The sequence below is a fragment of the Fulverythrobacter fulvus genome, from assembly GCF_037154085.1.
Lineage (GTDB): Bacteria > Pseudomonadota > Alphaproteobacteria > Sphingomonadales > Sphingomonadaceae > Andeanibacterium > Andeanibacterium fulvum.
This window is the reverse complement of sequence record NZ_JBANRM010000001.1, coordinates 1-461373: the sequence shown is the minus strand read 5'-3', so window position 1 is coordinate 461373 and position 461373 is coordinate 1. Positions and strand designations below refer to the sequence as shown.

The window sequence follows — 461373 nt, the reverse complement described above, 5'->3', positions numbered from 1 at the left end:
TGAGGACTTCACGGTCCTGTCCGACACGCTGCTGCGCACCGATCCGGCATCGGGCGCGACCACCCATCTGCTGGAACTGGAAATCGCCAGAGCCTTGAAGCCGCTCACGTTGAAGCGGCTCGAGGAGATCCACGGCCTCACTGGGCAGCGGCAGCGACCGGTTCGGAATGCCCGCTCTGGTCGGGTCGCCCTGCTGGTCCCCGCTCGCAGTATTCTTGCCGATGACGGCACGCGCGTGACCCGCTTCGAACTGCTGCGCCCGTTGAAGCGCACTCACATCACCGAGGACCAGCTCGCTGAGAGCAGCTGGGAGGCAATTTCCGTCGACGCTTTCCGCGAAGCTTGGGCGGCCGAAGTTGAGGAAGCGCGGACCAGCCATAAGCGCGAGCGCCTATATCTTGCGGCGGGCCTTCTGCTGCCGGTCTGGGACAAGCTGCCTTCGGACTTCGTTAGGGTCAGTCGCATCTCAGCGGCGGATGGCCGGTCGCTCCTTGGCCGGGAGGTTCCTCTCCATTGTGTTCCGGACCTGTGCCGGACGCTGGGTCTGGAACGCGAGCAAACGCTTTCCGCCGACGACATCGTCCAGACCGTCCTGGCGACGGGCCGAGCCATGGAATTCGCGGGACGCGAGCAGCTCATGGTCAAACGCAGCCTGGTCAATGGCTCACAGCGAATTGAGCTTACGGGATGGAGTGCTGGTCGGCTCGACTGGTACAAAGCCCAAGGCTGCTTTACCGAGATCATCCGCTATCAGACCCGGCTTTTCGTGCCGATCGAAGGCGCAGTGAGCGTGATTGCCAGACTGGCATCATCGGCATAGTTCCTTGCCAAATGGCATTATCTTGAATATATGCTGCCATATGGAGATCTGCTATGTTGGCTCTGCAACCCGTTGATACTGCCGTTACCGCCTTCCGGCCCGATCCAATTACCCAGGACGAGGCAGCTGCCATGTTCCGAGCAGCCATCAACCTGTTCGCCAAATGGGAACTGACCGATGAGCAGGCGGCAACCCTGCTCGACATGCCGGTACGTTCCTATCGGCGATGGAAGGCAGAAGGCCCGGGGCGCGTCTCGCGCGATGGCCGCGCTCGGCTCTCCAACCTCATGGGCATCCACAAGGCGCTTCGGATAATCTTCTCGGAGGCGGCCCGTGGTTATGGATGGATCAGGGCAGCCAACGACGCGTTCGGTGGATTCAGCGCTCTCGAGGTGATGCTCGGGGGCGAACTCACCGACATCATGCGGGTGCGTCGCTACCTCGACGCCGAACGTGGCGGCTGGTGAGCGGAGCGGCGGATATCGCGGTTTCTCGAGTTGAGTGGAAGGGCGCTGTTCGGATCATCCGCAGTGCCTTTCCACCGATCGACCTGTTCGAGGACATCGCTGATCCTGCCGACTGGCCGCTGCTGATCTCGGCAGAGCAGAAGACCAATCCCCGCATCATGGCGACGATCGGCAATCTTGACCTCGTTCCAGTCGAGCGGCGCGTAGGCGGAAACGGGGCATCCTACCTCATGGCGCCATTCACCCATGTCAGCACCGATCGGCCAAGCAGGTTTACCGATGGCAGCTACGGCGTGCTCTATGTTGGGAACCGGTTCGAGACCGCGCTGTTCGAGACGATCCACCACCATGCCCGCTTCATGGCACGGACTAGGCAAGCACCTGGCTGGACTTCGCAGTTCCGGGAAATCGTCATGACAGTCGATGCAGATTTGCATGATCTCCGAACTCTGGCGGGGGAGCCGGTTCCGGAACTCGATCCTGACAGCTACGCCGCATCTCAAGCGCTCGCGCGGCAGCTCAGGGGCGCGGGGTCGAACGGAATTGCCTACCCGAGCATCCGGCATCCCAGTGGGGAATGCGTCGCGCTCTTCTACCCGGACTGCGCGTCAAATCCCCTCCAGGGGCGGCACCTCGACTATCACTGGGATGGGGCGCGGGTTGATCTGGTTCGTGATGTGGGATCGGGCGCTGTCTTCCGGATTGTCGATTTGCCGCCCGATCCCGCCTGACCGAACGAGCTGGGTTTCCAGACAAGTGCTGTGGGATCCCCGAGCGCAGTGAACGGCCAGCAGGCTCATGCCTGCGAACCAGCCTTCACGAGTTCATGAAGGGCTTTGTCCGGCGACACCGGGCCCTTGTACAGCGGGCTACATGGTGTCTCCGCTAACTTGGCGGAAATCGCCAGGAGGTCGTCATCATCACCCTTCTGATAGGCATAGGCGGCCAGCCAGAACTCGGCCTGCTTCACGAACTCATTGAGGATGCCTAAGACGCTCCGGTTCGCCGTCTTGGCGTACTGGACCTTGTCCATTCGCCAGACTTCCTGAGCGATGAATTCGCTTGGGGCGCCGTGCTCCTTCAGAACCAGCGCCAATTGTGCGGGAAATCTTCGAGCAAGCGTAGCCGCTGGGGCCAGCGGCATGAGCACGGGAAGCAGCGTGCGCTCAGAAACTAGCAAAGCTACCTGCGGCTTCCAGAACATCACCGTGGCATACCAATTGCCCAGGGCGGTGTCGCTTTGCCCAGGGGCAACGATTTCCGGTTTGATCCGATCGAGCAGTTTCTTGGTGCAGCGCAGGTGGAACATCGCGTCGAAAGGATAGAGTTATGTGCTCAGCGCGTCCATAAGCGCCACTGTCATTGCCAATGAAATGGCCATATCCACTCGTTAGGGGGTAACGACACCGTATACCCCACAGTAAACTGGCCGCTTCAGCCAGCACGCCGGTCACGTCGGACGCCGATGAACTCAATGCGCTCACGCGCCTCATCGCAAGCTTTTGCGACGGTTCGTATCAGCTTGTCTTTGTCGGTGCCTTGGTAACGCAACGTCGTGAGCCCCGCCAAGTCCGAGGGCAGCTTGACCTCCGCGCCTGCGTCCACGAGCAGGAAGGAACGTTCCCGACCCAGACGGCCCACCGAGATTCCGTATTCGATGTGCACGTTGTCGCGCGGAACATTGTGGCTATCGCCACGCGACACGAGCGCGTCGTCCGCTCTGGCGACCGCGATGGTGAAGTCCGCCCGTTCGATCGCATCCTCAAGGCAACTGATCGGATATTCGGAGATGGCGAAGGTCCCCTGATCCCAGAGGTAGACCGCCATGTTGTCCGCATCGAGATACTTTCGAATCAAGCGGGCCACGTCCATGCCTTCGCTCGACGAGATCACGAAGACGCGGGGATGCTCATTGGCGGCACCGCATTCCAGATTGCGATGGTCCAGCTGATCCGCGACCGCATCCGCCGTTGTCTTCCAGAATTCCACGTCCGAGCCGACGATCTGGTCAACATCCTCGAGAGCGACCTTTAGGACGAGGCTCGGCTTGGACGCGCGAAGGGTCGCTGTCCGGGGGCGTGAGCGGCTCAAGCCCGCGATCTCGCCGACGGATTCGCCGGCCACCCGCGTCTGTTTGTTCTGCCCGTTCACGAAAGCATGGAATTCGCCCGCGAGGATAAAGTACAGGTCGTTGTCCCAGCCGCCCTGCTCAATGAGCACCTCTCCAGGAGCACATTCAACGACCCGACCGGCGTCGGCAAATTTCTGAGCCAGTTCCCTGTCGTTGCGCACCAGCCTCTGCCTCAGGAGCGCCTCTACGACGCCAGCCTTATCGAATCTGTCCTTCAAGCTCGTCATTCACCAACCCCTGATCAACCGGCTCGTTCGGCATGGACGGAAGTTTCCGTCTTCGCGAGCGGACAGCCGTCCATCGTTCCACAACACTGGGCGCCATCGAAACCCTTCCAGAAACGGCGCTCCTGTTCCGCCATCAACTGCAATTCGAGCGCCAAGTCTGCGGCAGCCGCGCCGTGGTCGCCACATGATTTCAGGACGACGGGTCGAAGCCGCGCTCCTTTCGGACACAGGCATGGCCGCCGCTGGTTCACGACGCGCCGGTCGCGGCGCCACACCGAATACAATCGGCGGCCGTTGCGCAGCAGCCGCACCGCTGGTCCATGGGCGCTGCTGTTGGATACCTCGACGGTCAAACGCCCGTCAGCCAAATCTTCAGGGAAGGACGCGCCGAGCCGGCCAGCCGCGCGTTCAGCGTGCAGTTGATGCATCGCTGCCTTCTCACCGTGAGCGCGGCCATTAGCATCGGGCCACTGGCGAAGCCGCGCAGCTCTGACCTGCTGCTGCAGGAATCGGATCAATGTCTCCCACCAGATGCGGGCTGCCGAGACGTTGTCGATGACGATGTCGTCCACCGCCCGCCAGAACAAGCAGAAGCTACCGTCGCGGTTTATGTGCCGCTCCGGACAGAACTCGGGAAGCAGGAGGGGCTTCTCCTCCCGCGCAGTGGCGACACCGCCGAAGACCGCGATCACGAGACGATAGGCGTGGCTCCGACCATCGGCGAGCGGAACCGGCAACCGAACCTTCAGCTCGAAGCGGGTGCGTGCAATCTCGACGGCACCAAAATCCGCCGCGGAGGACGCTATGATGTCGAGGTCGTCGCTCGGCGACATAGGCTCACTTGTGCTCCGAGTAGGGCCGGATGACGCGCTCCGACGCCGCGGCGATGGCCGGCATAGAGAAGGCCGCGCGCTTCGCCGCCGACGCCGTGTCGTCACCTTTCTCCGCGAGCGCCTCCACGGCCTCGTTGTAGTCGAGACCCTTCACCTTGCGCCGCGAGCCGAACAGGTCGCGCACCGCCTTCGTCCCGGCATCATGCGCCAGTGGTCCAATGGCGGTTTCGTCACCGGAGCACCTCGTCTGTTCCGTCTCGGATGCGAGGACGCCGCGGCTGACCGAGCAGCGGACGCGGTCGCCCTGCATGCCGAGCCTCGTGACGTTCATGGGCCCGAACTCGAAGCCGATCGCGAGACCCAGGCCCTCGGTGTCGATCCCTTCGGCGCCGAGCTTCTCGAGCGCCAGCTCGAAACTGGATCGCAAGGCTCCGGCGCAGAGCGTCGCCGTGCTGACTGTCTCCTCGTCGTCGGTCGTGTGAACGGTGCCATCGCAAAGCAGGCCATGCAGGCAGTCGCCGATGAAGCGAATACGGCGGCCGTCGAAGTCGCAGGTCAGCACCCGATCCAACTCGGCCCTGATGACGTGGAACACGCGGACCACATCTTCGGAAGAGTCTTCGATGTGGCGCGCGACGTAGGCAGTGAAGCCATCGATGTCGGCATAGACCGACGCCGCCTCCTGCCGCTTGGTGTTGGCGGGCGTGAGGGTCGTGATGTCGAGGGTGCGCAGCGGTGGCGTGTGGCGGGAAAACTCAAAGGAGCCGATCGGATTTTTTTTGAGATCCTCGCGCCATTCCGCCACGATGGTGTCCTTCGACACGCCGAGATCCGCCGCATCCTGGCAGGCTGCGATCTCGGCGGTGGTTAATGGCGTGTTGGCCGGCCTGGCCGCCTCCGCGAGCCCGATGGCCAGACGCGCGTTGTTAGTGAGGTAGATCCCGGTGCTGGAACCTCCGCCCGACATCTTCGCCGCGTGGTTGGCAGGCTCCCCCAGAAACAGGGGTTCGCGCCCGCCGCGCCGACCGTTGTTGACCGCCAGGGCCTCGCCGGTGTCAATCCCCACCCGGACGTCCGCATCGGGAATGTGCTCGTCGTCGTCACCGGTCTCATGAAGCACGTCGATGATGAGCTGGGCGATCGCGACCGCGCGCCGAACCCGCTTAGCCTCCGCATTGTTCTCCGAGCTGTAGGGCTTCGCGATCAGGGCGTGCAGGCGCTGGTTGTGGAAGTCGACGCGGCGGGCGTCGCATCGGGCGAGAATGCGATGAACGGCACGGTAGTGGAGGTTGAGGAAGCGCAACGTGCGGCGGTGGCACGTGACACCTTCATCCGCCGTGACGTTCAGCATGTCGGTCAGGTTCAGTATGTCGGCGTATAGATGTACACCGTCGACCCTGAACGCCTTGTTTGCCGGGATGTTCTCCAGCGACACGTCGCGGCGGTAGTCGACGATCGTCACCGTCTTGACGTCCTTGATCTTCTTCTCGATGTGATCGGCCGCCCGATCGTGCTTCCAGTCCTTCGCCATGCTTCTGCTCCAAATCGGATCGATGGCGATCGGGGCACTTGCCAAGTCGCCGATTGCCGCCTTCAATTACGTATGCGGCCGTCGGCCCTTCCTCGGACGGGGGGCAAAAAACTTGTCCGGAATTTTGTTCGGCGCCGCATACCAAGACAGGAGGGCCGAAGCGCGTGCAGGACGCGGTCTACAAGGAGGAATCGCAGGATGCCGACCACCTGTCGGTTGAAGAGTTGCGGGAAGCTATCCGGCAGCTCGGCAAAGGCGACGCCGCGAAGATCCGTCAGGCCGCTCGCTGGTTCGAGCGCCGGTGCGGCATGCCCGCCGATGATCTGATGCAGGAGGCATTCGTCCGGATGCTGGGCGGAAGTCGGCGCGTTCCTCGTGAACCAAGCTTCGTCGCCGTGGTGCTGCAGGTCATTCGGAGCATCGCGTCAGGCGAGATGGACGCAATTGCCAAAGGGCACCGGGAGGTCCGGCCGATTCCGAACGGTACGGATGGTCCGGAGATGGTGGATTGCGGCCCTTCGCCCGAGTGCTTGGTCCTGTCGGCGCACGATGGTGGGCAGATACTTACGACGATCGACCACCTCATCGAAGACGATGAACAACTCCAACTTCTCGTGGAGGGTCTGTGCGACGGGATGATGGGAGAGGAACTGGAGCAGCTCCTCGAGGTTGACACGAAAGGCCTCGCCACCATTCGTAAACGTCTTAAACGTAGACTGCTGAGTGCTTTTCCGAAAGGACGGGAGCAATGAGCGATAAAAACGGGTGCGACATGGACCGGCTCTCGCTCATCGATGATTTCGTGATTGAGAGCATCCTAGCCGAGGAAGCCGAGGAAACCGGCGAGGATGACCTCGCTGCGGTCCTGAACGCCATGGATCGAGCCGAGGTGGCACTTCGGAAGGGCCGCTTGGCGACGCTCCGCAAGCAGATCGACCAAGAGCGCGCCGTGCCGCGGGTGCTCAACTTCGACGCGGATCGCATGAGAGCGAAGCTCGCGGCCGCCGCCAACGATCCGGGGTTCCGCATGACGCTGGCCGCGCGCAGCGCGAAGTCCGACGGCGATGAACAAAGCCTGCTGGAGGACCTCGCCGAACTCGAGCGCGACGCCGGCGACGACGTAAATACGTGATAGCTTCGCTTACCGCCGCGGAACAGGCGCTGCAGGCGCTCGGCATCACTGCCCCCGAGGAGATCGACATCGAGGTCGTCGCCCTCTCGCTCGGGGCGAAGGTCAAGTACAGGCACCTCGAGTCATGCGAAGCCCGCATCGTCGGTCAGGCTGAGCGCGCGATAATTACAGTCGACTCCCGGGCCACTCCACGGCGCAAGCGCTTCTCGATTGCGCACGAACTTGGCCACTGGCATCGCCACCGAGGGCTCTGCCTCACCTGTCGGACTCAGGACATCGGCCGGCCCTTGAGCGACGGGCGTCGCGAGCGCGTAGCCGGGAATCCAGAACTACAGGCCGACGCCTATGCATCCGATCTGCTGCTCCCCGGATACATCTTCAGGCCGTTGATTGCTGATGTTGACCGCTTGACGATATCGGCGGTGAAGGCCTTGGCCGACAGGTTCGAGACGAGCATGACGGCCACGACCATCAAGGCGTTGGGCACAAATCGGTTCCCCTCGATGCTGGTCTGTCACTCGCAAGCGGGCATGCGCTGGTTCCGACGGCCGCCGATTATCCCTGAGCGATGGTTTCCCAGGTCGGATCTGCTTGCAGAAAGCCCCTGTTTTCGGATGCTGTTCAACGATGGCCCGGAACAAAAGCAGCCGACGAAGGTCAAGGCTTCATACTGGTTCGATCACCCTCTGGCCGAACGTTTCACGGTCACCGAGCAAACGTTTCGGCTTCCGGGCGACAGCGTGGCAACTCTGGTCACGCTTGATGATCCCAAAATGTTGCAACTCTAGAACCGCATAAAATAGCTTCTCTAATCAATTTTTTGTCAAAAGGAGGTGCGTCGATGCGACCTTTTGGCATTTCGTACTGACAAAGCAAGAGAGGGGAGTGGGCTTTGTCCTGATTGAGCCATTTGGGCGTCGATGGTCGATGCACCGGGCTCACAATCAGGAGTGTGTCCCATGATCAAGGCGATCCCGCTGAACAAGCTCGTTCAGTCTCCCCGCAATGTCCGCCGTCACAGTGATACGGCAGCAGATGCTGAGCTTAAGGCCAGCATTGCAGCCTGTGGCCTGCTACAGAACCTCATCGTCAGGCCCACCGCCAAGGCCAAGTTCGAGGTCGAAGCCGGTGAGCGGCGTCGGCGCGCAATGCTCGCGCTGGCAGACGAAAAGATCCTTGCCCGTGATCACGAAGTCACCTGCCTTGTGCTCGAAGACAGCGCTGAGGTCGCGGTCGAGACCAGCCTTGCGGAGAACTTTCACCGCCTCGCCATGAACCCGGCCGACGAAGCCCAGGCCTTTGCCGCGCTCGTGGCAGGCGGTGCGACCGTCGAGGACGTTGCCCGCCGCTTCGGTCTGACTGTTCGCTTCGTTGATGGCCGGCTGCGTCTCGCGAACCTTGCGCCTGTGGTTTTTGAGGCACTGGCCTCCGGGGAAATCACCCTCGATATCGCCAAGGCCTTCGGCGCGACCTCGGATCAGGACATCCAGGCCCGGGTGTTCGAGCAGGTTTCCTCGGCCTACTACGCACCCAATCCCGACAGCATCCGGCGCATGGTCCTCTCCGGCACAGTCCGGGGCAGCGATCCGCGCGCCCGTCTCGTTGGCCGCGATGCCTACATTGCCGCGGGCGGCCGGATCGAGCGTGAGCTGTTCGACAACGACGACAGCGAATCCTGGGTCGATGTTGCGCTGCTCGAAAGCCTTGCCGCCGCGAAGATGGAAGAGCAGGCCAAAGCCATCGCCGCCGAGCATGGTCTTGCCTGGGTCAGGCCGACGCTCGATCCCTATGCCAGCCACGATCTGGTTGAAGGGCTGGTCCGGCTGCCTGCGGAACCGGCGCCATTGACCGAAGCTGAAGTGGCAAGGCTCGACGAACTCGATGCCTCCTATGACGAGCACGCGGCGATCCTTGAAGACGAGGACAGTGCCGAGGAGGCCGTGGCCGCGGCCGAAGCGGCTATCGAGGCGATCGAGCGCGAATGCCAAGACATTCGTGTCCGCCCGCCCGTCATCGCGCCGGAGCTCAAGGCCGAGGCAGGAATGGTGCTGGTGCTCTCCCGCGATGGCACGCCGGTTCTCCAGCCGGTGTTCTACGGCGAGCGTCAAGCGGATCCCGCCGATGGCGCCAGCGGGATCGAGGTCGTTGCCGGCGAGGAAGGTTCGGATAGGCGCCGGACCACCTTGTCGAAGCGTCTGGTTGACGAGCTCGCCATGCAGCGCCGCGATGTTCTGGCACTGCACGTTGCGTCCGACCCCGGGCTGGCGCTCGACCTCATGGTCTTCACGCTCGCTGATGCCGATACCCACGACTGGCGGGCGCGGGCTGCGAGCACGCTGCGCGCGCCTGTTCCGGCAGGCCCGATCATCGGCTTCGAAGCCAAGGATGCTCCGGCGAGCAGCGGGTTTGCTGAGTTCAGATCCGGCCTCGACGAAAGCTGGCGTGCGGGCACCGACGTGACTGCCCGCTTCGATCTGTTTCGGGCGCTGCCCGATGAAAGCCGAGCCGCATGGCTTGGCTTTGTCGTTGCCCGGTCGCTCGAGGCAAGCCTCAACATGTCCGGTGAGCGCCAGCTTCCGTTCCAGGATCACCTTGGCAGCCTGATCGGCATCGACATGGCGCAGTGGTGGCGTCCGACAACCGCCAACTACTTTGACCGGGTGTCGAAGCAGGTGATCCTCGATGCGTTGACCGATGTCGGCGGTCTCGAACTCTCTTCGCGCTTTGCCTCGGTCAAGAAGGGTGACCTCGCGATGAGCGCCGAGCGCGTCTTCGCCGGCACCTACATCACCGAGGTCGAGGTCCGCGAAAAGGCCCTGGCCTGGGTGCCTGAGGTCATGCGGTTTGCCTCCGCTGCCCCGGAGGCTGGCGAAGCCGAGATCGACGCAAGCGACGTTGAGCCTGGTGTCGACGGCGAAACTCATACCCCCCACGAGCTGGCCGCCTGACCTCCTCCTGACAGGCTCGGCCACTCGCACCTCGAGAAGCGGTCCTTCGGCTCACGCCGGAGGGCCGCTTCCTTTTTGGGAGAAGAGCAGAGGGGGCTCGGGACCCTGTGGCACTGACCGGCGAACCCGTCGCCGATTGTCCAGATGCCTCAGTCAGGAGAACCATCATGGCCTATCGCAAGGGGCAGGGCGGCGGCTTGTCGCCCGCCACCCGCATCACTCAGGAAATCATCGCCCGTCTGGAAGCGGGCACGAAGCCGTGGATCAAGACGTGGCGAGGTGCCCCGGTCTCTCGGCCCTTGCGGGCCTGTGGGATTCCGTACCGAGGCATGAACGTGTTCTGGCTTTGGATGGTCGCCGACATGTGCGGCTACGCCTCGCCATTCTGGATGACCTACAATCAGGCAAAATCGCTCGGAGCTCAGGTCCGCAAGGGCGAGAAGTCGACCATCGCGATCTTCTACAAGAGCTACACAAAGGAGGTCGAAGCTCCCGAGACTGGCGAAAAGACCGACGAAGCCCGCCGGGTGCTGAAGGCCTATCCAGTCTTCAATGCCGATCAGGTCGAGGGTCTGCCTGAGCGCTTCCATCCTGCCGCGACGTTGGAACTGGTCGAGCCTGAAGGGCGCGAAGCCGAGCTCGACGTCTTCTTCGCTGCCATCCCCGTCAACCTGCGCCACCAAGGCTGCGAAGCCTATTACGAACCGACTGCGGATCGCGTCACGATGCCGCCGGTCAGCCTGTTTGGCGGCTTCGATCACTACTACGCCACGCTCGCACACGAGCTGTCGCACTGGACCGGCCATGCCAGCCGTCTGGGGCGTGATCTCAAGAACCGCTTTGGCACGGCGGCTTATGCCGCCGAAGAACTGGTAGCCGAGCTATCGAGCGCCATGCTCGGCGCTGAGCTGGGCCTGCCCGTCACACATCTCGACAGCCACGCGAGCTACATCGATCATTGGCTCAAGCTTCTGAAGGATGACGATCGCGCCATCCTGACTGCTGCCGCCAAGGCTGAGGAGGCGTCGACCCTGCTGCTGAAGCTTGGCGGAAGAGGCATGCCCGAACAGTTTGACGACGCGTCAGACGAAGCTGCGCTTGCGGCCTAAGGGAGGATGCCATGGGCCGATCAGTCAGCTATCCCGGCGGCGCAATCGTCGCCTTCACAGTGCTTGAGGTCGAAGCCGAGGACGACTGGGAATTCCAGTACGATTGGCTGCGCGAGGATTTGCGCGAGCGGGCCGCCCAAGCCTTCCCGTCGCTGATCCCGCATGACGGATGGCGCGGCCGAGAAGACCGGATCCTCATGCGCAATGCCTACGCAGATTTCGGCCTATCGGTCTACGGTGGGCTGGTGGCCGTATGGATCGTTGAACGCGATGATCGAGCCTATTGGGACGCCGATTGGCGCACGGCCCGCTCACCGCGGGCACAGCGCTGGCTGTCGCAGATCGCATCCCGTTTCGATGCCATGTTTGGCGACTACGAGTGCCTCGGGCACATGTCGAACGGCGAGGGGGTCTACATCAAGCGCGCAGCTTGAGGCCTGTGAGTTGGTTGGTCGCGGCGCTGGGTTGCCATCCCTGACTGCACTTTGCCGGCCGCTCATGGTCTGGCGGCATGCGAGAGAGGCCCTGAGCCAGCCGCCAGTCTTGCGCAACCCGGCTTGAGCGGGCCCGTGTTGGCCTTGGCCCTTCAGGCTTAAGGCCTGCCCGCGCCAGCCCGCCAAGACGGGTTCCCCCTTACGGGTGCGCAAGTCCTGCCTGAAGCTGGCCCTGAAGGGCTCTCGCTGGCGCAGCCATGAACGGGTGCGTCGGCCTCACGCCAGTCAGGAGGACTTCACCATGCACACGTCATTTGCAGATCAACTCGCCGGGCTCGATCTCGCCGGCTTCTCGATTGGACCCGCCCCCCTATCGACAAGCGATTTCCCGGTCCGGGAAGCGGTTGTCCAAACCCTCGAAGCGGTCTGGTCCGATCTTTTTGCCATGGTGTCCGGGACCGCTCTTGAAGCCGATGCCGAGGATCTTGGCTGGGCCTTCGTCAACATCTTCCACCGCTCCGCCGAACGCAAATCGACCGCCCTTGACCGGGCGACCGACGAGGTCCGCGCGCTGATTGCTACGGCCGATGGATCCGAGGTCCACACCCATGAACTCGAGACCCAGGTCGAGCGGGCGCAATGTGCCGAACGCGCGATGCTGGCGCTCGAGGAGATGCGCGAGGTCGCAGCATCCCTTTACCTCAACGAGTTCGGGTCATCGTGGAAGCCGGTCTCCAGTTCTCGCTTCAATCACAGCGTCATGCTGACTTCCGCACTCGTCGAAGGGCGCGACTTCCTGCGCGCCCGTGCCGAGGCCAAGCGCCGTGCGGCGGTGCCCGAAGGAACCCCTGTCGTGTTCGCTGGCGGGCGCACCCGTCATGCGACCGAGGACGATGCACTGACCTTCGGCAACAACGTCTGGGCAACGCTCGACAAGGTCCGCGACCGCGTGCCTGACATGGTGCTCATCCATGGCGGCGACACCAAGGGCGTCGACCGCCTGGCATCGAGCTGGGCCGAACGGCGCGGCATCCCGCAGGTCACGTTCTCGCTCGACATGAGGCTCGGCGCCCGTGCCGGCTTCAAGCGCAACGAGCGGATGCTCTCCCTGGATCCGCGCTACGTCATCGCCTTTCCAGGCAATGGCGTGCTCGAACGTCTGGTCATCGAAGCCAAGGCCCGGCGGATCACCGTGGTCGATCGGCGCGGGCCCCTTGGCACCAATCCGAAGAGCACTTCGGCAGGCACTGACTGAGGACATGCCGGTCCTCGCGCCAGCGCCGGGCCGGCGCTGGCGTCGTCCGTCAGAGGAAAGGCGCGCGCCTGTCGTTTGGAGCCAGCGAATGGTCGATGGCTTCATTCACCAGGAGGTATTCCATGATCGATATCGAGGCCGTGATGGCCGACTTTGCCGTTCGCCAGGCCGAGCGGCAGATGCAGGTTGCAGAAGAGATTCAGCAGCTCAAGGTCGCCATTCTTCCGCGCTTGCAGGAAGTCGGCATCGCCCGTGTCGACATCCGCTTTGACGGCTGCGGCGACAGCGGTGCCGTTGAAGAATGTGCATGCCTCGATGCAGCCGGCGCGGGGATCCCGTGCCCGGAAGTCTCCCTCATGGAAGGCGAAGCAGACAGCGTTGATCGTACCGGTTCCGCAGAGCCGCAATCACTCGGGCAGGCACTCGAACAGCTGACCTACCTGGCGCTCGAACGTCACCATCCTGGCTGGGAGATCAACGACGGTGCCTGCGGCGAACTCGTGATCGATGTGGCTGAAGCGACTTTCGTGCTCGACTGCAGTCTGCGCTTCATCGCCACCGATGATCATTCGACCGAGCTCTAGGAGATCAGGCATGGCCCACTGCTACTACCACGCTCTCTCGTCGGTCCGGAAATGGGGCGGCACGGTCGATGACTATCTCCCGCTGCACCAGTGGTTCGACCAGTCCAAGGCAATCCTGGCAGACCCACGGCACCGCGCGCTGCGGCACCATGCCGAGGGGATATTCATGCTCGAAACTTTGTTCGGCGAGACCCTCGTCAATGCCGATGGCCGGGTCGTTCCGGTGCGTCTGGTCGGCGAACAGCACGTACGCGAAGACCTGGGCTCTATCCCCTCCTTTGCGGACTGGGCGCGCTTGATCACGCCGCAGGCCTGGATGCTTCGAGGCAACCCTCTGGACGGCGCTGAAGGGGTGACGATCGATATGCATCTCCCCGGCGAAGCAGTTTCGTCCAGGAATGAGCCATCGGTTGGAGGAGCGGTTAGTACCGTGATCTAGGATGGGGTTCTCCGGTGGAAGGTCGGGCAGGGATGATCCAGCCAAGACCGGAGGGAAACGAGTCAGGGCTGACCTGTTCAAGGCATCCAGCTCCACCCGGCTTCGATGCAAACCTGTCCCTGAATCACCCCCCGTCGAGACGCGCAACCCGGATCAGGTCCGACCGAGTTGCCGGGCACGATTTTGCGCATCGCTGGTGCCGAAAACCGGTTCCCACTTTTCGGCGCGATGCTGCGTGCCCGGCTGCCCGCACCACCCGAACCAGTTCCGGGTTTCCCTTCGGTGCGCTTCGCCATGGGGCGCTTCTGCTCGGGTTTTGCAGCCGGGATGGACCCGGAATGCTCGATCAGGAGAAAGCCCATGACCAATCTCGTTATCCTCGTTGGCCGCATCGCTCGCGACCCCGAGACCCGCACCACCCAGGGCGGAACCAGCATCACATCGATCTCGGTCGTGACCGACCGTCCCGCCCGCAAGGATGGCAAGACCTACAAGGACGAAAACGGCTACACCGCCAAAGACAGCGAATTCCACCGGATCACCTGCTTCAACGGCCTGGGCCAGAACGTCGCCAAGTATTGCACCAAGGGTCAGCTCGTGACGGTCGAAGGGCGCATCCACTACACCCAGTGGGAAGATCAGAGCGGCTCCAAGCGCTACGGCTGCGAGATCATCGCCGACAAGGTCGACTTCCTCACCAAGGGCCGCTCAGGCAGCAACGAAGGTGCTCCCGATATCGACGAGGACTGAATGTCCTTGCCTCACGACAAGGCCCCGGTGGCAGACGCCATCGGGGCCTTTTCATTTGCACGCGTGCGATGCGGCGGCGCGGGGCATCGAACCCCTTGCCGCCGCCGGATGGGTTTTACGCGGGAGCAATCCGCTTCAGCGTCTCCTCGATCCCGAGCGCCATCGATGCGCGAACGATCTGGCGCAACTGCGCCGGATCGATCGTCTCCGCGCCGCACTCGATCAGCAGCTTTCCGAGTTCGGTCGCTGCTTCTTCGCGGAGACGCGCCTCCTGGTTCTCGAGTTGGGCACGCTGTTCACGCAGCTTCTTCAAGGCATCGCGGGCAGTAGGTTTGGACCTGGCCATAGTGCTTCCTTATTGCTGGCCGTTGGTCCCCTCCGCTGCCGATCTTGGCACTGCGGGCGCATGTAGGAAAATGGTTTGTGGGGCAGGTGTCGCGCTTCTGCGCTGACGTTGGAGAGGTCTCTCTCGCAGAAAGACCAAGTGTGATGCGGACTTTGGGGCTGCGTCAAGGACGACGGGGCCCCACCATTTTTACCGGGCAAGCCCGGCAAAAATCGTTGCCCCCATCGCCGCTTCGCGGCCGCTATCGCGGTCCCTGACCCAGCCCGTCACCCACATCCTTCGCAGCTCCTGATGCGACGCATCGAACATCAGGAGGAAAGATCATGTACGCTTCACTGAACATTGCCGCTGCTGGTCCCGCCGCCGATCAGGCAGCCTTCGTTGCTGCCCTGGATCAGGCCCATGCCCGGTCCCTTCACAGCTACTTCACGCAGTACGTCCTGACCGATGACGAGGCAGGGTATATCGCGGTCGATGAAGGAGATTACGGCGCGTTGCCCAAGGCCATGCTGGACCGTGTCATCGACACTGTGCCGGGCCGTCTCAGCGATGAATTCTGACCCGCCGGTTTGGGAGGAGGTCCGTCAGGGCTTCCTCCTTTCTTTTTGCTCGCAGACCGTTGCGGCACCCCTCGGCCGGTACGGGAAGGCGGGTCGACAGCGTCAGTCGGCGGTATCAGGACGGTCGAGATCGGCGAGCCGTTCCGGCATACCCAGAACCTTCAACGCCGCGGCCTCAATGGCTTCTGCCTGTGTCGGGAAAGCCTCGGAGGAACTGATCGACACCCCGTTCGGGTAAGTGACCGTTGCCTGGAAACCATTGCCCTTCGGTGTCGCACTCAATGTGACTTGGCCCATGCGGCGCCTCCTTTCTACCCGGAATATTGGCTGCATCATAGGCGTCGATCCCGTCTGTGCCTATCGCGATCCGCGGATCGGCTACCTGCCGAGGACCCTGGGAATGGGGATCGCAAAACGCATCATCCGTTACAGGATCAATAGCTGGTTCCTCTCCTCGCAGTTGGGGACAGTTGGGCACACCCTACGCCGCCATGCGGCAGGAAGAGATTGTTAAGCAATAGGTTACGCGAAGTTGTTCCTCTACAAAGAGGAGCAAGTCAATGCAAGCAAATGGCTATCTGCTACCAGCGGAAGAAGCCCCGAATCATCCTCCTGCTCAATCCGGTGCAGGGCGCGAGAGTGGTGAAAAGGCGAAGCCGAGCAATCGGGTTAGGCTCAACGGCAATATCGTTCGGTGCAAACCCGGCAAGCGTATCCGCGAGTATTGGGATATCGACCTGCCGGGCTTTGGTCTGCGGGTAAATCCCGGCGGCAGGCGGACATGGTTCGTGCTGTTCCGTCAGCGCGGCAAACTACGGCGGGTGTCGCTCGGTACCTCCCGCGACATCTCGCCCGCCACGGCCCGCCGCCTCGCGCGGGCGAAACTAGCGGAGGTAGCGCTGGACGGTCTGCCAATGCGTAAGAAGGCCCGAGCTGCGCAGAAGAGCGATGCGCCCTTGCTGTGCGACTACGCCGAACGCTTCTGGGCTGACTACGCGCGGCACTGGAAACCATCGACCCGCAAGCGCAACGAGAGCGCCATCTTCAAGGAAATCCTGGGTGCGTTCGGCGACAGGCGGATTGACGATCTGGCCAAGGGCGACATCCTGTTCTGGCGCGACAGCTTTGTCGAACGCCCTGGCGTATTCAACCGCACCCTGCCGGTGTTCTCGGTGATGATGGGATATGCCGAACGTCTGGGCCTGCGGCCACGCGGCTCCAATCCCTGCAAAGGCACGCCGCGCTATAAGCGCAAACCGATGGAGCGGTTTCTCGCTAACCACGAATATGCGCGGCTTGCCACGGCACTGCGGGACTACGATGCGGAGCAGCCGCTCTATGTCGCGGCGATCCGCTTGCTGATCTATACCGGCGCGCGTTGCGGCGAGATAGAGCAGTTGCGATGGGAATGGGTGCAGGAACCGCGCCTGATGCTGCCGGACAGCAAGACCGGCGCGAAGATCATCTATCTAAACCGGCAAGCCATCAATGTGATTGCATCCGTACCGGATCGCAGGCCCAATGGTCTGCTGTTTCCCTCTTTCCGCAATCCCGACAAGCCGATCACGCTCGGTATCCATTGGTCGAAAATCCGTAATCGCGCGGCCCTGCCGGATGTGCGGCTGCATGACCTGCGCCACAGCTTCGCCTCGGTCGCGATCCGCGACAACGTCTCCCTGATGGTGATCGGCAAGCTGTTGGGCCACGCGCTGGCAGAAACGACAACCAGATATGCCCACCTCTCCGACGAGATCGTGGCTGATGCCGCCGAGCGCGTATCCGGCTCTATCGCGCGCCTGATTGGAGTCGGGCAATGAACGCGCTGACCCTGCGGAGGATCGTCGCCGAGGAACTGGGCAGCCTCCGGCTCCATGTTGTCGGCAAGTGCGGCGGCCTGGGTGAGCTGCGCAAGACCTGCTGGACCCGCGAATTGCCGGGGTTCGGAACGCGGCATTATGCCAGTGGACGCCAAGTCTATATCGTCCAGGCGCGGATGGAAGGGCGCACCCGCACGGTGACAATCGGCAACGCCAAGGTGCTCAGCCGTGCGCAGGCGATGGACGTCGCGCGACGCGTCCTGATCCGTGCTCAGACCGGCGACAATCCGGCAGAGGAGCGCAAACGGCTGCGCAAGGTTCCCTCCTACCGAGATTTCCTGAAAACCTATTGGGACCGGGTATCGCCCAAGTGGAAGCCGTCCACGCTCTACACCCATCGCTACTACAAGCGGAAATATCTCGACCGGGCCTTCGAAGGTCTATTCCTTGATGAGATCGAGGAACGCCATGTGCAGGAATGGTTCAACCGGATTACCAACACCGGCGGACCTGGTGCTGCCAACCGTTGCGGTGAAATCCTGCGCGCCATGTTCAACAAGGCCGAACAATGGGGCGTGCGGCCCGAAGGTTCGAACCCTTGCCTCTATATCCGCAAGAACAAAGGGCGGAAGTGCGAGCGCTTCCTGTCCGATCAGGAGTTCCGGCGGATTGGCGAAGTGCTCGACCGGCATGGCAGAACCTTCCCACTGCATTGCGCGGCGATCAGCCTTTTGATCCTGACCGGCTGCCGCAAGTCGGAGATTACCTGCCTCCAATGGAGCGAGGTGCGGGGAAGGCGCTTGCTACTGACCGACAGCAAGACCGGCCCGCGCACGGTCTGGCTGGCCGAGGCCGCCGCGACGATCCTCCACGCCCTGCCGCGCCGGGAGAAGCAGCGCTATGTGTTCTGGAACCCAGCAACACAGCGGCCCATCACGGACATCGGCAATTTGTGGAGCAAGCTGCGAGACGAAGCGGGACTTCCCGGCGTCCGCATCCATGATCTTCGGCACAGCTTTGCCAGCCATGCCGCCGCCCACTCTGAAACCCTGCCGATGATCGGCAAACTGCTTGGCCATGCCGATGTGCGCACGACCACCCGATATGCCCATCTTGACGATGGCCACGTCATCGAGGCAGCGCAGCGGATCGGCGACCAGATCGAGCAAAACATGAGCGGCTCATATTCATTGAGCCGTAACACTAAGTATGATAGTGGGCCGTTGCTGCATGACTGAGAACCCGCGTATCCGCATCTACACCAACCGCTGGTTCGCCAAGTTCGCGGCGAAGGAGAAGATCAGCGATGCCACGCTTGCTGACGCCGTGCATCGGGCCGAAGCTGGCCTGATCGATGCCGATCTTGGCAGCGGCCTCATCAAGCAACGCATCGCGCGCCAGGGCGGAGGTAAATCGGGCGGGTATCGCTCGATCCTGATCTTCCGCTCGGGCGAGCGGGCTGTATTCGTGTTCGCTTTCGCCAAAAGCGGCAAGGCGAACCTGAGTGCGGCGGAACTGAAGGTCTATCGCAAGGCTGCCAGCATCATGCTGGAGCTGGGCGATGACCAGATCGAAACGGAAGTTGAAGCAGGTCGATTGGTCGAGGTGAAAGACGATGAGCAAGGCTAAGGCAAAGACTTACAAGAGCGAGGCGATGGCCGCCGTCCACGAGATGATGGAAGGCCTCTACGACGCTGGCAGCATCAACAAGCGCACCATGCGTGAGTTCGATGAAGCCTGCCTTGCGCCTGCGCCGGTTCTGTCACCGGACGAGATCAAGGCTATCCGCGAAGCTGAGCATGTCTCGCAGCCAGTCTTCGCGCGATATCTCAACGTGTCGAAGAACCTTGTGTCCGACTGGGAGCGCGGCGCGAAGAAGCCGGGAGGTCCGGCGTTGCGGCTACTGTCGATCATCCAGCGCAGCGGGCTGGATGCGGTGGCATGACACAACATCGTGTATCCGTCGCTGCCGGATGACAGTCGATCGCCCCTTCCGCACCGGTTGAAGTTTGGAATAAGCACACTGTCCGAGTTCAATAGATGCGGAGTGGGTATGCCAAAACTAAAGGTTGAAGCGTTGCCATCCGGAGATTCTGGACGGCACTTGGTCAGGGTGAACCACACGTACCGTTCTGGAATTGCAAGGTATGGCATTGCGCGAATAGCCAACAACGCAAACGGCAAGTCGCTCAATGTTCTGTTGCTAGGTCATGACCGATCAGACGCCATCTTCATGCCGTTCGATCTCCGGGAGGCGTTGGGGGTTGCAAAGGGTGACGAGCTTGATTTTTCAATATCGAAGGTCGGGTTGGGCGGGAAGATGGGCTGGTATGTCGGCTCCATCGATCCTGCCATACACATCCCAGCTTGGATCGCTGTTATTGGCCTGGTTCTGGCAATCTTCGGTTTAGCGATCGGGATACTATCAGTTATCTGTTCGTAACGTCGTGGTCTCGATTCTTTAAATCTTCTGGACGCCGCCACGGATTGGCTGCGTAGCGGCGTGAGTCCATTAACCCGAAGCCTGCCGGGATCCCAAGCAAAAGGGTCCAGAAGAGAAATCTTGCTCCACGTTGTTCCAGCGTTGGCTCATAGCCATCGTCTGCATATTGCTCACAGCCACCGTATAATGGGTCGCCTGATTCTTCACAGGACGGATTTCTCATCATAGCGGCCGCGAAAAGCGCAATTCCCGCAACCCACGCAATTCCCTTCAACAGAGCGGACCAGCGCCCGGCTTTCTCGCCATAGTCCCGGGTCATTTTGTACGCTTGGAATGCGATGAACGCCAAGAACAACGTTCGACCAACATCCCAAAGAGTGTCTGAATAAAATTCAGACATATCTGCCTCCGATTAATCCCGGAATCACTGCAGCACATACATGCACAGCTGTCAGACACCTATCCATTAATTCCATGTGTCCCATTGGGCAGTGCGCGAATTATTGCGAATTTGAAGAGGGCAAAATATTTGCAGAGTCCTCCAATATGCCACGCTGATTGAGTGCTTCTGCGGCGGACAATTGAGACACAGCGATGAACTGTATAATTCCATTTAGGCTGGGAATCTCGACCACCCTAACTGACACGTAGACGTCACCCTCTGAAGTGCGGGCCTGACCTGCTGCCGTCGCCGAATCAAAACCACGCCACTTGATGAACACCGGAGGACGTCCTGTCGCGCCTGCACCTTCCACCGCCGCCCTTGCGTTCGAAACGAGAGATTTGACGGGGTCAGAATATCGACCGCCGTTTGCCGCAAAGCTGACCGCAACATAAGTGGATGGGCTAAGTGTCTGGGAAACGCTTATCATTTCGATGTCCCGCGCGCCGGGGTTCCGGATCTCCTTTCGTTCCAACGTAAATGGTGCATGTGCGAGGATCGACACGTGAGCCGCTGGATAATTGAATTCGGTGAGCCGGTCGTCCCAAGAAGGAGAAACGAGTTTGGCGAAACGAAACTCGCTCGCACGGATACCGGACAAGACACGCTCGATCAGATCGCTGGTAACGTAAGTTCGTCCCCCAGGCACATCGAGCGGGCTTCCGCTTCCTGCCGCGGCAAGCAGCCTCTCTGCGGAAGCGATGCTCTCCCGAATCTTGGCCTGATAGCCGGGGTTCGTCGATGCGTTTAGCGCCGCCTCTTTTGAGGCCAGATAGGCTGCTGTCCTGACAGTGCGGCCCGCCCTCAGGCTCTCTTTTGCACTTAGCCAAGTCTGTTCCTGAAAGTCCTCCCGCGCTTCGCTCACTTCAGCCAGCAAGCCTTGCAGCATTTCATTCGCCGATGGGGAATCCCGCAAAGCTGAAGGCATCAGCATCCAAAATTCATCATGCAAAGCCTTGTCGATGTAGCCATCGACCGAACGCACGGTTCGCATGATCTCCATCTGCCTTGCGTTCAATTCTGGGCGGGCTTCGTCAGCAGAAGCAAGACTCCTTCGGCCCGCGCATTTCTCAAGTTCCGCTACACCTTCGGCGATGCCATCTAGCGAAACACGATCAAAGAGATTGCCGTCTATCTGAATGCCCATCTGCCCAAACGAGCGCAGGGCTTGATGAAGCCTTTGAGGATCGAGAAAGAGGGCTATGCCGTGCCCGAACATTCCGAGGTTGAAGGACTCTGCAGTACGCTCGCCAGTGTTTAGATCGAAGCTTCCTCCGTGCCCGAACAACAGTGCAACTCGGTGGTCGTGCTGTGAAAAATCGGGATAGCGAGGGCTATAAACCATTATGCTTGACGACCCCTGCGCAACGGGCAGTTCGATCGTCACATTTGTCCGGTTTTCGGCCAACCCCTCCCTGAGATTGGTCTGAGAGAGATTGCAGCTCTCATCCTTTTTCCAGACCCGCCAGTTGTCCGAGCGCCAGACGGTATTCGATGAAGTCTGCGCCGAAACGGGTGCGCTCACAGCGCCAAAGACAAGAGCAACAAGCACGTATTTCGCTTTTAAGTTCTTCAATGCTGCCGCCCCCAAAGAATGCCCGATGTCGCAATGCTCTAACCTAGCGATGAAATGTTGCCAGTCCATTTAACTGGTCCATGCGTTTCAGCATTAGATTGGCCTTCGCAAATGGCTATCCGCTACAAAAGCGCAGTTCCAAGTTCGGAGAGATGGGTCTGTGCTGGCTATCCATCATGCGCCGGATGGGCTACAAAATCCGCGTGAAACCAAGGCCTTCGCCACCAAAAGTTGGGCGGGGAAGTGGTCGATCACAACGGTCCAAAAAGGGAACAACTTCGCGCACACCCTACGCGACGGGTCGCAGGAAAGGTGGGCAGAAAAATTATGCAATCACAAAGGAATAGAGCGCATTTTGTGAAATGGCAGCTTCTCCGTCAAAAATGACGTGGGAGAGGGGAGTTACGTGGATTTGACCAAGGCGAGGCCAAGAATGGCGGAATTCCGCAGTCCTATATGTTCTTGACATGTTCTTGAATATGACTTAGCTTCGACCTTGCCTTTCGCAGTGTGAATCGGGCTCCTGACCACAAGGAGTCCGTGCATGACACGGCCAATCTGTCTCCAGGTTTACATCTCCAGCGAGCTCAGCTCGCTGATCCGCAGGGCTGCCAAGGCCAAGGGGATCAGCATGAGCGAGTGGGTTCGCGCCTTGCTCGCCAATGCCTGCACAGAGGACGAGCTTGCCTCGCGGCTCGACGCTTCCATTGAGCGCATTTCCCGCCGCTCGGTGTTCCTCATGGTCGGGGTTGATGCGCTGCTGGCAGGCCACCCCGACCACGCGCTGCGCGGTCGGGCGCACCAGGCTTACGTGCGCAAATGCAAGGAGCTCGGTCTTTCCACAGCCGCTGGCGAGGGAGGCTCCGATGAAGCGTAATCTCGTCAACTTCACGCGTGGCAGCCAGCTGCTCGGACACTTCAGCTTCATGTTCGCGGCCGGTCTCAAGGGCCCACTGATCGTTGCCGCGCTCGTGATCTCATGGACCTCCTGGTGGACCATTTCGGCAGGCCTCACCGATCACGAAGTCTATCTCGTCTGGATGCGGATCTATGCCGCCATCTACGGCTTCATGGAGTTCGATCCCGCCAAGCGGATCACCCTGGAAACCGCTTTCGGCGCGACCATCCAGTTTCCGATTGCCCAGCTCGACCACTACCCCCCGGTGGTGCATGCGTGGGAGAAGCTGATGGCGCTTCTGACCAGTGCATTGTGGCGATCCGGTTTCCTGCTGGTCCCCGCATTTGCCGTCTTCTACTGGTTCGCCGAGCGGTTCGGTGGCCGCTCCAAAGAGCGCAAACATGAGCGCGGCGCGATGCTCGTCACGCTCCCCGAACTCGTCGACGAATTGACCGCACACAACCGGCGCGAGCGCACCCGTGAGCTTGATACCGCGCTGGGCTGGAAATGGCGCCTCAGTCTGCCGCGAGAGATCGCCCGGGTCTTTCCGTATCGGCCATCGCACATCGCCAGCGTCTCCTATCCCTGGCGGCTCGAACAAAGCCATGCGATGCTCATTGGCACCACCGGTATGGGCAAGACCGTGGCGATCTCCGACATGATCGCGGAAGCAAGAGCCAAGGGTCAGCGCTGCGTGGTCTTCGATCTGACCGGGGCCTTTATCGAGCACTTCCATGCTGCCCATTGCGACATCATTCTGAACCCGCTCGATGCGCGCTGCCCCCAGTGGAGCCTGTTTGACGAATGCCGCTCCGAAGGTGAGTTCTGGGCCGCCGCGGACGCCCTCGTCCCCCATGACGGGGGCGGTGAAGCCCAGTTCTGGGTGATCGCTGCCCGCGCGTTGTTCGTCGAATTCTGCCTCAAACTTGTGGCCGAGGGCAGGGCGACCAACGACGCCCTGGCGCGGGAGCTGATGACCGCGGACCTGTCACGCGTTCATGCCATGATGCGCGGAACGATCGCCGATCCGCTGACCGCGCCAGAAGCTGCCCGCATGGCAGAATCGATCCGGGCCGTCTTCAACGTGAACGCCAAGGCGCTCAAGCTGCTGCCGACTGCCGGTCCAAGTTTCTCGGTTCGCAAATGGATCGAGGACGGGGCCGATAGCACCCCGAACCAGGGCTCAATCCTGTTCATTTCGGCCCGCTATGTCGACATGAGTGTCTGCGCGCAGCTGCTCACGCTCTGGCTCGATACCGCCATGAATACGCTGATGACGATGCCCCGCACCCGCGATCTCAAGTGCTGGTTCTTCGTCGATGAGCTGGGTGCATTGCACCGCCTGCCAGCGCTCGAGAAAGGCTTGCAGACAGCGCGCAATTTCGGCGGCGCGATTGTCCTTGGCCTTCATGCCTATGCCAAGCTCAAGGAGGTCTACGGCGAGAACATGGCGATGACGCTGGCATCGCTCGCCCGGACCAAACTGATCCTTGGAACCGCCGACCGCGAGACGGCCACCTGGTGCTCCGACTTCATCGGCCATCGCCAGGTCAGGGACATGGAAGAGGGCTACACCTATGGCTACAACAATGCCCGCGATGCGGTCAGCCTCACCCCGCGCAAGCACATCGAGCCGCTCTTGCTGCCCGACCAGCTGATGAACCTTCCGCGCCTTTCAGGGTACATCAAGTTCCCTGATGGCTTTCCCGCCGCACCGGTCAAGATGAAGCCCGTCGACCGACCCAAGCGGGCGGAAACCTTCATCGCCAGGGTCAAGGACAGCCCGAAGGCAAGGGTCACGGAGATCCATCCGGCGGCGGAGCAGGCAGAGCAGAAGGCAGCGCCGACAGGCGGCGAGCATCCTTCGTCGAACGACGACGGCGCCGGCAAGCCGGTCGTCCCGAAGCAGGGCGAGCTCGCCTTCGACCAAGGTGCGCGAGCTGCCTCGAAAAAGGAGCCTGAAGCGCCTGCCAAGGATCTTGGGCGAGCAGTGGAACGCACACCCGGCAAGACGTCGAAGGAGCGAGAACCGGCAACTCGTTCCGAGCAAGACAAGGCGGGCAAGGCCAAGACGGACCGGTCGAATACCAGAACCGATGCTCCGCCGCGAAAGGCTGGACCTTCCGCCCGCCCACTTCTCCAGACAGGCGAAGCCGCAGCGGCGCGGGATCAGTCGGCTTCGCCTAAGGGCACGCCTCAGGCCAGCACGCCCGGAACGGAAGGGCTGCAACAGGGCAAGCCGGATAACCCGAAGAGCCAAAGCTCCAGCGATGCCGCCGCGCGCAAGCTGATGATCGAGGATGGTCTGCGGGAGCACGAGCCTCCGCCGATCACTGGTCCGGAACTTGGCGACATGGAGATGTGAGCATGTCGCCAACTGCCTTGGCGTTGGGGACCGATCGATGCTGTCGGTAGCCAATGTCCGCACCGCCGGCGGCGCGGCCAACTACTTCGCTGCCGACAATTACTACACGCGGGCGGATGCCGATCGCTCGGGTGAATGGCTGGGCAACGGCGCTGCCGCGCTCGGGCTTACTGGTTCCGTAGACGCACGGCAATTCGAGGCGGTCCTTAAGGGACTGCTGCCCGATGGTAGCCGCTTGGGCAGTGACAACCGGGCGCACCGGGCGGGGACCGACCTCACCTTTTCGATGCCGAAAAGCTGGTCGGTCCTGGCTCTGGTGGGCGGCGACAAACGGATCCTCGATGCCTACGGGTCGGCCGTCCGGGAAACCCTGCGCTGGGCCGAAAAGAACCTAGCCGAGACCCGGATGGAGGTTCGCGGAAAGGAGCGTACCGTCCAGACCGGCAACCTTGCGATCGCGCTGTTCCAGCACGACACCAATCGCAACCAGGAGCCCAACGCGCACTTTCATGCCGTCATTGCCAATGTGACGCGAGGGGGCGACGGCAAATGGCGGGCGCTACGCAATGACAAGCTCTGGCAGCACAATACCTTGCTCAATGCCATGACGATGGCGCGATTTCGTCTGAGCGTCGAAAAGCTTGGGTATGAGGTCGGTGAGTTCGGCAAGCACGGTAATTTTGAGGCCGTAGGTGTGCCCAAGGTGGTCCGCGATGCCTTCAGTTCCCGGCGAGCGGAAATCCTGGAAGCGGCCGCCCAGATGAACTTCTCAGGGCCAGGCGTGCTCGATGCTGCAACCTTGATGACCCGGGCCGACAAAGGGCGCATCGAAGATCGCGATGCGCTGACGCAGCAGTGGCAGGAAGCGTCTGCGAGGCTGGGCTTTGATCCCGCCACGGTGACTGCCAGAGCCAATGCTCGCAGTGCGCAGGATCTTGGCAATGTGACCGGCTTGGGACCAACCATGCGCGCGCTCGTCCGCAATGTTCAGGCCCTCGCAACCACATTTGCCGAGCGCCTTGGCCTGCGCGAAGGTGACCCGCTGATACCTTCCCGGCTGACCAACCGCAGTGTCGAGCAGGTCGCCGCAATTCATGCAGTCGCCTCGGCTGTGCGGCATCTGGGCGAGCGGGAGGCGGCCTTCAGCCGAGCCGAAATCTACCGTGCAGCGCTTGGCTTTGCGCTCCCGACTTCGCTCGCTGACATCGAGCACCGCGTCGACCAGCTGCTCCGTCAGGGACATCTGGAGAAGGGCAGGGGCGCTGACCGGGAACTGCTGACGACACGCGACGCTATAAGCCTCGAACAGCGCATCATTGCTGGGGTCGAAGACGGGCGCGGCGCTGCACCGGCGATTGTTTCTCCCGACCTTGCGGGGGCCCGTCTGCAGGCCCTGTCCCAGATCAAATACGGCATGACCTTGAACGCCGGACAGGAAGGGGCAGGGCGTTTGCTGCTTGGCTCGAACAACCGGATCGTCGCGATCCAGGGCGTCGCGGGCGCAGGCAAGAGCACGGTCCTCAAACCCGTCGCAGATATCCTGCGCGAGGAGGGCAGAGCCGTGCTCGGGCTCGCGGTGCAGAACACGCTGGTCCAGATGCTCGAGCGCGATACAGGTATTACATCGATGACGGTCTCGCGGTTCCTCGCCCGACACCGCGATCTCCTGGAAGGGGCCGATGCGGACCGTCTCGCCGAGGCGCTGGCGGACATGCGCGGCACCGTCGTGCTGCTCGACGAAGCCTCCATGGTCGGCAATGCCGACAAGGAAAAGCTGGTTCGGCTGGCAAACCTTCTCGAACTCGGCCGCTTTGCGAGCATCGGGGACCGTAAGCAGCTGGGCGCAGTCGATGCCGGAAAGCCGTTCGATGTGATGCAGCAGGCCGGCATTGAGACGGCGCTCATGAGCACCAATCTCCGAGCACGGACAGAGGGCCTTCGAGATGCACAGCAGGCGGCGCAAGAGGGGCGCATCGAAGACGCCATGCGCCATCTCGCACCCCAGGTGATCGAGGTGGGAAATGATGCTGCTGTCGAAGCCGCCGCCGCCTGGTTGTCGCTTTCGACCGCCGAGCGCGAGGCAACCGCAATCTATGCGTCAGGCCGCAATTTGCGCAGTGCCGTGAACGAGGCTGTGCAGACTGGCCTTCAAGCGAGCGGCGAGCTCGGTCCTGAAACCATGCGGCTCCAGACCCTGTCCCGTGTCAATGTAACCCGCGAGGAGCTGCGCTATGCGAGCACCTACGCCCCCGGCATGGTGGTCGATGTCGCACGGCGTCAGCGCAGCCAGGGCCTTGCAGCAGGCGAATACCGGGTGGTCGGAACCGATGTGGCACGCGAGCGGGTCACGCTGGAGAACGAGCGTGGCCGCCAGTTCGAGTTTCGTCCCGGTCAGATCCGGCCGCAAGGTGAGCAGGATCCGCTACGCCTGTCCGAAGTTCGCGCCCTCGATATTTATACCGGCGACAAGATCCGGTGGACCGAAACCGATCACAAGCGGGGCCTGATCAATGCCGACCAGGCCCGGATTGTCGCAGTCGACAAAGAGGCTGTGGTGGTTAAGACATCCTTGGGCGCAGAGCACAGACTCGAACGCGACGATCCAATGCTGCGACGTCTCGATCTCGCCTATGCGCTCAATGCCCATATGGCGCAGGGGCTGACCTCCGATCGCGGCATTGCGGTGATGGACAGCCGCGAGCGCAATCTGGCCAATCAGCAGACGTTCCTGGTGACAGTCACGCGGCTGCGCGATGGCCTCACGCTCTATGTCGACAATGCTGGCAACCTCGAGGCGGCGGTCGAGCGCAATGCCGGCATGAAGCGCTCGGCGCTGGAAACGGTCAATCTCCTCCACGATGCGGCATCCAAAGGTCAGGCCAAAGATCGTGTGGCTCCTGCACCGGAACGCAAGCCGCCAGAGCTTGACCGGTCGATCACCAAGCCATTTGAGATCGGCATCTAGCGTCCCGTTGTCCCCATGCGTCCGCACATGACCGGTTGACGTGAAGTTCTTTATTTGTTCTCATTGGCCCATGCCCCGAATCTCCGATGATATCCTCCTCACCCATCTCGAAGTCGCGCTGGCTGTTGCGCCGGAGCACACGCTCGTCCGGCTCAATGCCGATGATCCACGCGCCCAGCGCAGCGCCAGGGTCGATCTGGCTCGCCATTTGGTCGAACGCATGCGCGGCTTCACCATCGAAGGCGACAGCCATGGTGCCCCAGTCGAGCAATCGTGTCTGTTTCCGGGCGATCTGTCCCCGATCGGATGAACTGATTGGGCTTGTCGAGCGGGGTTACTGGAGTGGCCTGTCCGGGGCGTTGGAGCTCAGCTGGACAATCCGCTCGGCGATAGCCTGCCATGTCCGAATGCCTGCCTCATCGCCTGCAAGTGCGAGAGCCCCAATCTGTTCGGCGACGTGCAAAGGTGCCTTGTCCCCATAGGTCTGTAGGACATGGTTTGCGCAGGCCCAGAGCTCCCAGTCGCTCAGCATCAGCAGAGCGCGCTCACCACCCCGCCAACCGTCGCGTAGAGACCATAGGCGACGAAGGCTGCGGCAAGGAGGAATTCGAGCCGGAGTTTGAATGCAGTCGGACGAGGCTGTCCGGCTGGCCATATCTGGTAGCAGGCAAAGGCGTTGAACCCCGAACGCTCCCCGACCACTTCGACGCGAGCGCCGATGAATTTGCGTACCTGGCGGATGTTGTCGAGTTGCCAAGTCCCGCCATCATCGGTTCGCAGCACCGGTCCGTTGGCCGCCCATTCGACGACGCCGGCCAGATGCGTGGTGCTGGTCACCGGCAAGCCGGGCCTTTCCAGTAGCGATCCCAGCGCAGGACTGTGCCGGTCTTGATCATGGCGCATGACAGATCGGCACCTGACGGCAGACGGCACCAGGCAGCGGTCCTGTTTCCACCTGCGGACCCCTCGGAGCGGCATGTGAGCCGCGGACCTCTGACTACCACGTGTCCGGTCGCGATTGTTCCCTTCGAGCCGCCCATCAGCACTACCAGCGCATCGCGCGCCTCAAGCGCCGAGGCAGCGGGGCAGGGCTGATTGGTCCGGCAGGTGCCGTCCATCTCCCGGGCCGCGATGCCCGCGATCCTCAGGTGAGGGCCTTCCGCACACCAGACTGGACCATCACCATCCCAGACATGAGTGGGCGTGCAGGTAAATGTCTGCCCGGAAGCGACGATCGAAGCGGCAAGCAGGGCAAGCATCAGAAGGCCACCTTAGAGCGCCCGTCCGAACCAGAGAACCCGTCCGACGATATTGAGGGTGCGTTTCTCGAGGCCGCGCCAGCTTGGATAAGCCGGGTTGTCGCTCAGGACCGACGCGCGTTTGCCCTGTGGTTCGAGGGCAATCCGCTTTACGCTCAGCATGTCGTCCATCCGCAGGACATAGATCCCGTCTCTCAGCCGCGACTGGCCATCCCCGAGATCGACCATAACCTCGTCGCCATCGTGGAGGGTGGGCTCCATGGAGTCCCCATGGACCGCGATAATCGAGAGGCTCGATGCCTTGCTCGCGGTCAGTCGACGCAGCCACTTCTCGTCGAAGCCGAACTGCGCGGATTTGGCTTCCATTTCGGCCAGAGCGCCGTGGCCGGCTGATGCCTCGACATTGAGCAAAGGCACATGGACGAGCTCGACCACCGGGCCTGAGCGGCGGGCAGGGGCTCCAAGAACCTTCTCATCGACCCCGAAAAATCGCGCCAGAACCGAGCGATCCTGCTCGTCCAGCTGCCTCGGACTGCCGCGCCGAATATACTGCTGGATGTAAGCGGCATTGCGCCCCAACAGGCGCGAAACCGAGGAGTAATTCACCCCTCGTTGCTGGATTAGTTCGTCCAGGGCTCTCCGTGCGTCGTCCATGACTGCCAGTCCTATCGCGGGCACCTAGGAAAATCGATCCTAGACTCTAGGAAGCCTTCCTAGTAAGAACATAACAAGAACGCAAGCCTTAAACGAGTCGATGGCGATGGAGCTACTAGAGCAGATCGAGGCATATCTGGCGCAAACACGGACGTCGCCGAGCACCTTCGGTCGCTTGGTTGCCGGGGACCCAAGGCTTGTTGCTGACCTTAGGTCAGGCAGGCGCCCGAGAGAGAAGACGAGAGTGCGCATAACTTGCTACCTGAGGCAGGGCTCTCACGGCTGAGGCGGGCTACGCGCGCTCGTAGGACACATTGGCCGGTCAACGAGCCTACTCGGCGTGGGAAATCAATCAGATCTCCAAGGTAGGTGGTTGCGGGCTTCCTGCCCCAAGGCTACTTCGAGGGGTAGGGGCACTCGACGATATCAGATCGCGATTCAAGCACTCCCAATTGGATCAAAATAGTAATGTCAAAGCTTACCCTTGAAAAATTGGAACGTCATCTATTCGCAGCTGCAGACATATTGCGCGGGAAGATGGATGCCTCTGAATTCAAGGAGTATATTTTTGGGCTCCTGTTCCTCAAGCGTTGTTCTGATGTGTTTGAGCAGCAGCGAGATAAAATTCTCAAGGAACAGCGAGCCCAAGGGCGGTCTGAAGCGGAGGCACTGCAGCGGGCAGACCATCCATCATCATACGAGAAGTCGTTCTTTGTTCCGCCCGTAGCCAGATGGACAAGGCTGCTGGATGACGTCCATTCAAATGTCGCCAACGAGTTGAATAAGGCTCTGGCTGGCTTGGAAAACGCGAACCATCAGGCGCTGTCGGGCGTCTTGGGTCACATCAATTTTGCCCGCAAGATCGGCGAATCCGAAATTCCCGACGAGAAATTGCGGCGGCTCATCAGCCACTTCAACAAGTACCGGCTTCTGGATGAGGATTTCGAATTTCCGGACCTGCTCGGCGCTGCCTACGAGTATCTGATCAGCGAGTTTGCGGACTCCGCCGGCAAAAAGGCCGGAGAGTTCTACACGCCAAGAGGGGTCGTGCAGCTCATGGTGCGGATCCTCGATCCGCAGGGTGGCACGTCGCTCTACGATCCAACCTGTGGCAGCGGCGGCATGCTGAACCAGGGGAACGAGCACGCCCTCCAGCACGGAGGACCGCGGCTGCGCCTTTATGGGCAGGAAGATAACGGGGCTGTCTGGGCGATCTGCCGGATGAACCTGCTGCTGCACGGCGTTCCCGACGCCGACATCCGGAATGGCGACACGCTGCTGGAACCGAAGCACCTTGACGACGGTCGCCTGATGCGCTTCGACCGGGTGATCGCCAACCCGCCATTCAGCCAGAATTACACTAAGCGCGGCATCCAGTTCGGCGACCGGTTCCGCTTCGGCTGGTGCCCGACGACGGGCAAAAAGGCCGACCTCATGTTCGCGCAGCACATGCTGGCGAGCCTCAAGCAGAACGGCAAGATGGCGGTCGTGATGCCCCACGGCGTGCTGTTCCGTGGTGGCGAAGAGAAGAAGATCAGGATAGCGCTACTCAAGGATGATTGCATCGAGGCGGTCATCGGCCTGCCCCAAAATCTCTTCTATGGCACCGGTATCCCGGCTTGTGTCCTGGTGATGCGCCATCCGGGCGGCAAACCCGAAGCGCGCAAGGGCAAGGTGCTCTTCATCAACGCCGACCGCGAATATCGCGAAGGCCGTGCGCAGAACTTCATCGATCCGGAGCACATCGAAAAGATCATCAGCGCTTATAATGCCTTCGCCGATGTGCCCGGCTTTGCGGCTGTAGTCGACAACAAGGCCATTATCGAGGACGAAGCCGGAAACCTGAACATCCGTCGATACGCCGACAGTAGCCCACCGCCGGAGCCGCACGATGTCCGCGCGCACCTTCATGGCGGTTTGCCGAAGCGCGAGATCGAAGCCATCCGCCCGCAGGCAATGGCGCAGGGCTTCGACGTTGGCGTGCCGTTCTGCGACCGCGATTCCGACTACGCCGATTTCGCCCCCGCCGTGGCAAAGCGGGCGGACATCCGTGCCTTGGTGGAAACCGACGCTGGCGTCGCCGCCCGGGCCGGAGAGATGCTGGGCGCTTTCGATGCCTGGTGGGCTTCGGCGCAGTCCGGGCTGGCAGACCTGCCAACCACCAAGCGCCTCATGCCGCTGCGCCGGGAGCTGCTCGACAGTTTCGAGCCGGCGATGCTGCCGGTCGGCTGCGTCGATCGCTATGCGCTTATGGGCGCCATCGCGGGCTGGTGGGACGAAATCCGCTACGAACTCCGTGTTATCGTCGAGAACGGTTTTGCCGAGCTTGTCGACGGCTGGGTCGAAACGCTGCGTTCCGCGCTCGAAGACGAAGAGGCCGACGACGACGAGGACAGCGACGTCAAGAAGACAGTGAAGGTGACGCTTGAGGAGCTGCTCGCCCATCCCTTCGTGCGGCACCGGATGGCCGACTATGTGACCCAACTATCCGCAGCGCAAGCCGAGGTGGAGCGCATCAAGGCCGAAAAGGACGCTTGGGAAAGCGGTGACGGTGTCGAAGGCGCCGAGGACTGGATGGATGGCGCGGAGGACGGCACCGCGCTGCCCAAGTTGTTGGAGAAGCGCCGCAAGGACCTGCGCGCCGAGATGGGCGAGGATGACAAGCGCCGCAAGGAGCTGGTGAAGACCACACCTGCTGGAAAGCCGTCCAAGGGCTCAATCGACTGGATGCGGGCGCAGGGAATGAACGTGCGGGAGGCTGAGGCCGAACTTGCCGACCTCAATCGCCGTCTCGCGCCGCTTGTCGACGAAGCGGAGACCATCGATGCGATGCTCGCCCCCTATGAAGCGATCAAGGAGGAGCTGAAGGCGGCGCGCGCCACGCTGCGGCGGCTGAAAGCGGCCTTTGTCGAGCGGCTGACAGCAGCGCGGGCCGAACTCGATGACGGTGATTGCCGCGAACTGGTGCTCGCCATCGACCGCGAGCGGCTTTTCGATCGGCTCGAGCGTGCCCGTGCGCGTCGTGTCGGGACCTTGGTCTCCAGTCTCGAGCGTCTCTGGGATAAGTATCGGGTCAGCCTAAAGCACATCGAGGGGCGAAGGACCGACGCGACGACGCGGCTGGACCAATACCTGAAGGAACTCAGGTATGCTTGAAAATCTCACCACGACATCGCTCAGCCAATACTGCGATGCTAACGTCCAGAGCCTTGGGCGAGAGACGCCGAGTGATTTTCAGTTTCGATACATCGACTTAAGCAGCGTCAACCAAGGCAGCATCGACTGGCAGAAGGCGAGAGTGCTTACTTTTGCCGGCAGCCCCAGCCGTGCGCGAAGAGTTGTAAAGCCGGGTGACGTGCTGTTTTCGACCGTCCGACCAAGCTTAATGGGTCATGGGATGGTTCGTGCCACGGCCGACCTCCCAGTGATTGCATCCACGGGCTTTGCCGTGCTCTCTCCAAAGGATGGCGTTGACGGACGCTTTCTGTTCCACGCGCTGTTTCTTGATGAATTTAAGCGGCAGGTCACCCAGTTTGAAGTCGGTTCGAACTATCCCGCGATTAACGAGTCAGACCTGCTTCGAGTGAAGTTGGCGGCACTGGACGGACCGTCCCAGCTCTTCATCGCTGATGTCCTCGATGCGCTCGACGACGCGATCATCGAGACCGATGCGCTGATCGAGAAACTGCGGACAATTCGCGTCGGCCTGATCGACGAGTTGCTCGCGCGCGGCGTCTCGGATGACGGCTCACCCCGCGTTTCATCTGCGCTGATCGAGACAGATGTTGGCCCGCGTCCACCAGCTTGGAAAATCGAGAACCTCGGACGCTTCGTCATCAGCGCGGAGTATGGCACTAACCTGTCGTTGGGCGATATCATTGGCGGCATTCCTGTTCTGCGGATGAACAACATCCAGGACGGTGAGTTTGACCTGTCCGACCTGAAATATGCACCGGCGCATGCGGTTGAGCGGTTCCGGGTGCAGCGCAACGATGTGCTGTTCAACCGCACCAACAGCTGGGAGCATGTCGGCAAGGCCGCCATCTGGCGGCACGACGAACCTGGCCCTGCTTTCGCCTCCTATCTTGTGCGGCTTCACTGTGGTGACGAATTGCTGCCCGAGTTCTTGCACCTCTGGCTGAACTGGGCTCCAGTCCAGCGCGCGATCCGGCAGTTCGCGACGCCGGGTGTCCAGCAGGTCAACATCAATCCAACAAACCTTCGGCGGGCCTTGATTGCCGTTCCGGATACCTTGGACGAACAACGCGCCATCATCGAACGCGTGAGCGGTGTTTCTGCTGCGATCGAGGATCACCGCCGCGAGCGCGCCAAGCTCGCGGCACTTCGCGAAGGGTTGCGCGATGATCTCCTCAGTGGCCGCAAGCTCGTCGCTGCCATTCTGGAGGCGGCCGAGTGAGCCAGATCGACCGCCTGGATGAGCTGAACGTGGTCGAGCGCCCGCTACTGCGCCAGCTGGGCGCGATGGGCTGGCGGCATTTCGAGGGCGCAGACGAAGACCCGGCCAGTGGCCGCAAGGACTATCACCTGCTTGGCCGCACCGATTTTCAGCAGACATTGTTGCGCGACCGGCTTGAGGCGGCGCTGCGACGCCTGAACCGCAGCGACGATGGGTCCGAATGGCTGGACGATCGCCGCATCGAACAGGCGATCTCGCAGCTCGAACGCCCGACGGCGAGGGACTTCATCGCGATCAACGAGGAACTGCACGACAAGATCGTGCGCGGCGTCAATGTCTCTGGCCCCGATGGAGAGCACGAACGCCGCGTGCGCTTCATCGGCTTCGAGCCGGACGACGAGAACGAGTTCGTCGCCGTGAACCAGTTCCGTGTTGACCCGCCCGGCGCAAGCGGCGACCGGGGCTTCATCGTGCCGGACATCGTGCTGTTCGTGAACGGCCTGCCGCTGGTGGTGATCGAGGCCAAGAGCCCTGCCGTCACCGACCCCATCGCCACCGCTATCGACCAGATGCGTCGTTACGCCAATCGCCGCGTTCCCGAGAAGAATGAGGGGGCAGAGCGCCTGTTCTGGACGAACCAGCTTCTGGTCTCCACAGACTATTACGACGCGCGCGTCGGCTCCGTCACGGCCAGGCCCGACGATTTCTTGCCGTGGCGGTCGGTCAAGCCGATCGGCATCGAGCATACGCGCGCCGCCATTGACGAGGTCTGCCGCGAGATCGGCAAGGCGCCCGGCACTGAGTTGGTGCAGCAGGAGGTGCTCGCCGCAGGTCTTTTGCGGCCGGCGTATCTGCTCGATGCGATACGATCGTTCACCGTGTTCATGACGACGGACGATGGCGTTCGGATCAAGGTCGTGCCACGCTATCAGCAGTTCCGGTCGGTCCACATCGCGCTCAATCGGCTGCGCGAGGGCAAGACGCGCCGTCAGGACGGCATGACGGATCGCCGGGGCGGCATCATCTGGCACACCCAGGGGTCGGGCAAGAGCCTGACCATGGTGTTCCTTGTCAAGAAACTGCGGACACTTCCGGAGCTTCGGCGGTTCAAGGTGGTCGTGGTCACGGACCGGACCGATCTCGAGGACCAGCTGTCGAAGACGGCGAAGCTCGCCGGTCAGGTCATGCGGGTGGCGCGGAATGCCGACGGCGCGAAAGCGCATCTGGGCCGCCAGGAACCCGACCTGGTGTTCGTGATGATCCAGAAGCTGCAAGAGCGGAACGGCGGCGACGAGCAGGAAATCGTATTCGCTGCCGAGAATGACGAGCGTCAGGCTCCGGAGAATGACGCGCTCCTCCCCACCAAGCCTGACCAGCTGCGTGTGAGTAAGCTGGTTGTAAAGATCGGCGAGCGACAGGCCTTCCCCGTGTTGAACGAGAGCGAGGACGTTCTGGTCCTCATCGATGAGGCGCACCGGTCGCACACAAGCGGGCTGCACCAGAATCTTCTGGACGCCCTGCCAAACGCTGCGCGGATCGGCTTCACCGGAACCCCGATCGAGGAAAAGAGCAAGAAGAAGACGCGGGAAATCTTCGGCACCTACATCGATCGTTACCTGCTTCGGGATGCTGAGGCGGACGGTGCGATCGTGAAGATCCTCTACGAGGGGCGCGAACTGAAAGCCGATGTGACCGACAAGGGCACGCTGGATGGACTGTTCAATGCGACCTTCGCTGGGAAGTCGTTTGAGGAGCGGGAGGCGATCAAGGATCGCTATGCGACGCGCGCACGCGTTCTGAATGCCGCCGACCCGCTAAAGGCCAAGGCCATCGACGTGCTTCGGCACTACATCGTCAACATTCTACCCAACGATCTGAAGGCGCAGCTTGTTGCCTCCAGCAGGGAATTGGCAGTCCAGTATGTCGATGCCCTGAACGACGCCCGCGACGAGATCGTCGCCGCCATTGAAGGCGCTGCGGACATCTTGAAGGATATCGCGCCCGAGGATGCGCAGAATGCCGGTGGAGATGTGGCGTTCCTGGCCGCCGCCTTTCCTCACCTCGATACGGTCAAGGCCCTGGAGTTTGCGGCTGTCATTTCGGTGGACCATAACGATCTGCCCCACCTGAAAGCATGGGGTGGCGCGACCGAGACCAAGCAGCGGATCGAGCGCTTCAAGAAGCCGCTCTCCCGCGACGGGCTCGCGATCCTCGTTGTGAAAAGCAAACTGCTCACGGGCTTCGACGCTAAGGTCGAACAAGCGATGTATCTCGATCGCGCCATGGCGGGGGCTGAGCTGTTGCAGGCCATAGCCCGGACCAATCGCACAGCCGGCGAAGCGAAACGGTATGGGATTGTCGTCGACTATTATGGGGTCGGAAAGAACCTCGCCGACGCGCTGGCGCTCTATGACGCCGAAGATCAGAGTGATCTGACAGGGGGCATCGGCAAGCCTGAGGAGCTGCTGCCCGAGTTGCGCCAGGCCCGCGATGCGGTGGTGAAGCACTTTGCCGATGCCGGCATCACCCTTGGCGCTGATCTGCAAGCCTACGTTGATGCATGCGTCGGGAAGCTGAAGGATCAGAAGTTCCGGGCGCAGTTTCTGGTTCTTGTGAAGCGCTTCATCAGCTTGTTCGACACGCTGATGCCGCGGCCAGAAGCGAGGCCGTTCACCAAAGACGTCAAGATCTTCGCCTTCATCGCAAAGGCTGCGGCGAACCTTTATCGGGACGGCACGCTGGATGTTCGCGGAGTGGCGCACAAGGTTCAAGCCATGCTCGACGCCTTCATCGAGGCGCATGGCATTGATCCCAAAATCCCGCCCATTGAGATCCTCGATCCCAACTTCGCTGCAGAGGTTTCCCGCAAGAAGACCGATCGCGCCAAAGCGGCCGACATGGAGAATGCTCTCCGTCACCACATCTCGATTTCGTTCGAAAAGGACCCGGCGAAGTTCAAGAGCTTGAGCGAAAGGCTTGAGGGGATCCTGACCAGTCATCAGGAAGACTGGAACGAGATCGCTAGGCAGCTACAGAAGCTCATCGATGAGGCCTTGGCGGCGTCATCGACCTCAGCCGCATATCATGGCCTCGATCCTTACACAGAAGGGCCGATATTTGGCATTCTTCGGATGCGGTACGGGAATGACGACCGGGACGCCGAGCTTGCCGAACTGGCATCCGAGATTGTTCGGCATCTGCGGCAAGAGACCGCTGTAGCAGGCTTTTGGGATAATCCAGTCGGGCAAGAAGAGGCCAGGCGGTGGGTTTTTCGTCAACTCGACAGCTGCAACCTCTTTCCATTCGCCGAGTTGGACGCGATTGCGACCGACTGCATGGGGGTGGCTCGCGCGAACCGGGCGGGGTTCGCCGCATGACGGAAACCATCCGCGTCGATGACCTCACGTTTGTCGTGAAGCGCAGCGAGCGTCGGAAGACCGTTGGCGTGACCGTTGAGCGCGACGCTTCGTTGGTGGCGCATCTGCCGAAAGATGCCGATCTTGGGCGGGCGAGCGAGCTGATCCGGACAAGACTAGTGTGGGTTCACCAGAAGCTTGCGAGCCACAAAGACGTCGGGCGTGAATCGGTCTTCCGGCAACCGGAATTCGTCGATGGCGAGGGGTTTCATTACCTTGGCAAGCACTTTCGACTTAAGTTAGTAGATGTAGACTGTGAAAAGGGGCCAATTCCGACGATCCGCTTTGAAGGCGATCGGCTTCTTTTTCGCCGCGACCAAATAAAATCCGGCGGCAAAAGGATAGAAGAGTATTACAGCCGTGCTGCCCATCCATATTTGAATGCCTTAGTCGATCGCTGGAAAGCGGTTGTATGCGTTAATCCTAGAAAATATGTTCAGGTCATGGACTTGGGTTTCAGGTGGGGGTCATGCAGCTCAAACGCGAATCTCAATTTTCATTGGAGGATCATGCAGCTCCCACCGCAAGTCATCGAATATGTCGTGGTGCATGAGCTCGTACATCTAAAGTATCCGGACCATTCAGAGGCATTTTGGTTAGAAGTTCGTAGGGTGATGCCGTCATTCTGCGAAAGAAAGGAATGGCTCAGAGCAAGAGGTGGCGACCTATAGTTGTTATTTGGTGCGAGTCCGGTAGTTCTAGAGATGTCGGGCGAGTGGCGGAAGCGGGGTTAGATGCAATCTTTGTTTTCCCTGGGGCAAACGTCAGTGCTCATAACGTATTGTGTGCACGTCAAAGTCAGTGGTTCACGGCGAAAATGTGGTTGAGCTGCTGAAGGGGGCTATGTGACCGAGGGAAGTGCGACCGGTTCTGACGTACTCGGATCTGATCCAACCGAGATGGAGATCAGATCCAGCGGATTAGTGCATTCAGCGGAAAGCGACATTCTTCGCCTGCAGCAGATTTTGCGGGAGGGGTATGCCTCGGGCTTCACGATCTTCAAGGAGCTGCTCCAGAACGCCGAAGACGCGGGTGCTCGCCGGATGGTTGTGGCCGGTCACGCTGGATTCGATGAAGCGACTAACCCACTGCTCCGAACCCCTGGGCTGATTATCGCAAATGATGGTCCCGTCCTTGCCCGCCATATGGACGCGATTACCCGCGCCAGCGGCGGGAGCAAAGCGGATGAACGGTCGGCAGTAGGGCGGTTCGGTCTAGGACAAAAATCAGTCTATCATCTGTGCGACGCGTTCATTGCGCTTGGCCGGGTTGAGGATCGCGAAGGCCGACCGCAAACGCTGATCATGAATCCATGGGAACAGGTTGCTGAAGCTAATGCGGCCCATCGCGACTGGCCTCAGCTTTCTGCAACCGAAGCCAAAATGCTACTCGATAAGGCAGCGGCGCTAGGAATGGAGCGGGGCATGGCGCTGTTCCTGCCGCTGCGCACCCCACATCTGCGTCCCGGGGCCGCGCTTTGCCTGTCAGATACGAACTGGCACCCTGATGGTGCGATCTCAGATATCCTCGATGGTGAGGAATTGGCCGCGACATTGTGCTGCCTCCGCAATCTGGAGAGCGTGGAGATCATACCAGTCGCGGGCGAGGTGCGCCGGATCTCCCTGCGTAGCGGTGCCCAGCGCTTGTCTGGCCCAGGTGTGGGGAGCGGGGCCCCGAGCATTGACGGTAACGTCGAGGGAGCTGGGTTCGAGCTCTCGTTCAGCGGACGCCAGCAATGGAAGCATGATGGGCAAGCTGCTCGACTGTTGACGGCCGATGGATGGGACAAGGTGTTCGACATCCACGGTAAGCTCATACCGCCCAAGGCGAATCCGCATGGTGCAGTAATCCTGTGCCGATCTGCTACCCGTGAAGGTTTGGGCCACTTGCGGTTGCGTAATGCTGTTTACTTGCCGCTAGGTGAACCTCTGTTTGCCGAGCCACTCGAACGCGGAACGGACAATATCGATCTGCTCGTGCACGGCTATTTCTTCGTGTCGAGTGACCGGCGAAAACTTCGTGAAGACGATCATATCGAAACCCGTTGGAACCAGGCGCTCCGCCGCGAGGCGGCGCTGCCGCTGCTGCTCGATGCGATTGCAGATACCTTGCCCAGCTTACCCAGCGATGCAGAGCGTCATGCGCTGATCCGAGCATTGCAGCGCACGCGATGGTGGAATGAGCACCGTGTGGAATCCTGCCAGGGCAGGGCTCTTGCCCGGTGCTGGACGGGCGACAAGGCGGAAAGCTGGCGGGTTTGCGCCGGTGACTCACTGCGTCCGGTGACGAGAGGCGATGCAACCTCGATTGCCCGCCTCAAGGCCGCTTTTCCTAGACTCGAGGAGTGGTGCAGCGAAAATGGCATCGTTTTGGCATTCGGCACGGTCTTGGCTGATGCTGATCCACACTGGCCTGATGCGCAGCTTGCTGACCTGGTGCGCCTTGCCGGACCCGCTGCCTTCCAAAAAGGGCAGATCGCCGAAACGCTGGCGACGGTGCTCGAGGGCGCGCAGCCCGGCGAAGCAACGCGGATGGCGTTAGTCGAAACTTGCCGCAGCGCCATCGCCATGGTCGAGCAAAGTTTCGCTACTGCTGACAAGCTCAGGCCGCTTGTCCGACGCCTCCCGGAGGATCGCATCTTGGTTCTTCCGCCGAGCGTAGAAAATCGTGAGCTCCTGAAAGCCTTGGCTGCCGCTGGAGGTAGCATTCCGGTTAAAGCTGCGTGGTCGGAGCAGGGTGGGGCGATGTCCCGGCAATTGGGGCTGAACGAAACAATCGAACTGTTGACCGCCGCCGAACCCTTTTTGTCATCTCGAGGAACCGTAGCGCAGGAAGCGTCGACGCTGATATCGCATCTCTTGAGAAACGGTCCATCGCTCGACGCATTGGCGGCGGATCGTCGGGGTAGCGAATTGCAGGTCATTCCGGCGCGCTTGATGCAAGCCGAAGAGGAAGTGCGGCTATCTTTGGGCGCCATCGCGGGATTGAAGCGAAAGGGTTTGCTGTTCGATGCGGCACCAAATCGGGAGCTGGTCGTGCTCGCTGGCGCAGTCCTGTCACCCCCGATTTACCGGGTTACATTGAAAGATGGCGGGTTGGGGGATTTGGCCTCGGCCAAGAAGGCCGATTGCCTCCTGGCAGTCTTGCGGCAGGTTGATCGCTTCGGGGATCCAGGCAAGTGTGGCGAGCTTGCTGAACTGCTCGGTGCCGATGCTCCCCGCGAGGAGTTGCGGCGCCTTGTCGCGCGAGATCAGGCTTTGCCTTCGCACGTCAATCTGATTGAGCTCGATGAGCTCGGTGGGATACTCGATGATCTGGTACTGGCGCTGTTGCAGGACAGGGAAGATCGCCTCGTATCGTCCGCGACTACGGCGGAACTGAAAAAGGCATTGCGCGATCACATTGGCCTGCGACGGATCGATCTTGCCGAATTAGGCGCATGGCTTCGCGATGCGCAGTGTGCCGGCACCATGCCGCCGATGGACGACTCCAAGGCTATGGCATTGCTCAAGTCAGGGATCGATGACGATATCTTGAAGTCGCTGCCCTTGCACCGATCCGACCAGCATGAACCCCTTCTTCCGGCTACTGATCTGTTCAGCGGTCGTGTTTCGGATGTTGCACCTACGCTCTTGCCATTTACCCGTCTGGTCGAGCTTTGGGGCGATCCTTTAGCAGCGGCGGTTCAAAACAGGCTTATCGGGCGCTGGGGACCTGAAGCCGCGATCCGCACAGCATTGTCCGCGCCAGATCCCCATCAGTTTACCTCGGAAATTGCTTCAGCATTGGGCGCAATCGAGCAAGTGCCTGATGATCTGATAGAAAAGCTTCAGGCGACCGCCTGGATTGCTGCGGACGGGAATGCTTGGACGCCGACCAAAGTCCTCGACCTGCCTCTAGATGCTGAACATGCGCTTCAGGAGCTGATTATCGACCAAGCCGGACTTCTGTTCGCAAGTATGCTTCCCGGCTCCCTTCGCGAAGAAAGTGTGCGGCGGCACTTGGCGAGGCTAAGACCCGATCGATCCCAGTCATTTCTCTTTGCCGCCCGCCTTGCCGCTGACCACGGAGCCACCGGCCTTTGCCTTGACGTCGTCGAGCACCTAGATGAGCTAGCGAAGCTGGCGGCCGCGAATGTTGGCCTTGATGCAGAAGCGTGGCCTCTGATCTCTGCGGCTCTTCGCGACGGCGTGGCCGATGAGGTCATCGCGGGGATGGCTGAAGTTTTTAACGCGCCCTCTCTTGCCGGCACCGTTGCTCAAATGAATGCAATGGCTGCACTGAGCGGGCTCGGCACGAATGCTGAAGCAGCACGGCGCCTTTACCGCTCAACATTTGCCCGAAATCTGCGTGCTTTGACGCATGCGTCCAGCTATCTGCCGCCCGATCTCCTTGTACCGACCGAAGCAGGTGGGTTCAGCAGGGCAGACAGGGTTGCGCTAGGAGCAGCAGGTATCGACCCTGCGGCGCTACTCGCACACGATTATGCTGGCAAACTGGAACAGCCCGACGATCAAAAGACAGACACCATTCCAGCAAGCAAGTCTGCGAAGGTGGACTGGCTCGAGAGTGTCGAGCGCGCCTTCACTCCAGTCAGCCAGTACGATGTGCATGATGGGATTCTGCTAGCTCTGGCGATGCTTGGTCGTGATGACAGGATCCAGTCGCTCGCAGCCAGATGGGAAGGGCAGCGATCATTCCACCGCATTTGCGATGATCTTGACAGTTTGGCCGACGAACACCGTGGCTTGACTAACGCAAATTTGGACCGGCTTGCTGAACTGCGTTTTGCAGTCGAGCTGCCGGAACATGGGCAGGTCACGGTGCGGTCAGCTGCTGGAACGGACTGCACAGTTCCACTGTCTGGCAAAGACGATGCGCTGCTGCTGGATTGTATCCAGAGAGGAATTGAGCGCGACGAATATGGCTATCGACACGTCTATGACCTCGTGATCGGACCGGTATCGCCATCCGATGAAGCCGATGCGCGGCTGTTGTTGGATCAGTTCGTTAAAAAACTGGCGCCGGCTCTGATGCTAGGCTTCGAACGTCACAAGGCGGCATTGTCGGAGCTCTTGGACAGCTATTTTACAAGCGATCAGCGCACGCTCGCAGACACCTGTGAAGAGTTGCAGGAGGTGCTTCATGATCGCCTGGCCGGCATCAAGACCGGGCCGGTAATGCGCGCGGCATTGAATGATTATCATCGCGACGCACCACGCGACCGGGACAAGGCGCGCAACGCACTTTGGGCAGCGGCGCAGTCGGACGACGGGGCGAGGGAGCTTCTCGAAGCCACCCGCCAGAAGATCGACGAGATGGGCTATGCTCCCCATCGCGTGGTTTTCGAACTGTATCAGAATGCTGTCGATGCCCAAGCGCAGTGGCACGGTATCGGACGCTTCCGGGTAGAAGTGATCTACAATGAGAATCAAGTGATCACTTGCTTGCGAGTGATCCATTGGGGGCGCCCCATCAATCAACCAGGGAGCGATCCACGCAAGGCAGAGGAAGAAGGGCACCGACGGGACCTTTCGAATATGCTCGCCATCAATCACTCTGCCAAAGATGGAGATCGGGTAACCGGTCGCTTCGGCCTTGGATTCAAGACCGTGCATATGCTCGCCGACGAAGTTCGCCTCGCCAGCGGAGGCATAGCTATCCGGATCTTGGGAGGCATGATCCCTGCAGATTGGGCAGGGGGAAGCAGGACGGTCACCCCATTCCATGACAGGGGGCGCAAAGCGACTCTCATCGAACTTCCGGTTGCTCCGGGCCGTTCAGGAGATGCGCTAGACGCATGGGAAGCGTTTCGGGATGCGGCTCCGTTCTTGGCGGCGCTCGGTCAGGAAGCATCCATTGAGGTGGTGGCTCCAGACGGTGAGACCGTGTTCCGACATGAGGAGCATCCTCTTGTCGACGGCGTGAGCTGGCTGACAATCGATGCTACTCGCCACGTATTGCGCTTCGATTTAGGGAGTGATTTTCGGCTCTTCCTGCCCTTCGGACGTAATGGGCCCTACTCGTTTCCGCATGATGTGCCGCAGTTTTGGCACCTTGTCCCGCTCGTTGGTGAACGTCGCCGGGGGGGCTGGCTTCTGGAAGGCCGCTTTCCGGTTGACCCGGGGCGTACCCAATTGTCTGGCACGGCCGATGAGAAGGATAGCCGATTTGCCCGGCTTGGCATTGCTCTTGGGCCACGGCTCATCGCTTTTTACGACCATTGTCTTGCTGACTGGGCAAGTTTCGCGCGAGCGACAGGTCTCGATCCGGAAGGACGGGAGGATTTTTGGCGGAAGCTAGTGCAGCTTTTTGCACAAGATCTGGCAAGCCAGGGGTCCGAACAGTCACTACACAAGTCAGGCCAAGGCCTTGCGAAGCTATGGGCGGAGCGCCCCGTGGTGCCGCTGGCTTTCGGCGGTGCAACGCGCGCGGCTGATGTCAAATGGCGCTTGTCGGGAGCCCTTGCCGATCGCGATGCTCAAGCTGCGATCTCGAATTTGCTCGCCGAAGTGGAATTCAAGAATGCAGTTGTCACCGAGGAAACAGGACAGCTTCTGAAATCTGTTGGGCTGCCTTCGGGTCAAAGACTGGATGTTGTGACCTTGGCCGAAAACCTTGCTGGAGCCGAGGGCATAGATCCTGGGCTGGCGGGACGCATTTCCTGTCTTTGCGAGGAAGCAGTTTCGCAGGCGATGACCGGTGAGGAACAATCAGAATTCCGCAAGTTGCTGCGCGAGCGGTTCTGGCTCGCGGAAGATGGAAGTTGGCAGCAGATTCGTCTTCTAGCGTTTCCGCTGGGCGACAACGATGAACAAGGCAGGGCTGCATTCGCTCCTCCTTCGGGTCGCCTTTCGTCAGAGTACGTAGGCGCCGCCTTTGAACTCGCTGCCTTCGCCCGTGAACAGGCAGGTCAGCTACCTGTCGCCAAATGGGCTGAGACTGCCGGTGACAGCGCCGCACGCCAGCAAGCCTTCATTCGTTATCTGGTCGGTGCGGATGATCGGACCGTCGCACTGTTGGCGAGCGCGGCAAAGTGGCTACCCAATGTCGACGAACTCGCTAACTCCCCTTTGCTGGCCGGGCTGAGGCAAGACGAGAAGAACCGGTTGCTCGCCAAGCTAGGGTATTCATTCGGCCTCCCTTCAACACCGGTCGATCCAATCAGCCCCTGGCAACCTGACGCTGCGCAGGCGCTCTCAAGGATCGCGCAGTGGTGGCGCGACAATCATGGGGATTTGCGGGCTGCCTACGATCGAGCCGTGTATCCTGAAGATTTTTCCTCAGCAGCCCTCGCTGATGGAGATAAGCCCGCTTGGTTCACCATGCTTTCCCTCGCAACCTTCCAGACACTGGGGAGGGTTAAGCCGGCTCAATCCCGGCAGTTTGTTACCAAGGCAATCCAAGATGGCTGGTGGCACGAACTCGCGACAATCGATCCTTGTGACGAGGAGCTGAGGCCTTTTGTCGAGCGCCTCCGAGCCTGGAGCGATCCAGATGCCGATGAAAACTACCTGATGTGGCGCAGATGCCTTCCTGATCTATGCATGATCGCGCGGCATCTCGAAAGCTACCAGAGACTGTTCCGCAAATTGCCTGCGGTGATCGCCCAAGAGGGTGACGTGAGCCTGCGCGGACATTTGCGACCGGCATTCTCTCACGTCGCCGCTCGTATGGGCATTGAAGCAGCCCCTCTAGCTAGGTCGCTTGGCATTGGCGCCAACTGGCTTGTGCGCGAATTGGGCCGCAAAGGTATCTATTCTCGGGCGCAATTCGAGCAGATCATGCCTTATGGCTGGAGTGCGGCGGAACGCGTCCGCCGCCTCGCTTACACGCTCGGCATGGGCCAGTTTGAGCGTGGCATCGACGAGGGACGCGCCCTGTATGGGGCGGTAGAGCGTCGCATTGGTGATGCCGCTCATTTCGATGGCGATGGTGATTTGCCACTGCACGTGATCACACTTGCCAAGCACCGCGATGACCTCGTGTCGATTCTTCACGATGCAGACGTCGACGAGTGGCCAGACAACAACTGGGACGATGCAGAAGATGACGATGCCTGAAGCACTAGCCGCTGACGCAAGAGTCACTCACCCACGCCACGGCGTGGGCCAAGTTATTGCCGATGCAGGAGAATTCGTTGTTGCGCGTTTCGGCGCGACGATCCAGCAGGTTCTTCGCTCAGAACTCACGCTTGCTCGGTCGCTAGATCAAGCGCTGTCGACGGGGACTTTTGACGACAGTGCGGAGACATTGATGCGCGCGAGCGCCATGGCAATCCGGTCCGTTAACGATCAGTGGGGGGTGTTTTCTCGATCACGTGTCCAGCTGCTCCCGCATCAACTCTGGGTTTGTCACAAGGTTAATCGAACTTTCCCGTTCCGCTGGTTGGTCGCCGATGACGTGGGGTTGGGTAAAACGATCGAAGCCGGTCTGGTGCTCATGCCTCTGGTTGCTCGGGCTCAAATTCGCCGCCTGCTGGTATTGGCACCAGCAAAGCTAGTGCCCCAATGGCAGAAACGCCTGCGGCAGATGTTTGATATCCGCCTGCAGGTCTACGATCGCTCCGTTGATACACCTGCTGTGGATTTCTGGGATACGGCAAACATGGTGGTGGCGTCGGTCCACACGCTGCGCCGCGAAGTCGCCGACGGACGGGCTGAAGGCAGCCGGTTTCTTGCGGCCGATCCTTGGGACGCGGTCGTGGTCGATGAAGCGCATCATTTGCACGCGGATGAACGCACAGGAGAGACCCTTTCCTTTCAGCTCCTTCGCGCGCTGGAGGAAAGGCACAGAATCCGTTCTCTTCTTCTGTTCACTGGCACGCCGCATCGGGGCAAGGACTTCGGCTTTCTGTCATTGTTGAGCCTCCTCGATCCGGATCAGTTCGGACCTGAGCGCGACATCGACGAGCAACTGGCCAAGCTGCCGGATGTGATGATCCGTAACAACAAGGCGACCGTTACCGACCTCAAAGGGAACCGCCTTTTCACGCCGGTCACGGTGGAAACAAGGGAATATGCCTTTAGTGCAGCAGAGAGCGCATTCTACGAAACGCTGAGTGCATTCATCATTGATGGGCGCGCCTATGCATCGACCCTCGATGGGCGGGCCCAATCCGCGAGGATGCTCTTGCTCATAGCACTCCAGAAGCTAGCGGCGAGTTCGATTGCTGCGATCCGAAGCGCTTTGACCAAACGCCGCGCGAAACTGGCAGATGTTGCTGAGCAGGCTCGTACGCCTTCTGTGTCCATAACGGAAGGTGATGACGACGAGACATTGGACGATCGCGCGCGGGCTGACGAAGAGGCGTGGGGCAAGATGCTCGCCGAACTCATGGAGGGCGAGATCGCTCGCCTTGATGAGCTGCTTGCGTTGGCCGCCCCCATTCAGCAAGAGCGGAAGATCGAGCGACTAGTTGATCTCATCGCGAGCGATTTGCCCACCGGTGAGCCAGTGCTGCTCTTCACCGAATACAAGGCAACCCAGGCTCTCGTGGTTGATGCCCTGCATGCTCGATTTGGTCACGGTTGCTGCGGCTTCATCAACGGTGATGAACGCTTGGATGAAGTCACCAAGGCGGACGGTTCGCGGGGCCCGAAAAGTTGGTCGCGCGATGCGGCAGCGGAAGCTTTCAACCAAGGCACGATCCGCTTTCTGGTTTCAACCGAGGCAGCGGGCGAAGGGATCGATCTTCAGGAGCGCTGCGCGACGCTCATTCATGTCGACATGCCCTGGAATCCCATGCGGCTTCATCAGCGTGTCGGCCGTCTGTCGCGCTACGGACAGACAAGGCCGGTTCAAGTGTTCATTCTGAGGAACCCAGACACGGTGGAGGCGCGCATTTGGGACCTCCTGAACGCCAAGCTCGAGCGAATCCAGCGCACCTTGGACGAGGCAATGGATGAGCGAGAAGACATCAGCCAGCTCGTCATTGGCATGACTGGTCCAAGCGCTTTTGAGAAGATTTTTGCTGCAGGCCAGACCCAGCCGCGAGAGAGCCTCGATCGATGGTTCGACCGGGAATCGGCGACCATTGGCGGAGAAGACCTAGTCGATAAGGTCAAGACCATGCTTGGCAATGTTACTCGCTTTGACTTTGCCCAGGTTGGAAGAAATCTTCCGCAGGTTGATCTCCCTGATCTCGAACGATTCTTCTCGATGGTGATGGAATCGAAAGGGCGGCGCATTTTCCGGAGGGACGATGGTCTAGACGTTCTGACGCCGGAGAAATGGGCCGACGAAGACTACGCCATGCAGGATCGGTACAAGGGGCTCCTGTTTGATCGCAATGCTCGCTTAGGCAATGGCGAAGGCCCAGTCCGTCTTGTCGGTGTGGGGCACACGCTTTTCGATCGAGCGCTGAAGGAAGGGGAAAACCTCCAATCGGCTCTGGCGACCTGCACGCGATTGCCCGCTCCTTTGCTTATCGCTTCAGTTGAGGATCAGGTCACTGGCCAGGACCACTCGGTTACTCGAATTATCCTAGGTGCTTGGCGCGATAACGCAGCTCAGGTCCATATTCTTCGAGATTGGGAAGTCCTTCAGTTATTGAACACGTTAGGTCGCTCGGACAGTCCGAAGCCGCCTGAAATCGATATCTCGCAAATGCGGGCATTAGAGGCCGATCTCCTTGATGCAATGTCGCAAAGTTTGCCAACTGTCGCGGACATGATGACCCGTCCAGGCATCCGAAGCGAGTTAATGCTCTTGACGGATCAAGGTGCCGATACGTGACGGCCTAGACCGAATTGGAGGAGAGGCTGCGCACTCCCCGGTGCGGGGCATGTTTTGCTGGTTACTGTCCTCGTTTCTGCTATGTTCCAAGGAGCGGCGAGATGAATGCGATCATGAACAACTTTGACATCGATCCTGGCAACCGACCTGCATCCCGGAATTGGGAGGGTCTGTCGGAGCTTGATCAGGCGCTACTTGAGAATCGCCTAATTGAGTACAGGATCAAGAAGTCGTGGGCCGACCCTTGGGGGCGCAAGCTGACGATAATCGGCCTTATTGTCATTGGCGCAGTTTTCGCGTTTCTGGCTGGAGCGTCCTTCGGCCTGTGGTGACCGTTCAAGTCACCACTCCTTCACATCATCCGCTGCTTCTGCATTGGCACCTTGAGCTCCCTTGGTGATCGCGTCCAGACGTCCCCTAGAGCCGGTAATCTTCTGGCGACCGGCCGCCTGAGCCCTTTGCACCTCTTCACGAAGATCGCCGCCCCCCACCCGAGGCACTGAACCGGAACCTCCGCCGCCGGTTTGTGCCCGGCCGCGCACTGAGCCTGCGCTTAAGATAGCCGGTCGGGATACGGGCAGTCCTGGGGCGAGTACGAGACGATCGTCGATCCCGTCGCGAAGCTGCTCGGCATAGCTTTCGATGAACTTTGCCTGCAATGCTTGGCCTTCCGGGCTGAGCTGGAAAGTGACATCGTCAAACCGCGCATTGCCATAGAAATCGCGGTTGCTTTCGATCTCGCTGAGACCCCATTCGCGGTAGGCTTGGGACAAATTGAGGCTGCCTGCAGCGCTGTTTCCTTCGAAGAAGGACGCCTGGCTTTCGAGCCGGTTGGCGAGCTCCTCAGCTCGGCGTGCCTCCCGGCTGTAGCTCTGCGCTTCGGTCAGCGATGCGCTCATGCCACTCGCGGTGCTCGAGATCGACGAGCTTGATGAGGTGCTGACCGAGCGGACGAACCCATCGCGGGTGCTCGACCAATTGCGGCTGTCTGACATCTGGGACAGGCTTCCAAAGATCCGGGAACGGTCTTCGGATGCGATGCCGATGTCGCTGTCGGTCCATGTGCGTGTCCCACCGCCCTTCGCTCCTACGCTTCCCGAGAGCACGCCATTAGAAATCCCAGCTTTTGCCCCGGCCTCACCGCCGAGGAACCATGCCGTAGATATGTCATCGGCCGCTCTGCGCGACAGCCCGAATTGCCGCTGCAGACTGGTCGATGCCTGATCGACCTCGCTGAATGCGGTCTGGATGCTGTCGGAGTCCGAGGTGCCGGTCGCGCTCTCGAAGGATGCGCCCCGGCTGAACTGGTCCCTGAGCTCGCGGAACTTCGTGACCGCGCTTGTCGTCGATTCCGTGGCGACATTGGCATAAGTCTCGCTGTTGGCGCGGGCCTGCGATGCCATCGTCGAAAGGCGCGCCGTGAACTCCTGGCCCAGCGTCGGCGTGAAAGGATAGCTGGATGTCGGGATCTGATCGTAGCTGCCGTCCGGAAAGCTCGTGGTCATTGCCCCGGTGTCGCTGAACGTCCGCGTCTGCGGCGCGCCATAGGTGAAGCTCGGAGCGATCGTTCCTTGTGCGAACTGGCGGGTGAGGACACTCGAGTTTTCGAAACTGGTGTTGCCGAGCGAGACATTGCCGGTACTCGCTTCCCGGGCCGCTTCCTCGGCCGCGTTCTGGCTCGGGTTGAGGTAGCTCGTGGCGTGGTGCGAGATGGCCATGGCGCCCTTGGCCACACCCCCTGCCAGGAACGGCACCGATGCGATGAGATAGCCGGCCAGCAGACCGATATCGCTGTTGACGTCGGCCATCCCGGTAAAGCTTGCAAGGCTGAGGCCGTTGCTGCCCGTGACCGCGCTCATGTCGGCCGCGCCCTTGTACATCAGCATCATGTGGAGGATTACGAACAGCGGCCCCCAGGCCGCGAGATAGAAGAAGCCTGTCACATAGCCCTTGAGTGCGACAGGTCCCGTCTTCGGGAGCAGGAAAAGCGGGAAGAGCACCGGGAACAGCGCGTAGAACAGCACGGTCAGTACGACGTTCAGGAGCGGGACCCACTTCATCGCATTGCTCGCAATCGAACCATAGGTCCGCTCGGTCTGAATGTCGGCGCGGGTCTGTGCGTAGACGTCGACATTGCCGGCACCGCTGCTGCCGGACATCGAATGCATGGCTTGGCTCATCGCATTGATAGTCAGCGTCTGCTTGAAGATTTCGGTCGCGTTGGCCGACACGCCGGTGAGGTACTGATAGGCCACCGGCAGGTCGGCAAAGAGCTTCGCCTTGGCGAGCGCAGCCGTCTGGTTGGGGTAAAGCTGACGGCCAAACACCGATCCCATCGCATCGACGAGGCCGGCCCACTGCGCATTGAGCGTGTCGTAGGCCTCGCGGCAGGTCACGATGCTCGAGCTCACCTGGCCCGAAGTGGCATCCCGGGTCAGGAACCGCTGCGCGCGCGCCTGGCTCCCCGGCGCGATCGTCGCCCAGATGTCGCCGCTTTCTGCCAGCTCCTTCATCGAGTAGCGGCCGAGCAACACGTCGTAGAACACGCATTGCCGGAAGTGCTCGTCGAGATTGGCAGCAAACTCCGGATCGGAAATCCGCAAGGACCGGGTCGCATCGTAGAGCCGCGCGCCGTAGATCATCCCGTTTTTCGAATAGTTGAGATCCCCAGGCAGGCCGAACACCACTTCTGCCGAGCCCGTCAGATAGTCGCCGACCTGGCTGGTAAAGCTCGCCATCAAGGCCAACCCCAGCGGCACGTTGCTGACATTGGCCGGGGCAAGGCTCGGATTGAGCCGGTCGGTCACATGGACATCGAGCCGCGGCACCATGAGGCAGGAGTAGATGAGCGTTGCGCCTAGGAACCAGTTTATCCAGGCGCGCCAGTCCTGATTGAACGCGAGGGTGATGGCAGACAGGCCAAGCCCCATTACCATCACCACCTGGAGCAGGCTCTTGTAGCCCCCGTTGCCGGTCCAGGCGGCGACCGCCTGGAAGACGTTGACCAGATAGTCCCCGCCGCCGACCGTGAAAATCTCGACCATGTCTGTTGTCCCGCCTGGATGTGGTTGGTCCGGTCAGTGGGTGAGGGCGCGGTTCTGGACGCCGCGCGACCAGTCCAGCGATGCGGCCATTCCGGGCGACATCGAGGCGGCCAGCACGTTCTCGATGAACGCCGTCTTCTCGATGATCTGCAGCACCGCATTGACCTTGAGATGCGTGTTGGCCTGCCGGTCAGCGAGCGCCTGACGCACGACATTGACCTGATTCTGCCACATGGCGATCTTGGCTTCGTCGGCCCCGATGAAGCTCGACATCGAGCGGCCCGCCTCGCTCACGATCCGGTCGAGCACAGCAAACAGCAGGTCGACACTGGCGATCTCGGCCAGGGTCTCCCGGTCGTCGGTCGGCATGCCCCGGCCATAGGCCGCCTGGACGGTCAGGATCTTGTAGAGAGGGATAGACGCGACTTGCAGCAGTTCCTTTTGCTCTTCGCTGATCGCGGTGTCGTCGCGGATGGCCTGAACCATACCGCCGATGAGCGCAGCCACGCGCGGCCGCAGCGCTTTCGATGCCGGCAGGCTCAGCGACTTGAAGCCCGGGTTGAGGCACTTTTCCGGCTCGTCGCAGTCGAAAATGAGGACATTGCCATTCGCCGTGCCATCCAGCAGCGAAGTCACGAGGGTGGACGATGCCTCGCCGACGATCGGCACGAACTTGCCCGGCTCGTCGTCCTTGGGGGGCACGTAGATGATCGTGCCCAGCAGCGTCATCGCATATTCGGCGAGCTCCTCGTCGAAGCGGCCGCCAGGCGAGAAGAACGCCGACTTCTTGAGGATCGTCCAGGTGTAGTTTCGCGGCACACCGGGATTGACGTCGTCATATTTGCCCGAGCCTTGCGCGGTCGTGCTCGATCGCTGCCCCCTGGTGCCGCACCCATGCTTGGCCGCGGCATAGTCGGTGAAGATGCCCTCGGAGTTGCCGATCGCTTCGCAGATCGCCTTGTCGGCAAGGTCGCCCTTCGGCCAGATCCCGCCCACCAGACCCTGCGCCATTTCGCAGGAGTTGATGTTGAGATTGTTCATGAGCTGAGCCTTCTGGCTGAACTCCTGCATGATCTTCGAGCATTCCGGGCAGACCGTGTCGATCGCAAGGCTGAAGGCAAAACCGACAGCGTTGTTCGCGACTGCCTTCAGCATGGCGACGATCTCGCTCGCGTTGATGAAGCTGAAGGACCCGGCAAAGATGTCGATGCCGCCGCAACCGGCGCGGGCGCGCGGCAGCTGTAGATTGGCGATGTTGGTGGTCTTCTGCGGGAACCGCGTCCAGACATTGCCGAGGCTGTAATAGCCGGCAGATTGCCCCTGGAACGCGGTCGGTCCGTTGACGTTGGCAGCGCCCCCGACGTCGTTCAGAAACGAGTCCATCGAACTGCCGACGTCGGCCGATGCGCCAGACAGAGGGAGGGCGAAGGGGAGGGCGGCTGCAAGAAGCGCAGCGACGGCTCTTTTCATCCTAGTAGTCACGTCCAGCTTCCTTCGATGTGAGGAGGTAAATCCGGTCCTGAAGCTCGTCGGCGCTCATGACGCCGTAGCCGATCGGAATGGGGCGGCCGGTCCGCGCGTCCCAGAGCACGACCGCTGGCGTGATCTTGGGCTCGAGCCCCATGCGGCTGCGCTGGTTGGTCTCGACCGTGTAGTTCGGGAAATGCCGCGACGGGCCGCCATCGGTCGAAATCGCGCGCACCGCGATATGCCAGGTCGAGGCAACGCTCTGCACGATCGGCGACATGACTTCGCAAGCGCCGCAGCTCTGGGCGAAGAAGTAGAACAGCCCGTAACGCTCGGAAAGCTGGGCCATCGCGGCGTTCCGTTCCGCGCTTCGAGAATCCTGCCACTGGCGCTTGCCAAGCGTCGAGACCGGGCGCTGCAGCGTGTAGTCGAGCTCGGGATCCTGCCAGATCGCCCGCTGCCAGACGTCGCTGAAGAGCGACGCCCGGTCGAGCTGGGCGCGCTGGAAGCGGATATAGGCCGTCACATTTGCTGGCGTCGGCTCGAGGATCGCCTTGGCCTTCAGTTCGCGCAAAGTCGCCGTGATCGCATCAAGTTGGCTGGTCGCGCTGGACGTAGGTGCTGGCGAGGGCGAATTCTGGTCCGGCGTCTTGGGCCGCTCGCAGTAGAACCAGTATCCAAGCCGCCGCTCCTCGCAATAGAAGCTATCCTGGCGCTCGGCCGGCTGCGCGCTCGGCGGCGCATCGGCCCGGCTTGCGGCCGACTGGGCGGTCGCCGGAGAAAACTGGCAAAAGGAATTGGCAATTGCGCAGGCGGCAAGCAGCCGCCACGCGGCCTTACTGGCGGGCGCGGGCATAGTAGTCCTCGATCTTCTGTTGGATGTCTTGAGTTGCCTGCAGCTCGTCAGGCAGGCGGGCGGCGTCGGTAAACTCGGCGTAGACCTCGCTGAAGTCCATTTTCGAGAGGTCGAGCCGGGCAAACTCGTCGATGGTGAAGCCTTGGCATTGCTCGGTCTTCGGCTTGCCCCAGGGCTTGTTCAGCTGCTGGCGGCCTTGCTCCTGCAGGATCCGCGAGAGCTTGGATTCAAAGCAGCAGTAGACCTTGCGCTTGGTCAGGCACACGCCAAGGAAGGAGGACGAGCAATAAGTGCCGACGTAGGCGCACAGACCCTGCGCATCCTTCTGATGCAGCAGCATCTCCTCGCGGCTGCAGCCCAGCGCCACGAGCAGCTGGATGCCGGGGATAAGCGGGAAACCCTTGCCTTTGCAGCAGTTGAGCACGCCGAAGACCTTGGACGAGCAGCTTTCTCGGGTCCCCTTGAACAGAGTGAGGTTGTCCGGATCGAATTCGCGGCGCGCCTGGTTCATCGCGTTCAAGGCGACGGCCGCATCCTTGAACTCGTCGTTGGCCTCGCGCTGGATGGTCTCGCACGAGCCATCGATGCAGTAGACATCACCGTCGCAGATGAACTGGTTGGTGTTCGCAGGCTGGTCTGGAACCGGGCAATCATAGACCCGCTCCCAGGTGCGGCAGGGCTCGCCCGCGAGGCAGTCTTCGCGCACCAGCTTGCAGCCCGGAGTGGCTTCAAGTGTCTGGCAGTCCTGTGCCTCGGTGAACTGCGCGCAGCTGTAATTGCGGCTCCACGCCCAGCACGGCTGCGTCACGGCGATGCCATCGACGATGCGGGTCACCGGATCGCTGTCCGTGCACGTCTCGGTGTCCTGCTGGCACGAGGTATCAGCCGCAAGACCAGCACACTGGCTTTCATCGCGCGTGGTCGTGACGACGTTCTCGCCTGTCACCGTGTAGGGTGTCGCGCCATCGACCGGCGCCGTGCAACTGACGAGATCGACCCTCAGATCACCCGAGTTACAGCCCCAGTAGATCCCGAAATAGGGATCGCACAGGTTGATCGGATAGGACTGCGTGACCGTGCATTGCGGCGCGGGGTAGCGGTTGCAGTTGTAGACCGAAACCGGGTCGACCCCGCTTCCACCAACACAGTAGTAGCCGTAGACCTGCCGCTGCTCGACACGCGCGGTCAACGTCACGGGGCAGGTCCGCGTCTCCTGGGTTGCCGTATAGCCGACATTGCAGGTCGCCATGTAGCGCGCCGCGGTTCCGCTGGCCGGCGGCAAGGGCACGCAGCGTCCCTGCGAGCCGCCGATGGCCATTCCGCTTGTATAGGCGAGCGGGTCATCGCTGATCACATTGCTGCGCGCGATCGTTGCATCGAGATCCTGCGGCGCAAACCGGGCGCGCCGGTCCATCGAATCCCGCATGGCCTTGTAGCCGGTGTTGGTCGTCGCCTGGCTCGCCGCTTCGCGGCTCATCCGGTCAGGATCGTCGAAGTAACCCGACTGGCTCGGCGTGCCGCCGAAATTGGGGATGCGGCTTGCATCCGGGTTCGTCGTTGCCGCGCTTTGCGCCGCGGCTGTCTTGTCCCGCCCGAAAGCCTTGCCGTCGGCCTTGGCAGCATCAGTTGTGGTTTGGGCGTGGAGCGGGCCGACGAGGGCGAGAAGAAGCGCGCCCACGCCAGCGAGAGAGAGGACCGATCGTTTCATGGAACCTGCCTTTCAAGACGGGCGAGGTGCTGGGCGGCGAGCAAAGCGCCGGGGCCGCCGCCGCGCGCGAAGGTCTCGAGCGCGTAAGCTGCGCTGACATTGCCGCTCATCCGGTCGTGCGGCGGAACTTGCGTCCGGCAGTCGAACCCGTCGCATAGATCGAAGTCGCTGCTGGTGACGACGTAGGTGGGCACCGCCTCGATTCCGAAGGCGCGGAACAGCCGCGGGTCGATGCCGACGCCGTCCAGTTGCTCGCCGGGCTTGGCAACTTTGGCCAATGCCGCCGTGAGAGCCTTGGCGCTGTTGCCGGGCAGCCCGCGCAAGGCAACAACACCGCCAGCCTTGGTCACGTCGTCGATCATCGCACGCAGCGCTGCAGGCGGCATCGATAGCGAAGCAAAGGCGATGAACCTCGGCGCCTCGCCCATGCCTTCGCTGGTCATGGCGCCGGCATCGGCCACCATTCGGTCAAAATCGAATGTGCTGGCCTCACCAGGCTTCGCGTTTGCGGCGGCTTCACGCGTGTAGCGGCGGGCGTGCGCCTCGGCCTCGTCGGAGCTGGTCCTCGCCTCCCGCGCCAGGGCTTCGGCTCTGGCGCGGGCATTGGCAGACAGCGCGTCGGCATCGGGGGCACCAGCACTGGCCCGCGCCCGGATAGCGGCCAGATCGAGGTCCGGTTCGGCCGTCTGAGCCGAGGCGCCAGCCAAAGCAGCGAGGCTGGAAAGCGATGCGACGACAAGAAGATGAGGAATTTTGTTCATAGCGCACAGCAATTCCGCTTGCGCCAGACCAGGTAGCCCATGTCCTCGCCAATGGCGGGATAGACCTGGCCTGCCGACATGAAGGTGGTGGAGGCACCAATGGGCGCGCAGGCGAAGCGGCCCTTGGTCTGCGGATTGGGATTGGTGGCCTGGAAGCGGTACTGCTGCTTGCGCATCACCGGCATCAGGTACTTGCCGCAAAGCCCTTTGCTGCCCATCGTTCCCCATGCGACGAGCTCGCGGTGGAGCTTGTAGGAGAAGCGGGCGAGCGCGAGCCGCGACGCCTGCACATGGCCAATGGTCGCCGAGACATTGCCGTTGAGCGGATACATCGTGCCTTGGCAGCCCGCGCACCAGAACAGTTCATCGGTCGGCAGCTTGGCCGTTGCCGCCACGCAGTCCGCTGCACAGGCGGCAAGCGCCAAGGGATTGGCGAAGAGGACCGCCTCGGGATTGATGATCGCGGTGAGCTCGCTGTCCTGCCAGAGGGGATCGATCTCGGTGATGTAGAGGATGTCGATCGAGCCGGACTCGAGGCACAGGAAGTCGGCGACGATCTCCATCCAGTAGATCAGCGGATAGGCATACCAGTGGACATGCCACTGCGAGTTGTACTGAGTGTTGCCGCCGACCGCCGATGGCCCCGCCATCGACTTGAATCCAATGTCGAACCCAGGATCGAGCTTCATCCCGCCGAGATTGACGAAGCACCATGGCTTCATGCTGACGTCGGCAAGCCGGACCGGCTCCCAGAACCCCATGGCGATGCCGGGCCGCAAACCGCAGAGGCAAACGGGGAGAGCCGGGTTGCTCGTATCGGGACGGCTCGACGGCCAGATCTTCAGGCCACCGATCGAGATCGGAAACAGGCACGACCAGCAGATGTCCGTGATCGGATTGACGAACTTGCCAGTGCAGCGCCCGGGGCCGGCCGCAGCCTGGGCAGGAGCACTGGACACGATGCTCAGGCTGGTGAGCAGGAGTGCTCCGCAAAGCCATGACAGAAGGCGTTTTTTCTTGCTCATGACGGCGCACGCTCCTTGAGAGGGGGCTGTTCGGTGATGATGAGCGCGCGGCCCTGCTGCTCGACGGTTGCGGGCACCGCGCGAATGCCAAAGTGTTTCACCAGCGTGCCGCCCTGATCGAAGTAGAAGCGCCGCTGCCGGGCCTTCATGAGTTCGAGCGGCGCACCCCGCACGAGGATGAGCTTCGCCTTGGTGCTGGCATAGCGACGGGTGGCCCAGGCGAGCTGTGCCGGGTCGTCCCCATCGAGAAAGACGAGCGGAGCCCGGAGCGGCACGGTATCGAGCGGATTGACCCGCGTGCCTGCGGCAATTATGAGCCGGCCCTTGTCGTCGGCAACATCGCGCGGGACGGTGATCGTCGGATCGAAGCGCCAGCTGCGCAGCGCAGAGGCGAGGGTGACGCCAGCGACAGGCTCTGGCCGGTTGACCCGGGCGATTGTCCGCCGCTTCAGCTCTTCGTTGAGACGGGCCGTTTCGCCGGTCTTCTCAAGCTGGGTGAGCCTGGCATGGATCTGCTGAAGCAGGTCCGGTTCGATGACCGGCCATACCGCGCCGTGCTGGCCGTAATCGCGAGCCATTGCCTGTGGTGCGATGGCCAGCGCCAGCGCAGTGGTGCAAACCGGCAGAGTGAGGAGCCTCACAGGATTGGCCTCCCGACTCCGAGTATGCGCGGTCCACAGATCCAACCGATCGCGGCATAGCGACTGTCGAAGCCATCCTTGTGTTCGCTGGTGACGAAGTAGCAGCCTTTCGGCACGCGCCCCGTAGGTCCAAGCGCCAGCGGTTCGCCGAGGCGGCTCTCAAGCTTGGCCTTGGCCACGGCCTCACCGTTGACGAAGTAGATGCGGTTTTGCTCGGTGATGATGTCGCCCGGAACACCGCTCACCCGCTTGCCGAACGGCTTGGGCTTCGCCCCGAAATGCTTGACTAACAAAGGCGAGGTGGGTGGGTCGAACAGGATGATGTCCCCGCGATGCACGGGTGCCCCCCGCGTGACCCAGATGGCCCAGTAGGGCAGGCTGGGGCTCACATTGATCATAAGCGCATGGCCCTGCGCGAAGGCGGCAAGCGAGGAGAGGGCCAGTGCCCCGGCGCCGAGCCCGCCCCAAAGCACGAGCCGGCGCGCCGAAGCTGAGCGGATAAAGAGATCAGCGGGCTGCATTGGGAATGGCTCCCATGCGGCGCACGACGTCGGCACGCACAGACCCGGTCAGGTCCGGTGTGCTCCCGGCGACCACTGCTTCGGCAACCAGAACTGTCCGGCCTTCGCGTCCGAGCTTCTGTACCGAGGCTTCCACGGCCTTGAGGTAGGCCTGGACGCGCAGTCTGGTTTCTTCAGGCGGCCGACCGGCACGTGCTTCGGCTTCGATGAAGTCGCCCATGATCCGGCTCAGCTGAACCGTGACGACCTCGCGTTTTTCCAGGATGAGCAGCTTGTCCGTCGCCCAGACACCCCACAGCACCTGACCGATCATGCCGGCGCCGACCAGGACAGCGGTGAGATTGATCGCTGAAAGCCGCCCCCGCAGGCTCGATGTTGCCAGAATGTTCTTCACAGCTTTTCTCCCGAAAGTTCGCGGTCGAGATCGCGGATGAAGCGCGGCATGCGCCACACGACAACGAGCGTCGCGAGACCGATCAGAACGAACTTGCACTGGCCGAGGAATGTCACGCGCCGTGCGAGGTCGGCCGCCAGGAAGCGGTCACCGAGATTGGCGACATGGGCGAAGAAGGCATCGGGACTGCCGCCTGACAACAGCAGGAAGAACAGCAGCGGCAGGCCCAGCGCCATCAGGTAGGATGAGCCGAGAAACAGGCAGCCGCGAAGCAGGATGTAGCAGCCATCGGCCATGCGCGAGCGCAAGGTCTGCACCTGCGGGCTGACGGGCTGTTCGTCTTCGGACGGGTCGGTCCGGTCGAACGGGGTGACGAGATGGAGAGGCATGGAGATAGGGATCCTTTGGTGATGGGGTGTCAGCGGGTGGGATGAGCGATGCGCTCGATGGCATCGGCGAGCTGGTGCCCGCGCGCGATCTCGGCATCGATGGCGGCAAAGGTCTGGGGCGAACTCGAGAAGAGCGTTGCCGAATAGTCATCGAGCACGAGCCGCCCGATCGCCTCGGTCTCCGGCCCCTTGATGAACACCTCGGAATAGTCGCTCCCGGAGCGCTTGAGACTGCGGATCAGCGTCTCGGTGCGATCGTCCATATCGAGGCGCTTGCTCGCCTTGAAATCGGCGATCGTCTCCGGCTTCTGCTGGAGGATCAGCATCCAGTCGCTGTTCTCGAGCGCCGCCGTTGCCCCGTCGGACTTGTAGTAGTCGTTGAGCGACTGGGTAGCGGTCGCCAGCGCGCCGCCATATTTGCGGCAGGTGCGGGCGTAGGTTTCGACGAATTCACCCATCGAGCCGCCCTTGAGCATCGACCAGGCTTCATCGATCAGCAGAAGCTTGCGCAGCGACCTTGGGCTTCGCGTCATGGCTTGGCTGGTCATGAACATGATGGCTGAGAGCACGACGCTACGCAGATCCTCCCGGCTCGCGAGGTCGGACATCTCGAAGACCGTGAAGTCCGCATCGAGGTCGAGGCTTGCCTGGCCTTCGAAGAAGGCGCCGTAAGTTCCGCCCGCCATGTAGGGGGCAAGCGCAGTCGCAATGTCTGAGGCGGTGTCATTCCCAAGACTGGCCAGCATCTCGCCAACTGTGGTGACCGTCGCTGCGGCACCATGTTCCGCCCAGACGAGATTGACGGCCCGGTCGATAAGCCCGCGCTCGGTATCGGTCAGCTTCGCGCTGTGGCGAGCCATTTGCCCGACGATCGCCTTGATCATCCCGAAGCAGTCGAGACGGTAGTCTTCGTCCTCGGCCGCGCGGGTCCCATCGATCATCGAAAACGGGTTGAGGCAAAAGCCCGCTGCAATCGTGAACTCGACAAAGCGGCCGCCCTGTAGCTTGACCGAATGCTCGAAGCTGCGGCCGTCGTCGATCACGACCACCTGCGCGCCGGCGCCGCGCAGGGCCGCGCACATCTCCTGGAGCAGCACCGATTTGCCCGATCCCGACTTGCCGCAGATCGCGACATTGTGGTTGCCCGCCTCGTTCTCGAACGGGGACCAGAAGAAAGGCTGGCCGCGCCGCCCGACGAACAGCAGGTGGGGGTGGGCGCTGCCGAGATACTCGCCCTGCATGGGCGCGATATTGGCGGCGGTCGTCGACAACACAGTCTTGAACCGCTTCAGCCGCTCCATGTCGGCGCCGAGCCCGTCAGCCAGGGTGAGCGGCATCGCGGCGAGCAATCCCTGGATCTGGAGGTAGCGCTCGTCGGTAAGGTCCCAGCCCGCCGCCTTGTAGATCGATTTGATCGCGCGTTCGTGGCGATCGCCCTGGCCCAGCGGTGAATAGGTCGTGACACCGTAGAAGACCCGCACGAGACGGCGGCCTTCCTGAAGCTCGGCCTGAACATGCTGCCACTCGGCGGCCTGTTCGCCGATCCGAGGCAGGAACCGGGCGCTGCGGGTCCCGGCGAGGCTGGTCGTCCGCATGAACTTGAATCCGGCCTTCGCCGATGCAGCCTCCTGGTCCGGATAGACGAGACACAGCATGGTGGCGGCGGGGCAGGGGAAGCGCAGCTTGTCGGTGAACAGGTCGCCGATCAGCCGCGAGCATTCCCACGGGGCCCAGCGCGATGGCATGTTGCGTACGGCAAAATGCCGGACATCGAAGGCATCGGGATAGACGGTCCCGATCTCGGGCACGCCGTCATTGACCTTGCCAGTGGGACGGAAACGCTCGGTGACGAGCCGCATGCGGTCTTCAGCCACCACCAGTTCGATGTCGTGGCGGATCGCCTGGGATGCGATTGGATCATTCGGGTTGTAGGGCACCGCATCGTCCTGCGGAGCGGTGGTGGGCGAAGTCAGATCATCGATGACAGCGATGAGCGCTTCCGGCCTGACTTCGACCACGCCGAGATTGAGCGACTTGAGCATCGCCACCAGGCCATCGCGGGTCTGCTTGAGATCCTCATTGCTGACCGACTTGGAGGTCGGCACCCCGACCGAGACGATCACCTGGTGATGCCGCGCATGGAAGGGCGCGTCCGGCGAGCCGGACTCCCAGACGAGCGAATAGAGCCGCCGCGCCCGGTGCCGGGCAATTGCCTCGTACACGCCGCCCTGGATGTATCGTGGGGCGAACCACGGGGCGATGATCCTGCTGATGCGCGGGCTTGCAAGGTGGAGTACCTGAAGGCAGGCGCCTGCCGGCAGTCCTTCCGAGAAGAACTGTCCCAGTATTTCCCCGGTGCGCTCGTCGGCTCCGATCAGCGGCGTAACCGAAAGGACAAAGCCCTTCGAGCGTGCGTTGAAGTAAAGACGGGTTGCCGGATCATAGACCCGGTAGGGGAGCCAGTCGGAGAGCATGTCGACCATGAGCTGCGGGCGGGCTTTGTCGGCGTGCTCGGCATCACCCAGCAATCCACTGAGCAGCCGATCGACGACGGTCTTGAGTTGTTCGGCCATCACTTGGGCTCCTTGGTCTGGGAGGTGCTGACGATCGGCTGTTCGCCGGTTCTGACTGCCGGGCGGATTGCAGCTTTCGCGGCTTCAATCGCCGCTGCGCTCGGGAACAGCGGAGCGCTCTGCCCCGCCTCAGGCCGAGGGGCTCGATCACGCGGGGGAGGCGACGTGTCGAACCCCTCGACCGCCGGTGCCTTGGCACCGGCAACGGCCTCGCGCGCCGTGGAGGGGAGGACCAGCGGCGAGGCATCTGAAGTTTCGTTGAAGGGACTGGGGGCATCGGCGCCCCAGATGCCGCCAGCCTGACCCGCGTCGTCGCGTGCAGACGAGAAGGGCGACGCCTCGTCAGGTGCGTTCGGGTCTCCCTCCGCGCCGTCCGGTGCTGGGGCTCTCTGAGCGGCTTTCAGCTGCCGACGGACCTGGCGCATCAGGGATCCGCCCTGGCCCTCGCCCGCCTTGCGGCGCAGCTCGGTGGCCCAGCGCGGATTTTCGACGACGGTCCAGGCGACCGCTTCGTCATGCAGCGTTCCAGCTTCATCGACATGAGCGGGGAAGACGACGCGCAAGGTGCGTTCCGCTGTGCGGCTGGTGTCGGCATCCACGACGCCTGACCTCTGCCGCGCGTCAGCATGGAGCAGCGTGCCGTTCGACAGATTGTCCGTCGCCTTGGCATCGATGACGTGAGCCGGTGCGCAGTCGCCCTTCGGCGCGCGGCAGGTGAAATCGCCCTCGACGTTGGTGCCGAACGTGGCGCAGCCACTGGCAAGACCGGCCAGACAGGCGCAGGCAAGGAGACGTGTTGGAAAACGCATGGGTCTATCCTTTGGGAGCAGGGGTTGGGGCCAGGGAGGGGCCAGCGCGCAGGAAGTCCCGGAGCACAGCGGCAGGCCGGAAGCCTTCGAGAACGGCGCCATCGGCGGGGCGCACGATCACAGGGGTGCCGCCAAAACCGTGGGCCCGCGCGAAGGCCTCGTTGGCATCGAGACCGCTTGTGTCGCAGGGTTTGGGATTGGCGAGCGCCAGACCTGAATAGGCCATATGCAGCGCCAGCTCAGGCCGCGGCGAGCACAGCACCCGTTCGGCATCGCGCCGGCTTTCGGCCCCGAAGATCGAGATCGGCCGCTCTTCAACCCGCGCCCCGATCGCCTTCAATTCGGCCTCGAGCTTCTTGCAATAGCCGCAGTGGAAGTCCGAAAAGACGACGACACGCGGACCATCGGCCGGCCCCCAGGTGATCGCGCCTTTGGCGGGAAGATTGCTGAGCGGGACATGTCGCGGTGCCGCGTTTCGATCTGAAGCTGCGGCTGCGCTCGGACCACCTTCCGATTGCGTCTCGGGATTGCTGCGCCGCGCTGCCCCTGCTGCCAGCAGGTCCGGATTGAGGGCAAGCAACCGGGCGGCCGTCAGATCCTGACGGGCTTCCATGTCGTAGACCCGGCCGATCACCAGATACTTTGCGGCCCGGTCGACGTAGAAGAGCGTCGATTTGGACGCGACCTCGCACAGGCCGCCAAGGCCCTTGCAGTTGATCGCGTCGATCGGCGTCTTGGGCAGGCGCAGCTTGAGCGCCTCTCGAACTTTCGCCGTGTCTGGAGCGGCAGCAGGGGCTGCAAGGCTTGCCACACCCCATCCCGTCGCGGCCGACACGGCGATGATCGCCGTCAGTCCGGCGCTGGCACGCAACCAGCGGCGCCGACGATTGTCCTGCTCGAGGAGAGTATTTTCGATCATTGGGAGTTCCTCACGTAGACGCCGTCGAGAAACACGATCTCGACATCGATGCCGGTCGGCATCTCGACGACGGGTTGGTACTGTTCGGCGCGCTCGATCAGGTATTTGCTGACCGTGTCGGCAGCGTCGGCGGCGCCCTGGCCAAGTCCGCCGCCGAGAATGTCGCCGGCTGAGAGCTTGGAGCGACTGCCGTCGGGGTTGGTCGTGACGCCGGAAAAGACGCTGTTGGCATTGGCCGAGAAGCCGCGCCCGAAGCCGCCGACAATTCCTGCGAGCAGCGCCTGGCTGACGAGGCTGCCTTCGCGGCTTACGACGCGGCCGCGGACCCCGGACTTGCCAGCGAAGCTGATGAAGCCTTTGACCTCACTCACCGCGACCCTGCCCCCAGGTTGATCGCAGGTCATGCGGGCGAGCTTCACATAGACCTTCTCACTGCTGAGATCCCCGCGTGCCGCGCCGTTGACAACGCAGCCCTGGATCCGGGTGGTCAGAACTTTTCCGTTCTGCATGACCGAACGAGCAGGGCCGGTAATCCGAAGCACCACAGGCAGCGGATCGGTCTGGCTGGCGACGCCTGCCGAGGCATCAACGCCGACGATTACGCGTGCCGGCGCGTAGGAGTTGGGCGGCAGATATTCGGGCGAATCCTCGATGACGACCGGTGGCGCATCGGGCCGGCCTACTCTCAGACCACTGGTCCCTACCTTGTCGGAGCTGAAGCTCATCAGCTTCACCTCGCCAGGCAAAGGGATCATGCCGCCCTGCGGATCGCCGGCTGCGGTGCCGGTACTGGTTTGAGGTGACCGAGCCCTTGCGTCATAGCCGCCTGCCTGCGGCCCATAAGCCGGTGGTGGTACAGCCGGTGCAGGTGATGCAGGCTGCGCGGCAAGCCGGGTCTTGAGCTCGGCGTTCTCTGCCGAGATAGCATCGATCGCAGCCTGTCCATCGACACGCATGGCCTGGTTCTCGGCTTTGAGAGCCGCCAGCTGCGCTTCGATCTCGCTTCGCGGGATGCTGCCGTCTTTCAGCGCCTTCTGTTCGCGCGTGACTGCATCCAGCCGGTTGCCATAAGTCGCGACGAACTCGCGCTGGGACAGGTCGCGGTTGACCAGGCCTGCCGTGTCGATCGTCTGCGCCGCATTGGGATCGCCGGTCTTGGCCTTGTCGTCGCCGCCAAGGATGAACCAGCTTCCGCCGATGAGGGCGAGTGCTCCCAGCGACCCCAGCAGCAGCTTCTGACGGCGCGCGGTGCGGGCGTTGAGCCCGGAAAGTTCGGACGATGCCGCGCTCTCGGCCTGCAAAGGGGCAGTGCTTGGCGTATGGGTTGCATCAGTCATGGCCGGTCTCCCCGCTTGCGCCGACAACAAAGGCCGTGGTGCTGGCCCCGGGCTCAAGCTTCGGATCGGCGATCGAGACGGCGAGCGTGTCGCGCGGTGCGAGATCGCGTTCGGCGAGCGTCACGCTCTTCGTTCCGCGATTGTGGATGCGGACGACCTTCCCAGTGAGGCTGGCGCCGCGATAATCAGCGATGAGCTGGACTTCGAGATCGCCGACCCGTGCGGGTATGGCAGTCGATTGGCGGACCTCGAAACCGTCGACCGTCCGGTCATTGGCCATCGCCTGGATGAGCCTGACGGCGCTGGTCTCGATCGGGGTCTGGCTTTCCCAATCCGCCGCCCGGTTCTTCGCGATGACGGGGTTGGTGATGAAGACCTGGGTCGCCGGAATTTGCTCAACCCGACACGCGACCTTGTAGACGAAGCCCTTCTTGGTGGTGGTGAAGAAGCTGATCGACCGCGCCGCGTAAGTTTCCGGCACCGACACATAGATGTCGCCGCGCACCGGCTCGTTGGTCACTGCAAAGTCGTTGTAGGGCGTGCCGGTCGAGATCTTCGAGACGCTGGCGAACTGGTCGTCGACCAAGGCGAAGCGGGTCAGCTCGCGCGCTGAAACGCTGCACTCGATTCCGGCGCCGTCAGCCGTTTGCTTGAACTGGTCGGCGGCATGAGCGGGGGATGCTGCGGTGAGCAGAGCGGCCGCGCTCAGAAATAGACCCCGTGTATGGGTCCCTTTTCGGTAAGCCATCACTGGGCCTCCTTCGATTTGTCCTGCGGGGGGAGCTGGGCAAACCCGGCGAGCGCCAGGCGCAGGCCGCGGTAAGTCCAGCTGAAGCGGAAACGGCGCTCGTCGCTGGCAATCACCTGCGCGCCGACGAAGGTCTTGAGCGTGCCAGTCACATCCGAGGTGAGGCCATTGGGATCGACCGTCATCGACCGGATCACGAATGCCTGGGTGACATCCGAGCCCCGCTGCTCTTCGACGATCCGGACGAGCTCGGCCTTGAGGCGGCCATAGCTTGCGGGATCTGCCAGCTTCAGGATTTCGTTCATCCAGTAATCGAGGCCTTCCGGACTGCGATTGAGAAGAACAAGGGCCGCATCGCGGGTGACGAGCTCGAGATAATCGGCCTCGACCCCGGCACTGCTCACGGTGAGCGCTTTGGGAACAGTCGGAACCAGCACCACTTCGCGGTCGCGGGTGGCGGCAAGGCTCCCGGCGACGACCAGTGCAAGGCCAAGGCCGGCGCTGGTGAGCGCAAAGAGGTTCCGCTGGCGCAGCAGCGATTGCTGCCGTTCGTGGGATATGTCGGAATACATGGAAGTGCCCCTCAACCGGCGAGTAGTCGGCAGTGGGAAGGCGGCGTTGCCTTTAGGCCCAGAAATCCTGCAGGCAGATACCAGTATGCGGCGTGGGCTACCCAGGAGCTGGCGCGTCCTGCTTTTGCCTTTCGCAATGCGAACCAGGCGCCGAAGGCGACTATGATGCCGATAAAGATATGCTGGGTGAGGATCCCCCAGGTGAAGGGGGCCAGCATTCCCGCGAACTCGTCGATGGTCCAGAAGCCGATAAGCTCCGGGTCATCGAGCCGCCGAGGAATGATGTAAGGGTCTGCCATGGCGACGCCGCCTTCCCTTGCCGCGCTCAGATGACCGCGGTCACAACCGAGGTGACGATCGGAACACCCGTGCCGACACCGATGCCGACACCCACCGGAACGGCGACCTGGCCGAGCGAAAAACGCCCGGATGCCAGACCGATCAGGCCGCCAGCGAGGCTGAGGACCGTGATGATCTTGCCGCCCGAGCCTTCCAGAAAGTCGGTGAACTTCGTGAGGGCAGGGGTGAAGGTCGTATCAGCGCCGGCATAGGCGGCGCTCGCCGCAAGCGCCGCGATTGCGACCGGGATAGCGATGTTGAGGGTCTTGCCGAGACCCTTGACGCTGGCGCGCCGGGGGAGGGTGAGAGACTGCATGTGAAGCTCCGGTTGGAGGGGTGGTCACAGCGTTCTTGCGTTCGCTGTGTGTTCCACATGCATCTAGGAAATGCTGGTAGGAAAGTGTTCAGCAGCAATACCGTCTGGAGGTGGAAGGATGCGGACGCATCTTTTCCAGCTCAACGCATAAAATCGACGATAAGGACGTGAAGTCAGTCTTTTTGTGTCGGTGAACGCCGTCACGGCAGCCGGGATTTGGCGACGACTCGGATAGAGGAAATGATTCGCCTCTAAACGAGATGTTCCATGTATGTTCTTTTCATTTTCCTACATGGGATGCTTCGCGATATGCCTGCGAATCGCATCAGTGCAGATGCAAGGAGACAGCCATGCACCATCCGACCACCGTTGCCAGACCGGCTAATCAAAGTCTGGCTCGCGTGCTCGCCCATGCGATCGATGCCGGCGGCAAACCCCGCCACAGGATTGCCAGTGAATGCGGGATGCACCGCGAGACCCTGCTTCGCGTAGCGCGTGGCCAGCGGCCTATCGGGCTCGACGAAGCGGCACTAGTGCTCGCCGCCTGTGGAGCGCACCCCCGCGCGACCATTATCCTTGCTCTTGCCGGGCAAGAAGAGCTCGCTTGCGAGTGGATGCATGGCGAGATGGGCGAATTTCTCGAAGAGTTCTTCACCAGCCTCCCAGTCCATCTTCAGCGGACCCTGGGGCGGCGGATTGAGGATCTGCGGCCTCGGTGGGCCAACGGCACCTCACAGCTCGTGGCACGAATGCTTGCCAAGCACATCGATGATTTCGTGGGCCGAGACATCACGATGTCACTGTCGCGGTAGCCTGAGAGTTCGGAGGGGACCGAACCCAAGCAAATGAGATCAACAATGCCGCATGCAACACCAGATGAAATGCACATGCCTCAACCGCCCGAAGCAGCGCCGCCGGCGAGGCTTTTGCGCCTGCCGGAAGTGATCGCCCGCGTCGGACTGCGCCGCTCCGCCATCTATCAGCGTATGAGCGAGGGGCGGTTCCCGAGATCGCGATCGCTGGGGCCGAAATGCGCAGTTTGGGTTGAAGCCGAGATCGATGAATGGATCCGCGCCGTCTCCCAAATTCCAAGCTGATGTCGCTGTGATCTATTCGGTTAGGATTTCCAGCGCTAAGCTGTGCCAATGGTTTACCGTTACCCCCTTGGCAATTCTCTCCATCCCGAAGCCTTGAAAGAGAAGCAGCGCTCGCTGCGCGAAGGCTTTCAGACCCCCTTGGCACTGCGCGTTCATCGCGCGCTATCCTGGCTTCGGCGTGCGGAAGCTGAGGATCAGGACCATGACGTCCGCTTCATTCTTCTCTGGATCGGGTTCAACGCGGCCTATGCCGGTGATGTTGAGGCTTCAGCCAGTAGCTCTGCACCGGAAGGCGAACGCGGACTGTTCCAGGCATTCTTCTCGACCTTGGTAAAGTTCGACGCGCGCCACCGGGTCTACGATGCTGTTTGGCAGCGGTTCAGCCAGGAAATACGACTATTGCTGGACAATCGCTATGTCTATCACCCGTTCTGGCAGCACCAGAATGGGGCCGCTGGCCATGCGGATTGGGAGCAGAAGCTTGAACGCAGCCGAACCGCGATCAAGCATGCCTTGCGCGATCATGACACCGCCCGGATCCTCTCAATCCTGTTCGATCGGCTCTATGTCTTGAGGAATCAGTTGGTTCATGGCGGCGCCACCTGGAACAGCGATGTCAATCGCGATCAAGTGAGGGATGGCGCATCAATCCTGGGCTGCCTTCTGCCAATCTTCATCGATCTAATGATGGATAACCCGGAACACAGGTGGCCGATGCCGAACTACCCCGTAGTCGACTGACTTTCGTCGTTCCAGCTGGGTTTCATGCTGCTTCGTCCAACCGCTCTGCTCGTCGGGGTGGCGCAGAGTCCGAGTGGATGTGAAACCCCATCGTGCCCCTTGCGCGGTCGCCGCGTGCTTCAATCTCGTCACGCAGCCAGCGCACCAGGACAGCAGGATCTCGTTCCGCCAACAGATTTGCGCGGTGCGCAACAACGGCAAAGTCGCCCGGGGTTTGGCCATGGTGGATGGGCCACTCCAAAGGCCAGTCGATTCCGAATCTGGCTTTGAAAAGCTGGCTGGCCTGAGCGGGTGTCATGGCATTGAACGTGGCACGGATCGTGAAGCGGCGCTGTGTCGCCGGATCAAGGTTATCGGCCAGATTGGTCGTCGCGACGAAGGGAGTGCGGAGGTGTTCGAGCTGCACCAGCATCTCGTTGACCTGGCTGACCTCCCAGCTCCTCTGACCCACCTCGCGGCGATACAGGAAGCTGTCGACCTCGTCGATCAACAGCAGTGCGCCGCGCTCTGCCGCCCTGGCAAAGGCTTCGGCGATGTTCTGTTCGGTCTCACCCACATAGGGGCTCATGAGGTCCGAGCACCGCCGCTCTTCGATCTCCAATCCCATGACCTGGGCGAGATGCCTTGCAAAAGCGGATTTGCCAGTACCTGAAGGCCCAGACAGCAGCAGGCTCCAACCGCGGTCTGGGGTGGCGGCAAGGCGCTCAGCAAGGCGAGACAAATCCGTGTCCGCACGCGACAGATTGGGGTCGTAGACTGAGCAGCCGGACGCTTCCGGCGTGCAGGACTGTCCCAGAACGCGCATGACGCTATGGATCGCAGTCTTCACGACATCTGCCCCGCCATTGGCAAGATGGGCAGCCTTCATACCTGCAGCCACCACGGCAGGGGGCGCTTTCAGGCATGCAATATCACGCAGTTCAGCATCGCTGAGGTCAACCGATGCGGCTTCAGCGGACCTTTGGGCTACTCGCTCTCGCACAGCCAGGCGCGGGCGATCGAAGCCGATCGCAAGGGTCATGCGTCGCAGGACGGCGGGGTCCAATCGCGAACGCTGGTTGACGATCCAGATCGTGGGAACCTGCGGTGCTTCGACGAGACGGTTAATCCATTGCTTGGAACTGCCTTTGCGCTCGCTCATCATCAGGACATCGTCGGCTTCATCGACGACGATGACCCTGTCGCGGTGATGACGGCACATCGCCCGCAAGATCATCAGATGATCGAGGCGCTCAGAGCGATCGGGCTCGTTGCCGAAATCGTCGCTCAAACCGGCAAAGATCGCGCCGCTTCCGGCCTCTGTGGCAAGGGTGCGCGCAAACTCGGTTTTGCCGGTGCCCGGCTCCCCGAACAGCAAGATGCTGACAGGCTCTTTGCTCGTGAGGACTTTGAGAGCGATACTCCGCAACGGATCGAGGTGCTCGAAGTCATGCCAGAGCAATCCCCCTCGCTCCGGTTCGGGCATGAGCCAGCGTAGCATCTCGTCCCGGCTTTCCGCGTGGACCCGAATGAGGCGCCTGAGCAGGGGGCTCAGGCTGTATTCTCCGTCGCGGTCGTCATGCAGCAGGCGCGAGGAAAACAGCTGTGCACCGGGCATCAGTTTTCGGTCGACGGTGTTGCCGGCGAGACCGGAGAGTTGGGCGACAGCACTCGGGGTGAGGTTGCTGCATGAGATGGGTGCCCGGCGCACGAGCTCTCGCCAGCAGTCAAATTTTCCCCAGCGGGCAAAGATGCTGAGGATGGTGACCTCAGCGGAATCGAGGCCGAACAGCTCGCCGACCCATGCAAACACGCTGTCCAACTGGGTTGGCACGGCGCGCTTCGCTGCCAATTGCCGAGCGACAGCCCGCATTTCCGCCACTGAAGGCTTTTCCCGATTGGTGAGCTTATTTAACGCAGCAACAGGCACCTCGCGGTCAATCAAGTCGATCAGATCCTCGCCGCACCGCTTGACCTGATTGACACTCAACGCCTGCAAAACGCGCGCAGCAGCGTGAGCGAAATGCGTTGCTTCACCCTGCTCGCTCTGGCTGAATTCCGCCTGTGCTGCCCTTTGACGTGCCATCTTGCGCGCAATCTCCCTGAGTTCTGGTTCCATGTGGAGATTTCAAACACAGAGGTGCGACAAATATGGTCGTATAGCTTGGGGGTTGTGCGTGATGCGACTTGCGCTTGCAGGACAGGCAGTTAGCAGTGGCTGTAATGACAAAGCGTCTCAGTAACCTCGATCGTACACTCAAACTCGTGCATGCGTTGACGCAAAGCATCGAAGGCTTGTCGCTCGATGAGATGGCTGCATTGCTTGGGGTGAATCGCCGAACTGTCGAGCGACTTCGCAACGTCATACTCATTCATTTCGACTTGGACGAAGCCGTCGATGGGCGCATCAAACGATTCAGGATCAAGGATAGCCCGGGCCGGGCCTATGCTAGGCCAAACGCTGCCGAAGTCGCCGCGCTCCAGGCAGTGGTCGAAGCCGGGCGGATCGAGGGCACAGCCAACACCGAAGCGCTTGAGAAGCTGCTCTCCAAGATCAAGATCGCCTTTGACAGCGCTGAGCGGCGCCGGCTGGACAATGACCTCGATCTGCTCACCCGGTTGCAGCGATCCCGCGTTGCGGCAGGGCCAGCCGTCATCGCTTCGCCCGAGGATCTGACAACGATCCAGTCAGCGATCCTTGCCGCCCATTGTGTGGATTTCGATTATCAGCCCGATTGGGCTGCTGCGCCAGCATGGCGGCGGGTCATCCCATACGGCCTGATCCATGGCCCCATCACCTATCTGCTTGGCAAAATGCCTGACCGGGATGATCCCCCATTCACATTTCGGCTCGATCGCATGAGCAACGTTCGAGATAGCGGGGTAGTCGGTTGCCCACCGGATGATTGGGATCTCGACGCCTGGATGTCCCGCAGCTTCGGCATCTGGCAAGAGGAAGATCACGATATTGTGCTGCGGGTCCGCCCGCATGCGGTCGAGCGAGCGCGGGCATGGCGGTTCCACCCGCATCAGCAATTCGAAGATGATGGCGAGGAGCTGCTGGTGCGATTTCGATCCGGAGGGCTCTTTGAGCTCGCCAATCACCTGTTTGGATGGGCGGGCGATTTGGTGATCGAGGGGCCAGCGGCATTGCAGGACACGATGGAGCAGCGGCTCGCGGCGGCTCAGGAAATGTTGCGACCGAAATTGTCGTAGCTGATGGGCAGAGAGCGTGTTGGGCGCGGTGTGACAGTCGTCGGGGGATTAGTTTGAATGTTTGAGAACTGCCATCTGCGGATCGGCCACGCGCCATTTGCGAGCTGCATGCCGCTCAGTCCGCAGCTCCTGGCGAGCCTCTATGCCTTGCCTCATTGTGCCGAGATGCCGCTGCGCGAGGTTCTTGAAGCGCAGAGTAAGGATGCCCCATGGGCGGAGAGTTTTACTGTCGCCCCCGAACAGACAGCCACGGCTGTTGCCGTAATGTTGCGCCATCTGATGATGGCCACGCGGGACCTCGAGCCTGGATCCATTGCGACCGCCGCCCTGGCAACTGGCGGGAGGGCGCGCACCCATATCGAGGCGCTACGGGATCTTTGGTTTGGTAATCCAGCAATCGTTCCGTCCGAATTGGCGATATTGAAGGCATTCCTCGCCTGTGAGGCAGGCGATGCGTTGCAGTCGCTTCAGGTGATCTGGGATCGGAATAGCACCCAGCTGACATCTCTCGAGCGCGCTGTGCTCGAGCATCTCGAAAGTCACCACGGCAAGCTGGACGAGGGCGATATTGATTACGTCCGCCTGGTCTCGGCCCCCAAGACGTGCCGAGCGCCTGAATCGATCCTCGCCGGGCATGTCCAAAGGCATCTGCTTGATCCGTCGGCGCCAACGGTACCCATGGACGACAGCCTCGCGGTTTGTTCCGTCCGCGATGCACTCACGGAATGCGAAGCCGCCGCCGCCATCATCCAGCGCTGGCTTGCCGAGGATCGAACTTTGTCGGCGAGCGAGATCGGCATCATCCTGCCATCGGGGCCGGAGTATACGCATTACCTGTCGGAAGCCTTCGCGAATGCGGGCCTTACGGCATCATCGCTTCCTGCTGCGCCGGATCGAAGAAATGTTGGGAGTGAAGCGCTCCTGCATTTCCTGCAGTGCAGGCGGCGGCCTGCCCCCGCCATGGCGCTCGCCTCGCTATACTGTTCCCCCGTTCTGTGCTGGTCCCCGGATGTTGGATCGGCCTTGGCAAATGCGGTCATGGCCGGCGATTTTCAGCCGATGTTGGTGCAAGACTTGAACGGAAAGCAGGCTGCGCTCTTCTCGCTGATCCGGTCAGCGTCACCTACGACGAACGGTCAGCTCAAGGAGCAAATCCGTTCCTTCCTGCGATTGCTCAGTGAGGACGAGTTGCTTGCGTCCGACGTCGCTGAGGCGAAGCAGCTAGCTTCGCGCCTTTTGGCCGCCCTCGGCAACGCCAATGATGCCGCCGAAGCGGAACTTGAAAAGGCGATCCAATTGGCCGCAGCATACCAGGCACCGCCTTGCCCACGTGGACCTTACTACCTGGGCGGTATCTCGGTCATGTTGGCGCATGAAATGCCTAAGCGGCAGTTTCGCAAACTTCTCATCCTCGGCTTCAACGACGGTGCCTATCCGCCCCCGCCTTCGGGGAATCCGTTCTTCCTCGACAGCGAGGTTGAGGCGATCTCAAATACGATCGGCTTGCAGCTCCCGTCCCAGGCCAAGCAGCTCGATGCATCGCTCGACCTTTTCGCGCGGCAGATTGGAGCCGCAAGTGACCAGGTCATATTCCTCCTGTCAGAACGCGATCGCAGCGGCAGCTTTCTCTCCGCCTCGTCAAGTTTGCCACTCATCTCCCGGCTCATCACCGGCATAGATGATCCTGAATCTTTGGTCGTACCGCTCACGCATAGTGAAGGTACGATTTGGGACAGGCTGGTGGCCTGGAAGCCGCGGCCAGTGCTCGACCCCCTCGAGCCCGTCGAAGTGCCAACGCACTATGAGTTTGATCTCGATCTCCTGAGCCTGCGCAAGAAGGATGATGGCACCCCGAGAGCGCAGAGCCCGAGCCGGCTTGAAAAGCTCCTCATCAGCCCGCTGGCCTGGGTCCTGGCTGAACTCGGCGCCGAGCACGTCTCTTGGCAGCCGGAAGCGCTTGACGTCATGCTGCGCGGCTCTCTCGCCCACGAGGTATTCGAACGCCTCTTCCCGCCGGGCAAGGACCACCCGTCCGACGAAGTGATCGAAGAAAAGGTGCCCGAGCTTCTTCTGGAACGCATTCGTGCAATTGCGCCGTTCCTGCAGACGTCGGCCTGGGCTGTCGAACGCAACACGCTGGAGGCGGAAATCACCAAGTCCGCCAAGCACTGGTCGATGGTACTGAAATCCCTCGACGCCGAGATCGTGGGCAACGAATTCTGGCTCTCCGGAACTCTGTTTGACCATCCCGTACATGGCAAAGCGGATTGCCTGCTTCGCCTTCCCGATGGGCAGCCGATTGTCGTCGATTACAAGAAGAGCAGCTCCGGAACCCGCAGACAGCGCTTGCAGAAGGGCTGGGACCTCCAGGTCGATCTCTATCGGCGCATGACCGTTCGGATCGATGAGCGCAGCCACGAAGCTGTCGTTCGCATTGGCGAGACCTTGAACGGCTGGTCCAAACAGCCGGCGGTTGCCTATCACACGCTCAACGACGGCAACGTCCTTCTCAATGGCATCGAGGTGTTTGACAGCACTGATGTCGAACTCGTCGCAGGTGACATCGCCGTGAATGCACTTGCTCTGATTTCGGCGAGATTCGACGCCCTCAAGGCTGGCCGGCTCGAAACGAACACCACGGCAGACGCCAAATTCTTCCAGAAAGCCGCCGCACTTGGCACTTACGCTCTCGAAGACAGTCCGTTGATCACCGCATTCATGCGTGACGATACCGCTCCTTCTGTAATCCTCCCGGACGAACTCGATGACTGAACTTTCGATTGTGCCCGCAGGCGCCGGGGCTGGCAAAACGCACCATATCCAGGAAACCCTCACCCAATGGGTCAGGGACGGCAAGGTTCGCCCAGAGAAGATCCTCGCCGTCACCTTCACAGAAGCCGCCGCCGGGGAGTTGCGGCAGCGGATCCGGGGCGCTCTGATTGCGGACAGCAATCTGTCGGCAGCGCTGGCTGTCGAGAGAGCTTATGTCTCCACCATTCACGGGCTGGGGCGCCGATTGCTGATCGAGCACGCCTTCGCATCGGGTTCATCTCCGCAGCAGCGTCTGATCGCTGAAGACGAGCAGGACTTGCTGATCCGTCGCTCGATCGAAGAAAATCCTGCATTGAGCGAGCTTTCCCGAAACCTCGCCGCCCTTGGCTATCAAGGAAGCTTCTCCTCGGACGAAACCGCAGAGGACAGCTTCCGCAAGAAGTTGCTCGGCGTCATCGCCTTGCTGCGAACGCTCGGTCCGCGAGGCAGCGATCCGGCGATGGCCGACTTTGTCGAGGCATCCATCCGGACCGGATACGGTGCACCTATCGGCAAATCTGAGGCTTTGGCTGCAGCGCTCCAGAAGACTGTCGATGCCTTGCTTCAGGCCTTTCCTCGCTCGCTCGCTGACGATGCTGGTAGTGCCACCGCCAAGACAGCATTCCGCGAGAACTTCCGCGCTCTGAAGCAGGCTCAGCAGCTGCTCGCATCCGGCGGTACAGACTGGCGGCTGTGGCAGAAGCTGCGGGGCCTGCGTCTGTCGATGCGCGGCAGTCCGACCCCTGACGGCTACGACGATCTTGCATCTGCGGTCATGCTGGCGGCTGACAACCTGGTTTTTCACCCCGGACCGCTCGAGGATGCGGTTTCGCATGCGCGCGCTCTCGTCGAAGGCGCACAGTCGGCGATGACGGACTACGAGACCCGAAAGCGCGAGCTCGGCGTCATCGACTTTAGCGACATGGTGACCAACGCTGCGCGGATACTCGATGAAAAGCCCGCCGTGCTTGGCGCCATCATGGACGAGGTCGACTGCGTCATTGTCGACGAGTTCCAGGACACCAACCCGATCCAGTTCACCTTTCTGTGGGCGCTGGCCCGCAAGGCCAAACGCGCATTGATCGTTGGCGACACCAAGCAGGCGATCATGGGCTTCCAGGGCGCGGATCCGCGACTGACTGTCGCCCTTACACAGCAATTTGAAACCAGCCCGCTCTACCGGAACTGGCGCTCTGATCCGCGCATCATGGATTTTGTGAACGCACTGGGGCCGTGCCTCTTCGGTGAGGACTATACGGCGCTTGCCGCGCAGAATGCCTCGGGACACGACACTGCTCTGGAGGTCATCGAGCTGGCCAACAAGCGCGGTGCCCGCTCCGGCGGAAAGCCCCAGCATTTCATCGCTGATCGTCTCCTGTCCCTGCTGACGGATGATCGGGTGACCATCGTCGACAGGCATTCCAAGGCCTTGCGCGATCTGGAGCCCCGGGACGTTGCCATCCTGTGCCCGACGCACAGCCACTGCGCGAGCTATGCGGCCGCGCTGCGGGCCCTGGGCTTGCCGGTCCGCGTTGCGGAAGGAGGCTGGTGGCAAAGCAAGATCGTTCAGGCAGCATGCTTCGCGCTTCGCTTCGCCGTGGATCCGGCAGACAACCATGCAGCGATCTGCACGGCAACGCTCGGCCCGGGCGCAACGCCGCTCGGCGATGCTCTTGGCGCTCTGGCCTGCGACGGTCGGATTGCGACACCAGAACTCATGGCATTGCAAGGACTTTGGCCTGACTCGCTTGCGACGCCGGTGGACAGACTGGTCCATCAGGTGATCCAGGTTGCCGGGCTGCGAGACTGGTGTGACCGGCTTGACGATCCCGCCCAAATGAGAGCGGACCTTCTTCGCTTCGAGGCTGAAGCGGCGGCATTCTTGGATGCACACCGGGATATGCGCGAAGCCTCAGGTTTCTATGGCCAGAGTGCCAACGTTTTCCTTGGGTGGCTCGAGAACAAGGTCGGCTTGAAGGGTGAGGATCTCCGTCCGAATCCCGCTGGCGCGGAGGCCGATGGCATCGAGATTGTAACCTGGCACGCCTCGAAGGGGCGGGAGTGGCCGGTCGTGGTTGTCTGCGGTCTGGACCACAAGCTTGATCCTCGTGCTGGGACATTCAGCACAAAGTTTCCTGGATTCGACGACCTCGATCATGTGATCGAACAGGCGACACTTGCCTATGCTCCTGATTTTGCTGCGCCAGAGGCGACGGCCCGCTTTCTCCATGAGCTCTATCCCGAGAGTGAAGAAACAGCGCGCCGATTGCTTTACGTCGCTCTGACCCGTGCGCGTGATCGCCTGATCATCGAATGGCCGCAGGACGACGAGAAGGTCGAGCCGCCCTTGCCGATTACGGCACGCCGTCTTTTGAACGACGCCTGTGGCATCAAATTGCAGGGCAATCAGATCACTGTCGGTTCGGCGAACTTCCCGTCGCGCATGACTGTCTGTGACAAGGAGATCCCGGCATCGTTCGATATGGAAGGCACAGTCTGGTTGGCGAGCAGTGACCGCGAACCCAGGTTTGCCATTGAAAGGCGAGCTATCGGCCAGCTTACCCCGGTCATCAGTCCCTCCCAGACAATCGCCACCACTCGGCCGCTGCCTTCGCAAATTGAGACCCGGCCGATTTCAGCGGGTGTGCGGCTCACCGGATCGGATCTCGCACAGGCAACGGATAAGGGAACTGCAGTCCACGAGGCATTGCGGATCCTGCTATGCCGACCCGATCTGCGGGGCAGGGTAAGCCAGCATTGCCGAGTATCCGGCGCTGAGGTCGAGCTTCTCGGACAACAGGCTCAAGCACTTTGTCAGATCCTCACGGAGCTTGGCTATCCGCGCCTGCATATCGAACAGCCAATCGACATCGCACTGCCAGATGGAGGACGTCAGAGCATCATTGTCGATCTTATCGCGGAGGGGACGGATGGGTTCATGATTGTTGACCATAAGAGTGGCCCGATTGCTGACCACGCAGCCCGCTTCGAAAGCTATTGGCCACAGCTAGCAGCCTACATCGACGCCGTCAGCCAAAGGGGAGGCAAGGTTGTGCATGGGGCGGCCGTGTTCTGGACAGAGACTGGTGAATTGACGGTCGGTCGTGGATTCTGAAGTCCGGGCTTGTTAACGCGAATTGGAGTGGGGGACGTTGGAACCACAACTTGGTTGGGTATGGCTATCGCAAAAGGAACGCAGGACAGCTGAACTCGCCTTGGCGGAGTTTGGTCCTGACGGTACCCGAGATGAACTAGGCTTTGGCGTGATCCATTTTGGCTATGCCGATCGGTTTTTCCCCGGGACATCGGTGCAGCACACGAAATTGCGATACATCTGGTTTGTCTGCTGGAGTTACCTCGAGTTACAGCAGCGGTTTGCTGGAGAGGCATTTCAGAAGTCGGAGTTGGATCGCATTGAGGACCGAACCGGCCACAAACTGCTTCGCCACTATGGTAACGACGATGGAAATGGAATCATCGGCGGGCGCGTGCTTCGGGTGGGTCGCTCTCCCGTAGTAAAGCCAAGCGCCGTCTACTGGAATGCAATGCGCACTTGGGGGATCGTTCGGCCACTATCGGTTGGCAGAGACGCGCCAGGCCGAGGCGAGCTGCATAGCCGTTGGCCGGATCTAACCGGGAAGCATGGACGTCCTGAGGTCGACCCCGATCAGGCAAAGTCCATCTTCTCTGATCCGCCGCCCGTGCCATCGCGTTGGCGCAACCAGTCTGAACCGCTTACATTCGATCTGGACAAAGAAAACGACGAGGCGGGGCGCATTATCCGTGCCTGGGCGGTTCCGCGAGATGCGCTTGGACGCCGTTCACTTCTATATCGGCTTGCTGAACGTGGAGGCGCTACGCCCACGTCAATTACCAGCCCTTCGGTGCTCTCACTGTGCGACGAAGACGAAAAGGTTAGTCTTCGCCGAGCAGCATGTGCGGGATCATTGGCGGCGATTTCTCGAGCGATTCATACTGCGCTCGTCCAAAGAATGAAGGACGCTAGTGCAGATGCAAATACCACGATGCGCAGATGGCTTGATGATGCTGTCCAGCAGCATGGCGAACAGGCTGTCAAACTAGATCGGCTAGGACTCCTCGTGGATGTCCCTGAGGCAAGCAAGCTGATTCCGCTGATCGAGGCAACCCAGGCTTGGTTGTCTAAGGGTGCGGGCGAAATTTCGGTGCTCGAAGATGTTTATAGGTCGAGAGAGGAGGCCCAAAAGCCGGGGCGAGCCTTGCTCGCTCGAAGTGGCGGCGACAGGCGGGCGAACTGGTGGCCGCGCGAGCCAGTCCCATTATCGTATCGATGGGATCGGATTACAGGCTTTCTCGATCAACTGGGGGCAAGATGACAGCGTCTGGTTTTGAACGCGAAGCGGCATATTCCGTGTTCGAGGGGCTGCGTCCAACGGGTGACCAAACGCTCGATCGCGGGGCTTTTGCAACTTACTCGCTCGATTTAGTTGCTGTTGCAGCTTTAATCTTGTCGCTGAGCCGGGCAGGTGAGCAGGAGCTTGAAGCCGGTCCGCTCAGCTTCGTTGACGCGTTGAATGACGTAGCGCCGCGCATTGACATCGTCTTTCAAGCGGATCGGTTGAAGCCTGCCGTGCGCCATTTCGGCGTCCTTCACATGCTAGACCGCCGTCTTCACCCGGTTCAACCCCCGCGTGGGGCGTCTTACCACCCAAAACTCGCACTCATCCGCTATTTGGGGCCCAAAAAGCTCGTAACATGGAGGCTCTGGCTTGGCAGTCGCAACCTGACTGGTGGTCAAGATAGAGAGGCAGGATTATTGTTGGTCGGCCGGGCTGGGGGTGCACGTAGTTCTCGATCTCCGAGCATCGCTTCGTCCATCGCTTCGATGGCAGAAGATCTATTATCCCCCATTGGCTGGATCGCAGACTTTAAAGACGAGTTGCGGTCGGTTCGATGGAACGCACCTAAGGACGTAAAACTTCAAGGCATCCAATGGCGCAGAGCAGGTGAGTTGAAGCCATTCATCACTGGCTTACGAGGCGCAACGCGCACGGTGGCGATTAGTCCATTCGTTGATGATGCGTGCTGCTCCGCGTTCGTAGGCTCTACGCAAAACTCATTACTGACGACCACCGATTCCGCGATCAAGCTGCGGGCCCGATCTGACATTTTGCTATTGGTTGATCGGCCGCCGACCTTCGATGTTCCGATATCAGTCGAGGCTTCGGACGCATCCACAGACATTGACGATGTTTCAGAAGCCGATCCTGCTGGCATTCACGCGAAATTGCTTCTGCGACAGAAGGGCAACACGAACCGACTTTGGATCGGAAGTGCAAATCTCACCAAGCGCGGAATGGACGGCCCAAATGCCGAGGTGTTGTTTGAGCTCGACATTCCACCTGAAGTTTCGAAAGCACTCATTTCGTACATCGAGGATGCTGCGCCCTTTAAGCTCGAGAATATTGAACTTGATGCTAACGCAGAAAAGCAGCGTGCGGCGGAGCGAGAGCTTGATGATGCTATCAGGACCATTGTTGGGGCTAGTTTGGAAATCGTCCGGGGCAGTGGAGGGTTGACACTCAACAGTCACACCTCCTTTGATCAGTTTCTCTCGGAACATCGACTCCAGACTTGGCTGCTGACGAGGCCGGATGCGGTCACAAGTTGGGAACCTGGCCAAAGATCGGTATTGCTCGTACCAGGTGGGCTACCCCTGAAACTTGAAACTGTTCTAGTCTGCTTCCGCGCTGAGCGCCTGCAGAATGACTGCCCGCCTCGCACGTGGGCGCAGTCCGTTTCGTTCCCCGAACACGATGCGGAAGCACGTGATCGAGCTGCCACCGCAGCTTACATCGGCATCGCCGGTGCCAGTGCTTGGGTTCGTGCGCAGCTTGAAGGGATAGTTGGTGCAGAGGGAACAACGTGGACTGGCCATAGGCGCTGGGCAGGGTCCGGTTTCGCCGGTTCAGGCGATGCTCTGCCCTTGGCCATTGAGGAGGTTCTAGCTGCATGGGCGCGTAACCCCAGTGAATTTGAGACGCGGGCAGAGCGTCTCGAAGATACCTTGAAGGCTCTCGGTGCAGAATTGGCCCAGGCTTCGGAGGACGAGCGGGACGCTGCCGCAATAGCGCAATGGGCCCAGATTGAGCAGCTTTGGACTGCGATCCGTTGCGCAATCGGCGAAGCAAAATGACCCTCGAGCGTTTCCAGCAAATGACGGTCGATGCTGCAGTGAATGCTCTGATCCGTGACGATGGGAGCAGGCGCTTCCTCATTGCGGATGAGGTCGGTTTGGGAAAAACTGTATCAGCGAAAGCTATCGCGGCAGAACTTCAGCGCCGGAAAAATGGCACTCTGAACATAGTATATCTTTGCCCAAATCTCGACATCGCATCACAAAACCTCACAAAACTTAGGGCATTACAGCCTGACTGGCCTAGCCCAGAAGACCGGCTTTCGCTCGCATTGCGCAAGAAGCCAGATCGACAGGAATCTTCCTTTCGGGTCTACTCTTACACGCCGGATACTAGCTTGCCTGGGTGGAAGCCTGGTCAGCGGACTGGTCGCGCCGCTGAACGCGATCTGATCATCGGGTTGCTCAAGGAAGTCGCGCCGCAGCTTTGGCAGAGGCTACGCGCGATCGATCTGGAGCGAGAGAAGCAAGGTGAGCGGCGGTTATTTTCGGCTGTCGTCGAGCCTGCGCCTCCCCATCTTAAGCGTCCGTTTGAGGTGGCCCTGCGAGAGCTGACATCTCTGACAGGAAAGCCGCTCGATCTTGGATTGCAGAATTTGCTTGAGTCTTGGGGCAATTCTGTTCCCGAGTTGGTCCTTCGTTGCCGCGCTGCGCTCGCGCTTGTCGCGCTGAGGCACCCAGCCACTCGCCCCGACATCCTCATCCTTGATGAATTTCACCGGTACGCTGATCTCATAGTGCCAGCTGGCTTGCCGCGAGCGGAGCCGCTAGCACAGGAGCGGCATTTCGTTCAGCGAAAGTTGGTCGATGCGCTGATTGACGGTCACGAGAGCCGACCTGCTATCTTGCTGCTGTCTGCGACGCCCTACCGTCTTCAGCGGCTGGATCACGGTGAAATCCCAGGCGGGCGTTACAGTCATTTCATTCAGTTGGTTCGTTTCCTGCACGGTCAGTTCGGTGCAGGATTGGCACAAGATGCCGAAGCGGCAATCGAAGCGCACCATCATGCCCTTTCTAGACGCGATGATATCGAGGCTGCGCTTGCTGACGTTGCCGTTGCAAAGCAAAACTTGGAGACCGCCCTACGCCCGGTCATTGCCCGCACTGAGCGAGCTACAGCAATCAGTGGAGAGCTATTTGAACGGCGAGAGAATGTTGCGGCAGTCGAGGCTGGAGACCTGATCACATTCCGTCATTTGGCCCATGCAGTCGATGTATCGAAAAAAGCTAAGAGAGTTCCGCGCAGTTGGGTGCAACCGCTGTGGTCATCTGTTCCATACCCTGCAGAGACACTATTCCAGTATCAGATATGCAAAGCGCTGGGGTCAGACCTTCCATCGATAACTATCGCATCGACTAAGCATCGCCCGGCTCACCCGCAATTAAGGTCACTAGTCGATCCAAACGGGAGTGGCTCGTCTACGCTCAGTCTTGACGCGCTTACGCTGCCTTGGCTCGCTCCGACACGCCCCTGGTGGTCGTTGGGAGGAAGGTGGGCTGAGCTTGCTTCAAGTGAGCGTCTGTTCGGGAAAGCCCTGCTTTTCAGCAGATATCGCGGCACACCACCCGCTGTAGCATCTTGGCTCAGCGGCGAGGTAGAGTTACGCTCGGGTCCGCGCAAAGCTTCGGGCAAGCCTAGAACGCAAAGTTATCTCCGACCGGATGCCAAAGCGCCATGGCCACTCATCGCCATGTTTATGCCGTTCCCAAAACTGTCGGAAGCCTTTGACCCTGAAAAATCTGGGCATCTTAAAGTCAGTGATGTGCGCCGCGCTGCGCAAAAGGGCCTTAGATCCTGGCTCGAACAGCACGGTTTTGATGTTGTTGCACCAGTTGGGCCTGCTCGAAAGCCATGGCGATTGGCCTTCGATATCGAGGGAATTCTCGGTGGTGGCGATAAGGTTACAGGAGCACTTTGGCAGCTCAAACGCCTTGTAAAGCCACGCGGTTGGCAGCGCAAAAATGTGAGCCGCTCAATCACGAAGGGTGAGATGCTTAGTCTAGCCGACTGGATGCTCGGCACACCGGGAATGATTGTTGCAAGAACTATCCGAAGGCACCCGCACCAGAAGGAGGAGCTGTCAGATCTCCTTCCGGATGCGTTCGACTTCTGTTGGCGACATCTTCGGCCATATCTCGGTCAGCGCTACTTCGCGTCCGTGGTCTTGGGCGCAAGGCGCAGAAAAATACCTGGTGGGTATCCCGAAGCACTTCGTCAGGCATTGCTTGATGGTTGCCTCGAGGCAACGTTGGACGAGCACTTGGCAGTCACGCGATTGGTAGGTGATGCTGAAACTCTCGATATTCTAAACCAAAGTCTTGTTGGACGGCCAGGGCGCGTCCAGCGGAGGACTACTCGTGGGACGCGGACAGTTCGAGTCCATGCTGCGGCACCGTACATGGGAGCCGAGCGGCGCAATACAGGGTCGAAGGCCAGTGAGAAGCTTCGCTCCGACACTCTTCGCAAGGGCTTCAACTCGCCATTTTGGCCGCATGTGTTGGCAACGACATCCGTTGGCCAGGAGGGGCTTGATTTTCACGTATGGTGTGACCGAGTCATTCATTGGGACTTGCCCCGGGATCCTGTCGATTTTGAACAACGAGAGGGCCGGGTATCACGCTACGCAAGTCTTGGTGTCCGGAGGGCTCTTGCTGACAAATTCGGCAATCTGACGGCCGAGTCCTGGACCAGCCCTTTTCAGGCAATTTTCGACGCTGCAAGGGCGGCAAAGAGGGAGGGCCTTGGGTTAGAGCGCTGGTGGTCGCCTACCAATCACAAGCCGGTCAGTGTCACATTTGCAGTGCCGTTTAGCCGCGTCGAGCTCCAACTCAAGCGTCTGCGCGAAGAGCTGGTCCGTTACCGTCTCGCGCTTGGACAGCCTGAACCTCATTTGTTCGAGGGCATGATTGAGCATTTTGGTCTTGATCATGATGCTGCCCGAGCGCTCGCATTAAATCTCTCGCCGGGGGCGCCTTCATAGCTTCGATAGAATTTGCCTGATGTCCTATCACATAATTTGCAGGGAATTTAGTCATGGAGTTCAGTACCTGTCGGGCTTTGGCATTGTCGAATCTCGCTCGTGCGATGGGCAATCTGAAAGAATCCGCCCCGATTGGTGATGAGCAATTCAAGTTTAATTTGTCTGCACTATCTGATCCAGATGGGATGAAAGAAGTTTTGGATCGTGTGCGAAAAAAATGCAGTGCACGATCAGCCGTAATTTACTGCTTTGAGCTGACAGATGGTTCTGGTTACGGCACAATGAAGGGCAAGTTTAAGCAACGGGCATCGCATTGTGAACACTCTGGCCGAAAACTACGATACAGTCGCCTATTGGATGAACCGAATCCCGCCTCACTGTATGTAGGCAGCTCAAAGTCATTTCCATCTAGGTTTGCGCAACACCTCGGTCTTATCGGGGGGGTAGACACATATGCGATGCGCCTGAACCAATGGGCGAGGGGTTATCCGATGGACGTGAAGGTATCGCTTTGGTTTTTCTCACCCCAGATGGATCAATGGACTCTCGAGCTTCTTGAGCAAGCCCTTTGGGACACGAAGCGACCTCTTCTGGGTAAGCGCAGTGGGCGTTAGCTCGAAAAGGGATGAAACTTGGTGACGGCCATGATCACCAGATCGGAGAGCTTCGTTTCTGAGAAGGTTAACTGCGACCATTTTTGTCGGATGGTTGCTTTAATGGGACTCAATGACCGAAAACTGTCGCACAAGCATTACCGACCCCATCAGGATCCCGACACTCGCTGCTGCGCGAGGTAGGATTGGGCTATCGTTCTGTCCAGGAAAGCAAGGGCCTGCGCTCGCTGGCTTTGAGTGGAAGCGTGACCTTGCGGGCGATCTGGACGCGGTGCGGGGGTGGGGGGCTGCTGCAGTCGTCTCTCTGATTGAGAAGCACGAGATCGAGCTGCTGGGGGTGGCAGATCTGGAGACTGCGGTTGCTGCGCGCGGGATGGAATGGTTTCATCTGCCGATCCCCGACGTCACGGCACCTGGCGAGGAATTCGAGCAAAGATGGCGGACGGCCGGAGCTCGGTTGCGCGGCTTGCTAATCAACGGGAACGGCATTTTCATCCACTGCCGCGGCGGGCTCGGCCGGGCCGGTACTGTGGCAGCGAGGCTGCTAGTCGAACTTGGCCTTGCTGACGCTAGCAGTGCAATCGCTCACGTTCGCTGCGTCAGGCCTGGCGCAATTGAGACGAAGGCACAAGAAGATCACCTGCGAGAGATCGAGCGCATCTACGATCGGTCCTATGGCTGTTTGGTTGGACTGGCGGTCGGAGATGCTGTGGGGACGACGCTCGAGTTCAAGCCGCGCGACAGCTATGCCCACATCACGGACATGGTCGGGGGAGGGCCGTTCGGCTTGGATGCGGGGACATGGACCGATGACACTTCCATGGCCCTGGCGCTCGGAGAAGCTCTCCTCGCCAGCGCGGCCAAGGGCTCGGCTTTTGAGCCGGGAGAAGCACAACTGCGTTTTGTCGATTGGTGGAGGAACGGCGCATTCAGTCCCACGGGAAGTTGTTTCGATATCGGGATCGCAACCCGGCAGGCCCTTGCTCGGTTCGAGGAAACGGGCGACCCGATTGCCGGCTCGACCGATCCGTACTCGGCAGGCAACGGCTCACTAATGAGGCTCGCGCCAGTCGCGATCTGGGGGATACAGCAAGATCCCGCAGTAGTGACACGAGTAGCCCGCCGACAGAGCATGACCACGCACGCTGCAGATGCGTGCCTCGAGGCCTGTGAAGCGTATGCACTGGTCTTGCGGGCGGCTATCCTAGGTGCCAGCTTTGAGGATGCTCTGGCGGTTCCCTCGGGTGAATATGGACCTGAGGTCGGTCCAATCATGGCCGGTAGCTGGCGCGGGAAAGCACGCGATCAGATTGCGAGCAGCGGATTCGTAGCGCACAGCCTCGAAGCAGCGATCTGGTCCGTGGCAAACACGACGAGCTTTGACGACGCCGTGCTGTTGGCAGCCAACCTCGGTGACGATGCCGACACTACTGCCGCAATTGCCGGGCAGTTGGCCGGCGCAATTTACGGCGCATCGTCGATCCGCCGATCATGGCTAGAAAAGCTGGCATGGCGCGAGGAAATTGAGACTCTCGCGCGTAAACTGGCGTTCCCGGCAGTCGCGCTCTCAAACTAACGTCGCGGCCGATACATGGCAGCGATCGGCGGCGTTGCTGTTCGGCCCGCATTGGTGCCCATGGGCACATAATGTGTCATGCTTGATGCCCTATCGCTGAATTAGCGGATAATGCGTCAGGTTTGACCCTTTACAGAAGGCCCCCGGCAGCGGGATCAGACGGCAGGCTTGGCCCAATTACCTACAACGGGATATTGGTCCCAGAAATACGTACGGGGTCCAAGCCTGCCTCCTCCGGCTGGAGGAACCGCGGTTTCGATTTGTCTGGATCAAACGAGGCGCCCGTCTTCCACATTGCCATCATGATCACAGCGAGCTTCCTCGCGACGGCAACGCGAGCCTTGAGAAATCCGATCTTTGTTGCCAGCCGGAGGCCCCAAGTACGCAATGAACTTTCGGTTTTGATTGTGCGAAGCAGCACGGTGGCTGCCGTGATTAGGTGCGACCTGGTCAGCTTGTTTCCGTAGCGGCTGATCCGGCCGCGGCGCGCGGTGGCGCCAGATTGATACAGATTGGGCGTTAGGCCGAGATAAGGCCCGACATCTCGATTGCTTCTAAAGCGGTACGGGTCTCCGACGGCGCTGTAAAATGACAGCGCTGTGATTGTCCCAACGCCAGGAATCGTCTGAAATCTGGCGCAAACCGGGATGCTGGCGGCCATTGTGCGCATCTTTCGATCCATATCCCAGATATGAGAGCGCAGATCTTCTCCCATCCTGACCAGGGGATCCAAATCGACGCGGATCGTCACGCCGTTGGTGCTCAAAAGCCTGAGTTGGTTAGCGACTTCAGCTGCGAGCGATCCTCGCCCATTCAGGAGCTTGATACTGGCACCGTGCAATCTGAATATGGACTGGAGCAGCGCATCCGTCCTGGCTCGATGCTTTAGCAGGGTTCGACGGATGTTGATCATTATCCGGATGTCCTGGTGCTCCACCGGTTTGATGAAAACATGGGGACCGAAGGACTGCGCCAGTCGGCCAAGCTCAGCGAGATCTTTGGCATCATTCGCATCTGTCTTTTGACGTCGGATCGCCAGGAATTTGCTTGATTTGCGAACGTCGGCGACTTGAACGGGAAAACCGAACGAACGGAGATCCCGAACCATCTGAGTGCCGACACTGGCCTCGATCGTAATAGACTGGACAGGCTCAACGCCGAACCGGCGAAGGATATCCCTTATCGGAGCAGCGCGGGTCTCAGTCATTGCCTCGAAGAAAACGTTTCCTTCGGCATCGACGAGGCAGACCGCAGTCTCCAAGTGGCCGGCGTCGAGGCCGACCCAGTAGCGCAGGTGCCGTGGCATTGTGCTCCCGTACGACGTTTGTTTCTTTTGCTTGCCCTACTGACCTTGTCGGGGCTGTCCGACTAGGATTGTTCCTCCGGCGTGTGATAGAGAGGTAGGAAATCGAAGGAGACGATAGGATGGAGCCGCGGGAGGCGTTGGATGGCCTAATCAGCGAGCGAGGAGAGACCTACGCATCGATTTCGCGCCTCCTCGGGCGAAACTCGGCATACATCCAGCAGTTCGTTAAACGAGGGTCTCCAGCCCGCCTTGACCAAAGCGATATAGCGCTGCTGGCATTGCATTTTGACGTGCCCGTAGAGATGCTCGGTGGAAAGGAGGGGCCGACAGTCGGGCAGCGTTCGATAGTAAAAGTCCCATTGCTGAACGGGACAGGTAACGATTCACGCTCACAATGGCGGCTGGTTGATGCGGCATGGCTCGGTCGGCTGTGTGATCAGCCCGCCGGTGTCGCAATCTTGCCAATTGTTGGTGAGGCGATGGAGCCGACCCTCCGTAATGGCGACGAGGTTATGATTAGCCGAGTTCGCTTCCAGGAGAGCGTGCGAGAAGGCCTTTACGCCATCCGTGGGTCTTCTGAAATCTTCGTAAGGCGAATAGCGATCGACCCAACGAAGAACCGTCTGACCGTTCTTACCGACCACCCTGCATATCCGAGCTGGCAGGGCATCCAGCGCAAAGGCGTCGATATTGTCGGCCGGGTGATCTGGATCGGAGCTCGGGTGGCCTAGCTGTCATTATGACACCGCGCTGCCTGAGGCTCTAAGCGGCCATCCCAGCGTGCGATGCTGGTGCGGAGCAAGATGGGTAGCAGTCGCGCTGGCTGAGAGGTGAAACGCCGACTCGCTCACGCGCAGTCGGACAAAGCGTAGGCCATGGATCTTTCACCGTGAACGCTGATGTGCGGAGGCTGAGTAGCCGCAGTGCCGAATTAGCGCGCTGCTACCTAGAGAGCTACCTAGCACAAAAATGCTCTCAATCGCCCGATCCGGCGAGCCTAGTATCTGATTGAAAAGTAGGGGGAAAGTGGTGGACGCACTAGGGCTCGAACCTAGGACCCGCTGATTAAGAGTCAGCTGCTCTACCAACTGAGCTATGCGTCCACACTGGCATCTGGGCGTTTCGGCCCGTTTCCGCCGTTCCGGCGACTCACCGGAGGCGCCCCATATAGAGGCTGTTTCGCCGGTGTGAAGGGGTTTTTGCCTTAAACAGTCAAGAAACCCAAAAAATATTGAAAGACAGAGTGTTATCCGCGCGTGCGGGCGCGGTAGAGTTCGGCCATGCGGCGCGCGGCCTCGCTCGAAAGCGACAGGAAACAGTCCGCGCTGCCTTCCAGGCAGTCGAAACGCTCGATGAGCATCGCTTCGACGAGGGCATCGACATAGGAACTCGAAATCTTGCCGTGATTCTCGTGCCCGCCGCCGAGTTCGCTGATGCGCATTTCGCGGCCGTCGATTCGCGCGATCATCAGTTCCAGCATGATGTCCCAGGCAGGCTCGCTGAAAAGCTCGCTGCCGAGGCACCGCTCGCGCTCGCGGCGCTGGATCAGCAATGTTTCGAAATAGTCGCGAGGCGCGGTGGGTGAGGATGCCTGAGTGCTGCCGTCGGAAGGAGCAGGGGGCAGATTGTCATTACTGACATCCGTATCGGCGCGGCGAGCGGCACCGGCCAGTTCATCCGCGAGGCGGGTAAGGTCGCGGTGGAGGTTCCACAGCGAGATGCTTTCGCGTTCCTGGGTGTCCTCCTGATCTGTGGACGTCACCGGGCCATTCATCGACAACAACACCTCGTCCCGGCCGCGTCGTTGCACGGTCGGTCAATGACGAGCTTCCTCCACGCAAAAGCAGGGACACATCCTTGAAGTTCGGCTTACGCCTCGCCTCGTGGATGTGTCCCGGCCCTGGGAGGAAACTCAGGGATAGTCTGAAATCCGGTCGCGGGGGGACGCCGGATTGGATCGGTCAACCCGATTTAATCGGGCAATTAATCGAATACGGTTTCAATTGCAAACCCTTTTGCCGCAATGCGGCATGGCTGGCATTGGCGGAAAATGGCGGTTTACCGCGTTGTAGAACGATGTTGCGAGGGCAGCGCACTCCGTGCAGCAATCGATGCGACCGGAGTCTTATCGTGGAATTTTGCTGCGCCGGTCGGCGCCCGCAGGGCGCATCGCTTAGTCGCTCGCGCGCTCAGGAAAGCCCGCGCTGCCCGCCCTGTCGGCTCCAGCGGTCAACCATCATCAAGGTGCCGATACAGATCATGTTGGTCATCATGGACGATCCGCCATGGCTCATGAAGGGCAGGGGGATACCCACCACCGGGGCAAGGCCCATCACCATCATCAGGTTGATGCAGACGTAGAAGAAGATGGTGGACGTCATTCCCGCCGCCAGCAGCGCGCTGAAGCGATCGGGCGCGCGGCGCGCAACGTTCCAGCCCCAGCGCAGGACGATGCCGAACACCAGCAGCACGGCAAGCCCGCCGATCAGTCCCCATTCCTCCGCCATCGTGGCGAACACGAAGTCCGTATGCGGCTCCGGCAGGTAATTGAGGTGGCTTTGCGATCCGTTGCCGAAACCCTTGCCGAACACGCCGCCCGAACCGATGGCGATCTTGGACTGGGTGATGTGATAACCCGCGCCGAGAGGGTCGCTCTCGGGATCGAGGAAGGTGGTGACGCGGCGGCGCTGGTAATCGTGTAAGGCGAAGAAATAGGCCATCGGTGCGGCGATGGCGGCAGCAAGGCCGCCGCCGACGAACCAGCGCAGCGGTAGCCCGGCAAGGAAGATCACCACCGCGCCGCCGAATCCGATAGCCAGCGCCGTGCCGAGATCGGGCTGCACCAAAACCAGCAACATCGGCACTGCGATGAGGCCTCCCGCCGGGACGATGGAACGCCATCCCCCGATCTCGCCCGAGGGCAGCGAGTGATAGAAACTGGCGAGGACCAGTACGATAGTCGGCTTCATCAATTCAGAGGGTTGCAGGACGATCGGTCCCAGATTCAGCCAGCGCTGGCTGCCCCCGCCGATTGCGCCCAATGCCTCCACCGCCATCAGCAGAACCAACACGGCCACATAAGCGGGATAGGCGGCCCAGCGAACCAGTTCGCGCGGCATGCGGGACATGATCAGCGCCATGATGAGGAATATGGCGAAACGCACGAGATGCGATGTCGCAAACGGGCTCATGCTTCCGGCAGCGGCCGAATAGAGCACGGCGCTGCCAAAGGTGGTCAGCGCCGTCAGCGGGATGATGACTTGCCATGGCAGTTTAGCGATTGGCGCGGGGATGATCGAACGGCTCATCAGCGCGGCTCCGCTGCAGGTGCTGCCGGGGTAGCGGCTGCCGGTTGCGGAGCGCCCGGGCCGGACTGTGCGGGATTGCTCGTTCCCGGCGGCGGGATTTCCTGATCCATCTCGACCGGGCGAGTGACCACTGCGCCTTGCGGTGATTCCTCGATCGCGGCGACAGAAGCGCGGGCTTCCGCATCGACCTGGCGGGCGATGTCTTCGGGATTGGAAGGCGGCTTGGGCACGGAAATGCCGAACTCGGTCGCGTAAGAGGCATATTTGCGCGCCATGCGTTCACGCGGGGTACCGCCCCATTCCTTCTCCAGTTCCTGCAGCTTCTGCATGCCGAGCGCGGGATCGTAGAGGAAGGTGATTACGTCGCGGGCGATCGGATAGGCCGCGCCCGAACCGCCGCCATGTTCGATCACTACCGCGCCAGCATAGCGCGGATTGTCGAAAGGGGCGAAGAAGATGAACAGGCCGTGGTCGCGATGCTTCCACAGCCCGCCTTTGCCGCTGGAGATGTTGAGCGAGACGACCTGTGCCGTGCCCGTCTTGCCGGCCATGTGGATGCCTTCGATGGGAATCCGCGCACGCCCGGCAGTACCGGCGCCATTCACCACCTCGTTCATCGCATTGCGGATGATGGTGGTGTGGTCCCCATGGAAGCCCATGCTCTGGAACTGCGGCTTCTTTCCGTCGAGGATCAGGCGCGGCATGATCTTGTTGCCGGTCGCCAGCCGCGTCGCCATCACTGCCAACTGCAGCGGATTGGCCAGCATGTAGCCCTGGCCGATTGTCGCGTTCACCGTGTCATAGGGTTGCCATGCCCGGTCGTGCTTGCGCATCAGCCATTCGGGATCGGGTACGGTGCCGAAGAACTGGCTGGATACGGGCAGGGGGAATTCTTCCTGCATGCCAAGCCTGCGGGCCATCGGGGCGATGACGTTCATGCCCATGCGCTGGGCGAAGTGATAGAAATAGACGTCGCAGCTCTGGTAGATGCCCTTGGCCATGTCGACCTGGCCGTGGCCCCGCCGGTTCCAGCAATGGAACACGCGGTTGCCTACACGAAGGCCGCCGCCGCAGAACACGCTCTCATGCGGGTCGAGCCCGGCTTCTAGGAAGGCCATGGAAACCATCGGTTTCACGGTCGAGCCAGGCGGGTAAAGCCCCTTCAGGACCTTGTTGCGCAGCGGCACGTGATCGTCATCCGCCAGCATTTTCCATTCGACACGCCCAATGCCGTCAGAGAAGCTGTTGGGATCGAAGCTGGGCATGGATGCCATGCACAGCAGGTCGCCGGTCAGGCAGTCCAGGACCACGACAGAGCCGGATTCAAGCCCGAGGCGCCGCGCGGCATAATCCTGCAGCGGGCCGTCGATGGTGAGCTTGATCGACTTGCCCTGCACGTCTTCGCGCGTTTCCAGATCGCGCACGATCTCGCCGCTGGCGGTGACTTCCACGCGCCGCGCGCCGGGTTCGCCGCGCAAGGTCTGCTCGAACTGCTTTTCGAGCCCGTCCTTGCCCATCTTGAAACCGGGCGTGACGAGCAGGGGAATTCGTTCCTTCTCGTATTCCTCGGCAGAGGCTGCGCCTACATAACCGATCAGGTGGCCGACGGAGGGACCGGTCGGGTAGTAACGGGAGAAGCCGCGCTGCGGCACGACGCCCGGCAGGTCGGGCAGGCGCACACTGACGGCGGCGAACTTGTCATAGTCGAGGCCGCTAGCCACTTCGACGGGCTGGAAGCCGCGCGCGTCCGAAAGCTTGTCCTTGAGATCCTGCACCTGAACCGGCGTGAGATCGAGCAGCTTGCCCAGTGTCTCCACCTCGCGGTCTGCGTCGAGCATCCGTTCAGGCACGATGTCCACGCGAAAGTCCGCGCGGTTCGAAGCGAGCGGGGCGCCGTGGCGATCGAGAATCCAGCCGCGGCGCGGAGGAATCAGCGACAGGTTTACGCGGTTCGATTCCGCCAGCACGCGGTAGCGCTCGTTCTCGGCCACGGCGAGATAACCCATTCGGGCGGCCAGCAGCAGGCCCACGCCGCCCTGTATCCCGCCGATCAGGAAGCTGCGGCGCTGGAAGGAGTGGTTGAGCGTCCCGGTGGTGTTGCGCGGCCGTGCCATGATCGTCAGCGGACCACCTTGATGCGGAACAGCCTGACCCGGTCGAAGAAGGAAACCATCCGGGCGACGATGGGGAACAAGAGCACGCTGAGCACGATCTGGGGAATGATCAGGGCGAGCCGGCCAGCTTCGAAATTACCGCCTGCGAAAAGGGCGCTCAACACCAGATAGGCCGCAATCAGTCCGGAAGCGGTTCCCCAGTCCTGCCAGAAGCCGCGCCAGGGAAAGCGCGCTTCGATTGCATCCAGGGCGAGGATCGCGGCGGACCAGAGCAGGATCGCATTGCCGAAGGGCTGGCCGCTGAACAGATCGTCGAATGCGCCCAGTGGCAGGCCGATCCAGGGTGGAAGCAGGCCCGGCCGCACGATCCGCCAAGCAAGCAGGATCATGAAGCCGAATGGCGGCATGACCGGCCCGGCAGCGATCACAGGCAGCAGAGGCGCGAGCGATCCCAAGACGATGGTGAGCAGCGGCACGCCGTGGGCCAGGATCACGGAATGGTCGCGGTTGATGGTCTTCCCGAAACGGTCGCGATGGGTCGCGGTCATGCGCGCGTCCATCCGGCGCTCCGGGCTCATTGCGGGCCACCGGGGGCGGGTTGGGCAATTACAGCGGCAGACTTCGGTTCCCACACCGGATCGACCGCGACGTGAATCGTCGCCGCGGGATTGGCCAGCGGCAGGCCGACAGCGCCGTCATTGGTGACTTTCTCCACCACTGCCACCGCGATACCCGGCCGGAAGATGCCGCCTGCGCCGGATGTGACGAAGACGTCGCCCTTCTTGAGCGGATTGATGCCGAGATTAATCAGGCGCAGCCGTAGCGAGCCGTCCGCGCGGCCTTCCGCGAAGGCGACGATATTGTCCGTATTGCGGCGCACCGGCACCATGCTGGCCGTATCGGTCAGCAGCATCACTCGGGCGCTGCCATCTCCCGCTTCGAGCACTCGCCCGACGAGCCCCATGGGGGAGCGCACCGGCATGCCGGGCCTTACGCCGGAATCGCGTCCGGCCGAGAGATAGGCGAACCGGCGCGTACTCGCGGAGCTGGAGCCGATCAGGCGCGCATAGGCGACCGGCTTCACTTCTTCCTCGCGCAGGCCGAGCAGGGCCTTGAGGCGCTGGTTCTCGGCCTCGATTGCCTTGGCTTCGGCCAGGCGTACGCGGGCTTCGGCCATTTCGCGCTGGAGCCGTGCGTTCTTGTTGCCAGCGTCGAAATAGCCGGCGATCGCCTGGATCAGGCTCTGGCTGTCGCTACGCACTTCCGCACCGGCGCGGCCGGCGGGCTGAACCACGTCGGTCGCTTCGGCACGCAGGGAAGACATTGCTTCCTGCTTCCAAGTGGAAAGCAGCAGCAGTCCGGCGCCGACGAGGACGCCGATACCGGCCACGAGATATCCGGTAAAGGCGCTGAATTGCGCCTTCTTCGAATGGCCCGTGCGGCGTTTTGTCGGCGGCGCCATGCGCCCATTTCCTTATTGGGCCGACGGACGGCCGTTATGAGCTGCCCCCCGGCGGTTTGACTGTCTCAGGCGGACATCAATACGCCGCGATAGACCGGATCTTCCATTGCCCGGCCAGTGCCGAGGGCAACGCAGGACAGCGGATCTTCCGCCACGCTCACCGGCAGGCCGGTTTCTTCGCGCAGATGCTCGTCCAGACGGCGGATCAGCGCGCCGCCGCCGGTGAGCACGATGCCCTGATCGACGATATCGGCTGCCAGTTCAGGCGCCGTGTTCTCAAGCGCGATCCGGACGCCTTCCACGATCGCCCCGATGGGTTCGGACAGCGCTTCGGCGATATTCGCCTGGTTGATCGTGATTTCCTTGGGCACGCCGTTCACGAGATCGCGGCCCTTGAGCGTGATGATCTCTCCCACCCCGTCTTCCGGAACCACGGCAATGCCGTAATCCTTCTTGATCCGCTCAGCCGTCGCATCGCCGATCAGCAGATTGTGGTGTCGGCGGACATAGGAGACGATTGCTTCGTCCATCTTGTCGCCGCCAGTGCGGACCGAAGTGGTGTAGGCGAGGCCGCGCAGCGAAAGCACGGCAACTTCGGTGGTGCCGCCGCCGATATCCACCACCATGGAGCCCACCGGTTCGGTAACCGGCATGTCAGCGCCGATTGCGGCAGCCATCGGTTCCAGAATGAGGAACACTTCCGAAGCGCCTGCATTCGAAGCGGCGTCACGAATGGCGCGGCGTTCCACCGAAGTGGAGCCCGAGGGCACGCAGACCACGATTTCCGGATAGCGCAGCAGGCTCTTCTTGCCGTGCACCTTGCGGATGAAGTGCTTGATCATTTCTTCCGCGATTTCGATGTCCGCGATGACCCCGTCCCGCATCGGGCGGATCGCGTCGATGTTGTCGGGCGTCTTGCCCATCATCATCTTCGCATCGTCACCCACCGCCTTGACGCGCTTCACGCCGTTGATCGTCTCGATGGCGACCACCGACGGTTCGTTAAGCACGATCCCGCGATCCTGCACGTAGACCAGCGTGTTGGCGGTGCCGAGGTCGATCGCCATGTTCTGGGAGCCGAGCTTGAAGAATTTCGAAAAGAAGGAACTCATCAAGGAAATCCGTATTGTTTTCCAACCCTTTGACGGGTGCTGTTATGAGGTTCGCTGTCGCAGTGCAGCGATGGGACGCGGCTGCTTAACGCAAGCGCCCGGTAAAGGCCAAAATTTTGTGAGGAAAGCGATGCATTTTTGGGCGGCTCGGCTCGAAATCGGGACTGTTCGCCGTTAGGCTCGTTCGATGCCCCATATTCGCCGCCTTCCCGAGACACTGATCAACCGCATTGCTGCTGGCGAAGTGGTGGAGCGGCCTGCGGCTGCGCTCAAGGAACTGGTGGAAAATGCCATCGATTCCGGCGCCACCCGGATTGCGGTCAGCATCGCCGAAGGCGGCCTATCGCGCATCGAAGTTACCGACGATGGCTGCGGCATGAGCCCGGAGGAAATGGAACTGGCGCTGGAGCGGCACGCAACGTCCAAGCTGCCGGATGAAGCAATCGAACTGGTTTCGACCCTGGGCTTCCGGGGGGAGGCCTTGCCGTCCATTGCCAGCGTTGCCCGCCTCACGCTCGAATCCCGTGTGCGGGGAGAAGAACAGGGCTGGAAGCGGGTGGTCGATCACGGCGTTTTGGCAGAAGAAGGGCCTGCGGCCCTGCCGCCGGGCACGCGGGTGCGGGTTGAGCAGCTCTTCGCCAAGATTCCGGCGCGGCGGAAATTCCTGCGCAGCGAGCGTAGCGAATATGCCGCCTGCCTGGATGTCGTCCGCCGCCTTGCCATGGCGCGGCCGGATATCGCCTTTAGCCTGGAGCATAATGGACGCCGGGCATTCGCAGTGCAGGGCGGAGAGACAGCGGAGGAGCGTGTTGCCCAGCTGGTCGCGCGCGAACTCGCAGGCAATGCCGTTTTGCTCGACATGGAACGCCCGGTGCAGAGCGGCACGATGCGTCTGTCGGGCGTTGCCGGCTTGCCGACATTCAATCGCGGCGTGGCCGATCACCAGTACCTGTTCGTCAATGGCCGCCCCGTGAAAGACCGGCTGCTGGTGGGCGCGGTGCGAGGGGCCTATGCCGATATGCTGGCGCGTGATCGCCACGCGGTGCTGGCCCTGTTCCTCGACCTGCCGCCCGAGGATGTCGACGTGAACGTTCACCCGGCCAAGACCGAGGTTCGTTTTCGCGATTCCGCCGGGGTGCGCGGCTTCGTCGTGTCCGGTCTCCGGCAGGCGCTGGCCACGGGTGACCGGCGCAGCGCGCAGGCGCCGGATGCCTCAGCCATGGCCAAGTGGCAGCAGGAACCCCTGACCGCCCCCGCGCGGGAGGAACCAGCGCCGGCGTTACGGTCCATTTTCGCCGGGCGTGACTGGTCCGCACCTTCGCAGCGCCCCGCCACGCCACGGGTCAGCGAGGCCGGACAGGCCTGGCGTGCCTTCGAAGCGGAGGTGATGTCTACGCCTGATGCGGCGCCGATGGGCCGTGCCGAAGCAGCGGAGGACCTGCCGGAAGAAGCGGCTGACTATCCACTCGGCATTGCGCGCGGGCAGGTGGCCAACACCTATATTGTCGCCGAAGCAGCGGACGGTCTGGTGCTGGTGGACCAGCACGCCGCGCATGAACGCCTGGTGCTCGAAAGGCTGCGCGCAGCCGGGGCGGGCGAAAAGGTTTCCGCAAGCCAGGCCCTGTTGATCCCCGAAGTGGTCGAGATGGAAGAACCGGCCTGCGACCGCCTTGAGGACAATGTCGATAAATTTGCGGCGCTCGGCCTGTTGATCGAGCGTTTTGGCCCTAACGCGATGCTGGTGCGTGCCATGCCTGGCGTGCTGGGGAAAGCGGATCCGCATGCCTTGCTGCAGGATCTGGCGGACGATCTCGCGCTTAACGGCGATGCCTTGCTGCTCGACGAGAAGATCGAGCATGTGCTGGCCACCATGGCCTGTCACGGATCGGTGCGGGCAGGGCGGGTATTGTCGGTCGCGGAAATGAATGCGCTGCTGCGCGAAATGGAGCGCACGCCCCGCTCGGGCCAGTGCAATCACGGCCGTCCGACCTGGGTGAAGCTCTCCATGGCCGAGGTCGAGAAACTGTTCGGGAGGCATTGATGCGCGGATTGCCGATCGTTCTGGCGGCCATGCTGCTGGCATCCTGTGGCGAGCAACCGAAAGACGAGCGTGAAACGGTCGATAGCGAAACCGTCGATAGCGAAACGGTCGACAAGGCGCTGGCCGGAAAGCCCCTTCCGGTTGAACTTGTTCCATTCCGGCTGCCCGATATCGAGAAGCACCAGCTCTACGGCACAAGCTGCGCCTTTGCCGCCGAAGGCGGCGGGCTGGGCGCCGTTGCCATGGCGATGGAAGAGGTCGGCTATCTCAAGATCGGCAAGGAAGTGCTGCGCTTCGCCGCCGACAAGGGCAGCGCCGAAATGCCGTTCGGGACGCGCAGCGAATATGACGGACTGGCCCAAAGCTTCGAACTGGAAGCTGCCTCAGGCACGCCGCCCCAGCCCAGCGGCGGGAGTGTGACCTTCCCGGGCCGGCTGACCGTGCGAGACGATCGCGAGCGGGTGGTTTACGATCGCCGGGGGGAAATCCAGTGCAATAGAAGTTAGCCCTCGCCGCGCACGCGGATCAGCGTGATCGGCCGCATCGAGAGGACCGGCTGTCCTTCCTGGTTGAAGGTCGTCATCTTCACGTTGAGTATGCCGATCCCCGGCTTCGAGCGGCTGAGGCGCTTGTCGAGCAGTTCCATCTCGCAGCTCAGCACATCGCCGGGATAGACCGGGCGCAGCCAGCGCAATTCGTCCACCCCCATGGCGCCCAGGGCGGCGCGAGGCATTACGGCGTGGTGTTCCACCATCATCGCCATGGTCATCGAGCAGGTATGCCATCCGCTGGCGGCGACCTTGCCGAAATGGGTAAGGGCGGCCGCCTCGTCGGACAGGTGAAAGGGCTGGGGATCGTATTTGCCCGCGAATTCTAGCACTTCCTCGCGGGTTACCTCATAGCGACCGAACCGGATGCTCGAGCCCACTTCCAGATCCTCGTAAAACAGCATCGTCATTGATGTCCCGGCAAGAGAGTGTGGAAACGCAGCATTCGCAATGATCGGGATTGGGCGCAATCCGCCTTAATGCATTGAGAACATCATCCAGATCGCCATGACGACCATCATCACGTTTTCGAGCAGCGAAACCGTGCCCAGCGGCACTTTGCCCGATCCACCCACGCAGGCGCATTCCAGCTCCCGCTTTTGAATGAAGACTGCGTAAAACACCGAAATTCCGCCGATGGTGCCAATGACCAGCGAGATCGGGATGGACAGCCAGGGCAGAACTCGCCCGGCCATCAGGATACCGGCCAGTGCCTCGGCAAAGGGATAGAGGAAGGCGTAAGGCACCCAGCGGCGGGCCAACAGATCGTAGCCCAGGAACATGGTCGCGAATTTGTCCACGTCCTGCAGTTTCAGCATGGCCAGGATCGCCATGGAAAAGGCGATGAACCATTCCAGCGCCCGCAAGGTAAGAGGATCGCCGAAGAGCGACTGGCTCAGGACCAGCGCCAGCGCGGCGGCAATGATGAAGACAGCCAGCACCGGCCGATAGGTTTTGGCGTTCGGATCCCGCAGCGGGAGCCCCAAATAGCGGCGCAGATCGTCGTGGCCACCAATACGCTCACCGTCGATGAATATCTGCGGCGTGGTCTTCACACCGTATTTTGCCTTGAACGCCTCGGTCTCCTCCCGCGTGGTGAGGTGGTGGTCCTCCACGCGGTAGCCCTGCCGTTCGAGCAGATACTTCGCGCGCAGGCCCCAGGGGCAGACATGTTTTTCCATCTCCATGCGGTGGAGTTGGGCGACGGGTTTGGGTGTTTGCTGTTTCATGACGAATCAGCCTATAACTTCCGTACCATGGTACGGAGTCAAGCGATGGCGATGACAATCTCGGAACTGGCCCGCAGCACTGGCGTGGGTGTGGAGACCGTCCGCTTCTATCAACGCAAGGGGCTGCTCTACGACCCCCGGCCTGCCGCCTTGGACGGGGCTAAGGGGCGCAAGCATTACGGCGCGGAAGAGGCGCGCCGGATGCGCTTCATCCGCTCGGCGCAGGAGGCCGGCTTTACGCTGGGCGAGATCGCGGAACTGATCGAACTGGACCGCACCAATGACCGGCCCCGCGCGCGCGAAATGGCGGCGGAGCGGCTCGCGGATCTCGATGCGAAGATCGAAAGCATGACGCTAGCGCGCGACCGGCTGCGCAAGCTGGCAAAGGAATGCGCGGGATCGAGCACCGGACCGTGCCCGATCATTGCCGCGTTCGAGTGACGCGCCCTAGCGGACGAGCACGTCCCTGAACACGTCCGCCGATCCGTCGATCTCCGCATCGTGCGCGGGCAGGCCGATCAGCTCGCGCAGCAACGGTTCCACATCGACATTGTCGAAATCGGGCAGGGTAGCGCCCGGCTTGAAGGCAGGGCCATTGGCGATGAAGATCGCGCGCATCAGCGGGTCCTGATTATCCCAGCCATGGGTGCCGCCGTTCCAGGGCCTGTCGCCGGGCTTGGGCGGCTTGCCGCGCACGGCCCAGCCGGTTTCGCCAAGGCAGAAGAATTCGGGCACGCGCGGGTTCTTGCCATATTCGAAGCGGGCGGGAAGCTCGCCCTTGCGCCAGCATTGCATATGCTTGTGCGGCTTCAGCAGCACTGCGGCCAGCGCGGCATCCTTCCCGGGCAAGGGGTTGATTGAGGAATAGGCACCCTGCTCGACCGCTAGGCCCAGCCCGTCGATCTCCGCATGGAGGGGAACCACGCGGTTCTCGCTGCGCTCCGCCATGCCGTGGTCGGAAACGATCACGAGATTGGCGGGCTGGCCCATTTCGGCCAGCGTATCGCGCATGCGGCCGATCTGGACATCGAGCGCGGCCAGGGTTTCGTTCACTTCAGGGGAATCCGGGCCGAACTCATGCCCGGCGTGGTCGAGTTCCTCGATATAGAGCATCATGAAGCGAGGGCGGTTCTCAGCCGGGCGCCGCGCCCAATCGATGATCGAATCCGTCCGGTGGCGCATGCCGATGGTGAAGCCGAACTGATGCCAGTCGGTGGGGAAGATACCGTTGGTGGCAACGGTAGTGCCGGGCCATATCTCGGTCGCGGTGGGAATGCCGGCCTTTTCCGCTGCTACCCAGATCGGAACTGACTCGTTCCACCACCATGCATCGGTGCCGCCAACCCAGAAATCGGGCGAGTGGGCGGGATCGGTCATCGTGTTGCCGATGATGCCGTTGCGGTCCGGCCGCAATCCGGTCGCGATGGCATGATGATTGGGAAAGGTAAGGCTGGGGAAGGACGGATACATTCCCGCCAGCACGCCGCCCGCCGCGAGTTCCGCGATGTTGGGGGTCAGCCCCCGGTCGAGATAGTCCTTCCGGAACCCGTCGAGCGAAATGAGGATCGTGATCGGTGCCCGTTCTTCGACCTGCGCACTTACGGCCGAACCGTCAGACGAGGCATGAAGCGCAGAGGGAAGGGCTACCGCTATGGAAAGGGTGGTGGCGGCAAATGCCGCGGCGATCAGGGGTTTGGGCCAACGCATAGCGGCAGTCTTGCCGGGCGATGCGTGGATTTGAAGACCCCTCGGCACCCCATGCGCCGAGGGTAACGAGATAGGGCGCTCGCCGCAAAGGCGCGGCGAGCGCCCCGTCGTTCAGACGTTGAACTTGAAGAGCATCACGTCGCCATCCTGGACGACATATTCCTTGCCTTCCTGGCGCAGTTTGCCGTGCTCGCGCGCGCCTGCTTCCCCGCCCAGCGTGATGTAATCGTCAAAGGCGATGGTTTCGGCGCGAATGAAGCCCTTTTCGAAATCGGTGTGGATTTCACCGGCAGCCTGCGGCGCTTTGGCGCCCTTGTGGACGGTCCACGCGCGGGCTTCCTTGGGGCCGACCGTGAAGAATGTCTGCAGGCCGAGCAGTTCGTAACCGGCGCGGATCACGCGGGCGAGGCCGGTTTCCGAAAGGCCGAGCGATTCAAGGAACTCACCGCGGTCTTCCTGCGCCATGCCGACCAGTTCGGCCTCGATCGCGGCAGAGACGATCACGGCCTGTGCGCCTTCGGCCTTGGCCTTGGCGAAGACCTTTTCGGTCAGCGCATTGCCGGTAGCCGCATCGTCTTCCGAGACGTTGCAGACATAAAGCACCGGCTTGGCCGTGAGCAGCTGCGCCTGGGCGAACACGCGGGCTTCCTCTTCATCCTTGGGCTCGGTCAGACGGGCGGGCTTGCCTTCGCGCAGCAGTTCGAGGGCCTGGCCCAGAACGCTGGCGATCAGCTTGGATTCCTTGTCGCCGGTCGTGGCGCGCTTGGCAGCTGCGGGCACGCGCTTTTCCAGGCTTTCGAGGTCCGACAGCAGCAGCTCGGTTTCCACCACTTCCGCATCGGCAATGGGATCGACCTTGTTGGCGACATGCTGGATGTCGTCATTCTCGAAGCAGCGCAGCACGTGGACCACGGCATCCACTTCGCGGATGTTGCCCAGGAACTGGTTGCCCAGACCTTCGCCCTTGCTGGCGCCCTTCACGAGCCCGGCAATGTCCACGAAGGCCAGCTGGGTTTCGATGATCTTCTGCGAACCGGCGATCCTGGCCAGCTCGTAGAGGCGCGCATCGGGCACTGCGACCTGGCCGACATTCGGCTCGATCGTGCAGAACGGATAGTTCGCGGCCTGCGCGGCCTGCGTTTCGGTGAGAGCATTGAAGAGAGTCGACTTGCCGACGTTGGGCAGGCCGACGATCCCGCAACGGAAACCCATTTGATGTTACCTCAATCTGGAAGTTGGGGCGCCATTAGCGGGGGCACGGGTTTTGCGCAAACGAAACGCCCCTCCTGTGGGGGGAGGGGCGTTAGATTGCCTGATCCGAAACAGGCCCCGCGAAGACTGAAGCGGGGCCTTGAACGGGGCTGCGTTTACTTGCGGACCTGCTTGCGGCGGCGCTGACGGATGAGGGCGAGGCCGATCAGGCCTGCACCGGCCATGCCCAGCATGCCGGGCTCAGGCACCTGCGTGCCGCCGCCGCTGCTGGTCGATCCGCCGGAGGTGGAACCTGATGGCGGCTTCGGCTTGCCCCAGCCGCCCGAAGTGGAGCCGCCCCAGCCACCTGCCATGGCAGGCGCGGACGCGGCGAGTGCGCCGAGAACGATGGTCGAGATAATGGCCTTGCGGAGCATGATTGTCCCCCTTTTGCTACCGGAATGGTTACCGGCAACAGACGCAAGGCGCGTGCCAATCGGTGATATCTGCGGATAACGGAAGTTAACAGCCTCTCGGACTGGTGTGATTTGTAAACTTTACCGACATTAATTTGTAGGTGTCAGTCCTGCTGGCGCAAGGCCACGTCGCTCATGAAGCGGACATCGTCGCCCTTGGCCAGCCAGTCCGCCTCCGCGCCAATGGCGCCAAGCATTCCGGCCAGATCGTCTTCTTCCGATTTGGCGAAATTGCCCAGCACATAGCCGGTCACTCGGTCCTTGTGGCCGGGATGGCCAATGCCCAGACGAACCCGGCGGAAATCGGCACCCAGATGCTGGTCGATGGAGCGCAGGCCATTGTGGCCGGCAGTGCCGCCGCCGATCTTCACTTTCACCTTGAATGGAGCAAGGTCCAGCTCGTCGTGGAATACGGTGAGGGCGGTTAGGTCCAGCTTGTAGAAGCGCATGGCCTCGCCCACCGAGCGGCCGCTCTCGTTCATGAAGGTTGCGGGCTTGAGCAACACGATCTTTTCCGTGCCCAGCCGCCCTTCCTGAACCCAGCCCTGGAACTTCTTCTGCACGGCGCCGAAGCGGTGCATGTCGGCAATCACGTCCAGCGCCATGAAGCCGACATTGTGCCGGTTCATCGCGTATTGCGGTCCGGGATTTCCAAGGCCGACCCAGAGTTGCATCGCGGTTTCCTAGACTTTCAGGGGGCAGATTTCCAAGAGGCAGAAATGCAAAGCGCCGGCGGTGCCTGTGCACAGCCGGCGCCTGCTTGGCAGCAATGCCGGGCGATTATTCGCCTTCGGCCGCTTCCGCTTCGCCTTCGCTCGACTTCAGGGCCGAGGGAGCGACGATGGTGGCAATGGTGTAGTCACGATCAGTGATCGCGCTGGCCGAACCCTTCGGCAGCTTCACGCTGCTGATGTGGATCGATTCGCCAACTTCACGGCCGGTCACGTCAATCTCGATTTCCGAGGGAATCAGTTCCGGATCGCAGATCAGGTCCAGCTCGTGGCGGACGATGTTGAGCACGCCGCCGCGCTTGAGGCCCGGCGAGGCTTCTTCGTTGGTGAACACCACCGGGACGAGCACTTCGACCTTGGCATCCTTGCCAAGGCGCAGGAAGTCCACGTGCAGCGGACGGTCGGAGACCGGGTGGAAGGCAACGTCCTTGGGCAGAGTGCGCAGCGACTGGCCGCCGATCTCGACAGTGACGATCGAGTTCATGAAGTGACCGGTGCCGAGCTGGCGGCGCAGTTCCTTCTCCTCGACGTGGATCGACAGGGGTTCTTCCTTGCCGCCATAGATAACGGCGGGAACACGGCCTTCGCGACGCAGTACTCGGGAGGCTCCCTTGCCAGCCCGTTCGCGTGCTTCGGCCGGCAGGGTCAGAGCGTCGCTCATGGTACGTGCCTTTCGAATTACTGGTTGGTTCGCTTCTCCCGCCACGCCTCCAGGGATGACCATGGCGGAGAAGCGCGGGCCCCTATGGCAAAAGCCGCGTATTTGCAAGCATTGCGTGGCCCATTGCCGCCGAACTGCCTTACTGGATGCGCTTCACTGTATATCCGCGCTCCGCAAGCAGGGCCGCAAGGCCTTCACGCCCGACCATATGGGCCGCGCCGGTCGCCACGAAAGGCGTGCCACCTCTGGCAAGATCCGCCGCGACCTTTTCCGCCCAGGCGCGGTTGCGGGACAGGAGCAGGGCTTCGCGCAGGCCGGGATCGGCCAGCATGCCCTCATGCGTTTCTTTCTCCAGCGCTTCGGCATTGCCGGTGAGCCAGTGCTTCAGCCGTTCGTCGCTTGCCTTCTCGCCCTCCAGCGCTTCCTGCGCGACACCTGCGAGGAGATCGCGCTGGTCCTGCTCGGCCAGGGCATCGAACAGGCGTAATTGCGGTTCGGCGCCTTCCAACTCGATTACCGGGCGCTTGCCTGCGGCCTTGATCAGCGCAAGATCGGCGCCTTCGCCATCGCTACCATCGTCATAGGCCTGGGCGAGGGCGAGGGCGGCGGCCCAGCTTTCCAGCCCGGCGAAATCCCGGTCGCTCAGCCCCTTGGCCTTCATCGCCTGCTTCAGTTCCGCCTGCTGCGCGCCTGACAGGCGGCTGCTGAGCGGCGGCAGGCCGGGCGTGCGGGCGAGGCTGGCATAGATGCCCGCAATCGCCTTGCCATCGCGGGCAAGGTCCACTTCCACCACCAGCCTGTCGGAGGCGGCAAAGGCCTTGTCCAGCGCATCGGTGCGCCAGCGATAGCCTTCGGGAAGCGAATGAACCGTGCCGAACAGGAAGCCGTGCTGGCCATCCGGTCCGGTAATTTCCCACAAGGCGGGGGACGGCTCGGGCTGCTCCGGAGCCGTGTTGCAGGCGGCAAGCAGCAGCAACGGCAATGCGAACCCGGCCAGACGGCGGGCGAGGGGAGCGAATGGGGCGATCAATGGACGCGCTTGCTGCGGACGCCGCGCTTCTTCAACTGGTCCTGCACGCTGCCCTTGCCTGCAAGGTGGCCTGCACCAACCGCGATGAAAACAGTGCCGGGCTTGCGCAGACGTTCCTTCACCCAGCCTGCCCAGACCACGTTGCGATCGGTGAGCATGCGCCGATAGAGCGCGGGATCGCCTTCGGAGGAATTGATCAGGTCAGCCAGCGAATCCGCATCGCCTTCCAGCCAGTCGTTCAGCATGGCTGTCAGGTCTTCCTTCAAGGTCGGTGCGGTTTCCACCACCTGGTTGAGATAGGCGATCTGCTGCGCTTCCGGCAGGCCGGCGAAGAGATCGACCTGAAAGTCCACGGTTTCCAGCGCATTGCGCCTGGCATTCTTGGTGCGGTGTTCCTCGATCACTTCTTCCGCGCCCTTTTCGGGATCGAAACCGGCGCGCTTGGTCATCAGCACGGACAGCGTCAGGCCCGCCGACCAAGGCTTGTAGCGATCGAACTGGGCGACCGGGATGCCCAGAGTGATGAGCAGTTCCTCGAATGCCTTGCGGTCATCCGGCGAGAGCATATCGCGCAGGGTCTGTCCTTCAGGCAGGAAGGCTGTCTGCTGCATCAGCACGGGCAGCCGCTCCGCATCCTGCGGATCAAGCTCGGTCACGACCTCGCTGGAGGACTGAAGCGCCTTTTCGATCGGGCCGGAAAACCAGTCCACGCCTTCCGGCAGGAAGTGGATCGTGCCGAACAGATAGATCGTGGTGTCCCGGTCAGCGACTTTCCACATGGCGGGGCCGGACGACGCGGCTTGAGCGGGGGCAGCCGGGCGCGCGTCCTCGGCCGCAGAAGCGGCGGAGAACTGCAATGCGAGCAGCGCGGCCGCAAAAGCGATGATTCGCCGTATTCCCGTAGTCATGCCGCCTTGTTGCGGTAACCCGTGTGAAGGACAAGTTACCCTGCGGCCAAGCTGCGGATTGTCGCACGAATGTTGCATAGGTGCAGCGCGGTTGCCTTGGGAGAGCGCGACCTGTGCAGGCGGCAGGATTGGTTTCGTCGATCCTCCAGATGCAGCGCGCCAATAGTGGTTAGGTGCCGCGCACCATTGACCGCACTTGAGCCATCCGCCATGGGCCGCCGCATGAGCAGCACCACTTCTCCCGGGGAAGTTCTGAGCTTCCAGGACATGATCCTTGCCCTCCATAATTACTGGAGCGCGCAAGGCTGCCTTATTCTCCAGCCTTACGACATGCGCATGGGCGCGGGTACGTTCCACCCGGCAACCACTCTGCGGGCTTTGGGGCCCGAGCCGTGGAATGCAGCCTTCGTGCAGCCGTCCCGCCGCCCAACCGATGGCCGCTATGGCGAAAACCCGAACCGGCTGCAGCACTATTACCAGTATCAGGTGATCCTGAAGCCCAGCCCGCCGGACCTGCAGGAGCTCTATCTCAAGAGCCTTGAAGTGATCGGCATCGATCCGCTGAAGCACGATATCCGCTTCGTGGAGGATGACTGGGAAAGCCCCACGCTGGGCGCCTGGGGCCTTGGCTGGGAAGTGTGGTGCGACGGGATGGAAGTCACCCAGTTCACCTATTTCCAGCAGATGGGCGGGTTCGACTGCAAGCCGGTGGCCGGCGAGCTGACCTACGGGCTGGAACGCCTCGCCATGTATATTCAGGGCGTGGACAATGTTTACGATCTGGCCTTTAACGGCCGGGGCGTGACCTATGGCGACGTGTTTCTCGAAAATGAGAAGCAGATGTCCAAGTGGAACTTCGAAGTCGCCGATACCGAGGCGCTGTTCGACCTGTTCCGCAAGGCCGTGGCCGAGTGCAAGAACTGCCTCGCCAACGACGTGCCCATCGCCGCTTACGAGCAGGCGATCGAGGCGAGCCACATCTTCAATCTCCTCCAGGCGCGCGGCGTGATCAGCGTGCAGGAACGGGCAAGCTATATGGGCCAGGTCCGCGACCTCGCCCGCGGGAGCTGCGAAGCCTACATGGCCAAGGAAACCGAGCGGTGGGAAGCCAAGTTCCCGGGGTGGTCGGCATGAGCGATTTCCTGCTCGAACTGCGCTGCGAGGAAATTCCGGCGCGCATGCAGGCCGGCGCCCGCGCCGATCTCGAAAAGCTGTTCCGCGCCGAAATGTCGGCGGCGGGCGTCGGGCTTGGCGAAGTCACCGTATGGTCCACGCCGCGCCGCCTTGCGCTGATCGCGCGGGGCCTGCCGCAGGCGACCGAGGCCGTCAGCGAAGAGGAAAAGGGCCCGCCCGAAGGCGCGCCCGATCAGGCGATCGAAGGCTTCTGCCGCAAGAACGGCGTCACGCGCGACCAGCTTGAGCTGCGCGATGTGAAGGGGCGCCAGACCTATTTCGCTGTCCGCAATATCCCCGGCCGCGCCGTGAAGGATGTGCTGGCCGATGCGATCCCGGCGATCATCCGTGCGTTCCCATGGCCCAAGTCCATGCGCTGGGGCGCTGCCTCGCTCTCGACCGAAAGCCTGCGTTGGGTGCGCCCGCTTTCGGGCATCGTCGCTCTGTTCGATGGCGAAGTGGTGGATTGCGAAGTTGGTGGCGTGGTTTCGGGACGCAAGACCAAGGGCCACCGCTTCCACTCCCATGGCGAGATCGAAATCGCCGGGGCGGACGATTATGCCCAGCACCTGCGCGTCAATCACGTGATCGTCGATCAGAGCGAGCGCGAGGATATCGTCCGCAAGGGCGCGAAGCATGTGGCGCATGAAGCTGGCCTTGTGCTGGTGGAAGACGAAGGTCTGGTCATCGAGAATGCTGGCCTGACCGAATGGCCCGTGCCGCTGCTCGGCCGCTTCGACGAGGCATTCCTCGAAGTGCCGCCCGAAGTGATCCAGCTCACCGCGCGCACCAACCAGAAATATTTCATCTGCCGCACGCATGACGGCAAGCTGGCCAATGCCTTCATCTGCACCGCAAATGTGGTGCCCGCCGATGGCGGATTGGCCATCGTGGACGGCAACCGCAAGGTGCTGGCCGCCCGCCTTTCCGATGCGCGCTTCTTCTGGCAGCAGGACAAGAAGGTTCCGCTGGCAAAGCAGGCCGAGAAGCTGGCCCGCATCACTTTCCACGAACAGCTCGGCACTCTTGCCGACAAGGTGGAGCGGGTGGCCAAGCTGGCGCGGTGGCTGGTTGAAGCGGACATCGTCGTCCCGGCGAACGCCGGGACCGCTGGCGATAAAGTGGAACCTGATGGCCAGCGGTCCCGGATCAAGTCCGGGACGACGAAAGAGGAACTGGCCAATCTCGCCGAACAGGCCGCACGCCTGTGCAAGGCGGACCTCGTCACCGAAATGGTGGGCGAATTCCCTGAATTGCAAGGACTTATGGGCGGTTATTACGCTCGTGAGGAAGGTCTGCCCGACGCCGTGGCTGACGCGATCCGCGACCATTACAAGCCAGTCGGGCAGGGCGACGAAGTTCCGACCGCTCCGGTGACGGTGGCGGTCAGCCTGGCGGACAAGCTGGATACGCTTCGCAGCTTCTTCTCCATTGACGAGAAGCCGACCGGATCGAAGGACCCGTTCGCGCTGCGCCGCGCCGCGCTCGGCATCATCCGCCTGATCCAGGCGAATGCCCTGCGCATGAGCATTGGCGAGGACGATCTGCTCGACTTCTTCGCCGACCGCCTCAAGGTCCAGCAGCGCGAGGCAGGCGTCCGTCACGATCTGATCGACGCAATATTCGCTCTGGGCGGCGAGGACGATCTCGTTCGCCTGCTCGCCCGCGTCCACGCGCTTCAGTCCTTCATCGGCACGGAAGACGGCGCCAATCTGCTCGCGGGGTACAAGCGCGCGGCCAATATCCTCAAGAAAGAGGATTGGCAGGGCGTCGAGGGTGAAATCGCCCGGACCGGCGAGGAAGATCCACTGGCCGAAGTTGACGATCCCGATCTGAAGGACGTCGTCGCGGCGAAGATGGAACTGCGCCACGCGAAAACACTTTCCTACACGCCCGAAACTGCCGAAAAGGCACTGATCGAGGCGTTGGATGAAGCAGGGCCGCGTGCTGCTGCGGCCATCGAAGCGGAAGACTTCGAAGGCGCCATGGCGGCCCTTGCGACCCTGCGTGCACCGATCGACACTTTCTTTGACGAGGTGACGGTGAATGACGAGCAGCCCGAAAAGCGCAGCAGCAGGTTGGACCTGCTTGCCCGTTTCCGCGCTGCGGTGCAAAAAGTCGCGGATTTCTCGAAGATCGAAGGGTAGGGAATATTTCCCTCAGGACAGTGTCAACATTGTCAACTTCGACAGGCAACGGCGGAGTTAGATGAGCAAATCGGTCTATACATTCGGCGGCGGTGTGGTCAGTGCTGATCCCCGCGCGAAGGACAAGACGATCGTGGGCGGCAAGGGGGCAAACCTTGCCGAGATGGCCGATATCGGCCTGCCGGTTCCGCCGGGCTTTACGATCACGACCGAGGAATGCGTGCGCTATCTGGCGGGCGGTTCGGACTTTTCGGCTGAGCTTCGCGCAGAAGTTGACACGGCGCTGACCCATATCGAGCGGAGCGTGGGCAAGAAATTCGGCGATGCCGCCGATCCGCTGCTCGTCTCGGTCCGTTCGGGCGCCCGCGTCTCCATGCCTGGCATGATGGACACGGTGCTCAATCTGGGCCTCAATGACGAGACGGTGAAGGGCCTTGCCGCCACTTCCGGCGACGAGCGTTTCGCCTGGGACTCCTATCGTCGCTTCATCCAGATGTATTCGGATGTGGTGCTGGGCCTCGATCACGGGCTGTTCGAGGAAGCGCTTGAAATTGCCAAGGAAGACAATGGCTACCTGGCCGATGTCGAGATGGGCGCTGAAGACTGGAAGGCGCTGGTCCGCGAATATGAAGGCATTGTCGAGCGTGAGTTGGGCAAGCCTTTCCCGCAGGACGTGACCGAGCAGCTGTGGGGCGCGATCTCGGCCGTGTTCGACAGCTGGGATTCCGACCGTGCCAAGGTCTATCGCCGGTTGAACGACATTCCGGGCGACTGGGGCACTGCCGTCAACGTGCAGGCCATGGTGTTCGGCAATATGGGCGACACATCGGCCACCGGCGTTGCCTTCACGCGCGATCCGGCGACGGGCGAGCGCGCCTATTACGGGGAATGGCTGGTCAACGCTCAGGGCGAAGACGTGGTGGCGGGCATCCGCACGCCGCAATATCTGACGAAGAAGGCCCGCGAATCCGCCGGGGCAAAGCCGCTCTCCATGGAAGAGGCAATGCCCGAGGCCTATGGCGAACTGGCCCGCGTGTTCGAACTGCTGGAACAGCATTATCGCGACATGCAGGACATCGAATTCACTGTGGAACGCAGCAAGCTGTGGATGCTCCAGACCCGCAGCGGCAAGCGCACCGCCAAGGCCGCGCTCAAGATGGCGGTGGACATGGTGGGCGAAGGCCTGATCGACGAGCGCACGGCGATTCTGCGCGTCGATCCGATGGCGTTGGACCAGTTGCTCCATCCCACGCTGGACCCCAAGGCCCCACGCGACATTCTCACCACCGGCCTGCCGGCATCGCCCGGCGCGGCCTCAGGCGCCATCGTGCTGGATGCCGATACGGCTGAACATCGCGCGGCGCGCGGCGAGGCTGTAGTGCTGGTGCGCGTGGAAACTTCCCCGGAAGATATTCACGGCATGCATGCGGCCAAGGGCATTCTTACCGCGCGCGGCGGCATGACCAGCCACGCGGCCGTGGTGGCCCGCGGCATGGGCCGCCCCTGCGTTTCGGGCGCCTCTGCCGTTCATATCGACCTTGCGGCACGCACCTTGCGGATCGGGGATCGCCAGTTGAAGGAAGGCGACCACATCACGCTGGACGGTTCGACCGGCCAGGTGATCGCGGGCGAAGTGCCGACTATCGAGCCGGAACTGGTGGGCGATTTCGCCATTCTGATGGAATGGGCGGACAGCCACCGGCGCATGAAGGTGCGCACCAATGCCGAAACCCCTGCGGATTGCCGCATGGCGCGGCAGTTCGGGGCGGAAGGCATCGGCCTGTGCCGCACCGAGCACATGTTCTTCGACGATGCGCGCATCACCAATGTACGCCACATGATCATGGCCGACACCGAAGCCGGTCGCCGTGCGGCGCTGGCCAAGCTGCTGCCCGAACAGCGCAAGGATTTCTCCGAGATCTTCGAGGCGATGCCGGGCCTGCCGGTGACGATCCGCCTGCTGGACCCACCGCTGCACGAATTCCTGCCCCATGCCGAGCATGATTTCGTGGAACTGGCCGATGCGACCGGTATCGGGCTCGACCGCCTCAAGCGCCGCGCGGAAGAATTGCAGGAATTCAACCCCATGCTGGGCCATCGCGGCTGCCGCCTGGGGATCACCTTCCCGGAAATCTACGAAATGCAGGCCCGCGCCATTTTTGAGGCTGCCTGCGATGTCGCCGCCGCGCGCGGTGAGGCCATCGTGCCGGAAGTCATGATTCCGCTGGCGGCAACCCGGCGCGAGTTGGATATCCTCAAGGACGTAATCGACAAGACCGCCGCTGCGGTGTTCGCCGAAAAGGGCAAGGTGCTGGAATATACGGTCGGCACCATGATCGAACTGCCGCGTGCGGCGCTGATGGCGAATGAACTGGCCGAGACGGCGGAGTTCTTCAGCTTCGGCACGAACGATTTGACCCAGACTACCCTGGGCCTCAGCCGTGACGATGCCGGCCGTTTCCTGCCGGTTTATGTCGACAAGGGCATCTTCCCGCGCGATCCCTTCGTCAGCCTCGACATCGATGGCGTCGGCCAGTTGGTCCGCCTTGGTGCGGAACGCGGGCGTGCGACGCGCGGCGATATCAAGCTGGGCATTTGCGGCGAGCATGGCGGCGATCCGGCCAGCATTTCCTTCTGTGAGGAAGTCGGGCTCGATTACGTCTCGGCCTCGCCCTATCGCGTGCCGATCGCGCGCCTTGCGGCGGCTCAGGCGGCGCTTAAATAGATTCGAAGACGTCTCTGTATCGTCATTGCGAGCGTAGCGAAGCAATCCAGGGCTAAGCGCCCCTCGCGCTGGATTGCTTCTGGGCTGCGCCCCTCGCAATGACGATTAAATCGGTGTTGCCCGGCGTCAGATCCGCCACCCGCTGAGGGTGAGGATCTCGAAATGCTCGGTGGCGCGCTCCTCGCCGCCCATGAACGCCTCTTCCGCCCGGCGCAGCCCGGCGCGGGTGAGGGGCGGGGCGGGCGAGGCGAGCACCTTGCCAAGGCCCTGTGCCCGAAGGTCCGCCAGCAAGGTGCCGAGCGAGCCGAACCGGGCATTGAGCCCCCGGCTGTCCACCACCGGCCGGGCAAAGCCGCAGCGTTGCAGCAGCTGCCCCCCGGCGCGCACGTCCACCATCGGATGCATCCGCGCGGCGGGCCGCTCGCCATCGGCTGCCAGCATCGCTGCGCGCAGGCGCGGCAGGCTGCCCGCGCCCATGAAGCTGGCGATCATCAGCCCGCCCGGCGCCAATGCGTCACGGATATGGATCAGCGCTCCGGGCAGGTCGTTCACCGTATCCAGCGTGCCAAGACTGGCGATCAGGCCGAAGCCTTTGGCGGGGAAGGGCGCTTCCTCGTCGAAGCCCTCTTCCGGCGAAACGGAGATTACAGCGCAGCCCCTCGCGCCGAGCTGGCGGGCAAGGTCGCCGGTCCAGTCACCGATGACCAGTGCGGTCTCTGGCTCGTGCCGCAGGAAGTCGATCCGCTCGATCACGTCCTCGATCATGTCGTCGATCAGATAGCGAGCGGCATCGGGACGGGTCTGGAGTGCTCGCATCCTTTGCCGCAGGGCAAGGCGGCGGCGCGGGGCAAAGATCGTCGGCGGGGCGGAACTCATCGCGCCCCCGTGCACTGCTTGCTCCCGCGGTGCAAGCGAGGCAGGAGAGCGGGGTGACTCTCGCTCGCCGCTTCTCCTCCTCCCTCGCGCCGCTGGTGGACTTCGTCTTCCCTCCGCGCTGCCCTTTATGCGGCGAGGGGCTGGCGGCGCAGACCGGCTTATGCGCCGCATGCTGGGGCGAGTTGGCCATTCCGGGCGATCCGGCCTGTGCCAGCTGCAACCGGCCCTTTGGCGATGGCTCGGTGCAGCACGGGGCCATCTGCGCGCCGTGTCTGGCATCGCCGCCCCGGCATGACGGGATCGCGGCGGGCACGCTCTACAACGATGCCTCCCGCCGCCTCGTCCTTGCTTTCAAGCACGGCCGCAGGATCGCGCTGGCGCCAATGCTCGCCCGGCTGATCGCGGCGCGCCTGCCGGCGATGGATGGCGAGTGGCTCATCGTGCCGGTGCCGCTCCATCGCCTGCGCCTCTGGCAGCGCGGCTTTAACCAGGCGGTGTTGATCGGGCGCGAACTGGCCAAGGCCAAGGGTGGCCATCTGGTGGTCGATGCCCTTCAACGCCGCAAACGCACGCCCAAGCTCGGCGGGTTGGGGCGAAAGGCTCGCGCGCGGATGCTGCAGGGGGCAATAACGGTCAATCCCGCCCGGCGTCCCGCGCTCAAGGGAGCAAAGGTGCTGCTGGTAGACGATGTGCTCACCAGCGGCGCGACCAGCGAGGCCTGCGTCAGTGCGCTCAAGCGGGCTGGGGCGGAAATGGTGGTCATCGCCTGCTTCGCCCGGGTTCTGGACGAAGCGTTGGACGCGGTATCGTGAAGGCCCGAACGCAAGACGCCCGGAGTCTCCTCCGGGCGTCCACGTGACGATTATGAAGAGCAATTATCCCGTGCCAGTGGCGGCACCAGGGCAATGGCCCAATCCCTCATTTTACCGGCAGGCCCTTCGTCCAAAGCCTTGCCGAAACCCCCTATTCCTTGGCGCCTGCTGCGACGCCGCCGATTGGCGGGCGGCTTCATTGAACCGCGCAGCGTTCATCCCATTGAAAGCTTCATATCGGAAGCGGCAAGGGTAGAGCGTATGGATTTTGGCCGCGATCTGTGGTTATCGTGCAACAAGAACGCAACTAAACGTTGCGTGTCATGCAAGTTAAGAAGGGAACCAGGTTATTTCCGCGAATGGTCCGAGTGCTGCGGAGCGCGAAAGCGGCTCTGCCTTCCTGCCCAAATTCGATTCTGCCGGGCTGCTGACTGCCGTCGTGACTGATGCGCACACCCATGAGGTCCTGATGGTGGCCTTCATGAACCAGGAAGCGCTGGCAAAAACACGCGAGACCGGTATTGCGCATTTCTATTCGCGCAGCCGCGGCAAGCTGTGGATGAAGGGCGAGACGAGCGGCCACACGCTGAAGGTGGAGGAAATCCTTGTCGATTGCGATCAGGACGCACTGGTCGTCAAGGCAACGCCCGCAGGGCCGACCTGCCATACCGGAGCGGTGAGCTGCTTCTATCGCAGGCTGGACGGCGATCGCCTCGATCGGGTTCCTGATTGACGTTTACGTAAAGGGAATTTACGAAAGGGGAATGCCGACAGCCGCAGCTCGCAAGCCCGCCACCGATCAGTCCGTGAAGGAGCATTCCGGCGCGCATCTCGATCGTCCCGATGCCGAGCAGCGGGAGCGGTTCTCGATCAGCGATCTCACGCGCGAATTCGGCGTCACTGCCCGCGCGCTTCGCTTTTACGAGGATGAGGGCCTGATCGCCCCGGCGCGTATCGGCCTGAACCGCATCTATTCGAAGCGGGATCGGGCGCGGCTTGCATGGATCATGCGGGCGAAGAATGTCGGCTTCAGCCTGACCGAAATTCGCGAGATGATCGATCTTTACGACCTCAACGATGGCCGGGTGGAGCAACGCCGGGTCACCGTCCAGCGGTGCCGCGAGAAGATCGCCAAGCTCAAGAAACAGAAGGCGGATATCGAGAGTTCGATCAAGGAACTCACTGAATTCGTCACCCATATGGAAACGCTTGAACTGGAGCGGAAAGCCGGCTCTGCGAATTGAGCCAGCCTGCCGCTTCACCTTAGGAGAGACACATGCCGATCTACAAGGCGCCCACGCGCGACACGCGCTTCGTCATCAACGAACTGCTCGACCTGCAGAGCTACGGGAATCTCCCCGGCTTCGAGGAAGCGACCCCGGATATGGTGGATGCCATTATCGACGGTGTGGGCAAGTTCACTTCCGAAGTGATCCAGCCGCTCAACCAGGTGGGCGACCATGAAGGCTGCGTCCGCCATGACGACGGCTCGGTGACGACGCCGACCGGGTTCAAGGATGCCTATCGCCAATATTGCGAGGCAGGCTGGGGCACGCTGTCGCTGCCGGTCGAGTTTGGCGGGCAGGGCTTGCCGCATGTGCTCGGCTTCGTGCTCGAAGAATATATGGCAACCGCGAACCATGCCTTTGCCATGTATCCCGGCCTTACCAACGGTGCGGTTTCCGCAATCCTGGCGACGGGCTCGGAAGAGCTCAAGCAGAAGTACGTTCACAAGATGGTGTCGGGCGAATGGCTCGGTACGATGAACCTGACCGAGCCGCATTGCGGCACCGATCTCGGGCTGATCAAGACCAAGGCAGAACCGGAGGCCGATGGCAGCTACACGATCAGCGGCACGAAGATTTTCATTTCCGCGGGCGAGAACGATCTGGCCGAGAACATCGTGCACCTCGTCCTTGCCAAGCTGCCCGGTGCGCCGGAAGGCTCCAGGGGCATCTCGCTTTTTATCGTCCCCAAGTTCCTGGTGAACGAGGATGGCTCGCTGGGTGAGCGCAATGCCGTTTCCTGCGGCTCCATCGAACACAAGATGGGCATTCATGGCAACGCCACCTGCGTGATGAACTACGATGGCGCCAAGGGCTGGATCGTCGGCGAGGAGAACAAGGGCCTGGCCGCGATGTTCATCATGATGAATGCCGCGCGCCTGGGCGTGGGCGTGCAGGGCCTCGGTCAGGCTGAGGTTGCTTATCAGAACGCCGTGCAATATGCGCAGGATCGCCGCCAGGGCCGCGCCATCGCCGGACGTGCCGATCCTTCGGCCAGCGCCGATCCGATCATCGTCCACCCTGACGTGCGCCGCATGCTGATGGACGCGAAGGCCTATAATGAAGGCATGCGCGCCCTGATCCTGTGGGGCGCACTGCAGGTCGACCTGAGCCACAAGGCGCCCGAAGAAGCCGAGCGCCAGGCTGCTGACGACATGATCAGCCTGCTGACCCCGGTCATCAAGGGCTACGGCACCGACAAGGGCTTCGATATCGCGGTGAACATGCAGCAGGTCTTTGGCGGCCATGGCTACATCCAGGAATGGGGGATGGAACAGTTCGTCCGCGATTCCCGCATTGCCATGATCTATGAAGGCACAAACGGCGTGCAGGCGATGGACCTGTGCGGACGCAAGCTGCCTGCCAATGGCGGCCGTGCGATCCAGGCCTTCTTCAAGTTGGTGGACGATGAAGTTGCCGCCGCCAAGGCCGATCCGCAGCTCGAACCGATCGCGTCCCGCCTCGAAAAGGCCGTTGGCGAGCAGAAGGCTGCCACCATGTGGTTCATGCAGAATGCCATGGCCAATCCCAATCACCTGGGCGCTGGTGCGCATCATTACATGCACATCATGGGTATCGTGGCTCTCGGCCTGATGTGGCTGCGCATGGCGAAGGTCGCCGGTGAGAAGCTGGCCGCCGGTTCGGACGACAAGGCCTTCTATGAAGCCAAGATTGTCACCGCCCGTTACTTCGCCGAACGCTTCACTCCGGATGCTGGCGCCCTGCGCCGCAAGATCGAAGCCGGCGCGGATGCGATGATGACTCTCAGCCTCGAACAGTTTGAAACTGCCGCCTGAGCCATCGATTCGATCCCCCGGATTCCAGCGAAGCCGGGGGATCATTCCACGAAACGGATGCTGGCCGCGCTGAATTGCGCGGCCATTTCGCCTTGCCCGGCAATGGGTTCGTACCATCGCAACGCAGTGGCAGAGCGGGCCTCAGCCGCCGATGTTCCTTACCGACAGGGGGTTGCCTGAGAAGGAACAACCGATGTCGGAACAAACCAAACATAGCATGAGCGGCGCCTTTCTGGCGCTTGTCTTCACCCTCGGCACTCCTGCCTGGCCGGTTCTTGCGGCCGAAGCGAATGCCGGTGGTGGTGCGCCTGCGGCGAGCCAGCCAACCATCGACAGCAATGGCGATGGAACGGCGGATGCGTGGGACCTGAATGGCGATGGCAAGCCTGACGCCTGGGACAGCGACGGTAACAAGCTGGCCGACAAGTGGGACACTGACGCGAACGGCACGCCCGACGCGTGGGACAATGACGGTGACGGCGCTCCGGACACGCAGGACAAGGATGGCGATGGCGCCCCGGACCTGCCGAACAGTGAGCCCTGACGGTCGCCAGGGCGGGAGCCGGTGTGCGGATGCCCCTGCCACCGGCTCCCAACCTTGCTCTATTGCGCAAACACCTCGTCGAAGAGCGAGTGCATGGCAGCCCAGCTCTGGAGGTCTGCGCTTTCATCATAGGCGACTGCAGGATTGCCCTGAACCGGATAGGGATTGGTGAAACCATGCTTCACGCCGGAATAGGCGTGGAAGTGCCAGTTCCCACCAGCCTCGTCCATTTCCTCCCAGAACCGCATGACGTGGCTACGCGGCACCATGGGGTCCGCATCGCCGTGACATACAAGGATGCGCACACGGATCGCACCGGGCTGCGCCGGCATATCCGTGCCGAGCAGGCCGTGGAAGCTGACCACAGCGGCAAGCGGCGCACCTTCGCGCGCCAGTTCCAGCACAGCGCCGCCGCCCATGCAGAAGCCGATCGCAGCGAGTGGCAGGCCCTGCGCCTCTTCCAGCGAGACGGCAGCCTTGATCGCCGCCCTCAGGCGCCGGCGATAGAAGTGGGTATCCTGCCTGATTTCGGCGGCGAAGCTGCGCGCTTCATCGAAGCTCGACGGGGTCTTGCCGTAGAAGTCCGCGATCAACGCCAGATAGCCAGCTTCTGCAAGAGCCGAGGCCTTGTCCTCCACTGCACGGGTCGAGTTCATGATCGTGGGATAGACCACGACAATTGCTCGCGGCGTGCCGGCCGGTCGGGCCAGAAGGCCCGTCAGCGCGACATCGCCGTCAGCATAAGGCAGCTTTTCCAGCGTCGTCACTCCGGCAGGAAATCGGGCACGGAGAGGTAGCGCTCGCCAGTATCGTAATTGAAGCCGAGTACGCGCGAACCGGCGGGCAGTTCAGGCAGCTTCTGCGCGATTGCCGCCAGTGTGGCGCCGGAAGAAATGCCCACCAGCAGCCCTTCCATACGGGCGCATTTGAGGGCCATTTCCTTGGCATCTTCCGGATCGACCTGGATCGCGCCATCAATCGCCTGGGTGTGGAGGTTGCCTGGAATGAAGCCTGCGCCGATACCCTGGATAGGGTGAGGGCCGGGCTGTCCGCCGGAGATCACGGGCGAAAGGGTGGGCTCGACGGCGAAGGCCTTGAGCGAGGGCCAACTCTTCTTCAGTTCCTCGGCGCAGCCGGTCAGGTGGCCGCCGGTTCCGACCCCGGTGATCAGCACCGAAGGAGGGGCATCGGCGAAGTCGGCCAGAATTTCATGCGCCGTGGTGCGGGCGTGGATCGCGATATTCGCCGGGTTTTCGAACTGCTGCGGCATCCATGCGCCAGGCGTTTCGCCGAGGATCTCGGTCGCGCGTTCCAGTGCACCCTTCATGCCCTTTTCGCGCGGGGTAAGATCGAAGCTGGCGCCATAGGCCAGCATCAGGCGCCGGCGCTCGATGCTCATGCTTTCGGGCATGACGAGGATCAGCTTGTAGCCCTTCACCGCGGCCACCATGGCAAGGCCGATGCCGGTATTGCCGGAGGTCGGCTCCACGATCGTGCCACCGGGCTTGAGATCGCCCGATTTCTCGGCCGCTTCGACCATGGCGAGGGCGATGCGATCCTTGATCGAGCCGCCGGGATTGGACCTTTCGGACTTCACCCACACTTCGTGGTCGGGGAACAACCGCGAAAGACGGATATGCGGGGTGTTACCGATGGTGGCGAGAACATTGTCGGCCTTCATTGCGCGGTTTCCTTCTCCTTGGGGCTGCTCTGGCGATATTGCGGAGCAAAGGTCTTGGCCCAGCGAAGCTCTGGAAAGATCCAGGCCCAGATTGCAGTTACGACTATCGCACCCACGCCGCCGAATACAACTGCTCCCGTCGCGCCCAGCAGCGCTGCGGCAATGCCTGACTGCATTTCGCCGAGTTCATTGGATGCCGAGATGGCAAGGCCTGAGATGGACGAAACGCGTCCGCGCATCGTATCGGGCGTGTTGAGCTGGACCAGCGTGTTGCGCACAAAGACGGACACCATGTCCGCCGCACCGAGCACGCCCAGCATCGCCATGGATAGCGGGAAGCTCTTCGAAACGCCGAACACGATTGTCGCCGCGCCGAAGACGGCAACGGCCCATAGCATCTTGGTGCCGACATTGTGGGACAGCGGCTTAAATGACAGATAAAGCGCGACAAGCCCTGCACCCACGGCAGGCGCCGCGCGCATCAGCCCCAGGCCTTCCGAGCCGACTTGCAGAATGTCGCGCGCGAAGACGGGCAGCATGGCGGTTGCGCCCGCAAACAGAACGGCGAACAGGTCAAGCGTGATACAGCCGAGCAGGAAGCGGTCGCGCCAGGCGAACTGAAGCCCTTCGATCATCTGCCTTACAGGGTGCAGGTCGCTCGTCTGATCGGCGCGGATAGGACGGATCGAGATAATCAGCAGGGCTGCCATGCACAGCAGCGCCGCCGACACGAAATAGGGAAGGGCGGGGTGAGCGGCGAACATCAGGCCGCCAAAGGCCGGCCCGGCCACCTGCCCTCCGGTAAAGCCGATCGAGCTGAGCGCGACGGCGCGTGGAAGCAGGGTGGGCGGCACAATATTGGGGGCGATCGAACTCATCGAAGGGCCGCTGAAAACACGAGCAGTGCCGTGTGCCGCAGCGAGTATGAAGCATAGCGGCAGCGTCATCGCGTCGTTCAAGGTCAGCACCGCGATGACGAGCGAAATGAGGATGTCGATCCCCAGCGATGCGCAGGCCACGAAGCGACGATCGAACCTGTCCGCGGCAAGGCCTGCCACGGGCGTGAGGAAGAACAGGGGAATGAACTGCACGAGGCCCAGCAGGCCGAGCTGGAAGGCGGCTTCAGGCCGGCTCATCCCGTAATCGGCGCGGGCTATATCGTAGGTCTGGTAACCGATGAGCACCACCATCGAGAGGGTGGAGGCTACGGTTAGGAAACGCGCTACCCAGAAGCGGCGATAGTCGGGTATCCCGAGTGGCGAGGAAGGTTCGGTCACGCAGCGCGAATGGCAGGCGCGGGCGCGCTTGCCAAGCAATCAGATTGTTGGGGCATGCAAAGCCGGGCTTGGCTGACGGACGGGGACGGCAGCGCGTCCCCGTGTTCTCAACGGCGGTTGCGCAGGCGCGGATTGGGCTGGAGAGTGTCCATCATCTTCATGAAGTCATCGAGACGCACGATGCGCTCGAACTGGAAGCCGGCGCGTTCGTCCGAAACCCAGATCACATAGGCTTCGATTCGCCCGATCACGGGCAGGCGGATGATCACCCGCTCGCCGCGCTGCAGCTCAGATGCATTGTCGATCATGAATCCATGCGCGGAAACATTGGCGATATGCATCGACAGGTCGCCGCGATCGCGGTGTTCTGCGATCACCGGGTAATCGACCGGGTGTCGCGTCGCACGGCGCATCTCCGGCACCGAAAGTTGTGCTCCAGCCACGGTGCAACTTCCTCCATTCGAAACTATCGGGGAGGACGGTGTGACAGCAAATCTCTGCCAAATCGTAAAAGTCCGGTTAGGACAAAAGCTTCACCTCATGGGGAGAACGGTTCGGCGCGTCGCGATTTACGCGCCGCGCAGGATACCGTGCCGCTTCTTGCCCAGGCTGAGCTTATGTTCGCTGCCGGCTTCCAGTTGCACGAGGTAGGTCGGGTCTTTCACCGGCTCGTCGTCGATCCGCACTGCGCCTTCGGCAATCTTGCGCTTGGCCTCGCCATTGGACGCGGTGAAGCCGATGGCCGTGCAGGCCGCCGTGATTGCCATGCCTTCCGCCGGAATATCGAGCGAGGGCAGATCTTCGCCCAGGCCGCCCGCGCCGAAAGTGGCGGAAGCGGTTGCCTCGGCTGCCTGTGCAGCCTCTTCGCCGCGCACCAGCTTGGTGATCTCGTTCGCTAGCACCACCTTGGCAGCGTTGATCTCGCTGCCTTGCAGTGCCTCGAGCCGGGCAATCTCATCCAGCGGCAGGTCAGTGAACAGGCGCAGGAAGCGGCCAACGTCGCGGTCGTCCGTGTTGCGCCAGTACTGCCAGAAATCATACGCCGGCAGCGCTTCTTCGTTAAGCCAGACGGCCCCGGCGGCGGTCTTGCCCATCTTCGAGCCATCGGCGGTGGTGAGTAGCGGCGTGGTTACGCCGAACACTTCCACCCCGTCCATGCGGCGCGTGAGTTCGATGCCGTTGACGATGTTGCCCCACTGGTCCGAACCACCCATCTGCAGACGGCACGCGTAACGCTGCGAAAGCTCGCGGAAGTCGTAAGCCTGCAGGATCATGTAGTTGAATTCGAGGAAGCTCAGAGACTGTTCGCGGTCGAGGCGCTGCTTCACGGAGTCGAAGCTGAGCATCCGGTTGACGGAGAAATGCTGGCCCACTTCGCGCAGGAAGGGGATGTATTCCAGCTGGTCGAGCCAATCGGCATTATCGACCATGACCGCATCGCTTGGCCCGTCGCCAAAAGTCAGGAAGCGATCGAAGATCTTTCGGATAGAAGCGACATTTTCAGCGATGACGTCGGTTGTCATCAGCTTGCGTGCTTCGTCCTTGAAGCTCGGATCGCCGATTTTGCCGGTGCCCCCGCCCATCAACACGATGGGCTTGTGCCCAGCCTGCTGCAGCCGGCGCAGGAGCATGATCTGCACCATGCTGCCGACATGCAGCGAAGGCGCCGTCGGATCGAAGCCGATATATCCGGGCACAACCTGCTTCACGGCGAGAGCGTCGAGCGCCTCGGCATCGGTCAGCTGGTGGATGTAGCCGCGCTCGTCCAGCAGGCGCAGCAGCTCGGATTTATACGTGCTCATGGTGTCCTCTTCTTGCGGGGTGGGCGCCTAGCACGCGATGCGGCGGCAAACAAACCCGTTCCGCGCCGCTTGCCCAAGCTCGCGGCTTAATTTAGCGCCCGCGGATGATCAGCGCACCGCTTCCGCTCCTTCCCCATCCCGACCATCCCCCGGTTGCAATCCGCAGCATCGAGGCGCGTGTGATCGGGATCGACGAAAACTGGCTGCGGCTGCGCTGGCGGATTGATGGCGCCGCGCAACTGGTCGTCCCGGCTTTTGCGGGCAAGGGTCGGGCGGAGGGTTTGTGGAAGACGACCTGCTTCGAGGCTTTCCTGAAGCCCGAGGGCGGCGAGGCCTATGCGGAACTGAACCTTTCCCCATCCGAGCGCTGGGCAGCCTATGATTTTGCCGCCTATCGCGAAGGCATGGTCGAGCGTGCCTTCCCGCGCGAACCCGAATGTACCATGCGCAAGGGCGAGCAACTCGCGATCTTCGACGCGGCAGTGCCGATGGGTGGGCTTCCGACACTTCCCGTAGCGCTGGGCCTGAGCGCCGTGATCGAGGAGGAGGGCGGCCATATCTCCTACTGGGCGCTGACTCATCCGGAGGGTAAGCCCGATTTCCACCATGCTTCTTGCTTTGCCGCCACGCTTGAGCCACCCCCGGCAGCATGAAATTCGGTATCGATTGCCTGCTGGCAGAGCCTGAACTGCGCAAGCCGCTTCACGGCAAACGCATCGCCCTTGTCGCTCATCCCGCTTCGGTGACGGAGGGCTTGGTCCACTCGCTCGATGCGCTGATGGCGCTGGAAGATATCACCATCGCCTCCGCCTTTGGCCCCCAGCACGGGCTGAAGGGCGACAAGCAGGACAATATGGTCGAGACGGCTGACGAGCTGGATGCCCAATACGGCATTCCGATCTTCAGCCTCTATGGCGAGGTCCGGCGCCCGACGCCCGACATGATGGCGAGCGCGGACGTTTTCCTGTTCGACCTTCAGGATCTGGGCTGCCGCATCTACACCTTCGTCACCACGCTGCTTTATCTGCTTGAGGCAGCCCACGGTACCGGCAAGCAGGTGTGGGTCCTCGATCGCCCAAATCCCGCCGGTCGCCCGGTGGAAGGGACCTTGCTCCTTCCGGGACAGGAGAGTTTCGTCGGCGCCGGGCCCATGCCGATGCGCCATGGGCTGACGCTGGGCGAGATGGGGCGCTGGTTCGTGGAGCACTTCAAGCTCGACGTCGATTATCGCGTCATCGCGATGGAAGGCTGGCGGCCGGATGAAGGGCCGGGCTTCGGTTGGCCGGAAGAGCGTATCTGGATCAATCCCAGCCCCAACGCCGCCAATCTCAACATGGCGCGCGCCTATGCGGGTACGGTGATGCTGGAAGGCACGACGCTGAGCGAGGGCAGGGGTACGACCCGCCCGCTGGAAGTGCTGTTCGGCGCGCCCGATGTCGATGCCGCCGCCGTACGCACCTGCATGGAACGGATAGCTCCCCACTGGATGGAAGGCTGCGCTCTGCGCGAATGTTGGTTTACGCCGACCTTTCACAAGCATCAGGGCGAATTGTGCAATGCATTGATGGTCCATGCCGAAGGGCCGTTTTACGATCATGCGAAGTTCCGCCCCTGGCGGCTTCAGGCGCTGGCCTTCAAGGCGATCCGCTGGTTCCACCCGACCTATCCGATCTGGCGGGACTTCCCCTATGAATATGAGTTCGAACGGCTTGCCATCGACGTGATCAATGGCGGCCCATCGCTTCGGGAATGGGTGGATAATCCCTCCGCAACGCCTGCCGATCTCGATGCGCTCACCTTGCCGGACGAGGCAGCGTGGCGGGATAGGACTGCCGGCCTGTTGCTCTACTGACCGATCGCGGGATTAACTCCGCTTCCGGCTTAGTTCCCGCATCGCATCGTCCAGCCCGTCCAGAGTGAGGGGATACATGCGGTCGCCCATCAGATCTCGGATCATGCGCGTCGATTGGGAATATTCCCAATATTCCTGCTTCACCGGATTGAGCCACACTGCGGCGGGATAGGTGGAGGCGATCCGCTCCAGCCACACGGCGCCGGCCTCCGGGTTGAAATGTTCCACGGAACCGCCCGGATGGGAGATTTCATAGGGGCTCATGGCGGCATCGCCGACCAGCACCACCTTGTAGTCGTGGCCGTATTTGTGGAGGATGTCCCACATGTCGCTCCGTTGGTCCCAACGGCGGCGATTGTCCTTCCACACGGCCTCGTAGGGGCAATTGTGGAAGTAGAAGAATTCGAGGTTCTTGAACTCGCTCGTGGCGGCGCTGAACAATTCCTCGCAGACACGGATATGCGGGTCCATCGATCCGCCGACATCCAGGAACAGCAGCAGCTTGACCGCATTGTGCCGCTCCGGCCGCATGCGAATGTCGAGCCAACCCTGGCGCGCGGTGCCGTCGATTGTCGCTTCGAGGTCTAGTTCGTCCGCTGCGCCTTCCCGGGCGAAGCGGCGCAGGCGGCGCAGGGCGATCTTGATGTTACGCGTGCCCAGTTCGCGTGTGCTATCCAGATTGCGGAAGCGGCGCTGTTCCCACACCTTGATTGCCCGGCCATGGGTGCTTTCCCCGCCGATGCGCACGCCTTCGGGATTGTAGCCTGAATTGCCGAACGGGCTGGTGCCGCCAGTGCCGATCCACTTCGACCCGCCCTCATGGCGCTCGCGCTGTTCCTCAAGCCGCTGCTTGAGCGCCGCCATGATCTCTTCCCAGGAACCCAGCGCCTCGATCGCCGCCATCTCTTCCTCGGACAGGAAGCGGCGGGCTACGGCCTTGAGCCAGTCTTCCGGCACTTCGGTTGCCTGCTGGCCGAAATCGGCGAGCATGCCTTTGAAGACCTTTTCGAACACCAGATCGAACCGGTCGAGCAGGGCTTCGTCTTTTACGAAAGTTGCGCGTGCGAGGTAATAGAACTCTTCCGGGCTCTGGCCGATCACATGCCGGTCGAGCGCTTCGAGCAGCACGAGGTGTTCCTTGGCCGAGGCCGGGATGCCTGCCGCGCGCAATTGTTCGATGAAGCCCATGAACATGGGCGGACCATGCCCGAAACCCGGCGGAGCGCAAGCTCCGCGCGGTGTCAGGGCGTTATCGTGCTGGCGATCACCTTGCCGCCTTCGCGCGAGACGGACCACAGGCGGCGCGGGACCTTCGGGTCCCAGTCGATGGCCTGCCCGTCATTGGCAGTGCCGTGGACGGCCACGAGGCGCAGTGTGCTGCCGGCTTCCGGCAGGGCGAGGGCGTAAACTTCCGGCCGGTCATGCCCGCTGGCATAGAGCAGCCCGTCATCGCCCCAGCTCATGCCCGAGCAGCTATAGGGCGCCATGCGCGCGAGCACTTCGGGCGGGAAGGCCCAGCTTTGCGCGATGCGAAACTGGTCATCCAGCTTTGCCAGGAGCGTATATTGATGGCCGCGTCCGGGGACGCCGCCCTTGCCGTCATAATTGGCGAAGACGGCCCACCATGCGCCGTCATGCCGATCGAGCACAGTGAGCGAGCCGGGCATGAAGCCCAAACTTACAGTGCGGATGTGCTCGACCGGGTCGAGCGAGAAGAACTCGATCGCGCTGGTCTGCGGAACCCTGGGATAGTTCGACGCGGCGCAGACGAGTTCGCCTTCGGCCACGGTGCAACTGTTCATATGCGGGAACAGGGCAGGCTCGCCGGCCCATTCGCCGACCTTCCGGCCGCTGGCGATCTCGTATTTGCCGATGCGGTCATTGTCGATCGCATAGACATAGGTGCCGTCCGAGGCGACGCCCTGATCCGCTTCCGGCGCATCGATCGTCAGCACGACCGGGGCAGGCGGAGGCGAGGGAGCCTCGGCGGAAAGGCCGATTGCCTCCGCCGCATGCAGCGGCAGGGCAAAAAGGGCGGCGCCGGCCGAAACCAGCGCCGCCAGGGCATTGCGGGAAAGACGCAGTGCCATGCTTGACTTAAAAGCGGACCGAAGCGCCGAGGAAGAACGTGCGGCCATAACGCTCGGTCTGGGAGACCCAGTCGCGCACGCCGCCCTGATATTGGCGAGTAGGCTCGTCGGTCAGGTTCTGGCCTTCGGCGAAGACGCGGACATTCTCGGTCAGGTCCACGGCGACCTTCGCGTCGAGACGGCGCAGATCGTCATTGAACTGGTCGGTCAGTTCCTCGTCACCTGCGGAGATCATCGCCCGGCCGGTGTGGTGATAGGCGACCGAGGCTTCGACGATGCCCTTCTGATAGAAGAGCTGCGCGCCCCACAGCAGCTTGGACTGTTCGGGGAAGTCGATCTCGCCGCGCACCGGATCGGTCAAATTGGCATCGATCAGCGTGAGGTTCAGGTTCACACCAAAGCCCGAGAGCAGGCCGGGCAACATGGTGAACTGCTGCTGATAGGCGAATTCCACGCCGGTGATATTGCCCTTTTCGGCATTCTGCTTCCGGCTGAAGTGGATCACGTCATAGGTCTCGCCCAGGAACGTACCGTCATTGACGTCGAAGCTCTGGGTGAAGATCGGGTTCTTGATCCACTTGGTGAAGGCGCCGACGCTCAGCAGGCCGCCGGGGGCGAAATACCATTCGGCAGTGGCATCGAGCGCATCGGCGACATAGGGCTTGAGCGCGGGATTGCCGCTGCTGACGCTGAGTTCGTCTTCGCTTTCGACAGTCACCGAACCGCCCGGCGAGAGGTCCGAATATTGCGGGCGGCCGACGGCACGCGAATAGGCGAGGCGCAGCATCACATCCTCGGCGGGCTTGATGCGCGCGACGACGCTGGGCAGCCAGTCCGTATATTCGCGCGAGCCCGAGGTGGGCACCACGGTGGTGCCGCCTTCGAGCAGATAGCCGGTGATGTCGAGCTTGGTGTGCTCCACACGCAGGCCGGCGGTCAGGCCGATCTGGCCGAAATCGAGATTGGCCATGGCATAGCCGGCATAGACTTCCTCCGTCAGGTTGAAGTCGGCCAGCGTATCGTTGGCAAGCGAAGTGCTCTGCGTGAACACGAATTGCGGCCCGCCCAGCCTGCCTTCGGTATAGGCCTGGATCAAATCTTCATCGATGGTCGGCGCGATCAGATAGGGGTGGCCGGACCTGGGATAGACAGTGACGTTCTCTCCCGCGAGATCGGCCAGGGTGAAGCGGTTCGGCGCGCTGCCGCGGCTGTAGCTGTCATTGGCGGAATCGAAGCTCTTGTCGGTGGAGCGGATATTCGCGCCGAACTTCACGAAGCTGTCCATGCCGATGGAAGGAAGCTCGCCAGTGATGTCGAAGCGGCCCTGCCAGGTCTCTTCGAGGCCGTATTCGTCCTGCGCCGTATAGGTGCGGAAGCCGAGATCGGAGGCGTCCAGATAGCCATCGACCGGCACGGCGGTGTAGAGCTTGTCAGTGAAATCGACCGCGACCTTGCCGGGATTGCCGCGGAACTGCCACAGCTGGTTGGGCTCGACCACTTCATTGCGAGTGAAGGCGCCGCCGAAATCGGCCGTCCAACCATCCGCGAACTCGGTCTTGCCGCCGGTCATGAAGGAGAGGATAGACTTCTCCTTATACTCCAGACGCAGGTCAGAACGCTGCTCGCTGGTGGAGGCGATGCCGGTCAGACCATTGGCGTCCCAGGCGATGTTCGAGAAATCGAGGCGGAAGCGCTGGCGATATTCGTCTTCGGTGAACTTCGAATAGACCCCGCGGAAGAACAGTTCGGTCGCGCCGCTGCGCCAGTCGAGCGAGCCGGAAAAGCCCAAGCGCTCGCGCTTGAGGCGATAGTCGGTATATTTGATGTTGGTCGGCACCGCGCCGCGTGCGGCATCTTCATCGAGGCCCCAGTCGTCGGGATAGATGCCGTTGCTGGTGAAGGTGCGATCCGAATAACTGGCACCCAGCAGGATGCCGAATTCCTCGTCGGCGCCGAAGCGGCCGCCCACGGTGATGTCGCCCTTGATGGGCAAATCTTCGTCGCGCAGTTCCTGATAGCCGACCTGTGCATTGGCCTGGACGATGAAGGGATCGTTGAAGTCGAACGCCGTCTGGGTGACGAGATTGATCGTGCCGCCGATGCCCTGGCCGGTCAGGTCCGCCGTCTTGACCTTCATCACCTCGACGCGGTTGAGCAACTGGCCGGATAGGATGTCGAGCGGCAGGGAGCGGGTATTCCCGTCCGGATTGCCGATCTCGAAGCCGTTCAGCGTATAGCCGTTGAGGCTGGAAGGCACGCCGCGCACCGCGACATAGCGGCCTTCGCCCTGATCGTATTGCACGCCAACGCCCGGAAGGCGTTCGATCGCTTCGGCGACGTTCTTGTCCGGCAACTGGCCGAGTTCGTCGGAGGAAGCGATATCGACGATGGCGAGCGAGTCGCGCTTCTCGTCGATGGCGCGCAATTGCTGCGCGCGCTGCCCGGTAACGACGATTGCGTTCTCCGCCTCGGCCTCGGTGCTTTCCGCTGTTTGTGCCGCAGCAATATTCGCGGTGAAAACGGCAAGGACCGCCGCGCTGGCGCCGGCGAGAAGTTTGTAACGCATTGAATCTGATCCCTCATTCGGGCGAGTCGGGAGGGAGTCGCCCGCTTCGCAGGCGCGGTAGGATTGGCATGTTCCAGTTTCGCGTCGGTTCGATGACGGTTTCGGGACACCGCCGTCATGCGTCGCGGCAGATCGTCGACCGGGCCGTTTCAGGCCATTTCGTTGACTTTATCCGCCTTGGCGCTTGCCCTCGCCGTGGGGGCGGGTCTAAGCCCCTCGGGTCAAGAGAAGGATTGCCCGAAATGCTCAAACTCTACAGCTTTGGCCCGGGTGCCAATTCGCTGAAGCCGATGCTGACCCTGCATGAGAAGGGCCTGGAATACGAGCAGGTGCTGCTCGATCCGCGCAAGTTCGAACACCATTCGGAATGGTTCAAGAAGATCAATCCGCGCGGCCAGGTTCCGGCGCTGGAAGATCGCGGGCATGTCATCACCGAAAGCACCGTGATCTGCGAATATCTTGAAGACGAATGGCCCACGGACGTGAAGCTGCGTCCGGATACGTCCTGGGATCGCGCCCATATGCGCGTCTGGACCAAATGGGTGGACGAATATTTCTGCTGGTGCGTCTCCACCATCGGGTGGCACCGCTATGTCGGCAACATGGTCAAGGGCCTCTCTGACGAGGAATTCGAAGAGAAGGTGAAAAATATCCCTGTGGTGGAACAGCAGGTGAAATGGCGCCGTGCCCGCGAGGGTTTCCCGCAGGAAATGCTGGACGAGGAAATGCGCAAGATCGCCTATTCCGTCCGCAAGCTCGACGATCACCTGCGCGACAATGAGTGGCTGGTGCCGGGCATGTATACGCTGGCCGACATCTGCAACTTCGCCATCGCGAACGGCATGCAGCACGGCTATCCGGAACTGGTGAACAAGGAAGACACGCCGGGCCTGCTGCGCTGGATCGAACAGATCAACGAGCGTCCGGCGGCCAGGAAGATGTTCGCCGACGTGCCGCGCGAAATCCGCCACGAAGACGCGAAGAAGTAAGCTGCGCCTTACGGTGCCCTTGGCCGGCTGACGGCCGAGACCAGCACGAAGCTGATATACATCAGCAGATACCATGCACCCAGTTTGGCGGGGGAGACGGGCGACCATCCCCCCGCCTGGTCGGGATAGGTCCAGGCACGGGCGAATGTGCCGATATTCTCGGCGAACCAGATGAACAGCGCCACGAGCAGCCAACCGACGAGCAGTGGCATCCAGCGTCGTTCGCGCCAGACGGTGAAGTGAATTCGCGTCCGCAGGAACAGCACGATCAAGGCGAGGAACAGCGCGTTACGAATGTCTGGCAGCCAGTGGTGCGCAAAGAAGTTCACATAGACCAGCACCGCCACCAGCCAGCTTGCCCAGAGGGGCGGATATCCGGTGTAACGGAAATCGAAAATCCGCCAGACGCGGGCGATATAGCTGCCTACCGCAGCATACATGAAGCCGGAGAACAGCGGCACTTCGCCGATGCGCAGCAGGCTTGGCTCCGGATAGATCCACGATCCGGCTGCCGTCTTGAACAGTTCCATCGCCGTGCCGACCACGTGGAAAGCCAGGATTACCTTTGCTTCTTCCCAGGTCTCGAGCCGGAACCACAACATTCCGATCTGGATGGTCAGTGCCGCGAGGGTAAGAAAATCATAGCGGGCGAGGGGCGCATCGGCGGGGTAAAACAGGAAAGTCGCCAGCAGGAGCGCAAGCATCAGACCCCCGAACAGGCAGGCCCATCCCTGTTTGAAGCCGAACAGCGCGAATTCGTAGATCCATGAATGGAGGCCGGGGCGCGGCTCGAACGCTTCCAGCCGCGCGCGGATGGCGGCAAAGCGGGTGTGGGTTTCGGCGGGTGGCATTCAGAAAGTCTGTCGAGGCCCGATCCTGGCGTCAGCCGCCCCGCCGGTGCATGAAGGCCAGCCGTTCGAACAGCATCACGTCCTGCTCGTTCTTCAATAGCGCCCCATGCAGCGGGGGGATGGCCTTTGACGGGTCGCGGCTTTGCAGCACTTCCAGCGGCATGTCTTCGTTCAGCAGCAGCTTCAGCCAGTCGAGCAGTTCGCTGGTGGAGGGTTTCTTCTTCATGCCCGGCACTTCGCGGATATCGTAGAACAGGTCCAGCGCCTGCTTCACCAGCCGCTGCTGGATGTCGGGAAAGTGGACATCGACAATCGCCTGCATCGTCTCCCGGTCGGGGAAGGCGATGTAATGGAAGAAACAGCGACGCAGGAAGGCGTCCGGCAGTTCCTTCTCGTTGTTTGAGGTGATGACCACGATGGGCCGTTCCTTCGCCTCGATCCGCTCCTGCGTCTCGTAGACATCGAAGCTCATGCGATCGAGTTCCTGCAACAGGTCATTCGGGAACTCGATGTCGGCCTTGTCGATCTCGTCGATCAGCAGGACGGGCAGGGTGGGGGACGTGAACGCCTCCCACAATTTGCCCTTCTTGATGTAGTTGGAAATGTCATGGACGCGCGGATCGCCCAGCTGGCCATCGCGCAGGCGTGCCACTGCGTCATATTCGTACAGGCCCTGGTGCGCCTTGGTGGTGGACTTCACGTTCCATTCGATCAGGGGCGCATCGATGGCCCGCGCGATCTCGTGGGCCAGCACGGTCTTGCCCGTGCCCGGTTCCCCCTTCACCAGCAGCGGGCGGCGCAGCAGCACTGCTGCATTAACCGCCACCTTGAGGTCCTGAGTGGCGATGTAGTTCGCCGTTCCTTCGAAGCGCAGGCTCATTGATGAAGCATCCCGATCAGGCGGTGGCCAAGGGCGACAAAGGCAGCATCGTCCACTGCCTTGTCAGGGTTGTTCCATGCCATGGAAACCACGATCCAGCGGCCGGATTTGTCTTTCAGCAGCCAGGAAAGATCGATCACGCCGGTCTCCGATCCGCCCTTGTAGCCGACATAGTCCCAGCTCGCTTCAGCTGATGGGGGCAGCGTTGTGTTGATGCCGAGGATCGCCAGAACGGCGGGGTCATCGACGTCCCGCAGGCGCTGGAATATCCGCGCCACATCTTCAGCAGAGGCGAACCATTCAATGCTGTCGATGGCAATCGGACCTGCCCCGATGAACTTGCCGACATCGACCTTGTCCGCGGTGAGAGACGGGGCCCACTGCGCCAGCAAGGCACGCTGCCCGGCATCGTCGGCGGCCCTGAACGCGGCGATCCGTGCCGGGTCGTTCTTCAGCGCGAAGAACTCGACCGTGGTGAGCAGGGGCAGCGTGCGCGAAGGTTCCGCATGGCCCGAGGCAACGATCTCGGCCTCGATTGCCTCCCGCCCGAGCACGCGCATCAGCACGTCGGTGGCGGTGTTGTCGCTGACGGAGATCATCATGGTGGCGAGCGTCTGCAGGGTTACCGGCGTGCCGATCGGCCAGTCCTGCATCTGGCCACTGGGTATCGAAGGGGCATCGAGCTTCACTACGTCTGCCCAGCTGCGTTTGCCCGCCTTGATCTCCTGCGTCAGTGCCGAGAGGACATAGAGTTTGAAGGTCGATCCGATCGCCAGCTGTTCGGAAGCCTTGTTCGTCAGGATCGAGCGGGGTTCCCCGCCATCCAAAACGTAAACTCCGAAGCCGGTCGCGCCGGGCAGGGCGGCAATCTCACCGAGGATCTTTGCCGGCGTATCGTCGACGGGCGTCGCTGCGCCGATGCGGAAACCGGCGACGAGATAGGGCGCCTGGCTGCCGAGCTGCAACGAGGCGGAGGCACGGGCCTTTTCGAAGACGATGTCGAACGTCGCGGCGCCATTGCCCTTGTAGGACACTTCGTCGACTGCCTTGATGGCGCCATTTGCCGCGATGAGCTGGCCCGCGATCGCCTTGAGCTGCGAAGCGGGCACGACGGCCAGGAAGGACGGCGCGAACACCTGCTCTGCAGGCGTGATCCCTTCCAGCACGGCGCGGATATCTTCGGCCCGGCCGATGCTCGCGTCTTCCACGGCATGCGCGTCGTCCTGCGCGAGGGCGATAGAGGGAGATGCAAGCGCGAGCGCCCCGGCGAAGAGCAGATATTTCATGCCGCAAGGCTAGCGTATCGCGGCCAACATGCAATGTTGCCGCCGAAGCTGGAATTTCCTTTTTCTCCCCCTTGAACCTGCCGCCGAATGCCCCCACATAGATTGTGCGGACCGGGCCCCTCTGGCGCGGCTCCAGCCTTCAGGCTGAGCTGCGTGATGTCGGACCGCATCGGATAGCACCGATGCCGGGTCCGGGTTCCAATTCCCCCCCACCCCCCGGACTTCGGATCCGGCTCGGTGCTTCCGATCAAACGCAACTGTCGTTTCGAAGGGAGCATTTGCATGTCCAATCGCCTGTTCAGCCTGATGGAAAAGCACCAGAAGCTGGATAACGCCCTCCGCCTCGCGCAACAGCGTCGGGGTCGCAACTCGCTGGAGATCGTACGGCTCAAGAAGTTGAAGCTGGCCGTGAAGGACCGGATCGCCCGCCTGCTGCGCAGGCCGACTGCCCCGACACTCCAGAACTGAGGCAAGGGAAATGACGCAGATCGCCCGTGGCGCAGGTCGCCGCGGGCGATGACATGCATGCGCGCCCCGCGTGCACATGAGGGACACTGACCATGGAACTTCTATCTGCGGACTGGCTGGGCACCCCGGTCTGGTTCTGGCTGTCATTCGCAGCCATCGTGATCGGGCTGACCGCCTTCGATCTGGGCTTCCTGCACAAGGAAGACAAGGAGATGGGCGTCAAGGAATCGCTCAAACTCTCGGCCTTCTACATCGCCGTGGCGCTGCTATTCGGCCTGTGGGTGTGGTTCGAGCGCGGGCCCGATCTGGGTATGAAATATTACACCGGCTTCTTCATCGAGAAGGCACTGTCGATCGACAATGTCTTCATCATCTCGGTGATCTTCACCTTCTTCGCCATTCCGCCGCGTTACCAGTATCGCGCGCTGCTATGGGGCATCCTTGCAGTGATCGTGCTGCGCGGGTTGATGATCGCGGCCGGCGCGGCTCTGGTGCAGGAATTCTACTGGACGCTCTACATCTTCGCGGCGTTCCTGATCTTCACTGGCCTCAGGATGCTGTGGGTGGCCGATCACGAGCCTGACATCTCGCGCAATCCGCTGATCAAATGGCTCTCCAACCACATGCGGATCACGAAGGAATTGCATGGTCCGCGCTTCTTCGTGCGGGAAAAGGATTCGAAGACCGGCAAACTCGCGCTGGCCGCAACGCCGCTGTTCCTGGCGCTGGTGGTCATCAACCTGGCCGACCTGGTATTCGCGGTGGACTCGGTTCCGGCGATCTTCGCGATCACGACCGATACTTTCATCGTCTATACCAGCAACATCATGGCGATCCTGGGCCTGCGCGCGCTTTACTTCGCGCTCGCGGCGATGGTGCACCGTTTCCACTACCTGAAATATGCGCTGGCTCTGGTGCTGGTGTTCATCGGCTCCAAGATCTTCATCGGCGATTTCCTGACGGAAAGCGGCAAGGTTCCGCCCGCACTCAGTCTGGGAGTGACCTTCGCCCTGATCCTGGGCGGGGTGCTCTGGTCGCTCTGGAAGACGCGCAAGGAGGAGGGCGAAGCACCCGCCTGATCCCGTGGACGGGCCGGGGCCGGTCGAACGCTCAGGCGTCGACTGACTCCGGCCCACTTCCTCAATTGGCTGTAAATGCCCCGTTCGCTGAGCGAGGATGGCAATTGCAGTCAGGAAGGTGACGGCAGCGTTATTGTCGTCTCGCCCTTTGCATCTGTCGTCACCGAACTGACCGGGTTCTGGGTCTGGATCACCTGCATCACTTCCGCCGGAGAAGGCAGGCGGTCGAACGGCGCGAAAATAAAGGTCGAACTGGTATCCTTGAGGATGGGCCAGTACTGGTCTCCGGCAGGCTTTTCGAGCACGCCGAGAAAGGAGAATCGTCCGACGGTAATGGCTGTTCCGGAATCGCCGAGCGCCATGACATAGCTGTCCGTCTTCCCATCGTCCTGGCGATAGACGCCGTAGGACACACCGGCATCCGAATCCCTGCAATACTGTGCAATTTCTGCATCAGGGGCTTTTGATTTTCGGTCAGACGGCTTTTCATCTGCCTTGGCAAAAGCCGCCAGCAGAAACAGGGTTTGCAAGTCCGGTTTGCTTTGTTCTGCCTTCCCTTCGAAGGAAAGCGGGTTGGCGCAGGGCTTGATCGGTTCCGCAGCGGGATAGGCCTGTTTTCCGGTGCGCAGCGGAACAGCGCCAACAAAGCTGTCGATCCGCTGGTCCAGCTGTTGCGCCGTGAGTGTCTGCGAACTCATACGAACCACTATCAGCCAACCGTCATGCGGGAACATGGCGAATCCGGTTGAACTGAATCGATCGTGGCCAGACGGCGCAGAAAAACGGTAGCCGCTGTTTGCCCCACGTCCCTGACGCGGGGTGAAGCTGGTCTGCAGGGCTTGTTCCACCAGAACCGGTCCAATGTTTTTGCTTTCCTTCATCGCCATGAGCACCCGGTCTTGCCACACAGGCACGTCGACCAGGCCGGCACGGAAGACGTAAAGCGTCGCCGTCGTTCCGCTCGCACGGTCCTGATAGGTTGCGAGAATATCCGTTTGCCCGGTTCCGAAATCTCCAGCCCATTCGCGCGAGAATCCGTCCAGCTTCGGAGGAAACTGAACGGAAGTCTTCTTGTGTTTCCAGGTCGCGTCGGGCGCCACATCGAAGTCGGTAATGTCGGCGAATGCCGGGGCGCCGACGAGCGATAACGCTGCGGCTGTAAAGAATACAAATCTCATAAGTCCCCCAATCCCGTTACGGGAATGGGCAGGTTAGGCGTCGATCAGGTCCCGGTCCAGTTCGCCCGCGCGGTTCTGGATGAAGTTGAAGCGGTGTTCCGGATTGCGGCCCATCAGCTGGTCGACCAGTTCCTTCACTGCAAAACGCTGCTCGTGCTCGGCGGGCAGGGTAATGCGGATCAGGCTGCGCGAGGCGGGGCTCATGGTCGTTTCGCGCAATTGCTGCGGGTTCATTTCTCCAAGGCCCTTGAAGCGGCTGACCTCGACCTTCTTGCCCTTGAACTGCGAGGCTTCCAGTTCCGCCCGGTGTGCCTCGTCGCGGGCATAGGTGCTCTCCTTGCCGGCCGTCAGCTTGTAGAGGGGGGGCTGGGCGAGGAAGAGATGTCCGCGCTTCACGATCTCCGCCATTTCCTGGAAGAAGAACGTCATCAGCAGCGTGGCGATATGGGCGCCGTCCACGTCGGCGTCAGTCATGATGATGATGCGGTCGTAGCGCAGATTGTCGGGGTTGCAGTCCTTGCGCGCGCCGCAGCCCAGCGCGAGCTGAAGGTCGGCGATTTCCTGATTGGCCCGTATCTTGTCGGCCGTCGCGCTGGCGACGTTGAGTATCTTGCCGCGGATCGGCAGGATTGCCTGCGTCTTGCGGTCGCGGGCCTGCTTGGCGCTGCCGCCTGCGGAATCGCCTTCGACGATGAACAGTTCGGTCTCGCCATCGCCTTCGCCGGAACAGTCGGTCAGCTTGCCGGGCAGGCGCACCTTCTTGGCGTTGGTTGCGGTCTTGCGCTTGATTTCGCGCTCGGCCTTGCGCTTCAGCCGCTCGTCCATGCGCTCCATCACCGCGCCCAGCAGCGCGCGGCCGCGCTCCATATTGTCGGTGAGGAAGTGGTCGAAATGGTCGCGCACCGCGTTCTCGACCATGCGGGCCGCTTCGGGCGAAGTCAGCCGGTCCTTCGTCTGGCTCTGGAACTGGGGATCGCGGATGAAGAGGGACAGCATCACCTCGCTGCCGGTGACGATATCGTCGGCAGAGATGTCTTTCGCCTTCTTCTGTCCGGTCAGCTCGCCAAAGGCGCGGATGCCCTTGGTCAGCGCGGCGCGCAGGCCCTGCTCATGCGTGCCGCCATCGGGCGTCGGCACAGTGTTGCAGTACCAGCTATAGGAACCGTCGGACCACAGCGGCCAGGCGATGGCCCATTCCACGCGGCCCATCTGCTGGCCTTCGGGCCCGGCCGGAAATTCCTGGCTGCCGCTGAAGAACTGCGCGGTGACGCATTCGCGGCCTCCCACCTCTTCGGCCAGATGATCGGCCAGCCCGCCGGGGAACTGGAACACTGCCTCCGCCGGAACACCTTCGCTGGTGAGCGATGCCGCGCATTTCCAGCGGATTTCGACCCCGGCGAAGAGATAGGCCTTCGACCGTACGAGCTTGAACAGGCGCTGCGGCTTGAATTTCTGCTCGCCGAAAATCTCGGTGTCGGGGACGAAGCTTACACTAGTGCCGCGTCGATTGGGCGTGGGGCCCAGCTTCTGCAGCGGGCCTTGCGTCACGCCGCGCGCGAATTCCTGCGCATAGAGCTGCTTTTCGCGCGCCACTTCGATCCGCGTATAGCTGGAGAGCGCGTTCACCACGCTCACGCCCACGCCGTGGAGGCCGCCGGAAGTCGCATAGGCCTTGCCGGAGAATTTGCCGCCTGAATGGAGCGTGGAGAGAATTACTTCGAGCGAGGATTTGCCGGGGAACTTGGGATGTTCGTCCACCGGGATGCCGCGGCCGTTATCGGTGATCGTCAGGCGCCCGGCGCTGCCTTCGGGGCCTTCTTCCAGCGTTACCTCGATGCGGTTGGCAAAGCCGGCTACGGCTTCGTCCATCGCATTGTCCAGCACTTCGGCAGCGAGGTGGTGCAGGGCGCGTTCGTCCGTGCCGCCGATATACATGCCGGGGCGGCGGCGGACAGGTTCGAGCCCTTCGAGAACCTCGATCGAGGAGGCGTTGTAATCGCCGCTGGCGGCAGGCGCGTTTTCGAACAGATCGTCGGACATCGAAACCGCTATAAGGCGCGGAATCGCGCCTTCACAAGCAGGTTGCGCGGGTTATCTTCAGTCCTCGAACCGATCGGGTGCAAGCGACACTACGTCGATCTTGCCCTTGCCGACCTGACGGACTTCCATCGCGCGTTCCACCACCCCGTCGGCGCGGAAGCGGAACGGGCCGTCCAGCCCGAGGAAGCCGCCACCGTCGCGCATCTTCGCAAGAGGGAAGGCTTTGCCCGGCTTCCAATCGCGCGCGACGCGCAGCGTGAGCAGCACGGAATCATAGCCAAGCGTAGCGATCCTGTGCGGAGTGGAGCCGAAGCGTTCCCGGTAGCTTTCGGCGAACTGGCCAAAGCGCCCGTCGGAAATGGTGGAGAACAGCGCGCCGCGCAGGGCAGCGGAACTGGCAACACTGGCATCGCCGCTCCACAATTCGGTGCCCAGCAGCATCGGCGAAGTGGCATTGGCCGGGCGTATGGCGCCAGCGGCCTGGATCGACAGGCGCGGCCCTTCCGCGATCAGGATAGTGTCGAACCCGCCCTTTGCCCGCAGCCGCTTGGCGGCGCTGACGATGGACGTATTGCCGCGATCATAGGTTTCCCGCCCGGCGAGCGTCAGCCCGCTTTGCGAGAGTGCATAGCGGAAAGCGCTTTCGGCACGGGCGCCATATTCGCCATCCGGAACCAGCAGGGCGACCTTCCTGGTGCCGAGTGTCTTGGCGAAATCGATCGAGCGCACGATCGACTGTTCCGGGCTGACGCCCATCACGAATACGTCGTTCGTCGCGACCGAAGTGTCATTCGAAAAGGCGATCAGCGGCACGCCGGCGGGCCGCGCACGGGACAGGATCGGCATCACGTCTTCGGAAAGCAGCGGACCGAGGATCAGCTTGTTGCCATCGGCCAGCGCGCGTGCGGCGGCGCTGTCTGCCCCGGTGGCCGTATCATAGGTGGTGATGCGCAGATTTTCTGCATTGGTGTCGAGCAGTGCCATTGTCGCGGCATTGGCGATGGACTGGCCGACGTCGGCGTTGGCGCCCGACAGCGGAACCAGCAGGGCGACGCGGTGGCGGTCCGTATCCGTGGGCAGTGCGCCTTCGGTGGGCTTAGGGGCCGGGGCCGGGCCGGGCTCGACCTTGGGGATCACTTTACAGCCTGCCAGAAGCACCATCGCCGCTATGGCCAGCGCCCTGCGCCGATTGATTGCTCCACCCAACATCTTGCCGCTCCCTGCAATCCTGTCCACAAGGCCTGAATGTCCAGCGCCGAACGTGAACCGTCCCTGACACCGGGGCTCTATATTGTCGCAACGCCGATTGGCAATCTCGGTGACATCACGATGCGGGCAGCCGAGGTGCTGGCGCGGTGCGATGCCATTGCCTGCGAGGATACGAGGGTTACGGCCAAGCTGCTGAAACATCTCGATATCAGGAAACCCCTGTGGCGCTATGACGACCATAGCGGAGAAAAGGATCGCGCCCGCCTGCTCGAATCCATGCGCAGCCAGGCAATCGCGCTGGTCAGCGATGCGGGCACGCCGCTGATTTCCGACCCCGGCTATCGCCTTGTGCGCGAGGCGCGAGAGGAGGGCATCACGGTTACCAGCCTGCCCGGCGCGAGTGCCGCCATTGTCGGCCTCACTCTCTCCGGCCTGCCGAACGATCGCTTCCTGTTCGCCGGTTTCCTGCCGGTGAAGGAGAAGGCGCGGGGAGATGCGCTGGCGGAGCTGGCAAATGTGCCGGCCACGCTGATCTTCTACGAGACCGCGCCGCGTCTCCCAAAATCGCTGGAGGCCATTGGCGAAGTCCTGCCCGGGCGGGATGTGGCGGTCGGGCGGGAACTCACCAAGCTGCATGAGGAATGCCGCACGGGCACTCCGGCAGACCTGATCGCTCATTACGAGGCTCATCCGCCAAGGGGCGAGATCGTGCTGATGGTCGCCCCGCCGGGCGAAGAGGCGGGGGGAGAGGTGGATGCCGATGCCCTGCTGATCGCCGCGCTGGAGCACGACAAGCCGTCTCAGGCGGCGGCTCAGGTGGCAAAGGCGACCGGACTGGATCGCAAGATGCTCTATGCGCGCGCGATGGAGCTGAAGAGCCGGTGAGCCGCGCCGAAGCCGAAAAGCTTGGTCGTCTGGCAGAGATCAGGGCGGCCCTGTGGCTCAATCTCCATGGCTGGTGGTTGCTCGACCGGCGAGTGAAGACCCCGCGCGGCGAAATCGACCTGATTGCCCGGCGCGGGCGCACTGTGGCCTTCATCGAGGTGAAGTGGCGCAAGCGGGGCGACGATCTCGCCATGGCAATCGACGAACACCGCCTGCGCCGTGTCGCCGCCGCCGTGGAGGCAGTGGCTCATCGCTATCAAAAGCCGAAGGATTCGATCAGGATCGACGTCCTGCTCCTTGCGCCGGGCCGCTTCCCGCGCCACATCGTCAACGCTTGGCAGCCCTGAGTGGGGCTGCTGCTCAGACAGACCAATAGAAAGACCTGCCGATGGCCCTGCGCGTCGCCGTCCAGATGGACCCAATCGAAAGCATCAATATCGCGGGCGATTCCAGTTTCGCCCTGATGCTGAGTGCGCAGGCGCGCGGGCATGAACTGTTCCATTACGACGTCGGATCGCTGACGCTGGACGAGAACGACCGGCTGCATGCGATGCTGAAGCCGGTCACTGTCCAGCGCGAGGTGGGTAACCATTTCAGGGCGGGCGAAGAACGGCGCATGGATCTGGGCAAGGACATCGACGTGATCCTGATGCGGCAGGACCCGCCCTTTGACATGGGCTATATCACTGCCACGCATCTGCTCGAGCGGATCGAGAATGAAACGCTGGTCGTGAACAATCCGGTCAGCGTGCGCAACGCGCCGGAAAAGGTGTTCGTCCTCGATTTCCGTCAGTTCATGCCGCCCACGCTCGTCACTCGCTCGGTCGAGGAAGTACGGGCCTTCCAGAAGCGCCATGGCGCGGTGGTGGTGAAACCGATCCACGGCAATGGCGGCAAGGCAATCTTCCGCGTGCCTGAAAGCGGCGACAATCTTTCCGCCCTGATCGAAGTGTTCAACCAGACGTGGCCGGAACCCCACATGGTTCAGCCCTTCCTCCCCGAAGTGGCCGAAGGCGACAAGCGCATCGTGCTGGTGGATGGCGAAGTGGCAGGGGCCATCAATCGCCGCCCGGGCGAGGGCGAGTTCCGTTCCAATCTGGCGCGGGGCGGCTCTGCCGAGGCAAGCGGCCTGACGCCGCGCGAAGAGGAAATCTGCGCCGCGCTCGGCCCGCGCCTGAAGGAACTGGGGCTGATCTTCGTGGGGATCGACGTGATCGGTGGCCACTGGCTCACCGAAATCAACGTGACTTCGCCGACCGGCATCGTCGCCATCGACAAGTTCAACGGCACCGATACTGCCGGGATGATCTGGGATGCCATTGAAGGCAGGCTCGGCCGCAGCTGAGCCTGCCTGACAGGCCGTCAGATCGAATAGCCGCCGTCTATTGCCAATTCCGCGCCGGTGATGAAGCGGCCTTCTTCGCTGGCGAGATAGGCGGCGAGCCCGGCTACGTCGCTCGCCTTGCCGAACCTGCCCATTGCCAGCGCGGCAAGCGCGGGGGCCGCCCAGGGGCCGTCGGCCGGATTGAGATCGGTGTCGATCGGTCCCGGCTCGATCACGTTCACGGTGATCCCCTTCGGCCCGAGATCGCGCGCCGCGCCCTTGGTGAGGCCGACGAGTGCAGCCTTGGTGGCCGAATAGAGCGCGCCATAAGTGAAGGGCAGGCGCCGCGCATTGATACTGCCGATGGTGATGATCCGGCCCCCGTTGGGCATGATCTTCGCCGCTTCGTTCATGGCGACGAAGGCGGCGCGGACGTGCACTGCGAAGATATGCTCGTAATTTGCGAGCGTTGCTTCGCCGATCAGTTCGGGCGTTCCGCCGCCTGCATTGTTGACGAGGATGTCGAGCCCGCCGAAATGGGCGGCAGTGCCCGCCACTGCGCGCTCGACCGCTGCGGCGTCGGCACTGTCGGCCTCAATCGCAAGGGCACGTCCGCCATCCGCCTCGATTTCCTCCACGATCTGCCGGGCAGCCTCTGCCGAAGCGCGATATGTGAAGGCTACGCTGGCGCCTTCGGCGGCGAAACGGCGAACGATACCCGCACCGATGCCGCGCGATCCGCCGGTGACCAGTGCGATCTTTCCTGCAAGGCGCCCTTGGCTTCCCATGATCCGATCCTACCTTTGGCTGGAATTTCGCAACCGCTAGGGCCTGGGGCGATCCGCGTCACCTCTCCCGAATGGCCTGACAAGCTTTTGGCCGCCTGCCGCCAAGGACAGGCAGATCACCCGCCCGAAAAGGTTTCGCAGCCCGCATCATGAATGAATTCATCCTCCATGTGATCGAGCAGGGCGGCTATCTGGGCATTGCGTTTCTGATGGTGATCGAGAACGTGTTTCCGCCGATCCCATCCGAACTCATCATGGGACTGGGCGGCGTGGCGGTGGCTCGCGGGACGATGGAATTCTGGCCGCTGCTGGCGGCGGGAACCATCGGTTCCACTCTCGGCAATTACGTCTGGTTTCTCGCCGGGGACAAATGGGGCTATCGCCGCCTTCAGCCTCTGGTCGACCGCTGGGGCCGCTGGCTGACAGTGGAGTGGGAGGATATCGAGCAGGCCAGCCGCTTCTTCCGTCGTCACGGCCAATGGGTGGTATTCTTCCTGCGCTTCTCGCCGCTGCTGCGAACCATGATCTCGCTACCTGCGGGACTGGCTCACATGAAGCATGGCAGGTTCCTGGCCTATACATTTGCCGGGGCCGGAGTGTGGAATGTGCTGCTGATCGGCAGCGGACACTGGCTGGGGCGCTATTTCGAGGAATCCCAGCAATGGCTCGACTGGATCGTGATCGGCGGGCTGGCCGTGGGTGTCCTCGGCTATCTCTGGCGGGTGATCACGTGGAAACCGCGCAGGGATCGGTAGGCAAGGTCCGCGGGATTTTTCGTCATTGCGAGGGACTATAGGTCCCGCGGCAATCCAGGGCGGAAGCGCGTTGGGCTCTGGATTGCCGCGCGGCTTTGCCGCTCCCAATGACGAGTTCCAACCTGTCAGGGCTGAACAGTGAAAACCCGCCTCTCTCAATCCCCAACCGGCCATTCATGCACTGGCATGCCGCTGCGCTGGTGTTCCAGATAATCGGCGGTCAGGCGAAACAGGTCGCCATGCTTGCGGTAATGGGCGAGCTGCCATGTCGCGCCATTCTGGCCGGTGGCGATGCGCCGATCCACAATGTCCAGATAACGATCGATCAGTTCTGACTGAACACCCTGTTCCTCCAGCCCTTCGCGCGCCAGCGCGGCCAGTTTCCTCAGCACCTCGCGAACCGGATGGACTTCACCATCGAACCAGCGGATTTCCGCGCCGAGTCCGTACTTGGCCGCCGCGTAGAAATTGCTTCGCGCGGCCTCGAACGGCAGGTCCTGCTCCGGCGCGGCGCACCGATCCGCCAGCATGAATACTGCGCCGTAATAGAAGGCGGCATTGGCGATCATGTCGATCACGCTTGGACCGGCGGGCATCACGCGCTGTTCGATGCGTAGATGCGGCGTGCCGTCATCGTCGAAACCCACCAGCGGGCGGTTCCAGCGCCAGACCGTGCCATTATGCAGGCGCAGGCAGGGGAACTGCGCCTCGTCATCCCCGCAAATGGGCAAGAGGGCCGGATAATGCTCAAGGTTTTCGGCGAAGATCGCGGTGGGATCGGCCCCTGCATATCCGGTGCCGAAAGTCACGCGGTGGAGCGTGCTGTCGTCCCCCGCTTGCTCGATTGCCTGTTCGAACAGAGGAATGCGGGTCTCGTGCCAGAGCGGCTTGCCGAACAGGAAGGGCGCATTGGCCGCCAGCGCCACCAACGGCGCGCTGAGGATCGTGGAGGCGTTGAGGTTCGGCCCGATCCGTTCGGGCGGAACTTGCAGATGGAGCTGGAACGAGGTGGTCCCGGCCTCCAGCATGCAGTCGAGATGCGTCGTCTTGAGATGTTCACCTGCCGGATCGTGGCAATCTATGTCGATGGAAAGCGGCCGCCCTTCGCGCAGATGGATCATCTCGTTATTGAGCGCCACATAGCGATTGGACGGCGTCATGTTCGCCAGCGACAGGTCGCTTTCCCGCAGGGTCGGCAGAGTGCCGATGGCGACCACCGTGTCTACATCCTCATGCGCATTGGCAATGCAGCGCTTCCAGGTGGCGTCGAGATGTTGCTCCATCGCCAGCAGTCCGCCGCCTTCCAGCATTTCCGGGAAGGCGTTCACTTCGATGTTGAAGCGTGAAAGCTCGGCCACAACGAAGGGATCGCCCAGACGCTCAAGGAAGCTCTGGTTATGTGGCGCGGGGAAGTAATTCCGGTCGATCAGCCAGGCTTCGAGTTCCAGCCCGATGCGAGTGCCTTCCCGGGACAATTGATTGGCCGCATGAAGCTCTTTCAGCCGCGCCGTCTCCCGCTCAAGCTGATCGGAAAATCGCGCGAAATCGGCTGCTTCGAAACCTGCCGAACTGATTTCCTGTCCCAAGCGTGCCCCCACACCAATTCCCGGAGCGGCGGACTATGCCTCAGCCCCGCCAATTCGCCAGCGGATTCTTGGCGGTTTTCCACCATGTGCCCGGCATGGGATTGTTTACGCTTGACGGCTAATCGCAAGGCCATGTTTCAGGCCGCTTTCATTGCCCTCATCCTGATCAATCTGCTGACTGCCCTGCGCTTCTGGCAGGACAAAAGATATGCGATTGCAGGTGCGCGGCGCATTCCAGAGGCGGACTTGCTGGGCCTTGCCCTGATCGGAGGAACGCCCGCGGCCTTTGCTGCGCGCCACCTGTTCCGACACAAGACCCGCAAGCAGCCATTCTCGACCTATCTGCAATTGATCGGCGTGCTTCAGGTCGGCGGGATTACGGGCTGGTATCTGCTCTGATCAGCCCCGTTCGCGGGGATGGGCCTTGCGGTAGGTGTCGAGCAGGGTTGCGGCATCGACCTTGGTGTAGATCTGGGTCGAACCGAGGCTGGCGTGGCCAAGCAGTTCCTGCAGGCTCCTGAGGTCCGCACCGGCGCCCAGCAGATGCGTGGCGAAGCTGTGGCGCAGCGCGTGGGGGGTGGCTGTGGCAGGCAAGCCCAGCGCTTGGCGCGCGCGCGCCATCGCCTTCTGCACCATGCCTTGCGAGAGCGGGCCGCCCTTTGCCCCCCGGAACAGCGGATCGTTCTTGCCCAGCGGCCAGGGGCATTCGGCGGCATAGGCGGCGACGCCGTCACGCACGAGGGGAAGGATCGGGACGACGCGCTGCTTGCTGCCTTTGCCGGTGATAGTCAGCGTCTCGCCCAGCGGCAGATCGCCACCCTTGAGCGACAGGGCCTCCGAAATGCGTAGGCCTGCGCCGTAGAGTAGCAGCAGCACCGCCCGGTCGCGCGTGCCGATCCAGCCCTCGCTGGCGTTCTCGTCCACCGTCTCGGCAAGGTTCAACGCTTCGTCAGGCGTAACGGGGCGTGGAAGGCCCTTCTTGATCCGGGGGCCGCGCAGCCGGGGAGGGGCGGTATCGGGCAGCCCGGCCCTGTCGCGCGCGAAGGCGATGAAGGCCTTGAGCGCAGAAAGCTCCCGCGCGGCGGAAACATTGCCGATGCCATCGGCCCGTCGCGCGGCGAGTTGCTGGCGCAGGGCAGTGCCTTCCAGGCGGGCTAGGGCAGGCCAGTCCGTATCCCCCAGCCGGTCGAGCAATCGCGCCGCACTGGCGACATAGGCGCGGACGGTATGGGGAGAACGACGACGACCTTCGGCGAGATGGCCATGCCATGCCTCGAGAATGTCGCCCCGTGTCGTCACGCCGAAACCAGGTCCGCCGGGACCAGTTCGCCCAGCAGCGCATCGAGCAGCGGCATACCCGCCTCGCTCACGGTAATCCGGCCCTCTAGGCGCGTCACGAGCCCCTGTGCGGAATAGAATTCGAGCTGGCGCCCATCGATCAGCGCATCGGGCGCGATGGCGAAGCGGGCGGAAAGCGCGGCAAGGTTAATTCCTTCGGCAAGGCGCAGCCCCATCAGCAGTGCCTCGCTGGCCTGCTCACTGCGGCCGAGCGGGCGTTCCTCGGCAATTCCATGGCCGTGGCTCTCGATCGCCGTCAGCCAGTTCTCGGGTTTCTTGTGCCTCACCGTCGCCACGCCGCCGCGCCTGCCATGGGCGCCGGGACCGATCCCGGCATAATCGCCATAGCGCCAATAGGTGAGGTTGTGCCGGCTCTCTTCGCCGGGCCGGGCGTGGTTGGAGATTTCATAGGCGGGCAGACCCGCCGCCGCAGTCAGTTCGCGGGTGAGGGTGAAAAGGTCCGCCGCCGCATCGTCGTCCAGGGGCGTGAAATTGCCCTGCCGGACCATGGTGGCAAAGCGTGTCCCCGGCTCGATGGTCAGCTGGTAGAGCGAGAGGTGCGAGGTTCCGAAGCCCAGCGCGCGTTCCAGCATCTTCCGCCATGCTTCCGGCGTCTGACCGGGCAGGGCATAGATCAGATCGAAGGTGACCCTTGAAAACGCGCTCCGTGCCGTTTCGAGCGCGCTCAGCCCCTCTGTGGCATCGTGCAACCGCCCGAGGAACTTGAGTGCGTCATCGTCCAGAGATTGCAGGCCGAGCGATACACGGTTGACCCCGGCACTTGCCAGATCCCTGAATTTGCTGGCCTCAACCGAACTGGGATTGGCCTCCAGCGTGATCTCGATTCTCGGAGCGAAGCCCCACAGGCGTTCGGCTTCCTCCAGCAAGGTGGCGACCAGCTGGGGCGGCATCAGCGAAGGGGTTCCCCCGCCGAAGAAGATGCTCTCCAGCTTTTCCCCGCCTGCGAGGCCGGCTTCATGCCTCAGGTCGGCAAGCAAGGAATTTCGCCAGCTATCCACATCGACACGGTCCCTCACATGCGAGTTGAAATCGCAATAGGGACACTTGGCGAGGCAGAAGGGCCAGTGGATGTAGAGCGCGCGCGCCATACGGCTTTTCAGCAAGCATTAAGTGCGAAGTGTCAAGCTCCACCCATGGAAAAGGCTCGCATCCTCGCATTTCTGGCGGCGCTGATGGCTGCCACACCGGCATTCGCCAGTCCGCTGGACGGGAAAGAGGCAGGCGAGTTCCTTTCGCTCCACAACGCCGCCCGCGATGCGGAGCGCCTGCCGAGGCTCGAATGGAGCAAGGAGCTTTCCGAACAGGCCGACGAATGGGCCCGGCAACTCGCGAGGGACGGAAAGTTGCGCCATTCCTCCTGGGCGGACCGGGAAGGGACCGGCGAGAATTTGTGGATGGGGACTGCCGGGTTCTATTCGCATTCCCACATGATGGGCGCCTTCATCGGTGAGAAGCGCGATTTCCGCCCCGGCACATTCCCCGATGTTTCCGCCACGGGCCGCTGGGAAGACGTGGCGCATTACACGCAGATCATCTGGCCCGACACACGCAAGGTCGGCTGTGCGATTGCGACTGCAAAGGGCCGGGATGTGCTGGTGTGCCGTTACTGGCCCGCGGGAAACTGGTTCGGCAGCAAGGTTGGCCGATAGGCGAACTGACGGATCAGGCGAACTGATCCGCCACCAGCTTCGCAAAAGCATCGGCACGGTGGCTGATGCGATGCTTTTCCTCGGGATCGATCTCGGCAAAGGTCTGGCTGAAACCGCCGGGCACGAACACCGGATCGTAACCGAAACCCAGCGTGCCACGCGGCGGCCAGGTCAGCGTGCCGCCGACCCGGCCTTCATAGACGGCACTGTCTCCGTCCGGCCACGCCAGCGCCAGCACGCAATGGAACGCTGCAGCGCGCGGAACATCCGGCCCTTTTTCGGCCAGCATGCCTTCGACCTTGCCCATCGCCATATACCAGTCGCGGCCGGGCTCGCCTTCGAACCACTGCCGCTCGGCCCAATCGGCCGTATAGACGCCGGGCCTTCCGCCCAGTGCCTCCACCGACAGGCCGCTATCGTCGGCCAGGGCGACGATGCCGCTCGCCTCTGCCGCCGCCCGCGCCTTGATCAGCGCGTTCTCGACAAAGCTCGTCCCGGTCTCTTCCGGCTCGGGCAGGCCGAGAGCCCCGGCCGAGATGCATTCCAGCCCATAAGGGGCAAGCAGCGCGGAAATCTCCCGCAGCTTGCCCGCATTATGCGTGGCGATAACCAGCTTTCCAGAGGCGAGCTTGCGCGTCACTTCACAGCCTTTTCCTGTGCGGCATAGATCTGGTCGCAGCCGATCCGGGCGAGGCGCAGCAGGCGCAGCAGCCCTTCCTCATCATAGGTCGCGCCTTCGGCAGTGGCCTGCACTTCAGCGATCTGGCCGCCTTCGATCAGCACGAAATTGGCGTCGGCATCGGCGGAGCTGTCCTCGTCATAGTCGAGATCCAGCACCGGGTTACCGTTGAAGATACCGCAGCTGACGGCCGCGACCTTGCCGATGATCGGGTCTTCCTTGATCAGGCCCTGTTCCATCAGCTTGTTGACTGCCAGTCGCAGCGCCACCCAGGCGCCGGTGATGGAGGCAGTGCGAGTGCCGCCATCGGCCTGGATCACGTCGCAATCGACGGTGATCTGGCGCTCGCCCAGCTTCTTCAGGTCGACGATGGCGCGCAGCGAACGGCCGATCAGGCGCTGGATTTCCTGCGTGCGGCCGGACTGCTTGCCCTTGGCGGCTTCGCGCTGGCCACGCGTATGCGTAGCGCGGGGCAGCATGGAATATTCGCCCGTCACCCAGCCTTCGCCCTTGCCCTTGAGCCATGGCGGCAGCCGTTCTTCGACACTTGCGGTAACGAGAACCTTGGTCTCCCCGAAGGAGATCAGGCACGAGCCTTCCGCATGCTTGGTGAAACCGGTCTGGATTTCGATGGCGCGCATTTCGTCGGGCGCACGGCCGGAAGGTCGCATAAATCACTCCATTGGACTGTGTCGCTCCCCTAGCCAGCAAGCGTTCACGATGCCACCGCCATTTCGAGGCCGGGGCGCGATTTCTCGCCGGAAAGGACATAAGCCAAGTGCTGAAAACTGCCACTCCTCTTGCTGCCATCCTGCTGGCGGGTTGCGCAACGACCCCGATCGAAAGCAGGGCGGCGCCGGAAAGCGTCACTTTCGAGGAGACGGCCTGCTTCGGGTCCTGCCCGATCTTTTCCTTCACCCTCAACGCCGATGGCAGCGGCACCTTCGAAGGCACTCGCTTCGTGGCTGCCAAGGGCGAGCATCGCTTCACTGCCACGCCTGAACAGGTGAAGGCCTTTTTCGCCCGTATCGAGCGGTTCCGGCCGAGCGGCGCGGTGGAATATGGCTACGCCAATTGTTCCGTCCCGGTCCGGACCGACAGCCCAAGCGTCCGCGTGACCTGGCAGGGCAACGGGCAGGGCAACGGCGAGACGGATGCGCTGAGCTGGTACCTCGGCTGTGCGGAGCCCAAGGTGGAGAAGATCAAGCCCGATCTCTACGGTGCATGGCAGGAATTGCCGCTGGGCGATCTGGTGGGCACAAAAGAGAACCGCTTCGAATATGAACCGCAGGACGGTTAGCAAGTTCGCGCTCTCTCTGGATTGACGCGCCAAGTCTCCCTAGATGTCGGAACGCGATGAAGACGCCTCCCGTTACCGAACTGACGACACGTGCTCGCGAGATATTCCGCCTTGTCGTGGAAGGCTACATCACGAGCGGGCTTCCCGTGGGGTCGAAGGTTCTGGCGGCCGAAGGCGGGGTGAACCTCTCCCCCGCGTCGATCCGCTCGGTTCTGGCGGATCTCGAATCGCTTGGCCTGCTGGCAGCCCCGCATACGAGCGCCGGGCGAATGCCGACCGAACTGGGCCTGCGCCTGTTCGTGGACGGGATGATGCAGGTGGCCGAGCCGACTGCGGAGGAACGCGCGGCGATTGAGCGGCACCTCACACAGCCCGGCCCGATCGAACAGGCGCTGGAGGCGACCAGCGCGGTGCTGTCGGACCTTTCGGCGGCCGCCGGCGTGGTGATGGTGCCCCGCCGCGAACCGCGCCTTGCCCAGATGAACCTCGTGGCGCTTTCGCCGGGCAGCGCCTTGGCGGTGCTCGTGGGCGAGGATGGGCAGATCGAGAACCGTTTGCTGGAACTGCCGCTGGGCATGCCGCCTGCGGCACTGGAACAGGCCACGAACTATATCACCGCGCGTCTGGCCGGGCGCACTCTTGCGGAAGCGGCCCGGGCGATGCGTCTGGAAATTTCATCCGGCCAGTCGGCACTGGACGAAGCGAGCCGCGATCTGGTGGAGCGCGGCCTTGCCGTATGGAGCGAGGACGCCGCCCGCCGCCCCGTGCTGATCGTGCGCGGGCAGGCCAAATTGCTCGACGAGACGGCCCTTGGCGATATCGAGCGCGTGCGACAATTGCTGGATGACCTTGAGAACAAGCAATCGATTGCCCATTTGCTCGAAAGCGCACGAGAGGCGGAATCGACCCGTATTTTCATCGGTTCGGAAAACCGCCTCTTCGCGCTATCGGGCTCCACGGTGATCGCCTCGCCCTATCGCGACCGCGAGGGCAGGGTGGTCGGCGTGGTGGGGGTGATCGGCCCGACGCGGTTGAATTACGCGCGCGTCGTCCCCATGGTGGATTTCACGGCCCAGTCTCTGGGCAAATTGATCGGCTAGAACAGACAGATAATGACGATGAACGATGACAAGAAACAGCCGCTGGACGAAGCGGCGGCAGCGGAACTGGCAGGAGTTCCGGAAGAATTGCTCGACCAGGGCGAAGTGGACGGCGTGCTTGGCGATCTCGCCCGGCTGCAGGACGAACTCGCCACCACACAGCGTGACGTGCTCTATGCCCAGGCGGAAACGCAGAACGTGCGCCGCCGCCTTGAGAAGGACATTGCCGACGCACGCGCTTATGCGGTGACTGGCTTTGCCCGCGACATCCTGAGCATTGCGGATAATCTTGCCCGGGCTCTCGACGCTGTCTCGCCCGAAATGCGCGAGGACGAGAAGCTCAAGAGCTTCATCACCGGCATCGAAGCGACCCAGCGCGAAGTGGAAAAGGCTTTTGCAGCACACGGCATCAGCCGGATCGCGGCCGTCGGCCTGCCGCTGGACCCGAACCAGCATCAGGCAATGATCGAACTGCCCAGCGCCGATGCGGAGCCGGGCACGATCGTGCAGGAAATGCAGGCCGGCTACATGATCAAGGACCGCCTGCTCCGCCCGGCCATGGTGGCCGTGGCGAAGAAGCCGGACTGAGGTTTCACGCCTCCTGGAATAGGCCTTCGATCTCTTCCGTCGAATAGAGATCGGCAAACACGAAGGCCATGTTGTGCAGTGTGGCCGCATGTTCTTCGTCGCTCAGTGCGGCGTTGGCATCGGCGGCCACCAGCACGCGGTAATTGTGCTGCATGGCATCGCGCGCGGTGCTTTCGCAGCAGCAATTGGTCAGGGTGCCCGAGATCAGCACTGTATCGATCCCGCGTTCGCGCAGGGTGGCGTTGAGGTCGCTCGTGCCATGCGTGAAGGCGCTGAAGCGCTGCTTCTCGATCACGAGATCGTCCTCCTGCACGTCAAGGTCGGGCCAGAGCTGCCAGTAATGCGCGCCGGGGGTGAAGGCCTCTCGGTGAGCCTCTGCTCCCGGGCCCATGCGGACATGGAAGTTGGACCAGCTGGGCGAACCCTGAGGCGGCGTGGTGAAGCGCACGAACACATTTTGCCCGCCTGCCTTGCGCATCGCGGCGGAAATGCGGTTGATATTGTCCACCACGTCGCGTGCCATCGGTACTTCCACCGGCGCGCCTTCCTCCATGAAGCCGTTCTGCATGTCGATAATCAGGTGGGCGGTGCGGGCAGGATCGAGATCCGTGAAGCTGTTGCGCACCCCGCCGCGCGTGGCGGCAAGGCGGTCCAGAATCGCGGAATGATCGACGTCGTGCGGCATTTCAGGGCTCTCCGATATGTTGTTTTGCGCGAGCTTATGGCCGCAATCGGCGCCCGACCGCAATCGGTACAAACTCGCCTTACGCGGTGAAGCGAGTCAGCGGCGGGGCGGGGCGTGCAACCGGCCCGGGGAGTCGTCCGTTGCTCTTACAAGGGCAAACGGGGGCTATTCGGGAGTAGAGGATATGACCCGCAAGTTTCTGATGATCCCCGCATTGTTCGCCTCGGCGCTCGCCCTTGGAGCGTGCGAGACCAATTATGCTGGCGAGGGTGCATTGGCCGGCGCTGCCGTTGGCGCAGGCGTTGGCGTGCTGCGCGGTGGCGACGTTGCCGAATCTGCCGCGATCGGTGCCGGTGTCGGTGCCGTGGGCGGCGCGCTGATCGAGAAGGACGGCAAGTGCTATCGTCGCGACGACCGTGGTCGGGAATATGAGGTCCGCTGCCGGGATTATCGCCGCTAGGCAGCGGCGCCCGGAAAATCGACCAGCGCCGCATAGGCCCTCGCATCGGCGGCGCCTGCAACTGTTGCCCCGTTACGCAGCAGGAAGGCGTGGCGGATGATCTCTGCCTGCTGTTCGATGCCATAGCGTGTCAGTGGCCAGCCCGGCTTCAGCGCATAGTCATAGCGGCTGAGCGGATGACGCCTCAACGGCAGGAAGATGCCGGACTGGTGCTGCCACACATGGGCCATTTCGTGGAGGAACAGCCCCTGGGTCGTAAGCGGCGCTTCGGCGAAGTCGTCGCAATAGGACGGGCCGTCCGGGTGGAAATGGAGATGCCCGCGCGGCGCCATCACGATTCTGCGAGGGTGAAAGGGGAACCACTTGCGCCGCCTGATCCGCACCGGCGCATAATCTATCGCATCGCCGAAAATCGAGCGGACAAGGGCGATCTCGCCCGGCGTGAGCGGCCGTTCGCCGCCTGCCGGGCAAGCGTGGATCACCTCACTCAGCGAGCGTCCCCGGCGGCGAGAACTTCGGCAGTGAAGGTCGCCTTGTCGCCATTGGCGAAAGTGAGAGTGATATCGGTGGAAGTGCCGGGCTGGAGAGTATCGTCCAGATCCATCGCCATGATGTGATTTTCGCCCGGCTTGAACCCCGCGCTTCCCCCCTTGGGCACCACGAGTTCCGAGAGGTCCTTCATCGAATTCACGCCATCGGTCTTCATCGTCTGATGCATCATGGCCATGGCAGCGCCATCGACATGGACGCCGACGATAGTGGCATCGCCTTCGCTCTTGTTCGCAATGTCGAAATAGACGGCGCCCGGATTGCCCTTGACGGCCGGAAGCACAAGGCGGCCATTGGCCAGGGCAATGCCGGCAGGGGCATCGGGCGCTTCGGGAGTGGCGGCGCTGCTGGCTTCCTGCGTGGGTCCTGCGGCTTCCTGCTGGCACGCGGCGAGGCCCAGCGAGGCAAGCGATAGCGCGGCGGCGGCAATACGGACCGATTTCATCTGGTTATTCCTCACAAAGTTTCGTCAATTTCTAGTCGTCGCCCTCTCTTGTGCCAAGGAAAACCGACCCTATATCGCGCCTGTGAACGAGCCGCCGAGCCGCTTTGCCTCCCGGGGGAAGCGAACTGCGCGGTGTCCAACATGAAGCACAGGATGGGAAATACATGGCCAAAGTTATCGGGATCGACCTGGGTACGACCAATAGCTGCGTTGCAGTGATGGATGGGGGCAAGCCCAAGGTTATCGAGAACTCTGAAGGGGCGCGCACCACGCCCTCGATCGTCGCTTTCACCAAGGATGGCGAACGTCTGATCGGACAGCCGGCAAAGCGCCAGGCGGTGACCAACCCGGATAATACCGTTTTCGCGGTGAAGCGCCTTATCGGCCGCCGTTTCGACGACCCGGTGACCAAGAAGGACACCGAGCTTGTTCCCTACACCATCGTGAAGGGCAAGAATGGCGACGCGTGGGTGAATGCCGGCGGCGAGGATTATTCGCCTTCGCAGATTTCCGCCTTCATTCTCCAGAAGATGAAGGAAACGGCCGAGAGCTATCTCGGCGAAACCGTCACTCAGGCGGTGATTACCGTTCCGGCCTACTTCAACGATGCCCAGCGCCAGGCGACCAAGGACGCCGGCCAGATCGCGGGCCTTGAAGTGCTGCGCATCATCAACGAGCCGACCGCGGCCGCGCTGGCCTATGGCCTCGAGAAGGACGACGGCAAGACCATCGCCGTTTATGACCTTGGCGGTGGCACCTTCGACGTCTCGATCCTCGAGATCGGTGACGGCGTGTTCGAGGTGAAGTCCACCAATGGCGACACCTTCCTGGGCGGTGAAGATTTCGACGGCGCGATCGTCGAATATCTGGCCGACAAGTTCAAGGACAAGGAAGGCATCGACCTCCGCTCCGACAAGCTGGCTCTGCAGCGGCTCAAGGAAGCTGCCGAAAAGGCCAAGATCGAGCTGTCGAGCGCGCAGACGACCGAAATCAACCAGCCCTTCATCACCGCGCGCATGGAAGGCGGCAACACCACGCCGCTGCACCTGGTGGAAACCATCACGCGCGCCGATCTGGAAAAGCTGGTCGACAAGCTGATCCAGCGCACGCTGGAACCCTGCAAGAAGGCCTTGGCCGATGCGGGCGTTTCGGCTGCCGAGATCGACGAAGTCGTGCTGGTCGGCGGTATGACCCGCATGCCCAAGGTGCGCGAAGTCGTTGAGAAGTTCTTCGGCAAGAAGCCGCACACCGGCGTGAACCCGGACGAAGTCGTGGCCATGGGCGCCGCCATTCAGGCCGGCGTTCTGCAGGGCGACGTCAAGGACGTGCTGCTGCTCGACGTGACCCCGCTTTCGCTGGGTATCGAGACGCTGGGCGGCGTGTTCACCCGCATGATTGACCGCAACACCACGATCCCGACCAAGAAGACCCAGGTCTATTCGACTGCCGAAGACAATCAGCAGGCCGTGACCATCCGCGTCTTCCAGGGCGAGCGTGAAATGGCGGCGGACAACAAGCTGCTCGGCCAGTTCGACCTCGTCGGCATTCCTTCCGCTCCGCGCGGGGTGCCGCAGATCGAAGTGACCTTCGACATCGACGCCAACGGCATCGTGAATGTCAGCGCGAAGGACAAGGGCACCGGCAAGGAACAGCAGATTCGCATCCAGGCCTCGGGCGGCCTTTCGGACAATGACATCGACCAGATGGTCAAGGATGCCGAAAAGTTCGCCGAAGAGGACAAGAAGCGGCGCGAAGCGGCCGAGGCACGCAACAATGCCGACAGCCTCGTCCACGCCACTGAAAAGCAGCTTGCCGACAATGGCGACAAGATCGATGCCGATCTCAAGAGCCAGGTCGAAGCCGCGATTGCCGAAGCCAAGACCGCGATCGAAAGCGGCGACGTGGCGGCGATCAACGCCAAGACGCAGGCGCTCACCGAAGTCGCCATGAAGATGGGCCAGTCGATCTACGAGAAGGAACAGGCTTCGGCCGCGTCTCCTTCGGATGGCGCTGACAGCTCGTCTGCCGGCGAGGACGTGGTGGACGCCGAGTTCTCGGAAGTCGACGAAGACAACAAGGGCTGATCGCCTGATGGAAATACTGGCCGCCGCTGATGCTTCCTGCGTCGGCGGCGGCTAGGTTTATCGGGACAAGGCTATGTCGACCGAGATCGATTATTACGAGCTGCTCCAGGTGGAGCGCACCGCGGACGAGAAAGTTCTCAAATCCGCCTATCGCAAGCTTGCCATGCAATATCACCCGGACCGCAATCCGGGCGACGCAGATGCTGAAGCACACTTCAAGGCCATCAACGAAGCCTATGACTGTCTGAAGGACCCGCAAAAGCGCGCGGCCTATGACCGGTTCGGCCATGCCGCCTTCCAGCAGGGCGGCGGTGGCGGCTATGGTGCCGGCGCGAGCGCCGATTTCGGCGACCTTGGCGATATTTTCGAAACGATTTTCGGCAGCGCCTTCGGTGGCGGCGGTGCGCGGCAGCGCCCGCGCCGGGGTGCCGATCTGCGCTATGATCTGCAGGTGAGCCTGGAAGAGGCATTCCACGGCAAGGACACCGAAATCGAAGTCGAGGTTTCGGTTGCCTGCGATCCTTGTGACGGGACAGGGGCCGAGCCGGGTACCGGCAAGCGGACCTGCAATTTGTGTGGCGGACGCGGCAAGGTGCGTTCCCAGCAGGGTCTGTTCGTGATCGAACGGCCTTGCCCGACCTGCCATGGTCATGGCCAGGTGATCGAAAGCCCGTGCAAGCATTGCCGGGGCGAAGGCCGGGTGGATCAGGCCCAGCGGCTCGAAGTGGTCGTTCCGCCGGGCGTGGACAACGGTACCCGCATCCGTCTGGCCGGCAAAGGCGAGGCTGGGCCGCAGGGTGCGCCTCCGGGCGATCTCTACATCTTCGTCCATGTCGCGCGGCATTCCGTGTTCGAGCGCGAGGGGACCACGCTGTTCACTCGCATGCCGATCAGTTTCACCACCGCCGCTCTGGGCGGCTGTGTGGAAATTCCGGGCCTCGACGGCGAAAGGCACGCCATCGATATTCCGGCGGGCATCCAGTCCGGGAAGCAGTTGCGCAAACGCGGAGCGGGCATGCCGGTTCTGCAAGGGCGAGGCAGAGGCGATCTGGTGGTGGAAATTCAGGTCGAAACGCCTACGCGCCTCTCTTCCCGCCAAAAGGAATTGCTGCGAGAGTTCCAGGAAACCGAAACCGGCGAGGAATGCCCCGAAAGTGCGGGCTTTTTCTCCCGGATCAAGAGCGCCTGGAATGACCTTACAGAGTGATCGTTACCCTTCTCGATGATTGACCGTCCTGCCCTGCTGTTCGTTTGCCTTGGTAATATCTGCAGATCGCCGCTTGCCGAAGCGGCGATGAGGCAGGAGGCTGAAAAGGCCGGGCTGGAGGTCTATGTCGAATCCGCGGCAACGGCGGCCTATCATATCGGCAAGCCGATCGATGAGCGTTCGCTGATCGTGGCGCGCAAGCACGGGATCGACCTGTCGGACCACATTGCCCGCCGGGTGGAACCGGAAGATTTCACGCGCTTCACGCACATCTTTGCCGTCGACAAGGGAGTCATGCTGTCGCTGCGCACGATCGTGCCGACCGGGGCGACAGCGAAGCTCGAAATGCTGCTGGACGCCGTTCCGGGGCGGCAGGGGCAGTCGGTAGCCGATCCCTTTTTCAGCGAGCAGGACGCCTTCGACGTCACCTGGGCGGATGTGCATGCCGCCGCAGCCGCGCTGGTCGAGCGGTTCAGGCGCTAGGCAGGCGCTCCATTACTTCCGCGCGGATCGTGGGGATCAGCGACCGGTCGGCGGTCAGGCGACTTTCTTCCTCAGCGAGGATCGCCAGGAATATCTTCCGCTTGCAGCCGGCAATCTCATGCGCGTCGACCTCGCCGTCCATGGTCGAGCAGACCAGATCGACCATCCGCTCCGCCCCGTGGAGGCGGCCCCACAGATAATCGTTCTCCCGATAGGCCCGGCTGAAAAATGCCCCGAAATTGAAGAACTCCACGCCGCGCAAAGTGGCGAAGGTGCCGCCGGGGCGGATCGAAACGGCATCGTCGGGTGAAATGCGATCCACCTTGATCGGGTCGAACTCGGTGAAGCCTTCGTTGTGGAACAGGGGCAGGGTGGCCACATCGACGAAGGGGAAGCCGAGATAGGCGAACAAAATCCTCCTGCGCAGCGGCCGCGGCATTGCTTCCAGCGCCTCCGCCAGCATTTCCTCGACTTGCAGGTCGATGCCTTGCAGATCGCGCCTTGCGGCGATTGCATCCAGCGCGGCACCGGGATTGGCCAGGACCTCGGTTGCGATGTGCTCGAAATCCTCGCCGAGGAATTCAGGCCCCTCGCGGTCGAAATAGATCGCCAGTGCGCGATAGATCACATCGCGCCCTGCATCCCTGTCTGCTTCGGTGATATTAGGATCGTCTTCCCAGTCATGCGTCAGGCGGCGGGCGAGCAGGCGCAGGCGGCGGATGCGAAAGCCGATATCGTGTTCGCGGAAGAAGCGGATCGCTTCCTCGGTCGCGCCGCCGGCCGGATCGACCAGGCCATCCGGTCCGCGTCGTTTCAACTCGCTCCGCAGGGCTTCAGCGATGGGTGCAGCATCGTGCAGCAAAAGTCCGGGTGCCCTGGCGAAGACGAGCTGGGCAAGACGCTCCACGATCCCGGTGAATTTGGCCTGCGCATAGGAATGGAAGGCATAGCCTGCCTGCTCTGCCGCCGCCTGCTGCGCCTTTGCCCGCCATGCGGCAAGCCGCTTTGGCGTAGGGCGGTTCATGAAGAATGTCCGTCCGAACAGCTTGGCCACCGTGCGCTCGATTTCCGGGCGCAGGGCGGCGGCGATCTGCTGCAACCGCTCGGCTTCGCGCGAAAGCGACTGGATCTGTTCGAGATTGTCCCTGATCGGCTGCTCACGCGGGATGGCCGAGACCGAGCCGACGATTGCCTTGAAGAAGCCGACATCCTCGCCGCGCTCCTGCGCCCGGCGGCCGATCCTCTCCGGCCGTGGGTCGATATAGACGAAGCGCCGATCCACTTCGCGTTGGGCGGGGCGCCCCTGCAACGCCCCCATCGCTTCCGAGAATGGCGCGTTGACGAGGACTGACCCATCCACCAGCGAAACACGGTCCGCGTCCTGTTGCCGCAGATGACCGGGCATCACCCGCTCTATGAAATGATCCCGCCCTGGCCAGTCGCGCTTGCGCCGGCGCGCCAGTTCGTCGATCTCGCCCAGCTTGAGCGGGGGAAATGCACCGGGAAAACTGGCGGTGGAGCGCGCTGCAAGGGTGAGTTCCAGCGGATCGGCGAGGTGATGTCCGGGCTCGACCGGCGTTCGGGCTCGAAATCCGATCGGCATGCGGTGCTCGCTTTCCTGCACCACCGCGGGGCTGTTGATGCGCAGCAATTCGATATAGCCGCCGAAGTCCGTCGCAGTGACGAACAGATCCAGCGGATGGCCCGGCGGCAGCAGCGGCATACCGGCAGGTGCCTCTTCCATGGCCTGAAGCGCATCGGCGATAAGGCCGGAGAAGCCGATGCCGGAAAAGGGCGGGGCGAACCAGCGCGAGCGAACGAAACGGCCCAGCTTCTTGCGCACTTGCCGCCGCGTCTCGGGCGCGACGCTTTCATTGACCGCGCTGCCGGGGCGGCTGAGAAGGAACTCGACCACCGGCGGTGCCCAGAATTTGGCTATCCAGGTCCACAGCCGGGCCTCGGGGTCGAGCAGTTTGTCGACATCGGCATGTTCCAGCCAAAGCTCTGTCAGGGGTTCCAGCGACTGGCCGGAATGGATCGCCTGAGCGAGGAAAACGGCGTTGATCCCCCCGGCGCTGGCACCCGTCAGGATATCGGGCATCACGCGCAGCATGACGTCCTTCTTGCTGCGCAAATGCTGCAGCATTTCCAGATAGACCGCTTCGCTTCCGGTAAGCGTCGTATCGCCGGCATGAAGAGCGCGGCTTGCCCGGGTGAGCTTCCACAGCTCCTTCGTCACGCCATGCATGTAGACGGCCAGACTGACGCCGCCATAGCAGATGAGCGCAATGCGGAGTTCCTTCTGGCGCATAAACATCTGTTTGGCGGGAAGGATCGCGGAAGGCAATTGCGTTCCACTTATGTTCCGTATATCGGAGTGAAATGGCTAAAGCAAAGCGCCGATATGTCTGCCAGGCTTGCGGCAGTGTAACTCATCGCTGGCAGGGACAATGCCCCGATTGCGGCGAGTGGAACTCCTTGTCGGAAGAGGCGCCGGCCACGGTCTTCTCCCAGAAGCACGATCTGTCGAGCGGCGGCCGCAAGGTCGAATTCGTGACGCTGGACACTCCTGCGGAAATGCCGGTGCGCCAGGCCACGGGTCTTGCCGAGTTCGACCGGGCTCTGGGCGGCGGACTGGTGCCGGGCTCGGCGATCCTGATGGGGGGCGATCCCGGCATCGGCAAATCGACATTGTTGCTGCAGGCCGCCGCACAGATTGCGCGCAGCGGGAAAGATACGGTCTATGTCAGCGGTGAGGAAGCCGCTGGGCAAGTGCGCATGCGTGCCGCTCGCCTCGGGCTGGCGGATGCGCCGATCCGGCTCGCCTCGGTCACTTCGGTGCGGGACATTCTCACTACTCTGGGCGGTATGGCGCCGCCCGCTTTGCTGGTGATCGATTCGATCCAGACCATGCATTCGGACCAGATCGAGGGCGCGCCCGGCACGGTGAGCCAGGTGCGCGGCTGTGCGTTCGAACTCATCCGCTATGCCAAGGAAAACGGTGTTGCGCTGGTGCTGGTCGGCCATGTCACCAAGGATGGAACCATCGCCGGGCCGCGCGTGCTGGAGCATATGGTGGACGTGGTGATGGCCTTCGAGGGGGAACGCAGCCACCAATACCGCATTCTGCGCGCACTGAAGAACCGCTTCGGCGCAGTGGACGAGATCGGCGTCTTCGCCATGGCCGGTCAGGGGCTGGAGGAGGTTTCCAATCCCTCCATGCTGTTCCTCTCGGGCCATGAAGAGCCTTTGGCCGGCAGCGCGGTGTTCCCGGCGCTGGAAGGCACGCGGCCGGTGCTGGTGGAAGTGCAGGCGCTGATCGTGCGGCTGCAATCGGGCGCCACGCCTCGCCGGGCAGTCGTGGGCTGGGATTCAAGCAGGCTTGCGATGCTGCTGGCGGTGCTGGAGGCGCGCTGTGGCCTCAGCTTTTCGTCCTGCGAGGTCTATCTCAACGTTGCGGGCGGCTATCGCCTGTCCGATCCGGCGGCAGATATGGCAGTGGCTGCCGCGCTGGTCTCCGCACTGGCGGACCGGCCGCTTCCCTCCCGCAGCGCGTGGTTCGGCGAAATATCGCTGGCCGGTGAAGTGCGCTCGGTCGCCCATGGGGGGCTGCGGCTGCGCGAGGCGCTGAAACTAGGTTTCGACCGGGGGTTTGGCCCCGATGGCTGCGACAGTCCGAGGGCCCTGCGCTATGAACCGCTGAAACGCGTTTCCAATCTCGTTGACCGTGTCATGGCGAGCGCATAATTCTCTCGCCGAATGACGGGCTTCGATATCATCGTCCTGATAATCATCGCGGTTGCGGCGATTGGCGGATTCCTGCGGGGATTCGTGCAGGAGGTGCTTTCGCTGGCGTCCTGGATTCTTGCCTTGCTGGCGATCCACTATCTCCACACGGACCTGACCTCGCAGTTGATGCGCTATGTCAGTACGCAATCGGGTGCGGCGGTGCTGGCCTTCACCCTGTTGCTGCTTGTGCCCTATGCCGCGATGAAACTGATCGCTGGGCGGATGGGCGAGGCATCGCGCAGTTCCATCCTCGGGCCAGTTGACCGTGTGCTTGGCTTCGGCTTCGGCGTGGTCAAGGGCGGGATTATGGTCGTGCTGGCCTTTTCGGTGCTGGTGCTCGGTTATGACTCGATCTGGGGTGTTCAGGGGCGCCCGGACTGGATCACGCAGGCCCGCACCTATCAGGCAGTGAATGCCGGTGCGGATGCGCTCGTCCAGATGATCGATAGCCGTGATCGGCAGATCGACTCTTCCACGACCGCGATCGACGGCACCTGAGGTGAGTTCTGCAGAACGGCTTTATACGCCGGAGCTTCTTGCCCTGACATTACGCCTCGCGGAATATCCGTGGGATGAGAGCCTGCCGCTCAAAGGCGATGCCCGGTCGCGCAGCTGCGGCAGCACTCTGGCCATGGGCCTTTCCCTCGATGCCGAAGGGCGTGTCGCCCGGATCGGTTTGCGCGCGCGGGCATGTGCAGTGGGGCAGGCGAGTGCGGCGATCTTTGCCGATGCCGCAAAGGGCCTCGCCTTTGAACAGATCGAAAGTGCTCATGATGCCATGGCCCGATGGCTGGCGGGCGAGGGGCATTTGCCCGACTGGCCGGGTATTTCCGCCATTGAGGCTGCACGCGCTTTTCCCGGCCGTCATGGTGCGATGATGTTGCCCTGGCAGGCCGCGCTTGCGGCTCTTTCCTCTGCGCCGGCGAGCGTCTAGGGCAGGGCGGAGCCGGCGGGGCAGCCCGGCACTGGGGGTACAGGGGAAATGGCTGATAAGACTGCGGCATTGGCTGGCGAGCCCAGCGCGAAGGAAGTTCGCCTGGTGATCGCCGCATCGAGCGCCGGAACGGTGTTCGAATGGTACGATTTCTTCATCTACGGCACGCTTGCCTCGCTGGTGGGCAAGGCATTCTTCCCGTCCGACAATGAAACGCTGCAGATGCTGCTCGTCTGGGCGGGATTTGCGGTAGGTTTCGGCTTCCGCCCGCTTGGGGCCATCCTGTTCGGCTTTCTGGGCGACCGGCTCGGGCGCAAATATACTTTCCTCGTCACCGTTACCCTGATGGGCATTGCGACGGCCGGGGTGGGCCTGATCCCCACGGCCGAGACCATCGGCATCGCCGCGCCCTTGATCGTGCTGCTGTTCCGCATTCTCCAGGGGCTGGCACTGGGCGGCGAATATGGCGGTGCGACGATCTATGTGGCCGAACATTGCCCGCCCGAAAAGCGCGGCTACTACACCAGCTTCATTCAGGCAGCCGTGGTTGGCGGCTTCGTGCTGAGCGTGGGCGTGGTGCTGGCCTGCCGCCTGCTGATCCCGGCTGACGCCTTTGCTGCCTGGGGCTGGCGCGTGCCGTTCCTGGTTTCGCTGCTGCTGCTGGCGATATCGCTGTGGATGCGCATGAAGCTGAACGAGAGCCCCGTATTCCGCGCCATGAAGGCGGAGAACCGGACTTCGGCCAACCCGTTCAAGGAGAGCTTTACCTATCCCGGCAACAAGAAGCGGATCTTCGTCGCCCTGTTCGGTGTGACGGGCAGCCTGACTACGATCTTCTACGCGGCCTATTTCTCCAGCCTGTCTTTCCTCAAGGGGCCGATGCGCGTGGATTCGACCACGGTCGAGACGCTGATCCTGATCGCCGGGCCGATCATCATGGGCTTCTATCTGCTCGTGGGCAAATGGTCGGACAAGGTGGGACGCAAGAAGCCGATCATCTGGGGCAACGCACTGATCCTGCTGACGATCTTCCCGGCCTTCTGGGCGCTGGGTGCCTTCGCCAATCCGGGCCTGACTGTCGCGGCGGAGGCAGCGCCTGTGGTGGTCTCCGGTCCGGATTGCGATTACGATCCCTTCGCCAATGTGCAGAAGACGCGGTGCGGCAAGCTGATCTCCGACCTGACTGCCGCAGGCGTTCCCTATGAACTGACGAGTTCTTCCGCGCTTGAGTTGAAAGCGGGCAGCATGCCGATCACGCTCGATACGTTCGACTGGAGCGATGATGCCGCGCGCAAGGCCCAGCTTGAGCAGGCACTGAGCGGTGCGGGATATGATTTTTCGGTCCAGCATCCGAATTTGCTGCGCAACATCGGTATCATTGCCGTGTTGCTGTTCTTCGGCTTCCTTTCCGCGATGAATTACGGTTCGGTCGCCGCGCTGCTGGCGGAAATGTTCCCGGCGCGCATCCGCTACAGCTCCATGTCGATACCCTATCATATCGGCGCGGGTTATTTCGGCGGTTTCCTCCCCGTGATCGCAGGCTATATCGTCGCCAGGACCGGCGATGCCTATGCGGGGCTTTGGTATACGTGGGGCTTTGTGTTCATTGCGCTGATCGTAGGGATATGGGGCATTCCTTCCGGTCCGCCGCGCGATTTCGAGGAAGAAGAAACTGCCTGACCTGCCTGTCGAGCCGCCCCGCACCCTGCGCCTTCGCCTGGACCGCGATGCTCTCGCCCATAATTGGCGCATGCTCGATCGGCTGTCGGGCAGTGCGAGTGCCGGCGCGGCCGTAAAGGCTGACGGATATGGTCTTGGCGCGGCCAAGGTCGTGCCTGTGCTGCGCGATGCCGGAACGCGCAATTTCTTCGTTGCCCATTGGTGCGAGGTTCCCGCCGTTCTGCCTCATGTGCCCGCTGGGCAGATCGCCGTGCTGCACGGACCGCTGACGGCGCAGGATGCTGTCTATGCACGGGAGACCGGGGTAAAGCCGGTGATCAACAGCCTGCATCAGGCGCGACTGTGGCTCGATGCCGGGGGCGGCCTGTGCGATCTCATGGTGGATACGGGCATGAACCGCCTTGGCCTGCCGATGGATCAGTTGGGCGACCCGCTGATCGCCTCGCTCGATATCGACGTGCTGCTTTCCCACCTCGCTTCGGCCGATGAGGAAAGCCCGCTCAACGAAACGCAGCTCGCCCGCTTCACCGCAGTGTGCGGACAGGTGACGGCTCGCCGGCGCAGCCTTGCCAATAGTGCGGGGATCACGCTGGGCGCGCGCTATGGCTTCGATCTGACCCGTCCGGGCCTTGCTCTTTATGGCGGCATTCCTTGCCCGGCGCTCGACGGTGCGATCCGCCAGGTCGGCTATCCGCAAGCGGCGATCCTCCAGACCCGTACGATCCAGCCGGGCGACACGGTGGGCTACAATGCGATCTTCACTGCCGAGCGCGAAATGCACGTGGGCGTGGCATCGCTGGGTTATGCCGACGGGTTCCTGCGCTGCTGGGGCAAAGGGGGGCTGGAGCACGAAGGGCGGCGCCTGCCGCTGCTGGGCAAGATATCCATGGACATGGTCGTCTTCGACCTGACCGCTGCGCCGGAATTGAAAGAAGGCGACTGGGCCGATGTGCCTTACAGCCTGCCGGAAAGCGCGGCCTTCACCGGCCTGTCCCAATATGAGCTTCTGACTGTCCTCGGCCGCCGTTTCGCGCGGATATAGCCTGTTGCAATCATGTTGCACCGCACTTGCTGCAAGTGCTAAGTGCGTAAATGGTTGAAGTAGGGGAGCGATGGAATGGCCAAGGGTGCAGGTGGCTCGGACCAGCCGGTAATTATCAAGAAATACGCCAATCGACGTCTGTATAATACGAGTTCCTCGAGCTACATCACGCTTGACGATCTTGCGAAGATGACGCGGGACGGCGTGGAATTTCAGGTGCTTGATGCCAAGACCGGCAGCGACATCACCCATTCAATCCTGACCCAGATCATCATGGAAGAAGAAGCGAACGGCGCCGAACAGATGCTGCCGATCAGCTTCCTGCGCCAGCTCATCGCCATGTATGGCAATTCGATGCAGGCCTTGATGCCGCATTATCTCGAAGCCACGATGGAAAACTTCCAGGCCAACCAGCGCAAGCTACAGGACGTGTTCAAGCAGTCCATGGGCGGCGATACTTTCGCCAAGATGGCCGAAACCAACATGGCGATGTTCAAGGCCGCTGCCGCAGCCTTCATGCCCAATGCTGCAGCAGCGGCCGCAGCGGAAGAAGCCGCGCCAGCGCCCAAGCAGGGGGATGACGAGCTGGCCGCGCTGCGTGCGCAGATGGCTGAAATGCAGAAGAAGCTCGACTCGCTTGGCAATTGATCGCTGAGGGGCCATCGCGTCCCCTCACACTTCAATCAGCGATTCGAGAAACAACAGTGTCTGCAATCCGCCATGCCCTGTCGGTCAAACGCGCCGACGATTTCGCCCAGTGGTACCAGGAAGTCATTTCCGCCGCCGACCTTGCAGAGGAATCCGGCGTGCGCGGCTGCATGGTCATCAAGCCGTGGGGCTATGGCATCTGGGAACGCATCCAGCGCCTGATGGATGACCGCATCAAGGCGGCGGGCGTGCAGAACTGTTATTTCCCGATCTTCATCCCGCTCTCGAATTTCGAGCGTGAGGCCGAGCATGTCGAAGGCTTCGCCAAGGAAATGGCGGTGGTAACCCATCACCGCCTGATTGCTGACGGCAAGGGCGGGCTCGTCCCCGATCCCGAAGCGAAGCTGGAAGAGCCGCTGGTGGTGCGCCCCACGTCGGAAACGATCATCGGCGATGCCATGGCGCGCTGGGTGCAGAGCTGGCGCGACCTGCCGCTGCTGACCAATCAGTGGGCCAACGTCGTGCGCTGGGAAATGCGCACCCGCATGTTCCTGCGCACCAGCGAGTTCCTCTGGCAGGAAGGCCATACGGCGCACGAAAACCGTGACAGCGCGATGGAAGAAACCAAGCGCGCGCTCGAAATGTATCGCGCCTGCGCGGAAGACCAGCTCGCCCTGCCGGTGATCGCTGGCGAGAAGCCGGAGAACGAACGTTTCCCCGGCGCGGAAGAGACCTGGTCGATCGAGGCGATGATGCAGGACGGCAAGGCCCTGCAGGCCGGCACCAGCCACTATCTCGGCACGAATTTCGCGGAAGCCGCCGGCATTCGCTATCAGGATCGCGAAGGCAGCCAGCAATTCTGCCATACGACCAGCTGGGGCGTTTCCACCCGTCTGATCGGCGGCGTTATCATGACCCATGGAGACGATGACGGGTTGCGAGTGCCGCCGGCCATTGCGCCTTATCAGATCGTGATCCTGCCCATGTTGCGCGAAGACGATGGCGATGCCGCATTGCTCGCCTATTGCGAGGAACTGCGTTCGGCACTCGTCGGCCAGCAGGCGCTGGGCGAGGCCGTTCGCGTACTGCTCGACAAGACGCCCGGCAAGGCTGCCGCCAAGCGCTGGGACTGGGTGCGCAAGGGTGCGCCGATCATTGTCGAGGTCGGTCCGCGAGACATGGCCGATGGCAAGGTTGCCGTGCTTCGGCGCGACAAGCTCTGGACCGAACAGGGCAAGAGCGCCTTTGCCTTCACTGCTCGCGACGAATTCACAGCCGCCGCCGCAATGATCCTCGCCCAAATCCAGTCTTCGCTTTACGAAGAAGCCAAGGCCCGCCGGGATGCGAACATCACGCGCGGCGTCACCTCGCTGGACGATCTGGCTGCCTTCTATTCCGACGATGCCCGCTATCCGGGCTGGGTCGAGGTGCAGTGGTCAAAGCCCACGGGCGAAGCGCTCGACAAGGTGGTGGAACAGCTCAAGGCGCTGAAGCTGACGATCCGCAACGTGCCGATCGGGGCGGAACCGGCTGACGGCAGCTGCATTTTCACTGGCGGGAAGGCCGTCGAGAGGATCCTGATCGCACGCGCCTATTGATGGGGGAAAGCATGCTGGGTTCGATCAAGTATAATCTGTCGCACCTGGCCAGCTTCTCCGGACGCGATGCTCGCCAGACCTTCTGGTATTACGTTCTCTTTCTGGTGTTAGTGCACTTCGCGATCTCCATGGCCGTAAGCGTGCCGATGGTGATCGCGATGATGCAACGGACATTCGTGCAGGCTCAGGCCGGCGTGGAAGAAGAAATTATGCTTGGCGCCATGATGCAGGACATGGGGGGCTGGATAGCGACCTCTGTCTGGATTGGCGTGGCGATTCAGCTGCTGACGATGGCCCTTGCCGCCGCCGCGTTCGTGCGTCGCCTGCACGATTCCGGGCGCACTGGCTGGTGGTGCGCGCTCGCCATTGCATGCGGGCTGGGCAGTGTTGCCGTGAACATCAGCATGATCGACGAGATGCAGGCCCTGTTCGCTCTCTCTGCCGCCGATCCGATAGCGTTCCAGCAAGCAGCGATGGAGCAGCGGGGCAATCCCCTGTCGCTGCTGGGCTGGATCGCTCCGATCGTCGTGATCGTGTTCGGCGTGATGAAATCCACCGATGGCCCGAACCGCTACGGCGAAGCGCCCGCCCGCTTCTGACGGACAGGCGCTGCCGGTTTCTTCAGTCCCTCACTGCGCAGCCTTGGCCATTTCTGCGCGATAGGCATCCAGGCTGACCTCGCGGCCCAGGAAATCCTGCACCAGTTCGGAGGCGGGCTTGGTCCCGCCCATGGCGAGTACCTTCTCGCGATAGTCCTTCGCCGTAGCGATATTGCGCAGGCCTTCTGCCGAGAAGCGCGTGAACAGGTCGTCCGCGATCACCTTTGACCAGCGATAGGTGTAATAGATCGCGGAATAGCCGTTCAGATGGCCGAACGCGGCCTGCATCTCGACATAGTCGGGTGTGGGAACGAGATCGAAGGCGCCGCGATAATATCGCGCGGCCTCGCCCATATTTTCCGGGACGGGCTGCTGGTGAAATTCCAGAGAGATGTTGGAATAGCCAAGCTGGCGCATGTCGCCGAAGCCGGCGTTGAACAGGCGGGCGCGGTTCATCTTCTCGACCAGATCGCGCGGGATGGGATTGCCGTCCTTGTCCTTCGCGAAGGTCTTGAGCGTGTCGTAATCATAGACCCAGTTTTCCAGCATCTGCGACGGGGCCTCGACGAAGTCCCATTCGGTCGCCACGCCGGACTGGGCGAACCAGCGCTGCGTGCCGCCGAAGATGCCGTGGATCAAATGGCCGAATTCGTGGAGGAAGGTTTCCACATCGCCATGTTCCATGAGGCCGGTGGAGTGATCGCCCTTGGCCATGTTCATCACCAGCGCGCCCAGCGGCACGCTCTTGCCCGGAACACCAGGGCGTAGGGGCACCATGTTGGCGTGGCTGTACTTGCCGGGGCGGGGGTGGGAATCGAGATAGAAGCGCCCGATCAGCTTGCCCTGATCGTAGACCTCGTAAGGCTCCACATCCTTGTCCCACACCTGTGTTTTCCATGGGCGGATTTCGACGCCGAACAGGTCCTGCGTCAGCCTGAGGATGCCGTCGCGCACGTCGTTATAGGCGAAATATTTGCGCGCTTCCTGCGGATCGTAATCGTAATAGCGCTGCTGGACGATGGGAGAGAGCCAGCCCGTCTCCCAGAACTTGATGTCGGTCGCGCCGGGGCGCAGTTCCTGCAGCACCGCCAGGTTCTTGGCATAATCGCCCTTGGCGGCGGGGAGGGCGGCTTCGGCCATGTCCTCCAGCAGCTTCTCCACCTTCTTGGGCGTGTTGACCATCTTGTCTTCCAGCACCAGCTCCGCAAAGTTGCGGCGGCCGAGCTTTTCGGCGAGTTGCTGGCGCAGGTGGAGCAGCTCGCGCAGCTTCGCGTCATTCTCCGGGAAGGCGCGCTGGTTGTAGATGACTGACAATTCCTGCCGCAGCTTGTCGCTCTTGGCGTAGCTCATCACCGGAACATAGTCGGGCGTGGCGGTGGTGATGGTGACAAGCCCGTCCTCACCCGGCTTGTGTGCGGCGATGAAGTCCTCGGGCAGGCCTTCCAGTTCCGACGGCGCAACCTTGAGCGACTTCTGGCCTGCCGCGATATTGGCGTCGAACTCATTGCCGACTTCGGCAATCTTTTCCTGCAGCGCCTGAATCTCGGCTCGTTCGGCATTGCCCAAGGCGACACCGCTGCGTTCGAACGAGGCAAGGGCCTGCTTGAGGTAGAACTGCGTTGCCGCATCTTCCTTCGACGCGTCGATCGCCTTCAGCCGATCGTAGATCGGGCGCGACAGGCTGAGCTTGCTGGAAAGGGTGGAGAGGCGCACCTGGCAATTGCCGCCCGCATCGCGGCGGGGCTGGTCGGCCATCACTTCCTGATACAGCGTGAATTCCCCGCTGCCGCCCCCGATCAGGGCGATCAGTTCGTCATAGCGCACAAGACTGGTGCCGACTGTGGCTGGGCCGGTTTCGTTTTCCAGTTCCGCGATCCGCCGCTCGATTTCCTTCACGAAGAGATCGCACTTGCCATCAATCGCGGCCGCATCGGACGCGGTCGCCAGCAGCGGGCCCATGAAATCCACCACGGATGGCTGCTTGGCGGCTTTGGCCTCGGCCGGCGAAGCGGCAAGGGCGGTTGCGGCGAGCAAAGTGCCCGCGATCTTGTTGCGCATGTATCAGTCCCCAGTAGAATAGTATCCAGGGCAACTAGCGGCCATTGTGCGATGCCGCAATCAATGTGCGTTCGACCAAGGGCTGGCCGTGACAGGCGAATGACATGCGCTCGATCCGCCCCAATCGGGGGATGCGGCGGGCCGCGCCCTTGTGAGCAGGCGCAATCCCGCCCATATCGCGGCCATGCCTGCGCAGAAAACGCCTCCCCGCAAATCCTCGACCCATAAGCCTCGCCGCGCCCCGCTGCCCGGCTTGCCTTCGCGCGAGCAGATCCTCGATTTCATCCAGACTTCCGACGAGCCTGCCGGGAAGCGCGAAATTGCGCGCGCCTTCGGCCTCAAGGGTCAGGAGAAGATCGCGCTCAAGCGGTTGCTGGCGGACATGGCGGATGAAGGGCTGATCGACGGCAAGAAGACGGCGTTTCACCGCATGGGCGGCGTGCCCAAGGTCACGGTGCTGCGCGTGGTGGAGATCGACGATGGCGAGGCTCTGGCCATCCCGGACAGCTGGGCACCCGACGATGGCGCCCCGCCGCCGCGCCTGCGCCTGATCGAGCGCAAGAAGGGGCCGGGCCGCCAGGCTGCCGTGAAAATGGGCGACCGCGTGCTGGCCCGCACGGAGGAGACGCAGACCGGGTGGATCGCCCATCCGATGAAGGTGCTCGCCTCCGCCGATGAAAGCGTGATGGGCGTGGTGGAGATCGACGGTTCCGGCAAGGGCTGGCTCGCCCCGGTGGACAAGCGCATCCGCCATTCCTCGCCCATTGCCGACCTTGGCGGGGCGCAGGGAGGGCAACTGGTGCTGGCAGAGCCTGCCGGTCGCTCGCCTCGCGCCGGGGTGAAAGTGGTGCAGGTGCTGGGCGATCCGCTCGCGCCCAAGGCGTTCAGTCTGATCGCCATCGCCAAATACGGCATTCCCTTCCACTTCAGCAGCGAGACGCTGGAGGAAGCCAAACAGGCCGCCAAACTGCCGCTGAGCGAGGACCATCGCGAGGATCTGCGCGCCATTCCTATCGTCGCCATCGATCCGGCCGACGCGCGGGACCATGACGATGCGATCTGGGCCGAGCCGGACGGGAAGGGCGGCTTCAACGCCATCGTCGCCATTGCCGATGTCAGCTACTACGTCCGCCCCGGCGGCAAGCTCGACCGGGAAGCAAGGAAACGCGGCAATTCGGTCTATTTTCCGGACCGCGTCGTGCCGATGTTGCCGGAAATCCTCAGCGCAGATGTCTGCTCGCTCAAGGAAGGGCAGGATCGCGCCGCGATGGCCTGTCACCTTGCCATCGATGCCAGCGGCAATGTGAAGGCATGGCGCTTCACCCGCGCTATCGTGCGGATCGCGAAGAATATCGCCTATGAGAACGCGCAGGCGGCCATCGACGATGGTTCGGCCGACGATGTGCTCAAGAACCTCTGGGCCTGCTGGCACGCGCTGGCCGATGCGCGCCACGAGCGCGATCCGCTGGAACTGGAACTGCCCGAACGGCGCGTGGTTCTGGACGAGAAGGGCCGCATTGCCGAAATCGCCATCCGCGAACGGCTCGATGCCCACCGCGTGGTGGAAGATTTCATGATCGCGGCCAATGTCGCGGCGGCCAAGGCGCTGGAAAGCAAGGCTCATCCGGTGGTCTATCGCATTCACGAGCCGCCGAGCCGGGAGAAGCTGGTCACCCTGCGCGACTATCTCCAGACCTTCGAGAAGAAGCTCTCGCTCGGCCAGGTCATCACGCCCGGCCTGTTCAACCGCATGTTGAAGGATGTCGCGGATGAGAGCGAGAAGGCACTGATCATGGAGGCGGTGCTGCGCAGCCAGACGCAGGCCTATTACGGCCCGCGCAATGCCGGGCATTTCGGTCTCGCCTTGGGCAGTTACGCGCATTTCACCTCGCCGATCCGTCGCTATGCCGACCTTCTGGTGCATCGCGCGCTGGTGGATGCATTCGGGCTCGAACAGCCCAAGCCGAAGGGCGACGTGCCGCCGACTTCCGGCCTGTCAGACCGCGACCGCGCCGATCTGGAGCGAGTGAGCGAAGCGATCAGCAGTGCCGAACGCCGGGCGATGGAGGCGGAACGCGAAACCATCGATCGCTATGTCGCCGCGTGGCTTTCCGGCCGGGTCGGCGAAGTGTTCGACACGCGGATCACGGGCGTTCAGAAATTCGGCTTCTTCGCCACTATCGTCGGCCTTGGCGGGGACGGGCTGGTGCCGGTCTCCACGCTGGGCAATGATTATTATCACTATGACGATTCCGCGCAGGCGCTGGTGGGCGAACGTACCCGCACGATCTACGCCATGGGCGACCGTTTGAAGCTGCGGCTTGCCGAAGCGAATCCGCTGACCGGCGCGCTCAAGTTCGAACTGCCCGAAGGCGGCAGCGCCCCCATCGAACCGCGCGGTTCGAAGATGGAGGCGAGGAAGAAGGGCAAGCCTATGGTCGGCAAGCGAGGGCGCCCCGGCAATATCCGGCATCAGGGGAAGAAGCGGTAGGCTTCACTGCCAACAACTAGGACTTACCTCCGTTCGTCCTGAGCTTGTCGAAGGCCACGCGTTGTGGGCAGCCTCAGGATGGCCGCTTTCCCGTGTCCTTCGACAAGCTCAGGACGAACGGATGTGGTGGTCTGGTCGAACCCGCTCAACTCAGCCGGTCGATGTCCTCGTCCTTCAGTGCACCCGGCACGATGAAGACCGGGCAGGAAAGCCCGCCCGATGCCTGGCTGAAATGCGTCACCAGCGGGCCGGGATTGCCTTCATGCGCGGCGCCCAGCACCAGCGCGGCAACTTCCGGGTGTTCGGCCAGATATTCGCGGATAACCTTCACCCCTTCGCCCTGGCGCACGGCGATGGTGGGCATCTTGCCGCTTTCGGTGAGCAGGCTGCCCGCGGCGCTGGCCGCCAGCATCTCGGCGCGGTCCTGCGCTTCCTGTTCGATCGTGGCTTGAACACCGCCGAAAGCGACGAAATCCTGCGGGGGAACGAGGGCAAGGATATGCACGGCGCCTTCGGTCTTGGCGGCACGGCGCGAGGCGAAACGCAAGGCGACCCGCGCTTCCTCCGTTTCGTCCATGATGACCAGATAGACGCGCATTTTTCTGCTCTCCCCTTGGAACCCTATCCGCCTAAAGCCGCTTTCAGGCAAGCGGCATGCTGTTTTGCACCAGTGAGCCCTTGCCCCGGCGCGCCAAATTGGCCAGAGAACCACCCGTCAATTCACCAGAGGGACGAAACCTTTCCGCCATGTCCATCGCGATCAAGATGCCCGCTTTGTCACCGACCATGGAGGAGGGCACTCTGGCCCGCTGGCTGGTCAAGGTTGGAGACAAGGTCGCCGCTGGCGACATCATGGCCGAGATCGAGACCGACAAGGCCACGATGGAATTCGAAGCGGTGGATGAAGGCACCATTGCCGACATCGCGATTGCCGAAGGCACCGAAGGTGTGAAGGTCGGCACAGTGATCGCCACCCTTGCCGAGGAAGGCGAAGATCCCGCCAGCGTGAAGCCCGCCGGTGGAGCAGCCGCGCCCGCTGCGGCTCCTGTTCCTGAAGCAAAGCCCGCTCAGCCTGAGCCTGTCGAAGGCCCCGCGAAGGCGGTTGCCCCAAGCTCGACTGACAGCGCGCGTCCTTCGACAGGCTCAGGACGAGCGGATGGCGATCGCGTGATCGCCTCCCCGCTGGCCAAGCGGATCGCGGCCGACAAGGGGCTCGATCTCAAGGCAGTGAAGGGCACCGGCCCGCATGGCCGCATCGTGAAGGCCGACGTCGAAGGCGCGAAGCCCGGTGCTGCCGCTCCCGCTGTCGCGCCGGTTCAGGCGCAGGATTTCGGCATTCCGCACGAAGTCGAAAAGCTCTCCGGCATGCGCAAGACGATTGCGCGCCGCCTGACCGAATCGAAGCAGCAGATTCCGCACATCTACCTCACGGTGGACATCCAGCTCGATGCGCTGCTCAAGCTGCGCGGCGAACTGAATGCGGCGCTGGAAGGCGAGGGCGTGAAGCTCTCCGTCAACGATCTGCTGATCAAGGCTCTCGCCAAGGCCCTGCTGCGCGTGCCGGTGTGCAATGTGCAGTTCGCTGGCGACGAGCTGATCAAGTTCAAGCGCGCCGATATTTCGGTGGCGGTCTCGATCCCTGGCGGGCTTATCACTCCGATCATCGCGGATGCCGGCGTGAAGTCGGTTTCCCAGATTTCGACCGAGATGAAGGACCTTGCCGCTCGCGCCCGCGAAGGCAAGCTCGCGCCCAGCGAATATCAGGGCGGCACGGCCAGCCTGTCCAACATGGGCATGTTCGGCATCAAGCAGTTCGAAGCCGTCATCAATCCGCCGCAGGCGATGATCATGGCCATCGGTTCGGGCGAGAAGCGCCCCTATATCGTCGACGGCGCGCTGGGCGTCGCCACGGTGATGAGCGCGACCGGCAGCTTCGACCATCGCGCCATCGACGGTGCGGATGGCGCGCAGCTGATGCAGGTCTTCAAGGAACTGATCGAAAAGCCGTTGGGCCTGGTGGCCTGAGGCTTTCCTACACACCCGCCGGGAGGATATGCTCCTCACCATGATTTCGCAGTTTTCCCTTTCGGATCGGGCAGCCAGCCCGATTTTGAAAAGTCACACGGCTTTTGCAGCAAGTGACTGGAAAGACTGCGAGAAAATGGAAAAATTCGGGTGTTTCGCACGTAGTTCCGCGTCAACTTCGGCGAGGTTTTGAGTGACCGAGCAGCGCGATCCCGCCATCCGAGTCACGGCTATGCCCGCCGATGCCAACGCCTATGGCGACATCTTCGGCGGCTGGCTGGTCAGCATCATGGACAACGGCGCGGGCCTTATCGCCGCGCGCCGCGCCAAGGGCCGGGCCGTCACTGTCGCCATCGACGGGATGCAGTTCCACGAACCGGTGAAGGTGGGGGACGAAGTCTCTGTCTACGGCACGATCGAGAAGGTCGGCCGCACCAGCATGGTCATCGCCGTGGAAGCCTGGCGCCGCCCGCGCCATCTGGAAGAGGCAGTAAAGGTTACGCAGGCGAAGTTCACCTTCGTCGCCATCGACGACAACGGGCAACCGCGCCCAGTAGACGCTCAGGAGTAATTCGAAGTGGCAGAAGCCTACGACGTCATCGTTCTCGGTTCCGGCCCCGGCGGCTATGTCGCGGCGATCCGTGCCGCGCAGCTTGGCCTGAAGACTGCCATTGTGGAACGCGAATTGCTGGGCGGCATCTGCCTCAACTGGGGCTGCATTCCCACCAAGGCGCTGCTGCGTTCGGCCGAGATCTATCACTACATGCAGCACGCCAAGGATTACGGGCTGGCGGCCAAGGAAATCACCGCCGATCTCGAAGCCATCGTGAAGCGTTCGCGCGGCGTGGCCAAGCAGCTCAATCAGGGCGTCACGCATCTGATGAAGAAGAACAAGATCGCCGTCCACATGGGCACGGGCACGCTGAAGGGCCCGAACACGCTGGACGTGGCGGGCGAAAAGGGCTCCGAAACGCTCACCGCCAAGCATATCATCGTCGCCACCGGCGCCCGCGCACGCGATCTGCCTTTCGCCCCGGCGGACGGCAAACGCGTGTGGACCTATCGCCACGCGATGACGCCCAGCGAAATGCCAAGCAAGCTGCTGGTGATCGGCAGCGGTGCGATCGGCATCGAATTCGCCAGCTTCTACAATGACATGGGCGTGGACGTGACCGTGGTTGAAATGCTCGACCGGGTCGTGCCGGTGGAAGATGCGGATGTCTCCGCCTTCCTACAGAAGGCACTGACCAAGCAGGGCATGAATATCCTGACCGGCGCCGCGCTGGAGGAACTCAAGGTTTCCGACAAGGGCGTGTCCGCCAAGATCAAGGGTAAGGACGGCAAGGTCACGGAAGGACAGTTCAGCCATGTGATCGTCGCCATCGGCATCCAGCCCAACACCGAGAATATCGGGCTCGACAAGCTGGGAGTGAAGCTGGATCGCGGCTTCATCCAGATCGATCCCTATGGCCGGACCGGCGTGAAGGGCCTGTGGGCCATCGGCGATTGCGTGCCCGGCCCGTGGCTGGCGCACAAGGCCAGCCATGAAGGCGTGACTGCCGCCGAAGCCATCGCGCAGGAACTGGGCAACAAGGACGTCCATCCGCACCCGCTGGACCGCAACAATATCCCGGGCTGCACCTATTGCCACCCGCAGATCGCCAGCGTCGGCATGACCGAGGCAAAGGCCAAGGAAGCGGGCTACACCGTGAAGGTCGGCATGTTCCCCTTCATCGGCAACGGCAAGGCCATCGCGCTGGGCGAGCCGGAAGGCTTCGTGAAGACGGTGTTCGACGCCAAGACCGGTGAATTGCTGGGTGCCCATATGGTCGGTGCGGAAGTGACGGAGATGATCCAGGGCTATGTCGTGGGCAAGACGCTCGAAACCACTGAGGCCGAGTTGATGAACACGATCTTCCCGCATCCTACCATCAGCGAATCCATGCATGAAAGCGTGCTTGCCGCTTATGGCAGGGCGCTGCATATCTGATCGGCGAAACAGGGGGCTTGTCGCCATGCGTTACCGTAATCTCGCTGCGCTTTCGGTTTTGGCCCTGCTCGGTGCCTGCTGGCAGGCCGACCAGCCCCTTATTCCCAATGGCGAAGCGGATAGTCCGCCGAAAATTCTGGGCACTTACGACATCGTCTCGGAAGCCAACGGACCCGACGGCACGGCGACCGTAAGCAAGAGCAAGACGGCGGGCTTCTTCGATTACGAAGCGAAAGACCCCAAGGGCCTGGTGCTGAAGCGGTTGCTGCGCTTCGACCGTCTCTCGGGCGAATGGTATCTCGTCCAGTCGCAAAATGTGGACGCGGATAAAGGGGCAGGCCAACCCAATTTCCGCTTCCTGAAGATCGCTGGCGACAAGATCGAGGAATATGAGCCGAGCTGCGATCTGACGGAAGCCGCGATCCCCAATGTGGCAGTCAACGATGGTGACTGCACCTTTGCCGATTACAAGGGCCTCAAGGCCGCCGCGCAGAACCGGCTCAAGCAGGCCCAGGGCGGGGACGAAGCTTCGCTGTCGCTTCAGAACAGCTTCACCAAGAAGACGAAATAGCGACGGGGCGGCAGCATGGAAATCCTGCCGCTCAGCAAGGCCTTCACGCTGATCGAACCGGGCCCGGTGGTGCTGGTCACGACCAATGACGGGCGGCGGGACAATGTGATGACCATCACCTGGACCATGGTGATGGACTTCTCGCCCCGCTACGCGATCACCACCGGCCCGTGGAACCACTCCTGGGCCGCGTTGCGCGACACGGGCGAATGCGTGCTCGCCATTCCCACGGTGGACCTGATCGACACCGCGGTGGGCATCGGCATGTGTTCCGGGACGGAAACCGACAAATTCGCGCGCTTCGGCCTGACGCGGCATCCCGCCCGCGAAGTTAAGGCGCCGCTGATCGCCGAATGCCTCGCAAATGTAGAATGCCGGGTGGTCGAGATTATCGAGCCCTACGGCATCGTGGTTCTGGACGGCCTAGCGGCGTGGCACGATCCCGCAAGGCAGGAAAAGCGCCTGCTCCACGCGGTGGGAGACGGGACCTTCATCGCGGATGGCGAAGTGCTCGACCGGCGGGAAATGATGCGGGCGAAGATACCGCCGGGGGTGTGATTGCGTGAAAGGGTGGCGGAAGAGGTGGGATTGTCCTTCGCTCCGCTGCGGACGCCTCCGCCGCTTTGCGGCTATGGCCCCGAACCCGGCGGCTTCTTTCCAAACCTCTTCCTTCAAGCCCTTGCAGGACTTGGCGGAAGAGGTGGGATTCGAACCCACGAAGGGCTTGCACCCTTGCCGGTTTTCAAGACCGGTGCCTTCAACCGCTCGGCCACTCTTCCGTCGCGCAAGCGGCTAGCGTCCTTTGCGCTGCTTGTCACCGGCCATTTGACCGGCTGGTGAATTACCTCTGGACAGAGTCAACTTCTTTGAATAGACAAAGTCAACGAATAGTGCGGCGGTGCGGACGAACGAGGTCGTAAAACGGCTCGGTGCCGCCGGATTACTCCCCCGACGCGGGGTGGGGCACGGCAACGCCTTCCCATCCCAGCAATGTTTCCGATTGTTCCACTCCGCGTCGATTCTTCCTGACCTTCCTGACCTTCCGGCCTTTCCGACAAACAGGAGCGATTTCCTCCTGTTGCCCCGTGACTCTCTCGCCTGATGGCATTAGGCAAAATCAACGAGCGCGATTGCGCCGTTCGGGAGACAATTTCGAGATCCGCAACTGGCCGGTGCGGCCACGGCAGCGGACTGAATGGAGAGACTGGGATGAAACGCCAAATTTTCGCAGCGATAGCCGGCTTCACGGCTCTTACCATGGCTTCCCCCGCCATGGCCCAGGCCGGTTGTACCCGCGAACAGCTGGACGAAACCGCGCAAAGCTGGATCAACGCCCTGGAGAAGGGCAGCCCGTTCGAAATGGAAATGGGTGAATGGGTCGATTATCGCGAGAACTTCAAGCTCGGCACCCTGTCCGCGCTGTTCACCAAGCCGCGCAATGTGGATTGGTCGCTCAAGGTGCTCGATACCACAGCCTGCAAGGTCTTCATCGAAACCGTGATGACCGATCCGGAACATCCCTATGTCATGGCCACGCAGATCAATCGTGGCTGGCAGGGCGGCGTCGGCACGATCAACAACATCGCCACGGACGAGGGCGACTGGCTGTTCAACGCCGCCAACACGCTGAAATACGCCTCGGCCGAGAATTGGTCGGTCATTCCCGAAGGCCAGCGCAATACCCGTCAGGAACTCATCGCGGCGGCCAATGCCTATCTCGACCTGTTCAACGACAAGAACGTGCAGGTTCCTTGGGGTACACCCTGTGCCCGCCTTGAAGGCGGTATCTACACCGGTCGCGGCCAGGCGGATGACACCTGCAATGTCGGCGTGCCTTCGGGCGTGAAGCTGGCCTCGCGCGAATATGTGGTGGACGAGGCGCTCGGCACGGTCAGCGTGTTCCTGAAGTTCGGCGAGAAGGCCCGTCCGGACAGCCACCTGTTCCGTATCGAGAACGGCAAGATCCGCTACGTCCACACCGTGACCAATTGCGGCACGGAAGTGAATTGCGGGTTCAAGCCGGTCGACTGGAGCAATCCTCCGGGGCCGCCGCAGGCCAACTGAGGCGCCTGACTGAAAATCCCGCCTCAATTTCCCAACGTCCTGTATCGGCAGGGCTTCTATGGGATCGAGCTTTGTGACAGGGTAAGGATATGAGCCTGCGTAGCCATATCCTTACCCTGTCCTCGTTTCTGGGCCTGTGCATGCCGCTTTCCGGGGCTGCGGCGCAGGAAGTCGTCCAGCCACTGCCCGGCGATTACGGCGTATCCGAATCGTCGGTCGGGGGCCTGACCTTCCCTTCCTACCTCCAGCTTCTCGCTGCCCGGGCGCGCGCTGAGGGTGTGAGCGAAGGGACCATCGCTTCGATGACTTCGGGCCTTACGCCCAACAGCCGGGTCGTTTCGCTGGACCGGGCACAGCCTGCCGGGCCGCCGGGAAGCGGCTTCTCGCCGCTTGCGCCCTATATCGCCACTCATGTCGACCGGAACCGGATCGCGGGCGGCAAGCGCGTGTTCGAAGCTGCGGCGGACACTGTCCGGCGGGTGGAACAGCAATATGGCGTTCCCGCCCAGATCGTGATTGCGATCTGGGGGCACGAGACCAATTACGGCAGCTACAAGGGCGATTTCGACCTCTCCCGTTCGCTGGCCACGCTCGCCTGGGAAGGGCGTCGGCGGGAACTGTTTGCGGCTGAATTCATCGACTTGCTCAAGATCGCCGACACCGGCGTGTCGCGCGACACGTTGAAGGGCAGCTGGGCGGGGGCCTTCGGCAATCCGCAGTTCCTGCCGAGCGTCTATCTGCGCCTTGCAGTCGATGGCGACGGGGACGGACACAAGGATATCTGGAACAGCCGGACCGATACGCTCCATTCGATCGCCAATTACTTTCGTGACGCTGGCTGGCGGCCGGGACAGCCCTGGGGCGTGGCCGCGCAGCTGCCGTCCGGGTTCAATGTCGACGCCTACAAGGGCGAACTCAACGCGCCGGTCTGCCCGCGCGTGCATGAACGGCACAGCCAGTGGAAGACCGTGGCCGAATGGAAGCAGTTGGGCGTCACCCCGCTTGCTCCCATAGGGGACGATGTGATGGCCAGCGTGTTCCAGCCCGACGGGCCTGGGACAAAATCCTGGCTCTTAACCGGGAATTATAGGGTTATCCTCGAATATAACTGCTCGAACTACTACGCGATGAGTGTGGGGTTGCTTGCAGATGAGATTGCGAAATAAGACCATTGCCTTCGGGCTTGCCTCGCTGAGCGCGATTGCCGCTCTGGCGGGGTGTGCCGCGTCCGGCGCCGGATCGGGGCCCGAGACTGCGGGCAATACCGCCGTGAACGGCCCGGCTGCGGATTATCCGATTACCGTGGGGCTGCCGTATCGGGTCGATGGCGTGACCTACACGCCGACCGACATCTGGAACTATGACGAGGTCGGCATTGCCTCGGTCGAAAATGCCGGTGGCGAGACGATCTCGGCCTCCAACCATGTTCTGCCCCTGCCGAGCTATGTCGAAGTGACCTCGCTGGAAACCGGGAAGACGATTCTGGTGCGGATCGAGCGGCGCGGCCCGCTGGAAAACCACAATGTGATTGCCTTGTCGCCGGGGGCGGCCAGCCAACTGGGCATTTCGCGCAACACACCGGTGCGCGTGCGCCGGGTGAACCCGCAGGAACCCGAGCGGGCGGCTCTGCGTGCAGGTAACCGTGCGCCTGACCGGATGGATACGCCGATGTCACTGGTAGAGGTGCTCAAGCTCAAACTGCCCTCGAGTGGCCCTGCAGCTTCGCTGGCGCTGCCGAAGGACGCGGCGGCCGCGGCACAGGGAAGCACCCCTGCCGTTGCTCCCGCCACCGGGCAGCAATTGGCCGCAGTGGCGACTGCGCAGCCTTCACCCCCAGCAGTACCCACTGCTGCACCAGCCCAGAACTCTGCGGTGAAGAAGCTGCCCACGCCTGTACAGCGCAAGCCGGACCCTGAACTCGCCGCGGCTCCCAAGCCCGCCGCTAGTGTCGCGCCGAAGGCTGAAGCCAAGGCGGTCGCAAAGCCTTCTTCCGGTGCCTTCGTCGTCCAGGCCGGGGCCTTCTCGACGAAGGATCGCGCGGACAAGGTCGCCAAGGCAATCGGCGGGGATGTCAGCAAGACCGGTTCTCTCTTCCGCGTGCGCACCGGGCCCTTTGCCACACGTAATGCGGCCGAGGCCTCGCTCGCCAAGGTGAAGGCTGCGGGTTATAGCGACGCTCGAATCTATTCCGGCGGCCAGGGAGGCTGAACTTCCGCCGCATCAGGGGCGGGAGCGAGCTTGAAATTTTCTGTGAGGATCGGTTTCGCAGGATTTTGCGCGGCAGTGGCTGCCATGCCTGCCGCCCTGCATGCCGATCCGGCTCCGCCCAGCGATACCGAAGCGCCCATCGCGCTGCTGGTCGATCTAACATCCGGGCAAGTGCTGCACAGGCGCGAGGCCGATCGCCGTTTCCTGCCCGCTTCGGTCACCAAGGTGATGAGTGCCTATCTCGCCTTCGAGATGCTGGCTGACGGGCGGCTGAAGGCGAGCCAGACGTTCACGGTCACGCCAGAACTGGCGGGAAAATGGTCGGGCACCGGTTCCACCCTGTTCCTCAAGCCCGGAGACAAGGTCAGCGTTGATACGCTGATCCGCGGGATAACTACCGTTTCCGCCAATGACGGCGCTGTACTGCTGGCCGAAGGCGCGGCAGGTTCGGTGGAGAATTGGGTCGCGCTGATGAACCGCACGGCGGCGGAACTCGGCATGGACGACAGCCATTTCGGCACGCCCAATGGCTGGCCGGATGAAGGGGCGACCTTCGTCACGGCGCATGATCTGGCTTTGCTGGCCAAGGCGATGATAACGCGCCATCCCCAGCTTTACGCCCGCTATTTCGGCAAGAGCGGCTTCAGCTATAATGGCGTTGCCCAGTCCAACCACGATCCCATGGTCGGCATCGTGCGCGGCGCTGATGGGATCAAGACCGGCTATACGCGCGAGGCAGGCTATAATTTTCTCGGCAGCGCGGCACGCGAAGGTCGCCGTCTGGTGCTGGTGATCGCCGGCACCGATAGCGAGGAAGAGCGTGCCCGGATCGCGCGCGACTATGTCGAATGGGGTTTTTCGGCTTTCGAGCCGCACGAAATCTTCCCTGAGGGAGCCGCAATCGGCACGGCTATGGTGCAGGATGGCGCAACGGATTCTGTGGCCTTGCGCACCGCAGGTCCGGTAATTGCCGACCTGCCGCCCGGTGCACGACCGAAGATCGAACTCTCCCTCCATTATCGCGGGCCGCTCGTTGCGCCGATTGCAGCCGGTCGGAACGTGGCCGAGCTGGAAGTGCGGATCGAAGGGATGGAGCCCTATCGCGTGCCGCTTCAGGCAGCCGCCGCGGTGGATAAGGCCAATCCATGGCAGCGCGTCGCCAATGCCGTGCTAGGCTGGCTTTCGTGAGCAAGGGACGATTCATCGCGCTGGAAGGCGGGGAAGGGGTGGGCAAGTCCACTCAGTCCCGTCTGCTGGCGCAGGCACTGGAAGCGCGCGGCATTTCGGTGGTGCTGACGCGCGAACCGGGCGGCACGCCGGGGGCAGAAGCGATCCGCGCGTTGTTGCTCGATCCTCCGGGCAGTGGCTGGAACCCGCGAGCCGAAGCGTTGCTCTTCGCTGCCGCCCGCTCCGATCATGTCGAAAAGCTGATCCGCCCGGCGATCCTGGCCGGCAAGTGGGTGATTTGCGACCGTTTCCTCGATTCCACCCGTGCCTATCAGGGCGGAGGTGGGGGGCTTTCGGAAGCGGAAATTCTCGAACTGCATCGCGTCGGAAGTGAAGGATTGCTGCCGGATCTCACCTTGCTGGTGGAAGTCCCGCCCCAGCGCGCAGCCGAACGCCTTGCCCGGCGCGATCTCGATGGATCCGACGCAATCGGCGGGCGCGATGCCGCCTATCATGCCCGCGTCGCCGCCGCTTTTTCGCGGATTGCGGAGGAGGAACCAGATCGCTTTGCCCGGATCGACGGGGAAGGGGCGCCTTCGGAAATCCATGCCCGGATAATGGCCGCGCTCTCCGCTTTGCTGGAGGATGCGGCGTGAAGCATTCCGGCCATGACGAGCCCTGGCGGGCCTGGCACGCGGCGTTGGCGGGGCCGCGCATGCACCACGCATGGATGCTCGCCGGCAAGCGCGGTATCGGCAAGCTGGACTTCGCACTGGCCGCCGCGCGGGAACTTGTGGCCGAAGAAGGAGTGCCCCAGCCCAAGGGCGATCATCCCGATATCCTCGTGCTCGAACATTTGCCCGCCAATGCCGAGGAAGAGAAGAAGAAGGCCGAAGGCAAGGAGTGGCAGGCCAAGCGGAACATCTCCATCGACCAGATCCGCGAGATGCAGCACCGGCTCGTCACTCGTCCGACCCTGGGCAGCCGCCGCGTGGTGATTATCTCTCCGGCCGACGATCTTGAGAAAGGCGGCGCCAACGCCTTGCTCAAGAGCCTTGAGGAGCCGCCGCAGGGCACCTTCTTCCTGCTCGTCACGCATCGGCCCGGGCGTTTGTTGCCCACGATCCGCTCGCGCTGCCGCGTGCTACGTTTCGGCGAGGCGAAGGCAGAGGAAGTGGAAGCCTATCTCGCGCGCGAAGCGCCGACAGCCGACGCGGCGGCCCGGGCGCTCGCCGCCAGCGCCGCCGCCGGCTCGCCCGGCGCCGCGCTGGAATTCCTGTCCCACGATCTCGCGCCTTTGCACCGGCTGATGCAGCGCATCCTCGGGCAGGGGGACGAAGGCTTCGAATTGCGCGGTGAACTCGCCGATGCGATTGGCCAGCGGCCCTCGCGCGAACGCCAGCTCGCCGCCATCGACCTCGCGCGGGCCGTGATCGCGCAGGAAATGCGCTCGGCCGCGCGCGCGCGCATTCCCGCCATCGTCAACGCTCATGGCGAGCTCAACCGGCTCGCCGCCCAGGCTCCGACCTATAATTTCGATCCGGCATTGCTGGTGATGGAAATCGGCAGCTTGCTCGCAGGTGCAGCACAGCCTAGGGAACCGGCCCATGGCTGAACCCTATTACATCACTACCGCAATTTCCTATCCCAACGGCCCGCCCCATATCGGCCATGCCTATGAGGCGATCGCGGCCGATGTCGCCGCGCGTTTCCAGCGCCTGATGGGGCGCGAAGTGCGCTTCCAGACCGGCACGGACGAGCATGGCCTGAAGATGGCGCAAAAGGCGCGCGATCTGGGCAAGACGCCGCTCGAATTGGCGAGCGAGATGTCGGCGCTGTTCCGTGCGATGTGCGATGGGCTGAACGTCTCCTATGACCGCTTCATCCGCACCACGGAAGAAGCGCACCACCGTGCCAGCCAGGCGATCTGGCAGGCAATGGAGGCGAATGGCGACCTCTATCTGGATCGCTATGAGGGCTGGTACTCGGTCCGCGACGAGGCCTATTACGACGAGAGCGAACTCGTCGATGGGGAAGGGGACGAAAAGCTCTCGCCCCAGGGCACGCCTGTCGAATGGACGGTGGAGGAAAGCTGGTTCTTCCGCCTGTCCAGCTATCAGGAGCCGCTGCTGCAGCTCTATCGCGACAATCCGGACTTCATTCAGCCGGAAAGTCGCCGCAACGAAGTGATGCGCTTTGTCGAGGGCGGCCTGCGCGATCTCTCGGTCAGCCGTACCAGTTTCGACTGGGGCGTGAAGGTGCCGGGCAATGAGGATCACGTGATGTATGTGTGGGTGGATGCCCTCACCAATTACATCACCGGTATCGGCTATCCCGACGATACCGAGGAATTCCGCAAGTTCTGGCCTGCCAATGTCCATCTGATCGGCAAGGACATTGTCCGCTTCCACGCTGTCTATTGGCCGGCCTTCCTCATCAGCGCGGGCCTTGCCGTGCCGAAGCAGGTTTTTGCGCATGGCTTCCTGCTCAATCGCGGGCAGAAGGAATCGAAGTCGCTCGGCAATGTGACCGATCCGATGGATCTGGCGGAACGCTACGGTGTGGATACGTTGCGCTACTTCCTCTTGCGCGAGGTCTCCTTCGGACAGGATGGCAGCTATTCCACGGAAGCTATTGTAACCCGGGCAAATGCCGAGCTGGCCAACAGCTTTGGCAACCTTGCACAGCGTGTGATGAGCTTCATCGCCAAGAATTGCGGCGGCGGCTTCGCGGCTACCTCTCCGGTTGAGGAAGCGGACGCCCAATTGCGGGCGAAGGTCAACGCTGCCTGCGCTTCGGAACTGCCCGAGGCATTTGGCAAGCTCGCTTTCACTGCCGGGCTCGAGGCGTGGATGCAGGGGGTCTATGCCTGCAACGCCTATATTGACGAGCAGGCTCCCTGGGCGCTGCGCAAGACCGATCCGGCGCGGATGGAACGTGTGCTGGCGACGCTGTGCGGCTGCATCCGGGATTTGGCCGTCGCGGTTTCACCGGTGACCCCGGCGGCCTCCACCAAGATTCTCGATGCCTTGTGCATCCCTGCCGATGCGCGCGATTTCGCGGCGCTGGGCACGGATCCTGCATTGGGCGAGATCCGGGTAGAGAATCCCACCCCGGTCTTCCCTCGGCTTGAGATGCCGGTGGAGGAGGGCGCCTGATGCTGATCGATAGCCACTGCCACCTGGAATATAAGGGGCTGGTGGAAGAACAGCAGGCCGTGCTCGAACGGGCACGCGCCGCTGGTGTGCATGGGTTCCTCAATATCTCCACCCGCCAGAGCGAGTGGGACCGCGTGGTCGGCACGGCTGCACGGGAGGCGGATGTCTGGGCCAGCGTTGGCATTCATCCGCACGAGGCGGACGGCCACGCCGATATGGGCGCCGCCGTCCTTCTTGCCGCAACCGATCATTCCAAAGTGGTCGGCATCGGCGAAACCGGGCTCGACTATTATTACGACAAGTCCGACCGCCAGGTGCAGCAGGACCTGTTCCGTATGCATATCGGCGTGGCGCGCGAAACCGGCCTACCGCTGATCATTCACACGCGTGATGCTGAAGAAGATACAGCTGCAATCCTGCGCGATGAAATGGGGAAGGGCACCTTTCCGGCCCTGATCCACTGCTTCACTGCATCGGCCGATTTCGCCCGGATCGTGCTCGATCTCGGCCTGTCGATCTCGATTTCCGGTATCGTGACTTTCAAGAACGCCAAGGATTTACAGGAAATCGCTTCCTGGATTCCCGAGGATCGGCTGCTGGTCGAAACCGACAGCCCCTTTCTGGCGCCCGTTCCTCATCGCGGACGCCCTTGCGAACCGGCTTTTGTCGCCGATACGGCCGCCTTTGTCGCCAATCTGCGCTCGGAGCCGCTGGAAAAGCTGGCTGACTATACCACACGGAACTTTCATGCTTTGTTCCGGAAGGCCGCCGCGTGAAGGTGCTGCTTCTTGGCTCGGGCACTTCCACAGGCGTGCCGCGCATCGGCAATGACTGGGGCGATTGCGACCCGTCAGAACCGCGCAACCGCCGGACTCGCGTTTCGATATTGGTCGAAAATGACGCAGGCAGCCGTCTGCTGGTAGATACATCGACCGATCTGCGTCAGCAGCTGCTTACGAACGGAATTGAACGGATAGACGGCGTCTTCTGGACGCACGATCATGCCGATCACTGCCACGGTATCGATGATCTCAGGGTGATGCGTTATGGCCGGGGTGGCCCGATTGCGGGCTTCGGATCGGCGGAAACCGTCCATCGGCTGCGCCAGCGCTTCGGCTATGTCTTTGCCGGCCAATATGGCTATCCGACAATCGTCGAGCTTGAGGTCCTGGACCGATTGAAATGCCATGCTGGCTTTGGACTCAGCTGGTGCCAAATGCCGCACGGGCCAACCGAAACCACTGCCTATCGCTTCGAGTGCGATGGAAAGTCTATCGGTTATGCTACTGATTATAGTGCAATTACAGCGCCAATGGTCGAGCTGTTCATGGGCGTCGATGTGCTTGTGAGCGACTGCCTGCGCCGTGAACCACATCCGACGCATGCGCATCTCGCCATGGCAATCGAACTCGGCAATGCCTGCCGCGCGGGTACCACGATATTGACGCATCTGGACAAGAGCATGGATTATCGCATGCTTCAGTCCGAAGTGCCGCCTGGCGTGCTGGTTGGCTACGACGGAATGGTCGTGGAGGCATAGGATGGCTGGCAGCTGGGTATCGGTCGTCGCATTGCTTGCATGGCTGGTGCTCGCGGTCAGCGCATATTCCGGTTTCAGGTTTGGCTGGCGCAAGAATATGGTTCTGGCTCTGGTCTGGGCGACGGTTTTCACGTCGATGACACTCATCATCACGTGGATGGGGCTATGAGGCCAGACCGTGCGGTAGAGGGAAACCCTTCAACCGGCCGCATTTCGTTTAACATAATACTTATTATCGTTCTTAGATAGAGAGCCATGTCCGAGCAATTGACCCGCCTTCTCCGCATCATGGCCCGCCTCCGCGATCCGCAGAATGGCTGCGAATGGGATATCGCGCAGACTTTCCGCACCATTGCTCCTTATACGATCGAGGAAGCCTACGAGGTCGCAGACGCGATCGAGCGTGATGACATGGCCGATCTGCGCGGCGAACTTGGCGATCTGCTCCTCCAGGTCGTTTTCCATGCGCGCATGGCCGAGGAAGTCGGCGATTTCTCATTCGAGGATGTGGCACGAGCTATTTCGGACAAGATGGAAGCCCGTCACCCTCATGTCTTCGGTGATAGCCATTCGCCTGGGTGGGAAGCTCTCAAAGAGAAAGAACGCGATGCCGCCGGGGCAACCAGCGCCATGGATGGGGTCGCCCGAGCGCTGCCGGCATTGCTGCGGGCGGAAAAGCTGCAAAAGCGCGCCGCGCGTGTGGGGTTCGACTGGCCCGATCCTGAAGGACCTGCCGCGAAACTGGTTGAGGAAATGGCGGAACTGCGCGAGGCCGATGCGCAGTCGAAGCTTGAGGAAGCTGGCGACGTCCTGTTCGCCGCCGTCAATCTCGTGCGAGCCTACGGTATTGCACCGGAGGAAGCATTGCGCGCCACCAATGACAAGTTCGAGCGTCGGTTTCGCGCGATGGAAGAACTTTCTGCCGGCAAGTTCAATGAGTTGAATCTGGAAGCTCAGGAAGAGCTTTGGCAGCGCGTAAAAGGGACTGAACGGGCCCAGAAAGATAGCTGAAGGCGCCTCAAGGCAACCTAAAGCGACGAATAGCGGCCGAATTCCTTGGGCGTGAGCCGCACAGTCATGCGGATGCGAGCACCATCCTCTCCGTCAAGCTGCTCCTCCGCCAAAACCTCGCCATGGGCATGGAGCCACGCAAGGCGTTGGCCATCGCTGACCGGAAGCGCGAACTCATAGGTTTTCGCGTTTTCAGTCAATAGCTTACCGAGCAATTCGAAGAGCGCCTCCAGTCCGAATCCGGTAGCGGCCGAAATCGGTACGATCCGGCCCTCGCCTCCGGCCAGTTCCGCCAGCTCTTCGCGGCGTTCCTCGTCCAGAAGGTCCCACTTGTTCCAGGCCTCGACGATGGGAATGCGGCTCTCGCCCCCTTCCCCCTCCATCACGCCGAGATCGGTCAGAATCTCAAGCACCTGCGCCTTCTGAGTGCCGTTTGCCGGATTGGCCATATCGCGGACATGGACGATCACATCCGCGGCAGTGACTTCTTCCAGCGTCGCGCGGAATGCGGCGACGAGCTGGGTCGGCAGGTCGGAAATGAACCCCACCGTGTCTGACAGGATCGCCTTTTCCACCCCGGGAAGCCGGATTGCCCGCATAGTGGGGTCTAGCGTGGCGAAAAGGAGATCTTCGGCCATGACGTCCGCACCGGTTACCCGGTTGAAGAGCGTCGATTTTCCGGCGTTCGTATATCCGACCAGCGCAATTACCGGCCATGGCGCCTTGCCGCGCCTTTCGCGGTGAAGCGCGCGGGTCTTGCGGACCTGATCGAGTTCCTTGCGCAGCCGCCCCATCCGGGTGCGTATCATGCGACGGTCGGCCTCGATCTGGGTTTCGCCGGGGCCGCCAAGGAAGCCAAAGCCGCCGCGCTGGCGCTCAAGGTGAGTCCAGCTGCGCACCAGACGGCTCTGCTGATAGTCGAGATGGGCGAGTTCGACCTGAAGCCGCCCTTCCGCCGTCGCCGCACGTTCCCCGAAAATCTCCAGGATCAGCCCGGTGCGGTCGATCACCTTGCGTTTGAGCTTTTCCTCAAGATTACGCTGCTGGATCGCGCTGAGTGCCCCGTCGACGATGACGAGTTCTGCCTCTTCCATCGTGCAGGTAGTGGCAATGCGCTCGATCTGCCCTTCACCGAACAGAGTGGCGGCGCGCACATCGCGAATGGGCACAATGAACGCATCGGCGACGATGATGCCGATCGCGAGGGCAAGGCCACGCGCTTCTTCAAGCCGGGCCTCGGGCTCCTCGCTCCGTCGCTGTCCCCTGATGTCCGGGCACACGACCACGGCACGCGCACCGCGCGTTACCTCGCCGGCAAGATCGTCATCAAAGCTCAGTCGCTGTCACCTTCACCATCCCAATCGCCGGTCAGATCGACAGGCGAAGCGGGCTGGATGGTAGACACTGCATGCTTATAGGCAAGCTGAACGAAACCTTCGCGCTCCAGCAGCATGCAGAACAGGTCATAAGCGGCGATCCGGCCCTGCAGCATAACGCCATTGACCAGGAACATGGTGACGCTGACGCTGGCATCGCGGACGCTGCCGAGGAACACGTCCTGCAGCAGGCGCTGCTTCTTGCCGCCATCCACGCCCGAAGCGAACTGCTCCGCATCCACCGGTGCGCTGGGCATGATGGTGGAAATCGCGTGCTTGTAGACCAGCTGAGACTGTCCGTCGCGGCGAAGCAGGATCGAGAAATTATCGAACCAGGTGACGATTCCCTGCAGCTTCACACCCTTGACGAGGAACATCGTCACCGGCGTCTTGTTCTTGCGCAGCAGATTGAGAAACGCGTCCTGAAGGCTCTGCCCGCCCTTTGCTGCGGCGGCCGCAGGTTTGGCGGCAGCAGGTTCGGGGGCCGGCTTAGGCCGTGCCGAGAGGGTTCTTCCGGTCATGAAACTGACTCCTGTTGTTGGCAGCCGCGATTGCGGTTCCGCATTCTGGCTGCCTCGCCTTTTCACCGTACGAGACGGATTCGGGCGTTACAGCCGGATAGCAAATTGAGTGTAATGCCAGATTATCCGCAGCGGCAAGATTTTTGTGCAACTGCGAACAATCCTGTCATGTTCAGGCGTGCCGAAATTGAGATCGGCTCAACCCTGATCCTCCCCTTCCCTCTCGCCCATGCCCAGCAGCTTGAGCTTGCGGTGCAGGGCCGAGCGTTCCATCCCGATAAAACCGGCTGTTTTCGAGATGTTGCCAGAGAAACGGCGAATCTGGATGCGCAGATATTCCCGCTCGAAACTCTCGCGAGCTTCCCGCAGCGGAACTCCCATCAGCGAGGTGATGCCCGGCCCGCCGTCCATCTTCCCGCCGGTGATTTCGGGCGGAAGCATGTCGGGTTCGATCCGGGCCAGGCGGTCGCGCGGGGTGAGGATCACTGTCCGTTCGATCACGTTGCGCAACTGGCGGACATTGCCGGGCCAATCATAGGCCTGAAGCGCGGCCATCGCTTCGGGCGTGACGTTCGGCGCCCCGATCCCCTGTTCCGCGGAATAACGGGTGAAGAAATGATCGGCGAGGCTGGGAATATCCTCCCGCCGTTCGGCCAGTGGCGGAATGCCGACCGGGACCACGTTGAGCCGGTAGAACAAATCTTCCCGGAAACGCTTTTCGGCGATTTCCTTCTCCAACTCGCGCGAACTGGACGATACGACCCGCACGTCGACAGCGATCTGCCGAGTGCCGCCGACGCGCACGAAACTCTGCTCGGTCAGCACGCGCAGGATGCGAGCCTGAGTGCTTTCCGGCATGTCCGCCACTTCATCGAGATAAAGCGTGCCGCCATCCGCCATTTCGAGCAGACCGGCGCGCACCAGCTTGCCTTCGGCTTCCTCGCCGAACAATTCCTGTTCGAAGCGTTCGGGCGTGATGCGAGCGGAATTGACAGTGACGAAGGCCTTGTCGGCGCGAGGACTCCACGAATGGAGCAGGCGCGCGGCGACTTCCTTGCCTGCCCCGGCCGGGCCGCTGATGAGTACGCGACTTCCGGTGTTCGCGACACGCTTGAGCGTGGCGCGCACCTGATTGATGGCGCTGGAATTGCCGGTGAACTCGTCATTGTTGATGAGCCCTTCGCGCAGCCGGGCATTCTCGCGACGCAGGCGCTCGGTCTCGGTTGCGCGATGGACCAGATGCAGCAGGCGCTCGGCCTCGAAGGGCTTTTCGATGAAATCGAGCGCACCCCGGCTGACGGCAGAGACGGCCGTATCGATGTTGCCGTGACCGGAGAAGATGATCACCGGCAGTTCCGGCTCGCGCTGCTTGATGGCGTCGAGCACTTCGAGCCCGTCCATCGGGCTGCCGTGGAGCCATACGTCGAGCAGGACGAGGCTGGGCCGCCTCTCATCCACCGCGGCAAGGGCGGAGGTGCTGTCTCCGGCAGTGCGGCATTCGTAGCCTTCGTCGCTCAGCACGCCGGCGACCAGCTCCCGAATGTCCCGCTCGTCGTCCACCACGAGGATGTCGAGCGCCATCAGATCTTCTCCATCATCAAACAGGTCTTCATTCTGCCGCCTCGCTGCCCTGACGGGCGGAAATCGGATCGCGCGCGAAACGCAGCGTCACTCGTGTGCCGCCGCTTTCGGCGGAGGTGAAACTCATCTCGCCGCCATGCTCTTCCACGATCTTGTTCACGATCGCGAGGCCGAGGCCGGTGCCCTTCTCGCGAGTGGTGACGTAGGGTTCGACGATCCGCTCGCGGTCCTGCGGCAGGCCGATGCCATTGTCCTCGACAATTACGGTGAAGGCCTCGTCGCTGAAACTGGCGCATACGGCGATGCGGCCGCGATAGTCGGGCTCCGCATCGCGGGCCCGTGCGTCGATCGCCTCGGCCGCGTTCTTGAGCACGTTGGTCATCGCCTGTCCGAACTGGTGCCGGTCGCATGCGATGGGATGCGTCTCTTCCTCGGCATCGAAACTGTAGGCGATCTCGGGATGGCCGACTTCCTGCAGGAACAGCGACTGGCGAACCAGATCGACTGGGTCTTCCTGCCGGAAGACCGGCTTGGGCAGACGGGCGAAGCTGGAGAACTCGTCCACCATCTTCCGGAGGTCGCCGACCTGGCGGATGATCGTGGCGGTCAGTTCCTCGAACAGTTCCGTGTCGGTCTGGATCTGGCGGCCGTAACGGCGCTTGAGCCGCTCCGTTGCCAGCTGGATCGGGGTGAGCGGGTTCTTGATCTCATGCGCGATACGCCGCGCCACGTCGGACCATGCCGCCTGCCGCTGATCGAGCAACTGGCGAGTGATGTCCTCGAAAGTAATCACGTGCCCGCCAGCCGCCGGGGCGATCTTCACCGCGAGCGACAGCAATTCGCCGTTCTTGTTATACTGCACCAGCCCGCTGGAAAGCCGGGCTTCCATCATCGCGGCCATTTCCGGCGCAATTTCGGCCAGTTTCAGGCCCACCGGCGCAGGGCCGACGCGGTCCAGCAGCAGCTTCTGGGCCGAACTGTTCATCAGCAACACGTCACCCTGCCCGTCGATCGAGACGATCCCGGCCGTGATCGATTCCAGCACGGTTTCGATAAAGGTGCGCCGTTCCTCGAGCTGCTCGTTGGCGTTGACCAATGCGCGGGTCTGTTGCTCGATCTGGGCGGTCATCCGGTTGAAAGCGCGGTTCAGCAGGCCGATTTCATCGGGGCCTGTGCGGCCTTCCACGCGCAAGGCGTAATTGCCCTGCCCCACTTCGCGCGCGGCACCGACGAGATCGGTCAGCGGGCGGACCTGACGGTCGGCAAAGCGTAAGGCAAACCAGATCGCGAGCCCGACCAGCCCGAGCGATACGAAGAACAGCAGCAGGTTGAAGCGCAATTGCAGCTTGCGCGCACTGCTGGTGAGAACCTCGTAAGTCGAGACAACGCTCTGCGCGCGTTTCCATTGGCTCAGTGCCGTCGCGTCCGACTTGCGGGCATTGTAAAGGTATATGCCTGCACCGCGGTCAATCGCCGCAACAGCCTCTACCCGGTCTTCGCGCGCCGAGACGACAACATCTTCGCCCGCATCGATCTTGGGGACCGCCGAGGCGACCACCTTCTTGACCAGATCGTCCTCCTCCGGATCGACGATGGCAGCAATGTTGAGTTCGCCGTTCTCCCCTTTCTGGACAATCGCACTCCGACTGATTTCGCGCTGATAGGCCTGGAGGTAATATTGCTCGGGGAATTCGGGGCTGGTGAGCGAAACCCGCGTCAGCACATAACGCAAATCCCCGGCCATGGTCGTGGTGTTGCTGGCCAGCTGGCGCTGGTTCTGGTCATAATAGCCGCGCGCCAGCTCGTTCGCCATTTCGATGATGCCGCGCTGCTTGTCGGAGAACCAGAATTCGACGCCCGTCTGGAACAGGAACGAGGCGAAGATCGAGACCAGCAGCGTGGGAATCGCAGCCACAAGCGAGAAGAAGAACACCAGGCGCACATGCAGGCGCGCCGTCTTGCCACCGGCGCGGCGGATCGCGATCCGCCGACCGACCAGCACCAGCAATGTCATCGCCGGGATCAGCGTGCCGATCAGAAGTGCCGCAGCTTCACCTGAGGGAACGAGCCCGCCGCTCGCGGGCTGGCTGAAGAGCTTGGCCCAGCTCCACACCACCATCAGCCCCAACGTAACGGCGGCGAAGACTTCCAGTATGCCGAAGACGTTCGCCCGCCGGGCGCTCACAAGAGCGCGGCGCGACCAGCGTGGCCAGCTGCGGCCCTTGGAAGAATGCGTATCGGGCATCGTTGCCCGGTTACAACTGTCCTGTTGCAAATTTGCAAGCGCTTTTCTCAACGGCACGACAGAACGTGCCGTTCATCCCCGTCGGACGAAGCGTTCCGGATCGATCTGCAACTCGTCGAGACGCTTGCGCAAAGTGTTGCGATTGATGCCCAGCAGGTGAGCGGCACGCAGCTGATTGCCGTTCGTCTCGGCTAGTGCGTGCTCGAACAGCGGCTTCTCGAAGGCCGCCAGCGCAGCGTGATAGAGATTGCCGTCGGCCGGGGCGGCCACGCCAAGCCAGTTGGTGAGCGCCGCGGCAAAGGTCGCGCCCTCCACCGGGCCGACAGCGCCCATGCTCGCAGGTCGTTCCTCGAGCATGGCCAGTACGGTGGGCGCGTCGATCAGTTCTTCGCGCGCCAACAGGGCGAGGCGGAAGACGAAGTTCTTCAACTCGCGTACATTCCCGCGCCATGGCTGGCGCATCAGTACCTCGCCGGCCTCATGGGTCAGTTGGTGCCGGGGAAGCCCCTCTTCTGCGGCCTGAAGCAGGAAGTGCCGAGCCAGTGCCTCGATGTCTCCGGCGCGTTCGCGCAAGGGGGGAATCTGGATCGGTACGACGTTGAGGCGGTAGAACAGGTCTTCGCGGAACTGACCGGCTGCTATCATCGGGGCAAGGTCGCGATTGGTCGCGGCGATGATCCGCACGTCGATGTCGATCTCCTCGCGGCCGCCCACACGGCGGATGCGGCCGGACTGGAGCGCGCGCAGCAGGCGGGTCTGCGCCTCGGCAGGCATGTCCCCGATCTCGTCGAGGAACAGCGTACCGCCGCTGGCCTGCTCGAATTTACCGATATTGCGCGCCACTGCGCCGGTGAACGATCCCTTCTCGTGGCCGAACAACTCGCTTTCGATCAACTCGCGCGGAATCGCGGCCGTGTTCAGCGCCACGAACGGCCCCTTGGAGCGATGGCCCAGCTGATGGATCGCCTCGGCCACCAGTTCCTTGCCGGTGCCACTCTCGCCCAGGATCAGCACGGTGAGGTCGTTCCTCAGCACGCGCGTAATCATGCGATAGACGCCCTGCATCGCCTGGCTGCGGCCAACGAGCGGAAGTCCCTCTCCCGAAGGCGCGTCGTCATCCGATCCGCTCTCGCGGCTATCCGCCGCCTGCCGCGCGGCGCGGACCAGTTCGTCGAGATCGAAGGGCTTGGGGAAATATTCGAAAGCGCCGGTGTCGCTGGCGCGGACGGCCGTATCGAGCGTGTTTTGCGCCGAGAGGATGATCACCGGCATATCGGGATAGGCTGTGCGCACGTCGCCCAGTGTCTCGATCCCATCGCCGTCAGCCAGCATGATGTCAGTCAGCATCACGTCATAGCGATTATCCGCCAGCAGCCGGTCACGCTCCGCGATGGAATCGCAGCGATCGACAGTGAACCCGTCATCCTGCAGCGCCGCCGTTGTGACGAGCGCGATAGAGGTGTCATCCTCCACCAGCAGAGCACGCCTCGCCATTCCTGCACCTTCCCTTATCGTGCAACCGGCAGGTGGACCTTGAAATGGGTCCATCCTTCCGTGTCGTCGCGTTCATGGCTGATGCGGCCATCCATGTCGCGCACCAGCTTGTTCACCAGGGCGAGCCCCAGCCCCTGCCCGTTCTTCTTCGATGATACGAAGGGCTCGAAAATATGGTCGCGCAGGGCAGGATCGATGCCCGGCCCATTATCGCTGACGCGCACTTCGATCGGCAGCTTCACCGGCCTGCCCAGACGCAGCGCGGTGAGGACAAGGCCCGAAACGAAGCGGGTGCGGATCACGATCTGCGGATGTTCCGCATTGCGGCAGGCATCGCGCGCATTGGAAATCAAGTTGATCAACACCTGCACCAGAGCATCTTCATTGCCCAGTACCTGCGGCAAGGAAGGATCGAATTCCTCGCGAATGTCGACGTCATTGTCCCCTTGGGCCCGGAACACGTTCACTGCCCGCCGAATGACCTCGTGCAAATTGCAGGGCGCGACGGGCTCTGGCTGTTCGCGCCCCAGAGACTGCATCCGGTCGACCAGCTTGGCGATCCGGTCCACCTCGTCTGCGATCAACTGGGTCAGCGCCTTGTCGCCGTCGGATAGCTTGCGTCCCAGCAATTGCGCCGCGCCGCGAATAGCCGAAAGCGGGTTCTTGATTTCGTGGGCGAGAATGGCGGGCGCGCGCAGAGGTGGCTCGTCACCCTCCCCCAGTGTTTCGGTTGCGCGGACATCGTTCATCGCCAGCATTTGCCAGCCCGGATGGTCGATCACCGGGGAAAGGATCAGGTCCAGCTTGTGCTCGGCATTACCGATGCGCGTTTTCACGGAGAGGGCGGAAATTTGGGAGTCGCCGCGATCCAGCCATTCATAGAAACGCGCTTCGTCGAAATGGGCGATCTCATCCAACTTGCGCCCTACAAGGCGCTTGGCGCCGATCCCGATCAGTTGCTCGGCGGCGGGATTGGTTCCTTGAATGACAAGCCCCGGCCCTAGCAACAAGACGGCGCTGGAAAGGCTCGCCAATTGTTCCGCAGGCTGAGGAAAGTCGCTCACGCGGCGCGCAATCCTTCGGGAGCAGCGAGGAACGGCTCGTAAAACCGGGCAAGCTCGCCCAGCACCTGATCCGCATCGTCAATGAAGTTCACGAAATTGCGGAAATCGGCGGAGCCATGCAGGCCCTTGGTGTACCAGCCCAGATGCTTGCGGGCGATTTTCACACCGGCTTCGCGCCCATAGTGCTCGAGCATGGCGTTATAATGCTCGACCATTACGGCATATTGCTCCGCGATGCCGGGCGTCGGCACTTTCTCACCGGTCTGCAACCAGTGCATCACCTGGCCGAGCAGCCACGGCTTGCCATAGGCGCCGCGCCCGATCATCACGCCATCTGCGCCGCTCTGTTCGAGTGCGGTCGCCGCATCTTCCTCGCTGCAGATGTCGCCATTGACGATCACGGGAAGCGAGACTGCTTCCTTCACCTGGCGCACGAAGGCCCAGTCGGCCTCGCCCTTGTACATCTGGTTGCGGGTGCGGCCATGGACGGTGATCATCTTCGCGCCCAAATCTTCCGCGATATGCGCGAGTTCGGGCGCATTGAGGCTGGTGTGATCCCAGCCCATGCGCATCTTCACAGTCACTGGCACCGAAACGGCCTTCACCGTCGCCTCGATCAGCTGCGCGGCCAGCGGCAGGTCGCGCATCAGTGCGCTGCCCGCATCGCCATTGACGACCTTCTTCACCGGGCAGCCCATATTGATGTCGATGATCGCCGCGCCGCGATCCTCGTTCAGCTTGGCCGCTTCGCCCATTTCGGCAGGCGTGCATCCGACCAGCTGCATGGAAACCGGCTCTTCCACGGGATGCCAAGCCGCCTTCTGCAAGGACTGGCGCGTCTCGCGGATCATGGCCGGGCTGGCGATCATTTCGGTGACGTTGAGGCCAGAGCCATAGCGACGCACGAGAGTGCGGAACGGCATGTCGGTCACGCCCGTCATCGGCGCGAGCACGACCGGCGTGTCGATCGTGACAGGCCCGATCTGGATCGGCTTGAGCCGCGGAATGTGGGTCGAAAGGGTCATGCTGTGCCGGTGTGCCTAAAAAACGGGCAGCGCATAGTGGATTGCGGTGCCGCCTGCAAGCAGCTAACCCGCGCGGCCCATGGGCCAGGCTTCCTCCCTTCCCGCATTCGCAGCGGTAATCGTCGCCGCAGGCAAGGGTCTGCGCGCTGGCCAGCCACTGCCGAAGCAATTCGCGCAATGGCTGGGAAAGCCGGTGCTGCGCCATTCGGTCGAAGCGCTGGCGTCGGCCGGGGCGACCCCGATCGTGGTCGCCATTCCGGACGGCGCCGAGGAAATCGCCTCTGCCGCGCTGGCGGGCATTGCGGGAGTAAAATTCGTCACCGGCGGGGAAACGCGGCAGGATTCGGTCCGCGCCGCGCTTGAGGCTGCGGAAGCCGAACGCCCGCAATACGTGCTGATCCATGACGCCGCCCGGCCCAATTTGTCGCGCGCGGTGATCGAACGGCTTCTTGGCGCTCTGGATATGCATCCGGGGGCCATCCCTGCCTTGCCGGTGGTAGACAGCCTTGCGTTCGACGAAGACGGCCTGATGGCCGGCAGCGCCCCACGCGCGAGCCTGCGCCGGGTGCAGACCCCTCAGGCGTTTCACTATGCCGATATTCTCGCCGCGCATCGTGCGTGGACGGGCAACACCGATGCCGGAGACGATGCGCAGGTGGCGCGCGCTGCCGGCCTTGCTGTTGCGCTGGTCGAGGGTGACGAGGCGCTGCGCAAACTGACATTCGCGGAGGATTTCATGGACGATCTGCCTTCGATCCGCATCGGCACCGGCTATGATGTCCATCGTTTGGCCGAAGGCGAGGAGCTGTGGCTGTGCGGCGTGAGGATCGAGCATTCGATGGGGCTTGCCGGGCATAGCGATGCCGACGTGGCGATCCACGCAGCGGTGGACGCGATCCTCGGAGCCGTGGCGCTTGGCGATATCGGCCAGCATTTCCCACCCAGCGACGCGCAGTGGTGTGGGGCCTCTTCAGACCGCTTTCTGGCTCATGCCCTGCACCTTGCGACACAAGCGGGCTATCGCCTTGGCAATCTGGACGTCACCATTATCTGCGAAGCCCCCAAGATCGGCCCCCATCGGGACGCGATGCGCGGGAAACTCGCAGAGATTGCAGGCGTTGACATTGGATGCGTGAGCGTGAAGGCAACCACTACGGAACGGCTCGGTTTCACCGGGCGAGGCGAAGGCATCGCAGCGCAAGCCGCCGTCACGATGATCAGGCACGCCCGATAGGAGCATGTCCATGACTAGATTTCGCGCTGCTTTCACCGCGCTTTCCTTTTGTGCGCTCGCGCAGGCTTCGATTGCGCAGGCTGCCGATCCTGTTCCCTGCGTGACAGGCGCAGAGGCCGCCGCGCTGTTCGTCTATGTCGTGCCGCCCACTATCGAGGCGGTCGGCAATAGCTGCGAGGGGCGGCTCAGTCCGGATGGCTTCATGGCCAAGGGCAGCCGCAATCTCTCAGCGCGTTATGCGGCGTTGCAGGACGAGAGCTGGCCCAAGGCCAAGCGAGCCGCCCTCGCCCTGTTCACCATGGCGAATGGCAAGGCGAAACCGGGCAAGCGCCAGTTGCAGGCCATGGCGTTCGACCCCGCCGGGATATTTCAGAGCCTGCCCGACAATGTCGCCCGTCCGCTGGGCGATGCCCTGATCATGCAGAAGGTCGCCGAGCAGGTCCGCCCGGAAAAATGCGGCCAGATCGAACTGGTGCTGAGCGCCATGTCCCCCATCGAACCGCGCGATGCGGGGGCACTGCTGGGTGCAGTGGCGAATCTGGTGGGCATGGAGAATCTGCGCGTGTGCAAGGTGGATTGAACATGCCCGAGATGCTCCTTCCCAAGATGATCGTCGATCTCGCCACGCGCGTGATCGAGGAGAATGCCATTGCCGGCCGCAAGGTCGCCGTGGCCGAAAGCTGCACGGGCGGGCTGGTTTCTGCCGCGCTCACGGAGATTCCCGGCTCGTCCGCCGTGTTCGACCGGGGCTTCGTCACCTATTCGAACGAAGCCAAGCAGGAGATGCTGGGCGTAAAGGGCGACATCATCGAGGCTTTCGGTGCTGTCTCCATCGCCTGTGTCTATGCCATGGCGCAGGGCGCGCTGGAGCGCAGCAATGCCGATGTCGCAGTGGCGATCAGCGGGATTGCCGGGCCGGACGGCGGTTCCGAAAGGAAGCCCGTGGGCACCGTCGTCTTCGCCCGCGCCATTCGCGGATCGGAAGAAAAGGACGCCGAGCAGCGGATTTTCGAAGAGCAGGACCGCGCCGGGGTACGCCGTCACGCCGCGCTGGTGGCGCTGGAACTGCTGCTGCCGTAAAGGTCCCTGGCGCGCGCCTCGAAGGCGGCGACCATTTTGTGAAAGGCGCGGTCGACATATTGGCCGGCCAGCGCCTCGAAGATGCGGTTCTTGAACGTGAAATCCACCGCAAAGCGGATTTCGCAGCCGCCATCCTCGGTGGGAACAAAGGTCCAGCGATTGTCGAGATCGCGCATCGGCCCGTCGACATAGATCACTTCGATGGACTTCGGCCGATCCTTCATCACGCGCGAGGTGAACTTCTCCCGCAGCGCCTTGAAGCCCACCAGCAGGTCGGCCACCATCTCGGTCTCGCTATCGGACTTGACCCTTACCCCCACTACCCAGGGCAGGAATTCCCCATAGCGGGCAACATCCGCCACCAGGTCGAACATCTGTTCGGCACTGTAGGGCAGTCGCTTCGTTTCGCGGATAGAGGGCATCAGGCCTTTGCCGGCTTCGCCTTGGCAAGCTTTGCTTCGCGCGCGGCGCGCATCTGGGCGAAATCGTCGCCGGCGTGATAGCTCGACCGGGTCAGCGGGGTTGCCGCCACCTGCAGGAAGCCCTTGGCCCGTGCGATTGCTCCATAAGCATCGAAGGTCTGCGGAGTGACGAATTCCTCCACTTTCGCATGCTTGGGGGTCGGCTGCAGATATTGGCCCATGGTGATGAAATCGACATCGGCGCTGCGCATGTCGTCCATCACCTGATGCACTTCCAGGCGCTGTTCGCCCAACCCCAGCATGATCCCGCTCTTGGTGAAGATCAGCGGATCGTGGCGCTTCACTTCCTCCAGCAGGCGCAGCGAAGCGTAGTAGCGCGCGCCCGGGCGGATAGTGGGATAGAGCCGGGGAACGGTCTCGAGATTGTGATTATACACGTCGGGCCCGGCTGCACAGATCGCCTCGACGGCTTCGCGCATCTTACCGCGGAAATCCGGGGTGAGGATTTCGATCGTCGTATTGGGCGTCGTACGGCGCAGCGCCTCGATCACCTTCACGAACTGCCCTGCCCCGCCATCTGGCAGGTCGTCACGGTCCACCGAGGTAATGACGATATGTTCGAGCCCCATCTTCGCGGCGGCCACGGCCACGTTCTCAGGCTCCATCGGGTCGACCTTGCGCGGCATGCCTGTCTTGACGTTACAGAAGGCGCAGGCCCGCGTGCAGACATCGCCCAGGATCATCACCGTGGCGTGCTTCTTGGTCCAGCACTCGCCGATATTGGGGCAGGCCGCTTCCTCGCACACCGTATTGAGCCCCAGGGTGCGCATAAGATCGCGCGTTTCCTGATAGCCCTTGCTGACAGGGGCCTTCACCCTGATCCAGTCGGGCTTGCGGGGGCGTTCCTGCTTCGGCGCGGAGGAGAGGTCATTCATGCGGCCCATCTAGGCGCGAGGGTTGCAACCCGCAAGCGCAGGCGGCATGGCAAAAACATGACTGCGCCTGATTCTCCTGAACTCGACGCTCTCATTGAGGGCTACCGCCGCTTTCGCGAAGGTCGTTGGCATCCCCAGCATGAGCGCTGGGCCACGCTGCGCGAGGGGCAGAGCCCCAAGGTAATGATCATCGCCTGTTCGGACAGCCGGGTCGATCCCGCCCAGGTGTTCGATGTCGATCCCGGCGAAGTGTTCGTTGTCCGCAACGTGGCCGCGATGGTCCCTCCCTTCGAAACGACGCCCGGCCATCACGGCGTTTCTGCCGCGCTCGAGTTCGCCGTGCAGGTGCTCAAGGTGCGCGAGATTCTCGTGATGGGCCATGGTATGTGCGGCGGCTGCAAGGCGGCGCTGACCCAGGAACTACACGGAACCGAACCCGGACAGGGCGGCTTCATTGCCGACTGGATCGCCATGCTGGACCATGTGCGCGAGCCCATCGTGCAGCAATACGGCACCGAAGGCCGCCCGGCCGAACGAGCGATGGAGCAGGCCGGCGTGAAGGTCAGCCTGGCCAATCTGCGCACCTTCCCTTGCGTGAAACACAAGGAAGCCAAGGGCGAACTGGTGCTACGCGGCGGCTTCTTCGCGATTTCAGATGGCGTGTTGCATCTGCTGGACGAGGAAACCGGCGAGTTCCATCCTGCCATCTAACTTGCGCAGGCCCCTTCAGGCTGCGACAAACGTGTCATGCCTGAAGCCCTGCTCAAGAATATCGCCCTGCTGATCGATGCGGACAATGCCAGCCATCACGGGATCGATCCGGTCCTGACGGTGCTGGCCGAGCTTGGTCAGGTGAACATCCGCCGTGCCTACGGCAATTGGGCCAAGCCCGCGCTCTCCAACTGGAACCGCATCACGCATCGCTACGGCATCAGCCCCCACCAGCAGTTCGACCTGACCAAGGGCAAGAACGCCACGGACATGGCGATGACGATCGATGCGATGGACCTGCTTTATGCCGGCAAGGTCGATGGTTTCGGCATCATGAGTTCGGACAGCGATTTCACGCCGCTCGTCACCCGGCTGCGGCAGGATGGGCTGATCGTCTATGGCTTTGGCAGCGACAAGGCACCCGAAGCGTTCAAGACCGCGTGCACCCGCTATATCGAAGTGGATCAGCTGATCCTCACTGCCTCCGCCGATGAGGCGAAGCCGGTCAGCAGCACCGTGGACCGCCAGTTGATCGACCTCCTCGGCGATGCCTGGAAGGCGGCCAATCGTGACGAGGAAGGATTCGCGCGGCTACACGAAGTCGGCCAGATCGCGGGCAACCGTTCGAGCTTCGACGTGCGCAATTACGGCTTCAAGCGCCTCTCCGAACTGTTCCGCACCATCGATAATTTCGACCTGAAGCGCCGGGATGACGGCCAGCTTTACGTCCGGCGCCTGCGCTGAACCCGGATAAGAAAACGGCGCGGGAAGCATCCTTCCCGCGCCGTTTCCGAAACTTGGTGGAGTGGCAAATCAGCCCGTCGGGCTGGCCTTGCTGTCAATCCAGGCCAGCCACAGCGTGGCGATAGGCGCACGATTGCCGGCCACCTTGGCGAGATTGGCGCGCGCATCGGCAAACTTGCCCTGATCGGCCTGCGCGATGGCAAGCCGCATCAGCACGCGATTGCTGTCCACTCCGCCCTTGGTGAGGGCAAGCTGGAACATCTTTTCCGCCGAAGCAGCGTCGCCAAGCGACTGATAGACTTCGCCCGCATCGCGCGCAGCTTCACCCTTGGGATCCTTCTCCGCTTCGGCGGCAATGGCTGCAACGCCCTTACGCTCGCTGTCCGCACGGCTCTTCGCCATTTGCAGAGCGGTGTTCGTGAATTCGACCACCGAGGCACTTACGCCTGCAGCAGCGTCAGTGGCCAGCAGCCCCCGGCCCATCGCGTCTTCGATTGCCGGCAGCACTTCGTTCGGCAGGCTGCGAGCATCGGCGGCGTCGATATAGCCGACATAGTCGGCAGTGCTCAGCAACGAGCCGGTGCGGTCCATCAGGCGATAGAGGTCCAGCTTTTCCTGGATATCGAACTCATGGCTGCGCATCAGCTGGGCGATACCGGCCTGCCAGGACTGCGGCGTCTTGCCGAGCTTGGCATAGAGCCCGGCCCAGCTTGCCACGCGAGCCGTGTCGCGGATTTCGAGCGAGTGGTTCAGGCCGCTGCCTGCCCATGCCAGCGGCACGTCCTGACCGCCGGAAAGGCGTGCGTCGATGGTGCGGCGCAGGTAATCCAGCCCTTCGGGAACGCGCTTGGCGCGGAAGAAGCACTCGGCCGCATAGACGGCGCCGTTGATCTCGCCTGCCTGATAGGCCGATTCGAACGCGGCCTGCGCATCGTTGTAGCGATTGTGATCGAAATAGAGCTGGCCGACCTCGAACCAGCTCGGGGCGATCTTTTCGGGCTTCAAAACGCCGCTGGCGATCTTCGCCTTCACGCCCCTGGCCGACAGGTCGACATCGCCGGTGAAGCTGCCCAGGAAGGTCTGGAATTCACCGACCATATATTTGTCGTCCGCGCTTTCAGCCTGTGCGGCGAGCGATTCGAGAGCGGCCCGTTCGGCAGCGGTCTTGGACTGAAGCGTGCGGCCTGCCGCCTGGAAGGCACTTTCGGCAGCATTGAAATCGGCATCGCTCTTCGCGGTGCCAAGCTGCTTGCTTGCCGCGACCAGCGCATTGATGTCTGCCGCGAGGGCCGGGTTGTTACGGGCGGCGTTCAGCTGCTCGGAAACTGGCTGTGCGGCCTTGGCGAACTTCTTGGAATACTGGGGCGCGTCGGACTGGGCATAGGCCGGAGCAGCGAAGCTGCCCACGGTGCCGCCAACAGCTGCAATCGCCAATGCGATGCCGGATACGAATCCCTTGCTGATGCTCACACGATTGGAGCTGCGCGCGGGATGGGACACACGAAACATCAATCTCTCTCCTGACAGGGAACGAATAGCGGGAAGATTCCCCGCTTCACTGGCGCTTGGCGCTACTGCCGTGTTGCTCACCATAATGCAATCCGCTGCTAGGACCGGCGCGGTGAACCGGGTTTGAACGCATGATCGGACGCGCAGGTTCCGATGTGTGGATAAAACAGGCCTGCAAGGCGGATCGAGGCCCCTTTTGCTGGCGAAACGGGCAGCTATGGCCTAGTGCTTTGGGGCATTAGCCCAAAACAATAACAACGAGCGAAGAACGCAGTTGAGCGACACCACCGATATCACTGAGCCGGGCTTGCCGGCCGAGGAATTTCCCCGCGTCGACATCGTCGACGAGATGAAGACGAGCTATCTCGATTACGCGATGAGCGTGATCGTGAGCCGCGCGTTGCCTGACGTGCGCGACGGCCTGAAGCCCGTTCATCGCCGCATCCTCTATGCGGCCCAGGAAGGCGGCTATGTCGCCGGGCGGCCCTATCGCAAATCGGCCAACATCGTCGGCGACGTGATGGGTAAGTATCACCCGCATGGCGACAGTGCGATCTATGACGCGCTCGCCCGCATGGTGCAGCCCTGGTCGCTGCGCGTGCCGCTGATCGACGGTCAGGGCAATTTCGGCTCGATGGACCCCGATCCGCCGGCCGCGATGCGTTACACGGAATCGCGCCTTGCCCGCGTGGCGAACGCGCTGCTCGACGATCTCGACAAGGACACGGTCGACTTCACGCCGAACTATGACGCGTCGCGCAACGAGCCGACCGTCCTGCCTGCCCGTTTCCCCAACATGCTGGTCAATGGCGCAGGCGGTATCGCGGTCGGCATGGCCACCAACATTCCGCCGCATAATCTGGGCGAAGTGATCGACGGCTGCCTGGCGTTCATCGAAAATCCCCGCATGACCAGCGAGGAACTGTTCGAGATCATTCCGGGGCCGGATTTCCCGACCTCGCCGCTGATCCTCGGTTCCGCCGGTTCGCGCGCGGCCTACACCACCGGGCGCGGTTCCATCCTGATGCGCTGCCGCCATCAGATCGAGGAAGGCCGGGGCGACAGGCGCTCCATCGTTCTCACCTCCATTCCCTATCAGGTCGGCAAGGCCGGTCTGGTGGAGAAGATCGCCGAGGCCGCGAAGGACAAGCGGGTTGAAGGCATTTCCGACATCCGCGACGAATCCAACCGTGACGGCGTTCGCGTGGTGGTCGATCTCAAGCGCGATGCCACGCCGGACGTGGTGCTGAACCAGCTTTGGCGGCACACGCCCGCTCAATCGAGCTTCCCGGCGAATATGCTGGCGATCCGCAACGGTCGCCCGGAAGTGATGACGCTGCGCGACATCATTCAGGCGTTCATCACTTTCCGCGAGGAAGTGATTACCCGTCGCACCAAGTTCGAATTGAACAAGGCCCGCGAACGGGCGCACATCTTGCTCGGCCTCGTGGTTGCGGTCAGCAATATGGACGAGGTCGTGGCGATCATCCGAGGTTCTTCGAACCCGGCGGAAGCGCGCCAGCGCCTGCTCGCCCGCGAATGGCCTATCGGGGATATCGCTCAGTATATCCGCCTGGTGGAGGCCATCGAGCCGACGCTCGAACAGCATGGCGGCACCTACAAGCTTTCCGAGACCCAGGTTCGCGCCATTCTCGATCTTCGCCTGCATCGCCTAACGGCTCTTGGCCGAGACGAGATCGGCGACGAGCTGAAGGAACTGGCGATCAGGATCGAGGAATATCTCACCATCCTCGGCGACCGTGCGCGGCTCTACGAAGTGATGCGCGAGGAACTGGTCGAGATCCGCGAGCTTTACGCGACCCCTCGCCTCAGCCAGATCGCCCCCGCTTGGGACGGCATCGAGGATGAGGACCTGATCGAACGCGAGGACATGGTCGTAACCGTGACCCTCGATGGCTACATCAAGCGTACCCCGCTCTCCACCTTCCGTGCGCAGAATCGCGGCGGCAAGGGCCGCGCCGGCATGTCCACCAAGGACGAGGACGCGGTGAGCGAGATGTTCGTCACCAGCACTCACAATCCGGTGCTGTTCTTCTCCACGGCAGGCAAGGTCTATCGCCTCAAGGTGTGGAAGCTGCCCGAAGGCGGGCCTGCCACGCGCGGGCGACCGATCATCAACATGCTCCCGGCGCTGGAAGATGGCGAAACCATCGCCACCGTGCTGCCGCTGCCGGAAGACGAGGCAAGTTGGGGTTCGCTCAGCGTCGTCTTCGCGACGGCCAAGGGCAATGTGCGCCGCAACTCCATGGATGCCTTCGCCAACGTGCCCAGCAACGGCAAGTTTGCGATGCGTTTCGAGGAAGGGTCTGACGACCGCCTGATCGGCGTCGCCCTGCTCGATTCCGGTGACGACGTCCTGCTTGCCACTCGCGAGGGCAAGGCGATCCGCTTTGCCGCCGACGAAGTGCGTGAGTTCACGAGCCGCACCTCCACCGGCGTGCGCGGCATGACACTGAAGGGTGAGGACGAGGTCGTTTCGCTCTCGATCCTCCACCGCGTCGGCACTTCGGCAGAAGAGCGCGAGGAATATCTGCGCTACGCCCCGTGGAAAGCGGAGAAGGAAGGCGAGCCGTCGATGACGGCGGAACGCTTTGCCGAACTGACCGAACGCGAGCAGTTCATCCTCACGGTCTGCGCCAATGGCTATGGTAAGCTCAGTTCCGCCTATGAATATCGGCGGACCGGGCGCGGCGGCCAGGGCATCACCAATATCGACAACATCAAGCGCAACGGCCCGGTCGTCGCCAGCTTCAGCGCCACTCAGGCCGATCAGCTGATGCTGGTGACCGACCAGGCCAAGCTGATCCGCATCGGGCTGGAAAGCCTGCGCGTCATCGGCCGTGCCAGTGCCGGTGTGCGCCTGTTCGACGTTGCCGGAAACGAGCAGGTCGTGAGCGCAGTGCGCCTAGATGAGCAGGAAGCTGGTGGCGAGGAAGAGGCTGCTGAAACCGAAGCCGTCGAAACCGCAGCGGCTCCCGAGGCCGGAGATACTCCTGCCGAGGAGTAATCCGGCCTATTCCGGCGCGTAGCTTACTGCCTCCAGATTGATCCCGTCGGGATCGAGCACGAAGGCGGCGTAGTAATTGTCGGCATAATCCGCACGCAGCCCCGGTGCGCCGTTATCGGTGCCGCCGGCGGCCAGCGCGGCCGCGTGGAAGGCACGGACCACTTCCCGGCTCTCCGCCTCGAACGCGACATGATAGCCCTGCCCCGGCTTGATATTGTCGCCCACCCACAGCACGGGCTTCCCGTTCGGCCCATATCCCAGCCAGGTGCCGCCAGTGTGCGTCACTTCCGGTCCGGTCTCGAAAATCAGACTGTATCCCAATGGCTTGAGTGCCTGATCGTAAAAGGCGCGAGCGCGGGCAATATCGGTAACGGCGAGCCCAATGTGATCGAGCATGGGAACCTCCCTTTCGCCGCATCCGGCGACTCTAGCGGCTACTGACCAGTTTCAGTTCCGGATCGCGCTTGCGCAAGCTCTGGATCACGCCGATCGCGATCAGGAACTGCCCCAGATAATAGGTCGGCCAGACGAAGACATGGGGAATATCGCTGGAGGCCAGAGGCCCCATGCCCGCAAAAATCAGCAGATCCGAAATCACGAACAACACTGCCCCTGCCCCCACGCGATAACGCGGGAATGTGCTCATCCAGGCGCAGGCTGCCATGCCGCCAAGCGCGAGCGCATAAAGCGCCACCTGAACTGCCCCCGCCCGGTCGGACGGAAGGAAATAGGCAATCACCGGAGTGAGGATCAGGATACAGGCCGCCAGCGCCTTCTGGCTGGGGCTGGTTTCCTCCCGCCGGTGGCGCAGATACAGCGTGATGGCGAAAATATGGGCCGCAAAGAACAGCAGCGCACCGATCTGCAGATCGTATTCGATCCCAATATCGCCAAGCGCGCCCAGCCCCAGAACCCAGGTCAGCAGCCGCGCATCCTTGCCGGAATGGCGCACGAAGGCATAGATCGCGAGCAGGCCAACCGACGCGCCCTTCAGCGCAACAGCCAGCATTTCCGGTATTTCCGCGTCGCGCAGATAGAAATAGGCGGCGGCTGAAGCGATGCTCGCCAGCAGGAAGGGCCGTTTCTCGTAAAGCGCGTGGCGGGACATGCGGAAAGCTCCTTGCCGCACGCTTGGCCTTGAACTTGCCCGAGCGCAAGCGGTAGGGCGCACAGCCATGGCGCATGACGTACACATAATCGGCGGCGGCCTCGCGGGAAGCGAAGCGGCCTGGCAACTCGCAAAGCGGGGAGCGAAAGTTCGCCTGTCCGAAATGCGGGGCAGCGGCGATATGACGCCGGCCCATCAGGGCGATGGGCTGGCGGAACTTGTCTGTTCCAACAGCTTCCGTTCGGACGATGACGAAAAGAATGCGGTTGGCCTCCTGCATCACGAAATGCGCAGGCTCGATTCCGTTATCATGCGGGCGGGTGAAGTGGCGCGCGTTCCCGCCGGGTCTGCAATGGCAGTGGACCGTGAGCTATTCTCGGCCGAGGTCGAGCGAGAATTGCGCGCCCTGCCCAATGTCGAGATCCATCGCGAACGGATCGACACACTGCCGGACGCCGGGTTGACCATCGTCGCCACCGGCCCGCTGACCGCTGCTGCCCTGGCGGAAAGCATCGGCCGTGCAACCGGCGCCGAAAGCCTCGCCTTCTTCGATGCCATCGCCCCGATCGTCCACCGCGACAGCATCGATATGGACATCTGCTGGATGGCGTCCCGCTGGGACAAGGGCGAAACGAAGGATTACATCAACTGCCCCATGACCAAGGAGCAGTATCTCGCCTTCCATCAAGGCCTCCTCGACGGCGAGAAGACCGCCTTCAAGGAATGGGAAGCCGATACACCCTATTTCGACGGCTGCATGCCGATCGAGGTCATGGCCGAGCGCGGGGTGGAGACTCTGCGCTTCGGGCCGATGAAGCCGGTTGGCCTTGACGATCCGCGCAGTGCGACTCCCGAATTCCCGAAGGGACGCTGGCCCTATGCCGTTGTGCAACTGCGGCAGGACAACAAGCTGGGCACTCTCTGGAACATGGTCGGCTTCCAGACCAAGCTGAAGCATGCCGAGCAGGTCCGGCTGTTCCGCACCATTCCGGGGCTGGAGAATGCCGAATTCGCGCGGCTGGGCGGGCTGCATCGCAACACCTTCCTCAACTCGCCTATTCTCCTCGACAGGCAGTTGCGGCTGAAGGGGGCGGAACATATCCGCTTTGCCGGGCAGATCACCGGCTGCGAAGGTTATGTGGAAAGCAGCGCCGTGGGCCTGCTAGCGGGGATCATGACGGCGCAGGAGCTTGCCGGGCACGAATGGATCGCCCCGCCCCGCACCACGGCAATGGGCGCATTGCTCGCTCACATTACCGGCGATGCGGAAGCGGAGCACTTCCAGCCCATGAACGTCAATTTCGGCCTTTTCCCGCCTCTGCACGAAGTGAAAAAGAAGGAACGCAAGGAAGCCTATACCGAGCGTGCCAAGGTCGATTTCGGGAACTGGATCGCAGGAAGCCTCAGCACCCCGGCGTGATCTGGGCACAGGCCACCTTGTTCGTCGCGTTTCTACAATCGCGTCGAATGAGCGGGTATTAACGGGCGGCGCGTTGGGTCGCCGCACAACATGACTGCACGCAATTTCGCGAGGCAGGCTTTGCGCACTGGCGCAAACTGACAAGGAACCCAACCCGTGAGACTTCTCCTCATCGGCGCGCTGTGCTGCGCCGCAAGCACACCTGCCTTCGCCGAAACGGCGAACTTCAACGGCCCCTATATCGGCGTGAGCGCCGGCTATGGCGCCGAAAAGTCGCAATCCGACATCGCCCTTTCGGACGATTGGGATAGCGAATCTCAGGACCTGCGGGATACCGTCACGAATGGCTGGTCCACCGATCAGAGCGTCGACGGCTTCGTCTATGGCGGCCAGCTTGGCTATAATGCGCAGCTTGGCGGCAATGTGGTGATCGGGGCCGAGGCTTCCTTCCAGTTCGTGGAAGGGGACGAGACCTATTTCCGCACCGTGACCTACAGCCCATCCCTGAACTACAATGTCGCCAACAGCGTCGATGTGCAGAACCTGTTTGCGCTGAAGGGCAAGCTCGGTTTCGTCACCGGCTCCACCCTGATCTACGCGACCGGTGGCTGGGCGACTGCGAAGGCCGATCTGGGCGCCTCCGTCCATTCGAACGGCAATTACGCAAAGGCCGGCAGTTCCTCGGAATGGCTGGATGGCTATGTGATCGGCGGCGGTATCGAACACAAGTTCACGCCGCACATATCGGTACGCCTGGAATATAATTACGCCGATCTGGGCGATAGCGTTTACGAGACCGAATATCTGCAGGGCAGCAGCTTTGCCCCTCCCGGCGCTCTCTACAGCGAAACCGTGACGCAGGATTTGCGCATGCACACGGTCAGCCTGGGTGTGAATTACCACTTCTGAGCGAAAGGCGCGCCTGTTCTGTGACGGAACAGGCGTCGCCCTTTCACGGGCGGTCTAGCATTTGCAGGCCGGTTTCTTCGCTGCCGGCTTGGGCGCGGTAACGGCGAATTCGCGCGCGGTCAGTTGCCCGTCGCCATCCCTGTCAGCCCCTTCGAACCGGTCGACCGTGGTCACGGCCCATTCCTCGAAAGTGAGGAGATTGTTGCCGTCCCTGTCGAGCTTGCGAAAGCCGTCCGTGCGGGTGGAGAGCATTTCCGCGCGGCTGATGCGCTGGTCGCGATTGCGATCGTAACGGAAGAAGCGCTGCTGTTCCTTGGTCAGTTCGCTTGCTTCGGGCGGAGCGGGGCCGCGCATTCCGCTGATGTCGGCTGACGGCAGAACCATGGGGTCTGCGGCGAGCTTTTCGGGCGAAGGCGGCGGCGCGCCTTTTTCGACCTCGGCCCGTCCCTGCCACCAGAACAGCCCCACGGCGACCAACGCCAGTGCCCCCACTGCTCCCAGCACGATGCGGTTCATGCCCGTTCCCCCTGCGACCCTGGCCCCGACACTATGCTATCGACCGACAAGGCCCAAGCGGATTGCGGCAAGCGCACTGGCCGGGCCATCGAGAAGCGGTGCCCCGCCCTTGGCGATGCTTCGCCTCGCCAAGCCGTCCAGCACGGCAAGGCTGCGTAACGCTCTGGGCAAGGCAATGCCCTGCCCTCGCTCCGCACCTGCCAGGGCGAGAACCTGGGCCCGCTCCCCGGAATTGCTGAACTTGGTCGCCAGATCGGCAAGGGCGAAACGGCGCCCGGCACGCAGGGCATCGTCTACCGCGTGGTCAGCGCCGGAGAGGCGGGCCAGCGCGGCAAAACCGGCAGCCCTACCCGCCGCGATCCGTTCGACTGCGGCAAGGTCCATCCATTCGGAAAGCAGCACTTCCCAGCCATCGACGAGCGCCTGAAGCGCAATTTCCTCGCCTTCGAACAGTGTCAGAGAAGCAGCCAGTGCGTCGGAATTTTCGCGCTTCACCACGGGAAGTGCCAGTTGATCGCGCCACCACGCGAGGCGCATCTGGGCCATGATCGGCTCGCTGGCCTGCCGCACGGCCTGTGCCAGCCTCGCCTCCAGTGCGAACAGCACCAGCGTCCGCGGCTTTGCGCGAGCGGGCGCATAGGCCAGAGCCAGCCTCTGGGGCGCGGGCAGCGTTTCGATCAGGCTTTGCGACATGCGAGAGCGGATCGCGCAAAGCGCCCGCCGTGGCAAGCCACAGCGGGCATCAATCGCTTAGCGGTAACAGACCTTCTTCACTGCCTCGACGATGCGCGGGGCATCGATCAGCGCCATCTTTTCCAGATTGGCGGCATAAGGCAGCGGCACGTCCTCGTCGCATACGCGCAGGACGGGCGCATCGAGATGGTCGAAACCGTCTTCCATGCAGATCGCCTGGATTTCCGAGGCGATCGAGCATTGCGGCCAGCCTTCTTCCGCCACGACAAGGCGGTTGGTCTTGGCGAGGCTCGCCAGCACCGTTTCCTTGTCCAAGGGACGCAGGGTGCGCAGGTCGATCACTTCGGCATCGATGCCTTCTTCGGCCAGCTTGTCCGCCGCGTCCAGCGCCAAGCCGACGCCGATGGAATAGGACACGATGGTCACGTCCTTGCCCTCGCGCATGATCCGCGCCTTGCCGATGGGCAGGACGTGATCGTCGAGCTGGGCCAGTTCATAGCTGCGGCCGTAGAGCAGCTCGTTTTCGAGGAACACCACCGGATCGTCGCAGCGGATGGCGGCCTTGAGCAAGCCCTTCGCGTCCGAGGAATCATAGGGCGCGATCACGATCAGGCCCGGCACGGCGGCATACCACGGGGCGTAGTTCTGGCTGTGCTGTGCCCCGACGCGGCTCGCCGCGCCGTTCGGGCCACGGAACACGACCGGGCAGCGCATCTGGCCACCGGACATGTAATTGGTCTTCGCGGCGGAATTGATGATGTGGTCAATCGCCTGCATCGCGAAGTTGAAGGTCATGAATTCCACGACCGGACGCAGGCCGCCCATCGCCGCACCGGTGCCGATACCGGCAAAGCCATATTCGGTGATCGGGGTGTCGATCACGCGCTTCGGCCCGAATTCCTCGAGCAGGCCCTGCGTGACCTTGTAGGCGCCCTGATATTCGGCGACTTCCTCGCCCATCACGAAAACGCGGTCGTCACGGCGCATTTCCTCGGCCATGGCATCGCGCAGGGCCTCACGCACAGTGACGGAGATCATGTTGGTCCCGGCCGGGATTTCCGGATCGCCTGCGCGCGGCGCGGAGACGGGCTTCTCGGCCTTGGCGACGGACGGCTCAGCCGGCGCTTCCGCAGCAGCGGCAACAGGAGCCGGGGAAGCAGAAACTTCCTCCCCCTCGCCCGCAATCAGCGCGATCACGGTGCCGACCTTCACGTTCTCGGTCCCTTCCGGAACCAGGATCGAGCCGACGGTACCTTCGTCCACGGCTTCGAATTCCATCGTCGCTTTGTCGGTTTCGATTTCGGCCAGAATGTCGCCGGCGCGCACTTCGTCGCCTTCCTTCACCAGCCACTTGGCCAGCGTGCCTTCCTCCATGGTGGGGGAAAGGGCGGGCATCTTCAGTTCGATCGCCATCTCAGTAGCTCCCCACCAGCACGTCGGTGTAGAGCTCGGCAGCGTCCGGCTCAGGCGAATTTTCGGAGAAGTCGGCCGCTTCGGCAACCTGGGCGCGGATCACTTTCTCGATTTCCTTCAGGCGGTCTTCGGAAATGCCGCGCTCGATAAGCTCGGCCTTCGCATGGTCGATCGGGTCGCTCTTTTCGCGCACGCCCTGCACTTCTTCGCGCGTGCGGTACTTGGCCGGGTCCGACATGGAGTGGCCGCGATAGCGATAGGTGTTGAGTTCCAGCAGCACGGGGCCATGGCCCTCACGCACGTGCTTGGCGGCGATCTCGGTCGCCTGGCGCACTTCCAGAACGTCCATGCCGTTCACATCCATGCCCGGAATGCGGAACGCGGTGCCGCGGCGATAGAAATGCGTTTCGGCCGAACTCCGCTGAACCGAGGTGCCCATGGCATACTGGTTGTTCTCGATCACGAACAGGATCGGCAGTTTCCACAGCGAGGCCATGTTGAAAGTCTCGTAGACCTGGCCCTGGTTTGCCGCACCGTCACCGAAATAGGCAACACAGATGCCGCCGTCTTCGCGATATTTGTGGCCGAAGGCCAGACCCGCGCCGAGCGGAACCTGCGCACCGACGATGCCGTGGCCGCCATAGAACGCATGTTCAGTGCTGAACATGTGCATCGAACCGCCCTTGCCCCGGCTGATGCCGGCAGCGCGCCCGGTGAGTTCGGCCATGATGATCTTGGGATCGATACCATAGGCGAGCATGTGGCCATGGTCGCGATAGCCGGTGATGACGCTGTCCTTGCCCGCTTCGAGCGCGGACTGAATGCCCACCGCAACAGCTTCCTGGCCGATATAGAGGTGACAGAAGCCGCCAATCAGGCCCAGGCCGTAAAGCTGGCCCGCACGCTCTTCGAAGCGGCGGATAAGCAGCATCTTCTCATAGAGATCGAGCAGCTCCTCAGTGCTCGCTTCGTAACGCTTTTGCTGCGCGTGAGCCTCTTGCAGGCTGTGCAGCGCAAAATTGTCCCCCGCCCCTACGGAAGGCTCCCCGTCGGGCTTCTTGGAGGTCGTTTTGCTGGAGGAAGTACCGGATTTGGAGGCAGGCTTCGCCAAAATCGTATCCCTTCGTCTGGCCCCATGCTTGTGCCGTGCACGCTACGGCACGCGCGAGCTTCGCGCTGCCTATAAGCGCAAGCCGAGCGCATAGGCAACGCCCCGAATGCACAGATGGTGAAATGCTTGAAACGCGATCCGGTGCCGAGACCGCGTGAAACTAACCGAAACGGTTAGTCGAGCTTGATGACGACTTCGTCCTCATGCACCACGTTGAGGTTTTTGCGCAGCAATTCGCCCACAAGGTCGGGATCGGCCTTGCTCGGATCGAGCAGGCTCACTCGATTCTCAAGCTCATCCCGCTCGGCCTTCAACTGGGCAATCTGGGCTTCCCGCTTGTCGAGCAGGCGCAGATTCTCTCCCCAGGCGAGTGCCCCGCTCGGCCCGGCAAGCGACAGCCCACCCAACACGAGCAGCCAGCCAAGCGCACCCATCTGCACCAGCTTTTCGCGGCGAGTCAGCAGAGTTGGTTCGGTGCGCGTCATCATTGTCATATGAATCACAAATAGTCCCCGGATTCAAGGGATTTTCAGCGATTCTGCGCCATTCATCGCATCTTCGTTCATGCGCCGGGCCGGCGGCGAATGGTCTCCTTGCCCGTGCCGCTCGGCATATCGGTGAGCGGATTGGCCGAGGTCCCCGGCGGGCAGATCGCGTCGATTGCATCAAGCAGAGCCGGATCGAGGCGCATTTCCCCGCAATCGAGCAGCGTTTCGAGATGGTCCATCACACGCGGTCCGATTATCGCGCTCGTCACCGCTGGATGTTCGGTTGCGAAAGCGATTGCCATTTGGGCCAGGGTTATGCCCGCTTGCTGCGCCAGCTTTTCAAGCTCGGCCACCAGCGCCAGCTTGTGCTGGATCACTTCCGATTCCGCGTCGAACTTGCCGGTGAAGCGCTTGGAAAAGGTCACGATTCGGCTCGATTCCGCAAAGTCGTTCGAGCCCTTGTACTTGCCCGAGAGGAACCCGCCATCGAGCGGGCTCCAGACGATCATGCCCATGCCGTAGCGCGCACAGGCAGGCAGTACGAAACGTTCGATGTCGCGATTGAAGATCGAATAGACGCTCTGTTCGCAGCGGAACGGCAGGTAACCGCGCCGGTCCGCCGTCCATTGCGCTTCCACGATCCGGTCTGCCGGAAACATCGAACTGCCGAAGCTGCGGATCTTGCCCTTGCGCACGAGTTCCGTGAGCGTGAACAGCACTTCGTCGATATCTGTGGCGGCGTCCCAGCGATGCATCTGGTAGAGGTCGATATAATCGGTCTGCAGGCGGCGGAGGCTTTCATCCACTGCACGTTCGATCCACAGGCGCGATCCGCCGCGCATGTTCGGGTCTTCGCCCATGGGATTGAAGAACTTGGTCGCAAGCACGACGCGGTCGCGCCTGCCTTTCAGCGCCTGCCCCACGATCTCTTCCGATTCGCCCCGGGAATAGACATCCGCAGTATCGAGGAAGTTGATCCCGGCATCGAAGGCGCGATGCATGATGCGCACGCAATCCTTGTAATCCCGATTGCCCATGGCGCCGAACATCATGGTGCCCAGGCACAGGCTGCTCACCCGCATCCCGGTTGCGCCCAGAACCCGCATTTCCATCGCCATTATCCTACCCCTCAATATCGCAGGTGCGGACTCTAGGCCCGGAGGACATGATTGCCAGCCAAAAGCGTTCCCGCCCCGGCCCTGCTGTGCTAGCAGCGCGGCGAAAGCGCGGGACTACACAGCGGAACGAAGCCACTTGCGAAAGTGAGGCCTAGCCGCCAGTGTCGCCGCGAATATTGAGAGGAGTCTGTCGATTATGGCCCACCGCGTGAAGCACATGCAGCGCGCCACCATGTTGCTGGCGGGTGCCGCCATGGCCGCGCTGGGCGTTTCCGCCCCGGCAGCGGCGCAGGTCGATCCGTCAACGGTGCTCAACATCATGCGGGAATGCGCCAAGATCGACGATCCCAGCGCTCGCCTCGCCTGCTATGACAACAATATCCGCTCCGGTGGCGGCAACCCTCGTACCCCCGGCGCTGGCGAACGTGTTCAGGGTGGCGGTGCAGTCGTCGGCTCCGGCGCAGGTTATGGCGCCCAGGGCTTCGGCGCCGAAAGCGTCAAGTCGCCTGACCGGTTCAAGAGTTCGGACGAACGCGGGGTTGGCCCGGAAGAAATCCGCGCGAAGATTCTCGAAGTGCGCGAACGTGAGCCCGGCATCTATATGATCACGCTGGAAGGCGGCGCCCAATGGATGTTCAGCGAAGCCGTTTCCCGTGGCTTCCGCGCACCTCGCAAGGGAGCGATCGTGGAACTTCAGCGCGCCTCGCTCGGAAGCTTCCTGATGGTGGTTGACGGTCAGGCCGCGGTTCGGGTGAAGCGCGTCAAGTAAGCCCGGTCGGGCAGGAACAGATATCCGCGGGCGGCAGTCGCCCGCGGATCCATCCTGACAATTCAGTTCACTGGCTTTCGAGCTCTTCGAACGCCCGCTCGCGTTCGAGCTGGGCGGCGGCATTGCGGCGAATCTTGTCGAAAGTCGCCAGAAATGCCTCCAACTGGACGGACGGCACCGGCTCCATCAGATATCGGCTGCGCTTGTACCCGGTCTCGACGATTATATCGTAATATTTCTGACCTTCGCTGCTTAGCGAAAAGCGACCGTGACGGCGACCGGGTTTGCCATCGCGCACCACCAGGCCCTTTTCGATCAGATGGTTCACCGTGCGCCCTGCCTGGCTGTGGTCGCGCTCCAGCGTTTTCACCAGATATGACCAGTCGGTAGGCGGCGCCTTGCCGATCTCGCTGAGCACCCAGGCCTCGAAATTCGAAAGGCCCGTCTTGCGCTTGAACGCCAGTGCGCCGCTGCGGGAAAAATAGGCGCTGAGCGTCATCAGCGGCGATACGATCCGCGAACGGTCGATCACGATCGGCTCGTTTACCCGCCGCACCTCGAAGCCGTAACCGGGTTCGGCCTCGCCATCCGGTGGTCCTGCCTTGTGGGCAAGGTCGCGCTCCTGCTCGTAAAGCGACACTGCACGATCGAGCAGAATCTCCATCACGGCAAAGAAATCGTGCAATTCCTTGTCGCTAACATCGAAACTTAACTCGCGGTTGCGCAATTCGGCCAGGCGCAGCAGCCGTTCCGCCAGCACTTCGCCCTTGCGGGTGAGCGTCACCGGGCTGCGGATCTGGTCACGCTGCACCAGCCTGAGTTCGAGCAGCCGCTTTACCGAGCGACTGACCTGCGCCTTGTCGACCCCGATCGCAGAGGACAATCCGGCGGGGACCAGCGGCCCACGGGTCTTGAGCAGGAACAGGATGCGGCGATCCAGCTCGACCAGATCGATTTCGCGAGCATAGGAAAGCTCGGCACTTTCACGCACTTTGTGAAGAACCTGCCACAACTCGCTCTGGATCAGCCGTGGTGACCCCTGTTGTTGTAAGGCGGTAACAGGAATTTCGGAAGCCGCCGGCACGAAGCCCTCGAGAATGCGCCCGAGCTGCTTTGTAAATTCCTCGCCGGGGACTACCTCGTCGCTGTCATTGGCGAAGGCTTCCGTCGCCGCGCCCATCGCGAGCCGGTCGACAAGCCGCAAGGCCTCGCCCGCCTGCGGCCCAAGCGCGACAACCAGTTCCCCCAGTGCCGCCTCGTCCAGTCTGGGAATGGGTTTGCCATTCTTCAGACTGTCCAGAATTTCGCCCCAGCGCCTGCGCGCGTGATCGCGCAGCAAGCCTTGCCAATCTCCATCCGTGCGGTCGGAAACCGTTGAAACGGTCCCTTTCGTTCGATGCGTGTTATCCGCCTGCGCGCCCATGGCTGCTGGCAATCCCTCCTCGTTTGTCCCACCGCGCTGCTCTTACCGGCGAATTTTTACGCGGACCCAAGTGCAGCCTAATCAGAAAATTTCGAGATTGATAGAGCGTTAGCTTGCCCTCTCGTGCTGCCTGGAAGGCGCGTCGCCGGAGAGGAACGATAATTTTAGCTCCCCTCTTCGTGTGTCCTTAAATTCTGCAGCGGGATATTTGTGGCAATGCAGACAAATGAATCGCTTTCCTCCATTCAATTGCCGGCACCCGGACATCATCAACCTGCATCTATCTTGTCATGAATGTCATCATTTGCCATATATGAACTTGATTTCATATTTGCGGCGAGCAAGCTGACGCCAAATTTGGCGAATTACCCTACGGAATACCGCCATTCCCACGGTCGTTAGGTGGCGAAGTGTAACCATCCTGACACAGTCCGTAACTTACGCGGCAAGGATGGTTTGTCGACTAGACAAGGTCAACATGCGCAAATATTGTTACGAAGCTGGTCGAGAGTGCCGGAATCGAAGACGGACCTCGATGTGGGAGAGAACTGATGGGGCAAGTGCGGCTTTACGCTGCTCGTGACGGTTACGGAGCATGCGCATTGCGCAAGCCCGCGGGCGATTCCCGCCGTCACGCTTTTGATTCTTCTCAAACCATCGAAAGCCTTGAGTCCGTGCCGCCTGCCCATTTGGGTCTGGGCGTTTCGTGCATGTTCGACGCCGCTTTTTGAGAAGTTTCTTACCCGGCGGCGCTCCGCCGTCACAAAGATTGTAAAAGGGAGGGTAAATAGTGAGTACGACTTTCACCACTGCACGGGGATTGAAGGCCCTGATGCTTGCCGGTGGCGCCAGCGTTATCGCGCTGTCGTTCTCGGCGCCGGCCTATGCGCAGGATGAAGGCGCAACCGAAGACAGCGATGCACCGATCATCGTTACCGGTTCGCGCATTCAGCGTAAGGATTTCGAATCGAACAGCCCGACGGTGACTGTCGACGAAGGCCTGATCCAGAACTCGGCGACTGCCGCGCTTGAAACCAACCTGAACAAGCTGCCGCAGTTCACTCCTGCCCAGACCCCGAGCCTGGGTGCCGACATTCAGCCGACCGCGACCAACACCCCTGGTGCTGCGACCGTGTCGCTGCGCGGTATCGGCGCGAACCGTAACCTCGTCCTGCTTGACGGCCGTCGCGGCACGCCGGGCAACGCTTCGGGCGTTATCGACATCTCGACGATTCCGTCGGCTGCCATCCAGCGCGTCGAAGTGATCTCGGGCGGTGCTTCCGCGACCTACGGCGCTGACGCTGTGGCCGGTGTCACCAACTTCATCCTGAAGAAGGACTTCCAGGGCCTCGAACTCGACGGTCAGATGGGCATCACCGAGCACGGCGATGGCTTCGAATACCAGATTTCGGGCATCATGGGCGCCGACTTCGACGATGGTCGCGGTAACGTGAGCATCGCGATGTCGATGAATGATCGCCAGGCGAGCCTGCGCAGCAGCCGCGACTGGTACAAGGATCTGTACGCCAGCAAGAGCACCACTGGCGGTTCGCAGTTCTTCATCAACAATCCGGGCATTCTGCTGGACGGTAAGAACGGTGCTTACGCAACCGCTCTGACCACGCTGTTCCCGAACGCGCACTTCAGCCCGAACGTGCAGGGCACCACTGTCTATCTCGACAGTAAGGGCAATCCCTTCGTTAACGGTTCGTTCTTCGATGCTGCTGGCATCTACGGTGCGCCGTTTACGCGTTACATCAACTACTTCGGCAACACCGATCCGATCGACGGTTACAACACCAAGGTTACCGATGCCGGTACCATGGTGCAGAACAACACCGATCTGATGCTCGTCCTGCCGCTCACGCGCTACAACTTCCTGGCGCGCGGTAATTACGAGATCAACGACTGGATCAGCGTGTTCGGTCAGGCGATGTTCAGCCATGTCCACACCGAAACCCGCAACGAGCCGGGTCCGATCACGGGTGGCTGGGGCGTCAATATCGACCCGACCAAGCTGCAGCAGGGCGATCTTACTCCCGAACTGTGGCAGCTGCTCAACAGCCGTCAGCACTCGGCTCGCCCCGGCGATCCGGGCTACATTACCCCGACCCAGCAGAATCCGAATCCGGTTCAACCGATCATTTCGGACGCCACCGATCCGTTCGGCATCACCACTCTGCTGCCCGACGATCGCGAAACCTTCACCGACGTTATTACGTATAACCTCGTTGCGGGCCTCGAAGGCTACATCCCGGGCACTGACTGGACCTGGGACCTCTCGGTCAACCACGGTGTCTCGCAGACCCACGCCAAGCAGACCGGCATCTACTCGCTGGAACGCCTTCGTGCGGTCATGACTGCTCCGAGCTTCGGCAAGGGCTTCAAGGCGACGGGTAACTCCGCCTTCGGTGGCTTCGGTGCCTCGACCGCGACCTGCACCAGCGGCCTGAACTTCTTCGTGCGTCCGGCTGGCGGCTTCTCGGAAGACTGTCTCGAAGCTGTCCGTGCGGATCTGAAGAACCGCTCTTACACCCGCCAGACCATCGTGGAAGCCAACCTGCAGGGCAAGGTCGTCACCCTCCCCGCTGGCGATCTGCGTGCTGCCGTCGGTGCCAGCTATCGTGAACTCGATTTCGAATTCACCAACGATACGCTGACCACCCAGGGTCGTTCGTTCAACGACCAGGCGCTGGGCATCTACCCGAGCGGCAACTCGGCCGGTTACTTCGACGTGAAGGAAGCCTACGGCGAATTGCTGATCCCGGTTCTCGCGGATATCCCGGGCATCCAGAGCCTGAATCTCGAACTCGGTGGCCGTATCTCGGACTACAGCACCACCGGCACCAGCTACACGTACAAGCTGCTCGGCGACTGGGAAGTCACCGACTGGCTGCGTCTGCGTGGTGGTTACAACCGTGCAGAACGTGCGCCTAACATCGCCGAACTGTATCTGGCCAAGCAGCAGACCTTCGGTGCCAACACCATGGGTGACCTCTGCTCGCGCGCAAACCCGATGCCGTATTCGGCAAATCCGGCGAATGCGAACGGCAATGCTGTCTACCAGACCTGTCTGGCTATGATGCCGAACAACCAGGCTTCGCAGGCTTACTATAACGGTGGCCCGGGCCAGACCGACAACTCGACCTTCGGCTTCGCCTGGCCGAGCGCTGTTGGTAACGCTGCGCTGACGCCTGAAAAGGCTGATACGTGGACTGCCGGTATCGTCCTCAGCTCGCCGTTCGAAAGCCCGCTGCTTTCGCGTCTGCGCCTGACGGTCGACTACTACAACATCGCGGTGAACGACGCGATCGGCCAGCAGTCGGTCGGCATCGTGCTGCGTTCGTGCTTCGATCCGGCGCTGAACCCGCTGGTGACCAGCAACCCGGCAGCGGCTGCCCAGTCGGCAGCTTGTAAGGCGATCACCCGCAACGCGGTGACTGGCGGCCTTGATAACGTCAACCTGACCTACAAGAACAACGGTCGCTTCAAGGTTGAAGGTATCGACGCTCAGCTGGATTGGGGCGCGGACGTTGGTCCGGGCACTCTGAGCCTGAACTCGCAGTTCACCTACCTGCTCCACTTCCTGTCGGCTGAACTTCCGACCGACCCGATGGTGGACTACGCTGGTACGCAGGGCCCGACGGCCAACGGTGTGAACGGCGGCAACTATCGCTGGCGCCTGTTCACCTCGGTGAACTACAGCATCGGCGACTTCATGCTGGGCCTGCAGTGGCAGCACCTGCCTTCGATCGAAGATGCTTCGGAACCTCTGGCTCCGAACGGTACGCCCAACGTTGGTGCACCGGCCTACGACATCTTCTATCTGAACGGCAGCTATGCTCTGACGGACAATGTCAACATCCGCTTCGGTGTCGACAACCTGTTCAACAAGGCTCCGCCGCTGACCGGCTACAACCCGGCCAACACCAACCCGGCTGGCACTGGCAACCTGATCGGTGGCAACCTGGGCACCGGCTTCTACGACGACAACGGTCGCCGCTTCTACCTGGGTGCGAACGTCAAGTTCTGATCCAGGCAGTAGCCGAAAGAATCAGGGCTCTCCCTTCCGGGAGGGCCCTTTTTCTTTGCCTCACGCTTGCCCTCAATCTAATCTGGACAGAGTCATCGAAATGACTCCCAGTGCGAGAGAGGACGGCCATGAAAGAGGTTCGCGGGAAAACCGCATTCATCACCGGCGGCGCGAGCGGCATGGGACTGGGCATGGCCAAGGCCTTCGCCGAAGCCGGAATGAAAGTGGTGATTGCCGACATCCGGCAACAGGCGCTCGACGACGCAATGGCCGAGTTCGCACACACCAATTTTGCCGTTCACCCGATCCGGCTCGACGTCACCGATCGGGATGGCTGGGCGAAAGCGGCCGAAGAGGCGGAGGCAACCTTCGGCAATATCCATGTCCTGGCGCTCAATGCCGGGGTCGGCATCGCCGGACCGATGGCGACGAGCACGTTCAAGGACTGGGATTTCAACATCCAGGTGAACATCTATGGCGTGGTCAACGGCCTCGTCACTTTCCTTCCCCGGATGCAGGCGCATGGGGAAGAGTGCCATATCGTGGCCACGAGTTCGACTGGCGGCTTCTCTGCCGTCGGCACTGCCGGGCTCTATTGCACGGCCAAATTCGCCGTTTCCGGCATGATGGAAGCGCTCGCGACCGAGCTTGAAGGGACGCCCATCGGCGTATCCTGCTTCTATCCTGGCCCGGTGCAGACCAATCTGGGCGCCACGACTGGCGAAGTCCGCCCGGAGCACCTGCAGAACGAACCGAAGCCCGATGTCGGCCCGGATGGCCGCCCGCCTCGCAATTTCAGTTTCGACCCGTCGGTCTTCATGTCGAAGGAGGAAGTGGGCAAACGCGTGCTGCGTGGCATCTGCCGGGGCGATCTGTTCATCATGACCCATCCGGAATTCGCACCGGGCATCAAGGCGCGCAGCGATGCGCTGTTGCGGGCCCAGCCAGTGGAGCCGATCAACCAGCAGCGCGCCGATGTCGTTAAGTTGTTCGGAACGCTGCTTTATAATCCGATCTACGACAAGCAGCAGGTCCTTGATGGGCCGCCGCTCGACTGAGACAATTGGGGAGAGAACACACATGGCCAAGATTATCCGCCTCCACCGTCAGGGCGGCCCGGAAGTGCTGCAGTTCGAGGAAATCGACCTGCCCGCCCCCGGCCCCGGCGAACTTCGCATCAAGGTCGAGGCGATCGGTCTCAATCGCTCCGAAGCGATGTATCGCGCCGGCCGCTACCCGGTGCCCGTCACTCTGCCCTGCTTCATGGGCTATGAGGCAGCCGGAACGATCCTGGCACTGGGCGACGGCGTCGAAGGCTTTGCCATTGGCGACAAGGTATCCGTCGTGCCCAAGTTCCAGCTCGGCACCTATGGCGTATGGGGCGAGGAGGCCATTGTTCCCGCCCATGCGCTGCTGCCGGCACCCCCGGGACTTTCCATGGCAGAGGCTGCGTCCGTCTGGATGCAATATTTCACGGCCTTTGCCCTGATCGAGGTCGCCAATGTCGGGATCGGCGATGCGGCAATCATCCGCGCGGCATCGTCCAGCGTCGGCATTGCCGCAATCCAGCTCGCCAACTGGGCCGGCGCGACCTCCATTGCCTGCACTCGCACCAGCGCCAAGGCCGACGCACTGAAGGATCTGGGTGCGGCTCATGTCGTCGCGACGGAAGAGGAAGACCTTGTCGAACGCGTGATGGAGATCACCGGCGGCAAAGGCGCGCGCTGTGCCTTCGACCCAGTGGGCGGCCCCTATGTCTTCACCCTCGCCTCGTCACTGGCCGAGCGCGGTATCCTGTTCATCTATGGCGGCCTCAGCGAGACCGAGACGCCCTATGCCCATTGGCCCTGTGCCATGAAGGGCGCATCCATGCGTGGCTGGGTGGCGAGCGAAATCTGGAACAATCCGGAACGCTACAAGCGGGCGCAGCGCGTGATCTATCAGGGCCTTGCAGAAGGGCATCTCAAGCCGGTGATTTCGAAGGTTTTCACGCTGGACCAGATTGGCGAGGCAAATGCCTATCTCGAATCCAACCAGCAGATCGGCAAGGTCGTCGTCACGGTTTGACGGACCTCATCGACAGCGCCGGAATCAAAAAGGGCCTCCGCTTGGGAGGCCCTTTTCATAAGTGCTATCAGGCCGCCGAAACGGCCCGGCAGTGCTTACTGATGGATGTAGACCGCACGCTCGTGGCTGAAGGCCTTGAAGCCGAAATAGCCGTGATAGCTGCCCATGCCGCTGCCATTGACGCCGCCAAACGGCAGGCGGTTTTCCAGATAGTGCGAGAACACGCCATTGACGGTCACGCCGCCCGAAGAAGTCCGGTCCAGCACCTTCTGAACATTGTCTTCGTTCGGGCTGAAGACATAGAGCGCCAGCGGCTTGTCGCGCGCCTCGATATAGCCGATCGCCTGATCGAGATTGTCATAGGTCATCACCGGCAGCAGCGGAGCGAAGATTTCCTCCTGGAGGATCTTCATCTGCGGAGTGACGTCAGTCAGCATGGTGGGGTGCACGGTGAGGTCGGCCTCGTCGAACGTGCCGCCAACCGCGACCGTCGCACCCTTCTCCACCGCGTCGTCGAACATCGCCTTCACGCGGTTGAAATTGCCCTGGTTCACGACCTGCGCGATCGCCTGCTTGTTGATCGATCCAGCTTCGTCATAGAGGTTCTTCTGGACGTTGCTCTTGAAGGCTTCGACCAGTTCCGCCTTCTTCTCTTCCTTCACGAAGACATAGTCGGGGCAGATGCAGGCCTGGCCGCCATTGAACTGCTTGGCACCGGCCAGAGCCGCACCGATGGCGCCGATATCCGCGCCATCGTCGATGATGACGGGGGACTTGCCGCCCAGTTCCAGCGTCACGCTGGCGAGGTTCTTGGCGGCCGCAGCCATCACGATCTTGCCCACGCGGGTGCTGCCAGTGAAGAAGATGTGATTGAAGGGCAGTTCGAGCAGGGCTTCGGCCACGCTGACATCGCCTTCAAACAGCGCGACTTCGTTCTCGTCGAAAACTTCCCGGATGATGGTGCCGGCAATCTTGGCGGTGGCCGGGCACAGATCGGTCAGCTTGACGATGCAGCAATTGCCGGCGGCAACGGCAGCCGCGACAGGGCCGAGCGTCAGGCCGAGCGGGAAATTCCAGGGGCCGAGGATGAGGCACACGCCGCGTGCTTCGTAAACGATCTGGGCGCGGTCGGCAGGATTCTTCGACGGAGTAACTTCGGTCGGCTTCATCCAGTCATCGAGGCTGTCGATGTTAAGCTGGATATTGCCGAGGATGTTCAGCACTTCGGTGACGCGGATTTCGCCCTCGGGCTTACGCGTATCTTCCAGAACGGCTGCGACAATGTCGTCGGCATGGGCTTCGATGGCGGCCTTCAGCTTCGTGAGCTTGGCTTTGCGCTGCTCTGCGGTGGAGGCTTTGACATCCCACTGATGCGCCTGTTGCAGGGCAAATACGCGGGCGATGTCCTTGGAGAGGTCTGCGGCAGTTTGCGTGGAGCTGGTCATGAGGTTTTCCGTCTATGATCGAAGTGAAATCCGCGGCCCTGTCGGCATCCTAACCGCAACAAGCATCCCGCGAACCCGCCAGCCAAGATGGCCATTCTGCGATGGCCATTCAAGGTTGGTGCGCCCGACAGGATTCGAACCTGTGGCCCCCAGATTAGGAATCTGGTGCTCTATCCTGCTGAGCTACGGGCGCACGCATTCGAGCCTTTAAGGGCCCTTGGCAGCGCTGGCAATCAGTTGAGTTCGTCCGGCGGAGCGATGGGAAAAAGAAGCGGGGCGACGGCGATGCCTTCGTCCAACAATTCCTTGGCCTGCTTGGCGCTGGCCTTGCCGTGGATCACTTCCGCCTTGCGTTCGCCATAGTGCATCGCCCGCGAAGCATCCGTGAAATCCTCGCCGACCCATTTTGACTGCTTGAGCGCTTCAGCCTGCATTTCGGCGAGTTTTTCGAGGGCCTGGGTAACTTCGGGCGGCATTCCGGCAGCCACCGGCACCGGGGCCTCTTCGCGCAGTGCAACATCCGAGCGCTGATTGCCCTTGCGCGGCACTGCTGGCGCCATGGGTGCCTTGGCGATTTCGGCGGAGCCGCAATGAGGACAGGCAACAAGCCCGCGTGACTGCTGGCCGGCATAATCCTCAGATGAGGAAAACCAGCCTTCGAAGCGATGGCCCTGATCGCAGGAGAGATCGAAAACGATCATGACGCGCCGGATGTAGAAATTTCCCTGCGATTGGCAAGGCTTGGCAGTTGCGAACGCACTTCTGCGATGCGCGCCGGGTCAAGATCGGCAAAGCCAAGGCCCGGCGCCGTGCCGCCCATGTCGAGCAGAACCTCGCCCCAGGGGTCCACCACCAGTGAATGGCCGTAAGTGCGCCGACCATCCTCATGTTCGCCCACCTGGGCCGCCGCGACGACATAAGCGCTGGCCTCCACTGCTCGCGTACGCAGCAGCAAATGCCAATGTGCTTGCCCGGTTGGAACCGTGAAGGCCGCAGGAATTGAGATTGCATCACAACGGCGACGCCCAAGCTCTTCGAAAAGCGCAGGAAAACGCATATCGTAGCAGATCGCAAGGCCAAGCCGACCCAGCGGCGTCTCGGCCGTCACGACAGCCTCGCCCGGCGCATAGGCCGCGCTTTCGCGCCAGCTCTCGCCGGTCGAAAGCTGGACGTCGAACATATGGATCTTGTCGTAACGGGCCGCGATCGAACCATCCGGTGCGATAAGGAAAGTGCGGTTCGCCCAACGCGTTTCCGTCGGATCGCTGCTCTCGCGCGTCACGGCCAACGAGCCGAGCGACAGCCATATACCCGCATCGTGCGCGGCAACCCGTGCCGCGGAGAGTACGGGGTTCTGCGCTTCCGGCACGATATGCGCGGCGGCGCGCTGCCGATCCCGGTCGATAAGGCCGGACATTTCCGGCGTGAAGAGCATGCTCGCCCCGCCCTTTGCCGCATCGGCCACAGCAGCTTCGATCGTGCGGGCATTGGCCAGCGGATCGATGCCGGAAGTCATCTGCAAGAGTGCGATACGAGTCATGGGTGGCCGGTTAGCGCGGCTCAGAGGCCGAGCAAAGGATCAAGCTTGCCCTCACGATCAAGCGCCGCGAGATCGTCCGATCCGCCTACATGGTAATCGCCGATGAAAATCTGCGGCACCGTGCGGGCCATCGGAGCGCGACGGGTCATTTCCTCGCGTTTTTCGCCGCCGAAAGTGATGTCGAATTCCTCGAATTCCACGCCCTTCCTTTCGAGGAGCGCCTTGGCCCGCATGCAATAGGGGCAGGCGAATTTGGTATAGATATCAATCTTGGGCGTGTTCACGTCCTGGTCCTTTCGCTTGTGCTTTTCGCGTGCTTCGCCCCCTTGAAGCACGGGATCGATGTCATATCTAGGCATTGGAGACGCGTGCCGGAAGGGCGCTACTCAGACAAACAGAGGAAGTGCCGCCCGGCGGGCTTCCGAAAGGCCAAATTGCTCAACCGAGGATTTGTTGGATTATGAACCGTTTCGACCTTTCTCCCTATCGTCGCAGTACCGTGGGCTTCGATCGCCTGTTCGATCTTCTCGAAGGCCATGCCCGGGTTAATAGCGGCGACAATTACCCCCCCTTCAATATTGAGCGCCGTGGGCAGGATGCCTACCGCATCACCCTCGCCGTGGCCGGATTCCGCCCGGAAGACCTGGACATCACTGCCCAGCAGAACCTGCTGGTAATCCAGGGTCGCAAGAAGGAAGACGCGCCCGAAGGCGAATATCTCCATGTCGGCATTGCCAATCGCGGCTTCGAACGCCGCTTCGAACTGGCCGATTATGTCCGCGTGGACGATGCGAAGCTGGCTGACGGCCTGCTCTCGATCGATCTCGTGCGCGAAGTGCCCGAGGCGATGAAGCCCAAGAAGATTCTCGTGAACGGGCAGAAGGCGCTCGAAGTCGTGCGCAATGAGGACGATCAGGCCGACGCTGCCTGAGCCCCTGCCCTAGCCTGAAAAAATCTCACCCTGAAAAACGAAGGGCGGGCCCATCCGGGTCCGCCCTTTCTATATCGGCTTGGCGCCTGAAGCGGTTCAGACCAGTCGGGACTGGTGCACCGCCGCTTCGATGAAGCTCGCGAAAAGCGGGTGCGGATCGAACGGCTTGCTCTTGAGTTCCGGGTGGAACTGCACGCCGATGAACCACGGATGGTCGGGCCGTTCGACGATCTCGGGCAGCAGCCCGTCAGGCGACATGCCGGAGAAAATCAGTCCGCCCTTCTCGAGCCGTTCCTTATAGGCGCCGTTCACTTCGTAACGGTGGCGGTGACGCTCCGAAATGGCCGTGGAGCCGCCATAGACCGTCGAGACGTGGCTGTTGGCCGCAAGGCGCGCTTCATAGGCGCCAAGCCGCATCGTGCCGCCCAGATCGGTGTCCGCGCCGCGCGTCTGCAGGCCTTCCTTGCTCATCCATTCGGTGATGATGCCCACCACCGGTTCCTTCGTTTCGCCGAATTCGGTCGAACTGGCGCCTTCGATGCCCACCGAGCGCGCGCCTTCGACGCACGCCATCTGCATGCCTAGACAAATGCCGAAGAAGGGCACCTTGCGTTCGCGCGCGAAACGGACCGAGGCGATCTTGCCTTCGGATCCGCGCACACCGAAACCGCCAGGCACCAAGATGCCGTCCATCGGCTCAAGCTGGGCGGCGATATCCGAATCGTCCTGCTCGAATATCTCCGCGTCGATCCAGCGGATATTGACCTTCACCCGGTTGGCCATGCCGCCATGGACCAGAGCCTCGTTCAGCGACTTGTAGGCATCGGGAAGGCCGACATACTTGCCGACCACGCCAATGGTCACTTCGCCTTCCGGGTTTTCGAAGCGGTCCATGATGTCCGCCCAGCGGGTCAGGTCAGGTGCCGGTGCATCAAGGCCGAAATGGCGCAGAACTTCCGCGTCCAGCCCTTCCCCGTGATATTGCAGCGGCACGGCATAGATCGAGCTGGCATCCAGCGCAGGGATCACCGCTTCAGGCCGCACATTGCAGAACAGCGCGATCTTACGTCGTTCGCCCTCGGGCAATTCATGCTCGCAGCGGCACAGCAGCACATCGGGCTGCACGCCAAGGCTGGTCAGTTCGCGCACGGAGTGCTGGGTCGGCTTGGTCTTCAACTCGCCCGCTGCCGAGACATAGGGCACCAGCGTGACATGGATGGCGCAAGTCTGTTCCCGGCCCATCTCGTTACGCAGCTGGCGGATCGCCTCGATGAAGGGCAGCCCCTCGATATCGCCGACCGTGCCGCCGAATTCGCACAGGATGAAATCGAGATCGTCGGTATCCGCCAGGGCGAATTCCTTGATCGCATCGGTCACGTGCGGAATCACCTGCACCGTGGCGCCGAGATAATCGCCGCGGCGTTCCTTGGCGATGATGTCGCGATAGACGCGGCCGGAAGTGATGTTGTCGCCCTGATGAGCGGAGACGCCGGTGAAGCGTTCGTAGTGACCAAGATCGAGATCGGTCTCCGCCCCGTCATCCGTCACATAGACTTCGCCATGCTGATAGGGGCTCATCGTCCCCGGATCGACGTTGAGATAGGGGTCGAACTTGCGGATGCGGACCTTGAATCCGCGCGCCTGCAAGAGAGCGGCAAGGCTTGCCGCCATGAGACCTTTTCCGAGCGAGGAGACCACGCCGCCGGTGATAAATATGTACCGCGCCATGGGAGTCGGGCCTTAAGACGAGTTTCGGATTCGACGCAAGCGATTGCTTGCGCCCCAATGCGGCAATCCACAGTTGTGTGGGCCGCTTCTACGATGAAATGCGCCCCCGAAGGGGTACGCAGGCGCTGGCTTACTGCGCAGCGCCCTGCAGCGGATCGCCGCTGGCCGGCTGGGCCGCGCCGCTTGCCGCATCTGACGGAGCAGCGTTAGGCGCCGCCGCCGTGCCGAGCAGATCGGCCTGCGGATTGTTTTCCGGCGTCACCGTACGATCCAGCGTGGCGTCAACTTCACGGTTCGACGTCGCCCCGACCGCCAGTGCGGCCAGGATGATGCTCAGCACCACGAAGAGAGTGGCGAGGATCGTGGTCGCACGGGTGAGGAAGTCTGCCGCGCCGCGCGCCGACATGATCCCGGCCGGGCTGCCGCCGCCGCCAAGGCCAAGGCCGCCGCCTTCGGAACGCTGCATCAGTACCACCCCGACAAGGGCAGCAGCCACAATGGCCTGAACGACCGTGAGGAACAGGAAAAGCGACATCTGTCGGTCTGGCCTTCTTGATAATCTCTATCGTTGGTGCGGCAGATAGCGACGGCAGATCGGAACCGCAAGGGAGCGGCTCCGTTTCACGCCTTCGGTTCTACCGTCACCTCAGTGGTCGTTGCGTTCCGCCGCAGCGACGATGATGCCGAGGAAGCTTTCCGCCGTCAGGCTCGCGCCGCCGACCAGAGCCCCGCCGACTTCGTCGACATGGAGAATATCGGCAGCATTTTCGGCCTTCACCGAACCGCCGTAAAGGATGCGGATTTCCGCACCGGCGGGGCCGAAGATATCGACCAGCTGGCTGCGGATCGCGCCATGCATCTGGCCGATTTCCTCAAGCGAGGGCGTACGACCGGTGCCGATGGCCCAGACGGGCTCATAAGCGATGGTCATCTTTTCGGCATATTCGGTGCCGTCAGGCAGCGAGGCAGCGATCTGCGCGCATACGACCTGTTCGGCCTTGCCCGCATCGCGATCGGCTTCGCTTTCGCCGACGCAGAGGATGACCTGCAGACCGGCGTGCAGCGCGGAACCGGCCTTGGCCTTCACCACTGCATCGGTTTCGCCATGGTCGGAACGGCGTTCGCTGTGACCCACGATGACGAAGCCGGCACCGGCATCCTTCAGCATGGCCGCGGAAATATCGCCCGTATGGGCGCCGCCTTCGGCCTGGTGGCAGTCCTGCGCACCAACGCCGATCAGCGAGGCTTCCTTACGGATAGCGTGAATCAGTGTATAGGGCGGCGCAACCGCCACCTCCGCCTTGATAAGGCGTTCTGCCGCGCGATCGATCGCACGGGCTTCGGCCAGCATGGCGCGAGTGCCATGCATCTTCCAATTGCCGACAATATAGGGGCGCTGGGCCATCAATTGTCCTTAAGCTGCTCGTGACGCGCCGCGATTCCGGCGCTGTCTGGGGTGATGCCCGCTAGTCCCGGGCGCCTTGCTTGTCAAAACCGCTTTTCCACATAGGGCCAAAGCCGCGTCCACTGTTGCCCCCCGGCCTCAGCGGGGATAAAGCGCCTGCCGACCGGGCCGGAAGAGCCCTACCACTACAGACCAGGCGGCGCCTAATCATGCTTCAGCTGTTCCGCACATTCATGAGTTCCAAGACCGGCGTGTTCATCACGCTGGGCGTTCTTGCGGTTATCGCGCTGGCGTTTGCCGTCGGCGATATCGCCAACACCGGCACCTTCGGCGGCGTCGCTGGCGGAGATCGCGTGGCGATCGTAGGCGATCGCAAGATCAGCACGTCAGAACTGGATTCGGCGGTTCGCAACGAATTCGATAATCTGCGCCGCAATAACCCCACCCTGACCATGGAAGCCTTCGTGGCCGATGGCGGCGTGGAAAAGGTGCTGGACCGCCTGATCGACCGCACCGTGCTGGCCGAATTCGGCAAGGAACAGGGGCTGCGTTCCGGCGAACGTCTGGTCGGCAGCGAAATCGCCCGAATTCCGGCCTTTACCGGCCCTGACGGGAAGTTCAGCCAGGAAGCCTATCGCGCGGCCATTGCGCAGCAGGGGCTGACCGACAAGCAGGTGCGCGACGATATCGAATCTGGCCTGCTCGTGCGCCAGGTGATTAGCCCCGTGCTGGCCAATGGCACGATGCCGCCCTCGCTGGTGAAGCATTATGCGGGCCTGCTGCGCGAGAAGCGCCACGGCGCCATCGGCCTGCTTCTGAGCGATGCCTATGCGCCCACCGCCGCGCCGACCGAAGCACAGCTCACCGCGTTCTATAATGCGAACAAGACCCGCTACATGCGCCCCGAACGGCGTGTGATCCGCTATGCCCTGTTCGATGCCAGCGCAGTGAAGAACGTGGCCCAGCCCACCGACGCGGAAATCGCCGCGCGCTACAAGCGGGATGCCGCGCAATATGCGCCGACCGAGAAGCGCCGCCTGACCCAGCTGGTCGTGCCCACAGATGCGGCCGCCAAGGCCATTCGCGACGAGATCGCCAAGGGCAAGTCGCTCGACGTGGCCGCACGCGAAAAGGGTCTTCAGGTCACCCAGATCGGGCCCGTCACCAAGGCCGAATATTCCGCGCAGTCCTCTTCCGGCGTGGCACAGGCCGCGTTCGGCGCCCAGCGCGGCCAGTTGGCACCGACCACTCGCGGCGGCCTCGGCTTCTATATCATCCGTGTCGACGCGGTGGACAGCACTCCGGGCCGCACGCTCGACCAGGTGCGAGCCGAAATCCGCACGGCACTGCTTGCCGAAAAGCATCGCGAGGCCATCGCCGATCTGAGCGCAGGCGTCGAAGAGGAATTCGACGGCGGCTCCAGCCTTGCCGAAGTGGCCAAGAGCTTGCAGGTGCAGGTCCAGACCACCCCGGAAGTGATCGGCACCGGTGCCGTCTATATGAAGCCCAACGAAACCGCTCCTGCGGTTCTGGGCCGCGTGCTTTCCACGGCGTTCCAGATGGAGGAAGGCCAACCCCAGCTTGCGGAAATCGAAGCGGGCAAGACCTTCCTGATCTATGACGTCAGCAAGATCACTCCTGCCGCCGCTGCACCGATGGCCGATGTGCGCGAGATGGTGACCAATGGCTGGCGCCGTGCCGAAGGTGACAAGAAGGCCAAGGAAGCCGCCGACCGCGTGATGAAGGCTGTTGCGCGGGGCGAAACCGTTGCCGCCGCCATGGCGAAGGAAAAGGTCAAGCTGCCCGCCCCCGATGCCCTCAACATGAGCCGCGAGGATCTCGCCAAGCTGGGCGGCCGCGTGCCTCCGGTGCTGGCACTGGTCTTCAGCATGGCCGAAGGCACTGTGAAGCGCCTTGAAGCCCCCAATGACAATGGCTGGTTCGTGGTGAAGCTCGACGATATCGAGCCCGGCGTGCTCGCCCCCAACGATCCGCTGCTGGCGCAGGTCTCCGGCCAGCTAAGCCAGACGCTGGGCGATGAATATGCGCAGGAATTCGCCCGTGCGGCGAGCGACGCCATCGGCGTGGAACGCAACAAGGCGGCGATCGAAGCCGTGAAGAAGCAGCTGGTCGGCCGCAATTGACGACCATGACTGTGTCTGGAGCCCTGCCTGAGAACGCCGCTTCGGCCCGTGCCGCCCTTGCCGAGGGGCGGCCGGCGCTCGTCTGGCGCAAGCTCGTCGCCGATACGGAAACACCGGTCGGCGCCGCGCTGAAGCTGATCGTGTCCGGTCGCGGCGATTTCCTGCTGGAATCGGTCGAAGGCGGCGAGACACGCGGGCGCTACAGCCTGTTGGGCCTCGATCCCGATCTGATGTTCCGCGCAACCGGCGCCGCTTGCGAAGTGAACCGCAAGTGGCAGCATGACCGCGATGCCTTCGAGCCGCTGCCCGGCGACAGTTTCGAGGAACTGCGCGCGCTGTCGGCCGCCTGCCGGATCGACATGCCGAAGGAACTCCCGCAGGCTCTTGCCTGCCTCGTCGGCTATTTCGCTTACGAGACCATCGGCCTGGTCGAGGAACTGCCCCGCGCGCCCCAGAGCGAACTGGCGGTGCCCGATATCCTGATTTCCCGCCCGACGGTGACTTTGGTGTTCGACCGGCTGAGCGACGAATTGTTCTGCATCTCGCCCATCTGGTCCGCCGAAAACCCGGACCGCGCGATCGAGCTTGCGGGCGAGAAGATCGACAGCACCCTGCGCCGCCTCGCCGGGGCAATTCCCGGCCCGGTGAAGGATGCGAACCTTCCCGACATGGAGCTGACCCCGGTAATGCCGGACGGGCTCTATGAAAGCATGGTCGCGAAGGCGAAGGGCTATATCGAGGCGGGCGACATCTTCCAGGTGGTGCTGGCCCAGCGTTTCACCTGCCCCTTCCCGCTGCCCCCATTGGCGCTTTACCGTGCGCTGCGCCGGGTGAACCCCTCGCCCTTCCTCTATTTCCTCGACCTGCCCGGCTTTGCCGTCGTCGGTTCGAGCCCGGAAATCCTTGTGCGCGTGCGCCATGGCGAAGTGACGATCCGCCCGATCGCCGGCACGCGCCCGCGCGGCAAGACGGACGAGGAAGATAGGGCGAATGAGGAAAGCCTGCTGGCTGACGCCAAGGAACGCGCCGAGCACCTGATGCTGCTCGATCTGGGCCGCAACGATGTCGGCCGCGTGGCGAGCAAGGGCAGCGTGAAGGTGACGGCCAGCTTCACCATCGAACGCTACAGCCATGTGATGCACATCGTCAGCAATGTGGTGGGCAAGCTTTCGCCCGACCATGACGCGCTCGATGCCTTGTTCGCGGGCTTCCCGGCGGGGACCGTCTCCGGCGCGCCCAAGATTCGCGCCTGCGAGATCATCGCCGAACTGGAACCCGAATCGCGCGGGCCCTATGCAGGCGGCGTCGGCTATTTCGGGCCGGACGGTTCGATCGACAGCTGCATCGTGCTGCGCACTGCCGTGGTGAAGGACGGCGTGATGCATGTGCAGGCGGGTGCCGGCATCGTTGCCGACAGCAACCCCGAATATGAACAGGCGGAATGCCGGCACAAGGCAGGCGCGCTGATCGCGGCGGCCCGCGAAGCCGCACGAGTGGCAAGCGAGCCGGACTTCGGGCAGTAATGCGGGCGCTGGTTGCCCCTATCCTTCTGGGGGCGGCGCTCGCGCTTTCCTCCTGCGGCGGCGCGATTCCGGGGAGCGGTGACGCTGCTCCCGAGCTGACGCCCGGATGCCAGGAAACCCGCTTCGAGGAAGTGCCGCTGACGGTTTGCGTCGCGGATCCGGAACTGCACTCAATCCGGACTGCCCTCGCCCCGGAAACCGAGGCTGGCGGCGGCCCGCCCTGGCGCAGCCTCGCGGCCTTTGCAGCCAATCTTTCCCCCGAAGCCCCTCCGGTGGTCTTCGCGTTCAATGCGGGCATGTTCGACGACGATGGTCAGCCCATCGGCTATTATGTCGAAAAGGGCGAGAAACTCCATGCGCTCAGCCGCAAGGCTGGGCCGGGCAATTTCCATATGCTGCCCAATGGCGTGTTCTACGGCCGCGGCGACAAGTGGGCCGTGCGCAGCACCGAGGAATTCTTCGCCAGCGTCACCAATCGCCCGGATTTCGGCACGCAATCCGGCCCGATGCTGGTGGTGGACGGAGAATTGCACCCCGGCATCCAGGACGACGGCGCATCCCTGCGCATCCGCAATGCAGTGGGCGTGGACGACACTGGCCGCGCGATCTTCGTGATTTCGGACCAGCCCATCAGCTTCGGCAAGCTCGCCCGCTATTATCGCGACGTGCTGAAGATCAGGAACGCGCTGTTCCTCGACGGGACGGTTTCCCAGCTGTGGGACCCGGAAAGCAAGCGATTGGACAATACCTTTCCGATCGGCCCCTTGATCGTGGTCGAGAAACGCGCAAAGGCGGCACCATGATCCTCGTTATCGACAATTATGACAGCTTCACCTGGAACCTTGTCCATTACGTGATGGAACTTGGGGCCGAAGTGCAGGTCGTGCGCAACGATGCGCTGACCGCCGCGGAAGCGCTGGCCACCGGCGCGCAGGGCTTCTTGCTCTCGCCCGGCCCCTGCACGCCCAATGAGGCGGGCATCAGTCTCGATCTTGTGGCGGCCTGTGCCGCAGCGAAGAAGCCGCTGCTGGGCGTGTGCCTAGGCCACCAGTCCATTGGCCAATATTTCGGCGGCAAGGTGGTGCGCGGCGGGCTGATGCACGGCAAGACCTCGCCCGTGCGGCATGACAATACCGGCGTGTTCGAAGGCTTGCCCAGCCCCTTTACCGCCACGCGCTATCACTCGCTGATCGTCACTGACATTCCCGACGAGCTGGTGGTGAACGCCACCGCCGACGATGAATTCGTGATGGGCTTCCGCCACCGCGAACTGCCGATCCACGGCGTGCAGTTCCATCCGGAAAGCATCGCCACGGAACATGGCCACGATCTGCTGGCCAATTTCCTCAAGATCTGCGGCATCAACGCCACCGCACTGGCATGACCGGCCTTCCCCACGTCGTCGACGTTCCGCTGGAGGAAGCGGAAGCGGAAGAAGCCTTCGGCGCGATCCTTGATGGCGCAGTGCCGGACGAGGACATTGCCAGTTTCCTGATCGCCCTGTCAGACCGGGGAGAAACCGCCAGCGAAATCGCCGGCGCGGCCCGCGCCATGCGTGCCCGCCTGATCCCGATCCGCGCGCCGGAAAACGCCATCGACGTCTGCGGCACCGGGGGCGATGGGCACCACACGCTCAATGTCTCCACCGCTGTCTCGCTGGTCGTCGCCGCCTGCGGCGTGCCGGTGGCCAAGCATGGCAACCGCGCAGCCAGCAGCAAGGCCGGCGCAGCCGACACGCTGGAAGCGCTGGGCCTCGACCTCGACCGGGCAATGGCCACGGCGGAAGAGACGCTGGCCGATATCGGCATCTGCTTCCTCTTCGCAGGCAAGCACCACCCCTCGATGGGCCGCATCATGCCGATCCGCAAGGCAATCGGCCGCCGCACGATCTTCAACCTGATGGGCCCGCTCGCCAATCCCGCCAATGTGAAGCGCCAGCTCGTCGGCATTGCCCGCCCAGCCTATGTCCCGATCTATGCCGAGGCGCTGCTGCGTCTGGGCACAGAGCATTCGATGGTCATTTCCGGCGATGAAGGGCTGGACGAACTCAGCCTGGCCGGGGGCAGTGAAATCGCCGAAGTGCGCGATGGCCGCATCCTGATGAAACGGATCGAGCCCGCCGATGCTGGCCTTCCCGCCGCGCCGCTCGCCGCGATCAAGGGCGGCGATCCCGTCCATAATGCCGCCGAATTGCGCAAGCTGCTGCTGGGCGAACACGGCCCCTATCGCGATGCCGTGCTGCTCAATGCCGCCGCAGCACTGATCGTCGCGGGCGAAGTGCAGGATTGGGTCGAAGGCGTGGAGGAAGCCGCCGAAGCAATCGACAAGGGGCTCGCCAAGGCGATCCTGGATTGCTGGATCGACGCGGTTGAATAAGAACAAGCCTAAGTGAAAATTCGGGGCCGGAACAATGGATAAACTCGCCGAAATCTGCGCCACCAAGCGCGAGGAAGTTGCCGCGCGCAAGCCGCTCGCTTCGCTGGCCGATCTCGATGCGCGCGCCGCCGGGCAGAGCGCACCGCGCGGCTTCCGCATGGCGCTGGAGGCCAAGGCTTCCCTCGGCTTCGGCCTGATCGCGGAGATCAAGAAGGCCAGCCCCAGCAAGGGCCTCATCCGCCCCGATTTCCACCCCGCCGACCATGCCCGCGCCTATGAAGCGGGCGGCGCAGCGTGCCTCTCGGTGCTGACCGATGCGCCCTATTTCCAGGGGCACGAGGATTTCCTGATCGAAGCGCGCGCCGCCTGCGCCCTGCCGGTGCTGCGCAAGGATTTCATGGTCGATCCGTGGCAGGTGGCCGAAGCCCGCGCCATCGGCGCCGATGCGATCCTGATCATCGTTGCCGCGCTGGAAGACGCACAGATGGCCGAGATCGAGGCTGCCGCCATCGAACGCGGCATGGACGTGCTGGTGGAAGTCCACAACGAGGCGGAGATGGAGCGTGCCGCCGCGCTCAAGTCCCGCCTCATCGGGGTCAATAATCGCGACCTCAAGACCTTCGTCACCGATCTCGGCACCACGGAACGCCTCGCCCCGCTGGCGCCGGAAGGCACTTTGCTGGTGGGCGAAAGCGGCATCAACAGCCATGCCGACATCCTGCGCCTTGCCAATGCCGGCGTGCGCTGTTTCCTGGTGGGCGAAAGCCTGATGCGGCAGGCAGATGTGACTGCGGCGACGAAGGCCCTGCTGGGCGCCTGAACATCCCACTCTGTCCTACAGGCCTTCACTCTGGCATGGGGATGGAATGAACGCACATTCGCACAGGGATTTCGGCCGCTTTTCCCGCTCGTCGCAGAGGGCCGCAAGCGATCACTCTGCACAGTGTCAACATTGTCAACTTCGGCGGAAAAGCGCGTAGCCAGATGACCAAGCTCACTCATCTCGACGAATCGGGCGCGGCCCGGATGGTGGACGTCGGCGCCAAGGCGGAAACGGCTCGCAAGGCAGTCGCAACCGGGCGTATCCGCATGTCGCCCGAAGCGCTGGATGCGATCCGCGAAGGCGACGCTCCCAAGGGTGACGTGCTCGCCGCGGCCCGCATTGCCGGGATCATGGCCGCCAAGAAGACGGGCGAACTGATCCCGCTGTGCCACCCGCTTTCGCTCGATGCCGTGACTGTCGACTTCACTTTCGAGGACGATGGCGTGCGCGCCACCGCCACGGCCAGCCTCACCGGGAAGACCGGGATCGAGATGGAAGCCATGACTGCCACCTCCATCGCGTTGCTGACCGTGTACGACATGGCCAAGGCGTTCGACAAAGGCATGGTGATCGAAGGCGTGCGCCTGCTCGCCAAGAGCGGCGGCAAATCGGGCGAATGGCGGGCACCGGAAGCCTAGGCAGATGAAGCCGCCCCTTCCCCTGAAAGAGGCTCAGGCCCGGCTGCTGGAAAGTGTCCATGCATTGCCGGCCGAGGATGTGCCGGTGGAGGCCGCGCTCGGCCGCTGCCTTGCCGCACCGCTCATTGCCCGGCGAACCCAGCCTGCCGCCGATCTTTCCGCGATGGATGGCTATGCCCTGCGCGAAGGTGAAGCCGGGCCCTGGCGCGTGGTGGGCGAAAGCGCGGCCGGGCACCCCTTCCCCGGAACAATTGCCCCCGGCGAAGCGATCCGCATTTCCACAGGCGCCCTGATGCCCGCAGGCGCGGATGCCGTACTGCTGCAGGAAAACGCCGCGCGCGATGGCGACAGGCTTAGCCTCAATGGCGAGGGTGAGCCGCGCGCGCGCCATATTCGCCGTGCGGGCTTCGACTTCCGCGGCGGTGACGAACTGCTCCCCGCAGGAACGCGGATCGGCCCGGCACAGGTCGCGCTCGCGCTTTCCTCCGGCAATGGCGCACTCGGCGTCCACCGCCGTCCGCGCCTTGCCATTATCGACAGCGGCGACGAACTGGCCGCCGATCCCGCCAAGTGCGCACCGCACCAGATACCCGCCAGCAATGGCGCGATGCTGGCGGCAATGACACAGGGGCTCGCCGCCGAAATCCGCCGCATCGGCCCGGTTGCCGACGATCTCGGCGCGCTGGCGGCGGCGTTCGATCGGGCAGGCGATGCCGAGTTGATCGTCACCAGTGGCGGCGCCTCGGTCGGCGATCACGATCTCATCCGCCCGGCGCTCGAAGCATGGGGTGCGCAAATCGACTTCTGGCGCGTGGCGATGAAGCCCGGCAAGCCGCTGCTCGTGGCCCGCAAGGGCAGCACGACCGTGCTGGGCCTGCCGGGCAATCCCGTTTCCAGCTTCGTTACCGCCTATTTCTTCCTGCTGCCCATGCTGCGAGCCCTTTCCGGGGATCGCCGCCCCCAGCCCGCCCCGATCCCGCTTCGGCTTGCGGGGGAAATGCCGGCAGGCGGGGCAAGGCTGGAATTCGTGCGGGCCTTGCTGGTGGATGGCGAGGCAGTGCCGGTCAGCGAAAAGGACTCGAGTGCCCTGCGTGCGATGGCCACTGCCGAATTGCTGCTGGAACGGCCTGCCAATGCCCCTCCAGCCACGCAGGGAAGCGTTGTTCCGGCCTATTGGATCGGAAATGGCGGGGTTGCTTGACTTGTAGGAAGAAGTTGCCTAGTTGTTCCGCATTCGTTCCCTAAATGGAACATTTGAGGAGGCCGCTTCGATGCTCACCGCCAAGCAACATGAGCTTCTGTTGTTCATCCAGACCCGTCTGGAAGAATCGGGCATTTCCCCGAGTTTCGAGGAAATGAAGGAAGCGCTGGACCTCAAGTCCAAGTCCGGAGTGCACCGCCTGATTTCCGCGCTGGAAGAACGCGGCTTCATCCGCCGCCTGCCCAATCGGGCCCGCGCGCTGGAAGTGCTCAAGAACCCCGAAGATGTGAACGCCAAGGGCAGCAAGCCCGCCGCTCCGGCCAATGATGCGGTGAGCCGCATCGCGACGCCGCCGCGCGCTCCGGCCTTTGCCGCCAATGACGTGATCGAGATTCCGCTTCACGGCAAGATCGCCGCAGGCGTTCCGATCGAGGCGCTGGAAAGCGACCGCACATTGCCGGTTCCCGCTGCACTGCTCGGCGCGGGCGATCATTATGCGCTGGAAGTGTCCGGCGATTCGATGATCGAGGCCGGCATTCTCGATGGCGACTTCGCGCTGGTGAAGCGTACCGACCATGCCCGCGATGGCGAAATCGTGGTGGCGCTGGTGCGGAACGAGGAAGCGACGCTCAAATATCTGCGCCGCGAAGGTGGCCGCATTCGCCTCGATCCGGCCAATGCCGCCTACGATCCGCAATATTACGAACCGCATGAAGTGATCGTGCAGGGCAAGCTGGCGGGCCTGCTGCGCCAGTATCACTGAGGCAATTCATCGAGACGATGTGGCAAGCGCGCCCGGCCCTGTGTCGCGGCGCGCTTGTCTGCTTCTCCACCAGCCATGATTGCCTTGCCCCTCGGCCACAGTCTTCACTTCATGCCTGCCGAGATAGATCGCGAGGCCACCGGTCTCGTCGAGGGAGCGGTGATCCGCCTTGATCCAACGCGGATGGCAGGATCGCGGCAGATAGCGGTCCGCCACGACGATGTCGGCCAGATCGCAGGCCGCGGCAAGTTGACGCTCGTCGATCCGCTCCTTGCTCAGCGCCAGCAGCAAGTGCCACTCGCGCCCACCCCGGTTTAGGGTCGCAACGCAGAAATCCGCGCTGCAGCGGGCTCCGTGCCACTGGGTCAATATCTGGACCTCGCCTTCGGTCCCGGCCATTTCCTGAAGAGTCTCGCGGGCAAAGCTGCTGCGCGATTCCCGCAGGACCAGCAGCCGCTCGCCTTCACCCGAAATGCCGACTTCCCGCCCGTCGCGCGAAATCAGGACATCCGGCACCGGCGTGATCGCCAGCAGGAAACAGGCAAGTCCCAGCGGCACTGCCGCAAAGAGCCGCACTCGCCCGCGCCACAACCCGAGCCAGAGCCCGCCTGTGACAAACAGGGCGAAGGCGCCCTTGCCCATTTGCGGCATCAACTTCACTGCGCCCGGCTGATCGGCGGTGAAATGGGCCAGCGCCAGCAGAAGCTCGAGCGATTTACCCGCCAGCCACCATGCCGGGCCGCCCAGCCCGACAGTGTCGAGCGCCAGCCCCAGCGCGATCAGCGGCATGGAAACGAAAGTCGTCAGCGGGATCGCGACGACATTGGCAAAGGCCCCGTAAAGCCCGGCGCGATGGAAATGGAACAGCACGACCGGCATCAGGGCGAATTCGATCACCAGCCCGGTAAGCAGCAGCATCGTCCCCCGGCGAAGCGCCAGCACCGGCCAGCCTTCATCGCGCGGGGCGAGGAAGGCCCGCACCGGACCGGCACCGTGCAGCGCGACGATCGCGATCACTGCCGCAAAGCTCATCTGGAAGCTCGGCCCCACCAGCGCTTCCGGCCAGAGCAGCAGCACGAATGCGGCCGCCACCGCGATGAGCCGCAAGGAGAGCGGCTCGCGCCCCAGGGCCAGCGCCAGCAATACCAGCACCGTACCGACGCAACTGCGCACTGTGGGAACCTCGGCCCCGGTCAGCAGGGTGTAGCCGATCCCCGCCAGTGCCGCGATGGCCGCCGCTGCCACGGGCAGGCGTACGCGCAGCGCCAGCCATGGCCACAAAGCCAGCAGCCTGATTGCGATGAAATAGGCCGCCGCGATCACCGCACTGACATGCAGCCCGCTGATCGATAGGAGGTGGGAGAGCCCGGCATCGCGCATCGCCACCTCGTCCGCGACCGCGATGGCACCCCGGTCGCCGCTCGCCAGCGCCGCGGCAATGGTACCGGGAGAACCGTCGAGCCGGGAACGGACATGATCCGCAAGACTGCGCTGCAAGGCGCCAAGGCCGCCGGACCGGGCGGCAGGCTCCACCAGTTCGGGCGAGGACAGGGCACTGCCTGTCCCCGCCAGCCCGTCAAACCAGGCGGCGCGGGCGAAATCGTAACTGCCCGGCAGTAGGGGCGGCGCGGGCGGCATGAGCCGGGCTCTGATCCTGACCCGGGCGCCCTCCCCCAATCCGGTAACGTCCTTTTCCAGCGGGAGATTGACCCGCACCTTGATTGCCCGCCCGGTTCCCGGCTCGCGCGTGGCGAGCACCAGCCTCACCCGGCCTTCGGCGGGCTGCTCGATCCGTTCGAGCACGCGGGCGTCGAATTCTCCCGCAACCGGCCGCGCAATCGGCTCCGTCCCGACCAATGAAGACTTCGCCCAGACGACCGCGACTCCGAGCGAGAATGCGAGTCCCATGGCGAATATTGCCATCCGCAAATGGGCGCGCCGGTCATCCGTGCGCCACAGGGCCAGTGCCGCCATGCCGCCCATGAACCCCGCCAGCATCGCAAATAGCCATTCCGCGGCGGTGCCAAGCACGAACCAGGCCCCGATTCCCGCGGAAAATGCCACTGCAAGCCAAGGTCCACGGTCGAATCCGGATGCGTCCAAAAATGCGTCGATCCTGTCTCCTGCGCTGGACAAGAGCCGTTCCATTCGCCAATGCGTCTGCTGCATCGCAGCATCCTGAGGCAGTTCCTCCAGCGGAACGGAAACGGGTGGGCTGTCTGCCATAAGAACAATGGAAAGGATCAAGTGGGTCATGGCAAGCGTTAGCGGCAATGCGTCGGCAACCGGCAGCACGGTAGTCACGCGCTTTGCGCCCTCGCCCACCGGTTTCCTTCACATCGGCAATGCCCGCACCGGCCTGTTCTCCTGGCTCTATGCCCGCCATCACGGCGGCAAGACGCTGCTGCGGATCGAGGATACGGACAAGGCTCGCTCCACGCAGGAAGCGATCGACGTCATTCTGGACGGCCTGGCATGGCTCGGCCTCGATTTCGATGGGCACACCTATTACCAGTCGCAGTTCGAGGCGCGTCACGCCGAAGTGGCGCATGACCTGATCGCGCGCGGCGCAGCCTATCGCTGCTATCTCACTCAGGAAGAACTCGCCGCTCGCCGGGAAAAGGCGCGGGAAGAGAAGAAGCCCTTCCGCATCGACAGCGAATGGCGCGATGCCGATCCCTTCACCTGGCCCGAAGGTCAGGATTATGTGGTGCGCATCAAGGCCCCACGTGACGGGGAGACGGTGATCGAGGATCTCGTTCAGGGCAAGGTGACCGTGAAGAATGCAGAACTGGACGATTTCGTCCTGCTTCGTTCGGACGGCACACCGACCTATATGCTCGCGGTGGTGGTGGACGACCACGACATGGGCGTAACCCACATCATCCGCGGCGACGATCACCTGAACAACGCCTTCCGCCAGCTGACCATCATCAAGGCGATGGGCTGGCCCGAACCGCATTATGCCCACATCCCGCTGATCCACGGCCAGGACGGGGCGAAGCTCTCCAAGCGCCACGGCGCCATGGGCGTCGGCGATTATCGCGACGAGTTGGGCATTCTGCCGGAAGCCCTGCTCAATTACCTGCTGCGCCTTGGCTGGGGCCATGGCGACCGCGAGGAATTTACCAAGGAAGAAGCGATCCAGCTCTTCGATATCGGAGACGTGGGCAAGAGCCCTTCGCGCTTCGACATCAAGAAGCTGCTGAACCTCAACGGCCATTATATCCGCGAGGCGGACAATGCCCGTCTGGCGTCGCTGATCGCCCCGCGCCTTGGCCCGAATGCCGATCTGGATAGGCTGGTGGCCGCCATGCCGGTGCTCAAGACCCGCGCGCGCGACATGAACGAACTGGCCGACGGCGCGGCCTTCCTGTTCAAGGCCCGCCCGCTGGAAATGACCGAGCAGGCGCAGGCGCTGTTGACCAGCGACGCACAACTGCTTTTATGGCGGATTTCAGGCCGTTTGGCGGCCGAAAACAACTGGACAACCGAAGCGCTGGAAGCCAGTTTGAAGGCGATGGCAGAGGAACTGGGGCTGGGCCTCGGCAAACTCGCACAGCCGCTGCGCGCCGCACTCACGGGGCAAACCACCTCGCCGGGTATTTTCGATGTCCTGGTCCTGCTCGGAAAGGATGAAAGCCTTGCGCGTATCGACGCACAGGCCGTTCCGGGTGACCAGGCTGTAGAGCTTTGAGGAGTACGAGACTTGGCTGACAAGCACGCGAAGCTTACCGTTGGAGACAAGAGCTACGATTTCCCCGTGCTGGAAGGCAGCGTCGGGCCGGATGTCGTCGATATCCGCAAGCTCTACGGCCAATCGCACATGTTCACATACGATCCCGGCTTCACCTCCACCGCATCGTGTGAAAGTGCCCTTACCTATATCGATGGCGAAGAAGGCGTCTTGCTTCACCGCGGCTATCCCATCGGCCAGCTGGCCGAACATTCCAGCTTCATGGAAGTGGCCTATCTGCTGCTGAACGGCGAACTGCCCAACGCCGCCGAATATGACAACTTCACGCGCACCATCACGCGCCACACCATGCTGCACGAACAGCTGGCCACCTTCTATCGCGGCTTCCGTCGCGATGCGCACCCGATGGCCGTGATGTGCGGTGTGGTCGGGGCCCTGTCGGCCTTCTATCACGACAGCACCGATATTTCCGATCCGGAACACCGCCGGATCAGCTCGCACCGCCTGATCGCCAAGATGCCGACCATTGCGGCGATGGCTTACAAATATTCCGTCGGCCAGCCCTTCATGTATCCGGACAACAAGCTGTCCTACACGGGCAACTTCCTGCGCATGACCTTCGGCGTGCCGGCCGAGGAATATGAAGTGATCCCGGCGGTGGAACGCGCGATGGACCGGATTTTCATCCTCCATGCCGACCACGAACAGAACGCCTCGACCTCGACCGTGCGTCTCGCCGGTTCGTCGGGCGCCAATCCGTTTGCATGTATCGCCGCGGGCATTGCCTGCCTGTGGGGTCCTGCCCATGGCGGCGCCAATGAAGCCGCGCTCAACATGCTGCACGAGATCGGCACGCCGGACAAGATTCCCCACTATATCGAGCGCGCGAAGGACAAGAACGATCCGTTCCGCCTGATGGGCTTCGGCCACCGCGTCTACAAGAACTACGATCCGCGCGCGGCCGTGATGCAGAAGACGGTGCGCGAAGTGTTCGAAGCGCTGAAGGTAGACGATCCGCTGTTCGAAACCGCCCTGCGGCTCGAGGAACTTGCCCTGCATGACGATTACTTCGTCGAGAAGAAGCTGTTCCCGAACGTGGACTTCTATTCGGGCATCATCCTGTCGGCGATCGGTTTCCCGACCACCATGTTCACTGCCCTGTTCGCCCTTGCCCGCACCGTGGGCTGGGTGGCGCAGTGGAACGAAATGATCAGCGATCCCGGCCAGAAGATCGGCCGCCCACGCCAGCTCTACACTGGCCCCACGCAGCGCGATTACGTGCCGGTGGAGAAGCGCTGAGGCCTTACGGCATCATCCAGTAACCGCCTGAGAGCTTCCTGCTCGACAGGCGGATTACGAATAGCGCGCCGACCATGGAAATGGGCGGCGCGCTTTTCTTTTGGGCGAATGGCTACGCTGCGGTTCAGCTGCTGGCAGGCAAGCTCAGGATAAAGCGCGCGCCCTTTCCGGGGGCGCTTTCCACCGTCAGATCGCCGCCCATCGCACGGGCCAGCCTGCGCGAAATATAGAGCCCGAGGCCAGAGCCGCCGTCGCCGCTACGGCCGAGACGCTCGAATTTCTCGAACACCTTGGCCTGCTGCTCCTCGCTCAATCCTTGCCCCTGGTCGGCCACGATAATCCTGGCCTTCCCGCTCGCGGCCCCCAATTGCACCGCGATGCGCGAGCCTTCAGGCGTATAGCGGATCGCATTGCCGATAAGGTTCAGCAGCACCTGCAACACGCGGCGGAACTCGCCGATTGCCGGCAGGTGCTCGTCCGCGCCCGGTACGTCGATCCCGATCCCGCGCTCCTGCGCGCGCACCCCGAGAATGCCCACCGCACGGCGAGCGACATCGGCCAGATCGATCAGATCGGGGGCGGTGCTGAATTCGTCGGCCTCGACCACTTCCAGATCGGAAAGATCGTCGATCAGCGCCAGCAGGTGCTGGCCCGCCGCCGCGATATCGGCGGCATAATTGCTGTATTCCTCGGCGAGTGGCCCGGCGAGGCGCGTGCGGATCGTCTCTGCATTGGCAATGATCCGCGCGATAGGCTGGCGCAGAACCGGGGCCACGTCACGCCCGATCGCCGCTCCTGGCGCAGCGCGAACCACGGGGGCTTCCTGCAAACTGGCGGGCCGTGCCGGCGGTTCCTCGGCCACGAGATACAATTCGAAGCCGTTCGCGCCCGCCTCAGGGCCGCCCAACGGCACCAGACTTGCGCGCCAGCGGCGGCCGGATCCCGGCAGCCGGACTGCCGCACCGTCCAGCAGGCGCCAATGGAGCGGCTGATGGTGCTGGCTTCCTTCCACTTCGACGAAATCCGTCCAGGGCCGGCCCACGCCCTTCCGCATCGCATCGGCTAGCGGGCGCAATTCGGATGACGCCGTATCCGCGGAAAGGATGCCCTGCTGCGGATCGAGCCGCGCATTGAACTCGGCCAGATCGCGATCGATCTCAGCCCGGCGCTGCTCGATGGCGGCGGGGTCCTCGATCGGCAGCGGCGCGGCCTGCCAGTTGGCGAGCCCGATTTCGCAACCGGTAGGCCCTGGAATGACCTCTACCCAGGCCGTCACTGCCTCGTGATCGTTCTGAGCGTGGATCGGCCGCGCCAGCTTGAGCCCATACCGGCGCGCCTTGCGTACCAGTTCGAGCAAGGCGGGCGTGGCAATCGTACCGGGCAGTTCGCCCCCGCTGCGCAATTGCAAGCCGGCCAGAGGCTCGTCTGCCTCAATCAGCCGGTCTTCCTCATCGCTGCGTGCTCTGGCGAGATAGGTTGTTCCCTGCGGCATCGTCTATCCGCCAACAAACGGCGCGGACGCCGTCAGCAGGGCCGCCGCACGTTCGGACCGCAATTGTTCGAATCCGTCCGGCAAGACGATGTCGGGATGCAGGAAGATCAGTTGTTCCTCTACCGCCGCAGGCTGGAGCCCTGCCGCGCGCAGCGCCAAGGCGAGCCGGGCAAGTTGCCGGTCATGCGTAGACAGCACCGCGAGATCGCGAGACTGACCACATCCGATCGCAAGCGCACTCAGGAAGATGGCCACACCCGCATGGCTTACAGAAAGCGCCGCAATCGCGCCTCCGCCCATGCCCGTAACCAGTCGGGCGAGCAGGCCAAGGCGACTGCGGCTCTCGTCGAACTCAGCCCGCAGGGCAGCCTCGGCGGTCTGGGCCGCAAGCTCGTCCTCCTGCCCGGCAAGGGTCCGCATGGTGACGAGCGTCGAATGGAACAGATCGCCTGGCAATTCCGGCAGAGACAGTTCCATGCGCCGCAAGCTCTGGACAAAGCGCGCCTGCCCCGCGAGCGCGGCCATGGCGGAGGTGGCGGTTTCTGCGTCGCTGGAGGCGATCAGCGCCTGGAGCAACGGGGAAAGCACCGGATCAAGTCCGGTGCGGACCTGCAGGCGCTCCGCAAGCTGCCATTCCAGCGCGAGCGCATGAAGATGCCCAAGCAAAGCAGTGTTGCCGAGCATGGCCTCGCTCAGGCCCTCTAGTCGATCTTCCACATAATCTTCGGGCTCTTCGGCTTCGGCCGCGTCTGCCTGCGCGTGCAGGAGTTGCAGCGCGATGCCGGCCACCATGCCGCGCACCCGCGCCACGGTCTCGTCACTGAACAGGGAATGGTCGTCGTTGACCAGCAAATGACGCAGAATCGGACCGAACGTGCCGATCACGGCATCGCCCTCCGCCAGTTCGAGGCGCATCGCGTCTTCGACGCTCTGATCCGTGTGATGGTTCATGCCGGCCATTTTCCTCGTTCCGCCATAGCGGTTCTTGGTTAAGCCCGCGTTATCTGCGCTGAACCGCGCGAAAAGCCGAGCATAGCGGCAATCGCTGCCAGAGCGAGGAGTTGAATTACGGGAAGCAGAACTCCCCCAAGGCTCGCCAGAGCGAGCAGCAGGGCAAGCGCGGCACGGTCCTGCCCGATCTCCGCCCATTTGGCGGTAATCACCCTGCCCGCGAGCGTTGTCGTACCGATCAGCACTAGCGGTGCGAACAACCGTTCCGCCCGCGTACCCGGCAATGCCGAAGCCAGAACCACGATCAGCGCAAGGTCGACCAACAGCGCCGCCAGAGGCATCACGCGGCCGCCCCCCTTCGCCCCGACGCTCCCTGCCTGCGCAAGCGACGCAAGGGCCTTGCCGGCCTCGAGCGAGAGCCAGCCCAGACCGCAGGAGATGAGGGCCACGGCCGGCTGTTCGAACCAGGCGGCCACGAGTCCGAGCGCCGCCAGCACGACTCCGCCAGCGGTCAGGAATGCAGGCTTCCAGCCTCTCGCCAGAAGATTGCCGCCGAAATTGCGCATACCAAGCCGGGCAAGTGCCCGGCCCGGCGCAAAGGCAGAAGGCGGTGCGACATGGCGGCGGAACCATTCCGGCTCGATTTCCGCCAGCTTGGCGCGCGACGTCACCATGGCCCAGCGTCGTTCCGCCAGCACTGCTTCCGGGAGAGACCGTTCCGGAACCCTGCCCTGCAAGGCAATCCTCAACAGCGCGGAAATCGCATCGCAATCCGCCGGGAGCTGATTCAGCCGCTCGACAAGCGTTCCGGGCATGGCGAGCACGCCTGCCCAGGCATAATTCAGGTCGATGCGCTCGAAGCCGGCGGCAATACCGGTTTCCACCGGCAGGACGAGCACGCCATTGCCGCCCGCCAATCCGGCCTTGGCTTCACTCGCAGCGGGGAGCAGTCCGGGTGCGACGACAACCAGTTCGTCCGCCGTATTCACCAGCCCCGCAAGCTGGCGCGGCCCGGCAATCAGATTGAACCGAGCGCCCGAACTCTCCGCCTGGTGCTGCAGGGCGATCAGGTCGCGCCCCAATCCGCCGGAAATGCAGACGATCCGCTCGCACGCCAGTTCGAGGACCAGTTCCAGCTGGCGTTCGGCAAGGCTATGCCCCGCCAGCGAAAGCGTAGCGAGCGGAGTTTCCGGGTCATCCCCGGCCCGTTCGATCAATGAGAGAAGAGCGACGCGCACAAAGCCGATCTAGGGCAGCGGCAGCGGCCTGCCAAGCACCCTGCAATCGCGCGTGTCAGTCGGCGGGATGCACGAATTCGTTGAGGAAGCGCTCCAGCTTACGGATCACCACCGGCTCGCCGGGGGCGGAGTCCAGTGCCTCTTCCGCCAAGCCGATCAGCCCTTCTGCGTGGAAGCTGGCCGCCAGCCCTTTGAGGCGCATTGCCGCCACGTTCCAGTTGCCGTCGCAACGGGCCCGACGCAGCAGGTCGACCTGATTGGCAAGGCTCTCGCTGAAGGCATTGCGCAACTCTGTCAGCAGCACGGGATCGTCCCCGGCGGCGGCTGCCAAAGTGGCGTCGAGGGCACCGTTTTCATAGGCCATGATGGCAGCCTAGGAGGATAAGGTTAAGTCAGGGTTTATTGTGATGCGATCCGTGGTATCCTGCAGATATGTCTGGGGGTTCGCACGTCGTTGCGTTCGGCCCGGGGGATACCCCGCCCGAATCGCATACCGAAACCGTCACGGAAGCCTATGAGCTATCTGTGGAGGCCGATGAAGTATTGTCGCTTGAGGATGAGGCCGAACCGGCGCCGCGCCGTTTCGGGTGGGTCATGCCTGTCTTGGCCCTCCTCGCCATTGCCGGTTGGACCGGTTTCTTCGCCTGGGCCCATCATGCGGAAATGCTTGCGGGCGCAACGCCTGAGATGTGGAGCGGATGGATTGCCCAATGGGCGGTTCCGACCGTGCTCGTCGTCGGTCTGTGGCTGCTCGCCATGCGCTCAAGCCGCCGCGAAGCCGGACGTTTCAGCGATACGGCACGACAGCTTGCGGAAGAAAGCGCCCGCCTCGAACATCGCCTGACCACGGTAAACCGCGAGTTGAGCCTGGCACGCGAATTCCTCGCCGCCCAGTCGCGCGATCTGGAATCCGTGGGCCGCATGGCGAGCGAACGCCTGTCCGAAAATGCGGAGCGCATGTCGGCACTGGTGCACAAGAACGCGGCACAGATCGAATCAATCGCCACTGTCAGCACCACGGCCCTGTCCAACATGGATAAACTCCGGGACGAACTGCCCGTTGTGGCCAATTCCGCACGAGATGTGACCAGCCAGATCGGCAATGCCGGCCGCACCGCCAAGGTCCAGCTCGACGATATGATTACCGGGCTGCAGCGGATGAATGCCTTTGGCGAAGCCGGCATGAAACTGACAGACGGCCTCAAGGGCAAGGTCAGTGAAGCGCTCGAGGAATTTGACGGCCATGCCCGCCGGATCGGCGAGAGCGCTTCCTCGATCATTGTCGGCCTCGGTCAGCGGATCAACGCGCTGCAGGCGGAATGCAACGACTTTGCCCAATCCGTGCGCGAAGGCGAAGCGGATGCGATCGGCAAATGGGAAGCATCGATCCAGCGAATGCGCGGCAACCTTGCCGAAGCGCTCAAGGAAATCGGAGAGATCGATGCAGCCGCGCTGGAGCGGACGCGCAAGCGGCTCGATTCCGTGAGCGATTGGGCCCGGCAGGTTGACGCCTCGATCGACAAGCGCCTCGCGAGTTTTGCAGAGGCCATCGAAGTCCGGCAGCAGGAGCATGCCGCGCGGGAAGCTGAGGAAGTACTCGCTTTCGAGAAGCGGATCGCTGCGCTCGATTCGGCCATTGCCGCCCACCAGCAGAGCCAGCTCAACCAGATCGCCGCCCTCACCGAGCATGGCGAGAAGCTCGCCGGCAAGGTCGGCCAGGTTACCGCCCAGATGGAAGAAACCGCCGCACGCGGGGAAAAGGTCGGCAGCGGATTGGCCCAGGCCATCGAGTTGCTCACCGTCCGACTGAAGAACAACAAGGAAGTCGTCGAAGCAACCGACCATGCAGTGATGGAGTTGACCGATTCCAGTGTCCGCCTTTTGGAACTGATCCAGGCTGGTGCGGAACACAGCCGGGAGCATCTGCCTTCCGCCCTCGCCCTTGCCGAACAACGCCTCGGCAATTTCGAGACGCGCACTCGCGAGCTTGGCATCATGCTCGACGATGCCGGAACCAAGGGGCAGGCCCTGTCCGGCTACGTCATCTCCGCCATGGAGAACGGCAAGGCGGTTATCGGCGAACTCGAAACGCTCCACGGCAGCATGGCCGAGCATGAAAACGCTCACGCGGAGCGGATCGAGAAATTGCGCGGTGCCGTCGCGGCCCTTGGCGAAGAGAGCGACGGCGTTTCGCAGCAGGTCCAGGGTGAAATGACTGAGGCCGTCGAAAAGCTGCGCGGCGCGCTGCGTGCCACGCTCGACGAACTAGGCAGCGGGCACAGCGATGCCATCGAGGAGCTTTCCGATCGGATCGGTTCTCAAAGTGCCGAGGCAATCGAACGTGCTATCCGTCTGCGCGCTGCCGAAGCTATCGGGGAGCTGGAGCAGGCGGCCGCCCATGCCAGCGGCGTCGGCAAGGAAGCTGCGCGCCAGCTGCGCGATCAACTTGCCAAGGTGGACGAACTTACCGGCAATCTCGAAAACCGCGTTGCGCGGGCCCGCCAGCGCGCCGAAGAGCAGGTGGATAATGATTTCGCCCGCCGCGTCGCCCTGATCAGCGAGAGCCTCAATTCGAACTCGATCGACATTTCAAAGGCGCTGTCCAACGACGTTACCGATACGGCCTGGGCGGCCTATCTGCGTGGCGATCGGGGCATCTTCACGCGCCGTGCGGTTCGTCTGCTCGACAATTCGGAAGCACGGGAAATCGCCGAAATCTATGACCGCGATCCGGATTTCCGCGAGCATGTCAGCCGCTACATCCACGATTTCGAAGCGATGCTGCGCACCCTGCTTTCCACTCGCGACGGCAATGCGCTGGGCGTGACGCTGCTCTCTTCCGATATGGGCAAGCTCTATGTGGCGCTGGCCCAGGCGATCGAAAGACTGCGTGACTGATCCGAAGGATCAGTTCTTCATATGCTCTTCGAAATTGGGCGGCTCGCCGAAGATGTTGAGGTCCTGCGGCATAATCCAGCCATAGATGTAATTGGCCACGAAGGCACCGCAGAGCACGGCCGACAGGATCGTGGCGCGTATGGCGACCTTGCCCGGCCGGAAATTGGCCGGAGCGCTATCCGCCTGCCCGGGGGTCTTTTCCACCCCCGCCTCATCATGCGTTCGCACGCCGAAGGGCAGCAGGACAAAGGCGCTCATCACCCAGAACAGGCAGTAGATCGCCAGGACCGAAGTCCACTTCATCGTTTCACTCCCCGGTCAGGATCACGCGGGTCTGCGGCTTCTTGCCGCACCAGCGCTGGGCTGCACGCCGGGCTGCGAGCCGCGCGGCTTCCGCCACTGCCTCGCGATCCTTGCGCGCACCACCCTTGAGGCGTTTGAGCGCATCGCCGATGTCGCTCACTGCTTCTTCGACGAACTCGCCGTAATCCTCGTCCAGCGGCAGGCCAATGCCATGGACCTGTGCCCGTCCCTGCATATCCAAGGTCACGATCACCATACCATCCCGCGCCAGGCGGCGGCGCATGGTAATCGCCTCGCCATCGGCCGGGACAATGATGTCGCCATCGAGCACAAGCCGGCCGGAACGCACTTCGGCCAGTTTCCCGGGCTTGCCCGGGGCAAGGCGGACGATAGTGCCGTTCTTCTGGAGGATCTGCTGCGGAATGCCGCGTGTCTTACCAAGGCGGGCCTGCTCCGCCATGTGCCGCAGTTCGCCATGCACTGGCACGAGAATTTCCGGACGAATCCAGGAATAGAGCGCTTCCAGTTCCGGCCTTCCGGGATGGCCCGAAACGTGGGTCATACCCTGACGGTCGGTCACCATCACTACCCCGCGTTCGGCAAGGCGGTTCATCACCGCGCCAATCGCAAGTTCGTTGCCGGGTATCTGGCGGCTGGAGAAGATCACCACGTCGCCTTCGACCAGGCCCACGTGGTGAGTATCTTCCGCAATCCGGGCCAGCGCCGCACGCGGTTCGCCCTGCCCGCCAGTCGCGATCACCAGCACGTTGCCGCGAGGCAGGTTCATCGCAGTATCGAAATCGATCGTCTCCGGGAAATCGGCCAGATAGCCATTTGCCTTCGACACATCGATAATCCGCTCAAGCGAACGGCCGGCGACGCAGAGCCTTCGCCCAGTCGCTCGCGCAATTTCGCCCAGGCTCTGAAGGCGCGCGACGTTAGACGCGAAGGTTGTGACCAGCACGCGCTTGCCGGAATGCTTGCGCACTTCCTCCAGCAGGCCCCGCGCGACGTCCCCTTCCGAACCCGAAGCCTTCGGATTGAAGACGTTTGTGGAGTCGCACACCAGTGCCAGAATGCCTTCATCACCCAGCTGGGTGAGTTCTTCCGCCGTCGCCGGCTCGCCGATCAGCGGCTCGTCATCCAGCTTCCAGTCGCCTGTGTGGAAGATCCTGCCATAGGGCGTTTCGATCAGCAGGGCGTTGCCCTCGGCTATCGAATGGGCAAGCGGAACATAGGAGATATCGAACGGCCCCAGCGCGAAGCTGTCTGCCCCTTCGACAATGTTCAGTTCCACCTGATCGGCAATTCCCGCCTCTTCCAACTTGCGCAGCACAAGCTCCGCCGTGAAGGGCGTGGCATAGATCGGTACTCCAAAATCCGCCGCGAAATAGGGCACCGCGCCAATGTGATCTTCATGCCCATGGGTCAGCACGATGCCGACCAGATCCTTCAGGCGTTCCTCTATGAAGGCCGGATCGGCAAAAACCAGATCGATGCCCGGATATTCATTGCCGCCGAAGGTCATCCCGAGATCGACCATCAGCCATTTGCCCTCGCAGCCATAGAGATTGACGTTCATGCCAATCTCGCCGGAGCCGCCCAGTGCCAGGAAGAGCAACTCCTTCTCGGGCGTAAAATCCTTCTTCACCTGGTGCCGGCCCTCTCCGCCAGCAGTGCCAGCCCTTCAAGCGTTAGATCAGTATCGACCACGTCGAAAATCTCGGTGTGCTGCCCGAACAACAGGGCAAGCCCACCGGTTGCGATAACCTTTGCCGGGCGGCCAATCTCAAGGCGCAATTTCGCAATCAGGCCTTCCATCATCGCGACATAGCCCCAGAATACGCCAATCAGCATCTGATCCTGCGTATTGCGGCCAATCACGGAATTGGTGCGAGGGCTCTCGATCGCGATGCGCGGAAGCTTGGCGGTATTGCTGACCAGGGCGTCAAGCGACAGGTTGATACCCGGTGCAATGATCCCGCCCTTGTAGGCTCCGCTGAAATCCACCACATCGAATGTAGTGGCAGTGCCGAAATCGACCACGATCAGGTCGCCCGGATATTTTGCATGAGCGGCAATGGCATTCACGGCGCGATCCGCCCCGAGCGAACCCGGTTCGTCGACATCGATAGGAATGCCCCATTCGGCCCTGCCCTGCCCGGCCACGAGCGCCTCGACCCCGAAATATTTGCTAGAAAGCACCTGAAGATTATGCAGTGCCCGCGGCACGACGGTAGAGATGATGACCTGCGTCACCGCGTCGCGCGCCAGCCCCTCGATGGCCATCAACTGGACGAGCCACACCGCATATTCATCGCCCGTGCGCCGCGGATCGGTAGCGATCCGCCAGCGGGTGCGTATACGCGGGATTTCGCCCAGAGCGGTTTCGAACAGGGCAAACACCACGTTGGTGTTCCCGACATCGACAGCAAGCAGCATCAGCCCTGTCCTCCGATCAGCGACACATCGCCGGCATGGATTACCTGCAGGCTTCCATCCTCAAGACGAAGCCGAAGCGCACCATCCGGAGCGAGCCCTGCGAATTCGCCTTCTATCCGCCCTTCCTCACCCACATGAACGCTCAGGCGCGTCCCCTCGGGATGCGCAGCGGCAGTCCAGCGGGCAAGCAATTGCGGCAATCCCTCGCTACGCCAGCGTTCGACTTCCCTGGCAAAAGATGCCGCGAGATCGCGCGCGAAACTATCCCGATCAGGCGCAGGACCGAATTGCCCCAGCGAAACGATCTTCTGACCCATGACAACCGGAGTCTTGGCTATGTTGACGCCAATTCCGACGATTATTGCATTTCCGACCCGCTCAAGCAGGATGCCGGCAAGCTTCCCTCCGGCCAGAAGCAGATCGTTGGGCCATTTGAGTTCCAGTCTGGCAGGGACCAGCATGTGGCTCAATACCGCTTCATAGACCGCCAGCCCAACCGCGAGGGCAAGGCTTTGCGGCGCAGGCTCCCGTCCATCGAGATGGACAATGGTGGAGCCCATGAAGTTCCCTTCGCCCGTCGACCAGACCCGGCCCTGCCGCCCGCGGCCGGCGTTCTGCCTGTCAGCCACCAGCCAATGGCCTTCCGGAACCGCCTCCCCCGCGCGCAAGCGCGCGGCGAGGTCGGCATTAGTGGATCCGGTTTCCGCTACGGTTTCGATCAAGCCTGCCAACTACACGCCAAGGAACAGCACGGCGGCCGCCTTGTCGGCCAGCCCGCCGAGCCATTGCGTGAGGAGATAGCCCAGCGGCGATATGGCGATGGCCGAGATCGCAAGCAGCGCCCAATGTGCCCAGTCGCTTCCGCCCTTCACTACATCGGCGGGTTCGTCGAAATACATCACCTTCACTACCTTGATGTAGTAGAAGGCACCAATAACGCTGGCAGCGATACCGATGGCGGCCAGCGGCACGAACCCGGCGTTCACTGCGGCCTGGAACACCACGAACTTGCCCCAGAAGCCGAACAGCGGCGGGATACCGGCCAGGCTGAACATCACCAGCATCAGGCAGAACGCCAGCGCGGGACGGGTGCGCGAAAGGCCGGCAATGTCGGCAATCGCTTCCACCTGATCGCCATTCTCGTCCTTCAGCATCAGTACGGCGACGAAGCCGCCCACCGTCATCGCGACATAGATCGCGAGATAGACGAGCATGGCCGAAGCGCCAGCCTGCGTCCCGGCGGCGAGGCCGATCAGGATGAAGCCGACATTGTTGATCGAGGAATAGGCGAGCAGACGCTTGATGTTGGCCTGGCCAATCGCGCCCAGTGCACCAACCACGATCGAGGCAAGCGCCGCGAAAATCACGATCTGCCGCCATGCATCGTCCTGCGCGCCGAAGGCTTCCAGCGTGACACGCATGGTGAGCGCCAGCGCCGCGACCTTGGGGGCCGAGGCGAAGAAGGCAGTTACCGGAGTGGGCGCGCCTTCATAGACATCCGGCGTCCACATGTGGAACGGAACCGCACTGATCTTGAAGGCAAGACCGGCCAGCATGAAGATCAGGCCGAACAGAGCGCCCGTGGCCATGTCACCGCTGAGCGCGACCCGGATACCTTCGAAGCTGGTCGTCCCTGTGAAGCCGTAGGTCAGGCTCATGCCGAACAGCAGGATGCCCGATGCCAGCGCACCGAGCACGAAATACTTCAGACCTGCTTCGGCCGAGCGATCGTCCGTGCGCAGGAAGGCCGCGAGGACATAGGCCGCCAAGCTGTTCAGTTCGAGCCCGATGTAGAGCGCGATCAGATCGCGCGCCGATACCATGATCGACATGCCAAGCACGGCGAACAGGATCAGCACCGGATATTCCGCGCGCATCGCATTGAAGCGCTCGAAGAAAGCCGGCGCGATCACCAGAGCAGCGCCACCTGCGGCAAAGATCATCAGCTTAGCCATGCCGGCGAAGGCATCGGCCGAGAACTGACCGCCAAAGGCCAGCGTATCAGGCCCGCTCACCCCGGCGCAAACCGAAGGCGCGACCAGGAAGAAACAGGCGCCCAGCACAATGGCCGCAACGACGCTGATTGCGCGCGAAGCCTTGTCGCCAGCCCAGGCGGAAGCGAGCAGCAGGACCAGACCCGAAACAGACATCAGCAGTTCGGGTGCGATAAGCTTAAGGGAAGCAGCGAAATCCATCAGTGCGCTCCCTCTTGCGCTTCATGTTCTTCGGCAGGTTTGGGTTTACCGATCTTGAGATGTGCATCGCCCTGAGGCGCGGCGCGGGCAAGACGGGCGTCGAGAGCGGCAATATCCTTGCGCATGGGGGCAAGGAAGCTCTCGGGGTAAACGCCCATCCACAGCACGGCTGCGGTAAGCGACCCGAGCATCAGCCATTCCCGCAGATCGATATCGGGCATTGCCGCAGCATCGGCGTTCTTCTGCTCGCCAAAGGCAACCCGGCGATAAAGATAGAGCATATAGGCAGCACCAAGGATGATGCCCGTGGTGCAGACCAGCGCCACCCAGGTGGAAATCTGGTAGATGCCTGCGAGGCTCAGGAACTCACCGACGAAGCCGCTCGTGCCGGGAAGGCCGATGCTAGCCATGGTGAAGAGCAGGAAGAACATCGCATATTTCGGCATGTTGATCGCAATGCCGCCGTAGCGGTTGATCTCACGCGTGTGCAGGCGGTCGTAAATGACACCAACGCAAAGGAACAGCGCGCCGGCAACGAGGCCGTGGCTGAGCATCACGACCATCGAACCTTCGAGACCCTGCACGTTGAAGGCGAAGAGACCGATGGTGACGATGCCCATGTGGGCTACCGACGAATAGGCGATGAGCTTCTTGATGTCGTGCTGGACCAGCGCAATCAGGCTGGTGATCACCACCGCCGCCATGGACAGCGCGTAGATCAGCCACGCGAACTGAGCGCTCGCTTCCGGGAACATCGGGAGCGAGAAGCGGATGAAGCCGTAGCCACCCATCTTCAACAGCACGCCCGCAAGGATCACGGAGCCGGCAGTCGGGGCCTGCACGTGAGCATCGGGAAGCCAGGTGTGAACCGGCCACATCGGCATCTTCACAGCGAAGCTGGCGAAGAAGGCCAGGAACAGCCATGTCTGGGCATGGACCGGGAAGTCATATGCCATCAGGGTCGGGATGTCCGTCGTCCCGGCCTCGTGCACCATCCACATCATCGCGATCAGCATCAGGACGGAGCCGATCAGCGTGTAGAGGAAGAACTTGTAGCTGGCGTAGATGCGGTTATCGCCGCCCCAGATACCGATGATCAGATACATCGGGATCAGGCCTGCCTCGAAGAAGATGTAGAACAGGTACAGGTCCTGCGCGGCGAACACGCCGATCATCAACACTTCCATCAGCAGGAAGGCAGCGAAATATTCGCCGACCCGCTTGGTGATCGAGTTCCAGCTCGCCCCGATGCAGATCGGCATCAGGAAAACCGAGAGAACGATCAACAGCAGCGCAATGCCGTCAATGCCCAGCGCATAGCTGAAGCCCGCGAAGAGCGGCACTTTCTCGACGAACTGCCACTGCGCACCGCCAACGTCGAAATTGAGCCAGAGCACGATGCCCAGCGCGAAATCGACCAGTGTCGCGGCCAGCGCGATCATCCGCGCCGTCTTCGCTTCGGCGAATAGGCAAGCGACGGCACCGACCAGCGGCACCAGCAGCATGAGCGAAAGGATCGGAAAGCCCCCCATCACCGCACCATCATCCAGCTGATCGCGGCGACAAGGCCGAGCAACATGATCAGCGCGTAGCTATAGAGATAACCCGACTGCACCTTCTTGGCGACAGCGGCGCCCTTTTCGACCACCCAGGCAGCCCCGTTCGGGCCGAAGCGATCGATAAATCCCACATCGCCCTTCAGCCAGAATTGGCGGCCGAGCCAGAAAGCGGGCTTCACGAAGAGCACGTTGTAAAGCTCGTCGAAATACCACTTGTTGTAGAGGAAGGCGTGCAGGTTGCGGAACTGGTCCACGAACTTGCGCGGGATCGACGTGTCCTTGATATAGGCGAACCAGGCGACCGCAAAACCGATCAGCATCACCGCAGTTGCGGTCAGCTTCACCCAGAGCGGCACACCATGCATCGCGTGGATCAGGTGTTCGTTATAATAGATCGAACCCTGCCAGAACTGCTCGCTGTCGATGAAGTAGGGGCTGAATGCGAAGCCCGCAAACACCGCGCCCACCGACAGGATAACCAGCGGAGTCAGCATGACCCACGGGCTTTCATGCGGATGGTAACCCGCGGTCCCGTCATCATGTTCGCCATGGCCGTGATGATCGTCATGCGCATGATCGTGCCCGTGATCTCCATGGCCATGTTCGTCGTGAACGGCATGCTGGATATGCTCGGACTGCGACCAGCGCGGCTTGCCCCAGAAAGTCAGGAACATCAGACGCCAGCTGTAGAAGCTGGTGAGCAGGGCTGCGAAGGCGCCGAGCCAGAAAGCCGTGCGGCCAATCTCGGTCCCGCTCGCGAAGGCCGCCTCAAGGATCGAGTCCTTCGAATAGAAGCCCGCGAAGCCGAACACGCCCAGGATGCCCACGCCGGTGATCGCCAGAGTGCCGGCCATCATCGCCCAGAAGGTGATCGGGATGTGCTTACGCAGATTGCCGTAATACCGCATGTCCTGTTCGTGATGCATCGCGTGGATCACGCTGCCTGCACCCAGGAACAGCAGTGCCTTGAAGAAGGCGTGCGTGAACAGGTGGAACATGGCCGCGCCATAAGCGCCCACGCCCGCTGCGAAGAACATGTAGCCCAGCTGGGAACAGGTCGAATAAGCGATGACGCGCTTGATGTCCCACTGAGTGGTGCCCACGGTCGCGGCGAAGAAGCAGGTCGCGGCGCCTACGAAGGTCACCACGGTCAGCGCATCCGGCGCAGCCTGGAACATCGGCGAGAGGCGGCAGACCATGAATACGCCCGCGGTGACCATGGTGGCCGCGTGGATCAGGGCGGAAACCGGCGTCGGGCCTTCCATGGCATCCGGAAGCCAAGTGTGCAGACCGAGCTGCGCGGACTTGCCCATTGCACCGATGAACAGCAGCAGGCACAGCACCGTCAGCGTATCGACGCGCATGCCGAGGAAGCCGATGGTCGAAGCGCCCTTCAGCGCCGGAGCCGCAGCCAGAATCTCAGGGATCGAGGTCGTCTGGAACACCAGCCACGTGCCGAAAATGCCCAGCATGAAGCCTAGATCCCCCACGCGGTTGACCACGAAGGCCTTGATCGCGGCGGCACCGGCCGAAGGCTTCTTGAACCAGAAACCGATCAGCAGATAGGACGCCAAGCCCACGCCTTCCCAACCGAAGAACATCTGGACGAGGTTATCGGCCGTCACCAGCATCAGCATGGCGAAGGTGAAGAGCGAGAGGTAGGAGAAGAAGCGCGGCTGGTCGGGATCGTCCGACATGTAGCCCCAGCTATAGAGGTGCACCAGCGCCGAAACGCTGGTGATCACCACCAGCATGATCGCAGTGAGCGTATCCACGCGCAGGGCCCAGTCGAAGCTCAGGCTGCCCGAATGGACCCACTGCAGCACCGGCACGACCGTCGCTTCGGCATTCCCAGAAAGGAAGCTGATGAAGATCGGCCACGAAAGCGCGCAGGAGATGAACAGACCGGCCGTGGTGATCGACTTGGCCACGGTGTTGCCAAGCGCACGATTGCCAAGCCCCGCGATCGCGGACGCCAGCAAAGGCAGGAAAACGATGATCAGGATGGAGGACACGGCGGCTTATCCCTTCATCCGGTTGACATCGTCGACCGCGATCGTGCCGCGGCCACGGAAATAGATCACCAGGATCGCAAGGCCGATGGCCGCCTCGCCCGCCGCAACGGTGAGCACGAACATGGCGAAGATCTGACCGGTCAGATCGCCCAGGAAGGCGCTGAACGCGACGAGATTGATGTTTACCGCAAGCAGAATGAGTTCGATCGCCATCAGGATCACGATCACATTCTTGCGGTTGAGGAAGATGCCGAGCACGCCAAGCACGAACAGGATCGAGCTGACGACGACATAATGTTCGATACCAATCATGCGCGCAGCACTCCGCGGTCCCGCTCATCCTGAGCTTGTCGAAGGGTCACAGCTGCACCCCCTGGCCGACTTCCGGCTTCACATTCACGGTCGCATCCTCCGGACGGCGACGAACCTGCTTCGAGATGATCTGCGGGCGGGTACCCTTGCGTTCACGATGCGTGAGCACGATCGCGCCGATCATTGCCACCAGCAGGATGATGCCGGCGCTTTCGAACAGGAACAGATATTTGGTGTAGAGCAACGCACCGATGCTCTCGATGTTGCTCTTGCCCAGCAGCGGAGCGGCGGAGCCATCCGGCGTTCCGAGTTCGAGCGAACCGGCGCGATAGGCGCCGATGCCGAGCACCAGTTCCGCCGCGAGGATCACCGCGATCAGCATGCCGAGCGGGAAGTTCTTCACGAAGCCGGCGCGCAGTTCCGCGAAGTCGATGTCGAGCATCATGACCACGAAAAGGAACAGCACCGCGACCGCCCCGACATAGACGATCACCAGCAGCATCGCGATGAACTCGGCGCCGACCAGCACCATCAGCCCCGCAGCGTTGAAGAACGCCACGATGAGCCAGAGCACGGAATGCACCGGGTTACGGGCCATGATCACCAGCGTCGCGCTGGCGATCGTGAGGGCCGCGAAAAGGTAGAAGGCAAGGACCTGTATCATCGGTTCGCGGGCCCCCTAGCGATAGGGCGCATCGGCTTCAAGGTTCGCGGCGATTGCCCGCTCCCACTTGTCCCCGTTCGCCAGCAGTTTAGCTTTGTCGTAAAGCAGTTCTTCGCGCGTTTCGGTCGCATATTCGAAGTTCGGCCCTTCGACGATCGCATCCACCGGACAGGCTTCCTGACAGAAGCCGCAATAGATGCACTTGGTCATGTCGATATCGTAGCGCGTCGTGCGGCGGCTGCCGTCATCGCGCGGTTCCGCCTCGATCGTGATCGCCTGCGCCGGGCAGATCGCCTCGCACAGCTTGCACGCGATGCAGCGTTCTTCCCCGTTGGGATAGCGACGCAGCGCGTGTTCGCCGCGGAAACGCGGGCTCAGCGGGTTCTTCTCGAACGGATAGTTGATCGTCGCCTTGGGCTTGAAGAAATACTTCAGCGTGAGGGCATGCGCCTTCACGAACTCCCAAAGGGTGAACGACTTGACGAGGTGCGCGACGCTCATGCGCCTTCCTTTCCGTCGCCGGGCATGACCATGCAGCTTCCTTCAAGCCCGATCATCGTGCGCTGCGCGGCCTCGGGAGTGAGATCTTCCATGATGGAAGCGCGCGCAGTGCCCGCATTCGGGTCGATTTCGAAAATGGTAACGTCGATGGGCGAATTGCTGCCATCGTCGAGCTGGAGATAGAGGTTATCCGGCAGGCCGTCGAAGACCTGGGCGACCTTCACCCCGGCCTCGCCAAAGGCACCGGCCTGGGCATCGAACTTGTACAGCGTCAGCACGTTGCCGTTGAACTTCGCGGTCGTCTCCGCATCGGGAGCGAAAACCGAGAACTTGCGCGTCACCACTTCGCAATCAAACGAAGTGCCGGACGCAACAGCAGAAGCGGCAGCCATGGCGAGCAGCATGCTCATACGCCATACCTCGTGACCATCATCCAGCCCGAGACGAGCACGACGAACAGCAGGCTCATCGGCAGGAAGATCTTCCAGCCCAAGCGCATCAGCTGGTCATAGCGATAACGCGGCACAGTGGCCTTCACCCAGCTGAACACGAAGAAGAAGAAGAAGATCTTGGCAAAGAGCCACAGCCAGCCCGGGATCAGGTAGAGCACTGGAATGTCGAGCGGCGGGAGCCAGCCACCGAAGAACAGCACTGCGTTGAGCGTGCACATCAGCAGCACGTTGGCATATTCGCCGAGCCAGAACAGCGCGAAGGCCATCGAGGAATATTCGGTCTGATAACCGGCGACGAGTTCCGATTCCGCCTCGGTAAGGTCGAAAGGCGCGCGCGCGGTTTCGGCCATGCCGGAGATCAGGAACAGCACCCACATCGGGAACAGCAAGACGTTGAAGAAATAGCCGTTCACGATGCCAAGGCCGTGGCCCTGTTGTGCCTCGACAATGCCGTTGAGGTTGAACGTACCTGCCCAGAGCACCACGCAGATCAGGATGAAGCCGATCGAGACTTCATAGGAAATCATCTGCGCGGCAGCGCGCATGGCGCTGAAAAACGGGTATTTCGAGTTGGACGCCCAGCCCGACACGACCACGCCGTAAACCCCCAGCGAACTGACCGCGAGGATATAGAGCAGGCCGACATTGATATCCGCCAGCACGGCACCGGAATTGAACGGGATCACTGCCCATGACATCAGCGCGACCGTGAAAGTCACAATGGGCGCGATCAGGAACAGGCCCTTATTCGATGCCGAAGGGATGATGGTTTCCTGCAGGAACACCTTCAGGCCGTCGGCAAAGCTCTGCAACAGGCCGAAGGGGCCGACCACGTTAGGGCCCTTGCGCAGCGCCATAGCCGCCCAGATCTTGCGATCGACGTAGATGATCATGGCCACCGCCAGCATCAGCGGCAGGGCAATCAGCAGGATACCCGCGATGGTCGCGATGAACCACGACCATTCATAGCTCAGGCCGAGGGACTGGAAATAACTGGTCATTCCGCCGCCTCCGCGAACTCTACGCCGTGGAGCAGTTCGGACGAGCAACGCTGCATCGTCTCGCTCGCGCGGGCGATCGGGTTGGTAAGATAGAAGTCCTTGATTGGATAGCGGATTTCGCCTTCGATCTTCGCCTTCGCGTCGCCCTTGGGCAGATCGCTGCCGTAATCGGCCAGGCCTTCTTCCCCAAGGGCCGGAACTTCGGCGATCATCGCGGCCTGAAGCCCGGCGAAGCTGTCGAAGCCGACAGTCACGCCCAGAGCATCGGCCAGCGCGCGCAGGATCGTCCAGTCTTCACGCGCGTCGCCGGGCGCGAACACCGCCTTGTCGGCAAACTGTACGCGGCCTTCCGTGTTGACGTAGGTCCCTGTTTTCTCGGTGAAAGCGGCAGACGGCAGCACGATATCTGCCGCATGAGCGCCCTTGTCGCCATGATGGCCGATATAGACCTTCAGGCTGCCTTCAAAGGCACTGAAATCGACCTCATCAGCCCCGAGCGCCAGCAGAACCGCCGGCTTGGCGGCAGCGAGGTCCTTGATCCCGCCCTGCTGCGCGAAGCCCAGCATCAGCGCGCCCATGCGAGCCGCTGCCATGTGGAGGACGTTGAAGCCGTTCCAGTCGTCCTTCACCACCTTGAACTTGGCGGCGAGCGCCAGCGCAGCGTCATGCGCACCGGCGGCAAGCCCCGCCCCGCCCAGAATGATGGCCGGACGCTGTGCCGCAGCAAGCGCGTCGGACACGTCCTTCGGCAGCTTCGAGAGGACCGACACATCGGCACCGAGGAAGGTTGCCGGATAGGTCGTTTCCCATTCCGGGCCGACGATGAAAATCTTCGCACCGTTCTTGGCCGCCTTGCGCAGGCGGACATTCACCAGCGGCGCTTCCCAGCGCACATGGCTGCCGATGATCAGAACGGCATCGGCCTTCTCGATCCCGGCAAAGGTGCTGTTGAAGTTGACGGCCGCGAGGCTGGAAACATCGTAGTCCATGCCCGTCTGGCGGCTCTCGATCAGCGACGAACCGCTGGCCTTGAGCAGTGCCTTGGCGGCGAACATCGTCTCGCAATCGAGCATGTCGCCAGCAACGGCAGCAATGTTCTTGCCCGGCTTGGCGGCGGCAATGGCCTTGAAAGCCTCATCCCAGCTTGCCTGCTGGAGCTTGCCCTTCTTGCGAATCCACACGCGGTCGAGGCGGCGGCGCGTGAGCCCGTCGACCTGAAAACGCGCCTTGTCGCTCAGCCACTCCTCATTCACGTCATCATTGACGCGCGGGAGGATGCGCAAGGCCTCGCGGCCACGGCTGTCGATCCGGATGTTGGAGCCGACCGCGTCGGACACGTCGATCGACAGGGTCTTCTTCAGTTCCCACGGACGCGCCTCGAAAGCGTAGGGCCGCGAAGTGAGTGCGCCGACCGGGCACAGATCGATCACGTTGGCCGAAAGCTCATGCTTGGCTGCACGCTCGAGATAGGTCGTGATCTGCATATTCTCGCCGCGATAAAGCGCGCCGATTTCGTCCACGCCGGCAATCTCTTCCGAGAAGCGCACGCAACGGGTGCAGTGAATGCAGCGGGTCATCACCGTCTTGATCAGCGGACCCATGTATTTCTCGGTGACGGCGCGCTTGTTCTCGTCATAGCGCGAGGCGCCGCGGCCATAAGCCACGGACTGATCCTGCAGATCGCATTCACCGCCCTGGTCGCAGATCGGGCAATCGAGCGGGTGGTTGATGAGGAGGAACTCCATCACCCCTTCCCGCGCCTTCTTGACCATTTCGCTATCGGTGCGGATTTCCTGACCTTCACCTGCCGGCAGCGCGCAGCTCGCCTGCGGCTTGGGCGGCCCGGGCTTCACTTCCACGAGGCACATGCGGCAATTGCCGGCAATCGAGAGCCGTTCGTGATAGCAGAAACGTGGAATTTCCTTGCCCGCAGCCTCACAGGCCTGGAGCACGGTCGCCCCTGCGGGGACTTCCACTTCGATGCCGTCTACGGTGAGCTTGGGCATTACTGATTAACCTCGGAACTATCGGCCTCGGCCGGTGCACTGTTGTTGGATGCGTGCCACAGGCCTTCACCCAGCCAGATGCGCAGCGAGGACGGATCAATCTGCAATTGCCGCCCTTCGGGAATGCATCCCGACAGTGACGGCATCAACTCATTGATGGCCTGTTTTTCGTCTTCAGATCCGGCAGGGGTACGGAAGAAGAAATCGGCGTTGTAGGGATCTTGCGACACGACACAATCGGCAAGTTCCAGCACAGTGCCAACATAAGCGTCGCCTTCGGAAAGCGGCAAAGTGCGCTCGCCGATCACGTTGCCGGGCTTAACCCAGGTCGGCTCATCGGGATAACGATCGAAATAGGCTTCCTGCAGCAGCCACTGGCGAACGCCCGCTGAATAGAAATGCAGCGATACGCCGCTGTTGTTCGTGCTGGCGACACGGCGCAGGCAATCGTTGAAGCCAAAGACACGCATGGCTTTCTGGGTATCGGTGCCGATCTGCTGAAAGTCACGAAAACCGAGATCGCTCTTGTTCAACAGATCGAGCGATTTCTCGTTCGAGCGATTATAGAGGCACCGCGTAAACTGCCCCAGCATGGCCTTGCTGCGGCTCTTGTTCACTTCGGACATCTTCTTCAAATCGAACGTCTTGCGGGGCTCCAGCGGAAACTGGTTCTTGCGCTTGATACGCGAATTGAGCGGCGTGAAGTCGTCATTGTTCGACTGCGCCGCAACCGGGGCCGACATCAGCACCGTCGCACATCCAAGAGCAAGCAGGAGCCGCTTCACTCTGCTGCCTCCTGCATCGAAGCCGCGCGTTCGGTGATGCGGCGCTCGATTTCGGGGCGGAAATGCTTGATGAGGCCCTGGATCGGCCATGCAGCCGCGTCGCCCAAGGCGCAAATGGTGTGACCTTCAACCTGCTTGGTCACCTGGAACAGCATGTCGATTTCCTCGACTTCGGCATCGCCGGTGCGCAGGCGTTCCATCACGCGCCACATCCAGCCCGTGCCTTCACGGCAGGGAGTACACTGGCCGCAGCTCTCGTGCTTGTAGAAATAGCTGAGGCGGGAAATCGCCCGGACGATGTCGGTGGACTTGTCCATCACGATTACGGCAGCGGTGCCCAGACCGGACCCGAGTTCACGCAACCCGTCGAAATCCATCGGCGCGTCCATGATCTGGGCTGCCGGAACCAGCGGAACCGAGGAGCCGCCGGGGATCACTGCGAGCAGATTGTCCCACCCGCCGCGAATGCCGCCGCAATGCTTCTCGATCAGTTCACGGAACGGGATGCTCATCGCCTCCTCGACCACGCAGGGCTTTTCGACATGGCCCGAAATCTGGAAAAGCTTGGTGCCCTTGTTGTTGTCCCGGCCAAAGCTGGAGAACCAGGCAGCGCCCCGGCGCATGATCGTGGGGGCGACCGCGATCGATTCCACATTATTCACCGTGGTGGGGCAGCCATAGAGGCCTGCGCCCGCCGGGAACGGGGGCTTGAGGCGCGGCTGGCCCTTCTTCCCCTCGATGCTTTCGATCATCGCGGTTTCTTCACCGCAAATATAGGCGCCAGCGCCGCGATGGACGAAGACGTCGAAATCATAACCCGAACCGGCCGCGTTCTTGCCCAGCAGGCCCGCGTCATAGGCTTCGCGGACGGCGGCGAACAGGGTTTCGGCCTCGCGGATATATTCGCCACGGATGTAGATATAGGCGGCCCGCGCACGCATCGCGAAACCGGCGACCAGCGCGCCCTCGATCAGCTTGTGCGGATCGTGGCGGATGATTTCGCGATCCTTGCACGAACCCGGTTCGGATTCGTCAGCATTGATCACCAGGAAGCTAGGCTTGGGGTTGCCGTTCTGATCCTTGGGCGGTTCCTTGGGCATGAAGCTCCACTTCATGCCGGTGGGAAAGCCCGCACCGCCGCGCCCGCGCAGACCCGAGGCCTTGATTTCCTCAATGATCGCTTCGGGACCCTTGGCCAGGATGTCCTTCGTATTGTCCCAATCGCCGCGCCCCTGCGCAGCCTTCAGGTTCCAGGGCTGGAACCCGTAGAGATTGGTGAAGATGCGGTCCTTGTCAGCCAGCATCAGATATACCCCTGCCAGAACAGCACGCCCGCAACCGCAAACAGCATCACGAACGAAGCGATCTTGATAAGTCCGGTGAACACTTTCCAGGCCAGAAAGCCCGCAACAAGCGCACCGCCGATGGCAATTGCCGTGGCCATTACCATTCACCCCGATAGTCGTGGTTTTCCTTGACCATCGCGGCCAGCGAAGTCGGCTCGCCAACCGGCTCGACCGTGTGGCGGCCGGGCAGCTGCGTACCGGCCTTGGGCGTCTCGCCCTTCGCCAGCGCATCGAGGACCTTGTCGAAGCTTTCGACCGTCAGATCCTCGAAATTGTCGTCATTGATCTGGACCATCGGCGCGGAGGCGCAATTGCCCATGCATTCCACTTCCGTGAGGGTCCACAGTCCATCATCGGTAGTGTGGCCCTTGTGCATCCCGCGCTTCTTGCAAGCCGACAGGATATCGTCGCTGCCGCGCAGCATGCACGGCGTCGTACCGCAGACCTGCACATGATAGCGGCCCACCGGAACGAGATTGTACATGGTGTAGAAGGTGGCCACCTCGACCACGCGAATGATCGGCATGTCGAGATAGGCGGCAATATATTCCATCACCGGGATCGGCAGCCAGCCCTGCGTATTCGTCTCCGCCCCCACCTGGCGCTGGGCCAGATCGAGCAGCGGCATGACTGCCGAACGCTGGCGACCGGCCGGATAGCGGGCGACCACTTCCTTCGCCTTTTCGGCGTTTTCCGCATTCCACGCAAAACCACCCCAGCGCGCGCGCAGTTCGGGGGTATCGGGTTCGAGATGACGGTCGGCCATTAGCGGATGAACTCCACGCGAGAGCATTTGTCGCCCTCGAACGAATAGACTGCGATCACATCGAATGGCTCTACCAGGTCCGAACCATCGGTAGCCGGTCCGCGCGTGACGTGTTCGCGAAAGATCACATAGCTGCCGATCGCCTGCTTCTCGACGATTTCGGCGTGGTTTTCCGGCCAGCGGGCGAATGCCGCGGCAAGACCGGAGCGCGTGCCTTCCTTGCCTTCGCGCACCACATCGCCGCGATAATTCGCCTCGCAGGCGTCGTCAGTCATGTAGGAAACGTAAAGGTCCACGTCTTGCGCATTATAGGCCGCGATCATTGCTTCGGCGGTTTCAAGATTGCTCACCGGTCACACTCCCCGAACACAACGTCGATCGCGCCAAGAATGGCGGTCGCGTCGGGCAACATGTGGCCCTTACTCATGAAATCCATTGCCTGAAGGTGGCTGAAGGCAGTCGGGCGGATCTTGCAGCGGTAAGGCTTGTTGCTGCCATCGCTCACCAGATAGACGCCGAATTCGCCCTTGGGACTTTCCGTCGCCACATAGACTTCACCCGCCGGGACGTGGAAGCCCTCGGTATAAAGCTTGAAGTGATGGATCAGCGCTTCCATCGACTGCTTCATTTCGCCGCGCTTGGGAGGCGAAACCTTCCGGTCGCTGGAGGAGATTGGGCCTTCCGGCATTTCAGCCAGACACTGCTTCATGATCCGGGCCGACTGGCGCACTTCCTCGACGCGGACCATGAACCGGTCATAACAGTCGGAATTGGTGCCGACCGGAATCTCGAAATCCATCCGGTCATAGGCGTCGTAAGGCTGCGCCTTGCGAATGTCCCACGGAATACCGGCCGCGCGGATCATCGGGCCGGAGAAGCCCCAGGCCAGCGCGTCTTCCTTGCTGACAATGGCGATATCGACATTGCGCTGCTTGAAGATACGGTTGTCGACCACGAGCGACATCGCGTCCTCGAACAGTCGCGGCAGGCGCGTGTCGAGCCAGTCGGCAATGTCGGTGAGCAGCTTGAGCGGCACGTCCTGGTGCACGCCGCCCGGACGGAACCACGCGCTGTGCATGCGAGCGCCCGAAGCGCGTTCGAAGAAGTTGAGGCAATCCTCGCGGATTTCGAACAGCCACAGGTTCGGCGTCATCGCGCCCACGTCCATCACATGGGAACCCATGTTCAGCATGTGATTGCAGATGCGGGTCAGTTCCGCGAACAGCACGCGCAAATACTGGGCGCGCAGCGGAACCTCGACGTTCAGCAGTTTCTCGATCGCCAGGACGTAGCTGTGCTCCATCGCCAGCGGCGAGCAATAGTCGAGCCGGTCGAAGTAAGGCAGCGCCTGGAGATAGGTCTTGTGCTCGATCAGCTTTTCGGTGCCGCGATGCAGCAGGCCGACATGCGGATCGATGCGCTCGATGATCTCGCCGTCCAGTTCCATCACCATGCGCAGCACGCCGTGCGCCGCCGGGTGCTGGGGCCCGAAATTGATCGTGTAATTGGTGATCGTCTCGTCGCCGGTGGTCGGCGACTGTTCCATGGTCAAACCACTCATGCGCAGATCCACATCCCCGGCGAATAGAGCCGTTGCTTGCCGTTGGCGTCAGTCACGCCCAGATTTGCCTGATACCGGCTGACTCCGCCGGATTCGCCGCCTTGCGAACCGCGTGCCACTTCCACCGTGATGGTGCCATTGCTGTACTTGCCGCCGGCCTTGATGCCGTCGAGCCCGATATCGCCGACCGTGTTGAGATAGACGATCACGCCGTCGATCCGCGCCGCGGCTTTGCCTGCAACACCCTTATCCGCCGCTGCGGCGGTGATCAGCAGATCGCGGCCGTCATTATGCTGGAACGTGCAACCGCCCTTGCGCTGACCGAGATCGACCCCGGACAAGTCGCCCAGAGCCTGCAGCACGGGGCCCTCGCCCTTGTCCACCGGCTGACCGGCAGCATCCTTTGGCAGGTCACGCTGAACATCGGGCTGAACGATAGTGGTGCCGGCCGGAGCCTCCACCTGCTGTTCTTCCTGACCCTTCATCAGGTTGCAGCCAGCGAGACCAGTGGCGGCAAGCGCCAGCGGCAGAGCAGCACGGAAAGCGACAGATGCGCTCACTTGGCTTCTCCCTCGGCCTTTTCGTCACCCGGAAGCACGTATTTCGCACCTTCCCAAGGGCTCATGAAATCGAACTGCCGCAAGTCCTGCGCCAGCTCGACGGGTTCGTAGACAACGCGCTTTTCCTCTTCGGAATAGCGCAGTTCCTGATAGCCCGTCAGCGGGAAATCCTTGCGGAAGGGATGCCCTTCGAAGCCGTAATCGGTGAGAATGCGGCGAAGGTCGGTATTCCCTTCGAACAGCACGCCATACATGTCGAACACTTCGCGTTCGAGCCATCCGGCATTCGGCCACAGCGTCGTAACGGTGGGGACCGGAGTATTCTCGGCAGCGCGGCACTTCACCAGGATGCGGTGGTTCTTCGTCACCGACAACAGCATGTAGACGACATCGAACCGCTCCTCACGGTTCGGATAGTCCACCCCGGCGATTTCCATCAGCTGCTGGTATTCATACCCATCACGCAGCAGGCGAAGGGCGTCTTCCACCTTTTCGCGCACCACGGAAAGCACGATTTCGCCATGCTCTTCCTTGGCGTGAATGAGCATATCGCCCAGCGCACCGGCGAGCGTGTCGGCAATCCCGTCGATCTGGGCGATCTTCGGGGCTGAATGCAGGACCTTGGCCATCCTTACCTCTCGATCGTGCCGACGCGGCGGATCTTACGCTGCAGCTGCATCACGCCATAAAGCAGCGCCTCGGCAGTCGGCGGGCAGCCCGGGACATAAATGTCCACCGGCACGATACGGTCGCAGCCGCGCACCACCGAATAGGAATAGTGATAATAGCCGCCGCCATTGGCGCAGCTGCCCATCGAGATCACATATTTGGGATCCGACATCTGGTCGTAGACCTTGCGCAGTGCCGGGGCCATCTTGTTGCACAGCGTACCAGCAACGATCATCACGTCCGACTGGCGCGGAGAAGCACGAGGAGCAACGCCGAAACGCTCCATGTCGTAACGCGGCATGTTCACGTGGATCATTTCCACCGCGCAGCAGGCGAGGCCGAAGGTCATCCACCACAGCGAGCCCGTACGAGCCCACTGGAACAGCTCTTCAGTCGAAGTGACAAGGAAACCCTTGTCGCTGACTTCAGCATTCAGGCTGTCGAAGAAGGCCTGATCGGGCGCGGTCATCGCGCCTGCATTGGCCAGTCCCGCCTTTTGGGGTTCGATCACTCCCATTCCAGCGCTCCCTTCTTCCACGCATAGGCAAAGCCGATCACAAGTTCTCCCAGGAACACCATCATCGTGATCCAGCCCGGCCAGCCCGTCACATCCAGGCTGACGGCCCAGGGAAACAGGAACGCCGCTTCAAGGTCGAAGATGATGAACAGGATCGCCACCAGATAGAAGCGCACGTCGAACTGGCTGCGCGGATCTTCGAAGGCGGGGAAACCGCATTCATATTCGCTGAGCTTTTCCGCATCGGGATTATGCGCACCGGTAAGCCGCGCGACCCCCATCGGGAGGAACACGAAAGCAGCCGACAGACCAAGCGCAATGGCAAGGAAGATCAGGATCGGCAGATATTGTGACAGATCGACCACGGACGATTCCCGTAAAGCGGAGACAGTTAGAGTCGGCCCGCCTCTAGGCCCTGCCCAAGCAGGGTGCAAGGCCGGAGCGGGCCAAATTCGGGTTGAATTCAGCCATCCTTCCCCAGACTTGAGGCGATTGCAGCACTTCCTTCACTCTCATTTGCGCAACAGCATGCCGAGTGCCCTCCTCGTTGCTGCGCCATAAGGGGGTTTGAGCCCGGACAGAGCGGCGACGTCCCATCGCGGCTGCCGATAAATCGCTCTGGCATGGCTGAAGGCCTTGAATCCTTCCGGCCCGTGATAGGCCCCCATTCCCGACGGGCCGATGCCGCCGAATGGCAAATCGTCCTGCGCGATATGCAGGATGACATCGTTCACGGTGACGCCGCCGGAAATGGTCCGCGCGAGAACCTGTTCTCGCTCCGAACCATCCTCGCCGAAATAATAGAGCCCAAGCGGCCGGTCATGCGCGTTGACATAGCCGATTGCCTCATCGACCGATCGATAGGTCATCACCGGCAGGATCGGGCCGAAGATTTCCTGCCGCATCACTTCCATCCCGTCGCTCACATTGCGCAGGATTGTAAGCGGCAGCTTGCGGCTGTTACTGGCGGAGAAATCCTCGCCGGACGGGCAAACCTCGACTGCTTCCGCGCCTTTGGCCGTCGCGTCGGCGATCAGGCCCTTCAACCGCTCGACATGACGGTCATTGACGATGGACGTGTAATCCTCATTCGCCAGAACCGTGGGATACATCCCGGCAGCCTTGTTGGCGAGGACACTGACAATGGCCTCCTCCCGCTCTTCCGGCACCAGCAGATAATCGGGAGCGAGACACACCTGCCCGGCATTCATCAGCTTGCCGATCGCGATCCGCTCGGCCGCACGATCGACGTCCGCACTGCGCCCGACGATCACCGGGGATTTCCCGCCCAGTTCCAGCGTGACCGGCACCAGATTGCGCGCCGCCGCCTCCATCACCTTGCGCCCGGTCGCGGTCGATCCGGTGAAGACGAGGTGATCGAATGGCAGTGCGGTGAAACCCGCAGCGATATCCGCACCGCCTGTCACGACGGCAGCCTCATCAGGAGCGAAGGCGCGACCGACCAGTTCCGCCATCAGGGCAGAGGTGCGTTCGGTGAACTCGCTCGGCTTCACCAGCACTCGATTGCCGGCCGCAAATGCCTGGATCATCGGGCCGAAACTGAGGCCGACGGGGAAATTCCAGGGCGAGACCACGCCGATCACGCCCTTCGGTTCATGCCGCACTTCGGCTCTGCCGCCGATCAGCCCAAGCGGGAAGGTCGCCGCCCGCCGCTCCGGTCGTGCCCAGCGCTTCAGCTGTTTGAGGCAATATTTGCCGAGGCTGACGGCGGGAAGCATGTCGGTGAGCATCGACAGGTCGCGGCTGCGATTACCGAAATCCGCGCTCATTGCGGCGGCGAGTTCATCGCCGTGATCAACCAGCAAGGCGATCGCCCGCTTTATCCGGTCGGCGCGTGCGGAAAGCGGTTCAGGCCGCGCTCGCTCGAAGGCCGCGCGCTGAAGGGCCAGCAAGCCTGCCGCATCGCTTTCCGGCAACTGGTTCATCGCGCCATATCCCCTGCCCGCCTCAAACATTCGGGCCGCTTGATGAATTGATTCTGCCGCACTGCAACATTACATCGCTACACGTCCTCGTGTTCTTAAGCGAAAGGCTGATGTTCCGCCATGTCCGAGTTTTCTGCCAACGACCCGATCGTCATCCTTTCCTATGCGCGCACCCCGATGGGCGGCATGCAGGGCGCCCTCTCCGAGGTTTCCGCCACTGACCTTGGCGCGACTGCCGTAAAGGCCGCTGTCGAGCGCGCCGGAATCGCCGGCGAGGATATCGAACGACTCTATATGGGCTGCGTGCTTCCCGCAGGCCTCGGCCAGGCACCCGCTCGCCAGGCCGCGCTGAAGGCAGGCCTGCCCAAGTCGGTGCAGGCCACCACGGTCAACAAGGTCTGCGGTTCCGGCATGCAGACTGTCATCATGGGGTCCGAGGCTCTGGCTGCGGGCAGCGTGGACGTGATCGTCGCGGGCGGGATGGAGAGCATGACCAATGCCCCCTACCTGCTCAAGAAGCACCGCTCCGGCGCGCGCCTCGGCCATGATACCGCCTATGACCATATGTTCCTCGACGGGCTGGAAGATGCTTACGAGGCCGGTGCGGCCATGGGCAGCTTCGCGCAGGAAACCGCGAACGAGTATCAGCTCACGCGCGAGGCGATGGACGATTACTCGATCGAAAGCCTGCGGCGCGCCAATGCCGCCATTGCCAGCGGCGCCTTTGCCGACGAGGTTGTGCCGGTAACCTATTCCACCCGCGCCGGTGACGTTACCGTGGATACTGACGAGCAGCCCGGCAAAGGACGCCCGGAAAAGATCCCGCAGCTGCGCCCGGCTTTCGCCAAGGACGGCACCATCACGGCTGCAACCTCCAGTTCGATCTCGGACGGTGCCGCCGCGGTGGTCCTCACCCGCGAGAGCGTGGCGAAGGCCAAGGGCCTCACGCCGGTGGCAAAACTCGTGTCGATGGCCGCCCACGCCCACGATCCCCGCCTCTTCACCACTGCCCCCGTCGGCGCGATCCAGAAGGCACTCGCCAAGGCCGGGTGGACAATCGACGATGTCGATCTGTTCGAAGTGAACGAAGCCTTTGCCTGCGTCGCCATGTTCGCAATGCACGATCTCGGCATTCCGCATGACAAGATCAATGTGAATGGCGGCGCCACTGCCTTGGGCCACCCGATCGGCGCGAGCGGCACGCGCATCATCGTGACCTTGCTCAATGCCCTGAAAAATCAGGGGAAGGCGCGCGGCGTTGCTTCGCTCTGCATCGGCGGCGGCGAAGGCACAGCAGTTGCTATTGAATTGATCTGATCCAAACGGGGGAGAACTCTGGCACGGGCTGCGTGAAAGCGGGCAATCTATGTTAATTTGCCGATCTCTTTGAAAAAAAGGGAGAGGCAATAATGAGAAAAATCGCGTTGCTTTGCGTGGCCCTCGTCTTGGCCGCTTGTTCCGGATCTGAAAGTGAAAGCCAGAAGGCGGCTCCGGAAACACCGAAGTCACCTGAAGAAGCTGCCTTGGGAACTTATGAAGTGACCCAGGCGGACGGCACGAAAATGACTTCCGTCATTTCGGCCGACCGGACCTATACCGACGCGGTGCGCGGCGAAGTGGTCGAATGGGGAAGCTGGGAAATCAAGGACGGCAAGACCTGCTTTACACCGGAAACGGAAGGCAAGAAGCCGACTTGCTACACCGATAGCGAGCCGGGTGCCGACGGCATATTCACCTCCACGCCGGATGAAGGCGATCCCGTGAAGGTTCGCAAGCTCAGCTAGCTACTGTCAAAGCGAGCAACAACTTCAGGGTTCGCCGGCACCCCACAGGCGTTGCTGGCGGACCCACCCCTTGCGACCGTCGACATCGAACTCGCACCAGCCACTGTCGCAGTCGCCCAGCTTACCGACCACGCCCGGCTCGGCATTCCAGAGCAGCAAGCCGCTGTCGCTCGGCCCATCGCGCATCGGGGCAAGATTCTTGCCGACCACCAGTGCAGTGCGTTCCGGGCTCAACAGGCGTGCAACCACCCAGCCCTGCGCACCATCGGGATCGCGGATCAGGCGCCAGCCTTCCTTGACCCGGATCACCTTCACCGGAAGCTGCGGGCGGCGATAGACCCAGTCGATCCGATATTCCTCGCTCGGGCCCACGCGCATATTGACCTCTTTCGAGCGCATGGATGCCCAATAGGGCACTTCCCGATCCTGCGCGGTGGCGGGTACGGCAAGTGCGGCGAAAACGGCAATCGGGACAAGTCGGGCGAGGAATCGCATTCCCATCCCATAACCCCCGGCATGGTGACGCTTCAAGCACGCAAACGGGTGCTTGACCGTCCCACAACGGGCGCATAGCGCGCTAAGTATGACTGAAAGCACTCCCTCGGCCGCTTCGCCCGAATCTCCGCGTCGCGTAGGCGGCAAGCCTCGTGTGATCGTGACCCGGCACCTGCCCGGCGTCGAACCGCGCATGGCCGAACTGTTCGACACCGTGCTCAACACGGAAGATCGCCAGTTCAGCCGGGACGAACTGATCGCAGCGATGCAGGATTGCGATGTGCTGGTGCCCTGCGTCACCGACAAGATCGACGCGTCGATGATCGAGGCTGCGGGCAGCCGGATGGGCCTGATCGCCAATTTCGGTGCCGGGGTGGACCATCTAGACCTCCAGGCCTGCCAGGCACGCAAGATCATGGTCACCAACACGCCAGGTGTATTTACCGAGGATACGGCCGATATCACCATGGCGCTGATCCTGTGCGCCTCGCGTCGCCTGTCCGAAGGCATCCGTATGGTGGCTGCCAATGAATGGCCGGGCTGGTCGCCTTCCCACATGCTGGGCCGGACCTTGCGCGGCAAGGTACTGGGCATTGTCGGCATGGGTCGCATCGGCCAGGCGCTGGCTCACCGGGCCCGCGCCTTCGGCATGCAGGTGGTCTACAACAATCGCCGCCGCCTGCCTGACGCGCTGGAGACGATCCTCGGCGCCGAATTCGAGCCCGATCTCGACCGCGTCATTTCCGCCTCGGACTATCTCTCGCTCAATTGCCCCGTCACTGCAGAGACCAAGGGCATGCTCGATGCCCAGCGCATCGCGTCGATGAAGCCCGGCTCCTTCGTGATCAACAGCGGCCGCGGCGACCTGATCGACGAGGATGCGCTGATCGCTGCCCTGCGCAGCGGCCATCTCGGTGGCGCCGGGCTGGACGTGTTCCTCAATGAACCGAACATCGATCCCCGCTTCGTCGATCTGCCCAATGTCGTAGCCCTGCCCCATCTGGGCAGCGCCACGCTGGAAGGCCGCACGGCCGCGGGCGAGAAGATCATCCGCAATATCCAGAGCTGGGCCGACGGTCATTCGCCGCCGGACCGGGTGGTAGTGGGCCTCGGCTGAGGCGATTCAGGATAGCGGCTGGCCAAGACCGGCACACATCCGCAGATTTCTGGTTCCGGCGCTTGTCTGCCGGAGAAATTCCGGCCTAGACGGCGAAGCATCAGAGAAGCCCGCGAGGATGGGCGCAGGGGGAGTATCAGCAGGATGATCCGCAGAGTTCTTGCGGGGATGGCACTGGCCGTCCTTCCGACCGCAGCTTTCGCCCAGGATCCCTACGCGGCCGCAGGCGATAGCGGCGATACGGCCTGGATCCTCGTTTCATCCGCTCTCGTCCTGCTGATGTGCCTTCCGGGGCTTACGCTGTTTTACGGCGGCCTTGTGCGCGCAAAGAATTTCCTCTCGGTTGCCCTGCAATGCGGCGCGGTGGCGGCGATGGCTTCGCTGCTGTGGGTCGTGGTCGGCTATACTCTGGCCTTTGGCAGTGTGACCAATGGCTGGCTGGGTGCAGGCAATGCCTGGATGCTGATCGACCTTGGCAATGTACGCCAGGGACTTGCGATCCCCGAGAGCACTTTCGCGCTGTTCCAGATGACGTTCGCGGCAATCACGCCTGCCCTGATGGTCGGCGCATGGGTGGACCGCGCCCGTTTCGGCTGGGTGATCGGCTTTACTGCCCTGTGGGGCCTCATCGTCTATGCACCGGTCGCTCACTGGGTGTGGGGCGGCGGCTGGCTCGCTTCCAGCATCGGTACGCTCGATTTCGCGGGCGGGATCGTGGTTCACACGACTGCCGGTATTTCCGGGCTCGTAATCGCATTGCTGCTGGGCAAGCGCCAGGGTTTTCCCGGAACGGCCATGCTTCCCCACGCCCCGGGCCTGACCATGATCGGCGCCATGCTGCTGTGGGTCGGCTGGTTCGGCTTCAATGGCGGCTCGGCACTGAATGCCACTGACGATGCATCCACGGCGATCATCAATACCCACGTCGCGGCCGCTACGGCGGCACTGGCCTGGGTGCTGATCGAACGCTTCACTTTCGGCAAGCCGACAAGCGTGGGTTTCGCCACTGGCGCGATTGCCGGCCTGGCAACGATCACTCCGGCAGCGGGTTTCGTCTCGCCAGGGGCCGCTATCCTCTTCGGTGCGCTGGCCGCGCCGGTCTGTTACGGCGCGATCCATCTCATCAAGCTGAAGCTCAAAATCGACGATTCCCTCGACGTCTTCGCGGTTCACGGCGTCGGCGGCATGCTTGGCTCGCTGCTGCTGGGCCTGTTCATCTCGCCTGCCCTTGGCGGCACCGGCTTCCCCGAGGGGCTGAACATGGTAACGATGGTTTCCGCGCAAGTGGTAGGCGTAGTCGTGGTCGCGATCTGGTCGGCGATTGCCACCGTCGTGCTGGCGCTGGGCGTCTCTTACCTGCTGCCGATGCGTGTCGGCCCAGAAGAGGAAACCGAGGGCCTCGACATCACCAGCCATGGCGAGCGCGGCTGGGAATTCGATTAACCGATAGAGCGCGGGCCCGCCTTCATCGGCGGCCCGCAGCCTCCTCAACTCTGTTCGAAGCCGCCTTCGTCCGCAGGCAGGTTGGACGCCAGCATCTCCACCACCTGCCTTACGCCGTCAGCGGTTCCGCCATAGCCGAAATGCGACACGTCCAGTTCGATCCGGCGGTCGGATTCATGTTCGAGCCCGCGCGCTGCCGCTGAAGCGACAATGCCATCTTGCGCGGACCAAACGGCGATAGTCGGTACGGGCGGCTTGGATATGAACTCGATCCCGGCGGGTATTTCATCCACCGTGTGTTCGTTCACCAGATCATAGAGCCGCCAGGCCCGGTTTCGATGCCGATCACCGGAAAACGGACTGCCCAAAGTCACCACTTCAGCAACCAAATCCGGGATGCGATGCGCCAGGGCGCGGGCGAAGAGACCCCCAAGGCTCCATCCAAGCAGGATAACTTTGCGCCCTTCCCGCCCGGCAATGGCACGGATGCGTTCTTCCAACGCCTCGACCAAACCCGGACGGAGGCCCAGATTGAAACCCTGATCCCAGCCATGGGCGTGAAAACCCGCCAAATCGAGCGAGCGGCGCAAAAGCGCAGTAGACAGATCGTCCGTAGTAAAGCCGGGCAAGACCATCACAGGCCAACCCTTGCCATCAGCCGCGCAGTCCACGGCTTCTCGCAGCGGACTGAGGCCCAACGGAACTACCGTCGCGGCCTCGGTCAGCAGGCGCCACAGCGGAGGAAGCTGCGCGTCATCGCCGCCGCCGTCCACTCTGCAGCGCCCTTGTGCCTCAATCCCCGGTCAGGATGCGGTCGACCAGTTCCTTCACCGTAGGGGTGAAGTTGTTCGAATAGAACGGGTCCTGCTTGAAGCGATAGGCTGCATGGCCCGCGAACATCAGGTTGCGATCCACTTCCCCGCCATGGGCGATGTCCTGCAGGGTCTTCTGGATGCAGAAGCTGCGCGGATCGGCCAGGCGCCCGGTGGTGTAATCGTCATGGTCCTTCCACGACGAGAAACCGCAATGCGACAGGCAGCCCATGCAATCGGCCTGATCCTGGCGGATTTCGTTCCGTTCTTCGGGAGTGACGAACACCACCGTGTCATCCGGGGTCTTGAGCGCTTCGGTGAAGCCCTGAGCGGCCCACACCCGGGCGCGATCGAGGTCCTTGGGCGCGACCCAGAAGTTCTTGCCCTTCACGCCCACATCGAGCTGCACCGTGTGCTCGCCCGCTTCGACGCGGGAATAGGGAATCTGTCGCTCCGAGCGAGCTTCGAGGTTCAGCAGGAAGGGGTTCTTCACGGCCGAGCTGTAGAAACCGGTGGGCGAGAACTTGTGCAGCAGCACATCACCCGGTTCCAGCGTGCGCAGGGCGTCCTTCCACTGCTGCGGGATCGGGCTTTCATGCGTCAGCAGCGGGCGCGTGCCATATTGGAAGGCGATGCTGCCCAGTTCGGGATTGTCGATCCAGTCGTTCCATTCGCGCAGGAACCAGACGCCGCCGGCCATGATGATCGGAACGTCATCCGAAATACCCTCTGCACGCATGGTTTCGCGCAGCAGCTTCACGCGGGGATAAGGATCTTCCGGCTTGGCCGGGTCTTCCGCGTTGGAAAGGCCGTTATGGCCACCTGCCAGCCACGGGTCTTCATAGACCACCGCAGCCATCAATTCGCTGACCTTGCTGTAGGAACGCTTCCACAGGGCGCGGAAGGCGCGGGCGGAGCTGATGATCGGCAGGTAGCTGACGTTGAAGCGTGCGGCGATCTCGGCCAGCTTGTAGGGCATGCCCGCGCCGCAGGTGACGCCCGTCACCAGCCCGCGCGTCTTTTCCAGCACGCCTTCCAGAACGGCCTGCGCGCCGCCCATTTCCCACAGCACGTTGATGTTGATCGCGCCCTTGCCGCTGGCAATGTCATAGGCGCGGCGCACCTGCTCCACAGCGCCGTCGATCGCATAGCGGACCAGCTGCTCGTGCCGTTCAACGCGCGTGCGCTGCGGATAGAGCTGGGGAATGATGTTGCCGTTCAAATCATAGGAATCGGCGTTGACCGCGCTAACCGTGCCGATCCCGCCCGCAGCAGCCCACGCCCCGGAAGAGGCATGGTTCGTGGCGGAAACGCCCTTGCCGCCTTCGACCAGCGGCCAGACTTCCCGGCCGCCATAAGTGATCGGCCGCAACCCTTTGAAGCTCATGTACGTTCCTAAACTAACCGCGCCAACTCACGAGGGCTTCTTGTCGTCCTTCTGCCCCGGCTGGCCGCAGGGTTCTATATCATAAGGTTCGGGCCTGTCGCCCACTGCTTCGAATTGCGCGTAATAACCAGCAAGCTCGGGCTTACGGACAAATTCGACCAGACGAAAGCCCACATGGTCAAACTCACAGAATAACAGTTTCGGTTCGATACCGTGCTGGTCGGCCGGGCGATCCCGGTCGACCACTATCACCTGGGCGCCGGGCCGCAGCGACGGACGCAAGCGCCACAGGAAGGCATAGGGTTCCGAAACCTCGTGATACATGTGGATCAGGAACACCCGGTCGAAGCTGTCTTCGGGCAGGCGCGGGTCATCTTCCGCACCCAGCTTGATCGAGACATTGTCGAGCCTCTCGCGCTCCACACGGGTACCCAGGCGCTTGATCGCGGCCTCGTCGATATCCTGCGCCAGCACGCGCCCGCGCGGGCCGACCTGCGCAGCGAGACGGACCGTGTAATAGCCCTCACCCGCGCCGATATCGGCCACCGTCATGCCCGGCTTGATATTGGCCAGTTCCATCACGGTCTGCGCCTCGCGCCGGTCATCGCGTGCCTGTTCGGACGAAACGCTGTTGCCGCCCAGTGCCGAGACAGGCCGATAGGCGCGCGGAAATTCTCGCGCGGTCTCGGGCCGGTCCTGATCCTCCTGCTTGAACAGGTTGCAGCCGCTCGCAAGCAGCAGCAACCCGACGCAGAAGGCGGCGCGCAATCTCACTCGACGTCCTCCACTTCGACAGCCTCGCCCGTTACGCGCTGGGCCAGTGCGGCGGAGATGAAATCGTCGATATCGCCATCCAGGACGTCATCGGGCGCCGTGGAGGTCGTGCCGGTGCGCAGGTCCTTCACCATCTGATACGGCTGCAGCACATAAGAACGAATCTGATGGCCCCAACCGATATCGGACTTGGAGGCATGCTCGTTGCTCGCGGCTTCCTCGCGCTTGCGCATCTCTTCCTCGAACATGCGGGCACGCAGCATGTTCATGGCGATTTCGCGGTTCTTGTGCTGCGAACGGTCCACCTGGCTGGCAACGATAATGCCCGAGGGCACGTGCGTGATACGCACTGCCGAGTCCGTGGTGTTGACGTGCTGCCCACCCGCGCCCGAAGCGCGATAGGTGTCGATCCTGAGGTCTGACGGGTTGATCTCGATGTCGATATTGTCGTCGATCACCGGATAGACCCACACCGAACTGAAGCTCGTGTGGCGGCGGGCCGAGCTGTCATAGGGGCTGATGCGGACCAGGCGGTGCACACCGCTCTCGGTCTTGGCGTAGCCATAGGCGTTCTCGCCCTTGATCAGCAGCGTAGCGCTCTTGATCCCGGCCTGTTCGCCCGAGTGATAATCCACCAGTTCCACCTTGTAGCCATGGCGTTCAGCCCAGCGCGTATACATGCGCTGGAGCATTTCCGCCCAATCCTGGCTTTCCGTACCACCGGCACCGGCGTGGATTTCCAGATAGGTATCGTTGGCGTCAGCCTCGCCCGACAGAAGGGCCTGCACCTTGTCCGCATCGGCGCGCGCAGCAAGCTGCTTCAGGGCATCGAGCCCTTCGCGCACCACGTCCTCATCGCCTTCCATCTCGCCCAGTTCGACGAATTCGATGGCGTTGGCCATCTCGGCCGAAATCTCGTTGACCGTACCGATGGACGCTTCGAGCCGGCGACGTTCGCGCATCACGCTTTCGGCGTTCTTCGGATCGTCCCACAGCGTCGGGTCTTCAACGCGGGCATTCAGCTCGTCGAGCCGCCGCACCGCACGATCCCAGTCGAGCGAGCGGCGCACCAGAGCCAGGGCTGCTTCGATCCGGTCAATTTGGGCCTGCCCTTCGGCACGCATGGCAATCTTACTCCGCTAATCCAGCGGCCCGCTTAGCGGAAGACTGCCGATTGTAAAGCAGGGGCGCCAGAACTTGCCCGCACCCGGTACCGATGAAGGCTCAGCGCCCCTTCAGTTCCTTCACCTTGGCGAGAGTCAGGCTGACATGTTCGCGCCAGTCGAGATCCGAATGGGCCAGCTTCACCTTGCCATCCTTGCCGATGACATAGCTGGTGCGGTTGGAAAGGCCCGTGTCCTGGCCATTCATCACAAAGCCCACGTCATAGGCCTTGATCACAGCCTTGCTGGCAGTGGCCACCGGGAACTTGTTCCGGCACTCCTCGGTGGAGAAACGCTTGAGCGTGGGCACATCGTCGGCCGACATGCCCACCACGGTCGCGCCCGCCTTCTGGAAATCGTCCATCGCCTCGGCAAAGGCATTCGCTTCCAGTGTGCAGCCCTGGGTAAAGGCCTTGGGGAAGAAATAGAGCACGACCGGCCCCTTCTTGAGGGCCTTGTTCAGATCGAAGGTGAAGCTCTTGCCGGCCAACGCACCCTGCGTAACGAAAGAGGGGGCCTTGGTGCCCTTGTTCAGCTCCGCAGATGCAGCGCCGGGAAGCGCCAGACATGCAGCCATAATTATGGCGGCGGCAAATTTGCGTGCGATCATCACCTGTTCTCCCCTGTGCAACGCGGCATAGGCTTCCGCCTCAGTAAAGGCCGCCTTGCTCCTCGGCAAAGTTCTGCGGCTGCCCGGATTCGGAATTGCCATTTGTAACGCCCTGCTGGGAGGCTTGTTCCCGCCGCCTCAGCTGCGCAATGATCATGTCGCGCATCGCGTCGATCTCATCCTGCAAGGCAGCCCTGCGGGGTTCGGTATCGGGCTTGAATGCTTCCCAGATCACGCTCGCCTTTGGATCGTCGGTCGGCCATGCACCGAACACGCGGCGGCCGGTGGCGCGGTCGATCTTCACCATGCGGATACCTGCCGGCGCAACGAACGGCCTGCCGCTCCAGCGGTCGCGGCTTTCCTTGACGAATTGCTTGAAGATTGGCGCCGCGATGGTGCCGCCCTGGGCATAGCCACCCATGTTGCGCGGCTTGTCAAAGCCCAGATAGACGCCCGCGACGATGTCGGGCGAGCCACCGACGAACCACACATTGGTCGGTCCGTTGGTCGTGCCCGTCTTGCCGAAAAGCGGCATGTCGAGATCGCGCAGCACCACTGCCGTACCGCGCTGAACCACTCCTTCCAGCATGTGCACCACCTGGAAGGCCGTGCGCGGATCGAGCACCTGCTTGCCCAGCGGCTTGAGGCGCGGCATCGGCTTGCCATCCCATTGCGCCATATTGCAGCCGGTGCATTCGCGCTTGTCCGCCCGCCAGATCACCTTGCCGCGGCGGTCCTGCACGAAATCGATGGTCGTCTGGTTGAACTGCGTGCCGTGATTGACCAGTGCCGAATAGGCATTGACCATACGCGCGACAGTGGTTTCACCCGCCCCTAGCGAGACTGCGGGATAAGGCTCGTACTTGCCGATCCCCACGCGGTCGATCGTCTTGACCACGTTGGGCATGCCGGAATCCATGGCGATATGCATGGTCATCAGGTTGCGCGACTGCTCGAGGCCCCAGCGCATCGTATGTTCGCCACCGCCGCGCGAACCGCCGAAATTGCGGAAGCACTTCTCGCCCAGCGCAGCGCCCTGATAATAGCAATATTCGGCATCCGGCACCATCGTGGCCGGGGTCATCCCCTGGTCAAGGCCGGTGGCATAGACGAAGGGCTTGATGGTCGATCCGGGCTGGCGCAGCGCCTGCGTGGCGCGGTTGAAACTGTCGAGCCGGGGATCGAACCCGCCCTGCATTGCCAGGACGCGGCCCGTATGGGGGTTCTCCGCAAGGAAGCCGCCGGAAATCTCCGGCACACTACGCACGCGCCAGGCATTGCCTTCGGGCGACGCGGCAATCACGTCACCAGTCTTCAGCTTGTCCGGCAGGCCGACCAGCGGCGCTTCCTTGCCATCGGTGAAGCCGATCCGCCCGGAATTGCCGGAGCGGGAAATCACCACGCCAACCCGCCAGTTGAGATATTTCAGCGAAAGGAACGAACTCTGCAGCTGCCCGCGCCAGTCGCCCTTATCCATGTCGATCGACGCTATAGGCCCGCTCCAGCCCCGGGCCGATTGATAACGCAGCAGGCCAGCGCGCAAGGCGTCGCTCCCGGCCTTTTGCAGTTCCGGATCGAGCGACGTGCGCACCCATAGCCCGCCGGCATAGATGCTGTTCGGGCCGTCCTTCGCCTGCTCGCCGAACTTGTCGATCAGCTGGCGGCGCACGTCTTCCATGAAATAGCCGGCGTCCACAGTGGTGTATTCCGGGCGCTGGGTCACAAGCCCCAAAGGCTGGGCCTTGGCGGCATCGGCCTGGGCGCGAGTGATGAAATCATTTTCCACCATCTCGTCGAGCACCCAATTGCGACGCTCGATAGCGGTGTCGTGATATTGCGGCCTGCCATAGCGTTCGGGCGCCTTGGGCAGGATCGCGAGGAACGCGGCCTCGTGCAGTTGCAATTCGTTCACATCCTTGCCGAAATAGGCACGCGATGCAGCCTGCACGCCGAAACTGCGGCGGCCGAGGGGTATCTCGTTGAGGTAAAGTTCGAGAATCTGCTGCTTGGTCAGCACGCCTTCGATACGGCGGGCGAGCAGCATTTCCTTGACCTTGCGGGTGACCGAATATTCGTCGCCCACCAGGATGTTCTTGGCGACCTGCTGAGTGATCGTGGAGCCGCCCTTGGCCCGCTGCCCGCTGCCGATCTTGCTGACATAATCGAACACCGCGCCAGCGAAGCCGGTGATGTCCACGCCGCCATGGGTCCAGAACGTCTTGTCCTCAGCCGCGAGATAGGCGTTGATCAGGGGCTTGGGAAAATCACGGAACTGCAACTGCACGCGCCGTTCGCGCGCATAGGAATCGACGATTTCACCATCGATGCCCCGCACCATGGTCGGCAAAGGCGGTTCGTATTCGAGCAGCATCTTCGCATCGGGCAGATTGCGTGCAAGCAGCAGCCAGACGAGCAGCCACACCAGCAGCAGACCGCCAATAGCCGTCGTGGCCCAGCGGAATGCGCGGCTTTGGCGCCAGTTCTCGCGCCACCAGGTCAGAACACTGTGCGCTTCGCGGCGGATCCGGTAACGGATCGATTGCGGGGCGGATTGATCGGTCTCGCTCATGGTTGCGGGCGCCTTAGCACGGCGTGTTCGCCCGATGCCAGAAGGAAGCGCTCTATCGCAGCGCGCTTGCCGAATTGCGCGCGAAATAGATCCGGATCGCGCTTTCCATGGCATCCGCAAAGCGAGTCCGCCCTTCAGGCGAGGCAAGCCGTTCCGCATCCCTGGGATTGGTCACGAAACCAGCCTCGAACAGTACGGAAGGGACATCGGGTGCACGCAACACCGCCAGCGCCGCCGCTCGCCGCGGCTCGGGATGGAAATCGATTGCCCCCTCCCCTTCGCGCACGATCAGTTGCGCGAATTCGGCGGATTGTTCCTGCGTCCGGCGCTGGGAAAGATCGACCAGGATCGCATTGACGACATCGCTCTGCCCCGAAAGGGAAATGCCGTTGAGCCGGTCGGCGTTGTTCTCGCGCGCGGCAAAGCGGGCCGCCGCTTCGTCCGACGCCTTGTCGGACAAGATATAGACGCTTGCTCCCTGCACCGCGCTTTCATCGCCAGCGGAATCCGCATGAATGGACAGGAACAGGTCGGCGCCCAGCTTGCGCGCAATCTCTGCCCGCTCCTGCAGTACCAGAAACCGATCGTCGCTCCGCGTCAGGGCCACCCGGATGCCGCCCTGACGGAGCAGACGATCCCGCAAGGCCAGCGCCAGGCCAAGGACGATGCGCTTTTCTTCCAACCCCTCGCCCGAAGCGCCCGGATCGTGCCCGCCATGGCCCGCATCGATCACCACCAGGGGCATGGTCGCATCCTGTGGCCCTTCCACCTGCGGCAGGTCCAGAGGCTTTCCCCCGGGCGGCAGTTCGAAGCGGAGAACATAGGATCGGCCGAGCGCCGGCACGGGCAAGGTCAGCCCGAACGCGTATAACCCCGCCAGGAAAGCCAGCGGGGCAAGAAACAGGAGCCAGAGCCGGACGCGCACTGCCATTGCCCTTTCGCTTAGGTTCGCAAGCGATACGGCGACAAGCGAAATTTCGAAACCCGCGCGCAATTTTCGTGCGCAAAGCGGTTGCCGATGAAAAAAGGCAGTGCTAGCACGTTCCGACCGGGCAGTCCTGCCACGTGGAGACCCTACCAGCGCTGCTGCAGCCCAAGGCGCAGGCACCGCCGCGGAGGCTTCCTCCCGCAGTAACCCCCGGTCAATATCCGGGCTATATCCATGGGAACGCGCTTCCCTGGAAAAAGGTCCGGGCCGCATACAGGTTGATGTCGAAATGAGAAGCCTTTGCCCCGTACGATCGCCGCAGCCGCAAGGCTGTGTTGCGATGTCACGGCGCATCGTGGCGCAGCACACCGGAAACGGGCCGCGCACTCTGATTTCCGCAGACACGATCCGCTTCGCCGGCTGCACACAGCAGACCGGCGAAATTTCCATTTCCGGCCGCCACGACAGGCTCCGTCCTCGGGCCGCCGGTTTCAACGCATATGTGCGCGCCGCTTCCTCCACAGACGAGAAGGTCGCAGGAACAGGGCGCGCCTGGAGAATTCATAATGGCAACGCGCATGCTGATCGATGCGCGCCACCCGGAAGAAACGCGGGTGGCGGTGCTCAAGGGCAATCGTATTGAAGAGTTCGACTTTGAATCTGCCGAACACAAACAGATCAAAGGCAATATCTACCTCGCCAAGGTTACACGTGTAGAACCCTCGCTTCAGGCGGCGTTCGTCGATTTCGGCGGCAACCGTCACGGGTTCCTCGCCTTCAGCGAAATCCATCCCGACTATTACCAGATTCCGCGCGAAGACCGCGAGGCGCTGCTGGCTGAGGAAGCCGAAGCCGCCGCGGAAGAAGCCGCACTGCGCGCTGCCGAGGAAGAGGAAGAAGACGCCTACGCCGAAGAGAGCGAAGGCGATGCCTTCGCTGACGAAATGGTCGGAGAGGACGGGGTCGAGGAAATCGACACCTCCGAGAAGGACGATGTCGCGACCATCGAAGGCGGGGAAATTGCCGAAGGCGACGAAGACGGCGAGTCTTCTTCCGAAGAAGATGACGGCGAAGGTTCTGGCGACGAAAGTGCCGAAACCAACGACCGGAACCGTCGCGGCCGTGGTCGCCGCCAGGGACGTGGCGGCAATCGCGCGCGTGCCAAGGAAGTGGACGAAGTGCGCGCCAAGCGCATGGCGCTGCGCCGCCGCTACAAGATTCAGGACGTGATCCACCGCCGCCAGGTGCTGCTGGTGCAGGTCGTGAAGGAAGAACGCGGCAACAAGGGCGCCGCGCTGACCACCTATCTCAGCCTTGCCGGCCGCTATTGCGTGCTGATGCCCAATTCCACCCATGGCGGTGGCATTTCGCGCAAGATTTCCAATGCTTCGGACCGCAAGCGCCTGAAGCAGATCGTCGCCGAAATGAAGCTGCCCAAGACGATGGGCTGCATCATCCGCACCGCTGGCCTCCAGCGCACCAAGCCGGAGATCAAGCGCGATTTCGACTATCTCGCCCGCTTGTGGGACGAGATTCGCGAGAAGACCCTGCGCAGTTCCGCCCCGACGTTGATCCATTCGGACAGCGATCTGGTGAAGCGGGCGATCCGCGACATCTACAATCGCGACATCGAAGAAGTCGTGGTCGAAGGTGAGGACGGCTACAAGGCCGCGCGCGATTTCATGAAGCTGCTGATGCCCAGCCATGCACGGCGGGTGAAAGCCTATTCGGACCCGGTTCCCCTGTTCCAGCGCTATGGCGCGGAAGATCAGCTTACCGCGATGTACGACCCGGTCGTGCAACTGCGTTCGGGCGGCTACATCGTCATCAACCCAACCGAGGCGCTCGTCTCGATCGACATCAACTCGGGCCGCTCCACCAAGGAGCACGGGATCGAGCAGACCGCCCTCGCCACCAATCTGGAAGCGGCGCATGAAATCGCCCGCCAGCTGCGCCTGCGCGACATGGCCGGTCTGGTCGTGATCGACTTCATCGACATGGAATACAGCTCCAACGTCCGCAAGGTCGAACGGGCGATGAAGGAAGCGCTGAAGCACGACCGCGCCCGCATCCAGGTGGGCCGCATCTCCAGCTTCGGTCTGATGGAAATGAGCCGCCAGCGCCTGCGCACCGGCGTACTCGAAGCCACTACCCGCTCCTGCCCGCATTGCGATGGCACCGGCCTGGTCCGCACGGCCTCCAGCGCGGGCCTGTCCGCACTGCGCCTGATCGAGGACGAAGCCGCCAAGGGCAAGGGCACGATCATCACGCTCTATGCCAGCACGGAAGCGTCGATCTACCTGCTCAACGCCAAGCGCGCCGATCTGCACGAGATCGAGGATCGCTACGGCGTTGCTGTTCAGGTGATCCCGGAAGGCGAAAACGAAGGCGCGAAGATGCGCGTCGCATCGGGCGGCCCGCGTCCGACTTCGCTGCCGAAATTCGAGCCAATCGTCGACGATTTCGTCGAGGAAGAGGAAGAACTCGAAGCCTTCGCGGATGAAGAGGAAGAGGACGAAACCGAAAGCGACGATCGCAAGAAGCGCCGTCGTCGTCGCCGTGGCGGTCGTGGCCGCAAACGTCGGGACGAGCTGGACGAAGGCGGCGAGGACGATCGCGCTGAAGACGGCGAAGACGAAGGCGATACCGAAGCCGAGAGTGACGAAAGCGAAGGCAGTGAAGCTGAAGCTGCCTCCGATGAGGACGGCGAAGGCGCCCCACGCAAGAAGCGTCGCCGCCGTGGTGGCCGCAACCGCCGCAAGAAGCGCCTGGATGGCGAGTTCGAAGGCGAAGGTACTGCTGAGGGCGAAGGGGCTGAAGGCGAAGCCGTAGAGGCTGAAGCCGCCGAACCCATGGCCGAGGAGGCTCCTGCCGCCGAAGCTCCCGTCGAGGAAGCCCCGGCCGAGGAACCGAAGCCCAAGGCCCGCCGCAGCCGCGCCAAAAAGGCGAAGGAAGAACCGGCAACTGACGCTCCTGCGGAAGAAGCCGTTCCTGCAGCGGAAGAAGCACCGGCAAAGCCCAAGCGCACGCGTCGCAAGAAGGCCGATATCGAGGCCGAAGCCGCAGCCGCGGAAGCAACCGCCGAAGCTCCTGTGGCAGAACCGGCCGCCGAAGCCCCCGTGGAAGAAGCGCCGGCTAAGCCCAAGCGCACGCGTCGCAAGAAGGCCGAACCTGTAGCCGAAACCGAAGCCGAAGCGCCCGTCGCCGAGGCAGAAGTTGCGGTGGCAGAGGTTGCGGCAGCGCCGGAGCCTGCTTCGGAACCGGTAGCGGCCGAGGAAGCTGCTTCTGACGAACAGAGCTCCCCGCCCCGTCGCGGCTGGTGGCAGCGCACTTTCGGAGAATAATCCCATGAAGATCATCCCGGCCGTTCGGAACCTCGCCATCACCACCGCACTCGCGGTGACACTGGCGGGGCCCGCCACGGCCGGGACGGTCTACGTGAAGGCAGCGAGACTGCTGGACGTGGATGCCGGCAAATATGTTGCCGATCCGCTGATCAAGGTAACCGACGGCAAGGTGGAAACCATCACGTCCGGCGCGCAGCCGCCCGCCGGAGCCGAAGTGGTCGATCTTTCAGGCCTCACCGTTCTTCCCGGCCTGATCGACATGCATGTCCATTTGGACGGACGGCCCGAATATGGCGGCTATAATTCGCTGGCCTTCACTGACCGCTTCTGGACTGCGCTGGGCGTGGAAAATGCCCGACGCATGCTCAACGCGGGCTTCACGACCGTGCGCAACGTGGGCGATAACGACTACAATGTCGCTGGCGTGGATCAGGCGATCGAGGCAGGCTGGATCAAGGGTCCACGCATCGTAAACGCCAATTACGCTCTCGGCGCTACGGGCGGGCATTGCGACGAAACCTACCTCCCGCCCAGCTTCGAGGCCAAGAGCCCCGGCGTGGGCGACAGCGTGGACGAATTGCGCAAGCGCGTGCGCGAGCAGCGCAAATATGGCGCCGAAGTGATCAAGGTCTGCGCGACGGGCGGCGTGTTCTCGCGCAACACCGAGCCCGGCCAACAGCAACTCACCGAAGCGGAACTGCGCGCCATCGCCGATGAAGCACATCTGTGGGGCGTCAAAGTTGCCGCCCATGCGCATGGTGCCAACGGGATCAAGGCCGCCATCCGGGGCGGGATCGACACGATCGAACATGCCAGCCTGATCGACGACGAAGGCATCCGCCTTGCCCGCGAACACGGCACATTTCTGGTGATGGATATCTTCAACACCGAATATACGCAGGCCACTGGCGCGGCAAACGGTGTGATGGAAGACAATCTGCGCAAGGACCGCGAAGTCGCTCAGATCCAGCGTGACAACTTCCGCAAGGCCTTCAAGGCCGGGGTAAAAATGGCCTTCGGCACCGATGCGGGCGTGATGCCGCATGAAACCGCCGCCGGGCAATTCCGCATCATGGTCGAATACGGCATGACCCCACTCGACGCGATCCGCGCCGCTACGGCGAATGCCGCCGATGCACTCGGACAGACGGGCGAGGTTGGCACGCTCAAACCCGGTGCATGGGCGGACATGGTTGCCGTGAACGGCGATCCTCTGGCGGATGTCACAATATTGGAGAAGCCCGCCAAGGTGTTGAAGGCAGGCGAACTGGTCGATTGATCGTTTTCATCATTGCGAGCGTAGCGACGCAATCCAGGGCATAACGCACAATGCCATGGATTGCGTCGGCGCAATGCCCCTCGCAATGACGAACTATCTGCTCAGCCTTCTACCAGACCGACACCGTCCCCGCATCACCGTCCACACGCACCCAATCGCCGGTGCGGATCAACTCGCATGGATCGCCATCCAGCGCCGTCACGGTCGGCACCCGCATCACCACCGCACCCAATGCTGCCTTGGTCGTCATGATGCTGAACACCATGGCCAGCGGCGCAACGCCCGCGATCCGGGTGGTGTGGAACGCACCTGACCAGCCCGAAGAGCCCTTTGCGCCGGGGAAGACCAGCACTTTGCCCGCAAAACTCTGGCCCACCAGTTCGTGACGGCTTTCGATGATCGTGCCGGTCATGGAATCGATCCCGCCCCAGCCCGATATCGTGTCCTGAGTGACGATGGCTTCGCCCTCCACCACGCCGCCCACGACCTTGCGGCCATGAAGTACCAGGCGAGGTTCCCCCTGCGCCTTAACGGGCCGTTCCATTGCCACCGCCTCGCTCATACCAGCCTCCCCCTCCATTTGCCGGTACAGGCAGCATCCACACATTGCGCAGTGGTGCCGTACCAGCCTTCCAGCCCCATCATCGCAGGCAGGTAATGCACCTGCTTGGCGCTATCGAGGGCGGCCACTTTCGTTCCGTTGGGCGCGATGCGGCTGATCGAGGAACAGGTGTCCGTCATCAACAGCGCGCCAGCATCGCGCAGCGCCTTTGTGTAGCCATTGGCGTCGGCCGTCGCTTTTACTGCCCGGCTGGTGAACACCCACAGGGCCGAGTTTTCATGCACCCGGCGGCCTTCGAGCAGCGCCGCGACTTCTGCGATCTGTTCGATGGAATAATGCGGGCACCCCAGCATGACGAAATCGACGTCCTCACAGGAACCGACGCTGTTCAGCGCTTCGTAGATCCGTTTGCGGGCTGCGGCGTCATAAACGAAACGCTCGCCGCGATCCGCACCGCCGAAAGCCGCTTCCCGGCTGGAAGCCTCGGGAGTGATCCCCACCATGTGGTACATTTCCACCCCACCCGACGAAGCGGCAGCGGCGCCGAAATGCTTATGGCGGATCAGGCTCGGCTGCTCGATCGCCCCATCGAGCACAGGGATGGCATCCTGCACCGCATCGCCGGTGAAATAGCCGAGCATTCCCCATTCAAAGATCGAGTCCACCGGATAGGCGACCTGCACCGCATGATGGCCTCGGCGAAATTCGTCACGATGGAAACCCCAATCCGGCACGCGCTTGGCCAGCATGGCGGCGCTGGTCGATTCCCGACCCTCGCAATTGGTCCGCCCGCCGAGCACGGAATTGCACAGGACAACGGCGGAAGATTCCATCCACGCGCAATGCTCGCCCATCACCGGGACATTGCCGGCCAGATAGGGCGTGCAGGTCTTCAGCACCTGAATTCCATGCGCGGCAACCTCGCGCTCGTCTGAGGCGAAGTTGGCGAAGGCATCCTCACTCATGCCCTGTTCGCGCCAAAGCACCGGGTCCATCCCGCCCTGCAAATGGCAGGAAAAAGCGTTCATCCTGGGCACGTCGAACACATCGTCTGCGTCGAGATCGAACCGGCAGAACACGGCACGGTAATCGCCGCCATCGGCAGCGTAATAGTCCTTCACCCATTGCGGCGAGGAACCCGGCACGCCAGCGATGTTGTTAGTGTAGACGAAGCGATCCGCGTCAAGCGCCTCGGCATAGCGCACCAGCAATTCCATGGCGCGTTGCACGGCAGTGCCCTGCTCGCCATCCAGCATGGCGCGTTCTTCGGAAGTCAGCTGAACCATTACCCTACTCCAACCCTTTCCCGATCACTCGCCCGCCTTCACGGCCACGCCCCACTCCATGAAGCCGGCCCAGCGGGGCATCTTGTCCATGTAGAGGTTCGACGTGTCCTGAACCTCGAACCCGCTGCGTTGCACTGCGGCGGTGACTTCGCGAGTGAGATGGCAGTTGCCCATCACGCGTTTCCAGACCGGCTCGATCATCCTCTGGTGGCGATAGACCTTCGCTTCCGGCGAGCGGCCATGTTCCAGAAACAGCAGCGTGCCGCCCGGCTTCAGGATACGCCGCATTTCCTTCAGGACCAGCGCCTGATTATCCACCGAGCACATGGTGTAAGTGCACACGACCGTATCGAAAGCATCGTCTTCAAACGGGATCGCTTCCCCCCTGCCCTCGCGTATGTCCGCTTGCCAGCCCTTTTCTTGCGCCGCTTTCAGCGCATCGTCCAGCATGGCGGGCGAAGGGTCGATCGCGGCGAAGCCTGTCACCAGCTTGGGGTCGTAGAGCTTCTGGTTCAATCCGCCGCCGCAACCGAGTTCGAACACTCTGCCGCGGGCCAGTGGTACGACATGGCCGCGCAGTTCCTCGATCCGCTCGTCATTGCAGGCACATTTGATGATCTTGGGGAGGATCGTCTCCTCATACCAGTGGCGCAGGCCCATCCATCTTCCTCTCGTCCAGGCCGTGTTTCGATGAACCGGCCCCTTGTTCTGTTGTAGGAGGTAATGGGCTGGCAAAAGGCGATGACGCAATGGTCTTTTTCACGCCCCACCGCCTTGCCCCGCGCCGCACAATCGCTAGAGAGGACGGGACTCAGCAGGATCGCACCCGATGGCTACCTTCACACTCCCCGCGAACAGCAAGATCACCGGCAAGAGCCGCAACCATTCGGCGGCTGGCGCCACTGCGCCCAAGAAGTTCAAGGTCTATCGCTATGACCCGGACAGCGGCGAAAATCCGCGCTTCGACACGTTCGAGCTGGATCTGGAGCTGACCGGCCCGATGGTGCTGGACGCTCTCATCAAGATCAAGAACGAGGTCGATCCGACCCTGACCTTCCGTCGCTCCTGCCGTGAAGGCATCTGCGGTTCCTGCGCGATGAACATCAACGGCAAGAACGGCCTGGCCTGCACCACCGCGATCGAGGATTGCGGATCGGGCGAAATCCGCATCACTCCGCTGCCGCACATGGAAGTGGTGAAGGACCTGGTGCCCGATTTCACGCATTTCTACGCGCAATACGCCTCGATCCGCCCCTGGCTGCAGACCGTCAGCCCCACTCCCTCGGGCAAGGAACGGCTGCAGAGCCCCGAACAGCGCGAAAAGCTGGACGGCCTGTACGAATGCATCCTGTGCGCCTGCTGCTCCACTTCCTGCCCCAGCTATTGGTGGAATTCGGACAAGTTCCTGGGCCCGGCAATCCTGCTGCAGGCCTATCGCTGGCTGGCCGACAGCCGTGACGAGATGACCGGTGAGCGGCTTGACGAGCTGGAAGATCCCTTCCGCCTCTATCGCTGCCACACGATCATGAACTGCGCCAATGCCTGCCCGAAGGGCCTCAGCCCTGCGCGCGCGATCGCTGAAATCAAGAAGATGCAGGCCGAAAGGCACGCCTGATCGCCATGGTGGATGCCGGAACCGTTCTGGAAGGCGGCTGTCTGTGCGGAACGATCCGCTACAGGCTGACCGGCCCGAGCCTGTTCGTCTCCCAATGCTGCTGCAAGGATTGCCAGAAGGCGACCGGCACTGGCCACACCACCATTGTCGGCATTCACAAAAGCCAGCTCGAGCTTGAAGGAACGCCCACGACCTACACCAATGTGGGTGAAACCGGTGGAAGCGTAACTCGCCACTTCTGCGGCACCTGCGCCGGGCGTCTCTACACCTCCGGCGATCTACCGGGTGAACACATCATGGTTCAGGCCGGATCGCTCGACGATCCCAGCGCCGTGAGCCCGCAAAGCGTGATCTACCTGAAGGACGCGCCGAGTTGGGATCGTTTCGATCCCGATCTTCCCAAATTCGAGGCGATGCAGCCGCGCGAGAACCACGCCCGCTGATGTCCGGAATGCTGGCTCGGTACGAGGCTTTGCTGGCTGCTGGCGAATTGCGCCCCGATACCGAACAACGCGCGGCCGCAGTCAGGCTCGACGCCCTTCAACGCGAATTGGAACAAGGCGGCAGCAAGCCCGGCCTGTTCGGCAAGCTCCTGGGCAAGAAAGCGAAAAGCCCTCGCGGAGTATATTTGTGGGGCGGCGTGGGGCGCGGCAAGTCCATGCTGATGGACCTGTTCCACCAGACGCTTTCAATCCCGGAAAAGCGCCGCGTGCATTTCCACGCCTTCATGCTGGAAGTGCATGCCTTGCTGCGCGACGCGCGCCAGAGCGAGAGCGGCGACCCCATCCCGCCGGTTGCGGCCAGGCTGGCGGAAGGCCTGCGCGTGCTCGCTTTCGACGAGATGGTGGTCAACAATTCCGCCGACGCAATGATCATGAGCCGCCTGTTCCGGGCGCTGATGGTCGATGAGGGTGTAACAGTTGTAACAACGTCAAATCGCGCGCCTGCGGAACTCTACAAGGACGGGCTCAACCGCGAACATTTCCTGCCCTTCATCGCCTTGATCGAGCAGGAAATGGATGTGCGGGCGCTTAACGGACCGGTGGATTACCGCCTCCAGCGTCTGGGCGGAATGGCAACCTGGCACACGCCGCTTGGGCCGGAAGCGACCGCGCAAGTGCGCGAGGCCTTCTTCCGCCTGACCGACTACGCCCCGGAAGACGCTGCCCATGTGCCGAACGGCGAACTGGATGTCGGCGGCGGGCGCATGCTGTTCGTGCCCAAAAGCCTCAAGGGCGTGGCGGTTTTCAGCTTCAAGCGGCTCTGTGGCGAGGCCCGCGGTGCCGCCGATTACCTTGCCATCGCCCGCACCTATCACACGGTGATCCTTGTCGGCATTCCGGTGATGGGGCCAGACCAGCGCAACGAGGCAGCGCGCTTCGTCACCCTCATCGATGCGCTGTATGAGCACAATGTCATCCTGCTTGCCGCAGCAGCGGCGAAGCCCGAAGACCTCTACAAGGCAGGCGATGGCCGTTTCGAGTTCGAACGCACCGTCAGCCGCCTGATGGAAATGCAGAGCGCCGACTACCTCGCCAGAGGCCATGGCACGAGCGGCTGAAACCGCATCTTATCACATTACATTATGACCAATCCCGGCGTTAACACCCCGCCGATGTGGAATATCCCATGATCGATATCCGTCCCCTCGCAGGCCTGGGCCACCGCGACCATGGCTGGCTGGATACGCACCATCATTTCAGCTTCTCCGACTATTACGACACCGATCGGATGGGCCGGGGTGCGCTGCGCGTCTGGAATGACGATGTAATCGGCCCCAAGGCCGGCTTCCCGGCGCATCCCCATAGTGACATGGAGATCATCACCTTCATTCGCACCGGAGCAATCACCCACAAGGATTCCCTCGGAAATACCGGTCGCACAGGGGCAGGCGACGTCCAGGTGATGAGCGCGCGCACCGGCGTGGTCCATGCCGAATATGATCTGGAAGATGAGGCAACCAGCCTGTTCCAAATCTGGATCATGCCTGACCGCGCGGGCGAGCAGCCCAGCTAGGGCACTCGCGAGTTCCCGCGTGGCGAGCGTTCGGGCAAATGGGTGGTCGTCGCCAGTGGCGATCCGGAGAGCGACGAGGCCCTGCCGATCCGCAGCGACGCCAAGGTACTGGCGGCAACGCTATCGGCGGGAGATACCGTGACTTACCAAGCGAGCCCCTTGCGGCACCAATATCTGGTGGCGACCCGTGGCCGTATCCGCGTGAATGGCGAGGAGGCGCAACCGCGCGACGGAATTGCCATCACCAGCATCGAGAGGATCACCGTCGAAGCTCTCGACAATGTCGAGCTTGTGATGGTCGGCGCCCGCTAGAATTGCGCAGGGCTGGACTGGCGTACGCCAGCCCGGCCCTGCCGCTTTACCGGTTCAAGCCGCGCGGGACAGGCGTGTCTGGGCCGAAGCCAGACGGCTCATGACCTTGAGATCCTGCTCACGCAGTTGCAGCGCCGCATCGGCCCAGAGATCGACGATCCGCTTCAATTCCTCGAGCCGGATCGGCTGAGCCACCTTCATTGCCTTGCGCGAATTGACCAGCCCGCCATGGCGGCGCTCCGACTTGTCGATGAATTCGCGGCAGGCGTTGAGCCCTTCGCCGGGCTCGGCCAGCTTGTGGACAATGCCCAGATCGTACATCTGCTCGGCCGTATAGGTCTCGTTGGAGACGATCAGCCGGTCAGCCATCGCCGTCCCGAGCTTGCGCGACAGATAGGCATGCGCGCCCATGCCCGGAAAGAGACCGAACATGACTTCGGGCAGTCCGAAAGTCGCGCCGCGTTCCGCAATAATATAATCGAACGACAGCAGCGCCTCGAACCCGCCGCCCAGAGCCGCGCCTTCAACCAGGCCGATGGTCAGCATCGGAAGGTCCAGGCACTGCGTGTTGCGCTGGAGGATTTCCACGCATTTATAGCCATATTGGGCCAGCCCGGCACGGTCGCGTTCACGGATCAAGCGCTGGAACAGCTCCAGATCGCCGCCGAAGCAGAACACGCCCGGCGAGCGGCTGGCCAACACGAGGAAGCGCAACGGCACTTTACCGGGGCCAAAATTGTCCCCGATCAGCCGTTGCCAGTTCACGAAATCGCCCAGCATTGCAGGCGAAAAGCTCGGCCGACCCACCGGACGCATATAGGTCCACAAGGTCTGCCGGGAATCCTCATAGAGGACATCCAGTTCGTTCAGTCGGAATAACTCGTCAGGAATGGCCAGATGCCGTTGACTGGCGGTGACGAGATGTTCCTCGCCCTCGCCAAGCACCATCACGGGGCTATCCACCCCGCTCGACCCCGTTTCACTCCTGTCGAGACTGCTCGCCAGTCGATCCATAGATCCCTCTTTTCGCGACCCCCGTTCCTGCGCGTTTGTTATGTTCTCCGCAGAAGTCATTGAAGAATCTACGTCAAGGTCGAGTCCCTTGGCAAACGTTTTGTTTACCATAATGCGAGGCAATGCCCCGGAATGGAGCGATCGCGGGGAAATTCCCAATCGGATTCGGCAGTTGCGGCCTTTGCGGCTGGGCTGTTTCAGCCCGAAATTCCCAGCTGACGCACTGCCCGTTCGAGCATCAGCAGCTGCCAAAGCAGGCGCGAACGGTCTGCCCGGCCCGCGATATGCTCTTCGGCAAGGCGTGAAATCCGCCCACCGTCGAACCACCCCGTCCGGGCAATCGCGGCGGATGTAGCGATAGCCCTCGCCTCGCCCGCCAGCGGCCCGCGCAGCCATTGGGCAATGGGCGTGACGAAACCCTGTTTAGGCCGGAAAAGGATGGAATCCGGCAAATAGCGGCGCATGGTCTGCTTCATCAGCCACTTGCCCTGCTTGCCCCGAACCCGCATCCGCTCAGGTAGAGCAGCAGCGAATTCGATCAGCCGGTGATCCAGCAAAGGCTCCCGCGCTTCCAGGCTTACGGCCATGCTCGTCCGGTCGACCTTGGTCAGAATATCGCCCGGTAGCCAGAACTTCAGATCGGCATATTGCGCCCGGTCGAGCCCCGACCGCGCCGGCGCTGCACGCATCATATCGACGAAGGGTTGCTCCGCGCGATAGCCCTGCAGTTCCTTGCGCAGTCCATCCGTATAGAGCGACCCTCGCAATTCCGGGCGATTGACTCCCAGTGCGGCGGCATAGGCCTCCTCCCCATTCACTGCCAGCGCCTGGAAAGTCGCCTTGGCCCGCAAGGCACGAGGGGCCCAGTCCGCCTTGGGGTAGAGAGTGCCCAGCGTACCGAAAACCGGCCCGCGCAGGACAGCGGGAAGCACCGAGCGTACGCGCTCCTCATGGGCCTGGAATATCTGGCGGCGATAACCGGCAAAGGCCTCGTCCGCGCCGTCGCCCGACAGAGCCACCGTGACATGCTCGCGCGCCAGCTGGCAGACGCGCCACGTCGGAAGAGCCGAAGCATCGGCAAACGGCTCGTCGAACATGGCGGCAAGCCGGTCCAGTTCCGCGAAATCGTCGGCAGCGACAGTGCGGCTGCGATGATCCGTGGCGAAGAGCCGGGCGACCTCGCTGGCGTAAGACGTCTCGTCTTCCGAAGCGACGTCGAAGCCGATCGAGCAAGTCCGTACCGGCTCCCGGCTCGCTTCGGCCATCAGGGCCACAACGCTGGAACTATCCACCCCGCCTGAGAGGAACGCGCCCAAAGGCACGTCGGCCACCATGCGGGACGTCACTGCCTCACGCAGATGATGCAGCAGTTCCGCCCCCAGATCGGCATCCGACCCACGGCGCCGCGAAGCGAAGCTCACGTCCCACCATTTCACGGGGGCAGCCGGGGAAGCATCATGGCGCAGCAGGCGGTAATGCCCGGCGGGCAGCTTCTCCACTCCCTTCAGGATCGAGCGATGATCGGGAACATAGCCCCAGGTGAGGTAATCCTCGATCGCCAGCGGATCGGCCTCGCGCCGCAACAGCGGATGCGCCAGCAAGCCCTTGAGCTCGGACGCGAAGGCGAGGCTTCCGTCGCTGAGCCGGGCCATGAAGAGCGGCTTCACCCCCAGGCGATCGCGCGCAAGGAACAATGTGCGATCCGCCAGATCGTACAGGGCAAAGGCGAACATGCCATGCAGGCGCTCAAGGCAGTTCACGCCCCATTTGCGCCAGGCAGCAAGGATCACTTCCGTGTCGCCATGGGTACGGAATTCTTCCCCCAGCCCCTCGAGTTCGCGGCGAAGCTCACGGAAATTGTAGATTTCGCCGTTGAAGACGATCACAGCCCGTCCGTCGCCCGATTGCATCGGCTGGGGAGAGCCCGCCAGGTCGATGATCGACAACCGGCGATGGCCCAGCCCTACGCCGGGCGCGGTCCACACCCCTGCCCCGTCAGGCCCGCGATGGGCCAGTGCGTCGCACATCCGCTCGACCCGCATGGGATCGACCGGCTTGGGCGTCTGGCAATGGAAGATCCCGGCAATTCCGCACATGGCTGTAGCGGTTAGGGAAGTTGGGCGATGCCGTCCATCCACTCGCCCGTGGGGCCAGTGGCGCGGCGAAATGCGGCGATGCTCTCGGCGGCAGGATGGCCGGGGCGTTCTTCGGCGGAGAGGATCAGGGTCATGGTCGGTTCGGCATTCACCAGCAGGCGGTCGCGCATATTGGCGAGTTTGAGGCGGGAATTGCTGCCCGTCAGCAAATCGCCCGTGCGATAGAAGGTTGCAGCAAGACGGGTCACGCGACCTTGGGCGAGAAGCAGATCGGACTGGGCATCCGCGACGGCGGGACCGGGCTTGAGCCAGCGCCATTCCGTATCGGGCACCAGCGCGCCCTGCCCGAAGGCCCCGGCCTCGCGCCCCTCATCCTGCGCTGCGTAAAAGGCGTAGAACACATCCACCTCATGGCCATCGCCATCCACATAGCGGCCCAGCAGACGATGATCGGCCCCGACTGCGCGCGGTTCCCACCAGACCTGCGGGGTGTAATCGACCAGCTGCCATCCCGGCACCATCGGCAAAGCGACCTGCGGAGGAACCGGTGCGGCAAGCTGCTCTGCCCGTGCCGCCCATGCGCCCGATAGCAGCGCCAGCGCGGCGATCGCGGCCATGGCGGCCCATCCGTTCATCCGCCAGCCTTCGATCCGCGCGAGGGCTGGCGAAGCGGCGATAGCTTCGGCGTCGATCAGCGGATCGTCGGGCGCGCGGTCGAAGAAACGCCAGCCAAGCGCCAGCAGCACGGCCATCACGACGGCGAAGAAGACCCAGCCATAAAAGATATGATCAAAGCCTTTGGCGAATTCGATGCCCTGGAACTGCGCAATGTAGATCGTGCCCCATGCCCTTACGCCATTGGCAAGGATCGGCAGCACGATAGCGACCGCAAGGAAGGCTGCCCGCCTGCCCCAGCGCTCGAAACAGACATGAGCAACCAGAGTGCCCAGCGCGACCATGGCGATCAGGAACTTCACGCCCGAACAGGCTTCCGCCACTTCGAACAGGCCGACCGGCGTATCGATGAACACGCCTTCGATCTCGGCCGGAATTCCGCTCAGATGGACCAGCGCGATAGTCAGCTTGGCCGTAATCGTCTGCAGCGCAGGCACCAGTTCGTCGCCAAAGGGCACGAGGAACAGGAGATAGGCCAGCGGAAAGATCAGCCCTGCCGTAACACGCGGCCCCAGCAGCGCAATCGCCGCGCCTTGCAAGGCGACCACGGCGCCAAGCTGGCGCGCGAGGTTGAGGCCGGAAATTGCCCCGAGCAGCCACACCGCCATCGCCCCGGCGACAAGGATCAACCCCGGCCACCATGTCGAGGGAGCAAGGCGGACAAGCGCCCTCGCCCGCAGCCAGACGAGCCAGGCCACGATCGCCGGCACGAGCAGAATGTGGTTGTAAGTGGAGCTGTTCCACCACTGGTCCGCCATTTCGGCCCAATCGTGCCAGAACCACGCGACGAGCCCCGCCCAGGCCAGCCCGAGGCGGGCCAGAGGCACACGCCAAGGCTCCGGCAGATGCGTCAGGAGATTATCCGCTGCGCCGCCCTGCATCGGGGCATCACGCTGCATCGCGCCTCGCCTCGCCCGGATCGGCCATTCCCATGATCGAGGGCAGGTCGGCCAGCATGGCATTCCAGCCCCGCCGCTCGATCACGAATTGCCGGGCAGCAGCGCCCATGGCCCGGGCCGCGCGAGGATTGGCGAGCAGGCTCTTGATCCGCGACACGAGCCCCTGATCGCTTTCGGCCATGGCGAAGTGGACATTGTCGAGCCCGCCAATACCGGTTGCCGCGCCGGGCGTCAGCACTACCGGCCGGGCCATTGCCATGGCTTCCAACACCTTGTTTTGAACCCCGCGGGCGATAGAAAGCGGCGCCAATGCAATATCAGCACCAGAAAGAAATGGTCTTACATCAGGGACTTCACCCCATACCCTGAGGCCATCTCTACCATCCAGCGCCAGTAGTTCAGGCACCGGCGCCCGGCCGACGATGTGGAGTTGGGCCTGCGGCCAGTCCCGCCGCAGTTCGGGCAGGATGTGACTTTTCGCCCGCATCGCCGCTTCGACATTGGGCGCGTAATCCATCTGCCCGGTGAAGACGAGATGCGGCCCGACCTGCTCCTTCATTTCCAGGATCGGCAAGGCAGCGGCAGGGTTGAAGACCTTCGTATCAATCCCGTTACCCAGTGCGAGTACGCGGGCCTGTTCCGGCGCATCCAGGCGAGAGACGAGCAATTCGGCCTCGGCCTCGCTCACCAACAAGGTTGCTGCCGCGCGCCGGGCGAGCCGTTCTTCCTCGGCCCGCAGCAACCGTCCTTCGCGTGCGTCGATCCACGCGCGCGGACCGTGCTTGCCGTCGGCATAGGCTTCAAACTTGGCGGAATCGACGTCGACCAGATCGACCACCAGCCTGCCCGCAAACCCGAGCGGCACATATTGGCCCATCTGGCCAGAGAAGACATAGATTGCCGAGATCGGCCGGTTTCGCAGCACATCCTCGACATAGCGCGCCAGTGCTGCGCTGCTGAAGGCGGCAAGGCTTACCGGCTCCCCACGGAGCATGGCTTCGATACCGGCAAGCGCCAGCGGCTTGGCGCGTTTTACCAGGCAGTGACTCGCCGCGACCTGCGCAAGCTCGCCCTCATGCTCCCAGTCGGCATCAGTATCCGCGAAGGTCGCGACATGGACCGGCGCCAGGGCTGCCAGCGCCTTGAGCACATGGTGCGAGCGGATCTTGTCCCCCCGGTCGGGCGGGAAAGGCAGGCGATGGGCAAGAAACAGGATTTCGCCGCTCATCCCAGCCCCCGCGCGATGACTGGCCCGAGCCGGTTGGCAAGGGCCAGCGGCAAACGTCGCCACAGGGCGATCCGTGCCGCATGGCGGGCGCTGGTGGGATCGGCATCCCGTTTCTCCGCGCCCGGCGCCGTCCAGCTGGCATAGGAAAGCGGCTGCGGTTCGAAACCCCAGTTCTTCTTGAAATGCCACGCCCCGCTATTGGTCTTGGACCGGCCGAAATCGAAGCGCGAGCAGCCACGACGCCGGGCATGGAGCATCAGTTCGAAATACATCCGGTCATTCGCCCGCAAGGCCCGCGCGGCGAAAGTGCCCCCGCCCCAATAAGGCAGCACCGCGCCGTCATGGTAGAAGGACAGCACGCTGGCGACAGGCGCTCCCTGATGCCGGATCGTCAAGATATCCGCATCCAGCGTGTCGAGCATCGCCTCGAACAGCGAACGCGGGAAAACCGGCGTGCCGAGATTGCGCACGCTTTCGGCATAAACCGCATAATGCGCCGCGCGGTCTTCCGGCGCGGTTCCGACATGTACTGTCAGATCGGCATCCAGCCCCTTGCGCACTTCGGCGCGCTGTTTGCGCGGGATCGCGAGAAGCTGGGCCGCATCATCGGCGGCAAGGTCCCATTCGAAGCCGCAATGGCTGTCGGTCCGGATGTCCCAGTCGGCGGGCAAGGCGCCGCCCCGCAGTTCGATTGTAGTGCAGCTGTGGCGCAGCGCCAGCTCTTCCGCCGCATGAGCCAGCGCCTGAGCCGTGCCGTCACGCGCGGCAAGCACCCCGCCGCCCACGGCAAAGCCGCTGGAGACGAGCGCGCGCCCGAAGATCGGGGAATAGACCCGCGTCAGCGGCAGCCAACCCGTCAGCGCCCCGCCCTTTTCAGCGACAAGCCCGAGCGCCTTCTGCCCGGTGCCCTGCTCCACCGCGACAAGCCATGCCGGGCGATGAAACACGGTGCCTGACATTTCGGCCACGAAACCTTCGATCCGCGCGGCCTCGTCCGGCTGACGCAGATCGGCGCAGCGCACCGTCTCGCCAGAAAGGGCGAAGGGCGCGTTCACGCTGCCATTTCCACCGTGCGCCGCGCTTCCCGGCGGGCCAGCGCATCCATCCGATCCCAGCGGAAATCCCGCAGCAGCCGTGCAAGCTTGCCCGCCATCGCATCGAGATTGGTATAATGGCGCAGGCGCGAGCGCAGCGGTGCATTATCCACGCGCGGCTGGCCCGGATCGATCTCCCACGGATGGAAATAGAACACGGCCGGACGGTCTTCCCGCTGATTGACCTGACGGATCGCCCAGCGGGAAAAGCCATAGGGCAGCACGCGGAAGAACCCGCCGCCGCCCGCCGCAAGCCGCCGGCCCGCGAATTCGGCCGTGGTCACCGGGATTTCGACCAGCGGGGAATCCGCCAGCGGCCGGAAGGCAAAACGCGGGGCTTCGCGCCAGCCATAATGATCGTGCACGATCGGCGCGACGCTGGAGGAATAGGCATAGCCCTGCTCCGCCAGCACATCGAACGCCCAGGGCGTGCGGCCATCGATGGAAAAGCTGGGCGCGCGATATCCGGTTACGGGCATGCCGCCCGCGTCCTCGATCTCCTGACGTGCCCGGCGCAAGTCTTCGGCAAAGCTGGCAGGGTCCAGCGTGTGAACCCGCGCATGGTCCCAGCCATGGCTGGCCAGTTCATGCCCCTGCTCAACGATGCGCCGCAGCAGCGCGCCATTGCGCTGCGCGATCCAGCCCAGCGTAAAGAAGGTCGCCTTCACCCCTTCCGCATCGAACAGGGCGAGGATCTCGTCCACATTGCGCTCGACACGCGTGGTCAGCCCATCCCAGTCGCCGCGCTGGATCGCATTCTCGAACGCACCGACCTGGAACCAGTCTTCCACATCGACGGAAAGACCGTTGACCGGGCTGCTCCCGGGAATTTTCGGGGAGGCCGCCTCGTCGCTCACTTGAAGCTCCTCAGGCGGCGATCTGCGCGGCTGCGTCGTTCTCGATCCACTCGATCAGCATGGTGAGCGTGTGGCGCATGGTGCGCTCCTGCTCGATCAGGCGTGCCTCGAGTTGGGAAATACGCTCATGCAGGGCGGCAATATCGGGCTCGACTGCCGCCACTGTCGCATCGTCCTTGGAATAGGACAATTCGACAATCGCCTGCTGCAGTTCGGCGATCTGCGCGTCGCGTGCCGCCAGGGCCCGCTCGAACACGTCCGGGCGAACGCCCGGAACCGGCGCGGGCTGCGCGGGGGCAGGCTGGCTTGCCGCGGACCGTACTTCGGCCTGGGCGGCACGTTCGACCTGCGCGGCGCTGCGCGGCTGAACCACTGGAGCGGCAGCCGGAAACGCATTGTCGCTGTCCATCTCGGCCAGCACCGCGTGGAGCATGGCGGCATCGATGCGCGAGCGCTGTTCCACCGCGCCCAGCAGCATCAGGCGATTGGCGATCTGGTTGATGCGGCGCGGAATACCGCCCGATGCTTCGTAAAGTTCGGCAAAAACGCGCTGGTCGAACGAGGGATTGGTCCCTTCCCAGCCTACATGCTTCAGGCGATGGACCACATAGGGTTCGATCTCGCTGGCATCCATCGGCTCAAGGTGATGGGCGGCGATCACGCGCTGGCGCAGCTGCTCCAGCCCGCCTTCTGATTGCAGCATGGCCCGGAATTCGGGCTGGCCGAGCAGCAGGGTCTGCAGCAGCGGATGCGAGCCGAGCTGGAAGTTCGAGAGCATGCGCAGCTCTTCGAGCGCGGCGACCGAAAGATTCTGCGATTCATCGACGATCAGCAGGCAACGGCGGCCCGAACGGGCTTCCTCGTGCAAGAAGCCTTCGATGGCACCCAGCGCGCTCGCCTTGTCATGCCCGGTGATGTCCAGACCGAAGCTCTGGGCAACGACATGGACGATTTCTTCGCCGTCGAGCTTGCTGGTGACGACCTGCCCCACCGTGAGCTGCGCCGGATCGACCGAGGCGACCAGATGCGCCACGAGCGTGGACTTGCCCGCGCCGACCTCGCCGGTGATGACGATGAAGCCCTCCCCCTGCGCCAGGCCATAGCGCAGGTAGGACAGCGCCTTGCGGTGCGTCCCGCTGGGGAAATAGAAGGCCGGGTCCGGCGTGAGCTGGAACGGCTTCCCCTTGAGCCCGTAAAAATCGTCGAACATTATCTCTTACCTCCGGTCACGGGCCGAATAGTTTAGAACGAATATCGCATGCCGAGCAGTGCCGCGGCCGACAAGGTGTCGTCCAGCGCCTTGTCGTCACGCTTCACACCGTCGACACTGACGGCAGCAGTCGCGGAAAGCCGCTGGGTCAGATTACGGTAATAGGCCGCCGAAGCGCCATAGCCGGTGGAACTGCCCGCCAGATCGAACCCGCTGTCGAACCAATTGGCATAGACATTGGTCGATACGCTGGAATTGTCGCCCAGGCGCCCGTTGAGGTAGGCGGCGAGCCAGATGTTCTCATCCGCCTTGCCATCCACGTCGGCCAGCACCGTATCGTCCGCCGCGATGAACTTGCGATTATCGTAACCCGCGCCGATCCCGGTCTGCCAGCGGCCGAAGCGATGGGCATAAGTGGCCATCACGCCGCGTGCGCGGAACGTGGAAGACCGCACGGCATTGAGCACGCTGCCAAGGCAGGCACCGTTTTCAAGGCTGTCCACGCAGCCGCCGATATCGCCGGAGATCGGGTTGCGGATCGCCTCGAACTCGGTCGGCAGATTGGCCAGCGCATTGTTGAGCTGGCCGCCGAAACCGGACACCGTGTCATAAACGCCCACGTTGAAGCTGGACCGCGAACTGGGCTGGTAGGACAGCGAGCCATAATAGGTCATAGAGCCATAGCGGCGGCCGACATGCGCTTCGAGCGAGGTGCGAGTGCTGGGGCGCCAGAGCACCCCGGCATCCCAGATCAGTCCGTCCGTGTGGTAGGCGATGCGGCGGTCCGAAGCGGGATCGGTGACATAGCGGCCATCCGCACCGATCACCGGCAAATCCAGCTCGTCGCGCAGCGCGTCGCGGGCCGAAATCTCCACATCCTCGTAACCGATGCCGCCGACCAGAGCGAGCGAGTGGCTGACCGGCAGTGTGGCGTCCGCGCGCACATGGCGGTCATCCACCCGCTGATCGAGATTATTGATGTCCTCCCGGTACCAGCCACCGCCCACGCCGATGCCCACCGGCAGCAGAGTATTGGGCCGCGCACCGACGCGCAGCTGGGCGTTCTGCACCACGCTTTCATCGAACACGTCGACCGGGTCGGCCCCCGGCGCCGTCACCAGCGCATCGGGTTCCTCGACCTTGGAATAGCCGATGCGGTAATGCCCCTCGACTTCCAGATCGCCCATATTGGTGTGGAGCGAAGGCCCGGCATAGACCGCGTAGATATTGCTCTTGCCCGCATTGTCCACGATCGGGCTCAGCACCGAGGCACCATTGCCCTCCACGCGAGTGCGTGCTGCAAGCCCGCCCGCCTCCAGTGTGAGCGCCTGTGGCACAATACCGACGCCGACACGGGCAATGCCGCTGATGAGGTCGCCATCTGGGGCGTTGTCGTCCCACCCGATGCGCCGTTCATAACGCAGCGACAGGGCGCCCGCCGTGTTCCGGCCGATCACCTGCGCATCAACCCCGGCGGCGATACGGCTGTAAGTGACGACGTCGTCCCCCGGCGAAAGCTCGGCGGAAACCACCTGAGCCGCCTCGATATAGGGTGCGATGTCGACCTGCTTCGTGGTCTCGCCGGCATCCTTGGCAGAGGCAGCGGCAGGAACCGCGCCAAGCACCAGGGCAAGCGTGAGAGCAGGGATAATGCGGGGCATTCTAGCCTCCATATCCGTAATAGGAGCCGAAGCGGCGGCCGCTCGGGCTGAAATGGGCGTCATTGAGCAGCAGCTTGATGTCGGCGCAGTTCGACAGCAGGTGCAGCGCATCCTCGATGGCGTTCTGACCGGTGGAATCAGCTCGTACGACCAGCAGGGCCTGCCCGGCATGTTTGGCCAGATCGGCCGCGGGCGATGCGGCAAGAGCGGGCGGGGAGTCGAAGATAACCATGCGATTGGGCGCGCCCTGCGTCAGCCGGTCGAGCACCTGCGCCGTGCGCGCCGAGGCGAGATATTCGCTGTCGCGCGTGGTCTGGTTGCCGGCGGGAAGCACCCACAGGCCAGGAATGTCCGTGCCGATCACGCAATCTTCCACCCGGATCGAGGGATCGGCCAGCGCGTCCATCAGCCCCGGTCCGCCCGGCAGGCCGAGCACGGACAGGACCGAAGGCTTGGCGAAATCGGCATCCACCAGCAGCACTTCGCTGTCCTTCTCCGCCGCCATGGCGAGCGCGAGATTGGTGGAACAGAAGGTCTTGCCCTCGCCCGGCAGTGGCGAGCAGACCAGCACGCGCTGCGCCTTGGCACCAGCACCTTTCGCCTGCGCCTCGCGCGCGGACTGGAGGAGTTCGCGCTTCACGATGCGGAATTCCTCCAGCAGGGTCGTGACCGCGCCTTCCGGCTCGATCAGGCCCTGCTCGCGCAGACGGGCCCGGTCGACCGGGTGCCGCGCGGGCGGGAAATGGACCGGCTGGACCGGCGCGGCCCGGACGGTTGCCTCGGGAGCGAAAGTGGGTTCGGACGCTGCGGCAGGCACAGCGGGAGCCGCCGGTGCTGCCACGACTTCAGGTGCAACCGGCGAAGCCACCGGAGCTTCCGGCTGGGATGCAGGCTTTACCGGCGGGCGCTTGATGCGCGAGGGGATCTCCGCAAGGTCCTTCGGCATCGGGGCAGGCTTGAACGCACCGCCCAGATCGAATGCGCCATTGGCCCGCTCGAACAGCGAATTGCCGCCCTGTTCGCCTTCGCCTGAGCCTTCGGGGGGAACCGGGATCTTGCTCTGTTCGGTCATGTCCCTCTCCCTCACGCCACCATGCCGCGCTGGATGAATTCCACCGCCAGCAGCACCACGAACAGCCCGCACAGGCCCCCGGCGCCAGCTGCGAACAGCTTGAGCCGCTTTGCCCTGAGCATCCGGCTCGCCTCGGTGGTGACATGCGAGATCGTGCCGATCACCGGCAGATCGAACGTGTTCTCAAGCTTGCTGGCCGTCGCGTAGGAGGAACGCAGCTGCCCCATCGCCCAGCCCGCGCCCGCCCCGGCGCCGATACCCAGCACCAGCACGCCGAACAGCAGCAGCGGGCGGTTGGGCGCGGAAGGAGTGCGCGGCGTGGTCGGCGGGTCGATGATCTCGAACTTCACGGCGTTGCGCTCGGTCTCCACCTGCCCGCGCAGGCGCAGTTCCTCGCGATCCTTCAGCAGCTTGTCATATTGTTCGCGCAGCACTTCGTAATCGCGGCTGATCCGCTGCGCTTCCGCCGCCACCCCGGGTTCAAGCGACTGGTTGGCCGTGATCTGCATCACTTCCGAATTGAGCGCGGCCTTGCGCGATTGCAGCGCCTGAACATTCGCCATGCGCTCCGCCCGGATCGACTGCAGCGAGGAATAGGCCGGGTTCGGCATGCCGCCGCCATTGCCCTGCCTTGCCGCCTGCTGGCGCAGGGAAGCGATCTGCTTTTCGATCGAGACCACATCCGGGTGGCTGTCGGTCAACCCGCGCGCGCGCATATCGGCCAGATTGGCTTCGGCCTGCATCAGCGCGCCCGCCGCGCCGCCGACCTGACCGGGCACGACGATCGTGCGCGGGGTGCCGGCAAGCTGGCCATCCGTTGCGGCCAGCGCGCTTTGCGCCGCCGCAAGATCGGCCTCCACACTGCGCATTTCCGCGCGGGTCGATTCGAGCCGCTGCGAAATAGCCGCCGCTCCGCCGATCAATTCCGGATGGGTCGCTTCGAAGGCAAGCCGCTCCTGCTCCGCCTTTTCCAGCTGCTTCTGGCGGTCCGCCAGCTGCTGGTCGAGGAAGTCGAGCGTGTCGCGCATTTCCCCGCGCGATCCGCCCAGATTCTGCTCGCGGAAGATGTCGATCAGCTTCTGCACTACGTCCTGCGCCAGTTGCGCATTCTCCCCATCGGAAAGATCGCGACGGCCGCTTTCGGCAGTAATTTCGAACAGGTTCTCTTCGGTGTTCTTGACCGTGATCGTCTCGGCCAGCTTCTCCACTGCGGATTCCATCTGGCGCGGCGTCGTCACCGTTTCGCCAAGGCGGGTGGAACGGATGACCTTCTCGAGGTTCACCGCGCTGGTCAGCGTCTGGGTGACGCGTTCGATATCCTTCTTGCGGCTGCCCGAACCGATCCCGATCTGCTGGGCCAGCACATCGTCCAGCTGGACGAAGATACGCGCCTTGGATTCATAGGCATTGGGGAACATGGCCACGGCCAGCCAACCCACGAGGCACAGGCCCCAGGCGACTGCCAGCGCAAGCCACCGGCGGTTCCAGACCGACCAGAGCGCTGCGCGGATTTCTTCGACGATGGCGTTCATGCCCGATGCGGCCCTGCCTTAGAACATGCTTTCGGGGATGATGATCACATCGCCCGGCATCAGGAGGACATTGGCCTTGCTGTCGCCCTTCTTGAGCAGGTCCGACAGGCGCAGGGCATATTCCTGCTGCTTGCCGGTTTCCTTGTCGAAGCGGACCAGCTTGGCTCGGTTGCCGCTGGCGAATTCCGAAAGGCCGCCCACCGCGATCATCGCGTCCAGCAGGGTCATGTTGGCGCGATAGGGGATGGAGGCGGGCTTCTCGGTCGCGCCCACGATGCGCACCTGCTGGCTGAAGGTGCCGGCGAACTGGTTCACGATCACCGAAACCAGCGGATCGGTGATATATTGCGACAGCTGCAGGCGAATATCCTCGGCCAGCATCGAAGGCGTCTTGCCCACCGCGGGCATGTCCGAAACCAGCGGCGTAGTGATGCGCCCATCGGGGCGGACCTGCACCTTCGCGCCGAGTTCCGGATTGCGCCAGACATGGATGGTCAATTCGTCGAGCGGGCCGATCACATATTCCTCGCCCGGCCCTTCCTGCATCGCCACGAACTGGGCGGGAGGCAGCCGGGGGCCGCTGCTGGCACAACCGGCCAGCGAGAGACTGGCCAGGGCCAGCCCCAGGAACATGCGGGCAATCACACTCATACGCATCGATACGTCCCCACGGAAAACCGGGTGCTTCGTTCGGTCATGCGCGCAGGAGAGGTTCTTTTCCCCCATGCTCACGAGCCCTGAATCCAACCCGCGTCTTCCCCGAAAAGGGTGAACATCTCGTTAGCCAAAGGCGCAAATGCCCGGCTTTGGGAGGGTTTTCGGGCCACTGTCCCGAATGGGGACTGGCACGGGAGAAAGGTTAAACGAGGATTTCGCGTGCCGGGCCCTGCCCCAGGAACATCGCCGGGCTGGCACTGGCGCCATAGGCCCCGGCGCAGAACACCGCGACCAGATCGCCCACATCCGCGCGCGGCAGCGCCGCCTGATCGGCCAGACGATCGAGCGGAGTGCACAGGCACCCCACGACATTCGCCTCTTCCGTAGCGTCAATTCCGAAGCGATTGGCAATGGCCAGCGGGTAATTGCGCCGCACGACCGTGCCAAAATTTCCCGAAGCCGCCAGCTGGTGATGCAACCCGCCATCGGTGATCAGATAGGTCTGGCCGTGACTTTCCTTGCGATCCACGATTCGCGTGAGATAGACGCCCGCCTCGCCCACCAGATAGCGCCCAAGCTCGATACAGAAGTGCGTATTCTCAAGCAGTTCCGGCAAAGAGTTGAAACGGGCTTTCAAGGCGGCACCGATGGCTGCGATGTCCAGCGGCGCGTCGCCGTTGAAATAGGGAATGCCGAAACCGCCGCCCATGTTGAGCTTGGGTAGCGGAGCGCCGATTTCCCCGGCGAGCGTCGCGGCAAGCTCCAGCACATTGGCCTGCGTTTCGATCAATGCCTCGGCATCGAGCGCCTGGCTTCCGGCGAAGATATGCAGCCCGCGCCAATCCGCCCCGGCCGCCAGCAATTCGCGTGCAAGTGCCGGAACACGCTCGGCATCGAGGCCGAAGGGCTTGGCGCCCCCGCCCATCTTCATGCCCGATCCGCGTAGTTCGAATTCGGGATTCACCCGGATGGCGAGGCGCGGCACCATGCTCAAACGCTCCGCAATCGCCAGCGCGCGGCGAGCTTCGTTTTCGGATTCGAGATTGAGCGTCACGCCAGCGCGGATGGCGGCTTCCAACTCATCGTTACGCTTGCCCGGCCCGGCAAAACTCACCTTTTCCGGCGCGATACCGGCCGCGAGGGCCATGGCCAGTTCGCCGCCGGAAGCAATGTCGAACCCATCCACAAGGCCCGCCATCTCGGCCAGCAACGGGGCGAAAGGATTGGCCTTCACAGCATAATGGATCGCCAGCCTCTCAGGCATGGCCGCACGCAGATCGGTCACGCGCCGGGCGATCAGGTCCCGCGAATAGACGAACAGGGGCGTTCCGCCTGCCTGCGCGACCAGCGCACTGGCCGTCTTGCCGCCGATGGCCAATTCGCCATCCAGCGCTTCGAAACCGGCAGGAATGGGGCCGAGCGGCTTCATGCGGCAAGCTCCTGCTGCAAGGCAGTGCGGTCGATCTTGCCATTGGGATTGAGCGGCATGGCCTCCCGCCAGTGATACATTCGCGGCTGCATGAAATTGGGCAGTTCCTGTGCCAGCAGGCGCGGCAAGCGTTCCTGCGCGTCAAGTGCGTCCGCCTTCGGCCGGACGACCAGATGCACTGCCTGCCCCAGCCTTTCATCCGGCACACCCAGCGCGACCGCTTCGGCCACCAGGCCTGTGGCAAGTGCGGCGTCCTCGATTTCCTGCGGGGAAATGCGATTGCCCGCGCTCTTGATCATCGCGTCTCGCCGCCCGGCGAAATAGAGCAGCCCATCCGCATCGCGCACCACCCGGTCACCTGACCAGACAGCCATGCCGCCATAGGCAGAACCGGCAGGCGCAGGCCTGAAGCGTTCGGCGGTGCGCTGCGCATCCTGCCAATAGCCTTGCGCAACAAGCGGCCCGCAATGGACCAGTTCGCCTTCCTCGCCCGGCGTAGTCACGTCGCCGTGCTCGCCAATCACCAGCACTTCGGCAAAGGGGATCGCCTTGCCCATGGAGGTGGGATGCGTATCGACCAGCGAAGGATCGAGATAGGTCGAGCGGAAGGCTTCGGTCAGGCCATACATCGGGAACAGGTGCGCCTGCGGAAAGATCGCGCGAAGGCGCTGCACCAGTTCCACCGTCAGTGCCCCGCCACTGTTGGTAAGACGCCGCAAGGGAGCGGAGGCGTCCTGAGGCCAGTCCAGCTCAACGAGTTGCACCCACAAGGGCGGCACGGCGGCCAGAGTGGTGACGCCGTGTTTCGCGCAGGCCTTCACCACGTCGCGCGCGGTGAGATAATCGATCGGCACTACTCTCGCCCCGGCGCGCCAGGCGGAAAGCAGCTGGTTCTGGCCATAGTCGAAGGACAGGGGCAGCACGCCCAGCACAACGTCATCCGCCTCGAGCCCGAGATAATTCGCCACGCTGACCGCGCCGAGCCAGAGATTGGCATGGCTGAGCATCACCCCCTTGGGCCGCCCCGTGGAGCCACTGGTGTAAAGGATCGCCGCCAGTTCCTCCGGATCGGCAGCAGACGGCCCGAGCGAGCCGCCCAAAGCCTCCGCTTCCGACCAGACCTGCGCTTCCTCCATCGGGACACAGCCTTCCGGAACGTCACTCTCGCCAAGGCTGGAAAGCCGGGCCGCGTTGCCCATCAGCAAGCGCGCGCCGCTATCGGCCAGTATATGGGCGACCTGCGCGTGCTTGAGCAGCGGGTTGACCGGAACATGCACCAGCCCCGCCCTCGCCGCCGCCAGCGGCAGCAGGCAGGTCAATTCGCCCTTGGCTGCCCAGCTGGCCACGCGGGCGCCCTTTTCCGGCACGCGGTCCGCCAACCACGCGGCGAGCAAAGAGATACGCTCCCTTAAGGCCTTGTAGGTAAGGCCGCCCTGCCGGAGAACCAGCGCCATCGCCTCATCCTCGCCAAACAGGGCGAGATGATCCAGCGGCCTGGCAATCGGATCGGGGGCAACAGGCATTACGGCTCCGGCTGGGGTCTACACAGGGGAAGCATTCGAGTGGTCGCGGTCAGCTATCACGACAGGGTTAACGTCTTGCAAGCGCTCGATCTTGCGAGCGCGGCTCCATTCGACCGTGCGGAATGGTTTACGCTGCTGGAAGAACAGGGCGAACTCGCGCCTTTCGTGGTGCTGGCCAGCGAGGGAAGCCACGCGGCCGCTTTGCCGCTGATGCGCCGCGACGGCGCGCTGGTGCCGCTGGCGAACTGGTACAGTTTCCTGTGGCGGCCGCTCGCCACGCCGGGCGCGAATCAGCCCGCGCTGCTTGAGGCCATCGCCCGCGACCTGCCCGCCCACGCACACCGCCTGGTACTGTCGCCGCTGCCTGACGAGGACCGCAGCGCCACCATGCTCGCCGCCGCATTCCGTGCCGCCGGCTGGGTGGTCGTGCGCGATGTTTGCGACACCAATCACATCCTGCGCCTGTCCGGGCGAAGCTATCAGGACTATCTCTCTTCCCGCCCCGGCCCGCTGCGCACCACGCTGAAACGCAAGGCGAAGAAGCTGGAGGTGGAAATCCACTCCGCCTTCGATCCCACCGCCTGGGGCGCCTATCAGGAAATCTACGCCGCCAGCTGGAAACCCGCCGAGGGCAAGCCCGCCATGCTGCGCCGCTTTGCCGAACAGGAAGGGGCCGCGGGCCGCCTGCGACTGGGCATCGCACGCAGCGAAGGCAAGCCGCTGGCCGCCCAGTTCTGGACCGTGGAAGCAGGCACCGCCTTCATCCACAAGCTGGCCCATGTGGAAGAAGCCGTGCCGCTTTCCGCCGGAACCGTGCTGACGGCCGCGTTGTTCGAGCGGGTGATCGACACCGATCAGGTAGAGATCGTCGATTTCGGCACGGGGGACGATCCCTACAAGAGCATGTGGATGGAAGAGACGCGCAAGCGCTATCGCCTCGAATGCCTGCGTCCCGGCAGCCCGGCGAGCTGGCCGCGCCTTGTCCGTGCGGGGTTGCGCAAGCTCCTCCACAAGAACTAAGGCAAGGCATTAACAGGCATTTACCAGACCGACGAAAGACCCGATGAGCAGCACTTCCGACATGACCGGCCAGACCGACGCGATCCTGCGCGAAATCCTGTGCGACGTGCTGGGGCTGGACCGTTCGCGCGTGGACGGTTTCTCCGGCGACACGGGGCTGTTCGGCCATCTGCCGGAACTCGATTCCATGGCCGTTGCCGGGCTGCTGACCGAGATCGAGGACCGGCTGGACATCGTGATCGACGATGAGGAAGTCGATGGCGACATGCTGGAAACCTACGGCGCCTTGCTGGCCTTCGCCGAGGCCAAGCGCGGAAACGGCTGACACCGCCGCCATGATCGCCGCGCGATGATCGCAAGCTGGCCCAGCCCCGCAGGCGGCGAGGAATATGCCGTCGCCTTCGACAAGGGCCGCGCCCGGCGCCTGCTGATCCTGCCGCCCCTGTTCGACGAGGCGAACAAGACCCGCCATACTCTGATCGAGGCCATGCGCCGGCTGGACGGGGCCGGGATCGACAGTTTCCTGCCCGATCTGCCGGGTTGGAATGAAAGCCTCGCTCCGCTGGAAGATCAGAACCTGGCAAGCTGGCGCAAGGCGGCCCTTGCCGCTGCCAGCCATTTCGCCGCTTCTCATCTTCTCACCGTTCGGGCCTCTGCCATCCTTGCCCCGCCCGCCCTTTCCGGCTGGCGTTATGCCCCCACCGGCGGTGCCAATGCCCTGCGCGCCATGCTGCGCGCCCGCACTATCGCCGCGCGCGAGGCGGGCGTGAACGAGACGGCGGAGACCTTGCTCGAAACTGGGCGCGAACAGGGTCTGGAACTGGCCGGTTACCGCCTCGGCGCGGCCATGATCCGCGATCTGGAAGGCGCCCGCCTGCCCGATAGCGGGCGCCTTGCCGACATCGACCAGTCGACCATTGGCGGGCCCGCGCCATGGCTACGGGCCGAGCCGGGCTTCAGCCCTGCCCAGGCCGATACGCTGGCTGCGTTCCTCACCATGGGCATGAACCTGTGACCCGGCGGCACCTGACCTTCACCTGCGAAGGCGCGCAGCTTGCGGGGACGCTGGATGATGCAGACGGCACCATCGGGCTGCTGATCGTTTCTGGTGGCAACGAGACCCGCGCGGGCGCCTTTTCGGGGCAGGCCCAGCTCGCCGCCCGGATCGCCGCAGCCGGCCATCCTGTATTCCGGTTCGATCGACGCGGCGTGGGCGACAGCGAAGGCGAAAATGGCGGCTTCCGCACCAGCGCGCCGGATAGTGCCGCCGCCCTTGCCGTCTTCCGGCAGGCCGCCCCGCAAGTCACCCGCATCGTTGGCTTCGGCAATTGCGACGCCGCCAGCGCCCTGATGCTCGCCCGCGGTGCGGGGCTCCATGCCATGGTGCTCGCCAATCCCTGGACCATCGAGAGCGAGGACGCCTCCCCGCCGCCTCAGGCGATCCGTGCGCGCTATTCGCAAAAGCTGCGCAATCCCGGAGAGATCGCCCGGCTGCTGACCGGCAAGGTCTCGCTGGGGAAACTCTTGAGGGGCATCGGGCAGGCTATGCGCCCTGCGCCTGCCCCGACCACGCTGGCGCAGGATATCGCCGCCGGTCTGAAGGCGTTCAAGGGGCCATCCACGATCCTGCTGGCAGAGCGTGATCGGACCGCGCAGGCCTTCGCCGCAAATTGGGACGCGGGCGATCCGCGCATCCACCGGTGCCCCGGCGCATCCCACGCTTTCGCGGAAGCAGAGGCAAGGGACTGGCTGGCCGCGCGCCTGCTCGAAGCGCTCGGCCAAGAATGAAATCTCCTGTTAGGGCGCCCTCGTCCGGCATTTCGCGCTTGCGACGGGGCGGCATCCTGTGATTCTGTCTGAAACGGGGCAAACATCATCAAAACGAGTCGCTCCCCATGTCTTTTGCGGAGTGAACTCGAATGCGCACCAGATTGCTGATCGGCCTTACTGTCACCACCAGCCTCACCGCTCCCGCTGCGGCCGAGACATGGCATGAGGTGGCGACCAGCGACGCTCTGATCGCCTATGCCGATGTCGACAGCATCAAGAGCAGCGGCGCCAATCTTTCGATGACGGTGTTCCAGGGCTTCGATCTGGGCGTGGGCGAAAAGGGCGACGTCTATTACACCAAGTCGCAGATCGAGCTCGATTGCACCGGGCGGCAGGTGCGCGAATTGCGGATGGACGTGTTCGGCATCGATCGCGCGATGCTGGCGCCCATGCCGTTGAACACAAGCTGGCAGCCCATCACGGACGGCACGCTGGCCGCCACTTACAGTTCAGTCGCCTGCAACGGGGAACGCGGCAGTTCGACCTATACCGATCCCTTCCTCGCCGCCGACGACTACTGGGAATATATGTATTATTACGGCCCCTGAGGCCCGATCAGCCCTTCACGAACAGGCTGGCCAGTTCGACATGGGTCGACCAGCGGAACTGGCCCACCGGGCGCAGATGCGTCAGGCGATAGCCGCCATCCACCAGCGTGGCGGCATCGCGCGCCCAGCTTGAGGGATTGCAGCTGATATAGACGACGCGCGGCACAATGCTGTCCGCGATCAGCTTCACCTGCTCGCGCGCACCCGCACGCGGCGGATCGAGCACGATCCCGCCGAAGCGGTTCAACTCGTCCAGTTGCAGCGGGTTGCGGAACAGGTCGCGATGCAAGGCATGGACCGGGCGGCCCGAAGATCCGGCAGCGGCCTTGCAGGCCAGATGAGCATCGCGCGAAGCCTCTGCCGCCAGCACCTTGGCCGGGCCGGCAAGGGCAAAGGCAAAGGTGCCGAGGCCGGCGAACAGGTCGGCCACCGTCTTCACCCCGTCCAGCCATTCGCGCGCGCAGGACACCAGAACCTCCTCGCCATCGGCAGTCGCCTGCAGGAAGGAGCCTGGAGGCAGCGGCACGGAAACGCCGCCAAGCGAGACAGTGACCGGGGCTGGCTCCCACCGTGTTTCCGGGCCGAAGCCTTCATCCACGGTCAGCCGGGCAAAACCGCTATCGCGCGCGAAATCGAGCAGGGCCTCGGCATCGGCGAGCCCGTCGAAGCTCAGGCCCTTGAGCCCGCAGGCCACGCCCTGCTCTGCCAGGGCCAGGTCGATATCGACTGCATACTTGCCTTTGCGCCGCGCCAGAAGGCCGCGCAGTTTGCCGACCGCCTCGAACAGTTCGGGGGCCAGCACCGGGCATTCGGAAATCCCGACAATCCGGTGCGAGCCGTTTTCATGAAAGCCGATCAGCGGCCCGCCCCCGCCATTCACGGCATGGAGCGTTGCCCGGCGGCGGCTGCGCGGCGGGGAAAGATGGACGGGGAGCACCTGCTCCGCCACCAGCCCACGGCCCTGCGAGTGCGCGGCATTGACCACCCGGTCGGCAACAAAGCCGCCCAAAGTCTCGTCATCGCAATGCTGCAACTGGCAACCGCCACAGGTGCCGAAATGGCGGCAGGGCGGATCGACATGGTGCGGCCCATGTTCCAGCGTGCCATCGATATGCAGCAGATCGCCGGGCGCAGCGAAAGGCGAGTGGCGGCCGCTGTCGGTAATGCCGTCACCCTTGGCGGCGATGCGGATGATTTCTTCGGTTTCGGTCACAGGCAGGCCGCGTAGGCGGCTGCAATATGCGTGACAAGTGCCGATGGCGTAAGAACCGGCCCGGCAAGGCGCGCAGCCTCGCCATGCAGCCACACAGCCTCGCAGGCGGCAGCGAAGGGATCGGCTCCGGTGGCAAGACGGCTGGCGACAAGCCCTGCCAGCACATCGCCCGTGCCCGCGACGGAGAGCCAGCTGGGCGCAGGCCGGGCGAGCGCCATGCGGCCATCGGGCGCGGCGATCAGGCTGTCCGCCCCCTTGGCGATCACTACCATGCCCGTACGCCGGGCAAGTTCCTGCGCCACGGCGCGCTTGCCCTGTGCGGCAATGCCGAAACTCACGGCGAGCCGGGTAAGTTCGCCCTCATGCGGCGTGGCGATCAGCGGCGCGCGCCGCCCGGCCAGCATGGCAGGAGTGAGCGCGACCAGCGCATCGGCATCGAGCACGGTTGGCACTTCGCGCGCCAGCACCTCGCCCAGCACCCGCTGCGCGTCCTCGCCGCGACCCAGCCCCGGCCCCGCCAGAGCGGCGGAAAGGCGCGGATCGGCAAGTGCCTGCGGATCGACCACCAGATCGGGCGGCGTGCCCATCGGCGCCTGCGCGGCGGCGAGCCGGACATAGCCCGCCCCGCCCTGCATCGCCGCCTCGCTCGCCAGCAGGCTCGCACCGGGCATTGCACCGGGGACTATCGCCAGCAGGCCGCGCGTATATTTGTGGGCATCGGCGGCAGGTGGATGAAGGCGCGGCTTGGCGAGCAGTCTCGCGGCGCCGGGTACTTCGGCCACGCCGATGGAAACCAGCCTGCGCTCGCCCATCAGGGCTGCGGCGGGCATCGTCCAATGGGCATATTTCCACGCCCCAAGCGAGACAGTCAGCCGGTAATCGGGCAGACCTTCATTGAGCGGGTGCCCGCTGTCGCTCTCCACGCCGCTCGGCAGGTCGATGGCGACGCGCAGGGGATGGCTGTCCGCCAGCCCGCGCAGCATGTCGAACAATTCCTGCCCCAGCGGCCTCACCAGCCCGCTGCCGAACAGGCAATCGACCAGAACGGTGCCCCGCACGCCATCGGCGGAGGCAAGCACCTCGCCGCGATAGTGCCCACGGGCATTGCGGGCAGCATCGGTGGCCGGAGCGAGCGGGGCGACGACCGTCACCGGCAGGCCACGTGCGCGCAGAGTCTCGGCGATCACATAGCCGTCGCCGCCATTGTTCCCGGGGCCGCACAGCACAGTGACTGGCCGGGGCCAGCCAAGCCGCCAGACCCATTCTGCCGCACCGCGCCCGGCAATCTGCATCAGCGCGTCCACGCTGGTGCCCGCTGCGATCAGCGCCTCTTCCGCCTCGCGCATCTGCGCAACGGTCAATATCTGGTCACTGGGCCTGGGCATCAGGCTTCACCGTTGCGGGAAAACGATAACGGTCATCGGCCACGCGCACATCCAGCCGCCCGTCGACCAGAGCGGCCTCGCCCTGCTCGGCCCCGTCGGCAGGCTCCAGCCCGCGCCCGTCGGTCAGCACGGTGAAACGGCGGAAGCCGCCATCGGGATGGCGCACGATCAGGATGCGGGAACCGTCGTCCGCCGTGCCCTTCTCCACCTCGCATTCGCGCAGGAACCATTGCGCGCCGCCGATTGCGCATTCGATCAGCTCGTTCCCGCTGGCAGAGCGAGTGGGCTCTTCCTTGGCTTCCTCGGCCTTGGCGGGAGACTTCTCCGCCGCTTCGGGGGAGCACCCCGCCAGCAGGATCGTCATTGCGAGGAGCGTGCCCTTCGACAAGCTCAGGGCGAACGGATGTTGGATAGAATATCCCAATTCCGCCCTTGCTGAGCCTGTCGAAGCACGCATGCGAGTTACCCCCGCTTGAGCTGCGAAACGTCCCGCACCGCACCGCGTGCGGCGCTGGTGGTCATCGCGGCATAGGCCTGCAGCGCAGCGGAAACGCGGCGTTCGCGCGGCTTTTCCGGATGCCATGCAGCAGCGCCCTTGGCTTCCATCCGCGCGCGGCGATGGGCGAGTTCCTCGTCCGTCACGGCCAGATGGATCGTGCGGTTGGGGATGTCGATCTCGATCGTATCGCCCATTTCCACCAGCCCGATGGCCCCGCCCTCTGCCGCTTCGGGCGAGGCATGACCGATGGACAGGCCCGAGGTGCCGCCCGAGAAGCGGCCATCGGTGATGAGAGCGCAGGCCTTGCCCAGCCCCTTCGACTTCAGATAGCTGGTCGGATAGAGCATTTCCTGCATGCCCGGCCCGCCCTTGGGCCCTTCATAGCGGATCACTACCACATCGCCCGCCTCGACCTGGCCGGTAAGGATCGCGGTCACGGCGGCGTCCTGGCTTTCATAGACCTTGGCCGGGCCGGAGAATTTCAGGATGGAATCGTCCACGCCCGCCGTCTTCACGATGCAGCCTTCCAGCGCGATATTGCCGTAAAGCACCGCGAGGCCGCCATCCTTGGAGAAGGCATGCTCGGCGGAACGGATCACGCCATTCTCACGGTCCGAATCCAACTCGTCCCAGCGGCGGTTCTGGCTGAAGGCAGTCTGGGTCGGCACGCCGCCCGGTGCAGCCTTGTAGAATTCCTGCACCATCGGATTGTTGGTGAGACGAATGTCCCAATCGGCCAGCGCATCGCCCAGCGTCGGGCTGTGCACGGTGGGCAGCGCGGTGTGCAGCAGCCCGGCGCGGTCAAGCTCGCCAAGGATCGCCATGATCCCGCCCGCGCGATGGACGTCTTCCATATGGACGTCGCTCTTGGCCGGGGCGACCTTGGACAGGCACGGCACCTTGCGGCTCAGCCGGTCGATATCGGCCATGGTGAAATCCACGCCCGCTTCCTGCGCGGCAGCCAGAAGGTGCAGCACGGTGTTGGTGGAACCGCCCATGGCGATGTCCAGGCTCATCGCGTTTTCGAAGGCTTCGAAGCTGGCAATGACGCGCGGCAGGACGCTTTCATCCTCCTCCTCGTAATAGCGCTTGGCCAGCGTCACCACGAGGCGACCGGCGCGTTCGAACAGCTGCTTGCGATCCGCATGAGTGGCCAGCTGCGAACCGTTGCCCGGCAGCGAAAGACCCAGCGCCTCGGTCAGGCAGTTCATCGAATTGGCAGTGAACATGCCCGAGCAGGAACCGCAGGTGGGGCATGCCGAACGCTCGATGGCGGCCACTTCCTCGTCCGAGTAGGACTCATCGGCGGCGGCAACCATCGCATCGATCAAATCGAGCGCGACTTCCTTGCCCTTCACCACGACCTTGCCCGCTTCCATCGGCCCGCCGGAAACGAAGACGCACGGAATGTTGAGGCGCATGGCAGCCATCAGCATGCCCGGCGTGATCTTGTCGCAATTGGAAATGCACACCATCGCATCGGCGCAATGGGCATTGACCATATATTCCACGCTGTCGGCGATCAGGTCGCGGCTGGGCAGCGAATAGAGCATGCCGTCATGGCCCATGGCGATCCCGTCATCCACGGCGATAGTATTGAATTCCTTGGCGATACCGCCCGCCGCGTGGATTTCCCCGGCGACCAGCTGGCCAAGGTCCTTCAGGTGCACGTGGCCCGGCACGAACTGGGTGAAGCTGTTCACCACGGCAATGATCGGCTTGCCGAAATCGCTGTCCTTCATGCCGGTGGCACGCCACAGCCCCCTCGCGCCCGCCATGTTGCGGCCATGGGTGGAAGTGCGGGAACGATAGGCAGGCATGACAAAGGCTCCGGTATCAGGTTTGCAGGCGCTCTACTTCAGGTAGTGGGCCAGCCGAAGAAGAAAATGGACAAAGTGGAGACAGCGCCCTTCTTCCTGTCACCCCGGACATGTTCCGGGGTCCAGCTGGATTTCTTACATAGAGGCGCAGTGGTGGGAAGAAGGCAGAAGCTGGACCCCGGAACTAGTCCGGGGTGACAAGGGTGGATCATTCCCCAATCGCTATCGCAACCCGGTTGCAGATGCGCGCCAGCCGCTCGGCCCATTCTTCCTGCTGGGCGGAAGTAGTCACCTTGTCCTGCCGGATTTCCACCCCGAAATAGGGCCGCCCCTCCGCCTCGGCATGGACGTTCATCGTCGTGTTGAGGATCTTGCCCGAATAGGGCTCGTTCTCGCCCACATGCAGGCCTTCGGCCTCCAGCAGCGGGATCGCAACGCGCGAGGCGCGATCGTCCTGATTATACAGCACCCCGCAATCCCACGGGCGATGGCTGTGCGGATCGCTGGCAAGCTGCGGCGTGAAGCTGTGGAGCGAAAGGATCAGCGACGGCGGCGTTTCCGCCAGCAGGTGGGCCAGCGCACTGTGATAGGGGCGATAGAAACGCGCCAGCCGCGCCTCATGCACATCGCCGCGATTGCCGGGGATCTCCACCCCGTCGCTCACTTCCGGAACGCTGGCGAGGGGATCCTCGTCCCGGTTGAAGTCGCAGACCAGTCGGCTGACATTGCCCTGAAAGGCGGCGATCCCCGGCTGGCGGGCCATCAGTTCACCCACCGCGCCCACGCCGATGTCGATGGCGATGTGATCGTTCATCAGCGCCGGATCGATACCGAGGTCAATATCGGCGGGCACGAGGTTCGAAGCATGGTCCGAAATGACGAGGATGCCGCCGAAACGCGGGGTTCCCAATATCCGGTATGCCTCATGCTCGATCATCGCAGTCTGCCTTCCATGCGCCACCATTGGGGATGTTCCTGCGCTAGCCGCTCTGCCGCGTCGCGCAAGGCCTGCGGGCTGTCGAACAGGGCAAAACAGGTCGCCCCGCTGCCGGACATGCGCGACAGCCAGGGGCCTGTTGCCTCAAGATCACGCAACACATCGGCGATTTCGGGGCAGAGGGAGATGGCGGGCGCTTCCAGATCGTTGCGCCCTTCCAGCGCGATCTGCCGCGCACTGCCTTCCGGCATGGGCCCGCGATCCTGCCCGTCCCACGCCTTGAACACCGGCCCGGTAGCCAGCGGAATGCGGGGATTGACCAGCAGCACGGGCGTTCCGGCAAGATCGGCCGGGCCGGGCTCCAGCTGCGTCCCCGTGCCGCGCCCCACGCAGGTCACGCTTTCCACGCAGGCGGGCACATCCGCCCCCAGCCGCGCGGCACGTTCGCGCCAATCGTCGGGCAGACCATGCATGCGCTCCACCAGCCGGAACACCGCCCCGGCATCGGCGGAGCCCCCGCCCAGCCCGGCCGCGACCGGCAGGTTCTTTTCCAGCGCGATCGCCAGCCCATCCGCGCGCGGCAAGGCGCCCAGCGCGCGGGCGACGATATTGCCGAAGGGATCGGTCAGTGCACCGCCGAATTCGCCGGTTACGACAAGGCTGTCCTCCTCCGCCTGCCGCGCGGTGAGTTCATCCCCAGCATCGACAAAGGCGAAGAGCGTTTCCAGCTCATGATACCCATCCTCCCGCCGCCGCCGGACATGCAGGGCGAGATTGATCTTGGCGTAGGCGGTTTCTTTCATGCTTCCTCCCCGTCCCGGGGAGGGGGACCATCCGCAGGATGGTGGAGGGGCACGCGCGGGGTCATCGAAGCACCAATCCTGTCACAACAAACCTCAACTACCCGCTCCATCGCCGCCCCGACATCGTCCAGCACAGCCTTGGCCGGGACACGCAATGTAGCAACGCCTTGCGACCTGAGGAAATAGGACCGAGCAGCATCCGCCTTCGCCGCCCGCATTCCGCTATGGGTAAATCCGTCCACCTCGATCGCCAGACGGGCCGCCGCACAATAGAAATCCAGCACGTAATCCCCTGCCGGATGCTGCCGGCGGAATTTCAACCCTTGCGGGCGTTTGCGCATTTCCCGCCAGAGCATCGCCTCAGGCAAGGTCATTTCGCTGCGCAGTTTGCGAGCGCGTTTGACTGTGTCGCGAGGTCCGGTGATCACCCCTGTGCCCCTCCACCACCTGCGGTGGTCCCCCTCCCCCGCTGGGGGAGGATTTCACATATTCGGATAGTTCGGCCCGCCGCCGCCTTCTGGCGTTACCCATTCGATGTTCTGCGTCGGGTCCTTGATGTCGCAGGTCTTGCAGTGGACGCAGTTCTGGGCGTTGATCACCAGGCTGGGATTGCCTTCCTCCACGCCGACGAATTCATATACGCCTGCCGGGCAATAGCGGGCTTCCGGCCCGGCATAGACCGGCAGGTTGATCTCGACCGGAACCTCCGGGTCTTTCAGCTTCAGGTGACAGGGCTGGTCTTCCTCGTGATTGGTGTTCGACAGGAACACGGAGGAAAGCCGGTCAAAGCTGATCACGCCATCGGGCTTGGGATAGGCGATGGGCTTGTAATCCTTCGCCTGTCCGGTGGCAGAGGCATCGGTGTGATGGGCCATGGTGAACGGCAGGCGGATGCCCAAAGTGCGCAGCCACATGTCGGCGCCCGCCAGCACCGTGCCCAGAGTTCCGCCGAACTTTGCCACCAGCGGCTCGGCATTCTTCACCAGTTCCAGTTCCTTGGCGATCCAGCTCTGGCGCAGGGCCGCGCCATATCCGGTCAGCTCGTCATTCTGGCGGCCCGTCTGGAAGGCTTCGGCAATTGCCTCGGCGGCGAGCATCCCGCTCTTCATCGCGGTATGGCTGCCCTTGATGCGCGGCACGTTCACGAAGCCTGCCGAACAACCGATCAGCGCACCGCCGGGGAATTCCAGCTTCGGCACGGACTGCCAGCCGCCTTCATTGATCGCCCTCGCGCCATAGGAAACGCGGCGGCCGCCTTCCAGAATGGCGCGGATTTCCGGGTGCTGCTTCCAGCGCTGGAATTCCTCGAAGGGATAGACATAGGGGTTCGCGTAATCGAGAGCGGTGACGAAGCCGAGCGCCACCTGCCCGTTGGCCTGATGGTAGAGGAACCCGCCGCCCCAGCTGCCGCTTTCGCTCAGCGGCCAGCCCTGCGTGTGGAGTACCCGGCCCGGCACGTGCTTTTCGGGCGCGATGTCCCACAATTCCTTGATGCCGATGCCATAGACCTGCGGCTGGCAATCCCGCTCCAGATCGTAATGCGCCTTGAGCCGCTTGGTCAGGTGGCCGCGCGCGCCTTCGGCAAACAGAGTATATTTGGCGTGCAGTTCCATGCCCGGCTGATAGTCAGCCTTGTGGCTGCCATCCTTGGCCACGCCCATATCCTGCGTGGCGACGCCCATCACCGCGCCGCTCTCGTCGAACAGCACTTCCGATGCCGGGAAGCCGGGGAACACTTCCACGCCCAGCGCCTCGGCCTTTTCGGCCAGCCAGCGGCACAGATTGCCCAGCGAGCCGGTGTAGCAACCCTTGTTGCTCATCAGCGGGGGCATCATGGCATGCGGCATGTCGAGCTTGCCCGTGGCGGTCAGCGCCCAGTGCCAGTTATCGGTCACCGGCGTTTCAGCCATCGGGCAGCCATCCTCGCGCCAGTCCGGCAGCAATTCGTCCAGCGCCCTGGGATCGACCACCGCGCCCGAGAGGATATGGGCGCCGACTTCCGAGCCTTTTTCAAGGATGCAGACAGTCGCATCCGGGGCGAGCTGCTTGAGACGGATCGCGGCGGAGAGCCCGGCAGGGCCGGCTCCAACCACCACAACGTCATAGGGCATGGATTCGCGTTCGCTCATTTCGGGGCAGTCCTTGGTCGAAACTTGTGCCTTGGTGAACGCAGGAGCCTTGATTGCTGGCGGCGGCGAGGTCAAGACTGGCGGCCGAGATATGGACACGAGCTTTCCCCTCACACTGGCACAGCAGATCGCCGCCGCGCAGGATTGGTGGCGCGAGGCCGGCGTGGATCATGACTTTGCCGACGCTACGGAAGTCTGGCTGCGCGAGCCGGAAGAGGAAGCGCCCGCTGCCCCTGCCCGCCCGGCCTTCGCCATGCCGGCACCGGAACCCGAGGCGAGGCGCCCTGCCATCGGCGGCGATCCGGCAAGCTGGCCGCAGACGCTGGAGGCCTTCGGCGAATGGTGGCTGGCCGAGCCGAGTCTCGACATCGGGGGCGCCCGTCCGCGCATCGCGCCGCGCGGGGCCGCCGGGGCCAGCCTGATGGTTCTGGTGCCCGAACCCGAGCCGGACGATGCCGAAACCCTGCTGTCCGGCGCGCGGGGCCGGCTGCTCGCCAGCTTCCTGCGCGCGGCGGGAGTGGACCCGGCGCAGGTCTATTTCGCCAGCACGCTTGCCCGCCACACCCCGGCCGCCGACTGGGCCTCGCTGCTGGCGGGTGGCCTCGGCGCAGTGGCCCTGCATCACGTCGCGCTGGTCAGGCCCCGGCGCGTGATTGCCTTCGGACGCGACATCCTGCCGCTGATCGGCCACGATCCGACGCAAAACCCTGCATCTTTGCGAAAAATTAACCATCAAGGTTCGACTTTTCCGCTATTGGCGGAGAGGAGCCTCGATTTTCTGCTGGCGCGCCCGAATGCACGGGCCGGTTTCTGGCAGCGATGGCTCGATTGGACGGACGGCTCGGACTGACGGATGGCTCGCACGACACGCAAGGCGCTCGCCCTGTTTGCAGGCGGGATCGCACTCACCCTCACCGCGCCGGCCATGGCCGACAGCATCGAATATTTCCACGCCCATGCGACTGGCCGGAACGTGCCGACGCTGCTGCCCCAGTCCGACCGGGAATATTACACCGAGGTCTTCGGCGCGATCGACAAGGCGGACTGGAAGAAGGTCCAGGACCTGCTTGCCCAGCGCAAGGACGGGCCGCTGCACAAGGTGGCGCTGGCTGAATATTACCTCGCGGCCACCTCCCCCAAGGTCGAGCTGCCGCAGATCGAAAGCTGGCTGAAGGACGGCGCGCTGCTGCCCCAGGCCGATCGCATCACGAAGCTGGGCCTGAAGCGCGGCCTTGCCGCCGCGCCCGCCCTGCCCGGCGCCCAGAGCCTCTATCGCCAGCCCTCCATCCCCAAGCGCATCCGCCCCGGTGCGATCGAGGATGGCACCATGCCCGAAGCGGTGAAGAGCCGTATTCTGGAGCGGATCACCAACGACGATCCCGATGGCGCCCGCGAGGCGCTGGGCGGGGTCGACGCGCAGCTCAGCCCCGAAGCGCGCGCCGAATGGCGCCAGCGCGTGGCGTGGAGCTATTACATCGAGAACCGCGACAGCGATGCGCTGGCCCTGTCCCTCACCATCGGTGACGGTGCCGGGCCGTGGGTCGCCGAAGGCCATTGGGTAACCGGCCTTGCCGCCTGGCGCCTCAACGATTGCACTACATCCTTGTTCGGCTTCGAGAATGCCGCCCAGCGCAGCACCAATCCGGAACTGAGCGCCGCGGCCCATTACTGGGCCAATCGCGCCGCCGTGCGTTGCCGCATGCCCGAAAAGGCCAGCGCCCATCTGCGCGATGCCGCGCGTTCGGACGAAACGCTTTATGGCATGCTGGCGGCCGAACAGCTCGGCATGCAACTGCCCGACCGCTTCGCGAAGCCCGACTTCAACCAGAAGGACTGGGACCGCCTGCAGGGCAAGGAAAACGTCCGCATGGCCATCGAACTGGCCGAAATCGGGCGGGACGATCTGGCGAGCGAATTGCTGATCCATCAGGCCAAGATCGGCGATGCCGCGGATTACGAGGCGCTTTCCCGCCTTGCGCGCGGCCTTGGCCTGCCTTCCACGCAATTGTTCATGGCGAACAATGCGCCTTCGGGTGGCAAGGCCGATCCGGCCTCCGCCTATCCGGCGCCCAAGTGGATGCCCGTCACCGGCTGGGAAGTCGATCCGGCGCTGGCCTATGCCCATGCGCTGCAGGAATCGAACTTCCGCACCAGTGCCGTCAGCCCGGCCAATGCGCGCGGCCTGATGCAGATCACGCCGATCACCGTGCGCGAACATGCCCCGCGCCTGAACCTCTCGGCTTCCGCCGTCGATCTTGACGATCCTCGAGTCAATCTCGCATTCGGCCAGCAAAATCTTGAAATGCTGCGCGATTCCACCGCGACCGAAGGCAAGCTGCCCAAGATCATGGCCGCCTATAATGCCGGCCTCAGCCCCGTGACCCGCTGGAACAGCGAAGTGCGCGATCAGGGCGATCCGCTGCTCTACATGGAATCCATCCCTTATTGGGAAACGCGCGGCTACGTGGCCATCGTGATGCGCAATTACTGGATGTATGAGCGGCAGGCGGAAAGCGAATCGCCCAGCCGGATGGCACTGGCGCAAGGCCAGTGGCCGCTCTTCCCGGGCCAGCCCAAGAACGGCCGGGCCTGGCTTTCCGCGAAACGCGACTAATCGCGAAGCACGACTAATTCAGTAACCGGGCCGGTCTACGGCACCACTTCAGTCTTTCCCAGGGGGCCAATGCCATGGCGGTCGATCCCGCACGTATTTTCAAGCCGATCAATATCGCCCTTCTCACCGTATCCGACACGCGCGGCCCGGATGAGGACACGTCGGGAGACATTCTGGCGGAGCGGATCAGGACGGCCGGGCACAAGCTCGTCAGCCGCGCGCTGGAAAAGGACGATGTGAACATCATCACCGCACGGCTGAACAACTGGATCGACGACCAGAGCGTGGACGCCGTCATCATCACCGGCGGCACCGGCCTGACCGGCCGCGACGTGACGCCCGAGGCGCTGGAGCGCGTGAAGGAAAAGGACATTCCCGGCTTCGGCGAATTGTTCCGCTGGATCAGCTTCAACACGATCGGCACTTCCACCGTGCAATCGCGCGCCTGCGCCGTGGTATCGCGCGGGACCTATGTCTTCGCCCTGCCCGGATCGAACGGCGCGGTGAAGGACGGGTGGGACGGCATCCTTGCCGAACAACTCGACAGCCGCAACCGGCCCTGCAACTTCGTGGAACTGATGCCCCGCCTCAGGGAGAAGTGAGCGGGCGCGAGCGATTGGTTTGAATCGGAGCATTTTGTTTCGCAGTCATTCGCGCGCCTGATTGCTTTCAGATGATACGGTTCTAGCGTGACCGCGTGGACCGCCTCGCGCGGCCGGGCGCAAATCATCTGGGGATCATTCATGGCGCGTTTTTCGGGCACTGTCTCGACGCTGGCACTTACGTTCGTTCTGTTCGGGTGCGGGGGCGGCGGCGTCAATTCCACTCCGACGCCCAGTCCCACGCCGTCCGCCCCTCCGACGACCACGCCAAGCCCGGCCCCAAGCCCCACGGCCAGCCCGCCGCCTTCGCCCGCACCCTCGCCGGCTCCCTCGCCGACGCCGTCCCCGGCACCCAGCCCTGCGCCCACACCCGCGCCTACTCCGACGCCAACCCCCACTCCCACTCCCACTCCGGTTGCAACCACCCTGTTTCCGCTGAGCAAGTCGGGGACTTTCCAGTCGATCACCTCGACCCGCATCTCGCGCACCAGCGGTGACACGGCCAAGACCTTTGTCGGCAGGTCCGAGGTCATGGGCCGGGACAGCACGCTTTCGATCACCTACAATGTTGCCACCCGCAGCTATATGCTGGTCGACGATCGCAGCTTCACCACCGGCTATTCCGATGGCAGCACCATCACCGATCCGGGCTTTTTCTCGCAATTCGTCCATGCCGACCGTATATCCAACGGCAATTATTACGACACCTACCAACTGGATTCAGATACCAGCACCGACACATTGAAATTATTCGGAAATGTCCGATCCCGGTCGAGCACGAAGGGCGCGCCGATCAAGCTGGGCTATCTGAGCTTCGCCTTCTGGACCCACACCAACAAGCAGTCGGACGAAACCCGCGAAACCTATATGCTTTTCGGAAGTCCCACCGATGCGGACATGCCCAAGAGCGGCAGCGCCAGCTACAAGACCCATGTTGCCGGAAGCATGATCTCGGTCACCGGTGCCAATGGCGGGCCAGCCATCAGGCAGGATATCGGCGGATCGGCGAGCTTCGACGTCAATTTCGGTAATGGCAATGTCGCCACAACGCTTTCGCTCTCTACCGCGCCCGATGGGTCCTTCCTCGGCGATTATGCCGGCACCGGCACGATTTACGCGGGCAACCAGTTCAGCGGCACCTTTACCACGTCCGATCCCGATTTCAGGATGGGCGCATTCCTGGGCGGATTTTACGGCCCCTCCGCAGTCGAGATGGGCTATGCCTTCTCCATCTATAATTACGACGACGGGCTGGGCGGTGCATCCTACCGGCCGCCGACCAACACCTATTTCGAAGGAGTAGTCGTCGGCACGAAATAAGGCTGTCCTACACGCCGATCCGTGCATACTAGTCCCTGATTCGCTGTTTGTTCTCATCAGGAGGCGCGGATCATGGACTTCACGCAATTCACCGGCACTGGCCTGCCTGCCCGCAAGGACGGGTGGAGCGGTGCGCTCAAGATCAGATTCCTCGACCATCTGGCCACCAAAGGCACCGTGCGCGGGGCCTGTGCGGCGGCGGGCATGTCGGCCGAGGCGGCCTATCGCCTGAGGCGGCGCGATGCGCTGTTCGCGCGAGGCTGGGCCGCCGCCCTTGTGCTGGCGCGCGAGGCGGGTTCGGACGAACTTGCCTGCCGCGCGCTGGACGGGGTGGAGGAAGAAATCTGGTATCGCGGCGAAATGGTCGGCACGCGGCGCAAATACGATACGCGCCTGCTGCTGGCCCACCTCGCCCGGCTCGACCGGCAGGTGGAGCAATCCCCGGGCGAAGACGACGCGGCCCGGTTCCAGGAATTGCTGGCCGCACTGGCTGAGGGGGACAGGCCCTGCACATCGCCCGACGATCCGCTGCCGCCTTCCCGCGAGGATTTCATCGCCAAGGCCCGCGAACTCGCCTGGGGCGAGGCCTATCGGGCCCCGATCGACCGGCCCTGCGGCGCGGACGACTGCGACGGAGAGGAATGGGAGGAGGAAGAGGGGGAGATTGGCCGGGACGGCTATTATCGCGACGACACTCTCGAACAACGCGACGATGCCGCCTGGGCTGCCGGCGAAGAGGCCGCGACGCAGGCCGCCGCCCGCTGGGACGAATGGTTCGCGCGCGGCAGCGCGGCCGTGGCCACAGCCTGCGCGGAAACGGCCTCGCCCCGGCGCCTGCGGGGCTCGGCTTCCTTACTCAGCACAGTGTCAACCTTGTCAACTTCGGGGCTGGCGGGAGGGCCTCTGGCCTAGCTTGGCCCCTGCTTGGGCTCCCCCTCTCCAACTGCGGCTAGCGAGCAAGCTCGCAAGCCTTCGTATCCTCTCCCGCAAGGGGAGAGGAAAAGGGAGGGAATTGCACCTTTGCTCCTCTCCCCTTGTGGGAGAGGATAGCGCAGCTTGTCCGCGCAGCGGGCTAGCGGAGCTTGGAGAGGGGCCAGGCCAGCAGGACAGCCCGCCACCTCATCTTGCCAATGTTCCACATATGTTCTAATCAAACCCAATGCCCCCCCCTTCTCCCACGCGCGGCCGTGGTGCCCGGTCTTCCGTGCTTTCGCGGCGCTTCAACCTGCCCGCGCGGGAGGCGGATGGCGACTGGCGGGACGAAGCGGAGGCGATTGACGGGCCACCGCCCAAGCTGCGCACCACGGTTACGGAGGAACATCCGCGCACGATCCTGAGCTTCAACACCTCGCCCGACATTCCCTTCGACCGTTCGATAAATGCCTATCGCGGCTGCGAGCATGGCTGCGCCTATTGCTTTGCCCGGCCGACCCATGCCTATCTGGACCTCTCGCCGGGGCTGGATTTCGAAACGAAGCTGTTTGCCAAGCCCAGCGCGGCGCGGCTGCTGCGGGAGACACTGGCGCGCAAGGGCTACAAGGTGCAGCCCATTGCCATGGGGACCAATACGGACCCCTATCAGCCAATCGAGGCGCGCTACCGGATCACCCGGCAGATTCTGGAAATATGCCTGGAAACACGGCATCCGGCACTGATCACCACCAAGTCCGACCGGGTGCTGCACGATCTCGATATTCTGGCAGAGATGGCCGCCAAGCAGCTGATTTCCGTTTCGATTTCCGTCACCAGCCTTGATGCGCGCCTTTCCCGCACGCTGGAGCCACGGGCCGCGACACCGGAGAAGCGGCTGGCGGCGCTGGCGCGGCTTTCCCAGGCGGGCGTGCCCACTCATGTCTCGGTCGCGCCAGTGATCCCGGCGATCACCGATGGCGACATGGAAGCGATCCTTGCCCGCGCGGCGCAGGCGGGCGTGGGTTCGGCCAGCTGGATCATGGTGCGCCTGCCCCATGAAGTCGCGCCGATCTTCCGCGAATGGCTGGAAACCCATTTCCCCGACCGGGCGGAAAAGGTGATGGGCATCGTGCGTTCCATGCGCGGGGGCAAGGACAACGATAGCCGATATTTCAAGCGCTTCCGGCCCGAAGGTGCCTGGGCTTCTCTACTGCGCGACCGCTTCCGGCTGGCAGTGAAACGCGCCGGGATCAGGCAGGATTATGCCGAACTGGACTGCAATCTTTTCCGCCCGCCCGCACTGGACGGGCAGATGGACCTGTTCGGGTGACTGCTCGTCATTGCGAGCGTAGCGAAGCAATCCATGGCCCAGCGCGATCCTCCCTGGATTGCTTCGCTACGCTCGCAATGACGACAAGAGACTGGCCTAGGCGGCTTGGACAAATTCGGACCTGAATTGAGCGTCTGATATCCGGGAGTACGGCCCGCCGCCTAAATGATAGGAAAGGAGTGGAGAACTGCGAGTCCCCAATTCGTCATTCCCGCGAAGGCGGGAATCCAGTGGCAACCGTTGATCTGGATTCCCGCCTTCGCGGGAATGACGAAGGTAAGTGAGTAGAATCCTTATCCCAAGCCACCACGCCCGCTCATCCTGAGCTTGTCGAAGGACACGGGAAACCGTCAGCCCCATATCCCCTTGTTGGGCAAGCGCTGGCGCGTGTCCTTCGACAAGCTCAGGACGAGCGGAGGTAGGGCTGTCCGCAATGTTGTCGTATCCGGAACACCAGCTTCAAGGTCGAAACTCTGAAAAGCAGCTATGGAAGCTTGCGCTGAAATTTGTCCACGCCGCCTAGCCCGCCAGAACGTAGTCCCGGAACTGCTCGCGCAAATCCTTCTTGCTGATCTTGCCGGTGGCGCCATGGGGCAGCGCCTCCACGAATTCCACCGCGTCGGGCAGCCACCATTTGGCGACCTTGCCGGAAAGGAACTCACGGATTTCCGCCGCATCCACCTGATGGCCGGGCTTGCGGACGACCACGAGGATCGGCCGTTCGTCCCATTGCGGGTGGTGTATGCCGATGGCGGCAGCCTCGTGCACGGCAGGATGGCCCAAGGCGGCATTTTCCAGCTCGACCGAGCTGATCCATTCCCCGCCGGACTTGATGACGTCCTTGGTCCGGTCGGTCAGTTGCAGCGTGCCGTCGGGGTGGATGATGCCGACATCGCCCGTATCGAACCACAGATCCTCCGCCACGGCATCATGGGCGGCCCGGAAATAGCGCTTCACGACCCACGGCCCGCGCACCTGCAGCGCCCCTGCGGTCTTGCCGTCACGCGGCAGTTCGGTGGCCATGTCGCCCAGATCGACACAGCGCATCTCCACGCCGAAGGGCACCCTGCCCTGCAGCGCCTGTGCGGAAACCTGATCCTCGAAGCTCAGCTCGTCCCAGTTGGAAGGCTCGGCCCCGGTCGTGCCGATGGGGGAAGTCTCGGTCATGCCCCAGGCATGAGTCACGCGGATGCCCGCCTCCATCAGCCGCGCGATCATCGCCCTTGGCGCCGCCGCCCCGCCGATGATCGCCTGCTGCAGGTGCGGCAGGCTCTCGCCCGTTTCCTCCTGATGCTTGAACATGGCCAGCCACACCGTGGGCACACCCGCCGAATGCGTCACCTTCTCGCGCCGCATCAGCTCGCACAGCCCGGCCGCATCGTTGGTGGCGCTCATCACCACCTTGGCCCCGGCGGCGGCGCAGGACCATGGCAGGCCCCAGGCCGCGGCGTGGAACATGGGCACCACGGGCAGCATCACCGATTTCGGCTCGATCGCCAGCAGGGCGGGCTGCAACGCGCTCACCGCATGGAACATGCTGGACCGGTGCGTGTAGAGCACGCCCTTGGGATGGCCGGTGGTGCCGCTGGTGTAGCACAGGTGGCACGGCTCCTGCTCCGGCCCGGTGGCCCATTCGCCCTGCCCGTCTTCACTATCGAGCAGCGCGGCATAGTCGCCATCGTCGAAGCAGACATAGCGCTCGATCGTCAGCCACTTGTCCTTCAGCCGCTCGACAAGGGGCGTGAAGGCGGCATCGTGGAACAGTACCCGCGCCTCGGCATGGTTGGCGATATATTCCAGCTGGTCGTCGAACAGGCGGGGGTTGATCGTGTGCAGCACCAGCCCGGCCCCGGTGATCCCGTAAAAGGCGGAGAGGTGGTGCACATGGTTCATGCCCAGCGTCGCCACCCGCTCGCCCCGTGCCAGCCCGAGCCGCCCCAGTGCCTGGCGCAGCCGCATCGCATCGTGGCGCACACCCGCCCAGCTGGATCGCGTCTCGCTGCCATCGGCCCAGCGGCTGACGATCTCGCGCGCGCCATGTTCGCGCGCCGCATGGTCGATCAGCGCGCTGACTCGCAGTACCCAATCCTGCATTTCGCCCAGCATCGGCCTCTCCTCATCCCAGGCCTTCATGCCTGTGCTTGCACGCCATGGCAATCGACGGCAGGCTCAGGCGATGAGCCCCTTTCAGCAGGCCAAACTTGCCCTTGTGGACATGACCGGCCTCGCGAAGGACGCGTTGCATATCTATGTTTCGCTGGCGGTTTTCTTCGGCGCCTGCCTGATCTTCCGCTGGAAGGCGTGGCAGTGGAAGCCGTGGCTGCTGGTGCTGCTGGCGGCACTGGCGGGAGAGGCGCTGGACCTGCACGATCAATATGCCATCGGCTGCCCCCTGATGTGGGGCGAAAGCGCAAAGGACTTCGTGAATACCGCGATGGTGCCGACGATCCTGATGCTCAGCGCAAGGCTGAGCGGGCTGTTCCGGAAGGATCGGGCCGACGACTAGGCAACGAGGCGCAGATTGGTCCGCCCGCCCTGCGGCCGGAAGTCGCTGACCGTCAGCCCCTCGATGCTCGAAAGCCGTTCCACCAGTTCCCCATCCAGCGCGAAGTCGCGGCCGAGGCGGACCATCGGCCTCGCCTCCAGCCCGGCATCGAGCCGCGCCAGCACTTCGCCGCAGCCCGGATTGCCCGGCAGCAACGCCAGCCCGAGCTGGCGCAGCGCATCCTCGCTCTCGATCTCCACTGTCAGCTGCATGCGCGTGGAGCCGGTGACTTCCGCCAGCGGCCGTGCGCCGCGCACGGTGACGCGGGGCGGCTCGTCCGGGCTCGGCGCGTCGAGTTCCACTGTCAGCAGCACGCAGGTGCCATCGGCCGCCCAGCGCTGGAACGGTTCGACCAGGCTTTCCTCGAAACAGGCGGCGCTGAACTGGCCGGAACTGTCGGAGAAGTCCGCGCGGACAAAATCGTTGCCCTTGCGCGTCCGGCCCCGGTTCACGCCTTCCACCATGGCGGCCATCACTGCCGTGGTGCGCCCGCCGCCCGGCACGCCGCCTTCCATCAGGCTGGCGAAAGAGCGGGCGCCATTGGCCGAGGCGACTTCGCGATAGCTCTGCACCGGGTGTGCGGCGAAGTAGAAGCCGAAATTCTCCCGCTCCTTGGCCATCTGTTCGGCCTTGGGCCAAGCGGGAGTATCGACGAGGCGCAGAGCCTGTTCCTGATGATCCCCGCCGCCGAACAGCCCGGCCTGCCCGCTCTCGCGCTCGCGATTGGCGGCATCGGTCACGGCCAGCAATATGTCCGCATTGGCGAGCACCTTGGCGCGGTTCGGCTCGAGGCAATCGAAGGCGCCCGCGCCCGCCAGACCTTCCAGCTGGCGGCGGTTCATCGCGCCCGGCGGCATGCGCCGGAACAGGTCTTCCAGGCTCTCGAAGGGCCCGTTCGCCTCCCGCTCCGCCACCAGCGCATCCATCGCCTTCTCGCCGACATTGCGGATACCGGCCAGCGCATAGCGCACAGCGTGCCCCTCATGCGTCTGGTCGACCGAGAACTCGGCCTCCGACATGTTCACATCCGGCCCGGCGACCTCGATCTTGTTGCGGCGCATATCGTCCACGAAGACCGAGAGCTTTTCGGACTGGTGCATGTCGAAGCACATGGAGGCCGCATAGAATTCATGCGGGTAATGGGTCTTGAGCCATGCCGTCTGGTAAGACAGCAGCGCATAGGCCGCCGCGTGGGACTTGTTGAAGCCATAGCCGGCGAACTTGTCGATCAAGTCGAACAGCTCGTTGGCCTTGCCCTTCTCGATGCCGGAGACCTCCTTGCACCCTTCCACGAAGCGGGCGCGCTGCGTGTCCATCTCGGCCTGGATCTTCTTGCCCATGGCGCGGCGCAGAAGGTCTGCATCGCCGAGCGAGTAGCCGGCGAGGATCTGCGCAGCCTGCATCACCTGTTCCTGATAGACGAAGATGCCGTAGGTTTCGGACAGGATACCTTCCAGCTTGGGATGCGGATATTCGATTTCCGCCTCGCCATTCTTGCGCTTCCCGAACAGCGGGATGTTATCCATCGGGCCGGGGCGATAGAGCGAGACGAGCGCGATGATGTCGCCGAAATTGGTCGGCTTCACTGCCGCCAGCGTGCGCCGCATGCCTTCCGATTCCAGCTGGAACACGCCCACCGTGTCACCCCGCTGGAGCAGTTCGTAAACCTGTTTGTCGTCCCACGGCAGCGTATCGAGATTGACCTCGATCCCGCGCCGAGCGAGCAGGTCCACCGCCTTGCGCAGCACCGACAGCGTCTTGAGGCCGAGGAAGTCGAACTTCACCAGCCCGGAATCCTCGACAAACTTCATGTCGAACTGCGTCACCGGCATGTCCGAACGCGGATCGCGATAGAGCGGCACCAATTGCGCCAGCGGCCGGTCGCCGATCACCACGCCCGCGGCATGGGTGGAGGAATTGCGCGGGAAGCCTTCCAGCTGCATCGCCAGATCGATCAGCCGCTTCACATCCGGATCGGCATCGTACTCGCGCTTGAACTCGGCCACACCGTTCAGCGCGCGGGGCAGCGGCCAGGGATCGGTGGGATGGTTGGGCACCATCTTGCACAGCCGGTCCACATGGCCATAGCTCATCTGCAGGATGCGGCCCGTATCGCGCAGCACCGCGCGCGCCTTGAGCTTACCGAATGTGATGATCTGGGCGACGTGATCGTGCCCGTATTTCTGTTGCACATAGCGGATCACTTCGCCGCGCCGCGTTTCGCAGAAGTCGATATCGAAGTCGGGCATGGAAACGCGTTCCGGGTTCAGGAAGCGTTCGAACAGCAGGCCCAGCTTGATCGGGTCGAGATCGGTGATCGTCAGTGCCCAGGCCACCAGCGAGCCTGCACCGGAACCGCGCCCCGGCCCCACCGGAATGCCGTTTTCCTTGGCCCATTTGATGAAGTCGGCAACGATCAGGAAGTAGCCGCCGAAGCCCATGCGGTTGATGACGTCGATCTCGAATTCGAGGCGCTCGTCATAGACCTTGCGCTGTTCTTCCGTGAGGTCCTCGTAAGGCGCGAGCCGAGCGGCAAGGCCCCGGCGCGCGTCTTCCGCCATCATCCGTGCCTCGCCTTCCTTGTCGCCGGCGAGGCTGGGCAGGATCGGCTTGCGCTTGGGCGGAGAGACGGCGCAGCGGCGCGCGATGGTGAGGGTATTGGCCAGCGCCTCGGGGAGGTCCACGAATTCCTCCTCCATCAGCTCCGCCGACTTCACGAAGGCTTCGGGGGCGGAACGCGGCCGGTCCGGCGCATCGATCTGAGTGGAGTGCGCAATGCAGAGCATCGCGTCATGCGCCGCGTGGAAAGCCGGCTCGGCAAAATTGGCGGGGTTGGTGGCGACCAGCGGCAGGCCGCGCGCATAGGCGTAATCCACCAGCGCATCCTCGGCCGCTTCTTCCACCGGATCGCTGCGCCGGGCGAGTTCGATATAGAGGCGGCCGGGGAAGAACTCCTCCAGCGCCTGACCATATTCCCACGCGGCCTCTGCCTTTCCATCCGCGAACAGGCGCGCCATCGCCCCTTCCCCGGCGCCGGTCAGCGCGATCAGCCCGGCATTGTGCCCGGCCAGATCGGCGAAAGTGACATGCGGCTCAAGCTCCAGCGGGCGGTCGAGATGGGCGCGGCTGACGAGGTGGCACAGGCTGTTCCACCCGGCTTCGTCCTGCGCGAAAAGCGGCAGGTAATCGACCTGCTTCCCGTCTTCGCGAATGACTCCCAGCAGCGTGCCGATGATCGGCTGCACGCCCTGCTCGCGGCAGGCCCCGGCAAAGGCGACCGTGCCGTACAGCCCGTTGCGGTCGCAGATCGCGATGGCGGGAAACTTCCGCTCCTTCGCCAGCTTGGCGATGGCCTTGGGATCGATTGCCCCCTCCAGCATGGAGAAGGACGAAAAGACCCGCAGAGGAACGAAGGGAGCGAATGCCATGGAAACAGAGGTAGCAACCGCACGCGACCGATCAAGGGCGTTGCCCCGCAGGTTGGGGAAAAGCCTTTCGGCTTGCGATTCCTCGCAAAAAAGGTTCCACTCGCCTCCCGGCTACCGAGGGGAGACTGGCCATGTCGGATAATCCGTTGAGTTCCGAGAATACCGCCTCGCTCATTGCACGCGCCAAGGCGATGATCCTGAAACCCAAAGAAGAATGGCCAAAGGTCGCGGCCGAACCTGGCGACGTCCAGGGCATCCTGATCAAATACGCCCTGCCACTGATCGCCATCGGTGCGGTGTGCAGCTTCATCGGCAGCCAGCTATTCGGCTACAACGCGGTGATCGTCACCTTTCGGCCAAGTCTCGGCTTCTCGCTGAGCATCGCGATTTCCGGCCTGGTGCAATCGGTGATCTCGCTGTTCGTGGTCAGCTTCGTCGCCAATTTCCTGAGCCCGAAATTCGGCGGCAAGGACGATTTCGGATCGGCCTTCAAGCTGGTCACCTATTCGCTGACCGCAGCATGGATTGCCGGCTTCCTCGGCATCGTGCCGATGCTCGCCACCATCGCCGCAATCGCGGGCGGCATCTACAGCATCTATGTGCTGTTCCTGGGCGCTACGCCGATGATGGACGTGCCGCAGGACAAGGCGGGCGGCTATATTGCGGTGACCGTTCTTGTCGCGATCGTCGTCTCGATCGTGCTCAACATGGTGGCGGCAGCGATCGTTTCGCCATCCATGATGCTGTAAGGCGAAATTCCGCAAGGGGGCCTCCTGCGGGAGGCTCCCTCTCAGGCCCTATTCCAGCACGCCGTCATGCAGGCGCACCACGCGGTCCATCGCCATGGCGAGCCGCTCATTATGCGTGGCGACCAGCGCCGCACTGCCTTCGCCGCGCACCAGCTTCACAAATTCGCCCAGCACCTTGTCGGCGGTAGTCTCGTCGAGATTGCCGGTCGGTTCGTCCGCCAGCACGACCCTGGGCCGATTGGCCAGCGCGCGGGCAACTGCCACGCGCTGCTGTTCGCCGCCCGAAAGCTGGCTCGGCCGGTGTTCCAGTCGCGCGCCCAGCCCTAAGGAGGTGAGCAATTCGCGCGCGCGCTGTTCTGCCTCCGCCCGGCCCTTGCCCGCCACCAATTGCGGCAGAGTGACGTTTTCCAGGGCGTTGAAATCGGGCAGCAGGTGGTGGAACTGATAGACAAAGCCGATATAGTCGCGGCGCAGGGCCGTGCGCTGATCGCCATGGAGCGCGCTGGCATTGGTGCCCGCGATCTCGATCCGCCCGCCAAAGCCGCCTTCCAGCAGGCCGACAGCCTGAAGCATGGTGGATTTGCCCGAGCCGGAGGGGCCCAGCAGTGCCACGATCTCGCCCGGCTGGATCGTCAGGTTCACACCGCGCAGAACGTCGATCTTCACGCCGCCCTGCTCGAAGCTGCGGGTGAGGTTGGTCAGCTGGACCACCGGCATGAGATGGGCATTATTCATAGCGCAGCACCTGCACCGGATCGGTATTGGCGGCGCGGAAGGCCGGATAGAGCGTAGCGACGAAGCTGAACACCAGCGCCATCACGCTGATGCCGATCACCTCGCCCGGATCGGTGCGGCTGGGCAGCTCGGTCAGGAAGCGGATCGACGGGTCCCACAGGTTCTGGCCGGTGATGAGCTCGATCCCGCGCACGATCGATTGGCGGAAGAACAGGAACACGAAGCCAAGCGCCAGGCCGGCCACCGTGCCCATCGCCCCGATCACGAAACCGGTGGTGACGAAGATCTTGAGCATGCTCGTCCGCGTGGCGCCCATGGTGCGCAGGATTGCGATGTCCCGCGTCTTGGCGCGCACCAGCATGATGAGCGAGGACAGGATGTTGAACACCGCCACCAGCACGATGATGGACAGGACGACGAACATCGCCACCCGCTCCACCGCCAAGGCCTCGAACAGGCTGGCGTTGATCGTCTTCCAGTCCGAAATCACGGCCACGCCAGCCAGCTGGCGCTGCACCGGGGCGAGGATTTCGGTCACCTTGTCGGCATTGACGGTCTTCACCTCGATCATGCCGACAGTGTCGCCGATCAGCAGCAAGGTCTGCGCATCCTGCATCGGCATGATGACGAATTTCTCGTCATAATCGTAGACGCCCACCTCGAAGATCGCGGCCACTTCATAGCCGATCTGGCGAGGCACGGTGCCGAAGGGCGTTGCCCGCCCGGCAGGATTGATGATGGTGATCGTATCGCCGATGCGGGCGCCGAGATTTTCCGCCAGCCGCGCGCCGATGGCCACCTTGCTGGCGCCGGGCCGCAGCTGGGCGAGGCTTCCGGAAACCTTCTGGGGTTCGAGCCGGTTGATATCCTGCTGAGTGTTGCCGCGCACCAGCACGCCTTCCACACGGCCGTTGAAAGTGACGAGCAGCGGCTGCTCGATCAGCGGCGAAGCGCGCACGACTCCGGGCGTCTTGCGCACTTCCTTCAGCACGTCCTGCCAGTTCTCCAGCCGTCCGCCATAGGCCTGGATGATCGCATGGCCGTTCAGCCCCACGATCTTGTCGAGCAGTTCGGCGCGGAAGCCGTTCATCACGCTCATCACGATGACGAGCGCGGCAACGCCCAGCATCACTGCCACAAGGCTGATGCCGGCCACGAGCGCGATGAATGCCTCACCCTTTCCGGGCAGCATATAGCGCTTGGCGATGGTCCATTCGAAAGGCGAGAGGATCAAGCGTGTAGCTTTGCGTTGTTTCCGTCCAAGTGGGCGGGGTTTAGAAGCGCGCCCCTGCCTAGGCAATGGAAAAGGCCCGGCGGGAAAACGCCCGGCCCGCCCGGTTGGCGGTTAGTCGAATTCCTGCCCGGAATGGAGCCATCGCGCGTTCCTGCAGGGAGTAGGCAATTCTCGCCGCTCGCTCTATCCTGCGCAAAAGGGCTTGGGAGAGGCCGATGATCGAAGGAAAGCGGGCGGGCATCGTACTGGCCATCGCGCTGGGTTTCGCAACCGAGGCGGCGGCGGAGAATGCGGACTATTATCGCGGCGGCTGGCGGACCGATGGCGGCGATCCGCATGTCTACCAGTTCGTGATCCGCGGCGAGACGGTCACCGGCGTCTATTGCACTCACTGCGCGGACGCGACCACCCTGGCCCCGCTTGAGGGAACATTCAGCGAAGATGGCGGCATCACCTTCACTATCCGCCACCTGAAGCTGGACGGAAAACCGGACTTCCAGACGAAAGCCACGGCGCGGCTTGAAGGCGGCAAGCTGGCCATCACCGGCGAGAGCGCAGGGCGCGCCTTCCGGCAGGAGACGATCAAGGACCCGCGCGGCCCCGATGCGGCGCCCTATCCGGTGGCGATACTGCCGCCCGATGCGCCGCCGGTTCCGCTGCTCCAACCGGCAGGCGCCGGCGCCCCTCCTCCTGCCCCTGCCCCCTATCGGCAACCGGCGCCATGGCGCTCGCTGTCCGCCAGCGATGTGGAGGGTGTATGGCTCGGCTTCGGCGTTGGAATGAACAAGCAATATTTCCTCATCCGCAGGGATGGCGAAGGTCTGTTCGGCCTCGCCTGCGGGCGCTGCGATAATCCCTACACGTTCGGCGCGTTGGAGAATTTCCGCATCGAGGGCGACAGGCTGGAATTCGACATCGTCCATCAGGACTGGGGCGAAGGCACCGTGCTGCCCTTCACGCGCCATGTCTCGGCACATATCGCCATGAACGAGATGCGGATGGACGCCCGGCGGGCGGATATTCCCGGTGGCGCGCCGATCGTCGCCTCTCTGGTGGGACCGATTGCGCTGGAGGCAACGAAGGGGAATGTGGTGGGGGAGTAATCCCCACACCCGCCCATCCTGAGCCTGTCGAAGGACGCGCGCCAGCTTAAGTCCTGCCAAAACACCAAGCGCGAAGCTGACCATCGCGCCTTGGCATCAACTGTCGTGTGCGTCCTTCGACAAGCTCAGGACGAGCGGATTTTGAGCAGGTGCGGGCGTCACCCGCCCCGCAGCAATTGCACGCCCCAATCCCGCTCGAACAGATAGAGCAACAGCCGCGCCGCTTCCCCGCGTGGGCTGGCAAGGCCGCCGTCGCGCTCGATCAGCAGGCGCGCATCGTCGTGGGCGAGCGGCAGCAGGCGCTGAATCTGGTCGAGCGAGGCAACGTTGAAGGCGCTCTCCCCCGATTGCCGCGTGCCGAGCAGTTCCCCGCCCCCCCGCAGCTCAAGGTCTTCCTCGGCAATGCGAAAACCGTCCTGCGTCTCGCGCATCAGGGCAAGGCGCTGCTTGGCGGTTTCGGACAGTTCGCCCCCCCGCAGCAGCAGGCAGACCGATTTCTCGGACCCGCGCCCCACGCGGCCGCGCAGCTGGTGTAGCTGGGCGAGGCCGAAACGCTCCGCCTGCTCGATCACCATCAGCGTGGCATTGGGCACGTCCACGCCCACTTCGATCACGGTGGTGGCGACCAGCACCTTGGCCTGGCCGCTGGCAAAGCGCTCCATCGCCGCGTCCTTCAGTTCCGGCTTGAGCTGGCCATGCACCAGCACGACCGCGTCGCCGAACCGTTCCTTGAGCGACGCGTAGCGCGCCTCCGCCGCAGCAAGGTCCTCGCCTTCATTCTCGCGCACCATCGGGCAGACCCAATAGGCCTGCTGCCCGCCCGCAATATGCCGTTCGATCCCCGAGACCACGTCCGCGATCCGATCGATGGACACGACCCGCGTGTCGATCGCCTGACGGCCCGGCGGCATCTCGTCGAGGCGGGAGACGTCCATCTCGCCATATTGCGCCAGGGTAAGCGTGCGCGGGATCGGAGTGGCCGTCATGGCAAGGCAATGCGGCGTCACCCGGCCCTTCTGCGTCAGCATCAGGCGCTGGCCGACGCCGAAGCGGTGCTGCTCGTCGATCACCACCAGCCCGAGATTGCGATAGGCGACTGCCTCCTGAAAGATCGCATGAGTGCCGATCACGATGTCGATACTGCCATCGACCAGCCCCATCAGGATGCTCTCGCGCGCCTTGCCCTTGTCGCGCCCGGTGAACAAAGCGACGTTCACTCCGGTGGGAGCGGCAAGGCGGCGGATCGTTTCGAAATGCTGGCGGGCGAGGATTTCGGTCGGCGCCAGCATGGCCGCCTGCGTTCCGGCTTCAACAGACACCAGCATGGATTCCAGCGCCACCACCGTCTTGCCCGCTCCGACATCGCCCTGCAGCAGGCGCAGCATCGGGTGACCCTGGGCCATGTCGCCCTCGATCTCGGCAATGGAGCGCTTCTGCGCGCCGGTCAGGCCAAAGGGCAATTGCAGCTTCGCGCGCAGCGAGCCGTCACCCTGCAGCGGCTGGCCGCGCCGGGTGCGATTGCTCTCCTTCACCAGCATCAGGGCAAGGCTGCTGGCGAGCAGTTCGTCATAGGCCAGCCGGTCCCGCGCGGCGGCATGCTCGTCCTTGTGGGCAAGCGTCAGCGCATCGCGCCAGGCGGGCCACTTCTGCCGGTCGAGCAGGCTCGGCTCGATCCATTCGGGCAGTTCCGGCGCACGCGCCAAAGCCTGCGCCACCAAGCCCGCCACGCGCGGCTGGGTCAGCCCTTCGGCCAGGCGATAGACCGGCTCCACCAGCTTGCCTGCCAGACGGCTGCTTTCTTCCTCGACATGGTCAGGATGAACGATCTGGAGCATCTGGCCATATTGATCGAGCCGCCCGGCGATCCAGCGCTTCTCCCCCAGCGGCAATTGCTTGCGCGCCGTATAGGAAGCGCGGCCGAAATAGGTCAGCGCGCAGATATTGCCGAGCGAATCCTGCGCCAGCACCCGATAGGGCCCACGCCCCGCAGAGGCGCGCTGCTCCACGGGAGTCAGCGCCACGACGATCTGTTCGCCCACACTTGCCTGATCGAGATTATCCACCGCATGGCGCAGCACGAAGCGCTCCGGCAGATGGTAGGCAAGGTCCTTCACTCGCGCCAGGCCGAGCTTCTCCAACGGCTTGAACAGCTTGAGTCCGACGCCCTCGAGAGCATCGGATTCGACGAAAAGCGGATTGAGCTGGTCGGGCCGCATCGGAACTCCTTGCCCCAATGGCGGAAAATTCGCCAGATTTGACACAGCGCATTAAAATGCCAGTCTCGTATCCCCATATGCCCCCAGACGGTGATCGTCCCCAAGAGAACACAGGTGAGGAGAAGCTGAATGTTGCTGCCCCATGGTGCTATTATCGCTCTGGCCGATGGCACGAAGTTCGAACTCTATCGCAACAGCGGCAATGAGGCCGAACCCGAACTCACCGCCCTGCCTTCCCCCAAGCTCGACGAGCACAATCACGGATCGGGCGGGCGCCATTATTCCAGCGCGGGCAATCCGCAGGCCAGCCTTCAGGATGAAGACGCGCATGCCGCCGGCGTGGCCGAATGGCTCAATGGCCAGGTGCTGGGCCACAAGATCGACAAGCTGGTAGTGATTGCCGCACCCCGCACACTGGGCGAACTGCGCAAGCACTATCACAAGCAGACCGAACACGCCCTGCTGGGCGAGTTCCACAAGGATCTGGTGGGCCACAAGCCCGAAGACATCCTCGAAGCTTTGAAGGCCAAGTAAGATGCCCGGTGCCCCGACCCTTGAGACTCGCCTCGCCCGCGCAAAGTTTCGTGCGTGGCATCGCGGCACGCGCGAGGCCGATTACATGATCGGCGGTTTCTTCGACCGCCATCATGGAGATTGGGACGAAGCGGCGCTTGGCTGGTTCGAGGCACTGCTTGACGAGGATGACGTGGAGATCATGGCCTGGGCCCTGGAAGCACAGCCCGTGCCGGAAAAATATGCCGGCCAGATGATGCGCCAGCTCCAGATGATCGATTACGTCCGCATCTGATAACCCGCCTGCCCCTCCTCTTCAGGGGAGGAGCAGCGAGACTTGGACTTGCGTAGCAAGGCCTAGTCGCAGCGGGGTGGTGCTTTGCCGCAAGCGCCGCTATTCCACCGCGACACCACCCCCAAACCCCCTCCTCTGAAGAGGAGGGGGCTTTCGTGTTTGCAGCGGTTCATTTCATGCCCGATTTCCAACGCATTCTCTCTGCCTCTTCCCCGCTGAAGCTCGCTTCCGTAGCTCGCGGGGCACAGCCATTGGTGCTGGCGGATCTGGCCCGCGCATCGAAAGGCCGGGCCGTGTTCGTCGCGCCTGACGATGCTGCCATGCGCGCAGTGGCCGATGCGGCGGCCTTCTTCGCGCCCGAACTGGAAGTGATCGAATTCCCGGCGTGGGACTGCCTGCCCTATGACCGGGCCAGCCCTGCCCTGTCGATCAGTTCCCAGCGCCTCTCCGCGCTCCACAAGCTGCAACGGGGCAAGAAGAACGGGCAATTGCTCGTCACCACCGTCAACGCCCTGCTCCAGCGAGTCCTGACCCCGTTCCGCATCCGCGAATCCGTGCGCGAGATCGTGCCCGGCATGCAGATCGGGCATGAAAGCCTGATCGCCCTCCTCCAGCGCCAGGGCTATTCGCGCACCGATACGGTGATCGACGCGGGCGAGTTCGCCGTGCGCGGCTCTGTGTTCGACATCTTCCCCTCCGGCTTCGAAGGCGGGCTGCGGCTCGATTTCTTCGGGGATGAGCTGGAAAGCCTGCGGCTGTTCGATCCCTCCACTCAGCGCAGCACCGGCATCGTGGAAGGGCACTTGCTGCTTCCCGCCAGCGAGGCCCTGCTGGACGAGGATACGGTCAAGCGCTTCCGGACCCGCTACCGCGAGATGTTCGGCGCCAATGCCACGGGCGATCCGCTCTATCAGGCGGTCAGCGACGGGCGGCGCCTCGCGGGGATGGAGCACTGGCTGCCCCTGTTCGAGGACAAGCTTGCCACCCTGTTCGATCACCTTTCCGCAGACGATGTGATGGTGATCGACACCGGCGCGATGGGTTCCGCCGATGAGCGGCTGGGCGACGTCGAGGATTATCATCAGGCCCGCGTCGAAGCCTCCGGGCAGGCCGCCGGTTCCTATCGCCCGCTCGCCACCGACGCGCTCTATCTTGCGCGCGACGAATTCGCCGAACGCCTCGCAGGCTGGCCGATCCACCGGACGGATATCTTCGCCCAGCCTGAAAGCGCGGGCGTGATCGACTTCGCCTTCTCCGGCGCCCGCGATTTCGCCCCCGAACGCGCCCGGGGCGACAATGTCTATGAGGCTGTCGCAAAACACCTCAACGCCATCGGCAAGGCCGGCAAGAAGCCGGTGATCGCCGCCTATTCGCAGGGTTCCCGGGCACGCATTTCCTCGATCCTCGCCGAACAGGGCGCCGAACCGCGCCTTGCCGACACCTGGCAGGAGGCCCTGGGTTTTGCGGCAAAGGGCAAGCCGGTCGCTGTCGTCCTCCCGCTCGAGACCGGCTTCGCCAATGCCGAAATGGAAGTGGTCACCGAGCAGGACATGCTGGGCGACCGCCTCGTGCGCCGCCGCAAGCGCCGCAAGGATGCCGACGCTTTTCTGGCCGAACTCTCCGCCCTCAATGCCGGGGACCTCGTCGTCCATATCGAGCACGGCATCGGCAAATATCTCGGGCTGGAAGCCATCGCGGTCGGCAAGAGCCAGCATGACTGCGTGATGCTGGAATATGCCGGCGGGGATAAGCTCTACATCCCGGTCGAGAATATCGACGTCCTCACCCGCTACGGTTCCTCCGACGAGGCCCTGCCGCTCGACCGGCTGGGCGGCGAAGCATGGCAGAAGCGCCGCGCCAAGCTGAAGGAACGCATTCAGGCCATTGCCGCCGAACTGCTGCGCACGGCCGCCCTGCGCGCCCTGCGCCAAGCCCCGGCGCTGGTGCCTGACGAAAGCGGCTATAACCAGTTCGTCGAGCGTTTCCCCTGGCAGGAGACCGAGGATCAGGAACGCGCCATCGAGGACGTGCTGAACGACCTCGCGGAAGGCAAGCCGATGGACCGCCTCGTCTGCGGCGATGTCGGCTTCGGCAAAACGGAAGTGGCCCTGCGCGCGGCCTTCGTCGCCGCGATGGAAGGCCAACAGGTGGCAGTGGTTGCCCCCACCACTCTGCTCGCCCGCCAGCATTTCGAAAACTTCTCCGCCCGCTTCAACGGCTTCCCGATCAAGATCGGCCGCCTCTCCCGCCTCGTCCCGCCCAAGGAAGCTTCCGAAACGCGCGACGGGCTGGAAGACGGCACGGTGGATATCGTGGTCGGCACCCATGCGATCATCGCCAAGCAGGTGGAGTTCAAGCGCCTTGGCCTCGTGATCGTGGACGAGGAGCAGCGCTTCGGCGTGAAGCACAAAGAACGGCTGAAGGAACTGAAGGCCGACGTCCACATGCTCACCCTCACCGCCACGCCGATCCCCCGCACCTTGCAGATGGCCATGAGCGGGCTGCGCGAACTCACCACCATGCAGACCCCGCCGGTAGATCGCCTCGCCGTGCGCACCTATGTGATGGAGTGGGACGAAGTGGTGATGCGCGAGGCCCTGCTGCGCGAACATCATCGCGGTGGGCAAAGCTTCATCGTGGTGCCGCGCATTGCGGACCTGCCAGATATCGAGGACTGGCTGCACAAGTCCGTGCCGGAAGTGAAATATATCTCCGCCCACGGCCAGATGGGCGCCCGCGAAGTGGAAGAGCGCATGGCCGCCTTTTACGAGCGCCGCTATGACGTGCTGCTTTCCACCACCATCGTGGAAAGCGGGCTGGATATTCCAAGCGCCAATACGATCATCATCCACCGCGCGGATCGCTTCGGCCTCGCCCAGCTTTACCAGCTGCGCGGCCGTGTTGGCCGGTCGAAACTGCGTGCCTATGCCTATCTCACCCATCCGCAGGACCAGCAGCTTTCCGAAGTGGCGGAAAAGCGCCTGAAGGTTCTGGGCGATCTCGATGGGCTAGGCGCGGGCTTCCAGCTTGCCAGCCACGATCTGGACATTCGCGGCGCGGGCAATTTGCTGGGCGACGAGCAATCGGGCCATATCCGCGAGGTCGGCTTCGAACTTTACCAGTCGATGCTGGAAGACGCGATCCTGGCGGCCAAGGCGGGCGATATGGGGCTGGAACGCGACAGCAGCGGCCTCTCGCCGCAGATCACAGTCGATGCCCCGATCATGATCCCGGACGATTACGTGCCCGATCTTGCCGTGCGCATGGCGCTCTATCGCCGCCTGAACGACGCCAAGGGCAAGGAAGAACTGGATTCGCTGGCGGCCGAAATGATCGACCGCTTCGGGCCGCTGCCCTCACCGACCGAGAACCTGGTCAAGCTCATCGAAATCAAGCAGCAGGCCATCGTCGCCAATATCTCCAAGGTGGATGTCGGCGCGCGCGGCACGCTGGTTACGTTCCACAAGGACAGCTTCCCCGATCCGGTGGGCCTGCTCGCTTATGTCGAGCGCCTGCAAGGCACGGCCCGCCTGCGGCCCGATATGAAGCTGGTGATTGAACGCGCCTGGGGCGATCCGAAGTCGCGCCTCAACGGGCTCTATCAGCTTACAAAGGGGCTTTCGGGCATCGTGAAACGGGCCAAGAAGGCCGGTTGATCCGGCCCCTCCCCGTCATAGAAGCGGTGAATGGCTGGCGGCGAATTGCCTGAAATCCGCCGCAGCCATCGGCTTGGCGCGCAGGAACCCCTGATAGGACGTGCACCCCTCGGCGGCGATCAGCCTGCGCTGCTCCTCGGTCTCGATACCCTCGGCAATCACGTCGAGCTCCAGCGCATGCGCCATGGCGAGAATGCCGCGGAACACTGCCAGGTCGCGCTGGTCGTCGGTGATGCCGTCCACCATCGTCCGGTCGAGCTTGAGGTAATGCAGCGGCAGGATCTTGAGATAACGGAAATTGCAGAAGCCCGCGCCGAAATCGTCCAGCGCAATGCGGATGCCCTGTTCGACCAACCGGCCGAGAGCCTGCGCCGAACGATCGAGATCGGTCAGCAGCGCCTGCTCGGTGATCTCCAGCGTCAAACGGTCAGGGCAAAGGCCCGCCCCGGTAACGACGGCGGCAATATCGTCGGCGAAATTGCCGACGGCGAGGTCCGCCGGGGTGACATTGAGCGAGAGCCGCAAAGGCTCCGGCCAATGCGCTGCTTCGGCCACGGCGCGGCCGGCGATATGACGGGAAAGCTGCGCCACGTGATCGGCCCGCTCGGCAATGGCGAACAGTGCCCCCGCTCCGATACGGCCGAGCAGAGGATGTTCCCAGCGCGCCAGCGCCTCGGCGCCGACCAGCTCGTCATCATCGGCGCGGAATTGCGGTTGATAGAGAATCTCGATCTCATCGCGGTCCAGCGCCGCGAGCAGGTCCGCCTCAAGCTGCGCACCGCTGCGCCCGGCAATGCTGATATCGCCATCGACCCATACGACCCGCCGCCCGGTTTCCTGCCGCGCCCGTTCGAGCGTTTCGGCAAGCCGCCCGAACATCGCGTCGGCGCTTTCCTGCTTGAGTGCCCGCATCAGGGCGACACGCGGCCATAGACGCAAGGTGCCCGCTCCGGCAGGATTGGCGATCGGGCGGGAAACGCTTTCGGCCAGCGTCTCCGCCAGCCAATGCCAACGCTCGCGACTGCAAGGCTCGTTCGCGGCGAGGAGGAAATTGCCGCCGCCCATCCGCGCGACCACCCATTCGCCCGCAAGCTCGTCGGCCGCGAAACGCAGGATGCGCGCTGCGACTGCTACCAGAGCAGAATCGCCCGCCGCCTCGCCATAGGCCAGATTCACAGTGTCGAACCGGCGCAGGCCCAGCATCAAGGCGTGGATCGGCGCTGTCTCGCCCTCCAGCACCGCTTTCTGCTGCCACGCCACGATCCGCATACGTGCGCCATCAGACCCAACGAGGCCCGTCAGCGTGTCGCGATCCTGGTCCAGCACTTCCGATAAATCGCTTGGCATCAGCTTTCCCCTAACGTCCCATGGTTAGGAATTCGTTTGCGCCCTTGCGATTGCAAATGTCTTTGCGGCTTCATAGGTTTGAGCCAATTGCACAGCCAAGAATATTGCGACAGCCGGAGGCATAATAAATCGTGAGCCAGGGACCTGCCTATGCGGCACTTGCCATGGTGGCGTCGGAGACACCGCAGGCACAGGATGCCGCTCGCGAACTGGCCGCCGCAGTCGACTGGGTGCCGCTGGAGCGCGCAGAAGCGGTGGTGGTGCTGGGGGGCGACGGTTTCATGCTGCAGACCCTTCACCAGATGATCGACGGCGGCCGGGTGCTGCCTGCCTATGGCCTCAACCTGGGCACGGTCGGCTTCCTGATGAACCGGTTCAAGAGCGGGAAGAAGCTGGTCGAACGCATCAACCGCTCCCGCGCCGTGGCCGTCGATCCGCTGCGCATGGAGGCCCTGACCCGCTCTGGCGAGGCGCAGGTCCACTACGCCATCAATGAAGTCTCCCTGCTGCGCGAAACGCGCCAGACGGCAAAGATCGAAGTGAGCGTGAACGAGAAGGTGCGGATCGAGGAACTGGTCTGCGACGGCGTGCTGGTGGCAACGCCCGCCGGATCGACGGCCTATAACCTTTCCGCCAGCGGGCCGATCCTGCCGCTCGATTCGCAGCTTCTCGCGCTGACCCCCATCAGTCCGTTCCGCCCCCGCCGCTGGCGCGGCGCCTTGCTGCCCGATCGCAGCCGGATCAGCCTGCGCGTGCTGGACCCGGACAAGCGCCCCGTAGCCGCCGTGGCCGATCAGAAGGAAGTGCGCGACATTGCCGAGGTCCATCTGGAAATCGCCCGCGACAAGGAATTGACCCTGCTGTTCGACCCCGGCCACAGCCTGGACGAACGCATTGTCGCCGAACAATTTATCGCCTGAGCGAGAACCTGCATAAAATTTGGTTTTGGCCGCTTGCCAAACCATGCAGGCCTGCATATAGGCCCACTCCTGCCCGTCAGGGCTGCTCCCCGATAGCTCAGCGGTAGAGTAGGTGACTGTTAATCACTTGGCCGTAGGTTCGAATCCTACTCGGGGAGCCACTACCCTTCAGGGTAACAAAAAAGGGGCCTTTCGGCCCCTTTTCCTTTGGTTGCTGCCAGGTGCGAAGGTCAGCCCGGCTTCTTGAAGCGCAGGGCGAACTTGGTCGATACGCCCGACTTCACGTCACGCGGGCTGATATCGCCGGGATCCGCCGGATTGACGAGCAGGTCCGATTCCGCCTCCAGCTTGAAGCCTGCAGCCGCAACCTGTTCCTTCACTGCAGCCGGATCGATCCGGTGAATCGTGGAGGTTGCCGACATGCCTGTGCCGGGCGCGGAATGATCTTCCACGAAATAGATGCCGCCCGGCTTCAGCGCCTTGAACACCGACGCATTGATCCCGGCGATATTGCCATTGGCCATGTCGTGGTAATTCTCGGTCGTCCAGACGAGGTCCACCGGCTTTTCGAGCGTAAAGTCCGCGAAATCGGCCACTACCACGGTGACGTTGCCATATTCCTCGGCCAGCTTGTTGATCGCATCGAGCCCACCGGGACGGCTGGCGAAGAAGCTCGGCATCATGGCGTAGACATGCCCCTTCGGGCCCACGGTCTTGGCCAGGATGCGGGTGTAATAGCCGCCGCCCGGCGCGATTTCCGCCACGATGTCACCCTGCTTGATGCCTGCGAAACTGACGATCTCGCCCGGCTTGCGATCGCCGTCGCGTGCGGTGTCCGTGGCCGGGCGGCCCGAATCCGCAACCGCGGAGGCCACCGCCGGGCTGGTTTCAGCCGATGCCGCGCCGGCACCCGACACGGCAAAGGCGATACCGGCGATGCCGGCAAGGATGGATGATTTCACTGCTCTCTCCCTGATAAGCACTATGGGGCCTAACGCGGGAGCCGAGCCAGCGGTTCCACGCCCTATGCCGTCTGCCTCTTCGTAAGCCCTGCCAGCTGAACCGCAAAGGGCACCGCGAACAGCACGATCATCGCTGCGCCGGCAAACCACGGCACATCGTGCCCGGCCTTTTCGTAGATCAGGCCAAAGGCAGGCGGCGCGACGATGCGGGAGAAGGCGTTGGAAGCCATGATCAGCCCCATCACGCTGCCCTGCCGCTCGACCGGTGCGGTACGCGACGTGAGCGCTCCGGCGGTCGGGAAGGCAAGACTGTGGCCCACCATCAGCATCCCCATCAGCGCCACCGCGATATAGGGATCGCGCAGGACCGGCTGCAGCAGCATGGAAACTGCAATCACCAACAACCCGGCCGTGATGACCCGCCCTTCCCCGAACCGAACCACCAGCGGATGCAGCAGGAAAAGCTGCACAACGAGGCCGCCCAGCCCGATGGCGATGAAGGCAAATCCTAGATCGCGTGCAGTCCACCCGAAATTGGCTTCGCTCCACAGGCCATAGACCGCCTCGCTGGAGGCAAAGGCGGCAATCCCGAAGAAGGAAATCACGAACAGGCGGAACAGCAACGGACTGGTCAGCACATAGGCAAAGCCCTCGCTATATTTCGGGAGCGGACGCGCCTTGCCGGCTGGCGGGTTCACGTCACGCAGCACCAGCAGAGACCAGATCGCCGCCAGCGCGGAAAGCCCCGCCGCGATGAGGATCGGGCTGCGAAAATCAGCCAGTTCGGTCCCCGCACCGGCAAAGACGCCGCCGATCACCGGTCCGAAGGCAAAGCCGAGACTGAAGGCCGAGCCGAACAGACCCATCGCCTTCGCCCGCTGCTCCGGCGGAGAGGCGTCGGCGAGGAAGCCCTGAGCAACGCTGAGCGTGCCGCCGAAGAAGCCGTTCACGATGCGGATGGCGATAGCGAGCCACAGCACCGGAGCGAAAGCGAAGGCAACATAGGTCAGCGCCGCGCCGGTCGTGGTGAAGACCAGGACCGCTCGCCTGCCCCAGCGGTCGGACTGGCGGCCCCAGTAGATTTCCCCGAACACATTGCCGAGGCTGTAGGCCGCGAAGAGCAGCGCCACTTCGAACGCGCCCGCACCGAAGAGCGGGCCGTAGAACGGCAACAGCGGAAGGATAAGGCTGAAGCCCGCAATGTTGATGAACACCGCGAACATCAGCGGGAACATGCGCCGATCGATCATGATAGTATGCTCCCGTCAGCCGCCGTAGCGCGGTTCGGCAATGCCGGTTACGCCAAGGCCGTCGATCAGGAAGTTCGCCCCGTCATCGGGTTCGGACGGCCTGCCCAGGAAACCCGGATCGATAGTGGGGACGAACAGCCGGTCAAGCTTCGGGCCCATGAACATGCAACTGGCCGGGATGTTGGTGGGAAATTTCACTTCCCGCAGCACTTGCCCATCGGGCGAGAGGCACAGCACCACCCCGCCTTCGCAGATCGCCACCCAGATATTGCCGTCCGTATCCACGGTGGCGCCATCGGGAATCGGCCCATAGGCGGAGGTTTCGAAGAACTCCCGGCGACCGCTCGCGGCGCCGGTCTCTATGTCATAGTCATAGGCGTAGATCATGTGGCGCAGGCTGTCGGCGTGGTAGAGCACCGTGTCGTCGGGCGACCAGCACGGGCCATTGCCGAGATGGATATCGTCGTCGAGCTGAGACAGCCGGCCGTCCGTGCCCAGCGACCACAACCCGCCCGCAGGCTCCTTCATCGCGCGATGGCTGGTACCGAATACGAAACGCCCGCGGCGGTCCACCTTGCCATCGGCCAGCTGCAATTCCGGCGTCGGCGGGTCCATCAGCGCGAAGGGCGAGACTTCGCCGGTTGCGAAATCGAGGTAATGAATGCCGGTGACGAGCGCGACAATCGCACCGTCAGGCGCCATCCCCTTGCCGCGCAACGCCATGGATCCGATCATGTCCGGCACGTCCCACGCGCGATGATCGCCGCTCGCCGGGTCCCACCGGAACACCTTCCGGTCCACGATATCGATGTAATAAAGCGCCTGCTCGGCCACGTCCCACACGGGGCCTTCGCCCACCTTGCAACGCGGCAGATCGATTTTCTGTATCTGCATGGTTCCTCCACTCCCGTGAAGGAACCATAACAGGTGTTACAATTGCAGCAAGCGCCTGCGGACGCCATCCACGCTTGAGATCAGGCGATCGCCCCATGGCAGTGCTTGTACTTGTTGCCCGAACCGCACGGACACGGTGCGTTGCGGCTGATGTTCAGATCGCGGTACGGATCCTCCCCCGCCACGACACCCGGTGCTGGAACAGCGTGAGGCGAGCCGGCGAGCGAACCGAACATCGCTTCCTGCCCGGCCGAACCGTCGCCGTCATTGCTGTCGTCCATGCCCGTGAAGGGATCGATATGGCCGGTCAGGAAGGACGGCAGCTCCGGCAGGTCCTCTGCCGCAGGCGGCGGGGCAATGCGCAACTCGCTAGTCATCAGGATGCGGGTCACGTCCTCGCGGATGGTTTCCAGCATGCGTTCGAACAGGCCGAAAGCTTCCTGCTTATATTCATTGATCGGCTGCTTCTGCGCATAGGCGCGCAGGAACACCACCTGACGCAGGGCGTCGAGCGTGGCGAGATGCTCCTTCCAGAAGTGATCGAGCCGGTCGAGCAGCACCTGCTTTTCCACCTGCCGCCAGATCGAGGCATCGGATGCGGCGACTTTCGCTTCCATCTGCGCATCGGCCATTTCGACCAGACGCTGTTCGATCAGTTCCGGCTCCAGCGCGTCTTCCTGCATCCAGTCGTCGAGCGGAGCCTCGAGCGCCAGCACATCGGCCACGCGTTCCTTCAGCCCGGCGATGTTCCACTGTTCCGGATAGGAGCCGGCGGGGCAGGCCTCCGCCACCAGCGCGTTCACGGTCTCGTGGCGCATATCTACCACGACATCGTCAACAGCCTCGCTGTCCATGATCTCGGCGCGCTGCTCGTAGATGACCTTGCGCTGGTCGTTCATCACGTTGTCGTATTCGACAACCTGCTTGCGCACGTCGTAGTTGCGGGCCTCGACCTTCTTCTGCGCCGTCTCGATGGCCTTGGAGAGCCACTTGGAACCGATTGCCTCGCCATCGGCAAGGTTGGAATTCATCATGCGGGCAAACAGCGTGTCCGGCCCGAAGATGCGCAGCAGATCGTCTTCCAGGCAGAGATAGAACTTCGACAGGCCCGGATCGCCCTGGCGACCGGAACGGCCGCGCAGCTGGTTGTCGATACGGCGGCTTTCATGGCGTTCCGTGCCGATCACGCACAAACCGCCCGCCTCGAGCACGCGCTGCTTTTCGGCCGCGATTTCCTGCTTGATACGCGCCATGGCCGCATCCCGCTCCGGCCCTTCCGGCACGTCCTGCAATTCGTCTTCCACGCGGAATTCGAGATTGCCGCCCAGCTGAATGTCCGTGCCGCGACCGGCCATGTTGGTGGCAATGGTCACCGCACCCAGACGGCCGGCCTGCGCCACGATATGGGCTTCGCTCTCATGGAAGCGGGCGTTCAGCACGTTGTGCTTGACCCCTTCCTTGTTGAGGAAGTCAGACAGCAGTTCCGATTTCTCGATGGAAACGGTGCCGACCAGCACGGGCTGGCCGGTCTCGTTCTTTTCGCGGATCAGCTTGGCAATCGCCTGGAACTTGTCCTGCGTGTTCTTGTAGAACTCGTCTTCCTCGTCGATGCGCTGCACCGGAACGTTGGTGGGGATTTCCACCACGTTGAGCTTGTAGATGTCGAAGAATTCCGAGGCTTCGGTAGCGGCCGTACCGGTCATGCCCGACAGCTTGGGATACATGCGGAAATAGTTCTGGAAGGTGATCGAGGCCATCGTCTGGTTCTCGGGCTCGATCTTGACGCCTTCCTTGGCTTCCACTGCCTGGTGAAGGCCGTTGGACCAGCGGCGGCCATCCATCATGCGGCCAGTGAACTCGTCAATGATGACGACCTTGTTGTCTTTCACGATGTAGTCGATGTCGCGCTTGAAGACGATATTGGCCTTCAGCGCCTGATCGAGGTGGTGGACCACCTGCGTATTCTCGACATCGTAGAGATTGTCGGTGGCCAGCAGGCCGCTGCTGAGGAGCAGATTCTCGACCGCTTCGGCACCCTCTTCCGTCAGCGAGACGTTGCGGGCCTTTTCGTCGAGGTCGTACCATTCGGCCGGGATCGTCTTCACCACCTTGTCGATGGAGACATACAGTTCGGACTTGTCCTCGGTCGGGCCGGAAATGATCAGCGGAGTGCGGGCTTCGTCGATCAGGATGGAGTCGACTTCGTCAACGATCGCAAAGTTGAAGGCGCGCTGCACCATCTGGCTGCGCTCATGCTTCATGTTGTCGCGCAGGTAATCGAAGCCGAATTCGTTATTCGTGCCATAGGTGATGTCGGATGCGTAAGCCTCACGACGCTGGAATTCGCCGATATTGGGCACGATCACGCCCACCGACAGGCCCAGCCAGCGATGGAGCTGGCCCATCCATTCCGCGTCGCGCTTGGCAAGGTAGTCGTTCACGGTGACGACGTGGACGCCCTTGCCCTCGATCGCGTTGAGATAGGTCGCGAGCGTGGCAACCAGCGTCTTGCCTTCACCCGTGCGCATTTCGGAAATTTCGCCGCGATGCAGGACGATGCCGCCGATCATCTGCACGTCGAAGTGACGCATGCCGAGCACGCGCTTCGAGGCTTCACGCACGGTGGCGAAGGCTTCGGGCAGGATGTCGTCCAGCGTCTGGCCGCCCGCCAGCATCTGGCGGAACTTCTCGGTCTGAGCCTGCAGTTCCTCGTCGCTGAAAGCCTCAAGCTGAGGTTCCAGAGCGTTGATTTGCCGGACGATCTTGTCGAGCGACTTTACGTAGCGGTCGTTGGACGAACCGAAAACGGCCTTGGCGATGGCGCCGATCATGGGAAATTCCTGTATGCTGTATCGGGAATCCGGGCATGCCGGATGGAAAACACCGCGCGCACCCAAGGCGTCGCGACGTGGCTGTTAGGCTATGAAGAAGCCGGCGCTATTCGCGCGCGCGGTCAGCCTGAAGCTGAACCGTGGGAATCACGATAGTGATGACGGCGGGACGGCATCCCGGCACCTGAGGCCTGCGTTCGCCGATACGTTCCGCCGGAGCGATCTGCTGGGCGATGCTCTTATCCGCGCATTTGACGATATTATCGCCCGCGGCATGAAGCTCCAGCCCATCAAGCGCAGTCATGCGCGCCTGCGCCGGAGCAGCCACAGCGGCAAGCCCGGTCAGGATCGCAAAAAGGGTCAGAATGCGCTTGAGCATCGGTCGCAAGATAGTCGCGACTTTGCCGCCCGTCCAGTGGCCCGGATGGAAACCGGGATTTCCCTGACCGCCCAGCCCTGTTCCCGGCACTTCTATTCGCCTGCCTCGGGTTCGTCCGGATCGCTGACGAGCGTCGTCAGCGTCACCGTCACCCGCTTGCGCACCGGCTCCCCATTCGTGTCCTTTATCACCGGAATACGCGCCATTCTCGGGCAGACGTCCAAAGGTCGGGTCCGCTGCGAGGCAAGCTCGATCCGGCAACCCGATACCGCTCCATCAGTGTCGACTTCGAAACTATAGCTCAGGATCATGTCACGCGGAGCTTCCGCGAAATCCTCGGCCTGCGGGCGGATCGGCATCTTCCAGATGACTCTGGTCGACCAATATCCCACCGTGGGATTGCCATCCCGGTCGAGCGCCGGAGAAAACCGCGCGCGCTCCGGCAGGAGATCGCACGTATAGGCATCGAGCAGAGCGCTTCCGCTCGTACCGATGACCCGGCAGGCAGAAACGAAACCCTGCGGATCGACCGTAAGGCGGACCGGCACTGTCCCTTCAGTGCCATTGCGCACAGCGATCGGCAGATAGTCATTCTCCCCGATCCAACGGTTCGGCGGAACCGTGGGACGTGGCGGTTGCGACTTGCCGGGCGCAGGCGGCGCAGGAGGTGCGACACGAACCACCGGCAGAACTGACGGCGGTGGCGGCAACAAGACCTGCTCTTCAGCTGCCTGTGCCGAATGGATCGGAAATACCGCCAGCAAGGCGGCGACTATCTTTTTAAGGTCCCCCATGGGGGGCTGCATAGAGCGGGCCCGCCGGGCAGGCAACGATGCCCTTGCCCGCGCGATACGCGGGACCTAATGGCGGCGCTTATGGAACTCGAAACCTCGCCGCTCGCCAAGCCCTTCCCCAAAATGCCGCAGATTGCAGGCGTGAAGATGCGCGTCGCGCGCGCGGGTTACAAGGATTGGGGCCGCTGCGACCTCACTTATGCGGAACTGGCCGAAGGCACCGCCGTGGCGGGTGTGTTCACGAAAAACATCTGCTGTTCCTCCGAGGTCGAACTCGGGCGCGAGCAGGTCAAGGCGGGCAAGGCACGCGCGCTGATCGTCAACGCGGGCAATTCCAACGCCTTCACCGGCTATCGCGGGCGCGAGGCAGTGGAACAGATCATGGGTCAGGTTGCTGCCCATTTGAACTGCGCGCCGTCCGAAGTGTTCGTCAGTTCCACCGGCGTGATCGGCGTGCCGCTGCCCAAGGACAAGGCACAGGCCGGCGTTGCTGCGGTGCTGGGCGCGGATGCCTGCAGTTGGGAAGATGCCGCCAACACCATCGCCACAACCGATACTTTCGCCAAGGGGGCGATGGCCCAGGCGGTGATCGGCGGCAAGACGGTGACCCTGGCCGCCATCATCAAGGGCAGCGGCATGATCGCGCCGGATATGGCGACGATGCTGGGCTACATCTTCACCGATGCGGCCGCTTCGCCCGCCTTCCTGCAGCAGGTGCTTTCTGCCGCAAACCTGCAGACCTTCTCCTGCATCACGGTCGATAGCGACACCTCCACCAGCGACACGGTGCTCGCCTTTGCCACGGGCAAGGCAGGCAACGATCCGCTCACCGGGCCGGACAGCCCGGGCGCGGACGCCTTTGCCGCCGCTTTGCTCGACGTGTGCCGCCAGCTTTCGCACCTTGTGGTGCGCGATGGCGAAGGGGCACAGAAGTTCATCACGGTTGATGTGACCGGCGCCGTTTCCGACGAAAGCGCGCGCAAGATCGGCCTCGCCATTGCCAACTCCCCGCTGATCAAGACGGCGATCGCGGGCGAAGATGCCAATTGGGGCCGCGTGGTCATGGCCGTGGGCAAGGCGGGCGAACCGGCCGATCGCGACAAGCTCTCTATCGGCTTCGGTGGTGTCTGGGCGGCCAGGGACGGCCAACCTCTCGCCGATTACGACGAGGCCCCGGTTGCCGAGCACCTGCGGGGACGGGAAATCGACATCTCGGTCGATATCGGGCTTGGCGATGGTCGCGCCACCGTGTGGACCTGCGATCTCACGCACGGTTATATCGCGATCAACGCGGATTACCGTTCGTGACACCCGATGCACTGCACAATGCAGTGCATGCGCTGCTGCGCGACGTTTCCCGGCAGGCGATCCTGCCGCATTACCAGACGCTCGCCGATCATCAGGTGACGGCGAAGGCGGCTGACGATGTCGTCACCGTGGCAGATCACCTCTCGGAGGAATTGCTGGTGGAAGGCCTGGCGAAGATCATTCCCAGCCTCCCCATCGTCGGGGAGGAAGCGGCCCATGCCGATCCATCCGTGATGGACCGGCTTTCCGGCCCCTGCTGGATTGTCGATCCGCTGGACGGCACCCGCAACTTCGCCAAGGGCAAGCCGCCTTTCGGCATTCTGCTAGCCATGGCCGAAGGCGGAGAATGCCACACGGGCTGGATATACGACGTTCTGACGGACCGCTTCTGCGTCGCCCATCGCGGAAAGGGTGCCTTCGTGAATGGCGAGAAAGTCCTCGCCCGGCCCACGGGGGAAACCCTGCCGGTCGCGGCGATTTCCCTGATCTTCATGGACCCCGCCCGGCGTGAGGCCGTGCACAATCAGGTCTCGCCGCATTATCGCTGCGTCGACGTGCCCTATTGCGCGGCAGAGCAATATCCTCGGCTGGTTCTGGGCGAGAACGACGTCTCGATCTTCGAGCGCACGCTGCCTTGGGATCATGCGGCAGGTGTGCTGTTCCTCAACGAGGCAGGCGGCAGGGCCGCACGGCCTGACGGCTCAGCCTATCGCGTGGATGATGGGCGCAAGGGCCTGCTGGGTGCGGCAAGCCCGGCCTTGTGGGACGAGCTTGCCGGCCTGATGGATCGGCTAGGGGCCTGATCCATCCCCTCCCCATTCGAGGAGGGGAACTTCACATCAAAGAACGCTTTCGATCCAGCTCTTGAGCTGGCTCTTCGGCGCAGCGCCGAGCTTGTGGGCCACCGGCTGACCGCCCTTGAACAGGACCATCAGCGGGATCGACTGTACGCCGAAGGCGCTGGCGGTTTCGGTATTTTCCATGATGTCCATCTTGGCGATGGTCACCTGATCGCCCAGTTCCTCGCTGATTTCCTCAAGCGCGGGGGCAATCATCTTACAGGGGCCGCACCAGTCGGCCCAGAAATCGACCAGCACCGGCTTGTCGGAATTGATCACGTCATCGGCAAAGCTGGCGTCGGTCACGGCTTTGGTAGCCATCGGGATTCTCCTGAAACGTCTTTGGTTTGTAATTTAGGCGGCCCCAGCGCGAAGGCAACGCCCCCGCCGGGAAAGGATTACTGCATTGGGGACAAGTGCGCTTTGTGTTCGCCGAGCAATTCGGCGGGCAAGGCAAAAAGCTGGGGCGTCTGGGTATAAAGCACCGCGGCCCCGACTTCCCGCCCCGGATAGATCACTTCCAGCGCCGCGACATAAGCTGCCATCTGGCGCAGGGTCGTGAGCGGAATATCCTCAAGGCTGCGCGGCGGACGGGCGGCAGTCTTGAAATCGACCACCATCACGCGGCTTTGGGTAACCAGCAGCCGGTCCGCCGTACCCGCAATCACCCTGCCCTCAACCGTTGCCGCCAGTGGCACTTCGGCCAGTGCGGCGGGGGAGAACAGCTCCGCCCAATCCGGAGTATCGAGAACCTTCATCGCAGCGGCGGCCATTTCCTCGCGCGCAGCTTCGGCCAGATCGGCCGCCTGGTGGGCAAGCCAGCGCCGCGCGGCATCGGCGCGCCGATCCTGCGCCAGTTCCGGCAACCGCTCGAGCAAGGCGTGGATCAGCGTGCCGCGCCGGGCCGCTTCCTGCATCGCACCCGGCGGCAGCGGCGGTGTCGGGCCGAGATCTTCACCCGCGGAGGATGGCGCAAGCGGTCGCGGTGGGCGCGGCTCTGGGCCGACCGGCCGCGTGGCCCAATCCGGGAGCGCCGCAATAGTCCGGGGCGCCACGGCAGGAGCCGCGCCCGCAACCGGCGGCGGCAAGGCCCCAAGCTCCCAGCGCTGCCCCCAGACGCGATCCTCGATCCCGTCTTCGGCAAAGAGCGGGCGCAGCTGCGCATACCAGCTATCAGGCGCGGGGGCGTCTTCCCCGCTGCCCAGACCACCGCCGATGAACAAAGCCTCTTCCGCGCGGGTCATGGCGACGTAGAGCAGGCGCCAATGCTCCTCCCGCTCGGCAGCAGCGGTGGCGGCTTCCGCCTCGGCGATGCGGCCGGCCTTTTCCTGGCCGGAAAGGCTCGGCAACGGCACGGCAACTCCTTCTCCGCCCGGCAAATCCTCGACCAGTTCCAGCCCGCGCGGCGGCGATGTGTCGGGATTACCCGTCGCATCGGCCAGGATCACGATCGGCGCTTGCAAGCCCTTCGAGCCATGCACGGTCATAACCCGCACCAGCCCCTCGCTTGCCCCCGCCTCGCGCTTCAACTCGCCTTCGCCTGCATCGAACCACTGGATGAAGCCCTGCAGGCTGGGCGTCAGCGCGCTGGCATAGGCGAAGGCCGCATTGAGCAATTCGTCGATCGGGTCATTGGCCTCGTGCCCGAGCCGGGCAACCAGCTTGCGCCGCCCCTGCCACGGGCCAACGAGTATCCAGTACAGCAGCGCCTGCGGCGGTTCGTAATCGGCGCGAGCAAGCAGTTGCCCCAGTTGGACAAGCGTTGCGCGCACGAAGGGTTCGGACGAAGCGCGCAGATAGGCCCATAGCCGCACCCGGCCATCCTCGCGCCAGCCATGGTCGAGCAGGTCCTGCTGGCTCCATCCTATCAGTGGCGAAACAAGCAGATTGGCGAGATTGAGATCGTCGAGCGGCTGGGCAGCAAAGCGCAGCGCGGCCATCAGATCTTTCACTGCCATGGGCGCGCCCAGCCTCAGACGATCCACCCCCGCCACCGGCACGCCTGCCGCATAAAGGCGGGCGACGATCAGTCCGGCAAGTTCACGTCTTTTTCGCACAAGCACCATGATGTCGCCCGGCCCGGCATTGCGATGCCGGCCCTTGACCAGCGGAAAACCGTGATCGAGCCATGCCTTCACCTGCCGGGCGATCTTGCCGGCCATGCGGCGCTCTGCGCTGGAGACCCAGGTCTGTTCGCCTTCCTCTTCGACCGCATCGTCGGCGGTGGAGGTGACGGGCTGCCACAGGGTGACGAGGCCGGGCCGCTCATCGCCGATATGCGGCTCCGGCTCTTCCTGCAGGCCGAAGCGCGTGTGGCCGATGGCCGCGATAGCCCCGTCGACGAAGCTGAGCACCTTTTGCGCCGTGCGGAAACTTTGCCCGAGCCCGAGATCGAGCAGTTCCCGCGCCGACGACGCTCCGCGCGTCTCCTGCGCATTGGCCACCGCACCTGCGAGTTTCTCCCTCACCCGTTCGCGCGCCCGGGCGAAATTTTCGGGACTTGTGCCCTGGAAGCGGAAGATCGCCTGCTTGTAATCGCCCACCACGAAGAGCGTGCGCATCTTGCCGTCGTGCTGCCCAAGCCCGGCGAAGAAATCCCCGGTCAGCGCGTCGATGATCTTCCACTGCGCTTCGTTCGTGTCCTGCGCCTCGTCCACCAGTATGTGGTCGAAACGCCGGTCGAGCTTGTAGCGAATCCACTCCGCCAGTTCGGAACGATTGAGCAGATCGGAGGCGCGGCGAATCTGGTCGTCGAAATCGATCAGCCCTTCGCGGTTCTTCGCCTCGTCCCATGCCAACGCGAATGTGCGACCCAGAGCAAGCGCGGGGAGCAGCCATTCGGCAAGGGCGAGCAGGGCCTTGAACTGCGCCACTTCGGCAATCCGCTCGGCCACGCGGGCGGCGTAATCGGGATAGGAAGGATCGATCCCGAGCATCTGCTTGAGGCTGCGCGGGTCGCCCTTCTGAGTGAAGAGTGCGCCTTGCAGATCGCCAAGCCGCTCCGCCCTTTCGGCGGGGCTCGCCGCCAGCCAGGCACCGATTGCGGCGGCAGTTTCCTGTCCGGTCTTGGCGCTCCACCCAGCCTGCGCCGCCATGCACATGCGTAGCGATTGGGTATCGAACCGGTTATCCGCGCACAAGGCGGCCAGATCGGCCTCGCTCGCATCGGCAGGCAGGCCCAGCAGGCGGTTCAGCCGATCGCGGAAAGGCGGCGTCCATGCGCCGTTTCCAAACCACGCCTCGCGCGCTTCGGCACAGGTCATCAGCCAGGCCTCGACTGCCTCCGGCCCTTTCCTGAGCGACAAATCGGCCAGCGCATCCAGCGTTGCACTGTCGCCCTGTGCCTCTGCGTCCAGCAGCATCTGCGCCAGCACATCGCGCGCCAGCAGGCTGCGCTCGCGATCCTCCATCGCGCGGGTTCCCGGCGTCAGCCCCGCTTCTTCGGGAAAGGCAGAGAGCAACCATTGCGCGAAGGCGTGGATCGTATCGATCCGCAGGCCGCCCCCCGGACAATCGAGCACGCTGGCAAACAGGGTGCGCGCGCGGGCGATTGTCTCGCTGCCGAAATCCGCGCCGATAGCCTTGAGGTCCTCGGCCAGTTCCACTTCGCCCATGCGGACCCAGCCCGCCAGCACTTCGTTGACGCGCACGGCCATTTCCGCTGCGCCCGCCTTGGTGAAGGTGAGGCAAAGGATTTCCGAAGGCTGGACATCGGGCTGCAGCAGCAGACGCAGCACGCGGGCGGAAAGGACCTGCGTCTTGCCCGTCCCGGCCGACGCGGAGAGCCACACGGTCCTCTCCGGATCGACGGCGCGGGCCTGATTGCCCTTGAGCGGATAGACCTTGCCGCTCATTCGCCGCCCTCCCCGGCGCCGTCTTCCAGCCCCATCCATTCATCGAGCCGCATCAACTGGTCGTACTCGCCATAATTGGGCAAATCGGGGTTAAGGCGAGCGGTGAAAGGCTCGTCGCCCAAAATCCAGCGGCTAAGCGCGTCGTGGAGATATTCCTCCGTCTTCTCGAGGAACTCCTCGCGCAGCAGGCCGGTCGTGCGGCGGCCTTCCTTGATCGGTTCCTGCCGATAGCCGAATCCCGTCTCGCTCTTGTCGCTTTTGCCGAAGGACCAATATTCGAAGTGGGTCGGTTCCCCCGCGATCACCGCGCCATCCTTGTTCCGGATGCATCCGGCAGCCGCCATGAGTCCAAGCGTGCCAAGCTGCAGCGCGAAGCCTTCCTCCACCATCTTGCCCGAAGGAGGCTTGCCCGTCTTGTAATCGACGATGGCGAGCGTGCCGTCGGGGAAGCGGTCGATCCGGTCCGCCCGGCCCTTCAAGGTCACGCCGCGTACCTGCATTTCGCCCCATGCCTCTATCGCGGCGACTTCGCGCTCGGGCATTCGGCCGACTTCCGCGGCGATCCATTGCAGGGCCGCCATCAGTCGCGGGCGCCACAGGGTGCGCATCAGCGGGTGAGCGTTGATCTGTTCCAGCACACGCTCGGCAATAGGGGCGAGTTCGCCCTTTTCCTCATGCCAGGCTTCAAGGATCTTGTGAGCCGCATCGCCGCGCCAGGCAGGGGTCGGCGCCGCATCCAGCGCATCCATGCGACGCAGCTTGAGGATGGCATTGGCATAGAACTGATAGGGATCGCCCCTGAGCCGGTCGAGCGCCGTCACGCTGATCGGAACCACGCGCTGGTCGCTGGAGGGCAAGGGCATCGGCCTTGCGTAAGCCGGGGCACGCGGCGCGGCGTCCAATGCGCGGGCGAGGTCCACGGCCTGGGTCTCGCGGTGATCGGCCAGCAGGCGTTCGCCCAGCAGCGCCTCTACCCGCAGCAGAAAGCGGGACGGAATCGCAGGGCCGGAACTGTCACGCTCCGCCCGGCTCAGCACCACTTCGGGCGCACCGAGCATGCCGGCAAGGTCATGCGCCGAAAGGCCGATGCGGAAATCGGCGGCGGGCACGCCCAGCGCGCGCAGGATTGCCGGGGCGAGCAGGGCATCCTGCGCCGGGATTTGCGGCCAGCTGCCCTCGTTTAGACCGCCGCAGATGACCAGCTCGGCGCGCGTCATGCGTGCTTCGAGCAGGCCGTAGATCGCCACGCGGGAATGCCCGCCCCAAGGTGGGCGCACCGCCACTGCGTCCATCCGCTCCCGCAATACCGCGTGCAGGTCTTGCGGGGCGAGCCGCGTGCCGACATCGCGGGCATGAAACCGCAGCTCTTCCACCAGGGTGGAGAGCGAACGGCCATCCTCGCGCGCCCACAGACCTTCGCCGCACAGGGCCTCGCCAGCTTTGGCCAGCGCATCGAGCTGATCGGCCAGCGGTGCCTCTTCCTGCCCGCCCAGTTCGAGCAGCGGCTGGAGCGCGGCCTCGATCCCTTCCCACCAGCCAAGCGCGCCCGGGTCCTTCTCTGCCTGCCGCGCCACGATCCGGCGTGGCACGGCGAGCCCCGGTTCAGGACGAGGGCCGCGCAGTTCGCGTTCCAGGGCGCGGGCGCGGTCGAGCCAGGCCGGGCGCCCTTCCCCGGCTCCCGCGAGCGGATGGCCGAGCAGCGCCATCAGCGGCACCGGCGCGGCATGATCGCCCATGATCTCGGCCAGCAACAACAGCACGCGGCCCGCCGCCGTCTGTGACAGGGCGCGGCCCGCCGTATCGTCCGCCACGATATTCCAGCGCTGGAGGTGCGCCGCGACCCGCCCGGCAAGGCTGCGGTCCGGCGTCACCACGGCCACGCGCTTCTCAGGCTCTTCCAGTGCCTGCCGCACTAGCAGGGCAATCGCCTGCGCTTCCTCTTCCGGATTGGCGGTCTGCATGATCCGCACACCGGTGAGGCGGCGCGCTTCGGCGGGCAGGTTCGCCCAGCCCTTGCTCGCTTCGGGCGGCAGGAAGACACTGGAGATCGCGTGGGTGCGCTCCGGCGGGCCCTTGCCCATGCCGGCGCGGTGCCATTGCTGGACCTCCCCGCGTGCCACGCCCATGCGATTGAGCAGCAGCTTGAGGTGATATTGCGGATGAGTCACCGCATCGCCGCGCGCGAAGACCGGCCCACCCACTTCCTGCGGCGCCCCCGCGCAGCCGAGTTCGGCCCATACCGCATCGTCCATCGACAGATCGAGATCGGGCAGGATCACCGCGCCTTGCGGTAGTTCGGAAATCACCTTCAGCAACCGCGCCAATGCCGGTGCCGCGCTGGTCACACCGGCAGCGACAATGGGCGTGGTGGGCGGGTTTTCCCGCCACCGGTGCGCCACCGCGCGGAACAGCATGTTGCGCCGCGCCGCTGCATCCACTTCCTCGCGCCCGGCCAGTTCCGCCAACCAATATTGCTGCACTGTGGCAAACAGGCGAGTGTTCCGGGTCCAGTGATGGGAAAGGTCGGCAAGGACGTTCAGGACCTCGTCGCCCCACAGCTGGTCGGGCGCGATTTCCTCCACCAGCAGGCGATCCATCGCCTGAGCCATCTGGGCGGCGAGACGCAGGGTCGCGGCGCCCTTGCCGACTGTGTCCCCGCCATGTTCCCGCGCCAGTTCGGCCAGACGCAACCAGCGGCGCGTGGGATCGGCGGCGGGCGGAATTTCGCTCCCCTCCCCGATGGGATCGAACCGGGCACCGAGCGCCTCGTCCAGATCGAGATCGCCCACGACCGCCATGCGCGGCATAAGCAGGCCCGCGCGGCCTTCCTGCGCGCCATAATGGCGGATGAAGGCCTCGGTCACCGTACGGATCGCGCGGCGGCTGGGCAGCAGCAGGGTCAGCCGGGCGAGGCCGAAATCCCCTTCCGAATATCGCGGCACAAGGCCCGCCACCAGCGCATCGGCAAACCCGCGATGGGCGGCGATGGAATAGACGCTGGGGCCTGTCCGCTCAACCACGTTTCAGCGCGGATTCGGTGGGCCCGATGGCCCCCGGCTCCCCGACCTCGAACCACTGGCCCGCAAAGCAAAGGCCATAGAGCCGCCCTTCCTCGATCGCGCGGCTCCACAGGATATTGGTCGAAAAGGGCCCTTCCGGCGCATCGCGCAGCAGGCGATGAGATACCAGCTGGATGCCGCTATAGATGAAGGGCGCGATCCGGCCCGAACGGCGGCGGCTGATCCGGCCGAGCGGGTCCATCTGGAAATCGCCCTTGCCGCGATAGTTGAACGCGCCCGCATGCGGCACCAGCAGCAGCAGCGCATCCATCTGCTCCGGGTCCCAGCTTTCAGACAATTCGCGAAAGGCATCGTAAGGCCCGTCGAGCCAGATATTGTCGGCATTCACGGTGAAGAACGGATCGGGCAGCAGCTTCTGCGCCTTGACCATTCCGCCCCCGGTTTCCAGCAGCAGGCCGCGCTCGTCCGAAATGGTGACCTTGGGCAGCGCGCGTTCCTGCAGATGCGCCTCCAGCGCATCGGCCAGGTAATGCACGTTGACCACTGCCTTGGTCACGCCCGCGGCACCCAGACGGTCCAGCACATGGTCGATCAGCGGCTTGCCGGCGACGCGCACCATCGGCTTGGGCTGCGTTGCCGTGAGCGGGCGCATGCGCTTGCCGAGCCCGGCCGCGAGCACCATCGCCGTATCGGTTGCGAGTGTGGTCAACCCAGCCCTCCCCCGCGCCTTTCCCGCATTTCCGCCGGGATATTGGCATCGAACCAGCGCGCGACAGGTGCAAGCGCGGGATGAGCGAGATCGCGCTCCAGCGCTTCCCACACGCGCGGGATGAACGCCAGATAGCGCGGCTTGCCATCCCGCTTCCAGAGCCGGGCGAAGATACCCACGATCTTAGCATTACGCTGCGCGCCGAGGCGGGCATAATCGGCCAGAAATTCCGGCCCGGCATCCACCTGCGCCAGATAATGGTCGAGCATGGCCTGCTCCAGCTGCAGCGACACGTCGCGCCTTGCATCCTGCAGCAGCGAGACGATGTCATAGGCCGGATGGCCCACCAGCGCGTCCTGGAAGTCGATCAACCCCTGCTCGCCTTGCGGCAGCAGCATGATGTTTTCCGCATGATAGTCCCGCAGCACCGTAACGCCGGGCTCCTGCCGGGCGATGACCGGCGCCATGACCTCTTCCCACGCCTGCGCATAGGATTGCGCGTCAACTTCAACGCCTGCGGCAGGGCAATACCATTCCGGGAACAGCCCCGCCTCGCGCTGATAGACCGCCATGTCGTAGGGCGCGAACGGCCCCGGCGGAGAGCGGTGGAGGCTCACCAGCGCATCGATCGCCTTGCGGTAGGTTTCCGGTTCCGCACCGGGGTGCAGGTCCAGCCAGTCCCGCATGCGGTCGGCGCCGAAATCCTCCAGCAGCACGAGGCCGCGTGCCCGGTCTTCCGCATAGATAGCGGGTGCACGATGGCCATGTGCGGTGAGCCAATGGGCAACATCGAGAAACGGCCCCGGGTCCTCGTTGGGTGGCGGCGCGTCCATCAACATGGCAGTCTTCCCGCCGTTCCGGATGCGGAAATAGCGGCGGAAACTCGCATCCCCCGGCAGGGCTTCGATGGACGCGTCCTGCCAACCTGCGCTGGCGAGGAATTGATGGATACCGTCAGGCAAGCTCATGAAAACCGCCCTACCCAATCTGCCCCGGATTCGACAACGGCCTTGCGCCCTTCACCGTCAATTTCCAGCGAGATGGAAAGGCAGCCCGGCTCGTGTGCGAAACCGCCTGCATGGTCGGGCCATTCCGCGATCATCGCAGCGCCCTCGCGATAATCCTCCAACCCCAGTTCTTCCGCTTCTTCCGGGCGGGACAGGCGATAGAAATCGGCATGGACCAGCGGCAGGCGGACAGCAGGCGGATCGTAGGTCTCGATAATGGTGAAGCTGGGGGACGGCACTTCGCCCTCATGCCCCAAGGCGGCGATAATCGCGCGGGCGAGCGTGGTCTTGCCCGCGCCCAGCCCACCGGTCAGCGCGATTACGTCACCCGGCCGCAATTGCCGCGCAATCCGCGCACCAAAGGCCTCCATCGCGGCAAGATCGGGCAGGTCCACGATCATGGCAGGCTGATCGTCACGGTTGTGCCCATGCCCTTTTCGGAGAGCAGCGAGAGCTTGCCGCCGTGTGCCTCGATCAGCTGGCGGGCGAGCGGCAGGCCGAGGCCCTGTCGGCGTTCCACCGTCTTGCCGTCATGCGCCACCTTGTAGCCTTCCAGCGCCCGCGCCGCCTCGGCCTGGGTCATGCCGGCACCATTGTCCGATACCACGATCCGCAGGCCATGCTTGCCCCGTGACAGATCGACGAGAATCTTCCCGCCCTCCGGCGTCGCGGCGATGGCATTGTCCACGATATGGCCGACCGCGCGGCCAAGCCTGCGCTTGTCGGCCTTCACTCGCCCTGCCGAACGGTCGCCCCGCAATTCCAGCGACAGCCCCCTGCCGGTAATCGTGGCTTCACGGTCGCGCACGATGCCGGTGAGGAAGGGGAATACGTCGAGATCGACCAGATCGAGCGGAAGCATGCCCGCCTCGCTTTGCGAGAGGTCCAGCACGCTTTCGATCTGCTCCCCCAGCCTGGCGACCGATTCGAGGATCGCGGAGACATATTCCCTGCCCTGCTCCGAAAGCTCGCCCGCCACGCCGCTCTGCAGCAGTTCGGCAAAGCCGCCGATGGAGGTGAGCGGCGTGCGGAATTCATAGGACATGTTGGCGAGGAAACGCGTCTTCACCGCGTCAGCTTCTTCCAGCGCGGCATTGCGTTCGCGCAGGGCAGCCTCTGCCTTCTGCGAATCCGTGATGTCGAGCACGGTGAGCAAGCCATTGCCATCGGGGAGCGGCACGCCTGCAAATTCCAGCGTGCGCCCATCGGCCAGAACCACCCGCCCACTCTTCTGCTTGCGATCGAGCGTGGCGGCGCGGACCACATTGCCGATGGAATCCGCCTGTCCGGGCTTGGCAAGGCGATTGCGCAACTGGCTGAGCAACGCCTCCACATGCGGATGGGCATCGAGGAATTCGCCTTCCAGCCCCCACACCGCCAGAAAGCGCCGGTTCCACAATTGCAGCCGCCCATCCGGCGCAAACACCGCGAGGGATTCGAACAGCGAATCGAAAGTGGCCGTGCGCGTGCGCAGCAAGGTGTCGCGCGTGGCGGACAAAGCGAGTTGCTCGGTCCGGTCCTCGGCCACCAGCACGATCCCGCCGTCGGGCATGGGCTGGGCAACCATGCGCAGATGCGTGCCGTCGGATAGAGGCCAGGCGTCCTCCTTCGGCGCGCCCGCAGCGAACCATGTGCCCAGTTCGCGGCGCCAGGCTGGGAAATCCCGTGTTTCGGGCACCCTGTGCGCATCGCGGGCAATGTCGAGGAAACGGTCGAAATCGGGGGGATCGATGGCGATGGAGCCGGGCAGCTTGAACAGGCGCTGGAAGGGCTGGTTGGCGAAGGTCAGCATGCGCCGCCCATCGAACTGCGCCACGCCAACGCTCAACTGATCGAGCATCGAGACCTGGGCTTCGCGGAAGGCCTTGAAGGCCCGGCCAAGCTCTTCCATGTCCTCGATATCGACGGCGTATCCGGCAACGCCCTCCGCACCCAGCGGCAAGTCGCTGACCCGCAGTGCACGGCGCTGGCCGCCTATGGTGGCCGAGACGATCCGCTCGATCGGCAAATCCTTCGCATGGGCCTGCCCCGCAACCTGCGCGGCGGAAAGCCCGTCGACGGCTTCGATCAGTTCCACCTGCCCTTCGACCACGGCATCGGCGCTCACCGCGCCTACTGCATCGACATAAGCGGAATTGACCAGTTGCAGCTTCATGTCGGGCCCGCGGAACCACATCGGCATGGGCGCAGCCTCGATCAGGCCCACCAGGGCCGCAAAATCGTCACGCGCGCGCGCCGCTTCCGCGCGAAGGCGCGACAACTCGCTCTGGCTGTCCGAAAAGTCGAAGAACCACACCAGAGCTGCACCACCCGGAGAAACTGCCGGGTCGGCAAGGTGGCCCTGCACGGCAAGGCTGCGCGTGGTTCCGCGCGGGGTCACCACCATGCGGAACGGCGCGCCCGTTTTCTGTGCACGGCGGACATTGGTATCGAGCTGGGCAAGCTGATCGGTCGCAAGCCCGTGCAACCGCGCATCGAGTTCGGAGAGATAGCCGGGCACCTTGTCGAGCCCCAGCCACGAGGCCAGCCTTTCAGGCGCCTCGATCCGCCCATCGGCGCGTACGAGCATCGGAACGGCGGGCGATTCGTCGACCATCCGGGCGAGCCGCTTGGCGGCCCGGCGGGCGCCGTCCGCCCCGCGCGCGGCGGCATTAGCGCGCAGCACCAGCAGCGCGGCGCCAAGCGTCCACACCGCCAGCAGCAGGCCGAGCAGGGCCAATGCGGTCGGGCTCATTTCCATTACGACTTCGCTATGCCCGGCAGGCCGCGATTACAATGGTATCGCAGGCGAACGCCCTGTGGAAAGCCCTGTGGAAAGCGATGATCGGAGCGGCAGGTTTCCCCGCCGCTCCGGTCAGGATCAGTAACGATAATGCTCGGGCTTGAACGGCCCTTCCTTCGGCACGCCGATATAGTCGGCCTGCTTCGGGGTCAGCGTAGTGAGCTTCACGCCCAGCTTTTCGAGGTGCAGCGCGGCCACCTTCTCGTCCAGATGCTTGGGCAGCACATAGACCTGGTTGGCGTAATCGTCGCCCTTGGTGAACAGTTCGATCTGGGCCAGCACCTGGTTGGTGAAGCTGGAGGACATCACGAAGCTGGGATGGCCGGTAGCGCAGCCCAGATTCACCAGGCGGCCCTTGGCCAGCACGATGATCTGCTTGCCATCCGGGAAGGTGACCAGATCGGTGCCCGGCTTGATCTCGGTCCAATCGTAATTGTCGAGCGCCGCAATCTGGATCTCGCTGTCGAAGTGGCCGATATTGCAGACGATCGCCATCGGCTTCATCGCCTTCATGTGCTCGGCCGTGATCACGTCTTCGTTGCCGGTAGCCGTCACGAAGATATCGCAGCGCTTCACCGCGTCTTCCATGGTCACGACTTCATAGCCTTCCATGGCGGCCTGCAGGGCGCAGATGGGATCGATTTCGGTTACCATCACGCGTGCGCCGCCCTGGCGCAGCGAGGCTGCAGAGCCCTTGCCCACATCGCCGAAGCCCGCAACGCAGGCGACCTTGCCGGCCAGCATTACGTCGGTTGCACGGCGGATGGCGTCGACCAGCGATTCCTTGCAGCCATAGAGGTTGTCGAACTTCGACTTGGTCACGCTGTCATTCACATTGATCGCCGGGAAAGGCAGCTTGCCGTTCTTGGCGATGTGATAGAGGCGGTGGACGCCCGTGGTGGTTTCTTCCGAGACGCCCCTGATGGCCTTCACCGTTTCGGTGAGATAGCCGGGACGCGCCTTGAGGAAGGCCTTCAGTGCACGCTGGAATTCGATTTCCTCGGCATTGGCGGGTTCGGGCAGTTCGTCGCCCGCTTCGACCCGCGCGCCCCACAGGGCAAACATGGTGGCGTCGCCGCCATCGTCGAGGATCATGTTCGCCGTAGTGTCCTGGCCCCAGTCGAAGATGTTGCCGACATAGTCCCAATATTCGCCCAGGCTTTCGCCCTTGATCGCGAAGACGGGAATGCCCGCGGCGGCAATGGCCGCAGCAGCATGGTCCTGCGTCGAGAAGATGTTGCAGGTGGCCCAGCGCACATCCGCGCCCAGCGCGACCAGCGTCTCGATCAGCACCGCAGTCTGGATCGTCATGTGAAGCGATCCGGTGATCCGCGCGCCCTTGAGCGGCTGCGAAGCGCCATATTCTTCGCGCAGGGCCATCAGGCCGGGCATTTCGGTCTCGGCGATGGCGATTTCGGCCCGCCCGTAATCGGCAAGCGAAATGTCCTTTACGACGTAATCGCCGGCAATCTCCGCAACATTGGTCGCCACTGCACATTCTCCTGCGTTTGGAACACATTGGCGGATGCCGAGGGAAAAAGAGGGCGGCATCCCTTAGGAAGCCGCCCTTAGACGCTGCAGGGACCGGAGGTAAAGTCCGGCCACGGGGAATATCGATGAAGCGGTCAGTATCCCGCCACCAGCGATGAGCGTCCGCTGTCGCCCAGGAGTTCGTCGGCAGCGGATAGCAACGCCCCCGGCGCGTGATTCTGCGCGAGGCCCTGCGTGGCCTCCTTCAATTCGCGGCAGCCCAGCCAGGGGTGGCCCTGACCGTAGCTATTGGCCATGCTCACGCTCATCCGGTCCAGTTCGCGCTTGGCGCCCGCCGCCCCATAGCGAGCCTCCAGATTGCGTTTCAGCGTGCCTGCCGAGGCGTTGAGCTCGCCCAGATGCGCGGACGAGAAGCGGTTGTAATCGTCCTGGAAGCCATCGGCCGTGGTGCGGCACCGAAGCGCACTCACCATCAGCATGATGTCCAGGCGGCGGACTTTTTCGGCGTCATCGCTCGGCGCGGCCTGGGCCGGCACCGGTGCGAGAAGCGCCGCAGCGGACAAAGCCGCTGCAACCCATGTGTTCAGTTTCATTGCCCTGTCTCCACTCGCGGAATGATCCGCTGTGGAGCAGGTTCGCCGATCGCGTTTACCTGATCTTCAACATGCATCGTGAAGCGAAATTAACCATCGGCCAAGAAACTCCCGGTTGCGCGCCCCTGCCCTTGCAGCCTATCCCCGCGCAGGACGGAAAAAGGCTCTGGAAAGGGATTTCACATGACGATTGCAGTTGGTGACAAGCTGCCTGACGTAAAGCTGGTGAAGGTGACCGCGAACGGTCCCGAAGCTGTGCAGTCGGGCGAATATTTCGCGGGCAAGAAAGTGGCACTGTTCTCCGTGCCGGGTGCCTTCACCCCCACCTGCTCGGCCAAGCACCTGCCGGGCTATGTCGAAAAGGCCGACGAGTTGAAGGCCAAGGGCGTGGACGAAATCGCCTGCACCGCAGTGAACGACGCCTTCGTGATGGGCGCCTGGGGCAAGGCCTCCGGTTCCGACGCCGTGACCATGCTGGCTGACGGCAATGGCGATTTCGTGAAGGCCCTCGGCCTCACCATGGACGGCAGCGGCTTCGGCATGGGCACGCGCGGCCAGCGCTTTTCGGTGCTGGTGAATGACGGCGTGGTCGAAGAACTGAACGTCGAGGCACCGGGCGACTTCAACGTCTCCAGCGCCGAATACATGCTCGGCCAACTCTGACCGGCGACCATCGACCGGCAAAGAAAAAGCCCGCCTGAGATGGCGGGCTTTTTTGTTGGACGGCGTTGGCCCTGAGACGGGTCAATAACCCATCAGCTTGAGCACTTCCTCGCGGCTGCGGTGATCCTTGCGGAACACGCCGGTCACCCGGCTCGTCACCATGCCCACGCCGGGCGTGCGCACGCCGCGCGCGGTCATGCAGGAATGGCTCGCCTCGATCACCACGGCAACGCCGCGCGGCTTCAAGTGGCGCTCGATGCAGTCGGCCACTTCGGCAGTCAGGCGTTCCTGCACCTGCAGGCGCCGCGCATAGCCATGCAGCACGCGGGCCAGCTTGGAGATGCCCACCACATGATCCGTCGGCAGATAGGCGATGGCCGCCTTGCCGATAATCGGGGCCATATGATGCTCGCAATGCGACTGGAACGGGATATCCTTCAGCAGCACGATCTCGTCATAGCCCCCGACCTCCTCGAACACCCGAGAGAGGTGGATGCCGGGATCGTCGCTATAGCCTTCGCAATATTCCTTCCACGCGCGGGCTACACGCTTGGGCGTGTCGACGAGGCCCTCGCGGGTTGGATCGTCGCCTGCCCAGCGGATCAGGGTGCGGATGGCTTCCTGCACCTCTTCGGGCACGGGGATTTTGGTGCTCATGCTTTTCTGTCCTGCCACGCCCGCCTCTCAAGGCGGCGCCATGGCAGGTCCGTTAGAGGTCTGGAAGCGCTAAGCCAAGTGCCCGCATGGTCAGGGGCCTACTCCTTGGCGTCTTCCTTGCGTTCCGGCGTCACTTCCGCCTCGGCCGTCTCCGCCGCCTTCCGGCGCTCGAAGATGCGCTTCATGAATATCTCGTCTTCCTTGGTGAGGTGTTCGGCGAAGTCGGGGAAATGCTCCTCTTCCTCTTCGTCGATATGATGGAGGTAATCGTGCTTGAGCTGGCGGAATTTCACCAGCCAAGCGCCGCTCGCCATGTCCGTGGCGGCGATATCGTTGAGCGCCTCTTCGATCTCGTGATGCTCGGCAACCGAATGGCGCGTCTCATCTGTCGTCTCGGGCTTGCGCATCATGGTGGAATAGAGCGCCTGCTCCTCCGCCGCCGCATGGCCCTTCAGCTCGAAAGTGAGACGTTCGAACAATTGGGAGCGTTCCGCGCTTTCACCATGAGTGTGCTCAAGCCGATCCAGGAGATCGCGGTGAAGATCGTGATCCTGCTTGAGGCGTTCGAAGATATCGGTGCGGGAAGCCATTCTTGTCCTCCGTATCGCAAAGGCAATGGGAGTTGGAAAAACGGGCTGGCGCAGCCTGACGTTCCAAGGGAGGCGGGGAAACGTGCGGGATGTGCGGGGAAACGCGCTGTCGCGCATCGCGCCAAAGGCGCCGCCTTGGGCAAAGACCGACAGGCAAAAACAAAGGGCCACCCCTTCGCAGGGATGGCCCTTTAGTTTGTTGGCGCGCCCGGAACGATTCGAACGTCCGACCCTCAGATTCGTAGTCTGATGCTCTATCCAGCTGAGCTACGGGCGCGCTTGGAGGGCGCCCAATAGGGGGATGGTTCCTGCTTGGCAATCCCTATCCGATGCCTTTTTTCAATTTGTTCAATCCTTCCAGCAAAACCACGTCCAAGGGCGGCTTCTCGAGCGCCCTTGCCTCTTCGATCGTGAACCAGCCCCAGCCTCCGCCTTCGTGGGCAAAGGGCTCCCCCGCCCAAATGTCGGCAGTGTAAAGAAGGATGACAATCGCCGGATTCGTTCCGTCGGGCACGGATTCGGCAAATCCCGCAGGACTGATCCCTGCCGGGTCCAGAAGCAGCCCCAGCTCCTCCTCGATCTCTCGAATCAGCGCATTTTCAGGGGTTTCACTAGGCTCCACCTTCCCGCCGGGAAACTCCCACAAGCCCCCATGATGCTTGTGCGGCGGGCGCCTGTGCATCAGCACACGCCCCCCCTCGCCCGCGATGGCGGCAGCCACCACGAGCATCAATGTCGGATTTTTTTGCAGAACCACTCTCACTGGAAACCTTTCGTTAGGACTGTTCTGCGAAAACAGCATGGTCAGTCCGAATTGGACGGGGGTAACCTGAAATGAACAGATCAATTCTGATCAAGGAAATCCTGGCTGATGCCAGGGGGGCTACCGCCGTCGAATATGGACTGATCGTGTCACTGATTGTCATTGCGATTGTCGGCGCCATGCAAGGCGTCGGTAACGGTAACGGAGGCTTGTGGGGCAAAATCAGCCAGACGGCCACCACCGCAATGGGGGGCTCTTAAACTAGGGATTAGCTCTTTTTCAACCTTTGCCACGTAGACAAAATCTGCCCGAACCAGTCATGTGGGGTTGGCCCGGGCTCGAAGACTGAACCAGGAGACTAGCCATGAAGTTCATCAACAAGCTGCTGCGCGACGAAGCCGGCGCCACCGCAATCGAATACGGCCTGATCGCCGCACTTATCGCCGTTGCCGCCGTGACTGCCATGGGTTCGCTGGGCAACCAGCTGAGCACGACGTTCACCGACGTCAAGACCAAGATGGCCGGCGAATAATCGCCTGGGTCGTCAGACCAATCAGGAAAGGGCGGCAGGGAAACCTGCCGCCCTTTTCATTTGCCCGCCTCACGTAGTGCTTGGCGAACCGGAAACGGCTGAAATCAGCTGCCTTTCACCACGATCTTCATCTTTTGCCCGGCCTTGAGCGTGTCGCCGGAGGCCAAACCGTTCAACACCCGGAAGCGCGCTTCCCTGGCGTCCGTATAAGCCATGCGGTTTGCCAGCGAGGCGACGGTGTCGCCATTCCTTACGGTCACCACCTCGACCTTCCGCGGAGTGACGGAAGCCGCTTCGCTCGCGCTGATCCGCCGCATCGAAGCGAACATCGGATCGAACACCGCCGCCTGCCCGGCTGGCGCGATCGCGGCGAAGTGGAACGCCTGACTGCCCGAAAATTCATAGGCATAGACCACCACGTCCACCTGGCTTTCGCCGCTCTGCACCCGCGCAGTGCCGACCATCGCCGGCAAGCCGTTGACCGTGGTCTTCCGGAGGTTCTGCGGAGCGAGGGTCTGCTGGGTACCCCCCAGCTTCTGGAACACCTGCCGCACATAGGTTTCCAGATTGCCGCTATAAGACCCGCCCGCCATCTGCGCGCGCCCGCTATTGCCGTTGATCGATACGGCTGCGGCGCCATTGACCATGTAATAGCCCTGCGGCGCGGCGAAGCTGAGGCGCAGATCGGGATGAATGAACTGGCTGCCCTCGATCACGCCCTGATGCGGATCGTCGCCATAGACCAGTCCGCCGATGCGAGTGAGGAACATATCCCGATTCGTCGTTCCGCCATTGGCCGCGCCCGCCAGCTGCTGCGCATTCTGGACGCGCGAGGCAGGATCGGGGTGAGTAGAAGCCCATTCCGGCATGCGGGCATCGCGCCCCTGCAATTGCGCATCGAGCGAATTCTGCGCCGCGAGGCTGGCCAGCAGGGTAGACATGGCGCGCTTGTCGTAACCGGCAGTGCCGAGATACTGCACGCCCAATCCGTCAGCCTCCAGTTCCTGCCCGCGCGAATAACGCAGCGTGGCGAGTTCCGGCACGGTGCTGGAAATCTGCTGCCCCAGCTTGCCCAGCGTCGAATCGCCGAGCAACACGCCCGACAGGATCTGCCCGATGGCCCCCAGCAGCGCATTCTGCTGCGCGGTCTGCTGGCGCTTGGCCGAATGGCGAGCGGCGACATGGCCGACTTCATGGCCCAGAACAGCGGCCAGTTCCGCCTCATTGTTCATTAGTGCCACAAGCTGGCGCGTGACGTAGACATAGCCCCCCGGAATGGCGAATGCATTGTTCACCGAGGAGTTGAGCAGCGTCACCTTGAAGGAGCCGGGCGAATTGCCGAGGCCGGACTGGAAGGCGATATTCTGGCCGATTCCAGCGACATAGTCAGCCTGGGCACCGCTCATTGATCCACCGAATTCGGAGACGATCTGCGGATGGGCGTCCGCGCCCTGCTGGGATTCGGTCTGGGTGATCGGGCTGCCGGTAGACGCAATCGGCCCACCGGCCATGCAGCCCGTCAGGGCAAGGCTTGCCACCCCGGCCAGAACACTGGAACGGGCGCGGATTTTCGCGAATGCAGACATGGGAAGCTCCTCCGTGCGGCTCGAATGGCCGCTCCAACACGGAAGGCATTGTGCGTTGCCGGGCGCCGCCATGCAAGCATGCGCCCGGGCAAACGTGCGCTAAATCAGCCGATCTTGAGGAAGCGATCTTCGCGCATCTTGCGCAGCGCAGCAGGGCTCTTCTTGTTCAGAACGTCGAGTTCCTGCGCAATTGCCGCCCCCAGAGCGAGTGCGGTTTCCCGCTGATCGCGATGGGCGCCGCCCACCGGTTCTTCCACGATCCGATCGATCACGCCCAGTTCCAGCAGGTCCTGCGCGGTCATCTTCATGGCTTCGGCAGCCTGCGGGGCCTTTTCGGCGGTACGCCACAGGATCGAGGCGCAACCTTCGGGCGAAATCACCGAATAGACCGCATGTTCCAGCATCAGCACGCGCTCGGCACTGGCCAGCGCGACCGCGCCGCCCGAACCGCCCTCGCCCACGATTGCCGCGACCATCGGGGTCTGCAGGGCAAGGCACGCCTCGGTCGAACGGGCGATGGCTTCTGCCTGTCCGCGTTCTTCCGCTTCGATGCCCGGAAACGCGCCGGACGTATCCACCAAAGTCACCACCGGCAGGCCGAAGCGGCTGGCCATTTCCATCAGGCGCACTGCCTTGCGGTAGCCTTCGGGCTTGCCCATGCCGAAATTGTGACGAATGCGGCTTTGCGTATCGTGGCCCTTTTCGTGGCCGATCAGCATGAGTTTGCGGCCATCCAGAGTAGCGAATCCGCCAATGATCGCCTCATCCTCTCCGAAATAGCGATCCCCGCCCAAGGGCACGAAATCGTCGAAGATCTGCTCGATATAGTCCTTGAAATGCGGCCGCATCGGATGGCGGGCCACCTGCGTCTTCTGCCACGGCGTAAGTGCGGCATAGGTGCTTGCCAACAACTCCGCACTCTTGGCCTCGAGCCGCTTGATCTCGGCCGATATATCGACCTCGTCACCTTCGGAAGCGGCGCGCAGTTCCGCAATGCGAGCTTCGAGCGCGGCGACCGGCTTTTCGAATTCGAGATAGGAAATCATGCGCCCTGCGCTAGTCGCCCTGACGCTTTCGGGCAAGAGGGGCGCGGGCCAGAGGATGTCGTTCGTTCACCAGCGCGACCAGCCTTGCGGCATCGACATGGGTGTAAATTTGCGTCGTGGCGATATCGGCATGGCCCAGCAGGGTCTGCAGCACACGCAGATCGGCCCCGCCCTCCAGCAGATGGGTGGCAAAGGCATGCCGCAGCACGTGCGGGCTGATCTTTTCCGGCGCCAGCCCTGCCCGCACCGCCAGTTCCTTGAGCATCTGGTAAAGGCGAATGCGGCTCAGATGCTTGGCCCGCGAGGGGAAGAGATAGCGCCCCTCCCCCTGGCGGACTTCCAGCCAGCGGGACAGCGCCTGCCGCGCGCGATTGGACACCGGCACCATGCGCGAAACCCCGCCTTTGCCGGTGACGGTAAGGAAAGGCGCGTCGCGCGGAACGGCGGAAAGCGGCAGGGAAACAAGCTCGGTTGCGCGCAGGCCCGAGCCATAGAGCAGTTCCAGCAGCGTGAGCAGGCGCACCGATTCCAGACGCCCGCTCTCGGCCTCATCCTCGGCGCGGGAGAAGAGCAGGTCCACTTCATCGTGGCTGAGAATCTTCGGCAAGGGTCGCCGCGCGGGCGGGCGAGGCAGGGCGGCGGAGGGATCGTCCTTCCTCAGCCCCTCGTCCTGCAGGAAGCCGAAGAACTGACGCAATGCCGAGCTTTTCCGGGCGACACTGGCGGGGGCAAGCGAGGCCCAACGCGCACCGAGAGAGGCAAGAGCATCCCGGTCAGCGCCCTCAAGGTCCCCCAGCAATTCCTCGGCGCCCTCAAGGTCCCGACGATAGGCCGCCAGCGTATTCGCCGCCGCGCCACGCTCGGCCGCGAGCATGGCGAGGAAGGATTCGATTGCGCCGGCGATGGCCTTATCCCCGCGCGACGGCCTCTGCCGCGATCATCCGCGCTTCGGCAGAAAGGCCGACCCGGTTGAGCGAGCGAACGATGAAATAGAGCTGGCGCGCCGTCATCATCTCCCAATTGTCGCCCTGCATGCCGAGGCCGGCGAGCATCGAGACCAGCGCGGGATTGTCCGCCTCCGCCGCGCGGGTGATCATGCGGCTCCATGCGCTTTCGCGGGTGAGATTGACTTTCAGCGTTCCGGCAAGGCTGCGCGTATCGCCGCTGTCGAGCCGGTCGAGGCCAGCAAGGCCCGCCAGCAGGAACTGCGACTTGCGCTGGCCGCTGCTGCTGTCGTCATCGAAGAAGGAATCGACTGCCGACTGGCTTACCGTGCCGTCGCGGCGCGGCTGGGCCAGCACAAGCAATGCCCAGCCCGTGCTGCCCTGCGGGACGACCGAGGCCCAGCGCATCGCGTTCCGGTCGAGCCCCGCCGCCAGCATGGAGGCGATCAGCAGCGGCGCATCGGCTTCCAGATCCTTGCTGGGGCTGACGCGCGCCGCGGCATAGGCCGTCAGCACCAGTCGGCCGTAATCGGGCGTGGCGCCGCCCCACAGGTCACGCATGGCCTGCATCCGGTCATCCGAAGCGCCCGCGACATAGGCTTCCCGCAGCAGGCTGGCGCGCTGTGCCGCGTCGCCGCCGACATCGGGCGTCGAATATATCTGCGAATAGAGATCGACCAGGGCAGCGCTGGAAAGAATGCCCTCTCCTGCTGCCCGGTCAGCCGAATCCGCGCGAATGCCCAGCGGCAGGGCCGGCGAGACGGCGCCCATCCGGTCATACCATGCGCCCGCGCCATTGCGCAGGCTGGAAGGCACTTCGACCCCAAGGGTAACGGCCAGCGAGTAACGCCAGGGGTTCAGTTCCTTGACGTCGTCCCACTCGATATTCACTGCCTGGCCACCTTCGGCAGCGGCGCCCGCATAGCGCTTGGCCAGCAGAACATCGATGCGCGGCGCCGTGCCGCGCGACAGCGCGAGATCCAGTTCACGTGCGCCCTGCCTGCCGTCTCCAGCGAAGGAACGGCAGATGGCCTGAACCATCTTCCACTCGCCATCCTTGCGGATGTCGCCCTTCAGCCGCGCGACCGGACACAGGCCGACGATATCGCCAGTGAGGAGATAGGCATCGAATGCCGCATTGGTGAGCGCCGAATTGTAGTTCGACGAATCGACATCCTGCACCAGCGCGCGGGCTGCGTAGCCTTCGCCCATGCGGTTGAGCGCAGCAGCGCGCAGGGCGGCGAATTCCACCGGGTCCATTCCCTGCGGCGCATCGAGGCGACTGGCCAGCGTGCGGCGCAGCAGTATGTGGCCCCAGCGCGAAAGGAGCGGATGCTTCGTGCCCTTGAGCGCGGCACGGACCAGCGCACCCGGCTGCCCGGCCACGGCGCGGGCGGGAAAGCCGCCTTCATCGCGCGAAATCACCCCGACGCGCTGCAGTGAGCGGCGCGCACCGGGCGGAATGTCGAATTTGGGCTTGAGGCCCAGAAGCTCGTCGATCTCGTCCGGGCTCATCTTCTCGATCTCGGCGATCGAGGGGAAATTGGACGGCAAACTGCCTGTTCCGGCTTCGCCTGCCGGAACGCCCGGCAGGGGCTGGATCACCGGGCTGGAAACGCTCCCGCCCGAAGGCGCCTGGGGCGACACCACCGTGGGCGCCGCGACGGGCGCAACAGGACGCGCGGCCGGGGCCGGCGTCTGCCGGTCAAAGCCCGGGGGCAGCAGCGATTCCGGGGCGGCAAGCCCGATGCCAGACGTAAACGCGAGCGCGGCACCGCCGATCAGCAGGGCACGCTTCATCGGAAATCTCCTGGCATGGCGACGGGCTGGCTGATCTGACGCAGCGGCTGTTCGCCCCCGTCGAACCAGGCCAAGGCCAGCACCAGCAACACGATCACCGCCAGTGCTGCAACAAACCCCCTGGAACTCATGGCCAATGGTCGCGTCCTCGCCAACTACACCAAGCCGCACGCAAAGTCCGCGCGGCGCTTGCGCTGCCGGTTAGCGCATCTATAGGCAAGGCGGCAATGACCAAACCCGAACCCATGCCCAGCGATGCCGAGATCGAGGAACTGGCCGCGCGTATTAACCGGCCGATCGCGCTGGTGGGAATGATGGGGGTCGGCAAGTCCACCGTAGGCCGCAAGCTGGCCACTCTGCTGCACCTGCCCTTCATCGATGCGGACGAAGCGATAGAGAAAGCCGCGCAGATGAGCGTGAGCGAAATCTTCACCCGCTTCGGCGAGCCCTATTTCCGCGATGGGGAGCGCCGGGTGATCGCGCGGCTCGCAGCCGAACGACCCAGCGTGATCGCCACCGGCGGCGGTGCCTTCGTCAATGACGAGACGCGGCAGCTGCTGCTCGACAAGACGATCTGCATCTGGCTCGATTGCGACACGGATACTCTGGTGGAGCGCGTCGGCCGCAAGGACACCCGCCCCTTGCTGCGCAATGGCGATCCGCATGAAATCATCACGCGCCTCAAGGCAGAGCGCGAACCCTTTTATTCGCAGGCGCCCATCCATGTGATGAGCGAAGCCGGCCCGTATCATCAGGCCGTGCAGCGCATTCTCAAAGGTATCGAACAATGGCTGTGATCCCCGTCGAACTCGCGGGACGTTCCTATGAAGTGCGTGTGGGCAGCGGGCTGCTGGCCAATGTGGCGCAGGAATGCGGCGCGATGCTGCGCAAGCAGCGCGTGCCGATTGTCACTGACGCCAATGTGGAACGGCACTGGCGCGCAGCGGTCGATGCCTCGCTGACGGCTGCAGGCAAGGAACCGCGCTGGCTGGTGCTCGATCCGGGCGAAGCGACCAAGAGCTGGGACGGGCTTTCGCGCACCATCGACTGGCTGCTGGGCGAGGAAGTGGAGCGCGGCGACCATATCCTGGCGCTGGGCGGCGGCGTGATCGGGGACCTGACCGGCTTTGCCGCGGCGATCCTGAAGCGCGGCTGTGGCTTCATCCAGCTTCCCACCAGCCTGCTGGCGCAGGTGGACAGTTCGGTCGGCGGCAAGACGGCGATCAATACGCCCGCGGGCAAGAATCTCGTCGGCGCGTTCCACCAACCCGCCCTCGTGCTGGCCGATCTCGATGCGCTCGACACTCTGCCGGTACGCGAAATGGGCGCGGGTTACGCGGAAGTGATCAAATACGGCATCCTTGGCGACGCACCCTTCTTCGAATGGTGCGAAGCCCATGGCGCCAGCGTGATCGCGGGCGACAAGGCGGCGCAGGAATATGCCGTGACCGAAAGCGTGAAGGCCAAGGCCCGCATCGTGGCCGAGGACGAGCGCGAAACGACCGGTACGCGCGCCCTGCTCAATCTGGGCCACACATTCGGCCATGCGCTGGAAGCCGAAACCGGCTTTTCCGACCGCCTGCTGCATGGCGAAGGCGTGGCGATGGGCATGGTCCTCGCCGCCCGCTATTCCGCGCGGCGCGGGCTGATTTCCAGCGCAGATGCCGAACGGGTGGCCACGGCAATTGCCTCTGCCGGACTTCCTTCGGAACTTTCCACGCTGGGCCTCAACGTCAGCGGCAAGATGCTGGCCGCCCATATGCTGCATGACAAGAAGATGGACGCGGGCACCCTGCCCTTCGTCCTGCTGCGCGGCATTGGCGAGGCGTTCCTCGACAAGACCGTGCCGCTGGACGACGTGGCAGAGTTTCTGGACGGGCAGCTGCAAGGCTAGCTCCTCCCCGGCACGGGGAGGGGGACCGCGCCGCAAAGCGGCGGGGTGGAGGGGCACCCGCGAGTAGCCCTTCCATCTGACCGTATCGCCCAGAGCGCCTGCCCCTCCACCATCCTGCGGATGGTTCCCCTCCCCATTCTGGGGAGGATCATTTTTGGGGCGAGACAAGCGCATCGCTCCCCGCTACCCGTTACGGCTGCAACGAACGGGAACCCCATGACCACCGCCGAAGCCACGCCCGAGCTGGATATCGAAACCCGCGCCGACCGCGCCTTTCTCGGCCATCCCAAGGGGCTTGGCTATCTGGCCTTCACCGAGGCGTGGGAGAGGTTTTCCTATTACGGGATGCAGACCCTGCTGGTGCTCTACATGGTCAAGCACCTGCTGCTGCCCGGGCAGGTGGAGCAGGTCGCCGGGATCGAGCAGTTGCGTGCACTTTACGGTGGGCTGGACGGGCAGGCCTTCGCCTCCGCCATTTTCGGCACTTATGCGGCGACTGTCTATGTAACGCCGATCATCGGCGGGTGGATGGCGGACCGGCTGCTGGGCAAAAGGCGCACGGTGCTGATCGGCGCGATCACCATGGCGCTGGGCCATTTTCTGATGGCGTTCAACGTTACCTTCCTGCTGGCGCTGCTGTGCCTGATCCTGGGTTCGGGGATGTTCAAGGGCAATATAGCCAGTCAGGTCGGCTCGCTCTACAAGCCTGACGACCTGCGCCGGGCGGATGCTTTCCAGATCTTCTATCTCGGGATCAATGCCGGGGTTATCGCCAGCCCGCTGGTGGTGAGCACGCTGGGCGAGAAGGTTGGATGGCATTACGGTTTCGGCGCAGCGGGCGTGGGCATGCTGATCGGGCTGGGGATTTACATCGCCGGCCAGAAATACCTGCCGAAGGAACATTTCGACGTTGCCGGAAAGACGGCCGAACCGCGCGAACCGATTAGCCGGAAGGACTGGCTCTCCACGCTTGCCCTGCTGCTGCTGATCCCGGTGATGGCAATCTCCATCGTGCCCAACAACCAGATCTTCAACGCCTATCTCGTTTGGGGTGACCGCGATTTCGATCTGGTGTTCTTCGACACCACGCTGCCTACCGGCTGGCTGGTGACACTGGATGCCGTCGTCTCGGTCAGCTTTCTTGCCGGGGTCGCGCTATTCTATCGCTGGTATGGCAGGCACTGGCAGGAGCCGGACGAGCTGGCCAAGATGATTATCGGCTCGGCATTTTCCATGGGCGGGATGGTCTGCCTTTACATGGCCGCCGCGACCATGCCGGAAGGCGGGAAGATCGGCCTGTTCTGGCCCGTGATGTTCCACATCCTCAACTCGATCGGCTTCGCCCATATCATGCCGGTCAGCCTCGCCCTGTTCGCGCGGCTTGCGCCCAAGCAGATCAACGCAACGGTGATCGGGCTCTATTACCTCGCCTTTTTCGGCGGGAACTCGCTGGTGGGCTATCTCGGCACGAAGTTCGAGACAATGAGCGTGCCCGCCTTCTGGCTGATGCACCTGATGTTCGCCGCAACCGCTGGCGTGGTGTTCGTGCTGTTCAAGCTGCTGCTCGCCCCGCGCCTGATGCACCGGGCAGAAGCGGAAGACGTCGCGCTCGCCTGAGCGCGACGTCCCCTAATTCGGATCAGATCTGGTCCAGCGCCTGAGCCATATCGGCGATGATATCGTCGATATGCTCGATGCCCACGGACACGCGCACCACGTCCGGCCCCGCGCCTGCGCGAACCAGCGCATCGCCTTCCAGCTGGCTATGGGTGGTGGAAGCCGGGTGGATCACCAGCGAACGTGTGTCGCCGATATTGGCGAGATGGCTGAACAGCTTGAGCGCGCCGACCAGCTTCACGCCCGCATCGTAACCGTCCTTCAGGCCGAAGGTGAACACCGCCCCGCCCTTGCCGCCGAGATAGGTCTTGGCCAGCGCATGATATTTGTCGTCCGGCAGGCCGGCGTAGGAAACCCAGCCCACCTTGGGATGGGCCTTGAGCCACTGGGCCAGCGCCAGCGCATTGCTGCAATGGCGTTCCATCCGCAGCGTCAGCGTTTCCATGCCGGTCAGGGCCAGGAAGGCATTGAAAGGCGCCATGGCGGGCCCAAGGTCGCGCAGGCCCAGCACGCGGCAGCCGATGATGAAGGCAATCGGCCCCACCGCATCGGTCAGCACCGCGCCATGATAGGAACCGTTGGGCTGCGACAGGGTCGGGAACTTGTCCGAAGCGGCCCAGTCGAACTTGCCCGCATCCACGATCACGCCGCCGATGGAATTGCCATGGCCGTTCAGGAACTTGGTGGTGGAATGCACCACGATGTCCGCGCCATGCTCGATCGGGCGGCACAGCACCGGGCTGGCCAGCGTGTTATCCACCATCAGCGGAACACCCGCATCATGGGCAACCTTGGCGATAGCGGCAATATCCTGCACCACGCCGCCGGGGTTGGCGAGGCTCTCGATGAAGACCACGCGGGTCTTCTCGTCGATGGCGGCGGCGATATTCGCCGGATCGTCCGCATCCACGAAGCGGGCTTCCCAGCCGAACTTCTTGAAGCTCTCGCCCAGCTGGTTGAGCGACCCGCCATAAAGCTTGTTCGCCGCCACGATGTTGCAGCCCGGCTCCATCAGAGTGTGGAACGCCAGGAACTGCGCCGCATGGCCAGAAGCCACCGCCAGCGCCGCCGCGCCGCCTTCCAGCGCCGCGATCTTGCCTTCCAGCGCCCCGTTGGTGGGGTTCATGATGCGAGTGTAGATGTTCCCGAATTCCTGCAGCGCGAACAGGCGCTGGGCGTGGCCGGCATCTTCGAACACATAGGATGCGGTCTGATAGATCGGGGTGATCCGCGCCTTGGTGGTGGGATCGGGTTCCGTCCCGGCATGGACCGCCAGCGTATCGAGTTTGGGTTCGCTCATTTCGGCACTCTCCAATTGGCGCAGCTCCTCAGTGCGCGGTTCAGGTCAAACGGGTTCAACGGCCTTGCAGGCGCGCATGGGCTCTTCACCCACAAGCGGTTTCAGGCCCAGCCGGGCGAACAGAGCCGCATCGGCATCGTCGCCCGAATTGGGCGCGGTCAGCAGCTTGTCGCCAGTGAAGATGGAGTTCGCGCCGGCCATGAAGCACAGCGCCTGCGCCGCCTCACTCATGCTCTCGCGCCCGGCGGAAAGGCGCACCATGCTCAGCGGCATGGTGATACGCGCGGCGGCGACGGTGCGGACGAATTCGATATCGTCGATCTTCGCCAGCGGAGTATCGGCCAGCATGTCGCCCAGCACCGTGCCCTTCACCGGCACCAGCGCGTTGACCGGCACGCTTTCGGGATGCTGCGGCAGGGTGCTGAGCGTGTGGATGAAGCCCACGCGATCCTCGCGCGTTTCGCCCATGCCCACGATCCCGCCGGAACAGACATTGATCCCGGCCGAGCGAACATTGTCCAGCGTATCCAGCCGGTCCTGCATGGTGCGGGTGGTGATGACGCGCTCATAATATTCGGGGCTGCTGTCGATATTGTGGTTGTAATAATCGAGGCCCGCCTCGGCCAGCATATCGGCCTGCTTCGGGCTGAGTATGCCCAGCGTCATGCAGGTTTCCAGCCCCATGGCGCGCACGCCCTGCACGATTTCCACGATGGCGGGCATGTCCCGATCCTTGGGATTGCGCCAGGCGGCGCCCATGCAGAAACGCTGGCTGCCCGCATCCTTCGCGCGGGCGGCGGATTGCAGCACTTCGCGCACGTCCATCAGCTTGCTGGCCTCAACCCCGCTATCGGCCTTCACGCTCTGCGAGCAATAGCCGCAATCTTCCGGGCAGCCGCCGGTCTTGATCGAAAGCAGGGTGCAGAGCTGCACCTCGTCGGGCCTGTGATGGGCGCGATGCACTTCGGCCGCGCGGAAGACCAATTCGGTGAAGGGAAGGTCGAAGAGGGCCGCGATTTCCTCGCGCGTCCAGTCGGTACGGATCGGGGTCATGGCGCGGCTATCCTCCTCTCGCGGTCCGGGTTCAAGCCCGAACCTGTCCCATCGTCATTGCGAGCCTGAAAGGCGAAGCAATCCAAGGGCTTTGCGCACAGCCGCACTGGATTGCTTCGTCGGCATAGCCTCCTCGCAATAACGAACTAGCGCAGCCTACTTCCCCCTGAACTGGGGCGCCCGCTTGGAAAGAAACGCGCCGATCCCTTCCTTCGCATCGTCCGTGCCGGCGGCATCACGCTGGGCCTGCGCCTCCACATCCATCGCCGTGCCATAGGAATGGTTGAGCGCCGACGAGAGATTCGCTTTCATCAAGCCCAGTGCCACGGTCGGTCCGGCGGCGAGCCGCGATGCCAGCGCCCGTGCTTCATTGGCGACGATGTGATCTTCCACGCAGCGGTGGATCAGGCCCCATTCGGCGGCGCGCTTGCCATGAACCTTCTCGCCCAGCATCAGCATTTCGGCCGCGCGTGCCTTGCCGATCAGGCGCGGCAATATCCAGCTTGCCCCGCCATCGGGCACCAGCCCGATATTGACGAAGGCCTGCAGGAAATAGGCGCTCTGCCCCGCGACACAGAAATCGCAGGCCAGGGCGATGCTACACCCGATTCCCGCCGCCGCGCCGGTGACTTCGGCCACGATCGGCAAGCGGTGTTCGGCAATATCCATCACCAGCGGATTGTAGTGATCCACCAGCGAGCGATAGGCCCCCTCGCCCGGATCGCCCCCGCCCACGATGGCGGCGAGGTCCGCGCCGGAGCAGAAGGCGCGCCCTTCCCCCCGGATCAGCACGGAACGAGCCTCTTCCGTATGGGCAAGCGCATGGCGGATTTCATCTGCCATGTCCGGGGTCAGGGCATTGAGCTTACCCGGGCGCGCCATGCTGAGCACGGCGACGGGGCCGGAAGCGTCGAATTTGATGGAGGTGTAGTTCATATCAGGTTTGGCCAATGGCTTCCTCAATCGATCTGGGTCTGATCGTACCCTTCGCTTGGCGCGATTTCGCTGAGCTGCTTGCCGTCGATTCTGGTGCGCATCCCCTGAGGAAGATATTTCCTGGCATCATCGCCATATTTGGCATCGATTTCGGCAAACTGATTGGCCCAAATGTCATTGTCATAATCGAAGGAAAACTCGCTCCGCTTATAGCCGCCGTTCTCCCAGCGTTCGCGAATATATTCGATCATATCGAAATGCTCGAGAGTATCACTGCGACTGTTGGGATCGCCTGATCCGTTAAGCACCATCCGATCACGACCCGCCTTCAGGAAATATTCCGGAGACGCTTTCCAAAACAGGATGAGTGCAGTCGCAAGGTCACAGTCTTCTCGGGAGGCAATCCACTGAAGGGCAACCGGCTCGACAAAATCCCAATTCGCGCAATGCGCGATGTGGTGCCAATCCGCCGGTGTAGACTCCTCCCTCAACCAAGTGAGAAATGTTGCACCCTCACTTTCCTCATTGCCCTCTCTGGGCAGCGAGCGAATCCATTCAACCTTCTCTACCAGCTTCTTATCATAATCGCCGCAAACTGGCGGAGCGCTCGCTTCCATCGATTGGTCCTCAGAGCGGTGGGTTCCCGTGCTTCTTCCACGGGTTCTCCAACTCCTTGTTGCGAAGCTTCCTTAACCCCAGAGCAACCCTCTTTCTTGTCGAGTGCGGATGGATCACCTCGTCGATGAAGCCCTTGGCCGCCGCCACGAAGGGATTGGCGAAGCGGTCCTCATATTCCTTGGTGCGCTGCGCGATCTTTTCCGGGTCGCCGGCATCCTTGCGGAAGATGATTTCCACCGCGCCCTTGGCGCCCATCACCGCGATTTCCGCCGTGGGCCAGGCATAGTTGAGATCGCCGCGCAGATGCTTGGAGGCCATCACGTCATAGGCGCCGCCATAGGCCTTGCGGGTGATGACGGTGATCTTGGGCACGGTCGCCTCGGCATAGGCATAGAGCAGCTTGGCGCCGTGCTTGATAATCCCGTTATGCTCCTGCGCGGTACCCGGCAGGAAGCCCGGCACGTCCACGAAAGTCAGGATCGGGATGTTGAAGCAGTCACAGAAGCGCACGAAGCGCGCAGCCTTCTTCGAACTGTTGATGTCCAGGCAGCCCGCCAGCACCATCGGCTGGTTCGCCACCACGCCCACTGTGCGCCCTTCCACCCTTCCGAAGCCGATGATGATATTGGCCGCGTGATCGGGCTGGATTTCGAAAAAGTCCCCCTCGTCCACCACCTTCCGCACCAGTTCGTGCATGTCATAGGGGTGGTTGGGATTATCCGGCACCAGCGTGTCGAGACTGTCCTCGATCCGGTCCCACGGGTCGGAGGTCGGCCGTTCGGGCAGTTCGGACCGGTTGGAGAGCGGCAGGAAATCGAAGAAATGGCGCGCCGCGACCAGCGCCTCCAGATCGTTGTCCAGCGCCAGATCGGCCACACCTGTCTTAGTGGTGTGCGTGGTCGCCCCGCCCAGTTCTTCCTGCGTCACCACCTCGTTAGTGACGGTCTTCACCACATCGGGCCCGGTGACGAACATGTAACTGGTGCCCTTCACCATGAAGATGAAGTCCGTCATCGCCGGGGAATAGACCGCCCCGCCCGCGCATGGCCCCATGATGAGCGACAGCTGCGGCACTACGCCGCTGGCCAGCACATTGCGCTGGAACACTTCGGCATAGCCGCCAAGGCTGGCCACGCCTTCCTGGATGCGCGCGCCGCCTGAATCGCTGAGGCCGATCACCGGAGCGCCGACCTTCAGCGCCATGTCCATGATCTTGCAGATCTTCTGCGCGTGGCGTTCCGACAGGGAACCGCCGAACACAGTGAAATCCTGCGCATAGACGAACACCAGCCGGCCGTTGATCGTGCCGCTGCCGGTCACCACCCCGTCGCCGGGAACGGTCTGCGCCTGCATCCCGAAATCGGTGCAATTATGCTCGACATACATGTCGAGCTCTTCGAACGATCCGGCATCCAGCAGCACATCCACCCGTTCGCGCGCGGTCAGCTTGCCGCGCTTGTGCTGCGCGTCGATCCGATCCTGCCCCCCGCCCAGCGAGGCGGCAGCGCGGCGGCGTTCCATTTCGGCAATATTGGCGGACATGCGTGCCTTGCGGCTCTCCCGATCCGGTTATGCCAGAGGCCTAACGCGCGGGCGGGACAGGGGCAAGGGGCTGACGATCCTCCCCAGCATGGGGAGGGGGACCGCGCTGCGCAGCAGCGGGGCGGAGAGGCACACAGCTTTCGTCATTGCGAGCGTAGCGAAGCAATCCAGAGCCTCGCACACCGCGCCCTGGATTGCTTCGGGGCGATGCCCTTCGCAATGACGAAATCAGTTCAGCAGGACCAGCTCTTCCGCCATGGAGGGGTGCAGCGCCACCGTGGCGTCGAAATCCGCCTTGGTCAGCCCGGCCTTCACCGCGATGGCCGCGGCTTGAAGGATTTCCGGGCTTTCCGGGCCGACCATGTGCAGGCCCAGCACCTTGCCGGTGTCCTCGTCCACGATCATCCGGTAAAGGCCGCGCTCCGCCTTGGGCGAGAAGATGTTCTTCATCGGCCGGAAATCGGATTTGTAGACCTTCACATTGGGATATTCGCACCGCGCCTGTTCCTCCGTCAGCCCCACGCCCGCGAGTGGCGGCTGGCTGAACACGGCGCTGGGAATATGGTCATATTCCACAATGCGCGGCTTGTTGCCGAACACCGTATCGGCAAAGGCGTGGCCTTCGCGGATCGCCACCGGGGTAAGCTGCACCCGGTCGGTCACGTCGCCGACGGCATAGATGCTGGGGCAGGACGTGCGATTATACTGGTCCACCGGAACCTCGCCCTTCACGCCCAGCTTGATGCCTGCCGTTTCAAGGCCCAGCCCTGCCGTATTGGGCTTGCGGCCCGTGGCGATCAGGATCTGGTCCGCCTCGATCGTCTCGCCACCCAGATCGGCCAGCAGCGAGCCGTCGGCCTGCCTGGTGACCGAGCGAATATTGGCGTTCAGCTTGAACTGGATACCGCGCGCCTGCACGATCTCGCTCAGCCGTTCCACCACGCCCCGGTCATAGCCGCGCAGGATCGTTTCGGAGCGATTGATTACGGTAACTTCGCTGCCCAGTGCATTGAATACGCCTGCGAATTCCATGGCGATGTAACCACCGCCCACCACCAGCAGGCGCTTGGGCTGCTCTTCCAGATGGAACACTTCGTTGGAACTGATGCAGTGCTCCACCCCCGGAATCTCCGGCATGGCAGGCCAGCCGCCCACGGCGACGAGGATATATTTCGCGGTGATTTCCTTGCCCGACGCCAGCTTCACGCTGTTCGGCCCGGTCACCGTGGCGCGTTCGAGATATTTCTCGACCTTATTGTTCTCCAGCGTCTTTCCGTAGAGCCCTTCCAGCCGGTCCACATCGGCATTCACGAAATCGCGCAGCACCTTCCAGTCGAAGCTCTTGCCCTCGATCGTCCAGCCGTAATTCCCGGCGTGGGAGAGTTCTTCCGCGAACATCGATCCATAGACCAGCATCTTCTTGGGCACGCAGCCCCGGATTACGCAGGTGCCGCCCACGCGATATTCCTCCGCCACGGCAACACGGGCGCCATGGCTGGAGGCGATACGGCTGGCGCGCACCCCGCCCGAACCGGCACCGATGATGAACAGATCATAGTCGAAATCAGACATTCGCAGGGCTCCTCTGGGTCGAGCGATATGGAGAGCGCGGCGATGCAAATCAATCTTCGGCTGCAGACAAGCCCGCAGTCTGGCAATCGGGCACTATCGTCCCAACATTAGGATCACACGCCTGCCGGCGTACGCGATGGAGATTCCCCTTGAGCAAGATGCCCGCATTGTTCGTCGGCCATGGCAGCCCGGCCAATACTTTCGAGGATAGCCGCTATGCCCGCGCCTGGCGCAAGATGGGCGAAGTGCTGCCCCGCCCGCGCGCGATCCTCTCGATCTCGGCGCACTGGTATTTCAGCACCTCGGCCGTGACGGCGATGGAACATCCGCGCACCATCCACGATTTCTACGGCTTCCCTCAGAGCTATTTCGATTTCCAGTACCCCGCCCCCGGCGCGCCGGATGTAGCGGCGATGGTGGCCGAAGCGGCCAAGCCGATCTGGGTCGGGCTGGACCGGGACCAGTGGGGGATCGACCATGGCACATGGTCCGTCCTCGCCCATATGTATCCCGATGCCGATGTGCCGGTGATGCAGCTTTCATTGAACGGCGTGCGTCCGCTGGATTACCACATGCAACTCGGCGCGCAGTTCGCTTCCCTGCGGGACGAAGGCGTGCTGATCATGGCCACGGGCAATGTGGTGCACAACCTTTCGACCATGCGTCGTAACGAGGTGGATTTCGGCCATGACTGGGGCATCCGCTTCGACAAGGCCGCTATTGAGAAGCTGGAAAGCGATCCGGGCGACATTCTCTCGCTGGCCGATCACCCAGACTATGCGATGGCCGTGCCCGCGCCCGATCATTACATCCCGATGCTCTACATCGCGGGACTTGCCGCTACCGAGAACGAGCCGCTCAAGGTGTGGAACGAAGGCCACGCGCTGGGCGCCGTGTCCATGACGTCCTATGCCATGGGGCTGGACGACGCGGCCCTCGCGGCCGTGCGTGAGGCTGCGGCGCTGGAAGCGGCCTAAGCGGTCAGGCTATCACGCTGGCCGCAACGGCGCCCAGCACGCGCTGGGCGTCCTTCGGGTCCAGCCGCAGCTGAAGGCCCCGCTGGCCGCCATTGATGAACACCAGGTCGTGCGCCAGCGCTGCTTCCTCGATGGCGACGGGCACCTTGCGCCGCTGGCCGAAGGGGCTGATCCCGCCCACCTTGTAGCCGGTAGCCCGCTCCGCATCGGCGGGCTTCATCATCTGCGCCGACTTGCCGCCCAAAGCGGCGGCAAGTTTCTTCATCGCCACTTCCCGGTCCGAAGGCAGGATGACGCAGGCGGGCTTGCCGTCCACCAGCGCCATCAGCGTCTTGAGCACGCGCGCCGGATCTTCTCCGATGGCTTCTGCCGCCTGCAACCCTATGCGGTCCGCATCGGGATCGTAGTCATAGGTATGGACAGTGAAGGCAACGCCGGATTGCTCCAGCGCGCGGGTGGCGGGAGTGGCCTTGGACATGGCTACCTCATTCGCGTCATTGCGAGCAGCCAGAGGCTGCGCGGCAATCCAGGGCTTCGCGCTTGGAGCCCTGGATTGCTTCGCGGCGTTGCCGCTCGCAATGACGAAGATGCGCCAACATCACCCCAGCCCCGCCGCCTGTAGCAGGGCCGTGGTGCTGGCATCGAACTTCGCCCCGCCCGCCTCGATCTGCCGGGCGATTTCCTTGCCCAGTTCCACGCCGAACTGGTCGAAGGGATTGATCCCCATCAGCACGGCATTGGCGAAAGTGCGGTGTTCGTGGAAGGCGATCAGGGCGCCCACCGTGGCGGCATCGAAATCGTCGCACAGGATTGTCGCGCTCGGCCGGTCGCCCGGATAGGAACGCGCGGGGTCGCTGCTCGCCCTGCCGGCCATCAGCGCCGCCCCTTGCGCGAAACAATTCATCAGCAGGATGCGGTGATGCGCCGGGTCCAGCACATCGCCCGCCGCGATGCTGGCAATGAAGTCCACCGGCACCAGATTGGTGCCCTGATGGAGCAGCTGGAACACCGCATGCTGGGCATCGGTGCCTACCCCGCCCCAGGTGATCGGCGCGGTCGGGCCCGAGACGGGCTTGCCATCGGCGGTCACGCTCTTGCCGTTGCTCTCCATCTCCAGCTGCTGGAGGTAGGAGGGCAGCAGGCGCAACCGCTCGTCATAGGCGAAGCAGGCCCGCGTCTGGCAGCCACGAATGCGGCTGTAATAAAGATCGGCAAAGGCCGCGCGCAAGGGCAGGTTGGCCGCGCCATCCGTGTCCGCGAAATGCTGGTCCACTGCCGCGGCGCCTTCCAGCATCTCCAGGAATTCGTCCATTCCCACTGCCATGGCGATGGGAAAGCCGATTGAGGACCACAGCGAATAGCGCCCGCCCACGCTTTCCGGGAAAGGCAGGATGCGGGTTTCGTCCACGCCCCACTCAACGGCCTTCTCGGGATAGGCGGTCAGTGCCACGACCCGGCCGGAAGGATCGGTCACGCCATGCTGCGTCATCCATTCCAGCACGCTGACCGCGTTGGTCATGGTCTCGATTGTGGTGAAGGTCTTGGAGGCGACTGCGAGGATAGTCGTCTGCGGATCGCAGGCGGCAAAGGCCTCTTCCAGCGCGCAGCCATCGATATTGGAGACGACATGGACGTCCACCAGCGGCATTTCGCGGGCCAGCGCGTCCACCGCCAGGGCCGGGCCCAGCGCCGAGCCGCCAATGCCGACATGGATCAGATGCTTCACATCGCCCATCGCGCCTTCATGGATCGCGCCCACCAGCATGCCCATGCGGGCGAGCAGGGCCTGCGCCTCTTCCACGCTGGCGGGATCGCCCACGCCGCGCAGGGCGGTATGTTCCGCCGCGCGGTTCTCCGTGGGGTTGACCACTTCGCCCGCGAACATCCTGGCGCGCATATCGGCAAAACCCGCCGCTTCGGCCAGTTCGCCGAACAGGGCGATCAGCCCGGCGTCCAGATGCGTCTTGGACCAGTCGAACAGGATGCCCCCGCCGCCTGGCAGGTCCAGCCGGCCGGAAAGGGCGGCAACGCGCCCTTGGTCGGCGAACAGATCCTTCAGGCTGCTTGCCTTGTAGCTGGACAGCCTCTCCCAGATCGCTGCGACGTTCTCGCTCATAGCTGCCCCTTTCCTACAACAGGCATTTAGGGGTAAGGCCTGCGACGATGATTGGAAAGGCCCAAACCCCTCTGAATGCGCCCAATTTCCGGCCAGTCGGATCGGTAGGGAGTTTTAACTTCAGTACAGTGTCAACATTGTCAACTTCGGCGGATTTCCGCTGCCTACTTGACGGCAGGCGGCGCGCCCCACAAGTGCAGGCTCAATGACAGAAACGACCACCCCAGCGGCCGATCCCGCTGCCGCCAAGCCTGCCCTTGCCGAGGTGCCCGGCACCATGCCTGCCGAGCAGCCGGCGAAGAAGGAAAAGGAAGAAGGCAGCTTCTTCATTTTTCTGCTGAAGCTGATCGTCATCATGCTGGCCTTCCGCACCTTGGCCTTCGCGCCGTTCAGCATTCCCAGCGAGAGCATGCTGCCGCGCCTGCAGAATGGCGACTATCTGCTTGCATCCAAATGGAATTATGGGTTCTCGAACAACTCGCTGCCGTTCGGCGTCCGCCCCTTCCCCGAAGGCCGCATGCTGGCCAGCCAGCCCGAACGCGGCGATATCGCGATCTTCAAGGCCCCGCCGCTCAACCGCGAGGATTACATCAAGCGCGTAATCGGCCTGCCGGGCGACCAGATCCAGATGATCGGCGGCGTGCTGCATATCAACGGCATCGCGGTGAAGAAGCAGCGCATTGCCGATTTCGAAATCCCCGTTTCGCCCAATACGCGCTGCTATTCCGCGCAATTCGCGGCCACCACCAAGGATGGCCTGCCCGTCTGCCGCTATCCCCAGTTCCGCGAGACCCTGCCCAATGGGGTGAGCTACAACGTGCTCGATTACGGTATCACGCCGCAGGACAATACGCCTGCCGTGGTGGTGCCGGATGGCATGCTGTTCATGATGGGCGACAATCGCGACAATTCGCTCGACAGCCGTTTCCCCGCCGTGCCCGGACAGGGTGTGGGCCTCGTCCCGCAGGACAATCTGGTGGGCAAGGCCTCGATCATGATGTGGTCGACCGACGGTTCCTCTTCCTGGCCGCTGCCCTGGACCTGGTTCACTGCCGCCCGATGGGACCGGCTGGGGGGCACGTTTTGAGCGGCAAGCTGACGCTGACGCCCGAGGCCCGAACCTTCCTTGAAGACCTAGGCTTTGGACCGATAGAGAAGGACGATGTGTGGGTGGAGGCGCTGACTCACGGCAGCACCGGCGATGCCCGCGACTATCAGCGGCTGGAATTCCTTGGCGACCGCGTGCTGGGCCTGGTGATTGCAGACTGGCTGCATGAGCGGGAAAGCCACGCCGAAGGCAAGCTGTCTCAGCGGCTCAACGCGCTGGTCAGCCGCCAGATGTGCGCCTCCGTCGCGCGTCGGATCGGCCTGCCCGACCATATCCGGCTGGGATCGCAGGCGCGGGCCGATGGCGGCGCCGACAGCGACAATATTCTGGGCGACGTGATGGAAGCGCTGCTGGGCGCCGGTTTCGTGGAGCATGGCTTCGATGCGATGCGCGTGCTGGTTCGCAAGCTGTGGTCACACGCAGTGAAGGGCGAAGTCGGCCAGTCCAAGCACCCCAAGAGCGCGCTGCAGGAATGGGCGGCGGGCAGCGGACGGCGCATGCCGGAATATACGCTGGTGGACCGGCAGGGGCCGGACCATGCCGCGCGCTTCACCGTGGCGGTAAGCGTGAAAGGCGTGGGCGAAGCGCAGGCCACCGCATCGAGCAAGGGCGAGGCCGAAAAGCAGGCCGCCAAGGAATTCATGGAGAAGTTCGCATGAGCGAAGCAGCGACCCATTGCGGCGTAGTGGCCGTGATCGGTGCCCCCAATGCGGGCAAGTCCACACTGGTCAATGCGCTGGTCGGCCAGAAGGTCGCCATCGTCAGCGCCAAGGCGCAGACCACTCGCGCGCGCCTGCTGGGCATTGCGCTGGAAGGGAAAACCCAGATCATCCTGGCCGACACGCCGGGTATCTTCGCGCCCAAGCGCCGGCTTGACCGGGCGATGGTCAGCGCCGCCTGGGAAGGCGCGCAGGAAGCCGATGCGATCCTGCTGGTGGTAGACCCCATCAAGCAGCGCCGCCACGAGCTGGAGCCGCTGCTGGAAGCTCTGAAGGACCGGCCGGAACGCAAGCTGCTGGTGCTCAACAAGGTGGATGCCAGCGCCAAGGAGCCGCTCCTGGTTCTGGCGCAGGAACTTTCGGCCAAGGCGGACTTCTCGGAAGTGTTCTTCGTCTCGGCCTTGAGCGGCGACGGCGTGCCTGAACTCAAGGCGCGCCTTGCCGGGCTGATGCCCGAAGGCGAATGGCACTATCCCGAAGATCAGGTGAGCGATGCCTCCGAACGGCTGCTGGCCTGCGAAATCACGCGCGAGCAGCTTTACCGCCAGTTGCATGACGAACTGCCCTATGACTCGGCCGTCCGCCCGGAAAGCTACAAGACCTTGGCCGATGGCAGCCTGGAAATTCACCAGCAGATCGTGATCGGCCGCGAAAGCCAGAAGCCCATCGTGCTGGGCAAGCGCGGCGCGAAGATCAAGGCCATCGGCGAGGCCGCCCGCAAGGAACTGGCCGAATTGCTGGGCGTGAAAGTCCACCTGTTCCTCCACGTCAAGGTGGAGGAAAACTGGGCCGAAAGCCGCGAGATCTTCGAGGAAATGGGGCTGGACTGGGTGCGGTGAGCGCTAGTTGGCCGGGGCCGGATCGGCGTTGGTCACGAATTCGACAGTCTCACTCCCGACGTATGAAACCGGGTTTCCAGCCCCATCGACCCTTCGCTCGAACTCAATAGACGAGATCGCCGCGCATGCGTCGCTCGCCGCATCCGTGGCCACGTCCTTGTCCGCCTGACATGCCGCGAGTTTACCGTCCTTGCCGATCATCAGCCTGAGGTAGATCGGGCCCGGCGAGTGTTGCCCTGGCGAAACGGCTTTACGGTTACCCTCAGCCATCAGGTCGACCACTTTCGCATTGAATTCAGACAGTTTGTGCCTCTGCGAATCAGGAAAAATGGCGAAGCTGGACCTCACCAGGGCATAGCTCTTGTTTCCGTCGACATCTTTCGGGCCGCCAAGCTTTCTGCCTATCATGGCTGCACACATGCCGTCGGCTACGCCTTCGCTGCCAAGGAAGCGGGAAATGCCACATGATACCACTTTGCCATCCGGCCCTACCCACATGTCGAGCACCGCCGCAGCCCAGCGGTTATGAGTGTCGACACCTTTTCCTGCGTGCCACATAACGTGTTGTGCATCTTTGCCTGTCGGCATGGGCACAACAATCGTAGCGGCCGCAGCCATAATCAATGCAAGCACTTACCTTCCCCCGGCCTGTTCACGCCCCGGCCTGTTCACGAGGCCCGATAATTCAGATCGCTCAGTCGGCCAGCGCCACTAACGGCATGTCGGTGAATTCGAACAGCAGCGGATAGAGGTAGCTCTCGCCCTGCCCGTCGGCGCCCTTGCGGATCGGCAGGGTTACGGACTGGGCAATGTCGCAGGCGGTGGCCGTGTCGGGCGTTTCCTTGCCGCCAGCCGCTCCGCAGGCAGTGATTTGCCCCTGCCCGTCAACTTGGACCACGAGGTTGCGGCGGACTGCCGCCTTTGCTCCTCCGGGAAGCTGGTCCACCTGATAGCGGACATCGGGCTCGATCGGGAAACGGTCCAGCGCTATGGAATTGCTGGCGAGCGACACCACGCCCCGGAACACTGCCGGCATCGGCTTGCCATCCGCCCCGCGCGCCGTGGCCTTCACACGCTTGCCCTTCACCGCGCTGCACATGTCCATCGCCGCCGAACGGTCGCGCTGATTGCCCAGCACGCCGGCAACCTTGCAATCGGTGATCTGCCCCTGCCGGTCGACATAGGCTTCGTAGACGATCCCGGCCAAATCGCTCTCTGCCACTTCGCGCGGCAGATCGCTTTCGATGGATCGTTCAAGCCGGCCATCCGCGACCGGAAGCGTCAGGGCCACTGCGGCTGCGATCAGTTCCAGCATGACAAATCCTCTCCTTTTCCCGAGGAGAAGAGTAACCCGGCGGCGATAATATTCAACCGCCGGATCATTCATCCTGGAGAGGCTGTTACTCCGCCTCGTCCTTGGCCGCCGCTTTCTTCTTCGCAGGGGCCTTCTTTTTCGCGGGCGCTTTCTTTGCAGCCGCCTTCTTGGCCGGAGCCTTCTTCGCCCCGCCCTTCTTCTTGGCGGGCCCCTTGGCGACGCGAGCGTCGATCAGGGCGATGGCCTGTTCCTCGGTGAGGTCTTCGGGCTTCACGTCCTTGGGGATGGTCGCATTGGTGGTGCCATCGGTGACATAGGGGCCATAGCGGCCCGGCATCACCTTCATCTCGCTCCCACTGGTGGGGTGCGCGCCCAGCACCTTGATCGGCTCTGCCTTGGTGCCCGAGGAACGCCCCGGCCCGCGATTGGCCGCTTCGGCCAGCAGCGAGACTGCGGCGTTCATCCCCGTCTCGAACACGTCGCGAGTGGAGGACAGCTTCGCATATTTGCCATTATGCGCCAGATAGGGGCCATAGCGCCCGATGCTGGCCGTGATCGGCTCGCCGCTCTCCGGATGATTGCCCACCTCGCGCGGCAGGCTGAGCAGCTTGAGCGCCCATTCCAGATCGAGTTCCGGGATGTCCTTGGGGATGGACGCGCGCTTGGCGTCCTTCTCCTCGCCCAGTTGGATATAGGGACCGAAGCGGCCGACCTTGCGCAGAACTTCGAGGCCAGTCACCGGATCGGTGCCGAGCGTGCCATCCTCGCCGCCGTCGCCATTCTCTCCGCCCGGCTGGGCGAAGCGGCGGGTATATTTGCATTCGGGATAGTTCGAGCAGGCCACGAAAGCGCCGAAGCGCCCGCCGCGCAGGGCCAGCTTGCCCTCGCCGCACTTCGGGCACAGGCGCGGATCGCTGCCGTCGTCCTTGGGCGGGAAGAGATAGTCGGAGAGGAACGCGTCGAGTTCCTGCGTCACTTCGCTGGGCTTGCGCTCCATGACCTCGTCGCTCTTCGGCTTGAAGTCGCGCCAGAACTCTTCCAGCACCTTCTTCCATTCGGCGCGGCCGCCCGAAACGTCGTCGAGTTCATCCTCCATCTCGGCGGTGAAATCGTAGCCCACGTAACGCGGGAAGAAGCGTTCGAGGAACGCGGTCAGCAGGCGCCCGCTCTCTTCCGCGAAGAAGCGGTTCCGCTCGGTGCGGACGTAATTGCGGTCCTTCAGCACCTGAATGATCGAGGCATAGGTGGAAGGACGCCCGATGCCGAGTTCCTCCAGCCGCTTGACGAGGCTGGCTTCGGAATAGCGCGGCGGCGGCTGAGTGAAGTGCTGGGTGGCGTCCACGGCCTTCTTGGCCGGGCTGTCGCCCTTGTGCATCACGGGCAGCAGGCCCTCGCCTTCTTCATCCTCGCCCTTCTGGTCGCGGCCTTCCTCGTAGACGGCGAGGAAGCCGGGGAACTTCACCACCTGTCCGGTGGCGCGCAGTTCGTGGCGGCCGGTGGGATCGCGCATGGTGACAGTGGTGCGTTCAAGGCTGGCGGAGGCCATCTGGCTCGCCATCGCGCGCTTGAAGATCAGTTCATAGAGGCGCGCTTCGTCGCCCGAACCGGCATGATCGCGCGTGAAGTCGGTCGGGCGGATCGCTTCGTGGGCTTCCTGCGCGTTCTTGGCCTTGGTTTCGTAATGGCGCGGCTTTTCGGGCAGGAAATGCCCGTCATAGCGATCGGCAATTGCCCGGCGCGCAGCGGCAATGGCACTCGGGTCCATCTGCACGCCGTCGGTACGCATATAGGTGATCGCGCCCTGCTCGTAGAGATGCTGGGCGCAGCGCATGGTGTGGCTGGCGGAAAAGCCCAGCTTGCGCGCGGCTTCCTGCTGCAGTGTGGAGGTGGTGAACGGGGGCGCGGGATTACGGCGCAGCGGCTTGGTCTCCACCTCTTCCACCGTGAAGCGCCCGGCTTCGACCGCGGCCTTGGCCTTCAGCGCAATGCCCTGATCGCCCAGCGAGAGGCGCTCGAGCTTCTCCCCGTCGAAACGGACGAGGCGCGCTTCGAATTCCGTCCCGTCCTGCTCCATCCGGGCGAGGACCTGCCAATATTCCTGCGGCTTGAAGATCTCGATCTCATGCTCGCGCTGGCAGATCAGGCGCAGGGCGACCGACTGCACGCGGCCCGCGCTCTTGGCGCCGGGCAGCTTGCGCCACAACACCGGGGAGAGCGTGAAGCCGAACAGATAATCCAGCGCGCGGCGGGCGAGATAGGCGTCGATCAGGTCGGCGTCCAGATCGCGCGGATGCTTCATCGCTTCCGTCACCGCCTGCTTGGTGATGGCGTTGAAAGTAACGCGCTCCACTTCCTTGGGCAGCGCCTTGCGCTTGGCCAGCAGTTCCTTGACGTGCCACGAAATCGCCTCACCCTCGCGATCAGGGTCAGTGGCGAGGATCAGGCGGTCGGCAGTCTTGGCCGCGTCCGCAATTTCTTTCACCCGCGAAACCTTGTCGCGATAGGTTTCCCAATCCATCGCGAAATCCTCGTCCGGACGGACCGAGCCGTCCTTGGGCGGCAGGTCGCGGATATGGCCGTAGGAGGCCAGGACCTTGAAGTCCTTGCCGAGATACTTCTCGATGGTCTTCGCCTTGGCGGGCGACTCTACGATCACAAGCTGCATGGGTATCCTGAAAGACTTCTACACGTACGTACGCGCGAGGGTGGTGGCGGCTCGACCTGTTCGTCAAGCCGCCAATTAGCGCGATAGGGGCTTTTGCCCGCAAAGCTCAGTCAAATACACCCACCACGTCGCGGGCGCTGATAAGGCCGTAGAGCGCCACGCCCATGGCCGTCGAGATCACGCTGGCGGCACTGCTGCCGATCCGCCCGATCACCGTGGCGGCAATGCCCAGTTCCGGAAACAGGATCGCGGGCAGGAACGCCAGGGCATAAAACAGGACCGTCATCGCCAGCGCCGCCAGAATGATCGACACTTCATTGCCCTTGGTCGCTTCCCAGCTCTTGCCCATGGAATCCATTACGCCGGTGCCGCGCCCGATCAGCAAGGACTGGGCCACGCTCCAGCGCGCCATAAAGACGAGGCCCGGAATGATCAGGAACAGCAGCCCCAGGCCCACGGCCAGGCCGATGAGGATCGACATGCCGAGATAGGCGAAGAAGCGGCGATCACCCTCATAGCTCATCAGGCCGGTGCGCTTGAGCATGGCCTCGATCAGCAGATAGGAACCCACGATGCTGACCACGACCAGCGCCAGCGTCAGGGCGAGCGCCTGAAACAGCGCAGCAACCGAAAATGCCTGCTGCGCCTGGGTGCTGAGATAGTCGACACCCGTTCCGAGCAGGACCAGCACTGCGATAAAAGCCAGCGCCGGGCCCACGCTCTTGCCCAATACGTCCACGGTCTTGTCGATAATGAGGCCCGCCTTCAGGCCTCTGCTTGGCAAAGTAGCCATGTTTTCCCCTCTTTCCTGCAGTCCCATACTTAAGCTGGGGCAATCGGCGGCACAGTCAAGGGGTGATGGTCAGGCGAATACTTCGGCTGCCTCGCCCTGATCCGCGCCCAGCAATGAATAACTGGCCAGCCCGAGCAGACTCCATAACACAAGGTTCAGAAAAGCTGCGAGATTGCCGACCAGGGAGAGAGCAAGAAATGGCATGCCGGGCAGATATTGCGGAAATTCGTAGACCGCGATCGAAATGACATAGAACGCGATGGGAAGCAGAGCAGCCACGAGCAATGCTGGAAAATGCGGTCTGGTGGCCTGCCAGCTTCGCTCCAATGCCTGCGTGGCGCTCAGCCTTTCTCCATACATGAAGCCGTACGCGGGTAACCAGCGTACGAGAAGGATCACGCCCGGTATTACCAGCAGGAGCAACCCGATGATAATTCCCAACCCTGACAACAACCCGAGACCGAAATAGGAACCAAAGCCCCGGTCTTTCCCGCCCGGCAACAGGCCTCCCTTCTCCATGAGCCTGATTGTCAGCCAATATCCTGCGGCGAGATTGAGTATGGAGAGACCGAAGGTCATCCCACCCGAATTGCTGCTGAAATCCGTCGCGATCCCCATCGCAGTCATGCCTGCAATGACAATTGCGATCTCAACCGGCGCGTTCCGCGCCAGCCGTTTCATTTCGGCATGGATATCTTGAGTTTGCAGTTCCGCCGGATCGCCCCACCCCATCCTATCCCCCCATTATTGCGCTGACCCGCCCCCCGGCGTGCCGTTCGATTCTGCCTGCCAGCTCCAGTTCCAGCAACGCCATCTGCACGGCCGATGCACTCGTGCCCGACTGCCGGATCAGTTCGTCGACCGCCACCGGCGCCGTGGTGAGCAGACCCGCGATATCGGCCGTTTCTTCCGTGTCTTCCGGCTCGCCAGTCAACGGCACTTCGAACTGGTCCTGCGGAGCTGAACGCAGGTGCGCGCGGGGCATTCCGCCGAAGCCGGAAACCAGTTCGATCACATCCGCCGCCGACTGGACCAGCACGGCCCCTTCGCGGATCAGCTGGTTGCAGCCATGGCTGCGCGCATCGAGCGGGGAGCCGGGAATGGCCATCACCTCGCGCCCGAATTCGCCCGCCAGGCGCGCGGTGATGAGCGAACCCGATTTCGGCGCGGCCTCGACCACCAGGGTTCCCAGCGAGAGCCCTGCGATGATGCGGTTGCGGCTGGGGAAATGGCTGCCGCGCGGTTCCGTTCCGGCAGGCTGTTCGGCCAGCAGCAAGCCCGCCTGCGCGATCTCTTCCTGCAATTCCACATGCTGCGGCGGATAGGTGATATCGATCCCGCTGGCGATTACGCCGATGGTGGCGGGCATCGCGCCCCGATGCGCCGCCCCGTCGATCCCCCGGGCAAGACCGGAGACGATTGTGTAGCCTTCCGCCGCAAGCTCTGCGGCCAGATCGCGTGCCAGCCGCATGGCGGCGGCAGAGGCATTGCGTGCGCCTACCATCGCGATGCAGGGCCGCGCGGCAAGCGCCGCATCGCCCCGGACGGTCAGCACCGGCGGCGCGCTCTCGATCTCGGCCAGCAAGGGCGGATAGTCCGGGGAATCGTGGAACAGATAGCGCGCGCCGGCCCGGCGCACTGCGGCCACTTCCGCCTCGACCCGTTCGCGCGGGGCAGCGCGGTATTTGCCGCCGCCTCTGGCCGCCAGATCGGGCAAAGCCTCCAGCGCGGCGATGGCCGTGCCGAAACGGCGCAGCAACTGGCGGAAGCTGACCGGCCCGACATTGGGCGAGCGCAGCAGGCGGATGCGGGCAAAGGCCTCGTGCTGGGAAAGCGTCTCCTGCGACAGGGCCGCTTCGCTCACTTCTTCGAGCCGATCTTCGGCTCCGTGCCGTTCCTGAGGCGCACAATGTTTGCCCGGTGCAGCCAGATCACCAGCGCCGAAATCGCCACCAGCCAGGGAAACGCCGCATGATAGCCCAAGGCATAGGCCGCGACCGGTGCAGCCACCGCCGCGCTCAATCCGCCCAGCGAGCTGATCCGGGTAAGCGCGAGCATCCCGATCCACACCACCGCATAGGCCAGGCCGATGGGCCAGCCGATGCCGAAGCACACGCCCGCCGTGGTCGCCACGCCCTTGCCGCCCTTGAATTTCAGCCAGACGGGGAAGCAGTGCCCCAGCACCACGCCCAAGGCCGCCAGCCCTTCCAGCCCCGGAAACAGCCGTCCGACCACCAGCACGGCAGCCGCACCCTTGGCGAGATCGAGCAGCAGGGTCAGTGCGGCCAGCCCCTTGTTCCCGGTGCGCAGCACATTGGTGGCGCCGATATTGCCTGAGCCGATCTGCCGCACGTCGCCCAACCCGGCGATACGGGTCAGCAACAGGCCGAACGGGATCGAGCCGAGCAGATAGGCCAGCCCCGCCGCCGCCAGAATTGCCTGCCAATCGCCCATGAATCGTCCCTTCCCGTCGTCCGTGCTCTATAGCCGACGCCTTGCACTTCGAGGTCACGAAAACAATCCATTCCCGCTGCGAAAGTGGGCAGTCACGGCCAGCCAGTTGACGCCCGGCGCGCCATTGGCCATCCCGCGCCAATGGACCCCAGCTCTCCGATCCTGCTGTTCGATTCCGGAGTCGGCGGGCTCACCGTGCTGGCGGAAGTGCGCAAGCTGCTGCCGCAGGCGCCGGTGATCTATGTCGCCGACTATGCGGCCCTGCCCTATGGCGAGAAGACTGAGGCGCAGATCGCCGCGCGCGTGCCCGCCCTGCTAGGGCGGCTGGTGGAGCGATACCATCCGCGCCTGGTCACTATCGCCTGCAATACCGCAAGCACGATTGCCCTTGCTGCGGTGCGCGAGGCGCTCGATCTGCCGGTGGTCGGTACCGTCCCTGCGATCAAGCCCGCCGCTGCCATGACGAAGACCGGCGCGATTGGCCTGCTCGGCACGGCGGCCACGATCCGCCAGGCCTATGTGGACAATCTCGAGCGGGAATTCGCACAGGACAAGCTGCTGCTGCGCCACGCGGCACCCGATCTGGTGAAAGCGGCGGAAGCCAAATTGCGGGGCGAGCCGGTCGATCCAGCCGTCTATGCCCGCGCCGCCGAAGGTCTGCGCAACCAGCCCGGCGGGGAGAAGATCGACACGGTCGTGCTCGCCTGCACGCATTTCCCGCTGCTGGAAGAAGAACTGGGCCAGGCGCTCGGCCCGGGCGTGCAGTTCGTGGACGGCGCGGCAGGCATTGCGCGCCGCATTGCCTTCCTGACCCAGGGCCAGAGCTTCGAACGCAAATGGCCGGACATTGCCGTGTTCACCGGCACAAATGGCGGTCTGGAAAAATTGCGCCCGGCCCTGTCGAGTTACGGCCTCGATCACATTGATCATCTTTAATGCGAACCCGTCGCAAACTCCGTGCTTTTATTGACATGGGTCATGGCGTAAGGCGCGCGAAATTGCTCTGGCTGCCCGGCGAGTCCCGCATCGGGGTTCGATTGCAGCGCTAGGAACGGATGGATCCGTTGAATTACGACCAGATCTTCGACCAGGCGATTGACAGGCTTCACTCGGAAGGCCGCTATCGCGTTTTCATCGACATTCTGCGCAACAAGGGTGCCTACCCCAACGCGCGCTGCTTTGCCGGCCATAACGGCCCGAAGCCGATCACGGTCTGGTGTTCCAACGACTATCTCGCCATGGGCCAGCACCCCAAGGTGATCGAAGCGATGGAAGAGGCGCTGCACGATGTCGGCGCCGGTTCGGGCGGCACCCGCAATATCGGCGGCAACACCCATTATCATATCGAGCTGGAAAACGAGCTGGCGGACTTGCACGGCAAGGAAGCCGCGCTGCTGTTCACCTCGGGCTATGTCTCGAACGACGCGACGCTTTCCACTCTCGCCCGTCTCCTGCCGGGCTGCATCATCTTCTCGGATGAACTGAACCACGCCAGCATGATCGCGGGCATCCGCAATTCGGGCTGCGACAAGCGCGTGTTCCGCCACAATGACGTGGCCCATCTGGAAGAATTGCTGGCCGAAGCCGATCCCAACCTGCCCAAGCTGATCGCCTTCGAAAGCGTCTATTCCATGGACGGCGATATCGCGCCGATCCACGCGATCTGCGACCTTGCGGAAAAGTACAACGCGCTGACCTATATCGACGAGGTCCATGCCGTGGGCATGTACGGCCCGCGCGGCGGCGGCATTACCGATCGTGACGAAGCGGCTCACCGCATCGACATTATCGAAGGCACGCTGGGCAAGGCATTCGGCGTGATGGGCGGCTATATCGCTGCCGACAAGAAGATCATCGACTGCATCCGCAGCTATGCTCCCGGCTTCATCTTCACCACCTCGCTCAGCCCGGTGCTCGTTGCTGGCGTGCTGGCGGCCGTGAAGCACCTCAAGGCATCCAGCGTGGAGCGTGATGGCCAGCAGGCCGCCGCGGCTTTCCTGAAGCAGTCCTTCCGCGATGCCGGCCTGCCGGTGATGGATTCCACCACCCATATCGTTCCGCTGATGGTGGGCGATCCGGTGCGCGCGAAGAAGATCAGCGACATCCTGCTCGCCGAATACGGCGTCTATGTGCAGCCGATCAATTTCCCCACCGTGCCCCGCGGCACGGAACGGCTGCGCTTCACTCCCGGCCCGGCGCATACCCAGGAAATGATGCGTGAGCTGACCGAGGCGCTGGTGGAAATCTGGGACCGTCTGGACCTGGAACTGCGCAAGGCCGCGTGATCTTCGGGCGAGCGTCCACTCGCCCGTCACACAATCCGTGCTAGCATGCGCAGGTGACTGACCGCGCTGCAAATTCCGGCGATGGCGCCCTGCCTTTTGGCCTCAGTGAGGCCGAGGCAGCCGCCATGCTTGCCGCCGAAGGCCCGAACGAACTTCCCGCCGACCACAAGCGCGGACTGCGTCAGATATTAGGCGAAGTCCTGCGCGAACCGATGCTGGCCCTGCTGTTGGCCGGCGGGCTGATCTACATGGCGCTGGGCGACCTGCAGGAAGCCCTGCTGCTGATCGTCTTTGCCGGCTTCTCCATCGTCATCACCACTCTGCAGGAAGCCCGTTCCGAACGGGCCCTTGCCGCCCTGCGCGATCTCGGCAGCCCGCGTGCGCTGGTGATCCGTGACGGCGAACGCATCCGCATTGCCGGGCGGGGCGTGGTGCGCGGCGATCTGGTGGTCCTCAACGAAGGCGACCGCGTGCCTGCCGACGGACAGCTGCTGCGCTGCGACGGGCTGACCGTGGATGAATCGCTGCTCACCGGAGAATCCGTGCCTGTCGCCAAGACCGCCGTGTCCGGCATTGGCGAGGTTCCGCGCCCGGGCGGCGACGGTCTGCCTTTCGTCTGGTCGGGCACGCTGGTGGTGCGTGGCAGCGGCATCGCACAGGTCAGTGCCACCGGGCCCCGCAGCGAAATGGGCCGGATCGGCCTCGCGCTCCATGCCCTCGAACCCGAAGTGCCGCGCCTCAGGCGCCAGACCCAGCGACTGGTCCTGTGGTTCGGCGCGCTGGGTGCGGCGGCCAGCGTGCTGGCGATCCTGCTCTACGGCTTCCTGCGCGGAAGCTGGCTCGATGCCGCGCTGGCGGGGATCGCGCTGGGCATGTCGATGCTGCCGGAGGAATTTCCGGTCGTCCTCACCGTCTTCATGGCGATGGGGGCAATGCGCCTGTCCCGCGTCAATGTCCTCACCCGCCGGGCCGCCGCGATCGAGACGCTTGGCTCTGCGACTACCCTGTGCACTGACAAGACCGGCACGCTGACCGAGAACCGCATGCAGGTGGCCGAATTGCGCTTGCCCGACGGGCGCACGCTCTCCGTTCCCGGTGAGCCGCTGCTGGAGGACGATTTCCTCCTGCTCGCCCGCTTCGGCATCCTCGCCAGTGCCGAGCAGCCGGTCGATCCGATGGAAGTCGCCTTCCACGAACTGGCGGGCACGGAGGGTGGCAACGGCCTGATGGACCATAAGGGCAATGGCTGGTCGCTGCAGCGCCATTACCCCCTCGATCCCTCGCTGCTTGCCATGTCGCACGCATGGCGGGGCAATGGCGAGGACGGCCTCGTCATCGCCTCCAAGGGCGCGCCGGAAGCGATTGCCGAATTGTGCGGCATGGCAGGCGCGGACAAGGCCCATATGCGCGCTCAGGCCGATGCCATGGCGGAACAGGGCCTGCGGGTGCTGGGCGTGGCCGAGGCACGCTGGAGCGGCGCGAACCTGCCCGCCGATCAGCGCGGCTTCGAGTTCCGCTTCCTCGGCCTCGCGGGTCTGGCCGATCCCTTGCGCGCGTCAGTGCCCGATGCGGTCCGCCAGTGCCGGGAAGCGGGCATCCGCGTGGTGATGATCACCGGCGACTATCCCCGCACCGCCCGCGCCATTGCCGAACAGGCCGGCATCGAGGCGGAAGGCGTATTGAGCGGCGAGGAACTTGCCGCGATGAGCGATGCGGAACTTGCCGAGCGCATCGGCACAGTGAACGTCTTTGCCCGGATCATGCCGGAACAAAAGCTGCGGCTGGTGGAAGCGCTCAAGGCGCGCGGCGAGATCGTGGCCATGACAGGCGACGGCGTGAATGACGCGCCTTCGCTCAAGAGCGCGCATATCGGCATTGCCATGGGCAAGCGCGGCACCGATGTCGCGCGCGAGGCGGCCTCCATCGTGTTGCTGGACGACGATTTCGGCTCGATCGTCACCGGCATTCGCGTGGGGCGCCGGATCAACGACAATCTGCGCAAGGCGCTGGCCTTCATCGTCGCCGTGCACGTTCCCATCGCCGGGCTTGCCCTGCTGCCGCTTTTCGTCGGCATGCCGTTGATGCTCGCCCCGATCCATATCGCCTTTCTCGAGATGATCATCGATCCGGTCTGCTCGCTCGCCTTTGAGGCCGAGCGGGAAGAGCGCCGCCTGATGCAGCGCCCGCCCCGGGCGCCGGATGCCCCGCTCTTCCCGCGCTGGATGGTGGCATGGTCGGCGCTGCAGGGCATCGTCGCCATTGCCGTCATCGGCGGCGTGACGCTCTATGCCTGGCACTCCGGTCTTGGCGAGGAACGGGTGCGGACCATTGCCTTCCTCAGCCTCGTGCTGGGCATTCTGGGCCTGATCCTGGTCAACCGTTCTTACAGCGCGTCGGTAATCCGCGCGCTGATCCGCCCCAACCGCCCGCTGGCCATCGTGGCGGGGCTGGTCTTCGCGATCCTGGCCCTCGCGCAATTCGTGCCGCCTGTGACAGACCTGTTCCGCTTCGCCAGGGCCAGTTGGTCCGACCTGGCTCTGGTCGGCGGAGCCAGCCTTGCAACGCTGTTGCTGCTCGAAACCATCAAGCCATGGTGGCGCACCCGGCTGTTTCCAGAAATCCGCCATTAAGCGCAGTGGACAACTGCTTGTCCCGATGGGGCGAAGAAAACACTTTCCTACACACCGGCAAATGAGGTTTATCCTGTTCGATGAACAGCCTCGCCCCTGCCTTCACCCGCCCCTCGCCAGCCCGCCTCGCCTTTGCTGGCAGATTCCAGCCACCGGGAGCCTCACGCAGCGACGAGTCGCAGTCGCCTCTTCTCTCCCGCCTGCTGGCCCCGCAGCAGCACCAGAAGTTCTTCCAGTGGCATAGGGTGCCCGTAGAGATAGCCCTGCCCGAAATCGACCTTGAGCCCCTTCAGCAGGCGTTCCTGCTCCACGGTCTCGATCCCTTCCGCCACGGTCTTGAGGCCGAGATCGCGTGCCATGTCGATGATCCGGCCGGCCACCTGGCTGGTCGCCGCATCGGTGCCGAGCGACTGGATGAACAGCCTGTCGATCTTGAGGCTGTCGACTTCCAACTGGGCGAGGTAACCGAGGCTGGAATAGCCCGTGCCGAAATCGTCGATCGCCACTCTGATACCTGCGGCACGGAACTGCCGCATCGTCTCCCGCGCGCGCTCGACATCGACCAGACTGCGCTCGGTCGCCTCGATCACGAGATTCCTGCATGCAATGCCCGATCGTTCGAGCATCTCCGTGACCTCCTGCACAATTCCCGGGCGATGCATGTCCTGCGCCGAAAAATTGACCGAGAAGCGGAACTCGGGCGCGATGCGCAAAACGTCGTGCGCGTCAGTGCTCAGCAGTTTGAGCATGCGGGTGGTCACCAGATGGATCACGCCCGCTTCCTCGGCTGCGGCAATGAACCGGTCGGGCGGGATGGGATTGCCACTGCCCCTGTCCCACCGCAGCAATGCTTCGGCCGCAACGACCTGGCCGTTGGCGAGGTCCACTACCGGTTGATAGAGCAGATGGAACTTGTCCTGCTTCAGGGCCGTGCGGATCATCGCGGGCATGGAGGCGCGGACACGGATGACATGGATGAGCAAGGCCGAGAGGATCAGGCCGACGATCACGCCCAGCGGAATGAGAATTCCCGCAATCTCATTCACATAACCGGTACTGTTACCAACGGGTAGTGCAGCGAAGGCCCCGATATCATATTTGTCGGAACGCACGACAGCCACGTGCAGATCACCGATGCGATAGACCCGGCCCGCCTCCAGGTCGGGCGTTCGGACAATGTCCGGCACGGGTCCGCGCACCGCCCCCGTTGTCCGGCCAGTCCACGAGAAGATACCCACCGAAAGTCCAGGAATGTCATCCACGAAGCTCAGGATCAGATCGCGGTTCAACACGCCTGCCGCCGAGCCGATCTGGGTGACCATATAGGTCTGCTTCGGGTCGATCAGAGTCACGTGGTTGCGAAAGCGCGTGTCCGACCGGGAGACAGTATCAGGCGGCCCCAGATCGAAGGCCTGCCCTCCCGCGAAGGAAGAGCAGCGCATGACATTGCCATCCACCCATCCCACCGCCTGCAGCATGGTCGATTCCAGATCGATCTTGCGCATCAAGGCCTGGCCCACGGGGGAACAGGCCTTGTCCGGCGGCAGCGCGTTGATGGCCCGGGCGGCCGCAGTGAGCTGATCGCCGCTGATTTCGGAATGGAACAGCGCGTTGCGCGCCAGGCTCAGGGCGTGGCGCTCCTCGCTTCTGGTTTCCTGATGGCGGGCCAGCGTGATCGCGGCAAAAATCGGGAGAGCCGTGGTGACACAGACACCCAGCACGATGATCAGTGTAAGGCGGCTTATTGCCCGCATTCTCTCCTCTTCCGTGACATGGATAGCACGGAAGAGGAGGAAGACTAGTTAACGCGATTCAGCGCAGGCTGACGACGTTGTCGCTGCTGAGAACAGGCCGGTCACCGCGATAAAGGCTGGCCATCGGCTCGTCCGCGACGTTAACCGAAACTGCCTGGCCGAAGCCGTTGAAGCCGGTCTTCATCGCGCTGCCATAGGCGCCCAGCATACCGATCTCGATATAGTCGCCCGGGCCGATGTCGGCCGGGAGCATGAAGGGCCCCTTCATGTAATCGGCATCGTCGCAAGTGGGGCCATAGAAGGCGAATTCCACCTCGCCGCCATGCAGCTTCTCGCCCAGCGCGCTCACAGGGAAACGCCAGTCGATATGGGCGGCATCGAACAGCGCGCCATAGGCGCCGTCGTTGATGTAGAGTTCGTCGCCCCGGCGCTTTTCGACCTTCACGATCATCGAGCTGTATTCCGCGCACAGCGCGCGGCCCGGCTCGCACCACAGCTCCGCATTGTAGGAGATGGGCAACGCTTCGAAATAGCGGTCAATAATGGCGAAGAAATCTTCCAGCGGCGGCGGTTCCATGCCCGGATACTGGCTGGGGAACCCGCCACCGACATCGACGATGTCGACGGTCACGGCCGCTTCGGCAATCGCCGCGCGCACGCGTTCCAGCGCCTGCACATAGGCGAAGGGCGTCATCGCCTGGCTGCCGACATGGAAGCAGATGCCCAGCGCGTCGCAATGCTGGCGAGTAGCCTGCAGCAGCGGAGCGGCATCGGCCAGATCAACGCCGAACTTGGACGCAAGGCTCAGTTCCGAATAGTCGGACGAGACACGCAGGCGCACGAGCAGCGACAGGTCTGCCGCCGGCTCGCCCGCTTCATTCGTGGTTGCGGCAACGATCTTCTCCAGTTCCTCGATCGTATCGAGGCTGAAGGTCCGCACGCCATGGACGTGATAGGCTTCGCGAATGGCACTGCCGGTCTTCACCGGATGCATGAAGCACAGGCTGGCTTCAGGCAGCACCGAACGCACGAGCCGCACCTCGGCAATCGAGGCGACGTCGAAATGGGTAATCCCGGAATCCCACAGGATCTGCAGCAGCTCAGGCGAAGGATTGGCCTTCACCGCATAGAGCGACGTGCCCGGAAACTTCTGTGCAAAGAAGCGGGCAGCGCGCGCAGCAGCGTGCGGGCGATTGAGGATAACGGGTTCGTCCGGAGCGAGGTCGCGGACTACAGCCGATGCGCAAGGATAGATGTGCAACTCAAGGGACCCCCAAAACGGTTCGTTTCAGACAAGGCTGCCTTGCGGTTAGGAAGTCCCCTTGGGGCAGCGAGGGGCGGATATAGGACCCCCTCGCTGAACTGCAAGTGAAAATCGCACTATGACCCGTGCGTGTCACACAACTGCAATGATACGGAAAAGTACATCTTTTCAGTTCGATACAGCGTCAAGATAGGCGGTCTCTGAAGTCTTCGTAACCGAACTTGCGCACCTGTTCCAGGGAATCGGTCTCGGAATCCCATAGCCAGATACTGGGGAGCGGTACGCCGTTGAATGTGGTGGTCTTCACCATCGAATAATGCGCCTGATCGAGGAAAGCGATTCGCTCACCCGGCTTGCAGGGCACCGGCAGGCGGTAATCGCCGATCACGTCTCCGGCCAGGCAGGATGGGCCGCCAAGGCGGACTGTCTCTTGCGAGCCTTCATCTTCACCCAGCATGGCAGGCCGATAAGGCGCCTCGAGCACGTCCGGCATATGGCAGGTGGCGGAGATGTCAGTGATTGCCAGCTGCATCCCGTTCCAGTGCGTATCGAGGATGGTGCCGACGAGGATGCCCGCGTCCAGCGCGATCGCCTCGCCCGGCTCCAGATAGACTTCCGCGCCGGTATCTTCCTGCACGTCCTTCAGGAACTCCACCAGTTCTTCGCGCTGGTAATCGGAACGGGTGATGTGGTGCCCACCGCCGAAATTGATCCATTTGAACTGGCCGAAATAGGGCTCAAGATAGTCGAACGCCTTGTCCCACGTGCGCTTGAGCGGTTCGAGGTCCTGCTCGCACAGAGTGTGCATATGGATGCCGTCCACCATCTCCATATGCTCGTCGGTCAGCTGGTCGATCGGGAAGCCCAGGCGCGAATGCGGCGCGCAGGGATCGTAGCGGGGCACTTCGCCTTCCGGATGGAGCGGGTTGATCCGCAGGCCGATGTCGAAGGAATCGCCGCGCATCCGCGCCGCATCGATGATCGCGGAGCAACGCTCGATCTGCATCGGCGAATTGAAGATCACATGGTCCGACAGGCGGCAGATTTCGTTGAGGTCTTCCGGCTTGTAGGCCGCACAATAGGTGGCGATCTCGCCATCGTAATGCTCGGCCGCCAGCATGGCTTCCCACAGGCCGGAAGTGCAGACGCCGTCCAGATATTCGCCGATCACCGGCGCGACGGACCACATGCTGAAAGCCTTGAGCGCGGCCAGCACCTTGGCGCCGGAGGCATCGCGAATATCCGCGATCACCTGCAGGTTCTGCCGCAGCCGCGCCAGATCGACCACAAAGGCGGGGCTGTCCACGCGGGTCAGGTCGAAGTGAGCGAAAGCTCCGGGATCGCCGGCTCTGGTTTCCATAGTCTTTCCTTACCCCAGCGGGGATTTGAACACGAAGAATGCCCCGCCCGCGATCAGCAGGAAACCCACGATCTGGCTCGGCCCCGGCCGCTGGTCGAACAGCAGCCAGGCGACCAGCACGAAGGCCGTGAGCGACATGACTTCCTGCATCGTCTTGAGTTCGGCCAGCGAATAGACCTTCGCTCCGATCCGGTTGGCGGGAACGGCAAGGCAATATTCGAAGAAGGCAATGCCCCAGCTGGCCAGCACGACGACCCACAGCGCCTTGTTCGGGAATTTGAGATGCCCGTACCAGGCCAGGTTCATCATGATGTTGGAGCCGGCCAGCAGCCCGAGGGGCGCAAGGAAATTCCAGTTCATGTCGCTTGCCCGAACAGGCCCTCACCTCCGCTAGTCACCCTGGTGACCGGCGGAGGTGAGGGAATAGGTCAGAAGTCCACCGGTCCGCCGAGTTCCTCGACAGTCCACGGCAGGCCGTGCTTGTTCAGCATGTCCATGAAGGGATCGGGGTCCATCTCTTCCATGTTGAACACGCCCTCCCCCTTCCAGATGCCCTGCAGCACCATGGCGCTGCCGATCATGGCGGGGACGCCGGTAGTGTAGCTGACGGCCTGATTGCCGGTTTCGGCAAAGGCATCTTCATGGTCGCAGATATTCTTGATGTAGAAGGTCTTCTCGCCCGAACCGTCCAGCGCCTCGCCCGTGGCGATGCAGCCGATATTGGTCTTGCCCTTGGTAGTGGAACCAAGGCTGGCGGGTTCGGGAAGCACGGCCTTGAGGAACTGGAGCGGAATGATCTCCTTGCCCTCATAGATTACCGGATCGATCCGGGTCATGCCGACATTCTGCAGCACGGTGAGGTGCTTGATGTATTCATCGCCAAAGGTCATCCAGAAGCGCGCACGCTCCATTTCGGGCACGAACTTGGCGAGGCTTTCCAGTTCCTCGTGATACATCAGATACATGTTCTTGGGGCCGACGCCCTCGAAATCGAACTGCACCTTGTTGGACATGGCCGGCGTTTCCACGAACTCGCCGCCTTCCCAGTGGCGGGCAGGCGCGGTCACTTCGCGGATGTTGATTTCCGGGTTGAAATTGGTGGCAAAGGCCTGGCCATGATCGCCGCCATTGCAGTCCAGAATGTCGAGCGTGCGGATCGTCTTCAGCTTGTGCTTCTTGAGCCACATGGTGAAAACGCTGGTGACGCCCGGATCGAAGCCGCTGCCCAGCAGAGCCATGATCCCGGCCTGCTTGAAGCGGTCGTGATAGGCCCACTGCCAGCTATATTCGAACTTCGCCTCTTCCTTCGGCTCGTAATTCGCCGTGTCGAGATAATCGACGCCGGTTTCGAGGCAGGCGTCCATGATGGTGAGATCCTGATAGGGCAGCGCCAGGTTCACCACGAGGCTCGGCCCGATCTGCCGGATCAGCGCCGCCAGCGCCGGAACGTCTTCCGCGTCGATGGCGTAAGTCGCCACGGTCTCGCCCGTGCGTTCCTTCACGCTTTGCGCGATGGCGTCGCATTTGGACTTCGTGCGGCTCGCCAGATGGATTTCCGGAAAGATGCCGGCATTCATCGCCATCTTGTGCACCGCGACCGAGCTGACACCGCCCGCGCCGATCACCAGGACCTTGCTCAAAACCTATCTCCTTTGCCGAAGCGTGATTGCGCATATAGATCGCTGGCATGACAGCACAACCGATGCACGCACCTTCGCACGAAGGAACCGTCTCCGCCGCAGCCCGGATCGCCGCGATCCTGCCGCCCACGCCGCTGCTGCCCGTTGAAATCGCGGGTGTTTCGCTGTGGGTGAAAGCCGAATGCCTCCAGCCCATCGGCGCCTTCAAGATTCGCGGCGGATGGAACCGGCTGAGCACGCTTTCCCAGGAAGAGGCCGCGCGCGGCGTAGTCGGTGTCTCCAGCGGCAATCATGCGCAGGGCGTTGCCTGGGCCGCAAGGCGGCTAGGCATCCCCGCCACTATCGTGATGCCGACGGACGCACCGCAAGTGAAGCTCGCCAATGTGCGGGCCTTGGGGGCAGAGGTGGTTCTCTATGACCGACCGGGCGGCGAGAACCGCGACGCCATCGCCAGCGCCCTGTGCGAGGAGCGTGGGGCAACGCTGGTACATGCCTATGGCGATGCCTGGGTGATCGAAGGACAGGGCAGCGCAGGGATCGAGATCGCCGCACAAATGGCCGAGCGCGGGATCGAGGGCCCGAGCCGCATCGTGGCGCCCTGTGGAGGCGGCGGGCTGACCGCCGGCCTTGCCCTCGCCTGCCCGGATGCCGAGATCGTTCCGGTGGAACCCGAAGGGTGGGACGATGTCGCACGCAGCCTTGCAGCGGGCGAGATTCTGCCCGTCGGCCCCAACCCGCCCGCAACGGCTTGCGACGCGTTGCAGACGCCCGCGACATGGCCGATCAACTTCGCCGTGCTGCAACGGCGCGCCTCGCCCGGTCTGACTGCTAGCGAGGCGGAAGTGCGTGCCGCACAGCGTTTCGCATTCTCGCATCTTAGGCTGGTGCTGGAACCGGGCGGCTCAGTCGCGCTGGCCGCGGCGCTGGCCGGCAAGGTGGCGCTCGATGAAGGCACCGTGATCATGCTGACCGGCGGCAATGTCGATCCGGCGAGCTTCGCCAAAGTGCTGGAAACGCAAGATTAGTTGCATTTGACAATCTATCTGGGCGCAGGCAGTCTCCCCTCTCCTGGTAACGGGAAGGGGGAGAATTATGGAAGCGAAGATGCTCGCGCCTGCTGCCGTTCTGGTGGCATGGTCGCTCTTCATGCTGCTGTGGATGACCGCTGTCAGGCTGCGCGCACTGGCGAAGCTGGGATCGAGGGCAAGCAAGGCCAAACCCGGTGCCCGTGGGCAGGATCTCGACGGCGTGCTGCCGGATGAGGTCAACTGGAAAGCCCATAATTACACTCACCTCACCGAAACGCCGACGCTGTTCTATGCAGCAGCGGTGATTGTCGCGCTGCTCGGCGCCAGCGGCACGGATGTGCTGGCGGCGTGGATCTATGTGGCGCTGCGGATCGCCCATTCGCTGTGGCAATCCATGGTGAACCGCATTCCGGGGCGACTGCTGCTGTTCACGCTCTCCAACCTGCCGCTGATCTACCTCGCGGTGCGAGCGATCCAGCTCGCCCTGTTTGCCTGAGGGAGAGAGAAGATGGTAGGAATGGCAATTCTTCAGCCGGTCGTGGCATTAGCGGCATGGACCATGGTGATGTGGCTATGGATGTACGCCACCCGCATTCCGGCCATGTCGGCGGCCAAGGTCGATCCCAATAGACTGGCGACCGATCCGGAGGCGTCTCTGGATCGGCTCCTGCCGCCGCAGGTGCAGTGGAAGGCGCATAATTACAACCACCTGCACGAAGCCCCTACGGTCTTTTATGCAGTCGCGATCACCCTCGCGATCATCGGCCAGGGCGATGGGTGGAACGCCTATTTTGGCTGGGTCTATGTCGCACTACGGATCGTGCACTCGCTGGTGCAGGTCACGATCAACCGGGTGGTCCTGCGCTTCGCCTTATTCGTCGCCTCCAGCCTCGCGCTGGCGGTGCTGATCCTGCACGCGGCGATGGCGATATTCTGACCGGGCGGCGGAGGCCTCAGGCCTCCGTCTTCGCCGCCTCGAAATCGCGCTGGGCAAGGAAACGCTCGGCATCCAGCGCGGCCATGCAGCCCGTGCCTGCCGCCGTGATTGCCTGACGATAGGTGTGATCCATCACATCACCGCAGGCAAACACGCCGGGAACGGAGGTCTTGGGCGTGCCCGGCTCGACCAGAAGATAGCCGCTTTCATCCATGGGCAGCTTGCCCTTGAACAGCTCCGTGGCCGGCGCATGGCCGATAGCGACGAAGGCACCTTCAACTTCCAGCGTGCTCGTCTCGCCAGTGACGGTGTCAGTCAGTTCGACATGATGCAGCGTGCCGTTCTCGCCCGCCACGAAGCGAGTGACGGCCTTGTTCCACAAGGTGGAAATCTTGGGATTGGCGAAGAGACGGTCCTGCAGGATCTTTTCGCTGCGCAATTCGTCGCGGCGGTGAATCAAGGTCACGTCGTCCGAATGATTGGTGAGGTACAGCGCCTCTTCCACAGCGGTATTGCCGCCGCCGATCACTGCCACCTTCTTGCCGCGATAGAAGAAGCCGTCGCAGGTCGCGCAGGCAGATACGCCCTTGCCCGACAGGGCCTGCTCGCCTTCCACGCCCAGCCACTTGGCCTGTGCGCCAGTGGCGATCACCAGCACGTCACCGATATATTCATCGCCGCTGTCGCCAATCGCCTTGAAGGGCGACCCGCCGGCGATGTCGATATCGACGATCGTGTCCCACAGCATCCGCGTGCCGACATGCTCGGCCTGGGCCTGCATTTCCTGCATCAGCCAGGGCCCCTGGATCACTTCGCGGAAGCCGGGATAGTTCTCCACATCGGTGGTGATCGTCAGCTGGCCGCCAGGCTGCAAGCCCTGCACCACGATCGGCTCCATCCCCGCACGCGCGCCATAGATGGCCGCGGAAAGACCTGCCGGGCCGGAACCGATAATCAGCATGCGTGTGGTGTGGGTTGCCATGGTGCCTTAGAATCCGTGTACCTGTTGCCTGCGGGGCATGTAGTGTTTCGCTGGGCCTGCGACAATCGCAGGCAGGCTTGGGCTGGGGAAAGCTGCACTGTCCTTATCCGCAGCCCGGCCGCGCCTTGCCCTTGTTTCCATGGGCACGATTGCGCACAGACCATGGGCAAGAGACCAAGCGACAGGGAAAGAGCCAGGCGATGCAAATCCTCGAACCGATCTACACGCATGACCGTGAGCGCATCGCCGTGCGGGCCGGCAGCACGCTGATCACCTATGGCCGCCTGTGCGCCGATATCGACACGATGGCGCAATGGCTGCTTGCCCAGGGGCTGGAACCGGGCGACCGCGTGACGCTGCATCCCAACCACCTCGCCAATACCAGCTATTGGGACTGGATCATGCAGCTCGGGGCGATCCGGGCCGGGCTTACCTGCTCCACCGGCGGGATGCCGCCCAAGGTGGCGGCGAGCGGCGCGATCGGCCCCTATGCGGCTGCCATCGGCAAGATAGACACGCTCGCCCCGCGCGCAAAACCCGCTCGCAAGCTCACATTCTCCCCACAAGGTGTCGAGCCGCTCGCCGAGCAGATCGGCCTTCCGGGCGATCTGCGCGATCTTTCCGGGCTTGAAGCGCAATCCGTACGGCTGCTTTCCACTTCCGGCACCACCGGCACGCCCAAGGTCGTGAAATGGGATGCGGAACTGTTCGCCGGACGCCTCGCGCAAGTGCGTGAAACCGGTGACATCACGCCCGATACGGTGCTGCTCACTCTGCTGGGCCTCATCACCACGACCGGGCTGCGATACCCGCTGGCCGCCTGGCAGATGGGCGCAACCGTGCTGCTGGCGACGCTGGGCGACGAACAGCCGGATTTCGCCTCATTCGTCGCGCCGTCCACTTTCGTGGCCGCATCGCCCTTCCGCATGCAGGAAATCCTCAAGCTGGTTCCGGGCGAATGGCCGGGCCGCGACCGGCGAAGGGTCGAACTGTTCGGCGGCCGGGTTGCCCCCCTGCTGCGCGAGACCGTGCTGGCGCGCTGCGGATCGCCCGTGCGGATGAGCTATGGCGCAACCGAAGTGGGGCGCATTGCGGCGGGGGATGCCTCGCTGGTGAGGCGCAATTCCGGCGCGGTGGGCATGGTCGAGCCGGGAATCACTGTCGAGATCGTCGATGCTCAGGGCAACGCCCGCCCTGCAGGTGAACCGGGAATCGTGCGCCTTCGGTCCAGCTATATGTGCGATGCCTATCTGGGTGTCCCAGCCCAAGCTGGCCCCCGCGCTCCGTTTCGCGATGGCTGGTTCTATCCCGGCGATATCGGCATCCTGGATGAAGATGGGCTGTTTGCGATCACTGGCAGGACGTCGGAAACCATCAACATTGCCGGCGCCAAGCTGTCTCCAATCCTGCTGGAAGAGCAGCTCAGCAAGCTGCCCGAGATCGAGGACGTGTGCGTCGTTGCCCTGCAACTCGATCAGGGCGACGTGATCGGCGTGGCGGCCGTGCTGGAGCCGGGCAAGGACGTTCCCGCCGTGAGGCCGAAAGTGCGCGCCCTGCTGCCGGAGCAATTCCCGATGGCCCTGTTCAGCGTGCGCTTCATCCCCCGCAACGCCATGGGCCGCATCCCGCGCCAGGCGGTCGCCAAGGATCTCGCCGAACGCCTGCGCAAACGCCAGCAACAGCGCCGCGCGGCACAGGCCCGCACAGCGTGAGCGGCGCGACAATCCAAAACTGATGGGGATGGTAGCGGAGGAACTACCAAACCCTAGGATTTCCGCGGGTTAGCGACCCATCTCCACTCACTGTGCCAAACAGCTGTGCCAGCGGATCGTCCGGTTGGCACACTCTGGCACAGGCCTTATGCCTGGAAACATGTGTGCATAGATAGACTGATCGAACGTCACTTGTCCTCGAACCGAAGAGTATGAACCAAAGGGAAACTTGATATTGCAGGGAATGCGCAGCGCCGACGAGCAGCGTGACGAGGTCCGCAAGGTCACCGGCGGGCTGTCCCCAGCGGATCTCGCGGGGCGGCTGGTTGATGCCATCGATACGGATAGAATCGTGTCGCTAAGCCCATCGCCAGCCGAGGAGGATGCCACCGCCGCTCGCCTGCGGGATGAAGCGCTGGAGCCCTTCAACGCGCCCGAACTGCGTCACCTGCTGATTGACCTTAAGCGGATGAGTGAGGTGGTGATCGATCACCATTCGCCCGACGCGGTCATCTCCACCGGCTTCGACGAGAAGGCCGCGCAGGAGATGGTCTCCACCTTCCAGCGCTTCCTGGAGGAGGAGAAGGACCAGATCGCCGCCCTCTCGATCCTCTACGGCAAGCCCCAGGCGCAGCAGCGTCTGACCTACCAGAGCCTCGAGGAGTTGCACGCCGCGATGATGCGCCCGCCTTGGCTGCTCCAGCCGCCCGCGCTGTGGAATGCCTACCGGCGGCTGCAGGGGGACAAGGTGCGCGGCAACCGAACGCTTCCGCCGGTTCACCTACGAGGAGCTGATCGCGCGCGACAAGGTCAACCTCGATATTTTCTGGCTCAAGGACGACAGCGCCACCGACCCCGACAGCCTCCCGCCCCCCGACGAGATCGCCGCCGAGATCGTGGTGAGCCTGGAAGAAGCGCTCGAAAAGTTCCGTAACGTCGCGATCAAGCTAGGGGCGCAGCCAGTAGAATGACCGCGAGAAGGTTCGAAGACGTCGTTCCCTCAGCCAACAGCCTCATGGGTGTCAAGGCAGTGTTCGGCGCGCTCACCGGTCGTGCAATGTGTTTTGGGTCACGGGGAGATCCGAAGAAAAAAGATCGAGGGCACTTCCAGTCGGCAAGGGTCGCTGCCGAATACGCCGAAACGCGGCCGCACCTCATCACAATCGGTGGGGGAGGCGAATGCTCGGAACATCTGGAGGGGCGCGTCCTGAACGTAGCAGTCGTAAGCAAGGTCTTCGGAGAGACTCCGGTATTTTACACGGATCCTGCCGAGGTTGCCCGGCTGGCCCGATGGCCCGTCGCCACTGCATTGTTGGATGTTTACGAGGTCATTGGCTTCCCGCACCTCGTTGCCGATTTGGGGCTGCCGGACAGAACAGTGCTTGCGAACGCGTTCGACCTAGTCGTCCGTCCGGCGGATAAGGTTCAGGCACTCTGGGAGGCATTGCGAGGGTGGGATTTGCGGCAGATCGACCTACCGCCTCTGGCCAACTTTCGCGAACCTGACAAAGTCACACTGGTCGGCTCCCTACTGCCCAGAAAGGTATCAAAAGAGGAAGGACATCCGATGCCTCTTAAGAGCACTAGACACCGCTATCGAAGAGCTCGGCACTCACCTGCCGATCCGGCAAGTCATGGCACTTTTAATTATCGCGCTAGCCGATAAAGCAGGTCGCCCCATCGGTGTAACCGATATTGATCAGCAACTCGGGGGTCTCAAGAGCGGCACTGCATCCAAGCTACTTCGTACCATGATGCACATCGAAGCCGAGAAGAAAGCTGATGTTGCAAATACGGTTTACGCGGAGCGAGACCCCAAGGATCTGCGCCGGTGGGATCTCCACCTTACCCCCAAAGGCATCTCCGCTGCTCGTGCAATCGCCAGGGCAATGGAGGGCGAACAGTGAGCTACCAGGTGAAGACTCGAGCAAGCAACGGCGTAAAGTTCGTAGAGTTCATAGGCCATGACGGGAAGCGCAAACGGGTTTCCCTAGGAACGAAAGACGGAGAGCGCGCAAAAGGCCGCGCTCGTGAAATCTACATGATGCACATCGGCAGCCGTTCGAAAACGCGTACTTCCATCCAAAAGGATGTAAGTCGATACACACTGAACATGGCCATTGACCGCGCCGAGCGCACCGTGTGGGCGCGCGACCGTGTCCGCTCCGATCTGGCCTACAAGAGCCTGCAGTCCGACCTGCGGCAGCTGCGCAAGGAGTTCGGAGACGAGGCTGTCAGCAGCATCGACACCGAGCGCCTGCTTCGGTACGTCGAGAAGTGCCGCGAGCGTGGTCTTGGGTATGGCACCATCGACAAGCACTTCGGTCGCCTGTCCAAGGTCCTCAACCTGTGCGCCTCCGAGATCAAGGACCCGGCGACCAGTCGGTTCGTGATCGCCTACGTTCCAAAGTTCCCAGCCCTTGGGGCAGCCGTGAGGCGGGACGTGGTGGTCAGTCCCGAGGAAGAGCAGCGGCTGATCGACGCCTGCCGGTCGCTCGGTGAGCAGAAGCGCAAGGCTGCCGACTACCGGATGATCGAGGCCTTCATCACTTGGCAGATCGACACTGGTATGCGCCTCGGTGAGACGCTGGCCATGGTGGCCGACTGGCTGGTGAGCGACGACGACGGCTCGGCAGTCGTGATCCCGGCAGAGGTGACCAAGACTGGGCAGTCCCGCGTGGCGGTCCTCATGGGCCGGGCCGAAGGGACAGCCGGGTGGCTGACCTCGGTGTCGCCGCAGATGTTCGGCTCCACCCTGAGCCGGGGCAAGGTTCAGGATATGTGGACGCAGGTCCGCGAGAAGGCTGGCCTGCCTGACATCCACATCCACGACTTGCGCCACACGGCGGCAACCCGCTGGCGTGACGAGGGCATCCCGCTCGATACCGTGGGCCGCATGCTGGGACACACGGACGTGAAGATGACCTATCAAGTCTACGATCAAGTGAACCTGCCGCGACTCAGGAAGGAACTGCGCTCGGCGCAGGTGGTACCCTTCCCCGGTGCCAAAGTTGCCTGACTACTACCTGTGCGCAGGTATCCGATACCAACTGGTACACGAAGTGTGCCAAAACTGTGCCGGAATCTGTGCCAAATGTGCCGTTGAACTTGGCACACTCGGAACCGGAAACCGAGGAAAATCAACGCTTTAGGTGAGTGGGGATGGTAGCGGAGGAGGGACTCGAACCCCCGACACGCGGATTATGATTCCGCTGCTCTAACCGGCTGAGCTACTCCGCCCCAAGGTCAAAAGCCCTTTGGGCTTGCCCGCCGCGTCGCGGTGGGCAGGCGGCGCATTTAGGTTGGAGTTTTCTTCCGGTCAACCGCGAAACGGATATTGTGCGATCTCTCGCCATAATCCGCCTTCCCAGGCATAGAGTCCGAACCCGCGAAAGCTGAATTTCCGCCGTTCCAGCGACTGTCCCAGCTCTGCTTGGAGCGCCTTTGCCGCCGCCGGCTCGACCTTGTTTTGCACAGTAATGTGCAGGCGCAGCCGGCGATCGTCCTGTGCGCTCAGCAGCCCGTGAAGCCTTTCGGCCATGATCGAATGGAACTGAACCATGCCCCGACTATCGACATCCAGCGCCGTTCCACGCCCCAGATTCATGATGCCGCTGATCCGCGCCTCCGGTGGCTTGCCCTTGGCCAGATCGGAAAGAAGGCGCCGCACTTCCCCCTCTGCGGACGGCGGCAGGGCATGAAACAGCGTGACGTGGGCGCGCAGGCGATTGCGATCGGGCGGATAATGCATGCGCCGAAGGCCATCGGCCCAGGCAAGGACGTCCCCCGGCAATTCGGCCGTGATCAGGAGAGGAGCCGTGCCCATCGGTGCAGCCCGGCCAGCGGCAGGATCAGCCCAGGAATGCCGGGTCGGTCTCCATTCCCTCGCAAGTGGTGAGAATCTGATCCACCGCTGAGTCGAAATTCGAATCGTCCATGCCGTTCAGCGTGTCGACCAGTTCATCGGCCACATTGCCGAATTCGGCCTCGTGTCGTTCCTCGAAGCCGTCGGGATAGGTCGTGGCGATATATTCGTGCCAGGTCTCGGCCAGAAAGCCTGCCAACTCGGCATCGGCATTTTCTTCTTCGCCTTCGCCGGTCTCGCTCAGCAGTGCGTAGATCGCCTCGCAGGTCAGGGCTTTGGCATAATCCGTGGAATCGGCCGAAGCATCCTGAGCCATGGCAGGTGCGGCAAGGCCCAGCAGCGCCGATGCGGCGAGCGAGGCGCCCAGAATGCGATCGAACATGGCCTTGTTTCCTTTTCCGGCCCGGCGCGTCATTCGATTTCGCCGCGCTGGCGACGCAGGGCAAACCAGCGGGCAACATTGGCGTTATGCTGTTCCAGCGTATCGGCAAAGACGTGGCCGCCCTTCCCGTCCGCGACCATGTAAAGCGCGCTGGTCTGGGCCGGCGCGAGCACGGCCTCGATCGATTCGCGGCCCGGATTGGTGATCGGCCCCTTGGGCAGGCCCACCATCGCATAGGTGTTGTAGTCGTTCACCGCGGCGATTTCCGACTGGCGGATACGGCGGCCGAGCGGCTTGCCCTTGGTGATCGGGTAAATGATCGTGGGATCGGCCTGCAGCAGCATGCCGGTGCGCACACGGTTGGAATAGAGGCCCGCCACCATCTTGCGCTCGGAGGCGACGCCGGTTTCCTTTTCCACGATGGAGGCAAGGATCAGTGCCTCACGCGGGCTCTTCGCCACGGTCCGGGGCGAGCGCTTGTCCCATGCGGCGGCAAGTTCCTTCGCCATCGCCGCCTGCATCCGCTGCAGCACGGCGGCGCGACTTTCCCCGCGCGCGAAGTCGTAACTGTCGGGCAGGATCGATCCCTCTGGCGGAACCGGAATGCTGCCCGTCAGCAGCTTTTCGGCCATCAGCCGCTCATAGACGAGGATGGAGGGCATCCCTTCGGGGATAGTGATCATCCGGCGGATGACTTCTCCGCCCTGCAGGATCGCCATGATCCTGCGCGGGCTGGCCCCGGCGGGAATCAGGAATTCGCCGGCCTTGATCGGTTCGTCGCTGGCGAAGAATTTCGCCCGCAGGCGGAAGGCATCGGCCGATGAAATCGCGCCTTCCTCCTCCAGCCGGTCAGCCACGCCGTAAAGCGAGGACCCGGACGGGACGAGGAAGCTCGCGTCCTTTTCCAGCGGGCCGGGGCCGAACCAGCCCCAGCCGAACACGGCCAGCGCCGCCGCCAGCACCAGCCCGATAACCGCAAGCGGTTTCAGCAGCGGGTTGCGGCGGCGCCGCGCCATGCGTCAGTCGACCTGCTTCATCACCAGGCTGGCATTGGTGCCGCCGAAGCCGAAGCTGTTGTTCAGCACCGCGCGCACCGGGCGCTTCTTGGCCGTATACGGCACCAGATCAACGCCCTCGCAGCTCTCCGACGGATTATCGAGGTTGAGCGTGGGAGGCACGATCTGGTCGCGCAGGGCCAGGATACAGAAGATGCTCTCAACCGCACCCGCTCCGCCCAGAAGGTGGCCGATGGCGGACTTGGTCGAGCTCATGGAGACATGGGACATCGCATCGCCGAACAGGCGGCGCACTGCGCCCAGTTCCAGCTCGTCGCCCATCGGGGTCGAGGTGCCGTGCGCGTTGATGTAGTCGATATCGTCCGGCGTCATCCCGGCCTTGCGCAGCGCCATTTCCATGGAGCGGAATGCGCCCGAGCCTTCCGGATGCGGCGCCGTGACGTGATAGGCATCGCCCGACAGGCCATAGCCGACCACTTCGGCATAGATCTTCGCGCCGCGTGCCTTGGCATGCTCATATTCCTCGAGCACCACCACGCCAGCGCCCTCGCCCATCACGAAGCCGTCGCGGTCCTTGTCGTAAGGGCGGCTGGCCTTCTCAGGCTGGTCGTTGAAATTGGTGGAAAGTGCACGGGCCTGCGCGAAGCCGGCAATGCCGATGGGGCAGATGGTGCTTTCCGCACCGCCCGCCAGCATGATGTCGGCATCGCCATCCTTGATCATCCGCGCCGCATCGCCGATCGAGTGCGCGCCGGTGGAGCAGGCAGTGACGACCGCATGGTTCGGACCCATCAGGCCATATTTGATCGAGACCTGACCGGAGATCAGGTTGATCAGGCGGCCATGCACGAAGTGCGGGGAAACGCGGCTCGGGCCCTTTTCGTAAAGGACGATCGATTCCTTCTCGATTCCCGGAAGGCCGCCAATACCCGAACCGATGGAGCAGCCCGCGCGCAGGCGCATCGCTTCGTCCATATCGGTAAGCCCGGCATCCTCGATCGCCTGACCGGCGGCATCGATGCCGAACACGATGAACGGATCGACCTGGCGCTGGATCTTGTGATCGACGCGCTTGTCCGCATCGAAGCCCCAAGGATGATCGGCCGGCTTCACTTCGCAGGCGATCCGGCACTTCTGATCCGAAGCATCGAATTTGGTGATGGGGCCCGCCCCGCTCTTGCCGGCAAGGATATTGGACCAGGTAGTCTCGACATCGGCACCCAGAGGGGTGACGAGCCCAAGACCGGTTACGACCACACGACGCATATCACTCTCCAAAGTCACGAAAGGCCCAGCCATCTAACGGCTGAGCCTTCCATCCCCGTCACGTCCGGCGGGACCATACGCTAAGGGGCGTAAGGGCGATCAGCCCTTGTGATCTTCGATGTACTTGTTGGCATCACCGACGGTTGCGATCTTCTCGGCCGCATCGTCGGGGATTTCGACGCCGAATTCTTCTTCGAACGCCATCACCAGCTCGACGATGTCGAGGCTGTCGGCACCCAGATCGTCGATGAAGCTGGCATCGGGCGTGACCTTATCGGCTTCGACACCAAGGTGTTCGACAACGATCTTCTTCACGCGTTCGGCGGTATCGCTCATGGAAATCCCTCTCAAAGGAACGTTAATCTCTCGGCCTTCGCCCCTAAAGAAGCCCGCGCGCGCTGGCAAGAGCCATGGGGCAGCAAGAACCCCACGAAACGGCGGGGCGCGGGGCGGGCCCTGCGGGCAGAACGGTGGAAAACCGCCGAAGTTGACAAGGTTGACACTCTCCAGAGTGAAAAGTCACACTCCTTTGCCGACCGGTGCCTGCCCCATCTGGCAGTTTGCCTGACAGATATTCCATCCCCCTTGCAACTTATGCTCGCTCCCGCTCCCATCGCACTGACAAAGCACGAAAATACCTTTGTAGGAAAGCCCGGATTCACAGTGGCCCCTGTGGTGCATGGGCGGTTCCCCCTTGAACGCGGGCTACGCCATCATAGGTTGTCTGGAACCACTCATCTCAGGGATCTCCCATGGCTGCAGCTTCCACGCTTTTCCGCCCGTTCCAGTTCAAATCCCTCTCCCTCAAGAACCGCATCGTCATGGCGCCCATGACCCGGACCAAGGCCCCGGAAGGCATTCCGGGCAAGGCCAATGCGGAATATTACCGCCGCCGCGCCGAAGGCGATGTGGGGCTGATCCTGTCCGAAGGCACGGTGATCGACCGGCCCGCCTCCCGCAACGATCCGGGCATTCCGTTTTTCCACGGCGAAGAAGCTCTGGCCGGCTGGAAAGGCGTGATCGACGCAGTTCACGAGGCCGGCGGCAAGATGGGCCCGCAGATCTGGCACACCGGATCGACGATAACGGGAAGCGGCTGGGAACCCGACGCTCCGGTGGAAAGCCCCTCCGGCCTGCTCGCTCCCGGCAAGCCGCGCGGCGTGGCCATGAGCGAGGAAGACATCGCCGATACGATTGCTGCCTATGCCAAGGCGGCTGCGGATGCCGAACGGCTGGGCTTCGACACGGTCGAGATCCACGGCGCCCACGGCTATCTGATCGACGAGTTCTTCTGGCCGGGCACCAATGAACGCACCGACCACTATGGCGGCCCCACCATCGGCGAACGCTCGCGTTTCGCGGCGGAAGTCGTGGCGGCGATCCGTGCAGCGGTGAGCCCCGATTTCCCGGTGATCCTGCGCGTCAGCCAATGGAAGCAGCAGGATTACACTGCCCGCCTCGCCACAGATCCCAAGGAACTGGAAGCCTGGCTGGGCCCGCTCGTAAGCGCAGGCGCGGATATTCTCCATTGCTCGCAGCGTCGTTTCTGGGAACCGGAATTCCCCGAGATCGACGGCGAGGACGGCCTCAATTTCGCCGGCTGGGCCAAGAAGATCACCGGCGCGCCCACCATCAGCGTCGGCTCGGTCGGCCTTTCGGGCGAATTCTTCGGCGCCTTTGCCGGGCAAAGCTCGGAAGTCTCCCCGCTCGACCAATTGGTGGAGCGCATGGAACGTGACGAGTTCGACCTGATCGCCGTGGGCCGCGCGCTGCTTACCGATGCGCGCTGGGCCGCCAAGGTCAAGGCCGGGGATTACGAGGGCCTGCAGGGCTTCGATCCGGCCTCGCTCGCCGAACTGGTCTGAAGCGCCCCGTGGGCCAGGTCGTAAACTCATAAATGCCAGTCACGAGGTTTGAGGCAAAATGGCTCGGCGCGAGGAGGAGAGGCGCAGGAATATGTCGATATTTCCAGCCTCTCCGACGCTGCGCTGGGCCATTTTGGTCAAATCCCTGCGGGACATCCAAATGGCTTCCATCTCGAACCGAAAGACGCTTGCCATGGCAGCAAGCCGTAGCGGCGCGCCTTTCGGCCCGATATGTTCGCCATTTGGATGCCTCGTGCGTGGCCTTTATGAGTTTACGACCTAGGCTCTCGCCGCTTCCCAGGCCTTCCACAGGGCGTGCCAACGCTCGGTGAAGGCCTCGCGGCTTTCGGCGAGCAACCGCTCGCACAACATCCTCGCCCGGTCTTCCAGCGCGGAGCCCTGCCGCTCCGCCAGCGCGAAGACCGGGGCGAGTTCCTCGCCCGTGCCGAAATGGATGCCGTCCTTCACCAGCCGGGCGTTCAGCACCGCCAGATCGTGATGATGGCCCAGAGTATGCGCCAGATCGTCCGCCACCATGGCCCGCGCGTCCATTTCCTCCGGCCATAGCTTGCGCAGCAGGCGCGCATGGCACCAGTGGTAGCGGACATGCTTGCGCAATTCGTGGAAGTCCTGCGGCCTTCCGTCCGCCAAGGCGCGTGCACCGTCCTTCAGCATGTGGCCGTAAGTGATCGCGGCGCCCTCGCCCACCACGTCCCAGCCATCGCCGTCCACGGTCCAGAATTCGGCACGGGCCTTGAGTGCGCGCAGCCGGTCCTTCGACTTGTCGAGCAGATCCTCCACCCGTTCGGCTTCGCGTTCGGCCTCCCGCTCCGACGCGAGATGGCTGTGAATGCGCCTGAGCATGTGCCGCGCAGCCTTGCCCGCCGCCTGATGCGACAGGGCCTCCAGCGTATCGAGCATCACCTTGGCATCGCGCGTTTCGGAGAGCGGCCGGGCAATCGCGCGGATCGCCGCATCGGCATCGGCGAATTCATCGAAGCCGATGCGCATCAGCCGGATCAGCCCGCGCAAGGTCTTGGTGCGGCGGCGGACTTCGTGAACGGCCCTTGACGGATGCCCCGGCACGATCGCGTCCAAGGCTTCGTCGATCTGCTCGCCCGCGATCCGGCGCAGGGCCTCGCCAAGAGTCCGGTCTTCGTCGAGGAGCGCGTAAGCCATGGCTCTAGATGCCCCGCAAATGGTTCACAAACTTCACTCGCCCCAATGCGCGGCCAATTGCCGCTCGGCCCGGTGCCGGTCGTCGATCCGGCGCAACCCGTCTTCAGGATAATCGTGGCCGGGTGAAAGCTGCAGGGCATAGCGGTAATGCTCCCCCGCCCTATCGAGATCGCCCTGCATCTCGGCGCAGAGCCCGCGATTGAACGCCACGGATAGCTGGCCCGACACAGTCTGGGCGAGATCTTCCCAATCCTGGCAGGCGGCGGCCTGATCGCTCTTGGTGAGCTTCACGGCCTGTTGAAAGGCCTTGCTTGCCTCCCCCTTCACCCCCTTGCGGCTTTCCATCACGCGGATGCTGCGCCGTTCATGGACCGGCGCGAGCTGAAAGCGCAGATTGCTGGCGATCCCGTCGAGCAATTCGGCAATCGCCGTCTCTTCCGATTTCACGTTCTCGTCGTCGCGCGGGCAATAGTCCAATTGCTGCGAGGGGGCGCCGTCTTGCGCGAAGACGGGCTCTCCGCGCCAGGTGACCAGCCGCACCGAATGGTTGAGGCTGATCGTGCGGCGGATGCAATTGGCCTCTACATCCTTGTATTCCGCGCATTTCTTCTTGTCCTGCTCGTCATATTTCGAGCAGCGCTTGCGGGTCAGCTTGATGTCTTCCTTGCGGATATCGGCGCCCGCTGTTCCGCGCAGGATCGCATCGGCCTCTGCCCCTCCCCGCGCGGGAAGGATGGCGAACCAGGGCCGTCCCTGCACCTGAACGGCGCGCAGGCGATCCTCGATCCGGATGGACAGGGCCGGGCCGTCCACCCCGCCGAAATTCTCGACCGCAATGCTGCCGAGCGCCGCCGCCGCGTCTTTCCCGGCAGGATAGACACCCGTGATGTCGAGCGATTCAGCATGAAGCGGACCGGCAGCCGCAAGAGCTGCCAGCCACGGCAGGAGAAGCCCCACGCCCCTTCCGGGCAAGGCCCTGATCTGCAATGCGCCCTCCTCCGCTCCGTCAGGAACGGAGGGCTATCACTGCTTGGGCTGCTCCACAATGCGCACGCCAAGTTCGCGCAGCTGCTGCGGCTCGGCCGGAGTCGGCGCGCCCATCAGCAGGTCCTCGGCGCGCTGGTTCATCGGGAACAGCGCCACTTCGCGCAGGTTCTGCGCGCCGCAGAGCAGCATGACGATGCGGTCCACACCGGCAGCCATGCCGCCGTGCGGCGGGGCGCCATACTGGAACGCGCGGTAGAGGCCGCCGAAACGGTCTTCCACGTCCTGCTTGGTCAGGCCGACCATTTCGAAGGCCTTGACCATCAGTTCGGGCGACTGGTTACGGATCGAGCCCGAGGCGATTTCATAGCCATTGCAGACGAGGTCGTACTGATAGGCCTTGATGGTCAGCGGGTCCTGGTTTTCCAGCGCGTCCATCCCGCCCTGCGGCATCGAGAACGGGTTATGCGCGAAGTCGACCTTCTTGTTGTCCTCGTCCCATTCGTAGAACGGGAAGTCCACGATCCAGCACAGTTCGAAGCGGTCCTTGTCGATCAGATCAAGCTGTTCGCCCACGCGAATACGGGCCAGACCGGCGAGCTTGGCCGCCTGCTCTTCCTTGCCCGCGGCGAAGAACACGCCATCGTTGGGGCCTAGGCCCAGAGCTTCGATCAGCGCGGCGGTCTTTTCCTCGCCATGGTTCTTGGCAATCGGGCCGCCGGGGACGCCATCCTTGATGTTGATGTAGCCAAGGCCGGAGAAGCCTTCGCCCCGCGCCCAATTGTTCATGTCGTCAAAGAACTTGCGGCTGCCCGCGCCTGCACCCGGGGCCGGGATCGCACGGATCACGCCGCCATTGCCGACGATGCCTGCAAAGATGCCGAAGCCCGATTCCACGAAGTGCTCGGTCACATCCTTGACGATCAGCGGGTTGCGCAGGTCGGGCTTGTCCGAACCGTAATCCAGCATCGCCTGGGCATGCGGAATGCGGCGGAACTCGCCAGCCGGGGTCACCGGCTTGCCTTCCGCGAAATCGGCGAACACGCTCTGGAGCACCGGCTCCATCGTTTCCCAGATTTCTTCCTGCGTCACGAAGCTCATTTCGAGGTCGAGCTGATAGAACTCGCCCGGCAGGCGGTCTGCGCGCGGGTCCTCGTCGCGGAAGCAGGGAGCGATCTGGAAGTAGCGGTCGAAACCGGCCACCATCAGCAGCTGCTTGTACTGCTGCGGCGCCTGCGGCAGTGCGTAGAACTTGCCCGTATGGATACGGCTGGGCACGAGAAAGTCGCGCGCGCCTTCAGGCGAAGAAGCTGTCAGGATCGGCGTCGCATATTCGGTGAAGCCGATGGCCTCCATCTTGCGGCGCATGTCCGAAATGATCTTCGTGCGCTTGACGATATTGGCGTGCAGCGTCTCGCGGCGCAGGTCGAGGAAGCGATAGCGCAGGCGCGTTTCCTCGGGATATTCCTGTTCGCCGGCCACCGGCATCGGCAGTTCTTCGGCACGGCTCTGCACTGTGGCGGAACGGGCGAAAACCTCGATCTCGCCGGTGGGCAGGTTGGGGTTCACGGTGCTGGCGCTGCGGGCCTTCACTTCGCCGTCGATAGTGACGACGCTTTCCACGCGCAGCCCGTCGAGCAGCTTCAGCGCGGGGCTGTCCTCGTCCGCCACGATCTGGGTAATGCCGTAATGGTCGCGCAGATCGACGAACAGCACGCCGCCGTGATCGCGCTTGCGATGCACCCAGCCGGACAGGCGCACAGTCTCGCCAACATTCGCGCCAGAGAGCGCAGCGCAGGTGTGAGTGCGATAAAGGTGCATCGAATCTCTTTCCATTCGGCCATCAATAAGGCAGGGGGAAGCCGCGGCCCGAGGGTCGGCCAGCCGGGCTGGCCCTTGAGGCGAAGGCCGCCATTTTGTCAAGCCGCAGGCCCCTGAAGGGGCCACCACCAAGGGGCGTCCGCAAGGAGCCCGGATAGAAATGTCGCAATGAAGATACACGACCTTATTACGACGAGCGAAGAACTGGCCGCCCTTTGCGCCCGCTTCGCGACTGCCGACTTCGTCACCGTCGACACCGAGTTCATGCGCGAGAACACCTATTGGCCGGAATTGTGCCTGGTGCAAATCGCGGATGACAAGGAAGCCGCCGCCATCGACCCGATGGCCCCCGGCATCGACCTGGGCCCCCTGCTGGAGCTCCTCACCGAAAATGAGGAGGTGCTGAAGGTATTCCACGCCGGCAGCCAGGATGTGGAAATCATCTACAACCTCACCGGCAAGACCCCGCACCCCATCTTCGATACTCAGATCGCGATGATGGCGATCAGCCAGTCCGAACAGATCGGCTATGCCAATCTGGTGGAAGCCTGGCTGGGCACCCAGATCGACAAGGGCGCCCGCTTCACCGACTGGAGCCGCCGCCCGCTGACCGAACGGCAGATCGAATATGCCATCGGCGACGTGACGTTCCTCTCCCGGATTTTCCCCAAGATTCTCAAGAAGCTGATCAAGACCGGCCGTGGCGTCTGGCTGAATGCCGAGATGGAGAAGCTCGCCGATCCGGAAAATTACCGCAACGATCCCGGCCAGCTGTGGCGCCGCATTCGCGCGCCTTCGCGCAATCCGCAGGTACTGGGCCGCCTCAAGGAACTCGCCGCCTGGCGCGAGATCGAGGCGCAGGACAAGAACATTCCGAGAGGCCGCATCATGCGCGACGAAACGCTGGCCGATCTCGCCAGCCATCCGCCCAAATCGCAGGAAGACCTCGCCAAGGTGCGCGGCCTTTCCGGCGCATGGCGCGAAAACGAAATCGGCAAGCGCCTGATGCGTATCCTCAAGCATGCCGAACCGCTGCCGTCCGACGAAATGCCGGAAAAGCCGCAACGCGGCGCGCCGCTCGGCAAGGAAGGCGCGCTTGTCGCCGATCTGCTCAAGCTGCTGCTGAAAATCCGCGCGCGGGAGATCGACGTCGCCGCCCGCCTGCTCACCCGGTCGGACGAGCTGGAATCGCTCGCCGCCGGCCTGCGCGACCTGCCGATCCTCGACGGCTGGCGCTACGAGGTCTTCGGCCGCGATGCCCTGGAACTGGTCGAAGGCCGTCTGGCATTCGCCGTGGAAAAGGGTCGGCTCAAGATGACCCGGGTCGAAGAAGTGGTGGTCGAGGTCGTCACGGAGTGACAAGATACTGAAATGAGCACCTATCTGCCCACCATCAAGCAGCTGCAATATCTCGTCGCACTGCATGAACATGCCCATTTCGGGCGCGCGGCGGATAGTTGCTTCGTTTCCCAGTCGACCCTGTCCGCAGGCATCCGCGAGCTGGAATCGCTGCTAGGCGTCACGCTGGTGGAACGCAGCCGCCGCGTGGTGCGCTTCACGCCGCTGGGCAATGCCGTGGTCGATAAGGCGCACCGCCTGCTGCGCGAGGCCGAGGAACTGGCCGATCTGGTCCAATCGGCGGGCAAGCCGCTGGCAGGCGAATTACGCATGAGCGTGATCCCCACCATTGCCCCCTTCCTGCTGCCGCGCATCCTGCCGCGCCTGCGGAAGGAACGCCCGCAGCTGAAGCTGTTCCTGCGCGAGGAACCGAGCGGGGCAGCCATCGAATCGCTGCATCACGGCCGCGCGGATTGCGTGCTGCTCGCCCTGCCCTTCGCCACCGGCGACGTGGAAGTCGAATCGCTCGGGCAGGACCGGCTCTACGCCGCTTTCCCGGAAAACGACCCGCGTAATCCGCCGGCCGAAGTTCCGCCTTCGCTGATCGACGAAGGGCGCCTGCTGCTGCTGGAAGACGGGCACTGCCTGAAGGAACACGCGCTGGCGGCGTGCAACCGCCCGGAACTGCGGGCCAGCGCCACGATGATCGGCACCTCGCTCCACACGCTGGTGCAGATGGTGGATAATGGCCTTGGCATCACCATCGTGCCCGAAATGGCGATCCAGGCGAGCATATTGCACGGCACGCATGTGGTCGCCCGTCCGCTCAAATCGGCCAATGCCAGCCGCGAGATCGCGCTGGTATGGCGCCGCAATTCCCCCCGTTCCGACGAATTCCGAATGCTGGCGGAGGAACTGCGCGCCGGTTGAGACCGCCACGCTTGACAGGTGACCATATGGTCACATATTCATCCTCCATGGACGCCGTGTTCGATGCTTTGGCCCATCCCGGCAGGCGCGCCCTGCTGGACAGCCTGTTCGAACGTGACGGCCAGACGCTGGGCGAGCTTGAGCGGCAACTGCCGGTCACTCGCTTTGCGGTGATGAAACACCTCAGGATTCTCGAAGAAGCCGGTCTGGTCACTTCCCGAAAAGTCGGACGCGAAAAGCTGCATTACCTCAACCCGGTTCCCATCCGTCAGGTCGGGGAGCGATGGATTTCGCGTTATGCGGCGCCCTTTCTGGAAACGATGACCGCGCTCAAGCGACAGGCGGAAACAAAGGACATGGACATGAACGGCCCCACTCACGTTTATGAGATCTATATTCGCGCCACGGCTCAGGCAGTGTGGGACATCCTGACCGATGACGAGAAAACGCCGCTCTACCAGCATTTCAACATGGCTTCGCGCACCCAGTGGCAGGTAGGCGGATCGATCGAGTTCATGATGGCGGACCGGGTGGTGATCGCCGGAGAGATCCTCGAACTGGTTCCCCCTTCCCGCCTGGTAATGACGTTCCACGCCCGATGGTCGCCGGAAGTCGCAGCGGACAAGCCTTCTCGCGTGACATGGGAAATCGTCCAACTGGCGGGCGAAGCGTGCAAGCTGGTGCTGACGCATGACGATTTCGGCGGCGATACGGCCACCAGCAAGCAAGTCACCGGCGGCTGGCCGGAAACCCTTTCCCGCCTCAAGACGCTGGTCGAAACCGGCGCGGCTTTCGAGCTTGAGCCCGAATACGCCCCCGCATCGTAACCTTGCGCACCCTGCCCCGGGCTCGGTTGAACCCGGCAAGCCTCGGGGCTAGGTAGCGCGCGTGGAACATTATCTCGCCTCGGCAACACTCGCAGGGGAACTGCTCGCCCGTACCTCCAGCACCGCACGCGTGCAGGAAATGGTGCAGCTATCGCTCACCCCGGCCTTTCTCCTCGCCGCTATCGGGGCCTATCTCAATGTGATGAACCAGCGGCTGACCTGGATCGTCGAGCGGGTCCATATGCTGGAACAGCGCGAGGAAGACGGAATTCCGGACGAGGAGATCGGCCAGCTTCCCGTGCTGCGCAAGCGGCGCAAATTCTCGCACATCTCGATCAATTTCTGCACCGCGGCGGCGCTGCTGATCTGTTTGGTGGTAACGCTGATGTTCGTCAGCGCCTTCGTGAAACCGCCGATGGGCACCTATGTCGCCCTGTGCTGGATCGCGGCCATGGCGATGGTGTTCGGCGGGCTGCTGTCCTTCCTGCTGGAAACCCGCCTCGCCACCCGGTCTCTCGACGACACGCGCCGCATCTCGCGCAAGATCGAGATGAAGGAAGGCGAAAGAGGGGACTAAGCGTGGCGGAAAGTGCCGCTCAATCCATATGCTTGATGCCGACGCGCAGATAATCCCAGCCGGTAATCACCGTCAGGATCGCCGCGCCCCACAGGCTGACAAGGCCGACCTGGTGAATCCAGGGCTCGCCGGGCAGCGCGCCCGCGAGGATCAGCGCGCCGAGCGCGACGAGCTGGAAGGTCGTCTTCCACTTGGCCAGCTTGGAGACGGGCACGGAAACCTGCAGCCCACCCAGAAATTCCCGCAGGCCCGAAACCGCGATCTCGCGCACCAGGATGATCAGCCCGGCGATCACATGGAAATCGCCCAGCAACTGCCCGCGCAGTCCGCCCTGAGCCGTGAGCACCAGGATCACCACCGCCACCATGATCTTGTCGGCGATCGGATCGAGGAAAATGCCCAGCTTGGAGACAGTGCCGCTGGAGCGGGCGAGATAGCCGTCGAAATAGTCCGTGATGCCCATCAGGCAGTAAAGCACGAAGGCCAGGCCGTAACCGGTTGCCCATCCCGGCCACCACAGCAGGAACGCCAGCAAGGGCAGCGCCACAATGCGCGACAGGGTGAGGAGATTGGGCAGCGTGAGCATGACGTGTGCCCCTTTAGAGCCTGTCCCGCCGATGCGCCAGAGCCCCCGGAGGGTCCGCATTGTGCGAAAAAGCCGATTGCCCCTTGTTCGCCCCGCCCATGCCGCTAGAGGTCCCATGCAAAGAGAGGCTGCTAGCCGGGGCTGAATGACCACGACAACGCATCTGCTGAGGCAACGGCGCTTCCTGCCGCTTTTCGTCACTCAGCTGTTGAACGCGTTCAACGACAATCTGTTCAAGAACGCCATGGTGCTGTTCGTCGTTTACAGCGTCTACAATTCCGAAGCGGCGGAGGCCCAGTTCAGCGCGATCGCGTCGGGCCTGTTCATTCTGCCCTTCTTCCTGCTTTCCGCCCTTTCCGGTCAGCTCGCCGACATGCGCGACAAGGCGCGGATCATCCGCGCGGTGAAGATGGCGGAAATCTTCATCATGCTCTGCGGTGCGACGGGCCTCGTCCTCGCATGGCATGGCTTCATGACGCAGACTTTGGCGATCCCGCTGATGCTGGCCGCCCTGTTCGCCATGGGCGTCCATTCGACCTTCTTCGGCCCGATCAAATACGCGATCCTGCCTCAGCACCTTGAGAAGAACGAAGTGCTGGCCGGCACGGGCCTGGTCGAGGCCGGGACCTATATCGCGATCCTGTTCGGCACGATCCTGGCAGGCTGGATACCGGTGGAATGGGCGGCCGCCTGCGTCGTCGTCACTGCCTTTATCGGCTATTTCACCAGCCGTTACGTGCCCTCGGCCGAACCACTGGGCGAACGGCAGGTCATCGACCGGAACGTGATCCGTTCTTCCATCGACCTGATCCGCAACACCATGCACGAGCGCGAAGTGTTCCTTGCGATCATGGCGATCAGCTTCTTCTGGACCATTGGCGCGGTGCTGTTCATCCAGTTCCCGCCGCTTGCCAAGAACGTGCTGCTGGCGACCAAGGAAGTGGCCAGCCTGTTCCTGGTGATGTTCTCCATCGGCGTGGCAGCAGGGTCGGTCTCGATCAACGCGCTGCTCAAGGGCCGTGTTTCGGCGCGCTATGCCCCGGCATCGGTGATCGTCATGGGCATTTTCGTGGCCGGCTTCTGGTTCGTCTGCCGCGCGTGGCAGGCCAGCACAACCGGCACGGAACTGATGGGCGTCGCCGAATTCCTCTCGCACCCGCTGGCCTTCGCTGTGCTGGGCATGCTGCTGCTGATCGCGATTGCAGGCGGCATGTTCGTGGTGCCGCTCTATGCCTTCCTCACCACCAAGGTCGATCCCGGCCAGGCCGCGCGCACAGTGGCGGCGAACAATATCGTCAATTCGGGCGCTATGGTGGGCGGTGCGCTGCTGGCGGCGGGCCTGAGCGCGATCAAGGTGCCGCTGACCGAGCAATTGCTGCTGAGCGCAGCAATGTGCCTTGTCTCGGCCTGGCTAGCGCTGTTGCTGTTCCGCGCGGAGAAGGCGGCCTGCGCCTGATCCGTCAGGCGATGAACACCGTGACTGCGGCGAAGCAGGCACAGTAGGTCAGCAGGAAATCCTTTATGTCGCCGAGCGACCAGCGCGCTTTATCGTGAGCGATCGCAACAGGCTGCGTACCCCGCCTCACATGCGGAGGAAGGCTCGCCAAAAAGGGATGGCGTGCGGTGTCGTCGGTCAGGACCAGGCTGCGTCGCATGGGAACTTCTTAACCCGATAGTAACCATATGGAAGCCTGGCTTATCCACTGTCGCAAGGCGGGACATTAACCTTGCGCGTTGAGCCATTTGGCAGAGAAAATCCCCCGACAATATTTCCCCCCGTTGCCGCCAGCCCGCGGCTTGGCTAGAGAACGGTAATGAATGAAACCATCTCGCTGAGTGCTGCACGCCTGCTTGTCGATTGCCTTGCCGAACAGGGCTGTGACCGGATCTTCACTGTGCCCGGCGAGAGTTTCCTTCCGGTGCTCGACGCGCTGCACGATACAGGCTCGATCCATACCGTTACCTGTCGGCAGGAAGGGGGCGCCGCCTTCATGGCCTGCGCCGATGGATCGATCACCGGCAGGCCGGGCGTGTGCTTCGTCACGCGCGGACCGGGGGCGACGAATGCCAGCATCGGCGTGCATGTGGCGATGCAGGATTCGCAGCCGCTGATCCTGTTCGTGGGCGATGTGGATTCGACCATGCGCGACCGCGAGGGCTTCCAGGAAGTTGACTTTGCTGCGTTCTTCGGCCCGATCTGCAAATGGGCCGCGCGTATCGACGATCCCGCCCGCATTCCCGAATATATTGCCCGCGCCTATTCGGTAGCGATGGCCGGGCGGCCCGGCCCGGTGGTCCTGGCCCTGCCGGAAGACATGCTGAGCATGACGGTGACTGGCGCATGCCCTCGCCCTGCCGTCACCCGCCCGGCCCAGCCGCCCTGCGGCGATGCGCTGAGCGTGATGCTCGGCCTGATCGCCGATGCCGCCGCCCCGGTCGCCATCGTCGGCGGCGCTGGCTGGAACGAAAAGGCGCGCGAATATTTCACCCGCTTTGCCGAACGGATCGGCCTGCCCGTGGCCACGGCCTTCCGTCGGCAGGATGCGGTGCCGCCCAGTTCGCCCGTCTATGCGGGCAATCTGGGCTATGGTCCCAATCCGAAGCTGGTCGAGCGGATCAAGGCGGCGGATTTGGTGCTGGTGGTCGGCGCGCGCCTGGGTGAGGCGACCACGGACGGCTATGAACTGGTCACGCTCGAGCATCCTGGCCAGACGCTGATCCACGTCCATCCGGACCCGGAGGAACTAGGCCGCGTCTATCGCACCGATCTGGCGATCTGCGCCGACATGCCCGAATTCGCAGAAGCTGCCGCGCTGTGGTGCGATGACGAGATCGTCCCCTTCGATGCCGGGGCCGAAGCCCATGCCGAATGGGAAGCCTTCAGCACGCCGGGATCGGACGGCACGGCGCTGGACCTCGCCCGCTGCCTCGCCACCCTGCGCGATGTGCTTCCGGCCGATACTGCCATCTGCAACGGGGCAGGCAACTTCTCCGGCTGGTGGCACCGCTATTGGCGCTATGAGGGTTTCCCCTCGCAGCTTGCCCCCACTTGCGGCGCGATGGGCTATGGCGTTCCCGCCGCAGTCGCAGCCAAGCTGCGCATGCCCGAGCGCATGGTGCTCGCCGTCGCGGGTGACGGGGACTTCCTGATGAACGGACAGGAACTGGCGACCGCAGCCCAATATGGCGTGGACCTGCTGGTGATCGTGGTCGACAATTCAACTTACGGCACCATCCGCATGCACCAGGAACGCGAATTTCCCGGCCGCATCAGCGCCACGGAACTGGTGAACCCGGACTTCGCCGCCCTCGCCCGCGCCTATGGCGGCTGGTCCGCTCGGGTGGAGAAGACCGAGGAATTCGCCCCGGCTCTTGCAGATGCAATGACCCGCAAGGGCCTGCGCCTGCTGCATCTGGTGACGGATATCGAACGGCTGAACGCCGCGGGGACGACCGTTACGGCGCTGCGTTCGCGCTAAGCCTTCGGCGGGGGGCTCAGCCCCCGCCCAGTTTCACGATGTAATCGAACTCGTCCTTGGTCAGTTCCGCCACGGATAGGCGCGAGAGGCGAACGAGTTCGATGCCTTCCAGCTGAGGATCGGCCTTGATCTGCTTCAGCGTGACGGGCTTCGCCAGCTTGCGCAGCGGCTTGACCTTCACGGCTGCCCATTTGCCATCGGGATCGGTCGGATCGGTCAGTCCTTCGGCACTGATCGTCACGATCCCGACGATCTCCAGCCCGATGTTGGAATGATAGAAGAAGGCCTGGTCGCCCACCTTCATCGCGCGCAGATTATTCGCCGCGCGGTGGTTGCGCACCCCGTCCCACGTCCCCTCGCCCTCGGCGACGAGATCGTCCCAGCTATAGGCGTCCGGTTCGGACTTCATCAGCCACCAACGGGCCATCGCATTCCTCCATTATGCCAGCGCATCGCCCATAACGCGCCCGCTGCCGCCTGACCACCACCCGCCCGCCCATGCAAGCTCTGCCGCGTTGCAGCATGTCCATTAACCGAAATTTCAGTGCGTTCTGCGATAGGGTCCGCGCAGGAAACAGGGAACGCAACGCTTGAAGACCAGGAGCGAAACCACCGGTCGCGAAACCGCACGCTTCGGTAATGCCGATCGCGATATCGTCGCGCTGGGCATTGCCACTGCCGCGCTTATTCTGTTCGTGGGCACGGGCGGAACGGTTCTTCCCCAGATCGTCAGGGCGTGGATGGGCGGCCATTCGCAGCCCGATACGGTTCTGGCCAACGCGCTGTTGCTGAATATTGCCCTGATCATCTTCGGCTGGCGACGCTATGCCGAATTGTCCAACGAAGTCCGCGAGCGGCGCAGGGCCGAGGAAAAAGCCCAGCAACTGGCGCAGACCGATGCACTGACCGGCCTGCTCAACCGCCGCTGCTTCATCCCCGCCGCCGCCAGCCTGGTGACCGAAGTGGCCGAAACCAACAATGGCGTTGCGGTGCTGATGGTCGATCTCGACAATTTCAAGCAGATCAACGACATCCACGGCCACAAGGGCGGCGACATCGCGCTGACCGAAGTGGCCCGCCGCATTTCGGCGATGATGCCGGTCGGCGGCACCGTGGCGCGTCTTGGCGGCGACGAGTTCGCTTGCGTCGTGCCTTACGAGCGCCGCATGCCCGACAAGCTGGACCAGCTGGCCGCCGGACTGATCGACGCCGTGCGCGCGCCGATCAAGACCGGCAGCAAGGACATCGAAACCTCGCTTTCCATCGGCATTGCCCGCACCATCGAAAATCCCGATCCGGAAACTGCCGAAGAATGCGCGCAGACACTGCTGCATCACGCCGATATCGCGATGTATCACGCCAAGAAGCGCGGCCGGAACGGCTATGCGTGGTTCGAGCCGACCATGGAAAGCGAGTTGCGGTTCCGCAACGAGTTGGAAACCGGCATCCGCGCGGGCATTCCCAAGGGCGAATTCGTCCCCTTCTACGAACAGCAGATCGACCTCGCGACCGGCGAACTTGTCGGCTTCGAAATGCTGGCGCGCTGGAATTCGCCGCAATTCGGCTTGGTGAGCCCGGAAATCTTCATTCCCATCTCGGAAGATATCGGCGTGATCGCCGAGCTTTCGGAGCATCTGATCAAGCAGGCACTGGAAGACGCGAAGAAGTGGGACCCGCGCCTAACCCTGTCGATCAACATCTCTCCGTTGCAGCTGCGCGATCCGTGGTTCTCGCAGAAGCTGCTGCGCATGCTGGTGGAAAGCGGCTTCCCGCCGCATCGCCTCGATATCGAGATCACCGAAAGCTGCCTGCACGAGAATATCGGCGTGGTCCGCTCGGTCGTCACCAGTCTGAAGAACCAGGGCGTGCAGATCAGCCTCGACGATTTCGGCACTGGCTATTCCAGCCTTGCCCAGCTCCGTTCGCTGCCGTTCGACCGGCTGAAGATCGACCGCAGCTTCGTAACCGAACTCGCCCATGAAGGCGCCAATGCGAAGATCGTGGAAGCGATCGTCTCGCTCGGCCGGGGCTTCGATCTGCCGATCACTGCCGAAGGCATCGAGAATGACGAAGTGCTCAAGGTCCTGCGCACCATGGGCCAGCTCAAGGGCCAAGGCTACCTCTATGGGCGCCCCGAAGATGCGAGCAAGACCTTCAACCGGCTGAAGCACAAGCGGATGCTGGCACCCGAAGTGCAGGAAGAGGCCGAGCGCTGCGAAGCGGAAGAACCGCAGGAACACGGCGGCGCTACGGAAACCGACATGCGCGTGGCTGGTCGGCCGGGCTGAACCTATTTCTGCAGGAGTGGCCTCGCACAGCCATGAAACTGGGCAGGCTCGTTCAAGTTCACTCCTAGTTTCCAGCGCAAACGTTCCGAAAAACTGCCCGAGGCCTCAAACAAAACCCTTCGGATTCTTCGCCGCGAATTCCCCTGCCTTCGCCTGTGTCGATACCATATGACGGGCCTCGGCTCACCGCATGCCGCACTCGCATTACCCGCACAAATGCCCGGCCTGCGCGGCGCGTTCATCTGCCAGAAAGGTGGCGCTGAACACGCAGGAACGGCATTCAAGGTGCGGCGGGCATGCCGCATGTTCAGTGAAGTGGGGTGAAGTAAGTTCTACTAACCAGGCACGTCATCAGGGGGCGCAGCCCGACGAAAAGCCGCGAATACGCAGCACTGGTTAGTTTGACTTTGAAGGAGAAGCGTAATGAGCGTCCTTTCGAAAAGTACAAGATATTCGTTCTTGCTCGCCGCCCTTGCCGTTCCGGCCTCGGGCCTGTTTGCACAGCCGCAGGACCTGCAGGGTGAAAGCCCGATCAACGTCTATGGCGACCGCCTGCCCGATCCGTCGGAAATGACCGCCGGGCCCGACGTCGAAGGCGTGATCTCCGCGCGCAATGGCGACCGGATTCAGGTCACCACCACCGATGGCACTCGCCAGATCATCGCCATCGGCGAGAATACGAGCATCAAGTCCAGCGGCGGCTTCCTGGGCCTCAATCGCAGCAAGCTGGCTGCGGATTCGCTGCTTAACGGCCTGCCCGTCAGCATTGAGACCCTGCAGTGGGACGGCGGCCTGGTCGCGAACAAGATCGCGCTGAAGAACAAGGATCTCAAGGTCGCGTCGATGATCTACAACGGCACTGACCAGCGCTTTGCCGAACAGACCGCCGCGACCGAAGCCCTGAAAGGCCGGATGGGCGACATCGACCAGTATAACGTCAAGGCCACGACCAACGTGAACTTCGACACCGGCAAGGCCGTGCTCTCCGCCCAGGCGAAGAACGATCTGTGTGCCACGGCCGCAGCAGCCGAGGGCATGGATAATGCCCTCCTGCTGGTGGTCGGCTACACAGATTCGACCGGCAGCGACGAGATCAATCAGGTGCTCAGCGAGAAGCGCGCCGGCAGCGTGGTCAACTATCTGCAGCAGGCCTGCGGCTGGAAGCCCTATCGCATGCTCACGCCCACCGGTATGGCCACTGCGGACCCGCTGGCAAGCAACGACACTGTCGAAGGCAAGGCCCAGAACCGCCGGGTTGCGGTGAATGTTCTGGTCAGCAAGGGCCTCGACGGCCTGTGAGACAGGCGGGGTGGGCTCGGCCCACCCCGTTTCCGACTGGCAAGCACCGGCTCGTTTGCGGCTTGTACATTTCGGGCCTGGAATTGGCGGGGCACGGCCGCTGAGCAGTTCGTCATCCCAGCGGAAGAAACCGCTTTCCTACACACCCGCAAATGGCGTTTATCCTGCGCGATGAACAGCCCTGCCCCGCGCACCGAAGACCTGCTTCGCCCCGGCCTGCCCCGACACGCAAAGCCTGCACGAAAGCCCGATGCGGAAGGTGACACTTCACCGCGTATATTGCCCCGGAAACCGGCTCGAAACCGCGCCAGCAGGCACGGACATGCCTGGCACAAAATCCGGCATATTTCTGCCGGAAAGGGTGACACCTCCCTGCCGCCCTTCACATCCATTGCGGTTTGGCCCCTCAGGCCCTAGATGCGCTGCGAAATGCGTGTTCCCTTCGTCAAGATGCATGGATTGGGCAACGATTTCGTCGTGCTGGATGCCCGGCGCGATCCACTGATGCCCATTACCAGCGATCTCGCCCGCGCCCTTGCGGACCGGCGGACCGGCATCGGCTGCGACCAGCTGATCCTGCTCGAACATTCCGACGTGGCCAGCTTCCGCATGCGCATCTTCAACAATGACGGCAGCGAAGTAGGTGCCTGTGGCAATGCCACCCGCGCCGTCGCGCTGCTGCATGGCGAGCCTGCGACGATCGAGACCGAAGGCGGCATTCTCGACGCACGCCCCTCCGATGGCGGCATTTCGGTGGACATGGGCAGCCCGCGCTTCGGCTGGGACGAAATCCCCCTCGCCTATGCGATGGACACTTCCTCAATGCCGGTCGCCTGGGAAGACCTCGAGCATCCCATGGCCGTGAATGTCGGCAATCCGCATGCGATCTTCTTCGTGGAGGATGCCGACGCCGTGGACCTGGACCGGCTGGGCCCGCAGATCGAGCACGATCAGATCTTCCCCGAACGGGTGAACGTCAACGTCGCGCAGATCGTCAGCCGCAAGGCGATCCTGCTGCGCGTGTGGGAACGCGGCGCGGGCCTGACCCGCGCCTGCGGCACTGGCGCATGCGCCACGGCGGTCGCAGCGATGAAGAAGGGGCTGGTGGACCGCGAAGTGGCCGTCACCCTGCCCGGCGGCACGCTCACCATCGCCTGGGGCGCCGATAATCGCATCATCATGACCGGGCCCGCTGCGGAGAGCTTTCGCGGCACGTTCGACCCGGCGGATTTCGCATGAGCGCAGGCAGCGCACCCGAAGTCATCTCGCTGGGCTGCCGGCTCAACATCTCGGAAAGCGAGACGATCCGAGCCCTGCTGGCCGAAGAGCGCAACGTGGTGGTGGTGAACAGCTGCGCCGTCACGTCCGAGGCCGTGCGCCAGACCCGTCAGGCCATCCGCCGTGCCCGCCGCGCAAATCCCGATGCGCGCCTGCTGGTGACGGGCTGCGCCGCCGATATCGAACGCGACGCGCTGGCCGCCATGCCGGAAGTCGACGGGCTGGTGCCCAATGCCGCCAAGCTCGATGCGCGGGCCTGGAACGTGGCCCAGCCCGCCACCCTTGCCCCGGTCAATCGCACGCGCGCCTTCGTGGCGGTGCAGAATGGCTGCGACCATGCCTGCACTTTCTGCGTTATCCCGCAGGGGCGTGGCCCCAGCCGCTCGCTGCCCATCGCCGCCGTGCTTGGCGAAGTGGAGCGCCATCTCGCTCAGGGCGCGGCGGAAGTCGTGATTACCGGCGTGGACGTGACCTCGTGGGGGCATGACCTGCCCGGCAGCCCGCCGCTCGGCTCGCTGATCGGGGCGATCCTCGATACCTTTCCCGGGCTGAACCGCCTGCGCCTTTCCTCGCTGGATGGCGTGGAGATCGACGCAGGACTGTTCGAACTGCTGGCCGGAGAGCCCCGGCTGATGCCGCATCTCCATCTCTCGCTGCAGCACGGCCACGACCTGATCCTGAAGCGCATGAAGCGCCGCCACCTGCGCTCCGATGCGCTGGGCCTCGTGGCGCGCCTCAAGGAACTGCGCCCGGATATCGCCATCGGCGCCGACATCATCGCCGGTTTCCCGACCGAGGACGAGGCCATGCACGAGGCGAACCGCTCGATCATTCGCGAGCTGGGCATCGTCCACGCGCATATTTTCCCCTATTCGCCCCGGCCCAACACGCCCGCCGCGCGCATGCCGCAGGTCGATCCGCAACTGGTAAAGGCCCGCGCCGCACAGCTGCGCGAGGATGCCGCCAGCATGCGCGACGCCTGGCTGCAATCGCTGGTGGGAAAGCCGCACAGCGTGCTCGCGGAACGTGACGGCACGGGCTATGCGCCGCACTTCGCCCGGGTCCGCCTGCCGGAAGGCACCGCGCCGGGCACTATCGTTACCATTACCCCCGCCAAGCTCGAGGAAGGGCTGCTGCAATGAGCGAGAAGAGTTGGGCCGAGCGCCTGTTCGGCGGCTTCCGCAAGACCTCCGAGAAGCTGAGCGAGAATCTCACCGCCGCAGTCGGCACAGCCAAGCTCGACGATGCGACCCTGGACGATGTCGAAGATGCGCTGATCCTCTCGGACCTCGGCCCCAGCGCAGCCGCACGCATTCGCGCCAAGCTGGCCGAGAAGCGCTTTGGTCTCAACATTACCGAGCAGGAACTGAAGGAAGCCGTGGCGGAGGAAATCGCCGCGATCCTGCGCCCGGTTGCAAAGCCGCTTGAAATCACTGCCTTCCCGCGCCCGCAGGTTCTGCTGGTGATCGGCGTGAACGGCAGCGGCAAGACCACCACCATCGCCAAGCTCGCCCATTTGTTCCAGGAAGAAGATTACGGCGTGATGCTGGCTGCGGGCGATACGTTCCGCGCTGCTGCCATCGGCCAACTCGGCGTCTGGGCCGACAGGCTGGGCATCCCCATCGTGCGCGGCCCGGAAGGCGGCGATCCGGCCAGCATCGTGTTTGACGGCGTGAAGGCCGCCACCGAGCAGGGCATCGACGTGTTGATCGTCGATACGGCCGGCCGCCTGCAAAACAAGCGCGAACTGATGGACGAACTGGCAAAGATCCGCCGCGTGCTGGGCCGCCTCAATCCCGAGGCGCCGCACGACGTGGTGCTGGTGCTCGACGCCACGAACGGGCAGAATGCCCTCTCCCAAATCGACGTTTTCAAGGAAGTGGCAGGCGTGACCGGCCTTATCATGACCAAGCTGGACGGCACCGCCCGAGGCGGCGTGCTGGTTGCCGCGGCAGAGCAATATGGCCTGCCGATCCATGCGATCGGCGTGGGCGAGAAGATCGACGATCTGCGACCGTTCGACCCCGATCTGGTCGCTCGCGTGATTGCGGGAGTGGCATGATGGCCGAGACCGAAACCCCCGCTTCGCCCCCCGCGAAGAAGAAGAGCGCCGGCTCCGGCTGGATCAGCCTGCTGGTCGATTATGCCCCGCTGCTCGTCTTCCTCGGTGCCTATCGCTATTACGCGCCGGTCGACAAGGAAGACTCCATCGGTGTGGTACTGGCCGTGGTCCATTCGACCATCGCCTTCGTCATCACTTCGGTGATCGCGCTGATCGTCTCCAAGTGGCGCCTCGGCAAGGTCTCGCGTATGCTGTGGCTCTCCACGATCCTGATCGTGGGCTTTGGCGGCCTGACCATCCTGCTGCGCGATCCCTTCTTCGTGCAGGTGAAGCCCACCGTGCTTTACCTCTTCTTCGGTGCGGTCCTGCTGTTCGGCTGGTGGAAGGGCAAGGCACTGCTGCAATGGCTGCTCGAAGCCGCCTTCGAAGGGCTGAATGACGAAGGCTGGCTCAAGCTTTCGCGCAATTGGGGCCTGTTCTTCTTCTTCCTTGCCGCACTGAACGAAGTGCTGCGGCTGACGCTCAGCTTCGGGGATTGGCTCACCGTGAAGGTGCCGGTATTCGCCGGGATTTCCTTCCTCTTCACTTTCGCCCAGCTGCCGATGCTGCTGAAGCACGGGCTGGCCATGGAAGCGGTCGAGGAAGAGGAAACCACCCTTCCCCCGCAATAGAGCCCTCAAAAACCACCGTTTTCTGCCAGCTTGCCGTAGCGTCAACTTTGACGATAGATTGTGACGTCACCCGCACCCGAACAACGGGGCGGATGGCACCCAAAACATAAGTCACAATATGGCAACGGGGGAAACGACATGGCCAAACTATTCGGGAATCTTCAGCTTGTGGTGCTGGTGGGCCTGATCGCCGCAATCGCGATCATCGCCGCCTTTGCATCCAGCGTCGCAGTCGATGCCAATTCGATCCTGCGCTGGCTGCACCTTGTCTTCGGCATCCTGTGGATCGGGCTGCTCTACTACTTCAATTTCGTGCAAGTGCCGACCATGCCTGCCATTCCGGCCGAGCAGAAGGGCGCCGTTACGGGCTTCATTGCCCCCAAGGCGCTGTTCTATTTCCGCTGGGCAGCCTTGCTTACAGTCGTCACCGGCCTCGCGATCGCGCAGATCAATGGCTATCTCCACAATGCGATGAGCTTCAGCGGCGAAGGCGCCGTGAACCTGATCGGAGCCGGCATGTGGATCGCGCTGGTGATGGCGTTCAACGTGTGGTTCATCATCTGGCCGAACCAGAAGAAGGCACTGGGCATCGTGGAAGCCACGCCCGAGCAGAAGGCCGCTGCCGGGCCGCGGGCAATGATTGCCAGCCGTCTCAACACGCTGCTGTCGCTGCCGATGCTCTATTGCATGGTCAGCGCCAATCTCGGCTAACCGCCGGGACATAGACAAGCGAAAGGGCGCCCTGCCACGGCAGCGGCGCCCTTTTCATGCCCGCATCAGATTTCCAGCTGGCTGCCCAGTTCGACCACGCGATTGGTCGGCAGGCGGAAGAAATCCATCGGCGTCGCCGCATTGCGCAGCATCCAGCTGAACAGCCGCTCCCGCCACAGGGCCATGCCGGGGTTCTTCGATGGCAGCAGCGTCTGGCGCGAGAGGAAGAAACTGGTCTGCATCATGTCGAACTTGCCGCCGCACTTGCCCGACTGCTTGAGTGCAGAAGGAATGTCCGTTTCCTCCATGAAGCCGTAATTGAGGACGAGGCGATAGAAGCCCTGGCCCAGATCGGTGATCCCGATCCGCTCTTCCGGATCGACATAGGGCACGTCGGCGATGTTCACCGTCAGCACCACTACACGCTCATGCAGCACCTTGTTGTGCTTGATGTTGTGCAGCAGCGCCGAAGGCACGCCGCTGGTGGCGGCCGACATGAAGATCGCCGTGCCGGGCACGCGCTGAGTGCTGGCATGCGCCGACTTGGCGAAGATATCGAGCGGCAGTTCCACCTCGGCCATGCGTTCGCGCATCAGCTTGCGTCCGCGCGCCCAGGTGGTCAGCAAAGTGAAGGCGACCGCGCCGATTGCCAGCGGGAACCAGCCGCCATCGGGCACCTTGGTGATATTGGCCGCGAAATAGGCCCCATCGATAATGAAGAAGCCAAACACGACAGGCATCCACACCCACCATTTCCAGCGCCACACCATCGCGACCAGCACCGCGATAAGGCAAGTGTCGATCAGCATCGCGCCGGTAACGGCAATGCCATAGGCGGCCGCGAGGTTGGACGAGGTCTGGAAGTTCAGCACCAGCACGACCACTGCCACCAGCAGCGCCCAGTTGATGAAGGGGATATAGATCTGCCCCTGCTCTGTCTCGCTGGTGTGGCGGATCGACAGGCGGGGAATGAAGCCCAGCTGGATCGCCTGATGGGTCACCGAAAATGCGCCGGTAATCACGGCCTGGCTGGCAATGAACGCGGCGGTCGCTGCCAGCAGCACCAGCGGCAGGCGCAGCACTTCAGGCGCGAGGATGAAGAAGGGGTTCTTGATCGCCTCGGCCGCGACGGCAGGCTCCATGCCCATGATCATCGCGCCCTGACCGAAATAGTTGAGCAGCAGGCACGGCATCACGAAGCCGAACCAGCTGAGGCGCATGGCCCCACGCCCGAAATGGCCCATATCGGAATAGAGCGCCTCCGAACCGGTCACCGCGAGCACGACCGAACCGAGCGCGAGAAACGCCGTAGTTCCGTCGGCAATGAAGAACTGGATCGCGAACCACGGGTTCAGGGCGATGAGAATCTCGGGCGACTGGACGATATGAACCACGCCCAGAACGGCCAGTACGCTGAAATAGAGGATCATGATCGGGGCGAAGAGCGCCCCGACTTTGGCCGTCCCGCGCTTCTGGATCAGGAACAGTCCGATCAGCAGTGCAAGCGCGATGGGAAGCACAAAGGGCTGGAAGCCCGCCTCCACCACAGTCAGACCCTCGACTGCGGATAGCACCGAGATCGCCGGAGTGATCATGCTGTCGCCGTAGAACAGCGCCGTGGCGAAAACGCCCAGCATCACGGCAATCCAGCCATATTTGGAGCGCGCAATATAGCTGGAAATCAGCGCCACCAGCGCCAGCGTGCCGCCCTGCCCCTTGTTGTCCGCCCGCATCAGCAGGCCGACATATTTGATCGTGACCACGATGGTCATCGACCAGAAGATCAGGCTGACCACGCCAAGAATGTGGAGTTGGTCCACCGTAAGCGGGTGATGCCCGGCGAAGGTTTCGCGGAAGGCATACAGCGGGCTGGTGCCGATATCGCCGAACACGATACCAATCGCGCCGATCGCCATCTTATAGGCGGCCGACTGGCGATCATGCCCGTGACTTGCGGTTAATTGCCCTGGGGCCGGCGCTGGGCCGGCTTCGGGTTGTTGCGGCGTATCGGCGTCACTCATGGAGTTAATGCGCCCCCATTATCGCCCTTCAGCGCCGGAAAACCCCAGCAGGCGGGCGACGGCGCTTAGCAGCACCGCTTCCGCGCTGCAACATAGCGCTTTTCGCGCCCTAACGCTCTGATTTCTGCGCCTCTTCCACAAGTTTGCGCAGAATCTGGTCATATCCGGCGAGTCGTTTTTCCAGAACATCGCGTCCCGGCGCGTCTTTGGGCATGGATTCGAGACGTCCTGCCCACACTTCGCGGCCTTCGATCAGCTTGCCCTGACGGATCAGAGCCCAGCCGACAAAGAAGGCCGGACCGGCGCTATCCGGCGAAATCTGCGCCGCGCGGCGGTAGGAAAGCAGCGCTGCCGGGGTCAGCATCCCGTCTGCCTGGAACGTAAGCGCATTGCCCAGCGCCAGCCACGCTTCGGAATCCTGGGGATTGTCGTGCACCACACCGCGCAGCAGGCTGGCGGCGTTGGAATATTGCCCCTTGCGAACCAGCGCATCGGCCGTGACCATCAGCGGATCCTTGGACTTTTCGGCAGGGCCAACCAGTTGCTGGCGCATGTCCACCAGCGCCCAGCCCTCTTCCGTCTGGTCGATACGCGCCTTGCCCGGCGCGCCGGGCAGGCCGGGTGAGCCCTGCAGGGCGTAACCGGCAAGGCCGAGTGCCAGTGCCGCGAGCAGCACAGTCCAGCTCTTGCGCGGTAGCTTGAACGCGAAGGCGAACACCGCGAAGCTCACCAGGGCGAGCAGAATGGCGATGACCCAGCTCATGCCTTTTTCCCCAACTTGCTGCGAAACACGAAAACGGCAGCCAGCAGCAGCACAACAGGCAGCAGGAAAAGAGGCCAGGTCGAACTCGTCACTTCGGGTTTGAAACTGATATATTCGCCATAGCGCTCGATCAGCCATGCGCGGATCGCCTCGGGCTTCTCGCCCCGTTCGATGCGAACGCGCACCTGATGGCGCAGGTCGCCGGCCATCGGTGCGTCGGAATCGGCGATCGACTGGCCCTGACAGGTCAGGCAGCGCAAGGTTTCCATCAGCGCCTTGGCTTCCGCTTCCTGCTTCGGATCGTCGAGCTGCTTGTAGGCATAGGGTGCCGGCGGCAGCGAATCCTGCGCGGCGAGCGGCGCAGCAAGAGCCAGTGCGAGCATGAGGAAAACGCGCCTCACTGCGCCGCCTCCTTCAGCTTGCCCAGCAGCATCGCCACGTCCGCGTCGCGAATATCGCCAATATGCTGGTAACGGATCACGCCTTTGCCATCGATCACAAAGGTCTCGGGCACGCCGGAAGAGCCGATGCCCACCTGCACTTCGGAAAGATCGTCTGCCCCGATGCGGCTATAGGGATTGCCGTGCTGCGCCAGGAAAGCGGCAACATCTTCGGGCCGGTCGCGAATGGCGACGCCGACGATATTCGCCCCGCCCCGTTCCAGCGCGGCGAGCTGCGGCGCCTCGGCCGCGCAGGGGACGCACCAGCTGGCGAAGACGTTTAGCAGCCTCGGCTGGCCATCGCGCATGTCCTGCGTGGCAAGGCCGGGACGGTCCGCACTGGCGGGTTTCAGCGTGAATTCGGGCAGCTGCTTGCCGATCATCGCACTTTCGACAGTCGGCGAAGCAGGGTTCAGCAACTGACTGGCGACGAGCACGAAGAACCCGCCGAACAACGCCAGCGGCAGCCACAAGGTCCAGCGAATCCGCTTCATGCGGTCGCCTCCTCGTCAGCGGCGGTGCGGCGACGGCGAGCAATCCGCTTCTGCAGGCTGCGGCGCTTCAGATCGTCCACAACGCGACCGATCAGGGCCAGAAGGCCACCAAAGGCAATCAGCACGCCGCCGTACCAGATCCACGTCACGAAAGGCTTCCACCACAAGCGAAGCTGCCAGCGGCCGCCTTCGATCTCCTCGCCCAGAACGGCGTAGAGCTGGCCGTTCCAGCGGGTCAGCAGGGCGGATTCACTGGTCTGTTGCACGGGCGACCAGAATTCGCGCGACTGGGGCGCCAAGTGCTGCGCCTTGCCGCCGCCATAGGATGCGGCGAGCACGCCTTCCAGTGCGGTCCAGTTCGGTCCAGCAACAGGTTCGACTGCTTCGAAGGTCACTTTCCAGGGGCCGACTTCCACCGTCTCGCCCGGAGTTGCCGCAACGAGCTTTTCCTTGGTGAAGGCACTGTCGGCAGACATGCCGAACAGCGCGACCGCAATCCCCAGATGGGCCACCACCATGCCCCACACCGCCAGCGGCAGGCGGCGCAAATTGCGCCCGCGCAATGGCATGACGCTGGCAAGCCCCACCGCAATGGAGAGCGCCAGCCCCAGCAGGGGCAGGAGGCCGATGGAAGTATTGAACCACACGCCGGCAAGAACCAGCAGCGCGACGACTGCGATCAGCACCACTTCATTCTGCACCCGGCCCAGCGAATCCCGGCGCCAGCGCAGCAGCGGGCCAACCGCCAACACTACCAGCATGGGCAGGAAGAACAGCGCGCTCACCGGATTGAAGTATGGCGGGCCGACCGAAACCTTGATGTCGAACGCCTCGGTCACCAGCGGATAGAGCGTGCCCACCAGCACAATCGCCAGAATGGCACTGAGGGCGACGTTGTTCACCACCAGCGCGCCTTCGCGGCTGGTGACGGAGAACCGCTCGCCTTCGGCCACAGTGCCCGCACGCAGGCCGAACAGGGTCAGCGCACTGCCGATATAGAGCACCAGCAAGGCCAGGATGAAACTGCCCCGCTCCGGATCGACGGCGAAGGCATGGACGCTGGTGAGAATGCCCGAGCGGACCAGGAAAGTGCCGATCATGCTCATGGAGAAGGCCACCACACCCAGCATGATCGTCCAGGCGCGCAAGGCATCACGCGCGGCAAGGACGCTGGCGGAATGGAGCAAGGCCGTCGCCGCGAGCCATGGCATCAGCGAGGCGTTCTCCACCGGGTCCCAGAACCACCAGCCGCCCCAGCCCAATTCGTAATAGGCCCAATAGGAACCGGCAGTGATGCCCAGCGTGAGGAAGAGCCAGGCGCCCAGCACCCAGGGGCGCATGGCGCGGGCGAAGTCCGGCGTCACCTGGCGAGTGAGCAGCGCGCCTACGGCAAAGCTGAAGGCCACGGAAAGGCCGACATAACCGAGATAGAGCGTGGGCGGATGGAAGGCGAGGCCGATATCCTGCAGCAGCGGATTGAGCCCCAGGCCTTCCGGCGCGGCCGGAGAAAGCCGGGCGAAGGGGTTGGAGGAAAACAGCAGGAAGGCATAGAAGCCGAGACCGACAAAGGCTTGCGCGGCCAGCGTGGCGATCATCGTGCGTTCGGGCAGGCGCCGCTCGATCAGGGCGATGAGGCCGCCTGACAGCGACATGATCGTGACCCACAGCAGCATGGAACCTTCATGGTTGCCCCATGCACCGGCGATCTTGAAGATCATCGGCTTGGCGGTGTGCGAATTCTCCGCAACCAGCCGCACCGAAAGATCGGTTTCGACGAATAGCAGGATCAGCGCCCCGAAGGAGAGCGCGGCCAGCACGCCCTGTACCACGGCAGCCGGGCGAACCAGGGCCGAGAGCGCCGGTTCGTCGCGCCGCAGCACCAAGGCGCCCGCCACCAGTTGCAGAGCGGCAAGCGCCGCGGCGAGCCACAGCGCGGCAAGGCCGAATTCGGCGATCATTGGCCCATACTCATTTCGTGGTTTCTTCCATCGCCGCGCGCTTCTGCGCCTCGGTCATGTCATGCAATTCGCGCGGCACGTAGTTCTCGTCATGCTTGGCGAGGAGATTGTCGGCAACGAAAGTCCCCTGCGCATCGAGCCGCCCTTCGGCCACGACGCCCGAACCCTCAGTGAACAGGTCGGGCACGATGCCGGAATAGCGCACGGGCACCATGGCATCGCCATCGCCGACCACGAAATTGATCGTCACACCATCGGCCGCGGTCTTGAGCGAGCCGGCCTGCACCATGCCGCCCAGACGCACGGCCTGGCCTGCCTCGGGTGGATTGGCGATCATCTCGCTCGGCACATAGAAATAGCTCGCCTGGCTCCGCAGCGCCCATGCGGCGAGCAGCCCCGCCGCGATCAGCACTACCATCGCGATCGCGATAAGCACCAGACGCTGATGCTTAGCCTTCAAACCCGTGTTCATTTTCCGCGAGTCCTATCTCGCCGCCTTTCGGCGCGCTTCATTCCGATCCAGCTCCACGCGACGAGCGCGAGCGTGCCGCCGATACCCAAAGCATAGGAAGCTGACACGAAAACCCAGTGATCCAGCGCCTCACGCATGTCAGACTCCTTCCGCCTTGCGGCGCAGGCGCGCCTCGGCCTGGATATCGGCCAGGATCGCGCGCATCCGCGCCAGCACGACCCCGCCAAAGATCAGGGTGAAGCCGAGCGTGGCCGCCAGCAGCCCCCACAGGAACGGCCCCGCCATGGTCGAGCCACCGGTCGTCAGGCTGGGCGGCTGATGCAGCGAATTCCACCAGAGCACCGAATAATGGATGATCGGGATATTCACTGCACCCACCAGGCCGAAGATCGCAGCGATTCGGCTGTTTCCGCCCTCGCGCGCGGAGGCGCCGGCCAAGGCGATGTAGCCGAAATAGAGGAACAGCAACACCAGCATGCTAGTCAGCCGCCCATCCCATACCCACCACGTGCCCCAGGCCGGACGGCCCCAGAGCGACCCGGTCGCAAGGCAGAGGAAGGCGAAGAAGGCGCCGGGAACCGCTGCTGCACGCGCGCCGATCCCCGCCAAGGGATGACGCCACACCAGTTCCATGAAACTCGCAACGGCAATGCCGCTCCACCCCGCCATGCCCAGCCAGGCGGCGGGCACGTGGATGAACAGGATGCGCACGCTATCCCCCTGCAACCGCTCCTGCGGCGCATGGATAAGTCCGTAATAGAGGGCGGCGCCCGTCACGATCAGACCTAGCACCAGCAACGGTGCAGTCAGCGCGCGGGCGATGCGCAGGAAACGAGCAGGATTTGCTAAGCCGTGCATTATTGCGTTTGTCCGGTTGGCTGGCGGTGCTTTGGCAGGGAGACCCGGCAGTGGCAAGCAGAACTGCCCATAAATCGGCCGCACATTGCAGCTTTCGCCGCCTTTGGCCGACAAGCTGCCCTAAGGGACATTCGAAAGGGGGGAAATGGGGCGATTGAGGGGTCTCGAACCCCCGACCTCCGGTACCACAAACCGGCGCTCTAACCAACTGAGCTACAATCGCCACAGGCCATACAAACATGCTTGGCAGGTCTGCTGTCAGGCCAGATTGCCGGCGGGTCAACCCTCATCCGGCGAGGCGGCGAGCCTCTTGCACAGTGCGACCGGAATGCAAAGCGAAAACTGCTATCCGCGCATGACAGAACGGAATCTTTCGCGCTTGATCGTTCCGGCCGCCACACTATCGTCGCGCCCATGCCGGCTCCGGGCGAATCTTCCAGCGAATTCCTGCGCACGCATGAAGGCATGCGCCAGGTCCCCACTCCCCGTGCGGAGATGTTCACCCTGCCCGGCTTCCTGCCGCCCGATCTGTGCGAAGGGCTGATGCGGCTGATCGACACCAATCGCCGCCCCTCCACGATCGCCGATCCCAATGGCGACCATTATTTTCGCACCAGCGAAACCTGCGATCTCGACCCGGCCGTGCCCGAAGTGATGGAACTGGAGCGGCGGCTGCTGGCGATCAACGGCATCGATCCGGCCTATGGCGAGCCGGTGCAGGGCCAGCGTTACGAGGTGGGGCAGGAGTTCAAGGCCCATACCGACTATTTCGAGCCCAGCGGCGAGGACTTCCAGAAATATTGCTCGGTCGCCGGGCAGCGCACCTGGACCTTCATGGTCTATCTCAACGACGTGGATGCCGGCGGCGCGACCCGTTTCAAGGTGGTCGACAAGATGTTCCAGCCCGAACAGGGCCGCCTCGTCTGCTGGAACAATCGCCGGCCTGACGGGACCTGCAACGCAGCCACGCTTCACCACGCGATGAAGGTGCGTAAGGGCATGAAATACGTCATCACCAAATGGTATCGCGAACGGCCCTGGGGCTGGGCCCAATGACGCAGGGCGCCCGCTTGCACCAAGGCTCCTGCCATTGCGGCACGGTGCGCTTCACTGTGGAACTACCGGAGGACTTTGCCGGAACACGCTGCAACTGCTCGATCTGCGCCAGGAAAGGTGCGGTGACCACTTACGCACCACTGGAAAGCCTGACAGTGACGCAGGGCGCCGATGCGCTGAGCGTCTACAGCTTCAATACCGGCGTGGCGAAGCACCATTTCTGCTCGCATTGCGGCATCCATTGCTTCCACCAGACCCGTTCCATGCCGGACAAATACGGCGTCAACGTCGCCTGCCTGGAAGGCATGAGCCCCTACGATTTCGCGGAAGTTCCGGTGGTGGACGGCGTACACCATCCCAATGACAATGGCGGCGTGCGGCGCCTGGCGGGCGTGCTGCGCTTCGAACGCGCGCCCGAATAGACCTCACTCTCCCCGCCACGTCGGACGAACGCCATTCGTATATAACGAAAGGGCGGCTCCCGAAGGAACCGCCCCTTTGTTCAGCAACGATCCCTTACGGGACCGAATTACTTCTTGAGCGTGAGACCGCCGAAACGCTTGTTGAACTGGGCAACGCGGCCGCCTTCGTTGAGGAGGCGCTTGCTGTCGCCGGTCCAGGCCGGGTGGCTGGTCGGATCGATTTCCAGCGCCATCACGTCACCTTCGCTGCCCCAGGTGGAGCGGGTCTGGAATTCGGTGCCGTCGGTCATCTTGACGGTGATCATGTGGTAATCGGGATGGGTATCGGCCTTCATGGCGGTATCACTCCGTATGCGCGGGCCGGTTCCGACCGGCCCTGCTGATGTTCGGAAAGCGGCGCCCCTACAGGGGCAGACCGCAAATTGCAAGGATTAGCCTTCTTCCGCTGGCGGGTCGGCAATCATGGCGGTGAACTCCATTTCGCAGGCGAGCTTATCGCCCAGCATGGCCTTGCCCCAGAACTTGCAGACGCGTGCCCGCTTCTGAATGAAACCGACATGGAGGTCCAGCAAACAGCCCGGCTCCACCGGAGTGCGGAATTTAACACCTTCCATTGCCATGAAATAGACGAGCTTGCCGCTGCCGGCGAGTTCCAGCGTCTCGATCGCCAGGATCGCGGCCGACTGCGCCAGCGCCTCAATGATGAGGACGCCGGGCATGATCGGACGGCCGGGGAAATGGCCCTGGAAGAACTGCTCGTTGAAACTCACAGCCTTGATCGCGTGAATCTCCTCGCCGACCGTAAGCGATTGCACGCGGTCGACAAGCAGAAGCGGATAGCGATGCGGCAAGGCGTTGAGGACCTTGCGGATATCGTAGGCCGGTGCGCCCGACTCTTCACTCATTGGACTGTCCTGTCTTCCGGTCGGATCAACGCGATTCCGCCGGCGGACCGGCGGGAGCCGTCGACTGGGCCGGAGCAGCCGGAGTCGGGGCAGCACCGCCGGCGGCAGACTGCGCCGCGGCCTGAGCGGCAAGCCGTTCACGCACTTCGCGCGGCATCCAGCCCGGCGGAGGCGAAATCTGGGCGACCGGCAGCAAGGTGTCCAGTTCCTTGATGACGTCGGCATTCAGATTGTAGGACGGATCGCGCAGCAATACGCCCATGTCCGAAGTCAGGATCAGCGTGATGTTCTTCTTCGCGGCAGCCTGATCGATCGCCTTGGCCAGCACGTCTTCGATCTGTTCCTTCACATAGGCCTGGCTCTGCGCGACCGGCTGGAGGAGCTGCCGCAGCTGGGCTTCGCCCTGCTTGTCGATCTGCTGGATCGCCGCGAACTGCTTCTGGAGGTCTTCTTCCTTGGCATTGGGCGCCTTGCGATCGGCTTCGAACTTGTCGGCCAGCGGCTTGATCTGCGCTTCGATCTGATCGTTCAGCGCCTTCGCCTGATCGTAATACTGCTTGTAGGTGACCGGGCGCTGCTCTTCGGCCTTCTTATAGGCGGCGCTGGCGACCAGAATGTCAGGTGCACTGATCACGCCGATGCCCTTCACGACCTGGGCGGAAGCGGGAATGGCGGCCATCGGGCTGGCTGCGGCGAGGACGAGGCCGGCTGCAAGAACCGGCTTGAGGATGGACTTCATCAGAATTGGGTTCCTACGTTGAACGTGAATGTTTTGGGGTCGTCCCCAGGTTGTTTCATCAGCACCTTGGCCACGTCGATCCGGAACGGCCCGAAAGGCGAGTTCCAGTTAACCCCGATACCCACGGCAATGCGCGGTTTCGGGGAATCGCCGAGATAAGTTTCCCGGAAGCCTGCATTGGTGGAACCATACGGCTCGTTGACCGTGGTCCCAAGGCAGGCCGGGGGAGCAGGATTGACCGGGTTGGTCACGAATGAGACGCCCCCGGAATCCGGCGTACAGATGCCATCGACCAGCGAGGCGGAATTGATCTGGGTATAGAGCGCGGCACCCGTGGCATCGCGAGCCGCCACGAAATAGGTCGAGCCGGTATCGGTCAGCAGCGGCTTCTTCAGGCCGAACACCGCACCCGCATCGAGGAAGATGGACGGCCGCAGGCCCATTTCGCGCGCGCCTGTGCCCAGCGGGATCTCCAATTCGGCACGGCCGAGATAATAGGCATTGCCGCCCAGCGGATCGTCGATCGGGTTCTTCGGATCGCTGTAGAAGGTGTAACCGCCATCGGCGTCGGTACAGGTATCGCGGGCAGTGCCGTCTCCGCAAACCGGGTTCTTGTTATTATCCAGCACGTAGAACTCGCGCAGGATGCGCGGGCCGATGCCGCGAATGTCAAAGCCGCGAATCTGGGGATCGCCCAGGAAGAAACGGTCGGTCAGGCGGACATTGTCCTGCCCGGGGCCGCGATTCTTGAAGCCCTTCACATAGCCGCCCTCGCCCGAGAGCGAGAAGATCCAGCCCGGCGCCAGCTGCCAGTATTTGGCGGCATTGAGGCGCATCTTGGCATATTGCTCCGTACCGCCAAGCCCGGCAACGTCGAGGCTGAGCGAAAAGCTCTGGCCCCGGGTCGGGCGAATGCGGTTATCCAGCGTATCGTAGATCACCGAAGCGCCCAGGATCGAGCTGGTACGCGTACCGATGGCGTCGCACAGATAGCGGCCCGCCAGAAGCACGTCGCACTCCTGCGTGCCGGGATTGACGCGATCGCTGAAATAGAGCCCTTCATCGAGCGTAATGTCGTCGAAGTTCAGCGTGTAACGACCAACGACCGACGCATTTTCGGTGATCGGAACACCGGCGCGAATCTGGAAACCGGTCGTCGCCTGCTTGAAGGTCGAGTTCCGGCTATTGTTGTAATAGTTCCAGTTGTTCATGTCGCGCCGATAGATATCGATACCCATCGAGACGTTGCGATCGAACACGTAAGGCTCAGTGAAGCTCAGCGTGGCGGAGCGGGAATAGCGCGACCAGTTGACGCTGGCGCCCACCGTCTGCCCGCGGCCACGGAAGTTCCGCTGACGGATCGAGCCCTGCAGGATGAAGCTTTCGAGGCTTGAGAAGCCAGCGGAGAGCTGGAGTTCGCCGGTGGCCTGTTCCTGGACATTGGC

General features: G+C 63.0%; 420 protein-coding genes, 7 tRNA genes and 2 pseudogenes (1 of these 429 only partly in view). 188 read left to right on the top strand and 241 right to left on the bottom strand.

Annotated elements, in window-relative coordinates; genetic code table 11:
• The 3 genes in view from WFP36_RS02145 to WFP36_RS02135 are tightly spaced (at most 53 nt apart) and all read left to right on the top strand, a layout consistent with a single transcriptional unit that may run on beyond the window.
• Positions 1-820: the 3' end of a bifunctional class I SAM-dependent methyltransferase/DEAD/DEAH box helicase gene (locus tag WFP36_RS02145; RefSeq protein WP_336977436.1), read on the top strand. The gene continues 3422 nt to the left of window position 1, outside the view; 820 of the gene's 4242 nt are visible here — the last part of the coding sequence; the start codon falls outside the window, past its left edge; the stop codon is at positions 818-820.
• 53 nt (positions 821-873) lie between these two features.
• Positions 874-1287 carry an MbcA/ParS/Xre antitoxin family protein gene (locus WFP36_RS02140; protein WP_041550301.1) on the top strand — a complete coding sequence of 138 codons (414 nt, stop codon included), beginning with the start codon at positions 874-876 and terminating at the stop codon, positions 1285-1287.
• Complete coding sequence (locus WFP36_RS02135; protein WP_336977432.1) at positions 1284-2018, top strand: RES family NAD+ phosphorylase; 735 nt, start codon at positions 1284-1286, stop codon at positions 2016-2018. The genes WFP36_RS02140 and WFP36_RS02135 overlap by 4 nt, the downstream gene beginning before the upstream one ends.
• Positions 2019-2083: 65 nt before the next feature.
• On the opposite strand, the gene WFP36_RS02130 is transcribed toward WFP36_RS02135, so the two are convergent.
• The 4 genes from WFP36_RS02130 to WFP36_RS02115 all read right to left on the bottom strand — a co-directional run bounded on the left by WFP36_RS02130 (position 2084) and on the right by WFP36_RS02115 (position 6009).
• Entirely contained in the window at positions 2084-2596 is a 513-nt protein-coding gene (locus WFP36_RS02130) for a DUF6933 domain-containing protein (RefSeq protein ID WP_336977430.1), read from the bottom strand.
• Positions 2597-2721: 125 nt separating this feature from the next.
• The gene (locus WFP36_RS02125) at positions 2722-3645 is read right to left on the bottom strand and encodes a TIR domain-containing protein (RefSeq protein WP_336977429.1); all 924 of its coding nucleotides are present in this window, start codon (positions 3643-3645) and stop codon (positions 2722-2724) included.
• Between the two features lie 14 nt (positions 3646-3659).
• Positions 3660-4478, bottom strand: a complete 819-nt coding sequence (locus WFP36_RS02120) for an E2 domain-associated cysteine-rich protein (protein WP_336977428.1) — start codon at positions 4476-4478, stop codon at positions 3660-3662.
• A gap of 4 nt (positions 4479-4482) precedes the next feature.
• Entirely contained in the window at positions 4483-6009 is a 1527-nt protein-coding gene (locus WFP36_RS02115; RefSeq protein WP_336977427.1) for a nucleotidyl cyclase domain-containing protein, read from the bottom strand.
• A gap of 164 nt (positions 6010-6173) precedes the next feature.
• Here WFP36_RS02115 and WFP36_RS02110 point away from each other — a divergent pair, with 164 nt between their 5' ends.
• From WFP36_RS02110 to WFP36_RS02065, 10 genes are all read left to right on the top strand, one after another.
• Positions 6174-6761: an RNA polymerase sigma factor gene (locus tag WFP36_RS02110; RefSeq protein ID WP_336977425.1), complete on the top strand. Its 588-nt coding sequence runs from the start codon at positions 6174-6176 to the stop codon at positions 6759-6761.
• Positions 6758-7141, top strand: coding sequence for a hypothetical protein (locus tag WFP36_RS02105; protein ID WP_336977423.1), 384 nt, complete (start codon positions 6758-6760; stop codon positions 7139-7141). The genes WFP36_RS02110 and WFP36_RS02105 overlap by 4 nt, the downstream gene beginning before the upstream one ends.
• Complete coding sequence (locus WFP36_RS02100; RefSeq protein ID WP_336977422.1) at positions 7138-7929, top strand: ImmA/IrrE family metallo-endopeptidase; 792 nt, start codon at positions 7138-7140, stop codon at positions 7927-7929. Before WFP36_RS02105 ends, WFP36_RS02100 begins: the two co-directional genes overlap by 4 nt.
• Positions 7930-8100: 171 nt before the next feature.
• Entirely contained in the window at positions 8101-10089 is a 1989-nt protein-coding gene (locus WFP36_RS02095) for a ParB/RepB/Spo0J family partition protein (protein WP_336977421.1), read from the top strand.
• 167 nt (positions 10090-10256) lie between these two features.
• Positions 10257-11198, top strand: a complete 942-nt coding sequence (locus WFP36_RS02090) for an ArdC family protein (protein ID WP_336977419.1) — start codon at positions 10257-10259, stop codon at positions 11196-11198.
• 11 nt (positions 11199-11209) lie between these two features.
• Positions 11210-11632, top strand: coding sequence for a hypothetical protein (locus WFP36_RS02085; protein WP_336977417.1), 423 nt, complete (start codon positions 11210-11212; stop codon positions 11630-11632).
• A 301-nt stretch (positions 11633-11933) separates the two neighbouring features.
• On the top strand, positions 11934-12887 hold the full coding sequence (locus WFP36_RS02080) for a DUF2493 domain-containing protein (RefSeq protein ID WP_336977415.1): 954 nt from the start codon (positions 11934-11936) through the stop codon (positions 12885-12887).
• 122 nt (positions 12888-13009) lie between these two features.
• A complete protein-coding gene (locus WFP36_RS02075) occupies positions 13010-13471 on the top strand; it encodes a DUF6878 family protein (protein WP_336977413.1) in 462 nt (153 codons plus the stop codon).
• 10 nt (positions 13472-13481) lie between these two features.
• Positions 13482-13910, top strand: a complete 429-nt coding sequence (locus WFP36_RS02070) for a DUF6915 family protein (RefSeq protein ID WP_336977411.1) — start codon at positions 13482-13484, stop codon at positions 13908-13910.
• A gap of 360 nt (positions 13911-14270) precedes the next feature.
• On the top strand, positions 14271-14660 hold the full coding sequence (locus WFP36_RS02065) for a single-stranded DNA-binding protein (RefSeq protein ID WP_336977409.1): 390 nt from the start codon (positions 14271-14273) through the stop codon (positions 14658-14660).
• Between the two features lie 115 nt (positions 14661-14775).
• Here the strand turns inward: WFP36_RS02065 and WFP36_RS02060 are convergent, their stop codons facing one another.
• A complete protein-coding gene (locus tag WFP36_RS02060; RefSeq protein ID WP_336977408.1) occupies positions 14776-15006 on the bottom strand; it encodes a DUF6437 family protein in 231 nt (76 codons plus the stop codon).
• A gap of 323 nt (positions 15007-15329) precedes the next feature.
• Here WFP36_RS02060 and WFP36_RS02055 point away from each other — a divergent pair, with 323 nt between their 5' ends.
• Positions 15330-15566, top strand: coding sequence for a hypothetical protein (locus tag WFP36_RS02055; protein WP_030092316.1), 237 nt, complete (start codon positions 15330-15332; stop codon positions 15564-15566).
• 102 nt (positions 15567-15668) lie between these two features.
• Here WFP36_RS02055 and WFP36_RS02050 read toward each other — a convergent pair whose 3' ends face one another.
• On the bottom strand, positions 15669-15863 hold the full coding sequence (locus WFP36_RS02050; RefSeq protein ID WP_066554159.1) for a hypothetical protein: 195 nt from the start codon (positions 15861-15863) through the stop codon (positions 15669-15671).
• 263 nt (positions 15864-16126) lie between these two features.
• Between WFP36_RS02050 and WFP36_RS02045 the strand changes: the two genes are divergently transcribed.
• The 5 genes from WFP36_RS02045 (at position 16127) to WFP36_RS02025 (ending at position 19826) form a co-directional block, all read left to right on the top strand.
• A complete protein-coding gene (locus tag WFP36_RS02045; protein ID WP_336977405.1) occupies positions 16127-17383 on the top strand; it encodes a tyrosine-type recombinase/integrase in 1257 nt (418 codons plus the stop codon).
• Positions 17380-18621 carry a tyrosine-type recombinase/integrase gene (locus WFP36_RS02040; RefSeq protein WP_336977403.1) on the top strand — a complete coding sequence of 414 codons (1242 nt, stop codon included), beginning with the start codon at positions 17380-17382 and terminating at the stop codon, positions 18619-18621. The genes WFP36_RS02045 and WFP36_RS02040 overlap by 4 nt, the downstream gene beginning before the upstream one ends.
• Entirely contained in the window at positions 18614-19012 is a 399-nt protein-coding gene (locus WFP36_RS02035) for a type II toxin-antitoxin system RelE/ParE family toxin (RefSeq protein WP_240530328.1), read from the top strand. The genes WFP36_RS02040 and WFP36_RS02035 overlap by 8 nt, the downstream gene beginning before the upstream one ends.
• Positions 18999-19328, top strand: coding sequence for a helix-turn-helix domain-containing protein (locus tag WFP36_RS02030; protein ID WP_336977400.1), 330 nt, complete (start codon positions 18999-19001; stop codon positions 19326-19328). The genes WFP36_RS02035 and WFP36_RS02030 overlap by 14 nt, the downstream gene beginning before the upstream one ends.
• 168 nt (positions 19329-19496) lie before the next feature.
• Positions 19497-19826, top strand: a complete 330-nt coding sequence (locus WFP36_RS02025; protein WP_336977398.1) for a hypothetical protein — start codon at positions 19497-19499, stop codon at positions 19824-19826.
• Here WFP36_RS02025 and WFP36_RS02020 read toward each other — a convergent pair.
• Together WFP36_RS02020 and WFP36_RS02015 are read right to left on the bottom strand one after the other, a co-directional pair.
• Positions 19813-20226 (bottom strand): hypothetical protein, encoded by a 414-nt coding sequence (locus WFP36_RS02020; RefSeq protein WP_336977397.1) that lies wholly within the window; start codon positions 20224-20226, stop codon positions 19813-19815. The two genes, WFP36_RS02025 and WFP36_RS02020, sit on opposite strands and share 14 nt — an antisense overlap.
• A gap of 100 nt (positions 20227-20326) precedes the next feature.
• Positions 20327-21913, bottom strand: coding sequence for a hypothetical protein (locus tag WFP36_RS02015; RefSeq protein ID WP_336977395.1), 1587 nt, complete (start codon positions 21911-21913; stop codon positions 20327-20329).
• A 475-nt stretch (positions 21914-22388) separates the two neighbouring features.
• Here WFP36_RS02015 and WFP36_RS02010 point away from each other — a divergent pair, with 475 nt between their 5' ends.
• The 4 genes from WFP36_RS02010 (at position 22389) to WFP36_RS01995 (ending at position 28382) form a co-directional block, all read left to right on the top strand.
• Entirely contained in the window at positions 22389-22721 is a 333-nt protein-coding gene (locus tag WFP36_RS02010; RefSeq protein WP_066554166.1) for a hypothetical protein, read from the top strand.
• A complete protein-coding gene (locus tag WFP36_RS02005; RefSeq protein WP_336977393.1) occupies positions 22711-25107 on the top strand; it encodes a type IV secretion system DNA-binding domain-containing protein in 2397 nt (798 codons plus the stop codon). Before WFP36_RS02010 ends, WFP36_RS02005 begins: the two co-directional genes overlap by 11 nt.
• A 37-nt stretch (positions 25108-25144) precedes the next feature.
• Positions 25145-28072 carry a MobF family relaxase gene (gene mobF / locus WFP36_RS02000; RefSeq protein WP_336977391.1) on the top strand — a complete coding sequence of 976 codons (2928 nt, stop codon included), beginning with the start codon at positions 25145-25147 and terminating at the stop codon, positions 28070-28072.
• Between the two features lie 70 nt (positions 28073-28142).
• Entirely contained in the window at positions 28143-28382 is a 240-nt protein-coding gene (locus tag WFP36_RS01995) for a hypothetical protein (RefSeq protein WP_336977389.1), read from the top strand.
• A gap of 24 nt (positions 28383-28406) precedes the next feature.
• Here the strand turns inward: WFP36_RS01995 and WFP36_RS01990 are convergent, their stop codons facing one another.
• Genes WFP36_RS01990 through WFP36_RS01975 form a run of 4 tightly spaced genes read right to left on the bottom strand, consistent with a single transcriptional unit; the run spans position 28407 to position 29985 of the window.
• Positions 28407-28604 carry a DUF6961 family protein gene (locus WFP36_RS01990; protein WP_336977387.1) on the bottom strand — a complete coding sequence of 66 codons (198 nt, stop codon included), beginning with the start codon at positions 28602-28604 and terminating at the stop codon, positions 28407-28409.
• Positions 28604-28909, bottom strand: a complete 306-nt coding sequence (locus WFP36_RS01985; protein WP_336977386.1) for a DUF5818 domain-containing protein — start codon at positions 28907-28909, stop codon at positions 28604-28606. The genes WFP36_RS01990 and WFP36_RS01985 overlap by 1 nt, the downstream gene beginning before the upstream one ends.
• Positions 28906-29331 (bottom strand): thermonuclease family protein, encoded by a 426-nt coding sequence (locus WFP36_RS01980; RefSeq protein ID WP_168905745.1) that lies wholly within the window; start codon positions 29329-29331, stop codon positions 28906-28908. The genes WFP36_RS01985 and WFP36_RS01980 overlap by 4 nt, the downstream gene beginning before the upstream one ends.
• Positions 29332-29343: 12 nt before the next feature.
• Complete coding sequence (locus tag WFP36_RS01975; protein ID WP_007688341.1) at positions 29344-29985, bottom strand: S24 family peptidase; 642 nt, start codon at positions 29983-29985, stop codon at positions 29344-29346.
• A gap of 468 nt (positions 29986-30453) precedes the next feature.
• Between WFP36_RS01975 and WFP36_RS01970 the strand changes: the two genes are divergently transcribed.
• The 7 genes from WFP36_RS01970 to WFP36_RS01940 all read left to right on the top strand — a co-directional run bounded on the left by WFP36_RS01970 (position 30454) and on the right by WFP36_RS01940 (position 48887).
• The gene (locus tag WFP36_RS01970) at positions 30454-33141 is read left to right on the top strand and encodes an N-6 DNA methylase (protein ID WP_336977383.1); all 2688 of its coding nucleotides are present in this window, start codon (positions 30454-30456) and stop codon (positions 33139-33141) included.
• Positions 33134-34402: a restriction endonuclease subunit S gene (locus WFP36_RS01965; RefSeq protein WP_336977381.1), complete on the top strand. Its 1269-nt coding sequence runs from the start codon at positions 33134-33136 to the stop codon at positions 34400-34402. The genes WFP36_RS01970 and WFP36_RS01965 overlap by 8 nt, the downstream gene beginning before the upstream one ends.
• A complete protein-coding gene (locus WFP36_RS01960; RefSeq protein ID WP_168905742.1) occupies positions 34399-37779 on the top strand; it encodes a type I restriction endonuclease in 3381 nt (1126 codons plus the stop codon). Before WFP36_RS01965 ends, WFP36_RS01960 begins: the two co-directional genes overlap by 4 nt.
• Positions 37776-38489: a M48 family metallopeptidase gene (locus WFP36_RS01955; protein WP_168905741.1), complete on the top strand. Its 714-nt coding sequence runs from the start codon at positions 37776-37778 to the stop codon at positions 38487-38489. Before WFP36_RS01960 ends, WFP36_RS01955 begins: the two co-directional genes overlap by 4 nt.
• Positions 38490-38717: 228 nt before the next feature.
• Positions 38718-45881: a sacsin N-terminal ATP-binding-like domain-containing protein gene (locus WFP36_RS01950; protein WP_336977377.1), complete on the top strand. Its 7164-nt coding sequence runs from the start codon at positions 38718-38720 to the stop codon at positions 45879-45881.
• Entirely contained in the window at positions 45820-48555 is a 2736-nt protein-coding gene (locus WFP36_RS01945) for a DEAD/DEAH box helicase (protein ID WP_336977375.1), read from the top strand. The genes WFP36_RS01950 and WFP36_RS01945 overlap by 62 nt, the downstream gene beginning before the upstream one ends.
• A gap of 101 nt (positions 48556-48656) precedes the next feature.
• On the top strand, positions 48657-48887 hold the full coding sequence (locus WFP36_RS01940; protein ID WP_168905738.1) for a hypothetical protein: 231 nt from the start codon (positions 48657-48659) through the stop codon (positions 48885-48887).
• A gap of 9 nt (positions 48888-48896) precedes the next feature.
• On the opposite strand, the gene WFP36_RS01935 is transcribed toward WFP36_RS01940, so the two are convergent.
• Genes WFP36_RS01935 through WFP36_RS01850 form a run of 18 tightly spaced genes read right to left on the bottom strand, consistent with a single transcriptional unit; the run spans position 48897 to position 66974 of the window.
• Positions 48897-51599 carry a conjugal transfer protein TraG N-terminal domain-containing protein gene (locus WFP36_RS01935; RefSeq protein ID WP_336977371.1) on the bottom strand — a complete coding sequence of 901 codons (2703 nt, stop codon included), beginning with the start codon at positions 51597-51599 and terminating at the stop codon, positions 48897-48899.
• A gap of 33 nt (positions 51600-51632) precedes the next feature.
• Entirely contained in the window at positions 51633-53069 is a 1437-nt protein-coding gene (locus WFP36_RS01930; RefSeq protein WP_140041491.1) for a conjugal transfer protein TraH, read from the bottom strand.
• A gap of 1 nt (position 53070) precedes the next feature.
• On the bottom strand, positions 53071-53922 hold the full coding sequence (locus tag WFP36_RS01925) for a conjugal transfer protein TraF (protein WP_336977367.1): 852 nt from the start codon (positions 53920-53922) through the stop codon (positions 53071-53073).
• Positions 53903-55630 (bottom strand): conjugal transfer protein TraN, encoded by a 1728-nt coding sequence (locus tag WFP36_RS01920; protein ID WP_336977366.1) that lies wholly within the window; start codon positions 55628-55630, stop codon positions 53903-53905. The genes WFP36_RS01925 and WFP36_RS01920 overlap by 20 nt, the downstream gene beginning before the upstream one ends.
• Positions 55627-56391 (bottom strand): type-F conjugative transfer system pilin assembly protein TrbC, encoded by a 765-nt coding sequence (gene trbC / locus WFP36_RS01915; RefSeq protein ID WP_336977364.1) that lies wholly within the window; start codon positions 56389-56391, stop codon positions 55627-55629. The genes WFP36_RS01920 and trbC overlap by 4 nt, the downstream gene beginning before the upstream one ends.
• Positions 56388-57416 (bottom strand): conjugal transfer pilus assembly protein TraU, encoded by a 1029-nt coding sequence (traU, locus tag WFP36_RS01910; protein ID WP_336977363.1) that lies wholly within the window; start codon positions 57414-57416, stop codon positions 56388-56390. Before traU ends, trbC begins: the two co-directional genes overlap by 4 nt.
• Complete coding sequence (gene traW, locus WFP36_RS01905) at positions 57413-58057, bottom strand: type-F conjugative transfer system protein TraW (protein WP_336977362.1); 645 nt, start codon at positions 58055-58057, stop codon at positions 57413-57415. Before traW ends, traU begins: the two co-directional genes overlap by 4 nt.
• Positions 58054-58578 carry a S26 family signal peptidase gene (locus WFP36_RS01900; protein WP_336977361.1) on the bottom strand — a complete coding sequence of 175 codons (525 nt, stop codon included), beginning with the start codon at positions 58576-58578 and terminating at the stop codon, positions 58054-58056. Before WFP36_RS01900 ends, traW begins: the two co-directional genes overlap by 4 nt.
• Positions 58565-58972, bottom strand: coding sequence for a type-F conjugative transfer system protein TrbI (locus tag WFP36_RS01895; RefSeq protein ID WP_336977360.1), 408 nt, complete (start codon positions 58970-58972; stop codon positions 58565-58567). The genes WFP36_RS01900 and WFP36_RS01895 overlap by 14 nt, the downstream gene beginning before the upstream one ends.
• Entirely contained in the window at positions 58969-59361 is a 393-nt protein-coding gene (locus WFP36_RS01890) for a hypothetical protein (protein WP_291548993.1), read from the bottom strand. The genes WFP36_RS01895 and WFP36_RS01890 overlap by 4 nt, the downstream gene beginning before the upstream one ends.
• A 29-nt stretch (positions 59362-59390) precedes the next feature.
• The gene (gene traC, locus WFP36_RS01885; protein WP_336977359.1) at positions 59391-61934 is read right to left on the bottom strand and encodes a type IV secretion system protein TraC; all 2544 of its coding nucleotides are present in this window, start codon (positions 61932-61934) and stop codon (positions 59391-59393) included.
• Complete coding sequence (locus WFP36_RS01880) at positions 61934-62743, bottom strand: conjugal transfer protein TraV (RefSeq protein WP_336977358.1); 810 nt, start codon at positions 62741-62743, stop codon at positions 61934-61936. Before WFP36_RS01880 ends, traC begins: the two co-directional genes overlap by 1 nt.
• A 4-nt stretch (positions 62744-62747) precedes the next feature.
• Entirely contained in the window at positions 62748-63662 is a 915-nt protein-coding gene (locus tag WFP36_RS01875; protein ID WP_336977357.1) for a DsbC family protein, read from the bottom strand.
• A complete protein-coding gene (locus tag WFP36_RS01870) occupies positions 63659-64999 on the bottom strand; it encodes a TraB/TrbI/VirB10 family type IV secretion system protein (protein ID WP_336977356.1) in 1341 nt (446 codons plus the stop codon). The genes WFP36_RS01875 and WFP36_RS01870 overlap by 4 nt, the downstream gene beginning before the upstream one ends.
• On the bottom strand, positions 64992-65747 hold the full coding sequence (locus tag WFP36_RS01865) for a type-F conjugative transfer system secretin TraK (protein ID WP_336977355.1): 756 nt from the start codon (positions 65745-65747) through the stop codon (positions 64992-64994). Before WFP36_RS01865 ends, WFP36_RS01870 begins: the two co-directional genes overlap by 8 nt.
• The gene (locus WFP36_RS01860) at positions 65747-66319 is read right to left on the bottom strand and encodes a type IV conjugative transfer system protein TraE (protein WP_336977353.1); all 573 of its coding nucleotides are present in this window, start codon (positions 66317-66319) and stop codon (positions 65747-65749) included. Before WFP36_RS01860 ends, WFP36_RS01865 begins: the two co-directional genes overlap by 1 nt.
• A gap of 11 nt (positions 66320-66330) precedes the next feature.
• Positions 66331-66618 (bottom strand): type IV conjugative transfer system protein TraL, encoded by a 288-nt coding sequence (gene traL / locus WFP36_RS01855; RefSeq protein WP_020819170.1) that lies wholly within the window; start codon positions 66616-66618, stop codon positions 66331-66333.
• Between the two features lie 26 nt (positions 66619-66644).
• Positions 66645-66974 carry a hypothetical protein gene (locus tag WFP36_RS01850; protein WP_011445803.1) on the bottom strand — a complete coding sequence of 110 codons (330 nt, stop codon included), beginning with the start codon at positions 66972-66974 and terminating at the stop codon, positions 66645-66647.
• Positions 66975-67324: 350 nt separating this feature from the next.
• Between WFP36_RS01850 and WFP36_RS01845 the strand changes: the two genes are divergently transcribed.
• From WFP36_RS01845 to WFP36_RS01835, 3 genes are read left to right on the top strand one after another with little or no spacing between them, the layout of a single operon-like run.
• On the top strand, positions 67325-67786 hold the full coding sequence (locus WFP36_RS01845) for a transcriptional regulator (protein WP_336977351.1): 462 nt from the start codon (positions 67325-67327) through the stop codon (positions 67784-67786).
• Between the two features lie 45 nt (positions 67787-67831).
• Positions 67832-68071: an AlpA family phage regulatory protein gene (locus WFP36_RS01840; RefSeq protein ID WP_237229944.1), complete on the top strand. Its 240-nt coding sequence runs from the start codon at positions 67832-67834 to the stop codon at positions 68069-68071.
• A 48-nt stretch (positions 68072-68119) separates the two neighbouring features.
• Positions 68120-68812 carry a HEPN domain-containing protein gene (locus WFP36_RS01835; protein WP_066554256.1) on the top strand — a complete coding sequence of 231 codons (693 nt, stop codon included), beginning with the start codon at positions 68120-68122 and terminating at the stop codon, positions 68810-68812.
• 22 nt (positions 68813-68834) lie between these two features.
• Here the strand turns inward: WFP36_RS01835 and WFP36_RS01830 are convergent, their stop codons facing one another.
• Positions 68835-70910 carry an AAA family ATPase gene (locus WFP36_RS01830; protein ID WP_336977348.1) on the bottom strand — a complete coding sequence of 692 codons (2076 nt, stop codon included), beginning with the start codon at positions 70908-70910 and terminating at the stop codon, positions 68835-68837.
• Positions 70911-71014: 104 nt separating this feature from the next.
• On the opposite strand from WFP36_RS01830, the gene WFP36_RS01825 reads away from it, so the two are divergent.
• The 8 genes from WFP36_RS01825 (at position 71015) to WFP36_RS01790 (ending at position 86164) form a co-directional block, all read left to right on the top strand.
• Entirely contained in the window at positions 71015-72007 is a 993-nt protein-coding gene (locus WFP36_RS01825) for a helix-turn-helix transcriptional regulator (protein WP_336977347.1), read from the top strand.
• A gap of 57 nt (positions 72008-72064) precedes the next feature.
• Entirely contained in the window at positions 72065-74779 is a 2715-nt protein-coding gene (locus WFP36_RS01820; protein WP_336977345.1) for a PD-(D/E)XK nuclease family protein, read from the top strand.
• Entirely contained in the window at positions 74772-77933 is a 3162-nt protein-coding gene (locus WFP36_RS01815; RefSeq protein ID WP_336977343.1) for a UvrD-helicase domain-containing protein, read from the top strand. The genes WFP36_RS01820 and WFP36_RS01815 overlap by 8 nt, the downstream gene beginning before the upstream one ends.
• 37 nt (positions 77934-77970) lie before the next feature.
• Positions 77971-79173 carry a DUF6361 family protein gene (locus tag WFP36_RS01810; protein ID WP_336977342.1) on the top strand — a complete coding sequence of 401 codons (1203 nt, stop codon included), beginning with the start codon at positions 77971-77973 and terminating at the stop codon, positions 79171-79173.
• Positions 79128-80993: a phospholipase D-like domain-containing protein gene (locus WFP36_RS01805; RefSeq protein WP_336977341.1), complete on the top strand. Its 1866-nt coding sequence runs from the start codon at positions 79128-79130 to the stop codon at positions 80991-80993. Before WFP36_RS01810 ends, WFP36_RS01805 begins: the two co-directional genes overlap by 46 nt.
• Entirely contained in the window at positions 80990-83974 is a 2985-nt protein-coding gene (locus WFP36_RS01800) for a DEAD/DEAH box helicase (RefSeq protein ID WP_336977340.1), read from the top strand. Before WFP36_RS01805 ends, WFP36_RS01800 begins: the two co-directional genes overlap by 4 nt.
• A gap of 53 nt (positions 83975-84027) precedes the next feature.
• The gene (locus tag WFP36_RS01795) at positions 84028-84588 is read left to right on the top strand and encodes a hypothetical protein (protein WP_240884205.1); all 561 of its coding nucleotides are present in this window, start codon (positions 84028-84030) and stop codon (positions 84586-84588) included.
• A gap of 112 nt (positions 84589-84700) precedes the next feature.
• On the top strand, positions 84701-86164 hold the full coding sequence (locus WFP36_RS01790; RefSeq protein ID WP_336977339.1) for an ADP-ribosylglycohydrolase family protein: 1464 nt from the start codon (positions 84701-84703) through the stop codon (positions 86162-86164).
• Between the two features lie 181 nt (positions 86165-86345).
• Here WFP36_RS01790 and WFP36_RS01785 read toward each other — a convergent pair whose 3' ends face one another.
• Entirely contained in the window at positions 86346-87470 is a 1125-nt protein-coding gene (locus WFP36_RS01785) for an IS110 family RNA-guided transposase (protein WP_336977338.1), read from the bottom strand.
• Positions 87471-87589: 119 nt separating this feature from the next.
• On the opposite strand from WFP36_RS01785, the gene WFP36_RS01780 reads away from it, so the two are divergent.
• A complete protein-coding gene (locus WFP36_RS01780) occupies positions 87590-88201 on the top strand; it encodes a S24 family peptidase (protein WP_336977337.1) in 612 nt (203 codons plus the stop codon).
• A 296-nt stretch (positions 88202-88497) separates the two neighbouring features.
• On the opposite strand, the gene WFP36_RS01775 is transcribed toward WFP36_RS01780, so the two are convergent.
• The 7 genes from WFP36_RS01775 to WFP36_RS01745 all read right to left on the bottom strand — a co-directional run bounded on the left by WFP36_RS01775 (position 88498) and on the right by WFP36_RS01745 (position 95466).
• A tRNA-Lys gene (locus WFP36_RS01775) sits at positions 88498-88573 on the bottom strand.
• Positions 88574-88716: 143 nt separating this feature from the next.
• Positions 88717-89232: a hypothetical protein gene (locus tag WFP36_RS01770; RefSeq protein WP_336977336.1), complete on the bottom strand. Its 516-nt coding sequence runs from the start codon at positions 89230-89232 to the stop codon at positions 88717-88719.
• A 427-nt stretch (positions 89233-89659) separates the two neighbouring features.
• Positions 89660-90778 carry a rod shape-determining protein RodA gene (gene rodA / locus WFP36_RS01765; protein ID WP_336977335.1) on the bottom strand — a complete coding sequence of 373 codons (1119 nt, stop codon included), beginning with the start codon at positions 90776-90778 and terminating at the stop codon, positions 89660-89662.
• A complete protein-coding gene (gene mrdA, locus WFP36_RS01760; RefSeq protein WP_336977334.1) occupies positions 90778-92892 on the bottom strand; it encodes a penicillin-binding protein 2 in 2115 nt (704 codons plus the stop codon). Before mrdA ends, rodA begins: the two co-directional genes overlap by 1 nt.
• A 5-nt stretch (positions 92893-92897) precedes the next feature.
• Positions 92898-93470 carry a rod shape-determining protein MreD gene (locus tag WFP36_RS01755; protein ID WP_336977333.1) on the bottom strand — a complete coding sequence of 191 codons (573 nt, stop codon included), beginning with the start codon at positions 93468-93470 and terminating at the stop codon, positions 92898-92900.
• The gene (locus tag WFP36_RS01750) at positions 93467-94354 is read right to left on the bottom strand and encodes a rod shape-determining protein MreC (protein WP_336977332.1); all 888 of its coding nucleotides are present in this window, start codon (positions 94352-94354) and stop codon (positions 93467-93469) included. Before WFP36_RS01750 ends, WFP36_RS01755 begins: the two co-directional genes overlap by 4 nt.
• Positions 94355-94419: 65 nt before the next feature.
• The gene (locus tag WFP36_RS01745) at positions 94420-95466 is read right to left on the bottom strand and encodes a rod shape-determining protein (protein ID WP_336977331.1); all 1047 of its coding nucleotides are present in this window, start codon (positions 95464-95466) and stop codon (positions 94420-94422) included.
• Positions 95467-95653: 187 nt separating this feature from the next.
• Between WFP36_RS01745 and mutL the strand changes: the two genes are divergently transcribed.
• On the top strand, positions 95654-97507 hold the full coding sequence (mutL, locus tag WFP36_RS01740; RefSeq protein WP_336977330.1) for a DNA mismatch repair endonuclease MutL: 1854 nt from the start codon (positions 95654-95656) through the stop codon (positions 97505-97507).
• Entirely contained in the window at positions 97507-98013 is a 507-nt protein-coding gene (locus tag WFP36_RS01735; RefSeq protein ID WP_336977329.1) for a hypothetical protein, read from the top strand. Before mutL ends, WFP36_RS01735 begins: the two co-directional genes overlap by 1 nt.
• Here the strand turns inward: WFP36_RS01735 and WFP36_RS01730 are convergent.
• Positions 98010-98459, bottom strand: coding sequence for a MaoC family dehydratase (locus tag WFP36_RS01730; RefSeq protein WP_336978685.1), 450 nt, complete (start codon positions 98457-98459; stop codon positions 98010-98012). The genes WFP36_RS01735 and WFP36_RS01730 overlap by 4 nt on opposite strands.
• Before the next feature lie 72 nt (positions 98460-98531).
• On the bottom strand, positions 98532-99284 hold the full coding sequence (locus tag WFP36_RS01725; RefSeq protein ID WP_336977327.1) for a glutaredoxin: 753 nt from the start codon (positions 99282-99284) through the stop codon (positions 98532-98534).
• A gap of 45 nt (positions 99285-99329) precedes the next feature.
• Here WFP36_RS01725 and WFP36_RS01720 point away from each other — a divergent pair, with 45 nt between their 5' ends.
• The gene (locus WFP36_RS01720; protein ID WP_336977326.1) at positions 99330-99725 is read left to right on the top strand and encodes a MerR family transcriptional regulator; all 396 of its coding nucleotides are present in this window, start codon (positions 99330-99332) and stop codon (positions 99723-99725) included.
• Between the two features lie 6 nt (positions 99726-99731).
• Here the strand turns inward: WFP36_RS01720 and WFP36_RS01715 are convergent, their stop codons facing one another.
• The 7 genes from WFP36_RS01715 to WFP36_RS01685 form a co-directional block, all read right to left on the bottom strand.
• Positions 99732-100991 (bottom strand): alkaline phosphatase family protein, encoded by a 1260-nt coding sequence (locus WFP36_RS01715; RefSeq protein ID WP_336977324.1) that lies wholly within the window; start codon positions 100989-100991, stop codon positions 99732-99734.
• A gap of 111 nt (positions 100992-101102) precedes the next feature.
• Positions 101103-102203, bottom strand: a complete 1101-nt coding sequence (gene ychF, locus WFP36_RS01710; RefSeq protein WP_336977323.1) for a redox-regulated ATPase YchF — start codon at positions 102201-102203, stop codon at positions 101103-101105.
• A gap of 155 nt (positions 102204-102358) precedes the next feature.
• Complete coding sequence (locus WFP36_RS01705) at positions 102359-102619, bottom strand: PEP-CTERM sorting domain-containing protein (protein WP_336977321.1); 261 nt, start codon at positions 102617-102619, stop codon at positions 102359-102361.
• Between the two features lie 143 nt (positions 102620-102762).
• Positions 102763-103332 (bottom strand): aminoacyl-tRNA hydrolase, encoded by a 570-nt coding sequence (gene pth / locus WFP36_RS01700; protein WP_336977320.1) that lies wholly within the window; start codon positions 103330-103332, stop codon positions 102763-102765.
• A 106-nt stretch (positions 103333-103438) separates the two neighbouring features.
• Positions 103439-104050, bottom strand: a complete 612-nt coding sequence (locus WFP36_RS01695) for a 50S ribosomal protein L25/general stress protein Ctc (RefSeq protein WP_054529939.1) — start codon at positions 104048-104050, stop codon at positions 103439-103441.
• 139 nt (positions 104051-104189) lie between these two features.
• Positions 104190-105080, bottom strand: a complete 891-nt coding sequence (locus WFP36_RS01690; RefSeq protein WP_336977318.1) for a TraB/GumN family protein — start codon at positions 105078-105080, stop codon at positions 104190-104192.
• A complete protein-coding gene (locus tag WFP36_RS01685; protein WP_336977317.1) occupies positions 105077-105988 on the bottom strand; it encodes a TraB/GumN family protein in 912 nt (303 codons plus the stop codon). The genes WFP36_RS01690 and WFP36_RS01685 overlap by 4 nt, the downstream gene beginning before the upstream one ends.
• A 222-nt stretch (positions 105989-106210) precedes the next feature.
• On the opposite strand from WFP36_RS01685, the gene WFP36_RS01680 reads away from it, so the two are divergent.
• From WFP36_RS01680 to ppdK, 3 genes are all read left to right on the top strand, one after another.
• Complete coding sequence (locus WFP36_RS01680; protein WP_336977315.1) at positions 106211-107122, top strand: glycine--tRNA ligase subunit alpha; 912 nt, start codon at positions 106211-106213, stop codon at positions 107120-107122.
• Positions 107119-109308, top strand: coding sequence for a glycine--tRNA ligase subunit beta (gene glyS, locus WFP36_RS01675; RefSeq protein WP_336978683.1), 2190 nt, complete (start codon positions 107119-107121; stop codon positions 109306-109308). The genes WFP36_RS01680 and glyS overlap by 4 nt, the downstream gene beginning before the upstream one ends.
• Positions 109309-109369: 61 nt before the next feature.
• Complete coding sequence (ppdK, locus tag WFP36_RS01670; RefSeq protein WP_336977314.1) at positions 109370-112033, top strand: pyruvate, phosphate dikinase; 2664 nt, start codon at positions 109370-109372, stop codon at positions 112031-112033.
• 126 nt (positions 112034-112159) lie between these two features.
• On the opposite strand, the gene WFP36_RS01665 is transcribed toward ppdK, so the two are convergent.
• Complete coding sequence (locus tag WFP36_RS01665; RefSeq protein WP_336977312.1) at positions 112160-112909, bottom strand: methyltransferase domain-containing protein; 750 nt, start codon at positions 112907-112909, stop codon at positions 112160-112162.
• A 53-nt stretch (positions 112910-112962) separates the two neighbouring features.
• On the opposite strand from WFP36_RS01665, the gene WFP36_RS01660 reads away from it, so the two are divergent.
• From WFP36_RS01660 to WFP36_RS01640, 5 genes are all read left to right on the top strand, one after another.
• Positions 112963-113721 (top strand): ComF family protein, encoded by a 759-nt coding sequence (locus tag WFP36_RS01660; protein WP_336977311.1) that lies wholly within the window; start codon positions 112963-112965, stop codon positions 113719-113721.
• A 349-nt stretch (positions 113722-114070) separates the two neighbouring features.
• Complete coding sequence (gene hisI / locus WFP36_RS01655; protein ID WP_336978681.1) at positions 114071-114454, top strand: phosphoribosyl-AMP cyclohydrolase; 384 nt, start codon at positions 114071-114073, stop codon at positions 114452-114454.
• A gap of 31 nt (positions 114455-114485) precedes the next feature.
• Positions 114486-114965: a MerR family transcriptional regulator gene (locus tag WFP36_RS01650; RefSeq protein ID WP_336977310.1), complete on the top strand. Its 480-nt coding sequence runs from the start codon at positions 114486-114488 to the stop codon at positions 114963-114965.
• 32 nt (positions 114966-114997) lie between these two features.
• Positions 114998-116803, top strand: a complete 1806-nt coding sequence (locus WFP36_RS01645) for an acyl-CoA dehydrogenase C-terminal domain-containing protein (protein WP_336977309.1) — start codon at positions 114998-115000, stop codon at positions 116801-116803.
• Between the two features lie 193 nt (positions 116804-116996).
• Positions 116997-117347 carry a hypothetical protein gene (locus tag WFP36_RS01640; RefSeq protein WP_336977307.1) on the top strand — a complete coding sequence of 117 codons (351 nt, stop codon included), beginning with the start codon at positions 116997-116999 and terminating at the stop codon, positions 117345-117347.
• Positions 117348-117406: 59 nt separating this feature from the next.
• On the opposite strand, the gene WFP36_RS01635 is transcribed toward WFP36_RS01640, so the two are convergent.
• From WFP36_RS01635 to tyrS, 5 genes are all read right to left on the bottom strand, one after another.
• Positions 117407-118114 (bottom strand): dienelactone hydrolase family protein, encoded by a 708-nt coding sequence (locus WFP36_RS01635; protein ID WP_336977305.1) that lies wholly within the window; start codon positions 118112-118114, stop codon positions 117407-117409.
• Entirely contained in the window at positions 118111-119028 is a 918-nt protein-coding gene (gene cysK, locus WFP36_RS01630) for a cysteine synthase A (RefSeq protein WP_336977303.1), read from the bottom strand. Before cysK ends, WFP36_RS01635 begins: the two co-directional genes overlap by 4 nt.
• A complete protein-coding gene (locus WFP36_RS01625; RefSeq protein ID WP_336977301.1) occupies positions 119025-120305 on the bottom strand; it encodes an MFS transporter in 1281 nt (426 codons plus the stop codon). The genes cysK and WFP36_RS01625 overlap by 4 nt, the downstream gene beginning before the upstream one ends.
• Before the next feature lie 107 nt (positions 120306-120412).
• Positions 120413-120718 carry a PilZ domain-containing protein gene (locus tag WFP36_RS01620; RefSeq protein ID WP_336978679.1) on the bottom strand — a complete coding sequence of 102 codons (306 nt, stop codon included), beginning with the start codon at positions 120716-120718 and terminating at the stop codon, positions 120413-120415.
• 156 nt (positions 120719-120874) lie between these two features.
• Positions 120875-122107: a tyrosine--tRNA ligase gene (tyrS, locus tag WFP36_RS01615; RefSeq protein WP_336977300.1), complete on the bottom strand. Its 1233-nt coding sequence runs from the start codon at positions 122105-122107 to the stop codon at positions 120875-120877.
• A gap of 104 nt (positions 122108-122211) precedes the next feature.
• Between tyrS and WFP36_RS01610 the strand changes: the two genes are divergently transcribed.
• Positions 122212-122760 carry a DOMON-like domain-containing protein gene (locus WFP36_RS01610; RefSeq protein ID WP_336977298.1) on the top strand — a complete coding sequence of 183 codons (549 nt, stop codon included), beginning with the start codon at positions 122212-122214 and terminating at the stop codon, positions 122758-122760.
• Positions 122757-123959 (top strand): exo-beta-N-acetylmuramidase NamZ family protein, encoded by a 1203-nt coding sequence (locus WFP36_RS01605; protein ID WP_336977296.1) that lies wholly within the window; start codon positions 122757-122759, stop codon positions 123957-123959. The genes WFP36_RS01610 and WFP36_RS01605 overlap by 4 nt, the downstream gene beginning before the upstream one ends.
• 12 nt (positions 123960-123971) lie before the next feature.
• On the opposite strand, the gene WFP36_RS01600 is transcribed toward WFP36_RS01605, so the two are convergent.
• From WFP36_RS01600 to WFP36_RS01590, 3 genes are read right to left on the bottom strand one after another with little or no spacing between them, the layout of a single operon-like run.
• Entirely contained in the window at positions 123972-125153 is a 1182-nt protein-coding gene (locus WFP36_RS01600; RefSeq protein ID WP_336977294.1) for a vWA domain-containing protein, read from the bottom strand.
• Positions 125154-125200: 47 nt separating this feature from the next.
• On the bottom strand, positions 125201-126049 hold the full coding sequence (locus tag WFP36_RS01595; RefSeq protein ID WP_336977292.1) for a hypothetical protein: 849 nt from the start codon (positions 126047-126049) through the stop codon (positions 125201-125203).
• A 7-nt stretch (positions 126050-126056) separates the two neighbouring features.
• On the bottom strand, positions 126057-128615 hold the full coding sequence (locus WFP36_RS01590) for a TonB-dependent receptor (protein WP_336977290.1): 2559 nt from the start codon (positions 128613-128615) through the stop codon (positions 126057-126059).
• 242 nt (positions 128616-128857) lie between these two features.
• On the opposite strand from WFP36_RS01590, the gene WFP36_RS01585 reads away from it, so the two are divergent.
• A complete protein-coding gene (locus WFP36_RS01585) occupies positions 128858-129604 on the top strand; it encodes a glutathione S-transferase family protein (protein WP_336977288.1) in 747 nt (248 codons plus the stop codon).
• A gap of 8 nt (positions 129605-129612) precedes the next feature.
• Here WFP36_RS01585 and WFP36_RS01580 read toward each other — a convergent pair whose 3' ends face one another.
• The 3 genes from WFP36_RS01580 to WFP36_RS01570 are packed head-to-tail and all read right to left on the bottom strand — an operon-like array spanning position 129613 to position 132621.
• Positions 129613-130455 carry a DUF817 domain-containing protein gene (locus WFP36_RS01580; protein WP_336977286.1) on the bottom strand — a complete coding sequence of 281 codons (843 nt, stop codon included), beginning with the start codon at positions 130453-130455 and terminating at the stop codon, positions 129613-129615.
• Positions 130456-130486: 31 nt separating this feature from the next.
• Positions 130487-131329 carry an AAA family ATPase gene (locus WFP36_RS01575; protein WP_336978677.1) on the bottom strand — a complete coding sequence of 281 codons (843 nt, stop codon included), beginning with the start codon at positions 131327-131329 and terminating at the stop codon, positions 130487-130489.
• A gap of 2 nt (positions 131330-131331) precedes the next feature.
• On the bottom strand, positions 131332-132621 hold the full coding sequence (locus tag WFP36_RS01570; RefSeq protein WP_336977284.1) for a serine hydrolase: 1290 nt from the start codon (positions 132619-132621) through the stop codon (positions 131332-131334).
• A gap of 282 nt (positions 132622-132903) precedes the next feature.
• On the opposite strand from WFP36_RS01570, the gene WFP36_RS01565 reads away from it, so the two are divergent.
• Positions 132904-133089, top strand: coding sequence for a YdcH family protein (locus tag WFP36_RS01565; protein WP_336977282.1), 186 nt, complete (start codon positions 132904-132906; stop codon positions 133087-133089).
• 92 nt (positions 133090-133181) lie between these two features.
• Entirely contained in the window at positions 133182-134168 is a 987-nt protein-coding gene (locus tag WFP36_RS01560; protein WP_336977281.1) for a TerC family protein, read from the top strand.
• A 110-nt stretch (positions 134169-134278) separates the two neighbouring features.
• Here the strand turns inward: WFP36_RS01560 and WFP36_RS01555 are convergent, their stop codons facing one another.
• From WFP36_RS01555 to WFP36_RS01545, 3 genes are read right to left on the bottom strand one after another with little or no spacing between them, the layout of a single operon-like run.
• Positions 134279-135346 (bottom strand): hypothetical protein, encoded by a 1068-nt coding sequence (locus tag WFP36_RS01555; RefSeq protein ID WP_336977279.1) that lies wholly within the window; start codon positions 135344-135346, stop codon positions 134279-134281.
• A gap of 33 nt (positions 135347-135379) precedes the next feature.
• On the bottom strand, positions 135380-137386 hold the full coding sequence (parE, locus tag WFP36_RS01550; RefSeq protein ID WP_336977277.1) for a DNA topoisomerase IV subunit B: 2007 nt from the start codon (positions 137384-137386) through the stop codon (positions 135380-135382).
• Between the two features lie 57 nt (positions 137387-137443).
• Positions 137444-138595 (bottom strand): penicillin-binding protein activator, encoded by a 1152-nt coding sequence (locus WFP36_RS01545; protein ID WP_336977275.1) that lies wholly within the window; start codon positions 138593-138595, stop codon positions 137444-137446.
• Between the two features lie 36 nt (positions 138596-138631).
• Between WFP36_RS01545 and rsmI the strand changes: the two genes are divergently transcribed.
• Genes rsmI through gshB form a run of 3 tightly spaced genes read left to right on the top strand, consistent with a single transcriptional unit; the run spans position 138632 to position 140825 of the window.
• A complete protein-coding gene (gene rsmI / locus WFP36_RS01540; RefSeq protein ID WP_336977273.1) occupies positions 138632-139480 on the top strand; it encodes a 16S rRNA (cytidine(1402)-2'-O)-methyltransferase in 849 nt (282 codons plus the stop codon).
• Positions 139477-139827 (top strand): YraN family protein, encoded by a 351-nt coding sequence (locus tag WFP36_RS01535; RefSeq protein ID WP_336977272.1) that lies wholly within the window; start codon positions 139477-139479, stop codon positions 139825-139827. Before rsmI ends, WFP36_RS01535 begins: the two co-directional genes overlap by 4 nt.
• A gap of 41 nt (positions 139828-139868) precedes the next feature.
• Positions 139869-140825: a glutathione synthase gene (gshB, locus tag WFP36_RS01530; RefSeq protein ID WP_336977270.1), complete on the top strand. Its 957-nt coding sequence runs from the start codon at positions 139869-139871 to the stop codon at positions 140823-140825.
• 17 nt (positions 140826-140842) lie between these two features.
• On the opposite strand, the gene WFP36_RS01525 is transcribed toward gshB, so the two are convergent.
• Positions 140843-141592, bottom strand: coding sequence for an SDR family NAD(P)-dependent oxidoreductase (locus WFP36_RS01525; RefSeq protein ID WP_336977269.1), 750 nt, complete (start codon positions 141590-141592; stop codon positions 140843-140845).
• A 149-nt stretch (positions 141593-141741) separates the two neighbouring features.
• Here WFP36_RS01525 and WFP36_RS01520 point away from each other — a divergent pair, with 149 nt between their 5' ends.
• Positions 141742-142347: a DedA family protein gene (locus WFP36_RS01520; RefSeq protein ID WP_336977267.1), complete on the top strand. Its 606-nt coding sequence runs from the start codon at positions 141742-141744 to the stop codon at positions 142345-142347.
• Between the two features lie 155 nt (positions 142348-142502).
• On the opposite strand, the gene WFP36_RS01515 is transcribed toward WFP36_RS01520, so the two are convergent.
• Complete coding sequence (locus WFP36_RS01515) at positions 142503-143933, bottom strand: hypothetical protein (protein WP_336977265.1); 1431 nt, start codon at positions 143931-143933, stop codon at positions 142503-142505.
• Positions 143934-144065: 132 nt separating this feature from the next.
• Between WFP36_RS01515 and WFP36_RS01510 the strand changes: the two genes are divergently transcribed.
• The gene (locus tag WFP36_RS01510) at positions 144066-144332 is read left to right on the top strand and encodes a DUF1294 domain-containing protein (RefSeq protein ID WP_336978675.1); all 267 of its coding nucleotides are present in this window, start codon (positions 144066-144068) and stop codon (positions 144330-144332) included.
• Here WFP36_RS01510 and WFP36_RS01505 read toward each other — a convergent pair whose 3' ends face one another.
• Entirely contained in the window at positions 144333-145232 is a 900-nt protein-coding gene (locus tag WFP36_RS01505) for a tyrosine recombinase XerC (RefSeq protein ID WP_336977263.1), read from the bottom strand.
• Positions 145229-146380 carry a radical SAM family heme chaperone HemW gene (gene hemW, locus WFP36_RS01500; protein WP_336977261.1) on the bottom strand — a complete coding sequence of 384 codons (1152 nt, stop codon included), beginning with the start codon at positions 146378-146380 and terminating at the stop codon, positions 145229-145231. Before hemW ends, WFP36_RS01505 begins: the two co-directional genes overlap by 4 nt.
• Positions 146381-146425: 45 nt before the next feature.
• On the opposite strand from hemW, the gene WFP36_RS01495 reads away from it, so the two are divergent.
• On the top strand, positions 146426-146941 hold the full coding sequence (locus tag WFP36_RS01495) for a CAP domain-containing protein (protein ID WP_336977259.1): 516 nt from the start codon (positions 146426-146428) through the stop codon (positions 146939-146941).
• A gap of 13 nt (positions 146942-146954) precedes the next feature.
• Here WFP36_RS01495 and rdgB read toward each other — a convergent pair whose 3' ends face one another.
• Positions 146955-147581 (bottom strand): RdgB/HAM1 family non-canonical purine NTP pyrophosphatase, encoded by a 627-nt coding sequence (gene rdgB / locus WFP36_RS01490; RefSeq protein WP_336977257.1) that lies wholly within the window; start codon positions 147579-147581, stop codon positions 146955-146957.
• A complete protein-coding gene (gene rph, locus WFP36_RS01485) occupies positions 147578-148291 on the bottom strand; it encodes a ribonuclease PH (protein ID WP_336977255.1) in 714 nt (237 codons plus the stop codon). The genes rdgB and rph overlap by 4 nt, the downstream gene beginning before the upstream one ends.
• Positions 148292-148398: 107 nt before the next feature.
• Between rph and WFP36_RS01480 the strand changes: the two genes are divergently transcribed.
• The 3 genes from WFP36_RS01480 to WFP36_RS01470 are packed head-to-tail and all read left to right on the top strand — an operon-like array spanning position 148399 to position 150608.
• Positions 148399-148920, top strand: a complete 522-nt coding sequence (locus tag WFP36_RS01480; RefSeq protein WP_336977253.1) for a DUF6438 domain-containing protein — start codon at positions 148399-148401, stop codon at positions 148918-148920.
• 56 nt (positions 148921-148976) lie between these two features.
• Positions 148977-150020 (top strand): heat-inducible transcriptional repressor HrcA, encoded by a 1044-nt coding sequence (gene hrcA / locus WFP36_RS01475; RefSeq protein ID WP_336977252.1) that lies wholly within the window; start codon positions 148977-148979, stop codon positions 150018-150020.
• 18 nt (positions 150021-150038) lie between these two features.
• Positions 150039-150608, top strand: a complete 570-nt coding sequence (locus tag WFP36_RS01470) for a nucleotide exchange factor GrpE (RefSeq protein WP_336977251.1) — start codon at positions 150039-150041, stop codon at positions 150606-150608.
• A 4-nt stretch (positions 150609-150612) separates the two neighbouring features.
• Here the strand turns inward: WFP36_RS01470 and WFP36_RS01465 are convergent, their stop codons facing one another.
• Positions 150613-151293 carry a cysteine hydrolase family protein gene (locus WFP36_RS01465; protein ID WP_336977249.1) on the bottom strand — a complete coding sequence of 227 codons (681 nt, stop codon included), beginning with the start codon at positions 151291-151293 and terminating at the stop codon, positions 150613-150615.
• Between the two features lie 184 nt (positions 151294-151477).
• Between WFP36_RS01465 and WFP36_RS01460 the strand changes: the two genes are divergently transcribed.
• The gene (locus WFP36_RS01460; RefSeq protein ID WP_336977247.1) at positions 151478-151753 is read left to right on the top strand and encodes a hypothetical protein; all 276 of its coding nucleotides are present in this window, start codon (positions 151478-151480) and stop codon (positions 151751-151753) included.
• On the opposite strand, the gene WFP36_RS01455 is transcribed toward WFP36_RS01460, so the two are convergent.
• Together WFP36_RS01455 and WFP36_RS01450 are read right to left on the bottom strand one after the other, a co-directional pair.
• Complete coding sequence (locus tag WFP36_RS01455) at positions 151750-152235, bottom strand: vgr related protein (RefSeq protein WP_336977245.1); 486 nt, start codon at positions 152233-152235, stop codon at positions 151750-151752. The two genes, WFP36_RS01460 and WFP36_RS01455, sit on opposite strands and share 4 nt — an antisense overlap.
• A 5-nt stretch (positions 152236-152240) precedes the next feature.
• Entirely contained in the window at positions 152241-152747 is a 507-nt protein-coding gene (locus tag WFP36_RS01450) for a copper chaperone PCu(A)C (protein WP_336977243.1), read from the bottom strand.
• A gap of 164 nt (positions 152748-152911) precedes the next feature.
• Between WFP36_RS01450 and dnaK the strand changes: the two genes are divergently transcribed.
• The 3 genes from dnaK (at position 152912) to WFP36_RS01435 (ending at position 156521) form a co-directional block, all read left to right on the top strand.
• Positions 152912-154831 carry a molecular chaperone DnaK gene (gene dnaK, locus WFP36_RS01445; RefSeq protein ID WP_336977241.1) on the top strand — a complete coding sequence of 640 codons (1920 nt, stop codon included), beginning with the start codon at positions 152912-152914 and terminating at the stop codon, positions 154829-154831.
• Positions 154832-154904: 73 nt separating this feature from the next.
• Positions 154905-156038, top strand: a complete 1134-nt coding sequence (gene dnaJ, locus WFP36_RS01440; protein ID WP_336977240.1) for a molecular chaperone DnaJ — start codon at positions 154905-154907, stop codon at positions 156036-156038.
• Between the two features lie 15 nt (positions 156039-156053).
• Positions 156054-156521: a low molecular weight protein-tyrosine-phosphatase gene (locus WFP36_RS01435; RefSeq protein WP_336977239.1), complete on the top strand. Its 468-nt coding sequence runs from the start codon at positions 156054-156056 to the stop codon at positions 156519-156521.
• On the opposite strand, the gene WFP36_RS01430 is transcribed toward WFP36_RS01435, so the two are convergent.
• Positions 156511-158832, bottom strand: a complete 2322-nt coding sequence (locus WFP36_RS01430; RefSeq protein ID WP_336977238.1) for a patatin-like protein — start codon at positions 158830-158832, stop codon at positions 156511-156513. The genes WFP36_RS01435 and WFP36_RS01430 overlap by 11 nt on opposite strands.
• A gap of 71 nt (positions 158833-158903) precedes the next feature.
• On the opposite strand from WFP36_RS01430, the gene radA reads away from it, so the two are divergent.
• From radA to WFP36_RS01390, 8 genes are all read left to right on the top strand, one after another.
• The gene (radA, locus tag WFP36_RS01425) at positions 158904-160268 is read left to right on the top strand and encodes a DNA repair protein RadA (RefSeq protein WP_336977236.1); all 1365 of its coding nucleotides are present in this window, start codon (positions 158904-158906) and stop codon (positions 160266-160268) included.
• Positions 160269-160280: 12 nt separating this feature from the next.
• On the top strand, positions 160281-160808 hold the full coding sequence (locus WFP36_RS01420) for a CvpA family protein (protein ID WP_336977235.1): 528 nt from the start codon (positions 160281-160283) through the stop codon (positions 160806-160808).
• Between the two features lies 1 nt (position 160809).
• Complete coding sequence (locus WFP36_RS01415; protein WP_336977234.1) at positions 160810-161244, top strand: iron-sulfur cluster assembly scaffold protein; 435 nt, start codon at positions 160810-160812, stop codon at positions 161242-161244.
• A gap of 48 nt (positions 161245-161292) precedes the next feature.
• Positions 161293-162924 (top strand): MFS transporter, encoded by a 1632-nt coding sequence (locus WFP36_RS01410; protein WP_336977232.1) that lies wholly within the window; start codon positions 161293-161295, stop codon positions 162922-162924.
• 1 nt (position 162925) lies between these two features.
• On the top strand, positions 162926-163966 hold the full coding sequence (gene alr, locus WFP36_RS01405; protein WP_336978673.1) for an alanine racemase: 1041 nt from the start codon (positions 162926-162928) through the stop codon (positions 163964-163966).
• 75 nt (positions 163967-164041) lie between these two features.
• Positions 164042-164614, top strand: coding sequence for a polyhydroxyalkanoate synthesis repressor PhaR (gene phaR, locus WFP36_RS01400; protein ID WP_336977230.1), 573 nt, complete (start codon positions 164042-164044; stop codon positions 164612-164614).
• A gap of 56 nt (positions 164615-164670) precedes the next feature.
• Positions 164671-166212, top strand: a complete 1542-nt coding sequence (gene proS / locus WFP36_RS01395; RefSeq protein ID WP_336977228.1) for a proline--tRNA ligase — start codon at positions 164671-164673, stop codon at positions 166210-166212.
• Between the two features lie 11 nt (positions 166213-166223).
• Positions 166224-166811, top strand: a complete 588-nt coding sequence (locus WFP36_RS01390; RefSeq protein WP_336977227.1) for a DUF805 domain-containing protein — start codon at positions 166224-166226, stop codon at positions 166809-166811.
• A gap of 30 nt (positions 166812-166841) precedes the next feature.
• On the opposite strand, the gene WFP36_RS01385 is transcribed toward WFP36_RS01390, so the two are convergent.
• Positions 166842-168869 carry a M3 family metallopeptidase gene (locus WFP36_RS01385; RefSeq protein ID WP_336977226.1) on the bottom strand — a complete coding sequence of 676 codons (2028 nt, stop codon included), beginning with the start codon at positions 168867-168869 and terminating at the stop codon, positions 166842-166844.
• 184 nt (positions 168870-169053) lie between these two features.
• Between WFP36_RS01385 and rnr the strand changes: the two genes are divergently transcribed.
• Complete coding sequence (gene rnr / locus WFP36_RS01380; protein WP_336977225.1) at positions 169054-171360, top strand: ribonuclease R; 2307 nt, start codon at positions 169054-169056, stop codon at positions 171358-171360.
• Positions 171361-171505: 145 nt separating this feature from the next.
• On the opposite strand, the gene WFP36_RS01375 is transcribed toward rnr, so the two are convergent.
• Together WFP36_RS01375 and WFP36_RS01370 are read right to left on the bottom strand one after the other, a co-directional pair.
• Positions 171506-171958 carry a universal stress protein gene (locus WFP36_RS01375; RefSeq protein ID WP_336977223.1) on the bottom strand — a complete coding sequence of 151 codons (453 nt, stop codon included), beginning with the start codon at positions 171956-171958 and terminating at the stop codon, positions 171506-171508.
• A gap of 43 nt (positions 171959-172001) precedes the next feature.
• The gene (locus WFP36_RS01370) at positions 172002-172148 is read right to left on the bottom strand and encodes a hypothetical protein (protein ID WP_336978710.1); all 147 of its coding nucleotides are present in this window, start codon (positions 172146-172148) and stop codon (positions 172002-172004) included.
• Between WFP36_RS01370 and WFP36_RS01365 the strand changes: the two genes are divergently transcribed.
• The 5 genes from WFP36_RS01365 to WFP36_RS01345 all read left to right on the top strand — a co-directional run bounded on the left by WFP36_RS01365 (position 172108) and on the right by WFP36_RS01345 (position 176504).
• Positions 172108-173385, top strand: a complete 1278-nt coding sequence (locus WFP36_RS01365; protein ID WP_336977221.1) for a pyruvate dehydrogenase complex dihydrolipoamide acetyltransferase — start codon at positions 172108-172110, stop codon at positions 173383-173385. The genes WFP36_RS01370 and WFP36_RS01365 overlap by 41 nt on opposite strands.
• Positions 173386-173617: 232 nt before the next feature.
• The gene (locus WFP36_RS01360; protein ID WP_336978671.1) at positions 173618-173956 is read left to right on the top strand and encodes an acyl-CoA thioesterase; all 339 of its coding nucleotides are present in this window, start codon (positions 173618-173620) and stop codon (positions 173954-173956) included.
• 6 nt (positions 173957-173962) lie between these two features.
• The gene (gene lpdA / locus WFP36_RS01355) at positions 173963-175375 is read left to right on the top strand and encodes a dihydrolipoyl dehydrogenase (protein ID WP_336977219.1); all 1413 of its coding nucleotides are present in this window, start codon (positions 173963-173965) and stop codon (positions 175373-175375) included.
• 25 nt (positions 175376-175400) lie between these two features.
• Positions 175401-175946, top strand: a complete 546-nt coding sequence (locus WFP36_RS01350; protein ID WP_336977218.1) for a hypothetical protein — start codon at positions 175401-175403, stop codon at positions 175944-175946.
• A gap of 15 nt (positions 175947-175961) precedes the next feature.
• Entirely contained in the window at positions 175962-176504 is a 543-nt protein-coding gene (locus WFP36_RS01345) for a flavin reductase family protein (protein ID WP_336977216.1), read from the top strand.
• A gap of 131 nt (positions 176505-176635) precedes the next feature.
• On the opposite strand, the gene WFP36_RS01340 is transcribed toward WFP36_RS01345, so the two are convergent.
• Positions 176636-176725, bottom strand: a tRNA-Ser gene (locus tag WFP36_RS01340).
• A 430-nt stretch (positions 176726-177155) separates the two neighbouring features.
• Between WFP36_RS01340 and WFP36_RS01335 the strand changes: the two genes are divergently transcribed.
• The 11 genes from WFP36_RS01335 to mazG all read left to right on the top strand — a co-directional run bounded on the left by WFP36_RS01335 (position 177156) and on the right by mazG (position 187094).
• Entirely contained in the window at positions 177156-178010 is an 855-nt protein-coding gene (locus WFP36_RS01335; RefSeq protein ID WP_336977214.1) for a hypothetical protein, read from the top strand.
• 89 nt (positions 178011-178099) lie between these two features.
• Complete coding sequence (locus tag WFP36_RS01330) at positions 178100-179176, top strand: lytic murein transglycosylase (protein ID WP_336977212.1); 1077 nt, start codon at positions 178100-178102, stop codon at positions 179174-179176.
• Positions 179160-180218 (top strand): SPOR domain-containing protein, encoded by a 1059-nt coding sequence (locus WFP36_RS01325; RefSeq protein WP_336977210.1) that lies wholly within the window; start codon positions 179160-179162, stop codon positions 180216-180218. The genes WFP36_RS01330 and WFP36_RS01325 overlap by 17 nt, the downstream gene beginning before the upstream one ends.
• 84 nt (positions 180219-180302) lie before the next feature.
• Positions 180303-181406, top strand: coding sequence for a D-alanyl-D-alanine carboxypeptidase family protein (locus tag WFP36_RS01320; protein ID WP_336978669.1), 1104 nt, complete (start codon positions 180303-180305; stop codon positions 181404-181406).
• The gene (gene tmk / locus WFP36_RS01315) at positions 181403-182041 is read left to right on the top strand and encodes a dTMP kinase (protein WP_336977208.1); all 639 of its coding nucleotides are present in this window, start codon (positions 181403-181405) and stop codon (positions 182039-182041) included. The genes WFP36_RS01320 and tmk overlap by 4 nt, the downstream gene beginning before the upstream one ends.
• Positions 182038-183000 (top strand): DNA polymerase III subunit delta', encoded by a 963-nt coding sequence (locus tag WFP36_RS01310; RefSeq protein ID WP_336977207.1) that lies wholly within the window; start codon positions 182038-182040, stop codon positions 182998-183000. Before tmk ends, WFP36_RS01310 begins: the two co-directional genes overlap by 4 nt.
• Positions 182993-184543, top strand: coding sequence for a methionine--tRNA ligase (gene metG / locus WFP36_RS01305; RefSeq protein WP_336977205.1), 1551 nt, complete (start codon positions 182993-182995; stop codon positions 184541-184543). The genes WFP36_RS01310 and metG overlap by 8 nt, the downstream gene beginning before the upstream one ends.
• Positions 184543-185319, top strand: coding sequence for a TatD family hydrolase (locus WFP36_RS01300; protein ID WP_336977203.1), 777 nt, complete (start codon positions 184543-184545; stop codon positions 185317-185319). The genes metG and WFP36_RS01300 overlap by 1 nt, the downstream gene beginning before the upstream one ends.
• Positions 185316-186083, top strand: a complete 768-nt coding sequence (locus WFP36_RS01295) for an MBL fold metallo-hydrolase (protein ID WP_336977201.1) — start codon at positions 185316-185318, stop codon at positions 186081-186083. The genes WFP36_RS01300 and WFP36_RS01295 overlap by 4 nt, the downstream gene beginning before the upstream one ends.
• A 1-nt stretch (position 186084) precedes the next feature.
• On the top strand, positions 186085-186252 hold the full coding sequence (locus WFP36_RS01290; RefSeq protein WP_336977200.1) for a hypothetical protein: 168 nt from the start codon (positions 186085-186087) through the stop codon (positions 186250-186252).
• Between the two features lie 86 nt (positions 186253-186338).
• Positions 186339-187094: a nucleoside triphosphate pyrophosphohydrolase gene (gene mazG / locus WFP36_RS01285; RefSeq protein WP_336977198.1), complete on the top strand. Its 756-nt coding sequence runs from the start codon at positions 186339-186341 to the stop codon at positions 187092-187094.
• 17 nt (positions 187095-187111) lie between these two features.
• Here the strand turns inward: mazG and hflX are convergent, their stop codons facing one another.
• From hflX to dusB, 7 genes are all read right to left on the bottom strand, one after another.
• Positions 187112-188380 (bottom strand): GTPase HflX, encoded by a 1269-nt coding sequence (gene hflX / locus WFP36_RS01280; protein ID WP_336977197.1) that lies wholly within the window; start codon positions 188378-188380, stop codon positions 187112-187114.
• Between the two features lie 47 nt (positions 188381-188427).
• Positions 188428-188991, bottom strand: a complete 564-nt coding sequence (gene hfq, locus WFP36_RS01275; protein ID WP_336977195.1) for an RNA chaperone Hfq — start codon at positions 188989-188991, stop codon at positions 188428-188430.
• A gap of 198 nt (positions 188992-189189) precedes the next feature.
• Positions 189190-190572: a nitrogen assimilation response regulator NtrX gene (gene ntrX / locus WFP36_RS01270; protein ID WP_336977193.1), complete on the bottom strand. Its 1383-nt coding sequence runs from the start codon at positions 190570-190572 to the stop codon at positions 189190-189192.
• A 28-nt stretch (positions 190573-190600) separates the two neighbouring features.
• The gene (locus tag WFP36_RS01265; protein ID WP_336977191.1) at positions 190601-192817 is read right to left on the bottom strand and encodes a sensor histidine kinase; all 2217 of its coding nucleotides are present in this window, start codon (positions 192815-192817) and stop codon (positions 190601-190603) included.
• A gap of 72 nt (positions 192818-192889) precedes the next feature.
• Positions 192890-194311: a sigma-54-dependent transcriptional regulator gene (locus tag WFP36_RS01260; RefSeq protein WP_336977190.1), complete on the bottom strand. Its 1422-nt coding sequence runs from the start codon at positions 194309-194311 to the stop codon at positions 192890-192892.
• Between the two features lie 14 nt (positions 194312-194325).
• Positions 194326-195375 carry a two-component system sensor histidine kinase NtrB gene (locus WFP36_RS01255; RefSeq protein WP_336977188.1) on the bottom strand — a complete coding sequence of 350 codons (1050 nt, stop codon included), beginning with the start codon at positions 195373-195375 and terminating at the stop codon, positions 194326-194328.
• On the bottom strand, positions 195372-196400 hold the full coding sequence (dusB, locus tag WFP36_RS01250) for a tRNA dihydrouridine synthase DusB (RefSeq protein ID WP_336977187.1): 1029 nt from the start codon (positions 196398-196400) through the stop codon (positions 195372-195374). The genes WFP36_RS01255 and dusB overlap by 4 nt, the downstream gene beginning before the upstream one ends.
• Positions 196401-196479: 79 nt before the next feature.
• Between dusB and WFP36_RS01245 the strand changes: the two genes are divergently transcribed.
• The 3 genes from WFP36_RS01245 to WFP36_RS01235 are packed head-to-tail and all read left to right on the top strand — an operon-like array spanning position 196480 to position 198714.
• A complete protein-coding gene (locus WFP36_RS01245; protein ID WP_336977185.1) occupies positions 196480-197634 on the top strand; it encodes a bifunctional 2-C-methyl-D-erythritol 4-phosphate cytidylyltransferase/2-C-methyl-D-erythritol 2,4-cyclodiphosphate synthase in 1155 nt (384 codons plus the stop codon).
• Positions 197635-197644: 10 nt separating this feature from the next.
• A complete protein-coding gene (locus tag WFP36_RS01240) occupies positions 197645-198214 on the top strand; it encodes a hypothetical protein (RefSeq protein ID WP_336977183.1) in 570 nt (189 codons plus the stop codon).
• Positions 198215-198216: 2 nt separating this feature from the next.
• Positions 198217-198714: a CinA family protein gene (locus tag WFP36_RS01235; RefSeq protein WP_336977181.1), complete on the top strand. Its 498-nt coding sequence runs from the start codon at positions 198217-198219 to the stop codon at positions 198712-198714.
• Here the strand turns inward: WFP36_RS01235 and WFP36_RS01230 are convergent.
• Positions 198675-199136: a type II toxin-antitoxin system RatA family toxin gene (locus WFP36_RS01230; RefSeq protein ID WP_336977180.1), complete on the bottom strand. Its 462-nt coding sequence runs from the start codon at positions 199134-199136 to the stop codon at positions 198675-198677. The two genes, WFP36_RS01235 and WFP36_RS01230, sit on opposite strands and share 40 nt — an antisense overlap.
• On the bottom strand, positions 199136-200071 hold the full coding sequence (lipA, locus tag WFP36_RS01225; protein WP_419716606.1) for a lipoyl synthase: 936 nt from the start codon (positions 200069-200071) through the stop codon (positions 199136-199138). The genes WFP36_RS01230 and lipA overlap by 1 nt, the downstream gene beginning before the upstream one ends.
• Positions 200072-200128: 57 nt before the next feature.
• Here lipA and WFP36_RS01220 point away from each other — a divergent pair, with 57 nt between their 5' ends.
• Positions 200129-200782 (top strand): carbonic anhydrase, encoded by a 654-nt coding sequence (locus WFP36_RS01220; RefSeq protein WP_336977176.1) that lies wholly within the window; start codon positions 200129-200131, stop codon positions 200780-200782.
• 36 nt (positions 200783-200818) lie between these two features.
• Positions 200819-201526, top strand: a complete 708-nt coding sequence (locus tag WFP36_RS01215; protein ID WP_336977174.1) for an NYN domain-containing protein — start codon at positions 200819-200821, stop codon at positions 201524-201526.
• A gap of 69 nt (positions 201527-201595) precedes the next feature.
• Here WFP36_RS01215 and WFP36_RS01210 read toward each other — a convergent pair whose 3' ends face one another.
• Positions 201596-202996, bottom strand: a complete 1401-nt coding sequence (locus WFP36_RS01210) for a hypothetical protein (RefSeq protein ID WP_336977172.1) — start codon at positions 202994-202996, stop codon at positions 201596-201598.
• A gap of 388 nt (positions 202997-203384) precedes the next feature.
• On the opposite strand from WFP36_RS01210, the gene gyrA reads away from it, so the two are divergent.
• Positions 203385-206063, top strand: a complete 2679-nt coding sequence (gene gyrA, locus WFP36_RS01205; protein WP_419716615.1) for a DNA gyrase subunit A — start codon at positions 203385-203387, stop codon at positions 206061-206063.
• A gap of 6 nt (positions 206064-206069) precedes the next feature.
• Here gyrA and WFP36_RS01200 read toward each other — a convergent pair whose 3' ends face one another.
• Together WFP36_RS01200 and WFP36_RS01195 are read right to left on the bottom strand one after the other, a co-directional pair.
• Positions 206070-206459, bottom strand: coding sequence for a VOC family protein (locus tag WFP36_RS01200; RefSeq protein ID WP_336977168.1), 390 nt, complete (start codon positions 206457-206459; stop codon positions 206070-206072).
• 31 nt (positions 206460-206490) lie between these two features.
• The gene (locus WFP36_RS01195; RefSeq protein WP_336977166.1) at positions 206491-207171 is read right to left on the bottom strand and encodes a lysoplasmalogenase; all 681 of its coding nucleotides are present in this window, start codon (positions 207169-207171) and stop codon (positions 206491-206493) included.
• Between the two features lie 67 nt (positions 207172-207238).
• On the opposite strand from WFP36_RS01195, the gene trmFO reads away from it, so the two are divergent.
• Together trmFO and WFP36_RS01185 are read left to right on the top strand one after the other, a co-directional pair.
• Positions 207239-208591: a methylenetetrahydrofolate--tRNA-(uracil(54)-C(5))-methyltransferase (FADH(2)-oxidizing) TrmFO gene (gene trmFO / locus WFP36_RS01190; protein ID WP_336977165.1), complete on the top strand. Its 1353-nt coding sequence runs from the start codon at positions 207239-207241 to the stop codon at positions 208589-208591.
• Positions 208592-208747: 156 nt separating this feature from the next.
• Entirely contained in the window at positions 208748-209500 is a 753-nt protein-coding gene (locus tag WFP36_RS01185) for an outer membrane protein (protein ID WP_336977163.1), read from the top strand.
• 54 nt (positions 209501-209554) lie between these two features.
• Here the strand turns inward: WFP36_RS01185 and WFP36_RS01180 are convergent, their stop codons facing one another.
• The 6 genes from WFP36_RS01180 to WFP36_RS01155 form a co-directional block, all read right to left on the bottom strand.
• Positions 209555-210016, bottom strand: a complete 462-nt coding sequence (locus WFP36_RS01180) for an EF-hand domain-containing protein (RefSeq protein WP_336977161.1) — start codon at positions 210014-210016, stop codon at positions 209555-209557.
• Positions 210017-210052: 36 nt separating this feature from the next.
• Positions 210053-210709 carry a hypothetical protein gene (locus tag WFP36_RS01175; protein ID WP_336977159.1) on the bottom strand — a complete coding sequence of 219 codons (657 nt, stop codon included), beginning with the start codon at positions 210707-210709 and terminating at the stop codon, positions 210053-210055.
• Between the two features lie 57 nt (positions 210710-210766).
• The gene (locus WFP36_RS01170; protein ID WP_336977157.1) at positions 210767-212122 is read right to left on the bottom strand and encodes a pyruvate dehydrogenase complex E1 component subunit beta; all 1356 of its coding nucleotides are present in this window, start codon (positions 212120-212122) and stop codon (positions 210767-210769) included.
• Between the two features lies 1 nt (position 212123).
• A complete protein-coding gene (gene pdhA / locus WFP36_RS01165; RefSeq protein ID WP_419716605.1) occupies positions 212124-213233 on the bottom strand; it encodes a pyruvate dehydrogenase (acetyl-transferring) E1 component subunit alpha in 1110 nt (369 codons plus the stop codon).
• 173 nt (positions 213234-213406) lie between these two features.
• Positions 213407-213718: an FtsB family cell division protein gene (locus tag WFP36_RS01160; protein WP_336977155.1), complete on the bottom strand. Its 312-nt coding sequence runs from the start codon at positions 213716-213718 to the stop codon at positions 213407-213409.
• Positions 213719-213795: 77 nt separating this feature from the next.
• Positions 213796-214839, bottom strand: a complete 1044-nt coding sequence (locus WFP36_RS01155) for an aldo/keto reductase (RefSeq protein WP_336977153.1) — start codon at positions 214837-214839, stop codon at positions 213796-213798.
• Between the two features lie 196 nt (positions 214840-215035).
• Between WFP36_RS01155 and WFP36_RS01150 the strand changes: the two genes are divergently transcribed.
• Positions 215036-215608: a hypothetical protein gene (locus tag WFP36_RS01150; protein WP_336977152.1), complete on the top strand. Its 573-nt coding sequence runs from the start codon at positions 215036-215038 to the stop codon at positions 215606-215608.
• 67 nt (positions 215609-215675) lie between these two features.
• Here WFP36_RS01150 and WFP36_RS01145 read toward each other — a convergent pair whose 3' ends face one another.
• The gene (locus WFP36_RS01145) at positions 215676-216947 is read right to left on the bottom strand and encodes a MarR family winged helix-turn-helix transcriptional regulator (protein ID WP_336977150.1); all 1272 of its coding nucleotides are present in this window, start codon (positions 216945-216947) and stop codon (positions 215676-215678) included.
• 874 nt (positions 216948-217821) lie between these two features.
• Here WFP36_RS01145 and WFP36_RS01140 point away from each other — a divergent pair.
• The 3 genes from WFP36_RS01140 (at position 217822) to WFP36_RS01130 (ending at position 223131) form a co-directional block, all read left to right on the top strand.
• Positions 217822-221064, top strand: a complete 3243-nt coding sequence (locus WFP36_RS01140; protein ID WP_336977149.1) for a TonB-dependent receptor domain-containing protein — start codon at positions 217822-217824, stop codon at positions 221062-221064.
• Positions 221065-221192: 128 nt separating this feature from the next.
• Positions 221193-222122: an SDR family NAD(P)-dependent oxidoreductase gene (locus tag WFP36_RS01135; RefSeq protein WP_336977148.1), complete on the top strand. Its 930-nt coding sequence runs from the start codon at positions 221193-221195 to the stop codon at positions 222120-222122.
• A gap of 22 nt (positions 222123-222144) precedes the next feature.
• Positions 222145-223131: a zinc-dependent alcohol dehydrogenase family protein gene (locus WFP36_RS01130; protein WP_336977146.1), complete on the top strand. Its 987-nt coding sequence runs from the start codon at positions 222145-222147 to the stop codon at positions 223129-223131.
• A 95-nt stretch (positions 223132-223226) separates the two neighbouring features.
• Here the strand turns inward: WFP36_RS01130 and WFP36_RS01125 are convergent, their stop codons facing one another.
• From WFP36_RS01125 to grxC, 5 genes are all read right to left on the bottom strand, one after another.
• Complete coding sequence (locus WFP36_RS01125) at positions 223227-224576, bottom strand: aldehyde dehydrogenase family protein (RefSeq protein WP_336977144.1); 1350 nt, start codon at positions 224574-224576, stop codon at positions 223227-223229.
• Positions 224577-224692: 116 nt separating this feature from the next.
• Positions 224693-224769, bottom strand: a tRNA-Arg gene (locus WFP36_RS01120).
• A 40-nt stretch (positions 224770-224809) separates the two neighbouring features.
• Positions 224810-225277 (bottom strand): DUF1178 family protein, encoded by a 468-nt coding sequence (locus tag WFP36_RS01115; RefSeq protein ID WP_336977142.1) that lies wholly within the window; start codon positions 225275-225277, stop codon positions 224810-224812.
• The gene (locus tag WFP36_RS01110; RefSeq protein ID WP_336977140.1) at positions 225274-226116 is read right to left on the bottom strand and encodes a carbon-nitrogen hydrolase family protein; all 843 of its coding nucleotides are present in this window, start codon (positions 226114-226116) and stop codon (positions 225274-225276) included. Before WFP36_RS01110 ends, WFP36_RS01115 begins: the two co-directional genes overlap by 4 nt.
• Before the next feature lie 20 nt (positions 226117-226136).
• Complete coding sequence (grxC, locus tag WFP36_RS01105; RefSeq protein ID WP_336977138.1) at positions 226137-226400, bottom strand: glutaredoxin 3; 264 nt, start codon at positions 226398-226400, stop codon at positions 226137-226139.
• Between the two features lie 176 nt (positions 226401-226576).
• On the opposite strand from grxC, the gene WFP36_RS01100 reads away from it, so the two are divergent.
• The gene (locus WFP36_RS01100) at positions 226577-227047 is read left to right on the top strand and encodes an Hsp20 family protein (RefSeq protein ID WP_336977136.1); all 471 of its coding nucleotides are present in this window, start codon (positions 226577-226579) and stop codon (positions 227045-227047) included.
• 96 nt (positions 227048-227143) lie between these two features.
• On the opposite strand, the gene WFP36_RS01095 is transcribed toward WFP36_RS01100, so the two are convergent.
• From WFP36_RS01095 to tpiA, 3 genes are all read right to left on the bottom strand, one after another.
• A complete protein-coding gene (locus tag WFP36_RS01095; RefSeq protein WP_336977133.1) occupies positions 227144-228775 on the bottom strand; it encodes a CTP synthase in 1632 nt (543 codons plus the stop codon).
• A gap of 130 nt (positions 228776-228905) precedes the next feature.
• Complete coding sequence (secG, locus tag WFP36_RS01090) at positions 228906-229310, bottom strand: preprotein translocase subunit SecG (protein ID WP_336977132.1); 405 nt, start codon at positions 229308-229310, stop codon at positions 228906-228908.
• Between the two features lie 111 nt (positions 229311-229421).
• Positions 229422-230180, bottom strand: coding sequence for a triose-phosphate isomerase (gene tpiA, locus WFP36_RS01085; RefSeq protein WP_336977130.1), 759 nt, complete (start codon positions 230178-230180; stop codon positions 229422-229424).
• Between the two features lie 209 nt (positions 230181-230389).
• Here tpiA and WFP36_RS01080 point away from each other — a divergent pair, with 209 nt between their 5' ends.
• The 9 genes from WFP36_RS01080 to lexA all read left to right on the top strand — a co-directional run bounded on the left by WFP36_RS01080 (position 230390) and on the right by lexA (position 239648).
• Positions 230390-232324 carry a SurA N-terminal domain-containing protein gene (locus tag WFP36_RS01080; protein ID WP_336977129.1) on the top strand — a complete coding sequence of 645 codons (1935 nt, stop codon included), beginning with the start codon at positions 230390-230392 and terminating at the stop codon, positions 232322-232324.
• A 5-nt stretch (positions 232325-232329) separates the two neighbouring features.
• Positions 232330-233847, top strand: coding sequence for an anthranilate synthase component I (gene trpE / locus WFP36_RS01075; protein ID WP_336977128.1), 1518 nt, complete (start codon positions 232330-232332; stop codon positions 233845-233847).
• On the top strand, positions 233847-234650 hold the full coding sequence (locus WFP36_RS01070; RefSeq protein ID WP_336977127.1) for a phosphodiester glycosidase family protein: 804 nt from the start codon (positions 233847-233849) through the stop codon (positions 234648-234650). Before trpE ends, WFP36_RS01070 begins: the two co-directional genes overlap by 1 nt.
• Positions 234647-235231, top strand: coding sequence for an anthranilate synthase component II (locus tag WFP36_RS01065; protein WP_336977125.1), 585 nt, complete (start codon positions 234647-234649; stop codon positions 235229-235231). The genes WFP36_RS01070 and WFP36_RS01065 overlap by 4 nt, the downstream gene beginning before the upstream one ends.
• Positions 235228-236223, top strand: coding sequence for an anthranilate phosphoribosyltransferase (trpD, locus tag WFP36_RS01060; protein ID WP_336977123.1), 996 nt, complete (start codon positions 235228-235230; stop codon positions 236221-236223). The genes WFP36_RS01065 and trpD overlap by 4 nt, the downstream gene beginning before the upstream one ends.
• A 34-nt stretch (positions 236224-236257) precedes the next feature.
• Positions 236258-237043: an indole-3-glycerol phosphate synthase TrpC gene (trpC, locus tag WFP36_RS01055; protein ID WP_336977121.1), complete on the top strand. Its 786-nt coding sequence runs from the start codon at positions 236258-236260 to the stop codon at positions 237041-237043.
• A gap of 164 nt (positions 237044-237207) precedes the next feature.
• Entirely contained in the window at positions 237208-237684 is a 477-nt protein-coding gene (gene moaC / locus WFP36_RS01050; RefSeq protein ID WP_336977119.1) for a cyclic pyranopterin monophosphate synthase MoaC, read from the top strand.
• A gap of 4 nt (positions 237685-237688) precedes the next feature.
• Positions 237689-238885, top strand: a complete 1197-nt coding sequence (locus WFP36_RS01045; protein WP_336977117.1) for a molybdopterin molybdotransferase MoeA — start codon at positions 237689-237691, stop codon at positions 238883-238885.
• Positions 238886-238955: 70 nt separating this feature from the next.
• On the top strand, positions 238956-239648 hold the full coding sequence (gene lexA / locus WFP36_RS01040; RefSeq protein WP_336977115.1) for a transcriptional repressor LexA: 693 nt from the start codon (positions 238956-238958) through the stop codon (positions 239646-239648).
• 6 nt (positions 239649-239654) lie between these two features.
• On the opposite strand, the gene WFP36_RS01035 is transcribed toward lexA, so the two are convergent.
• Positions 239655-241874: a ComEC/Rec2 family competence protein gene (locus WFP36_RS01035; RefSeq protein ID WP_336977114.1), complete on the bottom strand. Its 2220-nt coding sequence runs from the start codon at positions 241872-241874 to the stop codon at positions 239655-239657.
• A gap of 28 nt (positions 241875-241902) precedes the next feature.
• Between WFP36_RS01035 and gltX the strand changes: the two genes are divergently transcribed.
• Together gltX and WFP36_RS01025 are read left to right on the top strand one after the other, a co-directional pair.
• A complete protein-coding gene (gene gltX / locus WFP36_RS01030) occupies positions 241903-243345 on the top strand; it encodes a glutamate--tRNA ligase (RefSeq protein WP_336977112.1) in 1443 nt (480 codons plus the stop codon).
• Positions 243346-243357: 12 nt separating this feature from the next.
• Entirely contained in the window at positions 243358-244644 is a 1287-nt protein-coding gene (locus tag WFP36_RS01025) for a citrate synthase (protein ID WP_336977110.1), read from the top strand.
• Between the two features lie 124 nt (positions 244645-244768).
• Here WFP36_RS01025 and WFP36_RS01020 read toward each other — a convergent pair whose 3' ends face one another.
• From WFP36_RS01020 to WFP36_RS01005, 4 genes are read right to left on the bottom strand one after another with little or no spacing between them, the layout of a single operon-like run.
• A complete protein-coding gene (locus WFP36_RS01020; RefSeq protein ID WP_336977108.1) occupies positions 244769-246136 on the bottom strand; it encodes a sensor histidine kinase in 1368 nt (455 codons plus the stop codon).
• A 3-nt stretch (positions 246137-246139) separates the two neighbouring features.
• Positions 246140-247096, bottom strand: coding sequence for a hypothetical protein (locus WFP36_RS01015; RefSeq protein ID WP_336977106.1), 957 nt, complete (start codon positions 247094-247096; stop codon positions 246140-246142).
• A gap of 29 nt (positions 247097-247125) precedes the next feature.
• Positions 247126-248325, bottom strand: a complete 1200-nt coding sequence (locus tag WFP36_RS01010; protein ID WP_336977105.1) for a hypothetical protein — start codon at positions 248323-248325, stop codon at positions 247126-247128.
• Positions 248326-248380: 55 nt separating this feature from the next.
• Positions 248381-248689, bottom strand: a complete 309-nt coding sequence (locus tag WFP36_RS01005; RefSeq protein ID WP_336977104.1) for an Hpt domain-containing protein — start codon at positions 248687-248689, stop codon at positions 248381-248383.
• A 230-nt stretch (positions 248690-248919) separates the two neighbouring features.
• Here WFP36_RS01005 and WFP36_RS01000 point away from each other — a divergent pair, with 230 nt between their 5' ends.
• The gene (locus WFP36_RS01000) at positions 248920-251223 is read left to right on the top strand and encodes a coiled-coil domain-containing protein (protein WP_336977102.1); all 2304 of its coding nucleotides are present in this window, start codon (positions 248920-248922) and stop codon (positions 251221-251223) included.
• Between the two features lie 9 nt (positions 251224-251232).
• Here the strand turns inward: WFP36_RS01000 and WFP36_RS00995 are convergent, their stop codons facing one another.
• From WFP36_RS00995 to WFP36_RS00880, 24 genes and pseudogenes are all read right to left on the bottom strand, one after another.
• Positions 251233-251526, bottom strand: coding sequence for a DUF1467 family protein (locus WFP36_RS00995; RefSeq protein ID WP_336977101.1), 294 nt, complete (start codon positions 251524-251526; stop codon positions 251233-251235).
• 4 nt (positions 251527-251530) lie between these two features.
• Positions 251531-253177 (bottom strand): ribonuclease J, encoded by a 1647-nt coding sequence (locus tag WFP36_RS00990; RefSeq protein ID WP_336977100.1) that lies wholly within the window; start codon positions 253175-253177, stop codon positions 251531-251533.
• Positions 253174-253968 (bottom strand): type III pantothenate kinase, encoded by a 795-nt coding sequence (locus WFP36_RS00985; RefSeq protein WP_336977099.1) that lies wholly within the window; start codon positions 253966-253968, stop codon positions 253174-253176. Before WFP36_RS00985 ends, WFP36_RS00990 begins: the two co-directional genes overlap by 4 nt.
• Complete coding sequence (locus WFP36_RS00980; protein WP_336977097.1) at positions 253968-254690, bottom strand: biotin--[acetyl-CoA-carboxylase] ligase; 723 nt, start codon at positions 254688-254690, stop codon at positions 253968-253970. The genes WFP36_RS00985 and WFP36_RS00980 overlap by 1 nt, the downstream gene beginning before the upstream one ends.
• A gap of 9 nt (positions 254691-254699) precedes the next feature.
• Entirely contained in the window at positions 254700-256163 is a 1464-nt protein-coding gene (gene nuoN / locus WFP36_RS00975) for an NADH-quinone oxidoreductase subunit NuoN (protein ID WP_336977095.1), read from the bottom strand.
• A complete protein-coding gene (locus tag WFP36_RS00970; RefSeq protein WP_336977093.1) occupies positions 256163-257695 on the bottom strand; it encodes an NADH-quinone oxidoreductase subunit M in 1533 nt (510 codons plus the stop codon). The genes nuoN and WFP36_RS00970 overlap by 1 nt, the downstream gene beginning before the upstream one ends.
• A complete protein-coding gene (gene nuoL, locus WFP36_RS00965; protein WP_336977091.1) occupies positions 257695-259737 on the bottom strand; it encodes an NADH-quinone oxidoreductase subunit L in 2043 nt (680 codons plus the stop codon). The genes WFP36_RS00970 and nuoL overlap by 1 nt, the downstream gene beginning before the upstream one ends.
• A 6-nt stretch (positions 259738-259743) precedes the next feature.
• Positions 259744-260049: an NADH-quinone oxidoreductase subunit NuoK gene (nuoK, locus tag WFP36_RS00960; RefSeq protein WP_054529815.1), complete on the bottom strand. Its 306-nt coding sequence runs from the start codon at positions 260047-260049 to the stop codon at positions 259744-259746.
• Between the two features lie 46 nt (positions 260050-260095).
• Positions 260096-260713: an NADH-quinone oxidoreductase subunit J gene (locus WFP36_RS00955; RefSeq protein ID WP_336977089.1), complete on the bottom strand. Its 618-nt coding sequence runs from the start codon at positions 260711-260713 to the stop codon at positions 260096-260098.
• A gap of 15 nt (positions 260714-260728) precedes the next feature.
• Positions 260729-261214: an NADH-quinone oxidoreductase subunit NuoI gene (gene nuoI / locus WFP36_RS00950; protein WP_336977087.1), complete on the bottom strand. Its 486-nt coding sequence runs from the start codon at positions 261212-261214 to the stop codon at positions 260729-260731.
• Positions 261211-261624 carry a hypothetical protein gene (locus WFP36_RS00945; RefSeq protein ID WP_336977086.1) on the bottom strand — a complete coding sequence of 138 codons (414 nt, stop codon included), beginning with the start codon at positions 261622-261624 and terminating at the stop codon, positions 261211-261213. The genes nuoI and WFP36_RS00945 overlap by 4 nt, the downstream gene beginning before the upstream one ends.
• Entirely contained in the window at positions 261621-262667 is a 1047-nt protein-coding gene (gene nuoH, locus WFP36_RS00940) for an NADH-quinone oxidoreductase subunit NuoH (protein ID WP_336977085.1), read from the bottom strand. The genes WFP36_RS00945 and nuoH overlap by 4 nt, the downstream gene beginning before the upstream one ends.
• Positions 262664-264673, bottom strand: coding sequence for an NADH-quinone oxidoreductase subunit NuoG (gene nuoG / locus WFP36_RS00935; RefSeq protein WP_336977084.1), 2010 nt, complete (start codon positions 264671-264673; stop codon positions 262664-262666). The genes nuoH and nuoG overlap by 4 nt, the downstream gene beginning before the upstream one ends.
• The gene (locus tag WFP36_RS00930; protein ID WP_336977082.1) at positions 264673-265458 is read right to left on the bottom strand and encodes a hypothetical protein; all 786 of its coding nucleotides are present in this window, start codon (positions 265456-265458) and stop codon (positions 264673-264675) included. Before WFP36_RS00930 ends, nuoG begins: the two co-directional genes overlap by 1 nt.
• Positions 265455-266765, bottom strand: coding sequence for an NADH-quinone oxidoreductase subunit NuoF (gene nuoF / locus WFP36_RS00925; RefSeq protein ID WP_336978666.1), 1311 nt, complete (start codon positions 266763-266765; stop codon positions 265455-265457). Before nuoF ends, WFP36_RS00930 begins: the two co-directional genes overlap by 4 nt.
• Positions 266762-266902: a hypothetical protein gene (locus WFP36_RS00920; protein ID WP_336978709.1), complete on the bottom strand. Its 141-nt coding sequence runs from the start codon at positions 266900-266902 to the stop codon at positions 266762-266764. The genes nuoF and WFP36_RS00920 overlap by 4 nt, the downstream gene beginning before the upstream one ends.
• Positions 266902-267570: a complex I 24 kDa subunit family protein gene (locus WFP36_RS00915; RefSeq protein WP_336977080.1), complete on the bottom strand. Its 669-nt coding sequence runs from the start codon at positions 267568-267570 to the stop codon at positions 266902-266904. The genes WFP36_RS00920 and WFP36_RS00915 overlap by 1 nt, the downstream gene beginning before the upstream one ends.
• Positions 267570-267920, bottom strand: a complete 351-nt coding sequence (locus tag WFP36_RS00910; protein ID WP_336977079.1) for a nuclear transport factor 2 family protein — start codon at positions 267918-267920, stop codon at positions 267570-267572. Before WFP36_RS00910 ends, WFP36_RS00915 begins: the two co-directional genes overlap by 1 nt.
• Complete coding sequence (locus WFP36_RS00905) at positions 267917-269131, bottom strand: NADH-quinone oxidoreductase subunit D (protein WP_336977077.1); 1215 nt, start codon at positions 269129-269131, stop codon at positions 267917-267919. Before WFP36_RS00905 ends, WFP36_RS00910 begins: the two co-directional genes overlap by 4 nt.
• The gene (locus tag WFP36_RS00900; RefSeq protein ID WP_336977075.1) at positions 269128-269691 is read right to left on the bottom strand and encodes a hypothetical protein; all 564 of its coding nucleotides are present in this window, start codon (positions 269689-269691) and stop codon (positions 269128-269130) included. Before WFP36_RS00900 ends, WFP36_RS00905 begins: the two co-directional genes overlap by 4 nt.
• 14 nt (positions 269692-269705) lie before the next feature.
• Positions 269706-270320: pseudogene (locus tag WFP36_RS00895) on the bottom strand (NADH-quinone oxidoreductase subunit C); the annotation flags it as partial.
• Positions 270321-270322: 2 nt separating this feature from the next.
• Complete coding sequence (locus WFP36_RS00890; RefSeq protein WP_336977073.1) at positions 270323-270877, bottom strand: NuoB/complex I 20 kDa subunit family protein; 555 nt, start codon at positions 270875-270877, stop codon at positions 270323-270325.
• Positions 270868-271242 (bottom strand): NADH-quinone oxidoreductase subunit A, encoded by a 375-nt coding sequence (locus WFP36_RS00885; RefSeq protein WP_054529802.1) that lies wholly within the window; start codon positions 271240-271242, stop codon positions 270868-270870. The genes WFP36_RS00890 and WFP36_RS00885 overlap by 10 nt, the downstream gene beginning before the upstream one ends.
• A gap of 147 nt (positions 271243-271389) precedes the next feature.
• The gene (locus WFP36_RS00880; RefSeq protein ID WP_336978665.1) at positions 271390-272823 is read right to left on the bottom strand and encodes a coniferyl aldehyde dehydrogenase; all 1434 of its coding nucleotides are present in this window, start codon (positions 272821-272823) and stop codon (positions 271390-271392) included.
• Between the two features lie 120 nt (positions 272824-272943).
• Here WFP36_RS00880 and WFP36_RS00875 point away from each other — a divergent pair, with 120 nt between their 5' ends.
• A complete protein-coding gene (locus tag WFP36_RS00875; protein ID WP_336977069.1) occupies positions 272944-274140 on the top strand; it encodes a thiolase family protein in 1197 nt (398 codons plus the stop codon).
• Positions 274141-274232: 92 nt separating this feature from the next.
• Complete coding sequence (locus tag WFP36_RS00870; RefSeq protein WP_336977067.1) at positions 274233-274607, top strand: hypothetical protein; 375 nt, start codon at positions 274233-274235, stop codon at positions 274605-274607.
• A gap of 24 nt (positions 274608-274631) precedes the next feature.
• On the opposite strand, the gene WFP36_RS00865 is transcribed toward WFP36_RS00870, so the two are convergent.
• Complete coding sequence (locus tag WFP36_RS00865) at positions 274632-275102, bottom strand: SH3 domain-containing protein (protein ID WP_336977065.1); 471 nt, start codon at positions 275100-275102, stop codon at positions 274632-274634.
• A gap of 88 nt (positions 275103-275190) precedes the next feature.
• On the opposite strand from WFP36_RS00865, the gene WFP36_RS00860 reads away from it, so the two are divergent.
• Together WFP36_RS00860 and WFP36_RS00855 are read left to right on the top strand one after the other, a co-directional pair.
• Positions 275191-276219: a 2-hydroxyacid dehydrogenase gene (locus WFP36_RS00860; protein ID WP_336977063.1), complete on the top strand. Its 1029-nt coding sequence runs from the start codon at positions 275191-275193 to the stop codon at positions 276217-276219.
• Positions 276220-276363: 144 nt separating this feature from the next.
• The gene (locus WFP36_RS00855) at positions 276364-277662 is read left to right on the top strand and encodes an ammonium transporter (RefSeq protein ID WP_336977061.1); all 1299 of its coding nucleotides are present in this window, start codon (positions 276364-276366) and stop codon (positions 277660-277662) included.
• A gap of 44 nt (positions 277663-277706) precedes the next feature.
• Here the strand turns inward: WFP36_RS00855 and WFP36_RS00850 are convergent, their stop codons facing one another.
• From WFP36_RS00850 to WFP36_RS00820, 7 genes are all read right to left on the bottom strand, one after another.
• Positions 277707-278435 carry an esterase/lipase family protein gene (locus tag WFP36_RS00850; protein WP_336977059.1) on the bottom strand — a complete coding sequence of 243 codons (729 nt, stop codon included), beginning with the start codon at positions 278433-278435 and terminating at the stop codon, positions 277707-277709.
• 19 nt (positions 278436-278454) lie between these two features.
• A complete protein-coding gene (locus WFP36_RS00845; protein ID WP_336977057.1) occupies positions 278455-279861 on the bottom strand; it encodes an NAD(P)H-dependent flavin oxidoreductase in 1407 nt (468 codons plus the stop codon).
• A 27-nt stretch (positions 279862-279888) separates the two neighbouring features.
• Positions 279889-280635, bottom strand: coding sequence for a class I SAM-dependent methyltransferase (locus WFP36_RS00840; RefSeq protein WP_419716604.1), 747 nt, complete (start codon positions 280633-280635; stop codon positions 279889-279891).
• Positions 280632-281759, bottom strand: coding sequence for a peptide chain release factor 2 (gene prfB / locus WFP36_RS00835; RefSeq protein WP_336977056.1), 1128 nt, complete (start codon positions 281757-281759; stop codon positions 280632-280634). The genes WFP36_RS00840 and prfB overlap by 4 nt, the downstream gene beginning before the upstream one ends.
• A 100-nt stretch (positions 281760-281859) precedes the next feature.
• On the bottom strand, positions 281860-282408 hold the full coding sequence (locus WFP36_RS00830; protein WP_336977055.1) for a peroxiredoxin: 549 nt from the start codon (positions 282406-282408) through the stop codon (positions 281860-281862).
• Between the two features lie 40 nt (positions 282409-282448).
• The gene (locus WFP36_RS00825) at positions 282449-284977 is read right to left on the bottom strand and encodes a penicillin-binding protein 1A (protein ID WP_336977053.1); all 2529 of its coding nucleotides are present in this window, start codon (positions 284975-284977) and stop codon (positions 282449-282451) included.
• 52 nt (positions 284978-285029) lie between these two features.
• On the bottom strand, positions 285030-285908 hold the full coding sequence (locus WFP36_RS00820) for an N-acetylmuramoyl-L-alanine amidase family protein (protein WP_336977051.1): 879 nt from the start codon (positions 285906-285908) through the stop codon (positions 285030-285032).
• Positions 285909-286471: 563 nt separating this feature from the next.
• Here WFP36_RS00820 and WFP36_RS00815 point away from each other — a divergent pair.
• The gene (locus WFP36_RS00815; protein WP_336977049.1) at positions 286472-289249 is read left to right on the top strand and encodes an Rne/Rng family ribonuclease; all 2778 of its coding nucleotides are present in this window, start codon (positions 286472-286474) and stop codon (positions 289247-289249) included.
• 4 nt (positions 289250-289253) lie between these two features.
• Entirely contained in the window at positions 289254-290531 is a 1278-nt protein-coding gene (locus WFP36_RS00810) for a Xaa-Pro dipeptidase (RefSeq protein WP_336977047.1), read from the top strand.
• A gap of 109 nt (positions 290532-290640) precedes the next feature.
• Here WFP36_RS00810 and WFP36_RS00805 read toward each other — a convergent pair whose 3' ends face one another.
• From WFP36_RS00805 to WFP36_RS00795, 3 genes are read right to left on the bottom strand one after another with little or no spacing between them, the layout of a single operon-like run.
• Positions 290641-291075 carry an aconitase X swivel domain-containing protein gene (locus WFP36_RS00805; RefSeq protein ID WP_336977045.1) on the bottom strand — a complete coding sequence of 145 codons (435 nt, stop codon included), beginning with the start codon at positions 291073-291075 and terminating at the stop codon, positions 290641-290643.
• Between the two features lie 14 nt (positions 291076-291089).
• On the bottom strand, positions 291090-292379 hold the full coding sequence (locus WFP36_RS00800) for an aconitase X catalytic domain-containing protein (protein ID WP_336977043.1): 1290 nt from the start codon (positions 292377-292379) through the stop codon (positions 291090-291092).
• Between the two features lie 24 nt (positions 292380-292403).
• Entirely contained in the window at positions 292404-293039 is a 636-nt protein-coding gene (locus tag WFP36_RS00795; protein ID WP_336977041.1) for a class I SAM-dependent methyltransferase, read from the bottom strand.
• A gap of 169 nt (positions 293040-293208) precedes the next feature.
• Between WFP36_RS00795 and WFP36_RS00790 the strand changes: the two genes are divergently transcribed.
• The 4 genes and pseudogenes from WFP36_RS00790 (at position 293209) to WFP36_RS00775 (ending at position 296322) form a co-directional block, all read left to right on the top strand.
• Positions 293209-293994: a succinate dehydrogenase iron-sulfur subunit gene (locus WFP36_RS00790; protein ID WP_336977039.1), complete on the top strand. Its 786-nt coding sequence runs from the start codon at positions 293209-293211 to the stop codon at positions 293992-293994.
• 5 nt (positions 293995-293999) lie between these two features.
• Positions 294000-294437: a GFA family protein gene (locus tag WFP36_RS00785; protein ID WP_336977038.1), complete on the top strand. Its 438-nt coding sequence runs from the start codon at positions 294000-294002 to the stop codon at positions 294435-294437.
• Positions 294437-295555 carry a cell division protein ZapE gene (gene zapE, locus WFP36_RS00780; protein ID WP_336977037.1) on the top strand — a complete coding sequence of 373 codons (1119 nt, stop codon included), beginning with the start codon at positions 294437-294439 and terminating at the stop codon, positions 295553-295555. Before WFP36_RS00785 ends, zapE begins: the two co-directional genes overlap by 1 nt.
• Before the next feature lie 68 nt (positions 295556-295623).
• Positions 295624-296322, top strand: a pseudogene (locus WFP36_RS00775) (pirin family protein).
• A 54-nt stretch (positions 296323-296376) separates the two neighbouring features.
• On the opposite strand, the gene WFP36_RS00770 reads toward WFP36_RS00775, so the two are convergent.
• From WFP36_RS00770 to WFP36_RS00710, 13 genes are all read right to left on the bottom strand, one after another.
• Positions 296377-297336 (bottom strand): crotonase/enoyl-CoA hydratase family protein, encoded by a 960-nt coding sequence (locus WFP36_RS00770; protein ID WP_336977036.1) that lies wholly within the window; start codon positions 297334-297336, stop codon positions 296377-296379.
• Positions 297337-297533: 197 nt separating this feature from the next.
• Complete coding sequence (locus WFP36_RS00765; protein WP_336977034.1) at positions 297534-299432, bottom strand: XrtA/PEP-CTERM system amidotransferase; 1899 nt, start codon at positions 299430-299432, stop codon at positions 297534-297536.
• An 11-nt stretch (positions 299433-299443) separates the two neighbouring features.
• A complete protein-coding gene (gene xrtA, locus WFP36_RS00760) occupies positions 299444-301006 on the bottom strand; it encodes an exosortase A (RefSeq protein WP_336977032.1) in 1563 nt (520 codons plus the stop codon).
• Positions 300996-302234 (bottom strand): TIGR03087 family PEP-CTERM/XrtA system glycosyltransferase, encoded by a 1239-nt coding sequence (locus WFP36_RS00755; RefSeq protein ID WP_336977030.1) that lies wholly within the window; start codon positions 302232-302234, stop codon positions 300996-300998. The genes xrtA and WFP36_RS00755 overlap by 11 nt, the downstream gene beginning before the upstream one ends.
• Positions 302231-303289 (bottom strand): FemAB family XrtA/PEP-CTERM system-associated protein, encoded by a 1059-nt coding sequence (locus WFP36_RS00750; RefSeq protein ID WP_336977029.1) that lies wholly within the window; start codon positions 303287-303289, stop codon positions 302231-302233. Before WFP36_RS00750 ends, WFP36_RS00755 begins: the two co-directional genes overlap by 4 nt.
• Positions 303286-304158, bottom strand: coding sequence for an XrtA system polysaccharide deacetylase (locus WFP36_RS00745; protein WP_336978661.1), 873 nt, complete (start codon positions 304156-304158; stop codon positions 303286-303288). Before WFP36_RS00745 ends, WFP36_RS00750 begins: the two co-directional genes overlap by 4 nt.
• A gap of 37 nt (positions 304159-304195) precedes the next feature.
• Positions 304196-305395 (bottom strand): XrtA/PEP-CTERM system-associated ATPase, encoded by a 1200-nt coding sequence (locus tag WFP36_RS00740; protein ID WP_336977027.1) that lies wholly within the window; start codon positions 305393-305395, stop codon positions 304196-304198.
• Positions 305396-305427: 32 nt separating this feature from the next.
• The gene (locus WFP36_RS00735) at positions 305428-307056 is read right to left on the bottom strand and encodes a preprotein translocase subunit YajC (protein WP_336977025.1); all 1629 of its coding nucleotides are present in this window, start codon (positions 307054-307056) and stop codon (positions 305428-305430) included.
• A gap of 1 nt (position 307057) precedes the next feature.
• Positions 307058-308128, bottom strand: coding sequence for a P-loop NTPase family protein (locus WFP36_RS00730; RefSeq protein ID WP_336977023.1), 1071 nt, complete (start codon positions 308126-308128; stop codon positions 307058-307060).
• An 11-nt stretch (positions 308129-308139) separates the two neighbouring features.
• Complete coding sequence (locus tag WFP36_RS00725; RefSeq protein WP_336977021.1) at positions 308140-309660, bottom strand: XrtA system polysaccharide chain length determinant; 1521 nt, start codon at positions 309658-309660, stop codon at positions 308140-308142.
• A gap of 18 nt (positions 309661-309678) precedes the next feature.
• A complete protein-coding gene (locus WFP36_RS00720) occupies positions 309679-310317 on the bottom strand; it encodes an XrtA/PEP-CTERM system exopolysaccharide export protein (protein WP_336977019.1) in 639 nt (212 codons plus the stop codon).
• A 202-nt stretch (positions 310318-310519) separates the two neighbouring features.
• Positions 310520-311746 (bottom strand): pyridoxal-dependent decarboxylase, exosortase A system-associated, encoded by a 1227-nt coding sequence (locus WFP36_RS00715; RefSeq protein WP_336977018.1) that lies wholly within the window; start codon positions 311744-311746, stop codon positions 310520-310522.
• Positions 311743-313269 carry an acyl-CoA ligase (AMP-forming), exosortase A system-associated gene (locus WFP36_RS00710; RefSeq protein ID WP_336977016.1) on the bottom strand — a complete coding sequence of 509 codons (1527 nt, stop codon included), beginning with the start codon at positions 313267-313269 and terminating at the stop codon, positions 311743-311745. Before WFP36_RS00710 ends, WFP36_RS00715 begins: the two co-directional genes overlap by 4 nt.
• Before the next feature lie 39 nt (positions 313270-313308).
• Between WFP36_RS00710 and WFP36_RS00705 the strand changes: the two genes are divergently transcribed.
• The 5 genes from WFP36_RS00705 (at position 313309) to WFP36_RS00685 (ending at position 316667) form a co-directional block, all read left to right on the top strand.
• Complete coding sequence (locus WFP36_RS00705; RefSeq protein ID WP_336977014.1) at positions 313309-314289, top strand: GNAT family N-acetyltransferase; 981 nt, start codon at positions 313309-313311, stop codon at positions 314287-314289.
• 61 nt (positions 314290-314350) lie between these two features.
• Entirely contained in the window at positions 314351-314614 is a 264-nt protein-coding gene (locus tag WFP36_RS00700) for an acyl carrier protein (protein ID WP_336978659.1), read from the top strand.
• Between the two features lie 24 nt (positions 314615-314638).
• Positions 314639-315304 (top strand): hypothetical protein, encoded by a 666-nt coding sequence (locus WFP36_RS00695; RefSeq protein WP_336977013.1) that lies wholly within the window; start codon positions 314639-314641, stop codon positions 315302-315304.
• Complete coding sequence (locus tag WFP36_RS00690) at positions 315301-316077, top strand: hydrolase 1, exosortase A system-associated (RefSeq protein ID WP_336977012.1); 777 nt, start codon at positions 315301-315303, stop codon at positions 316075-316077. The genes WFP36_RS00695 and WFP36_RS00690 overlap by 4 nt, the downstream gene beginning before the upstream one ends.
• A gap of 131 nt (positions 316078-316208) precedes the next feature.
• Positions 316209-316667, top strand: coding sequence for a surface-adhesin E family protein (locus WFP36_RS00685; protein ID WP_336977011.1), 459 nt, complete (start codon positions 316209-316211; stop codon positions 316665-316667).
• Positions 316668-316674: 7 nt separating this feature from the next.
• Here WFP36_RS00685 and WFP36_RS00680 read toward each other — a convergent pair whose 3' ends face one another.
• From WFP36_RS00680 to WFP36_RS00645, 8 genes are all read right to left on the bottom strand, one after another.
• On the bottom strand, positions 316675-317880 hold the full coding sequence (locus tag WFP36_RS00680) for a class I SAM-dependent RNA methyltransferase (protein ID WP_336977009.1): 1206 nt from the start codon (positions 317878-317880) through the stop codon (positions 316675-316677).
• A complete protein-coding gene (locus WFP36_RS00675; protein WP_336977008.1) occupies positions 317877-319265 on the bottom strand; it encodes an NAD(P)H-hydrate dehydratase in 1389 nt (462 codons plus the stop codon). Before WFP36_RS00675 ends, WFP36_RS00680 begins: the two co-directional genes overlap by 4 nt.
• The gene (locus tag WFP36_RS00670) at positions 319249-319629 is read right to left on the bottom strand and encodes a hypothetical protein (RefSeq protein ID WP_336977006.1); all 381 of its coding nucleotides are present in this window, start codon (positions 319627-319629) and stop codon (positions 319249-319251) included. The genes WFP36_RS00675 and WFP36_RS00670 overlap by 17 nt, the downstream gene beginning before the upstream one ends.
• A gap of 98 nt (positions 319630-319727) precedes the next feature.
• The gene (gene ilvD / locus WFP36_RS00665) at positions 319728-321584 is read right to left on the bottom strand and encodes a dihydroxy-acid dehydratase (RefSeq protein WP_336977004.1); all 1857 of its coding nucleotides are present in this window, start codon (positions 321582-321584) and stop codon (positions 319728-319730) included.
• Between the two features lie 208 nt (positions 321585-321792).
• The gene (locus WFP36_RS00660) at positions 321793-322521 is read right to left on the bottom strand and encodes an N-formylglutamate amidohydrolase (RefSeq protein ID WP_336977002.1); all 729 of its coding nucleotides are present in this window, start codon (positions 322519-322521) and stop codon (positions 321793-321795) included.
• On the bottom strand, positions 322518-323324 hold the full coding sequence (locus tag WFP36_RS00655; protein WP_336977001.1) for a 4-(cytidine 5'-diphospho)-2-C-methyl-D-erythritol kinase: 807 nt from the start codon (positions 323322-323324) through the stop codon (positions 322518-322520). Before WFP36_RS00655 ends, WFP36_RS00660 begins: the two co-directional genes overlap by 4 nt.
• The gene (locus WFP36_RS00650) at positions 323321-323680 is read right to left on the bottom strand and encodes an endonuclease domain-containing protein (protein WP_419716614.1); all 360 of its coding nucleotides are present in this window, start codon (positions 323678-323680) and stop codon (positions 323321-323323) included. Before WFP36_RS00650 ends, WFP36_RS00655 begins: the two co-directional genes overlap by 4 nt.
• A gap of 126 nt (positions 323681-323806) precedes the next feature.
• Complete coding sequence (locus WFP36_RS00645; protein WP_336976997.1) at positions 323807-325453, bottom strand: electron transfer flavoprotein-ubiquinone oxidoreductase; 1647 nt, start codon at positions 325451-325453, stop codon at positions 323807-323809.
• Between the two features lie 91 nt (positions 325454-325544).
• On the opposite strand from WFP36_RS00645, the gene WFP36_RS00640 reads away from it, so the two are divergent.
• The 6 genes from WFP36_RS00640 (at position 325545) to WFP36_RS00615 (ending at position 332231) form a co-directional block, all read left to right on the top strand.
• Positions 325545-326303, top strand: a complete 759-nt coding sequence (locus WFP36_RS00640) for a uracil-DNA glycosylase family protein (RefSeq protein ID WP_336976996.1) — start codon at positions 325545-325547, stop codon at positions 326301-326303.
• A 3-nt stretch (positions 326304-326306) separates the two neighbouring features.
• Positions 326307-328067 (top strand): lytic transglycosylase domain-containing protein, encoded by a 1761-nt coding sequence (locus WFP36_RS00635; RefSeq protein ID WP_336976994.1) that lies wholly within the window; start codon positions 326307-326309, stop codon positions 328065-328067.
• 74 nt (positions 328068-328141) lie between these two features.
• Positions 328142-328669, top strand: a complete 528-nt coding sequence (moaB, locus tag WFP36_RS00630; RefSeq protein ID WP_336976993.1) for a molybdenum cofactor biosynthesis protein B — start codon at positions 328142-328144, stop codon at positions 328667-328669.
• A gap of 141 nt (positions 328670-328810) precedes the next feature.
• A complete protein-coding gene (locus WFP36_RS00625; RefSeq protein WP_336976991.1) occupies positions 328811-329989 on the top strand; it encodes a transferrin-binding protein-like solute binding protein in 1179 nt (392 codons plus the stop codon).
• Positions 329990-330061: 72 nt separating this feature from the next.
• A complete protein-coding gene (locus WFP36_RS00620; RefSeq protein WP_336976989.1) occupies positions 330062-330901 on the top strand; it encodes a hypothetical protein in 840 nt (279 codons plus the stop codon).
• A 247-nt stretch (positions 330902-331148) separates the two neighbouring features.
• Positions 331149-332231 carry a PA0069 family radical SAM protein gene (locus tag WFP36_RS00615; protein ID WP_336976987.1) on the top strand — a complete coding sequence of 361 codons (1083 nt, stop codon included), beginning with the start codon at positions 331149-331151 and terminating at the stop codon, positions 332229-332231.
• A 519-nt stretch (positions 332232-332750) separates the two neighbouring features.
• Here WFP36_RS00615 and WFP36_RS00610 read toward each other — a convergent pair.
• Positions 332751-334337, bottom strand: a complete 1587-nt coding sequence (locus tag WFP36_RS00610) for a long-chain fatty acid--CoA ligase (protein WP_336978657.1) — start codon at positions 334335-334337, stop codon at positions 332751-332753.
• Between the two features lie 70 nt (positions 334338-334407).
• Between WFP36_RS00610 and WFP36_RS00605 the strand changes: the two genes are divergently transcribed.
• Positions 334408-334737, top strand: a complete 330-nt coding sequence (locus WFP36_RS00605) for a hypothetical protein (RefSeq protein WP_336976986.1) — start codon at positions 334408-334410, stop codon at positions 334735-334737.
• Here the strand turns inward: WFP36_RS00605 and dnaE are convergent.
• Positions 334734-338204, bottom strand: a complete 3471-nt coding sequence (gene dnaE / locus WFP36_RS00600; protein ID WP_336976984.1) for a DNA polymerase III subunit alpha — start codon at positions 338202-338204, stop codon at positions 334734-334736. The genes WFP36_RS00605 and dnaE overlap by 4 nt on opposite strands.
• Positions 338205-338335: 131 nt before the next feature.
• On the opposite strand from dnaE, the gene WFP36_RS00595 reads away from it, so the two are divergent.
• A complete protein-coding gene (locus WFP36_RS00595) occupies positions 338336-338953 on the top strand; it encodes a Yip1 family protein (protein WP_336976983.1) in 618 nt (205 codons plus the stop codon).
• Positions 338954-339001: 48 nt separating this feature from the next.
• Here the strand turns inward: WFP36_RS00595 and WFP36_RS00590 are convergent, their stop codons facing one another.
• Together WFP36_RS00590 and WFP36_RS00585 are read right to left on the bottom strand one after the other, a co-directional pair.
• Positions 339002-339688, bottom strand: coding sequence for an ABC transporter ATP-binding protein (locus tag WFP36_RS00590; protein WP_336976981.1), 687 nt, complete (start codon positions 339686-339688; stop codon positions 339002-339004).
• A complete protein-coding gene (locus tag WFP36_RS00585; protein ID WP_336976980.1) occupies positions 339681-340922 on the bottom strand; it encodes a lipoprotein-releasing ABC transporter permease subunit in 1242 nt (413 codons plus the stop codon). The genes WFP36_RS00590 and WFP36_RS00585 overlap by 8 nt, the downstream gene beginning before the upstream one ends.
• A 215-nt stretch (positions 340923-341137) precedes the next feature.
• Here WFP36_RS00585 and WFP36_RS00580 point away from each other — a divergent pair, with 215 nt between their 5' ends.
• Complete coding sequence (locus WFP36_RS00580) at positions 341138-342025, top strand: hypothetical protein (protein WP_336976979.1); 888 nt, start codon at positions 341138-341140, stop codon at positions 342023-342025.
• Between the two features lie 158 nt (positions 342026-342183).
• On the opposite strand, the gene recG is transcribed toward WFP36_RS00580, so the two are convergent.
• Positions 342184-344241 (bottom strand): ATP-dependent DNA helicase RecG, encoded by a 2058-nt coding sequence (gene recG, locus WFP36_RS00575; protein WP_336976977.1) that lies wholly within the window; start codon positions 344239-344241, stop codon positions 342184-342186.
• 129 nt (positions 344242-344370) lie between these two features.
• Between recG and WFP36_RS00570 the strand changes: the two genes are divergently transcribed.
• The 3 genes from WFP36_RS00570 to mfd all read left to right on the top strand — a co-directional run bounded on the left by WFP36_RS00570 (position 344371) and on the right by mfd (position 348705).
• Positions 344371-344775: a host attachment family protein gene (locus WFP36_RS00570; RefSeq protein WP_336976975.1), complete on the top strand. Its 405-nt coding sequence runs from the start codon at positions 344371-344373 to the stop codon at positions 344773-344775.
• Position 344776: 1 nt separating this feature from the next.
• A complete protein-coding gene (locus WFP36_RS00565; RefSeq protein ID WP_336976973.1) occupies positions 344777-345049 on the top strand; it encodes an FAD assembly factor SdhE in 273 nt (90 codons plus the stop codon).
• A gap of 176 nt (positions 345050-345225) precedes the next feature.
• Positions 345226-348705 (top strand): transcription-repair coupling factor, encoded by a 3480-nt coding sequence (gene mfd / locus WFP36_RS00560; protein WP_336976972.1) that lies wholly within the window; start codon positions 345226-345228, stop codon positions 348703-348705.
• Between the two features lie 15 nt (positions 348706-348720).
• On the opposite strand, the gene WFP36_RS00555 is transcribed toward mfd, so the two are convergent.
• Positions 348721-350052 (bottom strand): GGDEF domain-containing phosphodiesterase, encoded by a 1332-nt coding sequence (locus tag WFP36_RS00555; protein WP_336976971.1) that lies wholly within the window; start codon positions 350050-350052, stop codon positions 348721-348723.
• Between the two features lie 131 nt (positions 350053-350183).
• On the opposite strand from WFP36_RS00555, the gene WFP36_RS00550 reads away from it, so the two are divergent.
• A complete protein-coding gene (locus WFP36_RS00550) occupies positions 350184-350972 on the top strand; it encodes an NAD kinase (protein WP_336976969.1) in 789 nt (262 codons plus the stop codon).
• Between the two features lie 86 nt (positions 350973-351058).
• Positions 351059-351133: transfer RNA gene (locus tag WFP36_RS00545), tRNA-Asn, on the top strand.
• Positions 351134-351202: 69 nt separating this feature from the next.
• On the opposite strand, the gene WFP36_RS00540 is transcribed toward WFP36_RS00545, so the two are convergent.
• The 6 genes from WFP36_RS00540 to WFP36_RS00515 form a co-directional block, all read right to left on the bottom strand.
• Entirely contained in the window at positions 351203-351934 is a 732-nt protein-coding gene (locus tag WFP36_RS00540; RefSeq protein ID WP_336976967.1) for a class I SAM-dependent methyltransferase, read from the bottom strand.
• 62 nt (positions 351935-351996) lie between these two features.
• Entirely contained in the window at positions 351997-353184 is a 1188-nt protein-coding gene (locus WFP36_RS00535; RefSeq protein WP_336976965.1) for an MFS transporter, read from the bottom strand.
• Between the two features lie 15 nt (positions 353185-353199).
• A complete protein-coding gene (locus tag WFP36_RS00530) occupies positions 353200-354078 on the bottom strand; it encodes an SMP-30/gluconolactonase/LRE family protein (RefSeq protein WP_336976964.1) in 879 nt (292 codons plus the stop codon).
• Between the two features lie 80 nt (positions 354079-354158).
• Positions 354159-356909: a preprotein translocase subunit SecA gene (gene secA / locus WFP36_RS00525; protein WP_336976963.1), complete on the bottom strand. Its 2751-nt coding sequence runs from the start codon at positions 356907-356909 to the stop codon at positions 354159-354161.
• Between the two features lie 106 nt (positions 356910-357015).
• Entirely contained in the window at positions 357016-357288 is a 273-nt protein-coding gene (locus tag WFP36_RS00520) for a hypothetical protein (protein WP_336976962.1), read from the bottom strand.
• A gap of 92 nt (positions 357289-357380) precedes the next feature.
• Complete coding sequence (locus tag WFP36_RS00515) at positions 357381-358082, bottom strand: energy transducer TonB (RefSeq protein WP_336976961.1); 702 nt, start codon at positions 358080-358082, stop codon at positions 357381-357383.
• Positions 358083-358163: 81 nt separating this feature from the next.
• Between WFP36_RS00515 and argJ the strand changes: the two genes are divergently transcribed.
• Both argJ and WFP36_RS00505 read left to right on the top strand, forming a co-directional pair.
• Entirely contained in the window at positions 358164-359390 is a 1227-nt protein-coding gene (gene argJ, locus WFP36_RS00510) for a bifunctional glutamate N-acetyltransferase/amino-acid acetyltransferase ArgJ (protein WP_336976959.1), read from the top strand.
• Entirely contained in the window at positions 359387-360193 is an 807-nt protein-coding gene (locus tag WFP36_RS00505) for an inositol monophosphatase family protein (RefSeq protein WP_336976957.1), read from the top strand. The genes argJ and WFP36_RS00505 overlap by 4 nt, the downstream gene beginning before the upstream one ends.
• 36 nt (positions 360194-360229) lie before the next feature.
• Here the strand turns inward: WFP36_RS00505 and trxA are convergent, their stop codons facing one another.
• From trxA to WFP36_RS00460, 9 genes are all read right to left on the bottom strand, one after another.
• Positions 360230-360550: a thioredoxin gene (gene trxA / locus WFP36_RS00500; protein ID WP_336976956.1), complete on the bottom strand. Its 321-nt coding sequence runs from the start codon at positions 360548-360550 to the stop codon at positions 360230-360232.
• 77 nt (positions 360551-360627) lie between these two features.
• The gene (gene addA, locus WFP36_RS00495) at positions 360628-364083 is read right to left on the bottom strand and encodes a double-strand break repair helicase AddA (protein ID WP_336976955.1); all 3456 of its coding nucleotides are present in this window, start codon (positions 364081-364083) and stop codon (positions 360628-360630) included.
• The gene (gene addB / locus WFP36_RS00490; RefSeq protein ID WP_336976953.1) at positions 364080-367103 is read right to left on the bottom strand and encodes a double-strand break repair protein AddB; all 3024 of its coding nucleotides are present in this window, start codon (positions 367101-367103) and stop codon (positions 364080-364082) included. Before addB ends, addA begins: the two co-directional genes overlap by 4 nt.
• The gene (locus tag WFP36_RS00485; RefSeq protein ID WP_419716613.1) at positions 367096-367785 is read right to left on the bottom strand and encodes a nucleotidyltransferase family protein; all 690 of its coding nucleotides are present in this window, start codon (positions 367783-367785) and stop codon (positions 367096-367098) included. The genes addB and WFP36_RS00485 overlap by 8 nt, the downstream gene beginning before the upstream one ends.
• A 23-nt stretch (positions 367786-367808) precedes the next feature.
• The gene (locus tag WFP36_RS00480) at positions 367809-368780 is read right to left on the bottom strand and encodes an aminoglycoside phosphotransferase family protein (protein ID WP_336976949.1); all 972 of its coding nucleotides are present in this window, start codon (positions 368778-368780) and stop codon (positions 367809-367811) included.
• Positions 368777-369220, bottom strand: coding sequence for a tRNA (adenosine(37)-N6)-threonylcarbamoyltransferase complex ATPase subunit type 1 TsaE (gene tsaE / locus WFP36_RS00475; protein ID WP_336976948.1), 444 nt, complete (start codon positions 369218-369220; stop codon positions 368777-368779). Before tsaE ends, WFP36_RS00480 begins: the two co-directional genes overlap by 4 nt.
• Positions 369217-371559 carry a sensor histidine kinase gene (locus tag WFP36_RS00470; RefSeq protein WP_336976946.1) on the bottom strand — a complete coding sequence of 781 codons (2343 nt, stop codon included), beginning with the start codon at positions 371557-371559 and terminating at the stop codon, positions 369217-369219. The genes tsaE and WFP36_RS00470 overlap by 4 nt, the downstream gene beginning before the upstream one ends.
• 120 nt (positions 371560-371679) lie before the next feature.
• Positions 371680-373092 carry an adenosylhomocysteinase gene (ahcY, locus tag WFP36_RS00465; protein ID WP_336976944.1) on the bottom strand — a complete coding sequence of 471 codons (1413 nt, stop codon included), beginning with the start codon at positions 373090-373092 and terminating at the stop codon, positions 371680-371682.
• 134 nt (positions 373093-373226) lie between these two features.
• On the bottom strand, positions 373227-373685 hold the full coding sequence (locus WFP36_RS00460) for an S-adenosyl-L-homocysteine hydrolase (RefSeq protein ID WP_336976942.1): 459 nt from the start codon (positions 373683-373685) through the stop codon (positions 373227-373229).
• Positions 373686-373868: 183 nt separating this feature from the next.
• On the opposite strand from WFP36_RS00460, the gene WFP36_RS00455 reads away from it, so the two are divergent.
• Positions 373869-374348: a peroxiredoxin gene (locus WFP36_RS00455; RefSeq protein ID WP_336976941.1), complete on the top strand. Its 480-nt coding sequence runs from the start codon at positions 373869-373871 to the stop codon at positions 374346-374348.
• Between the two features lie 81 nt (positions 374349-374429).
• Here WFP36_RS00455 and folE read toward each other — a convergent pair whose 3' ends face one another.
• From folE to WFP36_RS00435, 4 genes are all read right to left on the bottom strand, one after another.
• The gene (gene folE / locus WFP36_RS00450) at positions 374430-375005 is read right to left on the bottom strand and encodes a GTP cyclohydrolase I FolE (RefSeq protein ID WP_336976939.1); all 576 of its coding nucleotides are present in this window, start codon (positions 375003-375005) and stop codon (positions 374430-374432) included.
• Positions 375006-375103: 98 nt separating this feature from the next.
• The gene (locus WFP36_RS00445; protein WP_336976937.1) at positions 375104-375595 is read right to left on the bottom strand and encodes a hemerythrin domain-containing protein; all 492 of its coding nucleotides are present in this window, start codon (positions 375593-375595) and stop codon (positions 375104-375106) included.
• 200 nt (positions 375596-375795) lie between these two features.
• Positions 375796-375872, bottom strand: a tRNA-Arg gene (locus WFP36_RS00440).
• 45 nt (positions 375873-375917) lie between these two features.
• A complete protein-coding gene (locus WFP36_RS00435) occupies positions 375918-376352 on the bottom strand; it encodes an NUDIX domain-containing protein (protein ID WP_336976935.1) in 435 nt (144 codons plus the stop codon).
• Positions 376353-376429: 77 nt separating this feature from the next.
• Between WFP36_RS00435 and WFP36_RS00430 the strand changes: the two genes are divergently transcribed.
• Together WFP36_RS00430 and WFP36_RS00425 are read left to right on the top strand one after the other, a co-directional pair.
• The gene (locus WFP36_RS00430) at positions 376430-376618 is read left to right on the top strand and encodes a Flp family type IVb pilin (RefSeq protein ID WP_336976933.1); all 189 of its coding nucleotides are present in this window, start codon (positions 376430-376432) and stop codon (positions 376616-376618) included.
• Between the two features lie 104 nt (positions 376619-376722).
• Positions 376723-376890, top strand: coding sequence for a Flp family type IVb pilin (locus WFP36_RS00425; RefSeq protein WP_336976931.1), 168 nt, complete (start codon positions 376723-376725; stop codon positions 376888-376890).
• A gap of 104 nt (positions 376891-376994) precedes the next feature.
• On the opposite strand, the gene WFP36_RS00420 is transcribed toward WFP36_RS00425, so the two are convergent.
• The 5 genes from WFP36_RS00420 to WFP36_RS00400 form a co-directional block, all read right to left on the bottom strand.
• Positions 376995-378476, bottom strand: coding sequence for a M48 family metalloprotease (locus WFP36_RS00420; RefSeq protein ID WP_336976929.1), 1482 nt, complete (start codon positions 378474-378476; stop codon positions 376995-376997).
• 104 nt (positions 378477-378580) lie between these two features.
• Complete coding sequence (locus WFP36_RS00415; protein ID WP_336976927.1) at positions 378581-379522, bottom strand: acetyl-CoA carboxylase carboxyltransferase subunit alpha; 942 nt, start codon at positions 379520-379522, stop codon at positions 378581-378583.
• Between the two features lie 10 nt (positions 379523-379532).
• A complete protein-coding gene (locus WFP36_RS00410) occupies positions 379533-380426 on the bottom strand; it encodes a tyrosine recombinase (protein ID WP_336978655.1) in 894 nt (297 codons plus the stop codon).
• Between the two features lie 4 nt (positions 380427-380430).
• Entirely contained in the window at positions 380431-382266 is a 1836-nt protein-coding gene (locus WFP36_RS00405; RefSeq protein ID WP_336976926.1) for a hypothetical protein, read from the bottom strand.
• Complete coding sequence (locus WFP36_RS00400; RefSeq protein WP_336976925.1) at positions 382263-382397, bottom strand: hypothetical protein; 135 nt, start codon at positions 382395-382397, stop codon at positions 382263-382265. The genes WFP36_RS00405 and WFP36_RS00400 overlap by 4 nt, the downstream gene beginning before the upstream one ends.
• A gap of 96 nt (positions 382398-382493) precedes the next feature.
• On the opposite strand from WFP36_RS00400, the gene WFP36_RS00395 reads away from it, so the two are divergent.
• The 3 genes from WFP36_RS00395 (at position 382494) to WFP36_RS00385 (ending at position 385777) form a co-directional block, all read left to right on the top strand.
• Positions 382494-383063, top strand: a complete 570-nt coding sequence (locus WFP36_RS00395) for a shikimate kinase (RefSeq protein WP_336976923.1) — start codon at positions 382494-382496, stop codon at positions 383061-383063.
• Positions 383054-384160 carry a 3-dehydroquinate synthase gene (gene aroB / locus WFP36_RS00390; RefSeq protein ID WP_336976921.1) on the top strand — a complete coding sequence of 369 codons (1107 nt, stop codon included), beginning with the start codon at positions 383054-383056 and terminating at the stop codon, positions 384158-384160. Before WFP36_RS00395 ends, aroB begins: the two co-directional genes overlap by 10 nt.
• Positions 384161-384376: 216 nt before the next feature.
• Positions 384377-385777, top strand: a complete 1401-nt coding sequence (locus tag WFP36_RS00385) for a peptide MFS transporter (RefSeq protein WP_336976919.1) — start codon at positions 384377-384379, stop codon at positions 385775-385777.
• A 22-nt stretch (positions 385778-385799) separates the two neighbouring features.
• Here WFP36_RS00385 and WFP36_RS00380 read toward each other — a convergent pair whose 3' ends face one another.
• From WFP36_RS00380 to gorA, 6 genes are all read right to left on the bottom strand, one after another.
• Positions 385800-387077, bottom strand: coding sequence for an O-acetylhomoserine aminocarboxypropyltransferase (locus WFP36_RS00380; RefSeq protein WP_336976917.1), 1278 nt, complete (start codon positions 387075-387077; stop codon positions 385800-385802).
• Between the two features lie 45 nt (positions 387078-387122).
• Complete coding sequence (gene bioB / locus WFP36_RS00375; RefSeq protein ID WP_336976915.1) at positions 387123-388130, bottom strand: biotin synthase BioB; 1008 nt, start codon at positions 388128-388130, stop codon at positions 387123-387125.
• A 156-nt stretch (positions 388131-388286) separates the two neighbouring features.
• Positions 388287-389081, bottom strand: coding sequence for an enoyl-CoA hydratase-related protein (locus tag WFP36_RS00370; protein ID WP_336976913.1), 795 nt, complete (start codon positions 389079-389081; stop codon positions 388287-388289).
• An 8-nt stretch (positions 389082-389089) separates the two neighbouring features.
• On the bottom strand, positions 389090-389683 hold the full coding sequence (locus tag WFP36_RS00365) for a DUF4274 domain-containing protein (RefSeq protein WP_336976912.1): 594 nt from the start codon (positions 389681-389683) through the stop codon (positions 389090-389092).
• A 10-nt stretch (positions 389684-389693) separates the two neighbouring features.
• Complete coding sequence (locus WFP36_RS00360; RefSeq protein ID WP_336976911.1) at positions 389694-391226, bottom strand: acyl-CoA carboxylase subunit beta; 1533 nt, start codon at positions 391224-391226, stop codon at positions 389694-389696.
• A 228-nt stretch (positions 391227-391454) separates the two neighbouring features.
• Entirely contained in the window at positions 391455-392798 is a 1344-nt protein-coding gene (gorA, locus tag WFP36_RS00355; RefSeq protein WP_336976910.1) for a glutathione-disulfide reductase, read from the bottom strand.
• Between the two features lie 158 nt (positions 392799-392956).
• Between gorA and ygiD the strand changes: the two genes are divergently transcribed.
• Positions 392957-393775, top strand: a complete 819-nt coding sequence (gene ygiD / locus WFP36_RS00350) for a 4,5-DOPA-extradiol-dioxygenase (protein WP_336978653.1) — start codon at positions 392957-392959, stop codon at positions 393773-393775.
• 4 nt (positions 393776-393779) lie between these two features.
• On the opposite strand, the gene ybaK is transcribed toward ygiD, so the two are convergent.
• Together ybaK and pgi are read right to left on the bottom strand one after the other, a co-directional pair.
• Positions 393780-394253, bottom strand: coding sequence for a Cys-tRNA(Pro) deacylase (gene ybaK, locus WFP36_RS00345; protein ID WP_336976908.1), 474 nt, complete (start codon positions 394251-394253; stop codon positions 393780-393782).
• Between the two features lie 120 nt (positions 394254-394373).
• Positions 394374-395891 carry a glucose-6-phosphate isomerase gene (gene pgi / locus WFP36_RS00340; protein ID WP_336976907.1) on the bottom strand — a complete coding sequence of 506 codons (1518 nt, stop codon included), beginning with the start codon at positions 395889-395891 and terminating at the stop codon, positions 394374-394376.
• A 205-nt stretch (positions 395892-396096) separates the two neighbouring features.
• Here pgi and lepB point away from each other — a divergent pair, with 205 nt between their 5' ends.
• The 3 genes from lepB to era are packed head-to-tail and all read left to right on the top strand — an operon-like array spanning position 396097 to position 398557.
• On the top strand, positions 396097-396978 hold the full coding sequence (lepB, locus tag WFP36_RS00335) for a signal peptidase I (protein WP_336976906.1): 882 nt from the start codon (positions 396097-396099) through the stop codon (positions 396976-396978).
• Positions 396951-397658, top strand: coding sequence for a ribonuclease III (rnc, locus tag WFP36_RS00330; protein ID WP_419716603.1), 708 nt, complete (start codon positions 396951-396953; stop codon positions 397656-397658). The genes lepB and rnc overlap by 28 nt, the downstream gene beginning before the upstream one ends.
• The gene (gene era / locus WFP36_RS00325) at positions 397655-398557 is read left to right on the top strand and encodes a GTPase Era (RefSeq protein ID WP_336976903.1); all 903 of its coding nucleotides are present in this window, start codon (positions 397655-397657) and stop codon (positions 398555-398557) included. Before rnc ends, era begins: the two co-directional genes overlap by 4 nt.
• A 3-nt stretch (positions 398558-398560) precedes the next feature.
• Here era and WFP36_RS00320 read toward each other — a convergent pair whose 3' ends face one another.
• From WFP36_RS00320 to plsY, 7 genes are all read right to left on the bottom strand, one after another.
• The gene (locus WFP36_RS00320; RefSeq protein WP_336976901.1) at positions 398561-399175 is read right to left on the bottom strand and encodes a hypothetical protein; all 615 of its coding nucleotides are present in this window, start codon (positions 399173-399175) and stop codon (positions 398561-398563) included.
• Positions 399176-399251: 76 nt separating this feature from the next.
• Positions 399252-399872, bottom strand: a complete 621-nt coding sequence (locus WFP36_RS00315; protein ID WP_336976899.1) for a hypothetical protein — start codon at positions 399870-399872, stop codon at positions 399252-399254.
• 85 nt (positions 399873-399957) lie between these two features.
• A complete protein-coding gene (topA, locus tag WFP36_RS00310) occupies positions 399958-402537 on the bottom strand; it encodes a type I DNA topoisomerase (protein WP_336976897.1) in 2580 nt (859 codons plus the stop codon).
• A 106-nt stretch (positions 402538-402643) separates the two neighbouring features.
• Positions 402644-403330, bottom strand: coding sequence for a hypothetical protein (locus WFP36_RS00305; protein WP_336976895.1), 687 nt, complete (start codon positions 403328-403330; stop codon positions 402644-402646).
• 69 nt (positions 403331-403399) lie between these two features.
• On the bottom strand, positions 403400-404062 hold the full coding sequence (locus WFP36_RS00300) for a hypothetical protein (protein WP_336976893.1): 663 nt from the start codon (positions 404060-404062) through the stop codon (positions 403400-403402).
• A gap of 1 nt (position 404063) precedes the next feature.
• Positions 404064-405194, bottom strand: a complete 1131-nt coding sequence (dprA, locus tag WFP36_RS00295; RefSeq protein WP_336976892.1) for a DNA-processing protein DprA — start codon at positions 405192-405194, stop codon at positions 404064-404066.
• Complete coding sequence (gene plsY / locus WFP36_RS00290; RefSeq protein WP_336976890.1) at positions 405191-405784, bottom strand: glycerol-3-phosphate 1-O-acyltransferase PlsY; 594 nt, start codon at positions 405782-405784, stop codon at positions 405191-405193. The genes dprA and plsY overlap by 4 nt, the downstream gene beginning before the upstream one ends.
• Before the next feature lie 141 nt (positions 405785-405925).
• Between plsY and murI the strand changes: the two genes are divergently transcribed.
• The 3 genes from murI to WFP36_RS00275 all read left to right on the top strand — a co-directional run bounded on the left by murI (position 405926) and on the right by WFP36_RS00275 (position 410699).
• Entirely contained in the window at positions 405926-406720 is a 795-nt protein-coding gene (murI, locus tag WFP36_RS00285) for a glutamate racemase (protein ID WP_336976888.1), read from the top strand.
• A 128-nt stretch (positions 406721-406848) separates the two neighbouring features.
• On the top strand, positions 406849-408069 hold the full coding sequence (gene hemA, locus WFP36_RS00280; protein ID WP_336978652.1) for a 5-aminolevulinate synthase: 1221 nt from the start codon (positions 406849-406851) through the stop codon (positions 408067-408069).
• Between the two features lie 53 nt (positions 408070-408122).
• Positions 408123-410699 carry a cation-translocating P-type ATPase gene (locus tag WFP36_RS00275; RefSeq protein WP_336976886.1) on the top strand — a complete coding sequence of 859 codons (2577 nt, stop codon included), beginning with the start codon at positions 408123-408125 and terminating at the stop codon, positions 410697-410699.
• 161 nt (positions 410700-410860) lie between these two features.
• Here WFP36_RS00275 and WFP36_RS00270 read toward each other — a convergent pair whose 3' ends face one another.
• The 5 genes from WFP36_RS00270 to WFP36_RS00250 all read right to left on the bottom strand — a co-directional run bounded on the left by WFP36_RS00270 (position 410861) and on the right by WFP36_RS00250 (position 416717).
• Complete coding sequence (locus WFP36_RS00270; protein WP_336976885.1) at positions 410861-412453, bottom strand: EAL domain-containing protein; 1593 nt, start codon at positions 412451-412453, stop codon at positions 410861-410863.
• A 58-nt stretch (positions 412454-412511) separates the two neighbouring features.
• Positions 412512-413714: a type III PLP-dependent enzyme gene (locus tag WFP36_RS00265; protein WP_336976883.1), complete on the bottom strand. Its 1203-nt coding sequence runs from the start codon at positions 413712-413714 to the stop codon at positions 412512-412514.
• 187 nt (positions 413715-413901) lie between these two features.
• Complete coding sequence (locus WFP36_RS00260) at positions 413902-415077, bottom strand: carboxynorspermidine decarboxylase (RefSeq protein ID WP_336976881.1); 1176 nt, start codon at positions 415075-415077, stop codon at positions 413902-413904.
• Positions 415078-415086: 9 nt separating this feature from the next.
• A complete protein-coding gene (locus WFP36_RS00255; RefSeq protein WP_336976879.1) occupies positions 415087-415437 on the bottom strand; it encodes a DMT family protein in 351 nt (116 codons plus the stop codon).
• A 68-nt stretch (positions 415438-415505) separates the two neighbouring features.
• Positions 415506-416717, bottom strand: coding sequence for a saccharopine dehydrogenase family protein (locus WFP36_RS00250; RefSeq protein ID WP_336976878.1), 1212 nt, complete (start codon positions 416715-416717; stop codon positions 415506-415508).
• Positions 416718-416764: 47 nt separating this feature from the next.
• On the opposite strand from WFP36_RS00250, the gene WFP36_RS00245 reads away from it, so the two are divergent.
• The 3 genes from WFP36_RS00245 to WFP36_RS00235 all read left to right on the top strand — a co-directional run bounded on the left by WFP36_RS00245 (position 416765) and on the right by WFP36_RS00235 (position 418682).
• Positions 416765-417742, top strand: a complete 978-nt coding sequence (locus WFP36_RS00245) for a threonine ammonia-lyase (protein ID WP_336976876.1) — start codon at positions 416765-416767, stop codon at positions 417740-417742.
• Positions 417743-417809: 67 nt separating this feature from the next.
• Positions 417810-418241 (top strand): MAPEG family protein, encoded by a 432-nt coding sequence (locus tag WFP36_RS00240; protein ID WP_336976874.1) that lies wholly within the window; start codon positions 417810-417812, stop codon positions 418239-418241.
• Positions 418242-418253: 12 nt separating this feature from the next.
• Positions 418254-418682: an MAPEG family protein gene (locus WFP36_RS00235; RefSeq protein ID WP_336976872.1), complete on the top strand. Its 429-nt coding sequence runs from the start codon at positions 418254-418256 to the stop codon at positions 418680-418682.
• Positions 418683-418698: 16 nt separating this feature from the next.
• Here WFP36_RS00235 and trxB read toward each other — a convergent pair whose 3' ends face one another.
• Positions 418699-419664, bottom strand: a complete 966-nt coding sequence (trxB, locus tag WFP36_RS00230) for a thioredoxin-disulfide reductase (RefSeq protein WP_336976870.1) — start codon at positions 419662-419664, stop codon at positions 418699-418701.
• A gap of 200 nt (positions 419665-419864) precedes the next feature.
• Here trxB and WFP36_RS00225 point away from each other — a divergent pair, with 200 nt between their 5' ends.
• From WFP36_RS00225 to WFP36_RS00210, 4 genes are all read left to right on the top strand, one after another.
• Complete coding sequence (locus WFP36_RS00225) at positions 419865-421376, top strand: class I adenylate-forming enzyme family protein (RefSeq protein ID WP_336976868.1); 1512 nt, start codon at positions 419865-419867, stop codon at positions 421374-421376.
• Positions 421377-421620: 244 nt separating this feature from the next.
• Positions 421621-422310, top strand: a complete 690-nt coding sequence (locus WFP36_RS00220; RefSeq protein WP_336976866.1) for a type I restriction-modification enzyme R subunit C-terminal domain-containing protein — start codon at positions 421621-421623, stop codon at positions 422308-422310.
• 700 nt (positions 422311-423010) lie between these two features.
• Entirely contained in the window at positions 423011-423283 is a 273-nt protein-coding gene (locus WFP36_RS00215) for a hypothetical protein (RefSeq protein WP_336976864.1), read from the top strand.
• Entirely contained in the window at positions 423280-424395 is a 1116-nt protein-coding gene (locus WFP36_RS00210; protein WP_336976863.1) for a tyrosine-type recombinase/integrase, read from the top strand. The genes WFP36_RS00215 and WFP36_RS00210 overlap by 4 nt, the downstream gene beginning before the upstream one ends.
• Before the next feature lie 144 nt (positions 424396-424539).
• Here WFP36_RS00210 and WFP36_RS00205 read toward each other — a convergent pair.
• From WFP36_RS00205 to WFP36_RS00180, 6 genes are all read right to left on the bottom strand, one after another.
• Positions 424540-424616, bottom strand: a tRNA-Met gene (locus tag WFP36_RS00205).
• Between the two features lie 79 nt (positions 424617-424695).
• Positions 424696-425202 carry a 2'-5' RNA ligase family protein gene (locus WFP36_RS00200; protein WP_336976862.1) on the bottom strand — a complete coding sequence of 169 codons (507 nt, stop codon included), beginning with the start codon at positions 425200-425202 and terminating at the stop codon, positions 424696-424698.
• A gap of 25 nt (positions 425203-425227) precedes the next feature.
• Positions 425228-425623: a hypothetical protein gene (locus WFP36_RS00195; protein WP_336976861.1), complete on the bottom strand. Its 396-nt coding sequence runs from the start codon at positions 425621-425623 to the stop codon at positions 425228-425230.
• 29 nt (positions 425624-425652) lie between these two features.
• Entirely contained in the window at positions 425653-426639 is a 987-nt protein-coding gene (gene mltG, locus WFP36_RS00190) for an endolytic transglycosylase MltG (RefSeq protein ID WP_336976860.1), read from the bottom strand.
• A 3-nt stretch (positions 426640-426642) separates the two neighbouring features.
• A complete protein-coding gene (gene fabF, locus WFP36_RS00185) occupies positions 426643-427905 on the bottom strand; it encodes a beta-ketoacyl-ACP synthase II (protein ID WP_336976858.1) in 1263 nt (420 codons plus the stop codon).
• A gap of 99 nt (positions 427906-428004) precedes the next feature.
• A complete protein-coding gene (locus tag WFP36_RS00180) occupies positions 428005-428241 on the bottom strand; it encodes an acyl carrier protein (protein WP_054529543.1) in 237 nt (78 codons plus the stop codon).
• A gap of 416 nt (positions 428242-428657) precedes the next feature.
• Between WFP36_RS00180 and WFP36_RS00175 the strand changes: the two genes are divergently transcribed.
• Positions 428658-429770, top strand: a complete 1113-nt coding sequence (locus tag WFP36_RS00175) for an NADH:flavin oxidoreductase (RefSeq protein WP_336976855.1) — start codon at positions 428658-428660, stop codon at positions 429768-429770.
• A gap of 279 nt (positions 429771-430049) precedes the next feature.
• On the opposite strand, the gene WFP36_RS00170 is transcribed toward WFP36_RS00175, so the two are convergent.
• The 3 genes from WFP36_RS00170 to aspS are packed head-to-tail and all read right to left on the bottom strand — an operon-like array spanning position 430050 to position 433754.
• On the bottom strand, positions 430050-430949 hold the full coding sequence (locus tag WFP36_RS00170; protein ID WP_336976852.1) for a CHAD domain-containing protein: 900 nt from the start codon (positions 430947-430949) through the stop codon (positions 430050-430052).
• 33 nt (positions 430950-430982) lie between these two features.
• Positions 430983-431936, bottom strand: coding sequence for a tetratricopeptide repeat protein (locus tag WFP36_RS00165; protein WP_336976850.1), 954 nt, complete (start codon positions 431934-431936; stop codon positions 430983-430985).
• A gap of 36 nt (positions 431937-431972) precedes the next feature.
• Positions 431973-433754: an aspartate--tRNA ligase gene (gene aspS / locus WFP36_RS00160; protein ID WP_336976849.1), complete on the bottom strand. Its 1782-nt coding sequence runs from the start codon at positions 433752-433754 to the stop codon at positions 431973-431975.
• 168 nt (positions 433755-433922) lie between these two features.
• Between aspS and rnd the strand changes: the two genes are divergently transcribed.
• The 4 genes from rnd to WFP36_RS00140 all read left to right on the top strand — a co-directional run bounded on the left by rnd (position 433923) and on the right by WFP36_RS00140 (position 437426).
• Complete coding sequence (gene rnd, locus WFP36_RS00155; protein ID WP_336976847.1) at positions 433923-435113, top strand: ribonuclease D; 1191 nt, start codon at positions 433923-433925, stop codon at positions 435111-435113.
• 12 nt (positions 435114-435125) lie between these two features.
• Positions 435126-436022, top strand: a complete 897-nt coding sequence (locus WFP36_RS00150; protein WP_336976845.1) for a hydrogen peroxide-inducible genes activator — start codon at positions 435126-435128, stop codon at positions 436020-436022.
• A gap of 47 nt (positions 436023-436069) precedes the next feature.
• On the top strand, positions 436070-436849 hold the full coding sequence (locus WFP36_RS00145) for an ArsR/SmtB family transcription factor (protein ID WP_336976843.1): 780 nt from the start codon (positions 436070-436072) through the stop codon (positions 436847-436849).
• Positions 436850-436910: 61 nt separating this feature from the next.
• Complete coding sequence (locus WFP36_RS00140; protein ID WP_336976841.1) at positions 436911-437426, top strand: DUF2721 domain-containing protein; 516 nt, start codon at positions 436911-436913, stop codon at positions 437424-437426.
• Positions 437427-437445: 19 nt separating this feature from the next.
• Here the strand turns inward: WFP36_RS00140 and pgsA are convergent, their stop codons facing one another.
• The gene (pgsA, locus tag WFP36_RS00135; RefSeq protein WP_336976839.1) at positions 437446-438012 is read right to left on the bottom strand and encodes a CDP-diacylglycerol--glycerol-3-phosphate 3-phosphatidyltransferase; all 567 of its coding nucleotides are present in this window, start codon (positions 438010-438012) and stop codon (positions 437446-437448) included.
• Between the two features lie 145 nt (positions 438013-438157).
• Between pgsA and WFP36_RS00130 the strand changes: the two genes are divergently transcribed.
• A complete protein-coding gene (locus tag WFP36_RS00130) occupies positions 438158-439468 on the top strand; it encodes an MFS transporter (protein ID WP_336976837.1) in 1311 nt (436 codons plus the stop codon).
• Positions 439469-439472: 4 nt separating this feature from the next.
• Here WFP36_RS00130 and WFP36_RS00125 read toward each other — a convergent pair whose 3' ends face one another.
• Entirely contained in the window at positions 439473-439667 is a 195-nt protein-coding gene (locus WFP36_RS00125) for a hypothetical protein (protein ID WP_336976835.1), read from the bottom strand.
• A gap of 159 nt (positions 439668-439826) precedes the next feature.
• Here WFP36_RS00125 and WFP36_RS00120 point away from each other — a divergent pair, with 159 nt between their 5' ends.
• Positions 439827-441491, top strand: a complete 1665-nt coding sequence (locus WFP36_RS00120; RefSeq protein WP_336976834.1) for a thiamine pyrophosphate-binding protein — start codon at positions 439827-439829, stop codon at positions 441489-441491.
• A 16-nt stretch (positions 441492-441507) separates the two neighbouring features.
• On the opposite strand, the gene WFP36_RS00115 is transcribed toward WFP36_RS00120, so the two are convergent.
• Positions 441508-441918: an EVE domain-containing protein gene (locus WFP36_RS00115; protein WP_336976832.1), complete on the bottom strand. Its 411-nt coding sequence runs from the start codon at positions 441916-441918 to the stop codon at positions 441508-441510.
• 163 nt (positions 441919-442081) lie between these two features.
• Between WFP36_RS00115 and WFP36_RS00110 the strand changes: the two genes are divergently transcribed.
• From WFP36_RS00110 to WFP36_RS00080, 7 genes are all read left to right on the top strand, one after another.
• Positions 442082-443779: a putative bifunctional diguanylate cyclase/phosphodiesterase gene (locus WFP36_RS00110; RefSeq protein WP_336976830.1), complete on the top strand. Its 1698-nt coding sequence runs from the start codon at positions 442082-442084 to the stop codon at positions 443777-443779.
• 423 nt (positions 443780-444202) lie between these two features.
• Entirely contained in the window at positions 444203-445078 is an 876-nt protein-coding gene (locus tag WFP36_RS00105; protein WP_336976828.1) for an OmpA family protein, read from the top strand.
• Positions 445079-445507: 429 nt separating this feature from the next.
• Complete coding sequence (dapF, locus tag WFP36_RS00100; RefSeq protein ID WP_336976827.1) at positions 445508-446317, top strand: diaminopimelate epimerase; 810 nt, start codon at positions 445508-445510, stop codon at positions 446315-446317.
• The gene (locus tag WFP36_RS00095; protein WP_336976826.1) at positions 446314-447498 is read left to right on the top strand and encodes a MiaB/RimO family radical SAM methylthiotransferase; all 1185 of its coding nucleotides are present in this window, start codon (positions 446314-446316) and stop codon (positions 447496-447498) included. Before dapF ends, WFP36_RS00095 begins: the two co-directional genes overlap by 4 nt.
• The gene (gene ftsY / locus WFP36_RS00090; protein ID WP_336976825.1) at positions 447495-448418 is read left to right on the top strand and encodes a signal recognition particle-docking protein FtsY; all 924 of its coding nucleotides are present in this window, start codon (positions 447495-447497) and stop codon (positions 448416-448418) included. Before WFP36_RS00095 ends, ftsY begins: the two co-directional genes overlap by 4 nt.
• Positions 448418-449089: an inner membrane-spanning protein YciB gene (locus WFP36_RS00085; RefSeq protein WP_336976823.1), complete on the top strand. Its 672-nt coding sequence runs from the start codon at positions 448418-448420 to the stop codon at positions 449087-449089. Before ftsY ends, WFP36_RS00085 begins: the two co-directional genes overlap by 1 nt.
• A 138-nt stretch (positions 449090-449227) precedes the next feature.
• Positions 449228-449800, top strand: a complete 573-nt coding sequence (locus WFP36_RS00080; RefSeq protein ID WP_336976821.1) for a urate hydroxylase PuuD — start codon at positions 449228-449230, stop codon at positions 449798-449800.
• 65 nt (positions 449801-449865) lie between these two features.
• On the opposite strand, the gene WFP36_RS00075 is transcribed toward WFP36_RS00080, so the two are convergent.
• The 9 genes from WFP36_RS00075 to WFP36_RS00035 form a co-directional block, all read right to left on the bottom strand.
• Entirely contained in the window at positions 449866-451821 is a 1956-nt protein-coding gene (locus WFP36_RS00075) for a potassium transporter Kup (protein WP_419716602.1), read from the bottom strand.
• A gap of 109 nt (positions 451822-451930) precedes the next feature.
• Positions 451931-452584 carry a tetratricopeptide repeat protein gene (locus WFP36_RS00070; RefSeq protein WP_336976820.1) on the bottom strand — a complete coding sequence of 218 codons (654 nt, stop codon included), beginning with the start codon at positions 452582-452584 and terminating at the stop codon, positions 451931-451933.
• Positions 452581-452985, bottom strand: a complete 405-nt coding sequence (locus WFP36_RS00065; RefSeq protein ID WP_419716601.1) for a cytochrome c-type biogenesis protein — start codon at positions 452983-452985, stop codon at positions 452581-452583. The genes WFP36_RS00070 and WFP36_RS00065 overlap by 4 nt, the downstream gene beginning before the upstream one ends.
• Entirely contained in the window at positions 452982-453518 is a 537-nt protein-coding gene (locus WFP36_RS00060) for a DsbE family thiol:disulfide interchange protein (RefSeq protein WP_336976819.1), read from the bottom strand. The genes WFP36_RS00065 and WFP36_RS00060 overlap by 4 nt, the downstream gene beginning before the upstream one ends.
• Positions 453515-455476 (bottom strand): heme lyase CcmF/NrfE family subunit, encoded by a 1962-nt coding sequence (locus WFP36_RS00055; protein WP_336976818.1) that lies wholly within the window; start codon positions 455474-455476, stop codon positions 453515-453517. The genes WFP36_RS00060 and WFP36_RS00055 overlap by 4 nt, the downstream gene beginning before the upstream one ends.
• Positions 455477-455486: 10 nt before the next feature.
• Positions 455487-455948, bottom strand: a complete 462-nt coding sequence (ccmE, locus tag WFP36_RS00050) for a cytochrome c maturation protein CcmE (RefSeq protein ID WP_336976816.1) — start codon at positions 455946-455948, stop codon at positions 455487-455489.
• Positions 455945-456085, bottom strand: coding sequence for a hypothetical protein (locus WFP36_RS00045; RefSeq protein WP_336976814.1), 141 nt, complete (start codon positions 456083-456085; stop codon positions 455945-455947). Before WFP36_RS00045 ends, ccmE begins: the two co-directional genes overlap by 4 nt.
• 1 nt (position 456086) lies before the next feature.
• Positions 456087-456806: a heme ABC transporter permease CcmC gene (gene ccmC, locus WFP36_RS00040; protein ID WP_336976813.1), complete on the bottom strand. Its 720-nt coding sequence runs from the start codon at positions 456804-456806 to the stop codon at positions 456087-456089.
• 146 nt (positions 456807-456952) lie between these two features.
• Positions 456953-457029, bottom strand: a tRNA-His gene (locus WFP36_RS00035).
• A 191-nt stretch (positions 457030-457220) separates the two neighbouring features.
• On the opposite strand from WFP36_RS00035, the gene WFP36_RS00030 reads away from it, so the two are divergent.
• On the top strand, positions 457221-457862 hold the full coding sequence (locus tag WFP36_RS00030; protein WP_336976811.1) for a prolyl hydroxylase family protein: 642 nt from the start codon (positions 457221-457223) through the stop codon (positions 457860-457862).
• Positions 457859-458284, top strand: a complete 426-nt coding sequence (locus tag WFP36_RS00025; protein ID WP_336976809.1) for a GFA family protein — start codon at positions 457859-457861, stop codon at positions 458282-458284. The genes WFP36_RS00030 and WFP36_RS00025 overlap by 4 nt, the downstream gene beginning before the upstream one ends.
• Before the next feature lie 107 nt (positions 458285-458391).
• Here WFP36_RS00025 and rpmE read toward each other — a convergent pair whose 3' ends face one another.
• From rpmE to WFP36_RS00005, 4 genes are all read right to left on the bottom strand, one after another.
• Positions 458392-458619: a 50S ribosomal protein L31 gene (gene rpmE, locus WFP36_RS00020; protein ID WP_054529517.1), complete on the bottom strand. Its 228-nt coding sequence runs from the start codon at positions 458617-458619 to the stop codon at positions 458392-458394.
• Positions 458620-458715: 96 nt separating this feature from the next.
• Positions 458716-459189, bottom strand: a complete 474-nt coding sequence (gene fabZ, locus WFP36_RS00015; RefSeq protein ID WP_336976806.1) for a 3-hydroxyacyl-ACP dehydratase FabZ — start codon at positions 459187-459189, stop codon at positions 458716-458718.
• Between the two features lie 25 nt (positions 459190-459214).
• Positions 459215-459928: an OmpH family outer membrane protein gene (locus WFP36_RS00010; RefSeq protein ID WP_336976805.1), complete on the bottom strand. Its 714-nt coding sequence runs from the start codon at positions 459926-459928 to the stop codon at positions 459215-459217.
• Positions 459928-461373 (bottom strand): BamA/TamA family outer membrane protein (locus WFP36_RS00005; protein WP_336976803.1); only part of this gene is annotated, 1446 nt, incomplete at its 5' end. The genes WFP36_RS00005 and WFP36_RS00010, both read right to left, overlap by 1 nt.

Bases quoted from the DNA above. Each gene is read 5' to 3' on its own strand.
- WFP36_RS02140 (WP_041550301.1), top strand. From the start codon at position 874: ATGTTGGCTCTGCAACCCGTTGATACTGCCGTTACCGCCTTCCGGCCC.
- WFP36_RS02130 (WP_336977430.1), bottom strand. From the start codon at position 2,596: ATGTTCCACCTGCGCTGCACCAAGAAACTGCTCGATCGGATCAAACCG.
- WFP36_RS02125 (WP_336977429.1), bottom strand. From the start codon at position 3,645: ATGACGAGCTTGAAGGACAGATTCGATAAGGCTGGCGTCGTAGAGGCG.
- WFP36_RS02120 (WP_336977428.1), bottom strand. From the start codon at position 4,478: ATGTCGCCGAGCGACGACCTCGACATCATAGCGTCCTCCGCGGCGGAT.
- WFP36_RS02115 (WP_336977427.1), bottom strand. From the start codon at position 6,009: ATGGCGAAGGACTGGAAGCACGATCGGGCGGCCGATCACATCGAGAAG.
- WFP36_RS02105 (WP_336977423.1), top strand. From the start codon at position 6,758: ATGAGCGATAAAAACGGGTGCGACATGGACCGGCTCTCGCTCATCGAT.
- WFP36_RS02095 (WP_336977421.1), top strand. From the start codon at position 8,101: ATGATCAAGGCGATCCCGCTGAACAAGCTCGTTCAGTCTCCCCGCAAT.
- WFP36_RS02090 (WP_336977419.1), top strand. From the start codon at position 10,257: ATGGCCTATCGCAAGGGGCAGGGCGGCGGCTTGTCGCCCGCCACCCGC.
- WFP36_RS02085 (WP_336977417.1), top strand. From the start codon at position 11,210: ATGGGCCGATCAGTCAGCTATCCCGGCGGCGCAATCGTCGCCTTCACA.
- WFP36_RS02080 (WP_336977415.1), top strand. From the start codon at position 11,934: ATGCACACGTCATTTGCAGATCAACTCGCCGGGCTCGATCTCGCCGGC.
- WFP36_RS02075 (WP_336977413.1), top strand. From the start codon at position 13,010: ATGATCGATATCGAGGCCGTGATGGCCGACTTTGCCGTTCGCCAGGCC.
- WFP36_RS02070 (WP_336977411.1), top strand. From the start codon at position 13,482: ATGGCCCACTGCTACTACCACGCTCTCTCGTCGGTCCGGAAATGGGGC.
- WFP36_RS02065 (WP_336977409.1), top strand. From the start codon at position 14,271: ATGACCAATCTCGTTATCCTCGTTGGCCGCATCGCTCGCGACCCCGAG.
- WFP36_RS02060 (WP_336977408.1), bottom strand. From the start codon at position 15,006: ATGGCCAGGTCCAAACCTACTGCCCGCGATGCCTTGAAGAAGCTGCGT.
- WFP36_RS02055 (WP_030092316.1), top strand. From the start codon at position 15,330: ATGTACGCTTCACTGAACATTGCCGCTGCTGGTCCCGCCGCCGATCAG.
- WFP36_RS02050 (WP_066554159.1), bottom strand. From the start codon at position 15,863: ATGGGCCAAGTCACATTGAGTGCGACACCGAAGGGCAATGGTTTCCAG.
- WFP36_RS02045 (WP_336977405.1), top strand. From the start codon at position 16,127: ATGCAAGCAAATGGCTATCTGCTACCAGCGGAAGAAGCCCCGAATCAT.
- WFP36_RS02040 (WP_336977403.1), top strand. From the start codon at position 17,380: ATGAACGCGCTGACCCTGCGGAGGATCGTCGCCGAGGAACTGGGCAGC.
- WFP36_RS02035 (WP_240530328.1), top strand. From the start codon at position 18,614: ATGACTGAGAACCCGCGTATCCGCATCTACACCAACCGCTGGTTCGCC.
- WFP36_RS02030 (WP_336977400.1), top strand. From the start codon at position 18,999: ATGAGCAAGGCTAAGGCAAAGACTTACAAGAGCGAGGCGATGGCCGCC.
- WFP36_RS02020 (WP_336977397.1), bottom strand. From the start codon at position 20,226: ATGTCTGAATTTTATTCAGACACTCTTTGGGATGTTGGTCGAACGTTG.
- WFP36_RS02015 (WP_336977395.1), bottom strand. From the start codon at position 21,913: ATGGACTGGCAACATTTCATCGCTAGGTTAGAGCATTGCGACATCGGG.
- WFP36_RS02010 (WP_066554166.1), top strand. From the start codon at position 22,389: ATGACACGGCCAATCTGTCTCCAGGTTTACATCTCCAGCGAGCTCAGC.
- WFP36_RS02005 (WP_336977393.1), top strand. From the start codon at position 22,711: ATGAAGCGTAATCTCGTCAACTTCACGCGTGGCAGCCAGCTGCTCGGA.
- mobF (WP_336977391.1), top strand. From the start codon at position 25,145: ATGCTGTCGGTAGCCAATGTCCGCACCGCCGGCGGCGCGGCCAACTAC.
- WFP36_RS01995 (WP_336977389.1), top strand. From the start codon at position 28,143: ATGCCCCGAATCTCCGATGATATCCTCCTCACCCATCTCGAAGTCGCG.
- WFP36_RS01990 (WP_336977387.1), bottom strand. From the start codon at position 28,604: ATGCTGAGCGACTGGGAGCTCTGGGCCTGCGCAAACCATGTCCTACAG.
- WFP36_RS01980 (WP_168905745.1), bottom strand. From the start codon at position 29,331: ATGCTTGCCCTGCTTGCCGCTTCGATCGTCGCTTCCGGGCAGACATTT.
- WFP36_RS01975 (WP_007688341.1), bottom strand. From the start codon at position 29,985: ATGGACGACGCACGGAGAGCCCTGGACGAACTAATCCAGCAACGAGGG.
- WFP36_RS01970 (WP_336977383.1), top strand. From the start codon at position 30,454: ATGTCAAAGCTTACCCTTGAAAAATTGGAACGTCATCTATTCGCAGCT.
- WFP36_RS01965 (WP_336977381.1), top strand. From the start codon at position 33,134: ATGCTTGAAAATCTCACCACGACATCGCTCAGCCAATACTGCGATGCT.
- WFP36_RS01955 (WP_168905741.1), top strand. From the start codon at position 37,776: ATGACGGAAACCATCCGCGTCGATGACCTCACGTTTGTCGTGAAGCGC.
- WFP36_RS01950 (WP_336977377.1), top strand. From the start codon at position 38,718: ATGGAGATCAGATCCAGCGGATTAGTGCATTCAGCGGAAAGCGACATT.
- WFP36_RS01945 (WP_336977375.1), top strand. From the start codon at position 45,820: ATGCAGACGTCGACGAGTGGCCAGACAACAACTGGGACGATGCAGAAG.
- WFP36_RS01940 (WP_168905738.1), top strand. From the start codon at position 48,657: ATGAATGCGATCATGAACAACTTTGACATCGATCCTGGCAACCGACCT.
- WFP36_RS01935 (WP_336977371.1), bottom strand. From the start codon at position 51,599: ATGGTCGAGATTTTCACGGTCGGCGGCGGGGACTATCTGGTCAACGTC.
- WFP36_RS01930 (WP_140041491.1), bottom strand. From the start codon at position 53,069: ATGAAAAGAGCCGTCGCTGCGCTTCTTGCAGCCGCCCTCCCCTTCGCC.
- WFP36_RS01925 (WP_336977367.1), bottom strand. From the start codon at position 53,922: ATGCCCGCGCCCGCCAGTAAGGCCGCGTGGCGGCTGCTTGCCGCCTGC.
- WFP36_RS01920 (WP_336977366.1), bottom strand. From the start codon at position 55,630: ATGAAACGATCGGTCCTCTCTCTCGCTGGCGTGGGCGCGCTTCTTCTC.
- trbC (WP_336977364.1), bottom strand. From the start codon at position 56,391: ATGAACAAAATTCCTCATCTTCTTGTCGTCGCATCGCTTTCCAGCCTC.
- traU (WP_336977363.1), bottom strand. From the start codon at position 57,416: ATGAGCAAGAAAAAACGCCTTCTGTCATGGCTTTGCGGAGCACTCCTG.
- WFP36_RS01900 (WP_336977361.1), bottom strand. From the start codon at position 58,578: ATGCAGCCCGCTGATCTCTTTATCCGCTCAGCTTCGGCGCGCCGGCTC.
- WFP36_RS01890 (WP_291548993.1), bottom strand. From the start codon at position 59,361: ATGCCTCTCCATCTCGTCACCCCGTTCGACCGGACCGACCCGTCCGAA.
- traC (WP_336977359.1), bottom strand. From the start codon at position 61,934: ATGGCCGAACAACTCAAGACCGTCGTCGATCGGCTGCTCAGTGGATTG.
- WFP36_RS01880 (WP_336977358.1), bottom strand. From the start codon at position 62,743: ATGCGTTTTCCAACACGTCTCCTTGCCTGCGCCTGTCTGGCCGGTCTT.
- WFP36_RS01875 (WP_336977357.1), bottom strand. From the start codon at position 63,662: ATGATCGAAAATACTCTCCTCGAGCAGGACAATCGTCGGCGCCGCTGG.
- WFP36_RS01870 (WP_336977356.1), bottom strand. From the start codon at position 64,999: ATGACTGATGCAACCCATACGCCAAGCACTGCCCCTTTGCAGGCCGAG.
- WFP36_RS01865 (WP_336977355.1), bottom strand. From the start codon at position 65,747: ATGGCTTACCGAAAAGGGACCCATACACGGGGTCTATTTCTGAGCGCG.
- WFP36_RS01860 (WP_336977353.1), bottom strand. From the start codon at position 66,319: ATGTATTCCGACATATCCCACGAACGGCAGCAATCGCTGCTGCGCCAG.
- traL (WP_020819170.1), bottom strand. From the start codon at position 66,618: ATGGCAGACCCTTACATCATTCCTCGGCGGCTCGATGACCCGGAGCTT.
- WFP36_RS01850 (WP_011445803.1), bottom strand. From the start codon at position 66,974: ATGCAGTCTCTCACCCTCCCCCGGCGCGCCAGCGTCAAGGGTCTCGGC.
- WFP36_RS01845 (WP_336977351.1), top strand. From the start codon at position 67,325: ATGCACCATCCGACCACCGTTGCCAGACCGGCTAATCAAAGTCTGGCT.
- WFP36_RS01840 (WP_237229944.1), top strand. From the start codon at position 67,832: ATGCCGCATGCAACACCAGATGAAATGCACATGCCTCAACCGCCCGAA.
- WFP36_RS01835 (WP_066554256.1), top strand. From the start codon at position 68,120: ATGGTTTACCGTTACCCCCTTGGCAATTCTCTCCATCCCGAAGCCTTG.
- WFP36_RS01830 (WP_336977348.1), bottom strand. From the start codon at position 70,910: ATGGAACCAGAACTCAGGGAGATTGCGCGCAAGATGGCACGTCAAAGG.
- WFP36_RS01825 (WP_336977347.1), top strand. From the start codon at position 71,015: ATGACAAAGCGTCTCAGTAACCTCGATCGTACACTCAAACTCGTGCAT.
- WFP36_RS01820 (WP_336977345.1), top strand. From the start codon at position 72,065: ATGTTTGAGAACTGCCATCTGCGGATCGGCCACGCGCCATTTGCGAGC.
- WFP36_RS01815 (WP_336977343.1), top strand. From the start codon at position 74,772: ATGACTGAACTTTCGATTGTGCCCGCAGGCGCCGGGGCTGGCAAAACG.
- WFP36_RS01805 (WP_336977341.1), top strand. From the start codon at position 79,128: ATGGGATCGGATTACAGGCTTTCTCGATCAACTGGGGGCAAGATGACA.
- WFP36_RS01800 (WP_336977340.1), top strand. From the start codon at position 80,990: ATGACCCTCGAGCGTTTCCAGCAAATGACGGTCGATGCTGCAGTGAAT.
- WFP36_RS01795 (WP_240884205.1), top strand. From the start codon at position 84,028: ATGGAGTTCAGTACCTGTCGGGCTTTGGCATTGTCGAATCTCGCTCGT.
- WFP36_RS01790 (WP_336977339.1), top strand. From the start codon at position 84,701: ATGACCGAAAACTGTCGCACAAGCATTACCGACCCCATCAGGATCCCG.
- WFP36_RS01785 (WP_336977338.1), bottom strand. From the start codon at position 87,470: ATGCCACGGCACCTGCGCTACTGGGTCGGCCTCGACGCCGGCCACTTG.
- WFP36_RS01780 (WP_336977337.1), top strand. From the start codon at position 87,590: ATGGAGCCGCGGGAGGCGTTGGATGGCCTAATCAGCGAGCGAGGAGAG.
- rodA (WP_336977335.1), bottom strand. From the start codon at position 90,778: ATGAGCCGTTCGATCATCCCCGCGCCAATCGCTAAACTGCCATGGCAA.
- mrdA (WP_336977334.1), bottom strand. From the start codon at position 92,892: ATGGCACGGCCGCGCAACACCACCGGGACGCTCAACCACTCCTTCCAG.
- WFP36_RS01755 (WP_336977333.1), bottom strand. From the start codon at position 93,470: ATGAGCCCGGAGCGCCGGATGGACGCGCGCATGACCGCGACCCATCGC.
- WFP36_RS01750 (WP_336977332.1), bottom strand. From the start codon at position 94,354: ATGGCGCCGCCGACAAAACGCCGCACGGGCCATTCGAAGAAGGCGCAA.
- WFP36_RS01745 (WP_336977331.1), bottom strand. From the start codon at position 95,466: ATGAGTTCCTTCTTTTCGAAATTCTTCAAGCTCGGCTCCCAGAACATG.
- mutL (WP_336977330.1), top strand. From the start codon at position 95,654: ATGCCCCATATTCGCCGCCTTCCCGAGACACTGATCAACCGCATTGCT.
- WFP36_RS01735 (WP_336977329.1), top strand. From the start codon at position 97,507: ATGCGCGGATTGCCGATCGTTCTGGCGGCCATGCTGCTGGCATCCTGT.
- WFP36_RS01730 (WP_336978685.1), bottom strand. From the start codon at position 98,459: ATGCTGTTTTACGAGGATCTGGAAGTGGGCTCGAGCATCCGGTTCGGT.
- WFP36_RS01725 (WP_336977327.1), bottom strand. From the start codon at position 99,284: ATGAAACAGCAAACACCCAAACCCGTCGCCCAACTCCACCGCATGGAG.
- WFP36_RS01720 (WP_336977326.1), top strand. From the start codon at position 99,330: ATGGCGATGACAATCTCGGAACTGGCCCGCAGCACTGGCGTGGGTGTG.
- WFP36_RS01715 (WP_336977324.1), bottom strand. From the start codon at position 100,991: ATGCGTTGGCCCAAACCCCTGATCGCCGCGGCATTTGCCGCCACCACC.
- ychF (WP_336977323.1), bottom strand. From the start codon at position 102,203: ATGGGTTTCCGTTGCGGGATCGTCGGCCTGCCCAACGTCGGCAAGTCG.
- WFP36_RS01705 (WP_336977321.1), bottom strand. From the start codon at position 102,619: ATGCTCCGCAAGGCCATTATCTCGACCATCGTTCTCGGCGCACTCGCC.
- pth (WP_336977320.1), bottom strand. From the start codon at position 103,332: ATGCAACTCTGGGTCGGCCTTGGAAATCCCGGACCGCAATACGCGATG.
- WFP36_RS01695 (WP_054529939.1), bottom strand. From the start codon at position 104,050: ATGAGCGACGCTCTGACCCTGCCGGCCGAAGCACGCGAACGGGCTGGC.
- WFP36_RS01685 (WP_336977317.1), bottom strand. From the start codon at position 105,988: ATGACTACGGGAATACGGCGAATCATCGCTTTTGCGGCCGCGCTGCTC.
- WFP36_RS01680 (WP_336977315.1), top strand. From the start codon at position 106,211: ATGAGCAGCACCACTTCTCCCGGGGAAGTTCTGAGCTTCCAGGACATG.
- glyS (WP_336978683.1), top strand. From the start codon at position 107,119: ATGAGCGATTTCCTGCTCGAACTGCGCTGCGAGGAAATTCCGGCGCGC.
- ppdK (WP_336977314.1), top strand. From the start codon at position 109,370: ATGAGCAAATCGGTCTATACATTCGGCGGCGGTGTGGTCAGTGCTGAT.
- WFP36_RS01665 (WP_336977312.1), bottom strand. From the start codon at position 112,909: ATGAGTTCCGCCCCGCCGACGATCTTTGCCCCGCGCCGCCGCCTTGCC.
- WFP36_RS01650 (WP_336977310.1), top strand. From the start codon at position 114,486: ATGCCGACAGCCGCAGCTCGCAAGCCCGCCACCGATCAGTCCGTGAAG.
- WFP36_RS01645 (WP_336977309.1), top strand. From the start codon at position 114,998: ATGCCGATCTACAAGGCGCCCACGCGCGACACGCGCTTCGTCATCAAC.
- WFP36_RS01640 (WP_336977307.1), top strand. From the start codon at position 116,997: ATGTCGGAACAAACCAAACATAGCATGAGCGGCGCCTTTCTGGCGCTT.
- cysK (WP_336977303.1), bottom strand. From the start codon at position 119,028: ATGAAGGCCGACAATGTTCTCGCCACCATCGGTAACACCCCGCATATC.
- WFP36_RS01620 (WP_336978679.1), bottom strand. From the start codon at position 120,718: ATGCGCCGTGCGACGCGACACCCGGTCGATTACCCGGTGATCGCAGAA.
- tyrS (WP_336977300.1), bottom strand. From the start codon at position 122,107: ATGAGCACGTATAAATCCGAGCTGCTGCGCCTGCTGGACGAGCGCGGC.
- WFP36_RS01610 (WP_336977298.1), top strand. From the start codon at position 122,212: ATGATCAGCGCACCGCTTCCGCTCCTTCCCCATCCCGACCATCCCCCG.
- WFP36_RS01605 (WP_336977296.1), top strand. From the start codon at position 122,757: ATGAAATTCGGTATCGATTGCCTGCTGGCAGAGCCTGAACTGCGCAAG.
- WFP36_RS01600 (WP_336977294.1), bottom strand. From the start codon at position 125,153: ATGTTCATGGGCTTCATCGAACAATTGCGCGCGGCAGGCATCCCGGCC.
- WFP36_RS01595 (WP_336977292.1), bottom strand. From the start codon at position 126,049: ATGGCACTGCGTCTTTCCCGCAATGCCCTGGCGGCGCTGGTTTCGGCC.
- WFP36_RS01590 (WP_336977290.1), bottom strand. From the start codon at position 128,615: ATGCGTTACAAACTTCTCGCCGGCGCCAGCGCGGCGGTCCTTGCCGTT.
- WFP36_RS01585 (WP_336977288.1), top strand. From the start codon at position 128,858: ATGCTCAAACTCTACAGCTTTGGCCCGGGTGCCAATTCGCTGAAGCCG.
- WFP36_RS01580 (WP_336977286.1), bottom strand. From the start codon at position 130,455: ATGCCACCCGCCGAAACCCACACCCGCTTTGCCGCCATCCGCGCGCGG.
- WFP36_RS01570 (WP_336977284.1), bottom strand. From the start codon at position 132,621: ATGAAATATCTGCTCTTCGCCGGGGCGCTCGCGCTTGCATCTCCCTCT.
- WFP36_RS01565 (WP_336977282.1), top strand. From the start codon at position 132,904: ATGTCCAATCGCCTGTTCAGCCTGATGGAAAAGCACCAGAAGCTGGAT.
- WFP36_RS01560 (WP_336977281.1), top strand. From the start codon at position 133,182: ATGGAACTTCTATCTGCGGACTGGCTGGGCACCCCGGTCTGGTTCTGG.
- WFP36_RS01555 (WP_336977279.1), bottom strand. From the start codon at position 135,346: ATGAGATTTGTATTCTTTACAGCCGCAGCGTTATCGCTCGTCGGCGCC.
- parE (WP_336977277.1), bottom strand. From the start codon at position 137,386: ATGTCCGACGATCTGTTCGAAAACGCGCCTGCCGCCAGCGGCGATTAC.
- WFP36_RS01545 (WP_336977275.1), bottom strand. From the start codon at position 138,595: ATGTTGGGTGGAGCAATCAATCGGCGCAGGGCGCTGGCCATAGCGGCG.
- rsmI (WP_336977273.1), top strand. From the start codon at position 138,632: ATGTCCAGCGCCGAACGTGAACCGTCCCTGACACCGGGGCTCTATATT.
- gshB (WP_336977270.1), top strand. From the start codon at position 139,869: ATGGCCCTGCGCGTCGCCGTCCAGATGGACCCAATCGAAAGCATCAAT.
- WFP36_RS01525 (WP_336977269.1), bottom strand. From the start codon at position 141,592: ATGGGAAGCCAAGGGCGCCTTGCAGGAAAGATCGCACTGGTCACCGGC.
- WFP36_RS01520 (WP_336977267.1), top strand. From the start codon at position 141,742: ATGAATGAATTCATCCTCCATGTGATCGAGCAGGGCGGCTATCTGGGC.
- WFP36_RS01510 (WP_336978675.1), top strand. From the start codon at position 144,066: ATGTTTCAGGCCGCTTTCATTGCCCTCATCCTGATCAATCTGCTGACT.
- hemW (WP_336977261.1), bottom strand. From the start codon at position 146,380: ATGGCGCGCGCGCTCTACATCCACTGGCCCTTCTGCCTCGCCAAGTGT.
- WFP36_RS01495 (WP_336977259.1), top strand. From the start codon at position 146,426: ATGGAAAAGGCTCGCATCCTCGCATTTCTGGCGGCGCTGATGGCTGCC.
- rph (WP_336977255.1), bottom strand. From the start codon at position 148,291: ATGCGACCTTCCGGCCGTGCGCCCGACGAAATGCGCGCCATCGAAATC.
- hrcA (WP_336977252.1), top strand. From the start codon at position 148,977: ATGAAGACGCCTCCCGTTACCGAACTGACGACACGTGCTCGCGAGATA.
- WFP36_RS01470 (WP_336977251.1), top strand. From the start codon at position 150,039: ATGAACGATGACAAGAAACAGCCGCTGGACGAAGCGGCGGCAGCGGAA.
- WFP36_RS01465 (WP_336977249.1), bottom strand. From the start codon at position 151,293: ATGCCGCACGACGTCGATCATTCCGCGATTCTGGACCGCCTTGCCGCC.
- WFP36_RS01460 (WP_336977247.1), top strand. From the start codon at position 151,478: ATGACCCGCAAGTTTCTGATGATCCCCGCATTGTTCGCCTCGGCGCTC.
- WFP36_RS01450 (WP_336977243.1), bottom strand. From the start codon at position 152,747: ATGAAATCGGTCCGTATTGCCGCCGCCGCGCTATCGCTTGCCTCGCTG.
- dnaK (WP_336977241.1), top strand. From the start codon at position 152,912: ATGGCCAAAGTTATCGGGATCGACCTGGGTACGACCAATAGCTGCGTT.
- dnaJ (WP_336977240.1), top strand. From the start codon at position 154,905: ATGTCGACCGAGATCGATTATTACGAGCTGCTCCAGGTGGAGCGCACC.
- WFP36_RS01435 (WP_336977239.1), top strand. From the start codon at position 156,054: ATGATTGACCGTCCTGCCCTGCTGTTCGTTTGCCTTGGTAATATCTGC.
- WFP36_RS01430 (WP_336977238.1), bottom strand. From the start codon at position 158,832: ATGCGCCAGAAGGAACTCCGCATTGCGCTCATCTGCTATGGCGGCGTC.
- radA (WP_336977236.1), top strand. From the start codon at position 158,904: ATGGCTAAAGCAAAGCGCCGATATGTCTGCCAGGCTTGCGGCAGTGTA.
- WFP36_RS01420 (WP_336977235.1), top strand. From the start codon at position 160,281: ATGACGGGCTTCGATATCATCGTCCTGATAATCATCGCGGTTGCGGCG.
- WFP36_RS01410 (WP_336977232.1), top strand. From the start codon at position 161,293: ATGGCTGATAAGACTGCGGCATTGGCTGGCGAGCCCAGCGCGAAGGAA.
- phaR (WP_336977230.1), top strand. From the start codon at position 164,042: ATGGCCAAGGGTGCAGGTGGCTCGGACCAGCCGGTAATTATCAAGAAA.
- WFP36_RS01390 (WP_336977227.1), top strand. From the start codon at position 166,224: ATGCTGGGTTCGATCAAGTATAATCTGTCGCACCTGGCCAGCTTCTCC.
- WFP36_RS01385 (WP_336977226.1), bottom strand. From the start codon at position 168,869: ATGCGCAACAAGATCGCGGGCACTTTGCTCGCCGCAACCGCCCTTGCC.
- rnr (WP_336977225.1), top strand. From the start codon at position 169,054: ATGCCTGCGCAGAAAACGCCTCCCCGCAAATCCTCGACCCATAAGCCT.
- WFP36_RS01375 (WP_336977223.1), bottom strand. From the start codon at position 171,958: ATGCGCGTCTATCTGGTCATCATGGACGAAACGGAGGAAGCGCGGGTC.
- WFP36_RS01365 (WP_336977221.1), top strand. From the start codon at position 172,108: ATGTCCATCGCGATCAAGATGCCCGCTTTGTCACCGACCATGGAGGAG.
- WFP36_RS01370 (WP_336978710.1), bottom strand. From the start codon at position 172,148: ATGGTCGGTGACAAAGCGGGCATCTTGATCGCGATGGACATGGCGGAA.
- WFP36_RS01360 (WP_336978671.1), top strand. From the start codon at position 173,618: ATGCCCGCCGATGCCAACGCCTATGGCGACATCTTCGGCGGCTGGCTG.
- WFP36_RS01350 (WP_336977218.1), top strand. From the start codon at position 175,401: ATGCGTTACCGTAATCTCGCTGCGCTTTCGGTTTTGGCCCTGCTCGGT.
- WFP36_RS01345 (WP_336977216.1), top strand. From the start codon at position 175,962: ATGGAAATCCTGCCGCTCAGCAAGGCCTTCACGCTGATCGAACCGGGC.
- WFP36_RS01335 (WP_336977214.1), top strand. From the start codon at position 177,156: ATGAAACGCCAAATTTTCGCAGCGATAGCCGGCTTCACGGCTCTTACC.
- WFP36_RS01330 (WP_336977212.1), top strand. From the start codon at position 178,100: ATGAGCCTGCGTAGCCATATCCTTACCCTGTCCTCGTTTCTGGGCCTG.
- WFP36_RS01325 (WP_336977210.1), top strand. From the start codon at position 179,160: ATGAGATTGCGAAATAAGACCATTGCCTTCGGGCTTGCCTCGCTGAGC.
- WFP36_RS01320 (WP_336978669.1), top strand. From the start codon at position 180,303: ATGCCTGCCGCCCTGCATGCCGATCCGGCTCCGCCCAGCGATACCGAA.
- metG (WP_336977205.1), top strand. From the start codon at position 182,993: ATGGCTGAACCCTATTACATCACTACCGCAATTTCCTATCCCAACGGC.
- WFP36_RS01300 (WP_336977203.1), top strand. From the start codon at position 184,543: ATGCTGATCGATAGCCACTGCCACCTGGAATATAAGGGGCTGGTGGAA.
- WFP36_RS01290 (WP_336977200.1), top strand. From the start codon at position 186,085: ATGGCTGGCAGCTGGGTATCGGTCGTCGCATTGCTTGCATGGCTGGTG.
- mazG (WP_336977198.1), top strand. From the start codon at position 186,339: ATGTCCGAGCAATTGACCCGCCTTCTCCGCATCATGGCCCGCCTCCGC.
- hfq (WP_336977195.1), bottom strand. From the start codon at position 188,991: ATGACCGGAAGAACCCTCTCGGCACGGCCTAAGCCGGCCCCCGAACCT.
- ntrX (WP_336977193.1), bottom strand. From the start codon at position 190,572: ATGGCGCTCGACATCCTCGTGGTGGACGACGAGCGGGACATTCGGGAG.
- WFP36_RS01265 (WP_336977191.1), bottom strand. From the start codon at position 192,817: ATGCCCGATACGCATTCTTCCAAGGGCCGCAGCTGGCCACGCTGGTCG.
- WFP36_RS01260 (WP_336977190.1), bottom strand. From the start codon at position 194,311: ATGGCGAGGCGTGCTCTGCTGGTGGAGGATGACACCTCTATCGCGCTC.
- dusB (WP_336977187.1), bottom strand. From the start codon at position 196,400: ATGACCCTTTCGACCCACATTCCGCGGCTCAAGCCGATCCAGATCGGG.
- WFP36_RS01245 (WP_336977185.1), top strand. From the start codon at position 196,480: ATGGGCCAGGCTTCCTCCCTTCCCGCATTCGCAGCGGTAATCGTCGCC.
- WFP36_RS01240 (WP_336977183.1), top strand. From the start codon at position 197,645: ATGACTAGATTTCGCGCTGCTTTCACCGCGCTTTCCTTTTGTGCGCTC.
- WFP36_RS01235 (WP_336977181.1), top strand. From the start codon at position 198,217: ATGCCCGAGATGCTCCTTCCCAAGATGATCGTCGATCTCGCCACGCGC.
- WFP36_RS01230 (WP_336977180.1), bottom strand. From the start codon at position 199,136: ATGCCCTCTATCCGCGAAACGAAGCGACTGCCCTACAGTGCCGAACAG.
- lipA (WP_419716606.1), bottom strand. From the start codon at position 200,071: ATGAATGACCTCTCCTCCGCGCCGAAGCAGGAACGCCCCCGCAAGCCC.
- WFP36_RS01220 (WP_336977176.1), top strand. From the start codon at position 200,129: ATGACTGCGCCTGATTCTCCTGAACTCGACGCTCTCATTGAGGGCTAC.
- WFP36_RS01215 (WP_336977174.1), top strand. From the start codon at position 200,819: ATGCCTGAAGCCCTGCTCAAGAATATCGCCCTGCTGATCGATGCGGAC.
- gyrA (WP_419716615.1), top strand. From the start codon at position 203,385: ATGAAGACGAGCTATCTCGATTACGCGATGAGCGTGATCGTGAGCCGC.
- WFP36_RS01200 (WP_336977168.1), bottom strand. From the start codon at position 206,459: ATGCTCGATCACATTGGGCTCGCCGTTACCGATATTGCCCGCGCTCGC.
- WFP36_RS01195 (WP_336977166.1), bottom strand. From the start codon at position 207,171: ATGTCCCGCCACGCGCTTTACGAGAAACGGCCCTTCCTGCTGGCGAGC.
- trmFO (WP_336977165.1), top strand. From the start codon at position 207,239: ATGGCGCATGACGTACACATAATCGGCGGCGGCCTCGCGGGAAGCGAA.
- WFP36_RS01180 (WP_336977161.1), bottom strand. From the start codon at position 210,016: ATGAACCGCATCGTGCTGGGAGCAGTGGGGGCACTGGCGTTGGTCGCC.
- WFP36_RS01175 (WP_336977159.1), bottom strand. From the start codon at position 210,709: ATGTCGCAAAGCCTGATCGAAACGCTGCCCGCGCCCCAGAGGCTGGCT.
- WFP36_RS01170 (WP_336977157.1), bottom strand. From the start codon at position 212,122: ATGGCGATCGAACTGAAGATGCCCGCCCTTTCCCCCACCATGGAGGAA.
- WFP36_RS01160 (WP_336977155.1), bottom strand. From the start codon at position 213,718: ATGACGCGCACCGAACCAACTCTGCTGACTCGCCGCGAAAAGCTGGTG.
- WFP36_RS01155 (WP_336977153.1), bottom strand. From the start codon at position 214,839: ATGGCGATGGAAATGCGGGTTCTGGGCGCAACCGGGATGCGGGTGAGC.
- WFP36_RS01150 (WP_336977152.1), top strand. From the start codon at position 215,036: ATGGCCCACCGCGTGAAGCACATGCAGCGCGCCACCATGTTGCTGGCG.
- WFP36_RS01135 (WP_336977148.1), top strand. From the start codon at position 221,193: ATGAAAGAGGTTCGCGGGAAAACCGCATTCATCACCGGCGGCGCGAGC.
- WFP36_RS01130 (WP_336977146.1), top strand. From the start codon at position 222,145: ATGGCCAAGATTATCCGCCTCCACCGTCAGGGCGGCCCGGAAGTGCTG.
- WFP36_RS01125 (WP_336977144.1), bottom strand. From the start codon at position 224,576: ATGACCAGCTCCACGCAAACTGCCGCAGACCTCTCCAAGGACATCGCC.
- WFP36_RS01115 (WP_336977142.1), bottom strand. From the start codon at position 225,277: ATGATCGTTTTCGATCTCTCCTGCGATCAGGGCCATCGCTTCGAAGGC.
- WFP36_RS01110 (WP_336977140.1), bottom strand. From the start codon at position 226,116: ATGACTCGTATCGCACTCTTGCAGATGACTTCCGGCATCGATCCGCTG.
- WFP36_RS01100 (WP_336977136.1), top strand. From the start codon at position 226,577: ATGAACCGTTTCGACCTTTCTCCCTATCGTCGCAGTACCGTGGGCTTC.
- WFP36_RS01095 (WP_336977133.1), bottom strand. From the start codon at position 228,775: ATGGCGCGGTACATATTTATCACCGGCGGCGTGGTCTCCTCGCTCGGA.
- secG (WP_336977132.1), bottom strand. From the start codon at position 229,310: ATGTCGCTTTTCCTGTTCCTCACGGTCGTTCAGGCCATTGTGGCTGCT.
- tpiA (WP_336977130.1), bottom strand. From the start codon at position 230,180: ATGGCCCAGCGCCCCTATATTGTCGGCAATTGGAAGATGCATGGCACT.
- WFP36_RS01080 (WP_336977129.1), top strand. From the start codon at position 230,390: ATGCTTCAGCTGTTCCGCACATTCATGAGTTCCAAGACCGGCGTGTTC.
- trpE (WP_336977128.1), top strand. From the start codon at position 232,330: ATGACTGTGTCTGGAGCCCTGCCTGAGAACGCCGCTTCGGCCCGTGCC.
- WFP36_RS01070 (WP_336977127.1), top strand. From the start codon at position 233,847: ATGCGGGCGCTGGTTGCCCCTATCCTTCTGGGGGCGGCGCTCGCGCTT.
- WFP36_RS01065 (WP_336977125.1), top strand. From the start codon at position 234,647: ATGATCCTCGTTATCGACAATTATGACAGCTTCACCTGGAACCTTGTC.
- trpD (WP_336977123.1), top strand. From the start codon at position 235,228: ATGACCGGCCTTCCCCACGTCGTCGACGTTCCGCTGGAGGAAGCGGAA.
- trpC (WP_336977121.1), top strand. From the start codon at position 236,258: ATGGATAAACTCGCCGAAATCTGCGCCACCAAGCGCGAGGAAGTTGCC.
- moaC (WP_336977119.1), top strand. From the start codon at position 237,208: ATGACCAAGCTCACTCATCTCGACGAATCGGGCGCGGCCCGGATGGTG.
- WFP36_RS01045 (WP_336977117.1), top strand. From the start codon at position 237,689: ATGAAGCCGCCCCTTCCCCTGAAAGAGGCTCAGGCCCGGCTGCTGGAA.
- lexA (WP_336977115.1), top strand. From the start codon at position 238,956: ATGCTCACCGCCAAGCAACATGAGCTTCTGTTGTTCATCCAGACCCGT.
- WFP36_RS01035 (WP_336977114.1), bottom strand. From the start codon at position 241,874: ATGGCAGACAGCCCACCCGTTTCCGTTCCGCTGGAGGAACTGCCTCAG.
- gltX (WP_336977112.1), top strand. From the start codon at position 241,903: ATGGCAAGCGTTAGCGGCAATGCGTCGGCAACCGGCAGCACGGTAGTC.
- WFP36_RS01020 (WP_336977108.1), bottom strand. From the start codon at position 246,136: ATGCCGCAGGGAACAACCTATCTCGCCAGAGCACGCAGCGATGAGGAA.
- WFP36_RS01015 (WP_336977106.1), bottom strand. From the start codon at position 247,096: ATGGCCGGCATGAACCATCACACGGATCAGAGCGTCGAAGACGCGATG.
- WFP36_RS01005 (WP_336977104.1), bottom strand. From the start codon at position 248,689: ATGGCCTATGAAAACGGTGCCCTCGACGCCACTTTGGCAGCCGCCGCC.
- WFP36_RS01000 (WP_336977102.1), top strand. From the start codon at position 248,920: ATGCCTGTCTTGGCCCTCCTCGCCATTGCCGGTTGGACCGGTTTCTTC.
- WFP36_RS00995 (WP_336977101.1), bottom strand. From the start codon at position 251,526: ATGAAGTGGACTTCGGTCCTGGCGATCTACTGCCTGTTCTGGGTGATG.
- WFP36_RS00985 (WP_336977099.1), bottom strand. From the start codon at position 253,968: ATGCTGCTTGCTGTCGATGTCGGGAACACCAACGTGGTGTTTGCCCTG.
- nuoN (WP_336977095.1), bottom strand. From the start codon at position 256,163: ATGGATTTCGCTGCTTCCCTTAAGCTTATCGCACCCGAACTGCTGATG.
- WFP36_RS00970 (WP_336977093.1), bottom strand. From the start codon at position 257,695: ATGGGGGGCTTTCCGATCCTTTCGCTCATGCTGCTGGTGCCGCTGGTC.
- nuoK (WP_054529815.1), bottom strand. From the start codon at position 260,049: ATGATTGGTATCGAACATTATGTCGTCGTCAGCTCGATCCTGTTCGTG.
- WFP36_RS00955 (WP_336977089.1), bottom strand. From the start codon at position 260,713: ATGATACAGGTCCTTGCCTTCTACCTTTTCGCGGCCCTCACGATCGCC.
- nuoI (WP_336977087.1), bottom strand. From the start codon at position 261,214: ATGAGCGTCGCGCACCTCGTCAAGTCGTTCACCCTTTGGGAGTTCGTG.
- WFP36_RS00945 (WP_336977086.1), bottom strand. From the start codon at position 261,624: ATGAGCATGCTGCTCGCCATGGCTGCCGCTTCTGCTGTTGCGTCCGGC.
- nuoH (WP_336977085.1), bottom strand. From the start codon at position 262,667: ATGACCAGTTATTTCCAGTCCCTCGGCCTGAGCTATGAATGGTCGTGG.
- nuoG (WP_336977084.1), bottom strand. From the start codon at position 264,673: ATGCCCAAGCTCACCGTAGACGGCATCGAAGTGGAAGTCCCCGCAGGG.
- WFP36_RS00920 (WP_336978709.1), bottom strand. From the start codon at position 266,902: ATGGCCACGGCAATTGCCATCGGCGGTGCGCTTGTTGCGGGCTTTCTG.
- WFP36_RS00915 (WP_336977080.1), bottom strand. From the start codon at position 267,570: ATGGCCGACCGTCATCTCGAACCCGATACCCCCGAACTGCGCGCGCGC.
- WFP36_RS00905 (WP_336977077.1), bottom strand. From the start codon at position 269,131: ATGAGTGGTTTGACCATGGAACAGTCGCCGACCACCGGCGACGAGACG.
- WFP36_RS00890 (WP_336977073.1), bottom strand. From the start codon at position 270,877: ATGGGAGTGATCGAACCCCAAAAGGCGGGACTGGCCAATGCAGGCGCG.
- WFP36_RS00880 (WP_336978665.1), bottom strand. From the start codon at position 272,823: ATGAACCAGTTGCCGGAAAGCGATGCGGCAGGCTTGCTGGCCCTTCAG.
- WFP36_RS00875 (WP_336977069.1), top strand. From the start codon at position 272,944: ATGTCCGAGTTTTCTGCCAACGACCCGATCGTCATCCTTTCCTATGCG.
- WFP36_RS00870 (WP_336977067.1), top strand. From the start codon at position 274,233: ATGAGAAAAATCGCGTTGCTTTGCGTGGCCCTCGTCTTGGCCGCTTGT.
- WFP36_RS00865 (WP_336977065.1), bottom strand. From the start codon at position 275,102: ATGCGATTCCTCGCCCGACTTGTCCCGATTGCCGTTTTCGCCGCACTT.
- WFP36_RS00860 (WP_336977063.1), top strand. From the start codon at position 275,191: ATGACTGAAAGCACTCCCTCGGCCGCTTCGCCCGAATCTCCGCGTCGC.
- WFP36_RS00855 (WP_336977061.1), top strand. From the start codon at position 276,364: ATGATCCGCAGAGTTCTTGCGGGGATGGCACTGGCCGTCCTTCCGACC.
- WFP36_RS00845 (WP_336977057.1), bottom strand. From the start codon at position 279,861: ATGAGCTTCAAAGGGTTGCGGCCGATCACTTATGGCGGCCGGGAAGTC.
- prfB (WP_336977056.1), bottom strand. From the start codon at position 281,759: ATGCGTGCCGAAGGGCAGGCCCAAATTGACCGGATCGAAGCAGCCCTG.
- WFP36_RS00830 (WP_336977055.1), bottom strand. From the start codon at position 282,408: ATGATCGCACGCAAATTTGCCGCCGCCATAATTATGGCTGCATGTCTG.
- WFP36_RS00825 (WP_336977053.1), bottom strand. From the start codon at position 284,977: ATGAGCGAGACCGATCAATCCGCCCCGCAATCGATCCGTTACCGGATC.
- WFP36_RS00820 (WP_336977051.1), bottom strand. From the start codon at position 285,908: ATGGCAGTGCGCGTCCGGCTCTGGCTCCTGTTTCTTGCCCCGCTGGCT.
- WFP36_RS00815 (WP_336977049.1), top strand. From the start codon at position 286,472: ATGGCAACGCGCATGCTGATCGATGCGCGCCACCCGGAAGAAACGCGG.
- WFP36_RS00810 (WP_336977047.1), top strand. From the start codon at position 289,254: ATGAAGATCATCCCGGCCGTTCGGAACCTCGCCATCACCACCGCACTC.
- WFP36_RS00805 (WP_336977045.1), bottom strand. From the start codon at position 291,075: ATGGAACGGCCCGTTAAGGCGCAGGGGGAACCTCGCCTGGTACTTCAT.
- WFP36_RS00800 (WP_336977043.1), bottom strand. From the start codon at position 292,379: ATGGTTCAGCTGACTTCCGAAGAACGCGCCATGCTGGATGGCGAGCAG.
- WFP36_RS00795 (WP_336977041.1), bottom strand. From the start codon at position 293,039: ATGGGCCTGCGCCACTGGTATGAGGAGACGATCCTCCCCAAGATCATC.
- WFP36_RS00790 (WP_336977039.1), top strand. From the start codon at position 293,209: ATGGCTACCTTCACACTCCCCGCGAACAGCAAGATCACCGGCAAGAGC.
- WFP36_RS00785 (WP_336977038.1), top strand. From the start codon at position 294,000: ATGGTGGATGCCGGAACCGTTCTGGAAGGCGGCTGTCTGTGCGGAACG.
- zapE (WP_336977037.1), top strand. From the start codon at position 294,437: ATGTCCGGAATGCTGGCTCGGTACGAGGCTTTGCTGGCTGCTGGCGAA.
- WFP36_RS00770 (WP_336977036.1), bottom strand. From the start codon at position 297,336: ATGGATCGACTGGCGAGCAGTCTCGACAGGAGTGAAACGGGGTCGAGC.
- WFP36_RS00765 (WP_336977034.1), bottom strand. From the start codon at position 299,432: ATGTGCGGAATTGCCGGGATCTTCCATTGCCAGACGCCCAAGCCGGTC.
- xrtA (WP_336977032.1), bottom strand. From the start codon at position 301,006: ATGCAGCGTGATGCCCCGATGCAGGGCGGCGCAGCGGATAATCTCCTG.
- WFP36_RS00755 (WP_336977030.1), bottom strand. From the start codon at position 302,234: ATGAGCGGCGAAATCCTGTTTCTTGCCCATCGCCTGCCTTTCCCGCCC.
- WFP36_RS00740 (WP_336977027.1), bottom strand. From the start codon at position 305,395: ATGTTCGACGATTTTTACGGGCTCAAGGGGAAGCCGTTCCAGCTCACG.
- WFP36_RS00735 (WP_336977025.1), bottom strand. From the start codon at position 307,056: ATGCCCCGCATTATCCCTGCTCTCACGCTTGCCCTGGTGCTTGGCGCG.
- WFP36_RS00730 (WP_336977023.1), bottom strand. From the start codon at position 308,128: ATGACCGAACAGAGCAAGATCCCGGTTCCCCCCGAAGGCTCAGGCGAA.
- WFP36_RS00725 (WP_336977021.1), bottom strand. From the start codon at position 309,660: ATGAACGCCATCGTCGAAGAAATCCGCGCAGCGCTCTGGTCGGTCTGG.
- WFP36_RS00720 (WP_336977019.1), bottom strand. From the start codon at position 310,317: ATGCGTATGAGTGTGATTGCCCGCATGTTCCTGGGGCTGGCCCTGGCC.
- WFP36_RS00715 (WP_336977018.1), bottom strand. From the start codon at position 311,746: ATGAAGCCGCTCGGCCCCATTCCTGCCGGTTTCGAAGCGCTGGATGGC.
- WFP36_RS00710 (WP_336977016.1), bottom strand. From the start codon at position 313,269: ATGCCTGTTGCCCCCGATCCGATTGCCAGGCCGCTGGATCATCTCGCC.
- WFP36_RS00700 (WP_336978659.1), top strand. From the start codon at position 314,351: ATGACCGGCCAGACCGACGCGATCCTGCGCGAAATCCTGTGCGACGTG.
- WFP36_RS00695 (WP_336977013.1), top strand. From the start codon at position 314,639: ATGATCGCAAGCTGGCCCAGCCCCGCAGGCGGCGAGGAATATGCCGTC.
- WFP36_RS00685 (WP_336977011.1), top strand. From the start codon at position 316,209: ATGCGCACCAGATTGCTGATCGGCCTTACTGTCACCACCAGCCTCACC.
- WFP36_RS00675 (WP_336977008.1), bottom strand. From the start codon at position 319,265: ATGCCCAGGCCCAGTGACCAGATATTGACCGTTGCGCAGATGCGCGAG.
- WFP36_RS00670 (WP_336977006.1), bottom strand. From the start codon at position 319,629: ATGACGATCCTGCTGGCGGGGTGCTCCCCCGAAGCGGCGGAGAAGTCT.
- ilvD (WP_336977004.1), bottom strand. From the start codon at position 321,584: ATGCCTGCCTATCGTTCCCGCACTTCCACCCATGGCCGCAACATGGCG.
- WFP36_RS00660 (WP_336977002.1), bottom strand. From the start codon at position 322,521: ATGATCGAGCATGAGGCATACCGGATATTGGGAACCCCGCGTTTCGGC.
- WFP36_RS00655 (WP_336977001.1), bottom strand. From the start codon at position 323,324: ATGAAAGAAACCGCCTACGCCAAGATCAATCTCGCCCTGCATGTCCGG.
- WFP36_RS00650 (WP_419716614.1), bottom strand. From the start codon at position 323,680: ATGCTCTGGCGGGAAATGCGCAAACGCCCGCAAGGGTTGAAATTCCGC.
- WFP36_RS00645 (WP_336976997.1), bottom strand. From the start codon at position 325,453: ATGAGCGAACGCGAATCCATGCCCTATGACGTTGTGGTGGTTGGAGCC.
- WFP36_RS00640 (WP_336976996.1), top strand. From the start codon at position 325,545: ATGGACACGAGCTTTCCCCTCACACTGGCACAGCAGATCGCCGCCGCG.
- WFP36_RS00635 (WP_336976994.1), top strand. From the start codon at position 326,307: ATGGCTCGCACGACACGCAAGGCGCTCGCCCTGTTTGCAGGCGGGATC.
- moaB (WP_336976993.1), top strand. From the start codon at position 328,142: ATGGCGGTCGATCCCGCACGTATTTTCAAGCCGATCAATATCGCCCTT.
- WFP36_RS00625 (WP_336976991.1), top strand. From the start codon at position 328,811: ATGGCGCGTTTTTCGGGCACTGTCTCGACGCTGGCACTTACGTTCGTT.
- WFP36_RS00620 (WP_336976989.1), top strand. From the start codon at position 330,062: ATGGACTTCACGCAATTCACCGGCACTGGCCTGCCTGCCCGCAAGGAC.
- WFP36_RS00615 (WP_336976987.1), top strand. From the start codon at position 331,149: ATGCCCCCCCCTTCTCCCACGCGCGGCCGTGGTGCCCGGTCTTCCGTG.
- WFP36_RS00610 (WP_336978657.1), bottom strand. From the start codon at position 334,337: ATGCTGGGCGAAATGCAGGATTGGGTACTGCGAGTCAGCGCGCTGATC.
- WFP36_RS00605 (WP_336976986.1), top strand. From the start codon at position 334,408: ATGAGCCCCTTTCAGCAGGCCAAACTTGCCCTTGTGGACATGACCGGC.
- dnaE (WP_336976984.1), bottom strand. From the start codon at position 338,204: ATGGCATTCGCTCCCTTCGTTCCTCTGCGGGTCTTTTCGTCCTTCTCC.
- WFP36_RS00595 (WP_336976983.1), top strand. From the start codon at position 338,336: ATGTCGGATAATCCGTTGAGTTCCGAGAATACCGCCTCGCTCATTGCA.
- WFP36_RS00590 (WP_336976981.1), bottom strand. From the start codon at position 339,688: ATGAATAATGCCCATCTCATGCCGGTGGTCCAGCTGACCAACCTCACC.
- WFP36_RS00580 (WP_336976979.1), top strand. From the start codon at position 341,138: ATGATCGAAGGAAAGCGGGCGGGCATCGTACTGGCCATCGCGCTGGGT.
- recG (WP_336976977.1), bottom strand. From the start codon at position 344,241: ATGCGGCCCGACCAGCTCAATCCGCTTTTCGTCGAATCCGATGCTCTC.
- WFP36_RS00570 (WP_336976975.1), top strand. From the start codon at position 344,371: ATGTTGCTGCCCCATGGTGCTATTATCGCTCTGGCCGATGGCACGAAG.
- WFP36_RS00565 (WP_336976973.1), top strand. From the start codon at position 344,777: ATGCCCGGTGCCCCGACCCTTGAGACTCGCCTCGCCCGCGCAAAGTTT.
- mfd (WP_336976972.1), top strand. From the start codon at position 345,226: ATGCCCGATTTCCAACGCATTCTCTCTGCCTCTTCCCCGCTGAAGCTC.
- WFP36_RS00555 (WP_336976971.1), bottom strand. From the start codon at position 350,052: ATGCCAAGCGATTTATCGGAAGTGCTGGACCAGGATCGCGACACGCTG.
- WFP36_RS00535 (WP_336976965.1), bottom strand. From the start codon at position 353,184: ATGATCGATCGGCGCATGTTCCCGCTGATGTTCGCGGTGTTCATCAAC.
- WFP36_RS00530 (WP_336976964.1), bottom strand. From the start codon at position 354,078: ATGCAGATACAGAAAATCGATCTGCCGCGTTGCAAGGTGGGCGAAGGC.
- secA (WP_336976963.1), bottom strand. From the start codon at position 356,909: ATGATCGGCGCCATCGCCAAGGCCGTTTTCGGTTCGTCCAACGACCGC.
- WFP36_RS00520 (WP_336976962.1), bottom strand. From the start codon at position 357,288: ATGCTCAAGCGCATTCTGACCCTTTTTGCGATCCTGACCGGGCTTGCC.
- WFP36_RS00515 (WP_336976961.1), bottom strand. From the start codon at position 358,082: ATGGGGGACCTTAAAAAGATAGTCGCCGCCTTGCTGGCGGTATTTCCG.
- argJ (WP_336976959.1), top strand. From the start codon at position 358,164: ATGGAACTCGAAACCTCGCCGCTCGCCAAGCCCTTCCCCAAAATGCCG.
- trxA (WP_336976956.1), bottom strand. From the start codon at position 360,550: ATGGCTACCAAAGCCGTGACCGACGCCAGCTTTGCCGATGACGTGATC.
- addA (WP_336976955.1), bottom strand. From the start codon at position 364,083: ATGAGCGGCAAGGTCTATCCGCTCAAGGGCAATCAGGCCCGCGCCGTC.
- WFP36_RS00485 (WP_419716613.1), bottom strand. From the start codon at position 367,785: ATGGTGCTCGCGGCCGGGCTCGGCAAGCGCATGCGCCCGCTCACGGCA.
- WFP36_RS00480 (WP_336976949.1), bottom strand. From the start codon at position 368,780: ATGAGCTTGCCTGACGGTATCCATCAATTCCTCGCCAGCGCAGGTTGG.
- tsaE (WP_336976948.1), bottom strand. From the start codon at position 369,220: ATGATCGTGGACCTGCCCGATCTTGCCGCGATGGAGGCCTTTGGTGCG.
- WFP36_RS00470 (WP_336976946.1), bottom strand. From the start codon at position 371,559: ATGGAAATGAGCCCGACCGCATTGGCCCTGCTCGGCCTGCTGCTGGCG.
- WFP36_RS00460 (WP_336976942.1), bottom strand. From the start codon at position 373,685: ATGAAACTGAACACATGGGTTGCAGCGGCTTTGTCCGCTGCGGCGCTT.
- WFP36_RS00455 (WP_336976941.1), top strand. From the start codon at position 373,869: ATGACGATTGCAGTTGGTGACAAGCTGCCTGACGTAAAGCTGGTGAAG.
- folE (WP_336976939.1), bottom strand. From the start codon at position 375,005: ATGAGCACCAAAATCCCCGTGCCCGAAGAGGTGCAGGAAGCCATCCGC.
- WFP36_RS00445 (WP_336976937.1), bottom strand. From the start codon at position 375,595: ATGGCTTCCCGCACCGATATCTTCGAACGCCTCAAGCAGGATCACGAT.
- WFP36_RS00430 (WP_336976933.1), top strand. From the start codon at position 376,430: ATGAACAGATCAATTCTGATCAAGGAAATCCTGGCTGATGCCAGGGGG.
- WFP36_RS00425 (WP_336976931.1), top strand. From the start codon at position 376,723: ATGAAGTTCATCAACAAGCTGCTGCGCGACGAAGCCGGCGCCACCGCA.
- WFP36_RS00420 (WP_336976929.1), bottom strand. From the start codon at position 378,476: ATGTCTGCATTCGCGAAAATCCGCGCCCGTTCCAGTGTTCTGGCCGGG.
- WFP36_RS00415 (WP_336976927.1), bottom strand. From the start codon at position 379,522: ATGATTTCCTATCTCGAATTCGAAAAGCCGGTCGCCGCGCTCGAAGCT.
- WFP36_RS00405 (WP_336976926.1), bottom strand. From the start codon at position 382,266: ATGAAGCGTGCCCTGCTGATCGGCGGTGCCGCGCTCGCGTTTACGTCT.
- WFP36_RS00400 (WP_336976925.1), bottom strand. From the start codon at position 382,397: ATGAGTTCCAGGGGGTTTGTTGCAGCACTGGCGGTGATCGTGTTGCTG.
- WFP36_RS00395 (WP_336976923.1), top strand. From the start codon at position 382,494: ATGACCAAACCCGAACCCATGCCCAGCGATGCCGAGATCGAGGAACTG.
- aroB (WP_336976921.1), top strand. From the start codon at position 383,054: ATGGCTGTGATCCCCGTCGAACTCGCGGGACGTTCCTATGAAGTGCGT.
- WFP36_RS00385 (WP_336976919.1), top strand. From the start codon at position 384,377: ATGACCACCGCCGAAGCCACGCCCGAGCTGGATATCGAAACCCGCGCC.
- WFP36_RS00380 (WP_336976917.1), bottom strand. From the start codon at position 387,077: ATGAGCGAACCCAAACTCGATACGCTGGCGGTCCATGCCGGGACGGAA.
- bioB (WP_336976915.1), bottom strand. From the start codon at position 388,130: ATGACCCCGATCCGTACCGACTGGACGCGCGAGGAAATCGCGGCCCTC.
- WFP36_RS00365 (WP_336976912.1), bottom strand. From the start codon at position 389,683: ATGGAAGCGAGCGCTCCGCCAGTTTGCGGCGATTATGATAAGAAGCTG.
- WFP36_RS00360 (WP_336976911.1), bottom strand. From the start codon at position 391,226: ATGTCCGCCAATATTGCCGAAATGGAACGCCGCCGCGCTGCCGCCTCG.
- gorA (WP_336976910.1), bottom strand. From the start codon at position 392,798: ATGTCTGATTTCGACTATGATCTGTTCATCATCGGTGCCGGTTCGGGC.
- ygiD (WP_336978653.1), top strand. From the start codon at position 392,957: ATGCCCGCATTGTTCGTCGGCCATGGCAGCCCGGCCAATACTTTCGAG.
- ybaK (WP_336976908.1), bottom strand. From the start codon at position 394,253: ATGTCCAAGGCCACTCCCGCCACCCGCGCGCTGGAGCAATCCGGCGTT.
- pgi (WP_336976907.1), bottom strand. From the start codon at position 395,891: ATGAGCGAGAACGTCGCAGCGATCTGGGAGAGGCTGTCCAGCTACAAG.
- lepB (WP_336976906.1), top strand. From the start codon at position 396,097: ATGACAGAAACGACCACCCCAGCGGCCGATCCCGCTGCCGCCAAGCCT.
- rnc (WP_419716603.1), top strand. From the start codon at position 396,951: ATGGGACCGGCTGGGGGGCACGTTTTGAGCGGCAAGCTGACGCTGACG.
- era (WP_336976903.1), top strand. From the start codon at position 397,655: ATGAGCGAAGCAGCGACCCATTGCGGCGTAGTGGCCGTGATCGGTGCC.
- WFP36_RS00320 (WP_336976901.1), bottom strand. From the start codon at position 399,175: ATGGCTGCGGCCGCTACGATTGTTGTGCCCATGCCGACAGGCAAAGAT.
- WFP36_RS00315 (WP_336976899.1), bottom strand. From the start codon at position 399,872: ATGCTGGAACTGATCGCAGCCGCAGTGGCCCTGACGCTTCCGGTCGCG.
- topA (WP_336976897.1), bottom strand. From the start codon at position 402,537: ATGCAGCTTGTGATCGTAGAGTCGCCCGCCAAGGCGAAGACCATCGAG.
- WFP36_RS00305 (WP_336976895.1), bottom strand. From the start codon at position 403,330: ATGGCTACTTTGCCAAGCAGAGGCCTGAAGGCGGGCCTCATTATCGAC.
- WFP36_RS00300 (WP_336976893.1), bottom strand. From the start codon at position 404,062: ATGGGGTGGGGCGATCCGGCGGAACTGCAAACTCAAGATATCCATGCC.
- plsY (WP_336976890.1), bottom strand. From the start codon at position 405,784: ATGGGCGATTGGCAGGCAATTCTGGCGGCGGCGGGGCTGGCCTATCTG.
- murI (WP_336976888.1), top strand. From the start codon at position 405,926: ATGGACCCCAGCTCTCCGATCCTGCTGTTCGATTCCGGAGTCGGCGGG.
- WFP36_RS00270 (WP_336976885.1), bottom strand. From the start codon at position 412,453: ATGCGGGCAATAAGCCGCCTTACACTGATCATCGTGCTGGGTGTCTGT.
- WFP36_RS00260 (WP_336976881.1), bottom strand. From the start codon at position 415,077: ATGGAAACCAGAGCCGGCGATCCCGGAGCTTTCGCTCACTTCGACCTG.
- WFP36_RS00255 (WP_336976879.1), bottom strand. From the start codon at position 415,437: ATGAACTGGAATTTCCTTGCGCCCCTCGGGCTGCTGGCCGGCTCCAAC.
- WFP36_RS00245 (WP_336976876.1), top strand. From the start codon at position 416,765: ATGACAGCACAACCGATGCACGCACCTTCGCACGAAGGAACCGTCTCC.
- WFP36_RS00240 (WP_336976874.1), top strand. From the start codon at position 417,810: ATGGAAGCGAAGATGCTCGCGCCTGCTGCCGTTCTGGTGGCATGGTCG.
- WFP36_RS00235 (WP_336976872.1), top strand. From the start codon at position 418,254: ATGGTAGGAATGGCAATTCTTCAGCCGGTCGTGGCATTAGCGGCATGG.
- trxB (WP_336976870.1), bottom strand. From the start codon at position 419,664: ATGGCAACCCACACCACACGCATGCTGATTATCGGTTCCGGCCCGGCA.
- WFP36_RS00225 (WP_336976868.1), top strand. From the start codon at position 419,865: ATGCAAATCCTCGAACCGATCTACACGCATGACCGTGAGCGCATCGCC.
- WFP36_RS00220 (WP_336976866.1), top strand. From the start codon at position 421,621: ATGCGCAGCGCCGACGAGCAGCGTGACGAGGTCCGCAAGGTCACCGGC.
- WFP36_RS00215 (WP_336976864.1), top strand. From the start codon at position 423,011: ATGGCACTTTTAATTATCGCGCTAGCCGATAAAGCAGGTCGCCCCATC.
- WFP36_RS00200 (WP_336976862.1), bottom strand. From the start codon at position 425,202: ATGGGCACGGCTCCTCTCCTGATCACGGCCGAATTGCCGGGGGACGTC.
- WFP36_RS00195 (WP_336976861.1), bottom strand. From the start codon at position 425,623: ATGTTCGATCGCATTCTGGGCGCCTCGCTCGCCGCATCGGCGCTGCTG.
- mltG (WP_336976860.1), bottom strand. From the start codon at position 426,639: ATGGCGCGGCGCCGCCGCAACCCGCTGCTGAAACCGCTTGCGGTTATC.
- fabF (WP_336976858.1), bottom strand. From the start codon at position 427,905: ATGCGTCGTGTGGTCGTAACCGGTCTTGGGCTCGTCACCCCTCTGGGT.
- WFP36_RS00180 (WP_054529543.1), bottom strand. From the start codon at position 428,241: ATGAGCGATACCGCCGAACGCGTGAAGAAGATCGTTGTCGAACACCTT.
- WFP36_RS00175 (WP_336976855.1), top strand. From the start codon at position 428,658: ATGGCTGCAGCTTCCACGCTTTTCCGCCCGTTCCAGTTCAAATCCCTC.
- WFP36_RS00170 (WP_336976852.1), bottom strand. From the start codon at position 430,949: ATGGCTTACGCGCTCCTCGACGAAGACCGGACTCTTGGCGAGGCCCTG.
- aspS (WP_336976849.1), bottom strand. From the start codon at position 433,754: ATGCACCTTTATCGCACTCACACCTGCGCTGCGCTCTCTGGCGCGAAT.
- rnd (WP_336976847.1), top strand. From the start codon at position 433,923: ATGAAGATACACGACCTTATTACGACGAGCGAAGAACTGGCCGCCCTT.
- WFP36_RS00150 (WP_336976845.1), top strand. From the start codon at position 435,126: ATGAGCACCTATCTGCCCACCATCAAGCAGCTGCAATATCTCGTCGCA.
- WFP36_RS00145 (WP_336976843.1), top strand. From the start codon at position 436,070: ATGGACGCCGTGTTCGATGCTTTGGCCCATCCCGGCAGGCGCGCCCTG.
- pgsA (WP_336976839.1), bottom strand. From the start codon at position 438,012: ATGCTCACGCTGCCCAATCTCCTCACCCTGTCGCGCATTGTGGCGCTG.
- WFP36_RS00130 (WP_336976837.1), top strand. From the start codon at position 438,158: ATGACCACGACAACGCATCTGCTGAGGCAACGGCGCTTCCTGCCGCTT.
- WFP36_RS00125 (WP_336976835.1), bottom strand. From the start codon at position 439,667: ATGCGACGCAGCCTGGTCCTGACCGACGACACCGCACGCCATCCCTTT.
- WFP36_RS00120 (WP_336976834.1), top strand. From the start codon at position 439,827: ATGAATGAAACCATCTCGCTGAGTGCTGCACGCCTGCTTGTCGATTGC.
- WFP36_RS00115 (WP_336976832.1), bottom strand. From the start codon at position 441,918: ATGGCCCGTTGGTGGCTGATGAAGTCCGAACCGGACGCCTATAGCTGG.
- WFP36_RS00105 (WP_336976828.1), top strand. From the start codon at position 444,203: ATGAGCGTCCTTTCGAAAAGTACAAGATATTCGTTCTTGCTCGCCGCC.
- dapF (WP_336976827.1), top strand. From the start codon at position 445,508: ATGCGTGTTCCCTTCGTCAAGATGCATGGATTGGGCAACGATTTCGTC.
- WFP36_RS00095 (WP_336976826.1), top strand. From the start codon at position 446,314: ATGAGCGCAGGCAGCGCACCCGAAGTCATCTCGCTGGGCTGCCGGCTC.
- ftsY (WP_336976825.1), top strand. From the start codon at position 447,495: ATGAGCGAGAAGAGTTGGGCCGAGCGCCTGTTCGGCGGCTTCCGCAAG.
- WFP36_RS00085 (WP_336976823.1), top strand. From the start codon at position 448,418: ATGGCCGAGACCGAAACCCCCGCTTCGCCCCCCGCGAAGAAGAAGAGC.
- WFP36_RS00080 (WP_336976821.1), top strand. From the start codon at position 449,228: ATGGCCAAACTATTCGGGAATCTTCAGCTTGTGGTGCTGGTGGGCCTG.
- WFP36_RS00075 (WP_419716602.1), bottom strand. From the start codon at position 451,821: ATGAGTGACGCCGATACGCCGCAACAACCCGAAGCCGGCCCAGCGCCG.
- WFP36_RS00070 (WP_336976820.1), bottom strand. From the start codon at position 452,584: ATGAGCTGGGTCATCGCCATTCTGCTCGCCCTGGTGAGCTTCGCGGTG.
- WFP36_RS00060 (WP_336976819.1), bottom strand. From the start codon at position 453,518: ATGAAGCGGATTCGCTGGACCTTGTGGCTGCCGCTGGCGTTGTTCGGC.
- WFP36_RS00055 (WP_336976818.1), bottom strand. From the start codon at position 455,476: ATGATCGCCGAATTCGGCCTTGCCGCGCTGTGGCTCGCCGCGGCGCTT.
- ccmE (WP_336976816.1), bottom strand. From the start codon at position 455,948: ATGAACACGGGTTTGAAGGCTAAGCATCAGCGTCTGGTGCTTATCGCG.
- WFP36_RS00045 (WP_336976814.1), bottom strand. From the start codon at position 456,085: ATGCGTGAGGCGCTGGATCACTGGGTTTTCGTGTCAGCTTCCTATGCT.
- ccmC (WP_336976813.1), bottom strand. From the start codon at position 456,806: ATGCACGGCTTAGCAAATCCTGCTCGTTTCCTGCGCATCGCCCGCGCG.
- WFP36_RS00030 (WP_336976811.1), top strand. From the start codon at position 457,221: ATGCCGGCTCCGGGCGAATCTTCCAGCGAATTCCTGCGCACGCATGAA.
- WFP36_RS00025 (WP_336976809.1), top strand. From the start codon at position 457,859: ATGACGCAGGGCGCCCGCTTGCACCAAGGCTCCTGCCATTGCGGCACG.
- rpmE (WP_054529517.1), bottom strand. From the start codon at position 458,619: ATGAAGGCCGATACCCATCCCGATTACCACATGATCACCGTCAAGATG.
- fabZ (WP_336976806.1), bottom strand. From the start codon at position 459,189: ATGAGTGAAGAGTCGGGCGCACCGGCCTACGATATCCGCAAGGTCCTC.
- WFP36_RS00010 (WP_336976805.1), bottom strand. From the start codon at position 459,928: ATGAAGTCCATCCTCAAGCCGGTTCTTGCAGCCGGCCTCGTCCTCGCC.